The sequence below is a fragment of the Nocardioides ganghwensis genome (assembly GCF_014779655.1).
GTDB lineage: Bacteria > Actinomycetota > Actinomycetes > Propionibacteriales > Nocardioidaceae > Nocardioides > Nocardioides ganghwensis.
Genome location: NZ_JACXYX010000003.1, coordinates 1 through 331,302 on the forward strand (window position 1 = coordinate 1; position 331,302 = coordinate 331,302).

The 331,302-nt window shown below is 72.8% G+C and carries 306 protein-coding genes, 1 tRNA gene and 1 riboswitch; of the genes, 166 read left to right on the forward strand and 141 right to left on the reverse strand.

Annotated elements, in window-relative coordinates:
• Positions 1-198: 198 nt before the first annotated feature.
• Entirely contained in the window at positions 199-2,352 is a 2,154-nt protein-coding gene (locus IEZ24_RS04065) for a KAP family P-loop NTPase fold protein (protein WP_165355947.1), read from the reverse strand.
• A gap of 377 nt (positions 2,353-2,729) precedes the next feature.
• Here IEZ24_RS04065 and IEZ24_RS04070 point away from each other — a divergent pair, with 377 nt between their 5' ends.
• From IEZ24_RS04070 to IEZ24_RS04090, 5 genes are all read left to right on the forward strand, one after another.
• Entirely contained in the window at positions 2,730-3,749 is a 1,020-nt protein-coding gene (locus IEZ24_RS04070; RefSeq protein ID WP_129453217.1) for a hypothetical protein, read from the forward strand.
• A gap of 387 nt (positions 3,750-4,136) precedes the next feature.
• Positions 4,137-4,655, forward strand: a complete 519-nt coding sequence (locus IEZ24_RS04075; protein ID WP_129453216.1) for a hypothetical protein — start codon at positions 4,137-4,139, stop codon at positions 4,653-4,655.
• 710 nt (positions 4,656-5,365) lie between these two features.
• Positions 5,366-6,028: a hypothetical protein gene (locus IEZ24_RS04080; RefSeq protein ID WP_129453215.1), complete on the forward strand. Its 663-nt coding sequence runs from the start codon at positions 5,366-5,368 to the stop codon at positions 6,026-6,028.
• Positions 6,029-6,366: 338 nt separating this feature from the next.
• Complete coding sequence (locus IEZ24_RS04085) at positions 6,367-6,723, forward strand: nuclear transport factor 2 family protein (RefSeq protein WP_129453214.1); 357 nt, start codon at positions 6,367-6,369, stop codon at positions 6,721-6,723.
• 357 nt (positions 6,724-7,080) lie between these two features.
• The gene (locus IEZ24_RS04090) at positions 7,081-9,627 is read left to right on the forward strand and encodes a S8 family peptidase (RefSeq protein WP_129453213.1); all 2,547 of its coding nucleotides are present in this window, start codon (positions 7,081-7,083) and stop codon (positions 9,625-9,627) included.
• A 57-nt stretch (positions 9,628-9,684) separates the two neighbouring features.
• Here IEZ24_RS04090 and IEZ24_RS04095 read toward each other — a convergent pair whose 3' ends face one another.
• Complete coding sequence (locus tag IEZ24_RS04095; protein WP_129453212.1) at positions 9,685-9,987, reverse strand: hypothetical protein; 303 nt, start codon at positions 9,985-9,987, stop codon at positions 9,685-9,687.
• A gap of 141 nt (positions 9,988-10,128) precedes the next feature.
• Between IEZ24_RS04095 and IEZ24_RS04100 the strand changes: the two genes are divergently transcribed.
• From IEZ24_RS04100 to IEZ24_RS04110, 3 genes are read left to right on the forward strand one after another with little or no spacing between them, the layout of a single operon-like run.
• Positions 10,129-11,931, forward strand: coding sequence for a calcium-binding protein (locus IEZ24_RS04100; RefSeq protein WP_165355946.1), 1,803 nt, complete (start codon positions 10,129-10,131; stop codon positions 11,929-11,931).
• 43 nt (positions 11,932-11,974) lie between these two features.
• A complete protein-coding gene (locus tag IEZ24_RS04105; protein ID WP_129453211.1) occupies positions 11,975-12,661 on the forward strand; it encodes a Type 1 glutamine amidotransferase-like domain-containing protein in 687 nt (228 codons plus the stop codon).
• Between the two features lie 10 nt (positions 12,662-12,671).
• Positions 12,672-13,391: a DinB family protein gene (locus tag IEZ24_RS04110; RefSeq protein ID WP_129453210.1), complete on the forward strand. Its 720-nt coding sequence runs from the start codon at positions 12,672-12,674 to the stop codon at positions 13,389-13,391.
• Between the two features lie 9 nt (positions 13,392-13,400).
• Here IEZ24_RS04110 and IEZ24_RS04115 read toward each other — a convergent pair whose 3' ends face one another.
• Positions 13,401-13,811, reverse strand: a complete 411-nt coding sequence (locus IEZ24_RS04115) for a hypothetical protein (RefSeq protein WP_129453209.1) — start codon at positions 13,809-13,811, stop codon at positions 13,401-13,403.
• On the reverse strand, positions 13,808-14,167 hold the full coding sequence (locus IEZ24_RS04120) for a hypothetical protein (protein ID WP_129453208.1): 360 nt from the start codon (positions 14,165-14,167) through the stop codon (positions 13,808-13,810). Before IEZ24_RS04120 ends, IEZ24_RS04115 begins: the two co-directional genes overlap by 4 nt.
• 119 nt (positions 14,168-14,286) lie before the next feature.
• Here IEZ24_RS04120 and IEZ24_RS04125 point away from each other — a divergent pair, with 119 nt between their 5' ends.
• Genes IEZ24_RS04125 through IEZ24_RS04135 form a run of 3 tightly spaced genes read left to right on the forward strand, consistent with a single transcriptional unit; the run spans position 14,287 to position 17,038 of the window.
• Complete coding sequence (locus tag IEZ24_RS04125; RefSeq protein WP_129453207.1) at positions 14,287-14,883, forward strand: DUF4956 domain-containing protein; 597 nt, start codon at positions 14,287-14,289, stop codon at positions 14,881-14,883.
• Positions 14,880-15,650, forward strand: a complete 771-nt coding sequence (locus tag IEZ24_RS04130) for a VTC domain-containing protein (protein ID WP_129453206.1) — start codon at positions 14,880-14,882, stop codon at positions 15,648-15,650. Before IEZ24_RS04125 ends, IEZ24_RS04130 begins: the two co-directional genes overlap by 4 nt.
• Positions 15,647-17,038, forward strand: coding sequence for a CotH kinase family protein (locus tag IEZ24_RS04135; RefSeq protein ID WP_129453205.1), 1,392 nt, complete (start codon positions 15,647-15,649; stop codon positions 17,036-17,038). Before IEZ24_RS04130 ends, IEZ24_RS04135 begins: the two co-directional genes overlap by 4 nt.
• A 74-nt stretch (positions 17,039-17,112) precedes the next feature.
• On the opposite strand, the gene IEZ24_RS04140 is transcribed toward IEZ24_RS04135, so the two are convergent.
• Entirely contained in the window at positions 17,113-17,829 is a 717-nt protein-coding gene (locus tag IEZ24_RS04140) for an EcsC family protein (protein WP_129453204.1), read from the reverse strand.
• Between the two features lie 103 nt (positions 17,830-17,932).
• Between IEZ24_RS04140 and IEZ24_RS04145 the strand changes: the two genes are divergently transcribed.
• The 3 genes from IEZ24_RS04145 to IEZ24_RS04155 are packed head-to-tail and all read left to right on the forward strand — an operon-like array spanning position 17,933 to position 21,755.
• Positions 17,933-19,345 carry an alpha/beta hydrolase family protein gene (locus IEZ24_RS04145; protein WP_129453203.1) on the forward strand — a complete coding sequence of 471 codons (1,413 nt, stop codon included), beginning with the start codon at positions 17,933-17,935 and terminating at the stop codon, positions 19,343-19,345.
• A gap of 50 nt (positions 19,346-19,395) precedes the next feature.
• Positions 19,396-21,030 carry a sensor histidine kinase gene (locus tag IEZ24_RS04150; protein ID WP_242498350.1) on the forward strand — a complete coding sequence of 545 codons (1,635 nt, stop codon included), beginning with the start codon at positions 19,396-19,398 and terminating at the stop codon, positions 21,028-21,030.
• Positions 21,027-21,755, forward strand: coding sequence for a response regulator (locus IEZ24_RS04155; protein WP_242498349.1), 729 nt, complete (start codon positions 21,027-21,029; stop codon positions 21,753-21,755). The genes IEZ24_RS04150 and IEZ24_RS04155 overlap by 4 nt, the downstream gene beginning before the upstream one ends.
• 131 nt (positions 21,756-21,886) lie before the next feature.
• Here the strand turns inward: IEZ24_RS04155 and IEZ24_RS04160 are convergent, their stop codons facing one another.
• The 7 genes from IEZ24_RS04160 to IEZ24_RS04190 form a co-directional block, all read right to left on the reverse strand.
• Entirely contained in the window at positions 21,887-23,386 is a 1,500-nt protein-coding gene (locus tag IEZ24_RS04160) for a tripartite tricarboxylate transporter permease (RefSeq protein WP_129453201.1), read from the reverse strand.
• A gap of 1 nt (position 23,387) precedes the next feature.
• On the reverse strand, positions 23,388-23,897 hold the full coding sequence (locus IEZ24_RS04165; RefSeq protein WP_129453200.1) for a tripartite tricarboxylate transporter TctB family protein: 510 nt from the start codon (positions 23,895-23,897) through the stop codon (positions 23,388-23,390).
• Positions 23,894-24,886: a tripartite tricarboxylate transporter substrate-binding protein gene (locus IEZ24_RS04170; RefSeq protein ID WP_129453199.1), complete on the reverse strand. Its 993-nt coding sequence runs from the start codon at positions 24,884-24,886 to the stop codon at positions 23,894-23,896. Before IEZ24_RS04170 ends, IEZ24_RS04165 begins: the two co-directional genes overlap by 4 nt.
• A 133-nt stretch (positions 24,887-25,019) precedes the next feature.
• Positions 25,020-27,263: a heavy metal translocating P-type ATPase gene (locus IEZ24_RS04175; protein WP_129453198.1), complete on the reverse strand. Its 2,244-nt coding sequence runs from the start codon at positions 27,261-27,263 to the stop codon at positions 25,020-25,022.
• Positions 27,253-28,242 (reverse strand): hypothetical protein, encoded by a 990-nt coding sequence (locus IEZ24_RS04180; protein WP_129453197.1) that lies wholly within the window; start codon positions 28,240-28,242, stop codon positions 27,253-27,255. Before IEZ24_RS04180 ends, IEZ24_RS04175 begins: the two co-directional genes overlap by 11 nt.
• A 90-nt stretch (positions 28,243-28,332) precedes the next feature.
• Entirely contained in the window at positions 28,333-28,536 is a 204-nt protein-coding gene (locus tag IEZ24_RS04185; protein WP_129453196.1) for a heavy-metal-associated domain-containing protein, read from the reverse strand.
• A 27-nt stretch (positions 28,537-28,563) separates the two neighbouring features.
• A complete protein-coding gene (locus tag IEZ24_RS04190; RefSeq protein ID WP_129453195.1) occupies positions 28,564-28,878 on the reverse strand; it encodes a metal-sensitive transcriptional regulator in 315 nt (104 codons plus the stop codon).
• Between the two features lie 196 nt (positions 28,879-29,074).
• On the opposite strand from IEZ24_RS04190, the gene IEZ24_RS04195 reads away from it, so the two are divergent.
• Positions 29,075-29,692, forward strand: a complete 618-nt coding sequence (locus tag IEZ24_RS04195; RefSeq protein ID WP_224744860.1) for a response regulator transcription factor — start codon at positions 29,075-29,077, stop codon at positions 29,690-29,692.
• Here the strand turns inward: IEZ24_RS04195 and IEZ24_RS21960 are convergent.
• Positions 29,602-30,465, reverse strand: coding sequence for a glycerophosphodiester phosphodiesterase (locus IEZ24_RS21960; RefSeq protein WP_207206670.1), 864 nt, complete (start codon positions 30,463-30,465; stop codon positions 29,602-29,604). The two genes, IEZ24_RS04195 and IEZ24_RS21960, sit on opposite strands and share 91 nt — an antisense overlap.
• Before the next feature lie 134 nt (positions 30,466-30,599).
• Complete coding sequence (locus IEZ24_RS04205) at positions 30,600-30,986, reverse strand: tetratricopeptide repeat protein (protein WP_129453193.1); 387 nt, start codon at positions 30,984-30,986, stop codon at positions 30,600-30,602.
• A 185-nt stretch (positions 30,987-31,171) separates the two neighbouring features.
• On the opposite strand from IEZ24_RS04205, the gene IEZ24_RS04210 reads away from it, so the two are divergent.
• The 5 genes from IEZ24_RS04210 (at position 31,172) to IEZ24_RS04230 (ending at position 36,259) form a co-directional block, all read left to right on the forward strand.
• Positions 31,172-32,332: an LLM class flavin-dependent oxidoreductase gene (locus IEZ24_RS04210; RefSeq protein ID WP_129453192.1), complete on the forward strand. Its 1,161-nt coding sequence runs from the start codon at positions 31,172-31,174 to the stop codon at positions 32,330-32,332.
• A 76-nt stretch (positions 32,333-32,408) separates the two neighbouring features.
• The gene (locus tag IEZ24_RS04215) at positions 32,409-33,071 is read left to right on the forward strand and encodes an FMN reductase (RefSeq protein WP_129453191.1); all 663 of its coding nucleotides are present in this window, start codon (positions 32,409-32,411) and stop codon (positions 33,069-33,071) included.
• A 97-nt stretch (positions 33,072-33,168) separates the two neighbouring features.
• Complete coding sequence (locus IEZ24_RS04220; RefSeq protein ID WP_129453190.1) at positions 33,169-35,238, forward strand: catalase; 2,070 nt, start codon at positions 33,169-33,171, stop codon at positions 35,236-35,238.
• Between the two features lie 79 nt (positions 35,239-35,317).
• A complete protein-coding gene (locus tag IEZ24_RS04225) occupies positions 35,318-35,746 on the forward strand; it encodes a VOC family protein (protein ID WP_129453189.1) in 429 nt (142 codons plus the stop codon).
• A gap of 168 nt (positions 35,747-35,914) precedes the next feature.
• Positions 35,915-36,259 (forward strand): PRC-barrel domain-containing protein, encoded by a 345-nt coding sequence (locus IEZ24_RS04230; RefSeq protein ID WP_129453188.1) that lies wholly within the window; start codon positions 35,915-35,917, stop codon positions 36,257-36,259.
• A 70-nt stretch (positions 36,260-36,329) separates the two neighbouring features.
• On the opposite strand, the gene IEZ24_RS04235 is transcribed toward IEZ24_RS04230, so the two are convergent.
• The 5 genes from IEZ24_RS04235 to IEZ24_RS04255 form a co-directional block, all read right to left on the reverse strand.
• Positions 36,330-37,007, reverse strand: a complete 678-nt coding sequence (locus tag IEZ24_RS04235; RefSeq protein WP_129453187.1) for a maleylpyruvate isomerase family mycothiol-dependent enzyme — start codon at positions 37,005-37,007, stop codon at positions 36,330-36,332.
• Entirely contained in the window at positions 37,007-37,645 is a 639-nt protein-coding gene (locus IEZ24_RS04240; protein WP_129453186.1) for a hypothetical protein, read from the reverse strand. The genes IEZ24_RS04235 and IEZ24_RS04240 overlap by 1 nt, the downstream gene beginning before the upstream one ends.
• A gap of 125 nt (positions 37,646-37,770) precedes the next feature.
• Complete coding sequence (locus tag IEZ24_RS04245; RefSeq protein WP_242498348.1) at positions 37,771-39,279, reverse strand: SDR family NAD(P)-dependent oxidoreductase; 1,509 nt, start codon at positions 39,277-39,279, stop codon at positions 37,771-37,773.
• Between the two features lie 22 nt (positions 39,280-39,301).
• Positions 39,302-41,599: a DUF6351 family protein gene (locus tag IEZ24_RS04250; RefSeq protein WP_129453185.1), complete on the reverse strand. Its 2,298-nt coding sequence runs from the start codon at positions 41,597-41,599 to the stop codon at positions 39,302-39,304.
• Between the two features lie 62 nt (positions 41,600-41,661).
• The gene (locus IEZ24_RS04255) at positions 41,662-42,309 is read right to left on the reverse strand and encodes a response regulator transcription factor (protein WP_129453184.1); all 648 of its coding nucleotides are present in this window, start codon (positions 42,307-42,309) and stop codon (positions 41,662-41,664) included.
• Positions 42,310-42,346: 37 nt separating this feature from the next.
• Between IEZ24_RS04255 and IEZ24_RS04260 the strand changes: the two genes are divergently transcribed.
• The 4 genes from IEZ24_RS04260 (at position 42,347) to IEZ24_RS04275 (ending at position 49,407) form a co-directional block, all read left to right on the forward strand.
• Positions 42,347-43,261 carry an ABC transporter ATP-binding protein gene (locus IEZ24_RS04260; protein ID WP_224744850.1) on the forward strand — a complete coding sequence of 305 codons (915 nt, stop codon included), beginning with the start codon at positions 42,347-42,349 and terminating at the stop codon, positions 43,259-43,261.
• Between the two features lie 64 nt (positions 43,262-43,325).
• Positions 43,326-43,964: an ATP-binding cassette domain-containing protein gene (locus IEZ24_RS04265; protein ID WP_129453182.1), complete on the forward strand. Its 639-nt coding sequence runs from the start codon at positions 43,326-43,328 to the stop codon at positions 43,962-43,964.
• Between the two features lie 56 nt (positions 43,965-44,020).
• Positions 44,021-46,321, forward strand: coding sequence for a hypothetical protein (locus tag IEZ24_RS04270; RefSeq protein WP_129453181.1), 2,301 nt, complete (start codon positions 44,021-44,023; stop codon positions 46,319-46,321).
• Positions 46,318-49,407 carry an FtsX-like permease family protein gene (locus IEZ24_RS04275; protein WP_129453180.1) on the forward strand — a complete coding sequence of 1,030 codons (3,090 nt, stop codon included), beginning with the start codon at positions 46,318-46,320 and terminating at the stop codon, positions 49,405-49,407. The genes IEZ24_RS04270 and IEZ24_RS04275 overlap by 4 nt, the downstream gene beginning before the upstream one ends.
• 157 nt (positions 49,408-49,564) lie before the next feature.
• Here the strand turns inward: IEZ24_RS04275 and IEZ24_RS04280 are convergent, their stop codons facing one another.
• The 3 genes from IEZ24_RS04280 to IEZ24_RS04290 all read right to left on the reverse strand — a co-directional run bounded on the left by IEZ24_RS04280 (position 49,565) and on the right by IEZ24_RS04290 (position 52,435).
• Positions 49,565-50,317, reverse strand: coding sequence for a response regulator transcription factor (locus IEZ24_RS04280; protein WP_224744851.1), 753 nt, complete (start codon positions 50,315-50,317; stop codon positions 49,565-49,567).
• A 175-nt stretch (positions 50,318-50,492) separates the two neighbouring features.
• Positions 50,493-51,329, reverse strand: a complete 837-nt coding sequence (locus IEZ24_RS04285; protein WP_207206669.1) for a response regulator transcription factor — start codon at positions 51,327-51,329, stop codon at positions 50,493-50,495.
• A gap of 191 nt (positions 51,330-51,520) precedes the next feature.
• The gene (locus tag IEZ24_RS04290) at positions 51,521-52,435 is read right to left on the reverse strand and encodes a GNAT family N-acetyltransferase (protein WP_129453177.1); all 915 of its coding nucleotides are present in this window, start codon (positions 52,433-52,435) and stop codon (positions 51,521-51,523) included.
• A 94-nt stretch (positions 52,436-52,529) separates the two neighbouring features.
• Between IEZ24_RS04290 and IEZ24_RS04295 the strand changes: the two genes are divergently transcribed.
• On the forward strand, positions 52,530-54,257 hold the full coding sequence (locus IEZ24_RS04295) for a DEAD/DEAH box helicase (RefSeq protein ID WP_242498347.1): 1,728 nt from the start codon (positions 52,530-52,532) through the stop codon (positions 54,255-54,257).
• A 131-nt stretch (positions 54,258-54,388) separates the two neighbouring features.
• Here IEZ24_RS04295 and IEZ24_RS04300 read toward each other — a convergent pair whose 3' ends face one another.
• Together IEZ24_RS04300 and IEZ24_RS21965 are read right to left on the reverse strand one after the other, a co-directional pair.
• Positions 54,389-54,964: a YceI family protein gene (locus IEZ24_RS04300; protein ID WP_129453175.1), complete on the reverse strand. Its 576-nt coding sequence runs from the start codon at positions 54,962-54,964 to the stop codon at positions 54,389-54,391.
• Between the two features lie 172 nt (positions 54,965-55,136).
• Positions 55,137-55,262, reverse strand: a complete 126-nt coding sequence (locus IEZ24_RS21965; RefSeq protein WP_263575409.1) for a hypothetical protein — start codon at positions 55,260-55,262, stop codon at positions 55,137-55,139.
• 247 nt (positions 55,263-55,509) lie between these two features.
• Here IEZ24_RS21965 and IEZ24_RS04305 point away from each other — a divergent pair, with 247 nt between their 5' ends.
• Together IEZ24_RS04305 and glmS are read left to right on the forward strand one after the other, a co-directional pair.
• Positions 55,510-55,770 (forward strand): hypothetical protein, encoded by a 261-nt coding sequence (locus tag IEZ24_RS04305; RefSeq protein ID WP_129453174.1) that lies wholly within the window; start codon positions 55,510-55,512, stop codon positions 55,768-55,770.
• A 12-nt stretch (positions 55,771-55,782) separates the two neighbouring features.
• On the forward strand, positions 55,783-57,606 hold the full coding sequence (glmS, locus tag IEZ24_RS04310) for a glutamine--fructose-6-phosphate transaminase (isomerizing) (RefSeq protein WP_129453173.1): 1,824 nt from the start codon (positions 55,783-55,785) through the stop codon (positions 57,604-57,606).
• Between the two features lie 185 nt (positions 57,607-57,791).
• On the opposite strand, the gene IEZ24_RS04315 is transcribed toward glmS, so the two are convergent.
• Together IEZ24_RS04315 and IEZ24_RS04320 are read right to left on the reverse strand one after the other, a co-directional pair.
• A complete protein-coding gene (locus IEZ24_RS04315) occupies positions 57,792-59,345 on the reverse strand; it encodes a glycerol-3-phosphate dehydrogenase/oxidase (protein WP_129453172.1) in 1,554 nt (517 codons plus the stop codon).
• Complete coding sequence (locus IEZ24_RS04320) at positions 59,342-59,947, reverse strand: TetR/AcrR family transcriptional regulator (protein WP_129453171.1); 606 nt, start codon at positions 59,945-59,947, stop codon at positions 59,342-59,344. The genes IEZ24_RS04315 and IEZ24_RS04320 overlap by 4 nt, the downstream gene beginning before the upstream one ends.
• Before the next feature lie 17 nt (positions 59,948-59,964).
• Between IEZ24_RS04320 and IEZ24_RS04325 the strand changes: the two genes are divergently transcribed.
• Positions 59,965-61,548 (forward strand): FAD-binding oxidoreductase, encoded by a 1,584-nt coding sequence (locus tag IEZ24_RS04325; RefSeq protein ID WP_224744852.1) that lies wholly within the window; start codon positions 59,965-59,967, stop codon positions 61,546-61,548.
• A 134-nt stretch (positions 61,549-61,682) separates the two neighbouring features.
• On the opposite strand, the gene IEZ24_RS04330 is transcribed toward IEZ24_RS04325, so the two are convergent.
• Positions 61,683-62,378 (reverse strand): pirin family protein, encoded by a 696-nt coding sequence (locus tag IEZ24_RS04330; RefSeq protein WP_129453170.1) that lies wholly within the window; start codon positions 62,376-62,378, stop codon positions 61,683-61,685.
• An 18-nt stretch (positions 62,379-62,396) separates the two neighbouring features.
• Between IEZ24_RS04330 and IEZ24_RS04335 the strand changes: the two genes are divergently transcribed.
• The gene (locus IEZ24_RS04335; RefSeq protein ID WP_242498346.1) at positions 62,397-63,746 is read left to right on the forward strand and encodes a GH1 family beta-glucosidase; all 1,350 of its coding nucleotides are present in this window, start codon (positions 62,397-62,399) and stop codon (positions 63,744-63,746) included.
• Positions 63,747-63,989: 243 nt separating this feature from the next.
• On the opposite strand, the gene IEZ24_RS04340 is transcribed toward IEZ24_RS04335, so the two are convergent.
• Positions 63,990-64,292 (reverse strand): GIY-YIG nuclease family protein, encoded by a 303-nt coding sequence (locus IEZ24_RS04340; RefSeq protein WP_129453168.1) that lies wholly within the window; start codon positions 64,290-64,292, stop codon positions 63,990-63,992.
• 345 nt (positions 64,293-64,637) lie between these two features.
• Here IEZ24_RS04340 and IEZ24_RS04345 point away from each other — a divergent pair, with 345 nt between their 5' ends.
• From IEZ24_RS04345 to IEZ24_RS04360, 4 genes are read left to right on the forward strand one after another with little or no spacing between them, the layout of a single operon-like run.
• Complete coding sequence (locus IEZ24_RS04345; protein ID WP_129453167.1) at positions 64,638-65,693, forward strand: sulfotransferase family protein; 1,056 nt, start codon at positions 64,638-64,640, stop codon at positions 65,691-65,693.
• The gene (locus IEZ24_RS04350) at positions 65,693-66,631 is read left to right on the forward strand and encodes a glycosyltransferase family 2 protein (RefSeq protein WP_129453166.1); all 939 of its coding nucleotides are present in this window, start codon (positions 65,693-65,695) and stop codon (positions 66,629-66,631) included. Before IEZ24_RS04345 ends, IEZ24_RS04350 begins: the two co-directional genes overlap by 1 nt.
• On the forward strand, positions 66,628-68,406 hold the full coding sequence (locus tag IEZ24_RS04355) for a glycosyltransferase (protein ID WP_129453165.1): 1,779 nt from the start codon (positions 66,628-66,630) through the stop codon (positions 68,404-68,406). The genes IEZ24_RS04350 and IEZ24_RS04355 overlap by 4 nt, the downstream gene beginning before the upstream one ends.
• 3 nt (positions 68,407-68,409) lie before the next feature.
• The gene (locus tag IEZ24_RS04360; protein WP_129453164.1) at positions 68,410-69,999 is read left to right on the forward strand and encodes a glycosyltransferase family 2 protein; all 1,590 of its coding nucleotides are present in this window, start codon (positions 68,410-68,412) and stop codon (positions 69,997-69,999) included.
• Between the two features lie 88 nt (positions 70,000-70,087).
• On the opposite strand, the gene IEZ24_RS04365 is transcribed toward IEZ24_RS04360, so the two are convergent.
• Positions 70,088-71,260 carry a nucleotide sugar dehydrogenase gene (locus IEZ24_RS04365; protein ID WP_275938069.1) on the reverse strand — a complete coding sequence of 391 codons (1,173 nt, stop codon included), beginning with the start codon at positions 71,258-71,260 and terminating at the stop codon, positions 70,088-70,090.
• A 145-nt stretch (positions 71,261-71,405) separates the two neighbouring features.
• Here IEZ24_RS04365 and IEZ24_RS04370 point away from each other — a divergent pair, with 145 nt between their 5' ends.
• Positions 71,406-71,873, forward strand: coding sequence for a hypothetical protein (locus tag IEZ24_RS04370; protein ID WP_129453163.1), 468 nt, complete (start codon positions 71,406-71,408; stop codon positions 71,871-71,873).
• A gap of 1 nt (position 71,874) precedes the next feature.
• Here the strand turns inward: IEZ24_RS04370 and IEZ24_RS04375 are convergent, their stop codons facing one another.
• Complete coding sequence (locus IEZ24_RS04375) at positions 71,875-72,579, reverse strand: hypothetical protein (protein ID WP_129453162.1); 705 nt, start codon at positions 72,577-72,579, stop codon at positions 71,875-71,877.
• Positions 72,580-72,628: 49 nt separating this feature from the next.
• Complete coding sequence (locus IEZ24_RS04380) at positions 72,629-73,354, reverse strand: hypothetical protein (RefSeq protein ID WP_129453161.1); 726 nt, start codon at positions 73,352-73,354, stop codon at positions 72,629-72,631.
• 139 nt (positions 73,355-73,493) lie between these two features.
• Here IEZ24_RS04380 and IEZ24_RS04385 point away from each other — a divergent pair, with 139 nt between their 5' ends.
• Positions 73,494-73,631: a hypothetical protein gene (locus tag IEZ24_RS04385; protein WP_165355945.1), complete on the forward strand. Its 138-nt coding sequence runs from the start codon at positions 73,494-73,496 to the stop codon at positions 73,629-73,631.
• Positions 73,632-73,737: 106 nt separating this feature from the next.
• Positions 73,738-74,385, forward strand: a complete 648-nt coding sequence (locus IEZ24_RS04390) for a hypothetical protein (RefSeq protein ID WP_129453160.1) — start codon at positions 73,738-73,740, stop codon at positions 74,383-74,385.
• A gap of 72 nt (positions 74,386-74,457) precedes the next feature.
• Here the strand turns inward: IEZ24_RS04390 and IEZ24_RS04395 are convergent, their stop codons facing one another.
• The gene (locus IEZ24_RS04395; protein WP_129453159.1) at positions 74,458-75,069 is read right to left on the reverse strand and encodes a DUF998 domain-containing protein; all 612 of its coding nucleotides are present in this window, start codon (positions 75,067-75,069) and stop codon (positions 74,458-74,460) included.
• Between the two features lie 81 nt (positions 75,070-75,150).
• Between IEZ24_RS04395 and IEZ24_RS21970 the strand changes: the two genes are divergently transcribed.
• The 5 genes from IEZ24_RS21970 (at position 75,151) to IEZ24_RS04415 (ending at position 78,311) form a co-directional block, all read left to right on the forward strand.
• Entirely contained in the window at positions 75,151-75,282 is a 132-nt protein-coding gene (locus tag IEZ24_RS21970) for a hypothetical protein (protein WP_263575410.1), read from the forward strand.
• A 10-nt stretch (positions 75,283-75,292) separates the two neighbouring features.
• On the forward strand, positions 75,293-75,718 hold the full coding sequence (locus IEZ24_RS04400; RefSeq protein ID WP_129453158.1) for a DUF1810 domain-containing protein: 426 nt from the start codon (positions 75,293-75,295) through the stop codon (positions 75,716-75,718).
• Between the two features lie 25 nt (positions 75,719-75,743).
• A complete protein-coding gene (locus tag IEZ24_RS04405) occupies positions 75,744-76,751 on the forward strand; it encodes a beta-ketoacyl-ACP synthase III (RefSeq protein ID WP_129453157.1) in 1,008 nt (335 codons plus the stop codon).
• A 6-nt stretch (positions 76,752-76,757) separates the two neighbouring features.
• Entirely contained in the window at positions 76,758-77,279 is a 522-nt protein-coding gene (locus IEZ24_RS04410) for a GNAT family N-acetyltransferase (RefSeq protein WP_129453156.1), read from the forward strand.
• Positions 77,280-77,381: 102 nt separating this feature from the next.
• Positions 77,382-78,311 (forward strand): NADP-dependent oxidoreductase, encoded by a 930-nt coding sequence (locus IEZ24_RS04415; RefSeq protein WP_129453155.1) that lies wholly within the window; start codon positions 77,382-77,384, stop codon positions 78,309-78,311.
• Positions 78,312-78,341: 30 nt separating this feature from the next.
• On the opposite strand, the gene IEZ24_RS04420 is transcribed toward IEZ24_RS04415, so the two are convergent.
• Positions 78,342-79,178, reverse strand: a complete 837-nt coding sequence (locus tag IEZ24_RS04420) for an IclR family transcriptional regulator (RefSeq protein ID WP_207206668.1) — start codon at positions 79,176-79,178, stop codon at positions 78,342-78,344.
• A 67-nt stretch (positions 79,179-79,245) separates the two neighbouring features.
• Between IEZ24_RS04420 and IEZ24_RS04425 the strand changes: the two genes are divergently transcribed.
• The 12 genes from IEZ24_RS04425 to IEZ24_RS04480 all read left to right on the forward strand — a co-directional run bounded on the left by IEZ24_RS04425 (position 79,246) and on the right by IEZ24_RS04480 (position 90,460).
• Positions 79,246-80,511 (forward strand): CaiB/BaiF CoA transferase family protein, encoded by a 1,266-nt coding sequence (locus IEZ24_RS04425; protein ID WP_129453153.1) that lies wholly within the window; start codon positions 79,246-79,248, stop codon positions 80,509-80,511.
• 1 nt (position 80,512) lies between these two features.
• Positions 80,513-81,295 carry an enoyl-CoA hydratase-related protein gene (locus IEZ24_RS04430; RefSeq protein WP_129453152.1) on the forward strand — a complete coding sequence of 261 codons (783 nt, stop codon included), beginning with the start codon at positions 80,513-80,515 and terminating at the stop codon, positions 81,293-81,295.
• Between the two features lies 1 nt (position 81,296).
• Complete coding sequence (locus tag IEZ24_RS04435; RefSeq protein ID WP_129453151.1) at positions 81,297-81,761, forward strand: PaaI family thioesterase; 465 nt, start codon at positions 81,297-81,299, stop codon at positions 81,759-81,761.
• 57 nt (positions 81,762-81,818) lie between these two features.
• On the forward strand, positions 81,819-82,796 hold the full coding sequence (locus IEZ24_RS04440) for a Bug family tripartite tricarboxylate transporter substrate binding protein (RefSeq protein WP_129453150.1): 978 nt from the start codon (positions 81,819-81,821) through the stop codon (positions 82,794-82,796).
• An 86-nt stretch (positions 82,797-82,882) separates the two neighbouring features.
• Positions 82,883-83,332: a tripartite tricarboxylate transporter TctB family protein gene (locus IEZ24_RS04445; protein WP_275938070.1), complete on the forward strand. Its 450-nt coding sequence runs from the start codon at positions 82,883-82,885 to the stop codon at positions 83,330-83,332.
• 15 nt (positions 83,333-83,347) lie between these two features.
• On the forward strand, positions 83,348-85,000 hold the full coding sequence (locus IEZ24_RS04450; RefSeq protein WP_129453148.1) for a tripartite tricarboxylate transporter permease: 1,653 nt from the start codon (positions 83,348-83,350) through the stop codon (positions 84,998-85,000).
• Entirely contained in the window at positions 84,997-85,497 is a 501-nt protein-coding gene (locus IEZ24_RS04455) for an AbrB family transcriptional regulator (protein ID WP_129453147.1), read from the forward strand. Before IEZ24_RS04450 ends, IEZ24_RS04455 begins: the two co-directional genes overlap by 4 nt.
• The gene (locus tag IEZ24_RS04460) at positions 85,494-86,702 is read left to right on the forward strand and encodes a CaiB/BaiF CoA transferase family protein (protein WP_129453146.1); all 1,209 of its coding nucleotides are present in this window, start codon (positions 85,494-85,496) and stop codon (positions 86,700-86,702) included. Before IEZ24_RS04455 ends, IEZ24_RS04460 begins: the two co-directional genes overlap by 4 nt.
• Positions 86,699-87,919: an L-2-hydroxyglutarate oxidase gene (lhgO, locus tag IEZ24_RS04465; RefSeq protein ID WP_129453145.1), complete on the forward strand. Its 1,221-nt coding sequence runs from the start codon at positions 86,699-86,701 to the stop codon at positions 87,917-87,919. The genes IEZ24_RS04460 and lhgO overlap by 4 nt, the downstream gene beginning before the upstream one ends.
• Entirely contained in the window at positions 87,916-88,830 is a 915-nt protein-coding gene (locus tag IEZ24_RS04470; protein WP_129453144.1) for a dihydrodipicolinate synthase family protein, read from the forward strand. Before lhgO ends, IEZ24_RS04470 begins: the two co-directional genes overlap by 4 nt.
• Positions 88,815-89,588 (forward strand): SDR family oxidoreductase, encoded by a 774-nt coding sequence (locus IEZ24_RS04475; protein ID WP_129453143.1) that lies wholly within the window; start codon positions 88,815-88,817, stop codon positions 89,586-89,588. Before IEZ24_RS04470 ends, IEZ24_RS04475 begins: the two co-directional genes overlap by 16 nt.
• Before the next feature lie 23 nt (positions 89,589-89,611).
• Positions 89,612-90,460, forward strand: coding sequence for a fumarylacetoacetate hydrolase family protein (locus tag IEZ24_RS04480; protein WP_129453142.1), 849 nt, complete (start codon positions 89,612-89,614; stop codon positions 90,458-90,460).
• Here IEZ24_RS04480 and IEZ24_RS04485 read toward each other — a convergent pair.
• Complete coding sequence (locus IEZ24_RS04485) at positions 90,438-91,241, reverse strand: esterase/lipase family protein (RefSeq protein WP_129453141.1); 804 nt, start codon at positions 91,239-91,241, stop codon at positions 90,438-90,440. The genes IEZ24_RS04480 and IEZ24_RS04485 overlap by 23 nt on opposite strands.
• Before the next feature lie 158 nt (positions 91,242-91,399).
• On the opposite strand from IEZ24_RS04485, the gene IEZ24_RS04490 reads away from it, so the two are divergent.
• A complete protein-coding gene (locus IEZ24_RS04490) occupies positions 91,400-91,852 on the forward strand; it encodes a CHRD domain-containing protein (RefSeq protein WP_165355943.1) in 453 nt (150 codons plus the stop codon).
• Positions 91,853-91,896: 44 nt separating this feature from the next.
• Here IEZ24_RS04490 and IEZ24_RS04495 read toward each other — a convergent pair whose 3' ends face one another.
• The 3 genes from IEZ24_RS04495 to IEZ24_RS04505 form a co-directional block, all read right to left on the reverse strand.
• The gene (locus IEZ24_RS04495) at positions 91,897-92,790 is read right to left on the reverse strand and encodes an SDR family oxidoreductase (protein WP_129453139.1); all 894 of its coding nucleotides are present in this window, start codon (positions 92,788-92,790) and stop codon (positions 91,897-91,899) included.
• Between the two features lie 98 nt (positions 92,791-92,888).
• Positions 92,889-94,475, reverse strand: a complete 1,587-nt coding sequence (locus IEZ24_RS04500) for an FAD-binding oxidoreductase (RefSeq protein ID WP_129453138.1) — start codon at positions 94,473-94,475, stop codon at positions 92,889-92,891.
• Between the two features lie 12 nt (positions 94,476-94,487).
• A complete protein-coding gene (locus IEZ24_RS04505) occupies positions 94,488-95,366 on the reverse strand; it encodes an NmrA/HSCARG family protein (protein ID WP_129453137.1) in 879 nt (292 codons plus the stop codon).
• 150 nt (positions 95,367-95,516) lie between these two features.
• Between IEZ24_RS04505 and IEZ24_RS04510 the strand changes: the two genes are divergently transcribed.
• The 3 genes from IEZ24_RS04510 to IEZ24_RS04520 all read left to right on the forward strand — a co-directional run bounded on the left by IEZ24_RS04510 (position 95,517) and on the right by IEZ24_RS04520 (position 99,172).
• Positions 95,517-96,896, forward strand: a complete 1,380-nt coding sequence (locus IEZ24_RS04510) for a short-chain fatty acid transporter (RefSeq protein WP_207206667.1) — start codon at positions 95,517-95,519, stop codon at positions 96,894-96,896.
• Positions 96,897-96,969: 73 nt separating this feature from the next.
• The gene (locus tag IEZ24_RS04515) at positions 96,970-98,109 is read left to right on the forward strand and encodes a glycosyltransferase (RefSeq protein WP_129453136.1); all 1,140 of its coding nucleotides are present in this window, start codon (positions 96,970-96,972) and stop codon (positions 98,107-98,109) included.
• A 79-nt stretch (positions 98,110-98,188) separates the two neighbouring features.
• Positions 98,189-99,172, forward strand: a complete 984-nt coding sequence (locus tag IEZ24_RS04520; RefSeq protein ID WP_129453135.1) for a hypothetical protein — start codon at positions 98,189-98,191, stop codon at positions 99,170-99,172.
• Here IEZ24_RS04520 and IEZ24_RS04525 read toward each other — a convergent pair.
• Together IEZ24_RS04525 and IEZ24_RS04530 are read right to left on the reverse strand one after the other, a co-directional pair.
• Entirely contained in the window at positions 99,085-99,693 is a 609-nt protein-coding gene (locus IEZ24_RS04525) for a nucleotidyltransferase domain-containing protein (RefSeq protein ID WP_207206666.1), read from the reverse strand. The genes IEZ24_RS04520 and IEZ24_RS04525 overlap by 88 nt on opposite strands.
• A gap of 44 nt (positions 99,694-99,737) precedes the next feature.
• A complete protein-coding gene (locus IEZ24_RS04530) occupies positions 99,738-100,256 on the reverse strand; it encodes a maleylpyruvate isomerase family mycothiol-dependent enzyme (protein WP_129453133.1) in 519 nt (172 codons plus the stop codon).
• A gap of 84 nt (positions 100,257-100,340) precedes the next feature.
• Here IEZ24_RS04530 and IEZ24_RS04535 point away from each other — a divergent pair, with 84 nt between their 5' ends.
• A complete protein-coding gene (locus tag IEZ24_RS04535; protein ID WP_242498345.1) occupies positions 100,341-100,757 on the forward strand; it encodes a MarR family winged helix-turn-helix transcriptional regulator in 417 nt (138 codons plus the stop codon).
• Positions 100,758-100,908: 151 nt separating this feature from the next.
• Here IEZ24_RS04535 and heR read toward each other — a convergent pair whose 3' ends face one another.
• From heR to IEZ24_RS04565, 6 genes are all read right to left on the reverse strand, one after another.
• A complete protein-coding gene (gene heR / locus IEZ24_RS04540; RefSeq protein ID WP_129453132.1) occupies positions 100,909-101,685 on the reverse strand; it encodes a heliorhodopsin HeR in 777 nt (258 codons plus the stop codon).
• Between the two features lie 7 nt (positions 101,686-101,692).
• On the reverse strand, positions 101,693-102,622 hold the full coding sequence (locus IEZ24_RS04545) for a PAS domain S-box protein (RefSeq protein WP_129453131.1): 930 nt from the start codon (positions 102,620-102,622) through the stop codon (positions 101,693-101,695).
• A 63-nt stretch (positions 102,623-102,685) separates the two neighbouring features.
• Positions 102,686-103,087: an ANTAR domain-containing protein gene (locus IEZ24_RS04550; RefSeq protein ID WP_165355942.1), complete on the reverse strand. Its 402-nt coding sequence runs from the start codon at positions 103,085-103,087 to the stop codon at positions 102,686-102,688.
• A gap of 124 nt (positions 103,088-103,211) precedes the next feature.
• Entirely contained in the window at positions 103,212-105,224 is a 2,013-nt protein-coding gene (locus IEZ24_RS04555; RefSeq protein WP_129453129.1) for an NADPH-dependent 2,4-dienoyl-CoA reductase, read from the reverse strand.
• Positions 105,221-105,763 carry a PadR family transcriptional regulator gene (locus IEZ24_RS04560; RefSeq protein ID WP_129453128.1) on the reverse strand — a complete coding sequence of 181 codons (543 nt, stop codon included), beginning with the start codon at positions 105,761-105,763 and terminating at the stop codon, positions 105,221-105,223. The genes IEZ24_RS04555 and IEZ24_RS04560 overlap by 4 nt, the downstream gene beginning before the upstream one ends.
• A 41-nt stretch (positions 105,764-105,804) precedes the next feature.
• Positions 105,805-106,287 (reverse strand): Lrp/AsnC family transcriptional regulator, encoded by a 483-nt coding sequence (locus IEZ24_RS04565; protein ID WP_129453127.1) that lies wholly within the window; start codon positions 106,285-106,287, stop codon positions 105,805-105,807.
• Between the two features lie 96 nt (positions 106,288-106,383).
• Between IEZ24_RS04565 and IEZ24_RS04570 the strand changes: the two genes are divergently transcribed.
• The 9 genes from IEZ24_RS04570 to IEZ24_RS04610 all read left to right on the forward strand — a co-directional run bounded on the left by IEZ24_RS04570 (position 106,384) and on the right by IEZ24_RS04610 (position 117,006).
• Complete coding sequence (locus IEZ24_RS04570; protein ID WP_129453126.1) at positions 106,384-107,574, forward strand: trans-sulfuration enzyme family protein; 1,191 nt, start codon at positions 106,384-106,386, stop codon at positions 107,572-107,574.
• Positions 107,575-107,688: 114 nt separating this feature from the next.
• Complete coding sequence (locus IEZ24_RS04575) at positions 107,689-108,837, forward strand: CaiB/BaiF CoA transferase family protein (RefSeq protein ID WP_129453125.1); 1,149 nt, start codon at positions 107,689-107,691, stop codon at positions 108,835-108,837.
• A 3-nt stretch (positions 108,838-108,840) separates the two neighbouring features.
• Positions 108,841-109,572, forward strand: coding sequence for a glutamine amidotransferase (locus IEZ24_RS04580; RefSeq protein WP_129453124.1), 732 nt, complete (start codon positions 108,841-108,843; stop codon positions 109,570-109,572).
• A 123-nt stretch (positions 109,573-109,695) separates the two neighbouring features.
• Complete coding sequence (locus IEZ24_RS04585; RefSeq protein ID WP_129453123.1) at positions 109,696-111,141, forward strand: flavin-containing monooxygenase; 1,446 nt, start codon at positions 109,696-109,698, stop codon at positions 111,139-111,141.
• Between the two features lie 196 nt (positions 111,142-111,337).
• On the forward strand, positions 111,338-112,621 hold the full coding sequence (locus tag IEZ24_RS04590; RefSeq protein ID WP_242498344.1) for an ABC transporter substrate-binding protein: 1,284 nt from the start codon (positions 111,338-111,340) through the stop codon (positions 112,619-112,621).
• A 9-nt stretch (positions 112,622-112,630) separates the two neighbouring features.
• Positions 112,631-113,668 carry a carbohydrate ABC transporter permease gene (locus IEZ24_RS04595; RefSeq protein WP_129453122.1) on the forward strand — a complete coding sequence of 346 codons (1,038 nt, stop codon included), beginning with the start codon at positions 112,631-112,633 and terminating at the stop codon, positions 113,666-113,668.
• The gene (locus tag IEZ24_RS04600; protein ID WP_129453121.1) at positions 113,665-114,483 is read left to right on the forward strand and encodes a carbohydrate ABC transporter permease; all 819 of its coding nucleotides are present in this window, start codon (positions 113,665-113,667) and stop codon (positions 114,481-114,483) included. The genes IEZ24_RS04595 and IEZ24_RS04600 overlap by 4 nt, the downstream gene beginning before the upstream one ends.
• Positions 114,480-115,952 carry a GH1 family beta-glucosidase gene (locus IEZ24_RS04605; RefSeq protein WP_129453120.1) on the forward strand — a complete coding sequence of 491 codons (1,473 nt, stop codon included), beginning with the start codon at positions 114,480-114,482 and terminating at the stop codon, positions 115,950-115,952. Before IEZ24_RS04600 ends, IEZ24_RS04605 begins: the two co-directional genes overlap by 4 nt.
• Before the next feature lie 10 nt (positions 115,953-115,962).
• Positions 115,963-117,006, forward strand: coding sequence for a LacI family DNA-binding transcriptional regulator (locus IEZ24_RS04610; RefSeq protein ID WP_129453119.1), 1,044 nt, complete (start codon positions 115,963-115,965; stop codon positions 117,004-117,006).
• A gap of 25 nt (positions 117,007-117,031) precedes the next feature.
• Here the strand turns inward: IEZ24_RS04610 and IEZ24_RS04615 are convergent, their stop codons facing one another.
• Positions 117,032-118,135, reverse strand: a complete 1,104-nt coding sequence (locus tag IEZ24_RS04615; protein ID WP_129453118.1) for an ArsO family NAD(P)H-dependent flavin-containing monooxygenase — start codon at positions 118,133-118,135, stop codon at positions 117,032-117,034.
• A gap of 37 nt (positions 118,136-118,172) precedes the next feature.
• On the opposite strand from IEZ24_RS04615, the gene IEZ24_RS04620 reads away from it, so the two are divergent.
• The 3 genes from IEZ24_RS04620 to IEZ24_RS04630 are packed head-to-tail and all read left to right on the forward strand — an operon-like array spanning position 118,173 to position 120,141.
• Entirely contained in the window at positions 118,173-118,562 is a 390-nt protein-coding gene (locus tag IEZ24_RS04620; RefSeq protein WP_129453117.1) for an ArsR/SmtB family transcription factor, read from the forward strand.
• Positions 118,559-119,683 (forward strand): ACR3 family arsenite efflux transporter, encoded by a 1,125-nt coding sequence (arsB, locus tag IEZ24_RS04625; protein WP_129453116.1) that lies wholly within the window; start codon positions 118,559-118,561, stop codon positions 119,681-119,683. The genes IEZ24_RS04620 and arsB overlap by 4 nt, the downstream gene beginning before the upstream one ends.
• Positions 119,680-120,141, forward strand: a complete 462-nt coding sequence (locus IEZ24_RS04630) for an arsenate-mycothiol transferase ArsC (RefSeq protein WP_129453115.1) — start codon at positions 119,680-119,682, stop codon at positions 120,139-120,141. Before arsB ends, IEZ24_RS04630 begins: the two co-directional genes overlap by 4 nt.
• Before the next feature lie 21 nt (positions 120,142-120,162).
• On the opposite strand, the gene IEZ24_RS04635 is transcribed toward IEZ24_RS04630, so the two are convergent.
• Positions 120,163-121,401 (reverse strand): MFS transporter, encoded by a 1,239-nt coding sequence (locus tag IEZ24_RS04635; RefSeq protein WP_207206665.1) that lies wholly within the window; start codon positions 121,399-121,401, stop codon positions 120,163-120,165.
• Complete coding sequence (locus IEZ24_RS04640) at positions 121,395-122,750, reverse strand: FAD-dependent oxidoreductase (RefSeq protein ID WP_129453114.1); 1,356 nt, start codon at positions 122,748-122,750, stop codon at positions 121,395-121,397. Before IEZ24_RS04640 ends, IEZ24_RS04635 begins: the two co-directional genes overlap by 7 nt.
• A gap of 97 nt (positions 122,751-122,847) precedes the next feature.
• Here IEZ24_RS04640 and IEZ24_RS04645 point away from each other — a divergent pair, with 97 nt between their 5' ends.
• The 4 genes from IEZ24_RS04645 (at position 122,848) to IEZ24_RS04660 (ending at position 127,342) form a co-directional block, all read left to right on the forward strand.
• On the forward strand, positions 122,848-123,675 hold the full coding sequence (locus tag IEZ24_RS04645; RefSeq protein WP_129453113.1) for a helix-turn-helix domain-containing GNAT family N-acetyltransferase: 828 nt from the start codon (positions 122,848-122,850) through the stop codon (positions 123,673-123,675).
• Positions 123,676-123,890: 215 nt separating this feature from the next.
• A complete protein-coding gene (locus IEZ24_RS04650; RefSeq protein ID WP_129453112.1) occupies positions 123,891-125,393 on the forward strand; it encodes a DEAD/DEAH box helicase in 1,503 nt (500 codons plus the stop codon).
• 187 nt (positions 125,394-125,580) lie between these two features.
• Positions 125,581-126,645, forward strand: coding sequence for an LLM class flavin-dependent oxidoreductase (locus IEZ24_RS04655; protein WP_129453111.1), 1,065 nt, complete (start codon positions 125,581-125,583; stop codon positions 126,643-126,645).
• A 10-nt stretch (positions 126,646-126,655) separates the two neighbouring features.
• Positions 126,656-127,342, forward strand: a complete 687-nt coding sequence (locus tag IEZ24_RS04660; RefSeq protein ID WP_129453110.1) for a CPBP family intramembrane glutamic endopeptidase — start codon at positions 126,656-126,658, stop codon at positions 127,340-127,342.
• Here the strand turns inward: IEZ24_RS04660 and IEZ24_RS04665 are convergent.
• On the reverse strand, positions 127,331-128,236 hold the full coding sequence (locus tag IEZ24_RS04665; protein WP_129453109.1) for an NAD(P)H-binding protein: 906 nt from the start codon (positions 128,234-128,236) through the stop codon (positions 127,331-127,333). The genes IEZ24_RS04660 and IEZ24_RS04665 overlap by 12 nt on opposite strands.
• Positions 128,237-128,271: 35 nt before the next feature.
• The gene (locus tag IEZ24_RS04670; protein ID WP_129453108.1) at positions 128,272-129,594 is read right to left on the reverse strand and encodes a cation:proton antiporter; all 1,323 of its coding nucleotides are present in this window, start codon (positions 129,592-129,594) and stop codon (positions 128,272-128,274) included.
• A 134-nt stretch (positions 129,595-129,728) separates the two neighbouring features.
• On the opposite strand from IEZ24_RS04670, the gene IEZ24_RS04675 reads away from it, so the two are divergent.
• On the forward strand, positions 129,729-130,484 hold the full coding sequence (locus tag IEZ24_RS04675; protein WP_129453107.1) for a hypothetical protein: 756 nt from the start codon (positions 129,729-129,731) through the stop codon (positions 130,482-130,484).
• On the opposite strand, the gene IEZ24_RS04680 is transcribed toward IEZ24_RS04675, so the two are convergent.
• Positions 130,402-131,016, reverse strand: a complete 615-nt coding sequence (locus IEZ24_RS04680) for a helix-turn-helix domain-containing protein (protein ID WP_242498343.1) — start codon at positions 131,014-131,016, stop codon at positions 130,402-130,404. The genes IEZ24_RS04675 and IEZ24_RS04680 overlap by 83 nt on opposite strands.
• A 103-nt stretch (positions 131,017-131,119) precedes the next feature.
• On the opposite strand from IEZ24_RS04680, the gene IEZ24_RS04685 reads away from it, so the two are divergent.
• Together IEZ24_RS04685 and IEZ24_RS04690 are read left to right on the forward strand one after the other, a co-directional pair.
• The gene (locus IEZ24_RS04685; protein ID WP_129453105.1) at positions 131,120-132,331 is read left to right on the forward strand and encodes an acetyl-CoA C-acetyltransferase; all 1,212 of its coding nucleotides are present in this window, start codon (positions 131,120-131,122) and stop codon (positions 132,329-132,331) included.
• 206 nt (positions 132,332-132,537) lie between these two features.
• Positions 132,538-134,775, forward strand: coding sequence for a 3-hydroxyacyl-CoA dehydrogenase NAD-binding domain-containing protein (locus IEZ24_RS04690; protein WP_129453104.1), 2,238 nt, complete (start codon positions 132,538-132,540; stop codon positions 134,773-134,775).
• Positions 134,776-134,839: 64 nt separating this feature from the next.
• On the opposite strand, the gene IEZ24_RS04695 is transcribed toward IEZ24_RS04690, so the two are convergent.
• Both IEZ24_RS04695 and IEZ24_RS04700 read right to left on the reverse strand, forming a co-directional pair.
• Positions 134,840-135,691 (reverse strand): hypothetical protein, encoded by an 852-nt coding sequence (locus IEZ24_RS04695; protein ID WP_129453103.1) that lies wholly within the window; start codon positions 135,689-135,691, stop codon positions 134,840-134,842.
• Positions 135,684-136,217, reverse strand: a complete 534-nt coding sequence (locus IEZ24_RS04700) for a sigma-70 family RNA polymerase sigma factor (RefSeq protein WP_129453102.1) — start codon at positions 136,215-136,217, stop codon at positions 135,684-135,686. The genes IEZ24_RS04695 and IEZ24_RS04700 overlap by 8 nt, the downstream gene beginning before the upstream one ends.
• A 184-nt stretch (positions 136,218-136,401) precedes the next feature.
• On the opposite strand from IEZ24_RS04700, the gene IEZ24_RS04705 reads away from it, so the two are divergent.
• Both IEZ24_RS04705 and IEZ24_RS04710 read left to right on the forward strand, forming a co-directional pair.
• Positions 136,402-137,106, forward strand: coding sequence for an ABC transporter ATP-binding protein (locus IEZ24_RS04705; protein WP_242498342.1), 705 nt, complete (start codon positions 136,402-136,404; stop codon positions 137,104-137,106).
• A complete protein-coding gene (locus IEZ24_RS04710) occupies positions 137,090-138,628 on the forward strand; it encodes a hypothetical protein (RefSeq protein ID WP_129453100.1) in 1,539 nt (512 codons plus the stop codon). The genes IEZ24_RS04705 and IEZ24_RS04710 overlap by 17 nt, the downstream gene beginning before the upstream one ends.
• Positions 138,629-138,789: 161 nt before the next feature.
• Here IEZ24_RS04710 and IEZ24_RS04715 read toward each other — a convergent pair whose 3' ends face one another.
• The 4 genes from IEZ24_RS04715 to IEZ24_RS04730 form a co-directional block, all read right to left on the reverse strand.
• Positions 138,790-139,485, reverse strand: coding sequence for a hypothetical protein (locus IEZ24_RS04715; protein WP_129453099.1), 696 nt, complete (start codon positions 139,483-139,485; stop codon positions 138,790-138,792).
• Positions 139,482-141,776 (reverse strand): MinD/ParA family ATP-binding protein, encoded by a 2,295-nt coding sequence (locus tag IEZ24_RS04720; RefSeq protein ID WP_129453098.1) that lies wholly within the window; start codon positions 141,774-141,776, stop codon positions 139,482-139,484. The genes IEZ24_RS04715 and IEZ24_RS04720 overlap by 4 nt, the downstream gene beginning before the upstream one ends.
• A gap of 114 nt (positions 141,777-141,890) precedes the next feature.
• Positions 141,891-142,109 carry a hypothetical protein gene (locus IEZ24_RS04725; RefSeq protein ID WP_129453097.1) on the reverse strand — a complete coding sequence of 73 codons (219 nt, stop codon included), beginning with the start codon at positions 142,107-142,109 and terminating at the stop codon, positions 141,891-141,893.
• 91 nt (positions 142,110-142,200) lie between these two features.
• Positions 142,201-142,395 (reverse strand): hypothetical protein, encoded by a 195-nt coding sequence (locus IEZ24_RS04730; protein WP_129453096.1) that lies wholly within the window; start codon positions 142,393-142,395, stop codon positions 142,201-142,203.
• 255 nt (positions 142,396-142,650) lie between these two features.
• Between IEZ24_RS04730 and IEZ24_RS04735 the strand changes: the two genes are divergently transcribed.
• From IEZ24_RS04735 to IEZ24_RS04780, 10 genes are all read left to right on the forward strand, one after another.
• On the forward strand, positions 142,651-144,234 hold the full coding sequence (locus IEZ24_RS04735; RefSeq protein WP_129453095.1) for an AfsR/SARP family transcriptional regulator: 1,584 nt from the start codon (positions 142,651-142,653) through the stop codon (positions 144,232-144,234).
• Between the two features lie 11 nt (positions 144,235-144,245).
• Positions 144,246-145,808: an Ig-like domain-containing protein gene (locus IEZ24_RS04740; RefSeq protein WP_129453094.1), complete on the forward strand. Its 1,563-nt coding sequence runs from the start codon at positions 144,246-144,248 to the stop codon at positions 145,806-145,808.
• Positions 145,809-145,865: 57 nt separating this feature from the next.
• Complete coding sequence (locus tag IEZ24_RS04745; protein WP_318151913.1) at positions 145,866-146,504, forward strand: TetR/AcrR family transcriptional regulator; 639 nt, start codon at positions 145,866-145,868, stop codon at positions 146,502-146,504.
• Entirely contained in the window at positions 146,501-147,280 is a 780-nt protein-coding gene (locus tag IEZ24_RS04750; RefSeq protein WP_129453093.1) for a TIGR03084 family metal-binding protein, read from the forward strand. The genes IEZ24_RS04745 and IEZ24_RS04750 overlap by 4 nt, the downstream gene beginning before the upstream one ends.
• A complete protein-coding gene (locus tag IEZ24_RS04755; RefSeq protein WP_129453092.1) occupies positions 147,277-148,998 on the forward strand; it encodes an acyclic terpene utilization AtuA family protein in 1,722 nt (573 codons plus the stop codon). The genes IEZ24_RS04750 and IEZ24_RS04755 overlap by 4 nt, the downstream gene beginning before the upstream one ends.
• Positions 148,998-150,173, forward strand: coding sequence for an acyl-CoA dehydrogenase family protein (locus IEZ24_RS04760; protein WP_129453091.1), 1,176 nt, complete (start codon positions 148,998-149,000; stop codon positions 150,171-150,173). Before IEZ24_RS04755 ends, IEZ24_RS04760 begins: the two co-directional genes overlap by 1 nt.
• Before the next feature lie 13 nt (positions 150,174-150,186).
• The gene (locus IEZ24_RS04765) at positions 150,187-150,657 is read left to right on the forward strand and encodes an SRPBCC family protein (RefSeq protein WP_129453090.1); all 471 of its coding nucleotides are present in this window, start codon (positions 150,187-150,189) and stop codon (positions 150,655-150,657) included.
• 65 nt (positions 150,658-150,722) lie between these two features.
• Entirely contained in the window at positions 150,723-152,351 is a 1,629-nt protein-coding gene (locus IEZ24_RS04770; protein WP_207206664.1) for an acyl-CoA carboxylase subunit beta, read from the forward strand.
• Complete coding sequence (locus tag IEZ24_RS04775; RefSeq protein ID WP_129453088.1) at positions 152,348-154,279, forward strand: acetyl/propionyl/methylcrotonyl-CoA carboxylase subunit alpha; 1,932 nt, start codon at positions 152,348-152,350, stop codon at positions 154,277-154,279. Before IEZ24_RS04770 ends, IEZ24_RS04775 begins: the two co-directional genes overlap by 4 nt.
• A gap of 76 nt (positions 154,280-154,355) precedes the next feature.
• Positions 154,356-155,516 carry an acyl-CoA dehydrogenase family protein gene (locus IEZ24_RS04780; protein ID WP_129453087.1) on the forward strand — a complete coding sequence of 387 codons (1,161 nt, stop codon included), beginning with the start codon at positions 154,356-154,358 and terminating at the stop codon, positions 155,514-155,516.
• Between the two features lie 469 nt (positions 155,517-155,985).
• On the opposite strand, the gene IEZ24_RS04785 is transcribed toward IEZ24_RS04780, so the two are convergent.
• Positions 155,986-156,321, reverse strand: coding sequence for a hypothetical protein (locus IEZ24_RS04785; RefSeq protein ID WP_129453086.1), 336 nt, complete (start codon positions 156,319-156,321; stop codon positions 155,986-155,988).
• A gap of 136 nt (positions 156,322-156,457) precedes the next feature.
• Positions 156,458-157,852, reverse strand: coding sequence for an FAD-binding oxidoreductase (locus tag IEZ24_RS04790; RefSeq protein WP_129453085.1), 1,395 nt, complete (start codon positions 157,850-157,852; stop codon positions 156,458-156,460).
• Positions 157,853-157,966: 114 nt separating this feature from the next.
• On the opposite strand from IEZ24_RS04790, the gene IEZ24_RS04795 reads away from it, so the two are divergent.
• Genes IEZ24_RS04795 through IEZ24_RS04805 form a run of 3 tightly spaced genes read left to right on the forward strand, consistent with a single transcriptional unit; the run spans position 157,967 to position 160,263 of the window.
• Positions 157,967-158,641: a winged helix-turn-helix transcriptional regulator gene (locus IEZ24_RS04795; protein ID WP_129453084.1), complete on the forward strand. Its 675-nt coding sequence runs from the start codon at positions 157,967-157,969 to the stop codon at positions 158,639-158,641.
• Between the two features lie 50 nt (positions 158,642-158,691).
• Complete coding sequence (locus tag IEZ24_RS04800; protein WP_242498341.1) at positions 158,692-159,084, forward strand: MmcQ/YjbR family DNA-binding protein; 393 nt, start codon at positions 158,692-158,694, stop codon at positions 159,082-159,084.
• A gap of 36 nt (positions 159,085-159,120) precedes the next feature.
• Positions 159,121-160,263 (forward strand): heparan-alpha-glucosaminide N-acetyltransferase domain-containing protein, encoded by a 1,143-nt coding sequence (locus IEZ24_RS04805; RefSeq protein WP_165355941.1) that lies wholly within the window; start codon positions 159,121-159,123, stop codon positions 160,261-160,263.
• On the opposite strand, the gene IEZ24_RS04810 is transcribed toward IEZ24_RS04805, so the two are convergent.
• The 14 genes from IEZ24_RS04810 to IEZ24_RS04875 form a co-directional block, all read right to left on the reverse strand.
• Positions 160,239-160,790 carry a protein-L-isoaspartate O-methyltransferase family protein gene (locus tag IEZ24_RS04810; RefSeq protein ID WP_129453082.1) on the reverse strand — a complete coding sequence of 184 codons (552 nt, stop codon included), beginning with the start codon at positions 160,788-160,790 and terminating at the stop codon, positions 160,239-160,241. The genes IEZ24_RS04805 and IEZ24_RS04810 overlap by 25 nt on opposite strands.
• A 41-nt stretch (positions 160,791-160,831) precedes the next feature.
• Entirely contained in the window at positions 160,832-161,311 is a 480-nt protein-coding gene (locus tag IEZ24_RS04815) for a cupin domain-containing protein (RefSeq protein ID WP_129453081.1), read from the reverse strand.
• Positions 161,308-161,772 (reverse strand): VOC family protein, encoded by a 465-nt coding sequence (locus tag IEZ24_RS04820; RefSeq protein WP_129453080.1) that lies wholly within the window; start codon positions 161,770-161,772, stop codon positions 161,308-161,310. The genes IEZ24_RS04815 and IEZ24_RS04820 overlap by 4 nt, the downstream gene beginning before the upstream one ends.
• A 10-nt stretch (positions 161,773-161,782) precedes the next feature.
• Positions 161,783-162,232: a helix-turn-helix domain-containing protein gene (locus tag IEZ24_RS04825; protein ID WP_129453079.1), complete on the reverse strand. Its 450-nt coding sequence runs from the start codon at positions 162,230-162,232 to the stop codon at positions 161,783-161,785.
• A 197-nt stretch (positions 162,233-162,429) separates the two neighbouring features.
• Entirely contained in the window at positions 162,430-163,401 is a 972-nt protein-coding gene (locus IEZ24_RS04830; RefSeq protein WP_129453078.1) for a hypothetical protein, read from the reverse strand.
• 34 nt (positions 163,402-163,435) lie between these two features.
• Positions 163,436-163,987, reverse strand: coding sequence for an RNA polymerase sigma factor (locus IEZ24_RS04835; RefSeq protein ID WP_207206663.1), 552 nt, complete (start codon positions 163,985-163,987; stop codon positions 163,436-163,438).
• Between the two features lie 75 nt (positions 163,988-164,062).
• Positions 164,063-164,839: a DUF1295 domain-containing protein gene (locus IEZ24_RS04840; RefSeq protein ID WP_242498340.1), complete on the reverse strand. Its 777-nt coding sequence runs from the start codon at positions 164,837-164,839 to the stop codon at positions 164,063-164,065.
• A gap of 1 nt (position 164,840) precedes the next feature.
• The gene (locus IEZ24_RS04845; protein ID WP_242498339.1) at positions 164,841-166,166 is read right to left on the reverse strand and encodes an SAM-dependent methyltransferase; all 1,326 of its coding nucleotides are present in this window, start codon (positions 166,164-166,166) and stop codon (positions 164,841-164,843) included.
• A gap of 8 nt (positions 166,167-166,174) precedes the next feature.
• Positions 166,175-167,524, reverse strand: coding sequence for an SAM-dependent methyltransferase (locus tag IEZ24_RS04850; RefSeq protein WP_129453076.1), 1,350 nt, complete (start codon positions 167,522-167,524; stop codon positions 166,175-166,177).
• Positions 167,521-169,557 (reverse strand): FAD-dependent oxidoreductase, encoded by a 2,037-nt coding sequence (locus IEZ24_RS22220; protein WP_129453075.1) that lies wholly within the window; start codon positions 169,555-169,557, stop codon positions 167,521-167,523. The genes IEZ24_RS04850 and IEZ24_RS22220 overlap by 4 nt, the downstream gene beginning before the upstream one ends.
• Positions 169,554-170,336: an anti-sigma factor gene (locus IEZ24_RS04860; protein ID WP_129453074.1), complete on the reverse strand. Its 783-nt coding sequence runs from the start codon at positions 170,334-170,336 to the stop codon at positions 169,554-169,556. Before IEZ24_RS04860 ends, IEZ24_RS22220 begins: the two co-directional genes overlap by 4 nt.
• The gene (sigK, locus tag IEZ24_RS04865) at positions 170,333-170,947 is read right to left on the reverse strand and encodes an ECF RNA polymerase sigma factor SigK (RefSeq protein WP_129453073.1); all 615 of its coding nucleotides are present in this window, start codon (positions 170,945-170,947) and stop codon (positions 170,333-170,335) included. Before sigK ends, IEZ24_RS04860 begins: the two co-directional genes overlap by 4 nt.
• A 27-nt stretch (positions 170,948-170,974) precedes the next feature.
• A complete protein-coding gene (locus tag IEZ24_RS04870) occupies positions 170,975-171,634 on the reverse strand; it encodes a fasciclin domain-containing protein (RefSeq protein WP_129453072.1) in 660 nt (219 codons plus the stop codon).
• A 225-nt stretch (positions 171,635-171,859) separates the two neighbouring features.
• Positions 171,860-173,401, reverse strand: coding sequence for a molybdopterin-dependent oxidoreductase (locus IEZ24_RS04875; RefSeq protein WP_129453071.1), 1,542 nt, complete (start codon positions 173,399-173,401; stop codon positions 171,860-171,862).
• 236 nt (positions 173,402-173,637) lie between these two features.
• Here IEZ24_RS04875 and IEZ24_RS04880 point away from each other — a divergent pair, with 236 nt between their 5' ends.
• The 9 genes from IEZ24_RS04880 to IEZ24_RS04920 all read left to right on the forward strand — a co-directional run bounded on the left by IEZ24_RS04880 (position 173,638) and on the right by IEZ24_RS04920 (position 184,474).
• Positions 173,638-174,396: an enoyl-CoA hydratase-related protein gene (locus IEZ24_RS04880; RefSeq protein WP_129453070.1), complete on the forward strand. Its 759-nt coding sequence runs from the start codon at positions 173,638-173,640 to the stop codon at positions 174,394-174,396.
• Positions 174,397-174,489: 93 nt separating this feature from the next.
• Positions 174,490-175,188, forward strand: a complete 699-nt coding sequence (locus IEZ24_RS04885) for an SDR family NAD(P)-dependent oxidoreductase (protein ID WP_129453069.1) — start codon at positions 174,490-174,492, stop codon at positions 175,186-175,188.
• Positions 175,185-175,613, forward strand: coding sequence for a DUF1772 domain-containing protein (locus tag IEZ24_RS04890; protein ID WP_129453068.1), 429 nt, complete (start codon positions 175,185-175,187; stop codon positions 175,611-175,613). The genes IEZ24_RS04885 and IEZ24_RS04890 overlap by 4 nt, the downstream gene beginning before the upstream one ends.
• A gap of 135 nt (positions 175,614-175,748) precedes the next feature.
• A complete protein-coding gene (locus IEZ24_RS04895) occupies positions 175,749-177,926 on the forward strand; it encodes a HelD family protein (protein ID WP_129453067.1) in 2,178 nt (725 codons plus the stop codon).
• A gap of 101 nt (positions 177,927-178,027) precedes the next feature.
• Positions 178,028-178,870: a LamG domain-containing protein gene (locus tag IEZ24_RS04900; RefSeq protein WP_129453066.1), complete on the forward strand. Its 843-nt coding sequence runs from the start codon at positions 178,028-178,030 to the stop codon at positions 178,868-178,870.
• A 63-nt stretch (positions 178,871-178,933) separates the two neighbouring features.
• Positions 178,934-180,838: an anthranilate synthase family protein gene (locus tag IEZ24_RS04905; RefSeq protein WP_129453065.1), complete on the forward strand. Its 1,905-nt coding sequence runs from the start codon at positions 178,934-178,936 to the stop codon at positions 180,836-180,838.
• 94 nt (positions 180,839-180,932) lie between these two features.
• Entirely contained in the window at positions 180,933-182,633 is a 1,701-nt protein-coding gene (locus tag IEZ24_RS04910; RefSeq protein WP_129453064.1) for a sulfatase-like hydrolase/transferase, read from the forward strand.
• 15 nt (positions 182,634-182,648) lie between these two features.
• Positions 182,649-183,209, forward strand: a complete 561-nt coding sequence (locus tag IEZ24_RS04915) for an anthranilate synthase component II (RefSeq protein WP_129453063.1) — start codon at positions 182,649-182,651, stop codon at positions 183,207-183,209.
• Positions 183,206-184,474, forward strand: a complete 1,269-nt coding sequence (locus tag IEZ24_RS04920) for an anthranilate synthase component I family protein (protein ID WP_129453062.1) — start codon at positions 183,206-183,208, stop codon at positions 184,472-184,474. The genes IEZ24_RS04915 and IEZ24_RS04920 overlap by 4 nt, the downstream gene beginning before the upstream one ends.
• Positions 184,475-184,524: 50 nt before the next feature.
• Here IEZ24_RS04920 and IEZ24_RS04925 read toward each other — a convergent pair whose 3' ends face one another.
• The 5 genes from IEZ24_RS04925 to IEZ24_RS04945 are packed head-to-tail and all read right to left on the reverse strand — an operon-like array spanning position 184,525 to position 188,461.
• Complete coding sequence (locus tag IEZ24_RS04925) at positions 184,525-185,943, reverse strand: sensor histidine kinase (protein WP_129453061.1); 1,419 nt, start codon at positions 185,941-185,943, stop codon at positions 184,525-184,527.
• Positions 185,940-186,635: a response regulator transcription factor gene (locus tag IEZ24_RS04930; protein WP_129453060.1), complete on the reverse strand. Its 696-nt coding sequence runs from the start codon at positions 186,633-186,635 to the stop codon at positions 185,940-185,942. The genes IEZ24_RS04925 and IEZ24_RS04930 overlap by 4 nt, the downstream gene beginning before the upstream one ends.
• A 58-nt stretch (positions 186,636-186,693) precedes the next feature.
• Positions 186,694-187,557, reverse strand: coding sequence for a fructosamine kinase family protein (locus IEZ24_RS04935; RefSeq protein WP_129453059.1), 864 nt, complete (start codon positions 187,555-187,557; stop codon positions 186,694-186,696).
• Positions 187,557-188,066: a low molecular weight protein-tyrosine-phosphatase gene (locus tag IEZ24_RS04940; RefSeq protein ID WP_191192822.1), complete on the reverse strand. Its 510-nt coding sequence runs from the start codon at positions 188,064-188,066 to the stop codon at positions 187,557-187,559. Before IEZ24_RS04940 ends, IEZ24_RS04935 begins: the two co-directional genes overlap by 1 nt.
• Before the next feature lie 5 nt (positions 188,067-188,071).
• A complete protein-coding gene (locus IEZ24_RS04945; RefSeq protein ID WP_129453057.1) occupies positions 188,072-188,461 on the reverse strand; it encodes a phage holin family protein in 390 nt (129 codons plus the stop codon).
• A 43-nt stretch (positions 188,462-188,504) separates the two neighbouring features.
• On the opposite strand from IEZ24_RS04945, the gene IEZ24_RS04950 reads away from it, so the two are divergent.
• The 7 genes from IEZ24_RS04950 to IEZ24_RS04980 all read left to right on the forward strand — a co-directional run bounded on the left by IEZ24_RS04950 (position 188,505) and on the right by IEZ24_RS04980 (position 200,773).
• Positions 188,505-189,065 (forward strand): VanZ family protein, encoded by a 561-nt coding sequence (locus IEZ24_RS04950; RefSeq protein WP_129453056.1) that lies wholly within the window; start codon positions 188,505-188,507, stop codon positions 189,063-189,065.
• Between the two features lie 9 nt (positions 189,066-189,074).
• Complete coding sequence (gene hisC, locus IEZ24_RS04955) at positions 189,075-190,145, forward strand: histidinol-phosphate transaminase (RefSeq protein WP_129453055.1); 1,071 nt, start codon at positions 189,075-189,077, stop codon at positions 190,143-190,145.
• Positions 190,146-190,188: 43 nt separating this feature from the next.
• Positions 190,189-191,178 carry a glutathione S-transferase family protein gene (locus tag IEZ24_RS04960; protein ID WP_242498338.1) on the forward strand — a complete coding sequence of 330 codons (990 nt, stop codon included), beginning with the start codon at positions 190,189-190,191 and terminating at the stop codon, positions 191,176-191,178.
• Positions 191,179-191,852: 674 nt separating this feature from the next.
• Positions 191,853-196,769, forward strand: coding sequence for a prealbumin-like fold domain-containing protein (locus tag IEZ24_RS04965; protein WP_129453054.1), 4,917 nt, complete (start codon positions 191,853-191,855; stop codon positions 196,767-196,769).
• Between the two features lie 274 nt (positions 196,770-197,043).
• Positions 197,044-198,201, forward strand: coding sequence for a pyruvate dehydrogenase (acetyl-transferring) E1 component subunit alpha (gene pdhA, locus IEZ24_RS04970; RefSeq protein ID WP_129453053.1), 1,158 nt, complete (start codon positions 197,044-197,046; stop codon positions 198,199-198,201).
• The gene (locus IEZ24_RS04975; protein ID WP_207206662.1) at positions 198,198-199,184 is read left to right on the forward strand and encodes an alpha-ketoacid dehydrogenase subunit beta; all 987 of its coding nucleotides are present in this window, start codon (positions 198,198-198,200) and stop codon (positions 199,182-199,184) included. Before pdhA ends, IEZ24_RS04975 begins: the two co-directional genes overlap by 4 nt.
• Before the next feature lie 11 nt (positions 199,185-199,195).
• Positions 199,196-200,773 (forward strand): dihydrolipoamide acetyltransferase family protein, encoded by a 1,578-nt coding sequence (locus IEZ24_RS04980; RefSeq protein WP_129453052.1) that lies wholly within the window; start codon positions 199,196-199,198, stop codon positions 200,771-200,773.
• A 158-nt stretch (positions 200,774-200,931) separates the two neighbouring features.
• Here the strand turns inward: IEZ24_RS04980 and IEZ24_RS04985 are convergent, their stop codons facing one another.
• Entirely contained in the window at positions 200,932-201,882 is a 951-nt protein-coding gene (locus IEZ24_RS04985; RefSeq protein WP_129453051.1) for an NAD-dependent epimerase/dehydratase family protein, read from the reverse strand.
• Between the two features lie 137 nt (positions 201,883-202,019).
• Between IEZ24_RS04985 and IEZ24_RS04990 the strand changes: the two genes are divergently transcribed.
• Both IEZ24_RS04990 and IEZ24_RS04995 read left to right on the forward strand, forming a co-directional pair.
• Entirely contained in the window at positions 202,020-203,498 is a 1,479-nt protein-coding gene (locus IEZ24_RS04990; protein ID WP_129453050.1) for a coiled-coil domain-containing protein, read from the forward strand.
• Entirely contained in the window at positions 203,491-204,534 is a 1,044-nt protein-coding gene (locus IEZ24_RS04995; protein WP_129453049.1) for a coiled-coil domain-containing protein, read from the forward strand. Before IEZ24_RS04990 ends, IEZ24_RS04995 begins: the two co-directional genes overlap by 8 nt.
• 67 nt (positions 204,535-204,601) lie before the next feature.
• Here the strand turns inward: IEZ24_RS04995 and IEZ24_RS05000 are convergent, their stop codons facing one another.
• The 3 genes from IEZ24_RS05000 to IEZ24_RS05010 are packed head-to-tail and all read right to left on the reverse strand — an operon-like array spanning position 204,602 to position 208,182.
• Complete coding sequence (locus tag IEZ24_RS05000; RefSeq protein ID WP_129453048.1) at positions 204,602-206,074, reverse strand: carboxyl transferase domain-containing protein; 1,473 nt, start codon at positions 206,072-206,074, stop codon at positions 204,602-204,604.
• A gap of 18 nt (positions 206,075-206,092) precedes the next feature.
• Positions 206,093-207,607, reverse strand: a complete 1,515-nt coding sequence (locus IEZ24_RS05005) for a M1 family metallopeptidase (protein WP_129453047.1) — start codon at positions 207,605-207,607, stop codon at positions 206,093-206,095.
• On the reverse strand, positions 207,604-208,182 hold the full coding sequence (locus IEZ24_RS05010; RefSeq protein ID WP_191192816.1) for an RNA polymerase sigma factor: 579 nt from the start codon (positions 208,180-208,182) through the stop codon (positions 207,604-207,606). The genes IEZ24_RS05005 and IEZ24_RS05010 overlap by 4 nt, the downstream gene beginning before the upstream one ends.
• Positions 208,183-208,202: 20 nt before the next feature.
• On the opposite strand from IEZ24_RS05010, the gene IEZ24_RS05015 reads away from it, so the two are divergent.
• Positions 208,203-209,732, forward strand: a complete 1,530-nt coding sequence (locus IEZ24_RS05015; RefSeq protein ID WP_207206661.1) for a serine/threonine-protein kinase — start codon at positions 208,203-208,205, stop codon at positions 209,730-209,732.
• 7 nt (positions 209,733-209,739) lie between these two features.
• Here the strand turns inward: IEZ24_RS05015 and IEZ24_RS05020 are convergent, their stop codons facing one another.
• Positions 209,740-210,363: a hypothetical protein gene (locus IEZ24_RS05020; RefSeq protein ID WP_129453046.1), complete on the reverse strand. Its 624-nt coding sequence runs from the start codon at positions 210,361-210,363 to the stop codon at positions 209,740-209,742.
• Positions 210,364-210,422: 59 nt separating this feature from the next.
• Entirely contained in the window at positions 210,423-211,073 is a 651-nt protein-coding gene (locus tag IEZ24_RS05025; RefSeq protein WP_129453045.1) for a hypothetical protein, read from the reverse strand.
• A gap of 85 nt (positions 211,074-211,158) precedes the next feature.
• On the opposite strand from IEZ24_RS05025, the gene IEZ24_RS05030 reads away from it, so the two are divergent.
• The 6 genes from IEZ24_RS05030 to IEZ24_RS05055 all read left to right on the forward strand — a co-directional run bounded on the left by IEZ24_RS05030 (position 211,159) and on the right by IEZ24_RS05055 (position 219,210).
• Positions 211,159-212,400: an amidohydrolase family protein gene (locus IEZ24_RS05030; RefSeq protein WP_207206660.1), complete on the forward strand. Its 1,242-nt coding sequence runs from the start codon at positions 211,159-211,161 to the stop codon at positions 212,398-212,400.
• A gap of 23 nt (positions 212,401-212,423) precedes the next feature.
• Positions 212,424-213,914: an amidohydrolase gene (locus IEZ24_RS05035; RefSeq protein ID WP_129453044.1), complete on the forward strand. Its 1,491-nt coding sequence runs from the start codon at positions 212,424-212,426 to the stop codon at positions 213,912-213,914.
• A 190-nt stretch (positions 213,915-214,104) separates the two neighbouring features.
• Positions 214,105-215,571, forward strand: coding sequence for a pyridoxal phosphate-dependent decarboxylase family protein (locus IEZ24_RS05040; RefSeq protein WP_129453043.1), 1,467 nt, complete (start codon positions 214,105-214,107; stop codon positions 215,569-215,571).
• Entirely contained in the window at positions 215,568-216,845 is a 1,278-nt protein-coding gene (locus tag IEZ24_RS05045) for a lysine N(6)-hydroxylase/L-ornithine N(5)-oxygenase family protein (protein ID WP_129453042.1), read from the forward strand. The genes IEZ24_RS05040 and IEZ24_RS05045 overlap by 4 nt, the downstream gene beginning before the upstream one ends.
• Positions 216,842-217,375 (forward strand): GNAT family N-acetyltransferase, encoded by a 534-nt coding sequence (locus IEZ24_RS05050; protein ID WP_129453041.1) that lies wholly within the window; start codon positions 216,842-216,844, stop codon positions 217,373-217,375. Before IEZ24_RS05045 ends, IEZ24_RS05050 begins: the two co-directional genes overlap by 4 nt.
• A complete protein-coding gene (locus IEZ24_RS05055) occupies positions 217,372-219,210 on the forward strand; it encodes an IucA/IucC family protein (protein ID WP_129453040.1) in 1,839 nt (612 codons plus the stop codon). Before IEZ24_RS05050 ends, IEZ24_RS05055 begins: the two co-directional genes overlap by 4 nt.
• Here IEZ24_RS05055 and IEZ24_RS05060 read toward each other — a convergent pair.
• Positions 219,150-220,331: a helix-turn-helix domain-containing protein gene (locus IEZ24_RS05060; RefSeq protein ID WP_129453039.1), complete on the reverse strand. Its 1,182-nt coding sequence runs from the start codon at positions 220,329-220,331 to the stop codon at positions 219,150-219,152. The two genes, IEZ24_RS05055 and IEZ24_RS05060, sit on opposite strands and share 61 nt — an antisense overlap.
• Positions 220,332-220,434: 103 nt before the next feature.
• On the opposite strand from IEZ24_RS05060, the gene IEZ24_RS05065 reads away from it, so the two are divergent.
• From IEZ24_RS05065 to IEZ24_RS05085, 5 genes are all read left to right on the forward strand, one after another.
• Positions 220,435-221,565, forward strand: coding sequence for a ferredoxin reductase (locus IEZ24_RS05065; protein WP_129453038.1), 1,131 nt, complete (start codon positions 220,435-220,437; stop codon positions 221,563-221,565).
• Between the two features lie 34 nt (positions 221,566-221,599).
• Positions 221,600-222,832 (forward strand): fatty acid desaturase family protein, encoded by a 1,233-nt coding sequence (locus tag IEZ24_RS05070; RefSeq protein ID WP_129453037.1) that lies wholly within the window; start codon positions 221,600-221,602, stop codon positions 222,830-222,832.
• A gap of 450 nt (positions 222,833-223,282) precedes the next feature.
• Complete coding sequence (locus tag IEZ24_RS05075) at positions 223,283-225,250, forward strand: carboxypeptidase-like regulatory domain-containing protein (protein WP_129453036.1); 1,968 nt, start codon at positions 223,283-223,285, stop codon at positions 225,248-225,250.
• A gap of 164 nt (positions 225,251-225,414) precedes the next feature.
• Positions 225,415-225,681, forward strand: a complete 267-nt coding sequence (locus IEZ24_RS05080; RefSeq protein WP_129453035.1) for a hypothetical protein — start codon at positions 225,415-225,417, stop codon at positions 225,679-225,681.
• Between the two features lie 150 nt (positions 225,682-225,831).
• The gene (locus IEZ24_RS05085) at positions 225,832-227,334 is read left to right on the forward strand and encodes a PQQ-binding-like beta-propeller repeat protein (RefSeq protein ID WP_129453034.1); all 1,503 of its coding nucleotides are present in this window, start codon (positions 225,832-225,834) and stop codon (positions 227,332-227,334) included.
• Between the two features lie 9 nt (positions 227,335-227,343).
• Here the strand turns inward: IEZ24_RS05085 and IEZ24_RS05090 are convergent, their stop codons facing one another.
• Together IEZ24_RS05090 and IEZ24_RS05095 are read right to left on the reverse strand one after the other, a co-directional pair.
• Positions 227,344-228,282 (reverse strand): oxidoreductase, encoded by a 939-nt coding sequence (locus IEZ24_RS05090; RefSeq protein WP_129453033.1) that lies wholly within the window; start codon positions 228,280-228,282, stop codon positions 227,344-227,346.
• On the reverse strand, positions 228,279-229,121 hold the full coding sequence (locus IEZ24_RS05095) for a maleylpyruvate isomerase family mycothiol-dependent enzyme (RefSeq protein WP_129453032.1): 843 nt from the start codon (positions 229,119-229,121) through the stop codon (positions 228,279-228,281). The genes IEZ24_RS05090 and IEZ24_RS05095 overlap by 4 nt, the downstream gene beginning before the upstream one ends.
• A 144-nt stretch (positions 229,122-229,265) precedes the next feature.
• On the opposite strand from IEZ24_RS05095, the gene IEZ24_RS05100 reads away from it, so the two are divergent.
• The gene (locus IEZ24_RS05100) at positions 229,266-229,478 is read left to right on the forward strand and encodes a DUF6458 family protein (RefSeq protein ID WP_129453031.1); all 213 of its coding nucleotides are present in this window, start codon (positions 229,266-229,268) and stop codon (positions 229,476-229,478) included.
• Here the strand turns inward: IEZ24_RS05100 and IEZ24_RS05105 are convergent.
• The 5 genes from IEZ24_RS05105 to IEZ24_RS05125 form a co-directional block, all read right to left on the reverse strand.
• Positions 229,475-230,080 (reverse strand): response regulator transcription factor, encoded by a 606-nt coding sequence (locus tag IEZ24_RS05105; protein ID WP_129453030.1) that lies wholly within the window; start codon positions 230,078-230,080, stop codon positions 229,475-229,477. The genes IEZ24_RS05100 and IEZ24_RS05105 overlap by 4 nt on opposite strands.
• On the reverse strand, positions 230,077-231,135 hold the full coding sequence (locus IEZ24_RS22225; RefSeq protein WP_129453029.1) for a sensor histidine kinase: 1,059 nt from the start codon (positions 231,133-231,135) through the stop codon (positions 230,077-230,079). Before IEZ24_RS22225 ends, IEZ24_RS05105 begins: the two co-directional genes overlap by 4 nt.
• Complete coding sequence (locus IEZ24_RS05115) at positions 231,132-231,938, reverse strand: ABC transporter permease (protein WP_224744854.1); 807 nt, start codon at positions 231,936-231,938, stop codon at positions 231,132-231,134. The genes IEZ24_RS22225 and IEZ24_RS05115 overlap by 4 nt, the downstream gene beginning before the upstream one ends.
• The gene (locus tag IEZ24_RS05120; RefSeq protein ID WP_129453028.1) at positions 231,935-232,798 is read right to left on the reverse strand and encodes an ABC transporter ATP-binding protein; all 864 of its coding nucleotides are present in this window, start codon (positions 232,796-232,798) and stop codon (positions 231,935-231,937) included. Before IEZ24_RS05120 ends, IEZ24_RS05115 begins: the two co-directional genes overlap by 4 nt.
• A 216-nt stretch (positions 232,799-233,014) precedes the next feature.
• Positions 233,015-234,889 (reverse strand): acyl-CoA dehydrogenase, encoded by a 1,875-nt coding sequence (locus tag IEZ24_RS05125; RefSeq protein WP_129453027.1) that lies wholly within the window; start codon positions 234,887-234,889, stop codon positions 233,015-233,017.
• A gap of 229 nt (positions 234,890-235,118) precedes the next feature.
• On the opposite strand from IEZ24_RS05125, the gene IEZ24_RS05130 reads away from it, so the two are divergent.
• Positions 235,119-235,577 carry an RrF2 family transcriptional regulator gene (locus tag IEZ24_RS05130; protein WP_129453026.1) on the forward strand — a complete coding sequence of 153 codons (459 nt, stop codon included), beginning with the start codon at positions 235,119-235,121 and terminating at the stop codon, positions 235,575-235,577.
• Between the two features lie 27 nt (positions 235,578-235,604).
• Here IEZ24_RS05130 and IEZ24_RS05135 read toward each other — a convergent pair whose 3' ends face one another.
• The 6 genes from IEZ24_RS05135 to IEZ24_RS05160 all read right to left on the reverse strand — a co-directional run bounded on the left by IEZ24_RS05135 (position 235,605) and on the right by IEZ24_RS05160 (position 240,311).
• Complete coding sequence (locus tag IEZ24_RS05135; RefSeq protein WP_129453025.1) at positions 235,605-236,141, reverse strand: hypothetical protein; 537 nt, start codon at positions 236,139-236,141, stop codon at positions 235,605-235,607.
• 73 nt (positions 236,142-236,214) lie between these two features.
• Positions 236,215-236,841, reverse strand: a complete 627-nt coding sequence (locus IEZ24_RS05140) for a DUF2461 domain-containing protein (RefSeq protein ID WP_129453024.1) — start codon at positions 236,839-236,841, stop codon at positions 236,215-236,217.
• 1 nt (position 236,842) lies between these two features.
• Complete coding sequence (locus IEZ24_RS05145) at positions 236,843-237,940, reverse strand: hypothetical protein (protein ID WP_129453023.1); 1,098 nt, start codon at positions 237,938-237,940, stop codon at positions 236,843-236,845.
• Between the two features lies 1 nt (position 237,941).
• Complete coding sequence (locus IEZ24_RS05150) at positions 237,942-239,195, reverse strand: cysteine peptidase family C39 domain-containing protein (RefSeq protein ID WP_129453022.1); 1,254 nt, start codon at positions 239,193-239,195, stop codon at positions 237,942-237,944.
• Positions 239,196-239,430: 235 nt separating this feature from the next.
• A tRNA-Gly gene (locus IEZ24_RS05155) sits at positions 239,431-239,506 on the reverse strand.
• A gap of 43 nt (positions 239,507-239,549) precedes the next feature.
• Entirely contained in the window at positions 239,550-240,311 is a 762-nt protein-coding gene (locus tag IEZ24_RS05160) for an SGNH/GDSL hydrolase family protein (protein ID WP_129453021.1), read from the reverse strand.
• Between the two features lie 101 nt (positions 240,312-240,412).
• Between IEZ24_RS05160 and dcd the strand changes: the two genes are divergently transcribed.
• The 6 genes from dcd to IEZ24_RS05190 all read left to right on the forward strand — a co-directional run bounded on the left by dcd (position 240,413) and on the right by IEZ24_RS05190 (position 246,080).
• Positions 240,413-240,988: a dCTP deaminase gene (dcd, locus tag IEZ24_RS05165; protein ID WP_129453020.1), complete on the forward strand. Its 576-nt coding sequence runs from the start codon at positions 240,413-240,415 to the stop codon at positions 240,986-240,988.
• Positions 240,989-241,101: 113 nt separating this feature from the next.
• Positions 241,102-242,151: an iron-siderophore ABC transporter substrate-binding protein gene (locus IEZ24_RS05170; protein ID WP_129453019.1), complete on the forward strand. Its 1,050-nt coding sequence runs from the start codon at positions 241,102-241,104 to the stop codon at positions 242,149-242,151.
• Positions 242,151-243,185 (forward strand): FecCD family ABC transporter permease, encoded by a 1,035-nt coding sequence (locus IEZ24_RS05175; protein WP_129453018.1) that lies wholly within the window; start codon positions 242,151-242,153, stop codon positions 243,183-243,185. The genes IEZ24_RS05170 and IEZ24_RS05175 overlap by 1 nt, the downstream gene beginning before the upstream one ends.
• 2 nt (positions 243,186-243,187) lie before the next feature.
• Positions 243,188-244,246, forward strand: a complete 1,059-nt coding sequence (locus tag IEZ24_RS05180; protein ID WP_129453228.1) for a FecCD family ABC transporter permease — start codon at positions 243,188-243,190, stop codon at positions 244,244-244,246.
• Positions 244,243-245,118 (forward strand): ABC transporter ATP-binding protein, encoded by an 876-nt coding sequence (locus tag IEZ24_RS05185; protein ID WP_129453017.1) that lies wholly within the window; start codon positions 244,243-244,245, stop codon positions 245,116-245,118. Before IEZ24_RS05180 ends, IEZ24_RS05185 begins: the two co-directional genes overlap by 4 nt.
• On the forward strand, positions 245,115-246,080 hold the full coding sequence (locus IEZ24_RS05190; protein WP_224744855.1) for a siderophore-interacting protein: 966 nt from the start codon (positions 245,115-245,117) through the stop codon (positions 246,078-246,080). The genes IEZ24_RS05185 and IEZ24_RS05190 overlap by 4 nt, the downstream gene beginning before the upstream one ends.
• A gap of 239 nt (positions 246,081-246,319) precedes the next feature.
• Here the strand turns inward: IEZ24_RS05190 and IEZ24_RS05195 are convergent, their stop codons facing one another.
• The 5 genes from IEZ24_RS05195 to IEZ24_RS05215 form a co-directional block, all read right to left on the reverse strand.
• A complete protein-coding gene (locus tag IEZ24_RS05195; RefSeq protein WP_129453016.1) occupies positions 246,320-247,153 on the reverse strand; it encodes a DUF4097 family beta strand repeat-containing protein in 834 nt (277 codons plus the stop codon).
• A gap of 102 nt (positions 247,154-247,255) precedes the next feature.
• Entirely contained in the window at positions 247,256-247,804 is a 549-nt protein-coding gene (locus IEZ24_RS05200; RefSeq protein WP_129453015.1) for a toxin-antitoxin system HicB family antitoxin, read from the reverse strand.
• A 262-nt stretch (positions 247,805-248,066) separates the two neighbouring features.
• A complete protein-coding gene (locus tag IEZ24_RS05205; RefSeq protein ID WP_129453014.1) occupies positions 248,067-251,666 on the reverse strand; it encodes a heterodisulfide reductase-related iron-sulfur binding cluster in 3,600 nt (1,199 codons plus the stop codon).
• Between the two features lie 127 nt (positions 251,667-251,793).
• The gene (locus IEZ24_RS05210; RefSeq protein WP_129453013.1) at positions 251,794-252,090 is read right to left on the reverse strand and encodes a hypothetical protein; all 297 of its coding nucleotides are present in this window, start codon (positions 252,088-252,090) and stop codon (positions 251,794-251,796) included.
• Entirely contained in the window at positions 252,087-252,407 is a 321-nt protein-coding gene (locus IEZ24_RS05215) for a WXG100 family type VII secretion target (protein WP_129453012.1), read from the reverse strand. The genes IEZ24_RS05210 and IEZ24_RS05215 overlap by 4 nt, the downstream gene beginning before the upstream one ends.
• 120 nt (positions 252,408-252,527) lie before the next feature.
• Between IEZ24_RS05215 and IEZ24_RS05220 the strand changes: the two genes are divergently transcribed.
• Genes IEZ24_RS05220 through IEZ24_RS05235 form a run of 4 tightly spaced genes read left to right on the forward strand, consistent with a single transcriptional unit; the run spans position 252,528 to position 255,484 of the window.
• A complete protein-coding gene (locus IEZ24_RS05220; RefSeq protein ID WP_129453011.1) occupies positions 252,528-252,851 on the forward strand; it encodes a hypothetical protein in 324 nt (107 codons plus the stop codon).
• A 1-nt stretch (position 252,852) separates the two neighbouring features.
• Positions 252,853-254,544 (forward strand): TNT domain-containing protein, encoded by a 1,692-nt coding sequence (locus tag IEZ24_RS22230; RefSeq protein WP_129453010.1) that lies wholly within the window; start codon positions 252,853-252,855, stop codon positions 254,542-254,544.
• Complete coding sequence (locus IEZ24_RS05230; protein ID WP_129453009.1) at positions 254,541-254,819, forward strand: hypothetical protein; 279 nt, start codon at positions 254,541-254,543, stop codon at positions 254,817-254,819. The genes IEZ24_RS22230 and IEZ24_RS05230 overlap by 4 nt, the downstream gene beginning before the upstream one ends.
• Positions 254,816-255,484, forward strand: coding sequence for a TNT domain-containing protein (locus tag IEZ24_RS05235; RefSeq protein WP_129453008.1), 669 nt, complete (start codon positions 254,816-254,818; stop codon positions 255,482-255,484). Before IEZ24_RS05230 ends, IEZ24_RS05235 begins: the two co-directional genes overlap by 4 nt.
• Positions 255,485-255,506: 22 nt before the next feature.
• Here the strand turns inward: IEZ24_RS05235 and IEZ24_RS05240 are convergent, their stop codons facing one another.
• The gene (locus IEZ24_RS05240; RefSeq protein ID WP_129453007.1) at positions 255,507-257,996 is read right to left on the reverse strand and encodes an amidohydrolase family protein; all 2,490 of its coding nucleotides are present in this window, start codon (positions 257,994-257,996) and stop codon (positions 255,507-255,509) included.
• A 192-nt stretch (positions 257,997-258,188) separates the two neighbouring features.
• Between IEZ24_RS05240 and IEZ24_RS05245 the strand changes: the two genes are divergently transcribed.
• A complete protein-coding gene (locus IEZ24_RS05245; protein ID WP_129453006.1) occupies positions 258,189-258,710 on the forward strand; it encodes a class F sortase in 522 nt (173 codons plus the stop codon).
• Here IEZ24_RS05245 and IEZ24_RS05250 read toward each other — a convergent pair.
• From IEZ24_RS05250 to IEZ24_RS05270, 5 genes are all read right to left on the reverse strand, one after another.
• A complete protein-coding gene (locus IEZ24_RS05250) occupies positions 258,682-259,449 on the reverse strand; it encodes an IclR family transcriptional regulator (protein ID WP_129453005.1) in 768 nt (255 codons plus the stop codon). The two genes, IEZ24_RS05245 and IEZ24_RS05250, sit on opposite strands and share 29 nt — an antisense overlap.
• Positions 259,450-259,462: 13 nt before the next feature.
• On the reverse strand, positions 259,463-260,089 hold the full coding sequence (locus IEZ24_RS05255; protein ID WP_129453004.1) for a hypothetical protein: 627 nt from the start codon (positions 260,087-260,089) through the stop codon (positions 259,463-259,465).
• 83 nt (positions 260,090-260,172) lie between these two features.
• Positions 260,173-260,625: a hypothetical protein gene (locus IEZ24_RS05260; protein WP_129453003.1), complete on the reverse strand. Its 453-nt coding sequence runs from the start codon at positions 260,623-260,625 to the stop codon at positions 260,173-260,175.
• A gap of 116 nt (positions 260,626-260,741) precedes the next feature.
• Positions 260,742-262,013: a vanadium-dependent haloperoxidase gene (locus tag IEZ24_RS05265; protein ID WP_129453002.1), complete on the reverse strand. Its 1,272-nt coding sequence runs from the start codon at positions 262,011-262,013 to the stop codon at positions 260,742-260,744.
• 97 nt (positions 262,014-262,110) lie between these two features.
• On the reverse strand, positions 262,111-262,716 hold the full coding sequence (locus IEZ24_RS05270; protein WP_207206659.1) for a helix-turn-helix transcriptional regulator: 606 nt from the start codon (positions 262,714-262,716) through the stop codon (positions 262,111-262,113).
• Positions 262,717-262,848: 132 nt separating this feature from the next.
• On the opposite strand from IEZ24_RS05270, the gene hutH reads away from it, so the two are divergent.
• Both hutH and hutU read left to right on the forward strand, forming a co-directional pair.
• A complete protein-coding gene (gene hutH / locus IEZ24_RS05275; RefSeq protein WP_129453001.1) occupies positions 262,849-264,396 on the forward strand; it encodes a histidine ammonia-lyase in 1,548 nt (515 codons plus the stop codon).
• Positions 264,393-266,090: a urocanate hydratase gene (gene hutU / locus IEZ24_RS05280; protein WP_129453000.1), complete on the forward strand. Its 1,698-nt coding sequence runs from the start codon at positions 264,393-264,395 to the stop codon at positions 266,088-266,090. Before hutH ends, hutU begins: the two co-directional genes overlap by 4 nt.
• Before the next feature lie 85 nt (positions 266,091-266,175).
• Here hutU and IEZ24_RS05285 read toward each other — a convergent pair whose 3' ends face one another.
• Complete coding sequence (locus IEZ24_RS05285; RefSeq protein WP_129452999.1) at positions 266,176-267,477, reverse strand: phosphotransferase family protein; 1,302 nt, start codon at positions 267,475-267,477, stop codon at positions 266,176-266,178.
• A 100-nt stretch (positions 267,478-267,577) separates the two neighbouring features.
• Here IEZ24_RS05285 and IEZ24_RS05290 point away from each other — a divergent pair, with 100 nt between their 5' ends.
• Positions 267,578-268,606, forward strand: coding sequence for a M48 family metallopeptidase (locus IEZ24_RS05290; RefSeq protein WP_129452998.1), 1,029 nt, complete (start codon positions 267,578-267,580; stop codon positions 268,604-268,606).
• 77 nt (positions 268,607-268,683) lie between these two features.
• Here IEZ24_RS05290 and IEZ24_RS05295 read toward each other — a convergent pair whose 3' ends face one another.
• The 5 genes from IEZ24_RS05295 to IEZ24_RS05315 all read right to left on the reverse strand — a co-directional run bounded on the left by IEZ24_RS05295 (position 268,684) and on the right by IEZ24_RS05315 (position 272,115).
• Complete coding sequence (locus IEZ24_RS05295; protein WP_165355940.1) at positions 268,684-268,827, reverse strand: hypothetical protein; 144 nt, start codon at positions 268,825-268,827, stop codon at positions 268,684-268,686.
• Positions 268,828-268,982: 155 nt separating this feature from the next.
• Complete coding sequence (locus IEZ24_RS05300) at positions 268,983-269,879, reverse strand: HpcH/HpaI aldolase/citrate lyase family protein (protein WP_275938068.1); 897 nt, start codon at positions 269,877-269,879, stop codon at positions 268,983-268,985.
• Complete coding sequence (locus tag IEZ24_RS05305; RefSeq protein ID WP_129452997.1) at positions 269,872-270,966, reverse strand: HpcH/HpaI aldolase/citrate lyase family protein; 1,095 nt, start codon at positions 270,964-270,966, stop codon at positions 269,872-269,874. Before IEZ24_RS05305 ends, IEZ24_RS05300 begins: the two co-directional genes overlap by 8 nt.
• 48 nt (positions 270,967-271,014) lie before the next feature.
• Complete coding sequence (locus IEZ24_RS05310) at positions 271,015-271,371, reverse strand: hypothetical protein (RefSeq protein WP_129452996.1); 357 nt, start codon at positions 271,369-271,371, stop codon at positions 271,015-271,017.
• A gap of 162 nt (positions 271,372-271,533) precedes the next feature.
• Positions 271,534-272,115: a DnaJ family domain-containing protein gene (locus IEZ24_RS05315; protein ID WP_242498336.1), complete on the reverse strand. Its 582-nt coding sequence runs from the start codon at positions 272,113-272,115 to the stop codon at positions 271,534-271,536.
• Between the two features lie 66 nt (positions 272,116-272,181).
• Between IEZ24_RS05315 and IEZ24_RS05320 the strand changes: the two genes are divergently transcribed.
• Positions 272,182-272,958 (forward strand): DUF427 domain-containing protein, encoded by a 777-nt coding sequence (locus tag IEZ24_RS05320; protein WP_129452995.1) that lies wholly within the window; start codon positions 272,182-272,184, stop codon positions 272,956-272,958.
• 115 nt (positions 272,959-273,073) lie between these two features.
• Positions 273,074-273,325, forward strand: coding sequence for a PspC domain-containing protein (locus tag IEZ24_RS05325; protein WP_129452994.1), 252 nt, complete (start codon positions 273,074-273,076; stop codon positions 273,323-273,325).
• Positions 273,326-273,329: 4 nt separating this feature from the next.
• Here IEZ24_RS05325 and IEZ24_RS05330 read toward each other — a convergent pair whose 3' ends face one another.
• From IEZ24_RS05330 to IEZ24_RS05340, 3 genes are read right to left on the reverse strand one after another with little or no spacing between them, the layout of a single operon-like run.
• Positions 273,330-274,271 carry a hypothetical protein gene (locus IEZ24_RS05330; protein ID WP_129452993.1) on the reverse strand — a complete coding sequence of 314 codons (942 nt, stop codon included), beginning with the start codon at positions 274,269-274,271 and terminating at the stop codon, positions 273,330-273,332.
• A gap of 9 nt (positions 274,272-274,280) precedes the next feature.
• A complete protein-coding gene (locus IEZ24_RS05335; RefSeq protein ID WP_129452992.1) occupies positions 274,281-275,783 on the reverse strand; it encodes an MFS transporter in 1,503 nt (500 codons plus the stop codon).
• Complete coding sequence (locus IEZ24_RS05340; protein ID WP_129452991.1) at positions 275,780-277,126, reverse strand: M20/M25/M40 family metallo-hydrolase; 1,347 nt, start codon at positions 277,124-277,126, stop codon at positions 275,780-275,782. The genes IEZ24_RS05335 and IEZ24_RS05340 overlap by 4 nt, the downstream gene beginning before the upstream one ends.
• A 138-nt stretch (positions 277,127-277,264) precedes the next feature.
• Between IEZ24_RS05340 and IEZ24_RS05345 the strand changes: the two genes are divergently transcribed.
• Positions 277,265-277,450 carry a hypothetical protein gene (locus IEZ24_RS05345; protein ID WP_129452990.1) on the forward strand — a complete coding sequence of 62 codons (186 nt, stop codon included), beginning with the start codon at positions 277,265-277,267 and terminating at the stop codon, positions 277,448-277,450.
• On the opposite strand, the gene IEZ24_RS05350 is transcribed toward IEZ24_RS05345, so the two are convergent.
• On the reverse strand, positions 277,397-277,993 hold the full coding sequence (locus tag IEZ24_RS05350) for a nitroreductase family protein (RefSeq protein ID WP_129452989.1): 597 nt from the start codon (positions 277,991-277,993) through the stop codon (positions 277,397-277,399). The two genes, IEZ24_RS05345 and IEZ24_RS05350, sit on opposite strands and share 54 nt — an antisense overlap.
• Before the next feature lie 105 nt (positions 277,994-278,098).
• Between IEZ24_RS05350 and IEZ24_RS05355 the strand changes: the two genes are divergently transcribed.
• The 6 genes from IEZ24_RS05355 (at position 278,099) to IEZ24_RS05380 (ending at position 286,935) form a co-directional block, all read left to right on the forward strand.
• The gene (locus tag IEZ24_RS05355; RefSeq protein ID WP_207206658.1) at positions 278,099-279,310 is read left to right on the forward strand and encodes an allantoate amidohydrolase; all 1,212 of its coding nucleotides are present in this window, start codon (positions 278,099-278,101) and stop codon (positions 279,308-279,310) included.
• The gene (locus IEZ24_RS05360) at positions 279,307-280,644 is read left to right on the forward strand and encodes a formimidoylglutamate deiminase (protein WP_129452988.1); all 1,338 of its coding nucleotides are present in this window, start codon (positions 279,307-279,309) and stop codon (positions 280,642-280,644) included. Before IEZ24_RS05355 ends, IEZ24_RS05360 begins: the two co-directional genes overlap by 4 nt.
• A complete protein-coding gene (hutI, locus tag IEZ24_RS05365; RefSeq protein ID WP_129452987.1) occupies positions 280,641-281,831 on the forward strand; it encodes an imidazolonepropionase in 1,191 nt (396 codons plus the stop codon). Before IEZ24_RS05360 ends, hutI begins: the two co-directional genes overlap by 4 nt.
• Positions 281,832-282,390: 559 nt before the next feature.
• The gene (locus IEZ24_RS05370; RefSeq protein WP_165355939.1) at positions 282,391-285,321 is read left to right on the forward strand and encodes a helix-turn-helix transcriptional regulator; all 2,931 of its coding nucleotides are present in this window, start codon (positions 282,391-282,393) and stop codon (positions 285,319-285,321) included.
• Between the two features lie 19 nt (positions 285,322-285,340).
• Positions 285,341-286,144, forward strand: coding sequence for a PASTA domain-containing protein (locus IEZ24_RS05375; RefSeq protein ID WP_165355938.1), 804 nt, complete (start codon positions 285,341-285,343; stop codon positions 286,142-286,144).
• Positions 286,145-286,167: 23 nt separating this feature from the next.
• Positions 286,168-286,935: a sucrase ferredoxin gene (locus tag IEZ24_RS05380; RefSeq protein WP_165355937.1), complete on the forward strand. Its 768-nt coding sequence runs from the start codon at positions 286,168-286,170 to the stop codon at positions 286,933-286,935.
• Between the two features lie 73 nt (positions 286,936-287,008).
• Here the strand turns inward: IEZ24_RS05380 and IEZ24_RS05385 are convergent, their stop codons facing one another.
• The 4 genes from IEZ24_RS05385 to IEZ24_RS05400 form a co-directional block, all read right to left on the reverse strand.
• Positions 287,009-287,944 (reverse strand): carbohydrate ABC transporter permease, encoded by a 936-nt coding sequence (locus IEZ24_RS05385; RefSeq protein WP_129452983.1) that lies wholly within the window; start codon positions 287,942-287,944, stop codon positions 287,009-287,011.
• Entirely contained in the window at positions 287,941-289,044 is a 1,104-nt protein-coding gene (locus IEZ24_RS05390) for a carbohydrate ABC transporter permease (protein ID WP_207206657.1), read from the reverse strand. The genes IEZ24_RS05385 and IEZ24_RS05390 overlap by 4 nt, the downstream gene beginning before the upstream one ends.
• Positions 289,041-290,306 (reverse strand): sugar ABC transporter substrate-binding protein, encoded by a 1,266-nt coding sequence (locus tag IEZ24_RS05395; protein ID WP_129452982.1) that lies wholly within the window; start codon positions 290,304-290,306, stop codon positions 289,041-289,043. Before IEZ24_RS05395 ends, IEZ24_RS05390 begins: the two co-directional genes overlap by 4 nt.
• A gap of 95 nt (positions 290,307-290,401) precedes the next feature.
• Positions 290,402-291,412 carry a LacI family DNA-binding transcriptional regulator gene (locus tag IEZ24_RS05400; protein ID WP_129452981.1) on the reverse strand — a complete coding sequence of 337 codons (1,011 nt, stop codon included), beginning with the start codon at positions 291,410-291,412 and terminating at the stop codon, positions 290,402-290,404.
• 163 nt (positions 291,413-291,575) lie between these two features.
• Between IEZ24_RS05400 and IEZ24_RS05405 the strand changes: the two genes are divergently transcribed.
• The 4 genes from IEZ24_RS05405 to IEZ24_RS05420 all read left to right on the forward strand — a co-directional run bounded on the left by IEZ24_RS05405 (position 291,576) and on the right by IEZ24_RS05420 (position 296,016).
• A complete protein-coding gene (locus IEZ24_RS05405) occupies positions 291,576-293,606 on the forward strand; it encodes an amylo-alpha-1,6-glucosidase (protein WP_129452980.1) in 2,031 nt (676 codons plus the stop codon).
• 120 nt (positions 293,607-293,726) lie between these two features.
• Positions 293,727-293,984 (forward strand): hypothetical protein, encoded by a 258-nt coding sequence (locus tag IEZ24_RS05410; protein ID WP_165355935.1) that lies wholly within the window; start codon positions 293,727-293,729, stop codon positions 293,982-293,984.
• A gap of 62 nt (positions 293,985-294,046) precedes the next feature.
• Complete coding sequence (locus tag IEZ24_RS05415; RefSeq protein WP_242498335.1) at positions 294,047-295,105, forward strand: cupin domain-containing protein; 1,059 nt, start codon at positions 294,047-294,049, stop codon at positions 295,103-295,105.
• Complete coding sequence (locus IEZ24_RS05420) at positions 295,102-296,016, forward strand: sucrase ferredoxin (protein WP_129452979.1); 915 nt, start codon at positions 295,102-295,104, stop codon at positions 296,014-296,016. The genes IEZ24_RS05415 and IEZ24_RS05420 overlap by 4 nt, the downstream gene beginning before the upstream one ends.
• Here IEZ24_RS05420 and IEZ24_RS05425 read toward each other — a convergent pair.
• The 3 genes from IEZ24_RS05425 to IEZ24_RS05435 all read right to left on the reverse strand — a co-directional run bounded on the left by IEZ24_RS05425 (position 295,997) and on the right by IEZ24_RS05435 (position 298,149).
• Positions 295,997-296,947 (reverse strand): hypothetical protein, encoded by a 951-nt coding sequence (locus IEZ24_RS05425; protein ID WP_129452978.1) that lies wholly within the window; start codon positions 296,945-296,947, stop codon positions 295,997-295,999. The two genes, IEZ24_RS05420 and IEZ24_RS05425, sit on opposite strands and share 20 nt — an antisense overlap.
• Positions 296,944-297,243: a hypothetical protein gene (locus tag IEZ24_RS05430; RefSeq protein ID WP_129452977.1), complete on the reverse strand. Its 300-nt coding sequence runs from the start codon at positions 297,241-297,243 to the stop codon at positions 296,944-296,946. The genes IEZ24_RS05425 and IEZ24_RS05430 overlap by 4 nt, the downstream gene beginning before the upstream one ends.
• A 102-nt stretch (positions 297,244-297,345) precedes the next feature.
• The gene (locus IEZ24_RS05435; RefSeq protein ID WP_129452976.1) at positions 297,346-298,149 is read right to left on the reverse strand and encodes a hypothetical protein; all 804 of its coding nucleotides are present in this window, start codon (positions 298,147-298,149) and stop codon (positions 297,346-297,348) included.
• A gap of 125 nt (positions 298,150-298,274) precedes the next feature.
• Between IEZ24_RS05435 and IEZ24_RS05440 the strand changes: the two genes are divergently transcribed.
• Positions 298,275-298,805 (forward strand): hypothetical protein, encoded by a 531-nt coding sequence (locus tag IEZ24_RS05440; RefSeq protein ID WP_129452975.1) that lies wholly within the window; start codon positions 298,275-298,277, stop codon positions 298,803-298,805.
• Here the strand turns inward: IEZ24_RS05440 and IEZ24_RS05445 are convergent.
• A complete protein-coding gene (locus IEZ24_RS05445) occupies positions 298,792-300,003 on the reverse strand; it encodes an MFS transporter (RefSeq protein WP_242498334.1) in 1,212 nt (403 codons plus the stop codon). The two genes, IEZ24_RS05440 and IEZ24_RS05445, sit on opposite strands and share 14 nt — an antisense overlap.
• A gap of 259 nt (positions 300,004-300,262) precedes the next feature.
• Positions 300,263-301,105: an aldo/keto reductase gene (locus IEZ24_RS05450; RefSeq protein WP_129452974.1), complete on the reverse strand. Its 843-nt coding sequence runs from the start codon at positions 301,103-301,105 to the stop codon at positions 300,263-300,265.
• A 78-nt stretch (positions 301,106-301,183) separates the two neighbouring features.
• On the opposite strand from IEZ24_RS05450, the gene IEZ24_RS05455 reads away from it, so the two are divergent.
• Complete coding sequence (locus tag IEZ24_RS05455; RefSeq protein ID WP_129452973.1) at positions 301,184-303,115, forward strand: M3 family metallopeptidase; 1,932 nt, start codon at positions 301,184-301,186, stop codon at positions 303,113-303,115.
• 12 nt (positions 303,116-303,127) lie between these two features.
• Here the strand turns inward: IEZ24_RS05455 and IEZ24_RS05460 are convergent, their stop codons facing one another.
• The gene (locus IEZ24_RS05460; RefSeq protein WP_129452972.1) at positions 303,128-303,838 is read right to left on the reverse strand and encodes an SGNH/GDSL hydrolase family protein; all 711 of its coding nucleotides are present in this window, start codon (positions 303,836-303,838) and stop codon (positions 303,128-303,130) included.
• 84 nt (positions 303,839-303,922) lie between these two features.
• Between IEZ24_RS05460 and IEZ24_RS05465 the strand changes: the two genes are divergently transcribed.
• Entirely contained in the window at positions 303,923-304,723 is an 801-nt protein-coding gene (locus IEZ24_RS05465; protein WP_129452971.1) for a GNAT family N-acetyltransferase, read from the forward strand.
• 197 nt (positions 304,724-304,920) lie between these two features.
• On the opposite strand, the gene IEZ24_RS05470 is transcribed toward IEZ24_RS05465, so the two are convergent.
• On the reverse strand, positions 304,921-305,211 hold the full coding sequence (locus IEZ24_RS05470) for a Dabb family protein (protein WP_129452970.1): 291 nt from the start codon (positions 305,209-305,211) through the stop codon (positions 304,921-304,923).
• A 198-nt stretch (positions 305,212-305,409) separates the two neighbouring features.
• Between IEZ24_RS05470 and dnaK the strand changes: the two genes are divergently transcribed.
• The 5 genes from dnaK (at position 305,410) to IEZ24_RS05495 (ending at position 309,899) form a co-directional block, all read left to right on the forward strand.
• Positions 305,410-307,278: a molecular chaperone DnaK gene (gene dnaK / locus IEZ24_RS05475; protein ID WP_129452969.1), complete on the forward strand. Its 1,869-nt coding sequence runs from the start codon at positions 305,410-305,412 to the stop codon at positions 307,276-307,278.
• Complete coding sequence (grpE, locus tag IEZ24_RS05480; protein ID WP_242498333.1) at positions 307,275-307,949, forward strand: nucleotide exchange factor GrpE; 675 nt, start codon at positions 307,275-307,277, stop codon at positions 307,947-307,949. Before dnaK ends, grpE begins: the two co-directional genes overlap by 4 nt.
• A gap of 45 nt (positions 307,950-307,994) precedes the next feature.
• Positions 307,995-309,179 (forward strand): molecular chaperone DnaJ, encoded by a 1,185-nt coding sequence (gene dnaJ, locus IEZ24_RS05485; protein ID WP_129452968.1) that lies wholly within the window; start codon positions 307,995-307,997, stop codon positions 309,177-309,179.
• Positions 309,176-309,592: a heat shock protein transcriptional repressor HspR gene (locus IEZ24_RS05490; RefSeq protein WP_129452967.1), complete on the forward strand. Its 417-nt coding sequence runs from the start codon at positions 309,176-309,178 to the stop codon at positions 309,590-309,592. The genes dnaJ and IEZ24_RS05490 overlap by 4 nt, the downstream gene beginning before the upstream one ends.
• 64 nt (positions 309,593-309,656) lie before the next feature.
• Positions 309,657-309,899, forward strand: a complete 243-nt coding sequence (locus IEZ24_RS05495; protein ID WP_129452966.1) for a hypothetical protein — start codon at positions 309,657-309,659, stop codon at positions 309,897-309,899.
• Between the two features lie 65 nt (positions 309,900-309,964).
• Here the strand turns inward: IEZ24_RS05495 and IEZ24_RS21990 are convergent, their stop codons facing one another.
• Positions 309,965-310,729: a lysophospholipid acyltransferase family protein gene (locus IEZ24_RS21990; protein WP_129452965.1), complete on the reverse strand. Its 765-nt coding sequence runs from the start codon at positions 310,727-310,729 to the stop codon at positions 309,965-309,967.
• Positions 310,730-310,869: 140 nt separating this feature from the next.
• Here IEZ24_RS21990 and IEZ24_RS05505 point away from each other — a divergent pair, with 140 nt between their 5' ends.
• Together IEZ24_RS05505 and IEZ24_RS05510 are read left to right on the forward strand one after the other, a co-directional pair.
• Complete coding sequence (locus tag IEZ24_RS05505) at positions 310,870-312,735, forward strand: CRTAC1 family protein (protein WP_129452964.1); 1,866 nt, start codon at positions 310,870-310,872, stop codon at positions 312,733-312,735.
• 37 nt (positions 312,736-312,772) lie between these two features.
• Positions 312,773-313,312 carry a carboxymuconolactone decarboxylase family protein gene (locus IEZ24_RS05510; protein ID WP_129452963.1) on the forward strand — a complete coding sequence of 180 codons (540 nt, stop codon included), beginning with the start codon at positions 312,773-312,775 and terminating at the stop codon, positions 313,310-313,312.
• A 24-nt stretch (positions 313,313-313,336) separates the two neighbouring features.
• On the opposite strand, the gene IEZ24_RS05515 is transcribed toward IEZ24_RS05510, so the two are convergent.
• A complete protein-coding gene (locus IEZ24_RS05515; RefSeq protein WP_165355936.1) occupies positions 313,337-314,806 on the reverse strand; it encodes an RnfABCDGE type electron transport complex subunit D in 1,470 nt (489 codons plus the stop codon).
• A 76-nt stretch (positions 314,807-314,882) separates the two neighbouring features.
• Positions 314,883-315,668, reverse strand: a complete 786-nt coding sequence (locus IEZ24_RS05520) for a pentapeptide repeat-containing protein (RefSeq protein WP_242498332.1) — start codon at positions 315,666-315,668, stop codon at positions 314,883-314,885.
• Between the two features lie 314 nt (positions 315,669-315,982).
• Between IEZ24_RS05520 and IEZ24_RS05525 the strand changes: the two genes are divergently transcribed.
• The 3 genes from IEZ24_RS05525 to IEZ24_RS05535 are packed head-to-tail and all read left to right on the forward strand — an operon-like array spanning position 315,983 to position 318,715.
• Complete coding sequence (locus IEZ24_RS05525) at positions 315,983-317,479, forward strand: cobyric acid synthase (protein WP_129452960.1); 1,497 nt, start codon at positions 315,983-315,985, stop codon at positions 317,477-317,479.
• The gene (locus tag IEZ24_RS05530) at positions 317,476-318,210 is read left to right on the forward strand and encodes a cobalt-precorrin-6A reductase (RefSeq protein ID WP_129452959.1); all 735 of its coding nucleotides are present in this window, start codon (positions 317,476-317,478) and stop codon (positions 318,208-318,210) included. The genes IEZ24_RS05525 and IEZ24_RS05530 overlap by 4 nt, the downstream gene beginning before the upstream one ends.
• A gap of 4 nt (positions 318,211-318,214) precedes the next feature.
• Positions 318,215-318,715 (forward strand): general stress protein, encoded by a 501-nt coding sequence (locus IEZ24_RS05535; RefSeq protein WP_129452958.1) that lies wholly within the window; start codon positions 318,215-318,217, stop codon positions 318,713-318,715.
• A gap of 99 nt (positions 318,716-318,814) precedes the next feature.
• On the opposite strand, the gene IEZ24_RS05540 is transcribed toward IEZ24_RS05535, so the two are convergent.
• From IEZ24_RS05540 to IEZ24_RS21995, 7 genes are all read right to left on the reverse strand, one after another.
• The gene (locus tag IEZ24_RS05540; protein ID WP_129452957.1) at positions 318,815-319,747 is read right to left on the reverse strand and encodes a cobalamin biosynthesis protein; all 933 of its coding nucleotides are present in this window, start codon (positions 319,745-319,747) and stop codon (positions 318,815-318,817) included.
• A 46-nt stretch (positions 319,748-319,793) separates the two neighbouring features.
• Positions 319,794-320,588: a CbtA family protein gene (locus tag IEZ24_RS05545; RefSeq protein WP_129452956.1), complete on the reverse strand. Its 795-nt coding sequence runs from the start codon at positions 320,586-320,588 to the stop codon at positions 319,794-319,796.
• A gap of 10 nt (positions 320,589-320,598) precedes the next feature.
• A complete protein-coding gene (locus tag IEZ24_RS05550; protein ID WP_129452955.1) occupies positions 320,599-320,826 on the reverse strand; it encodes a CbtB domain-containing protein in 228 nt (75 codons plus the stop codon).
• 68 nt (positions 320,827-320,894) lie between these two features.
• Positions 320,895-323,351, reverse strand: a complete 2,457-nt coding sequence (locus IEZ24_RS05555; protein WP_191192818.1) for a cobyrinate a,c-diamide synthase — start codon at positions 323,349-323,351, stop codon at positions 320,895-320,897.
• Entirely contained in the window at positions 323,345-323,959 is a 615-nt protein-coding gene (cobO, locus tag IEZ24_RS05560) for a cob(I)yrinic acid a,c-diamide adenosyltransferase (protein WP_129452953.1), read from the reverse strand. Before cobO ends, IEZ24_RS05555 begins: the two co-directional genes overlap by 7 nt.
• Complete coding sequence (bluB, locus tag IEZ24_RS05565; RefSeq protein WP_129452952.1) at positions 323,959-324,600, reverse strand: 5,6-dimethylbenzimidazole synthase; 642 nt, start codon at positions 324,598-324,600, stop codon at positions 323,959-323,961. The genes cobO and bluB overlap by 1 nt, the downstream gene beginning before the upstream one ends.
• A 71-nt stretch (positions 324,601-324,671) precedes the next feature.
• Positions 324,672-326,768, reverse strand: a complete 2,097-nt coding sequence (locus IEZ24_RS21995) for a VWA domain-containing protein (protein ID WP_191192819.1) — start codon at positions 326,766-326,768, stop codon at positions 324,672-324,674.
• A 25-nt stretch (positions 326,769-326,793) separates the two neighbouring features.
• A riboswitch (cobalamin riboswitch) is annotated at positions 326,794-326,940 on the reverse strand.
• An 18-nt stretch (positions 326,941-326,958) separates the two neighbouring features.
• Here IEZ24_RS21995 and cbiE point away from each other — a divergent pair.
• Both cbiE and IEZ24_RS05580 read left to right on the forward strand, forming a co-directional pair.
• Positions 326,959-328,173, forward strand: coding sequence for a precorrin-6y C5,15-methyltransferase (decarboxylating) subunit CbiE (cbiE, locus tag IEZ24_RS05575; RefSeq protein WP_129452950.1), 1,215 nt, complete (start codon positions 326,959-326,961; stop codon positions 328,171-328,173).
• A 103-nt stretch (positions 328,174-328,276) separates the two neighbouring features.
• On the forward strand, positions 328,277-329,143 hold the full coding sequence (locus tag IEZ24_RS05580) for an SDR family oxidoreductase (RefSeq protein ID WP_129452949.1): 867 nt from the start codon (positions 328,277-328,279) through the stop codon (positions 329,141-329,143).
• A 320-nt stretch (positions 329,144-329,463) separates the two neighbouring features.
• Here IEZ24_RS05580 and IEZ24_RS22235 read toward each other — a convergent pair whose 3' ends face one another.
• Positions 329,464-330,378, reverse strand: coding sequence for a DUF480 domain-containing protein (locus IEZ24_RS22235; protein WP_242498331.1), 915 nt, complete (start codon positions 330,376-330,378; stop codon positions 329,464-329,466).
• Positions 330,379-331,302 lie beyond the last annotated feature (924 nt).

Below are 331,302 nucleotides of genomic sequence, written 5' to 3' on the forward strand. Positions count from 1 at the left end.
GCAAACCGGAGGAGGGCCACACCGCGGTCGGCGGTGGGCAGCCCAAAAGAGAGCGAGCCCGCCGAGCACCTCAGTCGAGTCTGGCCAGACATCGACCTTGGCGAGAGTCTCTAGTAGCCCAGAATGATGCACGCGAGCAGCCGTACTACTTCCTATGACATCCGCAGCGATCTGGGCTGGGCGCCCTTAGAGCCGCGGCTACGCCTGCGGCTCTACCGCGGGGCGCTCTTCCTGTGAAGCCGAGGTGGAGATATGTGCGGACATCCACTCCCGTCGCTGCTGAAGCGACCATATGGGTAGTGGCGAGTCGTCATCGGTGCCGACGTACTCTGCCACCTGCTCTAGGTACTCCCCCGTGACCTGCTGAAGCGAGACATTCCCTAGGACGTACTGTTCGCGCGAGGAGTCGAGCACGACGCAGCGCGATGCGACGGTCGCCAAATCGAGGATGCCCGAATCGATGCGGTTCTTGACCTCTCTAGAGAACGAATCGGACGCTGCGGAATCAAGGATCACTGAAATCAGCATCTGCGTGGGCACGTCCAGATCAGCAGTGTCCCCAGTAGCGAGATGCTCCAGCATCACGGTCGCCGCTCTTTCTCCCTCGGTGTCGAATAGCTTGTCGCGGAGGGATGCCGCCGCCTCGGACAACTTCCCGGCATTCTTCAGCTTCCAAAGGACTTCTATACGTCTCGCGTAGCTTGTGCACGAATCAAACGCACTTTGAAGTTCTTCGTAAGAGGAGAGCTCCGCTTGTGCACGCACAAGCGTGGCTACCCAAGCGATCAGATACCTTCTTCGCGAAACGAATTCGTGTGGGTTCTCTTGGATGGTGCCCAGCATGGATGCGGCGGCCTTGATTAGGTCAACTGACACTGGCGCATCGGTAGAGGACGGCTTCGGTTCGATCTCCAACCCGCCGTACCGTCTGTTGATGCGTGTCATGACAAGCAGAGACTTGTCATCGTCTTCGGCGAGCACCAACGTTCTCAACGCTTCGGTATTACCCTCCGACGCCTTGGTCAACGCGCCGGTTAGTTCCCCATCCGGCACGTCGCCATCAGGAACCTCGAACACTATGTAGCGGTCGAAGTACGTGCTGTTCTCCATCCGGTTCGCGGCGTCGTTCGCGTTCTGCTCTACACCGTCGAATCGCACAGTGGCCGCGCCCGTCGTCCCTAGCCTTGAGAAGATCGCGGTCGCCAATCTGCTCGCATCTTCGCGTTCGGAGGTTTCCACGATGGAGAAGAACTCCTGCTTCCACGCGTCCTTCGCATCATCACCCTTCGCAAGCGCGGCCGCAAAAGTACGGGCCGTGCCCCCACCCGTGAGTTCGGTCCGCCATTTCTTGAGGGCCCGATGCATGTCAGGAAAATGCAGTCGCATGAACGTGATAAGTGCGAGGTCACAAGCATCAAACTCCCCTTGGTCGACCACGTCGAAGGCATGGCGCAGTTGGGCGAGGTAGCGACCCATCGCACGCGGGGTCGACAGGCGATCAATCATCACCTCAGACACGACCCCGTGGAAAACATCGGTATTGAGCGAGTCGACTGACCTCTCTCGTAGCGGCAGGGCGTTCAAACCTTCCATGAAGAGTCGTATGACCACAGACTCCAGCATGGGAGGCAACTGGATAGGATATTGAACGATCTTCTCCATGAATTGCCGTGCATGGGCGGTCGAGATCGCGTTCGTCAGTCGCGCGGCGGTTAGCGTCTCAGCGAGCGTTTTCTCGTCATACGCCAGGAGATAGTCAATCCCTGGGAGCCTCCCGATAAGACGCACGACCTTCAGCAGCGTAAGCAACTCGTCGGGAGAGAGTCGGTCGATGTCGTCCACGACCACCAAGATCTTGAGCTCGGCCTCCTCCAGCGACGCGGCGAGATCTTCAAACACGGTTTTCCAAGGCTTCGCCAGCTTGGCGCTCAGGCGGTCAACCGACTCGGCTAGTGGCTTCCCAACGACCGGCACAACTCCCAGAAGCGGGATGGCCACCTTCCCGTATGCGCCGAGCTTCTCATGGACCTGTTGATGGCCCTCGTTGTCCGGAGGTATCGCAGACGACAGCGCAGCAAAGAACTCCGAAAAGAGTTCTTCTTGAGTGGAGGTCGCCCATGGCGTGAAGTAGACGACGTGCCAGTTGGCGGCGAGTGCGTCGAGCGCGTCCTCGATCATCGACAGCACCGAAGACTTGCCGCTGCCCCACGGTCCTTCGAGACCATAGACAAGGCTCGAATCGATGGCGTGGCTGTCGTCGATGAGTCCGGCCTGTCTCGCAGCCCAGCCGGCGCGTCCGAACTTGTCCTCGTCAGCTGAAGTGACCGCGTCGTCGTTCCATGGGGCAGACACGAAAACCCTCCCGAGCGTAAGCGTGCCCGGCAGCTTCGGGCGTGACGATGCTCGTATCGCACGAGCGGCTTGTGCCAAACGTAACCCTGTCGAGCCCGGCGGGCAGCAAGTAGCTTCGCTTCGAGTTGCGTCCGGCCTGACCCATTCCGCCGCGAACCGACCACACCCGTCAGGCGGGCGATGCGCATTGGGGATGCAGCGATCATGACGGACACCCGATGACCTGCCCGCTCTGGCAGTCGGCGCGAACCCTGGAGCCGACGTTCGCTTGGGCGAGGTGTCGCGATCAAGTCACCCACTACCGAGCTTCCAGCCGGAAGGGTGTGCGCTACTCCTTGTACGCTCGCCTCATTGTCGGCGAGATCAAGGGACCGGGCATGGCTGAGTGGTTCCACGCGATGGAAGACTGGCTCCGCGGATGGAACGAACCCGGCACCTTGGGAGATGTGCTGCCATGGCTCGTGACCAGCATGGTTACCGTCCTGGCGACACTCGTTCTGAGCCTTCGTCGACGGCGGCAGGAACGGCGCGAACAAGCTCTACAAATTGCCGCTTGGGTTGACGAGTCACCCCAAGATGGCAGCGTCATCCGCGTGCGGAACTCGTCGAGGCAACGAATAGAGTCTGTCGCTGCTCTGGTTGCACGTATGCCCGTGCGAGGTGAAGAACCGGTCGACTGGGACCACGATGCACAATTCTTCGCGTGCCTCACTATAGGGCCGGAAAGGACAGTGACGTTCCCACTCCGAGATTCGCTGACAGCCGTCGGACACTTTCGGGTGCGCCTGTACTTTTCGGATCACGCCGGGCGGCCATGGATTCTCTGGGAAAACGGAACACTAGGTCGAACCAGACGCGCCGTTGCTGATTCCTTTTTCACCGGTACGAGCTCAGGTCGGACGGCCGAAATGATGGACCACAGCGGAACTGTAGGGCCTGACGGCAATCGCGTGGAGCTTGCCAATATTCCCGTACAGAGGCTGGACGTCGATGAAGAAGATGGAACAAACATCTCGCTCGTCCTGCTTCCTAAAGGCAAGTCGGCCGAACCATCTGCGGTTGCAGAGCTGACTCGCGACGGGAAGCGTGTGGCGCGCGTGTACCTTGATGCCGAGGACCGAATCATGCGGCTCACCGTATGCAATTTGCCCGAGGACACTTGGAAATACTGCTACCCACAGTACTTGTTCGCGGAGCGGTACACGGTCTTGTTCGGAACCCCGGGACAGGATGTTGGCGAGTTGCTCGATACCTTCGACGTTGGAGACGCGTGGGTACTTGGAGGGAAGCACACCCCTTGGAACGAAATGGCCCACCTTGCATATGACAGCGGGGGCCGGCTGCGCGCAATCATGTTCAACAGGCGCAGCCTAGTTCCGGGCTTCCTTACCGACTAGCCGAGCGCCATTGTTTCAGCGGACTCCGCAACCGGGGGGGGGGCAGTCCGTACGCGACAAGCAGGCGCTCGGCCCGTGCCGGTCGGGTCAATGCGCCTACCGCTGTCGACACGTCCTAGGGGAGCGGGGATCGCGCCTGTGGCGAGCCTCCACCAGGAAGCACCGGCAGGTGTGCGTCGATTCGCCGCGTGTCGGCGCATGCCGGGATATCGGGCGCATGCCGATGATCGACCTCATGCTCGGTCGGGCGTTCCAACGGGCGGCTGGTGACGAGAGACTGGTCCTGTGCGGCGACTTGGGCTGTACTTCAACAAGGCAACGCACCGCGCCGTGACTCGTTGGTGCCGTCGCAGTCGCTAATCAGTGGGATCTGAAGGGGGCTGGCACGTGGCAGCGGACTGGGTGGGGAATCTCGTAACAGGCGCGGTCGGCATCGCTGGCGTCGCAGGTACGTACTGGACTGGACGAGCCAGCCGGGATGCGGCCGTTGCGCAAGCTCGCGAACAGCGCGAACATGCGCTCCAAGATCGCCTTTATGCCGAGAGGCGCGAGGCATACGTGGGCTATCTGGAAGCCGTCCAAGGGGCGCGCCACGCGCTGACGCAGATCCGAGGGTTGCCGACCAGTCCAGAGAACGGGACAGAAGCGAACGAGTTGCGCGCAGCCGCATTGGCTGAGGTCAGCCTTAGACGGACACAGCTACGACTCGCGGGGCCACCGAGAGTTCGTGATTTCGCAAACCAATTGCACGGCCATCTCGCCGACGTGCTAGGAAAGGCAGCGCGAGGTGAAGAGAATGCCGTGAACACTCGGTTGATAGATGCGCTTCTCGCGGCAATGAAGGAAGACTTGGGGTTTGAACTCGCATCAGCCGACCGTCAGGTACTCGGCGACATTCGCGGGTAGACCAAGACGAGCCGCAGCAGCCCGGCCCCAGTTGCTCGCCGGTAGCACGCATCCCTGCGGGGTCCGGCGACTGAGAGTTTGTTGCTGCCGCATCACTCCGCCGCGTGCGCCCGATAGTCCCCTACTGGCGGTGCGGCTCGAGCGCATCCGCGGCGCCTCCTTCACCAGGTCGCCAGCCCGATCTCGCCGGCCTGCTCGAGCCCGACCTGCCGGGTCTGTATTGCGACCAGTCGGGGTGGGAAGAGCGCAGCACAAACAATGCCCAACTACAGATTGAATTGATTCTCGCGGTGGCTCTTCGTGCACGCTTCCCCAAGTCGGTCATGACAGACGGCGAATTCAGTGTGAGACTTGAGGACTGTTCGAGGGAGTACGCCATGTCTCGCCAGTGCAGTCGTCGCGGGGTGACAGCGATGACCCGTCTTGTCGGTGTGGCGTCGGTCGCGCTCGTCCTCGCGGGGGCTGGTGCCTGCAGTGCTACGCCGACATCAGTCGACTCCTCGCCGTCTGGGGACGGCTCAACTTCAACGGCGTCAGCGTCTGATCCCGACCTGACTCCGAGTCAACGTTCCCGGTCGGCTCCCGACGACCCGATCTCCGCCGCAGCCACGAAGGCTAAGCGGTCGCTCGCAGCACGGCCCACCATCACCGTCACCCTCGGCCGGAGCCTGTCGGTCGCGGCTCCGGGTGTCCGCGCAGGGTGGGCGAATATGGAGGTCACCCGTGGCTGGGCCGTCGTCGCGCGCTTTGCCGGTGATTACGACTTCGACGCGTTCAGCGCCGACTACGAAAGCTTCCAAAGCGACCCCGGCGGGAAGGGGAAAGAGGCGCTGGAGCGCATCTTGGACCGGACGAAGTTCCTCGGGGGTGTCGCGCAGGGCAACTCTGGCAGCATCAAGCTCCCGCGCCCCGGGACGTACACGGTCATGGCTTTAAACACCTACACCGGGATCAAGAGTGCCACCTTCCGGGCCGGGCGACGCTTGTTAGCAACCCGGGACCGGCCGTCGACCCGCGGCACTATCCATGCGCTAGACGGCCAAGAGTGGGGCGGCCCGGCCACATTGCCGCACGAAGGCCGTTTGCTGCTGACCAATCACGGTGGGGAGGTCCCGCACAACCTCATCCTCCAACGTGTCAAGGAGGGCACGACCGCCGCGGATTACCAGGAGTGGATGTACGCGAACGACCCCGGGCCGCACCCCAACCTGAACGGAAGCCTGGAGACCCAGATGCTGTCCCCGGGAACGAGGATGACGGTCGATTACCGACTCCCGCGCGGGCAGTATGCCGTGATGTGCTTCGAGACCGACCCGAGTTCGGGGATGTCGCACGTGTTCCAAGGCGAGCTCAGGATGATCCACCTGAAATAGTTGGCAAGCACGCAGGCTCCTAGCCCCTATCGTTGTCTTTCCGCAGCCACGCTCTCGGGCAGCGACGGTGCATGGAACTTCACACGTCAGGTCTTCCCTGTCTACCCAAGGGAGCAGCTGAAGCAGGGTTCATCGGCGCGACCATCTGCACTACCCCAAACGCGGTTTCGACTTCCTACTGCGAGGTCGCGGCTTAGGTCTCTGCAAGTTGGGGTTGGATGCGCTCGCGACGCGAGGGATTGAAGTGTCGGAGCAGGCTCCCGGACAACGTGCGGCATTCCGCCGCGTAACGGCCCGTCCGGATCTGCAGAGAGCGGCCGTCGGCCATAATCCGAGCCGTGAACGAAAACCGCGCGGACAGCGTGCGAGCCCTCTACCAGGCGTTCAACGACCGAGACCTGGACGCTGTTGTCTCAGCGATGGCCGTGGATGTCGACTGGCCGAACGGCTGGGAAGGTGGGCGGTTGCTCGGGCGCGAGGACGTTCGAGAGTACTGGGAACGGCAGTGGAGGGAGATTCGCCCGACCACCGTCGTGCGGGACATCGTTGAACGCTCCGATGGGACGGTGGAGGCGCGGGTCCGACTTGTCGTGCGTGACCCTGCTGGCAACGTTCTGGCGCGCTCCGACGTCACGCATGTTTACGAGTTCGTAGGTCTTCAAGTCCGGCGCATGACGGTCGAGCAGGAGAGCTGAAGCCAAGAAGCCTGTACCCCGACGTCCGGCAGGCCCCTACTGGGATGCCCCGGTGGCGCGTGACAGTCGGCGCCGACTCACAGCTCCCCGGTCAAGCACTTCGGTGACCGTGTCGACCATCCGTCGCGCCTGGTCCTGTGAATCCGTGCGCCGCCACTGAGCCAACGCGTCGCCAATCGCCTCGACTCGGAACGCTGACTCACGGGTGAGCCCGGACTCCATTGACGCTGAGGAACGGGCGATCCCACACTGAGAGGTCCCACTCCTCAGGAGGCCCGGATGGCACGTGTCCGAGTCCGTGAACGCTCCACAGTTGCCCGCCTCGCCGCATGGCAGTCCCGGCGAAGTCGCCTCAACGTGGCTGCCCGTGCCTACGACGGCGAGCGGCCGAGCTTCTTCGTCGGGGACGAGGTCCTCGTGGACGCGCGGGACGACGAGCTGGTCCGTGAGCTGGTCGACCGCTACGGCGGCGAGGTCGTGGGGTCACCGGAGCTGCCTCCTCGGCCGAAGGTCGTCGAGCGCCGCCGGGACGTCGACCTGACGGACGCGCCGCAGTGGGCGCGGGTCCGGTTCACCGAAGGCCCGCGCGACCTCGACGTGGACCTCGACGTCCTGGCGAGCCGGCAGGGGAGCGACGCCGGCGACGTGACGTACAGCTCCCGCCTGCTCGCAGAGCTCGCCGCACTGGTGCGTACGCGTCGCGCCGAGGGACGCCGGATCGGGCTCGACGTCGTCGGTGAGGCCTTCGCCATGCCGCTGACCCGGGTGACCGAGGGCTCGCCGCTCGCCTATCCCTCCGACCCCACCCAGTGGAACATGTTCGCCGGTCGCAGCCGCATGGTCGAGGCGTGGCAGCTGGTCGACTCCTTCCGTCAGGTGAAGGGAGGAAGCACCGTCTGGGTCGCCGTCTGCGACACGGAGTTCTGGCTGGACGCAGCCGGTCGGCCGCAGGTCGCGCCCGGGCAGACCGAGTCGGACTTCGGCCAGGGGGTCCTGCAGTGGAACCTCGTCAACGAGGGGCAGCCCGCCGGCATCCTCACGTCGACGACGCCCTCGCCGTTCCACGGCAACCGCGTCGCCTCCGCCGCGCTCGCGGCTGTCGGCAACAGGCAGGGCGCGGCCGGGTCCGGAGGACTCGTCGCGCGCCCGGCGCTCTTCCTGGGGGCCAACCGGGCGTACGACGCCACGCGCGCGATCCAGCTCTGCGTCTGGTGGGGCATCGACGTCCTGAACATGAGCTGGGGCTTCTGGAACCCCGACAGTGACGAGTTCGACGAGGACACCTGGATCGAGACGTTCGACTGGGGAGCAGACAACGGGCTGGTGTGCATCGCCGCCGCCGGGCCGGGGCCCAACAACCCCGTCGTCGAGCTCCCCGACGACCTCGACGTCAGGCCGGCCACGCGTACGCCCCGGACCCTCACCGTCGGTGCCCTGGACACCAACGACCAGGCGTCGGCGCGCTCCAACTTCGGCTCGTCGGTCAACCTGTGGGCGCCCGGCACCGGCATCCAGGTCGCCCCGGACGCTGCACGGCCCCTCGGCACGACGGTGAACGGGACCTCGTTCGCCGCCCCGCTCGTCTCGGGCGTCGCGGCGATGATGCGGTACTGCAACCCGGGCCTCAGCGCCGACGACGTCAGGCGGATGCTGGTCGACACCGGCTGGCAGGGTTCCGGCCGGGTGTCGCGCGGCCTCGACGCCGCGGCCGCGGTCCGTGCGGCGCTGAACTCGCGGCTCCCGGACACCCACGAGGACAACAGCACGCCGGGCCGGGCGTACCCGCTCCTTCCCCTGGGGCCCGGACGGGCCCTCACGATGGGCCGGTTCAGTGCGATCTCGTCGGCCACCGACCGCGACTACTGGTCCTTCGACGTCCCGCACCTCAGCGACGTGGTGGTCGTGTCCGAGTGGTACGCCCGCCTGGCGACGCTCATGGTGGCCGTGGAGAGCGCGTCGACCAACGCGGTCGTCGACCTCGCCCGAGCGGACATCGCCACGGGCGGTGTCCGCCTCACGGGCGTGCTGCCCGCCGGGGCCTACCGGGTCCGGGTGAGAGGCGACGACGCCACCGCGTACCGACTGCTCGTGCACCTCGACGAGGCCGACCTCGCACCCGACGAGTTCGAGCCGAGCAACAGCTTCGAGGACGCCCCCGTCCTGACCTTCGAGGCAGCGCCGCGCTCGCCGTTCCAGATGGGGTGGGTGCTCGGCCGACGGGAGTGGGGACCGGGCACCTATCCCGCGACGCTGCACCGTGCCACGGGGTCGGGGCCGCTCGGCAGCGCGTTCGTGAACCGCGACATCTACCGCCTGGAGGTGCCGCACTCGACCGTGTTCCGGGAGCCGACGCTCACGATCCGCGACAGCGACGAGCCGCTGACCGTGGAGCTGCTCGACGCGGACCGCCGGGTGCTGCGGCGGGAGTCACCCGTCACCGACGCCACCTTCAGGCCGCCGCCGGAGTCCGTCGGCTACCTGCGCGTCACGGGCAGCTCCCCGACCCGCTACACGATCGTGACGGGGCTGAAGGTGAGGGCGGGGGTGCTCCCCGGTCCACTGCAGGAGGAGCTGCAGGTCATCCCCAAGTACTGGGGAGACCCGCCGCCGTGGCGGATCCACGACGAGGTCTCGCACTGGGCAGTGGACCTCGGGCGGGCCGAGGTCGACGACGGCGTGCTCGCGTTCGACCTCGACGACCAGGCCGGCGAGGTGCTCTTCGAGCTGCTGGACGAGTCCGGCGAGGTCGTGCGGAGGGCGCACGCCGTGGCCGGGGAGGACGTGGGTGCTCGGGCGGTCCTCGACGTGGCCGACGTGGACCCCGGGACGAAGGTCCTCCGGGTGACGCGGGCCCGGACCGCGGGCGCCGCCAGCGTCCGGGCGGTGCCGCCTCCGGTCGGCTAGACCAGTGGCACGGTCGCTGGCTCCCGGTGCGACCACGTCGGCGGTCCGTCAACCGGATCACACGCGGTAGGGCTTGTCCTTGTGCTGCGGGTCCGATCGGGGATATCCCGCCTTCGGCTCCAGCCCGTCCGGCTGCGGTTCCTCGCCACCTGCGCTCTGCTCGGGCGGCCCATCGGTCGGGGTGTCGATCCGGGTCGTGTCCCGCAGGCCGTCGGTGCCCACCTGCCCCCTGCCGGTCGGGCCGACGCGCTCGCTGCTCGAGCCCATGCCGCCTGCTGCTCCCTCTGGACCGGAGGAGTTCGGCGTCGATCGACGCTCCTCGGTTGCGGGCTTGGCCGTCTTGTCGTCCGGGCTGGTCATGGACTCGTCCCCTCGCTCGTGGATGGCTCCCCTCCGGTTCCCCGGTTGGTGCTCGCCATGCACCCGGCACCCGGGACGGCGTCGGGACGGGCACAAGCGGTTGGCAAGGGGATCGCAAGCCGCGGTCGGCAGCCTGCTGCCATGAAGATCCCGAACCCGCAGCGAGGCATGGCCACCCTCGTCCTCGCGCTGGCGCTGGTCGCGCCCACCCAGTCCATGTCGGCCACGGCCGCCGACCCGGCCCGTCCGAAGTGTGCCGGCTTCAAGGCGACCATCGTCGGAACCGACAAGTCCGAGACCATCAAGGGCACCGCCAAGCTTGACGTGATCGTCGCCCGCGGCGGGAAGGACAAGATCCTGGGCCGCGGCGGCCTCGACATCGTGTGCGGCGGCGGGGGCGACGACCGGATCATGTCCGGCTCGGGCACCGGCGGCCTGCTCTACGGGGAGGGAGGCGACGACGTGGTCGTCGCCCAGGCCGACGGCATCGGGCTCTACGGCGGCCGCGGTGACGACGTCCTGACCACCACTACGGCCGGGACGCTGCTCGACGGCGGCGCCGGCGGCGACATGATCCTCGGCGGCAAGCACGCCGACGTCATCGACGGCGGCACTGGCGACGACAGCATCGACGCGGGCCCCGGCGACGACACCGACGTACGCGGCGGGGCGGGCAACGACACCCTCGACGGCGACGACGGCCGGGACGTCCTCCACGGCGACGCCGGCAACGACACCGTGCTGACCGGCACCGGCGTGGGTGGATTCGGCTACGGCGACGACGGCGACGACACCCTGACGACCGGCGACTCGGGACAGGCGCTCTATGGCGGCGAGGGCACCGACGTGCTCACCGCGAAGCACGTCGGGACGCTGCTGCAGGGCGACGGCGGTCCCGACCGGCTCACCGGCAGCGACCACACCGACGTGATCGACGGCGGCGCCGGCGACGACAGCATCGCTGCCGGCGCCGGCGACGACACCGACGTGCACGGTGGCGCGGGCAACGACACCATCGACGGCGGCGCAGGCCGGGACGTCCTCCACGGCGACGCCGGCAACGACACCGTGCTGACCGGCACCGGGGTCGGCGGGTTCGGCTACGGCGACGACGGCGACGACACCCTGACGACCGGCGACTCGGGGCAGGCGCTCTACGGCGGCGAGGGCAGCGACCTGCTCACCGCGAAGCACGCCGGGACGCTGCTGCAGGGCGACGGCGGTGCCGACTGGCTCAACGGCAGCGACCACCCGGACGCGATCGACGGCGGCGCGGGCGCGGACATGATCAGCGCAGCCGGCGGTGACGACCTCGACCTCCGGGGCGGCCCCGACGGCGACATGTGCGACGGCGGCGCGGGCCGGGACCGTTGTGACGGCGGCTCGCCGGGCGGTCCCGCCAACTCGGCGGAGGACGCCGACATCTGCGAGGCCGAGGTGAAGGTCTCGTGCCGCGACGGGGGCTTCCCGGACCGCTGGCAGCTGAAGGTCACCGGTCACGAGGTGAGCGAGGGCGACTACTCCGCCGACACCTACGACTGGTCCATCACCATGACGGTGGTGCGCCATGGCGACCCCGCCACGACCGCGATGTGGCGCTACGAGTCGGCGACGGGCAGCTACACCGGCTCGGGCCACTACGGCGACTGCTCCTTCACCGAGACCGGGACCCTCGACCGCAACTGGTCGGCCGACTTCCTCCTGGCCCCGCACATGGACCAGTACTCCTTCGACGTCGTCGGCGGCGGCGACGGCACCAGGGCGGTCACCTGTCCTGACCGGTCCTCCACCGTCGCGACGACGTTCGAGGCGTGGGGTGCGACCGGCTGGGGTCCCGCAGGATGGCCGTGGGACCGCACCCAGTCGGAGATCGTGGGCGACTGGCTCGACGACGACCCCGGCTCCAGCCGCCACATCCGGTGGGTGGTGTCACCGCTGGCCTGACCGGCCATGCTGGGTCCCGTACCCCACCCGTCCAGGAGGCACCGTGAAGCTTCTTCTCACCTCGGGAGGGGTGACGAACGCCAGCATCCGCGACGCGCTCGTCGAGCTCCTCGGCAAGCCCGTCGAGGAGTCCACCGCGCTGTGCATCCCCACCGCGATGTACGGACACCCGATGGTCGGCCCCGGGGAGCGGGCGTGGCAGTTCATCAGCGGCACCTCGCAGAACCCGATGGTCGACCTGGGCTGGAGGTCCGTCGGCGTCCTCGAGCTGACCGCGCTGCCCAGCATCGACGAGGACCTGTGGGTGCCGCTGGTCCGGGAGGCCGACGCGCTCCTCGTCGCGGGCGGCGACGTCCTCTACCTCTCCCACTGGATGCGCGAGTCCGGGCTGGTGGACCTGCTGCCGTCGCTGGGTGACACCGTCTGGGTGGGGCTCAGCGCGGGGAGCATGGTGATGACTCCCCACGTGGGCAAGGACTTCATCCAGTGGCGACCGCCCAGCGGCGACGAGACCACGCTGGGCGTCGTCGACTTCTCGATCTGCCCCCACCTGGCGGCCGACGGCATGCCGGGCAACTCCAGGGCCGAGGCCGAGGAGTGGGCGACCGGCGTCCCGAACCCGGCGTACGCGATGGACGACCAGACGGCGATCACCGTGGTCGACGGCGAGGTCGACGTGGTGTCCGAGGGGCAGTGGATTCAGCTTCGCGGTGTCGGTGGCTCGGCCTAGCCTGCGAAGCATGAAGCGGTACGTCGACGAGGACCTGCAGGGTGCGGAGTTCCGCGAGTGCGACCTGAGCAACGCCCGCCTGGTCGGCGTGGTCATGCAGGGGGCAGTGATCGACGGGCTGGTGATCGACCTCGTCGTCAACGGCGTCGAGGTCATGGCGTACGTCGAGGCCGAGCTCGACCGTCGTCACCCCGTCCGCCGGCTCATCCGCTCGGACGACGTGGCCGACCTCCGCCGGGCCCACCGGCAGCTGCGTGCCGACTGGGCGGCGACCGTCGCGCGCCTCCGGCAGTCGCCCGGCATCGAGCACGACAGTGTCAACGACGAGTGGTCGGCGGTGCCGACGCTGCGCCACCTCGTCTTCGTCCACGACTCGTGGTTCCGGCGCTGCTGCCTCGGCTCGACCGACCTGTTCACCTCGATGGGGCTGGGCATCGAGTCCGTGCCCGATCGCGAGGAGCAGGGGCTCGACCCGGCGGCGGACCCGACGCTCGAGGAGGTGCTGGCGACCCGCGACGAGCAGGCGGCCGAGCTCGAGCGCTGGCTCGACACGGTCACGTCCGAGCAGCTCCAGGAGCCCGCACCCGTCCCCGATGACGACAGGTGGCCGCCGTACGCCCGCGGCCGGTCGCTGCGGCAGTGCCTGGGCACGGTGCTCGGCGAGGAGCTCGAGCACCACCAGTTCTGCGTGCGCGACCTCGACCTCATCGAGAGACAGGCCGCCGGCTGATGCCCCGGGTCAGTCGCGCGCCCGCGTGTGCCACAGCCACGCGATCCCCGCGAACGGCAGCACCAGCGGCAGCCAGCCGTACCCCGCGCCGTACGCCGACCACACGGTCGCGTCGGGGAAGAGCTCTGGGTCGAGGACGGTCAGCGTGCCGACGGTGAGCACGCCGACGAGCTCGAAGACCACCGCCGCCCAGGCCAGCCGGCGCGGGTCGGGCCCGACCTCGGCGAGGCCGAGCGTGGCAGCGACGTAGACGAGAGCCGCGACGGCCGAGAGGGCGTACGCCAGGGGTGCCTCGTCGGCCTTGGTGAGCAGCTGGACGAGGGAGCGGGCGGTCGCGGCGAGCGCGAACACGCCGTAGACCGCGACGAGCGCGCGGCCGAGGCCCGAGGACGTCGAGGAGGAGGTGGCGGCGCGGCTCACGAGCGCCACACCGCCAGGGCGCGCACGACGATGAAGGCCTGCGCCAGCCCGGCGATCAGCAGCACCGCCGTCGCTCCCCGGCTGCGCTCGGCCAGCGACCAGGCGAATCCCATGGGTAGCAGCACGAGACCGGCCACCAGGTAGCCGAAGAACGTGACGAGTGCCGGCCCGGACAGGTCGGCGCCTCCGACCTGGACGGCTGCGACCACGATCAGGACCAGCGTCGCGACCTCGATGACGGCGGCGAAGCCGAGCAGTCCCCAGTCGGGCGTGCGGTCGAGCACGACGTAGACCAGCACGACCGCGGCGAAGAGCAGCGAGGCGACGACGAGCGCGAGGGGCAGGGGTCCGTCCACGAGGACTGATCCTCCCAGAGCGCACCTCACAGCACCGCCACAGGATCGCGTCAGGTCGCCGACAGGCACGCCCGCGACGCTCGGGGCACCGCAGAAGACCGCCGCCTCGAAGGATCCCGATGAACCCGACCTACCTGCTCGCCGCCGTCGACCTCGTCGCCGTGCTGGTGCTCGCCCTCGCCGTCTACTACCCGCGCCACCGCCGAGCGGACCTCGTCACCGCGTTCGTCGCGGTCAACGTCGGCGTCCTCGCCGTCACGATCGTGCTGGCCGGCAGCGCCGCGTCGGTCGGCCTCGGGCTCGGCCTGTTCGGCGTCCTGTCGATCATCCGGCTGCGCTCCGACGAGCTCGGTCAGCACGAGATCGCCTACTACTTCGCCGCCCTCGCGATCGGCCTGCTCGGCGGTCTCGGCACCGGCGACGTGCCGCTCTCGATCGCGCTGATGGTCGGGCTGGTCGTGGTGCTCGCGCTGGCCGACAGCCGGCTCCTGCACGCCACCGGTCTGCGGCAGGTCGTCGTCCTCGACTCCGCGGTCACCGACGAGCGCGAGCTCGTCACCCGCCTCGAGCTGCTCCTCGACGCCAAGGTCAACCGGGTCACGCCGATGCGGGTCGACCTGGTCAACGACACGACGACCGTCGAGGTCCACTACGCGCCCGCGCGGCCCGCGATGCCGCGCGCCGAGCGCCACGATGCCCCGGCAGTGACCCGATGAGCGCTCTCGACGTCCTCGACGCCGTCTCCCTCGAGGAGCTCAACGACGCCGCGGAGCTGCTGGTCCGCGTCGACCGCAAGTACGTCATCCCCGCCGCCGAGCTCGACGCCGTGGTCACCGGGATCGACGCGCTGCGCGTGCTGGAGATCGACGGCCGGCGGGAGTCTCGCTACGTGTCGACCTACCTCGACACCGTCGGCCTCGACAGCTGGACGGCAGCGGCCCACCGCCGCCGGCGCCGCTGGAAGGTCCGCACCCGGGCGTACGCCGACACCGGCGAGCGCTGGCTCGAGGTCAAGACCCGCGGCCCGCGCGGCACCACCGTCAAGGAGCGGCTGCCCCACGACGGCACCGAGGTCACCGGGCCGGCGACCGAGTGGGTACGCGACCGGCTCGCCGCGGCGTCCGTGCACGACGTCGACCCCTCCGGCCTGGTCGCGACCCTGGACACCGGCTACCGGCGTACGACCCTCATGCTTCCCGCCGACGGCGGCCGCGCCACCGTCGACCGCGACCTGCGCTGGGTCTCCGGCCACGGCACCGCCGAGGTCGGCGACGTGCTGGTCGTCGAGACCAAGTCGGGCAGCCACCGACGCGGTCCGCTCGACCGGCGGCTGTGGGAGCTCGGCCACCGGCCCGTCCGGATCTCCAAGTACGGCACGGGGCTGGCGCTGCTGACCCCCGACCTCCAGCGCAACCGCTGGCACCGCGTCACCTCACGCCACCTCGCCGACCACCTCACCCTCCACGAAGGAGTCCTCGCATGAGCGACCAGCCAGCCCGACCCGGCCACCAGCGCCTCGCCGTCCTCGCCGTCCTGGCGTCGCTGACGCTCGGCGGCTGCGCCGTCGGTACGTCCGACCGGGACACCGGCTCCACGACCGGCGTCGCGGCCGCAGCCCGCGACGTCGCCGACGGCGCGGGAGTGTGGGACGCGAGCGAGGTGCACGAGATCTCCGTCGAGGTCGACGAGGACGCGGTCGCGGCGATGATCGACACGTACCAGGAGACGGACGAGAAGGAGTGGCTCGAGGCCACCGTCACCATCGACGGGAAGACCTTCGAACGCGCCGGCATCCGGCTCAAGGGCAACTCCTCGCTGCGCGGCGTCGACGACGGCGCCGACCCGACCGACCTGCCGTGGCTGGTCCGGCTCGACAAGTTCGTCGACGAGCAGTCGATCGACGGCTGGAGCGAGCTCGTCGTGCGCTCCAACAGCACCGAGACCGCGCTCAACGAGGCGCTCGCGCTGGACCTGCTCGCCGAGGCCGGGCTGGCCAGCGAGCACGCCGTCGCGTCGTCCTTCAGCGTCAACGGCACCGACGCCCGGCTGCGGCTCGTCGTGCAGAACCTCGACGAGGAGTGGGAGGCCGAGAACTTCTCGACCGACGGGCTGCTCTACAAGGCCGAGGCGGGCGGCGACTGGTCGTGGCGCGGCGACGACCCCGAGGCGTACGTCGACGTCTTCGACCAGGAGACCGGTGACGACGACCTGACGCCGCTGATCGACTTCCTCGACTTCATCAACAACAGCAGCGACGAGGACTTCGCCGCCGAGCTGCCCGAGCGGCTCGACGTGGAGTCCTTCGCCCGCTACCTCGCCTTCGAGGAGGTGGTCGACAACTTCGACGACATCGACGGCCCGGGCAACAACTCCTACCTCCGCTGGGACGCCGAGACCGGTGGCTTCACGGTCGTGGCGTGGGACCACAACCTCGCCTTCGGCGCGGGGCCGGGTGGCGGTGGGTTCCCCGGCGGCTTCCCGGGCGGGGACGGCGAGCGGCCCGAGGGCATGCCGGAGGGGATGCCGACCGAGATGCCGGAGGGGATGCCGGAGGGGATGCCGGAGGGGATGCCGACCGAGATGCCGGAGGGCGAGCGGCCCGACTTCGGGGAGGGCGGACCCGGGGGTGGCATGGGCGGACCGGGTGGGCGTACGAACGTGCTTGTCGAGCGCTTCACCGCGGTCGAGGAGTGGGCCGACCTCGTCGAGGAGGCGAAGGCCGACCTCACTGAGGAGCTCTACGCCAGCGGGTACGCCGAGGACGTCCTCGGCCGGTGGGTGGAGGTGCTGACCGAGCAGGCCGGTGCCCTCGTCGACGCCGACGTCGTGCAGGAGGAGGCCGACGCGATCCGGGAGGTCATCGCTGGTTGAGGTGGTCTCGAGGCTCGCTGCGCTCGCACCTCGACCAGCGACGGGGGCCCGCTCGCACCTCGACCAGCGAGGAGTCAGGCGGAGGCAGCGGAGAGCGGGAACTCCTTCATCGCGTGGTCGGCGATCTTCTTCATCATGAAGCCGTCGATCCCGCCACCGACGATCCCGCCCGCGAGGGGGACGCCGCGGCCGAGCCGGGAGAGCAGCTTCTCGCTGACCCCGCGCATCAGCCGGAAGCCGACGGCCTTGTTGACCATCATCAGCGCCGCGGGCGGCAGGCCCCGGAGTGCGTACGAGGTCGCCGCGCTGCCCGCCGACGTCATGCCGGCCTTCTTGAGCACCTCGTCGGCGTCGGAGCCGACGAGCGTCAGCAGGATGGCGGACCGTACGCGCGGCTCGTCCACGTCGTAGCCGCGCAGGACGGCGATGCCGCCGACCATCCGGACGGCCTGGAGGTAGAACTCCGCGACGTTGACCGGCAGCGACACCGGCATGGTGATGAACCCGCCGAGCCCGGTGACGAACCCGCCGACGCCGCCGGTGAGGGTGCTGCGGCGGGCCAGGGCGGCGATCGCCTTCTCGCGGTCACCGCCGGCCTTGCGCAGCGCCTCGTCCGCGCCCCCCCGCACCGGGCTCAGCGGTCCGCGCCCGTCGAGGCCGACGTCGAGGAGCATGTCGACCAGCCGGTCGATCGCCCCCGGGTCGGGCCGCGGGTCCTCGGCGGCCTCGAGGGCGGACTTGGTCGTGGCGGCCTCAGAGCGGCCGGAGGTGATGAGGTCCTTGAGTCCCATGCGACAAACACTACGAACACAAGGGTGAGACGCACGTCACACCCTCCTAGCGTCGGGGCATCCGGGCGCACTCGGTCGCCCGAACCCCCACCGGAGGCTCGTCATGACCCACCGCCCTCGTCTCTCCCGCACCGTCGTCGCGGCCGGCGCCGCCGTACTGGCCGGTGCGCTGCTCGCGCCCGTGTCCGCCGCGGCCGACACGACCCCCGAGCCCGCGGCCTGCCCGGCCGGGGTCGCCGACGTCGCCGACTGCTGGACCGGCCAGGACGCCAACGGCGCGTACTACGCCATCGCCGTCCCGCACGACTGGAACGGCGACCTCGTGGTCCACGCGCACGGCGGCCCCGACCTCGCCGCCGCCTCAGACCCCGAGCGCAGCGTCGAGGACCTGGACCGCTGGGCCGTGATGGCCCGCGAGGGCTATGCCTGGGTGGGCTCGGCCTACCGCCGCGGCGGCTACGGCACCCGCATGGCGGTCGCCGACACCGAGAGCGCCCGTGAGGTCTTCGTCGAGGCGTTCGGCGTGCCCGGTCGGACGTACGCCCACGGGCAGTCGTGGGGCGGGGACGTCGCCGCCAAGCTGGTCGAGGTGCACCCGACGACGTACGACGGGGTGCTGCTCACCAACGGCGTGCTCGCGGGTGCCTCCCGCGGCTACGACTACCGCGTCGACCTGCGGGTCGTCTACCAGTACTACTGCGGCAACCACCCCCGTCCGACCGAGCCGCAGTACCCCCTCTGGATGGGCCTGCGGAAGGACTCCACGATGACCTCGGCCGGCCTGCGCTCGCGCCTGCAGGAGTGCACCGGCTACCAGTCCGCGCCCGCCGACCGTACGGCGCTCCAGCAGCGCAACCTCGACGACATCCTCGCCGTGACCAAGGTGCCCGAGCGCACCCTCGAGTCGCACCTGCGCTTCGCGACCTTCACCTTCCGCGACATCGTGCACAACCGGCTCGACGGCCGGAACCCGTTCAGCAACGAGGGCGTGACCTACTCCGGCAGCCACGACGACGAGGCGCTGAACGAGGGCGTCGAGCGCTTCTCCGCCGACCCGTCCGCCACGCGCGACCTCACCTGGGACAGCGACCTCACCGGCGCCGTACGCATCCCGACCGTGACGCTCCACGCGATCGCCGACCCGACCGCCTTCGTCGAGCACGAGTCGGCCTACCGGGCGACCCGCGAGGGGTCCGGCACGGCCGACGACCTCGTGCAGGTCTTCACCACCGAGGCCGAGCACAGCTCACTGAGCGACAGCGGGTACGCCGCGGCGATGGACGCCCTCGCCACGTGGACCGAGACCGGTGCGAGGCCGACCCCGGCGGGCGTCGCGGCGTCCTGCCCGGGCTTCGACGCGACGTACGGCACCGGCTGCTTCGTCGACCCGGCCTTCACCCCCGCGCCGTACGCGGACCGGGTCGAGCCGCGACCGGGCGGGCACCGCTGGCCCACGATGACGGCGGCGCAGGAGCGGGCCTGGGCTCGCATCCCCGGCATCGGGATCGAGCCGTGACCCGTGGCTGATCGCGTGAGCGCCGTCACGGCTGGACCTACGATGTGCCGGTGCTGACGCGTCCCCGCCGCCGCGAGCAGTCAGTGGCGCGCCAGGTGCTGGTGCTGCAGCTCATCGCAGTGCTGGTCCTGGTGGTCACGGCGCTCGCCCTCGCGACGTACGACGCACGTACCGACATCCGGGCCAGCGCCCGGGACGAGGCGGTGTCGGTCGCGAGGGCCGTGGCGCGCGCGCCGGTCGTGCACGAGGCCATCGACACCGGCGACCCGACGTCGCTCCTCCAGCCCTTCGCGGAGTCGGTGCGCGTCGACACGGGCGTCGACTTCGTCGTGATCATGGACCGCGACCGCACCCGCTGGTCGCACCCCAGCGTCGAGCAGCTGGGCAAGAAGTTCATCGGCAACCTCGGCGGTGCGCTCGAGGGAGAGGTCTACACCGAGGAGTACGTCGGCACCCTCGGACCGTCGATCCGCGCGATCGTGCCGGTGTTCGCGACCGGAGCCCCCGGAGCCACTGGAGCCACCGGCGCCACCGGCAGCAATGCCGCCGCGCCGGTGGTCGCGCTGGTCGCGGTGGGCATCACCCTCACCCAGCTCGACGACCTGCTGGTCGACGAGTTCTGGGACATCGTCGTCGCCGCACTGGCCGTGCTGCTCGTGGGCATCGTGGGCGCCGGGCTGATCGCCCAGCGGCTGCGGCGCCAGACCCACGGCATGGGCGAGCGTGAGATCACCCGGATGTACGAGTACTACAACGCCGTCCTGCACGCGGTCCGCGAGGGGCTGCTGCTCATCGACCTCGAGGGGCGGGTGCAGCTGGTCAACGACGAGGCGCGCCGGCTGCTGAGCCTGCCCGACGACGTCGTCGGTCGCTCCCTCGACGACCTCGGCCTCCCGCCCGCCCTGGTCCAGGCGGCCTCGGGGGAGCGCGGCGCCGACGAGGTCTACGTCACCGGCGACCACGTCCTCGTCGCCAGCTCGAGCGCCGCCTTCTGGGACGGCAAGGAGGTCGGCGCCGTCGTCACGCTGCGCGACCACACCGAGCTGCAGGCCGTGACCGGCGAGCTCGACACCGTACGGGGGCTCACCGAGTCGCTGCGCGCGCAGACCCACGAGGCGGCCAACCGCCTGCACACCGTGGTGTCCCTCATCGAGATGGGCCGCCCCGACGACGCCGTCGACTTCGTCACCGACGAGCTCAAGGTCGCCCAGATGCTCACCGACCGGGTCGTCGGCGCGGTGGGCGACCCCGTCGTCGCCGCCCTGCTGCTCGGCAAGTCCGCAGAGGCCGCCGAGCGCGGCATCTCGCTCACCGTCACCGGCGAGCTGCCCGCCTCCTTCGACGTCGGCTCGCCCCGCGACCTCGTCACCGTGCTGGGCAACCTCGTCGACAACGCCATCGACGCGGTCGCCGGGAGCGCCGAGAAGCGGATCGTGGTGCACCTCGAGGGCTCGCCGACCCACGCTCGGCTGGTCGTCGGGGACAGCGGTCCGGGCCTGACGCCCGAGGAGGCCGCCCACGCGCTGGAGCGCGGGTGGACGACCAAGGCCGACGCCGGCGACCTGCACGGCGTGGGCCTGGCCCTCGTCTCGCAGGTGGCTCGCCGCCTCGGCGGCGGGGTCACCATCGGCAGGTCGGACCTCGGCGGCGCCGAGCTCGTCGTGGTGCTGGGGGAGCAGCCGTGACCGACTCAGTGAGCAACGTCCGGGTCCTCGTCGTCGAGGACGAGCCGCTCGTCGCCGAGGCGCACGCGGCGTACACCAGCCGCGTCGCGGGCTTCGAGGTCGTCGGTGTCGCGCACTCCGCGACCGAGGCCGCGCGCATGCTGGGCGAGCGCGAGGTCGACCTCGTCCTGCTCGACATGTACCTCCCCGACGGCCACGGCCTCGGCCTGCTGCGCAACCTGCGGGCCGGCGGGGCGCTCGTCGACGTGATCGCGGTGACCTCGGCCCGCGACGCCGAGATGGTGCGCCGGGCCGTCGCGCACGGCGTCATCCTCTACCTCATCAAGCCGTTCACGTTCCCGATGTTCCGCGCCAAGCTCGAGCAGTACGCCGACTACCGCCGCCAGCTCGGCGCCGCGCCCGACGAGGTGGTGCAGGACGAGGTGGACCGGATGCTCGGCTCGCTGCGGGTGGCGACCTCCGACGGGGCGCTGCCCAAGGGGCTGACCGCCGAGCGGCTGCACGAGGCGATCGACCACCTGCGTACGCCGCCCGGGGTGCTGTCCGCGCGTGAGCTCGCGGAGAAGCTCGACAGCTCGCGGGTCACGGCCCGGCGCTACCTCGAGCACCTCGCCGACGTCGGGCTGGTGACGCGGTCGCTGCGCTACGGCGGCAGCGGGCGGCCGGAGGTGGAGTACCGCTGGCAGCAGGCCAGCCCCGGCCGTACGCCCTCGAGCGGTGCGTGAGGCAGGTTCTCACTCGCGTTCAGAACCTGTCACTCACCGCCCACCGGCGCGGCGTACGGCGACACGCACGAGGGCGGTGCGCCAGCCACCTTCCCGACGTAGGGGATGTGGCTGACGCACCGCCCCGCGGCTCAGTCGTCCTCGCCCTGGAAGACGACCTCGCGCTTCTTGCGTACGGACGGCAGCACCGCGACCACGATGATGATCGCCGCCAGCAGCAGCAGCGACGCCGAGATCGGCCGGGTCACGAAGACCGACGGGTCGCCCCGGCTGATGATCATCGCGCGGCGCAGGTTCTCCTCGAGCAGCGGCCCGAGCACGAAGCCGAGCAGCAGCGGCGCGGCCTCGCAGCCCCACCGGATGAGGAAGTAGCCCAGCAGACCGGCCCCGGCGATCGCGAACACGTCCCACGCGTTGAGCCCGATCGAGTAGCAGCCGATCGACGCGAACGCGATGATCGCCGGGAACAGCACGTTGTAGGGGACGGTCAGCATCCGCACCCAGATGCCGATGAGCGGGAGGTTGAGCAGCACCAGCAGCAGGTTGCCGACCCACATCGAGGCGATCAGGCCCCAGACCAGCTCGGGCTCCTGCTCGATCACCTGCGGTCCGGGCACGATGCCCTGGATGATGAAGGCGCCGACGAGCAGCGCCATCACCGGGTGGGTCGGCAGGCCGAGCGAGAGCAGCGGGATGAACGACGTCTGCGCGGCCGCGTTGTTGGCCGACTCGGGCGCCGCGACGCCCTCGATGACACCGGTGCCGAACTTCTTCGGCTCCTTCGACAGCCGCTTCTCCAGCGAGTACGACGTGAAGCTCGCCAGGACGTGCCCGCCGCCCGGCAGCACGCCGAGCGCGGAGCCCAGCACGGTCCCGCGCAGCACCGGCATGCGGATGCGGCGGAAGTCGTCCCGGGTGAGCCACAGGCCCTGCACCTTGCGGGTCACCAGCTCGGAGGACTGCTTCGACTCGAGGTTGCGGAGGATCTCCGCGAGGCCGAACAGGCCGACCGCGAGCGAGACGAAGTCCAGGCCGCCGTAGAGCTCGCGCACGCCGAAGGTGAAGCGCGGGACGCCGGTGAACTGGTCCTGTCCGATCGTGCCGAGCAGCAGGCCCAGCACGATCATCGCCAACGCCTTCACCGTCGACCCGCTGGCCAGCGCGATGGAGGCGATCAGGCCGAGCACGACGATCGAGAAGAAGTCAGCCGGACCGAACTTGAGCGCCAGCTGTGCCAGGGGCGGCGCGAACATGGCGAGGACGACGGTGGCGACCGTGCCGGCGAAGAACGAGCCGAGGGCGGCCGTCGCGAGCGCGGGACCGGCCCGCCCCTGTTTGGCCATCTGGTGTCCGTCGAGCGCCGTCACCACCGAGGAGGACTCCCCGGGCAGGTTGAGCAGGATCGCTGTCGTGGACCCGCCGTACTGCGCGCCGTAGTAGATGCCGGCGAGCATGATGAGCGAGGCGACCGGGTCGAACTCGAAGGTGATCGGCAGCAGCAGGGCCACCGTCGCCGTCGGGCCGATGCCCGGCAGCACGCCGACCGCGGTGCCGAGGGTGACGCCGAGGAGGCAGATCAGGATGTTGCTGGGCTGGAGGGCGGTCTCCAGGCCGAGGAGGATGCCGTCCACGTCAGCCTCCCAGCCAGTCGCCGAACAGCGGCAGCTTGAGCTGGAGCAGCGCGACGAAGACGACGAGGCACAGGGCGGTGATGCCCGCCGCGGTCAACGCCGCGCGCAGAGGCTTGACCTCGGGCGCGGCGAGGGCCGCCAGGAACGTCGTGACCAGCAGGGTGGGCCCCAGGCCCAGGCCCCCGACCGTGAAGCCGAAGAAGAGGATCGCCGCCACGAGGAGACCGGCCCGGCGCCAGGGCACCGGCGGACGTACGACGTCGCGGATCGCGGGATCTCCTCCCCGGAACGCCATCACGACGACCAGCAGGCCGAGCACGGTGAGGGTGCCGCCGAGCGCGATCGGGACGTAGCCCGACCCCATCCGCAGGGCGGAGCCGACGTCGTACTGCGCGCCCCCGATCGCGAACGCCAGCCCGAGGACGATGAAGGCGGCGCCCGCGAACAGGTCCGGCCGGAAGGGGGCCGGACGCGTCCCCGCGTCCGGCCCCTCGCCCGTGTGCGTGCTCATCCGCCGGTGACCCCGGACTCTTCGATGATCGGCGTCCACAGGTCGATCTGCTCCTCGAGCTTCGCCGTGTGGGCCTCGGGGGTCACGTCCTCGGCCGGGACGGGCGTGGTGCCGAGCGTGCCCATCTGGTCGATGACGTTCTGGTCCTCCAGCGCCACCTCGAGGGCCGCGGTGAGCTTCTCGACGATCTCGTCGGGGGTGTCGGCCGGGACGTAGAGCCCGTGCCAGACGCCGACCTCGACGTCCGGGAGGCCCGCCTCGGCGGTCGTCGGGAGGTCGGGCAGCGCCTCGACCGGCTCCGGCGTGGTGACGGCGTAGCCCTTGATCTCGCCGGCCTGGATCTGCGAGGCGGTGTTGGTGGTCTGGTCGCACATGAAGTCCACCTGGCCGCCGACCAGGTCGGTCAGCGCCGGGCCGGTGCCGTCGTAGGGCACCTCCGTCAGGTCGACGCCCACCGCCTGCTCGATGAGCAGGCCGCACAGCTGCGACGCGGCACCGACACCGGCGTTGGCGAGGGTCACCGTGTCGGCGTTCTCCTTGACGTAGGTGACGAGCTCCTCGAGCGTCTCGGGCTCGAAGTCGGGGCGCGCCACGATCGTCATCGGCACGTCGGTGACGAGGCCGACGGTCTTGAAGTCCTCGAGGGGGCTGTAGGCCAGGTCGGGGTAGAGCGCCGGCGCGGTCGACATGCCGATGTGGTGGATGAGCACCTCGTAGCCGTCGGCGTCCGCGTCGGCGACCTGGCCGCCCGCGATGGTGCCGCCGGCACCCTCCACGTTCTGCACGACGATGTCCGCGCCGAGCTCCTCGGCCATCGGCTCGGCGATCAGGCGGGCCACGGTGTCGGTCGGTCCGCCCGCGGAGAACGGCACCACCAGGGTGATCTCGTCCTCCGGGTAGGAGGCCGGGTCGGCGTCGCCGCCACCACAGGCGGCGAGCGAGAGCATCGTCAGACAGGCGAGTGAGGCGAGGGGGATGTGCCGGCGCATGGCGGGCTCCTTCTTCGGGGGTGTGTTGGTCGTCACACTCCCCTGCGCGCGAACGCGGGGTCACCATTGTGGAACTTGTGTTCACCGGCCGGGTCCACCCTTGCGGGTGGTGCGTGAGGCGGGGTCCGGGCGCTCAGGCGACGGACGAGCGGAACCCCCGCAGCCGCAGGCTGTTGGTCACCACGAACACGCTCGAGAAGGCCATCGCCGCACCGGCGAGCATCGGGTTGAGCAGGCCCGCGGCGGCGAGCGGGAGGGCCGCGACGTTGTAGGCGAAGGCCCAGAACAGGTTGCCCTTGATGGTCGCGAGCGTGCGCCGCGAGAGCCGGATCGCGTCGACCGCGACGAGCAGGTCGCCGCGCACGAGGGTCAGGTCGCTCGCCTCGATCGCCACGTCGGTGCCGGTGCCCATCGCCAGGCCGAGGTCGGCCTGGGCGAGCGCGGCCGCGTCGTTGACGCCGTCGCCGACCATCGCGACGACCTTGCCCGCAGCCTGCAGGCGCTGCACCTCGGCGACCTTGTCGGCGGGCAGCACGTCGGCCACCACCGTCTCGATGCCGACCTGGGCGGCGACGTGCTGGGCCGCGGCCTCGTTGTCACCGGTGAGCAGGACCGGCGTCAGGCCGAGGTCGCGCAGCCGGGCGATCGCCTCGGCCGAGGTGGGCTTCACGGTGTCGCCGACCACGATGACCCCGCGTGCGCGCCCGTCCCAGCCGACGGCGACGGCCGTACGCCCCGCCGCCTGCGCCTGCTCGACCGCGTCGGCGAGCGCCGGGGGGAGGTGCTGCGCCCAGTCGGCCAGCAGGCTCGGCCGGCCCACGACGACGGCGTGGCCCTCGACCACGCCCTGCACGCCGAGGCCCTCACGGTTGGTGAACTCCTCGACCCGCGGCAGCGGCTGCTCGGTCGACGGGTGGGCCGCGGCGATGGCGCGGCCGATCGGGTGCTCGGACGCCGACTCGAGCGCGGCGGCGAGGCGGCGTACGTCGTCGACGGACTCGCCCTCGGCGGCCACGACCTCGTGGACGGTCATCTCGCCGGTGGTCACGGTCCCGGTCTTGTCGAGCACGATCGTGTCGACGCGACGCGTGGACTCGAGGACCTCGGGGCCCTTGATGAGGATGCCGAGCTGGGCGCCGCGGCCGGTGCCGACCATGAGCGCGGTCGGCGTGGCCAGGCCCAGGGCGCACGGGCACGCGATGATCAGGACCGCGACGGCGGCGGTGAAGGCGGCGGTCGCACCGCCACCGGCGCCGAGCCAGAAGCCGAGGGTGGCGACGGCCAGCGCGATGACGATCGGCACGAAGACCCCGGAGATCCGGTCGGCGAGGCGCTGCACCTCCGCCTTGCCGTTCTGCGCGTCCTCGACGAGCCGCGCCATCTGGGCGAGCTGGGTGTCGGCGCCGATGCGGGTGGCGCGTACGACGAGCCGGCCGCCGGCGTTGACGGTCGCGCCGACGACGGGGTCGCCGGGGCGTACCTCGACCGGGACGGACTCGCCGGTCAGCATGGACGCGTCGACCGCGGAGGTGCCCTCGACGACCTCGCCGTCGGTGGCGACCTTCTCCCCGGGGCGTACGACGAACAGGTCGCCGACGGCGAGCTGGTCGGTGGGGATCCGCACCTCCACTCCGTCGCGGATCACCGCGACGTCCCGGGCGCCGAGCTCGAGGAGGGCGCGCAGCGCGGCCCCGGCCCGGCGCTTGGAGCGATGCTCGAGCCAGCGTCCGGCGAGGATGAAGGTGGTGACCCCGGCGGCGGCCTCGAGGTAGATGTTGGCGGCGCCGTCGGTGCGGTCGACCGAGATCTGGAAGGGGTGGGTCATCCCGGGCTCGCCGGCGGTGCCGAGGAACAGCGCCCACAGGGACCAGCCGAGCGCGGCCAGCACGCCCATCGACACGAGCGTGTCCATCGTCGTCGCGCCGTGGCGCAGGTTGGTCCACGCCGCCCGGTGGAAGGGCCACGCGCCCCACACCACGACGGGCGCGGCCAGGGTGAGCGACGCCCACTGCCAGTAGGTGAACTGCCACGCCGGCACCATCGCCATCGCGACCACCGGCACGCTCAGCGCGGTGCTCACGAGCAGCCGCTGGAGCAGCGGGTCGCGCTCCGGCGCCTCGTCCTCCACGGGGGCGTCGGGCGGCGTCGGCAGCGCGGCCGCGTAGCCCGCGGACTCGACGGTCCGCAGCAGGTCGTCGGTCGACACCGTGCCGGGGAAGGAGACCTTCGCCTTCTCGGTGGCGTAGTTGACCGAGGCGGTGACGCCGTCGAGCTTGTTGAGCTTGCGCTCGATGCGGTTGGCGCACGACGCGCAGGTCATGCCGGTGATGGCGAGCTCGATGTCGGTGAGCTGACCGGTGGCGTGGTCAGTGGCCATGGCCGTCTCCCTCCTCGGAGTGGTCGTCGCCGGACGCGTCGTTGTCGGACTGGGCGCCGCTCGACGGGGTGCCGCCCGACTCGACGGTGAACGCAGCCGTACGGACGGTGCCGCGGTGCTGGAAGTCGAGGAAAAGGCGGTACGTCGCGGGCTCGGGGAACGCGGTCGCGAAGTCGATGCCCGGTCCGGGCTCGCCCTCCTCCGGGTGCACGTGGAGGTAGCCCAGGTCGCCGGCGCGGAGCGCGACCAGGTGGCCGAAGGCACCGAGGTAGGGCTCGAGGTCGGTCACCGGCTCGCCGTCGAGCTCGACGCGGGTGGTCAGCACGGTGCCGGCGCCGGGGGCGGTGTCGCCCTCGAGGGTGACGGTGTACGTGCCCTCGTCGGTCTCCAGCTCCGCGGTGCGGTCGTCGTCGGGCAGGTCGGTCGGCGTGAAGCGACCGGACACGGCGACGTCGTCGGCCAGGGTGACGGCCTCCCAGCCCTCGGGGACGAGGTCGGCGATCACCCGCCACGTGCCGGGAGTGAGGCGTACGTCCACCGACCACGTGCCGGTCGCGCGGTCGAGGCGCGGGTGCACGTGCTGGAAGCCGGTGAGGTCGCGGCGCACGACGATGAGGTGCAGGTCCTTCTCGTGCTCGCGGGTGTAGTCGAGCAGCGGGCGGCCGCTGGAGGTGAGCACCCGGAACTCCAGGCGGGTCCGCCCGGCGGGGAGCGTCCGGTCGGCCAGGGCGAGGGTGAAGCCGTCGGCCCGGGCGGTCAGGCCGGTGGCCTCGGCGACCGCCCCGTCGTCGTGCCCGCCGTCGTCGTGCCCGTCGTCACCGGAAGCCGCGCCGTCGGCAGCAGCGTCGTGCCCGTCGTCGGCGTGCGCCGCGACGGGGTCGGTGTCGATCGGGCCGACGAGCCGTCCACCGCCCCACGCCGCCGCGAAGGCGGCGACGAGGGCGGCGATGAACGCGGCCACGCGAATGGGGGTGGTCAACTCGACTCCCGGTGGCTGATGGGGTGAAGGTTCAAGCGCTCGACTCGGCGCCCTGTCGGCTCGCTGGCGCTCGCGGACAGGTCACCGCTCTCAGGCGAGCGCGTAGCCGGCCTCCTCGACGGCGGCGCGGACGGCCGACTCGTCGAGGGGCGAGGCGCTGGTGACGGTGACGGCTCCGGTCTCGACGACGACGTCGACGTTCTCGACACCCTCGATCTCGGAGATCTCCTCGGTGACCGAGGCGGCGCAGTGGCCGCAGGTCATGCCGGTGACGGTGTAGGTCTGGCTGGTCATGGTGGCTCCTCTGTCGGGGTGGGTGGGTCAGGACCTCACGAGGCGGGCGATCGCCTCGGAGGCCTCCTTGAGCTTGAGCTCCTGCTCCTCCCCGCCCTGCCGGGCGGCGTCCACGAGGCAGTGCGCCATGTGGTCGTCGAGCAGGGACAGGGCGAGCGACTGCAGCGCCTTGGTGACTGCGGACACCTGGGTGAGGATGTCGATGCAGTACTTCTCCTCCTCGACCATCCGCTGGATGCCGCGGACCTGGCCCTCGATGCGACGCAGTCGCTTGAGGTGGGCCTGCACGGCCTCGGTGTTGTCCTCGAGGTGCCCATGGTGCTCGGTGGTGGCGTCGCTCATGCGGTGACCATACCCCTAGGGGGTATTCATTTCAAGGGCGAGGCTCACCCGTGAGGGTGGAATCGGTCGTGCTGGCACCACCACGGAGGCTCTCAGCGGCCCTCTCGGTCTACTGTCGCGCGTGACGGTCGGGGGGTCGTCGAGGGGCGATGTCCGCTCCTCCGGTGACGACCCTGAGGACCCCCAGTTGACCAGCATGGACATCCGCGTCGCGCTTCTCGGCGGCGACGAGCTCGTGAGGCGTGGCCTCGACGGCATGCTCAGGACGCTCGGCGGCTTCGAGCTCGGCAGCGTGAAGGACCGGGCCCGTCGTCCGATCGACATCGCCCTCGTCGAGACCTTCGGGGCCCCGCGGGGCGACACGACCCTGGAGCGCGCGGTGGCCGACCCGTTCATCGGGCACGTCGCGATCTACACGTGGAACCACCAGCCCGGGCTGGTCCCCGAGCCGCTCGCCCAGGGCGTCACCGGCTACCTCTCGAAGAGCCTCGGCGCCCAGCAGCTCGGCCGCGCCCTGCGCGCCATCCACCTCGGCGAGACGGTCGTGGCTCCGCTCCTGCCGGTCCTGCCGACCAAGGAGCTGCGGTCCACGACCCAGGCCGACCTGCTCACCGCGCGCGAGCGGGAGACCCTCGCCCACATCGCCACCGGCAAGAGCAACGACGAGATCGCGCAGCAGATGCAGATCTCGCTCAACTCCGTGAAGTCCTACATCCGCAGCGCCTACCGCAAGACCGGCGTACGCAGCCGCAGCCAGGCGGTCCTCTGGGCCGTCTCGCACGGGCTCGCAGCGGAGGTGCTCGAGCGGGTCTGAGGGCTCGCCCACTGCCCGCGGCCGATCAGCACCTCGCGCAGCACGTCGGGGCGGTCGGTGATGATGCCGTCGACGCCCATGTCGAGGAGCGAGCGCATGGTCGCCGGGTCGTCGACCGTCCACACCACCACCCGGATGCCGAGCTCGTGCGCCCGCGCGATCACGCGCTCGGAGTGGACGGGCAGCCGGCCCAGGCGGATCGGCACGTGCGCGAAGGCGCCCGCCGCGGCCTCGGTCCGGCGCAGGCCGGGAGGTCGTACGCCGCCGCGCGAGCACGCGACGAGCGTCGTCAGCGAGCGCCAGCCGAGGGCCGTCGTGACGCCGGGTGCCTCGTCCCGGAGCCGCCGCAGCCACCCGCTCCACGCGCCGGCGACGAGCGTCCGCTCGGCCCAGCCCGGGTTCGCCCGCAGCAGCCGGGCCATCGCGCCGATCGTCGCCTCGTCCTTGAGGTCGATCGCGAAGCGCGCGGTCGGGAAGCTCGCCATCGCCTCGCTGAGCGTGGGGACCTGGTCGGTGCCGCCCACCCGCAGCCGGCGCAGGTCGGCGAGGTCGAGGTCGGCGACCCGTCCGGGGTGCCCGGTGACCCGGCCGAGGGTGGCGTCGTGGAAGCACACCAGGTGCCCGTCGCGGGTGGTGCGGACGTCGGTCTCGAGGTGGGTGAGGCCCAGGGCGGTGGCCCGGCCGAAGGCCGCGAGGGTGTTCTCCGGGGCGAGCCCCATGCCGCCGCGGTGGGCGATGGCGAGGGGGCCGGTGTGGTCGCCGTAGCTGGTCACGACCTCAGCATGTGGGCGCACGGCCACCGGTGTCGCGCCGAGGGGGCTCGGTGGAGCGAGTGTTCACCGAGGCTTCGCACCCGCGCCCGGAGGGCGTCGGCAGACGTCCCCCGGGCGCGGCGGTGCGCGGTGGCTCAGCTGCGGTAGCCGCCCAGCAGCTCGGCCAGGCGCAGGTGCGGCTGCGCCTCGTCCTTGCGCCCCTTGCGCTGCAGGGCACGGCCCAGCAGCAGGTGGGCGTACGGCTCGTTGGGGTCGTGCTCGAGGAGCTCGGTCGCGACCCGGATGGTGCCGTCGAGCTGGGCGGAGTGGAACAGCGCGCGCGCGAGCAGGAGGCGTACGTCGGTGAGCTCGTGCCCGACGTCGCCCGGGTCGTCGAGCAGCTCGGTGAGCAGGACGGCGGCCTCGCGGTAGGAGCGCTCCTCGAACAGCGTCTGCGCCCGCAGCCAGCGGTCGTGGGTGGTGTCCTCGAGCAGTCCCGCGTGTCCGCGCAGCAGGTCCTCGAACGGGGTGAAGTCGGTCATCGTCGCTCCTCTCGGACTGTTCCTGTCCTGTCCGTCTGGTCCGAGCGTGCGCCCGGACGAGGGCCCAACGCCGTACGTCGCCCGGCGATTCCGCTGAATACTGGGAGGAATACTGGGAGCCCCAGCCCCGTTGAAGGTCGTACAAACTTCAACCACAGTGGGTTGATCGAGGGCAGGAGGGAATCATGCAGTTCGGCATCTTCAGCGTCGGTGACGTCACGACGGACCCGACCACCGGGCGCACCGCGTCCGAGGCCGAGCGCATCGACCTGATGACGAAGGTCGCGCTCAAGGCCGAGGAGGTCGGCCTCGACGTCTTCGCCACGGGCGAGCACCACAACCCGCCGTTCGTCGTGTCGTCGCCGACGACGCACCTCGGCTACATCGCTGCCAAGACCGAGCGGCTCCTGCTCTCCACGAGCACCACCCTCATCACCACCAACGACCCCGTGAAGATCGCGGAGGACTACGCCTTCCTCCAGCACCTCTCCGGCGGCCGCGTCGACCTGATGATGGGCCGCGGCAACACCGGGCCGGTCTACCCCTGGTTCGGCAAGGACATCCGCGACGGCATCAAGCTCGCGGTCGAGAACTACCACCTGCTGCGCAAGCTCTGGCGCGAGCCGGTCGTCAACTGGCAGGGCCAGTTCCGTACGCCGCTGCAGGGCTACACCTCCACGCCGGCGCCGCTCGACGGCACGCCGCCCTTCGTGTGGCACGGCTCGATCCGCAGCACCGAGATCGCCGAGCAGGCGGCCTACTACGGTGACGGCTTCTTCCACAACCACATCTTCTGGAACAAGGAGCACACCGAGCAGATGGTCGGCCTCTACCGACGCCGCTTCGAGTTCTACGGCCACGGCGCCGCCGACCAGGCCTTCGTCGGCCTCGGCGGTCAGGTGTTCATGGCGTCCACCGAGGCGGAGGCCAAGCGCGTCTACCGGCCCTACTTCGACAACGCCCCGGTCTACGGCCACGGCCCGTCGCTGGAGGACTACACCGAGATGACGCCGCTGACCGTCGGCACCCCCGAGCAGGTCATCGAGCGCACCCTGGGCTTCGCCGACTACGTCGGTGACTACCAGCGCCAGCTGTTCCTGGCCGACCACGCCGGCCTGCCGGAGTCGCTCGTGCTGGAGCAGGTGGAGATGCTCGGCACCGAGGTCGTGCCCGTGCTGCGCATGGAGTTCGAGCGCCGTCGCCCGGCCCACGTGCCGAGCGACCCGCCCACCCACGCCTCGCTCGTGGCCGCCGGCCCCGACGCGCCGCACCACCTCGTGGAGCCGGCCCGGGCCCGCGTCGAGGAGCTCCAGGCCGAGCAGGCCGCCGCGGGAGCCACCGCATGAGCGAGCGGAGCGAGCGAATCATCCAACGCAGTGCCACTCGTGCCTCATGCGCGCACGGAGCGAAGCGAGTACGCGCATGAGCCGACGCATCGTCGTGGTGACGGCGGGGCTGACCGTCCCGTCGTCCACCCGGCTCCTGGCCGACCAGGTCGCCGAGGCCACGTCCGCCCAGGTCACCGCCCGGGGCGAGGCCGTCGACATCGAGTTCGTCGAGCTGCGCGAGGTCGCCGGCGAGCTGGCGACCTTCATGGTCACCGGCGGCATCCCGACGCCGCGGCTGACCGAGCTGCGCGAGCAGGTCGCCGGGGCCGACGGGCTGATCGCGGTCACGCCGGTCTTCAACGGCAGCTACAGCGGGCTGTTCAAGATGTTCTTCGACGCCCTCGACAAGGACTCGCTGACCGGTACGCCGGTGCTCATCGCAGCGGCCGCCGGCAGCGCCCGGCACTCGCTGGTGCTCGACCACGCGATGCGCCCGCTCTTCGCCTACCTCCGCGCGGTCGTCGTGCCCACCGGGATCTTCGCCGCCACCGAGGACTTCGGCAGCCACGGGCTCTCCGACCGCATCACCCGCGCCGCGGCCGAGCTCGCCGCGCTGGTGATCGGCCAGGGCGGCTACGCCGTCGGCGGGTTCACGCCCGACCTCGCCGCCCGCCCGCGGCGTACGTCCGGCACGCACGTCGAGACCGACGTGACGCCCTTCGGCGACCTGCTGCGCGGCCACGCCGGCTCGGACTGAGCGGCGGGGGTCGGGGGTCCCTCGGGGTGAGCCGTCCCGCGCAGCCTCGCGCCTAGCGTCGAGAGGGATCAGTCGACCCCTTCGAAAAGGACGAGCCATGGCGCGCAGGACGACCACCTCCCAGGACCGGACGGGCGAGGGCGGCGAGCTCCACCAGGCGCCGACGCGCGGCCAGGTGATGACCACCGCCCAGGGCACACCGATGGGCGACGACCAGAACTCGCTGCGCGCCGGCGACAGGGGTCCCACCCTGCTCGAGGACTTCGCGATGCGGGAGAAGATCTTCCACTTCGACCACGAGCGCATCCCCGAGCGCGTCGTGCACGCCCGCGGCTACGGCGCCCACGGCTACCTCGAGTGCCTCGATCCCGTCACCGACCTGACCCGCGCCGCGCCCTTCCAGCGCAAGGGCAAGCGCACGGAGGCGTTCGTCCGCTTCTCGACCGTCGCGGGCAACCTCGGGTCGTTCGACCTGGCGCGCGACGTACGCGGCTTCGCGGTCAAGCTCTACACCGACGAGGGCAACTGGGACATCGTCGGCAACAACATCCCGGTCTTCTTCATCCAGGACGCGATGAAGTTCCCCGACCTCGTGCACGCGGTCAAGGAGGAGCAGGACCGCGGCTGGCCGCAGGCGCAGAGCGCCCACGACACGTTCTGGGACTTCATCTCGCTGATGCCGGAGTCGACCCACATGACGCTGTGGCAGATGTCCGACCGCGCGATCCCGCGCTCGTTCCGCTTCATGGAGGGATTCGGCGTCCACACCTTCCGCTTCGTCAACGCCGACGGTGACGCGACGTTCGTGAAGTTCCACTGGAAGCCGCGCCAGGGCCTGCAGTCGGTGGTGTGGAACGAGGCGGTCAAGATCAACGGCGCCGACCCTGACTTCCACCGCCGCGACCTGTACGCCGCCATCGAGGCCGGCGACTTCCCGCAGTGGGACCTCGGCGTGCAGGTCTTCGACGAGGCCTTCGCCGAGGAGTTCGAGTTCGACGTCCTCGACGCGACCAAGATCATCCCCGAGGAGCAGGTGCCGGTGCGCGTGATCGCCCGGCTGACGCTGGACCGGGTGGCGACCAACGTCTTCGCCGAGACCGAGCAGGTGGCCTTCTGCACGCAGAACGTCGTGCCCGGCGTCGACTTCAGCGACGACCCGCTGCTCCAGGGACGCAACTTCTCCTACCTCGACACCCAGCTCAAGCGGCTCGGCAGCCCCAACTTCACCCAGATCCCGATCAACGCGCCGCGGTGTCCCGTCGCGCACTTCCAGCGCGACGGGCACATGCAGATGTCGCCGCAGGAGGGGCGGGCCAACTACGAGCCCAACTCGCTCGGCGCCGCAGAGCGCGGGCCGCGCGCCGACGTGGAGCACGGCTACACGAGCGTGCCGCGCGAGGAGGGTGGCCAGGTCCGACGGGTGCGGTCGGAGACGTTCGCGGACCACTACAGCCAGGCCCGCCAGTTCTGGATCAGCCAGACCGAGGTCGAGCAGCGGCACATCGTCGCGGCGTACGGCTTCGAGCTCGGCAAGTGCGAGGAGCCCGCGATCCGCACGCGCATGCTCGGCAACCTCCGCAACGTCCACGAGGACCTCGCGCAGGGAGTCGCCGACGAGCTCGGCATGCCGCTGCCCGAGGCCAACCCGGCGGCGATCGAGCCGCGTACGGACCTCCCGGAGTCGGCGGCCCTGAGCATCCTGCGCAACGGCCCCGACTCCTTCGCCGGGCGCAAGCTCGGGGTGCTGGTGACCGCCGGCTCGGACGGCGCGCTGGTGAAGGCGCTCGAGGAGGCGTTCACCCGGGCCGGTGCCCTCGTCGAGTACGTCGCGCCCGCCGCCGGCCCGATCAAGCTCAAGGGAGGGCGCAAGCTCACCCCGGACCACGCGGTCGTCGGCGCGCCGTCGGTGCTCTTCGACGCGGTGGCGGTCGTGCCGTCCGCAGACGGGGCCGAGGCGCTCGCCGGGCGCAAGACGGCCTGCGACTTCGTCGACGACGCCTTCGCGCACCAGAAGTTCCTCGGCTGGTCGGCCGACGCCGAGGCGCTGCTCGACGCCGCGGGGGTCACGCCCGACGACGGCTGCCCCGAGCTGACGGCGGACTCGGTCGCCGGGTTCCTCGAGCAGTGCGCGGCGCTGCGGCACTGGGAGCGGCCGGTCCGCGACTGATCGGGGTGGTGGCGGCCCCTTCCCGGGGCCGTCACCGCTGGTTAGGTTGGACGGACCGCCCGACGACAGGGAGTCCGCCATGTCCGTCCTGCTCAACCCCTACCTCAACTTCCCGGACGTCAAGGCCCGTGAGGCCATGGAGTTCTACCGGTCCGTCCTCGGCGGGGACCTCAGCATCATGACGTTCGGCGACATGGGGACCGAGGGCCCGCTGGCGTCGCAGGTGATGCACGGCCAGCTCACGACGCCCGGGGGCATCACGCTGATGGGCGCCGACGCGCCCCCGGAGATGGTGCAGGTGACCTTCGGCGACAACGTGTCGATCAGCCTGTCCGGCGGGCCGGAGGACGGCGACGAGCTGCGGGCGTGGTTCGCCGCGCTGTCCGACGGAGGACAGGTGCGGCAGCCGCTCGAGCCCGCCCCGTGGGGCGACGAGTTCGGCATGTTCGTCGACCGTTTCGGCATCGGCTGGCTGGTCAACATCGCGGGCAGCTCCGCTCCCTCCTGACCCGTCGCACTCTCCTGTCACAGCCCTTGGGGGGCCGCCCCTCCCTCCGGACGTACCCCTGGGGCGGTAACCCGGTGTGACACCGCCCCTCGGGTGTGTGCACCGTCACCGGGCGGTGGTTACGTCGGTGGTTCGGCACGACCGAAACCCAACCCCCGGGAGGGAATCATGAGTGACACAGTGTGGAGCTACCGCGACACCACGTGGAGCCAGGACAGCGACCTCGTCGGCTACGACGTCGAGGCGACCGACGGGTCGCTCGGCAAGATCGACGAGGCGAGCAACGACGCGGCCGGCCAGTGGCTGGTCGTGGACACCGGCTTCTGGATCTTCGGCAAGAAGCGCCTGATCCCCGCGGGCGCCGTCACGGGTGTCGACCACGACGGCAAGAACGTCATCGTCAACATGACCAAGGACCAGATCAAGTCCGCGCCGGACTACGACAAGGACGACTGGAACGACGACTCCCGCGGTCGCCACACCGACTACTACACCCCGTACTCGTCCCGCTGACCCAGCGGCACGAGCCTGTTCCCCGCCGCCCCGGCCGACACGCTCGGCCGGGGCGGCGGCGCGTCCGCGGTCAGGGGGCCAGCGCGCCGGACAGGAGCCCGGCGACCTGCGGGTCGAGGGACGAGGTGTCCGCGCGGTGCCAGAGCAGCCGCAGGAGGACCTCCGCGCCGTCGCGGACCTCGTGCTCCCTGCCCGACCCGATCGTGACGTCCGCGGGGACGTCGCTCGCCACGAGCCGTACGGCTGCCGGCAGCGGGTCGACCCGCCCGAGCCGCACCTGCCGCGGGTAGAGCACGTGCGCCACCTCCAGGACGCCGTCCCAGGCGAGTGCGGGGTCGTACGGCGTGGGACGGCCGACGGCTTCCTCTGCGTCCCACGTGTGCATCGCGACCTCGTGCACCTGCCGGCGTCGCCAGAACCCGGCGGTGCGGTCGGCCGCGTCGAGCGTCCAGGCCGGCGCCTCCGGAGGGGTCGCGGACAGCACGTCGACCAGGTGCCCGGCCTGCTGGGCGTACCAGGCGGCGAGGTCGGTCTGCTCGGGCGACGGTGGCACGGGCTCGAGGTCCGGGCTGCGGGCCGTCACGGCGTGCGCTGCCCACTGGTGCACGCCGCCGAGGTGCACGACCAGGTCGCGTACGGACCATCCCGGGCAGTGGGTCACCGGGGCGTCGGGGTCAGCGGTCGCGACCGCCGCGGCGAACCTGCCGGTGTGCACGCGCAGCAGTGCGAGCCAGTCAGCACGGTCCATCACGACTCCCAGGCCGGGCCCTCGCCGCCCACGCGCTCGACGAGCCGGCGCCCGACGTGGCCGGCGTTGGCGAGGTGCACGTCCTCGGGGACCGCGGGGAGGTTCTCCTCCCAGTCGAGCAGGCACGAGCCGCGCAGCTGCAGCATCCGGGCGGGACGGCCGAAGAAGAACGGGTGGGCGTGCGCGCCGCCGTCGCCGTAGCGTCCGACGTGGCAGCGTCCGACACTCGGCAGCTCCTCGATCGCGGCGGCGATCCGGACCGTCAGCACGCCGAGCTCGGCGGCCATCTCGTCCGGCAGGTCGGCGAGGTCGTAGTGCTGGACGGGCCGGAGGATGAAGGACACGGGCAGCTTCATGTCGAGCGTGGCCAGCAGCCAGCGCTCGTTGCGCCAGGCGAGCCGGGCGGCGCGCTCGGGCGGCATCGGCTGGCGGCAGAAGCAGTCCTCCGGGTCCTCGCCGTTGCGCGCCGGCTCGGCATCGGCGAGCGGCTCGAGCGGCTTGACCCGCAGTCCCTCGAGCTCGAACGGGAAGATGTCCCAGCCGGGCATCGCCTCGATCGCGACCGGCAGCCGGCCCTCCTCGTCGGTGGCCGCGGCGACGCGGGCGTGGAACTCCTCGGCGGTCTCGAGACGGGTCATGGCGCCGAGTCAATCAGGCGTGGGCCGGAGGCGCGCGGACACAGCTCGCTAGAGGCAGCTCTGCTGAGCGTGGGCCGGGCGAGCCGACGGCACTTCTGTCCGCGCGCCTACGAGGCGGTCGCGGGTCACCAGGGGGATGGCTGGTAGTCCTTGACGAAGCAGCCGAACAGGTCGGTCCCGGACTCGCCGAGCACGATCGGGTCGTAGACGCGCGCGGCACCGTCGACGAGGTCGAGCGGTGCGTGCCAGCCCTCGGCGGCGATCCGCAGCTTCTCGTGGTGCGGCCGCTCGTCGGTGATCCAGCCGGTGTCGACGGCCGTCATCAGGATGCCGTCGGTCTCGAACATCTCGCCCGACGACGTGCGGGTCATCATGTTGAGCGCGGCCTTGGCCATGTTGGTGTGCGGGTGGCCGGGGCCCTTGTAGCGCCGGGAGAACTGGCCCTCCATGGCGGAGACGTTGACGACGTACGCCCGGCCCGAGGTCGCCGCCCGGGCCGCCGCCGCGAGCGCCGGGCGCAGTCGCGAGACCAGCAGGAACGGTGCGATCGAGTTGCACAGCTGCACCTCGAGCAGCTCGAGCGGGTCGACCTCGCCGACGGTCTGGGTCCAGGAGTTGTTGGTCTGCACGTCGGGCAGCAGGCCGCCGGCGTCGACGGCGGTGCCGGCGAGGTGCGCGTCGAGGGAGGCGTGCCCGGCCTTGAGGGCCAGCGCGGTGAGGGTCGCGGCGTTGTGCACGGCCATCGCGTGCTCGACCGACTCGCCCTCGTGGTGGGCCACGGCGGTGTCACGCAGGGCGCCGGCGATCGCGGCCGGGTGGGCCTCGGAGATCCGGTCGAAGGTCACCAGCTCCGGCACCGAGTCGTCCGGGAGCGGCAGCGACTCCGCCTCGACGAGGGGGGCGTACGCGCCGGGCGTGCGGCGGACGGTCTGGCAGGCGTTGTTGATGAGGATGTCGAGCGGACCGGCCGCGGCGACGTCGTCGGCGAGCGAGACGACCTGGGTGGGGTCGCGCAGGTCGATGCCGACGACCTTGAGCCGGTGCAGCCACTCGTCGCTGTCGGGCATCGCGCTGAAGCGGCGCACCGCGTCCTTGGGGAACCGGGTGGTGATGGTCGTGTGGGCGCCGTCGCGCAGCAGCCGCAGCGCGATGTACATCCCGATCTTGGCGCGGCCGCCGGTGAGCAGCGCCCGCTTGCCGGTGAGGTCGGTGCGCTGGTCGCGCTTGGCGTGGCTCATCGCCGCGCACGCCGGGCAGAGCCAGTGGTAGAACGCGTCGACCAGCGTGAAGTCCTGCTTGCAGATGTAGCAGCCGCGCGCGGTGATCAGCTCGCCCGCGAAGGCGCCCGCGGCGTTGGAGACCAGCGGGATGCCGGCGGTCTCGTCGTCGATGCGCATGGGCGAGCCGGTGGCGGTGCGCGCGATGATGTCGAGGTCGTGCTGCTGGCGCTCCATGCGGATCTCGGCGCGACGCTGCTTCTTGATCAGCTTGTACATGTAGGACGCGGCGCGCTTCATCGTGCGTACGTCGTCGTGGTCGGGGTGCAGCGTCGAGACCTCGCGCAGCACCTCGAGCGCGATCGCGAGCTTCTCGGGATCGATGCCGGGCGAGCCCGGACCCTGCTGGTGGTTCACCGGAGCAGGGTACGGCCGCGACTCACTCCCGCCACAAAGGCCGGAACGACCGGCCGAACCACCCGAGGCCCGAGTCCCTCGGCGTGCGGGGCAGCTCCGCCCCGCCGTACGTCGCGCGCCGTGCCGTGCCGTACTCCAGCCAGGTCCGCGCCGGACCCTGGCCGATGCCCGGCCGCGCCCAGTCGCACACGCCGTCGGCGAACACGGCCTGCAGGCGGCTCCACTGGGCGTCCGTGAACGGCACCGGCAGCCCGCCGGGCAGCCGGTAGGACGAGCGGTCCAGCGGCTGGAGCCGGCAGGCGAGGACGTCGTTGGCCGCGGGGCCGCCCGCCTCCTGGCGCGGCGTGGAGAGGTTTGTGGTCGCGAGGTCCGCGCGGCACACCACGCCCGGCACGCCGTCGGCGAGGCAGCGGTCCTGCAGCGACGCGGGCCTGCCCTCGACGACCTTCTGGGCCAGCGGCACCTTCCGGTCGTCCTCCTCGACGCGGGCCAGCCACCGGTCCATCGCGATGAACGCCTCGGTGGGCCACCGCACGTCGCCGAGCAGCGGGGTCGGCCCGAACCACTCGACGCGGTTGTCGGTGTGGCCCTGCGAGCGCTGGAGCCGCAGGTGGCTCCACACGGCGTGCGCGTAGTCGTGGGCGATGCCCGGGTCGGGCCCGGCGTGGTTGATCATCGCGACGCCGCTGGTGTTGCTGAACTCGTTGAGCAGTCCGGTGCGGTAGGCGTTGGCGATCGACGCCGGGTCACCGGCCGTGCGCGCGGCGATCGGGTCGGCGTTGACGTCGAGCCCGCCGATCTTCTCGTTGAGGTCGACGAACTGCTCGGGCGTGATCCGGCCGGCCTCCAGCGCCTCGAGCCCGTACTGGACGCCGGCGTTGCCGAACGGCAGGCCGGCGAAGCCGCGACCCGCCGCCTGCTCCTGCGCGCTCCAGACCGACTGCGGGCGCGGGCCGAGCTGGTTGCGCATCAGCGTGAGGATGTCGCAGCGCACCCCGCCCGGGTTGGTCTCGGAGTCGAAGCGGGTGCGGGGGTCGCCGGCGACCGGTTCGGGGATCCCCGGGCACGGGTGCTCGGGGTTGATCGCGCTCTTGAAGAGCCCCTCGTCGGCGGTGACCGCGTTGACCGGCGTGAGGTGGCCCTCGACGTCGGCGACCTGCGTGGGGGACCACACGACGCCGGGGCCCCACTCCTGCGGGTTCTCGAAGTAGCCCCGCATGAGGTGGTAGTCGGCGAACTGCGAGCCGGGGCTCATCACGTCCGGGTAGGAGCAGGTCGTCACCAGCCCCTGGTAGATGCCGGGGTACGCGTTGGCGACCGTCTGCTGCGCGACCGACCCGCCGCTGCAGCCGGTGCCGATCGTGTAGCGGATCGTGCCGTACTGCTCCACGAGTCGCTCCTTGGCCATCATCAGCGACTCGGCGTTGTGGGCGACGTTGCAGTTGTGGCCGGTGTTGGCCAGCGCGGTCGACATGACCGCGAAGCCGCGGCGCAGCGCCTCGACGTACGAGTTCTCCAGCAGCGGCACCGGGATCGCGTCGAGGGTGCCCGACGCGTCGTCGAGCGGCGGCTCGGCCGGGGCGTAGCTCGCCCCGCAGCCGCCGCCGTGGGTGATGAGCACCTTGCGGTTCCACTGCCTCTGCGGCTTCCAGGCCGTCCACCGCTTGCCGGGGGTGAAGAGCGTGAGGATCGTGTAGCGGTCACGGTCCTGGTAGCCGTCCTCGCGCCGCACGACGAACGGCACGGTCCTGCCCTGGTCGGTGGTCGCGGTGTCGACGTCGCTCGCCGGGGCGGCCGGGTCGTACGGCTCGAGCGCCGCGCGCCCGACCGGCTTGTAGAGGAAGGAGTACGTCGCCGGCTCGTTGCACAGCGCGTCGCGGGCGGTGTCCTGGCAGTCGTACGCCGCGGCGACCGGGCCGCTGAGCACGGGACCGCCGTTGCGGTGGTTGGTGATGACGACCTTGTCGGGTCGCGCCTCGCCGGCCCGGGCCCGCAGCACGTTGCGGCCGTTGTCCAGGCCCTTCAACAGCACGGTCGAGCGGTGTCGGAACTTCCGCGACACGTCGCGGCCGTCGAGGGTGACCCGGAGCCGGCCGGCCCTCCGCGGCGCGGTGATGCGCACGAGCACGTCGCCGCCGGAGACGAGGTCGGCGCGGTTGGAGAGGACCTGGATGCGCACCTTGCCGCCGCGGTCGGCCTGGGGCGCCGCGGTCCCGGGCGTCGGCCCGACTGCGAGCAGCGCGGCCAGCAGGCCGAGGGCGAGCGCGGCGACGGACGCGCGGACGGGTCCGCGGGGAGTGGGGCGGGACGGGTGCGGCACGGCGTACCTCCTGAGGGGCTCGGGAGGTCAACGACGCGGGGGCGAGGCTGGTTACTGGGCGGTCACTCGCGGGCGGGCGAGCCGTTGATCCGGACCCGGTCGGCACGCATGCCGTGCTCGACGCCCCACAGCACGGCCTTGGACCGCGAGTCGACGCCGATCTTGCGGTAGGCCGAGCGGATGTAGGACTTGATCGAGTTGAGCGACAGCAGGGTGCGCTCGGCGATCTCCTGGTTGCTCAGGCCCATGGTGATCAGCGACAGCACCTCGGCCTCGCGGGCGGTGAGGCCCTCCTCGCGGCCGGGCCAGTCGCCGCCGACGAGTGCGGAGCGCCCGCGTGAGGGCGAGACCACCAGCTGGCCGGCGGCGATCGCGCACAGCGCGTCGACGAGGCGGGCGGCCGGGAGGCTCTTGGAGAGGTAGCCGCGCACGCCCTGGCTGAGGGTGTCGCGGGTCAGCCACGGCTGGAAGTTCCACGTGTAGACCGCGACCGTGCGGACCTGGGCGTTCTGGACGAGGTGCTGCACCGCGGGGCCGTTGCCCTGGCCCATCCCGAAGGTGTCGTAGAGGGCGACGTCGACCGGCTGGCCGACCGGCTTGCCGGCCACCAGCTCGACGACCTCGACCCGGTGGCCGTAGCTGCGCATCATCGCGTCGAGGCCGCGGACGACGACCTCGTCGTCGTTGACGAGCGCGACTCGAATCACCATGCGTTCAACGTACTGCGGTTTATGTATGTTGAACCCCTTGTTCGAGAGAGTTGGGGGCATCGTGCGGGAGAGCGCGACCGCGGTCGAGGAGACCCGCACCGGGGGGCTTGGCATCCGCTGCGAGGGGGTCGTGCACCTCTACAAGACCTTCGGCGGGCACGACGTCGTCGCGCTGCGCGGCGTCGACCTGACCATCCGGCCGGGGGAGCGCGTCGCCTTCCTGGGCCCCAGCGGCTCCGGCAAGTCGACCCTGCTGGCCCTCCTCGGCGGCATCCAGAAGCCCAGTGCCGGCAAGATCTACCTCGGCGAGGAGGAGGTCTCCCGGATGGGCGAGCGCTACCTCGCCCGGATCCGCTCCCGCCAGGTCTCCACGATGCTCCAGGGCGCCACCCGCAACCTGCTGCCCTACGCCACCGCCCGCCAGAACATCGCCTTCGCGCGGCTGTCGCTCTCCACCGGGGCGCGCGAGCAGGGCATCCCCGACGTCGAGCTGCTCGACCGGGTGGGGCTGCTCGACCAGGCCGACCAGGTCGTCTCCACCATGTCCGGCGGCCAGCGCCAGCGACTGGCCCTCGCGTGCGCGGTGTCGACCTCGCCGCGGCTGCTCCTCGCCGACGAGCCGACCAGCCAGCTCAGCCACGCCGACCGCGACCACGTGCTGCACCTGATCCACTCCCTCGGCGACGACTTCGGCACCACGATCGTCGTGGTCACCCACCAGCCGGAGGTCGCCGCGACCTTCCCGCGCACGGTGACGATGAAGGGCGGTCGCGTCGGCGCCGAGGGCCACGGCGGGTCCGAGTACGCCGTGGTGGGCGAGGACGGCGTGCTGCACCTGCCGGGCCACATCGCCGCGGAGTGGCCGCCGGGCACGCTCGTCCGGTTCGAGGACGACGAGCAGGGCCGCATCATCGTGACCCGCGCGAGCAGCGAAGGAAGCAGCACTCCATGAACCCACCCCACGACGGTCTCCTCCTCCGCTGCGCTCCCCCGAACAACGCCGCAGGGACCCCGGCATGACCGAGCTCAGGCTCGACTCGATCACCTACGTCAACGGCCGCACGCTGCTCGACGACGTGAGCGTCACCTTCCCGGCCGGCAAGGTCACCGCGCTGTCGGGACCCAGCGGGTCGGGCAAGACCACCCTGCTCTCCATCGCGGGAGGCCTGCTCCAGGCGACCTCCGGCACCGCGGAGCTCGACGGGCGGGAGATGTGGACCGGCAGCGGCGACCCGCTGCCCGAGGTCGCGTTCGTCCTCCAGGTCTACGGCCTCGTCCCCATCCTCTCGGCCCGGGAGAACGTCTCCATCGCGCTGCGCGCCCGCGGCGTCGCCCCCGCCGACGCCGACGAGGCCGCCGAGGCCGCGCTGGCCCGGTTCGGCATCGCCGACCTCGGCGAGCGCCAGGTCGAGGAGCTCTCCGGCGGCCAGATGCAGCGCGTCGCCTGCGCCCGAGGGTTCGTGGTCGGTGCCGAGGTCCTGCTCGCCGACGAGCCGACCTCCGAGCTCGACGAGGGCAACCGCGGCGTGGTCCTCGCCGAGCTGCGCGAGGAGGCGGCTCGCGGAGCCGTCGTCGTCGTCGCCACCCACGACCCCGCCGTCGTCGAGGCGTGCGACCTCCACATCGCGCTCGACGAGGGGCGGGTCGTCCGTTGAGCCGTGTCCTCCGGGGCGCCTGGAGCCGCCGAGGTGCGCTGGCGACCCTGGTCCTGATGACCGTGGTGGTCGTCGGCGGCGCCGTCACCGTCCTCCAGTTCGCCGAGGCCGCCGGCACCTCGCCGTGGCTCGCCGCACCCCTGCTCCTGCTGGGTGCGGTGGCGGTGCCCAGCATCGGCGCCGAGCTCGCGGTCGCGCGCCGCGAGGAGATCGGCCTGGCCCGGCTCCGCGGCATCCACGGCGCCCGCCTGTGGCGGTTCCTGCTGGTCGAGCCCCTGCTCGCGATCGCACTCGGAGCCGTGCTCGGCCTGGCGCTCGGAGCCGCCGGGACGCTGTTCGCCACGGCCACGTGGCTCGACGAGGCCGCACCCGCGATCGGTCGGCCGGCCCTGCTGGCCACTGCCGCCATCGCCGCCGCCGGGCTCGTCATCGTCGGGCTCTCGGCGGGAGCCGCGCTGCGCGAGCCGCTCGCGGTCCAGGTCTCGGCCCGCCGCCGACCGCGCCGGGCCACGACCCTCGCCGTCTTCCTGAGCGTCCTGGTGCTCGTCGGGGCCGGCGTCGCCGCCTACCGCAGCCGCCAGAGCGACGGCGCGCCCGACCTCGTCGTCCTCCTCGGCCCGGCCCTCGTCGGCCTGGCGCTCGGCCAGGTCGCGATCTGGGTGGTCCGGCTCGCCGCCCGGGGGCTCACCCCGGCCACCGAGCGACGCGGCCTCGGCGCGTTCCTGGCCGCCCGCCGCCTCGCCCGCGCGGACGACCTCGTCACGCCCATCCGCCTGGTCGTCGCGGCCGCCGTCGTGGGCTCGCTCGCGCTCAGCGGCGCGGTCGCCGTCAGCGGGTGGACCGACGAGCAGGCCGCCGTCGAGGTGCCCGGCGCCAGGACCATCGACGCGAGCGAGCTGGGCGCCATGGGCGCCGTGGACCTGACCGAGAGCGCCGACCCCGAGGGTCGCCACCTCCTCGCCGCCGCCATCGTCCGCAACGAGACCCGGCTGCCCGAGCGCCGGGCGTACGTCGACGCCGCGCGCTGGGACGCCGTCGTCGGCGACTTCTACGACGACACGCCCGCGCGTGCTGCCTCCGACGCGGTCGCCCGCCTCGACACCGGGCTCGCCCCGGTCCAGGTCGCCGGCGACCGGCTCACCGTGACCGTCTCGGGCCTCGAGGTCCCTCCGGTGCGGACGTTCCGCGGGCCCGACGGGGAGGACGTACGCGTCGGGGGCGGGATCGCCGAGCTCACCCTCAGCTATGTCACGACCCGCAACGTGTCCGGCGCGGTCGCGGTGCGGAGCGAGGTGCCGCAGGACGGTCGTGCGGTCACCCGGTCGGTGCGGCTGCGCGACTGTGCGCGCGGCTGCAGCATCACCGGGCTGGACGTCGCACGCGACACCCGCGGCGTCATCGACGGCAGCGACTTCGTGGTCCTGCTCGACCAGCTCGACCTGGGCGACAAGGACCTCCTCGCCCAGTCCTGGGTGCCGGACCGGGCGTCGGTGGAGGCCGCGACGAACACCAACTTCTTCCGCAACTGGGAGCCCCCCGCCGTCCTCGTCGTCAACCGCGCAGACGGGCTCCAGGTCGCCCTCCTGCCGGGGGGCGCCGCGCTCCGCCTCGCGCCTGACCGGGGCGGTTCCGGCATCCCGGTGCTGGTCGCCGGCCAGGACGCACCCCAGGCGCTCGACCTGGGTGGCGACGACCGCACCACCGAGGTGCTCGGCGTGGCCAGGTCGATGCCGCTGGTCGGCACCGTCGGGACCCTCGCCGACATCCGTACGTCCGCTGTCGGCTCCGACCCGACGGTCCCGTCCGCCGAGGTCCAGATCGTCGCGGCCCCCGGCACACCGGCGTCGGTGCTCGACGAGGTCGCCGCGGCCACCGGCACCGAGTGGCGGACCAGGCAGGCGGTCCGGGAGTCGCTCGGGGAGCGGTTCGGCGGCGCCCAGTCCGTGGCGTACGCCCTCACCGCGCTCGCCTGCGCCCTGGTCGCGCTCCTCGCCCTGGGGGCCGGCGTCGCGCGGCACCGCCGCGACTACCGCCGCGACGTCGCGTCCCTGCGGGTCCTCGGCATCTCCACCGGCACCGTCCGCCGCGCCGGCCGCGCCGAGCTGGTGAGCCTGACGACCCTCGTGCTCGCCGGCGTCGTCGCCGGAGGGTGGCTCGCGGTGACCCTGCTGCTCGACGGCCTGCCGCTCCTGTCGATCCCGGTCGCCGGGCTGGCCCTCGACACGGCCCCGCACGCCTGGCCGCTCGCGATCCCCGCCCTGGTCTCCGCCGCCGCGGTCGTGGTCGTCGGCGGACGGGCACGCGCCGTACGCTCCGCCGCCACGCGACCCAGCCTGCTGCGCGAGGAGGAACGATGACCTCGCTCTTCGGTGCCATCCTGCGCGGCCTGCGCGCGCGGGCCCTCCTCAGTGCGGGCTCGGTGCTGCTCACCGCCCTCGCCGTCGCCTCTGCGGTGCTGGGCCCGATCTTCGCCGCCGCGGTCACCAACTCCTACGTCGTCACCCGGCTGCGGGAGGCGCCCCCGGCCCTGACGGGGCTGAGCCGGATCTTCACCCCGGACTCCGCGACGAGCAGCACCGACGCGGTCGCGCGGGCCGTGGCCGGCACCGAGTCGCTCAACGACGGCCCCTGGGGGCAGTCCGTCGGGATCGTGCAGTCCGAGCGGGTCATGGCGCTGCGCGGCGCCGTGGAGTTCTGGGCCCGTGACGGCGCCTGCGAGGCGCTGGAGGTCACCGGCCGCTGTCCCGAGCGCGACGGCGAGGTGCTGCTGCTCGAGAAGGCCGCCGAGCAGCAGGACGCGGTCATCGGCGAGCCGCTCGAGCTCGTCGGCTTCGAACCTCCCGCCCTGACGGCCCTCGGGCTGCCCCGGCCGGGCCTCACGACGGTGACCGTGGTCGGCACGTACGCCACGCCCACCGACGCGACCGAGTGGCTGCTCCCGCAGCGGCTGACGTCCACCAACGAGGCGGTCAGCGACAGGCCCGGCGGCGGCTACACGCCGTACTCGCCGGGGCCGGTCATCACGACGCCCGCGACCGTGGAGGCCATGGGCGGCTGGACGGTCCGCGTCGACACCTTCCTCGACGTGCCCGCCGACATCACCCCGGCCGAGCTCTCGGTGGCCGCACGCTCCGCGGCGACCATCCCCGACGACCAGGCGGTCGAGGTCGAGGGCGGCACGCTGCGCGACGACGGCACCAACGACCTCGCCGCGGTGCTCGACGAGGTCCGCACCCAGCAGGACACCGCCCGCAGCTCCATCGCCCCCGCGGTGCTGTCGCTCGTGCTGGTCGCGCTGGCGCTGCTCATGCGCCTGCTCAACGCCGCCACCGAGCTGCGCGTGCCGGAGCTCGCGCTGGCCTCCCTGCGCGGGGTCACCTCGCGGCGGCTCTGGGGACTCGGCCTCGCCGAGCCGCTGACCATCCTCGTCATCTCCGCCCCGGTCGGCATCGCCCTCGGCCTCGGCAGCAGCCTGCTGCTGGTCCGCGCCTGGCTGGTGCCGGGCCTGCCGCTGCCCGTCGTGGCGACGAGCTGGGTCGCCGCGGGCCTCGTGCTGCTCGCCGCCCTCGCCGTCGCCTGCGTGGCCATCGGGCTGGTGGTCCGCGAGTCCCTCGCGTCCCAGCTCGCCGGCGTACGACGTCCCGTGGCGGCCCGCCGCTGGTCGGTGATCGCCCAGCTCACGCTCGTCGCCCTCGCCGCGGCGGTGCTGCTGAGCAAGCTGTCCGACACCGACGGAGGCGACCCGGACGTCACCGACCTCCTGCTGCCCGTGCTGCTCGCGGTCGTCGCCGGCCTCGCCGCCACCCGGCTCACGGCCGCCCTCGCCACCTGGTGGACCCGTCGCTCGCGGGGCCGCTCGCTCAGCGGCTTCGTCTCCTCGCGCGCGATCTCGCGGCGGCAGGAGGGCACGCTCATCATCCTGCCGATCACCGCCGCCATCGCGGTCTCGGTCTTCGGTGCCGGCGTCTACGACTCCGCCGCCGCGTGGCGCACCAGCGTCGCGGCGACGGTCTCGCCCGCCCACACCACCTGGCACTCGCCGGTGAGCTATGCCGAGACGCTGGAGCTCACCCGGAGCATCGACCCCCAGGGGGAGTGGGTGATGGCCGCGGGCTCCGTGCTCAACCCGGGCGCGCACTTCTCCGTGGTCGACAGCAGCCGGCTCGCCCGGGTGGCGACCTGGCCGCCGACGTGGACCCCGGGACGCGACGTCGAGCAGGTCGCCGCGGACATCGCCCCGCCGGGCGAGGTGCCCACGTTCTCCGGCAGGCGGATCTCGGTCACCGTCGACAGCCGCGTGGCGAGCGACAAGCCGCTCGCCCTCGAGGTCCGCTTCGGTCGCCGCGACGGCATCCCGCTGAAGGTCTACCTGGGGCCCTTCGGTCCCGGTGAGTCGACGCGGTCGGCCAGGGTGCCGTGGTGCCGCGAGCTCCCGTGCCCGATCGAGGGGATGACCCTCGGCGGCGGAGCCGGCACCAACACGGCGATGACCGGCGATCTCGCCGTGACCGAGGTCCTGGTCGACGGTCAGCCGGTGCCCGGCGCGATCGAGGGAGCGCACTGGGTCGCGACCCCCGACCCGGCCGTACGCTCCTCGATCACCGACCTCCGCGAGGTCGACGGGACGCTCGAGATGACCGTCGACACGGGTGACTCCGTCGGCATGGCGCGCCTCACCGCCGGCGGCATCGTCGAGCAGCGTCCGGCCCTCGCCGGCCCCAAGGTGCAGCAGACGGCCCTCGCCAAGCTCGAGGAGGGCTTCGGCCTGGTCCGGGTCGACCCGATCGGTGGCGTCGGAGCCGTCGAGGGCATGCCGTTCACCGGGCCGTCCGGCCTGCTGGTCGACTACTCGTCCTTCATCACCGACCGACCCGTCTACAACAGCAACCTCGACACCCGGGTGCTCCAGCGCGAGGGGGCCCCGGCCGGGATCACCGACGCCCTCTCCGCGGCCGGGCTCACGATCGAGACCACCCTCGCCCAGGAGCGGCGCGTCCTCGACCAGAGCGCGTACGCGCTGGCGCTGCGGCTGTACGCCGTGGTCGCCGCGCTGGTGCTGCTGATGGCGCTCGCCGGGCTGTTCGTCAGCGCCGCCGTCCAGCTGCCCGCCCGCCGCCGCGACGCCGCGGCCCTGCGGGTGGTCGGCGTACCCCGCTCGTCGGTGATGGGGGCGGTCGTGCGCGAGCTGGCCGTGGTGCTGGGCGGGGCCGCGATCGCCGGCATCCTGGCGGGCTCGCTGGCGCAGTGGGTCGTGCTGCGCACGATCACGCTGGGCTACGCCGAGGGGCTGGCGACGCCCGCACTGGTGGCGACGATCTCGCCGCTGCGCCTCGTCGTGCTCGCGCTGCTCGCGGCGGCCGTCTTCGGTGCGGTCGCCCTGCTCAGCGCGTCGATGACCGTACGGGGCGCCCGGGGGGCGACGCTGCGCGAGTCCGCTCGCTGAGGACGGACCGGTCGGGCGTCCCCGCCAGCCCGCCGGCGCGGCGTGTCGGACGACCACAACCTCCGCGCGGCGTACGGGGTCGAGCGTGACAGCGCGCGCTCGTGCGACTTCTGGTCGTCCGGCGCGCCGCAGGTCGACGCGCGTCGGTCGCCCTGGGTCAGGAGCAGCAGGGGTCGAAGCGGAACCCGACCCCGCGGATCGTCCGGATCCACTGGTTGCTCGAGGCGGCCCGGCGCAGCTTGCGGCGCAGGTTGGCCAGGTGCACGTCGACGACGTGGGTGCTGTCGGGGACGAACTCGCTCGCCCACACCGCGCGCATCAGGTCCTCGCGGGCCACGACCACGCCGGGGTTGCTGACGAGGTGGGCCAGCAGGTCGAACTCGGTGCGGGTCAGGCCGACCTCCGCGCCGGAGACGAGGACCTCGCGGGCGCCGCGGTCGAGGGTCAGGTCGCTGCAGCCGAGCGCGTTCGTCGGGTCAGCCGGGGGGACGGGGGCCGCGACGGTGCGCGCGGAGGCCTGACCGGCACCGAGGAGGTCCGTGCTGCGCGGGCGGCGGAACAGCGCCGCCACCCTCGCCTGCAGCTCACGCATCGAGAACGGCTTGACGAGGTAGTCGTCGGCACCGACCTCGAGGCCGACCAGGCGGTCGACCTCGGCCGTACGGCCGCTCACCACGATGACGTAGCAGTCGCTCGTCGTCCGGATCCGGCGGCACACCTCGACCCCGTCGATGTCGGGCAGCGTGAGGTCGAGCGTCACCAGGTCGGGCTGTACCTCGCTGATGACGGCCAGCGCCTCGGCGCCGGTGTGCGCGACGACGACGTCGAAGCCGGCCTGGTCGAGGAGCTCGGAGATGGCGTCGCCGACGTCGCGGTCGTCCTCGACGACCACGGCTGTCCGTGCGTTCATCATCCGTCTGCTCCCCAGTTGACGCTTCACGTACCCGACGGCGCCCGGTTCAAACCGGGTCGTCCGAGACGGGTACGACCCACCCGCTGCCGATGCTAGGCGGCAGCGGGCGGTCGCGTGGTCGTTCTGGGTGCAGCACCCCCCGACGGGGGGTCGGCTGACCGCTCTCCGAGCGTCAGAAGTCCAGGCCCCTGGCCCAGTCCTCGGAGTCGATCCTGGCCACCAGGTAGGGACCGCCGCCGGCGCGCCGGTCCTGCTGGCCACCGTCCTCGCGGTCCATCCGGTAGCCGATGCCGCGGATCGTGTGGATCCACGTGGCGTCGGAGTGCCGGCGCAGCTTGCCGCGCAGGTTGGCCACGTGCACGTCCACGAGGTGGTGGTCGTGGGTGAGCGCGCTGCTCCAGATCGCCATGACCATCTCCTCGCGGGTGCAGACCCGGGAGAGGTGGGTGGCGAGGTACTCGAGGACGTCGTACTCGATGCGCGTCAGGTCCACGATCTGGCCGTCGACCTGCACCTCGCGGCGCGCCGAGTTGATGACCAGTCCGCCACCGGCGTTGATCGTGCTCGGCTCGTCGGCCGGCTGCGACGGGCTCGGCACGTGCGGCCCGTTGTGGACCGCGGCCTCCTCGGCCGAGGCGCCGGAGCGCGGGCGACGGAACAGGGCCGCCACCCGGGCGCGCAGCTCGCGCGGCGAGAACGGCTTGAGCACGAAGTCGTCCGCGCCGACCTCCAGGCCGATCAGCTTGTCCACCTCGTCGGACCGCGCGGAGACGATCACGATGTAGCAGTCGCTGGTCTCCCGGATGCGGCGGCACACCTCGATGCCGTCCATGTGCGGCAGCGTCAGGTCGAGCGTCACGAGGTCCGGCGGATCGGCTGCCGCCACGCCCACCGCTGCTCGTCCGTCGCGCGCCGAGGTGACCCGGAAACCTGCCCCCTCCAGGGTCTCCACCAGCGCGGACGAGATGTCCGGATCGTCCTCGACGACCAATGCATGTAGTTCTTGCACGTCAAACCCCCACAGATGCGAAGGCAAGGGCCCCACGCCCTCGCCGTGGCGCCGCCCGAACGGCGTCGGTTGATGCTAATGCCATCAACGGTTCAGAGATAGGGAACTTCTGACGGACGAACAGGCTGTCTAGACCGGTCACTTTGACGGAATCTTTTGCCACCGAAAGCCTGTGCTGCGCTTTCCGCGGTCTACGTCAGATCGATCGCGCGATTGACCCAGATGCTCTCCGCGACCATCCCCACTCTTTGGTAGAGGCCGAGGGCGCCGGTCCGCGAGTCGGTGCTGAGCTCGGCGGTGGTGGTGCCGTGTGCGCGGGCCTGGGCGAAGGAGTCGACCAGCAGCGCCTGCGCGATCCCGCGGTGTCGCTGGTCGGCGCGCACGGCGAGCCGGTCGACGTACCCGGTCGAGCCGTTGTCGGAGACCAGGACGAGGGAGACGCCGACGACCTGCCCGTCGCCGTCGACGGCGACGCGCAGGTTCCACGGCTCGAAGCCGGGCCGGCCCAGGGTCGCGGCCTCGAAGTCCTCGTAGGGCTCGCGGTCGCGGACCGACCACTCGAGGAACGCGTCCTCGAGCACGTCGTGGGCGGCACGCATGTCGCCCGGCTCGGCAGCGCGTACGACGTAGCCCTCCGGCAGCTCGCGCTCGGGGATGGTGGCTCCTGCGGGCAGCTTGAGCACCCAGCTGGTCCAGCGCACGTGGAAGCCGAGCTCCTCGAGCAGGCGGTCGCCGGGCGAGCCCTGCGGGACGGGCATCCCGATGACGCTGGAGCCGACGCGACGCCCGAGGTCCTGGAGCCAGTGCGCCAGCCAGGTGCCGATGCCGCGCCCGCGGTGGCTGGGCAGCACCGAGGTGTCGGCGCGGTCGGCGCCCATCAGCTCGGCGTACGCCACCAGCGTGTCGCCGTCCCAGACGCCGATCGAGCGCGCGGCGAGGTCGTGGCTGGGCTTGGCCCAGTCGCTGACGATGTCGGCCTCCTCGATGGCGACCTCGCCGATGTCCTCGAGCTCCTGCGCGGCCATCAGCCGGTGGACCGCGGTGGCGTCGCTGGTGCGGAGCGGGCGGGTGGTCAGTCCCGCGGGGAGCTCGGGCGTCTCGGGCATGGGGGGAGTGTGCTGCCTCACGTGCCCCGCTGTCGCGCGCTTATTCGGCGCTCGAGGAATGCCCGAATCCCTCGTGAAGCCCTACCGTGGGAGCGTGAACGACGAGCACCCCGCAGCGCCCGAGCAGACCTTCTCCGACCTCGGCCTCTCCCCCGAGGTCCTCAAGGGACTGGCCGCCGTCGGCTACGAGACCCCGTCGCAGATCCAGGCGCAGACGATCCCGCCGCTGCTCGAGGGCCGCCACGTGGTCGGCCTCGCGCAGACCGGCACCGGCAAGACCGCGGCCTTCGCGCTGCCGATCCTGTCGCGCCTCGACCTCTCGCAGAAGACCCCGCAGGCCCTCGTGCTGGCCCCGACGCGCGAGCTCGCGATCCAGGTCTCGGAGGCGTTCGAGAAGTACGCCGCCCACATGAAGGGCGTCCGCGTCCTGCCGATCTACGGCGGCCAGGGCTACGGCGTGCAGCTGTCGGCGCTGCGCCGCGGCGTCCACGTCGTCGTCGGCACGCCGGGTCGGATCATGGACCACCTCGAGAAGGGCACCCTCGACCTCAGCGAGCTGCGCTTCCTCGTCCTCGACGAGGCCGACGAGATGCTCAACATGGGCTTCGCGGAGGACGTCGAGACGATCCTCGCCGACACCCCCGACGACAAGCACGTGGCGCTGTTCTCGGCGACCATGCCGGCGCAGATCCGCCGCATCTCGAAGAAGTACCTCGAGGACCCGGTCGAGATCACCGTCAAGAACAAGACGTCGACGGTCTCCTCGATCACCCAGCGCTACCTGATCGTGTCCTACCCGCAGAAGGTCGACGCCCTCACGCGCATCCTCGAGGTCGAGAACTTCGAGGGCATGATCGTCTTCGTCCGTACCAAGAACGAGACCGAGACCCTCGCCGAGAAGCTCCGGGCACGCGGCTACAGCGCGATGGCCATCAACGGCGACGTCGCCCAGGTGCAGCGCGAGCGCACGATCAACCAGCTCAAGGCCGGCAAGCTCGACATCCTCGTCGCCACCGACGTCGCGGCCCGCGGCCTCGACGTCGAGCGGATCAGCCACGTCGTCAACTACGACATCCCCACCGACACCGAGTCCTACGTCCACCGCATCGGCCGTACGGGTCGCGCGGGGCGCAGCGGCGACTCGATCGCCTTCGTCACCCCGCGCGAGCGCCACCTGCTCCGCGCGATCGAGAAGGCCACCAGGCAGCCGCTCACCCAGATGCAGCTGCCGACGGTCGACGACGTCAACGCCACGCGGCTCTCGCGCTTCGACGACCAGATCACCCAGGCGCTCGCGCAGCCGGAGCGCATCGACTTCTTCCGCGACGTGGTCGCCCACTACGTCAGCGAGCACGACGTGGCCGAGGTCGACGTGGCCGCCGCGCTCGCCGCGGTCATGCACGGCGAGCAGCCGCTGCTCCTCGAGCCCGAGCCCGAGCCGCGCCAGCGCTCCTTCGAGGAGCGCGCGACCCACGGCGGCAAGTCTGACCGGGCGCCGCGCGAGTCGCGCAGCGGCGCGCCGATGGCGGCGTACCGCATCGAGGTCGGCAAGCGGCACAAGGTCGAGCCGCGCCAGATCGTGGGCGCCCTGGCCAACGAGGGCGGCCTCTCGCGCGGCGACTTCGGCTACATCTCGATCAAGCCCGACTTCTCGGTCGTGGAGCTGCCCGCCGACCTGCCCGCCGGCACCCTCGAGCGCCTCGAGAGCACCCGGATCTCCGGCAAGCTCATCGAGATCAAGCCCGACAACGGTCCGTTCCGCGGCCGTCCGGGCGGTGGTCACCGCAAGAGCGGCGGCTACAAGGGCAAGAACCCCCGCTGACCGGGCACTTCCTCCCCCTGAGATCACGCTGACCGGGCACTTCCTCTCCCGTCACAGACGCCGACCGGGCACTTCTTGTGAAAGAAGTGCCCGGTCGGCGTGTTCTGCGGGGCCGGACGTGCCTGCTCGGGTCAGGCGCTCTGGTTCTGGATCGCGGAGACGTCGAACTCGAGCTTGATCTTCTCGGAGACGAGGACGCCGCCGGTCTCGAGCGCGGCGTTCCAGGTGAGGCCCCAGTCCTTGCGGTTGATGGTGGTCTCGCCCTCGAAGCCGACGCGGACGTTGCCGAAGGGGTCACGGGCCGAGCCGGTCTGCTCGAACTCGATCGTGACGGGCTTGGTGACGTCCTTGATGGTCAGGTCGCCGGTGATGGTCCAGTCGGAGCCGTCGCGCTTCACGTCGGTGGAGACGAACGTGATGGTCGGGTAGGTCTCGGCGTCGAAGAAGTCGCCGGACTTGAGGTGACCGTCGCGGTCCGCGCTGCCGGTCTCGATCGAGGCGACCTGGATGGTGAGGTCGACCTTGGACGCGGCGGGGTTCTTCTCGTCGATGTGGGCGGTGCCCTCGAAGGCGCCGAACTGACCACGGACCTTGGTGACCATGGCGTGGCGGGCCACGAAGCCGAGGCGGCTGTGGCTGACGTCGAGGGTGTAGTCGCCGGTGATGTCGTCGATGGCGGTGGTGGGGGCGTCGAAACCGGTGCTCATGGGAAACAGCTCCTGCAAGTGGGTGGGTTGGTAGAACTTTCAACCACTGTAACGACCCACCCCCGAGGTCCATTCCCGATCGGCCGCACGTTTTCCGACCGTGCCGGGAAATGGCCGCGAGCCACGCCCCGGTGGGGCGTGGCTCGTGCGTGTGAGCTGCGTGTGACTGGCGTCAGGCGGCCTGGGTGGCGATCGCCTCGGCGACCGACCAGTGTGCCTCCATGTGGGTGCGCCCCGACGCGTCGGTGACGGCCACCCAGGTGCAGACCGGCTTGCCGGTCATCGTCTGCTTGCTCATGTGACACCTCCCGTTCACTTTCTGTTCACCAAAGATATCACGTCCCCACTGGCGCACCACGAATTCGCTGGAACTCGGTCGGAGTGCTCCACCTGTGCACCCGTCAGGGGGCGAAGGGGTGATTCCTCCTCCACTTGGGGATGGTGGGACTGGGCTCCGGGTACGCGCCTGAGCCGATTCGTACCCAATCTGCCCGATATCGGGCAAGAAGTTGGCTTCTCATCGGCGTGGGGAGCATGCTCGGCACGTGCCCGACTCAGCCCTCGTCTCCCACGTCGTCGCCACGACCTCGTTGACACCGGGTGAGGCCGCCCGGGTGATCGATGACGTGATCGCCTTCCACGCGCAGCCGGTCGAGGACTACGTCCGCGCGCGCCACGCGAGCCTCAAGACGTACGGGGCCAGGAATCCCGAGATCTTCGCGCGCATCGCCGAGGAGCTCGCCCACCGCGTCGTGGCCGCGCCGGAGCTCTCCGAGCGCCAGCTGCGACGCATCATCTACGGATAGGACGCAGGAACCATGTGTGGAATCGTCGGCTACATCGGACGCCAGGAGGCGGCCCCGGTCGTCCTCGAGGGACTCACCCGGCTCGAGCACCGCGGGTACGACTCGGCGGGGGTCGCCGTCCTCGGTGGTCGCGGCATCCGGGTCGCCAAGCGCGCGGGCCGCGTCCGTGACCTGACGGGCTCGCTGCCGAAGCGCTTCGCCGGCACGACCGGCATCGGCCACACCCGGTGGGCCACGCACGGTCCGGCGACGGACGTCAACGCCCACCCGCACGTCGACGAGTCGGGCCGCGTGGCGGTCGTGCACAACGGCATCATCGACAACTCGGCCGCGCTGCGCGCCGACCTCACCGGGGCGGGCGTCGAGCTGGCGAGCGACACCGACACGGAGGTGCTCGCCCACCTCGTCGCGCGCAGCGACGCCGACACCCTCGAGGGCAAGGTGCGCGACGCGCTCGGCGCGGTCGTCGGGACGTACGGCCTCGCGGTGGTGCACGCCGACTTCCCCGACCGCATCGTGGTCGCCCGCAACGGCAGCCCGCTCGTGGTCGGCGTCGGCGACCGGGAGATGTACGTCGCCTCCGACCTCGCCGCGATCGTGCGCCACACCACGACCGTCGCGATGCTCGATGACGGCGAGATGGCGACGGTGACCGCCGCCGGGTTCATCACGATGCGCCACAGCGACCTCGCCACGACGGGCAAGACCGCGAGCCAGGTCGACATCGACGCGTCGGCGTACGAGGCGGGCGAGCACGAGTCCTACATGCGCAAGGAGATCCTCGAGCAGCCGACCACTGCACAGGCGGTGCTGCGGGGGCGGCTCGACGAGCGCTTCGGCACCGCGCACCTCGGCGGCCTCGACATGGACGCGCGCGACCTCCGCGCCGTACGCCGGGTCAAGATCCTGGGCTGCGGCTCGGCCTACTACGTCGGGCAGATGGGTGCGGCGCTCATCGAGGAGCTCGCCCGCATCCCCGCGGACGCGGAGGCGGCGAGCGAGTTCCGCTACCGCGACCCGGTGATCGAGCCGGACACCCTCTACGTCGCGGTCAGCCAGTCCGGCGAGACCATCGACACCCTGCTCGCCGTGCAGGAGGTGCGCCGCAAGGGCGGGCGCTGCGTCGGGCTGGTCAACGTCGTCGGCTCGGCCATCGCGCGCGAGTGCGACGGCGGGATCTACCTGCACGCCGGCCCCGAGGTCGCGGTCGCGAGCACCAAGGCGCTGACCAACATGTTCCTCGGCTTCGCGCTGCTGGCCCTCCAGCTCGGCCGGGTGCGCGACCTGTCGATCGCCGACGGCAAGCGCCTCGTCGCGGGCCTGGAGCGGCTGCCCGGCCAGATCGAGGAGGTCCTCGCCTCCGAGGCGGACCTCGTCGACGTCGCGAAGGAGCTGGCCGAGGCGCGCAGCCTCTTCTTCATCGGCCGGGTGCGCGGCTTCCCGGTGGCGCGCGAGGGCGCGCAGAAGTTCAAGGAGATCAGCTACCGCCACGCCGAGGCCTACCAGACCTCCGAGCTCAAGCACGGCCCGCTCGCGCTCATCGATCCCGAGGTGCCGACGGTGGCTCTGGTGCCGTCCGACGAGCTGACCGAGCGCAACATCGGGGCCCTCCACGAGATCGACGCGCGGCAGGGGCCGCTGGTCGTGATCACCCACGAGGAGGTCGACCTCGGCGAGATCGGCGCGCGCCGGATCGTGGTGCCGCGCAACGAGCCCGAGCTCGACCCGATCCTGCTGACGATCCCGCTCCAGCTGCTCGCCTACCACGCCGCACAGCACCTCGGCCACGACATCGACAAGCCGCGCAACCTGGCCAAGTCGGTCACCGTCGAGTAGGTGGCACCTCAACCGCCCGATGGCGGGGAGCCAGGCCCGGAAATGGACTGGCCGCCCCTTGCCGCATGGGGTCGGCAAGGGGCGCGCCGAGCAGAACCCTCCCACCAGTCCCGCGTCCTGTCCGGGGATCACCGGAACTGCCGTCGGATTTTGCTGTGGGGCCGGTCACCGGCGTCCCGGAGCCGCTAGGCGGGGGCCTTCCGGGACGTCGCCACGAGGTCCAGCGCCTGCCGCGCCAGCGGCTCGACGAGCGCCCGGTCGGCGGCGATGAGACCCACCCGCGTGCGTCGTTCGAGCAGGTCGTCGACGTCGTGGCCGCCCTCGTGGGTGACGGCGAAGACCAGCTCGGCGAGGGTCACCGGCACCCCCGCGGACGTCGGCGCGAGCAGCTCGTCGTCGCCGAGCCCGGTGACCTCCTGGGCGGTGTCGACCACCAGTGCGGCGTCGGTGCCGAAGCGGCGTACGAGCCGGGCCGGCGCAGCGACCCGCCGCAGCGCCTCGGGGGACGCGGCGCCGAGCAGCGGCAGCGTCGCGGTCCGGCACGGTCCGGCCTCGAGCCGGCCCTCCGCGACCAGCGCGTCGAGGACGTCCTCGGCCATCCGGCGGTAGGTCGTCAGCTTGCCCCCGACCACCGTCGTCACCCCGGTGCGGGAGGTCAGGATCGCGTGGCGGCGCGACAGGTCGGCCGTCGTGTCGGCGCCGGCCACCTCGAGCAGCGGCCGCAGCCCGGCGTACGCCCCGACGACCTCGTCGCGCGTCGGCGGGGTGGCGAACGCCGAGGCCACGACGCCCAGCAGGAAGTCGATCTCGCCCTCGCTCGGCACGGGCACGTCGGGCACGGGACCGGTGACCGGCTCGTCGGTGAGGCCGACGTAGATCGTGCCGTCGGGTTGGGGGAGCACCATCGCGAACCTCGCGCCCGTCCCCGGGATCGGCACCATCACCGCGACGCGGGTGTGGGGCAGCGCCGACCCGCGCAGGACGAGGTGGGTGCCGCGGCTCGGCCGCAGGCGGACCTGGTCGTCGAGCCCGCCGGCCCACACGCCGGTGGCGTTGACCACGGCCCGGGCGCGGAGCGTACGGGTGGCGCCGGTGAGCTCGTCGCGCAGCTCGGCGGTCGTGCCCGTCGCGGCGACGACGCGAGCACGGGTGCGGACGTGGGCGCCGTACGCCGCCGCGGTGCGGGCCACGGTGACGACGAGGCGGGCGTCGTCCTCGAGCTGCCCGTCCCAGGCGAGGAGGCCGCCGCGCAGGGTGTCGGCGCGCAGCGCGGGTGCGAGGCTGAGCGCCTCGGTGGCGTTGAGCCGGCGCGGCCGGGGGAGGGTACGCGCGGTGGTGCGGGCGGTGCGGCGCAGCGCGTCACCGGCGTGGAGGCCGCCCCACGTCAGCGCCGTGCGCCCACGCGACATCGCGTCGTTGACCGGGGTCAGCATCGGCAGCGGGTGCACGAGGTGCGGCGCGGTGACGTCCATCAGGATGCCGCGCTCGACGGCGCTCTCGTGGGCGATCGCGAGCCGGCCCTGGGCGAGGTAGCGGAGCCCGCCGTGCACGAGCTTGGACGACCAGCGCGAGGTGCCGAAGGCGAGGTCGTGCGCGTCGACGGCGAGCACCGAGAGCCCGCGGGTCGCCGCGTCGAGGGCGACCCCCGCGCCGGTGATGCCGAGCCCGACCACCACCACGTCGACCTCGTCGGGGACCCCCGCGAGGCCTGCAGTGATCCGGTGCTCCCCGGCGGTCACCGGGGCTCCAGCGTCCGGGTGATGAGGCGGGCGTACTCGTCGTCGAGGTCGTCGAGCCCGATCCGGTCGTCGGTCATCGTCAGGGCGGAGAAGACGAACCCGTGCCCGGCCAGCGTCAGCGACCGCGCGATCAGCACCGGGTCGCCGGCACGGACGGAGCCGCTCTCCTGGCCGGCCGCGATCCCGGCCGCGAGGATCTCGATGAGCGCCTCCTGGGATCGGCCGCGCCGGTGGAGGAGGTAGGGGAGCATCAGGTCGGGGTCGAGCTCGACGATCCGGACGAACAGCTCGTTGTCGCGCAGGGCGCGCACCGTCGACAGGGCCGCGGCGGCGATGCCGGCGGGGGTCGTGTCGGCGGGCGCGGCGGCCTGCGTGGCGGCGGCGATGCCCACCCACTCGCGCGTCATCAGGTCGCCCAGCAGCGAGCCCATGTCGGGCCACGCGCGATAGATCGTCATCCGGGAGACCCCGGCGCGCCTCGCGACCTCGGTGAGGGTGGTGCGGCGCCAGCCGACGTCGAGGATGCAGGCCCGGGCCGCGTCGAGGTAGGCGTCGAGTCGCGGATCGCCCGACGACCGATCAGTGTGACGAAGTGACGTCATGTGTCACACTGTAACGCATGAGCCCGGAGACGCCCACCGTCGAGATGCACCCGCAGCGCTGGGGCGACCCTGCCGCCGCCACCGCCCTGCCCGAGTCCGCGCTGGGCCTGGTCGACCTCGCCTTCGGCCTCCAGGACCGGCCGGCCGCGACCGGTGCGACCCCGCCTCCTTCCGCGCTCGACGACGTCCTGCTCGACGGGCTGCGGGGGATCGTGGGGGCTGAGCACGTGCTGGTCGACGACGCGACCCGCGCCCTGCGTACGCGTGGGAAGTCCACCCCCGACCTGCTCCGCGCGCGGGCCGGCGACCTGGCCGACGCCCCCGACGCGGTGGTGCGCCCGGACGGGCACGCCGAGGTCGAGGCGGTGCTGGCGTGGGCGCACGAGCACCGCGTCGCGGTCGTCCCCTTCGGCGGCGGCACCTGCGTCACGGGTGGCCTCGCGGCCCGCCGTGACGGGTTCGCCGGGCTGGTCTCCCTCGACCTCGTGCGGATGAAGCGGCTGCTCGCCGTCGACGACGTCTCGATGACCGCGACGCTGCAGCCCGGGCTCCGGGGGCCCGAGGCGGAGGCGTTGCTCGCGGCCCACGGCCTGACGCTGGGCCACTTCCCGCAGTCGTTCGAGCACGCGTCGATCGGTGGGTTCGCCGCCACTCGCTCCAGCGGCCAGTCGAGCGCGGGCTACGGCCGCTTCGACGCGATGGTCGTCGGCCTCACCGCGGCCACCCCGACCGGACCGCTCGACCTCGGCTCGGCGCCGGCCAACGCCGCCGGCCCCGACCTGCGCCAGCTCCTGCTCGGCTCGGAGGGCGCCTTCGGCGTGATCACGTCGGTGACGGTCCGCGTCCGCCGACTCCCGGAGGTGAGGGCGTACGAGGGGTGGCGCTGGCCGTCGTTCGACGCAGGGTCCGACGCCATGCGCACGCTCGCCCAGGCCGGCCTGCTGCCGACGGTGCTGCGGCTCTCCGACGAGTCGGAGACGGCGATCAACCTCGCCGACCCCTCGTCCATCGGCGGCGCCGACGACCCCGGCTGCCTGATGGTCACCGGATACGAGGGCACCGGGGAGCAGGTCGCCGCCCGGCGCGACGCCGTCACGGCCGCGCTGACCCGCCTCGGCGGGACACCGCTGGGCACGGAGCCGGGGGACAAGTGGGTGCAGGGGCGGTTCCACGCGCCCTACCTCCGCGACGCCCTCCTCGACCACGGCGTCCTCGTCGAGACCCTCGAGACCGCGACCTTCTGGTCCAACCGCGGGCGCCTGTACGCCGACGTGAAGGCGGCGCTCACCGGTGCGCTCGGCGAGGGGGCGCTGGTGCTCTGCCACGTCTCGCACGTCTACGAGACCGGCTGCTCGCTCTACTTCACTGTCGCCGTCCGGCAGGGCGACGACCCGATCGCCCAGTGGCAGGCCGCCAAGGCGGCGGCCAGCGACGCGATCATCGCCGCCGGTGCGACCATCACCCACCACCACGCCGTCGGCACCGACCACCGCCCGTGGTTCGCCGAGGAGGTCGGCGAGGTCGGCGTACGGGTGCTGCGCGCGGTCAAGGCCGAGCTCGACCCGGCCGGAATCCTCAACCCGGGCGTGCTCGTCCCCTGACCCGGGCGGGCGTCATACGGATCCGCACCAATGGGTGGTGGTCGGTATGACGCGCGCCGCCCGGTTCGCCGCTGCGTCATACGGATCCGGACCCATGCGTGGCGGTCGGTATGACGCTGGCGGGTCGGGTGGGCTCAACCAGCGGTGGCGAAGGACCAGACGAGCAGCTCGCTCTCCTCGGTCGCGGTGACGACGTGACCCGGCTCGTCGGAGATCCGTACGGCGTCCCCGCCGCGCAACGAGTGGGGGCCGAGGTCGACCGCACCGGTGGCCGCGAAGACGTGCTGGCGCGGGTCGTCGGGCAGCACCACCGAACCGCCCGGCGCGAGCCGGGCGACGAGCAGGCGCGCGCCGGTGGTGCCGATCGGCAGGCCTCCGCCCCCGACCACCTCCACGAGGCCCGACGCCGGCTGCGGCGCCTCACCCACGACGTACGCCGGGGTGGCGCCCGAAGCAGACGGCGCCAGCCACGCCTGGACGAAGCGGCACCGTCCGGACTGCGGGTCGGCCACCTCGCTGTGGCGGATCCCGGTGCCGGCCGAGAGCACCTGCGCGCGACCGGCCTCCACGACGTGCTGGGCACCTGAACGAGCCGAGTCGGTGTGAACGAGCGCCCCCTCGAGCACCCACGTGACGATCTCCAGCTCGGAGTGCGGATGGTCGGGGTAGCCCGCGCCCGGGGCGACCTCGTCGTCGTTGTGGCACACCAGCGGGCCGAACCCGAGGTTGCCGGGGTCGAAGTGCGGGCCGAACGAGAAGGAATGGCGCGTCAGGCGCCCCCTGACGGCCTCCGACGACCTGTCGGAACCGGCGTACAGGGCCACTGTCATGCCGATATCTTCGCGGATGTGCCTTCCCCCCAGGACGTCCCCCTGCTGCCCCCTGGGTTCCGCTTCGGAACCAGCACGGCGAGCTACCAGATCGAGGGCGCCGTGGCCGAGGACGGGCGCGGCCCGAGCATCTGGGACACCTTCACCGCCGAGCCCGGTCGCGTCGCCGACGGGAGCACCGGCGCTGTCGCCTGCGACCACTACCACCGGGTGGAGGAGGACGTCGCGCTGATGAAGGAGCTGGGCACGGGGGGCTACCGCTTCTCGATCGCCTGGCCGCGGATCCAGCCCACCGGGCGGGGGCCGGCCAACGAGAAGGGCCTCGCGTTCTACGACCGGCTCATCGACACGCTCCTGGCCAACGGTCAGCAGCCGATGGTCACGCTCTACCACTGGGACCTGCCGCAGGCGCTGGAGGACGACGGCGGCTGGCTCAACCGCGACACCGTCGACCGGTTCGCCGAGTACGCCTCGATCGTCGGCGAGCGCTTCGCCGACCGGGTCGAGCACTGGATCCCGGTCAACGAGCCCAACGTGGCCTCGATCCTCGGCTACGGGATGGGCACCCACGCGCCCGGCAAGAAGCTGCTCTTCGACTGCCTGCCCGCCGCGCACCACCTGCTGCTGGCCCACGGCCGCGCCGCGATCGAGCTGCGCCGCGCCGGCGCCGCGTCCGTCGGTTGCGCCAACAACCACGCGCCCATCTGGCCCGCCAGCGACGACGACGCCGACGTCGGGATGAGCAAGATCTTCGACGCGCTGTGGAACGGCACGTTCCTCGAGCCGATGCTGCTCGGTCGCTACCCGGCCGACCTGATGCCGCTCTTCGAGGAGTTCATGGCCGACGGCGACCTCGCGACCATCCGCCAGCCGCTCGACTTCTACGGCGTCAACTACTACAACCCGATGAAGGTCGCCGCCGCCGACGAGGACTCGGAGACGCCGTTCGAGTTCCGCGAGGTGGTGGGCTACCCCACCACCGACTTCGGCTGGCCGATCGTCCCCGACGCGCTGCGCGAGTGGCTGGTCATGTTCCGCGCGCGCTTCCGCGCCGCGCTGCCGCCGATCATGATCACCGAGTCGGGCTGCAGCTATGGCATGGGGCCCGACGAGAACGGCGTCGTCGACGACCAGCCGCGCATCGACTACCTCCGAGCCCACGTCAACGCCGTCTCCGAGGCCATCCAGCGCGGCGTGGACGTCCGCGGCTACTACTGCTGGTCACTGATGGACAACTTCGAGTGGGCCGAGGGCTACACCCAGCGCTTCGGGCTGGTCCACGTCGACTACGACACGCTGGAGCGGACCCGCAAGAAGTCGTTCCACTGGTACGCCGACCTCATCAGGGCGCAGCCCCAGCACCTCTGAGCCTCGGTTTCGACTCGGGCTCGTTCCTCGCCCGGCTCAACCGGCGGTGTGGTGGCGAGCGTGGACCCGCTGGTTGAGCAGCGAGCGTGGACCCGCTGGTTGAGAGGCGGAGCGCAGCGGTGCCGCTGGTTGAGCAGCGAGCGCAGCGAGCGTGTCGAAACCGAGATTCATGGGTGACCTTGGGTTTCGACTCGGGCTCGTTCCTCGCCCGGCTCAACCGGCGGTGGTCGTTCCTCGCCCGGCTCAACCGGCGGGTGGGCAGCCCTTCCGCCAGTAGCCGCGTGCCAGGGCCGGGAGGTCCGCCTCGCGACCCTCGATGAGCGCGATGCGTTTGTCGCGTCGCCAGCCTTGCAGCCGCTTCTCGTACGCGTACGCCTCGTCCACTCGCTCGAAGTCGGCGGCCCAGACGAGCACCACCGGTCGGCGCCGCTTGGTGTAGGCCGCACCGACACCCTCGTTGTGCTCGGAGATGCGACGCTCGAGGTCCCAGGTGCTGCCGACGTAGAAGCTCCCGTCTGCGCACTCGACGATGTAGGTCCACGGCATGGGTCCATGACAGCCGGTGCGTGACCGCGGGGACAGGTCCGTCCGCACATCTGTGGATGACCTTGGTTTCGACTCGGGCTCGTTCCTCGCCCGGCTCAACCGGCGGTGTGGTGGCGAGCGTGGACCCGCTGGTTGAGCAGCGAGCGCAGCGAGCGTGTCGAAACCGAGGCTCGTGGGTGACCTTGGTTTCGACTCGGGCTCGTTCCTCGCCCGGCTCAACCGGCGGTGGTCGTTCCTCGCCCGGCTCAACCGGCGGTGGTCGTTCAACCGGCGGTGGTCGGTCAACCGGCGGTGCTCGCTCAACCAGCGGCGAAGCCAGCGAGACCCACCGATAGGCTCTCTCGCATGACCGAGCCCACCAGTCGACGCGTCGTGTTCGTCGTGGGCTCGGGGCGCAGCGGCACGAGCACGATGGCCGGCACGCTGCGCACCCTCGGCCTCCACGTCCCCCAGCCCGAGGTCGTCGCGGACGCCACCAACCCCAAGGGTTTCGGCGAGCCGCGCTGGGTGGTCGACCTCCACACCGAGCTCCTCGCGCGGAGCAACGTGCAGGTCTCCGACGCCCGCCCACGCGCGTGGCTCGACACCGGCACCACCAGCGGCGACCACGCCACCCGCGCGCGCGTCGCCGCCTGGCTCGAGGAGCAGTTCGCGGTCGCCGACGAGCTGGTCGTCAAGGACCCGCGTGCCGCCTGGTTCCTCGGCCTCTGGCGCGCCGCGGCCGACCGCTGCGACGCGATCCCGTCCTACGTCACGATGCTGCGCCCGGTCACCGAGGTGGTCGGGTCCAAGCAGACCTACTACGGCCGGATCGGTGCCGGCTCCGACCAGGGCGCCGTGACCCGCACCGCTGCCTGGATCAACATGATGCTCCACACCGAGCGCGCCACCCGCGGCCAGCAGCGCGCGTTCGTCCGCTACGGCGACCTCCTCGACGACTGGACCCAGCCGGTCTTCGCGCTCGGCGAGGCGTTCGACCTGGCCGGGGTGAAGACCGCCATGGCCGCCGACATCGCCGAGGTGCACCGCTTCATCGACCCGTCGCTGCGGCGCGTCACCATGACCTGGGACGACATCGGCGTGCCCGACCGGCTGCGCGAGCTCGCCGACGAGACCTGGCAGGCGCTCGACGCGATCGCCTCCGACGACTCCGCGGGCAACCAGGAGCGCTGCGACCAGCTCCGCGCGGCCTACGCCGAGCAGTACGCCGAGGCCGAGGCGTTCGCCCACTCGACCGTGGTCGCCCAGCGGCGTACGGCTGCCGCCGAGGCACGGCGCGAGGCGGCCGCGCAGCCCACGCGCAGCGGGGCCGACCGCGTCCCCCACGCCGTACGGGCCATGGTGCCGCCGGCGGCGCGGCAGAAGATCCGCAAGGCGATGGGCCGGGAGCGACCTGCCTGATGCCCGACATCGCCTCCCTCGAGCAGGACCCGGCGTACGACGTCACCTGGCCGTGGACGTCCGGCGAGCCGCTGCTGCCGGGGCTCACCTGCGTCTTCCGGGTCCGCAACGAGGCGCGCAACCTGCCATGGGTGCTGCCGCCGATCTTCGCCGCGGTCGACCACGTGCTGCTCGTCGACAACGGGTCCGACGACGGCACGGCCGACGTGGCGCGACGCGTCGCGGAGGAGTGCGGGGCGACGGAGCGGCTGACCGTCCTGGACTACCCCCACCGGGTGGCCCGCGCCGGTGGCGAGCACCTCGCCACCCCGGCGACGAGCGTCCACTCGCTCACGCACTTCTACAACTGGTGCTTCTCCCACGTCCGCACGACCTACTCGATGAAGTGGGACGGCGACATGGTGCTGACGCCGGAGGGCACCGGCATCCTGCGCGACCTGTCGTGGCAGCTCCAGTCCACGCGCGCGATCGTCGCGATGCCGCGCCACCCGCTCACCGTCGTCGACGAGTCGACCGGCTGGCTCGACCTGTCGCTGCGCTTCCTCGAGCCGTGGGTCTATCCGATGGGACCGGACTTCACCTTCGTGAAGGCCTTCGACTGGGAGCTGCGCGAGTTCCCCCCCGGCATCGAGCGGATCGTGCTCCAGCAGGGCCTCGTCCTCGAGGTGAAGTGGCTCGACGCCGACGAGTACGCTCACTGGCGGCGCGACGGCGTCGACTTCACCAACACGCGGCTCTACCGCAAGCTGCGCGAGTTCGAGGTCGACGAGGCCATCCGCAACGGCGACCCCGGGGCACTCGGCGGGCTGGTCAAGGTGACCGCCCCGGAGGGCGTCCACATCATCGACCACGTCAGCCGCGACTGGCTCTGGCGCCAGCCGCGACCGCTCGTGCAGCACTCGCTGCCCGCCTCGCTGAAGGAGCGTGTGCGACCGTGACGCATCCCCTCCACGACCTCCGGCTCCCGGGGCCCACGCTGGTCCTGGTCGACGACTCCGACGGCCTCGCGCTCGACGCGCTGCGCGGCATCGAGGACGTGCCCGGCGTCGAGCCGACCGTCGTCCCGCTGTCCACGCTCGACGGCCCGCGCAAGGGCTGGGGCTCGGTGCTCGTGGTCGCCGCCGACCGGGCCCGGCTGCGCCGGATGGCGAGCGCCGTGCCGCTCCTCGGGCAGTGCAAGGCCGTCGCCTGCTGGCTCACCGACTCGCCGACCCCGTGGGTGCTCGTGCCCCGGCCCGAGTGGCCGCGCCTGGTGCACCTCGCGGCCCGCGAGGCCGGCGACCGCGGCGTGCTCACCGTGGCCCGCTTCGCGTCCGGTGCGCGCGCCCAGCTCGTCGTGATGGAGATGGCGCGGCAGGCCGCCGGCCCCGGCGACACCACGCACGGCGGCGTCGTCGTGTCGTACGCCGGCCGCCCCGCCGCACCCGGCCTCGACGCCCGGTCGGTGCTGCTGCCCGACGTCGCCGGTGCCGGCGACGCGGAGCGCGACGTGCCGCCCGACGTGGTGGTCGCCCGTCGCGGCGCCACCTCCCAGCAGAGCGTCGCCGAGCACCACGTCATCGACCGCGCGCCGATCGTCGTCACCGATCCCGGGCCCGAGCCGGTCGACGAGCGGGTCTTCAACCCGATCGGCTTCCGCAAGGACTGGGACCACCCCGTCGTCGACCTCTCGCGGATCGGCCGCGGCCCGGTCACCGAGGGTGTCGTGGCGGCGGCTCGCGCCTTCCAGGGCGTACGCCTCCCGGCCGACACCCGCACCGCCGACCTGCTCGCCCTCGCCATCTCCGGCGTCCCGCTCGTCACCGAGGGCGTCCTCGACGTGGCCCCGCCGCTGGCCGCCGCCCTCGACGCCCCGGTCGACCTCGACGACCCGCTGCGCCGCGAGGAGCACAGCCTCGCCGTGCGCAGGGCCGCCTTCGACCACCACTCGACGCTGGCCTGGCGCTCGGCCCTCGCCACCCGCGCCGGCGTACGCCACGTCGCCCTGCCGCCGGTCAGCGCGCTGCTGTCGACCAAGCGGCCCGAGATGCTCGACTTCGCGCTGCGTCAGGTCGCGCGCCAGCGGGGCGCGGAGGTGGAGCTGGTGCTCGCCGCGCACGGCTTCGAGCCCGACCGCGACGCCGTACGGCGGGCGCTGGGCGACCGACCGCACCAGGTCCTCACCTTCGACCAGTCCGACTTCTTCGGCGACGTGCTCACGGCGGCCGCGCGCGCCGCGTCGAGCGAGGTGCTGCTCAAGGTCGACGACGACGACTGGTACTCACCCGACGCCGTCCACGACCTGCTGATGGCACGCCGCTTCTCCGGCGCGGACGTCGTGGGGATGCCGTCGGAGTTCGTCTACCTCCACCGCAACGAGCACCGCGACGCCCTCACCGTGCGCCGCAACCACCCCTCGGAGATCTTCGCCCGCTTCGTGGCCGGCGGCACCCTGCTGCTCGACCGCGGGCTGCTGCGCTCGCTCGGCGACTTCCGCCGGGTCCGGAAGTTCGTCGACGCGCAGCTGCTCGCGGGCGTCGAGGCGGCGGGCGGGCGGATCTACCGCACCCACGGCCTCGGCTACGTGCTGCGCCGCACCGGAGCGGGCCACACGTGGGAGCGGGACGACGAGGAGTTCCGTCGACCTGACATCGTGGCCTCCGAGTGGCCGGGGTTCCAGCCCAGCCTGGCGCTGGAGGCCGACCCGCTCGACATGCCCGACGGGGGGAGCTAGGACATGGCGCGGCAGCCGGTGGTGCGGCACAACGACTGGGGGTCGCTGACCCCGGCGACGCTCGGCCAGTGGGAGCCGACGCTGTCGGTGACCGTCGTCGTACCGACCTTCAACTACCAGCGCACGCTGCCCTACGTCCTCGCCGCGCTCGCCGGGCAGTCCTACCCCGACCACCTGCTCGAGGTGCTCGTCGTCGACGACCAGAGCTCACCCGCGCAGGAGCTGCCCGAGGTGCGTCCCGAGAACACCCGGCTGATCCGGGTCGAGGAGGGCTGGGGCCGCGCCAACGCCTGCCACCTGGGCGCGCTCGCTGCGGAGGGCGACGTGCTGCACTGGTACGACGCCGACATGCTCGCCCACCGCGAGGAGGTGGAGGCGCACGCCCGCTGGCACCACCTCGTCGACTACGCCGTGCCCGGGGGCCACAAGCTCTTCGTCGACCCGACCTCGCTGCTCGAGCAGGACCCCGCCGTCGTCCGCGACCGCGTTGCCGCCGGCGAGGCCGGTGACCTCTTCCCGGGCCAGGAGCACGAACCGCACCAGTGGGTCGAGGACTACTGGGCCAAGACCGACGACCTCCGCACGGCCGGTCCGCGCGCCCAGCGCTACCACATCGGCATGACCGGCTCGGTCACGAAGGCGCTCTACCTCGACTCCGACGGCTTCGACCGCACGCTGCGCCTCGGCGAGGACATGCACCTCGGCCACTCGCTCGCCCAGGCGGGAGGCGTCTTCGTCGTCGACCGCGAGGCCCGCAGCTGGCACCTCGGCCGGTCGCAGGTGCTGCGTCGCGCCGAGCAGGTCAACCGCTTCAACGACCCCTACCTCGCCGACCTCGTGCCGACGATGCGCCCCAAGCGCAACCGTCGCGGCCGGACCTACCAGGTGCCCTACCTCGAGGTCGTCCTCCAGACCGGTCCTGCCGACGAGACCATCCACGTCGTCGACTCCCTGCTCGACGGCGACGTCCCCGACCTCCGCGTGACGGTCGTCGGGCCGTGGAGCACGGTCCACGACGACCGCGTCCAGCCGGTCGAGGACCCGGTCCTCGAGACCCGGCTGGTGCACCGCTCCTACCTCCACGAGCCCCGCGTGCGCCTCGTCGAGTCGGCGCCGGCCACCTCCGACGCCGAGTTCGTGCTGACCCTCCCCGACGTCACGCTCGCCCCGCTCCCGGTCGCGCTCGCGGCCCTGCTCGACGACCTCGAGCGCACCCACCACGGCGCGCGCGTGCTGGCGTACGACTCCGGCGCGGCCGCGCGTCTGGAGCGCACGTCGGCGCTGGCGCGGGTCGGCCGGCTGGCCGACGCGGGCGACGACCGCGAGGCGCTGCTCGACGAGTCGTTCGGCGTGAAGACCTATCCCGCCACGGACGTCGGCTGGGTGCCGGTCGAGGAGCGCGTGGTCGAGCGGTTCGTGCTCGGCGCCCGGCCGCCGATGGACCCCGACAAGTCCGAGAACCGGCTGCGCAAGGCGCTCCGCAAGGCCGAGGACGCCGCGGTCGTACGCCCCGCCGAGGTGCCTGCCGAGGTGTCCGCCGAGGCGCCTGCCGAGGGCGAGCACAAGCGGGGGCTGTTCGGCCGCCGCCGCTGAGGAGCCTTGGTTTCGACACGGGCTCGTTCCTCGCCCTGCTCCACCAGCGGCCTGCGCAGCGAGCGTGTCGAAACCGAGGTCGGAGGTGTCAGTCGGCGCCGAAGAGGTCGCGCGTGTAGACCTTGTCCTTGACGTCGGCGAGCTCCTCGACCATCCGGTTGGCCACGATGAGGTCGGCTCGCTCCTTGAACGAGGCCAGGTCGCTGGTGACCTCGGAGCCGAACCACGAGTCCTCGCCGAGCTCGGGCTCGTAGACGACGACCTCGACGCCCTTGCCCTTGAGCCGCTTCATGATCCCCTGCACCGACGACTCGCGGAAGTTGTCCGACCCGGTCTTCATGATCAGCCGGTGGATGCCGACGACCTGCGGCGCGCGGTCGAGGATGTCGAAGGCGATGAAGTCCTTGCGGGTGGTGTTGGCCTCGACGATCGCCGAGATCAGGGTCTGCGGGACGTCGCTGTAGTTGGCCAGCAGCTGCTTGGTGTCCTTGGGCAGGCAGTAGCCGCCGTAGCCGAACGACGGGTTGTTGTAGTGGGTGCCGATCCGCGGGTCGAGCCCGACGCCGTCGATGATCTGGCGGCTGTCGAGGCCGCGGGAGATGGCGAAGGAGTCGAGCTCGTTGAAGTAGGCCACCCGCATCGCGAGGTAGGTGTTGGAGAAGAGCTTGATCGCCTCGGCCTCCGTGGGCTCGGTGAACAGCACCGGCACGTCGTCTGCGTCCGCGCCCTTCACGAGCAGCTCGGCGAACGCGCGAGCCCGGTCGGAGTCCTCGCCCACCACGATCCGGGCGGGGTGGAGGTTGTCGTGCAGCGCCCGGCCCTCGCGGAGGAACTCCGGGGAGAAGATCACCGCGTCGGTGCCCAGCCGCTCGCGCACGTCCTCGATGTAGCCCACCGGCACGGTCGACTTGACGACCATCGTGGCGTCGGGGTTGATGCGGGTCACGTCGCGCATCACCGCCTCGATGGAGCTGGTGTCGAAGTAGTTGGTGACCGGGTCGTAGTTGGTCGGCGTCGCGATGACCACGAAGTCGGCGCCGGCGTGTGCCTGCTCGGCGTCGGTCGTGAAGGTGAGGTCGAGGTCCTCCTCGGCGAGGAAGCGCGAGATGTCGTCGTCGTGGATCGGGCTCCTCCCGGCACGGAGCGTGTCGATCCGGTCGGCGTCGAGGTCGAGGCCGACGACGGTGTTGTGCCGGGACAGCAGCACGGCCATGGACAGGCCGACGTAGCCGAGGCCGGCGACGGAGATCTTCGTGGTCACGGACGCCAGTCTGCCCCACCTGTCTGCCACACCGGCGGATCGCGTCAGGGGCCGCTGATTCGCGGGACAGCGCCGCCCGCGTCCGGCAGGCTTGGGTCACGACGACGCGCCGACGTCGTGCCCGACGGAGGTGAGCATGCCCGCGATGCCCGAGTGGATGTGGAAGGCCCTACCCGTCGCGCTGGTCGTCGGGCTGGCCCTGGCCGCCGCCGGATGGCTCGGTCCGCTGTCCACCCTCGTGCCGGTGCTGCTCGTCCTGCTGCTCCTGCGCCGGCTGCCGCGGGGCACCCGCTACTCGCCGTACGTCCCGAAGGGCGCCGACCCGCAGGCGCGCGACGCCTCGCAGGACGTGGCGTTCCCAGGCTGGCAGCTGCCGCCGGAGGAGAGGTTCGAGCTGGTGCGCGAGCCGGGGCCCCGACCACAGCCGCAGCCCTCGCAGGAGCCCAGGCCTGACGTCCGCCCGGGCATCACCGCGCCCGACATGCTGACCGGCGACGGCGGCACCGACGGTGCGGTGCCGGAGGGGTGGTACCCCACCACGGACGGCAGCCGCGAGCGGTGGCACAACGGCGCGACCTGGACCGCGCACGAGCGGATGCCGGGCGGCGGATAGGTCAGCCTGCGGCCGGCAGCACCGCGAACCACGGCTCCGACCACCCCGCGACCCGCAGGTCGCCGCGGACGAACGCCTCGCGCGGCAGCCGGACCGGGCGCCCGCTGCTCGGGTCGTACGCCGTCAGCGCGTGCTCGTCGCCGTCGACGACGAGCACGACGTGCCGCGGCAGCAGGCGGTTGCCGACGTACAGGGGGACCGCGTGCCCGCGCCCGACGGCGCGGGCGACCACGTCGTACGCCTCCCCGCGGCGCCGCGGCGAGACGGTCCGCACCCGGTGGCGGGTGCCCGGTGGCGTGGTGCCGCCGGTGTCGGTCAGCTCGCGGGCGAGCGCCCACGGGGTGGTGCCGAGCCGAAGCGGCCAGGCCCACCGGGGCGTGCCCGAGGCGTCGGACCAGCGGTTCGTCCGGACGTGCGTGGCGAGCACCTCGTCGGCGAACCTGCGCCCCGGCGTACGCCGGTCCCGCGGGCGCCCGGCCACCTCGCCGGTCTCCAGCCAGGCGGCGTACGACGCGTCGCCGAGCGCGCGGGCCGCGACGAGGCAGGCCGAGCCGCACGTCGTCCGGTCGGGCTGCACCCAGCCCCGGCGCGGCCGCGGCCGCGGACCGACGACCGGGGCCGGCGGCGGCACCGCCTCCCGCGCGGACGACGACCGCCCGGCCAGCGCATGGCGCAGCCGGGCGGTCAGGTCCTCGATCAGGCGCACGGTCCCTGTCTACCGCAGGCGCCGCGCCCGCACCGGGCAGGCGAGCGGATCAGCCGCGGTCGCTCGAGTCGCCGGTCACGACGACGTAGAAGCGCTTGCGGTTGCCGTCGGTGGTGACGCTGCCGTCGCTGTTCCGCGGGCTGACCACCAGGTGGTTGGCGTTGCCGGTGCCCGGGGGCGCGCAGTTGACGACGCCGGGCTGGCACATCGCCGCGGAGATCTCGCCGGAGAACTCCGGGTTGGCGTCCTCGCCGGGAGCGCGGCCGTTGGTGATCAGGTCGCCGTTCTGGTCGACGGTGTTCTGCAGCGCGACGACCGCCAGGACGCCGTTGTTCGAGAGGTTCTCGCCGGCGTTGATGTAGACGTTGCCGTTGGCGCGCAGCCCGGCGACGTCGGCGCCCATCGGGGCGAGGGTCGGGTAGGCGGCGGTCACGCTGAAGCCTCCGGACTGGGCGACGATCGCGCCGCTCGCGTCGACGAGCGCCCAGCGGCCCACGCCGGCCGGGCCCTGCGGACCTGACGGAAGCTGCCCGGCCTTGAAGTCGCGGGACTTCAGCGACCCGTTGCGGATCTTGTTGGAGCCGATGACGTCGTTCTTGATGTCGCGGCCCTTGATGGTCCTGTCCTTGATGTCGGCGGACTGGACCGAGTTGTTCCTGATGTCCGCGGAGCCGATCAGACCGGTGGCGTAGGACGTCCCGGTGGACGCCACGACCAGGGCCATGACGGCGACGGCCATGGACGGCGACGGGCGGCGGATGGAGGGGAGGCGCATGGGTGGTGACCCTTCGTCGACAAGGCCGCCGGGACCGACGGCTCACCCTTCGTTCGGAGTGACCTGGCTCACGGATTGTCGGGGGCCCGCCCCTCGCTCCCTCGCCGCCCTGTTGGGCCGCGCTGGCATGGTGGTGGGCATGGGAATCATGAAGAAGGCCGGCGCCCTCGCGGTGGCCAAGAAGGTCTACGACGAGGCACGCAAGCCGCACAACCAGGCCAAGATCAAGGAGGCCGCCCGCAAGCTGCAGGAGCGCCGGGGCGGCAAGCGCGACTGATCGGGGCCTCGGCAGTGCTGCACTGCCGACCAATCCACGGGACGACGCGTGACGAACGCCACTCGAGGGCCGAGACCTCGGCCGACACTCGACACCAGGAGTTCACATGCAGCACCGCAAGCTCTACGCCGGGATCGGCGGAATGGTCCTCGCCGGCACCGCGGCCGTCGCGGGCATCCAGGCCAGCAGCGCCACTGAGGCCAAGCCGGCGGCCTCGGCCCCGGTCCAGCTCGAAGCCAACCTGAAGGCGATGAACGACTCCGGCGCGGCCGGTCGCGTCGACGCCGACTTCACGGGCCGCAAGGCAGAGGTGCGGATCAAGATCCGCGGGCTCGCCAAGAACCTCCCGCACGCCCAGCACCTGCACTTCGGCGCCGAGGCCCGCAACGAGTGCCCCAACGTCTTCGACGACGCCAACAACGACCTGCGGATCAACGTCGCCGAGGGCGTCCCCGACTACGGCCCGATCCTCAAGTCGCTGACCACCTCCGGCGACACCAGCCCCAAGAGCGGCCTGGCGGTCGACCGCTTCCCGACCGCGCCCAAGGGCAAGGTGGACTACGAGCGGACGATCAACTTCGCCCCCGGCGCCGTGCTGCGCGCGATCAAGAGCGGCAAGGGCGTCATCGTCATCCACGGTGTGGACCACAACGGGAACGGCGTCTACGACTTCGACGGTGCGGGCGCGAGCGAGCTCGACCCGAGCCTGCCGGCCGAGGCGACCGACCCCGCCCTGTGCGGCGTCCTGCGCTGACCGGTCGCTGACCGGTCGCTGACCTGTCCTTCTCCCGGTTCGACCACGGGGGAGCCGTCGACCCCGTCCCGCTCAGCGGCGGGGTCGACGCATGCCCGAGCGGTGTCCCCAGCCGAACGCCGCCAGCCCGACGAGCACCGGCCACAGGGCCAGTCGCTCGAGCGCGCCGGCCGCCTGCTCGTCGCCGGAGACGACGAACCCGACGGCCGCGGCGGCGGTCACCGCACCCGTCGCGAGCAGCGCCTTCGACAACCGCGGCCTGTCCTCGCGCACGCGGGCCCCGAGCAGCAGCAGCGCCAGCGGCTGCCCGACGAACAGCGGCGTCGCGGCGATCGAGTGCAGGGTGGCGTCCTGGTCGAGCGGCGCCAGCCCCGTGGCGTACGAGCTCACGCCGGAGGCGACGAGCAGGCCGGTCACCCAGGGCCCGAGCGGCCGTGCCAGCAGCAGCGCGCCGGCGGCGAGGGCGACGCCGTACGCCATGAACGACCCGTTCATCACCTCGTGCCGCGGCGAGCAGTACGCCGCCGAGCACCCGACCTCGCCGAGCCGGCTCACCGAGTCGGACACGAAGCTGTAGCCGCCCGTCGTCGCGGCCGCGGTGACCACCTCGGTCGCGACGTAGGTCGGGCGCAGCAGGAACAGGAGCGCGCCGAGCCGGATCGCGCGGGCGGGGGCGTCGGGCACGCGGTCAACCTACTGGCGCCACCCCATCACTCGGGGTGGGCGGGCGTTGCCATCGCGGGGGAGGAGGCGTAGGACGGACGGATGACCACCACACCGATGGAGCCCGAGTCCGACCCGCAGATCGTGCCGTCCGGGGACCCCTCCGTGAATCCGATCGACCCCGGCCAGGAGCCCGACGCCCCCGTCCCCGAGACCGAGCCCGAGCCGGTCTGACCCGCGCCACGTGGGCACCGACCTCGAGCGCTTCGTCCGCGCGCAGGACGACCGCGGCACCTACGACCGCGCGCTCGCCGAGCTGCGCGCGGGTCGCAAGACCAGCCACTGGATGTGGTTCGTCTTCCCGCAGGTGGCCGGGCTCGGGCACAGCCCGACCGCGCAGGCGTACGCCGTCGCCGACCTCGCGGAGGCCCGGGCCTACGTGCGCCACGACGTGCTGGGCCCCCGGCTGCTGGAGTGCTGCCGCGCGCTGCTCGACCTCGACGACGACCTCACCGCCGAGCAGGTGCTCGGCGGCACGGACGCGATGAAGCTGCGCTCGTCGATGACGCTGTTCGCGATCGCCGACCCCGACGAGCCGACGTACGACGAGGTGCTGGCGCGCTTCTTCGACGGCGAGCCGGACGAGCGCACTCCTGGCCTGCTGATGTGACGGCCCTCATGCCTATGCTCGCCCCATGACCATCCAGCAGCCGACCGACCTCACCCACGCAGCGATGCTCGGCCTCGGTGTCCACCGTCCCGAGCGGGTCGTCACCAACGACGAGATCTGCGAGGTCCTGGACTCCAGCGACGAGTGGATCCAGACCCGGTCGGGGATCCGGACGCGCCGCTTCGCCGGCGAGGACGAGACGCTCATCGGCATGTCGGTCTCGGCGGCCGAGAAGGCCCTCGCGGCCGCGGGTGTCGGCGCCGAGCAGGTCGGCTGCGTCATCGTGGCCACCTCCACGCACCCCGAGCACACGCCCGCCTCCGCGCCGCAGGTCGCGACCGCGCTCGGCATCAACGCCGCCGCCTTCGACATCTCCGCCGGGTGCGCGGGCTTCTGCCACGCCCTCAACCTGGCGGCGTCGATGGTGCGCTCCGGCGCGGAGTCGCACGTGCTGGTCATCGGCGTCGAGCAGCTGAGCCGCTTCATGGACCCGACCGACCGCGGCACCGCGTTCATCTTCGCCGACGGTGCCGGCGCGGTCGTCGTCGGACCGTCGGAGTCGGCCGGGATCGGCCCGACCGCCTGGGGCTCGGACGGCTCGCAGGCCCACGTCATCACCCAGACCCCGAGCTGCATGGGCGCCCGTGAGCACACCGACGCCGACCATCCGGTGGTGCAGATGGAGGGCACGGCGGTCTTCCGCTGGGCGCCCTTCGCGATGGCCAAGGTCGCGCACGAGGCACTCGACCTCGCCGGCATCTCGGTCGACGACCTCGACGCCTTCATCCCGCACCAGGCCAACCTGCGCATCACGCAGACCCTCGCGAAGAACATCCAGCTCCCCGAGTCGGTCGCCGTCGCGACCGACGTCGTCGACTCGGGCAACACCTCGGCCGCGTCGGTGCCACTCGCGATGGAGGCGATGCTGCGCAACGACGAGGCGGCCGTCGGCGACACCGCGCTGCTGATCGCGTTCGGTGCGGGGCTGTCGTACGCCGGGCAGGTCGTGACGCTGCCGCCGCTCGGCCAGTAGCCCGCGATGGACGACGCGGCGTGCGAGGTCCGGCTCCGCAACGGTGACGCGGTCTGGATCCGGCCGATCCGCGACACGGACGCCGCCGAGCTGCAGCGCGCGTTCGCGCTGATGAGCGAGGCGTCGCAGTACCGGCGCTTCATGACCGGCACCCCGCGGCTCACCGACAGCCAGGCGGCCTACTTCACCGCCGTCGACCACGTGGACCACGAGGCGTACGTCGCCCACTCCCCGGACGACGAGACCTGGATCATCGGCGTCGCGCGCTTCATCCGCTACCCGTCGGCTCCCGACGACGCCGAGCTGGCCGTCACCGTCGCCGACTCCTGGCACGGTCGTGGACTCGGCACCGCCCTGCTGCGCGTGCTGACGGCACGCGCGATCGCGGTGGGGGTGAAGCGGTTCCGGGCCGAGATGATGGCCGACAACGAGGCCGTGCTCAGCCTCCTGCGCAGTGCCGGGATGACGGACGAGACGGTGAGCGGTGACGTGGCGAGCGGCCACATCGTGCTCGCGCCTCCGAGCTGACCCGGGTCCGCGCGCCCGGCCGTCGGGCTGGCGATGGGCTGGCGATGGGCTGGCGATGGGCAGGCTGTGGGGTGGTGATGGGCTGCGGGCTACGTTCTGACGATGGCACGCAGATGGATCGCGACCCGCCCGGGAGGGCTCGACGTCTTCTCCTTCGAGGAGCACGACGTTCCGGCACCTCAGCGAGGAGAGGTCACGATCGCCGTACGCGCCGCTGGTGTGAACCCGGCCGACGCCAAGCACGTCGCGCGCGGTGCCGGGGAGTTCCCTCGAGCCGTCGGGTACGAGGTCGCGGGAGTGGTGACCGCCGTCGGGCCGGACACCGAGATCGCCTCGGGTCCGGTCGAGGTGGGGGACGAGGTGCTCGCCTTCCGGATCAGCGGCGGCTGGGCGACCGACGTGACGGTCTCAGCGGCGGACGTCTTCGCCAAGCCGACGACGCTGTCCTTCGGTGAGGCGGCCAACCTGCTGCTGGCCGGTACGACGGCGGCGGAGATGCTGCACGTCACCGGTGTGGGCGAGGGCGACACGATCCTGGTGCACGGCGCTTCGGGAGCGGTCGGGGTGAGCGTGCTCCAGCAGGCGAGCCGCCGCGGTGCCCGGGTCGTCGGTACGGCGAGCCCCGCGCGCCACGACGTCGTGGCCGGCTTCGGTGGGGAGCCGGTGACGTACGGCGAGGGGCTGGAGGAGCGGGTGCGACGCATCGCTCCCGAGGGCGTGGTGGCGGCGCTGGACTGCGTCGGCACCGACGAGGCGATCGACGCGTCCCTCGCCCTCGTCGCCGACCGCGGTCGCATCGTGACCATCGCCGCCGCCGAGCGGGCCCGCGAGGAGGGACTCGTCGCGATCGCCGGCGCGATGCCGAGCAGCATGGCCTACCGCGCGTCGGTCCGTGCCGAGCTCGTCCGGCTGGCCGGTGCGGGCGACCTCGTGGTTCCCGTGGCCCGTACGTTCCCCCTGGCCGAGGCACTGGAGGCCGCGGCGCTGCTGATGGGCCAGCATCCCGGGGGCAAGCTCGTGCTCGAGCCGTGACCAGGTCGACCACGGCCCGGCGAGGGCGCCTCAGCTGACGGTGGGCTCCTCGGCCAGGGCCAGACGTTGCGCGACCAGGCCGCGGGTCGCCCCGAGCGCCTCGGAGACCTCCCACGCCACCTCGGCCGCCCGCGCGCCCAGCTCCTCGGCCCGTGCGTCGTCCATCCGCACGGTGGGGACGGAGAGTCCGAGCGCCCCGACCACGGTGCCGGTGTGGTCGAAGACGGGAGCGGCCACGGCGCGGATCCCCGGCGTGCGCTCGGCATCGGATCCTGCCCATCCGCGCGTCCGGGCGGCCGCGAGCTCGGCGGCGAGGGTGGCCGGGTCGGTGACGGTCCGCTCGGTCACCGGCTCGATCCCGCGGGCGAGGGCGGCCTGCTGGCGCGCCCAGGGCAGGCTGGACAGGATCGCCTTGCCCGGCGCGCCGTGCGTGAGGGCGATGGGGACCCCGATGTCGGTGTAGTGCCGGCGCAGCTCCTGGCGTGACTCGACCTGGTCGACGACGGCACGTTCGTACGTCGCGAGCAGCTCGTGCAGGCCGACGGTCTCGTCGACCTCGTCGCGCAGCGCCACCATGTAGGGGCGCGCGGCCTCGCGCAGGCTGGACGGCACGGCTCCGGAGCGACCCAGCTGGACCAGCAGCGGACCGGGCCGGTAGCGCTTGTCGGGGCCCTGGCTGAGCAGCCGGTTGGCCGTCATCGACCCCAGCAACCGGTGGGCCGTGCTGGTCGACAGCCCCGTCGCGCGGGCGATGTCGCTGATCCCCAGCGCGGCGTGGTGCGCGTCGAAGCACCGAAGGATCGCGACGGCCCGGTCGATCGACTGCACTGAGCTGCGTCCGTTCACGGTCCCGTTGCCCTCTTCCACGTAGGTCAGTGTGCCCGACGTCGACGAGACCCTTGACGGCCCGTGTGGCGTGTGCCACAGTTCCCACATGACGGCAAGCAATCCCACGATACGGGAAACCTCTCCCCGACGTCCACTCGACGGCTTCCGTGTCCTCGACCTGACCCGCTTCCTGTCCGGCCCCTACTGCACGATGGTGCTGGCCGAGCTGGGGGCCGACGTGATCAAGGTCGAGCAGCCGCACACCGGAGACGACTCGCGTCGCATGGCGCCGAAGGTGGACGGCGAGAGCTATCCCTTCGCCATGCCCAACCGCAGCAAGCGCTCGGTCTCCCTCGACCTCAAGACCGACCGCGGCCGGGAGCTGTTCCTCGCGATGGCCGAGCAGGCCGACCTGGTGATCGAGAACTTCCGGCCCGGCGTCGCCGACCGGCTCGGCATCGGGTACGAAGGCGTCAAGGCCGTGCGCGAGGACATCCTCTACTGCTCGATCAGCGGCTTCGGCCAGACCGGGCCCTACCGCGAGCGTCCGGGCTTCGACATCATGGCGCAGGGCATGGTCGGGTTCCTCCGGATGACCGGCGAACCCGGCGGACGTCCCGCCAAGGTCGGCATCGCCGTCAACGACATCGCCGCCGGCGCCACCGCGATCTACTCGATCATGGCGGCCCAGATGCACCGGATGGCCACCGGCGAGGGTCAGTACATGGACATCTCGCTCGTCGACGCCGGCCTCGCCTGGGCGGTCTGGGAGTCCGGCGCCTACTTCGGTGCCGGCGAGGTGCCCCAGCCCACGGGCACGCGGCACCGTCGCTCCACCCCCTACCAGGCCTACCGGACCAGCGACGGCTACGTGACGATCGGCGCAGCCAACGACCGGTTGTGGCTGCGACTGCTCAGCGCGCTCGACCGCCCGGAGTGGGAGCACGACCCGCGCTTCCTCACGCTCCCCGACCGGATGGCCCACATCGAGGAGCTCGAGCGCGAGATCGAGGCGATCACGTCCACGCGCACCACGGAGGAGTGGATCAAGACGATCGACCAGGTCGGCGTGCCGTGCGGCCCCGTGCTGACCTTCGACGAGACCCTGGACGACCCGCACGTGGTCGCCCGGGGCATGGTCACCGAGCTGCACCACCCGGTCATCGGCGACATGAAGACGATCGGTCCGCCGACGAAGTTCTCCGCCATGGACTACTCCGTGCGCGGCCCGGCCCCCTGGCTCGGCCAGCACACCGCCGAGGTCCTCCGGGAGATCGGCACGAGCGAGGAGGACATCGCCGCCCTCTTCGCCGACGAGGTCGTCTTCGACGCCCGCCCCCACCTCCACGACCGAACGAATGACGAGGCCTGACATGTCCGACCACATCGTGGTGGAGCGACGCGACGCCGTCGCGACCGTGATCCTCAACCGTCCCGAGAGCCACAACGCGATCAACGTCGCGATGTACCGCGACCTGCCCGACGTGGTCGGGGACCTCGACAGCGACCCGACGGTCAAGGTCGTCGTCCTGCGGGGTGCCGGCGAGCGGTCGTTCGCCTCCGGCGCGGACATCAGCGAGTTCGAGGCGGAGCGGAGCGACGCCACCAAGGCGAAGGCCTACAACGAGAAGGTCGCTGCCGCCGAGCACGCGATCGAGGAGCTCTCCAAGCCGTCGATCGCGATGATCCACGGCTACTGCATCGGAGGTGGCGCGGGGCTGGCCCTCGCCTGCGACATCCGGTTCGCCGACCGGGCCGCCAAGTTCGCGATCACGCCCGCCAAGCTGGGCCTGGTCTACAGCCTGGAGTCGACCAAGCGGATGGTCGACCTGGTCGGCCCTTCCCGCGCGAAGTGGATCCTGTTCTCCGGACTCCAGATCCCCGCGGACCGCGCCTACGAGCTGGGCCTGTTCGACGAGGTCGTCGACGCCGACGCGCTCGAGGAGATGACGTACGGCTTCGCCGAGACGGTGTGCAGCCGAGCGCAGTTCAGCGTGCGTGCCGGCAAGGTCATGGTCGACAAGGTCGTGGCCGGCCAGGTGCGCGACGACGAGGCCACCACGGAGCTGCGCAACTCCTCGTTCGACACCGAGGACTTCACCGAGGGCGTCCAGGCGTTCATGTCCAAGCGCTCCCCGAACTTCACCTGGTCCTGACATGACCACCACCGAGACCGGGCTCCCGGCCCCCCGGGTCGACGCCGACGCGGTGTCGGCGCTGGCCGGCGCAGCGGCGTCCGACCCCACGTGGGAGTTCGGGTCGTTCTTCCTCAGCCGGTTCCTGGAGCTCGACATCTCCTACGACGAGTCGGAGCAGACCTGCACCGTCGTCCTGCCCTACGCCCCGCACCTGTGCAACCCACAGGGGACGGTGCACGGCGGCGTGATCACCACGGCCCTCGACATCTCGATGGGTCACCTCTGCAAGCGGTTCCTGTCCGCCGCCGTGACGATCGAGATGCAGATGCGGTTCTTCCGGCCCCTCACGGGCACCGGCACCTGCACCGGGCGCGTCATCCGCGCCGGGCGCCGCATCGTGCACCTCGAGTCGCGCATGGAAGACGACCAGGGGCGCCTCACAGCTCTCGGCACCGGCTCGTGGCAACGCCTCGACGCGGTGTGAACCACGACCACTCTCGAACCGGCACGGCGTCGCCGTGCCTCGCAACCAGGAGGAACCATGAAGCACACGAGGATCGCGCTCGCCTCAGCGGCAGCGCTGATGATGACGCTGAGCGCCTGCGGCGGTGACTCGGGCGGCGGGTCGGGGGGCGCGTACCCGTCCGAGGACATGGACTGGACGATCGCGTTCGGCCCCGGCGGCGGCAACGACATCATGGCGCGGACGATGGTGGACATCCTCCAGCGCAACGACCTCTACCCCGAGAACATCCGGGTGGAGAACCGCGACGGCGGCTCCGGCGCCACCGGGTGGGGCTACCTCCTGAACCAGGCCGGCGAGGGCTACGGCATCTCGACCACGTCCGGGTCCTTCATCACCACGCCGCTCCAGGCCGACACCGGCTGGGAGCCCACCGACTTCACGCCGGTCGGCCTGCTGGCCGCGGACAACGCCCTGATGATCGCCGCCGGTGACGCCGAGTTCCAGACCTACGATGAGTGGGTGGACTACGCCACGGGCAAGGGCTCCGTCGTCGTGGGCGGCATCGGGACGGTCAACGTCGACTACATCATCCAGCAGATGGTCGCGGACGCCGAGGGCTACGAGATCGAGTACGTCCCCTACAACGACGAGGGGCAGATGCAGACCTCCCTCCTCTCGGGCGCCATCGACACGATGATCTCCAACCCCGGGTCGATCATGGGCCAGATCGAGGCCGGGCAGGTGACCCCGCTCCTGTTCACCGGTCCCGAGCGCCTGGAGGCCCTCCCGGACGTGCCGACCGGCGAGGAGAACGGCGTCAGTGACCTGCCCTCCATGCCGCGCGGGCTGATCCTGCCGCCCGACGCTCCGCAGGAGGCCCAGGACTGGTGGGTCGAGACGATGCAGGAGGTCGTCGAGACCGAGGAGTGGCAGGCCTACCTCGACGAGAACTTCCTCCTCGAGGACGAGCGGTGGGGCGAGGACTTCACCACCTACCTCGACGAGACCCAGACGGCCTTCGAGGAGCAGCTCACCGAGCTGGGTGCACTGTGAACCTGGCTGACACCGCACGCCCTGCGACCCGGCCCTCGGGCCGGGTCGCGGGGTGGGTCCGTCCCAAGACGGTCTTCCTCGCTGCGGTGTTGGTCGTGCTCGCTGTCTACACCGAGATGGCCTTCGCCCTCGAGTGGCGCACCCAGGCCGGCCGGATCGGGCCGGGGTTCTTCCCCCGGGTCGTCGGGATCGCCGGCGTCGCTCTCACCCTGTGGGGCCTCGTCGCCGCCATCCGCTCCCCGCGCGACGACGAGGTCGTGGCCCTGGAGGACGAGGTCGGCGAGGCCGACCTGGGCAAGCACCCGCGACTGCTGGCGATCATGGTCCTGGCGGCCGGAGTCTTCGCCGCCACGCTGATCTCGCTGGGCGCGATCATCTCGTCCGCCCTGTTCCTGATGGTCATGCTCAGCCTGCTCAACCGCGGGCGCCACGTGGTCAACGCCGTCATCGCGATCGGCATCCCGCTCTCGATGTACCTGCTGCTCCAGACCCTCCTGAACGCCGGGCTGCCCGAGGGCATCCTGCCGCGCTTCTGACACCGGAGACCCGACATGGACACCTTCGACAACCTGGCCAACGGCATCGTCGCCGTCGCCACCCCGATGAACCTGCTGCTGCTGCTGGCAGGCGTCATGCTCGGCATGATCGTCGGTGTGATGCCGGGTCTCGGCCCCTCGGCCGGCCTCGCGATCCTGCTCCCGCTGACCTTCACCCTGGACCCGACGGGTGCGGTCGTGATGCTGGCGGCGGTCTACTACGGGGCGATGTACGGCGGCACGATCACGTCGGTGCTGATCAACACACCCGGCGAGTCGGCCACGGTGGCCAGCACGTTCGACGGCTATCCGCTGGCGAAGCAGGGCCGCGCCGGGCCCGCCCTGGTGATGGCCGCCATCGGCTCCTTCGTCGCGGGCACGATCGGCGCCGTCCTGATCAGCGTCGCCTCGCCGATGACCGCGTCGCTCGCGGCCACCTTCGGCCCGCCGGAGCTCTTCCTGGTCGTCATCCTCGGGCTGCTGACCCTCATCGTCATCATCGGCGGCAACCGGCTCCTCGGCGCCCTGTCGGCACTGATCGGCTTCGCGATCGCCACCGTCGGCATCGACATCGGCACCGGCCAGCAGCGCTACACCTTCGGCTCGGTCGAGCTGATCAACGGCATCGACTTCATCCCGGTCGCCATCGGCCTGTTCGGCGTGGGCGAGATCCTGCACACCCTGTGGCGCGGCGGCCACCTCGAGAAGCTCGCCTACTTCAACGTGTCCGCACGGTCCCGTGACTTCTGGCCCACCGGGCACGACCTGCGTGAGTCGGCCGGGCCGATCACCCGCGGCTCGTTCCTGGGCTTCTTCGTCGGCGCCACCCCCGGCGCGGGTGCCACCGTCGCGTCGCTGATGTCCTACAACCTGGAGCGGTCCGTCTCGAAGACGCCCGAGAAGTTCGGCAAGGGCGCGATGCCCGGCCTCACCGGCCCCGAGGCGGCCAACAACGCCGCGTCCTCGGGCGCCATGGTCCCGCTCCTCACCCTCGGCATCCCGGGCTCGGCGTCGACCGCCGTGCTCATCGGCGGCTTCATGATGTGGGGGCTCCAGCCGGGCCCGCTCCTGATGACGCAGAACCCCGAGTTCGCCTGGGGCCTGATCGCCAGCATGTTCCTCGGCAACATCATGCTGCTGCTGGTCAACGTGTTCTGCATCCCGGCCTTCGCCAGCATCGCCCGCGTCCCGTTCCGCGTGCTGGGCCCGGCCATCATCGTGATCTGCGTCCTCGGGACGTTCACCGTCAACGGCTCGATCGTCGAGGTCGCGATCATGCTCGGCTGCGGCCTGCTCGGCTTCTTCATGCGTCGCTTCGGGTTCTCGCCCGCGGCACTGGTGATCGCCCTCGTCCTCGGCCCGATGGCGGAGGAGTCGCTGCGCCAGACCATGATCATCTCCGGCGGCAGCTTCGGCATCTTCCTCGACCGCGGCACCTCGCGGGCCCTGCTCGTCCTCATGGTGCTGCTGCTGGTGCTCCCCCTGGTCACCGTGCTGATCAAGAGGGCGGCCGCCCGCGGCATCGCGCGCTACGGCGCCATGCGTCGTCGTCGCGCACGCAGGAGCGGCGGCCTCCCCGGCGGCGAGCACACGCCACCCGCGACCACCGACACCGTCGCGGATTCGACCGACCGTGAGCCGGAGACCGAACGCGTGGACTCCACGTGATCGCCGGAGTCGCTGCGACCGCGGCAGCCGCGATCGCCGGCGCCGTGGTCGCCAGCCTCCTGCGGCTGCCGGCGGCACCGCTGCTCGGCGCGATGATCGGCGTGGCCGCCCTGTCGCTGGCCACGGAGCTGAGCTGGCCGGCCCCCGGCAGCGTCAAGTGGGTGGTGTACGTCGCCATCGGCGCGCTGCTCGGGCAGTCGGTGACCCGGGAGTCGCTGACGGCGCTGCGCTCCGCGGCCGTCCCGATCCTGCTCACGGTCGCGCTGTTCCTCGTCTTCGGGCTGGCGCTCGCCTGGGGGCTGTGGCGCTTCACCGACTTCGACGCCTACACGGCGCTGCTCGCCACCGCCCCCGGCGGCATCGCCCAGATGGGCGCGCTCTCGGCCGACGTGAGGGCCAACGTGCCCGTCGTGCTGTCGATCCACGTCCTGAGGATCACGTCGGTGATCGTGCTGATGAGCGTCGGACTCAAGCTGATGGGAGGAGGACGGTCATGAACGCGTCCCGAGACCACCGGTCCCTGGCCGGCGTACGCGTCGTCGACCTGAGCCGCGCACTCGCCGGCCCCTACGCCACGATGATGCTCGCCGACGTCGGAGCCGACGTGCTCAAGGTCGAGCCGCCCGCGGGTGACGACAGCCGCGGTTGGCTGCCGTTCGCAGCCCCCGGCCCCGGCGCCGCCTCCGGTACGGGCGAGGAGTCGGCGTACTTCCTCTCCGCCAACCGCGGCAAGCGCTCGGTGCGCCTCGACCTCAAGTCCTCCGAGGGTGCCCGGCGGCTCCGCGACCTGTGCGCCGACGCTGACGTGCTGGTGGAGAACTACCGCCCCGGCCTCCTCGCCCGCCTCGGCCTCGACCCCGCCTCCCTGCGCGCGGCCAACCCCCGACTGGTGACGTTGTCGATCACCGGCTTCGGCTCGGGAGGACCCGACGGGACGCGCCCGGGGTTCGACCAGATCGTCCAGGCGGAGGCGGGCCTGATGAGCCTCACCGGTGACGCGGACGGTGACCCGACCCGCGTCGGGCTGCCCATCGCGGACATCCTGGCCGGGATGTTCGGTGCCTTCGGGGTCATGTCCGCCCTCCGCGAGCGCGAGACGACTGGTGTCGGTCGGGCCGTCGAGACGAGCCTGCTCGCGGCGGTCACGTCGGTGCACGCCTTCCACGGCGCCGGCTGGCTCGCTGGGGGACAGGTGCCCACCCGCACGGGCAACCGGCATCCGTCGATCGCTCCCTACGGCACCTTCCGGTGCTCCGACGCGGCACTGGTCATCGCGGTCGGTTCGGAGTCGCTGTGGCGCCGCTTCGCCGCGGTCGTCGGCATCGACCCGGCCCGACCGGACGTGGCCACCAACCGGGACCGGGTCGCCCACGTCGACGCACTCCAGGCTGAGATCGACGGGCTGCTCGCCGAGCGCAAGGCCGAGGACGTGCTCGCCGACCTGCAGCGCGAGGGCGTGCCCGCAGGACGGATCCGCAGCGTGCCCGAGGTCTACGACTGGGAGCAGGTGCGCCACCTCGGCCTCGTGCACCAGCTGCAGCACTCCACGCTCGGCGAGGTGGCCGTGCCCGGCGGTGCGCTCCGCTACGACGGCGCAGCCTCGGCGTCGCGAGTCCCGCCGCCGCTCCTCGGCGAGCACGAGGACCTCGCGTGGGACCGCCCCTGGCTCGACCAGCAGGCCTCGACCGGAGGTTCGACATGACCGCGACGTCGTACGCCGTCGTCGGTGGCGGCATCCTCGGTGCGGCCGTCGCCCGGCAGCTCCAGGTCGGCGACCCTGACGCATCCGTGACCGTGTGGGAGAAGGAGGACCGGCTCGCCGCGCACCAGACCGGCCGCAACTCCGGTGTCGTGCACGCCGGCCTCTACTACGAGCCCGGCTCGCTCAAGGCCACGCTGTGCCGCCGAGGAGTCGGCCTGCTGCGCGACTTCTGCGACGAGCACGACATCGCCTTCGACACCTGCGGCAAGGTGCTCGTCGCCCTCGACGAGGTGGAGGAGGGCCGGCTCGGAGCCATCGAGGCGAAGGCCCTCGCCAACGGCGTCCCCGGCATCCGTCGACTCTCCGGCGGGGAGCTGCGTGAGATCGAGCCCCACGTCCGTGGCGTCGCGGGACTGCACTCGCCGTCGACGGCGATCGTCGACTTCCCGGGTGTCACGCGCCGGCTCGCCGGGCTCGTGGAGGAGGACGGCGGAACGGTCCGCCTCTCGACCGAGCTGACCGACATCCGGCAGGACGGCACCGGTGTGGTGCTCGTCGGCCGCACCGCCGCCGGAACGGTCGAGGAGCGCTTCGACCGTGTCGTGCTCTGCACGGGGCTCTGGGCCGACCACACCGCTGGGCGTGCGGGCGACACGAGGGAGCCGCAGGTCGTGCCGTTCCGTGGGGAGTACCTCTTGCTGCGTCCCGAGCGCCGCTCGCTCGTCAACGGCCTCGTCTACCCGGTGCCGGACCCCCGCTACCCGTTCCTCGGCGTGCACCTGACGCCCCGGGTCGACGGCGAGGTGATGGTCGGGCCCAACGCCGTGCTGGCCCTGGCACGGGAGGGCTACGACTGGCGCACCGTGTCCGCGCGGGACCTGCGGGAGATCGCGGCGTACGACGGCTTCCGTCGCTTCGCCCGCCAGCACTGGCGCACCGGTGTGACGGAGATGGCGGGCTCCCTGAGCCGTCGCCGCTTCGTCGCCGCGGCCCGTCGCTACGTGCCCGAGCTCCGGCTCGAGGACGTGGTGCCCGGCCCGAGCGGCATCCGCGCGCAGGCTCTGGAGCGGAGCGGCGCGCTGGTCGACGACTTCCGGATCACCACCCGTGACCGGGTCACCGCCCTGCGCAACGCCCCGTCCCCGGCGGCGACCTCCAGCCTGGCGATCGCAGAGCACGTGGTCGACGTGGTGCTGGGCCGCGAGGTGGCGCGGTGAGCCAGGCCCACCTCGACCGGGGCCTCTGGGTGGTCCTCGCGTCGCCCTTCGACGACGACCTCGCCCTCGACGCCGCCTCGCTGGAGCGGCAGCTCGCGCTGGCCGACTCGGTGTCGGCGCAGGGAGTGGTCGCGCTCGGCGTCTTCGGCGAGGCCGACGCGCTCACGCGCTCCGAGCAGCAGGAGGTCGTCCGCACCGTGACCGCCTCCGACCTGCCGGTCGTGCTCGGGCTGTCGGCCCGCACCACCGCCGTCGCGGTCGACCAGGCGCAGTCGTGCCTGGAGGCCGCGCAGCGTCCACCTCGCGCGCTCATGGTGCAGGTCAACTCCCCCCGGGCCGACGTCCTGGTGGAACACCTCACCGCGATCCACGACGCGACCGGGGTGCCCGTCGTCGTGCAGGACTATCCCGCTGCCTCAGGTGTCGCCGTCGCCGCCGACGTCCTGGTCGACGTGGTCCGCGCGTGCGGCAGCTTCGTGGCGGCGGTCAAGGCGGAGTCCGCGCCGACCCCGTCCGCGATCGCCGCGCTGACCGCTGCGGTCGCGACCCCGGTGTACGGCGGCCTCGGTGGCGTCGGACTCATCGACGAGCTCGCCTGCGGAGCGGCCGGCGCGATGACGGGGATGAGCCATCCCGAGGGCCTGCGGGCGACGATCGACGCGCACGACACGGGCGGGTTCGCCGCCGCCCACCGGTCGTGGACCCCGTGGCTGCCGCTCGCCAACTTCGAGGGCCAGCTCAGGATCGGGCTGGCGATCCGCAAGGAGATCCTGCGCCGCCGCGGCGTGCTCACGACCGGTCGTGTGCGTCCGCCCGCCGCCACGCTCCCGCCGCCCCTGGTGCCGCTGATCGAGCAGCACCTCGCCCACCTGCCCCACACCCCAGGAGGAACCCCATGGACCTCGGACTGACCGGCAAGGTCGCCCTCGTCCTCGGCTCGACAGCCGGGCTCGGTCGCGCGTCCGCGGAGGCCCTCGCCGCCGAGGGCGCCCACGTCGTCGTGGTCGGTCGTCGGGCCGAGCTGGTCGACGCGCTGGTGGAGTCGCTCCCGTCCGCGGCCGGCGTCGTCGCGGACGTGACCGACCCCGACGCCCCCGCGCTGCTGGTCAACCGGGCGCGGGAGCAGTTCGGCGAGGTCGACATCGTGGTCCTCAACGGGGGAGGTCCACCGCCCGGTGCGGCCGACTCCTTCACGGCCGAGGCCGCCCAGGCGGCGTTCGACCTGCTCCTCAAGCAGCACATCAGCCTCGTCGGCGCGGTGCTGCCCGGGATGCGGCAGCGCGGCTGGGGCCGGATCCTGGCTGTCGGCTCGAGCGGGGTCCAGCAGCCGATCCCGACGCTGACCGCGTCCAACGTGGGCCGCGCCGCCCTCGCGGCGTACCTGAAGACGCTCGCCTGCACCGTCGCCGGCGACGGCGTCACCGTCAACATGGTGCTGCCCGGTCGCATCGACACCGACCGCGTCGCCCAGCTCGACCGCGCCGCGGCCGAGCGCACCGGCCGTACGCCCGAGGACGCGAGGGCCGCGTCGGAGGCAGCGATCCCGACAGGGCGCTACGGCGAGCCTGCGGAGTTCGGCGCGGTCGTGGCCTTCCTCGCCTCCCGGCAGGCCGGCTACGTCACCGGCGAGCAGGTCCGCGTCGACGGCGGCCTCGTCGGCGCCTACTGACCACACCACCCAAGGAGATCCTCGTGCGACTCGCCACCATCCTCGACCACGGCACCGACGTGCCCGTACTCGTCGACCCCGACCGGGGCGTCGTACCCATCTCGGCGCTCGGCGACCGCCAGGTGCCCTCGCTGCTCACCGTGCTGGAGGAAGGGCTGTACGACGACCTGGTGGCCGCGGCCGCCGAGGCCGACGCCGGGCACTTCCGCCCGACCGCCGACGTCACGTTCACCGCTCCCTACCGTCGTCCCCGCAAGATCTGGGGCATCGGCCTCAACTACGTCGACCACGCCGCCGACCTCTCCGAGTCGGTGCCGGAGGAGCCCGCCTCCTTCATCAAGGGCGACCACACCATCATCGGCACCGCCGACGAGATCCCGATCCCGCCGCAGAGCGAGCGCACCACGGCGGAGGGCGAGCTCGCACTGGTCATCGGACGTGAGTGCCGCAACGTCTCCGAGGAGGACGCCCTCGACCACGTCTTCGGGGTCACCACGGTCCTGGACCAGACGGCCGAGGACATCCTTCAGCGCAACCCGCGGTTCCTGACCCGCTCCAAGAACTTCCCGGGCTTCTTCTCCTTCGGCCCCGAGATCGTGCCGATGGCGGAGGTCCTCGAGCGGTTCGGGGCGATCGGCGCAGTGGAGGTCTCCACCGTGGTGAACGGTGACCAGACGCGCACCAACACGGTCGAGCACATGCGCTACAGCCCGGCCTTCCTCGTGGCCTTCCACAGTGCGGTGATGCCGCTGTTCCCCGGGGACGTCATCTCCACCGGCACGCCGGGGGCGATCCACGTGCGTGCCGGGGACGTGGCCGAGTGCCGGATCCCCGGCATCGGACGCCTGGTCAACCCCGTCGTGGACGCCTGACCCCGACCGGCTGCGCGAGCCGGTCCGCCACGACCGTCCACACGTCCGGGTCGATCCCCATCCCGATGTGGGTGGAGAAGACCTCCACGTGCTCGGCGTCGGGGGAGGTGTGGTCGAGGCAGGCCTGCCACGCCACGATCCCGTCGCGCTTGGAGAAGAGGATCGTGAGCGGCACCGGGATCGGGGCCGTCGGGTCGAGGCGCTCGGCGACCCGACGCGCGTCGGGGTCCGGGCCGCGGCGGTAGGCCCGGGCGACCGTCGTGTGCCGCGGTCCGCCCGCGACCGGCGTGCCGTAGGTGATGACCCGGCGCACGGCGTCGGGGTGCCGGCGCGCGACCTCGCGGGCGATCACGCCGCCCAGGCTCCAGCCCACGAGCGAGGCCGGCTCACCGGCGTCGTCCACCAGCTCGAGCAGCCGCTTCGACAGGCGCGCCACGTCGCGCCGGGGGTCGCCGGTGTTGGTGCCGAAGCCCCAGCCGCGGGCGTCGTACCCGAGGCGCCTGAGGTAGGCGCGCAGCGGCGCGCCGGACAGCTCGGGTGCCCGCCACCCGGGGATGTCGACGACGAGGTGGCCGTCGCCGCGCGGGGCGGTCGAGAGGCGGGGCAGCGCGCCCAGCAGGCGTACGCCGTCGAGCGCCGACCCGAGCTCGCCGAGCGCGGCACGGGTCGAGGGCGGGCCGCCGGGGTGCCCCAGCTCCGCAGGGTCCGCGCGGTGCCGCGCGCGGGAGCGGACGCCCGTGGCGGCAAGGAGATGGTGCCCGCTGAGCGGGAGGCGCGGCATGCCGCGACTGTACGACGGCGTGGGGCAGACCCGGGCGGTCGGGCATGTACAGGGGTCGGGGACGGGCGTAACGTGAAGTTCCGGCTCGTAGGCCCCCGCCGGCGTGTGAGCGCCCTGGCGGAGCGGGAGCGATGCGGCTCTTCCCCCAGGAGGTCGACATGAACACGATCACCCGCTTCACCGCTGCGCTCGCCGTCGGCGTCGTCGCCAGCGGGCTCCTCGCCGGCACGGCGAGCGCGGACGGCGGCGCGATCCCGTTGAACGCCGGGCAGGAGACGCCCGGAGCCGTCAGCGGGGGGAGCGGCTTCTTCAGCTACTCCGTCTCGGGGTCCACGCTCTGCTACACCCTGCGCGTGCGCAACCTCACCGCCGCCCCGGTCGCCGCACACATCCACGTCGCGCCGCGCCACGTCGCGGGCCCGGTCGTCGTCCCGCTGGCGACTCCGACCGCCGCGACCAGCACGGTCAGCGCCTGCATCACGGCGGCCGATGGTGCGGCCATGACACCGGCCGAGCTCGCTGCGATCACCGCCGACCCCGGGGCCTACTACGTCAACGTGCACACTCCCCGGTGGCCCGCGGGCGAGGTCAGGGGACAGCTGAAGAAGTAGCGGGTGGGCCCAGCCCGAGAGCACGCCACGGCTGCGGGCAGGGCTCACTGCAGGTGCTGTGCCTGCTCGAGGATCCACTCGCTGGCGGCGCGCGGGGTGATGCCCCGGTCCCGCAGGGGGGCGTCGTCCCACGTGAGCGGCAGCAGGTCCAGCATCAGACCGGTGCCGAAGATCGTCGCCATCGCCGGTGACGGGCGGGCCAGGATCCGCATGCCGGCCCGGGCCACCTCTCGCGGCATGCGCTGCACCTTGAACGTCCGCCCGCTCGCCTGCTCCGCGATGCGGATCGCCTCGTTGCGGCTGATGGCCTCCGGCCCGCCGAAGGTCACGATGTCGGGGGGATCGGCCTCGGTGGCGACTGCGGCCACGAGCGCGGCCACGTCCTCGGTGGCGACCCACCTCCGCTCGGTGTCCCCCTTCCCGAACACCGCGACCCTGCCGGAGCGGATGTCGAAGCGTCCGAGGGGTGCCAGGTGGACCTCCTGGAACGCGTCGGGCCGCACGACCACTCGTCGCAACGTCGACCGCGCGAGCCGCCGCTCCGTGCTGGCCTTCGCGCGCTCGAGAGGGGTGCCGAGCGCCGAGTCGACGCCTGCGTACGACACGTAGACGAATCGCTCGACGCCTGCGCGCTCCGCGGCGTCGACGAGCGATGCCATGCCGACCTCGTCGACCTCGTGGATGCTGGGACGTCTGGCACCCGCCAGCACCCGACCGATCGCCGTGGCCGACGCCACCACGGTCTGCGCACCCTGGCACGCCGCCACCAGGCTGTCGGGGTCGGTGAGGTCGCCGGCCACGAGCTCGGCCCCCAGCTCCCGCAGCGGGGAGCCGTCCGTACCGGGGCGAACGAGGCACCTGACCTGTGCACCGCCCTCGCGCAGGCGTCGGACGACGCGACGTCCGAGATCACCTGAGCCGCCTACGACCAGGATCATGGCGTGCCGCCTTCGAGCGATGGGGGAAGCCTGGTCCCCAGCATGCTCGCGTGCGTCGGGAAGGGCAACGGGCGAGGCAACGCCCTGCTCCTGCGGCCTCACGCAGGCAGGAGCACCCCGGGGTTGAGGATGCCGGCAGGATCGAGTGCCGACTTGGCCGCAGCCAGCGCGGCGGCGAAGACATCGGGGCGTTGCCGGTCGTACCAGGGTCGATGGTCGCGCCCGATGGCGTGGTGGTGCGTGATCGTGCCGCCGCACGTCGCGATGGCCTCGGACACGGCCGCCTTGATCTCGTCCCACTGGGCCATGGTGCTGCCCCATCGACCCGGTGCGTAGATGCCGAAGTAGGGCGCGGGCCCGTCGGGGTAGACGTGGGTGAACCGGCAGGTGACCAGGCCGGACCCGCACACCTCCCGGACCGCTTCCTCGGCAGCGGTCGTGACGGCGGCGTGGAGCGTCTGCAGGTCGTCCCAGGTGCAGGCGGTCTCGAACGTCTCGACGATCATGCTGCGCCGGGCCAGCACGTCGCGGTGGTAGGGCATCCGCAGGAACGACGACCGCCAGCCGGCGGCCACGTCCCCCTGCCGGCCGTCACGGTCGCGGGCCGTCAGGGGCCTCCCGCCGTGGTCGCCGGCGATCTCCAGTGCCCGGTCCAGCCACGGGTCGACCGGGTGGTCGGCCGACTCGAAGGCCAGCAGCAGCAGGCCTCCGGTGACCGACGTCCCGGCGTTGAGGAACGCCTCGGTCGCGTCGAGGAGTCGGCAGTTGGAGGGGAACAGTCCCGACTGTGCGATGGTGCGCGTCGCCGTGACTGCGGCGCCGTGGTCGTCGAAGGCGACGGGTGCGGTGACCTGCCAGCGTGGCCGTGACTGCAGGCGCATCCATGCCTCGCAGATCACCCCGAGGGTGCCTTCCGAGCCCAGGAAGAGCCGGTCCGGGGACGGCCCGGCGCCGGAGCCGGGAAGCCGACGCGACTCGCTCACGCCTGTGGGAGTGACCACCCGCATCGACTCGGTGAGGTCGTCGACATGGGTGTAGAGGGTGGCGAAGTGACCACCGGCCCTGGTGGCCAGCCAGCCGCCGAGGGTGGAGAACTCGAACGACTGCGGGAAGTGCCGCAGGGTGAGGCCGTGCGGGCGGAGCTGGTCCTCCAGGTGAGGTCCGTGCACGCCCGCCTGGATCCGGGCGGCGCGACTCACCGTGTCGACCTCCAGCACGCGGTCGAGCGCGCCCAGGTCGATCGTCACCGCCGGGCCGTCGAAACGGGGTTCGATCCCGCCCACGACGGAGCTGCCACCGCCGTAGGGGATCGCGGCGATGCCGTCCCGGCTGCACCAGTCCAGCAGGTCGGCCACCTCGGTCTCGGTGCGCGGGCGGGCGACGAGGTCGGGGACGTGCTCGAGGTCTCCGTGCAGGTTGCGCACGACGTCCCGGAACGCCTTTCCGTGGGCGTGGCCCGCCCGGTCCTCGGAGTCGGCCGAGCACAGCGCCGACAGGCTCGCGGGCGGCGTCACGCGTGGGACGGGCACCGCCAGGTCGGCCACGTCGGGCGGCTCGTGGTCGGTGAGGTCGTGGCCCGGCAGCAAGGCGGACACCCGCTCGACCAGCGCGACGACCTCCTCGGTCGTCGCCGCGTCCTCCAGCGTGCCCCACCCCCACCACGAGCGAGTCCCGGCTCTCGTCATCGCCCCCTCCTCCTACGCGAGCCGGCGCCTGAGGAACTCCTCGACGGTCACGGCGGTCGGGAGGAGCGACCGGGTCCGGTCGACGTCCGCAGGTATGTCGTGGGTTGCGAGCCAGCGCCACATGCGCGTGAGGTCCTGGCCGACGAAACGTTCGAACAACCACAGCGGCATCGGGAACCGCCGCGGGGACCGGCCGGTGACGGCGCGCCAGTCGGCTCGGCACTGCGCGATGGTGCGTACGTCAGCGGCGAGGCCGATGTCGAGACCTGCGTACGTCGCGGGGTCGGCGAACGCCTGCGCCGCGATCGCTCCCAGGTCATCGGCGCACAGCCACGGCAGCGGCCGGTCCTCGCCGACGATCCGAGGCATCAGGTGCCAGGCCGCCACTGGCGGGTAGAGGTCCTTGTCGGTCATCAGCTCCATGAAGGCCGTCGGTCGGAGCACGGTCAGCGACAGGCCACGACTGCGTGCGTACGCCGCCACCTCGAGCTTGCCGTCCCACGCCGCGACCCCCGTGCCCGGGGTGCCGGGGCCCGCGGAGCCGTGGACGAGGTGGGAGACGCCGGCCTCCGCCGCCGCGGTGGCCACGTTGCGGCCCTGTGCGACCTCGCCCTCCGAGGTGGCGGTCATGGCGTTCTGCACGCTGTAGACCCCGTACGCCCCGGCGAACGCGCGACCCAGTGACGCGAGGTCTCCCATGTCGGCGGTGACGACCTCGACGCCCCTGCGAGCCAGCTCGCGGGCCGCGGCCGAACCCGCCGATCGCGTCACGCCCCGTACACGCCATCCGTCGGCGAGGAGGTGCCGCGCGACGGCACCGCCCTGGCGGCCGGTGGCGCCCGTGACCACGATCAGCTCGTCGCGCGCCATGAGCACCTCCTCGATCTCCACGCTCGACCCTCCAGTGTGCCGCGGAACCAGCCCGCGGGGGAGCCCGAGCAGACCGGAAGCGGTTCCGGGCGTCCGGGTCGCCTTGACATCGGGGAGGGGTGACCGAATGGTGTCCCCCGAACCGTGTCCCCCAGGATGAGGAGAGCCGTCGTGCCCAGTGCCAGCACCAGTCCGAAGCAACGGTCGTCGGGACTCTCGGGGATGATGCGGCCGCTCAACTCCGTCGTCGAGCGCTTCATCCCCAGTGCACTGGTCTTCGCCATCGTGCTGACCTTCGTCGTGGCGATCCTGGCGCTGCTCCTCACCGACAGCGGCCCCGTCGAGGTCACCCGGGGCTGGGGCGAGGGACTGTCCGGCCTGCTGGAGTTCATGACGCAGATGGCCCTGATCCTGCTGCTCGGCCACACCCTCGCCAACACCGGTCCGGTGCGCAGGCTGCTGGCGTCGCTGGGCGGGCTGCCCAGGACCGCGCTGCAGGGCTACCTGTTCGTCTTCGCGGTCGCCGCCGTCGCCTCGCTCATCACCTGGGGCCTCGGTCTCGTGGTCGGCGTGCTGCTGGCCGTGGAGGTCGCCCGGCAGGGTCGTGAGAAGGGGCTGGCGCTGCACTTCCCGATGCTGGTCGCGGCCGGCTACAGCGGCTACGTCATCTGGCACATGGGCTACTCGGGCTCCGGCACCCTGACCGCCGCCACCGAGGGCTCCTTCATCGCCGAGCAGCTCGGCGAGACCGTCCCGATCAGCGAGACCACCTTCGCCTGGTGGAACCTCCTCGCGATCGTCGCCACGATCCTCGCCGTGGGCATCGGGCTCGCGCTGGTGGCACCGCGCGCCGGCGACCGGGTCATCGAGATGAAGGCCGACGCGCGCTTCGACGACGAGGTCCGGGTCGACGACGAGGTCGTCACGCCGGCGGACCGGGTGGACGCGAGCCGCGTCCTCACGCTGCTGGTCGGCCTGGCGCTGGTCGCCTACCTGGTGATCCACTACTCCGACGGCGGCGCGGCGACCCTCGACATCGTCAACTGGACCTTCCTCGCCCTGATCTTCCTGCTGGTGCGCAGCCCGCTCGAGCTGATCGCGCTGGTGAAGAACGCTGCCTCCAACGTCGGCGAGATCCTGCTCCAGTTCCCCCTGTACGCCGGGATCATGGGGATCATGGCCACCTCGGGCCTGATCACCGTGTTCTCCGACTTCATCGTCGACACGGCCGGGCCGTCGACGTTCGGCGTGCTGGCCTTCCTCTCGGCCGGGGTCGTGAACTTCTTCGTGCCCTCCGGCGGTGGACAGTTCGCCGTGCAGGGCCCGGTGATGCTCGACGCCGGAGCCCGCCTGGGGGTCGACCCGGCGGTCACGATCATGGCGATCGCGTACGGCGACCAGTGGACCAACATGATCCAGCCCTTCTGGGCGCTGCCGGTGCTGGCCATCTCGGGGCTGAAGATCCGCGACATCCTCGGCTACACGCTCGTGACGCTCCTCGCGTCCGGCGTGGTCTTCGCGGCGACGATGCTGCTGGTCGGCGCGGGGTAGCCGCTCGAAGCAGGTCCCGTGACGAACCGCGGGAGCGTTGCTCGACGTGGGTGGCAGCGAGGACGATGAGCCGGTGCGGATCCTGTTCAGCTCGACGCCGCTCGACGGTCACTTCCGTCCCATGGTCCCGCTCGCTCGAGCGCTGCGGGAGCGCGGACATGCCGTCGCGGTCGCCACGGAGCACGGCTGGCACCCGCACGTGGAGGCCGAAGGCCTCGACGCCCTCGCCGCCGGGCGCCCGCACCACGAGGCCTGGCAGCACGTGGTGGACGGGCTCGGCGACTCGCTCGGGCCCGCGCTGGGCGACCTCGGGCACGAGGTCTTCGCCCTCCTCTTCGCCGAGGGGCACGCCCACCGCAAGGCGCCCGAGCTCGCCGACGTCGCCGAGCGCTGGGAGGCCGACGCGATCGTCTTCGAGAGCGCCGACCTCGCCGGGCCGGCGGTCGCCACAGCGCTGGGGATCCCCGCGGTGCACCACTCGTGGGGGCCGATGATCCCGCTGTCGTGGTTCGAGGCGGCGTCGGAGCGGGTCGTGCCCGCCTGGGAGGGGTTCGGGCTCTCGCCCCCGCGCCTCGCGGGCGCGTTCGACGGGCTCTACGTCGACCTCGCCCCGGCGCTCTTCCGGTCGGACCCGCCACCCGGCGAGCAGACCCCGATGCAGCCGTACCCGACCGGCCCGGCAGCGGTGCCGACGTGGGTGGCCGACCTCGAGCCACCGCTGGTCTACGCGACCCTCGGCACGCTGTTCAACCACCCCGACCTGCTGGGCACGTTGCTCGAGGCCCTCGACGGCGTCGGGTCGGCCGTCCTCACCACAGGCCGCGACGTCGACCCGGCCGAGCTGGGCGCAGTCCCGGCCAACGTCCGGGTCGAGCGGTTCCTCCCGCAGGCGCAGGTGCTGCCGCGTGCCGCGGCCGCCATCGGCCACGGCGGGTCCGGGAGCACGCTCGGGGCGCTGGCGCAGGGTGTGCCCCTCGTGCTCCTTCCGATGGGCGCCGACCAGTTCCACGTGGCCGCGGGCGCCGCGGCGGCGGGCGCTGCGATCGTCCTCCGGCCCCACCAGGTGACGCCGGCCTCGGTGCGCGAGGCCCTGCGGGCGGTCCTCGCCGACGAGTCCTACGGCCGTGCGGCACGCGCCGTCCAGACGGAGGTCGCATCGATGCCGTCGCCGGCGGAGACGGCGGTCGTGGTGGAGCGGTTCCTCGCGCGATAGCGAGCCGGGGACCAAGGTCCCGCCGAGGTCCGGACCTTCGCCGCTCGTACGGCGCCGTCGCCTCGCGCAGGGTTGGGCCATGACCCTCGCACTGCCCGCGCTCGCCCCTGTCCTGCCGACCCACGAGCGCTGGTTCGTCGAGTCCCAGCCCGCCGGTGACTGGTCGTTCTTCCTCTCGCCGCTGCCGCTGGTGCTCACCGCGGCCGTCGTCGCCGTCGCCCTCGTGTGGCGCGCGGTCGCGACGCGCGTGGACGGCCCGGAGCTGCGCTTCCTGAAGCCCGTCGGCGGTCTGGTGCCGTGGATCCCCCGCCTGCTCGGCATCCACCTCGGGGTCGCACTGCTCGCCCTCGCCGCCACCGGTGCCTTCATCACGCCGTCCATCGACCACCTCGAGGGTGCCGGCGGCAACGCGCTGCTCCTGGTCGAGGCCGCGCTCGGCATCTGGCTGGTCACCGGCTGGCAGCTGCGCGCCGCCGCCGCCCTGGTGCTCGGCCTCGCGCCCGCGCTCGCGATGGTCGCCGGCCTCACCGCGCTGGGCGAGTGCGCCAACCTCGCCGCGGTCGCCGCCTTCCTGGTCGTCGTGCCGCCCGGCCCCGACGCGTACGGCGCCGCGCACCCGTCGCGGGCGCACCTGAGGTGGGCGCTGCTGTGGCTGCGCCTCGGCGTGGGCACGGCCCTGATCGTGCTGGCCTTCTCGGAGAAGCTGACCAACCCGGCGATGGCGATCGACACCCTCGAGCGCTACCCCGCGCTGGACGTCTTCGCCCTCGTCGGCCTCCAGGTCTCGCCGGAGACCTTCGTCGCGGTCGCCGGGGCGACGGAGCTGCTGTTCGGCCTGCTCGTGATCTCGGGCGCCTTCCCCCAGGTGGCCGTCCTGGTCGCGATGGTCCCGTTCAACGCCACCCTGCTGCTCTTCGGCCAGACCGAGATGGTCGGGCACCTGCCGGTCTACGGCGTGTTCCTCGCGCTGCTCGTCTACGGCTCGTCGGAGGAGACGTTCCGCTCGGTCCGCTGGCTGCCGGGGCGTACGGCTCGACGGGTCGCCGTCCCGGCCGCAGCCTGAGCCGGGGGGCCGGCCACGGCGCGGAGCGCATCCAGGTCCGCCCGGTCCTTGCCACCGCCGACCTCGTCGGGTCGCGGCAGGGCCTTGATCTCCAGCATCTTCTCCAGGGTCAGCACCCGCACGTGCAGGTGGCCGAGCGGTCGGCGTGCGTGCGCCAGGGGACCCCTGGAGAGCACGATCGGCTGCCCGGGCACCGGCACGACGACGCTGCCCTCGTCGTCGGTCTCCGCGAACGTGAGCTGCAGGTCTGCACCGTCGCGCTCGTAGTCGGTGCCGACCAGGTCGTCGTCGTGCGGCGTGTGCGCCCAGCCGGCTGCGGTCAGTGCCGCGTGGACCCGGTCCTCGTCGGCACGCAGGACCAGGACGTCGATGTCCTCGTGGGCACGCGTCTCGCGACCGGCCCACAGGTCGACGGCCCACCCGCCGAAGAACCAGTGCTCGAGCCCCGCCGAGTCCAGGGCGTCGGCAGCACTGGCCAGCGCGGCCGTACGCGGGGTCACCTCCAGCGACGGCTCTCCCACGGGGGGGCTCCCTCCTCGGTCCGCGTCTCCGGCCAGCGTCCTCGTCACGCCGTTCGCTGGCAAGGGCGTGGTGCGGTCGGTCTAGGCGAGGGCGCGCACCTCGCCGCTGAGGTGCTGGTGGGCCGCCGCGACCACCAGATGACGCGCTCGAGCGCCACCACGGCCGCGTCCCCGGGCATCGGGCGGTCGATGTCGAGCGGGACGCAGATGTCCTGGGTGTGGACGAGGACGTCGAGCAGCGGCTCGCGCTCGGAGACGCCCGGGACCGTCCGCCGGGAACCCACGAAGCCGCGCAACGTGTCGACGATCTGCTCGTGACCGAGCGGGCACCGCAGCGCCGCGTCACGCACCGCCGCGTTGTAGCGGAAGCCGGAGCGGGCGGCGAGCACGTGCAGGTCGCGGACGCCGGCGTGGGAGAAGGTCAGGTGCGCGGCCACCTCGCGCACCGTCCAGGCGTCGCACAGCGACGGGGTGCGCCACGCGTCGTCGGGCAGTGCCTCGAGGATGTCGGCCAGGACGGCGCGCTCGGTGTCGACATGACGCCAGATCGTGTCGCTGTGCATGGCGCGCCTTCGTGAATAGACAGAGCGTCTGACTAATATGGCTCTGTGGTCGCGCAATCGTCAACGGGTGGGGGCCAGCCGAACGTGGGGCTGCTGATGTTCGTCGCGGCCCGTTCCCTGGAGGCGCGCGCGTACGACGCGCTGGTGGCCGCGGGTGCCGACGACATCACGCCGACCCAGGCGCGACTGATGGCGCAGATCGATCAGGGCGGCACCCGGGTGGTGACCCTGGCGGCCCGGGCCCGCACCACCAAGCAGTCGGCGGCCTTCCTGGTCGACCAGCTCGAGCGGGCCGGGTACGTCGAGCGCGTCGCCGACCCGCGCGACGGACGGGCCAAGCTGGTCCGACTCACGGCGCGGGCCCGCGCGCTCGGCGACCGGGCCGACGCTGCTGTGGCCGAGGCCCTCGCGGAGTGGGAGGCGCACCTCGGCGCCACGCGCATGCGGCAGCTGGAGGAGACGATGTCGATGCTGCGCGAGATCACCGATCCGTGGGCGTAGGCTCGAGGCCTCGCCTCACCCCTGGGGCGGCCGGGCTCCGCAGGCTCGACCTGCGCGGCGACCGGGATCCGTGAACAGTGGTCCGACCACATCGGCAGGGGTTGCCCGGCGGCCGGGTCGACCGACCCGGTCCGCCGGTGCCGACCGGCGGCTATCCCGCGAGCGAACCCCCGAAGATCTGCCACGCGAGCGCCGACTTCGCGACCAGGCTGAGCACGAGGTAGGCCTTCTCGCCGAACGCATAGCTGCGCCACGGGCCGACGCGGCGGTACTGCAGCCACTGGTTGAGGGCGAAGGTGTTGAAGAAGACGAACAGCGACACGAAGATGCCGACCACGAACCCGGGGACCTCCTCGGCGGCGACGAGGTTGTGGGCGATGGCCACCCATGGGGCGGCGCCCGCGACGCAGCCGAACCAGAACGGCTTCATCGTGAGGGTCGTGCTGCCCGGCGGGTTCGCCGACTCCTGCAGCCAGCCGAACAGGATCATCGCCACGTTCGCGCCGATGATCCCGATCAGCGCGGAGACGTCGACGATGCCGGAGTAGAGGGCGATCAGCACCACCATGATCGTCGCGCTGAACGAGTACTCCACCCAGCGGAAGCGGTTGATGCCGCGGCGGAGGTCGCGCTCGTACGTGCGCCGCAGGACGGTCGCGGTGAGCAGGTGGTCGACGGCGGCGAGCGTGAGGAACGCGGCGATGGCGACGCCGACGGGGAGGTCGAGGAGTGCCTCCGGAGACGCCGGCGGAGTCCCGGGAGGACCGGTCGGGAGGGACTGCGTGATCGTGATCGCGAAGTCCGTCGCGAGCACCACGACCGCGATCGCCTGCACGAGGTGGAGCACCGTGAGGGCGAGGTTCCACCCCCTGAGCGACCGCAGGGCGCGGTCGTCGACGCCGGGCGCGGTCACGTCGGGAGCGGTCATGTCCCCATCATGGGGCACCGGCGACCGGCGGAACGATGATGGCCTCACCCGCCACCACGCGCCGGCTCACGTCGTGGATCGTGAGGTGGTGGGAGCGGGCGTAGCCGCGCAGCGCCTGGAAGGCCTCGTCCGGAGTGAGCCCGTCGTGGCCGACGAGGTAGCCCTTGGCGAGCTCGATGCCGAGCCGTGACTCGAGCGCGGTCTCGAGCTGCCGGGCCCGCAGCTCGGCCTGCTCCTTGGCCACCCGGGTCGGGCTGGGGCGCAGGTTGCACACGACCCCGCGCACCGTCGGGTCGTCGAGCAGGTTGGTGAAGGCGGCCTCCGCCCACCGCCAGTCGTTCCACGCCTGCACCCGCACCTCCACCGGGAGGTGCACGCCGGGGTGGCGGACGACGTCGTCGAGCAGGTCGGCCAGGGGCCGCCGGTCCTCGTCGTGCAGCAGCCCGACGACGGACGTGCCGATGAGCGCCTCCTGGTCCCATCCGAACAGCATCTCGACGGCCGGGCTGGCGTACGTGATGACGGCGTCGTGGCGCAGCACCAGGGCCGCGTCGGTCGACCGCTCGAGGAGGGGGCGGATGGCCGAGCCGAGGTTGGTGGACACCCCGACGATGCCCACGAGCGCACCGTCGCGATGGATGCCGGCGTCGGTCACGAGAGCGGGGAACGTGCTGCCGTCCTTGCGGCGCACCGGGAACCCGCCCGACCACGGGACCCCGTCGCGCAAGGCGGCCATGATCTCGTCCGCCACGTCCTGTCCCACCTCGGCGACGGTGATCTCGTTGATGTTGCGGCCGACGACCTCGTGCGCCGCCCAGCCGTACAGTCGCTCGGCCCCGGCGTTCCAGTAGACGATCACGCCCTCCGGGTCGGTCGTGATCACCGCCTGCCCGATGGCAGCGAGCTGCTCCTCGGCGCCGATGCCCACGTGGTCCATGGCCCCAGCGTGGACCTCTTCGGGCGGCGACGGCAGGGTCCAACGGCACGTGACCAGGGTCGTTCAGCGGCTCCTGAGGACCCGGGCCGCGTGCACGGCGGAGTGGTAGCGCCACTGGCGGGGACCTGCCGGGGTGCGGGCGGGCGCGGGCACGGCCGGCACGGCCGCACCCTCCCCCGGCGCCAACCCCTCCCCCTCCTCCCCGTCCTCCCGCAGGTCGCTGATGCCGCCGCGCAGGCGTTGCTCGAGCCAGCGCACCATCCCGTCCGTCTCAGCGGTCACGCGACCCAGGCAGATGCCGGTGACGAGGGCATCGGCGACGTCGCGCACCGGCACGCCGGCCTCGAGCGACCACCTCTCCAGGACGGCGAGCGACTCGCGGGAGCCCACGCCGTAGCGGAGCATCAGAGCCCCCTTGGCCTGCTCGACCAGGCAGCTGTCCGACTCATTGACAGGACGAAGCATGTCCACCCCTCCGGGACGCTCGATGACGTACCACCGGGGGTCTGGGGTGGGGTCCCCCATGTGACAGGGGACACAGTGCTGCGACGAAGATAGCAGCGGGCGACAAGGCCGGCAAGGCCGTCGTTCACAGCCCGGCGACGACCTCCGTGCCCTGCTTGATCGCCCGCTTCGCGTCGAGCTCGGCGGCGACGTCGGCACCGCCGATGAGGTGGGCGTCGCGGCCGAGCCCGTCGTACAGGCTCCGCACGGAGTCCTGGCCGGCGCAGACCACGATCGTGTCCGCCTCGACCACGCGCGAGACGCCGTCGACCGTGATGTGCAGGCCGTCGTCGTCGATGCGCTCGTAGGTCGCGCCGCTGACCTGGGTGACCCTGGACTGCTTGAGCACGGCGCGGTGCGCCCAGCCCGACGTCTTGCCGAGCCCGATGCCGATGGGGGTGGTCTTGCGCTGCACCAGCGTGACCTCGCGCGCCGGCGTACGCGGCTTGGCCTCGGTCAGCCCGCCCGCGGTGAGCGCCGGGTCGCCGACGCCCCAGTGCGCCATCCAGTCGTCGAGGTCCTCCTCCTCGTGGGTCAGGAAGACGCTCACGTCGACGCCGATGCCGCCCGCGCCGATCACCGCGACCCGCTTGCCCGGCACGACCGCGCCGCTCAGCACGTCGGCGTACGACGCCACGCTGGGGTGGTCGATGCCGGGGATCTCCGGGATCCGGGGCTCCACGCCGGTGGCGACGACGACCTGGTCGAAGCCGGCGAGGTCGTCGGCCGTCGCCTCGGTCGAGAGGCGTACGTCGACGCCGAGCACCTCGAGGCGCCGGGTGTAGTAGCGCAGGGTGTCGGCGAAGTCCTCCTTGCCGGGGACGGCCATCGCGAGGCGGAACTGGCCGCCGAGCCCGGGGGACTTCTCGAAGAGCGTCACCGCGAACCCGCGCTCGGCCGCGCTCGTCGCAGCGGCGAGGCCGGCCGGTCCGGCGCCGACGACGGCCACGGTCTGCTTGCGCAGGGTCGGCATGAGGACCAGCTCGGTCTCGTGGCAGGCACGGGGGTTGACCAGGCAGGAGGCGCGCTCGTTGGAGAACACGTGGTCGAGGCAGGCCTGGTTGCAGGCGATGCACGTGTTGATCTCGTCGGCGCGCTCGTCCATCGCCTTGGCGACGAAGGCCGGGTCGGCCAGCAGCGGCCGTGCCATCGAGACGAGGTCGGCCTCGCCCGACGCGAGGATGTCCTCGGCCAGCTCGGGCGTGTTGATCCGGTTGGAGGCGCAGACGGGCACGTCGACGACCTGCTTGAGGCGGGCGGTGTAGGACCGCCAGGCCCCGCGCGGCACCTGCGTGATGATCGTCGGCACCCGGGCCTCGTGCCAGCCGATGCCGGTGTTGAAGACCGTGACGCCGGCGGCCTGGAGGTGCAGCGCGAGCTCGGCGGTCTCCTCCCAGGTCTGGCCGCCCTCGACGAGGTCGAGCAGCGAGATCCGGTAGACGATCGGGAAGTCGGGACCGACCAGCTCGCGGGAGCGGCGTACGACCTCGACGGCGAAGTGCATGCGACGCGCGGGGGAGCCGCCCCACTGGTCGTCGCGGTCGTTGGTGCGCGCGGCGAGGAACTGGTTGATCAGGTAGCCCTCGGAGCCCATGATCTCGACCGCGTCGTAGCCGGCCTTGCGGGCGAGGGCGACGCTCTTGGCGAAGGCGGTCGCGGTGTGGTCGACCTCCTTGCTCGACATCGCGTGCGGCTTGAACGGCGTGATCGGCGACTTCTTGTCCGACGCGCTCTGCGAGAGCGGGTGGTAGCCGTAGCGCCCGGCGTGCAGCACCTGCAGCGCGATCGCGCCGCCCGCCTCGTGCACCGTGCCAGTCACGCGCTGGTGCCGCATCGCGTGGAGGCGGTTGGTCATCTCGGAGGCGAACGGCTTGAGCCAGCCACGCTTGGTGGGCGCGTAGCCGCCGGTGATGATCAGGCCGACGCCGCCGCGCGCCCGCTCCTCGAAGAACGCCGCGAGCTTGTCGATGTCCCACGGGTGGTCCTCGAGGCCGGTGTGCATCGAGCCCATGACGACGCGGTTGCGCAGCGTGAGGGCGTCGGGTCCGGAGCCGAGGGTGAGCGGCTCGAGGAGGTGGGGGTAGCGGGGGTGGGTCATGACGTCTCCATCTCGTGGGCCTGCAGGTACTCGGTGATCCAGTCGATCCAGAAGCGCTCGAGCCGGATGCCGCCGCGCAGCACCAGCCAGCGGTCGCGCACGCCGGGCTCGAGGCCGGTCGGGTCGGGGAACTGCTCGCGCTCCATCTGCTCGTACGTCGCGAGGCGGAGCGCGTGGTCGGCGCGCGCGTCGCGCAGGTTCCGCACGAGCGCGGCGCGGTCGCCGTACGACGCCCCGCGCAGCTTGACGGCGAGCTCGCTGCGGAAGGTCTCCATCGGCATCGGGGTCGCCAGCCAGTCGGCCAGCACCCGGCGGCCGGTCGCCGACGGCGTGTGCACCCGCTTGTCGGGGCGGCCCTCCTGCTCGACGACCTCGACGGTGACCCAGCCGTCGGCCTCCATCCGCGCGAGCACGCGGTAGATCTGCTGGTGGGTGGCGTGCCAGAAGAAGCCGAGCGACTTCTCGAACCGGCGGGTGAGCTCGAGGCCGCTCGCGGGGCGCTCGCTGAGCGCGACGAGGAGGGCGTGCTCGAGGGCCATGGGGACCATGGTGCCCGACCTATGCAACGAGTTGCAAGACCTCAGAGCACGCCCGCGCCGGGGATCTCCTCGAAGACCAGCTGGGTCTCGGTGTGGCGGACCACGGGGTGCACGTTGAGGTGCTCGAGCACGAGGTCGCGCAGCTGCGCGGTCGAGGACACGGCGACGTGGAGCAGGTAGTCGTCCTCGCCGCCCACGTGCAGGATGCGCAGGACGCCGGGCACGTGGGCGAGCACCTCGTGGAAGCTCGCGACGTGGTCGCGGTTGTGGCTGCCGAGCCGGACCTTGATCACGGCCTGGATCGGGTAGCCGAGGGCTGCGAGGTCGACGTCGGCGTGGATGCCGCGTACGACTCCCCGCTCCCGCAGCGACCGCACCCGCTGCAGGCAGGTCGACTCGGCGATGCCGAGGCGCTTGGCGAGCGCGGCGTTGGTGACCCGGCCGTCCGCCGCGAGCTCGGTCAGCAGGCGTCGGTCCAGCGCGTCGAGGGGTGCAGGATCCACTGACGGGGGTGCAGCAGCCATGGCTCGTTCCTCGTGATCTTCGGCGTGACCGCTCATGCGAGAGCAGTTGTTCGGAGTCTATTGCTGCGCGTCGAGGATTCCGCGACGGTGGCGTCCATGACCAGCCTCGACACCCTCGCTGTCCACGCCGGCCGCGCCGACCTGGGGGCGCTCGGCGTCCACGCGCTGCCGCTCGACCTGTCCACCACCAACCCGCTGCCCAGCATCGACGCGGGCGGCGAGTCGTACGAGTCGATGGCGACCGGCGGGCACCCGGGCGAGGGCGGCATGGTCTACCAGCGGCTGTGGAACCCGACCGTCGCGCGCTTCGAGGACGCGCTCGCCGACCTCGAGCACACCGAGGCGGCAGTCGCCTTCTCGACCGGGATGGCCGCCGTCACAGGCTCGGTGCTGGCCGCCGTCGCCGAGGGGGCGGGCCGCCACGTCGTAGCCGTCCGACCGCTCTACGGCGGCACCGACCACCTCCTCGCCTCGGGGATGCTCGGCGTCGAGACGACCTACTGCGCGCCGCACGAGGTGGCGGGAGCCGTACGCCCCGACACCTGTCTCGTCGTGCTGGAGACCCCCGCCAACCCGACGCTCGAGCTCGTCGACCTCGACGCCGTCGTCACCGCGGCCGGCGGCGTCCCGGTGCTGGTCGACAACACGTTCGCCACCCCGGTGCTGCAGAACCCCGCCGACCACGGCGCGGCCCTGGTGCTGCACAGCGCGACGAAGTACCTCGGCGGCCACGGCGACGCGATGGGCGGCGTCGTCGCCTGCTCCGCGGAGTGGGCCGCCGCGCTGCGCCGCGTCCGCGCCGTCACCGGCGCCCTGCTCCACCCGATGGGCGCCTACCTCCTGCACCGCGGCCTGGCCACGTTGCCGCTGCGGGTGCGCGCCCAGCAGGACGGTGCCGGCAAGGTCGCCGCCTGGCTCGCCTCGCACCCGGCCGTGCGCGAGGTGCGGTGGCCGGGCCTCGCCGAGTGCGACCCGCTCGGGCTCGTCGGTCGCCAGCAGCGCGGCCCCGGCGCGATGCTCGCCTTCCGGGTCGAGGGCGGGTACGCCGCCGCCTCCCGCGTGACGGAGTCGGTCCGGCTGTTCACCCATGCCGTCTCCCTCGGCGGCGTGGACTCGCTCATCCAGCACCCGGCCGCGCTGACCCACCGCCCGGTCGCCGCGGACGCGAAGCCCGACGCCGACGTCCTGCGCCTCTCGATCGGCCTCGAGGATCCCGAGGACCTGTGCGCCGACCTCGGTCGCGCGCTGGGCGCCTGCGAGGCCGCCGAACTGGGTGGGGAAGTCTGACTCTGGGAGTGGGTTGCAACGGCCACGGAGTGACAGGGTCCCCGCTCGAGCGGGGACTCCCCGAGCCGGGACGGCCCTCGCGACCCTGACAGCAACGGTGTCATGATCGGGCGCATGACGTACGGGCTGGGGCAGGGCAGCGGACCGCTGCGGGGCGTGAAGGTGGTCGAGGTCGCCGGCATCGGGCCCGGCCCGCACGCGTGCATGGTTCTGGCCGACCTCGGCGCCGACGTGATCCGCATCGACCGCCCGGGCGGCGGGATGTTCGCCGGCGGCCGCGCCGACCTGCTCAACCGGGGCCGGCCGAGCGTGGCCCTCGACCTCAAGCGCCCCGAGGCGGTCGCGACGGTGCTCGACCTCGTCGAGCGCGCGGACGTGCTGGTGGAGGGGATGCGCCCCGGGGCGATCGAGCGGATGGGCCTCGGTCCGGAGGAGTGCCGCGCGCGCAACCCCCGGCTGGTGTTCGCCCGGATGACCGGCTGGGGCCAGGACGGTCCGTGGAGCCGGGCGGCCGGGCACGACATGAACTACATCGCCGTCTCCGGCGCCCTGCACGGCCTCGGCCAGGACCGCGACCGCCCGCACTTCCCCAGCAACCTCCTCGGCGACTTCGGCGGCGGCTCGACCTACCTGGTCATCGGCGTCCTCGCCGCCCTCCTCGAGGCGCGCGCGAGCGGGCAGGGCCAGGTCGTCGACGCCGCGATCGTCGACGGCACGGCCCACCTCAACGCCATGGCCTCGAGCTTCGCCGCGATGGGGCTCGACACGGGGCGCAGGGCCGCGGGGCTGCTCGACGGCGGCACCCCCTGGTACGACCTCTACGAGACGGCCGACGGCGAGCACGTCAGCGTCGGGGCGCTCGAACCGCAGTTCTGGGCGGCGCTCGTCGAGCGCATCGGCGTCGAGCTGCCCGACCGCGACGACCCGGCCAACCACGCCGCGATCCGCGCCGCGCTGACCGCTCGTTTCAAGGAGCGTACGCAGGCCGAGTGGGCCGAGGTCTTCGACGGCACCGACGCCTGCGTCGCGCCGGTCGTACGCCTCGCGGACGCGCCGCACCACCCCCACCTCGCCGCGCGCGGCACCTTCGTCGCGCCCGACGGCGTCACGCAGCCGGCGCCCGCTCCGCGATTCTCGCGGACCTCGCCGTCGATCGGCGGCCCGCCCGCGCTCCCCGGCGAGCACACCCGCGAGGCGCTCGCGGCCTGGGGGATCGACGGCGTGGACGCGCTCCTCGACAGCGGCGCCGCCGTCCAGGCCTGACCCGTGAGGCCCTTCCTCTTCCTCGGCACGCGCGCGGAGGACGACGTCGCCCAGCAGGAGTACGACGGCGTGCTCGCGGGGTGCGGCCTGCGACCCGAGGAGCTCGTGCGCGTACGCCTCGAGGCGGGGCCGCTGGGCGAGGTGGACCTCGCCGACTGGTCGGGGATCGTCCTGGGCGGCGGCCCGTTCAACATGTCCGACCCCGAGGACCGGAAGTCGCCCGCCCAGCGTCGCGCCGAGGCCGAGCTGCGGGTGCTCGCCCGACGGGTCGTCGCCGCGGACTTCCCCTTCCTCGGCGCGTGCTACGGCATCGGGGTGCTGGGCACGCTCCCCGGCGGCGTCGTCGACCGGACGTTCGGCGAGCCCATCGGCGCGCTGCCGGTCCGGCTGACCGACGAGGGTCGGGCCGATCCGTTGTTCGGGGTCATGCCGGCGGAGTTCGACGCCTACCTCGGCCACAAGGAGGCCGTCACGCGGCTCCCGGACGGGGCGGTCCTGCTGGCCTCGACCGACACCTGCCCGGTCCACGCCTTCCGCCTCGGCCGCAACGTCTACGCCACGCAGTTCCACCCCGAGCTCGACCCGGTGGCCATCTGCGACCGCATCGACGCCTACAGCGCCCACGGCTACTACGAGCCCCACGAGCAGGAGCAGCTCAAGGATGCCGCCCGCGCGGCCCTGGTGACCGAGCCGGTGCGGTTGCTGGCGAGGTTCGTCGAGCTCCACGCGCGGTGAGGTGTAACTCATAGTTACGCTTCCTCGCCCGACCTCCTACGCTGAGGACATGCACGGCTTCCCGATGGCCTCGGTCCCGACACGGTCGCTGCGCGACCTGCTCGACCAGCGGAGCGCCAGGTCATGACCACCGAGCACGTCGACGTGCTGATCGTCGGGGCAGGGCTCTCGGGCATCGGCGCGGCGGCCCACCTGGTCAAGGACCTGCCCGGCACGTCGTACGCCGTGCTCGAGCGGCGCGAGGCCAGCGGCGGCACGTGGGACCTGTTCCGCTATCCCGGGATCCGGTCCGACTCCGACATGCACACCCTGGGCTACCGGTTCCGGCCGTGGCGCGGCGACGTCTCGCTCGCCGACGGTGCCTCGATCCTCGACTACGTGCGCGACACCGCGCGCGAGTACGGCGTCGACCGCCACATCCGCTACGGGCACCGGGTCGTCGCCGCCGCCTGGGACTCGACCACGGCGCGCTGGACCGTGACGGCAGAGGTCGAGGGCGGGACGCGGATGGTGACCGCCGACTTCCTGTGGTCGTGCAGCGGCTACTACGACTACGACCGGGGCTACACGCCCCACTTCGAGGGACAGGACCGCTTCGGCGGTGAGGTCGTGCACCCGCAGCACTGGCCCGACGACCTCGACTGCGCGGGGAGGCGGGTCGTGGTGATCGGCTCCGGCGCCACGGCCGTGACGCTCGTGCCGGCCCTGGCCCGCGCGGGCGCCGCCCACGTGACGATGCTGCAGCGCTCGCCGACGTACATCGTCTCCGTGCCCGGCCGCGACGCGGTGAAGGGCCGGCTCACGCGGCTCGTCGGCGAGGACCGCTCCTACGCCGTGACGCGCTGGAAGAACATCGCGGTCCAGTCCGCGCTCTACCGGGTGAGTCGTCGCCGGCCCGACCTCGTGCGCCGGGTCGTCCGCAAGACCAACGTCGCGCAGCTCCCGCCCGGCTACGCCGTCGACACGCACTTCAGGCCGGCGTACGACCCGTGGGACCAGCGGATGTGCCTGGTGCCCGACGGCGACCTCTTCGCGGCGATCCGGGACGGCTCGGCGTCCGTGGTCACCGACCGGATCGTGTCGTTCACCGAGACCGGCCTCGAGCTGGAGTCAAAGGAGCGCCTCGAGGCCGACGTCGTGGTCACCGCCACCGGCCTCAACCTCCAGCTCTTCGGCGGCGCCGAGCTCAGCGTCGACGGCGAGGCGGTGAAGCCGCACGAGACCATGGCCTACCGCGCGATGATGCTCTCGGGCGTGCCCAACTTCGCCTTCACCGTCGGCTACACCAATGCGTCGTGGACGCTGAAGGCCGACCTCGTCGCCGAGTACGTGGTGCGGGTGCTGAAGCGGATGCGGTCCACCGGGACGCGTACGGTCGTGCCGGTGCGCGACGAGTCGGTGGGCGAGGTGCCGCTGATGGACCTCGACGCCGGCTACGTCCAGCGGGTCGTGCACACGCTGCCACGGCAGGGCACCGTGGCGCCGTGGTCGCTGAAGCAGAGCTATCTCCACGACGCGCTCGCGATCCGCACCGCCCGGCTCGACGACGGGGTACTGGTCTGGTCCTGAGGGCCACATCGTGGAAGCGCTCCCACTTCGTTACGCTCAGCGGCGAACGAGGTGTACGCGGACCATTGACAGCCTTGTGTGACGGCGGTCATAGTGGCGCCCGGACGGAAGTGGAAGCGCTCTCACGCAGACTCACCGTCCACCTCCAGGCCTGGCAACCAGCCCGGCGCCCCAGCAGGACGGCAGGAGAGCAGTGGTGCAGACACCGAAGACCCGGCGGGTACGACTCGCCACGAGCGCGATGCTGGCGCTCACCCTCGCGACGACGGCGGCCGCGTGCGGCGGCGGTGACGACGAGGGCACGACCGCGGACGGCAAGATCAAGCTCACCGTCGCGACCTTCAACGAGTTCGGCTACGAGGAGCTCATCGAGGAGTACAACGCGATGCAGGACGACGTCGTCGTCGAGCAGAAGAAGGCCGGCACGGCCAACGAGCACCAGGACAACCTCTACACCAAGCTCGCCGCCGGCTCGGGCCTCTCCGACATCGAGGCGATCGAGGTCGACTGGTGGTCGGCGCTCATGGAGCAGTCCGACGCCTTCGTCGACCTCTCCGACCCCGAGGTCGAGGGTCGCTGGCTGGACTGGAAGACCGAGGCCGCGACGACGCCGGACGGCGCCCTGATCGGCTACGGCACCGACATCGGGCCCGAGGGCATCTGCTACCGCGCCGACCTGTTCGAGAAGGCCGGGCTGCCCACCGACCGCGAGGAGGTCGCCGAGCTCTTCGGGGACTGGGACTCCTACTTCGAGGCCGGCCGCGAGTTCGTCGAGAAGGTCCCCGGCACCGCCTGGTACGACTCCTCCGGCGGCACCGCGCAGGCGATGATCAACCAGGTCGAGTACTCCTTCGAGGACGAGGACAACACCGTCATCGCCGCCGACAACCCGGAGGTGAAGGAGGTCTTCGAGACCATCACCGCCAACGCCGCGGACGGCCTGTCCACCGGCCTCACGCAGTGGAGCGAGGACTGGACCGCGTCCTTCCAGGACGACGGCTTCGCCACGATGGCCTGCCCGGGCTGGATGCTCGGCGTCATCGAGGGCAACGCCGCCGGCGTCGAGGGCTGGGACATCGCCAACGTCTTCCCGGGCGGCGGCGGCAACTGGGGCGGCTCCTACCTCACGGTGCCCGCGCAGGGCGACCACACCGAGGAGGCCAAGGAGCTGGCCAAGTGGCTGACCGCTCCCGAGCAGCAGATCAAGGCGTTCGAGGCCAAGGGCACCTTCCCGAGCCAGGTCGAGGCGCTGGACGACCCGGCCCTCACGGGCTCGACCAACGCGTTCTTCAACGACGCTCCGACCGGCGAGATCCTCGCCGACCGCGCCGAGGCAGTGCCCTTCATCGCCCACAAGGGGCCGAAGTTCGCCGACATCAACACGGCGTTCCAGCAGGCCATCCAGCGCGTCGACGAGGGTCAGGAGTCGGCCGACGAGGCCTGGGACTCCTTCCTCGCCGACATCGAGCGGCTGGGCTGACACTCGGCGATGAAGGCAGGATCCACTGCCGTCGAGCCAGTCGGGGACACCGGCGCCTCCTCGGTGTCCCCGACCGGGTCGCGGTCCCCCCGGAAGCGGCGCGACGTCGGACCTCGTCCGGCGTGGCGGCAGCGCCTGACGCTGCTCGACGCGAAGGTCACGCCCTACGTCTTCGTGTCACCGTTCTTCGTGCTGTTCCTGGTCGTCGGGATGTTCCCGCTCGGCTACACGGCGTGGGTCTCGATCCACGACTGGGGGCTGCTGTCGGGGCAGGGCGAGTTCAACGGCCTCGACAACTACCGCCGGGTCCTCGAGGACCGCTACTTCTGGAACGCGCTGCGCAACACGTTCAGCATCTTCGTGCTGTCCTCGGTGCCGCAGGTGCTCATCGCCCTCGCGCTCGCAGGACTGCTCGACACCCAGCTGCGGGCGCGGACGCTGTGGCGGATGAGCGTGCTGCTCCCCTTCGTCGTCGCGCCGGCCGCCGTCGCGCTGATCTTCGGCAACGTCTTCGGTGACCGCTACGGACTCGCCAACGAGCTCATCCAGTGGATCGGGCTCGACCCGATCCGCTGGCACGTCGACACCCTCGCCAGCCACGTCGCGATCGCGTCGATGGTCAACTGGCGCTGGACGGGCTACAACGCGCTGATCCTGCTCGCCGCCATGCAGGCGGTGCCCCGCGACGTCTACGAGTCCGCGGCGCTCGACGGTGCCGGACGCGTACGCCAGTTCGTCTCGATCACGGTGCCGATGATCCGCCCGACGGTGATCTTCGTGATCATCACCTCGACCATCGGCGGGCTCCAGATCTTCGCCGAGCCGCGGCTCTTCGACACCCAGGGCCTCGGCGGCGCGGACCGGCAGTACCAGACGCTGACGATGTACCTCTGGGAGCTCGGCTGGCGGGTGCGCGACCTCGGCATGGCCTCGGCCGTGGCCTGGCTGCTCTTCCTCATCATCGTCGTCTTCGCCCTCCTCAACCTGTTCCTCAGTCGCCGTGCCGGCTCGCTGAAGGGGCTCAACCGGAAGGGAGGGCGTCGATGAACCGTCGTCCCGGCTTCCTCGTCTACGGCCTGCTGACCGCGTTCGTCCTCGGCTCGTGCGCGCCGCTCTACTGGTCCTTCCTCGTCGGCTCGCACAGCCGCGAGGTTCTGACCAAGCGGGTGCCGCCGCTCCTCCCGGGCGGCCACTTCTGGGACAACGCGCAGCGGGCGATCGACGCCGTGCCGTTCTGGAAGGCTATGGCCAACAGCCTCATCGTGTCCGGCACGGTCGCCACGTCGGTGGTGTTCTTCTCGACGCTGGCCGGCTTCGCGTTCGCCAAGCTCGCCTTCCGCGGCCGTACGCCGCTGATGGTGTTCGTCGTCGCGACCCTGGCGGTGCCCACCCAGCTCGGCGTGATCCCGCTCTTCATCGTGATGGCCAAGCTCGGCTGGGTCGGGTCGGTGTGGGCGCTGATCGTGCCCAGCCTGGTGACCGCGTTCGGCGTCTTCTTCATGCGTCAGTACCTCGTCGACGCGGTCCCCGACGAGCTCGTCGACGCCGCGCGGGTCGATGGGTGCTCGCTGTTCCGAACGTTCTGGACCGTCGCCCTCCCGGCGGCGCGCCCGGCCGCCGGGATCCTGTGGCTGTTCACCTTCATGGCCACCTGGACCGACTTCTTCTGGCCGTTGATCGTGCTGCCGGCCAGCAACCCGACGGTCCAGATCGCACTCCAGCAGCTCCAGAGCGGCTACTACGTCGACTACAGCCTCGTGCTGGCCGGCGCGACGCTCTCGACGATCCCGCTGCTGGTCCTCTTCGTCCTCACCGGTCGCCAGATGGTCGCCGGCATCATGCAAGGAGCAGTCAAGGGATGACCGTGCAGAGCACGACCCACACCAGCACGAACGGCAGCGACGAGGTGCGTTTCCCGCCCGGCTTCGGGTGGGGCATGGCGACCGCGTCCTACCAGATCGAGGGCGCGGTGGCCGAGGACGGACGTACGCCGTCGATCTGGGACACCTTCTCCCGGGTCCCGGGCGCGGTGATGAACGGCGACACCGGCGACGTGGCCTGCGAGCACTACCACCGCATGCCCGACGACGTGGCCCTGCTCGCAGACCTCGGCGCCACGACCTACCGCTTCTCGGTGGCATGGCCGCGCGTACGCCCGGACGCCGGGCCGGTCAACGCGGCCGGCCTCGGGTTCTACGACCGGCTCGTCGACGAGCTGCTCGCGCGCGACATCGCGCCGTGGCTGACCCTCTACCACTGGGACCTGCCGCAGGTGCTCGAGGACGCGGGCGGCTGGACCAACCGCGACACCGTCGAGAAGTTCGTCGAGTACGCGATCTCGGTGCACGAGGCGCTCGGCGACCGGGTGCCGACCTGGACCACCCTCAACGAGCCGTGGTGCTCGGCCTTCCTCGGCTACTCCGCCGGCCACCACGCGCCGGGCCGGCAGGAAGGGGCCGCCGGGCTGGTAGCGGGGCACCACCTGATGCTCGCCCACGGCCTGGCCGTCCGGGAGCTGCGCAGCCGCGGCGCCGACCGGCTCGGGATCAGCCTCAACCTCACCGTGCCCGACCCGAGCGACCCGGCCGACCCGGTGGACGTGGACGCCGCGCGGCGCATCGACGGCCTGCACAACCGGTTCTTCCTCGACCCGATCTTCCGCGGGGCGTACCCCGCCGACGTGCTCGAGGACACCGCCGACCTCACCTGGCAGGGGAGCCCCTGGCACGACGTGGTGCGCGACGACGACCTCGCCACGATCGCCACCCCGATCGACGTGCTCGGCGTGAACTACTACCACGGCAACGAGGTCTCGGGTCACCCGCGCACCGACGTCGTGGGCATCGGCGCCGACCACCCGGACCGCGTGTCGCTCTCGCCCTTCGTCGGCTCCGAGCACGTCACGTTCCCCAGCCGGGGGCTGCCCGTGACCGACATGGGCTGGGAGATCCAGCCGGACGGGCTCTACCGCCTGCTGCGGCGCCTCCACGACGACTACCCCCACCTGCCGATCCACCTCACCGAGACCGGTGCGGCCTTCGACGACCGGGTCGGCGCGGACGGCCGCGTCCACGACCCCGACCGGATCGCGTTCCTCGACTCCTACCTGCGCGCGGTCCACCGCGCGATCGAGGAGGGTGTCGACGTCCGGGGCTTCTTCCAGTGGTCGTTCTGCGACAACTTCGAGTGGGCCTTCGGCTACGCGAAGCGCTTCGGGCTCGTGCACGTCGACTACGCGACCCAGCGGCGTACGCCCAAGTCGAGCGCCCACTGGTACGCCGAGGTGGCCCGCACCGGCGTCCTGCCTGCGACCGAGCCGCCCGGCCGCTAGCGTGGCGCGTGTGACCACGCCGCGGACCTCACCGAAACCAGGAGGCTCGGGCTCGCCGACCCTCGACGAGGTGGCGCGCGTCGCGGGCGTCTCGCGCGCGACCGCCTCCCGGGCGATCAACGGCGGCGACCGCGTCAGCGCCCGCGCCCAGTCGGCGGTCGACACCGCGGTGCGCACCCTCGGCTACGTGCCCAACCCGGCCGCGCGCAGCCTCGTCACCCGGCGCACGGACTCCATCGCCGTGGTCGTGCCCGAGCCCGACGACCGCGTCTTCAGCGACCCGTTCTTCGCCGGCACGCTGCGCGGCGTCAACCGGGTGCTCGCCGAGCGCGACATCCAGCTGGTGCTGCTGCTGGCGAGGCCGGGCGCGTCGACCGCCCGCACGCTGCGCTACCTCACCAACCGCCACGTCGACGGCGCCCTCGTCACCTCCCACCACCGCGACGACCGGCTCGCCGAGCACCTCGCCGACATCGGCCTGCCCTGCGTCTTCGGCGGCCGGCCCTGGACCGGCGGCGACCGGGTGGCCTACGTCGACGTCGACAACGTCGCGGGCGAGCGCGAGGCGACCGAGGTGCTCATCGCCCGCGGCTGCACGCGCATCGGCACCATCGCCGGTCCCGCCGACATGACCGCCGCCGAGGACCGGCTCACCGGCTGGCGCGAGGCGATGTCGTCGGCGGGCCTGCCGGCCGACGCCGTCGAGCACGGCGACTTCACCGAGGCCAGCGGCGAGACCGCGGCCCGCGCCCTCATGGAGCGCCACCCCGACCTCGACGGGCTGGTCGTGGCCTCCGACCTGATGGCCTCCGGCGCGCTGCGCGTGCTGGCCGAGCTCGGCCGCCGCGTGCCCGACGACATCGCGGTCGTGGGCTTCGACGACCTGGGGGTGGCCGAGCGCACGTCGCCGCCGCTCACCACCGTCCGGCAGCCGGTCACCGAGATGGCCGAGCGCGCGACCCGCCTGCTCCTCGAGCGCGTCGACGACCCCGACTCGAGCCACCCGATGCGGCTGATCATCCCGCCGACCCTCGTGCGGCGCGAGAGCGCCTGACCGCCCCCGGTCGGACTCGGCGCGATCAGGCCGCGGCCGAGACCCGCTCCGCGATCGCCGCCGCCGTGGCCTTCGCCGACGGCCCGACCCCGGCGAGCGTGGCCGACGCGGGACCGGTCCAGTCGCCGTAACCGACCAGGTGCACGCGCGGCTCGTCGAGCGCGGCCGTCCCGGACGGCCCGCCGACGCGTACGTGGCCGTCGTGGGCGTGCAGTCCGAGGGGCCGCAGGTGGCGCAGCGCGGGGCGGAACCCGGTGCACCAGATGACGGCGTCGCAGTCCTGCCGGCGGCCGTCGGCCCAGACGACACCGTCGCGGTCGAGCCGCGCGAACATCGGCAGGGCCCGCAGCACGCCGCGCTCGCGCGCGTCCTTGACGCTCGCGACCATCACGATGTCGCCGAGCCCGGCGACTCCCGCGTGCTCGCGACCCTGCTCGAGCGCGGAGATGCGTGCCCGGGCGGTCGCGAAGAGGACCCGGCCGTCCACGTCGTCGGGCAGGAACCGCGGCCGGCGCGCGGTGACCCAGGTGGTCTCCGCGACCGTCGAGACCTCGGCCAGGACCTGGGCGGCGGAGTTGCCCCCGCCCACGACCACGACGTGCTGCCCGGCGAAGTCCTCCGGGACCCGGTAGTCGGCGGCGTGCAGCTGCCGGCCGACGTACTCGCGCATCCCGGCGTACGCCGGCCAGAACGGCCGCTCCCACGTGCCCGTGGCCGACACCACGGCCCGTGCCGCCCACGTGCGGTCGCCGGCCGTGACGAGCAGGCGGCCCAGGGGGTCGTCGTCGGCCCTGCTCACCGACTCGACTCGCTGCAGGCGCTGGACCTGCAGGCCGTAGCGCTGCTCGTAGCGCGTCAGGTAGTCGACGACGTGGTCGCGGGGCGGGTAGCCGCGGGTCGCGTCGTCCCACGGCGGCATCATCCATCCGGGGAGGGAGGAGTAGCCGGCCGGCGAGAACAGCCGGAGCCCCTCCCAGGTGCGGGGCCACGCGCCGCCGGGGCGGTCCGACGCGTCGAGGATGACGACGTCGCGACCCGGCACCAGCCCGGAGCGCTGGAGGTAGAAGCCGGTGGCCAGACCGGCCTGACCGCCGCCGACCACGACGACGTCCACCAGGTCCGGCCCCATGTCGACACCGTACATCGACGTCTGTCAACATAGACGCATGTCGAAATCCTCTGCCGGCTGCGAGCCGTCCGTCGTCGACGGGCTGGAGTGCTGCGTCCCGCTGGCCTGCGAGCCGATCACCGCCGAGCAGGCGGCCGGGGTCGCGCCGATGCTCAAGGCCGTCGCCGACCCCGCCCGGCTGCGGCTGCTGTCCCTCGTCCTCTCCCACGAGGGTGGCGAGGCGTGCGTGTGCGACCTGCTGCCCTACTTCGACCTCTCCCAGCCCACCATCAGCCACCACCTCAAGGTGCTCCACGACGCCGGCCTCCTCCACCGGGAGAAGCGCGGCACGTGGGTCTACTACATCGCGCGGCCCGAGGCGATGCAGGCCCTGGGCAGCCTGTTCACCGCCGCTCCGGCCGCTGCTCTCGCGGGGGCGGGCGCATGAGCGACACCGTCGACGAGACCGCCTCGGGCGCCGCGACCGACCCGGTCCTGCAGCGCCTCTCGACCCTCGACCGCTTCCTGCCGATCTGGATCGGGGTCGCGATGGCGGTCGGGCTGCTGCTCGGCCGGCTGGTCGACGGCCTCGACGACGCGCTCGCCGCGGTCGAGGTCGGCTCGGTGTCCCTGCCGATCGCCATCGGCCTGCTGATCATGATGTACCCCGTCCTGGCCAGGGTCCGCTACGACGAGCTCGGCCACGTCACGAGCGACACCCGCATGCTGGGGGCCTCGATCCTGCTCAACTGGGTGCTCGGGCCCGCGCTGATGTTCGCCCTGGCCTGGCTGCTCCTGCCCGACCTCCCGGAGTACCGCACCGGCCTGATCATCGTCGGGCTGGCCCGCTGCATCGCGATGGTGCTCATCTGGAACGACCTCGCCTGTGGCGACCGCGAGGCGGCCGCCATCCTCGTCGCGATCAACGCCGTCTTCCAGATCCTGGCGTTCGCGTTCCTCGGCTACTTCTACCTCCAGGTCCTGCCCGGCTGGCTGGGGCTCGAGCAGACCGCCCTCGACGTCTCCGTGTGGGGCATCGCCAAGTCCGTGCTGGTCTTCCTCGGCATCCCGCTGCTCGCCGGCTTCCTCACCCGTACGCTCGGCGAGCGCGCCCGGGGGCGCGACTGGTACGAGTCGACGTTCCTCCCGCGCATCGGGCCGGCCGCCCTCTACGGACTGCTGTTCACCATCGTGCTGCTGTTCGCCCTCCAGGGCGACACCATCACCAGCCAGCCGCTCGACGTGGCCCGCATCGCCGTCCCGCTCCTCGCCTACTTCGTCCTGATGTGGGGCGGGGCGATGCTGCTGACCAGGGCCCTCGGGTTCGACTACCCGCGCGCCACGGCCGTCTCCTTCACCGCCGCGGGCAACAACTTCGAGCTCGCCATCGCAGTGGCCATCGGCGTCTTCGGCGTCACGTCCGGCCAGGCACTCGCCGGCGTCGTCGGACCCCTCATCGAGGTCCCCGCGCTGGTGGGCCTCGTCTACGTCAGCCTCTGGGCCCGCCGCTTCTTCCGCGACGCCCCGAGCACCGATCCCGCCGTCCCCGACACAGGAGCCACCCGATGACCAGCACCAATCCCGCCGCCGACGCCGCCGCCCCGCAGGTCGTCTTCGCGTGCGTCCGCAACGGCGGCCGCTCCGTGATCAGCCGGGTGCTCACCGAGCACTACGCGGGCGGTCGGGTCGTCGCCCACTCGGCCGGCACCCAGCCCGGTGACCACATCCACCCCGAGGTCGCCGCCGTGCTGGAGAAGCTCGGCCTCGACACCTCCCGGGAGCGCCCCACGCTGCTGACCCGCGAGACGGTCGCCGCCAGCACCATGGCCATCACCCTCGGCTGCGGCGAGGAGTGCCCCTACGTCCCCGGGGTGCGCTACGTCGACTGGCCGGTCGCCGACCCGGGCGGGCAGGACGAGGCCACCGTGCGCGCGATCATCGCCGACCTCGACGGTCGCGTCCGCGACCTGCTCGTCGAGCTGGTGCCCGACATCGAGCTGCCCCCGTCGGTGCAGGCCGAGGGCTGAGCCCCCGGCCCGGCAGCAGGGTCAGGTTCGTGCCGCGCGTGGGGTGGCGTACGCCATGAGCACCGCGGCGAGCGCGGCCACCCCGGCGAGCGCCAGGAACGCGTGGGCCCACGAGCCGAGCAGCTCGGCGAGCACGGCTCCGGCGAACGGAGCCGCGGCCGCGGCGACCAGCGCCGGTGCGGTCAGCAGGCCGTTGAGGGCGCCGTACGACGCGGGTCCCCACCGGTCGGTGACCGCGGTGGCCTGCACGAGCGTGTAGACGCCCCGCGCCAGCCCCAGTGCCATCCCGATCATGATGAGCAGTCCGCTGGAGGCGGGGGCGAGCGCGAGCGCCGCGGTCGTCACCGCCACGCCGGCCAGGACGACCACGCCGCGCGCCGTCACGGAGGTGGCGGCCGCGAACCGGGCGTAGCCGAGGCGCCCGACGACCTGACCGACCCCGCCCAGGCCGAGCGCGAGCGCGGCGAGGTTCCGGCTCATGCCCTGCTCGACCAGCATCGGGACCAGGTTGATCACGACGGCGAAGACGGCCAGCGCGGTGAGCGCGTTGGCCGCCGCGAGCAGCACGAACGGCGCGCTGCGCGCGACCGCTCCCGCGGTGGCTCCGTGCCTCGTGCCGGGGTCGTCGTGGTGGACGGGCCGCCACGGGTGGGCGAGCCCCCACCAGTGCAGGGGCACGGTGACGACGACGAGACCGCCCAGGAGCACGAGGTAGGCCTGCCGCCAGCCCAGGGCGTCGTCGAGGAGCGCGGCCAGCGGTGCGAACACCGTGCTCGCCAGCCCGGCGACCAGCGTCAGCGTGGTCAGCGCGCGCACGCGCCGCGGGCCGCCCCACCGGGTCAGCGCGGCGAACGCCGCCGGGTAGAGCGTGCCGGCCATCGCGGCGCCGGTCAGGATCCAGCCCACGTAGAAGACCGCGAGCGTCGGCGCCAGCGCCACGGCGAGGACCTCGGGGATCGCCAGCAGCGAGGCACCCGTCATCACCCGCCGTGGGCCGACGTCGTCCAGGCGGCGGCCGACCCGGACGCCGACGATCCCGGAGACGAGCTGGGCGGTGGAGAAGGCCCCGGTGACGGCGACCGCCGACCACCCGGTGTCGGCGGTGATCGAGGACTGGAGGGCCGCGAACGCGTAGTAGAGGACTCCCCACGAGACGATCTGGACCGTGCTGAGGACGACGACCACGCGCCGCAGGCCGGCGGCGTCGAGCGCGCCGTGCTCGACGTACGCCGGCGCGGCGCCGGTCGTCGTCCTCAGCACTGCGCGGGGCGCCCGATCGTGACGAGCTCGGGCTCGGTCGCTGCCGGGCCGCAGCAGCCGCCCCCGGCAGAGGCGACGACATCGGGGTCGTCGAAGGCGCCCGCGCCGTTGCAGACGCCGGTCTCCGGCAGCACCAGGTCGACCCGCTCGGCGGCCTCCAGGTCGCCGTCGAGCGCCGCGACGACGGAGCGGACCTGCTCGAAGCCCGTCATGGCGAGGAACGAGGGGGCGCGGCCGTAGGACTTCATCCCGACCAGGTAGAGGCCGTGCTCGGGCTGGGCGAGCTCGCGGAACCCGTGCGGGGCCACGTCGCCGCAGCTGTGGTGGTCGGGGTGGATCTGGTCGGCGAGCGCCCGGGCTGAACCGAGGGCGGGGTCGAGGTCGAGGCGGACCTCGGAGAGGAAGCTGACGTCCGGGCGGAAGCCGGTGACCACGATGATCTCGTCGACGTCGACGACCTGCCGGCCGTCGATCGATCCGATGGTGAGGCGTCCGTCGTCCTGCGTGGAGACCGATGCGGCGCGGAACTGCGTGACGTCGGTGACGACGTCGCTGCTGGCCGCGGCCCTCGCGTCCTGCCCGAGCTTGCCGCGCTGCTCGAGCTGGTCGTTGTCGCCGCCGCCGAAGGCGTCGCCCACCGCGGGGCGGCGCAGCAGCCACGAGACCCGGGTGGCGGCGTCCGTGCGCGCCAGCCGGGCCAGTCCGACCAGCACGCCCTGCGCCGACGCTCCCTTGCCGGCGACGGCGACGTGCTTGCCTGCGAAACGGGCCGCCACGGCCGGGTCGGCGAGGTCGGGGATGCCGTAGGTGATGCGGTCCCGGTGCTCGGCCTCGCCCTCGGCCGGGTAGCCGTCCGCTCCCAGCGGGTTGGGGCTGGTCCACGTCCCGGAGGCGTCGACGACCGCGCGGGCCAGGATCCGCTCGCGGCCCGCCGGCGTGGTGACGTGGACGGCGAACGGGTCGTCCTCGCGGCCCGAGTCGACCAGCAGGTCGCGGCCGGCGCGGCCGACGCCGACGACACGGCTGTCGTAGCGGACCTCTCCGCCGGGATGAGCGTCGAGCAGGTCGGCCAGCGGCTGGAGGTAGGCGGCGCGCCACTCGCCCCCCGTGGGGTAGGCGCCGTCGTCGGGAGGCGTCCACGTGCCGGAGGCCTCGAGGAGGCGACGCGCGGCGGGGTCGACGAGCTCGGCCCAGGAGGAGAACAGCCGCACGTGCGACCACTCGCCGACGGCCGCGCCAGCGTCAGCGCCGGACTCCAGCACGACGAAGGGCATCTGCCGCTCGGCGGCGTGTGCGGCGGCGGCCAGGCCGATGGGGCCGGCTCCGATGACGACGACGGGGTGCTGCATGACGATCTCCTCGGTGTGCGTGTCGATTGTATATCGACCAACGTCGATGAAGCGACTGTATCGATCGGGATCGATGAAGGCAAGGTAGGCTGGCGACATGACGACCCAGATGCTCGGCAAGGACGAGGCCGAGGGCTACGCGGAGTGGTTCGCCGTCCTCGCCGACGCGACCCGCGTCCGGCTGCTGCACGCCCTCTCGACGTCGCGCTCCGGCGCCATGCGCGTGGGCGACCTCGCCGCCGCGCTCGGCATCAGCCAGTCCACCTGCTCCCACCACGTCGAGCTGCTCAGGCGCGTCGGCTTCGTGGTCGTCGACAAGGTCGGCACGTCGAGCCTGGTCTCGGTCAACGCCGCCTGCTGCACCGGCCTGCCGCACGCCGCCGACGTGGTCATGGGCACGCTGTCCACCGCGCCGTGCTGCCCCGCCGACCTGCCCGCCGACGTCGTCACCCGCCCGACTGCCGAGGCCGACCTGCCGGCCGTGCTGGACATCTACGCCGAGGGGCTCGCGACCCGCAACGCCACCTTCGAGACCCGCGTGCCCACGGCCGACGAGATGCGGTCCCGCTGGCTGCCGGACCTCGCGTGGGTCGCCGAGGTCGACGGTGAGGTCGTGGGCTGGACCGCGATCACGCCCGTGTCCAGCCGCGAGTGCTACGCCGGGGTGGGGGAGAGCTCGGTCTACGTGGCCGAGTCCGCGCGTGGTCGCGGGGTCGGCAAGGCGCTGCTCTTCACCCAGGTCACCGAGGCCGACAAGGCCGGCATGTGGACGCTCCAGACCTCGATCTTCCCGGAGAACCGCGCGAGCCTCGCGCTGCACCACTCCGCCGGTTACCGGACGCTCGCCGTCCGCACCCGGGTGGCCCGGCTCGACGGTGCCTGGCGCGACACCGTGCTGCTCGAACGACGCAGCGAGGTCAACTGAGACAGGCCCCACGGCGTGGGGGATTCACGGGAACAGCGCCCGTACCGCTAGCGTTGTCACCTCAGACGCCCGGCCGGTCTTGCCCCGGGCGCAGGTCGCCGCCCGACACGCTCGGCGCGGCACCCTTCCTCACTTCAGAGGCACGTACGCCGCACCACGCCGGGTTTCCCGGGCCCGCGGCTCACGGTGGCGAGACGCCAACCGAAAGCAACCACATGAACTTCGCCGCCCTCGGCGTTCCGTCCTCGCTCGCCCAGATCCTGGAGCAGCAGGGCATCACCACTCCCACTCCGATCCAGGCCGCGACGCTGCCCGACAGCCTCGCCGGCCGCGACGTCCTCGGCCGTGGCCGCACCGGCTCCGGCAAGACGTACGCCTTCCTCCTCCCGCTGGTCGCCCGCCTCGACGCGTCGAAGCTGCCGGCCATGCCGCGCAAGCCGCGCGCGCTGATCCTGGCGCCCACGCGTGAGCTGGTCGGCCAGATCCACGCCGCGCTCCAGCCTCTCGCCCGGGCCGCCGGCCTCTCGACCGTCGTCGTCTACGGCGGCGTCGGCCAGAACCCCCAGGTCACCGCGCTCAAGAAGGGCGTCGACATCGTCATCGCCTGCCCGGGGCGCCTCGAGGACCTCATGGGCCAGGGCTACGCCGACCTCTCCGCCGTCGAGATCACCATCCTCGACGAGGCCGACCACATGGCCGACCTCGGCTTCCTGCCGGGCGTGCGCCGCATCATGGACAAGACCCCGCAGTCGGGTCAGCGCCTGCTCTTCTCGGCCACCCTCGACAAGGCGATCGACGTCCTGGTCAAGCGGTTCCTCACCAACCCGGTCACCCACGAGGCCGACTCGGCGCAGTCGCCGGTCGCCACGATGCACCACCACGTGCTGCACCTCTCGCGCGAGCAGCGGGTGCCGGTCCTGGTCGACCTGACCAGCGCCCCCGGCCGCACGGTCGTCTTCACCCGCACCAAGTACGGCGCCAAGGCGCTGGCCCGCCAGCTCAACAAGTCGGGCGTGCCCAGCGTGGAGCTGCACGGGAACCTGTCGCAGAACGCGCGCACCCGCAACATGGAGGCGTTCCACGCCGGCACCGCGACCACCCTGGTCGCCACCGACATCGCCGCGCGCGGCATCCACGTGGACGACGTGGCACTCGTCGTGCACGCCGACCCGCCGGTCGAGCACAAGGCCTACCTGCACCGCTCCGGCCGTACGGCCCGCGCGGGCAACGAGGGCACCGTCATCACCCTCATGACCGACGAGCAGGTCCGCGACGTGCGCGACCTGACCCGTCAGGCCGGCATCAAGCCGGTCACGACCAAGGTCACCGGCCCCGACCACCCCGTGCTCGTCCAGCTCGCCCCCGGCGAGCGGACCCTCGTGCCCGGCGGTCTCGTCGTGGAGACCCCGACCGGCGCCGGTGCCCAGGGTGCCCATGCCGGCGGCGGCGGTCGCAACCGCAACCGCCGTCGTGGCGGTGGCGGCCAGTCCGCGCAGGGTGGCGGCCAGGGCGGCGGGCGGTCCCGCGGCCAGGGCGGCGGCCAGTCCTCCCAGGGCGGGCAGTCCGCACAGGGCGGCCAGCGTCGCTCCGGCGGCCAGGCCTCCCAGGGTCAGCCCCAGGGCGGCGGCCAGCGCCGGCGCCGCAGCGGCGGCCAGGCGGGCGGCGCCTCGCAGGGCGGCCGTACGCACAGCGCGTCGAGCTTCAGCCGCGGTCGCTGACCGCACGCTCGTTCGTCGCCCCTGGGTCTCGTGGAGGCTCGGGGGCGATGTCGTTCTTGGCAACCACCGGTGAACCGGTGATTCCCGAGCTTCCCACCCGCTGCGACGGGCAAGAAGCGTGAGAAAGGGACTGCCGGAATGCGGGGGCGGCGCTGGCCGTTGATCCTTCAACCACTCAGGAGGATTGATGGCTGACTTCGACTTCTCGGTGCTCGGCACCCGCGAGCACCCGACGCTGGGGCTCGACACCTTCGGCGACGCGCCCCTCGACGGTGCGCCGGGCAACCACCCGCAGACGCTCCGCGAGGTCGTCGCCGAGGCGGTCCTCGCCGACCGGGTCGGGGTGGACTACATCGGCCTCGGCGAGCACCACCGCCCCGACTACGCGATCTCGGCGCCCGACGTCGTGCTCGCGGCGATCGCGGGCCAGACCGAGCGGATCCGGCTCGGCACCGGGGTCACCGTGCTCTCCTCCGACGACCCGATCCGGGTCTACCAGCGCTTCGCCACCCTCGACGCCGTGTCGAGTGGCCGGGCCGAGGTGCAGCTCGGGCGCGGGTCCTTCATCGAGTCCTTCGGCCTGTTCGGCCTCGAGCTGTCCGACTACGACCGGCTCTTCGCGGAGAAGGTCGACCTCTTCGCCGCCCTGCAGCGCGAGGAGCCGGTGACCTGGGAGGGCACGGTACGGCCGCCGCTGGTCGACCAGCGCGTCTATCCGACGACCGCCGCCGGTCGGGTCCCGGCGTGGATCGGCGTCGGCGGCACCCCGCAGTCGGTGGTCCGCGCCGCGCAGTACGGCATGCCGCTCATGCTCGCGGTCATCGGCGGCTCGCCCGCGTCGTTCGTCCAGCTCGCCGCGCTCTACCGCGAGGCGCTCGGCCGGATGGAGCTGCCCGAGCTGCCCATCGGCATGCACTCGCCCGGCCACGTCGCGGCTACCGACGACGAGGCGCGCGAGCAGCTCTACCCCCACCAGGCCGAGCTCTACACCCGCCTCGGACGCGAGCGCGGCTGGCCGGCGTACTCACGGATCCAGTTCGAGCAGGCCGCGAGCCCGCAGGGCGCCCTGTTCGTCGGGTCGCCGGAGACAGTGGCGCAGAAGATCGCCTGGGCGGCCCGCACCCTCGGACTGTCGCGCTTCCAGCTGAAGTACTCCGTGGGTTCCGTGCCGCACGAGCAGCGGCTCGAGTCGGTGCGCCTCTACGGCGAGGAAGTCGTCCCGCGGGTCCGCGAGCTGTTGGCGGGCTCCTAGGCTGGAGGTCATGCGCACCTTCATCCGCCGCTCGCTGTGGGACGTCGTCCCGCGCGACCAGCGCGACACCCCGGAGGCCTTCCGGCGCCGGCAGCTCGTCGCCGCCGTCGTCGTGCTGGTCGGCGCGATCGTCCTGGGCTGGTCGCTGCGGCTGGAGCCGGGCGGCAACACGTTCTACGTCGCCGCGGTGCTGCTCGCGGGCATCTGGGCCGCCGGTGCGTTCCTCTCCGGGCGGCTGCACCTGGGCCGCATCGCCGGTGGCACCGAGATCTTCGTCCGGCCGATCCTGGCGCCGATCCTGCTCGGCCTGCTGCTCGTCGGGGTGTTCGTCCTCGGCTCGCTGGTCGTGCGGGAGATCGACCCCCTCGCCGACTACGTCAGCTCGGTGCTGGAGTACGCCGACGAGGGCTCGCTGACCGTCCTGGCGGTCATCACCTTCTTCAACGGCATCGCCGAGGAGCTGTTCTTCCGCGGCGCGATGTACGCCGCGATCCCGCGCCACCCGGTGCTGTGGACCACGCTCGCCTACGTCGTGGCCACGCTGGCCACCGGCAACGTCATGCTCGGCTTCGCCGCCATCGTGCTGGGCACGGTGTGCGGCCTCGAGCGGCGGGCGAGCGGCGGCGTGCTGGCACCGATCCTGACCCACATCACGTGGTCGCTCTCGATGCTCTTCCTGCTGCCGCTACTTTTCTGACGCCCCCTCAGCGGCGCGCTCGGCCAGCGCCCGGCGTACGGACTCGCGGTAGGACAGCGGCTCGCCCGGCACCACGTCGCGGATCGAGGTGTCCTTGACGACGACCTCGTGCGACATCGAGTCGATCAGGTTGCGACCGGTGGTGGCGTCGACGTCGGTGACGAGCGCGAGCCAGTAGGACGACAGCCGCGGCGTCAGGACGGGGACGGTGATGATCGGGATCGGGCGGTTGTCCATCGACTCCGCGGCGATCTTCATCATCTCGAGGTAGGTCAGCTGCTCGGTGCCGCCGATCTCGAAGACCCGGCCGAGGGCCTCCTCGTTGTCGATCACCCCGACGATGTAGCGGACCACGTCGTCGAGCGCGATCGGCTGCGTGCGCGTGCCGACCCACTTGGGCACGACCATCGCGGGCAGGTTCTTCACCAGCTGCCGGGTGATCTCCCACGAGATGCCCCCGTGCCCGACGACGATGGCGGCGCGCAGCACCGTGACCGGTACGCCGTCCTCGCCGAGCAGGTGCTCCACCTCGCGCCGCGAGCGCAGGTGCGCGGACAGGTCGTCGTCGTCGTCGCCGAGGCCGCCCATGTAGACGATCTGCCGCACCCCGGCCGCAGCCGCGGCCGCGCTGAAGTTGCGCGCCGCCTGCGCGTCCTTGCGCTCGAAGTCGGGGTCGTCGAGGGAGTGCACGAGGTAGACCGCCACGTCGACGCCCTCCAGCGCGGGTCGCAGCGAGTCCGGGTCGGAGACGTCGGCGCCGACCGGCGTCCCCTGCCCGTCGTACGCCTCCGGGCGCCGCGTCATCGCGCGGACGTCGTGGCCGGCCTCGACCAGGGCGGGGACCAGGCGGCGGCCGATGAAGCCGGTGGCGCCGGTGACGAGAACAGTGGACATGCCCCCACTCTCTCAGCCGGGCCCCCACGCCCGCCTCATCCCGCGGCTGCGGATCCCTTGCGGCGCGCGTCGAGGCGCGCCATCGCGGGCGTCGCCGTCACGCCGTGCAGCAGCACCGAGACGATCACGGTGAACGCGACGGTCGACCAGAGCCACGGCTCGTCGGGCACGTGCTCGTGGGTCACGGCGTAGCCCAGGTAGTAGAGCGAGCCGACCCCGCGGACCCCGAAGAACGCCACCGCGGCGATCTCCCCGCGGTCCAGGCCGCCCTCCTCGCGCTCGTCGCGGGCGAGGACCGCCAGTGCGACGTAGCCGGCGAGCGGGCGCACCACCAGCACGAGTGCGAGCGCCACGAGGACGCCCCGCCAGTCGAGGTGCTCCAGCAGGCCGCGGGTCATCGCCATGCCGAGCACCAGCAGGATCAGGAGGGTCATCAGGCGTTCGAGGCGCTCGACCACACCGTGCATCGCCCGGTGGTAGGAGTGGTTCCGGTCGGAGGCACGCAGCTGGATGGCGCAGGCGAAGACGGCGAGGAAGCCGTAGCCTCCGACGAGCTCCGCGGCCCCGTACGACGCGAGCAGCGCGGCGACCGCGAGCAGGGGCTCGCCCGCGTCGGCCAGCCGCAGGTCGTCGTTGCGGGCGTGGAAGGCCTGCCGCCCCAGCAGCCACCCGGCCGCGAGTCCCACGGCGAGCCCCAGGGCGATCTTGCCCACGACGTACCAGCCCAGCCAGGTCCCGGCCTCGGCGAGGCCGAAGCCGCCGGCCAGCAGGAGGAGGGCGAGGTGCACGAAGGGGAAGGCAAGGCCGTCGTTGAGTCCCGCCTCCGCGGTGAGGGCGAAGCGGATGTCGTCGTCCTCGTCCTCGCCGTCCTCCGCCTCGGCCGCGGCCACGTCCTCCGTGAGCGGCTCACCCACCTGGACGTCGGAGGCCAGCACCGGGTCGGTCGGGGCGAGCACGGCACCGAGCAGGAGGGCGACCGCGGGGGCCAGCCCGGCCACCCACCAGCCCAGCAGCGCGACGCCGAGGATGGTCAGCGGCATGGCGACCAGCAGCATCCGCCAGACCGGCGACCAGGTGCGCCACGACCCCCACGACCTCAGCTCGAGGATCCGGTCGATCGCCAGCCCGACGCCCATGAGGGAGACCAGCACGGTGAACTCGGTGACGTGGGTGATCAGCTCGCGGTTGTCCTCCGGCTGCAGGCTCACGTCGTCCGAGAGCGGCAGCAGGCCGATGGCGAGGCCGACGCCCACCAGCACGATGGGGGGCGACAGCGGCACCCGTCGCGTGACGTGCGGCAGGACCGTCGCCAGCAGCAGCGACAGGCCGAGGATGAGGTAGACCGCGCCTCCGGTCATCGGGGGCGCGGGTCGTCGCAGGGGGCCAACACCTCACCAGCCTTCCACCCGGCCGGTCGCGACGGCGACACCCGGGCGGGCGGGACGCGGGGAGACGTACGCCACCCGCCGCACCGCTGCACCATGATGTGCCCGTGATCCCGACCAGCCAGGCTGCCTCGCCCGCCGTACGGCGTGGCGCCGCTGCGCTCCTGCTGGTCGCCGCCGCGACGCAGCTGGTCGGTCAGGCCTGGCTGCGCCTCAGCGGCGCCGGGCCCGCGCTCGACGGCGTGCACCCGACCGACTGGGTCGCCAGCCACGCCGTGCTGCTGGTGAGTGCGGTGGCGCTCCTCGGTGCGGTCGCGCTGGTGGCAGTGGTCCTGGGGCCGGACCCGGTCACCGTGACCGGCACCGCCCTCTTCGCCGCGGGGCAGGCGCTCACCGTCGGCGTGCTCGTCCTCGACCTGTGGGGCGGGCCGGACGACGTACGCCTCGTCCGCGTGCTCGACGCGTGGGACTTCCTCGCCGTCGTCGGCCTCGTGGTGCTCCTGCTCGAGCTGCGTCGCCGCGCACCCGGCCTCGAGGTCGGCGCAGGCCTGGCGCTCCTCGCCACGGCCGTGCCCCTGCTGGACGGCCTCGTCCTCGCGGCGACCGCACTCGCGCTCCTCGCCTTTGCGGTGCTGGCCTACGACCTGGTGCGACCTCGGCCGGGACCCGGGCCCGCCTGGCTGGTGGCCGTGACGGTGGTTGCCTACGTCGCCGCCGCGACGATCAGCTGGCAGCGTGCCGTGCTGGCGCTCGTCGTCGTCGCGTGGACCGTGCAGGCCGTCAGGACGAGGGCTGACCGGCCCGCGGGCGACGCCCGGCGAACTCCGCCTGGCTCTCGTCGATCGCCTGCTCGTAGGCCGTGACCAGTCCCGCGATCGTCAGCGGCTTGAGCCGGTGGACGAACTCGCGCAGCTGCTCGGCGGTGTAGCCCGCCTCGCGGAACTGCGGCCACACCTTGGTGCGGACGATCTCGGAGAGCTCCTCGGCGACCTGCCGGCCGTGCGCGGCGTAGACCTCCGCGACCGCCGCGGCAGCCTCGGGTGAGATGCCCATCCCGGACAGGTTGCCCGACACGTCGACGTCGCGGTCGCCGGTGACGGGCGCGAGCAGCGAGAGGTGGCGGGCGATGTCGGACGGGGTGGCGGTGTCGGGGATCTGCTCGACGTACTTCTCGATGGCCGACAGCGTGAAGCCGTGGCCCTGCAGCTCGCGGACCAGCTCGAGCCGGGCGACGTGGTCGGGGCCGTAGTAGCCGGACCGTCCGCGGCGCACGGGCGACGGCACGAGACCGCGGGAGGCGTAGAAACGGACGTTGCGCGCGCTCACGCCCGTACGCTCCGTCAGCTCGTCCAGCGTCAGCAGGTCGGCGCCGTCCACCCCGGTCTCGGTCTCCACCGCTCCATCCTCTCGTCCGCAGCCCTCGCGGCCGGCCCGTCGGGGCAAGTGACCCGCGCCACACCTGTTGGACTGTGACAGTAATGGTGTCACAATCAGTCGCATGGCAGAAGCATTCGTCTACGACCACATCCGCACACCTCGCGGCCGCGGCAAGGCCGTCGGCTCGCTGCACGAGGTGAAGCCCGTGGACCTGGTCGTCGGACTCCTCGACGAGCTCAAGACCCGCAACCCCACGCTCGACCCGGCCCGCGTCGACGACGTCGTGCTCGGGGTCGTGACCCCCATCGGTGACCAGGGCGGCGACATCGCCAAGACCGCGGCGCTCAAGGCCGGCTACCCCGAGACCGTCGCGGGCGTGCAGCTCAACCGCTTCTGCGCCTCCGGTCTGGAGGCGGTCAACCAGGCCGCGCAGCGCGTCCGCTCCGGCTTCGAGGACCTCGTCATCGCCGGCGGCGTCGAGTCGATGAGCCGCGTGCCGATGGGCAGCGACGGCGGCGCCTGGGCGATGGACCCGGCCACCGCGCTCGAGACCGGCTTCGTGCCGCAGGGCATCGGTGCCGACCTCATCGCCACGATCGAGGGCTGGAACCGTCAGGACGTCGACGCGTACGCCGCCGAGTCCCACCACCGCGCCGCGAAGGCGTGGGCCAACGGCTACTTCGACGACGCGGTCGTCCCCGTCAAGGACCTCAGCGGCGTCACCGTGCTCGACCGCGACGAGACCGTCCGGCCCGACACCTCCGTGGAGGGCCTCGCCGGCCTGAAGCCGTCGTTCGCCCAGATCGGCCGTGACGCCGGCTTCGACGACGTGGCGCTGGAGAAGTACCACTGGATCCCGGCCATCGACCACGTCCACCACGCCGGCAACTCGTCGGGCATCGTCGACGGCGCGGCCGTGATGGCGATCGGCACCGAGGAGGTCGGCACCTCGCTCGGGCTGACCCCGCGCGCGCGGATCATCTCGACCGCCGTGTCGGGCGCCGACCCGACGATCATGCTCACCGGCCCCGCCCCGGCGGCCCGCAAGGCGCTGGCCCGCGCGGGCCTCGAGGTCGACGACATCGACCTGTGGGAGATCAACGAGGCGTTCGCTGCCGTCGCGATGCGCTTCATGCGCGACATGGGCATCAGCCACGACGTCACCAACGTCAACGGCGGCGCCATCGCGATGGGCCACCCGCTCGGCGCGACCGGCGCGATGATCCTCGGCACCCTCGTCGACGAGCTCGCCCGCCGCGACCAGAAGCGCGGCCTCGCCACGCTCTGCGTCGGCGGTGGCATGGGGATCGCGACCGTGGTGGAGCTGGTCTGAGGCGCGGAGCACCGTGACCAGCTCCGACACGGTCATCGGTGGTCGAGCGGCGCCCACGGCTGAGGAACGAAGCCGTGACGGCGCTGTATCGAGACCCGATCAGACGACAAGCAACCCCAGCCGGACAGAACTTCAGAGCCCCTTGGTTTCGACACGGCGCTGGCGCGCCTGCTCAACCGGCGGGCGCGAGAACACGAAGGAACCCCATGACTTCCACTGACACCCCCCGCACCGACGAGCACAGCGCAGTCCGCTACGACCGCGACGCCGACGGCATCGTCACGCTGACCCTCGACGACCCGACGGCCAGCGCCAACACGATGAACGAGCTCTACCAGGCGTCGATGGAGGCCGCCGTCCAGCGGCTCCACGACGAGGTCGACGACGTCACCGGCGTGGTCCTGACCAGCGCGAAGAAGACCTTCTTCGCCGGCGGCAACCTCAAGAGCATGATGAAGGCGACCCCCGAGGACGCCGAGGAGATCTTCGCGATGGGCGAGGCGGTCAAGTCCAGCCTCCGCCGGCTCGAGACCTTCCCGCGGCCCGTCGTCGCGGCGATCAACGGTGCCGCCCTCGGCGGCGGGCTCGAGATCGCGCTGGCGGCCAACCGCCGCATCACCGTCGACGACCGCTCGGTGAAGATCGGCCTGCCCGAGTCGACGCTCGGACTGCTGCCCGGCGGCGGCGGGGTCACCCGCGTCGTACGCATGCTCGGCCTGCAGTCCGCGCTGATGGACGTGCTGATGCCCGGCGCCCAGTTCGACCCGCGGGGCGCGCTCGCCAAGGGGCTCGTCGACGAGGTCGTCCCGACCCGCGAGGAGCTGGTGCCGGCGGCCAAGGCGTGGATCCTCGCGCACAAGGACGACGAGGACGCGGCGAAGAACCCGTGGGACCGCGCCGGCTACAAGATGCCCGGCGGCACGCCGAAGACCCCGGCGCTCGCCCAGTTCCTGCCGGCCTTCCCCGCCCTGCTGCGCAAGCAGACCAAGGGTGCGGTCTATCCCGCGCCGCGCGCGATCATGAGCGCGGCCGTCGAGGGCGCGCAGGTCGACTTCGACACCGCCTCGCGCATCGAGAGCCGCTACTTCACCAACCTGGTGGTCAACCAGCAGGCCAAGAACATGATCCAGGCCTTCTTCTTCGACCTCCAGGCGATCAACTCCGGATCCCTCCGCCCGCAGGGCATCGAGAGGTGGACCGCCAAGAAGGTCGCCGTCCTCGGCGCCGGGATGATGGGCGCCGGCATCGCCTACTCGTGCGCCCGCGCCGGCATGCAGGTCGTGCTCAAGGACGTCTCCCTCGAGGCGGCCGAGCGCGGCAAGGCGTACACGGCGAAGCTCAACGCCAAGGGTGTCGAGCGCGGGAAGATCACGCAGGACAAGGCCGACGAGCTGCTCGCGCGGATCACGCCCACCGCCGACGCCGCCGACCTCGCGGGCTGCGACCTCGTGATCGAGGCGGTCTTCGAGGACCCGTCGCTCAAGGCGAAGGTGTTCGCCGAGGTGGCGCCCCACGTCGAGGCCGACGCGCTGCTGTGCTCCAACACCTCGACCCTGCCGATCACCGAGCTCGCCACCGGCGTGGACCGCCCCGCCGACTTCATCGGCCTGCACTTCTTCAGCCCCGTCGACAAGATGCCGCTCGTCGAGATCATCCGCGGCGCGGAGACCTCCGACGCCGCGCTCGCCAAGGCGTACGACGTCGTCCAGCAGATCCGCAAGACGCCGATCGTGGTCAACGACTCGCGCGGCTTCTACACCTCGCGCGTCATCGGCACCCAGATCAACGAGGGCCTCGCGATGCTCGCCGAGGGCGTCCACCCGGTGTCGCTGGAGCGCGCGGCGACGTCGGCCGGCTTCCCCGTCGGGCCGCTGCAGATCAGCGACGAGCTCAACATGGAGCTGATGGCCAAGATCCGCAAGGCGACCGAGGACGCCGCCGAGCGCGAGGGCATCGACCTCGGCGACTACCCGGCGGGTGCGGTCATCGAGACCATGATCGGCCTCGGTCGGCCGTCCCGGCTCAAGGGCGCGGGCTTCTACGACTACGACGAGAACGGGCGCCGTACGACGCTGTGGCCCGGGCTCGCGGAGACGTTCCCCGTGGCGGAGCAGCAGATCCCGATCCGCGACGTGCGCGACCGGATGCTCTTCATCGAGGCGCTCGAGACCGCGAAGTGCTTCGAGGAGGGCGTCATCACCTCGGCCGCCGCGGCCAACATCGGCTCGATCATGGGCATCGGGTTCCCGGCGCTGACGGGCGGCGCGGCCCAGTTCATGACCGGCTGGCAGGCCCTCGACGAGACCGGCCACGGAGTCGGCCCCGTCGGCCTCGACGCGTTCCTGGCCCGGGCCGACGAGCTGGCGGACGCGTACGGCGAGCGGTTCCGCCCCACGCCGTACCTCCGCGAGCTGGCGGCGAGGGGCGAGGGCTTCCCCGCCTGACCCCGACCGGGCACTTCCTGACGCGCGGGACACACCGACCGGGCACGGAAGTGCCCGGTCGGCGCTAGCGCTGGTCGCCCTCGACGATCTCGACGGAGTCGACCACGGCGTGCAGGCCCTGCACCTCGGCGCTCGGGGTCCCGGCGGTCCACACGGCCCACAGCAGCAGCGGTCGACCTTCGACGTCGATGACCCAGGCGTCGACGGTGGTGCCGCGCCTGAGGTAGCGGATGGCGGCCTCGGCGGTGGTCAGCACGGTGTCCTGCGTGCAGGTCCCGCGGGGGCCATCCTCCCGCAGCCGCAGGTGCACCGCGGGGTAACCGAAGCGGACCGTGCTCTCGGGGCCGGAGGTCACCGTGAGGCGTGGGACGGTGGTGAGTGCCTCCACGAGCGTGCTCGTGTCGTCGCCCGTCACGTCGGTCATCGTGCACCCCGGCTGGGCGACCCACGTCACGTCCAGGGCGACCATTCCCAGCGCCCATTCCGGGTCCTTGTCCAGCAGCTCGCCGTTGGTCGTGCCCTCGCCCGCCGCCAGGTCGTCCAGGCCTGCGAACCGGTTCGGGCCGAGCCAGGAGTTCCATCCCTCGGGGAGAGTGAACCGTACGGAGGGCAACGAGGTGTCCTCGGACGGGCGCAGCACGTAGGTGCCCGCGTCCAGGGTGGTGTTCGTCATCACCGGGTAGGGCCTCGTGAGCGAGGTCTGGTCCGGGCCCTCGGCGGGCTGCGGGTCGGCGGAGCCGCCGAACGTGCCGGCGACGATTCCGCTGACACCGAGGACGCAGGCCGTCACGGCGCCGACCACCGCGTGGCCTCGGTGCCGCCGCTGGCGTCCCGCTCGCTCGATGGCCGCGAAGTCGGGAGCTCGGACGTGGTGCTCGGCCTCCTCGCGGAACGCTTCCAGAAGGCGCTCAGACATGGTGGACGCCTCCTTCGGCGTACGCGAGGTGCGAGGCGAGTGCCTCTCGCCCTCGGCTGAGGCGGGACCTGACGGTGCCGGGTGGGACGCCGAGCTCGTCGGCGATCTCCTCGACCGGGAGGTCGGCGAGGTAGTGCAGGGCGATCACGTGCCGCTGCGGCTCGGGCAGCGCCCGCAGCGCGTCGATGATCTCGAGGTGGTCCTCGAGGCCGACCGGGTCGCGTGGAGGCAGGATTCGTTCCTGCGCGCGCCGCCCGTTGCGCATCTTGCGCCAGCGACTGCGGTGCGCGTTGATCGCGGTCCTCCGCAGCCACGCCTCCGGGTTGTCGACCCGGGCGAAGCGCCGGCCGGCCGCGGCGGCGCGGGCGAAGGCTTCCTGCACCAGGTCCTCCGCCTCGTCCATGCTGCCCGTGACGCCGAACAGCTGCACGACGAGCCGGCGATAGCTCGCGTCGAACACGTCGCGGAGGCTCGCGGGTTCGCTCGACGACCACGGGCCGCCGAAGCTCACGATGTCCTCGTCCATGCCGGCCTCCTCTCCTGATGACCAGAACGACCCGCCAACACCCCCTCCGTTTCCTTCACACCGCCGACTTCTTCCATGGTGCGCCCGGGCAGGGGCCACCCGCCTGCCCGTCTGGACCGGTCCCGCGCTGCGAGATCGACCCGTTCGGGGTGTGCGGACGCGTCCGCTCGGCGAGAATCGTGCGGTGACCCAGACCCCTGCTCCCGCCGTCGTCGTACGCGGCCTGCACGTCCGCTTCGGTGACGTCGAGGCCGTCGCCGGCGTCGACCTCACGGCCGAGGCCGGGCAGGCGACGGCGCTGCTCGGGCGCAACGGCGCGGGCAAGTCGACCACGATGAAGGTCCTGGCCGGCGTGGTGCCGCCGACCGCCGGCGAGGTGACGGTCGCCGGCCACGACGCCGCCACCGACGCGCTCGGCGTCAAGCGGTCCGTCGGCTACTGCCCCGACGTCGGCGGCCTCGTGCCGCGGGCCACCCCGTGGGAGCACCTCCAGCTCAGCGCGCGCCTGCGCCGGATGCCCGCCTGGGAGGAGCGCGGGCGCGACCTGCTCGAGCGCTTCGAGCTCGGCGACGTCGCCCACCGCGTGGTCGGCGGGTTCAGCCACGGCATGAGCCGCCGTCTCAGCGTCGTCCTGGCGTCCCTCCACGATCCCGCGGTCCTGCTGCTCGACGAGCCCTTCGACGGCGTCGACCCGCTCGGCGTCGATGCCACCCTCGAGGTGGTCGCCGACGCCCGCGCCCGCGGCGCCTGCGTACTGCTCTCCACCCACCTGCGCGACCTCGCGCTCGAGGCCTGCGGGGAGGCCGTGGTGCTGCGGGGCGGCAACCGGGTCGCCGCGATGCAGGCGGGCGAGCTCACCGGCGAGGCCTACCGTGCGCTCCTCGACTGACGGCTGGCTCGACGCCGCGCGCGACACCGGCCACCTCGTCGCGTTCCGCGCGCGGACCGTACGCCGCCGCCGGGCCAGTGCCCTCGGCCTCGTCGTCGTCCTCGCGCTGACGGCTCTCTTCGCCCTCGGTCCGAGCGGCTTCGACGTGGCGTCCGTCGGCTCGCCCGCCGTCGAGCGGGCCCTCGCCTCGGTCCAGGGGAACCTCGGCGCGGCGTTCGCCGGGTTCCTGCTGCTCGCCGTCAGCTCCGCCATGGGCAGCGGCGGCGGTCGCGAGCTGTTGTCGCGCAGCGAGGCGGCCGTGCACCCGATCAGCCCGGTGACCGAGCACCTCGGCGCTCTGCTGCTCGCCCCGGTCAACCTCGCCTGGCTCGTCCAGATGTGGGGCCTGCTCGCCGTCACCGCGCTCGTCGCGCCGCCCGGCGGCCTGCTCGGCGCCCAGGTCGTCGTGCTCACCTGGGTCCTCGCCGCCACCGCGCTCGGACAGGCGGCCGGCTGGGCGATCGAGGGCGTACGCCGCTCGCCCCACGGCGTGGTCGTCGTCCGCACGGTCGGCGGCGCCGTCGTCGTCGCCCTGGCCGGCCTGCACCTCGCGGGGCTGCTCGGACCGCTCGTACGGTCCCTCCCGACGACGTGGATCGCGGAGACGGCGCAGACCCCGGCCTGGCCCCTCGTGGCGGTCCTCCTGCTCGCGCTCGCCGCCGCGGGCGTCGTCGTCGGCGCCCGGCCCGCTGCCTGGGCGCTTGGCCTGCCTCCGCGCGAGGAGCTGCGGGTGCAGTCCGGCGTGCACGAGGCGCGCCACGCCCCCGAACCACGCTGGGGCTCACCCGACCGCGCGCTGCTGCGCCGCCTCGACCGTGCCTCGGTGTGGCGCTCGGTCGGCATGCGCCGCGGCCTGCTGGTGCTCGGCCTGGGCCCCGGCCTGGTCGCGCTGGTGGCGGGGCTCGAGTGGAGCTCGGTGATGGTCCTGCCGGGCCTCACCGCGAGCGGCGCGGCCCTGCTGTTCGGCGTCAACGCCTGGTGCCTCGACGGCAAGGGGATGGTCTGGCGCGAGACCCTGCCGGTGTCGGCGGCCGACGTGTTCGACGTACGCGCCCTCGTCGTGGCCGAGTGCATGGCGCTCGTCTCCGGCATCACCGTCGTGCTCGCGCTGCTGCGCAACGGGCTGCCACCCCTCGTGGTCGGGGTCGCGGTCCTGTCGTGCTGGCTCGTGGTGGTCGTGCAGGTGCTCGCGATCGTGATGACGTGGTCGGTGCGATCGCCGTACGGGGTGGACCTCTCCTCGCCGCGAGCGACGCCGGCGCCACACGCCGCGATGGCCGGGTACGCCGGGCGGCTCTCGCTCGTCACCACGCTGACCGCGCTGCTGTTCACCGGCCTCGCCGCGGTCCCGTGGGCCTGGGTTCCGGCTGTCGCCGCGCTGCCCTTCCTGGCGTGGTCGACGCGCCGGCTCGTGCGCGCCCGCCGCCGCTGGCTCGCGGGGGACGAGCGGGCCCGGGTCGTGCTGACGGTCGCGGCCGTCTGACTCCTGCCCACGGGTCAGGTCGAGCGTCATACGAACCCGCACCCATGCGTACGACTTGGTATGACGTCGGCCGGGGCTCGCGGCGGGCGTCATACGAACCCGCACCGATACGTGCGGCTTGGTATGACGCCGGGCGGCCGCGACCCGGGGGAGAGGCGGCGTCAGCGGGTGACGGCCACCCGGGCGGACCGGGCCCGCCCCCCGAGCGAGCGCACGGCGAGGCGGCGCAGGTCGTCGAGCGAGCGTACGGCGACCCGTTCGGCCCGGCGACGCGCGGCGGGCGCCTGCACGGCGGCCTCCAGCAGCGCGGCCTCGGCCTCGAACCACGCCGCGACCTCGGCGAGGGCCGGGTCCGCGAGGCGACCGATCGCGTCCACCTGCACGACGACCTGGAAGGCGGCGGTCGCGGTCCGGCAGGTCGCGCACGCGTCGCCGACCGCCAGCGCCCGGTTGGTCGGGCGGGCGCGCGTGCCCGGGCCGATGACGACCACCTGCACCGCCAGCGCCGTCGCGGTGCAGTCCCAGCAGTCCTGCGTCCAGGCCGACGCCACGTTGTCGAACCGAGCGGACGCCGGGCCGGGCACGTAGAGCACCTGCAGCACCGCGCTCTCGCCGCGGCACGCGTGACAGGAGGTCACGGTGGTCGCCACCGCGTCGGCCTTGAGGGCGCCGTCGCGGACCATGACCTCGGCGACGACGACGTCGCGGTCCTCGCGCCGCTGGTCGCTGGGCTGGGCGCTGGCGACGACGTCGAGGTCGCGCCGCTCGGCCCCCGGCCCGCGGGGACTCGCGTCCGCCGCACCGGCCAGCAGCAGCGCCGCCACGACGGCGTGGACGGCGAGGCCGCGGGCAGTCACGGAGTGCCCCCGACGGAGAAGTTGTCGGCCACCGCCGCCGCGATGTCGACCAGCGCGTCCCGGGTGCGACGGTGCAGGGAGGACATGTCGGTGAGCGCGCCCGGCTCCAGCGCGTCGTCCCACGGGACCGTGACGACCCGGGCGCAGCGCTTCTCGAAGTGGCGACGCATCGGCTCGGGCGGCTCGCTGCCGCGCCGCTCGGCGTTGACCACGACGACGGTCCGCGCCACGAGGTCGTCGAACCCGTGCTGGTCCATCCAGTCCAGGGTCAGCGCGCCCGCCCGTCCGCCGTCGAGCCCGGCCCGCACGACCAGCACGACCTGGTCGGCCTCGGTCAGCAGCCCCTGGTTGGCGCTGTCGAGGATCCCGGTGCCGGTGTCGAGCAGGATCACGTTGTAGAAGCGGTCGAGCAGCCCGATCAGGCGGTGGTAGTCGTCGCGGGCCAGCGCCATCCCGATGCCCGGGTCGTCGTCGGAGGCGAGCACCTCGAGCCGCGACTCGACCGCCTGCGAGGTGTAGCGGCGCAGCGCGGCGTACGTCTCGATGCCGTCGAGGTCGCGGAGCACGTCGGTCACGGTGCGGTCGTGCGGCGGCGCGACCCGGTGGGCGAGGTTGCCCGCGTCGGGGTTGGCGTCGACGGCGATCACGCGGTCGCCGCGCAGCAGCGCGAACGTGCTGCCGAGCGCGAGCGTGATCGTGGTCTTGCCGACCCCGCCCTTGCGGCTCATCACCACCACCCGGCGCGAGCCCTCGACGGGCGTGCGCAGCCGCCGCTCCAGCTCGCGCAGCCGCTGTTCGGGCAGGCTCGGTCCCGGGTTGACCAGGTGCCCGCTGCCGCGGTAGACCGCGCTGCGCCAGCCCTGCCTCGGCACGGGCGCGGGGGCGGCGTACATCACCGCGTCGGTGAAGTCGGCCGCGGAGACCACGGTGGGTGGGTCGGGTGCGGGGGCGGCGAGTCCCGCGGAGTCGCCGTACGGCTCAGGGGCGCGGGCCGCGAGGCGGGCCCGCGCGAGCAGGACGAGGGTGGTGCCGAGCCGCCAGAAGGCCAGCACCGCACCGAGGATCGGCAGCAGGAGCAGGGCGATCGACACCACGGCCAGGGCCATCGCGGACCAGTCCCGGCGCTCCCACGCGACGTCGAAGACGAGCTGCTGCAGGCGTACGCCCTCGCGGCCGCGCTCGAGGAACTCCGGGAGGTACCATCCCGCCCAGCCCAGAGCGGCGACCAGCAGCGGCACCACGACCAGGACCCAGGCCGTCACGAAGCGACGCGTGCGTGGTCGCAGCTCGCTGACCCGCGGGTCGACCGGGTGCCCGGGGCGCAGGCTCCGCAGCACCGGGCCGACGCGGGCGAAGAGGTCCGGTACGCCGGCGAGGTCGGACAGCACGTAGTAGCCGTCGAAGCGCACCACCGGGATGAGCTGCTGCAGCATCTGGAGCTGCAGCACGAGCGCGGTCAGGAGCAGGACGCCGCTCCCGGTCGCGAGGTACGCCCCCGCCAGCGCCAGCACGGTGAGCACGTTGAAGTGCAGCCCGCCGAGGTCGGTGCGCACCCGGCCCACCCGCCCGATCCGGTAGGAGTCGGTCACGTCGGTGTAGAACGCCGGGAACACCAGGTAGAGGCCGAAGCCGATCTCGCCCGGCCGCGCCCCGCCGTAGCGGCAGGCGGCCGCGTGCCCCAGCTCGTGCACGACGGCCGAGGCGGTGAGCAGGGCGTAGATCAGGAGCGCGATCGTCGGCGTCGCGAAGAGCTCGCCCACCGCTCCCCAGAAGTCGCCGCGGGTCAGCAGCGCCACGTCGGCGACGACCAGCGACACGAGCGCGATCGCCACCACCGGCGGCCAGAACAGCGGCGCCAGCCAGGCCGCGGCCCGGTCGACGACCTGCGCCGGCACCAGCGTGCCCTTCGCGGTCAGGGCCAGCAGCGGCCGCGCCCGCACCGCACGGGTCGGGTCGGGTGCCTCGTCGGGCACGACCAGGCCGAGCGGCTCCAGCCGGCTCGTCACGAGGTGGGCCAGTCCGTCGACCGTCAGGTTGCGTCCGTACGCCCGGCTCACGTCGTCGGCCACCTGCTCCGCCGGACGGGGCGGCTCGACCGCGCGGACGACCAGGTGCAGCAGCTCGGACAGCTGCACCACCTGGTCGTCGACGCGCCGCACCAGGAACGCCGGGTCCTTGAGGCCCGAGCCCTGGACCGGGCCCAGGAACTGCAGGCCGCGCGCCTGACGCCACCGCTGCCCGGTGGCGGGCGGTGGCGCGGTCCTCCGGTGGTCGGCAGTCGTCAGGTCCATCGCTCTGGTGTGCTCGCTCTGGTGTGCTCTGGGTGCTCTGGGTGTCGTGCTGGTGACGGCGACGGATGCGCCAGAGCAACGCATCCGCCGCCGGGTCCCTCGGGCGGTCGGCGCCTAGTGCATGTGCGTCTGCACGGAGGCCAGGTACTGCAGGGCGAGTGCCTCGGCCTGCGAGTTGATCGTGGCCGCGTTGACGGCGAGGGCGAGGTTGACGCCCACGATGTTGGTGACGTTGACGCACGCGAACTGGCAGCTCAACGTCTCCCGCCGGGGCAACGGCGTGGCCGTCTCGGCGTCGAGGTCGGCCATGACGAGGTCGGGTCGTCGGACCATGCCGGTTCACCTCCTCTCCTGCTGCTCGGATCTCGGCGGGCGGCGTGCTCGGCGTGGCCTCCCCTCCCTCGGGAAGGCCACGCCGGGGCCGTCAGCCCTGGGTCACGACGATCGTCTGGCCGGCGGCGCTGTTCGCGACGGCGTACAGGGACGCGGCGTTGAGGGCCATCGACGAGTTGTTCGCCACGATGTTGGCCCAGTTGTAGTTGCCGAAGGTCAGCGTCTCCCGGGTCGGAAGAAGCTCGGTGCGCTCGGTGTCGAGCTCGGCGAGTGAGAGTTCCCGCATGGTGTTCACCTCCCCCCGAGGTGCGGTCGGTCTGGTGGCACATCGCAGCGGGGGGTGCGTGACTCGCGCGTGACCGGTGCGTGACCGGTCGCCGGATATCCGGGACCGGTCCAGACGTCGACCCCAATCGTGGGGATAACGGGCCTCCGTACCCCCCGAAGGGGTGGAGCACCGGCAAGGTCTGTCCGCAGGGGAGTGCCCGCAGCCCGGATCGGTGGCAGCGGGACAGGGAGAGGGAGATCTCGGTGATCGACCATGCCGGACACCAGGCACGTCGCTGAACGTCGCCTGAGCCTCCTCGGCGGGTGGCAGCTCGTCGTGGACGGACACGACGTCGCGCTCGGCGGGCGCGAGCAGCGCCTCTGCGCCCTGCTCGCGCTGACCGGCGTGCGGGCCCGTGCCCAGGTCGCCGGCACGCTGTGGCCGGAGAGCACGGACGCACGGGCCCTCGCCAGCCTGAGGCGGGCGCTGGCGCAGACCCGGGACCGCTGCCCCGGCCTCGTCGTCGCCGACCGCACGAGCGTGGGCCTGGCCCCCGACGTCGTCGTCGACGTCGACGGACTGCGCGCGGCCGCGGCGCGAGCAGGTACGCCCGACGCGGACGCTGCGTTGCTCGCCTCGCTGGCGGGCGACCCGCTGCTGCCGGGCTGGTACGACGAGTGGGTCGAGGCCCAGCGCGACGACCTCCAGCGGCTGCGCGTCGACTCCCTCGAGCGCCTTGCCCACCGGGCGCTCGAGCGCGGCGACACCGGTCTCGCCGAGGGCGCTGCCCGCGCCGTCGCCCGGATCGAGCCGTGGCGCGAGTCCGCCAGCGAGCTGGTCATCCGCGGGCTGCTCGGGCGCGGCGACCGGGCCGGCGCGGTCCGCGAGCTCGAGCGCTACCGCGAGGTCCTGCGCGTCGAGCTCGGCGTCGTCCCGTCGCCCGCGCTCGTCGCCCTGGTCGACGCGCAGGAGCCCGCCCCCGTCGTCGTCCCCGCCCCACGGCGGGCGGCGGTGCGGGAGGCCGTCGAGCCGTCCGCCCGGCGCGCCGCGCCATCCCCCCAGCCGTCCCTCCGGCCGTCCCTCCAGCCATCCCTCCAGCCATCCCCCCAGTCACCGCCCCCGCCGGACCCCACGCCCCCCACCGGGCCGGCCGGCCTGACCGCCCGAGCGGCTGCTGCCCGGCTCGCGGCGGGGGCGGTCCTCGTCATGGCCGCGTCACTCGCGATCGCCAACCTCGGCCCCGGGCCGGACCCGGCGTCGCCGTCGGCCGTCCCCGAGGCCGCGCCGCAGGGGCAGGCGGCGGGCCCGGCCGTCTCGGACGTGGTCCGTCAGGTGCTCGTACGCCAGGTCGCCGCCGCCGACGGGGCCGTCGCCTTCGTCGTACGCGCCACCCGCCGCCCGGCCCGGGTCCGGGTCGAGGTCGCGGACCGCAGCGGGAGCCGGGTCGTGCGCACCGTCGTGGTCCGCACCCCCGGCGGCCAGCGGGTGGTCGTCGCCGGGCTCGACGGCGGCACGTACGAGTGGTCGGCCACCTCGCCGACCGCGCCGCCCGTCACCGGCGAGGTCCGGGTCACCGGGCAGGCGCCGCCCATGGTCGTGGCGGCGCAGGAGCCGAGCGTGCGGGCCACGCCGAGCCCGGACCCGAGCCCGACCCCCACGCCGACCCCCACGCCGACCCCCACGCCGACCCCCACGCCGGCGCCCACCGCGACCCCTCCCCAGCAAGCGACCCAGCAAGCGACCCAGCAAGCGACCCAGCAACAGAACCCGCAACAGAACCCCCAACCCAGCCAGCAACCCAGCCCGCCGAGCGGACCCACCGACCCCGGCACGCAGGACCCGGGCCTGGTGGGCTGAGGAGGCACGCGATGACCAGCCCCAGTCCGAGGACGACACCCCCGAGACCGCTCGCCGGCCTCGCCGGGTTGGTCGCGGGGCTGCTCGCGGCCGCGAGCCTGGTCGCCGCCCCGGTCGGGTCGGCCGTGACCGCCGGCGACCGCGCCGAGCGGTGGGCGGGCTACCGGATCCCCGCGACCGGCCACGCCGCCGGCGGCTGGATCGGCGGCTACCGGGTCGGCCGCACGCCCGTCTTTGTGATCACCCCGGACCGACGTCCCAATCGTGCCGGCTTCCGGCGGGCGGACCCCACGAACGACCTCGCCGGTCGCCGTGGCCCCTCCCGACGTGAGACCCAGCGCGCCGCCTGGATCCTCTCGAAGTACGGCGGCTACCGCGACGCCCGGCAGGCAGCCGCCGTCGACGCCGCGGTCCTGCACCTGCTCGGCGACCGCGGGTGGCGCCTCGGTGGTGCCCGCGGCGCGGCGCGGGTCGGGGCGAGCGGGGACCCGGCGACCGTGCGCCGCTACGTACGCCTGATGCTGAGCGGCTCGCGGGCCAGCGCCGGCCGGCACCGCGTCGCCGTCGTCCCGTCGGCGGCGGACGTCGGCGGCGTCACGTCCGTGACCGTGCGCGTGACCGACGGTCACGGAGGCCCGGTCCCGGGCCTGCCCGTGACGGTGACCTCGCCCGACGGGGGTGCGTCCGAGCCGGCCGCGGGACCCGTCGAGGCCGTCACGGGCGACGACGGGCGCGCCGTGGTGCGACTGGCCGCGCCGGTCGCCGGCTGGCGCACGGTCGTCGCAAGGGTGGGACAGGTGCCCGAGCACCGCCTGCGCGTACGCGGGGCGCACCGCCGCGGTCAGGCGGCCGTGGCGGAGGGCGGCGTACGCCGGGTCGTCGTCGCCAGCGCACGGGTTGCCGTCCGCGGCCCGCAGTCCCTCGCCCTGGCGGCGAAGCGGTCGCCGGTGACGTCGGGGGAGCCGGTCGCGGTCGTGAGCACGGTCCACGGCGATGGCGCCCCGCGGCGAGCGACGGCCACTCTCTTCGGTCCCTTCGCCTCCGACTCGGCCGCCGCCTGCACGGGACCCTCCGTCGGTGCGGTCGCAGCCACCGTGGCCGACGACGGGACGTACGACCTCCCGTCCGTCGTGCCGACGGCGGGCGGCTACTACAAGTGGCGCGTCGACGTCGACGGGACGGCCGCCAGCACACCGACCACCGCCTGCGGGGCAGTGGTCAGGGTGCGAGGTCTGACGTCCCTCGCGGTGGTCGCTCCCTCGGGTGCCGTGACCCACGACGCCGTCGATGCCCAGGTGACCCTGACCGGGCTCCCCTTCGGGGGTCCTGTGGAGGTCACCGTCCGCCTGTACGGCCCGTTCGCCATCGGCGGGGTCACGTGTGCCGGAAGCCATCAGCTGGTCCGGCAGACCCGGCCGGGCAACGGGACCTTCAGGTCGCTCAGCTTCTCGGTGCCGGAGGCCGGTTGGTACGCCTGGCGGGCCTCGGTGCCTGACGGTGATCTCTGGCAGGGGTCGGAATCGGCGTGCGGAGCCTTGCAGACCGTCACCCAGGTGTCGCCGGCAGCGGGGTGAGACCACGAACAAAAAGTCAGGCTTGACTGTTTGTTTGTGGGGAGGCAGGCTTGCCCCGTGACCCCCGCCCAGAGCCCGACCGCGCCGGCGGCCCGCGTTCCGCAGGCCGATCGGTCCCGTGCCATGCGGGCCCGGCTGCTCGAGGCCACCGTCGAGCTGCTCGTCGAGCGCGGGTTCGCCGGGACCTCGACCACGCTGGTCTCCGAGCGGGCCGGGGTGAGCCGGGGAGCGCAGCTGCACCACTTCCCGACCAAGAACGACCTGGTCGTGGCCGCCGTCGAGCACCTCACCGAGCGCCGCGGCGCCGAGCTGGCCGCGGCGGTCGCCGAGCTGCCGGCCGGCGGGAGGCGTACGCGCGCCGTCGTCGAGATGCTGGGCGACCACTTCTCCTCACCGGTCTTCGCCGCGGCGCTCGAGCTGTGGGTCGCGGCCCGCACCGACGCCGAGCTGCTCGCGGCGGTCGGGCCGCTGGAGCAGCGGGTCGGCCGCGAGGCGCACCGGATGACGGTCGCCGCGCTCGGCGCCGACGAGTCGAGGCCGGGGGTGCGCGAGCTGGTGCAGGCGACCCTCGACCTGGTCCGCGGCCTGGGGCTGGCCTCGACGATCACCGACGACTCGGCCCGGCGCCGGCGCATCCTGCGCGAGTGGGCCGACGTGCTGGACAAGGAGCTCGCCCCGTGCAGGAGCCCCCGATGACCGACGTCCTGACCCAGGTGCTCGTCGACCTCGAGGCCGAGGGGGACCGGCTCGAGCAGCTCGTCGCCGGCCTCGACGACGACGGCTGGCGCACGCCCACCCCGGCCCCCGGCTGGGACGTCGCGACCCAGGTCGCCCACCTCGCCTGGACCGACGTAGTGGCGCTGAAGGCGGCCACCGACAAGGAGGCCTGGGACGCCGTCGTCCTCGACGCCATCGCCGACCCGGCCGGCTTCGTCGACGCGCAGGCGCTGGCGCTGGCCCACGAGCCCGACCTGCTGGCGCGGTGGCGTCGCGCCCGCGCCGACCTCCGGGACGCGCTGGTCGCGATGCCGCAGGGCGAGAAGATGCCGTGGTTCGGCCCGCCCATGTCGCCCACGTCGATGGCGACCGCCCGGCTGATGGAGACGTGGGCCCACAGCCTCGACGTCCACGAGGCCCTCGGCGCAGACGTCGAGGACACCGACCGGATCCGCCACGTCGCCCACCTCGGCGTACGCACCCGCAACTTCGCCTTCTCCGTCCACGGGCTCGAGCCGCCGGCCGACGAGTTCCGCATCGACCTGGCCTCGCCGTCGGGTGAGGTGTGGTCGTGGGGTCCCGAGGACGCGGGCCAGACGCTGACCGGCAGCGCCGGCGACTTCTGCCGGCTGGTCACCCAGCGCGTCCACCGCGCCGACACCGACCTCGTCGCGAGCGGCGCCGACGTCGACCGCTGGCTCGACATCGCCCAGGCGTTCGCCGGGCAGCCGGGCGAGGGGAGGGCGCCGCGATGACGGACGTGGTCCGGATCGGCAACTGCTCCGGCTTCTACGGCGACCGCCTGAGCGCGATGCGGGAGATGCTCGAGGGGGGAGAGCTCGACGTCCTCACCGGCGACTACCTCGCCGAGCTCACCATGCTCATCCTCGGCAAGGACCAGCTCAAGGACCCCTCGCTCGGCTACGCCCGCACCTTCGTCCGCCAGCTCGAGGACTGCCTCGGCCTCGCGCTCGAGCGGGGGGTGCGGATCGTCGCCAACGCCGGCGGCCTCAACCCCGCCGGCCTCGCCGACAAGGTCCGCGAGGTCGCGAAGGGCCTCGGCCTCGACCCGCAGGTCGCCCACGTCGAGGGCGACGACGTACGCCACCTGTCCACCCGGCACGGGTGGGACGGCGCGCTCACGGCCAACGCCTACCTCGGCGGTTTCGGCATCGCCGCCGCCCTCACCGCCGGCGCCGACGTCGTCGTCACGGGTCGCGTCACCGACGCCTCGCTCGTCGTCGGCCCGGCGATCGCGCACCACGCGTGGGACGCGACGGCGTACGACGCGCTGGCCGGCGCGGTCGTCGCCGGGCACGTCATCGAGTGCGGCACCCAGGCGACGGGCGGCAACTTCAGCGGCTTCCTCGACCTGCCCCACCGCGACCGGCCGCTGGGCTTCCCGGTCGCCGAGGTCGCCTCCGACGGCTCCAGCGTGATCACCAAGCACGCCGGCACCGGTGGCGCGGTCACGGTCGACACCGTCACCGCGCAGCTGGTCTACGAGATCCAGTCCACGCGCTACCTCGGCCCCGACGTCACCGTGCACCTCGACTCGGTGCGGCTCGAGCAGGAGGCCGAGGACCGCGTCGCCGTCGGCGGGGTCGTCGGCGAGGCGCCGCCCGAGCGTCTCAAGGTCTGCGTCAACGAGCTCGGCGGCTGGCGCAACAGCCTCGAGCTCGTGCTGACCGGGCTCGACGTCGAGGCCAAGGCCGCTTGGGTGCGCGAGCAGCTCGGACCGCGGCTGACCGCGGCCGAGGTGACCTGGTCCGACGTACGGGTCCCGCCTGCGGACGCCGACACCGAGGAGGCCGCCTCCGCGTTGCTGCGGTGCACCGTCAAGGACCCCTCGCCCGACCCGGTCGGTCGCGCGTTCACCGCGGCCGCGGTCGAGCTCGCACTCGGCTCCTACCCCGGGTTCACGATGACGGCGCCGCCCGCGCCCGCGACCCCCTACGGCGTCTACCGGGCGGCGTACGTCGACCGCGCGGACGTCACGCACACCGTCGTCCACGCCGACGGCCGGCGTGAGGTCGTCGCCGACCCCGGCACGTACGGCTCCGACGGCGAGGCCCCCGGCGCGGGCCCCTCGCCCTATCCCGGGCGGCACGACACCCTCACCCGCCGACTGCCCTTGGGCACGTTCGTCCACGCCCGTTCCGGCGACAAGGGCGGCGACGCCAACATCGGCCTCTGGGTCGCCCACGACGGCAGCGACCGGGAGACGTACGACGCGCGGGTGCAGTGGCTGTTCAAGCTGATGTCGCCGCGCGGGATCCCCACGCTGCTGCCCGAGGCCGCCGACCTCGACGTCGACGTGTGGCTGCTGCCGCACCTCGGCGCGGTCAACCTCGTCGTCCACGGCCTGCTCGGCGAGGGCGTCGCGGCGTCGACTCGCTTCGATCCGCAGGCCAAGGGGCTCGCGGAGTTCCTGCGGTCGCGGCTGGTGTCGATCGAGGTGAGCCTGACGTGATGGATCCGGGTTTCGACACGCTCGCTTCGCTCGGTGCTCAACCAGCGTGCACGGAGCACGAGGCCCTGCGGGCCACCGGGGCGGAGTTCGTCCGCCGCGAGGTCGCCCCGCACCTGCAGGAGTGGGAGGACGCCGGGGAGATCCCGCGCGAGCTGCACCGCACTGCCGGCGACCTCGGGCTCATCGGCGTCGCCTTCCCCGAGGAGGTCGGCGGCGGTGGCGGTGACCTGCTGGACTCGCTCGCGCTCCAGGAGGCGATGTTCGACGCCGGTGCGTCGAGCGGGCTGATGGCGGGCCTGTTCACCGCCGGCATCGCGCTGCCGCACATCGCGGCCAGCGGCGACACCGACCTCGTCGACCGCTTCGTCCGCCCCACGCTGGCAGGCAGGCTGATCGGCTCGCTCGCGATCACCGAGCCGGGCGGCGGGTCCGACGTCGCGCGCCTGCGCACGACCGCGGTCCGCGACGGCGACCACTACGTCGTCAACGGCGCCAAGACCTTCATCACCTCCGGCGTCCGCGCCGACTTCGTCACCACCGCGGTCCGCACCGGAGGACCCGGCCACGGCGGGATCTCGCTGCTCGTCGTCGAGAAGGGCACGCCCGGCTTCACCGTCGACCGCGGCCTGCGCAAGATGGGCTGGCACTGCTCCGACACCGCCGAGCTGTCCTACGTCGACTGCCGCGTCCCCGCCGCGAACCTCGTCGGCGAGGAGGGTTCGGGCTTCGGGCAGATCGCCGACCAGTTCGTCGTCGAGCGGATCGCGCTCGCGGTCCACGGCTACGGGATCGCCGCGCGGTCGCTCGACCTCGCCGCGGCGTACGCCCGCGAGCGGGAGACCTTCGGTCGGCCGCTCGTCGCCAACCAGACGGTCCAGCACACGCTGGTCGAGATGCGCCGCCAGGTCGAGGTGGCGCGGACCTACACGCGTGCGGTCGCCGCCCGGCACGTCGCGGGCGAGCTCGTCGTGGCCGAGGCGTGCCTGGCCAAGCAGACGGCGGTCGACTGCGCGGCGTACGTCTGCGACCGGGCCGTCCAGATGTTCGGCGGCTCCGGATACATGCACGGGACCGAGGTGGAGCGGCACTACCGCGACGCCCGGATCCTGCCGATCGGGGGCGGCGCCGACGAGGTGCTGCGCGACCTGACGGCGAAGCTGATGGGTTATGCGTGATGAGAGGAAAGCGATGATCAAGCTGCCGTCCCTGGGCGATGAGGTGTCGGTCTGGATGGACGCCCCGCCCGCCGAGGTCTGGGACCTCGTCAGCGACGTCACCCGGATCGGGGAGTTCAGCCCCGAGACGTTCGAGGCGAAGTGGACCCGCGGCTCGACCGGACCCGAGGTCGGCGCCTACTTCGCCGGCCACGTGAAGCGCAACGGCGTGGGCCCGACGTACTGGTCGCCGTGCCGCGTCACCGCCTGCGAGCCCGAGAGGGTCTTCGAGTTCTCCGTCGGCACCGACGCGGTGACCGTCAACAACTGGGGCTACCGGCTCGAGCCGAAGGACGGCGGCACCCTCGTGACGGAGTACTTCCGCATGGAGCCGAACCTCCCGACGCGCCTCTACTGGCTGGTGCTCGGTCCGCTCCGGCGGCGTACGAACCGCCGCGGGATGCGCACCACGCTGGAGCGGATGAAGGCGGTGGTCGAGGCATGACCGCCCTCGGTGGTCGAGTAGCCGACGAGGAACGAGGAGGCGTATCGAGACCCAACCGCGTCGCGATGCTCGAGAAGCTCGCCGACCTCGACGCCCAGCACGGGATCGCCGTGGCCGGCGGTGGCGAGAAGTACGTCGAGCGCCACCACGCGCGCGGCAAGCTGACCGCACGCGAGCGCATCGAGCTCCTCGTCGACCCCGGGTCGGCCTTCCTCGAGCTCTCGCCGCTGGCGGGCTGGGGCTCCGACTTCACCGTCGGCGCCTCCGTCGTCACCGGGATAGGCGTGGTCGAGGGCGTCGAGTGCATGATCAGCGCCAACGACCCGACGGTGAAGGGCGGCGCCTCGAACCCGTGGACGGTGCGGAAGATCTTCCGCGCCTCGCAGATCGCCGAGGAGAACAACCTCCCCACGATCTCGCTGGTCGAGTCGGGCGGCGCGGACCTGCCGACCCAGAAGGAGATCTTCATCCCCGGCGGCAAGCTGTTCCGCGACCTGACGCGGGCCTCGGCGCGACGCCAGCCGACGATCGCGCTCGTCTTCGGCAACTCGACGGCCGGCGGGGCGTACGTCCCCGGCATGAGCGACTACACCGTCTTCGTGCGCGGCGGGGCGAAGGTGTTCCTCGGCGGCCCGCCCCTGGTGAAGATGGCCACCGGCGAGGAGTCCGACGACGAGTCGCTCGGCGGTGCCGAGATGCACGCCCGGGTCTCCGGCCTCGCCGACTACCTCGCCGAGGACGAGCACGACGCCATCCGGATCGGGCGGCGGATCGTGGTCCGCCTCAACCGGGGGCGTACGGCTGGGGTTCCAGTCCTTTCCAGCGGGTTCTCGGCCGTTGCAGCGGGCGAGAAGCTCGGGAACCACCGGTCAGCCGGTGGTTCCCGCCGAGGGTCGTTCGCCGACCCCGACGCCGACCCCGAGGGCCTGCTCGACCTGATCCCGACCGACCTCAAGGAGCCCTTCGACCCGCGCGAGGTGATCGTCCGGATCGTCGACGGTGCGAGCGAGCACAACGGACGGCCCTTCGACGAGTTCAAGCCGCTCTACGGCACCTCGCTCGTCACGGGCTGGGCCGAGATCCACGGCCGCCCGATCGGCATCCTCGCCAACGCCCAGGGCGTGCTGTTCTCCGAGGAGGCGCAGAAGGCGACGCAGTTCATCCAGCTCGCCAACTCCTCCGACACCCCCCTGCTGTTCCTGCACAACACCACCGGCTACATGGTCGGCAAGGACTACGAGCAGGGCGGCATCATCAAGCACGGCGCGATGATGATCAACGCCGTCTCCAACTCCACCGTGCCGCACCTCAGTGTGATCATGGGCGCGTCCTACGGCGCCGGCAACTACGGCATGAACGGCCGCGCCTTCGACCCGCGCTTCCTCTTCACCTGGCCCAGCGCGAAGTCCGCGGTGATGGGACCGGCGCAGCTCGCCGGCGTGCTGTCGATCGTCGCCCGCGCCGCCGCCGAGGCGAAGGGCCAGGCCTACGACGAGGAGGGCGACGCCGGCATGCGCGCGATGGTCGAGCAGATGGTGGAGGAGCAGTCGCTGCCCTACGCGCTGTCCGGGATGCTCTACGACGACGGCGTCATCGACCCCCGCGACACCCGCACCGTGCTCGCCATCTGCCTGAGCGTCATCGAGAACGCGCCGATCAAGGGCGCCGAGGGATTCGGGGTGTTCCGGCCGTGATCTCCAGACTGCTGGTCGCCAACCGTGGCGAGATCGCCCGTCGCGTCTTCGCCACCTGCCGCCGCCTCGGCATCGAGACCGTGGCGGTGCACTCCGACGCCGACGCCGGCCTGCCGTTCGTGGCCGAGGCCGACCGCGCCGTACGCCTGCCGGGCAACGCGCCCGCCGACACCTACCTCCGCATCGACCTGGTCGTCGAGGCCGCGCGCAGGTCCGGGGCCGACGCGGTCCACCCCGGCTACGGCTTCCTGTCCGAGAACGCCGACTTCGCCCGGGCCGTGATCGACGCCGGGCTGACGTGGGTCGGCCCACCGCCCGAGGCCATCGAGGCGATGGGCGACAAGGTGCGCGCCAAGGAGATCGCCGCGAAGGCGGGCGTCCCCGTGCTCTCGGCCCCCGCTGACCCGACCGAGTCCGACCTGCCCTTGCTGGTCAAGGCGTCCGCCGGTGGCGGTGGCCGCGGCATGCGCGTCGTACGCTCCCTCGACCGGCTCGAGGTCGAGATCGAGGCCGCACGCGCCGAGGCCGAGTCGGCCTTCGGCGACGGCACCGTCTTCGTCGAGCCGTACGTCGAGGCCGGGCGGCACGTCGAGGTGCAGGTCGTCTCGGGCGCGGACCGCACGATCGCCCTCGGCACCCGCGACTGCTCGGTCCAGCGGCGCCACCAGAAGGTGGTCGAGGAGGCGCCGGCCCCGGAGCTGCCCGCGGCCACCGAGGCGGCCATGTGCGAGGCGGCCGAGCGGCTCGCCAGCGACATCGGCTACCGCGGCGCCGGGACGGTGGAGTTCCTCTACGACCCCGCCGCCGACCGCTACTTCTTCCTCGAGATGAACACCCGTCTCCAGGTCGAGCACCCGGTCACCGAGCTCGTGCAGGGGGTCGACCTCGTCGAGCTCCAGCTGTCCGTCGCCGAGGAGCAGGCCGTCGACCTCGAGCGGACGCCGGCCGGGGGGCACGCGATCGAGGTCCGCCTCTACGCCGAGGACTCGGCGTACGTCCCCCAGAGCGGGCGGCTGGTCACCTTCGACCTTCCCTCGGACGCCGAGCTCGCGCCGCTGTCCCGATCGGGCGTCCGGGTCGACAGCGGCTTCGCGTCCGGGGACGACGTCTCGACCTTCTACGACGCGATGCTCGCCAAGGTCATGGCCTGGGCGCCCACCCGCGAGCAGGCGATCCGGATGCTCGTCGCGGCGCTGCGGCGGGCGCGCATCCACGGGGTCACCACCAACCGCGACCAGCTCGTCGAGATCCTCACCGACCCGGTCTTCGTGGCCGGCGAGATGACGACGACGTGGCTCGAGTCGCGCACGGCTGCGGACGTGCAGGACCTCGACCACGCGACGCTCGTGGCCGGCGCGCTCATGCTGGCCGCCGACGACGCGGCCCGGCGTACGGTCCAGCAGGGCGTGCCCGCCGCGTGGCGCAACGTGGTCAGCCAGCCCCAGCGCACGACGTTCGACGGCCACGAGCCGGTCGAGTGGTGGGGCACCCGCGACGGGTTCGTGGTCGACGGCGCGATCGTCCTCGAGGTGTCGCCCACGCATGCGCGGCTCGAGGTCGACGGCGTCACCACGGAGACGCGCGGACACATCTCGTCCGAGCGCCCCGGCGGCCCGCGTGAGGTCTGGGTCGACGGACCACTTCGGTCCGCGCGTCTACGAGAGGTGCCGCGCTTCACCGACCCCGCGGACGCGGTGGCGAGCGGATCGCTGCTCGCGCCGATGCCCGGCACCGTCGTGGCCGTCAAGGTCGAGGCCGGTGCCGAGGTGGTCGCGGGCGACGCCGTCCTGGTCCTCGAGGCCATGAAGATGCAGCACACCGTGACCGCGCCGCACGACGGCACGGTCACCGAGATCAACGTCGAGCCCGGTGCGCAGGTCGCGTCCGGGGAGGTCCTGGCAGTAGTCGAGGAAGGGCACACCGCATGAGCGAGCGAAGCGAGCGAGTCATCCAGCACAGGCCGCACGGTGCCTCGTGCGCGCACGGAGCGAAGCGAGTACGGGCATGAGCACCTACACCGAGACCGACGAGCGCCTCGAGCTCAGGCGCCAGGTCGCCCGACTGGCGAAGGGCTACGGCCGCGACTGGTTCGTCGAGCGGGCGCGCTCCGGCGAGAAGACCACCGAGCTGTGGATGGAGATCGCCAAGGCCGGCTACCTCGGGATCAACATCCCCGAGGAGTACGGGGGCGGTGGCGGCGGCATCGGCGACGTGGCCGCGGTCTGCGAGGAGCTCGCCGCGGAGGGCTGCCCGCTGCTGATGATGGTCGTCAGCCCGGCCATCTGCGGCACCGTGATCGCGCGCTACGGCACCGAGGAGCAGAAGCAGCGCTGGCTCCCCGGGATCTGCGACGGCACCGCGACCATGGCGTTCGCGATCACCGAGCCCGACGCCGGCACCAACTCCCACAACATCACCACCACCGCGCGCCGCGACGGTGACGAGTGGGTGCTGAAGGGCCAGAAGATCTACATCTCCGGCGTCGACGAGGCCGAGAACGTCCTGGTCGTCGCGCGCACCGAGGACGCGAGGACGGGCAAGCTCAAGCCCTGCCTCTTCGTGGTGCCGACGGACTCCGCGGGCTTCGAGTTCACCGCGATCCCGATGGAGATCGTCAGCCCGGAGAAGCAGTTCCAGGTCTTCATCGACGACGTCCGCCTGCCCGCGGACGCGCTCGTCGGCGACGAGGACGGTGGGCTGGTGCAGCTCTTCGCCGGGCTCAACCCCGAGCGGATCATGGCGGCCTCCTTCTCCACCGGGCTGGCGCGCCACGCCCTCGAGAAGGCGTCGGCGTACGCCCGCGAGCGCACCGTCTTCAAGGCCCCGATCGGCTCCCACCAGGCGATCGCCCACCCGCTCGCGATGGCACACATCGAGAACGAGCTGGCCCGACTGATGACGCAGAAGGCGTCCGCGCTCGTCGACGCCGGCGACGACATGGCGGCGGGCGAGGCGGCCAACATGGCGAAGTACGCCGCAGCGGAGGCCGCCGTGCACGCGGTCGACGCGGCGGTGCAGACCCACGGCGGCAACGGCATCACTCAGGAGTACGGCATGGCCGGCCTCCTCGTCGCCGCGCGGGCCGGTCGGATCGCCCCGGTGAGCCGGGAGATGATCCTCAACTTCGTCGCGATGCACTCCCTGGGGCTGCCGAAGTCCTACTGAGCCTCCCTGCGTCATACCGATCCGGACCCATGCGTGCGGATCGGTATGACGCTCCGGTGACAGGATCGGGGCGTGACATCTCGGGGGTGGTGGGTGCTGATGGGCGTCGGCGTCGCGCTGATGGCCGCAGCGAGCGTGTGGGCTCCGCCGCAGCCCGAGCTGATCGCCGGAGGCTCGTGCAACGTCGCGCCGTGCGGGACGCTCGAGGACCCCGGGCGCTGGCGCAACGCCTGGTTGCTCTGGCTCGCCGGAACGGCACTGGCGCTGCCGGCGACGGCACTCGGCGTACGCCCGTCGCGGGTGCCGCGTTGGCCGGTGTTCCTGACCGGGGTGGTCGTGGTGTCGGCGCTGGTCGTGACCGTCGCCCTCGCCGCAATGGCGGCCTCGCTCGTCACCTCCGTGCACGGAGCCGCGACGACGGCCGTGGTGTGCGTGATCCTGCCGGCGGTCGCGGCGGTGAGCAGCTGGGTCAGTCGCAGGTGGTCGTCCGGCCGACGAACCAGCCCTTCGGCACCCGGTGCTCGGCCTCGACGACCACGAGGGGTCGGTCGTCGGCGTCGTAGGTCGTGTAGGTGACGACGTCGACGTAGGTGCGCGACGACTCCGACGTCCAGTGGTCGGCGTCCTCGAGGAAGCCGGCCACGGCGGCGTCCGCGGTGGCAGCGCCGGGGTCGTGCTCCCCGACGAGACCGCCGGGAGTGAAGGCGCCCGAGCAGTCCTCGAGGGGACCGGCCGGCGAGAAAGCCCGGTCCGCGGCGAAGCCGAGGCCCGCGACCACTGCGAGGAGCAGCGCCACCCACTTCATGGCGCGACCCTAGCCTCGCGATGCGACGGACGTGCACCGTGCAGGCAGTTGGGGACCGCGCGGCCTCGGCTGAGCGTGGTCGTGGGCCCCCGAGCCCCGAACTGCCTGCATGGTGTCGGCCCGCGGTCCGACAGGGTCACCCCAGCGGCGGGATGTTGGCGTTCCCCCGGAAGACGTTGGCGGGGTCCCACGCGGTCTTCAGCGTCCGCAGCCGCGACCACTGCTCGGGGCTGTACGCCTCCTGCACCCGCGCCTGGGCGTCGTCGCTGGTGAAGTTCACGTACACGCCGCGGCTGTGCGGGGCCAGCGCGTCGAAGAAGCCGCGCACCCAGGCCCGGTGCCGGTCGGCGTCGCCGGCCTGCTCCGGCAGCCACGAGGCGACGATGTTGATGTCGTGGCTGGCGTCGCGGTGGGGGAAGGCGGTGGCGTCGTCGGGCACCCGGCTCATGGCGCCGCCGAAGCTGAAGATCGGCACGGTCGACAGCGGGCTGCTGATGGTGGCGAGGTGCTCGCAGATCGTGTCGATGACCGCGTCGGTGAGCGGGCCGAGCCGGTGCGACTTCCAGTAGTAGTGCCGCCCGTGCGGCACCGCCGGGTCGAGGAACTTCTGGTGGGCGACGTAGGGCTTCGGCGCGACCGTGTCGAGCACCGGGGTGCCCAGCGCCCGCACCGGGGCGAGCACCCGCTCGCCGTCCTCGACCGGTCCGGCGTAGGTCGCCACCAGGCCGATGATCGGCTTGCCGTGGAGGTGCTCGGGGAAGAGCGGCAACGCCGGGGCCAGCCGCAGGTTGGCCATCAGGCCGACCTCATCGGGTGCGTCGGCGATGAAGTCGCGCAGGAACGCGAGCACCGCCGGTGCCTGGTCGGCGGGCCAGGCGACGAGCCCGGCCAGGATCGTCGGCCCGAGCGGCTGGAGCTCGAAGGTGAAGTCCGTGACGACGCCGAAGTTGCCGCCGCCACCGCGCAGGCCCCAGAACAGGTCCGGGTTCTCGTCCGCCGAGGCCCGCACGATGTCCCCGTCGGCGGTGACGACCTGGCACGAGCGCAGGGCGTCGATCGCCAGGCCTGTCTTGCGCATCAGGTGCCCGATGCCGCCGCCGAGCGTCAGACCGCCGATGCCGGTGTGGCTGATGTAGCCGCTGGTCATGGCCAGCCCGAAGGCCTGGCTCTCCCGGTCGACGTGGGCGTTGAGCGCTCCGCCCTGCGCGGACACGGTGCGGGCCACCGGGTCCACCACCGTGCCCCGCATGCCGGACAGGTCGACGACGACGCCGTCGTCGACCAGCGAGTGGCCGGCGATCCCGTGGCCGCCCCCGCGTACGGCCACCGGCAGGTCGTGGGCGCGCGCCCAGCGCAGGGCCGCGGCCACGTCGCTGGCTCCCTCGCAGCGGGCGAGCAGCGCCGGACGGCGGTCGATCTCGCCGTTCCAGATGCGGCGCTGGTCGTCGTACGCCGGGTGGTCGGGGGTGATGAGGTCGCCGGCGAAGTCGCCGGCGAGGGCCTCGGTGGTGGGCATCTCGAGCGTGGTCATGGGTCTCTCCTCCGTGGGTGGGTGCTGCCCGACCAGCGTCCGTGGGTGGAGGAGTGGCGCGCGAGTATCGATCCTGTACTGGTACAGAACCCATAGCGGTCCTACCGTCGGGAGATGGCAACCACCTACGGTCAGTTCTGCCCAGTGGCGATGGCCTCGGAGGTGCTCACCGAGAGGTGGACGCCCCTCGTGGTCCGGGAGCTCCTGTGCGGCAGCACGCGTTTCAACGACCTCCGTCGCGGGGTCCCGCTCATGTCACCGGCGCTGCTGTCCAAGCGGCTCAAGACCCTCGAGCGCGTCGGTGTCGTCGACCACGTCGGCGGCGAGTACCACCTCACGGCCGCGGGCGAGGAGCTCCGGCCCGTCATCGAGTCGCTGGGCATGTGGGGGCAGCGCTGGGCGAGGGGGGACGTGATCGCCAAGCACTACGACGCCTCGCTGCTCATGTGGGACATCCACCGCAACGTGGACACCGACGCGCTCCCCGAGAGCCGGGTCGTCGTGCACTTCCACCTGAGGGGCTCGAGCGACAGGAAGAGCCACTTCTGGCTGGTGCTGGAGTCGCCGGCCGTCGACCTGTGCCTGACCGATCCGGGCCACGACGTCGACGTGGAGGTCGCGGGGCACATCGAGACGATGGTGGACTACTGGATGGGTCGCCGCGACCTGCTGGGTGCGGTGAAGGCCGGTGACCTCGCCATCGCCGGACCGCGACCGCTCGTCCGGGCGCTGCCGACGTGGTTCACCCGCAGCACGTTCGCGTCGGTGCCCCTGCCCGAGGTGGGCTGACCGCGTCGGGGTGTGGGCACGGTGTCGGACGCCTTTGGCAGGATCTCGCCGTGGCCCTCGCCGACCGTCCGCTCGTGCCCGAGGAGTGGGTGCTGCGCATCGACGCCGTGCTCGGCCGGTTGCCGCGCTGCCGGCAGGAGGCGGCGTGGACCGGTACGCGGTGGCGCGTGGGCGGCGCGACGGTGGCGCACGTCTTCGGCGGGGAGGACCAGGTCTTCCGCATCACGTTCCGCGGCGAGCCCGACGAGGTGGCGGCCTTCGAGCACATGGGCGACCCCTACTTCCGGTCCGGCTGGGGCGGCAACGTCATCGGGATGGTGCTCGACGAGGAGGCCGGCATCGACTGGGAGGAGCTGGCCGAGCTGCTCACCGACTCCTACTGCCTCCAGGCCCCCACCCACCTCGCCCAGCAGGTCGAGCGCCCGGCGGTCGACGGCACCTGAGCGGGCGGTTCCCCCCGCCCCGGCAGGATGGGACGCATGACCGCGACGCGCCTGGGCCGCCTCGTCGGGCTCGACGTCGCCCGGTGCCTCGCGCTGCTCGGCATGGTCGCCACCCACGTGCTCGACGCCCGCACCCCGGACGGCGAGGTCGCGACCGCGCAGCTGCTGGCCGGCGGCCGGGCGTCGGCGCTCTTCGCCGTGCTGGCCGGGGTGAGCCTGGCGCTGATGACCCGCGAGCCGCTGCGCGGGCGCCCGCTCGTCCTGCGCTCCGCGGGCATCGCCGGCCGGGCGGTGCTCATCGCGCTGCTGGGGCTGCTGCTCGGCGGCCTCGACAGCGGCGTCGCCGTGATCCTCACCTACTACGGCGTGCTGTTCGTCCTCGGCCTGCCGTTCACCGTCCTCCGCCTGCGGTCGCTGGTCCCGCTCACGGTCGGGTGGGTGGTCGTGGCGCCCGCGGTCTCCCACCTGGTCCGTCCGCACCTGCCCGAGCGCGGCTTCGACAGCCCGTCCTTCGAGCAGCTGGCCGACCCGGGACAGCTGGCCAGTGAGCTCCTGCTCACCGGCTACTACCCGGTCGTGCCCTGGCTGGCCTACCTCCTCGCCGGCATCGCGCTGGGCCGGCTCGACCTCCGCGACACCTCCCTGCTCGGCGCGCTCGCACTGGGCGGCCTCGGCACCGCGGTGCTCGCCACCCGGGTCTCGGGCGCGCTCGTCGACCCGGCCGTGGCGTCGGAGAACGCGACCGGCATGTACGGCACGACGCCCGCGGACGGCGACTGGGACTGGCTGCTGGTCGTCGCACCGCACTCGGCGACACCGTTCGACCTGGCCCAGACCATCGGCAGTGCGGTGCTGGTGATCTGCGCCTGCCTGCTCCTCGAACGGCTCCTGCCCCGCGCCGTGACGGCTGTGCTCGCCGTCGTGCTCGGCGCCGGGGCGGCGACCCTCACCCTCTACTCCCTGCACGTCGTGATGCTGACGCCGCAGGTGTGGCCGGAGGAGGAGCCGTCCGCGTACGTCTCCCACGTCGTCGTGCTGCTCGCCCTCGGCGCGGTGCTCCGGCTGCTGCGTCGGCGCGGGCCGTTGGAGGCCGTGGCCGGGCTGCCGGTCCGCCTGGCCCGGTCCGCGGCCACCGGCGACGACTCCCGTACGCCTCAGCGCAGCGGCACGAACCGGTAGCGCCCGTGCTCGGTGACGACCGCGCCCGGGTTGGTGACCCGCAGCATGGTGCCGTCCACCGGCACCACCAGGACGCCGTCGTCGGCGAGCTGGTCGACGAGCGCGGTGGGCAGCGACCGCGCCATCGCCGAGACCAGGATGCGGTCGTACGGCGCGCCGTCGGGGTCACCCAGGAGGCCCGGGGTCGCGAGCCGGATCGTCGCCCAGGGGCGGTGGGTGCGGGCGAGGTTCGCGCCGCCGAACGACACCAGCTCCGGCTCGAGCTCGACCCCGAGCACGACGCCGCTCGGTCCGACCAGGTGCGCGAGCAGCGCGGTCGTCCACCCCGATCCGGCACCCACGTCGAGCACGTGCTGCCCGGGGCGTACGTCGAGCAGCCGCAGCATGTCGTCGACGGTGCGCGGCTGGGAGTTGGTCTGTCCGGCCGCGATCGTCAGCGGTCCGTCGTAGGACGCGCGCCGACGCACCCCGCGGGGGAGGAAGTCCCGCCGCGGGGTGGCGTCGAAGGCTGCGTCGACGGAGTCCATCACAGGGAGTGCACCACACGGAGTGCACTGGGCGCGCCCCGTCAGAGCCAGTGGTTGTCGTGCTCGCGCATGAAGCGGTCGTAGGCGTCCTCGTCGAAGTCGCCGATGCCGGCGGCCAGCCCCTCGAAGTAGGCCTCGCGCGGAGCCCCCGGCGCGAAGTGGAGCAGCATCTCGGCGGCACCGTCCTCGTTGCGGAAGCCGTGGATGCCGCCGGCCGGCACGTGGGCGAAGTCGCCGGCGTGGCACGTGAGCCACGTCGAGCCGTCGAAGATCCTGACGGTGCCCTCGAGGACGTAGAACGACTCGGTGATGGTCCGGTGGAAGTGCGGCCCCGGCCCGCTCGGGGGTCCGGCGAACTCCCACCGGTAGAGGCCGAACGTGCCGGCCGTCTCGGTGCCCTGGGCGAGGTAGAAGACCTTGTTGCCGTTGGGGTAGACGACGGCCGGCTCGACCGCGGCGCGGACGACGTGGGCGGAGACCTCGCCGGAGTCGCCGTGGTAGAGCGGCGGCGGGTAGCTCATCTCGCCGCCGCGGTGTCGTAGGCGTCCTGCACCTGCTCGGTCGTGGCAGCGTTGGGCTGGCTGACCCGGATGTGGTTGCCGAACGGGTCGCGGAGCCCGAAGTCGGTGCCGTAGGGCTGCTCGACCGGCTCCTGGGTGATCTCGACGCCGGCGTCGCGGAGGGCGGCGTACGTCGCGTGCACGTCGTCGCTGGTGAGGAAGACCCCGCCGAGGGCGCCCTTGGCGACCAGCTCACGCACCTGCGCGGCCGTGGCCTCGTCGTGCTGGGGCCCGCCGACGAGCTCGAGCAGCAGGGAGGTGTTCTGGCCGGGGACCCCGACGGTGAGCCACCGCATGAAGCCGAGGTCGATGTCGTCGCGCACCTCGAAGCCGAGGTGGGTCGTGTAGAAGTCGAGCGCCTCGTCCTGGTCGAGGACGGGGACGCTGCGGATGTGGAGCGCGGTGATGTGGTTGGTGTTCATGTCGAGGACGCTAGTCAGCGTCGACCTCTCCGCGCTTCTCCGAAACGACTGTCTGGCGCTCCCGCGGCCGGGTCCACGCCGCGATGAAGCACGAGGGCACCGCCACCGGCGCGTGCTCGGCCCGGAACTCGCTCGGCGAGCGCCCGACGACGTTGCTGAAGGTGCGGCTGAAGGTGCCGAGGCTCGCGAAGCCGACGTCCCAGGCGATGTCGGTGACCGGGCGGTCGGTCTGTCGCAGCAGGGTCATCGCCCGCTCGACCCGGCGGCGCTGGAGGTAGCGGTGCGGGGTCTCGCCGAAGACGTCCTTGAAGACGCGGCCGAACTGCGAGGGCGACAGGTGCGCGACCGCGGCGAGGGTGGGGATGTCGAGCGGGTCGGCGAAACGCCGGTCCATCTCGTCGCGGGCACGCAGCATCCGGCGGTTGGTGTCCTCGCGCGCGGAGCGTGGTCGCTCGGGCATGGCCCCGAACCTAGTCGCCCGCTCCGACACGCGACAGCGGCACGACCCCGGGGGAGGGCCGTGCCGCTGTCTGTGCGTTGTGGGACGTGGATCTCGCGTGTTCTGGGGGGATCCTCGTACGCCGGCGGGAGGTCGGTGCACGAGGGCGCGAGAGCCGGTCCTGCGGAACGCGGCCGCCGCCGGTGTGAACCGGACGTCTAGGTGGTGCCTCCCTTGTCTCCGTTGCCGTTGGTGCTGCCGGAGCCGGAGCCGCCGTTGCCGTTGCCCGAGCCGCCGTTGCCGGAGCTCCCGGAGCTGCCCGGGTCCGACGTCGTGGTGTCGGTCGTGGTCTCGGTCGGGGTCGGCCGGTCGGTGGGGGTGGGCTTGACCGTGGGCGTCGGCCTGGTGGTCGGCGTCGGCTTGTCGGTCGGCTTGTCGGTCGGCTTGCCCGGGGTCGGCTTGTCGGTCGGCTTGCTGGTCGGCGTCGGCTTGTCGGTGGGCCGGCCGGTCTCCTTCGGCGGACCGATGAGGTCGACGCAGTAGGTCGCGATGCGGTCGGCTCCGCCGGCCTCGGCGGCGAGCGCCTGGAAGGCGGCGCTGCCGAGGGAGGATCCCGCGTCCCCGCGGTCGGCGGCCTGGAAGGCCCTGCAGAGGCCCTTGAAGTCGGGCGTCGGGGTGGCCGTCTCGTCCGGGGTCTCGCTCGAGCCCGTGCTCGAGCCGGCGGACCCGGTGGGCGAGCCGGCTGACCCGGTGCCGGAGGAGCTGGGGCCGTTGCCCGAGGTCGACGAGGTTCCGGGGGTCGTCGGGACGCCGGTGCCCGGCGTCCTCGAGACCGACTCGGTGGCCCGGTCGGACGCCCGGTCCGGCAGGAGGGGCAGGTGCGCGGAGTTGGCGAGCGCGAAGCCGCCCGAGGTCAGGGCGACGACCGCGCCCGTGGCGACGACCGCGCGGGCGGCGGCACGGCTGCCGAGCCGGGTGGGCGACACGAATCCGCTGCGGGACGCGGGAGGCGGTGCGAGGCGCGCCGCGTGGAACGCCGCGACGGCCGCGTCCTCGCGCCGGAGCTCGTCGGGGAACGCAGGGGCACTCGCCGCGGTGAGGGCCCAGCCGAGGGCGCTGTCGTGCTCCGCCGGCGTGTCGAGCAGTCGCTCGGCGTCTCGGCGGGACAGGTGCGGGTCGGGGGCGGTCATCTCACTCCTTTCAGCGTCTCGGCAGGTGCGGGTGTTACGGCTCGTCGACGATTTTCTTCGCCAGCTGCTTGAGCCCCCGGTGGGCGGCGGCGCGTACGGCTCCGGGTCTCTTGCCCAGGATCCGGGCCGCTGTCGGGGCGTCGAAGCCGAGCACCGTCCGCAGCATGATCGCCTCGGCCTGGTCGCGGGGGAGTGCGCTGATCAGCCGGACGACGGCCTCGGAGTTGACCCGGCCCAGCGTGTCGGCCTCGACGTCCGCGTCGTCGGGGAGGTCGACGAGCTCGTCGACCGGCTCCTCCGACACCGGGCGCCGTCGGTGGTGGCGCAGGTGGTCGAGCGCCCGGTTGCGTCCGATCGTGGTGATCCAGCCGCGGAACCCGTCGGCGTCTCCACTGAAGCGGTCGAGGTCGCGGAACGCCTGGGTCCACGCCTCGCTGGCCACGTCCTCGGCGTCCGTCGGGCCGACGAGGACGGTCAGGTAGCGCAGCAGGGGCGGCTGGACGTGGCGGTAGACGAGGCGGAACGCCGCCTCGTCGCCTGCCTGCATGGCTTCGACCGCATGGTCGAGCCCCTCCTCCGCCGCCACCGGCGCATTGTCACCCGAAGGCATCCCTGGCCGGGACAGAACCCCCGTCGAAGGCCTCGGAATCGCCCGCCGGGGTCAGGAACGGGGCGGGCGGGGGAAGAACAGCGGGACCCGGGCGGCGTACTCGGCCCACCCCTCTCGCTGCGACATGGTCCTCTCCAGGAGCTTCGCGCCGGTCACGTTGCGGATGAAGAAGGTCATCGCGGCCGGGGCGAACACGGTGGCCAGGCCCGGCACCCAGCCGAGCGAGAGCGCGCCGGCCACCCACAGCCCCCACCACACACAGGCGTCGCCGAAGTAGTTGGGATGACGGGTCCAGCCCCACAGGCCGGTGTCGAGGATCTTCGGGCGCGACTCGCGCGGGCGGGCCTTGTAGGCCTCGAGCTGGGCGTCGCCGACGACCTCGAAGTAGACACCGACCGCCCAGATCGCCACGCCGACCCAGACGACGGGCCACCACTGGACGTCGTACGCCGCCGCGACCTGCAGCGGGAAGGAGATGATCCACGCCACGAGGGCCTGGGTCCCGAAGACCCGCAGCAGGACCGTGGCCGCGCCGGCGCGCCAGCCGGGGCCGCCCAGCATCTTCTCGTAGCGCGGGTCCTCGCCGTGGCCGCGGGAGCGGCGGGCGATGTGGACGGCGAGACGACCGCCCCACAGCGCCACGAGCAGCGCCAGGAGCCACGAGTGGGTGTCGGGCCAGGCGGCGGCCAGCGCGAGCGCGATCGCGACGAACGACAACCCCCACGCGACGTCGACGTCGGCCACCCGGTCCCGTCGCCGGCTCACCGCCGCCGTCGCCCCCATGACGACGACGGCGGCGAGGATCGCGACGACAGCCTGGGTCAACACGTCACCATGACCTGACTGCCGGGAGGGTGTGGGGTGCGCCGGGACGCACCGCGAGGATCTGGTCGACGCCCATCCGGCCGTCGCGGAAGGCGAGCGCGCCGCCGACGAGGTAGAGGCGCCACACGCGCACGACCTCCTCGCCGACCAGCTCGCGCAGCCGCGGGAGGTGGGCCTCGAAGTTCTCGATCCAGCCGTTGACCGTGAGGACGTAGTGCTCGCGCATCGCGTGCACGTCGCGGACCTCGAGGCCGCCGGACTCGATGAGGTCGACGGTCTCGCCGACGGGCCGCATCGTCATGTCGGGGGCGATGAAGGACTCGATGAACGGTCCGCCGCCGGGGTGCTTGCCGCCGCCCGCGCCCTGGCGCGACATCTGCTGGACGAGCACGCGGCCGCCGGGCCTGACCGCTCGTCGCAGGACCTCGACGTAGGTCGGGTAGTTGGTCGCCCCGACGTGCTCGCCCATCTCGAGCGAGCCGACGGCGTCGAAGTGGTCGCGCTCGGGGACCTCGCGGTAGTCCTGCAGCCGGATCTCGACCCGGTCGCCGAGCCCGCGCTCAGCGATGCGGGCGTCGATGAACTTCTTCTGCTCGGCCGCGATCGTCACGCCGGTGACCTGCGCGCCGAAGTGCTCGGCGGCGTGCAGGGACAGCGAGCCCCAGCCGCAGCCGACGTCCAGCATCCGCATGCCCGGCTCCAGGCCGAGCTTGGTGCAGACGAGGTCGAGCTTGGCGCGCTGCGCGTCCTCGAGGGGCACGTCGGGAGTGGCGTGGTAGCCGCAGCTGTAGGCCATCTGCGGCTCGAGGATGAGGGAGTAGAACTCGTTGGAGAGGTCGTAGTGGTGGCTGATGGACGACCGGTCGCGGGCCAGGCTGTGCAGCCGGCCCCTGATCCGCGCCTGCGACGCCGGTGGTGCCGGCGGTCGGCCGAGCGCGCCGAGGCCGGCGGCGGTGCGGACCGCGTCGACCATCGCGCGCGGCGAGAGGCGTACGCCGGACAGCCCGCGCTCGGCACCCACCGCGAAGGCGTGGGTGAGCGCGGAGCCGAGGTCCCAGCCGTCCTGCTCGGGGACGTCGAGCTCGCCGGTGACGTACGCCTGGGCGGCGCCGAGCTCACCGGGGTGCCACAGCAGCCGACGCAGCGCGTCGGGAGAACGGAGCACGACGAGCGGGGCGCCCTCCGGACCGGCGACCGAGCCGTCCCAGGCCTCCAGGCGCACCGGGAGGTCGCCGCCGATGAAGGGCCGCACCGCCTCGGCGAGGCGCGCGGCCACGCCGCCGGGTGCGTCCGCCCGGTGGGCGGCGGTGGACGGAGCGGTCTGGGTCACGGGGTCCGTCACCGGTCCTCTCGGGTGAAGGTGAGCTGCGAGACGTTGATGTAGCCGCTGGCGAACCCGGCCTGGGAGTAGGCCAGGTAGAAGTGCCACACCCGCATGAACATGTCGTCGAAGCCGAGGGCCAGGACGGACTCGCGCTGGCCGAGGAACCGCCGGTCCCAGCGACGCAGCGTCTCGGCGTAGTGGCTGCCCATCTCGAGCTGGTCGACGAGGCGCAGCGTGGTCTGCCCGCGGGTGATCTGGTCGATCACCTCGACGCTCGGCAGGAAGCCGCCGGGGAAGATGTACTTGTTGATCCACGTGTGGCTGTCCCGGGTGGCGAGCATCCGGTCGTGGGGCATCGTGATGGCCTGGATCGAGACCTTGCCGCCGGGGGCGAGGACCTGGTCGATCGTCCGGAAGTAGGTGCCCCAGAACTCGTGGCCGACGGCCTCGATCATCTCGACCGACAGCACCGCGTCGTAGGTGCGTCCGGTGGCGGCGAGCGCGCGGTAGTCCATCAGCTCGACCTCCACCCGGTCGGCGAAGCCGGCGGCCGCGATGCGCTCCTCGGCCAGCTCGAGCTGCTCGACGGAGAGGGTGATGGTGTGCACGCGGGCGCCGCGGCTGGCCGCCCGGATGGCCAGCTCGCCCCACCCGGTGCCGATCTCCAGCACGCGCGTGCCCTCGGTGACGCCGGCCTGGTCGAGCATCCGCTCGATCTTGCGGCCCTGCGCCGCGGCGAGGTCGGGACCGTGGCGACGCGGGTCGTCGTGGTCGACCGGCTCCGGCGTCGTCGCGACCAGGTGCTCCGCCACCGAGCCCGGTCCGGCGGGAGCCGACTGGAGGGAGGTGTCGAAGAGTGCGGAGGAGTAGCTCAGCGTCTCGTCGAGGAAGAGCCGGAAGAGGTCGTTGGAGAGGTCGTAGTGGTGGGAGATGTTGGCCTGGCTGTTGTCCTCGGTGCTGCGGTGGTGGCTCGGCAACCGGGGCGTCACCAGGGCGCGCAGCCGCTGGAGCGGTTGCGGGACGAGCGTGGCCATCCGGGCCGCGGGCACGGTGAGGAAGCCGGCGAGGTCCTCGGCGTCCCACGCCCCGGTGAGGTAGGCCTCGCCGAAGCCGATCAGGCCGGCACGCCCGAGCCGGGCGTAGAACTCGTCGGGGCGGTGCAGGCGCATCACCGGGCCGCCCTGGCCGAGGCGACGACCGGTGGGCTCCTCGACCACGGTGATGGCCAGCCGGGACACCGCCGCGTGGAAGAGGCGCTTGGCGACGGCCGCCGAGACCGCGGTGCGCGGGCCGCCCGTGATGGGCTCCAGCGGGGGCATGCCCTGGGTGCGGACGGTGGCGGGTCGGTTCTTCTCGATGGTCATCGCACGCCCTCCTGGCGGTGGCGGGGTCGCGGTCGGATCGGCAGCCGCCGGGCCCACAGCCAGATGCCGTGTGCCCGGATCAGCGCGCTGCCGCGCAGCGCGGCGCCGAGGGTCCTGCGGACGGGGATGTCGGTGCGGGTGCCGGTGAGGCTCGCGCTGAACGGCGCGGACCCGCCCGCGTCAGCGTCGTGCCCCCGCAGCGTGACCGCCACGTGGAGGCGGTCGGTGGGGAGCGGCACCGCCACGTCGTACGTGCCGTCGACGCCGTGGAACGGCGAGACGTACATCGCCTTGTCGGTCTGCGCACGGCCCTGCTCGTCGGGGTGGACGAGGTAGGCGTGGCGGTCGCCGTAGGTGTTGTGCACCTCGACGACCACACCGGCCTGGCGGCCCGCGTCGTCGAAGCACCAGAAGATGCTGATCGGGTTGAAGCAGTGGCCGAGCGACCGCGGGTGCGCGGCCATCAGGATCGTGCCGGGCCGCTCGCCGGCCCCCAGCGATACGCCGTTGCCGGCGAGGAAGGACTCGACGTTGGCGCGCAAGCTGCGCCCGGGCGAGCCGAGGTGGTCGCGGGCCTCGAACCGCGCGAGCAGCCCGTGGTCGGGCAGGTCGTCGAGGTCGACGAGCCAGAAGGTCGAACGGTGCTCGAAGCTGCGCCTGAACGGGGTGCGGCGGGTGTGGCGGATCGTCGTCTCGAAGCGGCCGGGCCGCGGCAGCACCGGGGTGGTGCGTGCCCACGGCAGACCGAGGTGGGTGGCGGCGGCGAGGCCGGACCGCGCGCCGTCCTCGTGGAACCCCCAGCCGTGGTAGGCCCCCGCGAAGGCGATCCGCTCGCTGTTGATCTCGGGCAGGCGCCGCTGGGCCGCGACCGACCCAGGGGTGTAGAGCGGGTGCTCGTACTCCATCCGGTCGATGACCGTCGCCGGGTCGACGAGGTCCTCGCCGCCCAGGGTGACCAGGTAGTGGATGTCAGTGGGCAGGCGCTGGAGCCGGGTGAGGTCGTAGGTGACCGTCACCCCGCCCGTCCCGCCCTCGGGCGCACCTGGCTCGCTCCGGGGGCGGTGGAAGTTCCAGGACGCGCGGGCGTCGGACGCGGACGGCAGCAGGGAGGCGTCGGTGTGCAGCAGCGCAGGGTTGCTGCTGTAGGGCAGTGCGGAGAGGACCTCGCGCTGGAGGTCGGTCGGCGCCTCGAGCATGGCGAGCGCGTGCGAGGGGTGCGTGGCGACCACGACCGCGTCGAAGCGGGTGGTCGCGCCGCTGCCGTCGGTGACCTCGACGCCGTCGGCGAGCTCGCGCACGGACGTCACCTTGGTCTCGAGGCGTACGTCCTGGAGACCGGCGGCCACCCGGGCGACGTACGTGCCGGACCCGCCGGTCACGGTGCGCCACTGCGGGGAACCGAAGACGCCGAGCATGCCGTGGTGCTCGAGGAAGGTGAAGAGGTAGCGCGCGGGGTAGTCGAGCGACGTGGCCGGGTCGCAGGACCACACTGCGGCGACGAGCGGCTCCATGAAGTGGCGCACGAAGCCCGGCGAGAAGCCGCCCGCGGCGAGGAAGTCGCGCAGCGTCTGGTCGTCGGTCGTCGCGGGCGTGCCGAGGAGCGCCCGCGCGCGACGGTGGAACCGCGGGATCTCGAGCAGCATCCGCCAGTGCTCGCGCGAGCGGAGCGAGGACCGCTGGGCGAACAGCCCGCGTGGGCCGAGCGCGCCGGCGTACTCGACACCGGTGCCGGCGTCGCTCACCGACAGCGACATCTCCGACGGCTGCGTCTCGACGCCCAGCTCGGCGAACAGTCGCAGGAGCGTGGGGTACGTGCGCCGGTTGTGCACGATGAAGCCGGTGTCGATGGCGAGCTCGCCGTCGGGCGTCGCGACGCGGTGGGTGTCGGCGTGGCCGCCCAGGCGGTCGTCGGCCTCGTAGAGCGTGACGTGCGCGGTGCGCGAGGCGATCCACGCAGCGGTCAGGCCGGCCACGCCCGACCCGACCACGGCGACCCGGCGCTGCCCGGAGTCGCTGTGGCGCGCGGCGTTCACGTCGCCTCGGTGAGGTCGAACAGGGCGATCGGGTCGCTGGTCGGCTGCTCGGAGCCGCCCTCGGGCTCCACGGTGATGCCCACGGCGACCGCCTCGGCCGCGGAGCCGTCGAGCACGACGGTCTGGTCGGGAGCGTCGGGCATCAGGCCGGCGGGGACCATGTCGTCCTCCGGTGTCTGGAACCACAGCTCGTAGTCCTTGCCCTCCGGGGCGGAGACCATGTCCTCGGTGACGATGACGGCCTTGTCCTGCGACTTGGACCTGACGACGGTCGCGCGCCCGGCCTCGCCGAGGTCGAGGAAGACCTCCTCGGCGTCGGGAGCCTGGAGCACCTGCTCGGCAGCCGTCAGCCGCGGGACCTCGTCGTCGTCCGCCCACGGCGCGACGATCATCGCGCCGAGGCCGACGAAGAGCGCGAGCGCCGCCGCGACCAGAAAGGGCGCCCAGCCGCGCCGCCCGGCCGGCTTCCCGGAGCGGGCCGGGGCAGCCTGGGGGGTGGCGACGGGGGTGGCGGTGGGGGTGGAGGTGGGGGTGGCGGTGGTGGTGACCTCGGGTGCGAGGGGTCGGACCTGGGAGATGCCCGCGAGCACCGAGTCGCGCAGCGACGCGGGCGGGGGGACGGCGACGGTCTCGGAGAGGAGAGCCGCGGTCTCGCGGAGCTCGGCCACCTCGGCGCGGCAGTCGTCACACTGCGCGAGGTGCTGCTCGAACCGGGCGCGCTCGAGCTCGTCGAGCGCGTCCATCGCGTAGGCGCCAGTGAGCTTGTGAAGGTCACTCATGACGCAACTCCCATCAGGTCTCGCAGGCGGATCAGTCCGTCGCGTATTCGTGTCTTGGCTGTGCCCAACGGGACGTCGAGCAGGGTGGCGACCTCGGTGTGGGTGTAGCCGCCGAAGTAGGTGAGCTCGACGGCACGCCGCTGGACGTCGGTCAGGGTGGCGACCGCGCTGCGGACACGGGCCGCGTCGAGCGACGCGTGGGCGGCCTCGGCGGTCTGGTCGTGGTCGGTCGGTGCCGTCTCCCGGTTCCACGTCTCGTCGCGGGCCGATGCGGCCTCGACGGAGCGGACCCGGTCGACGGCCTTGCGGTGGACGATCGTGAGCAGCCAGCCGGCGGCACTGCCCCGCGCGGGGTCGAACCTGGTGCTGGAGCGCCACGCGTCGAGGTAGGCCTCCTGGGTGACCTCCTCGGCGTGTGCCGGGTTGCGGACCACGCGGAGCGCGAGGCCGTACGCCCGCGCCGAGGTCGCGTCGTAGAACTCCGCGAAGGCGCTCTCGTCGCCGAGGGCCGACCGGTGCAGCAGGTCGGCGAGCCGGGGGGAATCGCCCCCGGACGGGGCGCCCTGCGGCGCCCCGTCCGGTACGGGCCTCACGTGGTCCACGTCAGTCATCCTTGCAGTGTGCGTCCGGGAGGACGATCACATCTGCGGCATCAGGACCTGGTCGACGACGTAGACGGTGGCGTTGGCGGTCTGCACGTTGCCGCACACGACGCTGGCCTCGCCGATGGTGAAGTTCTCACCCTCGCCCTCGACCGTCAGCATGTCGCCGGCCAGGGTCTCGTGCTCACCCGCGACGTCCTCGGGGCTCAGGCGCTCGCCGACCACGTGGTGGGTGAGGACCGTGGTGAGGGCCTCCTTGTCGGCGAGGAGGGCGTTGAGGTCCTTCTTCGGGATCGCGGCGAACGCGTCGTCGGTCGGGGCGAACACGGTGAGCGCCTCGGCGGAGTTCAGCGTGTCGACCAGGCCGGCCTCGCCCACGGCGGCGACCAGCGTCTTGAGGAGCGGGTTGTTGGAGGCGGCGGTGGCGACCGGGTCGTCGGCCATGCCCTCGACGGAACCCTCACCCGAGGTGGGGACGCCGGCGCAGCCGGGGCCGAACGGAGCGTCGGCGGCCATCGGCTCCTCGGACTCCATGGGCTCCTCGGTGGGCTCCTCGGTGGGCTCGGAGGTCTCCGAGGTGGTGGTCTCGGCGGCGCTGTCGGTGTCGCTCTCGCTGCCACAGGCGGCCAGACCCATGGACGCGGTCAGCGCGAGGGCGGCGAGGCCCATGGTGCGGGTGCGGAGCAGGGTGTTCATGGCGTTGCCTTTCGATTGGAACCAAGGGAGGGCCCGGAGGCCCGCTGTCGGGAGGTGTTCGGGGCGGTCCCCGGGGTGGATGGGTGTTATCTCGAAAAACTTTGGACAATCCTTGGACAGCGTGCGGGTACGCCGCCGCAGAGCGGTGAGTGAGGCAGGTTCCGGAGGCGCGGAACCTGCGTCACTCACCGCCCGGCGACGGGAGCCGTACGGGAGGCGTCGGACTCAGGTGATGGAGACCGAGATCTCCTGCAGGCCGCTCGAGCCCTCGGGGAACGGCGTCATCCGTACGTCGGTCTGCACGTCGCCGTCCTTGTTGGTGGCGCGGCAGGCGATGAAGTGCTGGCCGGGCTCGGCCTCCCACTCGAAGTACCACTGTCGCCAGTAGTCGTCGGTGACCTGCGGCCCGAGCTGGGCGGGGCGCCAGGCCTCGCCGTCGATGCGGACCTCGACCTTCTCGATGCCCGAGCCCTGGGCCCAGGCGATCCCGCCGACGACGACGGTGCCGGCCGGGGTCTGCGAGAGCCCCTTCGGGGTGTCGACGCGGCTGGAGATCTTGATCGGCGCGTCGACCGCCCAGTCCCGCTCCGTCCAGTAGGCCTGCTCGGCGTCGTACGTCGTGAGGGTCATCCGGGTGATCCACTTGCACGCACTGACGAACCCGTAGAGACCGGGGACGACCATCCGCGCCGGGAAGCCGTTGGCGCGCGGGAGCGGGCCGCCGTTCATGCCGATGGCGATCATCGCGTCGCGTCCGTCGAGGGCCACGTCGAGCGGCGTCGAGATGGTCATGCCGTCGACGTCGGTGGAGAGGATCTGGTCGGCCCTCGTCGAGTCGATGCCGGCGCGGGCGAGCACGTCGGCGAGCGGTACGCCGAGCCAGCGGGCGCCGCCGACGTAGGGGCCGCCGACCTCGTTGGACACGCAGGTGAGGGTGATGTCGCGCTCGATGGTGTCCATCGCCGCGAGGTCGTCGAAGGTCAGCGTGACCTCCTCGTCGACGTCGCCGTCGATGGTCAGCGTCCACGAGTCCACGTCGACGGTCGGCAGCGTGAGCCGGGTGTCGACGCGGTAGAACTCCCCGGTCGGGGTCCGCAGCGGCGTGATGCCGTCGTACGTCTGCTCCAGGCCGGTGGGGAAGGGCGACGCGGGGTCGGTGGCGACCGGTAGTGCGACGTCGGTCCCGCCGAGGCGGTAGGACGTCACCCAGCGGCCGAGCGCCCCCATGGCGACTGCGGCCGCGGCGAGGCCGCCGGTGGCCAGCACGACCCCGCGTCGGGTCGGGCCGTCGCCCCCCGGCGACGGCTCCGTGGGAGCCCGGTCGTCGACGCGGTGCAGCCACCACAGCGAGGTGGCGCCCACGGCGGCGGCGACCAGGGCAGGCAGGAGGTCCAGCGGGCCGGCTCCGGGGCGCAGGACGGCGAGCAGGCCGGCGATCCCGGCGAGGCCCACCACGACGAGCAGGCCGGGGGTCTCGCGGCGTGCGGTGATGATGCCCGCGACCGCCGACAGCAGCAGCACGACGACCGTCACGGACCCGATCAGGACCAGCTTGTCGGCGCTGCCGAACTGCCGGATCGCCCACTCCTTGAGCGGGGTCGGGGTCAGGTCGATGACCGTCGACCCGACAGCCAGCACCGGTGACGCGGCAGGAACGGTCAGCGCCGCGACCAGGTGCGCGGCCGCGAGGCCGACGAGGGTGGCCAGCACGCCGTACGCCGCGTGGCGCCACGTGCGCGGCCGGGACCGCTGGTCGGTGGTGTGCATGGGAGGTGTTCGGAGCCGCGGACCGCACGGATGGCTGTCCGGCCGGGGTAGTCCAGTGGGAACTGGCTGTGCTGCGCGGGCTGTGGGGTAGTCCAGTGGGAACTGGCCGGGAATCCGCCTCGAGCACGACCGTTCGTCACTGGACTACCGCGCGGCGCAGCCGTTGCCCACTGGACTACCGCGCGGCGCAGCCGTTGCCCACTGGACTACCCCACGCGGTGCGGCAGGATGCCCCCATGTCCGACGCAACCCCCGACCTGGTCCACCTCTCCGTCACCGATGCCGTCGCCACGATCACCCTCGACAGCCCGGCCAACCGCAACGCCCTGAGCCGCCAGCTGGTCACCGAGCTGTTCGGGCACCTCGAGCGCGCCGGAGCGGACGACGGCGTACGCGTGGTGCTGATCGAGAGCTCCGGCAAGGTCTTCTGCTCCGGGGCCGACCTCGCCGAGGCGACGACCGAGGGCATGGAGGTCGGGGCCCGCCGCATCGTCGACCTGCAGCGACTGATCGCGACGCTCGACAAGCCGGTGGTGACCAAGAACCTCGGCGCCGTCCGCGCCGGCGGCATCGGCATCATCGCCGCGGCCGACGTCGCGATCTGCGCCGAGGGCGCGACCTTCGCCCTCACCGAGGTCAAGCTCGGGCTCGCCGCGGCGATCATCAGCCTCACCGTCCACCACCGGATGAACCCGCGTGCCGCGGCGCTCACCACGCTCGGAGGCGAGGTGTTCACCGGGGCGGAGGCGGCGGCGTACGGGCTCGTCACGAAGGCCGTGCCCGCCGAGCGGCTCGACGACGAGGTGGCCGCGACCTGCGCGAGCCTGGCCACGGGTGCGACCCAGGGGCTGCGCGAGTCCAAGCGGATCCTCAACCGCGACCTCGTGGCCCGCATCGACGCGCTGGGCGAGGAGATGGCCACCACGAGCGCCCGGCTGTTCGCCTCGGACGAGGCGCGCGAGGCGATGACGGCGTTCCTGTCCCGCGGGAAGTAGCGCGAGAAGCAGCCGGGAAGTAGCGCCCGGCTGCATCCGCTGGAGGCCCTGCGGGGGAGAAGGGGGTGTGACCCCCGACCCGAGGAGACCCCGATGACGAGCCCCGACCCTGCCGGACGCACTCTCGACGGCTCCCGCGTCGCGGTCGTCGGCGCCACCGGCGCGCTGGGCTCGCTCGTGGCGGCCGAGCTGGCCACGCGCGGGGCCCGACTGCTCGTCGTGGGTCGTGACGCCGACCGCCTCGACGCGCTCGACGCCCAGGCCCGGGTCGTGGCCGACCTGGGCGACGCCCGGGCGGGCGCCGACGTCGCGAGCGCGGCGCGGGAGCACCTGGGCGGGCTCGACGGCCTGGTCAACGCGGCCGGCGTGGTCGCCTTCGGCCCGCTCGCCGACACCCCCGACGAGGTCGTCGAGGAACTGTTCCTCGCCAACGTGGTCGGCCCGCTGCTCCTGCTGCGCCGGGTGCTCCCCCTGCTGGAGGAGTCGCAGGGATTCGTCGCGCAGCTCAGCGCCGTCGTCGCCGAGCAGCCGCTGCCGCGGATGGCGGCGTACTCCGCGAGCAAGGCCGCACTCAGCGCCGCCGCGGTGGCCCTGCGGACCGAGCTGCGGCGCAGCCGCGTCGACGTGCTCGACGTGCGCCCGCCCCACACCGAGACCGGCCTGGCAACGCGACCGTCGTCGGGCCAGGCGCCGCGGCTGCCGGCCGGGAAGGACCCGGCCGCGGTGGCACGGCGCATCGTCGACGCGATCGCCGCCGGGGAGCAGGACCTCGGTCCGGGGGCCTTCGGGTGACGTCGACCGGTCCCGCGCCGTGGCTGCTGCTCGTCGCCGCGGCCCACCTGGGCTTCCAGCTGACGGTCGACCTCGTGGTCTACCCGGCGCTCCGCGAAGCCCCGGACGACGCGTGGGACGAGGCGCACGCGCGCCACTCGCGGCGCATCGCCCCGCTGGTCGCCCTGCTGTACGTGCCGCTGGTGCTGCTGCTGGGATGGACCGTCGCGGTGGAGCCGCGGGCGGAGGGCACCTGGCTTGCCGTGGCTGGCGGGGCGCTCGCGGTCGTCACCACCGCCGCGCTGGCGGCGCCGATGCACGGCCGACTGTCGTCCGCACCGGCCCGGGAGCGGCCCGACCTGCTGCGCGCGCTCGGCCGCGTGGACCGGATCCGTACGGTCGGCGCCGCCGTGTGCCTGGTCGGCGCGGCGCTCCTCGCCGTCTGACCTCGGGGGCCACAGCGGTCCACGGATGTCCGGGAAGTCGGCGGTGCGGCAGGTGCGCCGGTACGCTTGCCGGTCTGCCCGGGACGGTTGGGCAGCCTTCATCGAGGGATGTCATCGGGGGATGAGGAGCGGGAGTTGAGCGAGGAGCTCGAGGCGCGGGAGATCGCGGCGGAGCAGGCGTACGTCGACGAGGTGTACGTGCAGCTGGAGGCGTCGACGCGCAACGCGCGAGCGCTTGCCGCGGAGGGACACAGCCGGGGCAAGCTGGAGCACGAGGGCGGCCTCGTCGAGCGCGACGCGATGGTCTTCCAGGCCGCCAAGCGGATCGCGCAGCTCGACGCCGCCCACGAGGGCCTGGTCTTCGGTCGTCTCGACCTCGACCCGTCGATCGACACCCAGCCGCGCTACATCGGCCGCATCGGCGTGCGCAACGCCGACCGCGACGTGCTGCTCATCGACTGGCGCGCGCCGGCGGCCGGAGTGTTCTACCAGGCCACGGCCGCGTCGCCGTCGGGCGTCGTGCGCCGCCGCGTGCTGCGCTCGCTGCACCGCACCGTCATCGGCGTCGAGGACGAGCTGCTCGACGACCAGGCCGAGACCGACCTGCCGATCGTCGGCGAGGGCGCGCTGATGGCGCAGCTCTCCCGGGCCCGGGACCGGTCGATGCACTCCATCGTCGCCACCATCCAGGCCGAGCAGGACCAGGCGATCCGCGCGCCCGGCAAGGGCGTCGTGTCCATCTCCGGCGGTCCCGGCACCGGCAAGACCGTCGTCGCGCTGCACCGCGCGGCGTTCCTCCTCTACTCCGACCGCCGCCGCTACGAGGGCGGCGGCGTCCTCGTCGTCGGCCCGAGCGGCGTGTTCATGCGCTACATCGAGCGGGTGCTCCCCAGCCTCGGCGAGACCGCCGTCGCGCTGCGCTCGCTCGGTGAGGTCGTGGGCGGCATCCGGGCGACCCGCCATGATGAGCCCGCGGTGGCCGACGTCAAGGGCGCGACGCGGATGGCCGAGCTGCTGCGGCGCACCGCGCGCCAGCACGCGCCGGGCGCCCCGACCAGCTTCCGGATCTACTGGCGCGACGAGACGATCGTGCTCGACCCGAGCCTGCTCGGGCGGCTGCGTCGTCAGCTCATGTCGCAGGGTCGGCGCAACCGCCAGCTGCCGCGCGTGGCCAGGACCCTCCTCGACGCGATGTGGCGCCAGGTGAGCGGTGAGCGCGGCAAGGAGCGCGGGCGCGAGGCCTTTGACGACGACATGCTCGGCCACGAGGGGTTCGTCGAGTTCGCGTCGGCCTGGTGGCCGCCGCTCGACGCCCAGACCGTCTTCGGCTGGCTGCGCGACCCCGAGTTCCTCGCGCGCGTCGGCGAGGGCGTGGTGTCCCGCGAGGACCAGGCGCTGCTCCTCAAGTCATGGGCCGTCGGCGGCCTGTCGATCGAGGACGTCCCCCTGATCGACGAGCTGCGCTACGCGCTCGGCGACGTGCCGCAGCGCACCGACGACGAGCGCGACCTCGACGAGACCGGCCTGCTCGAGGGCGGCGTCGACCTGCAGGAGCTGACCACCATCTCCGAGCGCGAGTACGCCCCCGGCGGCCTCGCCTGGTCCGCGCCGACGCACCGCATCGAGGACGACGGCTACGCCCACGTCCTCATCGACGAGGCGCAGGACCTCACCCCGATGCAGTGGCGGATGGTCGGGCGCCGCGGGCGCACCGCCAGCTGGACGATCGTCGGCGACCCGGCCCAGTCGTCGTGGCCCGACGCCCCCGAGGCGGCCGCGGCCCGCGCGGAGGCGCTGGAGGGCAAGGACCTCCACGAGTTCCACCTCTCCACCAACTACCGCAACTCCGCCGAGATCTACGCCTTCGCCGCCGACTACGCCCGCCGCGTCGGCCTCGACGCCGACCTGCCGGACGCCGTGCGCCGTACGGGCGAGGAGCCGCGGGTGGTCGGCCCCGTCGACGACCTCGAGGCCGCGGTGCGCGAGGCGGTCGCCTCCGTCGCCGACCGGGTCGAGGGCACGATCGGCGTCGTCGTGCCCGTCGCCCGGCGCTCCGAGGTCAACGCCTGGCTGGCGTCCTGGCCCGAGCTGGCGGCGCACGCGCCCAACGCCCGCGCGGCCGTCGACTCCAGCGTCACGCCGAGCGGCGAGGACCGCATCGTCGTCCTCACGGGCCTCGACACCAAGGGCCTGGAGTTCGACGGCATCGTCGTGGTCTCCCCGCAGGAGATCGAGGACGAGTCGGCCACCGGCCGGGCCACGCTGTACGTCGTGCTGACCCGCGCGACCCAGCTGCTGACGACCGTCGGCTGAGCCCCCGGGCCCTGTCGTCGTCGGTGGCGGCACCTAGTATTCACGGCTCCGGTCCCGGTCCCTCGGTCTCGTCAGCCCACATCCCAGGAGGGTGGTCCTCGTTGCTCTCGCGCGCCCGCGTCGTGCTCGTCTCGATGCTGCTGCCCGTGCTCCTGCCCGTGCTCCTGTCGGTGCTCGTGGTGTCCGCCTCCCCGGCCCGGGCCGGTCTCGCGGCGGGCGACGTCGCCGACTCCGACCCGGCGCCGACGTGGGGATGGGAGAGCGTCTTCCGCGACGACTTCGAAGGTCCCGCCGGCGCGTGGCCAGATCAGTGGCACTACCTCCCGGGCTGGAACGCCGCCGTCCAGAACGGCGTCGGCCAGCTCGACGTCGGCCGGCTCTCCCAGATCCGCACCAACCCCGGCTGGACGCTGCCGGCGGGCACCCAGGTGCGGGTCAGCGCCAGCATCCTGATGCCCGACACGGGCAGCAACTACGCCGCGCTGTGGATCCAGCACCCGAGCCCGACCGATCCGCGCGAGATCGACGTCATCGAGAGCTATGGCCCGCAGAAGCCGACGGGGGCGCAGCTCGGTTCGCACATCTGCTACGACCTGGTCGACGACAGTGTCGACGGCGCCTGCGCCGCCGCCGGGATGCCGGCCGACCTGGCGCCGGTCGGCCACCTGTTCGCCGACGGCCTCAAGCCCTGGGAGGCCTACTGGCACTACCAGGTCGAGTTCACCGTCGGCGGCGACACCGTGACCTACTCCGCCGCCGACGCCTACGGCAACGAGGTCTACTCCCTCACCTCGACCCCCGACCTCCGCCGCGTGCCGGGCAACACCTCCCCGCTGCACCTGCGGCTGTCCAACAAGGACGTGCTGCCCGAGCACGTCGTCGCCGGCGGCGCTCGGCCGGGCATGCTCGTCGACTGGGTGAGCGTCGACGTCAAGCACCCCTAGGCGAGAGCGGTCGGTCGGCGGACAGGCCGCAGGCGGGCGCGCGGGCGCCCGTAGGGTTCCGCCATGACCGAGACCACGCCTGGCTCACCTCCCGTGGCTGACCTCCTGGAGCAGATCCAGGGGTACGGCGCGTGGGCGGTCATCCGGCGCAAGGCCTCCCCGACGGCCGGTCTGGTCGGCGGCACCCCGCACGAGGTGGAGTCGCTGCTCGACATCCCGCTCGAGACGGGCGCCCCCGCGCCGGGCCGCAGCGCCGACCGGCTGGTCGCGGTCCCGTTCCGCCAGGTGCGCGAGCGCGGGTTCGCGGCGATCGACGACGGTGCCCCGCTGACGGTCGTCGACATCGAGGCCGAGCACGAGGTGTCGGTCGACGACCTGCTCGCCGCGCTCCCGGACGTACCCGTCGAGCTCGCCGACCGCGGCGGCTTCGCCACCAGCGACGAGGACTACGGTGCTGTCGTCGAGGCGATCATCCGCGACGAGATCGGCCAGGGCGAGGGTGCGAACCTCGTCATCGGCCGGCACTACCGCGCGGTCCTCGCCGACTGGGACGCCTCGCGTGCCCTGACCGTCCTGCGCCGCCTGATGGAGCGCGAGCGCGGGGCGTACTGGACCTTCTGCTTCTTCACCGGGGACCGGTTCCTCATCGGCGCCAGCCCCGAGCGGCACGTGTCGGTGCGGCAGGGCGACGTCCGGATGAACCCGATCTCGGGGACGTTCCGCGTGGCCGGTCACGGGGACGCGTTGAAGGACCGCCTGCTGGAGTTCCTCGCCGACGAGAAGGAGGTCTTCGAGCTCTTCATGGTCGTCGACGAGGAGCTCAAGATGATGTGCGACATCTGCCACGAGGGCGGTCAGGTGCTCGGACCGTTCCTCAAGCCGATGACGCACCTGATCCACACCGAGTACCTCCTCGCCGGCCGCTCCGACCGCGACCACCGCGAGATCCTGCGCGACACGATGTACGCCGCGACCGTGACGGGCGCGCCGGTCGAGAACGCGTGCCGGCTGATCGCCGACTACGAGCCGGAGGGCCGCGGCTACTACGGCGCCGCGCTCGCGCTGTTCGGCCGATCGCCCGACGGCACGCCGACGATGGACAGCCCGATCCTCATCCGCACCGCCGACGTCTCGCCGTCCGGCGAGCTCAAGGTCACCGCGGGCGCCACGCTGGTCCGCGACTCCGACGCGGCGTACGAGGTGGCGGAGACGCGCGCCAAGGCGGGCGGCATCCTCAGTGCCTTCGGCCTCGCCCCGCCCGCGACCTCCGACGGCACCGACATCGCCGAGCTCGCGCGCGACGAGGACGTCGTGCTCGCCCTGGGCACCCGCAACCAGCGGCTGTCCCGGTTCTGGCTGACCGACCAGGCCGGTGAGCCCGCCGACCCGGGGCTGGCCGGCAAGCAGGCGGTGATCCTGCACGGCGAGGACGACTTCGTGAACATGCTCGTCCACGTGCTCGGGGTCTTCGGCATGACCTCGCGGGTGGTGCGGCACGAGGACTACGCCACCGGCGCCTTCGACGACGCCGACCTGGTCATCGTCGGTCCAGGCCCGGGCGACCCCCGTGAGGGCGACCACCCCAAGATCGCCGCGTTCCGCCGGGCGGTCGACGACCTGCTCGCGTCCGGGCAGCCGTTCCTCGCCGTGTGCCTGGGCCACCAGACGCTGTGCCAGCGCCTCGGGCTCGACCTCGGCTACAAGGACGTCGTCTTCCAGGGCACGCAGTCGCCGGTGCGGCTCGACGGCCGCACCGAGCGGGTCGGCTTCTACAACACCTTCGTCGGCCGGGTCCCGGACGGCGGGGCGCTGCCCGACGGCGTACGCGTCGAGGCCGACGAGGCGACCGGTGACATCCACGCGATCGTGGGGCCGCACTTCCGCGGCATCCAGTTCCACGCCGAGTCGATCCTCACCGAGAACGGCTACGACCTGCTCCACGCGGCGGTCCGGGACCTCCTCGCGTGACGCTCGCCGACGATTCGTCGGCGTGGCAGGCAACCATCGGGCGGCCTACGGCGTCACCCTAGGTAGCCAGCTCGGGGGAGACGACGGGGGAGCAGTGCGCAGATTCAGGGGAGCCGTGGCAGGTGTGTGCCTGCTGGTGCTGACGGCATGCGGTGCGACGAGCGGGTCGGGCGGACCGGACGGACCGGACGACGCCGTGCCGCCGCGTACGCCGAGCTCGGCGTCGGCGGTGGCGGAGCTCGAGCCCGCGGCGGCCCGGGCGAAGCGGCCCAACATCGTCGTGGTCATGCTCGACGACTTCTCGATGGACCTCGTGCAGACCATGCGCTCGGTGCAGCGGATGCGCAGGACGGGCGCCAGCTATCCGCACTCGTTCGTCACCGACTCGCTGTGCTGCGTGTCGCGCTCGAGCTTCTTCACCGGGCAGTACCCCCACCAGACGGGGGTGCGCACCAACACCTCCAACAGCGGCACGTCGGGCCTCGGCGGGTGGCCGGCCTACGACACCAACGGCAACCCGGAGCGGGCGTTCAACGTCCGGCTGCAGGAGGCGGGCTACCACACCGGCTTCGTCGGCAAGTTCCTCAACGAGTACGAGTGGGTGGCCGGTCGCGCGCTGCCGCCGGTGGTGCCGGGCTGGACGACCTTCAACACGGTCTTCGGCTCCGCCTACGACGGCTGGGACTTCGCCAGCACCACCCTCGCCGGCCAGCGCCTGCAGCTCGTGCAGCACCCGGCGCCGCCGGCGAGCGCGAGCAACGCCGCCAAGGACAAGGCGTACGCCGGGACCGTCATCGGCGACCTCGCGATGGACTTCGTCACGGCCCACGAGGCCTCCGACGCCCCCTACTTCCTCGAGGTGTCGCTCTACGCGCCGCACAACCGGGTCAACCCCGAGCCGCACTACGCCGGCGACCCGCTCTTCCCGCCGATGTTCCGCGACCGCACCGGTCCGCGCAGCTGCGGGCGGGTGGCCTGCCGCAAGCTGACGGTCGACGACCTGCCGGGCTTCGGGGACCAGCGCCGCGACAACCGTCCGCGCCTGGCCAACGGCAAGCAGGCCCGCGCCTGGAACACCGTGCGCACGCTCCCGGTGGCCGCCGCCGTGCGCGACCTGCGCGACCGGGCGCGGATGGCGCAGTCGGCCGACCGGCTCGTCTCCCGGATCCTGCGCACGGTCGGGCCCAACACCTACGTCGTGCTCACCTCCGACAACGGCTTCCACCTCGGCCAGAACGGCATGGGTCGCGGCAAGGGGACGCCCTACGACACCGACGTCCGCGTGCCGCTGCTGGTCACCGGCCCGGGCGTGCTGCCCGGCCCGCGCCGGGAGGTCACCAGCAACATCGACCTCGCGCCGACCTTCGAGGAGCTCGCCGGCCTGACGCCCGCGCCGTTCCGCAGCGGGCTGTCGCTGGTGCCGACGCTGTCCCGGCCGGCGCTGGTGCGGCAGTCGTACGCCTTCCTCGAGCACACCCAGCAGACGCTCACCGGCAACGACCCCGACGCCGCCTTCACCGGCTCCGAGCTCGACCGGATCCCGTCGTTCACGGCCGTGCGCAGCCGCACCGCGCTGCTGGCGCGCTTCGACCTCGACCCCAGGCGCGGCAAGGTGCGGTGGGGCTACGAGTACTACTCCTACCGGAAGAACCGGTTCGAGAAGCGCAACAGCTTCGCCGCCACGTCGCGACGCGACGAGGTGGCCGCGCTGCTGGCGAAGCTCGCCGCCTTCGACGGCTGCCGGGAGTCGGGCGACCAGCCGGTGTCGGCGGCGTGCCGGTCGGTGCGTCGGTAGCACTAGTGTCGGCGCGTGACGCCGGACGTGATCGTGGTCGACCACCACGACTCCTACACGTGGAACCTGGTGCACCTCGTCGCCGCCGTGACGGGCGTCCTGCCCCGCGTCGTGCAGCACGACGAGGTGTCGCCGGAGGAGGTGCTGGCGCACTCCCACGTGGTGCTGTCGCCGGGGCCGGGGCACCCGGCCTCGACGCTCGACTTCTCCGTCGGCAACGTGGTCCTGCTGGCCGGGACGCGGCCCGTGCTCGGCGTGTGCCTGGGGATGCAGGGGCTGGTGACGGCGTACGGAGGGACGGTCTCGCGCCTGCGGCCGGCCCACGGCGAGGTCGCCGCGATCAGCCACGACGGCGCCGGGGTCTTCGCCGGCCTGCCGCAGGGGTTCGCGGCGGTGCGCTACCACTCCCTCGGCGCGGTCGAGCTGCCCGCCGGGGTCGTGGCGACCGCGTGGAGCGAGGACGGCGTGGTGATGGGGGTGCGGCACGTCGACCTGCCGCTCGAGGGCGTGCAGTTCCACCCCGAGTCGATCCTCTCCGAGCACGGCGAAGCCATGATGAGGAACTTCCTGACGTGACGGACCCGGTCTCCTTCTTCCGCGACGTCGCGTCGCGGCACCCGCGCTGCTTCTGGCTCGACGGCGGCGGTGCCCGCGAGTGGTCGGGTCGCCGCTCGATCATCGGCTGGCTCGACGAGGACGACCCCTCCCTGTCGTGGTCGGCCGCCCGGCGCGAGGTCACCCTGCACGTGGGCGGGACCTCGCGCGTCGTCGGCGACGACGTCTTCGCCGTCCTCGAGGAGCGGATCTCCGCGGGCGAGCAGTGGTTCGGCTACCTCGGGTACGCCTCGCGCACCGACCTGCCCGCGGCCCCCGACCCGTTCCTGCCCGACGCGGTCTGGATGCGGCCGCGGGAGGTGCGGGTGTTCGAGCACGCGGTCGCCGCCTCCGGGGACTCCCCGCTCGAGCGGGGAGTCCGTCACCTGGAGGGGGTTGCAACCGCCTCGGAGTGTCAGACTCCCCCACCCAGTGCGTACGCCGAGGCCTTCGCCCGCGTCCAGGAGCACCTCCACGCCGGCAACTCCTACGAGGTCAACCTCACCCACCGCCTCACCCGCACCGCCGACCTCGACCCCGTCGCGGCGTACCTCCGGCTCCGCGAGCTCAACCCCGCGCCGTACAGCGGGTTCCTCCAGCACGACGTCGCCGGCGCGCGGGCGTGGCTGCTGTCGAGCTCGCCCGAGCGCTACGCGCTGGTGACCGCCGACCGCCACCTCGAGACCAAGCCGATCAAGGGCACCACGCCGCGCGGTCGTACGCCCGAGGAGGACGAGGCACACCGCGAGCGGCTGGCGCGCGAGCCCAAGACCCGCGCGGAGAACCTGATGATCGTCGACCTGCTCCGCAACGACCTGTCGCTGGTGTGCGAGGTCGGGTCGGTGGAGGTGCCGGCGCTGATGCAGGTCGAGACGTACGAGTCGGTGCACCAGCTCGTCTCCACCGTCCGCGGCTGCCTGCGCGACGACGTCTCGACCATGGCGGCCCTCCGGGCGCTCTTCCCGGCCGGGTCGATGACGGGCGCGCCCAAGCTGCGCACGATGGAGGTCATCGAGGAGGTCGAGGCGACCCCGCGCGGGGCGTACGCCGGGGCGTTCGGGTGGATCAGCGGCGACGGACCGGCCGATCTCGGTGTCGTCATCCGGTCGCTGATGACCGACGGCAGCGGGACCTGGGTCCTCGGCACGGGCGGCGGGATCACCGTGAAGTCCGACGTCGCCGAGGAGTGGGCCGAGTCGGAGTGGAAGGCCGAGCGGCTGCTGCGCGTCTTCGACCCGCCGCGGTGACGCCGGCCGGTGCTTGTGGGCATTCCCGCAGAACACGGGTACGACAAGCGCTAACCCGGCGTTGCAGCCCCGGCCCCCGGCACCCACATCGAGAACCGCGCCCCGCCGCCCGGCGCCTCGGAGACCTGGACCTGCCCGCCGTGCCGGTCGATGACCTGCCGCACGATGGCCAGGCCGAGACCGGAGCCGGGCATCGCGCGCGACTCCTCGGCCCGGTAGAACCGCTCGAAGACGTGCGGGCGGTCGGCCTCGGCGACGCCGCTGCCCTGGTCGTCCACGGTGAGCACGCCGCCGGTCAGCCGCACGGTGACCGTGCCCTCGGAGGGGCTCCACTTGGCGGCGTTGTCGAGCAGGTTGGTCACCGCCCGCTCGAGGCTGTTGGCGTCGCCGACCACCGGCCACGAGTCGAGGGCGACGTCGAAGGCGACCCCGTGCGCGCGGCGGCGTACGCGCGTCACCGCCCGCTCGACCACCTCGGCGAGGTCGACCTGCGCGACCACGTGCGAGGTCGGCTCGTCGCGGGCGAGCTCGACCAGGTCGCCGACGAGGGCGCTGAGCTCCTCGATCTGGCCGCGCACGTCGTCGAGCAGCTCGAGGCGCGCCTCCTTCGGGAGGGCGCCGTCGTCCTGACCGTTGCCCTCGGCCTGGCGGAGCAGGTCGAGGTTGGTGCGCAGGGAGGTGAGCGGCGTCCGCAGCTCGTGGCTGGCGTCGGCGACCAGGCGCCGCTGCCGGTCGCGGGAGGCGCCGAGGGCGAGCAGCATCTGGTTGAAGGCGGTCGCGAGCCGGGCGACCTCGTCGTCACCCTCGACGCGCAGCGGCGTCAGGTCCTCGGTCACCGCGATGCGCTCGACGGCGGAGGTCAGGCGGCGTACGGGTCTGAGCCCGTTCTTGGCGACCAGCCAGCCGGCCAGGAGGGCGGCGAGCACGCCGAGCGCCCCGAAGACGAAGAGCACGCCGCCGAGCTTCTCCAGCGTCCGGTCGTTGGGGGCGAGGGGCTGGGCCAGGATCAACGCGGCGCCGTCGTTGGCCTGCACCGTCGCGACCCGGAACCGCTCGCCCTCGGTCGTGACGAGGGTGCGTACGGCGGACTCGCGCTGGCCGGTCGCCACCTCGTACTCGGGGCGCCCGAGGGTGAAGCTCGGGACGTCGTCGCCGGTCACGGCGCGGCCCTCGGCGGTGACGAAGATGATCCGCACGTCGGCGGCGCCGAGCACCCACGCGGGCACGCCGTCTGCGGTGATCCGCGACAGCGTGGTGAAGGCGGTGGCCTTGTGCGCACGGTTGAGCAGCGACTGGTCGAGCGAGCTCATCATCTGCTGGCGCATCACGACGAACGCGGTGAACGCCATCACCGCGATGGACATGCCGAGCACGAGGGTGGTGAGGACGGCGACCCGCGAGGCGAGCGACCTGCGGTAGTGCCAGCGTCCGTCGGGCCAGGTGGGGGCCGACCGCGCGGCGGTGGTCATGATTCCTTCAGGACGTAGCCGACGCCGCGGACGGTCTGGATCAGCCGCGGCTCGCCGGCGGCCTCGGTCTTGCGGCGCAGGTAGCCGACGTAGACCTCGAGCGAGTTCGCGCTCGTCGGGAAGTCGTAGCCCCAGACCTCCTCCAGGATGAAGGCGCGGTCGAGCACGCGCCGCGGCCGGCGCAGGAACATCTCGAGCAGGGTGAACTCGGTGCGGGTCAGCTCGATCGCGCGGCCGCCGCGCGAGACGTCGCGGCTCGCGACGTCCATGGTGAGGTCGGCGAACGACAGCACCTCGCTCTCGCCGTCCTCGTCGGGCACCACCCGGCGCAGCAGCGCCCGCAGCCGGGCCAGCAGCTCCTCGAGCGCGAACGGCTTGGTGAGGTAGTCGTCGGCCCCGGCGTCGAGGCCCTCGACCCGGTCGCCCACCGCGTCGCGGGCGGTGAGCACCAGCACGGGTACGTCGTTGCCCGCCGCGCGCAGGGCACGGGTGGTCTCGATCCCGTCCAGTCTCGGCATCATCACGTCGATCACCACGACGTCGGGGTGCTGGGCGCCGACCGCGACCAGGCCCTCGGCCCCGTCGGCGGCGAGGACGACCTCGTAGCCGTTGAACTCCAGCGACCGGCGCAGCGAGTCGCGCACCGCCCGGTCGTCGTCGACGACCAGCACGCGGGGCCGGGACTCAGTCACGGGCCAAGGATGCCACCGGCGCCTGAGCGGAGCCTGAGCGTCTCCTGCAGGCAGCAGGTCAGGCGTAGCGCGCCGCGACCGCCCCGGCGCGGGCGCCGTAGCCGCCGCCGAACATGCACGCGTGCACCAGCAGCGGGAAGAGCTGGTGGATCCCGAGTCGCTCCTCCCAGCCCTCGGCGAGGGGGTACGCCTCGTCGTAGGCGGCCATCACCCGCGGCAGGTGCGTGAGCCCGAACAGGTGGAGCATCGCCAGGTCGACCTCGCGGTGCCCGCCGTGGGCGGCCGGGTCGATGACGTGGATGGCGAGGTCCTGGCCCCAGAGGCAGTTGCCGTTCCAGAGGTCGCCGTGCAGCCGTGCGGGCGTCTCCTCGGGCAGGAGGCCGGAGAGCCGGCCGATGACGGCCTCGACCGCCGCCGCGTCGGGCTCGGTGATCGCGCCGCGGTCGCGCGCGAGCTTGAGGTAGGGCAGCACCCGGCGCACGGCGTAGAACTCGGGCCACGAGTCGGCGGTCTTGTTGGGCAGCGGCAGTCGCCCGATGAACCCGTCGTGGTCGAGGCCCCAGCCGTCGGCTCCGGCGGCGTGGGTGGTGGCGAGCTGCTGGCCGAAGGCGACGGCCGCCTCGACGGGGGTCTTCGAGCTCTGCTCGACCCACGCGAGGACCACGCAGTCGCTGGCCGCGGCGAGGACCTCGGGCACCGGCACGCCACCCTCGACCTCGGAGAGCCAGCGGAGTCCCTCGGCCTCGGCCTCGAAGAACCCCTCGGGCGCGTGCGGCAGCGTCTTCATCAGCGCCGTCTGGCCGCTGGACAGGCGCAGCCGGGTCGCCGTGGCGATGTCGCCGCCCGCCACCGGCGAGGTCGCGACGACCGCGGTGCCGAGCAGCTCCTCGGCGCGCCGGGCGACCAGTGGCTGGCGAGCCATCAGGCGGGACCCTCGAGCGCGCGGGGGAGGGCCGCCACGATCGCATCGCTCGTGCGCTCGACCATCGCCAGCACCTCCTCGAACCCGTCGTCCCCACCGTAGTACGGGTCCGGGACCTCTCCACCCGGGTCGACGGGATCGAGGTCGCGGAACATCCCGACCCGCGGCGTCCGGCCGCCGACGTCGGCGAGGTTCGCCTCGTCCATCACGAGGACGAGGTCGTACGCCTCGGGCCAGGTCGCGTCGTACTGCCGGGCGCGGTGCCGGCTCGGGTCGTAGCCGGCCGTGGTCAGCGTGGCCGCGGCGCGCGGGTCCATCGGGTTGCCGACGTGCCAGCCGCCGGTGCCGGAGGACGCGACCTCGACCCGGTCGTCGAGACCGGCGTCGGCCAGGCGGCTCTCCAGGACGACGTGGGCCGTGGGCGAGCGGCAGATGTTGCCGAGGCAGACCAGCGCGATCCGGTAGCGGCCGGGCTCGCGGGCGGCGGGCAGGTCGGTGGGGACCGGCACCGGCGTCAGTCCCGCGAGGGCAGGGCGATCCGCACGCCCCAGCCGACGACGGTGATGATGAGCGAGCCGACGAGTGCGTTCCAGAAGCCGTCGACGTGGAAGCCGAGGTCGAAGGCGTCGGCCAGCCATGCGGTGAGCAGCAGCATGAGGGCGTTGATCACCAGCAGCAGGAAGCCCAGCGTCAGGATGATGAACGGCAGCGACAGCAGCTTGATCACCGGCTCGACGAAGGTCGACACGAGTCCGAGGATGAGGGCCACGAGGAGCAGCGGCACGATCTTCTCCTGGAGCTCGGCCTGCCCGTTGTCGGGGCCGTCGAAGTAGATCCCGGCCAGCAGCTGGGCCGCCACGGCCAGCCCGACGGCGTACGTCAGCAACCACGTCACGAAGCGCATACGTCGAGACTAGCGACCCCTGCCGTCCCGTTACCCTCCCCGGATGGTGACGATCGGCGGCACGGGCGTGATGGTGCTCGGCGCGCTGGCGGCCGGACTGGCGGCCGTGCTGCTCGCGCTCGCCGTCCGCCGTCGGCTCGGCACCGCGTCCGCGGTGTCGGTTTCCGGCCTGCTGTGGTCGCTGGCCGCGATCGGGCTGGTGACGCTCGTGCCGACCCGGGCCGACGTCGGGATCGTGCCGGCCGAGACCCGGAGCGAGTCGTGCTCGTGGGACTACGGCGGACCGTCGGGGGCGGCCTTCGAGGTTCTCGGGTTCGACCAGCGCACCCTCAACGTCCTGCTCTTCGTGCCGGCGGGGATGTTCCTCGTGCTCGCCGTCGGGCGCTGGTGGTCGGGAGTCGCGCTCGCCCCGCTCGGCCTCGCGGCGCTGGCGGCGTACAGCCTCGGCATCGAGCTCACCCAGCTCCAGCTCGCCCGCCTCGACCGCGCCTGCGACGTGACCGACATGGTCGACAACGTCCTCGGTGCGGGCATCGGCTTCGCGATCGGCCTGCTGCTGCTGCCGGTGGTGCGGCCGTGGCGGGGCCGACGCACCGCTGAATAGGGTCCCCCTATGACCTCCCCCCAGCCCCGGCCCAACGTGCTCGCCATCCCTGCGTACGTCGCCGGCAAGCCGCCCGTCGCCCGACCCGGGCTGACGTCCTACAAGCTGTCGTCCAACGAGAACCCCTACCCGCCGCTCCCGGGCGTCCTGGAGGCCGCGACCGAGGCGGCGGCGCAGATGAACCGCTACCCCGACATGGGCAGCACGGCCCTGTACGCCGCCCTCGGCGAGGCGATGGGGGTGCCGGTCGAGGACCTGGCGGCGGCGACCGGATCGGTCGGCCTGATCTACCAGCTCGTCAACGCGTTCTGCGAGCCCGGCGACGAGGTCGTCTACGCCTGGCGCTCCTTCGAGGCCTACCCGATCGCCGTCACGGCCGGGGGCGCGACCAGCGTGCAGGTGCCGGTGACCGCCGACGGCCGTCACGACCTCGACGCGATGGCCGCGGCCGTCACCGAGCGTACGAAGGTCGTCATCGTCTGCACGCCCAACAACCCGACCGGACCCGCCGTCACCCAGACCGACCTCGACGCGTTCATCGCGAAGATCCCCACGCACGTGGTGGTCGTGGTCGACGAGGCCTACCTGGAGTTCGTCCGGATGGACGACGCCATCGACGGCATCGCGACCTACCGGCGCCACGACAACGTCGTGCTCACCCGCACGTTCTCCAAGGCGTACGGACTCGCCGGCTTCCGCGTCGGGTACGCCGTGGCTCCGGCGCCGCTGGCAGCCGCCCTCCGCGCCGTCTCGCTGCCCTTCGGCGTCAGCCACGTCGCGCAGGCCGCGGCGATCGCCTCGCTGGCCGCGCAGGACGAGCTGCTCGCGCGGGTCGAGGACCTCGTCGCGCGCCGTGCCGACCTCGTCGCCCGGCTGCGCGAGGTGGGCTGGGAGCTCCCCGACGCCCAGGGCAACTTCGTGTGGTTCCCGCTCGGCGACCGCGCCCTCGACTTCGCCGCGGCCTGCGGCGAGGTGGGGATCTCGGTGCGGCCCTTCGCCGGCGACGGCGTCCGGGTCAGCATCGGCGAGGCCGAGGCGTTCGAGCGGGTCGTCGAGGTCGCTGCCCGCTTCGCCCCCTGAGTCGTCGCCCGGAGCGCGCCCGCACGGTCGGTATGGTTGAACTGTGAACGACACGGCGACGTACACCACCAAGGGCAAGCCCTTCGAGCGCGACATGTCCTACCTGCCCGACCGGGTGCTGGCGGGGGAGCGCTCGGCGGACCCGCTCGACGACCAGTTCCCCAGCGGCTCCAAGGACAGCCCGCGCGACGTCCCGGTGTGGAAGGCCGAGCCCGGCCGCTACCGGCTGGTCGCCGCCCGTGCCTGCCCCTGGGCGCACCGCTCGATCATCGTGCGCACGCTCCTCGGCCTCGAGGACGTCATCTCGTGGGGCGCGCCCGGACCGGTGCACGACGCCCGCAGCTGGACCTTCGACCTCGACGAGGGCGGCCGCGACCCCGTCCTCGGCATCGAGCGCCTCCAGGAGGCCTACTTCGCCCGCGAGGCCGACTACCCGCGCGGCATCACGGTCCCGGCGATCGTCGAGGTCGAGTCGGGACAGGTCGTGACCAACGACTTCCCGCAGATCACCCACGACCTGTCCTTCGAGTGGCGCGAGCACCAGCGCCCCGACGCCCCCGACCTGTGGCCCGCCGACGTCCGCGAGGAGATGGAGGCGGTGATGAAGCGGGTCTTCACCGAGGTCAACAACGGTGTCTACCGCTGCGGCTTCGCCGGCTCGCAGGAGGCGTACGACGACGCCTACGAGCGTCTCTTCGCCGCCCTCGACTGGCTCGAGGACCGCCTCGCCGACCGTCGCTACCTGATGGGCGACGCCATCACCGAGGCCGACGTACGCCTCTTCACCACCCTGGTGCGCTTCGACGCGGTCTACCACGGCCACTTCAAGTGCAACCGCAACAAGATCACCGAGATGCCGCACCTCTGGGGCTACGCGCGCGACCTGTTCCAGACCCCCGGCTTCGCCGACGAGGTCGACTTCGAGCAGATCAAGCAGCACTACTACGTCGTGCACACGGACATCAACCCGACGCAGATCGTGCCCGCCGGGCCTGACGAGTCCGGCTGGCTGACGCCGCACGGCCGCGGCTGACGCCGGGTCGCGGGTGGGCGCCCGGGTGGACCGGTCTGGACCCCCGGCCCCCCGACAGGCCCCCAAGTCCGACGTCTTCTCAAGACTCTCCCAAGACATCCGACAGGTACGCCGCCGCTCGCCCGTACCCGCCCCGTCCGCGCGTCCCGCGGCGCATCGTGGCTGACCACCACGGACCTCGCAGGGCGGCGCTCCCACCGGCCTGCGCCCTCCACCCACATGGAGGAGAGCCGGGGCAGACGGACACCCACAAGTCCGCCGGCCCCGGCTCGTGGTGTTCGGAGCCGTCGCCCGTCCGGGTTGGTGCGCGACGCCCCGACCTCTCCCACGTTGGGTACGTGGTCTGGTCCGATCGCGCCCTATCCGGCCTGATACGCCAAGTTTCGATCAAGCCCGGCCGGAGGTAGTCCCCGACCTCTGCTCAGCCGGTGCGGTGGCCCCGTTCCGGCGAGAACCTTCTGCCGGGACATGTGAGCCGTGCGTCATGGGGGCGTGCGGCGTCCACGGTCGACAGCGCTGGGGGGCGTCGGTCACCGGACGGACTTCGACAGTGGGGACTACTCGCACAGGGGGCGAGATTCATGCATCGCGTACGCACGAACACCAGGACCGCGCAGCTGAAGCGACGGACTCGAGGGGCACACGCAGCCGAACGGCGACGGGGGCCGGGAGGGTTGAGCCGACTGCTCGCCCTCCTCCTGCTCGTCCCGGTCTTCGCCGTCCAGGCCACGACCTCGGCCGCGAGCGCGGCCGTCGTGGCGGGCTTCGAGATCGACGGCAACACGCCAGTCGACGGCGGCGGCACGGACTGGGCGGGGCTCGACGACGCCACCACCCACAAGACCGACCCGGTCGGCAACGTCGACACCAGCACGTTCAAGGGCAGCAAGGAGTTCGAGCACCCCTCCACCTGGGAGATCGGCACCGGACTCGCGCCCAACCAGGACGACATCTCCGACGTCTACATCCACGACGCGGTCGTGGACGACGACATCTGGGGCTTCATCGGCTTCCGCCGCTACACCTCCAGCGGCGTGACGAACTTCGACGTCGAGTTCAACCGGCAGCAGAACGCCGGTGGCAGCACCTACCTGCCGCTGCGCTCCGTCGGCGACGTGATGGTCCGCTTCGAGCAGGACGGCAACAAGGGCTTCAAGCTCACCAACGCCTACTTCTGGCGGCTCAAGACCGGTCCGGACTGGACGTCCGGCTGCCTCGAGGTCAGCGGCTACTCGCCCGGCGCCGGCTGGTGCCCGGTCGACATCTCCCAGGTCCCCTTCACCGGCACCACGGGCGAGGGCGGGCTCTTCGGCGAGGGCGCGTTCAACTTCACCGCGCTCCTCGAGCTCGGTGGCGGCGACATCACCTGCCTCGGCGGCAACTTCGGCACGATGAACATCCGGACCTTCACCGGCAACGCCAACGAGTCCGCGCTCAAGGACTACGTCGACGCGGTCAGCATCGACGTCGGTGACACGTGCGGGGCCATGGAGATCTACAAGGTCGACCAGTTCGGCAACTCCGTTCCCGGCGCGACGTTCTCCATCTCCCCCAACCCGATCCCGGGTGAGACCGCGAGCCCGCTCGTCATCACCGAGGGCGGGGCGGGCGACCCCGACGGAACGGCCAACGGCGCCATCGTCATCGACCCGGCCAGCCCGGGCACGTACACGGTGGTCGAGACCGCGGCCCCGGCCGGGTACGAGCTGCCGCAACCGGTGTCGGCGCGCACGTGGACCGTCACGGTCGGCGAGAACGGTGAGGGCAGCGTCAACACCCCGTTGACCGTGACCGACCGGAGGTACTTCGCGTCCCCGACGATCGTCAATGCCCCGAGCTACGACATCGACTACAACTGGCAGGTCGTCAAGTTCGTCACCGGCCCCAAGACGGCTGACGTGCCCGAGGGCACCGACGCCACCTTCCCCTACGAGGTGCGGCTCAAGGCGCTCGACCCGACGACCTCCGGCTTCGGCGGGACCGTCACGGTCACCAACCCGAACCCGCTGCCCATGGTGGGGACGCTCTCGGCCGGCATCACCGGCGGCGCGTCGTGCACCATCAGCGCGCCGGACGTCTCCGGCGCAGCCGGGCACCAGGTCGACCTGGCGAGCGGGGCCAACCCGTTCACCTACACCTGCCCGACGGCGGCCCTTCCCGGTGGCACCACTGCGACCGTGACGTGGGCGGAGGCGACCTACCCGAGCTCCGACGCGGGCGAGACCTACACGCGCTCCGACGCGAAGGCCTTCACCATCGACCAGAAGACCGACGAGACCACCACGGTCACCGACACCTTCGACGGCGGTGCGCCGGAGGACCTGGGCACCTTCGACTGGAACACCGTCCGGGCCTCGAACGTCCCGGCGGCCCACACGGTCGTCGTCGCGACGTACTCCCGCGACATCGCGGGCGTGCCGGGGAAGTGCACCGACTACACCGACACGGCGCGCGAGTCGGCCGACGAGACCAGTGACAGCGAGAAGGTCACGGTCTGCGTGGGCCGGAACCTCGACGTCACCAAGGACGCCACGCTCGGCTACCAGCGCGAGCTGCTCTGGGACATCGCCAAGTCCGGCCCCGGCACGGTCTGGGTCGGTGAGGACGAGCAGGGCGACCTGAGGAAGACCGTCGACTTCACCATCGACGTCACCGCCGACGGCGTGAGCGACTCCCAGTGGGCGCTCACCGGCACGATCCTCATCGACAACCCCAACTCCTGGCCCGTGACGGTCGACGTGACCGACACGGTCGTGGTCGACACCAAGGTGCTCCAGTGCACGATCGACGGCGGCGCCTCGGTGGCCGTGCCGGCCAACGCGGTCGACCACCCTGTGACGTACGAGTGCCCGGGCGTCGAGCAGGGCGACTACGTCGGCGAGAACACCGTCACCATCGACTGGAGCGCGGACTCCCACGCCTACCCGAGGACCAGCGACAGCGACACCGTCGACGTCGAGGTGACGGGTGACCCGGAGCCCACCAACGCGACGGTCACGCTCACCGACCTGCTCGAGGGCGAGGACGTCACGGCGGACCTGCCGCAGTCGACGTTCGACTGGAGCACCGTCCACGCGATGACCGGCGACGCGGCGGCGAACCCGCCGCTCGCCGACCACACGCAGCGCCTCACCTACTCGGTGGAGCTCGACGGCGCGACCGGCGAGTGCGTGCCCTACGAGAACGTCGTCACCATCGACCAGACCAAGCAGTCCGACGCCCACACGGTGACGCTGTGCTCGCCGGGCGTCGCCAAGACGGTCGTGGCCGACTTCGGGCGCAAGCAGCTGTGGAAGCTGACCAAGGAGGTCGACAAGACGTTCGTCGAGGTCGGTCCCGACGGCCAGGCGCGGTTCACCTACACCGTGACCGCCACCCCGGGCGAGGTCGTGCCGGACGGCACCGCCTCGTGGTCGGGCTCGATCGAGGTCAGCAACCCCTCCGACGAGGTGCTGGTCGTCGACGTGGCGGACCTCGCCGACGTGGCCGGCTGGACCTGCGAGCTGGTCGCCGACGGCACCGCGGTGGAGATCGCACCCGGTGGCAGCGTCGAGCTGGCGTACGGGTGCATGGGGTCGGGCCACGCGTCCGGCACCAACACCGCCGAGGTGAGCTTCGGTGACGAGGTCGTCACCGAGACCGTGGACGTGGAGTTCGCGCCGCGGCCGGGCATCACCGACACGACCACGACCCTGGTCGACGACATCCCGAACGACGGCCTCCCGGCCAAGCAGTTCGACGTCGACGCGGCCAAGGGACCCAACGTGTTCACCTACTCGCGCGACCTCGGCGCTCCTGCCGGCGCCTGCGAGACGTACACGAACACCGCGGTCCTGGCCCTGACCGGCGACGACCTGAGCGCCGACCGTACGGTCCGGGTCTGCGAGGAGGCGCCGCTCGAGGTCGCCGTGGAGGGTGCCGGCAGCTACGGCATCACCTACCCGTGGACCATCGAGAAGGAGGTCGACCGGACCCGCGTCGAGGTCGACGCCGAGACCGGGCAGGCCGACTTCACCTACGAGGTGACGGTCCGGGCCGGCGAGAAGCAGCCGGCGGGCTGGACGCTGTCCGGCGACGTCACGGTGACCAACCCGAACACCTACGCCGAGGGCGACATCGAGGTCACCGACCTCGACGTCAGCACGGACGTCGGTGGCGGGGCGGTCTGCACCGCGACGCTCCCGGCCGAGCCCGTGGTCGCGCACGGTGACGACCTGGTCGTCGGGTTCTCGTGCGAGTTCACCGGTGAGCCGAGCACCTCGGGCACGGTCACCGCCGACGTGAGCTGGGACCCGGCCGGTGCCGCGACGAGCGCCACCGAGTCCGGCTCCGGCGACGTCACCCTCACCGTGGGCGACGAGGTCGACCGGTTCATCGAGGTCTGGGACGACCAGACCGACCCGGAGAACCCCGTGCTGCTCGACGGGGAGCTGGAGTGGTCCGCGGGCCTGGTGGAGACGTACGGCTACACGCTCACGCACGAGGGTGTGCCGGGGACGTGCGTCGACTTCACCAACACCTCCTGGCTGGAGCTCGCCGGGGACGACCCCAGCGCCAGCACCACGGCCACGGTGTGCACCGAGGCCCCGCTCGAGCTGGCGCCGACCGCGACGGCCGACCTGGCGCGCGAGTACGCCTGGTCGATCGCCAAGGTCGCCGACGCCACCCAGCGCACGGCCGACGCCGCCGGCAACGCGACCTTCACCTACACGGTGACGGCCCGCGCTGGCGCGGCGACCGACTCCGGGTGGAAGCTGCAGGGTTCGGTGGAGATCGCCAACCCCAACCAGTACGCCGACGGTGACATCACCGCCGACGTGACAGCGGCGACGGACCTCGGCGGGGGCGCGGTCTGCACCGTCACCGGGGGCGCGGACGCCGTGGTCGCAGCGGACAGCTCGACGACCCTGCCGATCGCCTGCACGTTCGCCTCGAAGCCCGCGGGCTCCGGGACCGTGAGCGTGACGGCGACGTGGGACCCGCCGGGCGAGGCGAGCTCGACGTCGGTCACCGAGACCACGGAGCCGATCTCCTTCGGCGTCCGCTCGGAGACCAACAAGACGGTCCAGGTGGTCGACGACAAGACGGTCGCCGGTCGGCGGGTCGTCCTCGACCCGGCGCTCACGTGGGCAGCGGGCCTGGTCAAGAGCTACACCTACGACCTGACCCTGTCCGGGGGCGCACCCGGTGCGTGCCAGGGCTGGACCAACACCGCGACGATCGACCTGCCGGTCGGTACGGACCCGACGGCGAGCGCTGCCGTGCTGGTCTGCACCCCGGCCGTCGAGGTCCTGCCCGAGCAGGCCTTCGGCAAGGCGGTCGGATCGGTGAAGGCGAGCTGCCAGGGCACCGTCCGGGCCAAGCTGGCCAACCGCTCCGGGGAGACGGTGGTCTACAAGCTGCGGGTCGGCAAGAAGGTCCACAAGATCGCGGTGAAGTCCCTCGCCAAGAAGAAGTTCGTGACGAAGGGCAAGCCGCGGGCGCTGGTCACGTTGAAGGTCGGCTCCACCAGGCTCGACAAGCTCCGCGTCCCGGCGTTGTGCGAGGCCCCCGAGGTCCTGCCCGACACCGGCATGCGAGGCGCGAGCTGATGGCGGCCGCCTTCATCGCCGGGTAGCAGCTGCTGCCCGAGCCTCCACCCCCCAATGGAGGCGAGCCGGCGCCGACGGGTCACCCACGAGCCCGTCGGCGTCGGCTCATCCGCGTCCCCAGGGCCGGCGTACGCCTGATTGGTGCTGTCGGGCTCCGACAGATACCTTGACCCCCATCCTGTGGTCGGGGTCACACACGCCGGCGACCACGCGTGCAAGCCGTCGGCGTCCGGCGATCCCGTGACTGCCGCTGCCTGATTGTGAGGAGAGTGCGTTGTCCGATCCTGTGAGTTTCGGCCCCGACCTGGTGGACGTCTTCGGACCGTCCCAGACCGACGGTGGCCCCGAGCTCGTCCAGCTGCTCACGCCCGAGGGCGAGCGCGTGCACCACCCCGAGTTCGACCACGACTTCTCCGCCGAGGAGCTGCGCGGCCTCTACCGCGACATGGTGCTGACGCGGCGCATCGACGTCGAGGCCACCGCGCTCCAGCGCCACGGCGAGCTCGGCATCTGGGCCCAGCTGCTCGGCCAGGAGGCCGCACAGATCGGCGCCGGCCGTGCCCTGCGCCCGCAGGACTACGTCTTCCCGACCTACCGCGAGCACGGCGTCGCCTACTGCAAGGGCGTCGATCCGCTGCGCCTGCTCGGCCTGTTCCGCGGCGTGGACCAGGGCGGCTGGGACCCCAACGAGAACAACTTCGGCCTCTACACGATCGTCATCGGCGCGCAGACCCTCCACGCCACCGGCTACGCCATGGGCATGCAGCGCGACGGCGTCGTCGGCACCGGCGACCCCGAGCGCGACTCGGCGGTCATCGCCCACTTCGGCGACGGTGCGTCCTCGCAGGGCGACGTCAACGAGGCGTTCATCTTCGCCGCCTCCTACAACGCCCCCGTGGTGTTCTTCTGCCAGAACAACCAGTGGGCCATCTCCGAGCCGATCGAGCGCCAGACCCGCATCCCGCTCTACCAGCGCGCGCTGGGCTTCGGCTTCCCGGGCATCCGCGTCGACGGCAACGACGTGCTGGCGACGTACGCCGTGACGAAGGCCGCGCTGCAGCGCGCCCGCGAGGGCAACGGCCCCTCGTTCGTCGAGGCCTACACCTACCGCATGGGCGCGCACACCACGACCGACGACCCCACCCGCTACCGCCTCAACGACGAGCTCGAGCACTGGAAGCTCAAGGACCCGATCGAGCGGCTCAAGGTCTACCTCCGCCGCAACGGCCTGGTCGACCAGGAGTTCTTCGACGACCTCGACGCCGAGGCCAAGGAGCTGGGCCACCACCTCCGCGAGGGCTGCAAGGCGCTGCCCGACCCCAAGCCGCTCGACCAGTTCGGCTACGTCTTCAGCGAGATGACCGACGAGATCGCCGCCCAGCGCGACGAGTTCGCCGCCTACCTCGCTTCGTTCGAGGGGAGCCACTCGTGAGCACCACGCAGAAGATCACTCTCGCCAAGGGCCTCAACATGGGCCTGCGCAAGGCGATGGAGGACGACGACAAGGTCCTGCTCATGGGCGAGGACGTCGGCAAGCTCGGCGGCGTCTTCCGCATCACCGACGGGCTGCAGAAGGACTTCGGCGAGGACCGCGTCATCGACTCGCCCCTCGCGGAGTCCGGCATCGTCGGCACCGCGGTCGGCATGGCGCTGCGCGGCTACCGCCCCGTCGTGGAGATCCAGTTCGACGGCTTCGTCTACCCCGCCTACGACCAGATCGTGTGCCAGGTCGCCAAGTACACCTACCGCTCGCAGGGCAAGGTGAAGATGCCGATCGTCATCCGCATCCCCTTCGGCGGCGGCATCGGTGCGGTCGAGCACCACTCGGAGTCGCCGGAGGCGCAGTTCGCGCACACGCCCGGCCTCAAGGTGGTCGCCTGCTCCAACCCGGTCGACGGCTACTGGATGATCCAGCAGGCCATCGCCCACGACGACCCGGTCATCTTCCTCGAGCCCAAGCGCCAGTACCACGCCGACAAGGCAGAGCTCGACGAGTCCGCGACGCCCGAGCCGCTCTTCACCTCGCGCGTGGTGCGTCCCGGCTCCGACGCGACGGTGCTCGCCTACGGCCCGACCGTGAAGACCGCGCTCAAGTGCGCCGAGGCCGCCGAGGCCGAGGGCCGCAGCCTCGAGGTCATCGACCTGCGCACGCTGTCCCCGCTCGACATGGCCCCGGTCTACGAGTCCGTACGCCGCACGGGTCGCTGCGTGGTCACCCACGAGGCGCACGTCAACCTCGGCATGGGAGCCGAGCTCGCCGCCCGGGTCACCGAGCAGTGCTTCTACTCCCTCGAGGCCCCGGTCCTGCGCGTCGGCGCGTTCGACACGCCCTACCCGCCGTCGCGGATCGAGGAGGAGTACCTCCCCGACCTCGACCGGGTGCTGGACGCCGTCGACCGCACCTTCGCGTTCTGAGAGGAACTGCCATGTCCGAATTCCTCCTCCCCGACGTCGGCGAAGGCCTCACCGAGGCCGAGATCGTGGCCTGGAAGGTCAAGGTCGGCGACACCGTCGAGATCAACGACGTGATCGTCGAGATCGAGACCGCCAAGTCGCTCGTCGAGCTGCCCTCGCCCTTCGAGGGCACCGTGCTCGCGCTGCTCGTCCCCGAGGGCGAGACCATCCCGGTCGGCACGCCGATCATCTCGATCGGTGCCGAGGGCGAGGCGCCGCCCGCCCCGTCCGCTCCCGCCGAGCAGACCGAGTCCGACCCCTGCCTGGGAATGGCGCAGAAGGCAGGTGAGAGGGCGGGCGCTGCCGACGCGGCCGCCCAGGTCGACCCGGCCGACATCGACCTGTCCAACCCGGCCGCGTCCGGGTCGATGGAGGGCGCGTCCCTCGTCGGCCGGATCAAGGCCGAGCGCGGCCCGATGCGCCGGGCCCGCCGCGGCTCGGCCTCGCCGAGCACGGTCGCGGGCGGCCAGACCCAGCTGCAGGTCCAGGGCGCGTTCTCGCCCGGCGGCGCGCAGTCCGACGAGGTCATGCCCGCCGACGAGGCTCCCGTCCCCGCCGTCGACCAGCGTCCCGCTCCGCCGGCGGCGCCCGCCGAGGCGCTCGTGCCGCCCGCCGCGCAGGACCCGGGAGTCGTACGCACCCTCGCCAAGCCCCCGGTCCGCAAGCTCGCCAAGGACCTCGGCGTCGACCTGTCGACGCTCGTCGGGTCCGGCCCGTCCGGGTCGATCACCCGCGACGACGTCCAGGGTGCCGCCAACGGCTCGGCCCCCGCCCGTACGCCGTCGGCCGCCGCAGCGTCATCCGGATCCGCACCCATGGCTGCGGTTCCGCATGACGCACCGCGCGAGCGCGAGACCCGCGAGCCCATCAAGGGCGTGCGCAAGATGATGGCGACGGCGATGAGCCAGTCCGCCTTCACCAGCCCGCACGTCACCGAGTGGATCACCGTCGACGTGACCGCGGCGATGCAGCTCGTGGCCCGCCTCAAGAAGCGTCCCGAGTTCCGCGACACCCGGGTCAGCCCGCTGCTGGTCCTCGCGCGCGCCGTCATCCTCGCGATGAAGCGCACCCCGGAGATCAACTCCTACTGGGACGAGGACGCGCAGGAGGTCGTCTACAAGCACTACGTCAACCTCGGCATCGCGGCCGCCACGCCGCGCGGCCTGGTGGTGCCCAACGTCAAGGACGCCGACTCGCTGTCGATGACCGAGCTGGCGCAGGCGCTGGGCGAGCTCACCGCCACCGCGCGCGACGGCAAGACGCAGCCGGCCGAGATGGCCGGCGGCACCTTCACGATCACCAACGTCGGCGTCTTCGGCGTCGACGCCGGCACCCCGATCATCAACCCGGGCGAGTCCGCGATCCTGTGCTTCGGCGCGATCAACAAGCGGCCGTGGGTGGACGAGGAGACCGGGGAGATCGTCGTGCGCGACGTGACGACCCTGGCGCTGTCCTTCGACCACCGCCACATCGACGGCGAGAAGGGCTCGCGCTTCCTCGCCGACGTCGCCGGGATGCTGTCCGACCCGGGGACCGCCCTCCTGTTCTGACCGGGCACTTCCTGACCCCTCCGGAGCGCCGACCGGGCACTTCCTGACCCCTCCAGAGCGCCGACCGGGCACTTCGTGACGACGAAGTGCCCGGTCAGCGTCGATGGCGGGGCCGGAAGTGCCCGGTCGGCGTCGTTGGCGAGGCCGGAAGTGCCCGGTCAGCGGGCGTGCCAGGCCGCCAGCACCTCGGCATCGCGCTCGGGTGAGAGGGCGGTGACCGGGGAGTCCAGGCAGCCGGGAGCGGTCTCGGCGAGCGGCCGGAGGCGCAGGCCGGCGGCGACGGCCGGGCCGGGGTCGTGGGCGAGCATGCCGTCGTACTCCGGACGCGGCAGCCACAGCGGCAGCGAGCCCTCTCCCATCCAGGGCACGACGCCCTGCGCCTCGAGGAACTCCGAGTCGACCCAGGTGAGCCGCGGGTAGCCCGCTCCGACGCCGGCAGCGGTGTGGGCCAGCAGCTCGCCGATCGGGACGGGGTCGCCCACGGCGTCGTACGTCCCGGTCGTACGGGTCTCCGCGAGGTCGAGCAGCCAGGCGGCCAGGTCGCGCACGTCGATCACCTGCACCACGTCGTCGGGACGCCCCGGGGCCAGCACCTCGCCGCCCCGGGCGAGGCGCTGCGGCCAGTACGCGAACCGGCCCGTCGGGTCTCCGGGCCCGACGATCAGGCCCGGGCGGGCGACGACCGACGCCGCCGCCGTCGAGCGCACGGCCTGCTCGCAGGCGACCTTCATCCCGCCGTACGCCTCGGGGTCGACCGCGAGGTCGACGTCCTCCTCGATCGGGTCGAGCAGCGGCTCCATGGCCGGCGAGCCGTTGTCGGCGTACACGCTGATCGTGGAGACGAAGACCCAGTGCGCCTGCGCCGTAGCGGCCACCGCCCTGCGCACCTGGGAGGGGAGCCGGCCGACGTCCACCACCGCGTCCCAGGCTCCGGACCCGACCTCCGCGGGCACGTCGTCGGAGCGGTCCCACGGCAGGTGCGTGGCGCCGTCGGGGACCGTGCCGGAGGTGCCGCGGCAGGCGCAGGTGACGTCCCACCCGCGGGCGACGGCCTGCGCGGCCACCTCGCGGGAGAGGAACCGGGTCCCACCGAGGACGAGGAGTCTCATGGCCCCACCCCAGCGGGTGGGATACTCGCGGGGCAAGGGGTTTCGCTGAGGGCGCAACCGATGGTTCGTGCCCTTTGTCAGTCGCGGCCCCGCGCTGCGACAATGAGGTCCTCGGATCGTGTGGAAGGAGCGGGCGGATGGCCCAGGACGCCGCCGCGGCAGCTTCGGGCGAGCCCACCACCTCGGCCCTGCTGGCCCGCGCCCAGCAGGTCGCCGACCAGCTGGTGAGCGAGGCCCGGCAGGAGGCCGACGCCCTGACCGCAGAGGTGGGCGCCCTCCGCGAGGAGCTGCGCACCCTCAAGGCCGAGGCCGAGGCCGACCGCGCCGAGGCAGGCCGCGCCCGCCGGCAGGCCGAGGAGGTGCTGGCCGGGGCGTCGGAGGAGGCCGCGACCATCGTGGTCGACGCCAACGAGCAGGCCGCCCTGCTGATGTCGTCGGCCTCGGGGGCGCGCGACGAGCAGGTCGAGGCCGCGCGCGTCGAGGGCGACCGGCTCCGTACCCAGGCGCAGCAGGACGCCGTCGCGCTCCGCGCCGAGGCGCAGGAGCTGCGCGACACCGCGCACGCCGAGACGTCCGCGATGCTCGACTCGGCACGTGCCGAGGCGGAGGCCGCCGTCGCCGCCGCCCAGGAGACGGCGGCGCGGCTCGTCGAGGAGGGCCGGGCAGGCGGCCAGCGCCACCTCGACTCCGCGATGACGGAGGCCGAGTCGCTGCGCGCCACCGCCTCGACCGAGTCGGCCCGGATGCGCGACGAGGCCGCCCTCCACGTCGAGGAGATGCGCCGCACCACGGGCGCCGAGGTCGACCGGATGCGCCGCACGGCCGAGGAGACCCTCGCCTCGGCCCGGGCGGAGAGCGAGGAGAAGCTCCGCCAGGCCGCCGAGCAGACCGAGTGGGCGACGCAGACCGTACGCTCCGTGCTGGCCGGCGCCGCGACGGAGGCCGATGCGATCCGCAAGGCCGGCCACGCCGACGTCGCCGCCCACACCCGGCTCGTACGCCGCCGTCTGCAGGGCGTGATCGCCGCCGTCGCCGGACGGATGGCGCTCCAGCTCGCCGACGCCCAGCAGCGCGCCGACGACATCGCCCGCGCCGCGGGCCTCGCCGCCGCCGAGATGGAGAGCGAGGCCAAGGCCACCCTCGCGCGGGCCGAGGCCGAGGCCGCCCGCATCGTCGCCGACGCCACCGACGAGTCGGAGCGGGCCGTCGAACGGCTCGAGCGCCGCAGGGCCGAGGCGGAGTCCGGCGCGGCGAGCCTGCGTGCTCTCGTCGCCGAGGAGGTCACCCGCAGCCGGGCCGAGGCCGCCGAGGACCGCCGCCGGGCCCGCGAGGAGTCCGTCGCACTCGTCGCCGAGGGCCGGGCCGAGGCCGACCAGCTCCGGGAGAGCGCCCGCCGGGCGGTCGAGCGCGCCCGTGCCGAGATCACCGAGCTGCAGGCGCAGCGCGACGGGATCGCCGCCGAGCTCGCTCAGCTCTCCGGCGTGATCGAGGCGCTCGCCGTGCCTGAGCGCCGGCAGGCGACCCCGGCCGAGGCCACGGCCGAGAGCACCACCCCGCACCCGTCACCCCCCAACCCCCACCACTCCCCGTCACCCCTGGAGAACCCCGATGCCTGAAGACATGTTCACGACCGTGCGCCGCGGCTACGACCCGAGCGAGGTCGAGCGGGCCGTCGGGCAGGCGCAGGCCGAGATCGCCGAGCTGCGCCGGCGGCTCGAGTCCGCCGAGGCGGCCGCCGAGCAGGCGCGCAACGAGGCCGCCGCCTCCCGCGACGCCCTCGTCTCGCGTGAGGCGCAGGAGCCCGAGCTGCCGACGTACGAGCACCTCGGCGAGCGCGTCGGGCAGATCCTCTCCCTCGCAGAGGCCGAGGCCGCCGAGATCCGCGACCGCGTGCTCGGCGAGGTCGAGACCCTCCGGAAGGAGGCCGAGCAGGAGGCGGGGGCGATGCGCGCCGACGCCGACCGCTACGCCGAGGAGACCCGCCGCGACGCCGACGCCGACGGCGCCCGGCTGCTCGCCGACGCCCGCAAGGCCGCCGACGGCGAGCGTGACGCGGCCGAGCGCGACGCCTCCGCCCGCCGTGCCGAGGCCGAGGCCCTCTACGAGGACGCCCGCGCCAAGGCCGCCCAGTCCGCAGCCGACTTCGAGACCACGCTCGCCGAGCGCCGCCAGAAGGCGACCGCCGAGTTCCAGGCGCAGCAGGCCGCCACCCAGGCCGAGCTCGACGCGATGGCCGCCCGCAGCAAGGACACCGAGGCCGCGCTCGAGCGCAGCCGCGCCGAGGCCGAGGAGCGGATCGCCCGGATGCTCGCCGACGCCGAGGAGCGCTCCACCACCATGGTCGCCGAGGCGCGCGCCTCCGCCGACCGCGTACGCGCCGAGTCCGACCGGGAGCTCGCCGCCGCCGCGCAGCGCCGCGACAGCATCAACGCGCAGCTCTCCAACGTCCGCCAGATGCTGGCCACCCTGACCGGCACCGTCCCCGGCGTCGCCCTGCCCGGCGAGCCCGCTGCGGCGGCCGACGTACGCACCGGGTCGGACGCCCCCGACGTGCCCGAGCCGGTCACCGAGGCCGAGGTCGTCGAGGCCCAGGACGCGGCGGCCGCCGAGGCCGCCGAGCGCGCGGACGGCGAGGCCCCCGAGGAGCGGTGAGCCACGCAGGTTCTCGAGCTCCAGAACCTGCCTCACTGACCGCTCGACCACCGGCCCGGACCGCCGGTCAGACGTAGCGGCGCGTCCGCTCCTCCGGCGACCCCGGGCCGGTGGCGAGGAGCGAGCTGAGCTCGTGCTCGAGCACGGCCCCCACGCGACGGCAGAAGTCCTCCGGCTCGTCGGCGGCGTCGGGCTTCTCGGCCACGATCCGGTCGACGATCCCGCGGCGGTGGAGGTCGATCGCCCGGACCTGCTGGGCGCGCGCCATCTCGGACGCGTGGTCGAGGTCGCGGTGCACGATCGCCGACGCGCCCTCGGGCGGCAGGGGCGAGAGCCACGCGTGCTGGGCGGCCACGACCCGGTCGGCCGGCAGGAGCGCGAGCGCCCCGCCGCCGTTGCCCTCGCCGAGCATCAGGCACAGCGTCGGCGCGTCGAGCGTGACGAGGTCGGCGAGGGACCGGGCGATCTCCCCGGCGAGGCCGCCGTTCTCCGCGGCCGCCGACAGCGCGGCGCCCTGGGTGTCGATCACCGTCACCAGCGGCAGTCCGAGCTCGGAGGCCAGCCGCATCCCGCGGCGGGCCTCGCGCAGCGCCTCGGGCCCCATCGGGTGGTCGGTCGTCTGCCCGCGCCGGTCCTGGCCGAGGAAGACGCACGGCGCCTCGCCGAACCGCGCGAGCGCGATCAGCAGGCCGGGGTCGCGCTCGCCCTGGCCGGTGCCGTTGAGGGGCACGACCTCGCTGGCGGCATAGCGCAGGAGCCGGCGTACGCCGGGCCGGTCCGGACGCCGCGAGCGGGTCACGCAGTCCCAGGCGTCGACGTCGGGCACGTCCTCCTGCCCGGGGTCGGCGACGGGCGCGACACCCTCGCGCGCGGCCATCAGCGTGGTGAGCGCGCGGTCGAGGATCTCGGCGATCTCCTCGGGCGGGAGGACGGCGTCGATGATGCCGTGGGCGTAGAGGTTCTCCGCGGTCTGCACGCCCTCGGGGAAGGGACGGTCGTAGAGCGCCTCGTAGACCCGGGGGCCGAGGAAGCCGACGAGCGCGCCCGGCTCGGCGACGGTCACGTGCCCGAGCGAGCCCCACGAGGCCATCACGCCGCCGGTGGTGGGGTGGCGCAGGTAGACGAGGTAGGGCAGGCCCGCCGTACGGTGCGCCGCGACCGCGGCGGAGATGCGCACCATCTGCACGAACGCCGGTGTGCCCTCCTGCATCCGGGTCCCGCCGCTGACCGGTGCGGCGACGAGCGGCAGACCCTCGCGGGTGGCGCGCTCGATGCCGGCGACGATCCGGTCGGCGGACGCGCGCCCGATCGAGCCGGCGAGGAAGCCGAACTCGCCCACCAGGACCCCGATGCGCCGCCCGTGCAGCCGCGCCTCGCCGGTGAGGACGGACTCGTCGACGCCGGACCTCTCCGCCGCGACCGCGAGCTCCGCGGCGTACGCCTCGCTGATGCCGTCGCGGGCCGGCGGGGTGTCCCACGAGGACCACGAGCCCTCGTCGAGGACGAGGTCGATCAGGTCGTGTGCGGTGAGGCGGGTCATGGGGCAGGGTAACCGCGGTCAGCCGGCGGAGGGCACGCCCGGCGCAGGGGTCCGCCGACCGGTGATCCAGCGGTCGAAGAACGTCGACAGCTCGCGACCGGTCTCGGCCTCCCAGTGGTCGTAGACCTGCTCGCGGGAGACCGACGTGTTGTCGTTGTCGGCCAGCCAGGACCGGGCGATGCGGTAGAACTCGTCCTCGCCGAGGTCGGCGCGCAGCTCGTTCCACATGAGCGCGGGCGTGTAGTAGATGTTCGAGCTGCCGAACTGGTCGGGGTCGTACGCCCCGGGCGGGCCGTACTGGTCGCGCAGCTGCTGGTCGACGCCGCGGGCGTTGCGCAGGCTCTCGCGCAGCGGCCGGATGTCGTGCTCGTCCTCGTAGGTCCACTGCAGCAGCATCGTCATGCCCTCGTTGAGCCACACGTCGCGCCAGTCCGACGGGGAGACCTGGTCGCCGTACCACTGGTGGACGATCTCGTGCGCGACCACCTGCGGCGAGAGGACGTAGTCGTTGTTGCCGAGGGTGACCATCGTCTGGGTCTCCATCGCGCTCTGGGAGGCCGTGACCACGAGGCCGAGGGAGTCGAACGGGTAGTCGCCGAGCCTCCCCTCGACCCAGTCGACGGTCGCGGCGGCGGTCTGGATCGAGTCGAGGGGGCGAGTCATGCCGCGCGGGGTCCAGTAGTCGACGCGCAGGCCGCCGGCGGCGGTGTTGCTGCTGTGGGTGTAGTCGCCGATGGCGAGGGTGACGAGGTAGGACGACGCGGGCTCGTCGAGCTGCCACGAGGTGGTGGTGCCGTCCTCGTCGGTCGCGAGCGCGGTGAGCTCGCCGTTGGCGATGCCGGTCCACTTCGGCGGCGCGTGGACGGTGATGTCGTAGAGCGCCTTGTCGGCGGGCTGGTCGTTGACGGGGTACCAGGTGTAGGCGCCGTACGGCTCCTGCATCGTCCACACCTCGCCGGAGGAGGTGATGGTGAAGCCCGTGGAGGAGAAGTCGCTGCGGGTGGTCGGCGCGGGGGCGGGCTCGGGGGTGCCGGCGTAGTCGAGGACGAGCTCGTAGCGCTGGTCCTGCTCGATCGGGGCCCTGACGACCAGGTCCTTGCCGAGCCGCGACACCCGGACCGGCTCGCCGTCCAGGGTGACCTCCCCGAGGGTCAGGGGAGCGCCGAGGTCGAGCTGGAACCTCGGCGCCGTGCGGGCAGCCCGGAAGGTGAGGACCGCGCGACCGGTGAGCCGTTCGGGGCCGGGCTCCCAGGTCAGGTCGAGGTCGTAGTGCAGGGCGTCGACGCGCGGGTCGCCGACGTCGGGGTAGACGCTGTCCTCGACCGGCGTCGAGACGGCGAGGTCGAGGTCCTGCTCGACCGGCTCCGTGACGACGGGCGCGGACACGGGCGCCGTCGAGGCGGGGTCGGCGGGCTCGGCGGCGGACGGCGGCGCCCCCAGCTCGTCGGGACCGGTCGTCTGGCCGGAGCAGCCGGCCAGCAGCGCCAGCGACAGGCCCAGCGCGAGGGCCGAGGGGGCGGGCCGGAGGCTCACCGGTCGCCGCGCAGCAGGGGTCGCGCCAGCTTGCGGCCGTGGTGGATCTGCGCCTTGACGGTCCCGAGCGGGGCGCCGACCAGGGTGGCGATCTCGTCGTAGGGCAGGCCGTAGACGTCGCGCAGCAGCAGCGGCTCGACGTACTGCGGGTGGTCCTGCTCGATCGTGTCCATCGCCTCGAGCAGGTCGAGCCGGGTCCCGGCGATCACGCTGGTCGTGCGCGGGTCCGGACGGTCGTGGGCGCCGTCCTCGAAGTCGGTCGGCGTGGCGAGGTTCTTGAGCCGGCGGTACGTCGTGCGCGCGCTGTTGACGGACACGATGTGCAGCCAGGTGGTGAACCGCCCGCGCCCGCCCCACGAGCCGATCTTGGTGGCGACGTTGAGCATCGCCTCCTGGCAGGCGTCCTCGGCGTCACCGGAGTAGGGGAGCACGCCGCGGCAGATGTTCAGCACGCGCGGGCGTACGGCGGCGAGCAGCGTCTCCAGCGCGTCGCGGTCCCCCTCGCGCGCGCGGCGGGCCAGGTCGTCGATGTCGTCCGGCGCCAGCGCGTCGCCCGGGTCCCCCGAATAGCTCACGCCTGCACGATAATGCCCGGGTGTCCGCTCCCTCACGTCTCGGTCGGTACCCGGTGCGCCGCCGCATCGGGTCCGGGGCGTTCGCGACGGTCTGGCTCGCCCACGACGAGCACCTCGACTCCCCGGTGGCGATCAAGGTCCTCGCCGACAACTGGACCGGCGACCTCCACATCCGGCAGCGGTTCGTCGAGGAGGGACGCTTCCTGCGCAAGGTCGAGTCGCCCCACGTCGTGACCGTCTACGACGCCGGCGAGCTCGACGACGAGCGGCCCTACCTCGTGATGGCGTACGCCGACCAGGGCACGCTGGCCGACCGGCTCGAGCTCACGGGCCTGTCCCGGGCCCAGGCGCTCGCGGTGATCACCCAGGTCGGTCGCGGGCTGAGCGCGCTGCACGACCGCGGCGTGCTGCACCGCGACGTCAAGCCCGCCAACGTGCTGTTCCGCACGATCGAGAACGCCCGCGGCTCGCAGGTCGTGGCGATGCTCGGCGACCTCGGCCTCGGCAAGGCGATGGACATGTCGTCCCGGCTGACGATGGTCGGCGGCACCCCGACGTACGTCGCCCCCGAGCAGGCGCTGGGCGAGGCGCTCGACCCGCGGGCCGACCAGTTCTCGCTGGCCGCCCTGAGCTACTACCTCCTCGCGGGCCGCCAGCCCTTCGACCACCGGAGCCTCGCCGCGGCCGAGGACCCGGCGCCGCCGCCGCCGATGGGGATCGACGACCCCGCCGCGGAGGCGGTGGTCCGCAGGGGCCTCGCCAAGGACCGGGAGGACCGCTTCGAGGACGTCGCGGCCTTCACGGCCGCGCTGGTCGACGCCCTGGGCGGCGACGTCGACGAGACCCCCGCGGCGTGGATCCCGGTCGACCCCGACCTCGCGACCTCGGCCCGGCGTCCGGCGGACACGGCCGCGGACACCGCCGCGAGCGGCGGGACGGCGGCCGGCGAGGCCGGCGAGGCCGGCGAGGCCGGCGAGGCCGGCGAGGTGTCGGGCCAGGTCGCGACCGGGGCAGCGGGCGGCCGGCGACGCTGGCCCTGGGTGGCGGCGGCCCTGCTGACGCTCGCCGCCGGCACCGGTGCGGGCTGGGCGGCGGAGCGGGCGTCGACCGCCGAGCGGCAGGTCGAGGACTCGACGGGCACGATCTCGGTGACGGTGCCGGAGTCCTGGACCGCCCAGGTCGATCCCGAGCCGTGGACGCCGATCGAGGACAGGTCGGAGCAGCCGTCGATCGCCTCGGGCAGCAGGGAGGGCTGGAACTCCGCCGACGCCCCGGCGCCGGGCGTCTTCGTCGGGATCCTGCCGGGCGAGAAGCTGCCCTCCCGGGTGCCGAGCCACCCGGAGTGCGGCCCGTCGCGCGGGCCCGTCTTCGACGAGCGCGACGGAGACGACCTCATGACGGTCTTCTTCTACGACTGCCCCGGTCTCGACGTCACCGTGGAGCGGGTGATCCGCCTCAACCAGAACCAGCTGCTGTGGATCCAGATCCGCAGCGACGACCGCGGGACGGCCAACCGGGTCCTCGACTCGGTGACGACCTTCGGCGTCTGAGCCCCGCTCAGCCCTCCCGGGATCCGAGCTCCACACCGGCGGCGACCCGGGCGATGAGGTCCCGCATGCCGGGTACGTCGGCCTCGCGCCCCGTGACGGCGATCTCGACCTGGGCGTTGTCCGACCCGGTGAGGTCGAGCCACCGCAGGAAGCCGTGGCGCAGGTGGTTGGAGGTGACGAACGAGAAGTGCAGGCTGTCGCCGGTCTCGGTGAGGACGTCGAGGTTGCTCTCGTCCTCGCGCAGCTCGTCGATGCGCCGGTCGAGGGTCCAGTCGATGGAGCGCCGGTTGCTCAGCACCTGCTCGACGCGCAGGACGTAGCCGAAGGCGGGCTGGTCGGGCGGGCGCCACTGCCACTCGTTGAGCGAGTTCTCCGAGAAGATCCAGCCCTCGGGCACCGGCACCGACATCCGGAAGCCGCCGGCCCCGACCGTCTGGCGTACGAGGGGGACCGCCGGCGCCAGCGCCGGGGTGGTCGGGTCGCGCAACAGCTCGGGCACCGGGTCCACCGGCAGGCTCGGAGAGCTCGCCGCCACGGGGGACGCGGCCCCCTGCCCCGCCGGGTTCTCGCCGAGCACCCAGGACGCACCGAACCCCAGCGCGGCACCGAGCGCCAGCAGCAGCGCGAGCACGGCCGCGAGCCGATGGGTGGTGGGAGCCGTACGGTCTCGCCCCGGCGTCCCGGACAGGGTCACAGGGGTCCGCCGCCCGCGCCGCTCATCCCCTCGGCCACCCGCCTGATCAGGTCCTTGGCGCCGGCGACGTCGCGCTCGCGACCGTGCACCACGATCTCGACGTCCGCCTGCCCGCTGAGGTCGAGGTCGAGCCAGCGCATGAAGCTGTGCCGGGCGTTGCCCTCGTTGCTGCGGTAGGTGTACTCGAGCGACGCGGCGCCGCGGTCGAGGATCTCGACGTCCTCCTGCTCGTCGCGCAGGCGGTCGATGCGGATGTCGATAGCGTCCTCGATCGTGATGTCCTGGCTGTCGATCTGCTCGATCCGCATCACGTAGCTGTTGTTGGACGTGCCGGGCTTCTTCCACTTCCACTCGTTGCTGGCGTTGGCGTTCGTGCGCCAGCCGACGGGTGCGGGGAAGGTGATCTCGAACTTGCCGGTGCCCAGGGTGGCCGGGGCCATCTGGAGGTCGGGCTGCAGTGCCGGGTCGTCGGGGTCCGGGGCATAGGGACGCGGGGCCTCGACGGGCATCTCCGGGCGCTGGGCCGGCACCGGTGTCGCGACACCGGACCCCGGGCTCGCGTCGCGGCTCTGTGCGGACGCGGCGTACCCGCTCCCGGCGCCGATCGCCAGGAGCGCGACCAGCACGACAGGCCCCCGCCACTCCACCCGGCCATTATGTCGGCAGCCCGCGTGGTCTGGTCCAGCGGCGCGACGGGGTGCACCGATCGGTCTGCGGGCGCACCATCGGTGGATGGGTCGGGGGATGGGCGCGCGGTGGGCCGTACGGGCGGGTCGTGCCTTCGACGGGGAGCGGTTCCTGCCGGGCGGCGCGACGGTGGTGGTCGAGGGGGACCGCATCGTCGGCGTCGAGCCCGCGGCGTACGCCCTGCCGCCCGACGTGCCGGTGACGGAGGCCGCCGGCACGCTGCTGCCGGGGCTCGTCGACTGCCACGTCCACCTCGTCGCGTCGGGCGCGTTCCCCGGTACGCCGGGGAGCCTGGAGTGGGCGGGGAGTGCCTCCCCCGCGGCGGTGGACGAGGTGGTGACCGCGAGCCTGACGGCCCAGGTCGCGGCCGGCGTGACGACGGTGCGCGACCTCGGCGACGTGGCCTACCGGGTGCTCGCGCACCGGGGTCGCGAGACCGAGGGCCTGCCGCGGGTGGTGGCTGCCGGTCCGCCCGTCACGATCCCGCTCGGGCACTGCCACTTCCTCGGCGGCGAGGTCGACCCCGACGACCCCCCGACCATCGCGCAGGCGATGACGGAGCGGGTCGAGCGCGGCGTCGACCTGGTGAAGGTGATGTCCAGCGGGGGCTTCCTGACCCCGGGCAGCGACCAGCTCGGCGCCCAGTTCGAGGTCGTCCCGCTGCGGCGCATCGTCGACGCCGCGCACGCGGCGGGCCTGCGGGTGGTGGCGCACACCCACTCCGTCGCCGGTGCCGAGGTGGCGGTCGCGGCCGGCGCGGACGGGCTCGAGCACTTCACTTGCCTGGCCGAGGGCGGCGCGGCCCCGCCCCCCGCGCTGCTCGGGAGGGTCGCCGCCGCCGGGATGACGGTCGACCCGACGCTGGGCAACGACCCGTCCCGGTTCCCGCCCGTCGCGGAGATGCCGCCGCACATCCTGGAGATGCTGGAGCGCCTCGGCATCACCGACCGCGACGAGCACTTCGCGCGGGCGGCCCGCAACACCGCCCGGCTGCGCGAGCACGGGATCCGGGTCGTGTCGGGGCTCGACGCCGGGGCGATGCCCGCCAAGCCCCACGGCCACCTGTGGCGCGCGGTGGCCGCCCTCGTCGACGGTGGCTGGCCGGTGGCGGAGGCGCTTGCCACCGCCACCTCCGTCGCCGCTGACGACTGCGGCGTCGCGGCCGGCCGGCTGGCGGTGGGCCGGCTCGCCGACCTGCTCGTCGTGGACGGCGACCTGGCCGCGGACATCACCGTCCTCGCCCGCCCCCGGGCGGTGTGGGTGGGCGGGGTCGCGGTCGAGAGGTGACCGTCACCTCCTACGGTGGCCCCATGCTGATCCGCAACGCCCGCCTCGTGGCCGTCACCGGGACCGTGCCCGGCCTCGTCGACGTACGGGTCGACGGCGGGCGCGTCGTGGAGGTCGGCGCCGACCTGCCCGCCGGCGGCGGCGAGGCGTACGACGCGGGTGGCCGCTGGCTGATGCCCGGCCTGTGGGACCAGCACGTCCACCTCGGCCAGTGGACCCTGGCCTCGGCCCGTCTCGACCTCGGTCCGGCCCGGTCCAGCGCCGAGGCCGTCGCGGCGGTCCGCGAGCGGCTCGCGGAGTGGCCGGACCTGCCCGTCATCGGGTGGGGGCACCGGCCGACCGCCTGGCCCGACAACCCCGCCGTGTCCGACCTCGACGCGATCGACACCGACCAGCCGATCGTGCTGATCGCCGGCGACGGCCACCACGGCTGGCTCAACACCACCGCGCTGCACATGCTCGCCCTGCCGACGCGTGACAGCGTGGTGAGCGAGGCCGAGTGGTTCATGGCCTACGGGCGCCTGGCCACCGTGCTCGGCACCGACGGCACCGGCCCGGACGCCTACCGCCGCTCGATGGAGGCAGCGGCCGCGCAGGGCGTGGTCGGGCTGGTCGACCTCGAGTTCAGCGGCGGCGTCGCCGACTGGGCCGCGCGCTGGGCCGAGGGCGCCGACCTGCTGCGGATCCGCCACGCCTGCTACGCCGACGGCCTCGACGACGTGCTCTCCAGGGGCCTGCGGTCCGGCGACCCGTTGGACGGCGACCCCCGACTGACGATGGGACCGCTGAAGATCATCAGCGACGGGTCCCTCAACACCCGTACGGCGTGGTGCTGCGAGCCCTACGCCGAGAAGGCCGTGCCGGGAGCCGAGGAGGGCCAGCCCAACCAGAGCCCCGAGGAGCTGCGCGCGCTGCTCGCCCGCGCGGCCGCGGGCGGGCTGGACGTCGCCGTCCACGCCATCGGCGACCGTGCCGTCGCCGAGGCGCTGGCGGCGTGCGAGGCCACCGGCGCCCGCGGCGGCATCGAGCACGTGCAGCTCACCACCCGCGACGACGTGCGCCGGATGGCGCGCCTCGGCGTCCGTGCGAGCGTGCAGCCCGCCCACCTGCTCGACGACCGCGACGTCACCGAGCGGCTCTGGCCCGGGCGCGCCGAGCGCTGCTTCCCGCTGCGCTGGATGCTCGACGACGGCGTCGACGTGGTGCTGGGCTCCGACGCCCCGGTCTCGCCCCTCGACCCGTGGCTGGCGATCGCGTCGGCGGTGCACCGCTCCGGCGACGACCGCGAGCCGTGGCACCCCGAGCAGTCGATCACCGCAACCGAGGCGCTCGCCGCCTCGACCGACGGCTGGGGCACCGTCGCCGTCGGCCACCCGGCCGACCTCGTCCTGCTCGACGCCGACCCGCTCGAGGGCGGCTCGGACCGGGCGCACGCCGCCCGCCTGCGGGCCTTCGCCGACCAGGTCGTCGTCACCTGGGTCGCCGGCGCCCCCGCGTACGCCCGCGAGATGTGACGCCGGGTTGGTGCTTGTTCTACCTATGTTCTGCCGTGGGTAGAACAAGCACCAACCCGGCGTTACAGCGCCTCCCGGGCCGGGCTCCCGGGCTCCCGGGCCGGCCCGGTGTGACCGGCGACACGTGGCGTCACCCCACTTTGCTGTGAGTAAGGTAAGCCTTACCTAACTCATCTCGGAGGGACGTCCCGTGTCCGCACCCCCGCAGCACCTGTTCCACCCGGCCAACGCCGCGGACTACCGGCAGGCCGTCGGCTCGACCCTCGACCACCTGCTCGGCCACCTCGCCGGCACGGCCGGGCGACCGCTCACCGGCGTGACCCCGCGTGACGCGGCCGAGCGCGTGGCCGCCGTCGACCTCGACCGCCCGCTCGGCGGCGGGTCGGAGGCGCTGGCCGAGCTCTCGCGGCTCTGGCTCGACGACGCGATCTGGTTCCACGAGCCGACCGCCGCCGCCCACCTCAACTGCCCGGTCGTGATCCCGGCGCTCATGGCGGAGGTGCTCGTGAGCGGGGTCAACTCCAGTCTCGACACCTTCGACCAGAGCGCCGGCGCGACCTTCATCGAGCGCCACCTCGTCGACTGGACCGCCGCCCGGATCGGGTACGACGAGCGCGCCGACGGCATCTTCACGACCGGGGGCACCCAGTCCAACCTCCAGGCGCTCCTCCTCGCCCGCGGCCAGCAGGTGGCGCCGGCGGACCGGCTGCGGATCCTCGCCGGCGCCGACGGCCACTTCTCGGTGCAGAAGGCTGCCCGGGTGCTCGGTCTCGGCGACGACGCCGTCGTCGCGGTCCCCGTCGACGCCTCCCGCCGGATGGACCCCGCCGCACTCGCCGCCGCCCTGGCCGACACCACGGCGGACGGCCTCGTGCCGATGGCGGTCGTGGCGACCGCCGGCACCACCGACTTCGGCGCCATCGACCCGCTCCCGGAGGTCGCGGCGCTCGCCCGGGCGTACGGCGCGTGGTGCCACGTCGACGCGGCGTACGGCGGCGGGCTGCTGGTCTCGCCGCGTCGCCGCGGCCGCCTTGCCGGCATCGAGCTCGCCGACTCGGTCGCCGTCGACTTCCACAAGACCTGGTTCCAGCCCGTGTCGTGCAGCGCGCTCGTCGTGCGCGACGGCAGCACGCTGGGCCACGTCACCTGGCACGCCGACTACCTCAACCCCAAGGACTCCGCCCACCCCAACCAGGTCGACAAGAGCCTGCAGACCACGCGTCGGTTCGAGGCGCTGAAGCTCTGGATGACCCTGCGGATGATGGGTGCCGACGCCATCGGCGAGCACCTCGACACGGTCATCGACCTCACCGACGCGGTCGCCGCCGAGCTCACCGCCATGCCCGACATCGACCTCGCCGCCGCCCCGCAGCTGAGCACCATCGTCTTCCGCCACCGCCCCGACGGGCTCGACGAGGTGGCTCTCGCGAGCCACAACGCCGCGATCCGCGCGGAGCTCTTCGACGACGGCCGTGCGCTCGTCGCGGCCACCCGCGTCGAGGGGCGCGCCTACCTCAAGCTGACCCTCCTCAACCCCGTCGCCACCGTCGACGAAGTCCTCGGGATCGTCGCGATGGTCCGCGAGGCGGGGGAGCGGCTGGTCGGCGCACCGGGAGCACCGCGACCGCGTGCCGAGCGACTGGCGGTGGCGCGGTGACGCACACCCACGACCTCCTCGGCATCGGCATCGGCCCCTTCAACCTCGGCCTCGCGTGCCTCGCCGACCCGATCGACGACCTCGACGCGGTCTTCCTCGACGCGGCCGACGCCTTCTCGTGGCACCCCGGGATGATGCTGCCCGACGCCACGCTGCAGGTGCCCTTCATGGCCGACCTGGTGACGCTGGCCGACCCGACCTCCCGGTTCTCCTACCTCGCGTTCCTCAAGGACGTCGGCCGGCTCTACCCGTTCTACATCCGCGAGAGCTTCTACCCGCTGCGCCGCGAGTACGACGACTACTGCCGCTGGGCGGCCGACCGCCTCGACTCCGTCCGCTGGGGCGAGCGGGTGGTCGCCGTCGAGCACGACGGTGGCGCCTACGTCGTACGCTCCGCGACGGGCCGCACCTGGCGCGCGCGTCACCTCGTGCTCGGCACCGGGACGGCGCCGCGCCTGCCCCTCGACCTCGACGGCCCCGCGCTGCACTCCGCCGACTACCTCGCCCGCAAGGCCGACCTCCTCTCCGGCGGGTCGGTCACCGTCGTCGGCAGCGGCCAGAGCGCCGCCGAGGTCTACGCCGACCTGCTCGCCGAGCAGGAGCACCACGGCTTCGAGCTGGGCTGGGTCACCCGCTCGCCGCGCTTCTTCCCGATGGAGTACACCAAGCTCACCCTCGAGATGACCTCACCCGAGTGGTCGTCCTACTTCCAGGGCCTGCCGGCGCCCCGGCGCGCCGAGGTGCAGCGCGGCCAGGCCGCCCTCTCCAAGGGCATCAGCTCCGAGACGATCAACGCGATCTACGACGAGCTCTACCGCCGTGCGGCCACCGGCGGCGTCGCCACCACGCTGCTCACCGCGACCGAGGTCACCGCCGCGCACTGGGACGGCAGCACGTACGCCCTCGACCTGCGGCACACCGAGCAGGGCTCGACCGGTCGGCTGCGCACCGACCACCTCGTGCTGGCCACCGGGTACGCCCCGCGGGTCCCCGACTTCCTCGACCCCGTGCGCGACCGCATCCGCTGGGACGAGCACGGCCGCTTCCTCGCCGGCCCGACCTTCGCCGTCGACCACGCCGGCGGCGAGGTCTTCGTGCAGAACGCCGAGGAGCACACCCACGGCTTCGTGGCGCCCGACCTGGGCATGGGGGCGATGCGCAGCTCGGTGATCCTCGCGCAGGTGCTCGGCCGGGAGCCGTACGCCGTCGAGAAGCGGATCGCCTTCCAGGAGTGGGGCATCCCCGACCGCTTCAGGGACGGAGCGCCCGCATGAGGCTCACCCTCGAACCCCTCGACCCCGGCCGCGACCTCGCCCTGCTCCGCGCCTGGGTCACGCATCCTCGCTCCGTCTTCTGGGGCATGCAGGACGCCACACCGGCGCAGGTGCACGACGAGTACGCCCGGATCGCCGACGACCCGCACCACCATGCGCTGCTCGGCCGCGCCGACGGCGAGCCGGCGTTCCTGATGGAGCGCTACGACCCCTCCCACTCGCCGCTGGCCGGCCTGCCCGAGCTCCGCCCCGGTGACGTCGGCATGCACGTGCTCGTCGCGCCGACCGACGCCCCCGTCCACGGCTTCACCGCCGCCGTGGTGCGGCGGGTGATGGAGGAGTGCTTCGCCGACCCGGCCGCACGCCGCGTCGTCGTCGAGCCGGACGCCCGCAACGACAAGATCGCCGTCCTCAACGCGGCGGTCGGCTTCGTCGTCGCGCGGGAGGTCGAGCTGCCCGACAAGACCGCAGCGCTGAGCTTCTGCAGCCGCGCCGACTTCACCGCATCCGCCCTCGGAGGAACCGCATGAGCGCCGATCTCACCTCGCACCTGACCCCTGCCACCATGGCCCGCGCGCACCGCGACCTCGTCGCCAAGGCGATCGCCGAGTTCAGCCACGAGCGGCTGCTCGCGCCGGTCGAGGACGGCGACGGCTGGCGCCTCGACCTCGGGCGCGCGGCGTACGCCTTCCGCGCGCGCCGACACCCCCTCGAGCACTGGGTCGTCGACGCCTCCACGATCGTGCGGACCGTCGCCGACGTCCCGGCAGCGGTGGACGCGCAGGACTTCGTCGTCGACTGCAACGACGCGCTCGGCATCCCCGACCACCTCCTCGCGACCTACCTCGAGGAGGTCGCCAGCACCCTCGCGTCGGCCGCGTGGAAGCTCACCCACCACCGGCTCTCCTCCGCCGACCTCGTCCACGCCGACCACCAGGCGATCGAGGCCGCGATGACCGAGGGCCACCCCGGCTTCGTCGCCTGCAACGGCCGCATCGGGTGGGGTGTCGACGACCACGCCGCCTATGCGCCGGAGACCGGCGCGGACGTACGCCTGCACTGGCTCGCCGCGCGCCGTGACGAGTCGCACCTGTCCCTCTCGGCCGGGCTGACCGAGGAAGAGCACTACCTCGCCGAGCTGGGCGAGGACGTGCTCGTCGACTTCGAGAAGCGGCTGCGCGACCTCGGCCTCGACCCGGCCGACTACCTCTACCTGCCGGTGCACCCGTGGCAGTGGACCAACCGGCTCACCGTCAGCTTCGCCCCCGACGTCGCCCGCCAGGCGCTGGTGCCGCTGGGGGAGGTGGACGTCGTGCACCGCGCGCAACAGTCGCTCCGCACCTTCTTCCCCGTCGAGCGGCCGGAGCGGTCGTACGTCAAGGTCGCCCTCGCCATCCAGAACATGGGCTTCCTCCGCGGCCTCTCCCCGGCGTACATGGCCGCCACTCCGGCCATCAACGACTGGGTCCACGACGTGGTGTCCGCCGACGACGAGCTGGGCGCGCTCGGGTTCACCGTGCTCAAGGAGCACGCTGCCATCGGCTGGACGGGTGACGCCTACCACCGGCTGCCGGTCCCGTCGGCGCACCGCAAGATGGTCGCCGCGCTCTGGCGCGAGAGCCCGGTCCCGCGGCTGGCCGAGGGCGACCGCCTGGCCACGATGGCGTCCCTGCTGCACCGCGACCGCGACGGCGTCCCGCTCGTCGCCGAGCTCATCGCCGCCTCCGGGATCGAGCCGGCCGACTGGGTGGCGACCTACCTCCGGGCCTACCTGCGTCCGCTCGTGCACTGCCTGCTCCTCCACGACCTCGCCTTCATGCCGCACGGGGAGAACCTGGTCATGGTGCTGCGTGACCACGTCCCGGTGCGGATGGTCATGAAGGACATCGGCGAGGAGGTCGCCGTCCTCACCGATCGGCCGCTGCCCGAGGAGGTCGAGCGGATCCGGTCCGTCGTCACCCCCGACCTGGCCGCGCTCGCGATCCACACCGACGTCTTCGACGGCTTCCTGCGCCACCTGGGCGGGATCCTGTCGGGCGCCGGTCTGCTGGGCGATGACCGGTTCTGGGGCCTCGTGCACGACTGCATCGCCGACCACGCCGCCGACCACCCGGAGCTCGCCGCGGCCGCGGAGACGTACGACCTGCTGCGCCCGGAGTTCGCGCACAGCTGCCTCAACCGGCTCCAGCTGCGCAACACCCTCCAGATGGTCGACCTCGCCGACCAGGCCGAGTCGCTCGTCTTCGCCGGGACGCTCGCCAACCCGGCGGCCCGACCGGTCGCGCGGCGCGCGGCGGCCCGGGATCAGGCCAGCGCGAGCGTCGCGTCGAGCACGAACGCCGGGTCCTCGAGCCGGTCGCCGTAGACCTCGCGCAGCTGCCCCACGCGGTAGCGCACCGTCTGCGCGTGCACGAAGAGCTCCTCGGCCACCGCGTCGCGCCGCCCGTGGTGGAGCAGCCAGCTGCGGAGGGTGTCGGTGAGCTTCTCGGCCGTCGAGGGGCGCAGGTCGGCGAGCGGGGCGAGCACCCGCGCGCGGAGGTCGGCGCGGGCCTCGGGGTCGGCGGCCAGGACGAGCGCGGCGAGGTGGTCGTCGGAGTCGACGAGGCCCTCGATCCCCAGGGCGGCGCAGCGGAGCGTACGCCGGTGCGAGGCGGCTGCCTCCAGCCACGGCGTCGACGGCCCGACCACAGCATCGGTGTCGCGGAGCGAGCGCAGGAGGCTGCGGCGCGCGCCGGTCGACCCGGTGCCGGGCACCAGGAGGGAGGCGTGGCCCTCGGGCAGGCCCGGCACGTCGTCGGTGGGCTGCAGCGTGCGGGAGTCGAGGGCGGTCAGCGCGGCCGAGACCTGCGACTCGGGCAGGACCACGGCGGTGAGGGTGGCCGGCGGCTCCCAGTCGGCGCGCTCGGCCGCGGCGGTGACCGCGTCGGCCGGGGCGCCGGTCAGCAGCGCCCGCGCGAGGCGCTCGAGGTTGCGCTGCCGGACCCGACCGCTGCTCTCGAGCTCGTCGGTGTGGCCGGCGACGGACGCGGCCGACAGCTCGTCGATGTAGGCGAAGACGAGCTCGGCGAACCGCGCCAGCTGCCCGGCGTCGATGCCGGCCTCCACCGCGGCGTCGGCCATGTCGCGCCACGACGTCCGGGCGCCGACGCGGTAGGCGGCGAGGAGCGCCTCGACCGTCCGCCCGCTGCGCGCCTCGCCGCGGCCGAGCTGGTAGGCGCCCTCGATCGCGGGGGCGCGCGGCACGCTGTCGTCCTGTCGGGTGGCCAGGGTGAGGAAGCCGCCGAGCGCGAGCTGGACCGCGTTGCGGATCACCTCGCCCATCCGGCCGGTCAGTGCGCCGGCATAGCTCGGCACCTCGTCGATGATCGCGAGCACGACCCGGTCGGCGACCTCGGCCAGGCGTGCACGCAGGGCCTCGGCGACCTTCGGGTCGAGGCCGACGATGGTCTGCATTTGTGTGCCCGGACGCACAGGGCGCTCGCTCATCCGCCCTCCTGTCACTGAGTTTGTTCGAAGCGAACAAGAGTCTAGCCCGGATTCACGTGCGCAGGGCAGGAAGATCCGGCCGCGGTGAGCGACATTTGATGACATGAGCACGACTCTCGAACCACCGGTGCGCGGCACGGCACGACCCCGACGACTGGGCGACCACCTCGTCCGGGTCGCCGAGGCCGCCACCACGCCCTACCTCCCGGCCGACTTCATGGACCTCTTCGCGCCCCTGCGCTCGGGTGCCGACCTGCGCGGTCGGATCGAGCAGGTGCTCCCCGAGACGGCCGACGCCGCGACCATCGTGATCCGCCCGGGCGCGGACTGGGCGGGCCACGTCCCCGGCCAGTACCTCCGCATCGGCATCGACGTCGACGGCGTACGCCAGTGGCGGGCCTACTCGCTCACCCACGGCCCGCGCCGCGACGGCCGCATCTCCATCACCGTCAAGGCCGTCCCCGACGGCCTGGTGAGCAACCACCTGGTCCACGAGACGCGGCCCGGCACGCTCGTCCACCTCGAGCAGGCGGCCGGCGAGTTCGTCCTGCCGCCCGAGGGCGGCAAGTACCTCATGGTCACCGCCGGGTCGGGCATCACGCCGGTGATCGGCATGCTGCGCAACCTCTTCCCGAGCACCGACGAGGGCGTCCTGCGACCCGCCCGCAGCGCCGACCACGACATCGTGGTCGTCCACGTGGCGCCCAGCCACCCCCACTCGATCTTCATCCGCGACCTCGAGGCGCTCGACGCCGCCGGCGCGATCCGCCTCGTCGCGCGCTACGACGACGAGCACGGCGTCCTCGACGTCGACGACCTCGCCGACCTGGTCCCCGACCTCGCCGAGCGCCGTACGCTCGCCTGCGGTCCCGCCGGCCTGCTGGACGCCCTCGCCGCCCACCACGAGGCCGCCGGGCTCAGCCTGACCACCGAGCAGTTCCGCACCGCACGCGTCGAGCCCGGCGACGGCGGCACGGTGAGCTTCACCTCGGGCACCACGCTCGACCTCGACGGCGCCACGCCGATCCTCGACGCGGCCGAGGAGGCCGGGATGCTCATGCCGAGCGGGTGCCGCATGGGCATCTGCATGGGCTGCGTGATCCCGCTGCGCGAGGGCAGCGTCCGCGACCTGCGCAACGGCGCGATCACCACGGCGGTCCCCGGCGAGACGGGCGACATCAAGGTGCAGACCTGCATCAACGCCGCCGCCGGCCCGTGCCACATCGACCACTGACACCAGACCTCCCCGACACCCCCAGGAGATCGACATGACCACTGTCCAGAAGAAGGCCGTCCTCGGCCAGACCAACCCCATCGCGCACCTCACCGAGGCCGACATCGAGCAGCTCGGCATCGAGCTCGACGCGATCCGCCAGGACGTCCTCGACTCCCGCGGTGCCAGCGACGCGGCCTACATCCGGCGCGTCATCGACACCCAGCGCAAGATCGAGCTCGGCTCGCGCGCGGTGCTGCTCTTCAGCGCGTTCCCGCCTGCGTGGATCCTCGGCACCCTCGGCCTGAGCGTCTCCAAGATCCTCGACAACATGGAGATCGGCCACAACATCCTCCACGGCCAGTGGGACTGGATGCGCGACCCCAAGATCCACTCCAGCACCTGGGAGTGGGACATGGCCTCGCCCGCCGAGCAGTGGAAGCACAGCCACAACGAGCTCCACCACACCTACACCAACGTCATCGGCAAGGACAACGACCTCGGCTACGGCATCATGCGCGTCGACGAGGACCAGCCGTGGACCCCGTCCTCGCTCGCCCAGCCGGTGTTCTGCTTCATCAACGCCGTCTTCTTCGAGTACGGCATCGCCGCCTACGACCTCGAGCTCGGCTCGGTCATCGCCAAGAAGCAGACCAAGGACCCCGACTTCCGTCGCCGCGCCAAGCAGGTCCTCAAGAAGATCCGCAAGCAGGCCACCAAGGACTACGTCGTCCACCCCGTGCTGTCGATCCCGACCGGCTCGTTCCTGCCGACCCTCGCGGCCAACTTCACCGCCAACGTGGTCCGAAACCTGTGGTCCAACTCGGTCATCCTCTGCGGCCACTTCCCCGAGGGCGTCGAGACCTTCGAGAAGCGCTCGATCGACGGCGAGACCAAGGGCGAGTGGTACGTCCGCCAGATGCTCGGCAGCGCCAACATCTCCGGCTCGAAGGCCATGCACATCATGAGCGGCAACCTGTCGCACCAGATCGAGCACCACCTCTTCCCCGACCTGCCGTCGAACCGCTACGCGGAGATCGCGCCGAAGGTGCAGGCGCTGTTCGACAAGTACGACCTCACCTACTGCGCGCGCCCGTTCGTCCCGCAGGTCGCCTCGGCGTGGCACAAGGTCATCCGCCTCTCGCTGCCCAACGGCTGGCTCGCCACGACGAACAAGAAGAACGCCCCTCAGCAGCTCGCCATCCTCTACAAGATGGCCACCGGCGACCGTCGTACGCGCCGCCTGCTGGGCCGCAAGCTCGAGAGCGAGGCCCGCGCCGCCGCCTGACCCCGGTGGTCTGGACATCCGTCGAAACACGGATGTATCAGGACGGCTCCGTCCGCATCCTTCTAGTCGTGACCACTCGACACGGGGAGAAGAGATGAGCACGAGCAACACCAGGGTGAGCGGCACGTCGGGCGTGTCCCGATGATCCGCATCGGCTCCGTGGGGGAGTCCGGGCACGACGTCCGCGCTGAGGGAGCGCGGCCGTCGTTGCCCCGGCAGCGTCGCGCGGTGGACGTGGGGTCCACGACGCGCCCCGCTGCCGGCTGACACACAGACGACAGACCGGCGGTGCAGGGGACCGCCGGTCTGTTGCTGTCCGCGTCCGGGACCGGCGGACGCGCGTCAGGGATTCCTTGTCTGATCTCGCGATTCCCGCCCCTCCGGCGTGTCCCGGCGCCTAGCATCCGGGGCTCATGCTCCTGCGTCGGCAGGGCGCTCGGAAAGGTCGTCATGTCTCGTTCGTCCCGTCCTGCCCTCCTGCTCCTGGGGATGCTGGTGGCCCTCGTCGGCGCACTCGTGCCGACGACCGCCGTCACCGCCGCCTCGACCGCCGGCAGCATCAGCGGTCAGATGCTCGTCACCGGCGGCGCGCCCATCGCGGGCGCCGAGGTGACGCTGTACGCCTCCGACGGCTGGGGCTGGATCGCAGACCACGTCGCCGAGACCGACGCAACGGGCACCTACCAGCTCACCGGGGTGGCACCCGGCACGTACCGGCTCGGCTTCCGCGACCCGTCGGGTGACCACGCGACGGAGTACTGGTCGAACTGGACGACCCTCGAGGCCGCGGACGACCTGTACGTCGCGCCCGGCGCCGTCCTCACGGGCAAGACCGCCGTCGTCACCCGCGCGGGACACGTGACCGGCACCGTCACCGGCGACGCCGACGCACCGCTCGCCGACGTCGCCGTCGTCGCCTACCGCCACACCTGGCCGTGGAACGCCACGAGCTGGGAGCCCACGGGCGAGACGCTGACGTCGGCCGACGGCTCGTACGACCTCGGCGGCCTGGAGGGCGGCACCTACCGCATCGGCTTCACCGACACCACCGATACCTACCTCCCCGAGTTCTGGGACGACGCCGCGTCGGTCGGCACGGCGCAGGACGTCGTCGTGCGCGAGGGCCAGGACACCACCGGCAAGGACGCCAGCCTCGCCCGGGGTGGTGAGATCACCGGCACCGTCTCCGGCGCCGACGGTCCGCTGGCCGACGTCCGGGTCACGGCGTACGCCTTCGACACCACCTGGGACGGGTGGGAGCCGGTCACGTCCGCCTGGACCGACGCTGCCGGCGACTACCGCCTCGGTGGCCTGGCGGCCGACGACTACCGCGTGCGCTTCCGCGACACCGAGTCCATCCACGTGACCGAGTTCTGGGACGACGCTGCCAGCCTCGAGGCAGCCACCCCCATCCCCGTCGGAGCCGGCGCCACGGTCACGGGCACGGACGCCGTGCTCGCGGTGGGCGGTCACATCACCGGACGGGTCACCGACGCTGCCGGCACGCCCCTCGCCGACGTCACGGTCACCGTCTACGCGCACCACGAGGACAGCGGCTGGGAGGAGGTCGCCCACGCCTACACCGACGGATCCGGCGCCTACGACGTGAGCGGCCTGCCGACCGGCGAGCACGTCGTCGGGTTCCACGACGAGTACGGGTACCACCTCGCGGAGTACTGGGACGACGTCGTCACTCTCGCGGAGGCCACCCCCGTCGGCGTGACGGCCGGTGCCACCGTCGCGGGGAAGGACGCCGAGCTGGCCCGGTACGCCATGATCACCGGCACGGTCACCGCCCCGCTCCCGGTCGGTGACGTGGTGGTCACGGCCTACGAGAAGGTCGACGGCAGCTGGGAGTGGGTCACCTCGACCTGGGTCGAGGACGGCGCCTACGAGCTGCGCGGCCTCCCGGGAGGCACCTACCGGCTCCGTTTCCGCGACTACTCCGACCAGCTGCGCACGGAGTTCTGGAACGACAAGGCGTCCATCGACCTGGCGGACGACATCACCGTCGCCACCGGCGCCAGCGCCACCGGCCGGGACGCCGTGCTGGCCCCGACCCACACCCCGCCCCCGACGACCACGACGCCCCCGACCACCACGACGTCCCCGACGACCACCCCGACGCCGACGACGAGCGTGGCGACGCAGCTCGCCGCCCTGGCCAAGGGCCTCGACACCAAGGGCAAGCCGGTCGTCGGCCGCAAGGTCAAGGTGGTCGACCTCGTCACCGAGCTGCGGACCAGCGTGCGCTACTCGTTCCAGTGGTACTCCGGCTCGAAGAAGATCCGCAAGGCCACCCGCGCCGCCCTCAAGGTCACCAAGGCCCTCCCGGGCAAGGCGCTCAAGGTGCGGGTGAAGCTCTCCGCGGCCGGCACCGCGAAGGTGGTGACCCTCAAGCTCGGCAAGGTGCGCTGACGCGTCCCGTCAAGGAAGTGCGGCCCCCGACCGTCTGGTCCAGACCGTCTCCCGCAGACTTCCCGAAGGGTTCTCCTAGTCCCTGCTGCGCTCCCCGGCACGCTCCTAGCCTCGTCCACAGGTGGTCCGTGGGGGACCGCCTGTGGGGACAGAAGGAGTCGCTCATGAAGCGCGACCGGGACAACCAGGGGATCGATCTCAGCGGGCGCATCAAGTCGCTCGAACAGTTCACGGGGTCGTTGGTGGCACGCCATCCGGAGGCAGGCGACGGCCAGGAGCAGATCCCGATCAACGAGGCGCCGCCGACGCGCGTGCCCAACCCGCGGCGTTCGCGCATCTTCCTGCGCAGCGGCGGAGGGCACGAGGGAGGGCACGGGGTGTTCGCCGACCTCACCCTCACCGCGCCGCACCCGAGCGTCGCCACCGACTGAGCGGTCCACCGAGCCACCCGCCGAGCCACCCACCGAGCCACCGGCCGACGCGTGCTCGCGGGCGCCGGACCGGTCCCGTGTGACCCACCGCATCGGGCGTGCCCGATGTGCCTCCGTCGAGCGGGCCCCCTGCTCATCTAGGGTCGCCCGGTGGTCTGGCTGGTCGGCGCGCTCCTGCTCCTGTGGGTCGCGCAGGGTCCCGTCGTCCTGCTCGTCGCCGCCGCGCTGCTCTGCGTCCCGCGGGTGCGCTGGTGGGTGCAGGACCGCACCCACGTGAGCCGTCGCGCAGCCGCCTGGCTGGCCGGGGGCGCCGCACTCGTCGCGCTCGCCGTCGTCGTGGTGCCCGACGGCTGGCTGCCGGTACCGCCGGCGCCGGGCGTCTGGGCCGGACCCGAGTACGTCGGGCGCCCCTCGTCGCCGCACCCCGTCGCCGTCGCCGAGGTCGCCCAGAACCCCCACCGCACGGCCGGCGACCCGGCCGACCGCTCCGGCCCGCTCGGCCACCAGCCCGAGGTGGACACCGCCTGGTTCGGGCTCCAGCGCTGCGGCCGGCTCGAGCTCACCTCGACCGGCGCGGTCGTCGCGCTCTGCGCCAGCGGGTCCGGGCGTACGCTCCGCCTGGTCGACCCCGACTCGCTGCGCCCGGTGTCGACGCTGGACCTCCCCGACGTGCCGGACGACACCGCGTGCGACGGCGAGGCGGTCTACCTCGACACCACGGACCGGGCCGTGGTCGCCACCGGGGACCGTCGGGTGCTCGCGGTCCGGACCGCCGCCGACGGTGGGGCCGACCTGGCGACCGACGCCGAGTGGGACCTCAAGCCCTACGTCCCCCACGGCGACTGCCTCGTCTCGGTCGCGCCGGACTGGTCGGGCCGCATCTGGTGGGCCTCGCACGCCGGCCTCGTCGGCACCGTGGACCCGGCGACCGGCCAGGTCGGCGTGGTCGACCTGGGCGAGGAGGTCGATCGCGACGTCACGACCGACGAGGGTGGTGCGTACGTCGTCACCGACGAGGCGCTGCACCGGCTCGCCGTCGGCGCGGACGGGACCCCGCTGCCGGTGTGGCGCACCGAGCAGGCCGGGTCGAGCGGGTCCGCCCCCGCCCTGCTCGACGGGGGCATCGTGGCGATCACCGACGAGGTCGACGACCGGCTCGGCGTGGTCCTCCTCGCCCGCGCCGACGGCCGGCGGGTGTGCCGGCAGCCGGTGTTCGAGAAGGGCGACGGCGCCACCGACAGCGACCTGGCCCCGCTCGGGTCAGGGGTGGTCGTCACCAACAACGACGGCTACTCGTCGCCGCGCAGCACCCTGCTCGGGTTCACCTCCCAGCCGGGCATCGCCCGCGTCGACGTCGTCGACGGCGCCTGCGTGCTCGCGTGGACCAGCGACGCGGTGTCACCGGCCTCGGGCGCGGTCGCGAGCCGGGCCAACGGGCTGCTCTACGCCTGGACCAAGCGGCCCTCCCTGACCGGCGTCAGCGCGTGGTACCTCACCGCGATCGACGCGGGCACCGGCCGCAACCGGTGGGGCGTGCGCACCGGCACCGGCCTGCTGGCCGGCAGCGACGGGTCGCGCATCATGCTCGACCGCGACGGGTCCGCCTGGCTCGGCACCCTGGCCGGGCTGGTCCGGGTCCACGACCGCCGCTAGGGCGCGCGGTCAGGGCCAGGAGAGCCCGACCGTCTCCTCGCTGGTCTCCCACAACCGGCGCTGGGCCATCTCGTCGCGTGCGAGCGGGGTGGTGCCGACGATCCTCGGGGGGCCCGAGGCCTGGCCGGGGCCGCCCGGCCCGACGTACGTCCCTCCCGGCAGGTCCGCGGTGGCCGCCATCAGGGTCGGCCACGCCCCGGCCGCCGCCGACTGCGACACCAGCTTGACCGCGGCGTCGAGGATGGCGGCCCGACGGCCCTGCGTGGTGCCGAGCTGGCCGTTGACCGCGAGGTGCGTGCCCGCGAGGCCGGGATGGGCCGCGAGCGCGGTGACCGGGAGCCCTGCCCGGCGCAGCCGGCGGTCGAGCTCGAAGGTGAAGAGCAGGTTGGCGAGCTTGGTCTGGCCGTAGACCCCCCACCGGCTGTAGCGACGGCGCACCCGCGGGTCGCCGAGAGGCGCGGTGCGGGCCATCCGGTGCGCCTGCGAGGACAGGGTCACCACGCGACCCTCTCCCGACGCCACGAGCTGGTCGAGCAGCAACCCGGTCAGCAGGAACGGGCCGAAGTGGTTGGTCGCCATCTGCGACTCCAGCCCGTCGACGGTCGAGCGGAACGGTGTCGCCATGATCCCGGCGTTGTTGACCAGCAGGTCGAGCGGACCGAGGCCGGCCGCCGCCGCGCCCGCGGCGCGCACCGAGCCGAGGTCGGACAGGTCGACGACCAGGTGCTCCAGCCGGGCGTCCGGCACCTCTGCGGTGATCGCTGCGGCGGCTGCGTCGAGCTTGTCGGGCGTACGCCCTGCGAGCACCACCCGCGCGCCGTGCCGCGCCAGCTCGAGGGCGGTGTGGAACCCGAGCCCGCCGAGGGTAGGGCCGGTCACGACAGCGGTGCGGCCGGTCAGGTCCCCGATGTCGTCCGTCGTCCAGGTGCCCGTCGCGTCGCTCCTCACGGCGTCACGCCCATCGCGGCCAGCACCCGCTCGCCCAGCGCGGCGTCGCCGCTGAGCCGTACGTCGTCCGACCCTGCCGCGCGTCGCCCGCCGGCCAGCACGACGAAGGTCTCCCGGTCCATGGCCAGGGTCACCGTCGGCTCCCCGTCCTCGTCGGGCGTGGTGAGGCGCCCGCGTCCGTCGTCGCCGACGACGGCGGTGACCGGGGCGTGCCCCGCCACCTCGAGGCGTACGACCGACCCGGCCGGTGCCCCGGCGCGCTTGGCCACGACGAACGGCAGGCTCTCCATCAGGTAGTCGGCCGAGTGGATCGCCGCCGCCGAGTCGAGGTTGCCGTGCCGGCCGAGCGCGCGGCGTACGTCCTGCTCGTGCATCCACACGTCGAGCGGCCGGTTTCGCAGCAGCAGCCCGGTGGTCCAGCCGATGGCGCCGAAGACGCCCGGTGCCGGTGCCGACGGGTCGGTGGGCGGGTCCGCCAGCAGCTGCGTGTGCCGCGCGGTCGTGGCCTCGCGGATCTCCGAGATCAGCGCGTCGCCGGACTCGGCACGCCGCACGACGACGCCCTGCTCGGTGAACTGCCCCATCATCCCTCGCGCGTGGGGCGCGTCGCCGACCTCGACGTCGTCGTGCGGCCGACCGGCCAGCAGCGCCTCGAGGTGCGCGGTGTGGGCGGCGACGGCGTGGACGTCCCAGCCGGGCAGGTCGGTCGGCGTGGCCCACTCGTCGTCACCGACGTGCTCGAGCACCCGCGTGAACGAGTCGACCGCCTCCCACCAGATGCTGACGAGGGCACTGAGTCGTTGCTGATCGGTCTGCGGGTCTGTCTGCGCGTCGCCCATGGAGGGAAGAGTAGGCGGCGGCGCGCGCCACCCGCGCGGGTGAGGGTCCTCGGAATCAGGCAGCGACGGTCCTACGCTGCTGTGAAGGACCAGCCCCGAGCCGGTCGTACCCGCCCTGCGGGCCACCTCATCGAAGGAGTCGTCATGGGTATCGGAATCGGCATCCTCCTGCTCGTCATCGGCCTGATCCTGCTCTTCGCCGTCAAGGAGTTCCCCGACTCGCTCCAGGAGGTCGTCGAGCCGACCACCGTGGGCTGGATCCTGGTGATCGCCGGAGTGCTCGCGCTCGTGCTCGGCCTCGTGATGAACAACCAGCGCTCGAAGACCACGCACGTGGAGGAGCGCCGCGACCTCTAGAGCCAGCCGCGGTCCTGCGCGATGCGTGCGGCCTCGCTGCGCGTGGTCGCCCCGGTCTTGCCGATGGCCGCCGACAGGTGGTTGCGGACCGTGCCCTCCGACAGGTGCACCCGGGCGGCGATCGTGGCGACCGGCGACCCGTCGAGGGCGTACGTCAGCAGCTCGCGCTCGCGACCGGTGAGCGGGCTCGGCCCGTCGACCAGCGACTCCGCCGCGAGGTCGGGGTCGATGACCCGCAGCCCGGCATGGACGCGACGCACGGCATCGGCGAGCTGGCGGGCGGGGGTGTCCTTGACGACGAACCCGGACGCCCCGGCCTCGACGGCCCGGCGTACGTAGCCCGGCCGGCCGAAGGTCGTCACGACCAGCGACCGCACGCCCGGCAGCTCCCTGCGTACGGCGGCGGCCGCGTCGATGCCGTTGAGTCCCGGCATCTCGATGTCGAGCAGGCACACCTCGGCGCCCGACGCGCGGGCCGCCTCGACGACCTCGTCGCCGCGGCCGACCTGGGCGACGACCTCGAGGTCCGACTCGAGGTCGAGCAGCGCGGCCAGCGCCCCGCGCACGAGCGCCTGGTCGTCGGCGAGCAGCAGCCTGATCACGGGAGCGCCACCTCCACCCGCGTGCCGGGTGAGGCGGGCCCGACGCTGAGGGTGCCGCCGGCACCGGTGACCCGCTCGCGCATGCCGCGCAGCCCGTTGCCCTCCGCCCCCTCGGAGCCCACGCCGTCGTCGGTGACGGCGATCCCGGCGGCGCCGAGCTCGATCACCACCGACCGCGCCCGTGCGTGGCGTACGACGTTGGTGACCGACTCGCGCAGCACCCAGGCCAGCAGGGCCCGGTGCCGCGGGTCGGTGTCGGCGACGCTGCCCTCCACCCGCGTCGTGACGCCGGCGTCGGCGAGGACCCGAGGCGCTGCCGCGAGCTCGGCCTCGAGGTTGCCCGCGCGCAGCCCTCCGACGGTGGCCCGCACCTCGGCGAGCGCCTGGCGGGCGGTGGCCTGGATCGACTCCAGCTCCTCCTTGGCGCGCGCCGGGTCGAGGTCGATGAGGCGGGCGGCGAGCTCGGCCTTCACCGAGAGCGCGGTGAGGGAGTGCCCGAGCACGTCGTGCACGTCGCGCGCGACCCGCTCGCGCTCGGCGACGATGGCGTGCTCGCCGCGGGCCGCGATGGCGAGCTGCTCGCGCTCACCGAAGATCCGCAGCATCACCCCGCCGATCATGATCGGCCACAGCATCAGGAAGAAGAAGGTCGGGAAGTCGTCGATGCCGAGCAGGGACAGCAGGGGGAACGCCGCCCAGAAGCCGACGGCCCACTTCCACGCCGGGCTCGGGAGCTCCAGCGCGGAGAGGATCGCCAGGTAGGGCGCGTAGGAGATGACGCCGATGCCGATCACCGGCAGCGTCGCGAGCCCCAGGGCGACCATCGCGGCCAGGCACAGCCAGGTGTTGCGACGACGCGAGTAGCCCATCACGTTGGCGACGGCGAACCCCAGGATGCAGAGCCAGGCACCCACCTTGGCCGCGACCGGCACGTCGGACTCCGCGACGGCGATGGTCGGGAAGGCGAGGAAGACGAGCCAGATCGCGGCGAACGCCCAGCCCCACTTCTCCCACGGGTTGTCGGGGAGCGGCTCGGCGGCGCAAGACGTCGTCACGTGCGCGCCCGGCTCCGCCGTACGCCCCACAGCGCGAGCATCGCGAAGATCACCGTCCACGCCAGCACGTTAGCGACTGGCAGCCAGAGCGGGTCGGTCCCGGCGACCGGGAGGTGACCGTCGGTGAGCGGGAAGCGCGCCAGCGCGACGTAGCCGTAGAGCGGGGTGAGTCGCCCCAGCTCGAGCATGAAGCCGCTCATCGGCGTGAAGACGTTGCCGAGGAAGGCGAGCACCACGATCATCCCGGAGGCGATCCCCGCGGCGTTGGGACCGCGGAACACCAGGCAGATCGCCAGGCCGTAGACCGCGAACAGGGCGGACCCCAGCCACACCACGGCACCGGACAGCACCCAGTCGGTCCAGTGGCCGCGCGCGCCGGTGGCGGCGCCGATGGAGAAGATGGCGACGACCGGGACGGCGGCGACGGCCATCGCCACGGCCGCCTTGGCCGCCACGAAGGCGACCGGTCGCATCGGCGTCAGGCCGAGCTGGCGCCCCCACCCCATGACCTGCTCCGTCGCGGCGCTGCCGGCGACGCTGGTGGTCGCCGTGACGGCGCCGTACGCCGCCATCGAGATCATCACGTACATCGCGACGTTGCCGCTCCCGATCGGGTCGTCGGACCCGAGGCCGAACACGAGGAACATGAAGGTCGGCAGCCCGACCACGAAGAACATCCCGATCCGGTCGCGCAGCTGGCGGCGCAGGTCCAGCCGGGCGTACGTCGCCATCGCGGGCCTGCGACCGGTGCGAGCGGCGGCGGGGGCGGGGGTGGGGGTGTCGGCGAACGTCGAGGCGGTCATCGGGCGGCTCCTTCCAGCTCGGCGGTCAGGGCGAGGAAGGCGGTCTCGAGGCTCGCGGCGGACACGTCCACGTCGGTGACGCCGAGGGGAGCGAGCGCGTCGTGCACCCGGGACAGCCAGGCGGCGTCGATGCCGTCGGCGCCCACGACCGCGGCCGGGGGCCGGAACGTGAGCGTGCGACCCCCGTACGCCGCCCGCACGTCGGCGGTCGCGGCGTCGTGGACGATCCGGCCGCGCGCCATCAGGACGGTGCGCTCGGCGAACTCGTCGGCCTCGGCGAGGTAGTGGGTGGCGAACACGATCGTGCGCCCGAGCGCCGCGTCGGCGCGCATCGCCCGCCAGAACTCCTGCCGGGCGCCGACGTCCATCCCGGTGGTCGGCTCGTCGAGCACGACCAGGTCGGGGTCCGGCACCAGGGCCAGCGCGAACTTCAACCGCTGCTGCTCCCCACCGGAGCACGCCTCCACCCGGCGCCCGGCCAGGTCGGTGAGCCGGGCCCGCTCGAGGACGACCTCGACCCGGTCCGTGCGGCCGTGGAGCGCGGCGATCGCGCGCACCGTCTCCTCGACGGTGAAGTCGTTGAGCAGCCCGCCGGTCTGCATCACCGCGGACACGCGACCCTGTCGTACGGCCTCACCCGGAGCAGTGCCGTACACCTCGATCGTCCCCGCGTCGGGCCGCGTCAGCCCGAGCAGCATGTCGACGGTCGTGGTCTTGCCGGCACCGTTGGGGCCGAGGAAGGCGACGATCTCGCCGGGGTGGACGGTCAGGTCGACGTCGTCGACCGCGAGGACCGGGGTGCCGTCGGTGGAGTGGAACTGCTTGCGCAGGCCCACGGCGCGGATCGCTGGAGTGCTCATGGCGCCAGCCTCACGCCGTACGGCCCGGCGTCCGGGGTGGAGTTGTCACGACCTGCCCGTGACACCTGTCATCGGCGGGTCGCCCGGTAACGGCCCGCCCGCCCGGCCTGCCCGCCCTGCCCTGCCTGCCCGGTAACGGCTCGGACATGGCACTCCCGCCCCCACTGGTGGGGGCGGGAGTGCTGATGTCGACCCGTTACCGGGAGGCGGCCGGGATCAGAAGGACGCCTCGTCGAGGTCCATCAGGTCGAGGGTGGTGGCCTCGGCGATGGCCCGCTCGGCGCTGATCCGCGGCAGGTTGGTCTGGGCGAAGAACTGCGCCGCGTGGACCTTGCCCTCGTAGAACGCCTTGTCCTTGGCGGACACGTCGCCGGCCAGCTTGTCGAGCGCGACCTCGGCCTGGCGCAGCAGCAGCCAGGCGCAGACGACGTCGCCGAGCGCCATCAGCAGGCGGGTGGTGTTGAGCCCCACCTTGTAGATGTTGCGCAGCTCCTCGGCCGACGACATCAGGTCGTTGATCATGTGCCCGACGACGGCGTTGGCGTCCTCGAGAGCAGTGGCGAGCAGCGCCCGCTCGTTCTTGAGGCGACCGTTGCCGGCCTCGGAGGCGATGAAGCCCTCGATCTCCTTGGCCAGGTGGCCGAGCGCCCGGCCCTGGTCCTTGACGATCTTGCGGAAGAAGAAGTCCTGGCCCTGGATCGCGGTCGTGCCCTCGTAGAGGGTGTCGATCTTGGCGTCACGGACGTACTGCTCGATCGGGTACTCCTGCAGGAAGCCGGAGCCACCGAAGGTCTGCAGCGACTCGGTGCCCAGCAGCACCCACGAGCGCTCGGAGCCGTAGCCCTTGACGATCGGGAGCAGCAGGTCGTTGACGGCCGCGGCGAGGCGGGCCTCGTCGGAGTCGGCGGTGCCCTCGTGCTCGGCGATCATCACCTGGTCCTGCCAGGTCGCGGTGTAGAGCACGAGCGCGCGCATCGCCTCGGCGAACGCCTTCTGCGTCATCAGCGAGCGGCGTACGTCGGGGTGGTGCGTGATGGTCACGCGCGGGGCGGTCTTGTCGGCTGCCTGCGTCAGGTCGGCGCCCTGGACGCGCTCCTTGGCGTAGTCGAGGGCGTTGAGGTAGCCGGTCGACAGGGTCGCGATGGCCTTGGTGCCCACCATCATGCGCGCGTTCTCGATGACCTGGAACATCTGCGCGATGCCGTCGTGGACCTCGCCGAGCAGCCAGCCCTTCGCCGGCTCGCCGCCGCCGACCTGCGGGTCGCCGAAGGTGACCTCGCAGGTGTTGGACACCTTGATGCCCATCTTGTGCTCGACGTTGGTGACGTAGACGCCGTTGCGCTCGCCGGTCAGCTCGCCGGTCTCGAGGTCGAAGTGGTGCTCGGGCATCCAGAACAGCGAGAGACCCTTCGTGCCGGGGCCGCCGGCACCCTCGACGCCCTCGGGGCGGGCGAGGACCAGGTGCATGATGTTCTCGCTCATGTCGTGCGTGGCGCTGGTGATGAAGCGCTTGACGCCCGTGATGTTCCAGGAGCCGTCGTCGTTGGGCGTGGCCTTGGCGCGGCCGGCGCCGACGTCGGAGCCGGCGTCGGGCTCGGTGAGGACCATCGTGCAGCCCCACTGGCGGTCGACCATGTGCTGGGCGACGGCCTTGTCGCGGTCGTTGCCGTTGCGGTGGACCACGTTGGCGAAGGCGGGACCGGCGGCGTACATCCAGACCGGCGCGTTGGCGCCGAGCACCATCTCGCCGATGGCCCAGATGAGGGACGAGGGCGCGGGCGTGCCGCCCATCTCCTCGAAGACCTGCAGGCGCCAGAACTCGGAGTCCATCCAGGCCTGGTAGCTCGCCTTGAACGACTCGGGGACGGGCGCGGTGTGGGTGGCCGGGTCGAAGACGGGCGGGTTGCGGTCGCTGTCCTCGTAGGAGGCGGCCAGGTCCTCGCGGGAGAGGCGCTCGACCTCGCGCAGGATCTCGCGGGCGCTCTCGCCGTCGACCTCGCCGAACGGGCCGGTGCCGAGCACCTCGTCGCGGCCGAGCACCTCGAAGAGGTTGAACTCGATGTCGCGGAGGTTGGTCTTGTAGTGGCTCACAGCTTCCACCTGTCCATGTCGCGTGCGGGTGTGGATCCGGGTCTGGATCGGGGGACGAGCGCATCGGCTACTCGTCGGTAACAAAATGATGCCTCGCGACGGGCCGTCGCGCAACACGAACACCCGATGTCGCAGGTCACAGGCGCGTACGGGGTGCGCCGGACCCCCCGAAGGGGCGGGTGTCGACCAAGCACAGTGACTCTGTCGAGTTGTCTGACAAACTGGCCGTATGCGCGTCTCCGCCAAAGCCGACTACGCCCTGCGGGCCCTGATCGAGATCGCGGTGCGCAGCGACGGGACGGCGGTGAGCGCCGAGCAGCTCGGCAAGGCCCAGGGGATTCCGCACGGCTTCCTCCAGGCGATCCTCGCCGACCTCCGTCGCGCCGACGTGGTGGTGTCGCAGCGCGGCCAGTCCGGCGGCTGGCGCTTCGCCCGCAAGCCCGAGACCGTCACCGTCGCCGACGTGATCCGCGCGGTCGACGGGCCGCTCGTCTCCGTCTACGGCCTGCGACCGGAGGCGGTCGAGTACGACGAGTCCGCCCGGGTCCTCCAGCACGTGTGGATCGCCGCCCGCAGCTCGTTGCGTGGCGTCTTCGAGCAGGTCACCATCCAGGACCTCGCCGACGGCACCCTGCCCCCGGGCGTCGCCGCGCTCACCGAGGACGACGACGCCTGGCAGCCCCACTGATCCTCGCCGCTGGGCGATCCTCGGGACCTAGGCGGCCAGCCGCCGGTTGACCTGCCGGCGCCGCTTCGACACCTTGGCCAGCCGCCTGTCGAGGCGGGCCTCCTCCTCGATCAGCGCGATCCGCGCGACCTGGGCCGCGAGCTGCTCGGCGGACAGGCGGGCGGGCAGCACGTGCGTACGCCCTTCCTCGACGATCGACGTCCAGGCGGCCGGCGGCTCGGCGGTGAAGCCGGTAGTCACGACCAGCACGACCCGGAACCCGTCGAGCGCGTCGAGGGCGAGCGCGGCCTGCTCGGGTGTCGCGCCGAAGAAGGCCGGCACGCTGACGAAGCAGTCGGACTTCGTCTTGCGAGCCCGCCGGCACAGCGACGCCCACGCCCCCTCGACCTGCTTGCGCCGGAGCCCGGCGGCCTTGTGCGAGCGGAGGATCTCGACCCCGGCGTGCTCGTACGCCTCGGCGTCGACGGCCGGCACGCGCACCCCGCCGATGGCGAGCGCCTCGGTCATCGCGTCGATGTCCACCGGGTCGGGGCCGACGTGCAGCAGGAACAGTCTCTTGACCATGGCGCCAGCCTGTTGCCGCCGGGCGGCGTGCGCGTGAACTGCGGTGGTCGTGCGCGGGAACGTCCCGCCGCGCTCAGGCGACGGCGCGCAGCCAGCTGACCAGCGGGCGCATCGCCCGCCAGTCCGCGCGCACCCGGTCGACGAGCCCGGCGCCGATCGCGTCGGCCTCGAAGCCGTACGACCGGCCGACGAAGAGCTGCTTGCGACGCAGCAGGTGGATGCGCGGGTGGTCGGCGTCGTAGCCGCGCGGCGAGGTCTTGAGCTGGTCGCCGCCGATGTCGAAGCCGTCCTTCTCCAGCTTCTTCAGCAGCCGGTCGAGGGCCTTCCCGGCCTTGTCGTCGGCCATCGCCTCGCGGATCGCGGCCAGCTGCGGTCCGTCGGCGTCGTAGAAGCCGGAGCCGACACGGGTGCCGCGCGGGGAGATCTCGAAGTACCAGCCCGTGCGCGGTCCGGCCGCGACGAAGGCGCCCTGGTGGGTCTTGTAGGGCGTCTTGTCCTTGGCGAACCGGACGTCGCGGTAGGGGCGGAACACCTTCGCGGGGCCGAACTCCGGCTCCAGCTCGGCCATCAGCGCCTTCATCGGCGTCTCGACCGACTCCTTCCAGACGTGCTTGTGGCTCTCCCAGAAGGACTTGGTGTTGTCCATCTCGAGGTCGTCGTAGAAGTCGAGGGCGGCGACGGGGAATCCGGTGAAGCTCACGTCACCCGACGCTAGCCCACACCAGCTCGTCGCCCTCCTCGCCGAAGGACGAGAGGCTCAGCACACCGCCCCCGCAGACCGGCTCGCCGAGGAAGGCGTTGCCGACCGAAGCGGACTCGTACGCCACCTCGAGCGTGCGGTCCGGTGTCCAGCGCATGAGGCGCGCGGGCTCGTCGGGACCCTGCGGGTCGCGGACGAAGAAGACCGAGTCACCGCAGGGCACGGCGCTGCCGGTGGTGCCGGGGCCGAGGTCGAAGTACCCGCCGTCGGCCGAGGCGTGGAATCGTGCCTCCTCCTGGCGGCGCGGTTTCGGCACCTCCGACCAGACGGCTCCGTCGGCGGTGGCCGCGACGTCCCAGCCGGTGCAGTCCGCGGGTCCCTCGAGCGGCTGCGGCACGCCGCCGGCATCGAGCAGGTTGACGGTGCGGCACGCGACGGGGCGGGCGTCGTCGAAGGTCATGATCCCGACGCCGTGCTCGTTCGCGGTGAGTCCCGAGAAGCCCGAGCGCTCCGGCGCGCACCAGCCGTCCTCGCCGTTGCTGTCGGCGAGGGCGCTGGTGGCCAGGCAGTACGCCCGGTCGTCGCCGTACGTCGGGAAGCGGAGGTCGCCGTCGACGAGGGCCCACGACCCTCCGCTGGCCGCAGCGGGGGAGACGACCTCGCCCTGCTCGCCGCTCGACAGGTCGACCGTGACGACCTCGCTGGGTGCGGTCTCGGCCTTGTCCTGCCGCACGACCACCGCCCACGTCTCGCTCATCAGGACCTCGGAGATCGTGCGGCCCACGCCGGCCTGGACGGTCACCGCGTCGCCGTCGCGTGTGAGCTCGACCTCGGTGCCGGCCTCGTCGCCGACCGCCTCCCACTCCGGGCCCCGGACGTAACGGGCGCCGGCGTCGAGGCCGGAGTCCTGCCAGTCGAGGATCGCGGCCTCCGGCTCGACGACAATGGGGTCGTCGAGCGTCCCGCCGGAGGGGGCGTCGCCGTCGGAGCTGCTGCTGGGCGGCGGGCCGTCGGGTTGCAGGTCCGCCGGCCGGTCTTCGTTGCTGCAGGCGGCGAGGACGACCAGCAGCGCGAGCGCGGCGGGCGTACGGGCTCGCACCTCAGACCCCGACGTTGTGCTGGAAGTGGTCGCGGTTGGCGCGGAAGGACCGGTAGGCGTTGCGCCACTGCACCCGCCCGATCGCCGGCTCGCTCGGGTCGAACCTCGACTGGTCCCACGGCTCGAAGTAGCCGATCTGCGGGTTCCCGCCCGGGTTCTGGTCGAAGCCGCGGCCGACCTGGAAGTGGCCGCTCGCGTCGTCGTCGAGGTAGGGGTAGTACTGCTTGAGCAGCACGGGGTGCAGGACGACCGGGGCCCGGTAGTCGTGGACGTGCCGCATCATCAAGCGGTACCACTGCTTGAAGGTGAAGTCGCTGATGTCGAGCACGACGTACGGCCCGGCGTGGTCGGCGTCGTCGTAGTGCGTCTTGTTGTTGACGACGCGGACCATGTCGGTGATCGCGGTGCCGGCGGTGGTGGTGCCGAGCCGGCGAGCCCAGTAGGACTGGTTCTTCCGCTTCTCCTGCGAGCCCCAGCCGATCGCCTGCATCGCGGCGGGGCCGCACCAGTAGGTCGTGTTCTGCGCCTGGGCGACCTTGCTCGTGAGGATCTTGGAGCGCTTCGGGTAGGACTCGCCGAACCCGCCGCGTGCCTGCACGTCCGACGCGGCGACCTCCGGGTGGCGCTCGGCGAACCCGTCGGGCAGCGGTACGCCCTGGATCTCGTGGCGCAGCATCCAGACCTTGCCGACCGCCTGCGCGGCCATCGTGAGCTCGGCCCTCTCGGCCTCGGCGCGCGCGGTCGGCGTACGCCGCTCCGCCCGGGCGAGGAGCCCGTCGGCGTCGAGGTCCCCGGTGCGCTCGCGCTCGAGGTCCGGTCGGGCGTCGAGGCGCGCCGCGAGCGCCTCGGCAGGCTGGTTGGTCCAGCCGAAGCCGAGGCAGTAGCGCTGTCCCTCGAAGGTGGCGCACCGCACGGCCGCGCGCGCCCGCGTCGTACGCCCCTGCGCGCCGTCGAGGGCGGCGCCCTCGGCCACCACGCGGTCGATCTCGGCCCGCATCGCGGGGGTGAGCCGGCTGCGGCCGGGCGCTCCCGGTGCATCGGTCGACTCGGCGGACGGGGCGATGCCGCCCTGGTCGTCCGGCCCGCCGTCAGGCAGCAGGGGCACGGCTCCGAGGGTGAGGGCCAGTGCGGCCGCGGCGAGGCTCGCGGGGTGGCGCCAGAGCGGGCGGGGACGGTCGCCGTCGGCGATCTGGTGGGCGATCGTACGGCGGGGGGAGCGGGGGAGTCGGCGGGGGAGTCGGCGGGGAAGAGCCATGGGGAAGAACCTTCGATCCGAGAAAAGACGGACGCCTCACTGTCCTCTCTGGTCACAGAAGGCGCAAGTCTCACTCCTGCCCCACGGGTGCGCGCGTCGGGCGTACGCCTGTGGACACCCGCGAGTAGTCCGCTGCGTATGGCCGGTCCGGGGGCCTCGAAGCCCGGCGGAATGCAGCGGACTACCGGGAGGCGCTGTGGACGGCGGGGTGCGCTGGGTGCGCTGGGCTGAGAACTGGAGCGGATGACGAGACTCGAACTCGCGACATCGACCTTGGGAAGGTCGCGCTCTACCAACTGAGCTACATCCGCAGACGCCGTCCGGGGACGGCGCGCCGAACGATACCGGACCCGGCTAGCCGACGCGCGAGAGACCCGGATGCTTCGGCGAGACCGTGTCGCCGGAGGAGCGCCCGGTGATCCGGCGGTGCACCCACGGGACGAGGAACTCGCGGGTCCAGTGGGCGTTGGCGGCCCACGCCTCGCGGCGCCGGAGGACCGGCAGCGGCTCGACGGTGACCGGCTCGAGGCCGTGCTCGACGCCGATGGCCTCGAGGACGGCGTGCGCCATGTGCGTGTGGCCCGAGCTGTTGAGGTGCATCCGGTCGGTGTCCATGACGCTGCCGATCTCGATGTCGCGCATCCGCCACATGTCGACGATGGTCGCGCCGTGGCGGTCGGCGATCTCGCGGACCCACTCGTTGAAGATCGCCATCCGCCCGCGCACGGGCCCGTAGATCCCGCCGCCGCCCGGGTCGAAGATCGTGAACATCACGACGCGCGCCCCGGTCGAGGACAGGCGCGCGATCGCGTCGTCGTACGTCCGGGCGAGGGCGTCGAGGTCGACGCGGGGCCGCAGCACGTCGTTGCCGCCGCCGTGGACGGTGACCAGGTCGGGCTCGAGGGCGAGGGCGGGCTCGACCTGCTCGGCGACGATCGAGCCGAGCTTGCGGCCGCGGATCGCGAGGTTGGCGTAGCCGAAGTCGTCGGTCTGCTGCGCGAGAACCTCGGCGACGCGGTCGGCCCAGCCGCGCAGGCCGTTGGGGCGCTCCGGGTCGGGGTCGCCGACGCCCTCGGTGAAGGAGTCGCCCAGGGCGACGTAGCGGTGGAATGTCACGGGAGCATTGTGCGGGACGGGTCTCGAGGCGGGACTTCGTCCCTGCTCGACCAGCGAGGCGTACGGGACTCCGTCCCTCCGCGAGCCGCTAGGTTGGCCGCGTGCTGCTCTCTGATCGCGACATCACCGCTGAGATCGACGCCGGCCGGATCGCCCTCGACCCGTGGGACCCCGCCATGATGCAGCCGTCCAGCGTCGACGTACGCCTCGACCGGTTCTTCCGCGTCTTCGAGAACCACCGCTACCCCCACATCGACCCCGCGGCCGACCAGTCCGAGCTGACCCGCGAGGTCGAGCCGGAGGGCGACGAGCCGTTCATCCTGCACCCGGGGGAGTTCGTGCTCGGGTCGACGTACGAGGTGGTGTCGCTGCCCGACGACATCGCCGCCCGGGTCGAGGGGAAGTCCTCGCTGGGCCGGCTCGGCCTGCTCACCCACGCCACCGCCGGCTTCGTCGACCCCGGCTTCTCCGGCCACGTCACCCTCGAGCTCGCCAACGTCGCGACGCTGCCGATCAAGCTCTACCCGGGGATGAAGATCGGCCAGTTCTGCTTCTTCCGGCTCTCGTCGCCGAGCGAGCACCCCTACGGCTCGGCGAAGTACGGCTCGCGCTACCAGGGCCAGCGCGGCCCGACGCCGAGCCGGTCGTTCCAGGGCTTCCACCGCACGCCGATCTGAGGCGCACTCGTCCCGCTCTGCGGATTAGGTCACACCCCCGTGACGTAATTGAGCGAAGTGTGGTTAGGCTTTCCTAAGTTAGCCTTACCTTCCCTCGCCTGACGGAGTTCTTGATGAAGCGAAGCCTCGCCGCGCCCACTGCGACCAAGCTGGCTGCGGCCACCGTCCTGGTCGCCGCCCTCACCGGCTGCAGCACCGGATCCACCAGCGGCGGGACCGACGCCGCGTCGGAGCCCACCTCGACCACGAGCGTCGATCCCGACGCCTTCCCCGTGACGATCGAGCACGCCCTCGGCGAGACCACCATCGAGTCCGAGCCGACGCGCGTCGCCACCCTCGGCTGGACCGACCACGACCACGCGCTCGCGCTGGGAGTCGTGCCCGTCGGCGCCACCAAGATCACGTGGGGCGGCAACGAGGGCGGGTCCACCGACTGGTTCGACGCCGCGATCGAGGAGGCCGGCGCGGAGGCGCCCGTGCGCTACGACGACGCCGACGGCGCGCCGATCGACGAGGTCGCCGAGCTGGCGCCCGACCTGATCCTGGCGACCAACTCCGGCATCACGGAGGACGAGTACGCCAAGCTCTCCAAGATCGCGCCGGTCGTGGCCTACCCCGAGGCCCCCTGGACGACCGACTGGCAGACCTCGCTCGAGATGGTCGGCCAGGCGCTGGGCCGTACGGCGCTCGCCGACGAGGTGGCGACCGACACCGAGGCCACCATCACCGAGGCGGCCGAGGCCAACCCCGAGCTGGAGGGCGCCGAGCTGATCTACGGCTACCTCGCGGCCACCGACCTCTCGACCGTCGGCATGTACGCCCCCGAGGACCCGCGCGTGTCCATCCTGCGCGACTTCGGCATGGTCGACGCCCCGGCCGTGGCCGAGGCCATCAAGCCCGGCGAGTTCTACGGCACCGTCTCGGCGGAGCAGGCGTCCGAGCTCGACTCCGACGTCTTCGTCACGTGGGTCGAGTCGCCCGACGACGTCGAGACCATCGAGAAGGACAAGCTGCTCGGCCAGATCCCCGCGATCGCCGAGGGCAACTGGTACGCCGAGTCGGACAAGCAGGACGCGATGGCGTCCACCAACCCGACGCCGCTGTCGATCCCGGTCATCGTCTCCGACTTCCTGCCGTCGGTCGTCGAGGCGCTCGAGGGCTGATGACCGCCCTCGTCCCGACGCGGGAGGACGTCCTGAGGCCCCCGGGGGGAGGCCGCGGGCGTCGTCCCGCCCTGCCGGTCAGCGTCGCGATCTCGGTCGCGGCGCTGGCCGGTGCCGGCGTGCTCTCCCTGCTCGTCGGGGCGCGCGCGGTGCCCCTGGAGGCCGTGTGGGACAGCGCCCACCCGCTCCACGCGGTCGTCGCGGCGCGCCTCGACCGCACCCTCCTCGGCCTCGCGGTCGGTGCCGCGCTCGGCCTCGCGGGTGCACTGATGCAGGGCCTGACCCGCAACCCCCTGGCCGACCCCGGCATCCTGGGCGTGAACGCCGGCGCCACCTTCGCGATGGTCGTCGGGATGACCGCGTTCGGGCTGTCCGGGATGGGTGCCTACCTGCCGCTGGCCTTCGTCGGTGCCGCCGTCGCCGCGGCGGCCGTGCACGGCATCGCCGCCCTGGGCCGCGACGGCGCCACCCCCCTCAAGCTCGCGATCACCGGTGCCGCGCTCAGCGCGGGCCTGGCCAGCTGGACCACCGGGCTGCTGCTGGCCGACCGCAAGACCATGGAGTCCTTCCGCTTCTGGCAGGTCGGCACGGTCGGCGGACGCGGCACCGACGTCCTGCTCGCGGGCCTGCCCTTCCTCCTCGTCGGCGCGCTGCTCGCCCTCGCCGGCGCCCGCCTGCTCGACACCCTCGCCCTCGGCGACGACCTGGCCCGCGGCCTCGGGCGCCGCACGACTCGCGACCGCCTCGTCATCGCCGTCGCGATCGTCCTGCTCGCCGGCACGGCGACGGCCCTGGCCGGACCGATCGCCTTCGTCGGCCTCGTCGTGCCCCACGTCGTACGCAGCCTCGTCGGCCCCGACCACCGCCGCGTCCTGCCCTTCTCGATGCTCGGCGGAGCGGTCCTCGTCGTCGTCGCCGACACCGTGGGTCGCGTCGTGCTGCCGCCCGCGGAGGTGCAGGTCGGCATCATGGCCGCCGTCGTCGGCGTGCCGTTCTTCGTCGCCCTCATCCGCCGCACGGGGCGGGCGTTGTGACCGTGACCCTCGCCCGACCCGTCACCGCCACACGACCGGACGCCGACGCGGCCGACGTCGTACGCCGCGCGCGCCGCGCACCTAGGCGCCACCACCGGCGACTGGTGGCGGGCCTCGCGCTCGTCCTCGCCGGGGCCTTCGTCGCCCGGGTGCTGCTCGGCGACTACACGGTCACCATCCCCGACTTCCTGCGCATCCTCGGCGGCGAGCAGATCCCCGGCGCGACCTACATCGTGATGGAGTCCAAGCTCCCGCGTGCCGTGCTCGCGGTGCTCGTCGGCATCGCCTTCGGCGTGGGCGGGGCGATCTTCCAGACCACCCTGCGCAACCCCCTCGCGAGCCCCGACGTCGTCGGCGTCAGCCTGGGCGCGAGCGCCGCTGCCGTGTCGGTCATCGCCCTCGCCGGGTGGTCCGGCTGGCCGGTCTCGGCCGCCGCGATCCTCGGCGCCCTCGCGGTCGCCCTCGCCGTGCGGGCCGTCGCCGGCGACCACGGCGGCTTCCGGCTCGTGCTGGCCGGCATCGGCCTCGCCGCCGCGATGCAGTCGGTCATCCAGTACGTCTTCACCCGCGTCGACGAGTACGACGTCCAGCTGGTGCTGCGCTGGCTGACGGGCAGCGTCAACGGCGTGGCCTGGCCGAGCATCGGGCTGCTCGCCGTCGCGCTGGCCGTGCTGCTGCCCGCCACTGCGTGGGCCGCCCGGTCGCTGCGTGCGACCGAGCTCGGTGACGACACCGCCGCCGGGCTCGGCGTCGCGCGGCGCCGGACCGACGTCCTGATGCTCCTCGGGGTGCTGCTCGTCGCGGTCGGCGTCGCCGCGGCGGGACCGGTCGCGTTCGTCGCCTTCCTGTCCGGCCCGATCGCGCGCGCCCTCAACCGCGGACGCACCTCGCTCCTCGCCGCCGGCCTCGTCGGTGCCGTGATCGTGCTGGCGGGCGACTACGCCGGCGCGTACGCCTTCGACGACCTCAACCTGCCCGTCGGCGTCGTCACCGGTGCGTTCGGCGCACCGTTCCTGCTCTGGCTGCTCGCCCGCGGCCGCACCGGAAGGAGGGCGGCATGACCACCGCCACCGCCAGCCCCACTGCCTCTGCACCGTACGCCCGGCTGGAGGCGAGCGACCTGACGCTCGCGTACGCCGACACCGCCGTCGTGCGCGACCTCGACCTGGCCGTCCCGCACGGCCGGATCACCGTCATCGTCGGGGCCAACGCCTGCGGCAAGTCGACGCTGCTGCGCGGCCTCGCCCGGCTCATGCGACCGCGGTCGGGCTCGGTGCTGCTCGACGGCGACGCCATCCACCGGCTGCCGACCAAGCAGGTCGCCCGCACGCTCGGGCTGCTCCCGCAGAACCCGGTCGCGCCCGAGGGCGTGACCGTCGCCGACCTGGTCGGCCGCGGCCGCCACCCCCACCACGGCCCCTTCGGCCGGTGGACCACCGCCGACGACGAGGCCGTCGCGGAGGCGCTGGCGCTCACCGACACGCTCGAGCTCGCCGACCGGGTCGTCGACGAGCTGTCGGGCGGGCAGCGCCAGCGGGTGTGGATCGCGATGGCGCTCGCGCAGGGCACCGACCTCCTGCTGCTCGACGAGCCGACCACCTACCTCGACGTCGCCCACCAGGTCGAGATGCTCGACCTGCTCGCCGAGCTCAACGCGCGCCGCGGCACCACGATCGTGATGGTGCTCCACGACCTCAACCTGTCCGCGCGCTACGCCGACCACCTCGTCGCGCTGCACACGGGTCGCATCGTCGCCGAGGGCACCCCGCGCGGGGTCGTCACCGAGGACGTCGTGCGCACGGTCTTCGGCCTCGACAGCCGGGTGATCGACGACCCGGTGTCGCACACCCCGCTGGTCGTCCCGGTCGGACGGCACCAGCCGCGCACCAGCCCGCCCAGCCCGCCCAGCCACTCCAGCCAGGAGAACCGATGACCGTGACCGCCAGCCCGAGCCCGACAGTCCTGCCCATGCTCTTCGCCGAGGTCGAGGTGGTCTCCGTCGAGCGGCTCACCCCGACCTTCGTGCGCGTCGAGCTGGGCAGCCCCGAGCTCGCCGACCTCGGCGTCGACGGCCCGCGCTACGACCAGCGCATCAAGCTCGTCTTCCCCGACCCGGAGACCGGTGGGATCACCTCGACCGAGGGCGCGGACGACACCTGGTTCTCGACCTGGATGGAGCGCCCCGCGGCCGAGCGCGGGCACATGCGCACCTACACGATCCGCGACGTACGCGGCTCGGGGGCGCAGACCACGCTCGTCGTGGACATGGTGCTCCACCTCGAGGGGGACCTCGTCGGACCCGGCTCGACCTGGGCGTCGCGGGCGACGGTGGGGGATCGCCTCGTGCTGATGGCCCCGCGGCGGGGATTCCCCTACGGCGGGATCGAGTTCACCCCCTTCCCGGGTGCCGACCTGCTGCTGGTCGGCGACGAGACGGCCGTGCCGGCGATCTGCGCGGTGCTCGAGCAGCTGCCCGCCGACGCGACCGGCGCTGCGTTCCTCGAGGTGCCGGTGGCCGGCGATGTCCAGGCCGTACGCGGCCCGGCGGGCGTCGACGTCGTGTGGCTCGCCCGCGAGGGCGAGGAGCTCGGCGTCGGCCTGCACGAGGCGGTCGTGGCCCACCTCGACCCACTCTCGACCAGCTTGGCGGGCGCCCGGGCCGAGGTCGCGCCCGACGAGGTGGACCCGGACCTGTGGGAGACGCCGTTCTACTCCTCCTCCGGCGAGGAGGTCCCCGGCGTCGTCGTCGGGGTGGGCGGGACGTACGCCTGGATCGCCGGCGAGTCGAAGGTCGTGACCGGCCTGCGCCGGCACCTGGTCAACGAGCTCGGCTTCGACCGCAGCCAGGTCGCCTTCATGGGCTACTGGCGACGCGGCGTGGCGATGAGGTCCTGACCTCCGCGGAGGGGCGGGCCGCCTCCCCCTCGGCGGGTAACGGGTCGAAGGATGCACTCCCGCCCCCATCGGTGGGGGCGGGAGTGCATCTCTCGACCCGTTACCGGGTGGTCAGCGGCGCTTCGGGGGCTCGGGGGGAGTAGCGCACGCGCTCGGCGATGCGGTGACGGGCGATCAGCTCGATGTCGGTGAACGAGTCGTACATGGTCGTGCTCCTTCCTTGTGGTGGGGAGTCCGGTTCAGCTCTGGTGGAGGGTGACGTCGCCCGACGCCGTGGTGGCGCGCACCTCGAGGTAGGGCTGGTCGGGGGCGGGCTCGCCGGTGCCGGCGAGGGTGGAGGTGAGGCGGCCGCTGGCGGTGCGGACGTCGGTCCACACGGGCGTGCCGGCCACGACTCCGATCCGTACGTCGCCGCTGGCGGTCTTGGCGGTGATGCGGCCGGCGGCCACCTCGTCGACCACGAGGTCGCCCGAGCCGGTGGTGAAGACCGCCTCGCTGCCCAGGGACAGCACGCGGGCGTCGCCCGAGCCGGTCTTGACCGCGAGGTCGTCGCGGGCGGCGTCGACGCGTACGTCACCGCTGCCCGTCGTGACCACGAGGGGCGACTCGGAGCGGCGGACGATCACGTCGCCGGACCCTGACTTGAGGTGCGCCTCGCCGACGAGGTGCTCGGCCGTCACGTCACCGGACCCGGTCTGCACGACCGCGTCGCCCTCGACGACGTCGAGGGTGACGTCGCCCGAGCCGCTGTCGACGCGGGTGTCGGCGAACCGGCCGTGAGCGGCGACGTCACTGCTGCCGACCTTGGCGTGGAGGGCGCTGGCGACGGGCACCTCGACGACGATCTCGGCGCGGGGGTCCTTGCCGAGGAAGCCGCCGGAGCGGGGCGGGGCGATGATCGCGATGCGGTCCCCGAGGTCGCGGACGTCGAACTCCTCGGCGCGGTCGCCGGTGATGCGGACGGTGGTCTCGGTGGTGTCGGTGGCGGTGACGTCGACCAGGCCGCGGCCGTTCTCGACGTAGAGGTCGATCGGCTCGGGCGTGTCGAAGGTGAGGTCGAGCTGGTTGCTCATGGCGGTCTCCTGGTTCGGGGTGTGCTCGTCCGACGGGCCGGCCGGTGCCGGTCCGCTGTGTGCGGTGGGTGGGTGCGGCCGGTCAGGCCGTCGGTGTCGTGGTCAGAGCCAGCCGGTCATCCGGCGGTTGCCCTGTCCCTGCTTGCGGTGGCCCGCGAACGGGTCGTAGCCCACGAAGGGGACGCTGCTCAGGTCGATGTCGACGTTGATGGAGTGCTCGTTGGTCGCGGAGCGCACCACGCCGACCATCCAGGTGTTGAGGCTCTGGCCGGCGGCGGCGGCCCGCTCCTCGGCCCGGGCCTTGACGGCCTCCGGGATCCGCAGGGTGATCCGGGCCAGGTCGCCGTCCTCCTCCTCGGGCGGTGCCGGGGGAGCCGGCGGCGGGGGCGGGGCCGGCATCGCCGCGGGCGGGGTCACCTCGACGACGAAGTCGAGCTCGCGACCGACCAGGCGTACGTCGACGCTGCCGTCGGGGAGCTCGGCGGTGATCTCGGCCGCCGCGTGGGAGATGGCCTCCATCAGCGCCAGTCGCGCGCTCGGGTCCAGGGCGTACGCCAGGCGCTCGGCCGCCTGCTTGAGCTCGTCGCTGCCGGCCTCGGCCGCGGCGACGAGGTCGCGGCGGAGGCTGTCGACGTACGGGGTGATGTCCATGTGCACCACTCTGACATCATCGTGATGTCACGTCAAGAGGAAAGTGATGTCAGATGGCGTCGGCGTGACGCCACTGCCCTCTGGGGGCCGGGTTGGGGCCGGGTTGGGGCCGGGTTGGGGCCGGGTCGGGGCCGGGGCGTCCTGCCAACCCACCAGTTGGCGGACCAACTCGGGAGTAGCGGTCGGACGCCCCGGCGGTACGGGGGCCGGACGTCAGACGAACCCGCACCGATGGGTGCGGGTTCGTCTGACGCTGGGCCGATCAGAGGTCGAAGAGCGAGCCCGATCCGCTGATGTCGACGTCCGTACGCGGGGTGTGGGCAGGGCCGTCCGAGGACGCGGCCGGCTTCGCAGCCGGGTTCTGGTCGGCCTTCTCGTCGGGCTGCTCGTCGGGCTGCTCGGCGTCGTCGGGGTCGAGGATCGTGTCGGGGTCCTCGTCCGACCCGGGCTCGGGCTCCCGCTCGGTCGGGGCCTGGGGCTCCGACTCCTCCCGCGGCGCCTCGCGCGGGTCGGCGAACGTCGCGGCCTGGCTGAGGTCGGCACCGCTCGGCGGGGCGCCGGGGGCGGACGCCTCCGCGGGTTCGGGCTCGGGCTCCGGGTCAGCGGGTACGGCCTCGGCTGCCGGTGCGGCCGGTGCTGCCGGCGCCGGGGTGGTCGCGGGCGCCTCGATGTCGAACAGCGAGCCCATGCTGCTGATGTCGACGTCGGTGTTCGGCGTCGACGTCGTCCCGGCGCTGGCGACCGGCGACGGCGCGGAGGCCGGCTCCGGCTCCGGCTCCGGCTCCGGCGTGGGCTCAGAACTGGCCGCAGACGTGGACTCCGGCGTGGACTCAGGCGTGGCCGCGGGCGCCGCCTCCGCAGCCGGGGCGTCCAGGTCGAACAGCGAGCCGAGGCTCGACAGGTCGGCGTCGGTCGCCGGGTTTGACGTCGTGGTGCTCGAGGCAGGCGCGTCGGAGGCGGGCGCGGGCTCCGGCTCGGACACCACCGCGGCAGCCTCCGGCTCGGGCGCCGCCTCCGGCGACGGAGCAGGCTCGGCGGCGGGCGTCGGCTCGGGGGCCGCGATGTCGAACAGCGACCCGCCACTCCCGAGGTCGGTCGCGGGCGCGGGCGCCGCCGGGGCAGGCTCCGCCGCAGGGGCGGACGACTCGGAGGCGGGCTCCGGCGCAGACGCCGGCTCGGGCGCGGCCTCCGGCGTACCGAGGTCGAAGAGCGAGCCACCGGCGCCCAGGTCGGTCGACCCGGCGGGCTTCTCCTCAGAGGCGGGTGCGGACGCCGGCTCCGGCTTCGAGGCCGGCGCGGGGGCCGCCTCCGGTGCCGGGGTGTCGAAGAGGGAACCGCCGGCGAACGGGTCGGCCGCCCCGCCCTTGTCCTTCGCTGCCGCTGCCGGTGCCGATGCGGGTGCCGGTGCAGCTGCCTCGGCCTCCGGTGCCGGGGTGTCGAACAGCGAGCCCGACTCGGCCGGCTTCGCGGGGGCGGCGGGCTCCTCGGGCGCGGGGGTGTCGAAGAGCGACGTGCCGCCGGACGCCTTCGCGGCCGGACCGACGTCTGCGGTCTCGGTGACGGTGTCCTCGGTGACGGTGACGTCGCCGGCCTCCGGCTCGTCCTTGGTCGCCACGTCCGTCGTGGTGGCCGCAGCCGCAGCCGCGGGAGCGGCGGCCGGGACGGCGGCCGGGGCCGAGCCGGGCGCGGCCTTGGTGGCCTGCTCGCCCTTGACCGACGCGAGCAGCATCTGCGCGACGTCGAGGACCTCGACCTCCTCGCGGGCCTCGCCCTTGCTCTGCTGCATGGTGAGCCCGTCGGAGAGCATCACCCGGCAGAAGGGGCAGCCGACGGCGATCTGGTCGGCGCCGGTGCCGACGGCCTCCTTGGTGCGGTTCATGTTGATCCGCTCGCCGAGGTTCTCCTCCATCCACATGCGCGCGCCACCGGCGCCGCAGCAGAAGGACTTCTCGGAGTTGCGCTCCATCTCGACGAGCTCGGCTCCCGGCAGCACCTGCAGCAGCTCGCGCGGGGGCTCGTACACCTGGTTGTGGCGACCGAGGTAGCACGGGTCGTGGTAGGTGATCGAGCGCTTCGCCGCGCCCACGCCGTCCTTGACCGGCGTCAGCCTGCCCTCGCGCACGAGGCGGTTGAGCAGCTGGGTGTGGTGGACGACCTCGAGCTCGATGCCGAAGTCCTTGTACTCGTTCTTGAGCGTGTTGAAGCAGTGGGCGCAGGTCGAGACGACCTTCTTGACCTTGTACTCCTGGAACGTCTCGACGTTCTGCTGCGCGAGGCCCTGGAAGACGAACTCGTTGCCGGCGCGACGGGCGGGGTCACCCGTGCAGGTCTCGCCGTTGCCGAGCACGCCGAAGGTGACGCCGGCCATGTCGAGCAGCTCGGCCACCGCGCGCGTCGTCTTCTTGGCGCGGTCCTCGTACGCTCCCGCGCACCCGACCCAGAACAGCCAGTCCACCGACTCGAGGGACTCCAGGTCCTCGCCGACGACGGGCACCTCGAAGTCGAGGCCCTTGGCCCAGTCCATGCGGGCCGAGGCCGACATGTTCCACGGGTTGCCCTTGTTCTCGAGGCCCTTGAAGAGCTGGTTCAGCTCGGCGGGGAAGTTCGACTCGACCAGCAACTGGTAGCGCCGCATGTCCATGATGTGGTCGACGTGCTCGATGTCGACCGGGCACTGCTGGACGCACGCGCCGCAGGAGGTGCAGCTCCACAGCACGTCCTCGTCGATGACGAAGTCGCCGTCGGCGGGGTTGTAGAAGTAGTCGAGGACGTCCGTGCCGGAGCCGGCGCTCTCGCCCTTCGAGCCGACGCCGACGAGCTCGCGCTCGCGGTGGGCCTCGTCGCCGTCGTGCTTGGCGTAGGCGTGGTCGCGCAGGCTGGTGATCAGCAGCTTGGGCGACAGCGGCTTCTCGGTGTTCCACGCCGGGCACTGCGACTGGCAGCGACCGCACTCGGTGCAGGTGGTGAAGTCGAGGATGCCCTTCCACGAGAAGTCCTCGACCTTGCCGACGCCGAGCACCGAGTCCTCGTCGAGGTCGTCGATGTCGTCGAGCGTGATCGCCTTGCCGTCGGAGGTCAGCGGCTTCATCGCGCCGAGCGCGGTCGTGCCGTCGTCCTCGCGCTTGAAGTAGATGTTGAACCAGGCGGTGAAGCGGTGCCACGCGATGCCCATGGTGATGTTGCGGGCGATCACCATCAGCCAGACCATCGCCAGCGCGATCTTGAACATCGCGATGAAGTAGATGGTGTTCTCGAGCGACGACGTCGAGTCGGAGTAGAGGGCGTCGCCGATCCACGACGAGATCGGGTAGTGCGAGCGCCCGGCCTCCTCGTCGAGCTTCCACTCGGCGCCGCGGACGAACAGGATCGCCGAACCCTCGAGCAGCGCGAGCGCCTCGACGAAGTAGGCCTGCCAGAAGTTCGAGCCGAAGAACCGGCTGCGCCGGCCCTCGGAGCGCGGGTGGTGCTTCTGGCGGTAGACGATCAGGAAGACGATGCCGACCGTGCTGAGCAGGCCGATGACCTCGCTGAACCACTCGTAGGGGTACCAGTGGCCGATGATCGGCCAGGCGAAGTCGGGCTTGAAGAGCTGGAAGTACGCCGCCAGCACGGCCGTGCTGAGGAAGAGGAACGCCGCGTACACGAACCAGTGCATGATGCCGACCCAGTGCCACTGGAGCATCCGGGTGTGCAGGAACGTCTCCTTGAGCATCGTCGCGGCACGTCCGCCGGGGTTGCCGGAGCGACCGGGCGCCGGCTGGCCGGACCGGATCACGCCCAGCATGCGTCGTACGGCCGGCACCAGCAGGGCGACGGCGGCGACGGTCAGTGCGAACGAGACGACGATCGCGAACATCTGCATGTGGGGCTGCTCCTCGGTAGGGGCGTACAGAGCCGCAGCCTAGGGCCGCCGAACGCGCCGACGGCAGGGCCCTGCAGGGTGAGATGGATCCTACCCGCAGGTAACTTGATCCACGAAGCCGTGTGGATCAGTTCACGATCGCGACGTTCTCGACCTCGATCTCGCGGGCGTCCTCGCGGTGTCCGGCGAGCTGGGTCCTGACCTGGTCGAGTGCCTCGGTGAGCCTCGCGACCCCGTCGCGGAGCTTCTGCTGGTGCTCGAGGTGGGCGAGGTGGGACTCGCTCGTCTCGTCCCAGCCGGGGGTGAGCGTCTCGACCTGCTCGAGGAGGTCGCCGATCTGCGTCGTGATCTGCTCGGTGGCGTCGGCGAGGGCGGACTCCAGCGTCGAGATCGAGCCCTGGTGCACGACCAGCCCGCGGGTCATCGGGGACCACCCCCGAGGCGGTCGGCGAGCTGCCCCGAGCGCTCGGCCTGGGCCACGTCGTTGGTGGCGTGCTCCTGGGCGACGTACATCAGGCTCTGCGAGTAGCCGTCGAGGATCGGGCCCAGCGTGATCGCGACGTCGAACCAGGCGTTGATCGCCTCGCCGAAGCCGGCGGCCGCCTGACCGCTGAAGCCCTTGCCGGCCTCGGTCTCGATGGTGGCGCCCAGTGCCTGCAGGGTCTGCTGCAGCGGCTCCACCGCGTCGGCCACGGCCTGTGCCGCCGCCTGCATCTCGGAGTAGACAAGTCCGACGGCCACGGCCGCCCCCTCTCGCTCGGGTCGATCGGCTCCTTCCTACCCCCTGTGCGGTCTCCTCACACCCGGGCCGGCCCGATTTCCGGCGGTTTGGACAGCGCCGCCGGTGGGAATCGGGAGGGCATGCCGTCGTACGACTACGAGGTCGACCTCGAGAGCATGGGCAAGGCTGCCAAGGGGCTCAACGAGACCGTCCAGCTCTTCAAGGACAAGGACGTCGAGGACCTGGTGCCCGGCCGGGGCGACGTCGGCAGCGACGTCGTCTGGGACGCGCTCGACGAGTTCAAGGGTCGCTGGGAGGAAGGCGTCAACAACCTCTGCCAGGACGTCGAGGAGATGGCGGGCCGGCTGGGCAAGATCGCGATGAACTACTTCGAGACCGACAAGGCCGGCTACGACGCGCTGTCGGCGCTCAAGGGCACCATCGCGGGCATCAAGGTGATGTGACGTGCCGGACTTCGAGATCGAGGGCAACCCCGGCGCCATCCGGTCGAAGGCCGTGCTCATGGAGCAGAAGGGCCAGCTCTTCTACGACACCGGCGACGCGCTGGCGAAGATCGACGTGTCGGGCTGGACCGGCCGCGCCGCCGACGAGTTCCGCGAGGCGCACGACCTCGAGCCCGAGCGGTGGACCAAGGCCGGCAACGGCTTCAAGAGGGCCGCGGCCGGCCTCACCACGTACGCCGGCGCGCTCGAGGACGCGCAGCGGCGCGCCGCGGAGGCCAGGGCCGAGCACGAGCGCGGCCAGCGCGAGTCGGAGAGCGCCCGCACGCAGTACGACTCCTACCTGGGCCGGATGCGCGCCTACTGGAGCAGTGGCGGCACCGACCCGGCCGAGCCCTTCGTCGACTGGGGCGACCCGATCCAGCAGGAGGCGCTGCGCGCCCTGCAGGCCGCCCGTGCCGACCTCGACAACGCGGCCGCGACCTGCGCCGGTGAGGTCCGCGCCGGCTGCGCCGACGCCCCCGAGGAGCCCAACTGGCTCGAGTCCGGCCTGAAGTTCGTCGGCGGCATCTTCGAGGGCGCGGGCGAGGCCGTCTGGGACCTGCTGACGATGGTGCCGTTCAGCCCCGTCAACCTGGTCATCGACGCCTACAAGCTGGCCACGGGCGACCTCACGCCCGAGGAGCTGGCCAAGACCTACGAGCTCGACGTCGAGAACGGCTGGGCGATGGCGCAGGGCATCTACACCGGGCTCACGACCGACCCGGTCGGCTTCGGCAAGGAGCTCGGCAAGAGCCTGCTCGACTGGGACACGTGGGCCGACGACCCGGCCCGCGCCATCGGGCACCTCGTGCCGGACGCGATCGTCGCCGTCGCGACCGGCGGGGCCGGTGCGGTCGCCACGCGCGGCGGCAAGATGGGCATGGACCTGCTCGACGGCCTCGCCGACCTGGCGAGGTTCCGCCACCTCGACGACCTGTCCGACCTCGGCGGACTCCGGAGGCTCGACGACGGCGCGCCGCGGTCGATGTTCGAGCTCGACGGCGACGGCCCGTGGCGCAGCCTCGACGACCAGCTCCGGGAGCCGAGCTACTCGTCGTCCAACCGCAGCATCATCGACGACGACTACGACATCTTCGGCCGCAACCCCGAGACCGGCCAGCCCTACACCCGCGCGGAGTTCGAGGACGCCTTCCGCACCACCAACGAGCGCGGCGAGACCGACTGGGACTGGGGCCGGGCCGCTCCCAACGACGGCAAGGTGCCCGGCACCGACGAGATCGTCGACCCGCACGACGTGCCGCGGATGGACCGGATCGGCGGCCCCAACGGCGCCTACTTCGGCGACGACGGCGCCATGATGAGCGAGCGTTCGCTGCCGCCCGACCGCCTCAACTTCGAGCGCAACCCGTGGGAGATCAACCGCGACCACCCCGACCTCCAGGACGGCTCGGTCCGCATCGAGAAGTCCGAGGTGGCCCCGGCCTTCGGCCAGGAGGGCGGCGGCAACCAGTACCGCTTCCTCGATGCCGACGGCACGCCCCTCAGCCAGGCCGAGCTCGTCGAGCGTGGGATCATCGACAACCCCTACCGATTCGACGCCGGCGACGCCGCGACGGGCGCCGCCGTCACCCACGGTGCGCAGACCGCCGACCGGCTGGCCGACGAGCACCGCAACGAAGGAGCACCACGGTGAACGAGCTCGACGAGGTCGCCGAGGCGCTCCTTGCGCGCGGGCTCGGTGAGGGCGTCGACTTCTTCGTGTCCGGCCGCTCGCCCGTCGACCTCTCCAGCGAGTACGTCGGACTCCGCCGCCTCGACGACGGTGGCTACGAGGTCTGGTACCGCGGCGACTGGGGCACGGACAAGACGTTGGTCGAGACCCCTGACTTCGCCGTCGCGCGCGAGCGCTTCGTCGAGGAGGCCGTGCGGCTCGCCCGGGGCCGGTGGGGCAGGAAGGTGCGCGGATGATCGTCGACGCGGTCCGGAGCCTGCTGCAGGAGGCCGGCCTGGACGCCGATGCGGTGCTGTGGGCGGCGGTCTCCGACCAGCCGCCCCGGGTGCCGAGCCACCGGTGGGTCGTGTGGCCGACGGCGGATGACGAGATCGTGCTCGGCGGCTCCGACCACGGGCGCTTCGCGGCGTACGCCCGCTTCGGGGACCCGACGCTCGTCGCCGAGATCCTGTCTCGATGGCTCGAGCCCGACCTGCCGCCCGCGCCACGGGACCGGGCCACTCTCCATGCCGCGTCGCTCTCGGTCGCCGACATGCTCGTCGGCCCCGATGCGGTCGCCGAGTTGTCGCAGGACGGCTTCCTGCCCGGTTCGGTGGTCCCGGTCGGGGCGCCCCTCGACCACATCGGCAACGCCAGCGGACACGTGCTGCACCTCTACGACACCGCTTTCGCCGCGCGCAGCCTGCCGCCCACCGACGCCAACGAGCCGCGGACCGGCTTCGTGCTCGAGGCGACCCTGCCCGACGCCTGCCGGGTCGTCCGGGTCGAGCCGTGGTTCGGCCAGCCCGGCGGTGGCGTGTCGATCGTCCTCGACCGCGTCATCGCCTACTACGTCGACCGGGGCGTGCTGTCACCGTTCGCCGTCGAGCCCGACGGCGAGCCGGCGGAGACCACGGCGTGAGGCGGACGACCGTCGCGGCCGCTCAGCCCCGGCGTACGGTCTGCACCTTGCCGCCGCGCGAGAGCCGCACGGTCATCAGCACTCGCTGCTTCCCGGGTGCCTTCGCGCAGTAGGTGAACTCGCGGCCCAGCCGCTGCCACGGCTGGCCCACGCGTCGCATCAGCGCGCGGGCGCGGATGCCGGGCTCGGCGGCCCTCGTGAAGGAGCGCACCGGGCGTCGCAGCCCCGGGTTGCGGCAGGAGTCCGGCGCCAGGCCCCAGGCGCGCTCCCAGGTCTGGAGGTACGCCTCCGCGCCGCGGGCGAGGTCGGCTCCGAGGGCGGCCCCGTCGGCACCCGCCACGTGCTGGGCGTCCTCCACCCAGTCGGCGTACAGGCCGTAGTGGGCGACGCCGTCGGTGTTGACGTCGTAGACCCGCTCGCCGCTGCGCTGCCGGTCGACGGTGACGCCGCCCAGCCCGCGGAAGGGGTACGTCACCGGGGCGGGCGCCTCGGCACCGCGCGGGTCGCCCTGGGCGCCGAAGCCGTTCATGTCGGAGCCGAACCCGAAGCCGAAGTAGTAGCGCCGGTCGGTCCAGCCGAGGTGCTGGCGCCACTTCGCCACGAAGCCGGTGGAGTCGCCGGCGTACGGAGCCACGAAGCCGCCGAGGCGGTAGATCCGCGGGTAGGCGTCCGGGGTCGACCACGAGTGCGAGGAGACCACGCCGACCGGACGACCGGCCGCCTGCTGCCGCTCCAGGTAGTCCAGCGCTGCGGTGCGGCCCGCGACGCTCATGTGGTCGGGGTCGACGAGGATCCTGTGGTCGGTCATCGCCGACAGCAGCCGCTCGCCGAGCGGGCTGAGGCCGAGCTGGTTGCAGTGCGGGCCGGCCGGGTAGACCGGCGCCGGCTGCACGCCAGTCTGGATCCCGGTGTCGCCGTACAGCTTCCAGATCGCGCCGAAGATCGCGTCCTGCTCCGGCGTCGACTGCCCGCCGCCGGGCAGGTCGCCGAGGTTGGGCGACTGGAGCCGGTCCTCGGTGCCCGGGGGGTGGGTGGCCGGGCACCGCTGCATCCGGAGGAACGACCCGGTGCTGAGGAAGTTGGCGCTGTTGGTCAGCGTGCCCGTGGTGCCGGCGTCGCCGGCGACTCCGGTGAAGGCGTTGTCGAACTTGTTGGTGAGCTCCATCTGGCTCACGCCGAGGCGCCTCATCTCGGCGAGCTCGGCGAGCATCTGCTCCTCGGTGCACGTCGGGCGGCCGAGCTGGACGTTGCAGCCCAGGGGGACGGACGTCTCCATGCCCATCACCACGGCGAGCTTGCCCTGGTTGATCACCCGACGGGCCTCGAAGGGGTCGGTGACGATGCGGTACCAGCCGCGGCCGGGGCCGCCGTGCTGCGCGTCGACGTAGTCCTGCATCTCACGCATCCGCCTCGCCTGCAGCCGGACGGCGTCGCGGTCGTCGCACGAGTTCTTCTTCAGCGGGTAGACCGTGCACAGGACGTGGTTCTCGGTGAGCAGGCTCGTGTGGATCCGAAGCCCGGCGCGCCACGAGCGCTCGAGCCACTTGTAGTAGACCTGCTGGTGGGTCAGGGAGTGCGGGTTGGGCCAGTAGGAGAACGTCGGCCACCCGACGGGGTCGTGCCCGGTGCCGGGCGCCCGCTCGGCGAGCGCGTCCTCGAGCAGCGCGCCGCGGCCGTCGGCGACCCGGTGGTCCGGGCAGTCGACGAGCGCGGCGGGAGCGCCGTACGGGTGGAAGGGCGGGCTGCAGATCACCCGCCCGCCGAGGAACTCGTGGGTCTGGCCGTGGACGTGCGGGTCGACCCAGCCGCGGACCTCCTGATAGCTCGTGACGCCGCCGAACGGGCGGCCGCGCACGTTGGTCTCGACCTCGGGGAAGGCGACGCACCCGGACGTGCGACGCAGCGCGAACGCCTGCGGCGTGCCGGTCCCGAAGCCGTCGCCCGCGCGCCGCAGCGAGCGCCCGTCGGCGAGGGTGAAGGTGAAGCGCCCCTTGCCCACCTCGCGCGCCGTCCAGTCCGCCAACGGAGACGGGTCGGCGGCCCAGGTGGCCCCGTCGGCGCCCGTCGCGGCCAGGAACGTGCGGTCGGGCGCGTGGAGGAGGTAGGTGCCGAGCCCCGTCGCCTGGAACGTCAGCGACTGCCCGCCGAGCCGGTAGCAGCCGCCCGCCATCGCGTACACGCTCTCGGGGACCTTCCGGCGCGGGCTGCGCAACGGCACCCCGGTCAGCCGCGGCTCGCGCTGGGTGCGCTGCGCCGAGACCCGGGCCCGGCTGGCCGCCCGTTGCCGCGGGGTGGTGCGGGCGGGGTGGGCCGCCGCCTCGCCGCTGCGGCTCAGCGCGTTCTTGGTCGTGGGGTCGTCGTGGACGTGCCCGTGCCCGGCGTCGTACGTCGTGGGCAGGCTGGCCGCCCCGCTGCCGGTCGGCGCGGCGGTCAGGACGGCTCCGACCACCAGCCCGCCGGCGGCCAGGAGAGAGGTCACGATGCGTCGCACGGGGCGTGGGGTGGGCGTCACGGCGGGCTCCTTCTCGTCCGAGGTTGAACGAGAGCACCCGCTTGCGGGTCACGTGGCAACCGTCAGGGAGCGGGCTGCGCTGATCGAAGGCTTCCCCCATGTTGGTCGAAGATCGAGGTACGGACGCGCGCCCCGGCGTAGCCTCCGAGTGCGGGCGTGGGGCCCGCACTCGTGCGGATCGAGGGGTGTGGGATGCGCAGGTGGGTCGTGGTCGTCATGGCGATCGCCGCCGTGCTGGTCGCAGCGCCGGCCGGTGCCGGCCCGGGGGTGACCACCGAGCGCGAGGCCGCGCTGGGCCGCCTCTCGATCCCCGCGATCAGGGTCGACGCCGGGATCATCCCGGTCGGCGTGACCAAGGCCGGGCACCTCGCGATCGGCCGCAGCGTCCGCGACGTCTACCGCTGGAAGCACGGGGTCCTCCCCGGCCAGCGGGGCAGCGCCGTGCTCGCCGGGCACACCTGGTCCAAGGGGCCCGGGGTCTTCGACAGGCTCGGCAGGCTGAACCCCGGCAACGTGGTCGTGGTGGGCAAGAACCGGTTCAGGGTGACCCGCGTGCGCAAGGTGACGGGGATGACCCGCAAGGCCGTGGCCGGGCTCTTCAGCGACCGCGGCAAGCCCCGGCTGGTGCTCATCACCTGCGGCGACCGCAACGACCTGACCGGGGTCTACCGCACCCGCATCATCGTCAACGCGAAGCTCGTGCCCAGCCGCTGACCCGCCGCGTCAGCCGCTCGGCCGTGGCCGTCACGGCGGCGGCCGCACCCGGGTCGTCGGCCGCGGCCTCACCCGGGAACGTGACCGCCACGCCCGCCACCGGGTGCCCGTTGTGGTCGAGCACGGCGGCGGCGACGCTGCACAGGCCCGGCGTGACCTCGCCGTCCTCGGTGGCGTGGCCGCGCTGCCGCGTCGCGGACAGGACCGTGCGCAGCGCGCTGAGCGAGGTGGGTCCCGTGCCGTGGCGGTCGACGAACGCCGCACGGTCGGGATAGAGCGCGCGGACTTGGCTGGCGGGCAGGGCCGCGAGGATGGCCCGGCCCGACGCGGTGAGGTGGGCGGGGAGGCGTACGCCGACGTCGGTGACGAGCGGCGGGCGACCCGGCGCGCGCTCCTCCACCACGTAGAGGACGTCGCGGCCGTGCAGCACCGCGAGGTGGGCGCCGTGGCCGGTGCGGTCGACCAGCTCGGCGAGCGGCCGGCGGGCGAGCCGGGCCAGGGGCTCCTGCCGCGTGAAGCCGCTGCCCACCTCGAACGCGGCGACCCCGAGGCCGTAGCGGTGCTCCTCGGGCAGGTGCACCACGAAGCCCTCGTCGATCATCGTGTTGAGCAGGTGGTACGCCGTGCTGCGCGGGAGGTCGCAGGCCCGCACGATGCGGTCCAGCGGGACCGGGTCGGCCTGGGTGGCGAGGAACCGCAGGACGCGCAGCGTGCGCGTCGCGGCGGGGACCTGGCTCACCGTCGTCCGCGGCTCAGGACTTGTCGGAGCCCTTGGTGAACCAGCCGCCGCCACTGTCGGTCTGCTCGATCGGCTTGCCGGGCATCTCGTTGGCGCCGGGGGTGCGGCGCGGGAGGAGCGGGGGCTGGCCCTCGTCGCCGGCCTGCGACGTCGACGGCTGCTCGGGCGTCGGCTCGGCGGTCGGCTCGGCGGCGGTCGGCTCGGTGGCGGTCGGCTCGGTGGCGGTGGTCTCCGCGTCCACCTCCGACGGCAGTGTCGGGGTGTGGTCGGCCGTGCCCGGCACTTGCGGGGCGTAGTCGTCGGCCTTGTGGTCGACGCGCGGGTCGAGGCGGTCGGCCGCCCGGACCTGGCCCTCGTGCGTCGCCTCGAGCTGCTGGGCCGCGACGCGGGCCTCCTCGGCCTCGGCCTCTGCCCTGTCCGCCACCGCGCGGGCCTGCTCGGCCTCGGCCTCCGCTGCCGCCGCACGCTCCTGGGCGGGCGCGATGGTGGACTGCGCCTGCGTCGCGGCCTGCGCTCGGAGCTGCTCGGCGCGGACGACGTTGGCCTCCCGGTTCTTCTTCCGGACGACGAACGCCGCCACGGCGAGCGCGACGGCGATGAGGACGAGGACGAGGACGAGGACGATGTTGGGCGTGGTCACGGGCTTCCTCTTTCACGGGACAGGGACGGCCAGTCTTCCAGCACTGGCCGTCGCTGTCCCGCGATGGTGCGGTGCGGCGCGGATCAGGCGCGGTGCGTGCCGTCGGTCCCGTCGGTCCGACGCCGGTCGTCGGCGTCGAGCACCGTGTCGGGGTCGTGCGCGGTGGCACGGGGGTCGTGCCCCGTCGTGCCCGGGGCGTAGTCGTCGGACGACGTGTCGACCCTCGGGTCGACCTGGTCGGCCGTGCGCAGCCGGTCCTCGTGCACGGCCTGCTGCTGCGTGGCCGCGACCTGGGCCTCACGTGCCTTCGCCTGGGCCCGCTCCGCCTCGAGCCGGGCGCGCTCGGCCTCGGCCTCGGCCTCCTTGGCGCGGACCTGGGTCTCCGGGATCTCGGTCGCGTGCTCGTGCGCCTCGTGCCGCAGCCGCTCGGCCTGCTCCTGCTGCTTCTTCTTGCGTTGCTGGGCGACCAGCCAGGCGACGAGTGCCGCCACGACCAGAACGACGACCAGGACGATGATCCACTCGGTTGCTTCCACGGACGTTCCTCCTGCTCCGGCGACCTCGGACGAGTCGCCTCGTCCTCACCGTGGCACAGCAACCAGCCTCTGCGGCCCCCCCGGAAGGGTCACACTTCGTGACCCGTCCCGAGCGGTCAGTGGATCGTCTGCATCACCCGCTGTGCCGTCGTGTGGCCGAGGTGGTAGCCGTCGTCCATCGCGTCGCGGAAGTGCAGGCCGCCCCAGATGCGGGCGTTCAGCGCGTCGTGCTCGAGCGCGGAGATCGTGGAGTAGCTGCGCGTCAGGGTCCCGACGCGGAGCACGAGCGGGGTGTCGTCGCCCAGGGTCTGGCGCACCACCTCTGCCCACGGTGACGTCGCTGCTGCATGCCCGCTGGTGTAGTCGGAGTACGACGGGGTGGGGTTGAGCGCCACCCAGCCGGTCTGCGGGACGGTGTCGGGGTTGCCGTCGGCGTCCGCCGCTGCGATGGCCTGGGCGGGACGCCAGAAGCCGACGTCGAACTTGAGACGGAACGTCTGGATGAAGCTCGTGAGCACGGCCGCGTCCATCCGCGCGAACATCCGGGTGGTGGGCAGCAGCCCCATCGGCTCAGCGTCGAGCACCTCACACACGGCGAGCCGGTAGGCGCCGTTGACGTTGTTGGCGAAGAACTGCGAGATCGCGGTCTGCTCCGCCGTACGTGTGGTCGAGGTGGTCGACCCGATCGCGGCCACCTCCTTGTAGTCGGCGGTGTAGGCGGCGCTGTTGAGCGGGTCGGGTCCGTCGAGCGCCACGGGCGCGACGTTCACGACCGGCTTGAGGAAGCCGAGCCACGCCAGCGCCATACCGCCACCGGTCGTCGGGGCACCCGGGCCGGGCTGCCACACGCCCACGCCGGGGGCCTTCGAGTAGACCCGAGAGAGGTCGAACCGTCCGTCGCCGACCCGGGACTCGATCATCGCGTCAGCAGCGGCCGCGCCGATGGCGGCACCCGCGGCGGCCTTCTTCCCGTCCGGGATCCGCGCCATCGTGGCCGCGAGCTCGGCATCGAGGTTGGCCCGCGACGCCGGGAAGTACTCCCACAGCACGTCGTGTGCGGCGGTCGCCACGGCGGCGGTCGCGGCGACCCGTCCTCGGCGCTGGGCCTCGCTGGCCGCGTCGTGCACCGCGAGCGAGGTGAACGTGAGGTACATCGACCCGACGGGCGGTGCCGGCGTCGGCACCGTCTCTGACCAGATCGTGCGCACGGCTGTCCGCTGCCACAGCACGGCGGCCTCGGCCGCCTTGATGTGGTCGTCCTGCGGGCCGGCGGAGGCACGGGCGGAGCGGCCGCCGCCCGCGGGGACGGCTTCCGCGACGGACGCGAAGAGCGGGAGCACGAGGACGCTGGTGCAGAGCAGGACGAAGGAGCGGCGGAGCGAGGTCATGGCGTACGCCTTTCGCGACGAGGAAGCCTCCTGCGAGTCTCGGCCGCTGCGCGGGCGCCGCACCATTCGCGTTCCGGCGAACCTTTGTCGACGGCGTCTAGACCATGCGGGCGACCCGCTCCCTGAGGTCGAGGCCGGGCAGGTCCCGCTCCTGGAGCCGCGCGACCGCCGCGAGACGTCCGCTCACCCCGAGCTTGCGATAGACGTGCTCGAGGTGCTTGCGGACGGTCGACTCGGCGATGCAGAGCTCGTGGGCGATCTGCGCGTTCGTCGCACCGGCCGCCACGCGGCCCAGCACCGTGCGCTCCTGTGTCGTGAGGCAGGCCAGCGCGGGTGCCGGTCGCTCGTGGACGAGCCTCGCCAGGGCCGGCACGATGAGCCGGGCCATGGCGCGGTCGCGGTCGGTGAAGACCGTCCGGTACCTGACGAACAGCACGCGGACGACGTCGTCCTCGCCGTTGCTGAACTCGATCTCCAGCCGGTCGGTCCCGTGGCGTGCGGGCGTCGGGTGTCCGATGGCGACCTCCTCGGTGACGCACCGGAGGCGGTCGTGGAAGATCGCCGCCACGCGACCGCAGGGGATCAGGACGGCCAGCCATCCGAGGACCTCCGCAGTGGGGAGCGGCGTGCCCGGGCACGGCAGGGCCCCCAGCAGGTGGCGCATCGCCTGCTGCTCCTCCGCGTTGAGCACAAGGTCCGTCATCGTTCTCGCCTGCCTCGACGCTAGACCTGCGACAGCGTGCCTGCATCCCATATTCGGGGTGTCTGGGATCCGAGACGGTAGGGCGTCCGCGCGGGTGGAGCGGGACGCCTGCGGAGGAGTTTGATGGGCGTCATGCAGAGCATCCAGGCCATCGAGGTGGGCGTCGGCCCCGTCCCGTTCGACGACCTCGTCCGCGTCGCCCGCGAGGGCGCCCCCGTCGTCCTCACGCCGGAGGCCCTCGCCGCGATCGACCATGCCCGCGGGGTCGTCGAGGCGCTGGCCGCCGCCGAGACCCCGACCTACGGCGTCAGCACCGGCTTCGGCGCCCTCGCCACCCGCCACATCCCGACCGAGATGCGCGCCCAGCTCCAGCGCTCCCTCGTACGCTCCCACGCCGCCGGCTCGGGTCCCGAGGTCGAGCGCGAGGTGGTCCGCGCGCTCATGCTGCTGCGGCTCTCGACGCTCGCGACCGGGCGCACCGGCGTACGCCGCGAGACCGCGCAGCTCATGGCGGACCTGCTCTCCCACGGCATCACCCCGGTGGTGCACGAGTACGGCTCGCTCGGCTGCTCGGGCGACCTCGCGCCGCTGTCGCACTGCGCGCTCGCGCTGATGGGCGAGGGCGACGTGCGCGACGCCTCCGGCCGCCTCGTACCCGCTGCCGAGGCGCTCGCCGCCGCCGGCCTCGAGCCGGTCGAGCTCGTCGCCAAGGAGGGCCTCGCCCTGATCAACGGCACCGACGGCATGCTCGGCATGCTCGTGATGGCGATCGCCGACCTGCGGATGCTGCTGCGCACCGCCGACGTCGCGGCCGCGATGAGCGTCGAGGCCCAGCTCGGCACCGACCGCGTGTTCGCCCCCGAGCTCCAGGCGATCCGCCCGCACCCCGGGCAGGCGCTGTCCGCGGCCAACCTCACTGCGCTGATGGCCGGCTCCGCGATCGTCGCCTCCCACCGCACGGGCGACTGCAACCGCGTGCAGGACGCCTACTCGCTGCGCTGCTCGCCGCAGGTCCACGGCGCCGCCCGCGACACCGTCGAGCACGCCGCCACGGTCGCCGGGCGCGAGCTCGCCAGCGCCGTCGACAACCCCGTCGTGATGGGCGACGCGGTCGAGTCCAACGGCAACTTCCACGGCGCGCCGGTGGCGTACGTCCTCGACTTCCTCGCCATCGTCGCGGCCGACGTGGCCTCGATCAGCGAGCGGCGCACCGACCGGTTCCTCGACAAGGCGCGCAACCACGGGCTGCCGCCGTTCCTGGCCGACGACCCCGGAGTCGACAGTGGCCACATGATCGCCCAGTACACCCAGGCGGCCATCGTGTCCGAGCTCAAGCGGCTCGCGGTCCCGGCGTCGGTCGACTCGATCCCCTCCAGCGCCATGCAGGAGGACCACGTCTCGATGGGCTGGAGCGCCGCCCGCAAGCTGCGCCGGTCGGTCGACGGCCTGTCCCGCGTGGTCGCCGTCGAGGTGCTCACCGCGGCGCGCGCCCTCGACCTGCGGGCACCGCTCACCCCGTCGCCGGCCACCGGAGCGGTGGTCGACCTGCTCCGCAGCAACGGCGTCGCGGGCCCCGGTCCCGACCGCCACCTCTCGCCCGAGATCGAGGCCGCGGTCGGCCTCGTCCAGTCCGGCGCGGTCCTCGCCGCCGCCGAGTCCGTGATCGGAGAACTCCAGTGAACGAACGCCTGCCCATCCACGCCGCCACCGGCACCGAGCTGACCGCGAAGTCGTGGCAGACCGAGGCGCCGCTGCGGATGCTGATGAACAACCTCGACCCCGACAACGCCGAGCGCCCCGAGGACCTCGTCGTCTACGGCGGCACCGGCAAGGCGGCGCGCAGCTGGGAGGCGTACGACGCCATCGTCCGCACCCTGCGCGACCTCGAGGACGACGAGACGCTGCTCGTGCAGTCCGGCAAGCCGGTCGGCGTGATGCGCACCCACGCGTGGGCGCCGCGGGTGCTGATCGCCAACTCCAACCTCGTCGGTGACTGGGCCGACTGGGAGGAGTTCCGCCGGCTCGAGGACCTCGGGCTCACGATGTACGGCCAGATGACGGCCGGCTCGTGGATCTACATCGGCACGCAGGGCATCCTGCAGGGCACCTTCGAGACCTTCGCCGCGATCGCGGACAAGAAGTTCGACGGGACCCTGGCCGGCACGATCACCGTCACCGCCGGCCTCGGCGGGATGGGTGGCGCCCAGCCGCTCGCCGTGACGATGAACGACGGCGTCGCGATCTGCGTCGAGTGCGACCAGCACCGCATCGACCGCCGCCTCGAGACGCGCTACCTCGACGTCCAGGCCCGCGACCTCGACCACGCGATCGAGCTCGCCCTCGAGGCCCGCGACGAGCGCCGCGGCCTGTCGATCGGCCTCCTCGGCAACGCCGCCGAGATCCTGCCGGAGCTGCTCGAGCGGCACCTCGCGCGGGGCGAGCGGGGGGAGGGCCCGCTGGTCGACATCGTCACGGACCAGACGTCCGCCCACGACCCGCTCTTCTACCTGCCGGCCGGGACCGCGTACGACGACTGGGAGCGCGAGCGCACCGAGGACCCGCGCGGCTTCACCAAGCGCGCGCAGGAGTCCATGGCCACGCACGTGCGGGCGATGGTGGAGTTCCAGGACGCCGGCGCCGAGGTCTTCGACTACGGCAACTCGATCCGCGACGAGGCCCGCAAGGGCGGCTACGACCGGGCGTTCGAGTTCCCCGGCTTCGTGCCTGCCTACATCCGGCCGCTCTTCTGCGAGGGCAAGGGCCCGTTCCGCTGGGCCGCGCTGTCCGGCGACCCCGCCGACATCGCCGCCACCGACCGCGCCATCAAGGAGCTGTTCCCGGCGGACGAGAAGCCGGAGTACGCCCGGCTGCACAAGTGGCTCGACATGGCGGCCGAGCGGGTGCAGTTCCAGGGCCTCCCGGCCCGGATCTGCTGGCTCGGCTACGGCGACCGCCACCGCGCGGGGCTGAAGTTCAACGAGATGGTGGCCGGCGGCGAGCTCACGGCACCGATCGTCATCGGCCGCGACCACCTCGACTGCGGCTCGGTCGCCTCGCCCTACCGCGAGACCGAGGCGATGCTCGACGGGTCCGACGCCATCGCCGACTGGGCGATCCTCAACGCGCTGGTCAACACCGCGTCCGGCGCGACGTGGGTCTCCTTCCACCACGGCGGCGGCGTCGGCATCGGCCGCTCGCTCCACGCCGGCCAGGTCACGGTCGCCGACGGCACCGACCTCGCGGCGGAGAAGATCGAGCGGGTCCTCACCAACGACCCGGGCATGGGCGTCATCCGCCACGTCGACGCGGGCTACGACCGGGCCGTCGAGGTCGCGCAGGAGCGCGGCGTACGGGTCCCGATGTCCGAGGGCTGACGGGCCTCGGCCTGGGGAACGATCGACACCTCCTGAGGCCCGATCGAGGTGCACCTCGTTCCCCAGTGGGGCCGCGTGGCTGGCCTCAGCCGCCCGCGGTGGTCACCCGCTCGACCACCTCGCGGGTGAACCTCAGCACGACGCCGTCGAAGTCGCCGGCGCCGTCCTCGCTCGCCGCCGCGATCTGGGCGAAGGTGACGGTCTGGAAGACGAGGTCCGCCAGCGGAGCGAGCTCGAGCGCCCGGTCGACGTCGGCATCGGGGAAGGCGTCGCGCCAGGGCGCGGCGTACGCCTGCATCACCCGCTCCGCCTCGCCCGCGCCGGTCCCGTACCAGTCGAGCACGCGGGCGAGGTGGCTGCCGTCGAGGAACGGGTGGGTCACACAGCCGTCGGTCCAGTCGAAGATCCGCACCTCGCGTCCGTCGTAGGCGACGTTGCCGGGGTGGAGGTCACCGTGGGAGAGGGTGTCGGGGATCCCGCACGCCCAGAACTCCCGCACCAGCGCCTCGGCGCCGGCGGCCGCGGTCGTCAGCTGCTCCCGCTCCGCCTCGGTGAGCACGGCCAGCTCCGGGCTGGTGTCCAGGACGACGCGCCACGTCGCGAGCGTGGCCTCGAGGCCTCGCTCGGGGCAGCCCGCGGCGCGGAGCTCGTCGAGCCAGTCGAGCGCCGTGACCTGGGCCCGCGCCCAGGCGGGCGCCGCCGCGTCGACGGCGCCGTCGGCACGGTCGCGGTCGGAGGCGCCGTGCAACGGCTCCATCAGCAGCCAGCCGGCTCGGTCGTCCCCCGCCACCAGCAGCGGCACCAGGTGGCCGATCCGCTGGGCGAGGCGGCCCACGATGGCCGCCTCGGCGATGAAGTGGTCGCAGCACGCCTTGAACCACAGCGGGCCGCGGTCGGTCGGGACCTCGAAGACGGCTGAGATGCTCCAGACCCGGTGGGTGCGGAGCGGGCCTGTGCGCCGAGTCCCGTTCGCGGCCAGCTGCTCGTCCACCCACGCCTCGACGCGGTCGTGCCATCCGGGGCGGAACCAGTCCGGGCGTCGCGGAGGGGCCGAGCCGGCGTACTGCTCGAGAGCCGCCCGGACCGGTGACCGCCACGGCTCGGCGAGGTCGTCGAGCCGTCGCCAGTCGGCGCCGGCGGGTGCGTCGCCGCGCAGCGCGAGGACGTGCAGCCGGTCGGGTCGGCTGTCGGGGGCCTCCGCGGGCAGCGTCACGACCGGGGCCAGGTGCACCCCGTGGCCGGCGACGGTGGTGGCGTACGCCGTGGGATCCGGCGCGTCGTCGTTCTCGGGGTCCTGCACGAAGCTCGGCAGCGACCCGTCACCGGCGACGAGGACGGTGTCGTCGCGGACGAGGGCGACGTGGTGCGTGCGCTGCGAGGCGGTCATGCGGAGATGATGACCTCGCGGTCACGCGTCCGACACCCGATTTCGGCGTGGTTGGCGCGAACGCGCGACATCCCGCGGGGTTGTAGGACAGGATCCCTCCATGGCATCGGGGGAGAAGAAGCCGGCGCGCTCGCGCGTCGTGCTCACGGACATCAGCTCGCGGGCGTGGGAGCACCCCGCCGACAAGGGCGCACTGGTCGCGCTGCGCAAGCTCAAGGGCTTCGACGTGCTGCTCAAGACCATGTCGGGGGTCTTCCGGGAGCGGGCCTGGCGCCTCACGCTGCTCGGCTCGGCCGTACGCGTCGACGAGCGGCAGTTCGCCCGGCTGCACCGGCTGCTGGCGGAGGTCGGGCAGAGCCTCGACGCCACGGACCTGCCGGAGATGTACGTCCAGGCGGACCCCACGCTGAGTGCGCTGACGATCGGCATGGACCGGCCGATCATCGTGCTGTCGTCGGGCCTCGTGCACCACCTCGACGACGACGAGCTGCGCTTCGTCATCGGCCACGAGCTCGGCCACGCGATCAGCGGTCACGCGATCTACCGCACACTGCTCATGCGCCTGTTGGGCCTCGGCGGCCTGCTCAACGCGATCCCCGGCGGCGCCATCGGCATCCGGATGGTCACCGTCGGGCTGCTCGAGTGGTCGCGCAAGGCCGAGCTGTCGGCCGACCGCGCCGGCCTGCTCGCCAGCCAGGACCCGACGGCGGCGCTGCGTACGCACATGAAGATCGCCAGCGGCGGCACGCTCGAGGAGCTCGACGTCACCTCGTTCCTCTCGCAGGGGGCGGAGTACGACGAGGGCGGCGACGTGCGGGAGTCGCTCATCAAGCTCTCGCTGCTCCAGCAGCAGAGCCACCCGTTCGCCGTCGTGCGCGCCACCGAGCTGCGCCGCTGGATCGACACGGGCGCCTACACGACGATCCTCGGCGGCGACTACCCGCGCCGTGCCGACGACGACACCGCCTCGGTGAGCGAGGCCGCGCAGGAGGCTGCGGCGAGCTACGCCCTGGCCTTCGAGCGCACCCAGGACACGCTCGGACGCCTCGTCCACGACCTGGCCGGCTGGATGGGCTCGGCCAGCACGTGGATCAACGACCGGTTCCGGCGCGGCAGCGAGAGCGCCTGAGGCTCCCGGTCGGTCCCTGACGCAGTCGAGCCCCGGACACCAGTGGTGTCCGGGGCCCGACGGAAGACGGCGTGCTGCTACCAGACCCGGCGGCTGGAGCCCCCGATCGGCACGAAGTTCAGCACCAGGCCGACGACGATCAGGATGATGCCGATGGTGGTGAGGATGCTCTGGGGCAGCAGGAGCCCGAGGATGAGCAGGATCAGTCCGAGGACAATCATGGGGTTTGCCTCCTAGGTGATGCGACCGGCCCACGGTGGGCGGCCGCCGGATCACTCTGCCGCCCCGTGGGTCCTTTGAAAAGTCGGGATCCCCCCTGCGGGTGAGGATTTGTCCACCGTCTGTCCAAGGGGTCCGACCCGGGCGCGGCGACCTGTCAGTCGGTGCCGAGGGCCTGGATCGACTCGTGGATGGCCAGGGTGCGGCGGGCCGACTCGACGTGGAGGTTCTCGACCATCCGGCCGTTGTGGGTGACCACGCCGGCGGCTCCCCCCGGGTCCCGACGCGCGTCGTCCCACGCCGCGATGAGTCCGCGCGCGTCCTCGACCGCCTGCTCGCTCGGGGCGAAGGCCACGTTGGCGCCCTCGACCTGGCCGGGGTGGATGAGGGTCTTGCCGTCGAAGCCCATCTGGCGGCCCTGCTCGCACTCGGCGAGGAAGCCGTCGGTGTCCTTGACGTCGTTGTAGACGCCGTCGATGACCGCGATGCCGGCGGCGCGCCCGGCGAGCAGCGCGGTGTGCAGGCTGGGCAGGATCGGTGCCCGACCGGGGACGTGCTCGGCGTACAGCTCCTTGACGAGGTCGTTGGTGCCGAGGACGAACGCGCCGAGACGCTGCGACGCGCGCGCGATCTCGAGCGCGGACAGGATCGCGACGGGCGTCTCGACCATCGCCCACAGCACGGTGTGGTCGGGGGCGCCGGCCTTCTCCATGGCCGCGACGAGCCGGGCGACCTCGTCGGCGCTGTTCACCTTGGGCACCACGATCGCGGCGGGGCCGGCCTGGCTCGCGGCGACGATGTCGTCGTCGTGCCACTGGGTGCCGATGCCGTTGACCCGGATGGTGACCGTACGCCGGCCGTACTCGCCGCTGGCGGCCGCGGCGGCCGCCGCCTCGCGCGCGGCGGGCTTGGCGTCGGGGGCGACGGCGTCCTCGAGGTCGAGGATCAGGCCGTCGCAGGCGATGGTCTTCGCCTTCTCCAGCGCCCGCTCGTTGGAGGAGGGCATGTAGAGGACGGAGCGGAGGGGGGTGAACACGGAGGTGGGCTCAGACACCGGCAACCTCGATCCGGTCGTACTGCTCCTTGAGCTCGGGGTCGATGGCGGCCAGCTCCTCGGCGAGGGCGACCATCACCTGGCACTGCTTCACCGAGGCGTCGTCCTCCATCTTGCCGTCGATCATCACCGCGCCCGTGCCGTCGCCCATCGCGGCGATGACCCGGCGGGCGTGCGCGACGTCCTCGACGCTGGGGGAGAACACCTTGTTGGCGATCTTGATCTGGACCGGGTGCAGGCTCCAGGCGCCCACGCAGCCGAGCAGGAACGCGTTGCGGAACTGGTCCTCGCACGCGACCGTGTCCTTGATGTCGCCGAACGGGCCGTAGTAGGGGTAGATGCCGTGCATCGCGCACGCGTCGACCATGCGGGCGATCGTGTAGTGCCACAGGTCCTGCTGGTACGTCGTGCGCTGGGCGTCGTACTGCGGCACGCCGAGGTCGTCGCGCACCGGGTCCTGCCGGACGAGGTAGCCGGGGTGGCCGCCGCCGACGCGGGTGGTCTTCATCCGGCGGTCGGCCGCGAGGTCGGCCGGGCCGAGGGAGAGGCCCTGCATGCGCGGGCTGGCACCGCAGATCTCCTCGATGTTGGCCACGCCGCGCGCGGTCTCGAGGATCGCGTGGACCTGCAGCGGCTTCGTCAGCCCGGCCTTGGCCTCGAGCTGGGCGAGGAGCCGGTCGACGTAGTGGATGTCCTCGGCGCCCTGCACCTTCGGCACCATGATCACGTCGAGCTTGTCGCCGATCTCCGGGACGAGCGTGGTGAGGTCGTCGAGCACCCACGGGCTGTCGAGGGAGTTGATCCGGGTCCAGAACTGGGTCGGGCCGAAGTCCGTCGCCCTGCCGATGTCGACGAGGCCCTGGCGGGACTTCTCCTTGTTCTCCGCCTTGACCGCGTCCTCGAGATTTCCAAGAAGAACGTCCGGCCCGTTTGATCCAGGGCCGACCATGTCGGGGACCTTGGCGGCCATCTTCTCGTTGCCGGGGTCGAAGAAGTGGATGGCGCGGCTCGGGCGGGCCGGGATCTCGCGCAGCGGCGCGGGGGCGCCGACGGCGAGGGGGGCGAAGAAGTCTCTGGCAGGGCGCATGCGCGCGAACTTATCGCGGGCCGGCCGCCCGTGCGTATGGCGCAGGTCTCAGCCGAACTCCCCAGCGGCGTCGCCGAAGTAGCCCAGCTCCGTGAGGACCGCGTCGTCCACCCACGCCTCGATGATGCCGAGGTTGTCCACGATCATCCCGGCGCGTACGTGGAGGCGTTGGAACTCCTCGCTGGCCTGCATGGTGGCGAGGCCCTGGGCCGAGCCCTTGATCAGGAAGAACCCGTCGAGGTCGCCTCCGTGGGGCTTGAGCAGGACGGGCTCGAAGCTCTCGATCGAGCCGTCTGCCAGGCGTTCGCCGTAGTAGGTCGCGGCCTCGCTGAACACGTCGAGCGACTGTTTCTCCCGACCGCGCACCGGTTGGCCCCACCCGACGAACAGTGCTGCTTCGGACATCCGAACCACCTCGTCCCTCCGACGGTCTTCACCTACGACCACGGTAGGCACGCATGCCGGTCGAGGTCATCGCCCAATCGTGGGAACCGGTCAGGGACGGACGACCAGGTCGGGGGTCACCGTCCGAGTGTGGGCTCGCCGCGGTGTCGCGGCAACGGTCCGTCAGCGGCGGCGCCACCAGCGCCGGGGCGGGTCCTCCTCGGGTCCACGAGCCTCCCGGGCCGCGCGCTGGGCCTCGATCCGCGCCGTACGCCGCTCCGTCCACGCGGCGACCTCGGCGTCGACGTCGCGCTCCGGGGTGATCACCGGCGGCCCGCCCTGCAGCTGGCGACGGGTCTCCACCACCCGCCGGTTGAAGTCGGCGAGCTCGCGGCGCACCTCGCGCTCGAGCGTGATCGCGTCGAGCCGGTCGTCGAGCTCGGCGTCCTCCTTGCGCAGCGCGATGGCCGGCGGCAGGAGGGCGATGTTCTCGCGCTCGACGAGCTTCTTCACCCACCAGTCGGGGTCGTGCTCGACGCCGAGGTCCGCGATCGGCTTGCCCTGGCCGGGCAGGTCGTCGAACTCCCCGCGCTCCATCGCCTGCCGCACCTGCAGGTCCACCCAGGTGGACTGCTGCGCGATCCGGGCGGCTGCGGCGGAGCGGCCGGTGCGGTCGTCACGCTCGCGGTCGCGGCGTACGGGCTCGACGCCGGTCGGGTCGGTGGTGGGGTCGGTGGTCGGTTCACGGTCGGACAGGGGGATCACCTCCGGTGCTCCCAGCGTAGGCCGCGGTCGGTGGCCCGCGCGCTGGAGCAGGAGCACACTGGACGGATGCTGCGGACCGAGACGATCGACAAGTGGGTGCGGGGCCGTCTCGGCGACCGGCTGGTCGTCGAGTCGCGCGAGCCGCTGCTGGTGTGGCAGGGCCGGTTCCCACCGGTCTACGCGTTCCGCCGGAGCGAGGTCGCCGACGGTGTCCTGGGTGCCGCCGAGGCCCCGGCGCGCGAGGGCTTCTCCTTCTTCGGACCGCAGCTCCCCGTGGCGCAGTGGTACGACCTGCGCGCCGGCGACCGGGTGCTGCGCGGTGGCGCCTGGACCCTGGACGCCGAGCCGGTGCGGGAACGCGTCGTGCTGACGTGGGAGCCCGGCCTGCTCGACTGGACCGAGGAGGACGAGCCGGTCACGGGGCACCCGCGCGACCCGCACAAGAGGGTGGAGGCGCTGCCGAGCTCGCGTCACGTCGAGGTCGCGATCGACGGCGTGCGGCTCGCGAGCAGCGACCGCCCGGTCCTGCTGTTCGAGACGGACCTGCCGACGCGCTACTACCTCCCCGAGGAGGACGTCCGTCTCGACCTGCTCGAGCCGACCGACAACACCTCGGTGTGTCCCTACAAGGGTCGCGCCGACGGCTACTGGACGTGGCCGGGACCCCCGGCGGTGCCCAACGTCGCCTGGTCCTACTCGTCGCCCGCGCCTGCGGTCGGCGCAGTCGCGGGACGCGTGGCGTTCTACGACGAGCTGGTCGACATCTCGGTCGACGGCGTGCTGCAGGAGCGGCCCGAGTCGCCCTTCAGCGCTCCCGCCCAGCGCCCGGGCGCCGAGGCCTGACCTCGCGACCCCGGCACACCTCGGGGTGGGGCAGGGGGAGATCCCGATGGTGCGACGCCCTGCGGCGAGGCACGCTGGTATCACACCACCCACCAGATCCTCCGGAGGACCACCCATGGACGACGTCCGCGCCACCCTCGCCCGCAACGGGTTCGTACGCTCCTCGGACCGGGGCATCCTGGGCGGGGTCTGCTCCGGCCTGGGCCGCCGCTTCGGCCTCGGCCCGTGGATGTCGCGCCTGCTCTTCGTGGTGCTGCTCATGGTGCTTCCGGGCAGCCAGTTCCTGGTCTACCCGCTGCTGTGGTTCCTCATGCCGAGCGACGACAGCGCCATCGCCGCCACGCACTCCTCGCGTCCGCTGCGCTGACGCCCTACTGGTAGGACACGAACCGGACGTCGGGCAGGGCACGGCGCACCTGCTGGGGGCGCATGCGCGGGACGTCCTCGTCGTAGAAGACCTTGAAGCCCATCGTGAACTTCCGCGGCACGGCCACGTTGCGGTAGGTCGCGAGCTTGTCGGCCGGGCTGCCGAAGCCGTCGACGTGCTGCACCATCGCCAGGCCGTCGCGCCGGCGCACCTTGCGGATGTCGGGGACCATCCCGGTCGTGAACTGGTGGATGACGAACAGCTTCTCCGGCAGGCCGTTGTCGCGCGTCAGCCGCGACAACCAGCCGGCGGTGCGGTTGATCTCGCGCGCGGAGACCGAGCCGATGGTCTGCCCGGGGAACTCGCCCGGCCCGACCCGCCACTCGGGGTCGAGCGCCAGTCCGACCCACGGGTCCTCGAGCGCCCACTCCCACCGCTTGGCGGTGGCGAGGAAGTCGGTGCGACCCGGCTGGAGGTCGAGCAGCAGGAGCACGCCGTTGCGGCGGGCGGCGTCGATGTAGGCCTGCACGCGGCTGTGCAGGACGTCGTGGGCGTGGTCGCCGTCGGTGCCGGGGAAGTCCGCGCCGTCGGCCACCGTGACGATCAGCTCGTAGACGGGGAGGAGCCGCTCGCCGCGCCGGAGGAACGGCTTGCCGGCACGGACGATCCGGCGGAACGCACGGTCGGGGTCGGTCTCCCCGAGGACGCCCAGCGAGCCGGTGCCCGCGGTGCCGTAGTAGGCGGTGAGGAAGCGCTTCCTGCCGAAGACCGTCTTCCCGCCGCCCGGCAGCCGGGAGGGCGTACGCCCCGCGGCCCGGTCGCCCGTCGCCGCCACCTCGGCGGTCGGCGTACGGTCCGCGGCCTGGGCCGGCGGCCCCGCCAGCAGCGGAAGGGTGAGCAGTGCCGTCGTGAGCGCAGCCAGCCGCGCCCGAGTCCCCCGAGTCATGGGCAGAGGCTACCGCCCGGGTCGCGCGGCCTGCTCGATCACCGAAGCGGTCGGTGCGTCGCTGAACGCGTGCCGCGGTGCGGCCAGCAGCGCGAGCGCGGCGAGGAAGGCCGCACCCGAGCACACGGCCCACACCGTCAGGTAGCCGCCGAAGGGGGCGACCTGCTCCGACGTCGCGTCGAGCGAGCCGGTGGCGGTGAGCGCGATCGCGAAGATCGCGGAGGCGATCGCGCCGCCGACGGTCTTGGTGCCGTTGGTCATCCCGGTCGCGATGCCGGTGCGCTCGGGAGGGGCTGCTGCAGCTGCGGCCGCCGGGAGGGCGGCGACGAGCGCGCCCGACCCGAGCCCCGCGATGCCCATGTTGACCAGCGCCTGCAAGGTCTCGGAGTTGAACGGGAGCCACAGCAGGTAGCCCAGCCCGACGAGGCAGCACGCGACGACCAGCGCCCGGCGTACGCCTCCCAGCAGCCGCGTCGTCAGCGGCAGCGTGAACGCGCCGACCGCCAGCGTCACGACGTAGAGACCGATCAGGGTGGAGATGAAGGCCGGGTCCGCCCCGAGGCCGTAGCCGCGCTCGGCGGGGTCGGCCTGGGCGTACGTCGACAACGGGATCTGGCCGCCGAGCACCGGGATCCCGAAGAGGAAGGCGGTGAGCTGCACCGGCCACTGGGCCGGGCTGGAGAGCAGCCGTACGTCGACGATCGGGTCGGGGTGCGCGAGCTCGAAGCGCCAGAAGGCGGCGAAGACGGCGACGGACAGCAGGATCGTCGTCCAGCCGAGCAGCGAGCCCGCGCCGTCGAGGCGCAGCCACACCAGACCGCCCATCAGCACCCCGAGGGCGACCGTCACGAGCGCGAGCCCGGTCCAGTCGATGCCGCCGGTGTCGTCACCCGGCGCCTGCTCGATGCCGAACAGGATGACGAAGAAGACGGCGGTGACGACGGCGGCGGGCAGGGCGAGGAGGAGGTTCATGTCCATCGTCTCGACGAGGAGCCCGCTGGTGACCGCGCCGATGATCACCGCGAGCTCGAGCGAGCCGACGAGGACCGCGGCGCCGCGCCGGGTCAGCAGCTCCTGCCGGCCCGAGGACCGGGTGCGGCGGTGGATGATCGCGATCTCCAGCGGCAGCCACACGACGTACGCGCCCTGGACCGCCCAGCCGACGAGGAAGGTCGTGAACGTCGGCGCGAACGCCAGCCACCACGAGCCGAGTGCGGTGACCGCCGTCGAGATCAGCAGCACCCGCTTGTGGCCGACGAGGTCGCCGAGCCGCGCCAGCAGCGGGATGCACAGCGCGCTGACGATCAGCTGCGCCGCCTCGAACCAGTTGATGTCGCCCTCGCTGATCTCGAGGTGCTCGGCGATCTGCGGGTAGATCGGCGTGTAGTAGCCCTGGAGGACGCCGCTCGCGACCTCCACCAGCACCAGGAGGCCGACGACCGCGGCGAGGCCCTTCACCGCGGTCGGCGCCTTCGGCACGTCCTGCTGGTCGAGCCTGTCGGAACCCGTCATCTCGGCAGCCTCTCGATCAGCCGCGCATACCAGCGGGCGCCGTCGACGAGGTCGGCGACGCCGATGTGCTCGTCGTAGGAGTGGATGGCCTGGCGCTGCGCCTTGGTCATCCGGAAGGGGGCGAAGCGGTAGACGTGCTCGCTGATCGCGGTGAAGTGGCGCGAGTCGGTGGCGGCCATCATCACGTAGGGCGTCGCGACGGCCTCGGGGAAGACCTCGGCGATGCACGCCTCGAGCAGCTCGAAGGGCTCGTCCATCGGCGAGATCGGGGACGGCTCGCCCGACTCGACGACGTCGATGCGGATCGACTCGTCGTCGATCGCCGTGCGGACGTGCTCGACCACGCCGGCCACCGTGTCGCCCACCATCACCCGGACGTTGAGCCCGGCCTTGGCGGTCGAGGCGATCACGTTGAGGGCGGGCGACCCGCTGAGGGTGGTCGTCGCGACCGTCGTACGCGTCATGGCTGCGGCCTCGGGGCCGGCCGCGAGCAGCGCCCGCGTGACCACGGGCGCCAACCGGTCCGCGCGCCCGAGCAGGGGCTTGAGGACGGGGCGCAGGGGGAGGGGGACGTGCGGGGCCAGGCGGCGCATCAGCTCCAGCGTCGGAGCGGGTGCCGAGGCCGGGAACGGGGACTTCTCGATCCGCAGGATGGCGCGGGCGATGCGCGCCGTCGGGCCGTTGCGGGCAGGAGTGGACGCGTGGCCGCCGCGGCCCTCGGCGACCAGCTCGAGGGAGGTGGTGCCCTTCTCGGTGACGCCGATGACGCCCAGCGGCGACTTCACGCCGGGGAACGCGCCCCCGGCGATCGCACCACCCTCGTCGAGCACCAGCCACGGCGTCACGCCGCGCTCGCGGAGCACCTCGACCGCCTCCACCGCGGCGGTGCCGCTGACCTCCTCGTCGCAGCCGAACGACAGCCACACGTCCTGCGCCGGCGCGTGCCCGGCCTCGAGCAGCGACTCGACCGCGTCGCAGATCGCCGCGACGCAGCCCTTGTCGTCGAGGGTGCCGCGACCCCAGACCGCCGGCCCGACGTCGGAGTCGTGGACCTCGCCGCCGAACGGGTCGTGCCGCCACGGGGCGTCCCCGTCGACGGGCACGACGTCGAGGTGGGCCATCAGCACGACCGGCCGCTCGGCGCTCGCGCCCGCCCAGTGGAACAGCAGTCCGTGCGAGCCGACACGGGTCAGGTCGAGGCGCTCGTGCAGCAGCGGGAACTGCGCGGCGAGCTCGGCCAGCAGCCGGTCGAAGGCGTCGGTGTCGACGCGCGCGGGGTCGCGGTCGGAGACGGTCGGGAGGCGTACGAGGGCCTGCAGCGCGGCGACCACGCGGTCGGTCATGGGCTGAACCTAGCGCCGCCCAGCCGTCCATGAGGGCGCTCTCACGCACAACTCCTGACCACGTCATCCCGCACCGCGCCGTACGGCGACGAGGCCACGTGGGAGAGCCGGCGCCGCTGGCCGCTCGTGCACCGCCGGATGCCCCTCGCGCCGCAGGGCCTCGACCTGCTGCCCGCGGAGGTGCGCGACCTGCTCGCGGCCTGCGTCAGCCTCGACCCGGCTGCCCGTCCGCTGCTCGCCCAGGTGCGAGCGGCGCTCGAGCCGCTGCGCTCACCAGCGACCGCGGTGGACGACGTCGTCGCGTCGCGCCCGCCGGGACGGTGACCCCGCCGGGCCGGTGTCGGGCAGCCGGTGGCCGACGGTGATCGCGCCGACCGGCGCATGGCTGTCCGGGACGCCGAACGCCTCCCGGAAGGTCTCGAGGTGCGCGCCGGGGATGCCGAAGAAGCAGGCGCCGAGGCCCTCGTCGACGGCCGTCTGGAGGACCAGCAGCGCGGCCATGCCCGCGTCGACGAACCAGTAGGGCACCGGCCAGCGGTCCTCGCTCCGGTCGGTCCACCCCTTGTCGGGCTGCGCGTAGCGGTCGAGGTACGCCGCCTTGCTCGTCAGCGGGACGATCACGACCGGGGCCGTACGCATCCCGTCGAGCCAGGCGTTGTGGTCGTCGGAGCCGGCGCCGGTCGACTCCCAGAACAGTGCGACGTCGTCGGGGGTGTCGAGCACCAGGAACGCCCACCCCTGCGTGAAGCCTGCGTTGGGGGCGCGCTGGGCGTGCTCGAGCATCCGGTCGACGACCGCCGGGTCGACCGGTGCGTCGGCGTAGCGGCGCACCATCCGCCGGCGGCGTACGACCTCACGGAACTCCATGTCCCCATCATCGTGGTTCCGAGCCTCGGAACCACGTCTCAGATCCGAGACGACTTGCCGCGGGCGCTCGTTGACCCCACGCTGCGATCCCGGTGGACTGGCCGCATGGCCGAGACCCCCGACTTCGAGCAGATGTGGCGCGACCTCGCGCCGGTCGGACGGTCGGCGTCCTCGGGCGGCTACTTCCGCCAACCGTGGGCGTCGGCCGAGACCGAGCTGCGGTCGTGGTTCGCCGAGGCCTGCGCCGCACGAGGGCTCACCGTGGAGACCGACGGCATCGGCAACCAGGTCGCGTGGTGGTCTCCGGACGCCGCGTCCGACGCGCCGGGCGTGCTGACCGGCTCCCACCTCGACTCCGTGCTCGACGGCGGGGCGTACGACGGGCCGCTGGGCGTGGTGTCGGCGCTGGCGGCGGTCGACCGCCTGCGTGATCGCGGCTTCGAGCCGAGCCGGCCGCTGGGCATCGGCGTCTTCGTCGAGGAGGAGGGCTCGCGCTTCGGGCGCGCCTGCCTCGGCTCCCGGCTGGTCGCCGGTGCGACGACCTGGGACGCAGCCCGCGAGCTGCGCGACCGCGACGGTGTCTTCCTCGCCGACGCCGTCGAGGCGGCCGGCCTCGATCCCTCGGCCGGGCTGCTGTCGCTCGACCGGGTCGGCACCTTCGTCGAGCTGCACGTCGAGCAGGGCCGCGACCTCGTCGACCGCGACGTCGCCGTCGGCCTCGCCAGCGAGATCTGGCCGCACGGCCGCTGGCGCTTCGACTTCGCCGGACAGGCCAACCACGCGGGCAGCACGCGCATGGAGGACCGGCGCGACCCGATGCTCACCTATGCGATGACCGCGCTCGCCGCCAACAAGCAGGCGCGGCTCGCCGGGCAGCGCGCCACTTTCGGGCGGATCGCGGTCGAGCCCAACGGCACCAACGCGGTCCCGTCGCTCGTCACCGCCTGGCTCGACGCGCGCGCCTCCTCCGACGACGCCCTCGCCGAGCTGGTCGCAGCGATCGAGCGGCAGGCCGACGACCGCGCCGGTCGCGACGGCACCTCGCTCACCGTCACCGCGGAGTCCGTCTCCGGTTCGGTCGCCTTCGACCCCGACCTGGCCACGCGGCTGGCCGGGCTCGGCGACTGGCCCGTCATCCCGACCCAGGCCGGCCACGACGCCGGCATCCTGTCCGACGCGGGCGTCCCGACCGCCATGGTCTTCGTCCGCAACCCGACCGGGGTCTCCCACTCGCCGGACGAGCACGCCGAGACCGCCGACTGCCTGGCCGGGGTCGAGGCGCTCGCCGACGTGCTGGCCGAGCTGGCGGGCGCATGACGGCGTACCTCCTCGAGCGGGCCTGGCTGGGGGACCGGTTCGCCGACGACGTGCTCGTGGAGGTCGAGGACGGCCGCTTCGCCTCGGTCACCCCCGACTCCGACCCGCCGCGCGCGGTCCCGGTCCGCGGCCTGGTCGTCCCGGGCCTCGCCGACACCCACAGCCACGCCTTCCACCGCGCGCTCCGCGGACGCACCCAGCGCGAGCGCGGCTCGTTCTGGACCTGGCGCGACCAGATGTACGCCGTCGCCGCGCGGCTCGACCCCGACACCTACCTGGCCCTCGCCCGGGCGACGTACCGCGAGATGGCGGCCGCCGGGATCACCTGCGTCGGGGAGTTCCACTACCTCCACCACCAGCCCGACGGGACGCCGTACGTCGACCCCGACGAGATGGGCGCGGCCCTGGTCGAGGCGGCCCGGCAGGCCGGCATCCGGATCACCCTGCTCGACACGCTCTACCTCTCGTCCGGCTTCGGGGCGCCTCCGGAGGGCGCACAGGTGCGCTACAGCGACGGCTCGGTGGAGCGCTGGGTGGAGCGGGTCGACGGTCTCGAGGCCGGCGTCGCTCGCACCTCGGCCAGCGGGGGCCACGCCACCGTCGGCGCGGCCGTCCACTCCGTGCGCGCGGTGCCCGCGGACGACCTCGGGACCGTGGCGTCGTGGGTCGGCGACCGACCGTTCCACGTGCACCTGTCCGAGCAGGTCGCCGAGAACACCGCCTGCCTCGAGGCGTACGGCGTCACGCCCACGCGGCTGCTCGCCGACCACGGCCTGCTGCGCCCGACGACCAGCCTCGTCCACGCCACCCACCTGACCGACGAGGACGTCGCGCTGATCGGGCGGGCCGGGTCCTGGGCGAGCTTCTGCCCGACCACCGAGCGCGACCTCGGCGACGGCATCGGGCCGTCGCGCCGCCTGCACGACGCCGGCGCCCGGCTCACCCTCGGCTCCGACAGCCACGCGGTGATCGACCTCTTCGAGGAGATGCGCGCCGTCGAGCTCGACGAGCGGCTCGCCACCCAGCAGCGCGGGCACTGGACGGCCGCCGAGTTGCTCACCGCCGCCACGACCGACGGCCACGCCTCACTCGGCTGGCCCGACGCGGGCGCGATCGCCGTCGGGCAGCGCGCCGACCTCGTCGTGCTCGACCCCGCCTCGCCGCGCACCGCCGGGACCGGCCGCGACGAGAACACCGTCGTCTTCGCCGCCGTCGCCGAGGACGTGCGCCGTGTGATGGCCGACGGCAGGTGGGTCGTCGAGGACGGCGACCGCGCCGCGATCGGCCGCGAGCTCGACGACGTGATCACCCGGATCGGGGAGGAGCAGGCATGACGACCACCGTCATCACCGGCATCGGGGAGCTGGTGACCAACGACCCCGCCCGCGCCGAGCAGGGCGGGCTCCTCGGCCTGCTGACCGACGCCGCGGTCGTGGTCGAGGGCAGGCGGATCGCCTGGGTCGGCCCGGCCGCCGACGCCCCCGACGCCGACGTGCAGGTCGACGCCGGCGGGCGCGCGGTCATCCCCGGCTTCGTCGACTCCCACAGCCACCTCGTCTTCGCCGGTGACCGCTCGGCCGAGTTCGAGGCACGGATGACCGGTCAGCCCTACACCGCCGGCGGCATCCGCACGACGGTCGCGCGGACCCGTGCCGCCACCGACGAGCAGCTCACTTCCCACGTCGCCCGGCTCGTCGCCGAGATGCGGACCCAGGGCACCACCACCGTCGAGATCAAGAGCGGCTACGGGTTGTCGGTCCACGACGAGGCACGCAGTCTCGCGGTGGCCCGCCAGTTCACCGACGAGACCACGTTCCTCGGTGCCCACGTCGTCCCCGCCGACACCACCCCCGAGGACTACGTCGCTCTCGTCACCGGCCCCATGCTCGCGGCGGCAGCACCGCACGCCCGGTGGATCGACGTGTTCTGCGAGGACGGCGCCTTCGACGTCGACCAGGCACGGGCCATCCTGCAGGCCGGCACCGACAGCGGCCTGCGCGGGCGGCTCCACGCCAACCAGCTGACGTACGGAGGCGGCGTACGGCTGGCCTGCGAGCTCGGCCTGGTCGCCGTCGACCACTGCACGTTCCTCGCCGACGCCGACGTGGACGCGCTCGTGTCGAGCGGCACCATCGCGACCCTGCTGCCGGGCGTGGAGTTCTCCACCCGGCAGCCCTACCCCGACGCCCGCGGCCTGCTCGACGCGGGCGTACGCGTGGCGCTGGCCAGCGACTGCAACCCGGGCTCGTGCTTCACCTCCTCGATGGCGCTGTGCATCGCGCTCGCCGTGCGCGAGATGCGGATGAGTCCCGCCGAGGCGCTGCACGCCGCCACCGCGACGGGCGCCGCCGCCCTCGACCGTGACGACGTCGGCGTGCTCGCCCCCGGCAAGGCCGCCGACCTCGTCCTCCTCGACGCGCCGTCCCACGTCCACCTCGCCTACCGCCCCGGCGTCCCGCTCGTGGCCGGGGTCTGGCAGGCCGGGCGACCGGTGGTCGGCACCCCGGGATGGTCGGGATAGTCGGGGTAGGCGAGATAGGCGAGATAAGGCGGGGCAGGCGGGATAGTCCAGTGGGAAGTGGCTGCTGTGGACGCCTCGCCACGACCATCCGTCACTGGACTACCCGGCCGGGTCGCGGAGCCCGGTAGTCCAGTGGGAAGTGGCTACGGAAGACGCCGGTTTCGAGCCAGACGTCACTGGACCACCCGGCTGGGCAGCCACCAACCACTGGACTACCCCCCGGGGGCTCCCGGACTACCTCAGACCCCCGCCGTACGCCGCCGCGCGCCCCGTCTGAGGTAGCCGGCCACCCACGAATAGGGCACGCGCCCGATGTCCGTGCCTACCTCAGCGACGGAATCTCTACTCACGGTCCCACCGAGGGGCCGGACGAGAAGAGGAGAACCACCATGTACACGACCGACAACTTCCTGAGTGCCGAGATCGCCTACCGACAGGCCAAGGTGAGGAAGGACTACAGCCAGCGCCGCTGGACCCGTGTCCGTCCCGACGACACCCAGAAGTGAGCCACACTGCGATCGACCCGCGCGTGTCGGACCGGCAGGACACAATGTCGTCCGTGCCGGCCCTGCGGACCACCGATCTCATCGGACGCGATGCCGAGCTGGAGCAGCTGACTGCCCAGCTCGGCATTCGCACGTCCGGGGGCGGCCGGCCGGTCGAGCAGAGCGTCCGGGCGATGCTCCTCGGCGGTGACGCCGGCGTCGGCAAGACCCGCGTGCTGATGGCGCTGCGCGACGCCGCGCTCGAGGCGGGCTGGCAGGTCGTCGCGGGCCACTGCCTCGACCTCGCGGACTCCTCCCTGCCCTACCTCCCCTTCTCCGAGGTCCTCGGCATCGCGATCACCGAGCACCCCGACGTCGCGTCCCGCGTCCTCGAGCAGCACCCCACGCTCGCGCGCCTCCAGCCCGGCCGACGCATCCGCAGCAGCGAGACCGCGTCCGGCGACCAGGCCCTCGACCGGGGCAACGTCTACGACGCGTTCGGCGACCTCCTCTCCGCCGTCGCCGAGCAGGCGCCGCTCCTCGTCGTGGTCGAGGACGCCCACTGGGCCGACGAGTCCACCCGCGACATGCTGAGCTTCCTGTTCTCCCGCCCCGTGCCGGGCGTCTCGCTCGTCGTCTCCTACCGCGCCGACGACCTCCACCGCCGTCACCCGCTGCGGCGCCAGGTCGCGGAGTGGCTGCGGCTGCGGGGCGTCGACCGGCTCCAGCTCGAGCCGCTGACCGACGACGCCGTACGCCGCCTCGTCCGCGCGCTGCACCCCGCGACGATGTCCGAGGCTGAGTACGTCTCCATCGTCGACCGCGCCGAGGGCAACCCGTTCTTCGTCGAGGAGCTCGTCGGTGCCGCGTGGTCGGGCCAGGTGCCGGGCGAGCTCGCCGACCTCCTCCTCGTCCGCCTCGACCGCCTCGACGAGCCCACCCGCCGGGTCGTGCGGATCGTCTCGGTCGCCGGCCGACAGGTGAGCCACGGCCTGCTGGCCGAGGTCTCCGACCTCGCTCCCGCCGAGCTCGAGGCGGCCCTGCGCACCGCCGTCGAGGCCAACGTCCTCGTCGCCTCGCGCGGCGGCACGTACGCCTTCCGGCACGCGCTGCTCGGCGAGGCCGTCTACGACGACCTGCTGCCCGGCGAGCGGATGCGGCTGCACGCCGACTTCGTGTCGGCGCTGGGGGAGGGGCGGGCCATCGGCACGGCTGCCGAGCTCGCCCAGCACGCCCGCCGCGCCGACGACCGGCCGGTCGCGATCCGCGCCTCGATCGAGGCGGGCGAGGAGGCCCTCGCCGTCGGTGGGCCGTCCGAGGCGGCGACCCACCTCCTCGACGCGCTGGAGCTCATCGACACCTCCCGCACCCCGGTCCCCGACGTGGACGCGTCCGCCCTGGCCCGCCGCTGCGCCGACGCGCTGGTCGCGTCCGGGCGGGTTCCCAAGGCGGTCAAGGTGCTGCGCGCCCGCCTGGCCACCCTGCCGGAGGAGGGGGCCGACCTCGACCGGGGCCAGCTCATGACGGCCCTCGCGTCGGCGCTCATGCTGACCGACACCACCGACTCCCCGCGCGAGATCGCCGCCGCGGCCGTCGAGCTGCTGCGGGGCGGTCCGCCCAAGCTGGTCGCCCGCGCGCTGCTCGTGCACGCCCAGAGCCTCCTCGGGTGGGAGGTCGACGACGCGCGCGCCGTGGCGCTGCAGGCCCTCGAGATCGCGGAGCGCCACGACCTCACCAACCTGGCCGTCGAGCTGCACGCCACGGTGGCCGGCCTCGACCCCGCGGGCGGGGCGAGCCCCAGCGCCGGGTGGCGGGCCGCGGCCGACCGTGCCCGGCAGGCCGGACTCATCGAGCCCGAGCTGCGCGCCCTCTACCTGCTCGGCCGGCTCCACCAGGACGAGGGCGAGCTCGACACCGCCATCGATGTCTACCGCGAGGTGATCGCGCGCAGCGAGGTGGGCGGGCTCATCTGGTCGCCCTACCCCGCCGAGTCGCGGCTGCTGCTGGCCGTGGCCCTCACCCACCAGGGGCGCCTCGACGAGGCCTGGGAGCTGCTCGACGTCAGCGGCCAGAACCCGCCGATGGTCTTCGAGTGGCTCTACTTCGCCCACCAGATGCTCATCACCATCGGCATCCGGGGCGAACCCAAGCCGAAGGCACTCGAGCGGCTCCGCGACTACTGGGGCACCGACGGCCTCACCGCCCTGTCGGCCGCGAGCGCCGAGCTGATGGCAGCGGCCGCCGTCGGCGACGCGGCGCGGGCCGTCGCGGTCTACGACGACGTGGTCGCCGTCGTCGTGCCCCTGTGGCACGAGTGGTTCCAGGCCCGGCTGCGGCTCGCCACCCTCACCGTCGCCGCGCTCGCCTCGGCCGCCCCTCGCCAGAGCGCCGAGGAGCGCCAGGCCGCGGCCGCGGACGTCGAGCGCCTGATGGGAGACGGGGCGCGCGTCATCGACTTCTACGCCCCCTACGACGGCAGCCACGGCCCCGAGTACCGCATGTGGGTCGCCCGCCGCACCGCCGAGCACCTGCGGTGGCGATGGCTCGCGCAGGTCGACCCGCCCTCGGCCGAGGAGCTCGTCGACGCCTGGCGGGCCGCGGAGGAGACCGCCGTCGCCTTCGGCAGCGTCCCCGAGATCGCCCAGGCCCGCGTACGCCTCGCCGGGGTCCTGCGCGCCACCGGCGATGCGGCCGGTGCCCGCCAGGTCGCCGACCTCGCGCGCGAGGCGGCGCACGCGATCGGGTCCCGGCACCTGGTCGCCGAGCTCACCGCGCAGGGCTCGACAGCGTCGCCCGCCGCGTCCACCGAGGTCACCGCGCTCACCCCGCGCGAGTCGGAGATCCTCGCCCTCGTCGCGGAGGGACGCTCCAACGGCGAGATCGGCAAGCAGCTCTTCATCAGCACCAAGACCGTGTCGGTCCACGTCTCCAACGTGCTCGCCAAGCTCGATGCCGCCTCGCGCACCGAGGCCGTCGCGGTCGCCCGGCGTCGCGGGCTGCTCTGACGTGCAACGCAGCGGACACGTGGGGCGTCCCACCCCTGTGAAGCACCTGGCGGCGATCGCACTCATGCTCCTCGCCGGGTGCTCGACCCCCGACGAGTCCGACCGCGATGTCGATCCGGGTGTGGGCGCAACTGCCGCCACGCCGGCCGCCCCGCAGGACGGGACGACCGGGGGCGCGGACGAGCGTCGCACGCCGGCCCGCGTCGGGGTGCTGGTCGGCGCACGCCTGCGGGAGGTGCGCGAGGCCTTGACCGGGCAGGGTCTTCGGCTCGAGGTGACGTCCCGGGTCCGCTGCGGAGCCGGCGTCGTCCTGGCCCAGGACCCGGCTCCGGGCACGGAGGTCGACCGCGGCGCGACCATCGGGCTCGTGGTGGCCAGGGCGCCGGCCACAGCGACCTGCACCTTCCCGTACGCGGCGACCGCCCTGCGCCGCCTGGAGGCATGGGCACGCGAGGACGAGCCCGCCCCCGAGCTCGCCGACCGGGTGCGGTTCCTGGTGGCGAACCGCCCCGTCCGCACCCTCACCGCAGCCCGGGCCGGCGACCCCGCGGCGTGGACGCTCGACGTGGCCTACGCCGAACGCCCCGACGTACGCATCCTCGACCTCCTGTCCTCCGGGCCGATGGCCGACCGTGACGTGCCGCCCTTCTCCTGCCCGGTCAAGAGCGTCGCGCTGCCGGCCGACCTGGTGCGCCGGTTGCCGTCGTCGTGGAGCCTGGTCACCCGCCGCCCGCGGGCCTGCATGGAGGAGGCCGCCGTCCAGGTGTGGACCGACGGCGCGGGCCGGATCACCGACGTCAACGTCCTGCTGGGCAGTCCCTGACACCCGTCCGTCAGACTTCCCCCGTGCCCGACTACCGCTGCTCGCTCGCCAGCCTCACCGACGACGAGCCGATCGCCGGCACCGCGCCCACCGACCCCGAGATCCTGCTCGTCGAGTCCCCCGGGCCGTGGGGGCGCGACGCGGTCACCGACAACCGGCTGCCCGAGGCCGTCCGCGCCCACCTGGCCGCGCTCGACCTCAAGGTCTTCCTGCTCCGCCGCTACGACGGGCACGCCGGCCCCGGCACCCACGTCTTCCACGCCCGCGCCACCGGGGACGGGTACGCCGTCCGCCGCGCGGTGCTCGAGCGGCCGGAGGACCTCCTCGACCTCGACCTCGCCGATCAGGCGGCGCTGCCGGCCCACGACGAGCCGCTCTGGCTGGTCTGCACCAACGGCAAGCGCGACCGGTGCTGCGCCGAGGTCGGCCGCCCCATCGCGGGGCTGCTCAGCGAGCGGTGGCCGGCGGGCACGTGGGAGACCACGCACCTCGGTGGCCACCGGTTCTCGGGCACGCTGCTCGCCCTGCCCAGCGGGCTGACCCTCGGCCGCCTCGACACCGACAACGCCCTTGGTGCGTGCGAGGCCGTCGCGCGGGGCGAGGTGCCGCTCGACGTCACCCGGGGTCGCGCCGGCCGGTCGGGCGAGGAGCAGGTCCGCGAGCTGCACGTCCTCGGCGGCGGCGACGCGCACGACGAGGTCGTCGCCGTGCCCGGGCCCGTACGCCGCCAGTCCTGCGGGGACGACAAGGTCAAGGGGACGACCCGCTACGAGGTACGCCCCGCCCGCTGACCCGGGTCGAGCGGGGGAGCAAGCCGGTGCCGGGCGGGTGCTAGGAGGCGGAAGCCCGCCCGGCGCCGGAGTCTCAGCCCTTCACCGCCCCTGACGTACCCCCGCGGACGAGGTACTTCTGGAAGACGAAGAAGACGATCGCCACCGGGATGGTCATCAGCAGCGCCGCGGCCATGGTGATCGGGTACTGCGAGCCCGAGCCGAGCTGACCGCTGGTCAGCGTCGCGACGCCCTTCGTGAGGGTGAAGAGGTCGCTGTCCTGCGAGGCCACGATGAAGTGCGGCAGCTCGTTCCACGATCCCTGGAACGACAGGATCGTGATGGTGATCAGCGCCGGGCGCGCCATCGGCAGCACGACGGACCAGAAGGTGCGGAAGGTGCCGGCGCCGTCGATCCGGGCGGCCTCCTCGATCGACTCGGGGATCGACTCGAAGAACTGCTTCATGATGAAGACGCCCGCGGCGTCCACCAGGAGCGGCAGGACCAGCGCCGGGTAGGTGTCGTAGATGCCGAGGTAGCGCAGCACCAGGAACTTCGGGATCAGCAGGATGACGCCGGGCACCGCCATCACCGCGAGGATCGCGGTGAAGACCGCGCTGCGCCCGCGGAACTTGATGCGCGCCAGCGCGTAGCCGGCCAGCGAGCAGAGGAACACCCGGCCCGCGGTGACCAGCAGGGTGACGACCACCGAGTTGGTGAACCAGAGCGGGAAGTCGCGCTCCGCCAGCTCGCGGAACGCCGCCGTCGTGAAGGGGTCGGCGACGAGGGACAGCGGGTTGGCGACGGCGTCGGTGTTGGTCTTGAACGCCGTCGTGAGCTGCACCAGGAACGGATAGAGGTAGACGAACGAGAAGAAGACGAGGACGGCGTAACCGAGGAACAGGAGCAGGGCGGAGCGGTCGCCGATCATCGGCTTCGTGGACCGGCCGGTGCTCCGTCGACCGGTGCTCCGTCGGCCGGTGGTCGGCTCGTCGGTGGTCGGCTCGGTGGTGGTCTTCTGGGTGGTCATGCGGCACCTCCGGCCACGGCGCGGGCGCGCGCCTTCTTCGTACGCCGCTCCTGGCGCTTGAGTTCGATGGCGTCCTTGTCACGGAAGAGCCAGCGCTGCAGGGTCGCGCTCGCGAAGATGATGAGGAACAGGATGAAGGCCATCGCCGCTGCGACCCCCCACTTCTGGTTCTCGAAGGCGTAGAAGTAGGACAGGAACGCCGGGGTGAGGGTCGTCTTGCTCGGACCGCCCTGCGTCATGACGTAGACCTGGTCGAAGACCTGCCACGTGCCGATCAGTCCGAGGGTCGTGACGAGCAGCATCGTCGGGCGCAGGTGCGGCAGCGTGACGTTGCGGAACACCCCCCAGCGGCCGGCGCCGTCGATGCGTGCGGCCTCCTCGACCTCGACCGGCAGGTCCTGCAGCGCGGCGATGAACATCAGCATGAAGGTGCCGGTGGTCGTCCAGACGACGAGCATGATGATCACCGACAGGGCCACGCTGGGGCCGGAGAGCCACTGCCACCACGTCAAGCCGAGGAGGCCTCCTCCGGCGAGCGCGGACGGCGGGTCCGCAGCGTTCCAGAGCCCCAGCCCGTCACCGACGACGTGCAGCAGGCCGCGGGAGTCGTTGAACCAGGTCGGCCCGTCGACCCCGATGGTCTCGAGCATGGAGTTGACCACACCGCCCCCGGAGAACAGGAACAGGAAGACCAGGCTGATGGCCACCGAGCTCACCACCGACGGGAAGTAGAAGGCCGTACGGAAGAAGCCGACCGCCTTCAACATCTGCTGGTTGAGCACCAGGGCGAGGAACAGCGCGAACACGGTCTGGAGCGGCACCACGAGCAGGACGTAGTAGAAGTTGTTGCGCAGCGACGTCATGAAGTCCGCCCTGGTGAGCCCGCCCTGCTCCCCGAACAGCTCGCGGTAGTTGTCGGTGCCGACGAACCCGACCCCGGACGCGAACGGGCTGCCGCGGCCGTTCCAGTCGGTGAAGGACACCCACAGCGCCATCACCACCGGCACCGCGAGGAACAGCCCGAGCACGACCAGGGTCGGCAGCACGAAGAGCCAGCCGGCGCGGGTCTGGCCTCCGCGGATGCTGCCCGCGTTGCTCACTGCAGCTCCGCCTCGGCGTTCTTCTGGAAGGACTCGAGGATCTCGGTGGCGTCGGCCCTGGCGATCTGCTCGAGCTGCGAGTCGAGGTCGGCCAGCACCGGGCCGAGACCGGGCAGGTTCACCGGGCCCTGGCCGTACTCGCCACCCGCGATGAACGGGGCGTCCTCGGGGAACTGCTCGACGTAGTCGGCCTGCGCCGACTCGCGGCTGGGCATGACGCCGAAGGCCTCGGCGTTGGCGAGCTGCTGCTCCGGCGAGGTCATCGACTCGACCAGCGAGACGGCAGCCTCCTGGTCCTCGGAGTCGGCGGAGATGCCCCAGCACTGGGTGAAGAGCAGCGTGCCCTTGCCGGCCGGGCCCTCGGGGAGCTCAGCGACGGTGTAGTCGACGTCGGGGTAGTCGTTGCTCATCGCCCCGCGGATCCAGTTGCCCTCGATGGTCATCGCGGCCTTCTGGGTGCCGAAGGCCTCACCGCCCCAGCCGGCGTCGACGTCGGGGGCCAGCACGGCCGAGCCGCTGTCGAGCAGCCCCTGGACGTACTCCAGGGCCTCGACGTTGGAGGGCTCGGTGGCGGTCGCCTCGCCGGTCTCGCTGTCCACCCAGAAGCCGCCGTTCTGCACCAGGAAGGCGCCGACGCGGTCGCGGCCCAGGCCGAGGACGAGCCCCGCCTGCTGGGGAGTGGTGAGCTTGTCGGCGACGGTCTGCAGCTCGTCCCAGGTGGTCGGGATGTCGGCGTCGGTCAGGCCGGCCTTCTTCCACGCCGCGGTGTTGATCTGGAGGGCGAGGGTCGAGAAGTCCTTCGGGGCGCAGTAGGCCTGGTCGTCGAGGGTGAAGGTCTCGACGAGGTTGGGGTAGAAGTCGTCGGCGTCCTCCATCTGGTCGAGGTAGGGGTAGAGGTTGCCGGCCTCGGCGTAGTCGCCGAAGACGCCCGCGTCGACGTAGAACACGTCCGGCGGGTTGCCGCCCGCGAAGCCCTGCGAGAGCTGCTGGGCGATGTCGTTGGCGACCACGACCTCCACCTCGTTGCCGCTCTCCTCGGCCCACGCGGCGGCCGCGTCCTCGACGGCCTGGGTCTCGGCGTCACCGCTGGACGCGATCAGCACCTGCAGCTCGACCGGGCCGTCGCCGGACGACGCCGGCTCGGAGGAGCCGTCGTCCTCGAAGCCGCCGCCGCACGCCGCGAGGGCGAGCGACGTGCTGACGGCGAGTGCTGCCAGGGATGCCCGGCGGTACCGGGGGGTGCGCGACGAGGTGGTCGACATGGTGGCTCCTTGGGTTGGGGGTGGGGGAGGTGGCTGTCTGGGTCTGGGTCTGGGTCTGGGTCTGGGTCTGGGTCGGGGGTGGGGTCTGGGTCTGGTCAGGTCGGGAGGTGCAGCACGGGGGGTACGAGCAGGCCCTGCGCGGGCCGGTCGGGGGTCTCGAGCCGGCCGGTGAGCAGCTCGATGCACAGGTGGGCGGCCTGGTCGATCGGCTGGGCCACGCTGGCCAGGCCGAGGGCGGCGGCCACGGGCGTGGCGTCGAAGCCGACCACCGTCGCCGGCTCGCCGCCGCGCGTCGTCGCCGCGCGGTGGGCGCCCAGCGCGAGGGTGTCGCTGGCGCACACGATGGCGTCCGGTGCGTCGGGCGCGTCGAGGAGCTCGGCCACGGCTGCCTGCGCGGCGGCGGCGTCGTTGAGGCTGCGGGCCTCGAGGGCCGCGCCGCCGAGACCGGCCTCGGCGAGGGCGTCCAGCCAGCCGCGCCGGCGGTCGGTGCCGGTGCTCGGCTCCGCGCCGTCGCCGGGCCAGCCGAGGTAGGCGATGCGACGGCGACCGAGGTCGAGGAGGTGCTGGACGGCCAGGCCGGTGCCGACGGCGCCGTCGACGTCGACCCAGTCGTGCGGCTCGTCGTCGTGGCCCCACGGCCGGCCGAAGGCGCAGAAGGTGGTGCCGTTGGCGCGCAGGTGGGCGGGGCGCTCGTCGTCGGCGCTGGTGGCGGTGAGCACGACCGCGTCGGCCGCGCCGGTGAGCACGAGCTCGTCGATGAGCGCCACCTCCGCGGCCTCGTCCTCGGGCTGGGCGTACAGCAGCACGCGCAGGCCGTTGTCCTGCCCGGCCTCGGCGAGCCCGTGGTAGAAGGCGTCGAGCACGAGGCCCGAGATGCCGTCCTGCTGGCGCTCGGCGCGTACGGCGATGGCGTGCGCGCGGCGGGTGGCGAGCTGGCGGGCGGGCAGCGACGGCCGGTAGCCGCTCTCGCGGATGGCGGCGAGCACCCGCTCGCGGGTCGGCGCGGCGACGCGGGAGGGGTGGCGCAGCACGTTGGAGACGGTCTGCCGCGAGACGCCGGCGCGGGCCGCGACCGAGTCGAGCGTGGCGGGTCCGGACTCGGCCATCTCGTCCTCCTCGATCGGTGCTCCGGTGGCTCCGGAATGCGGGGTAGCGGTGCGCCAGTGCGGCCACTAGGGTGTTTGAGCGCTCAAACTTTGAGCGCTCAAACCGTAACCCACGTCACACTCGTTGGGAAGCCCCTCCCGCCCCGACCCCGAAGGACCGTCGATGGAACAACCCTGGCTGCACGACCTGTCCCTCACGCTCGCGGCGCCGACGCAGGTGTGGTCGGCCGGCGACGGCCAGGTGCGCCCGGGCGGCCTGGCCGGCGTCCACCACGCCGATCGCCGGGTGCTCTGCCTGCTGGCGCTCGAGGTCGACGGGCAGGAGCCGACGCCCGTCGCGGCGCACAGCGTGCGGGGTGACACCCACTCCTTCGTGTCCGTGCCCCGGCACCTCGGCGACCCCGGTCCCGACCCGACGGTGCGCCTGGTCCGGCGGCGCGACGTCGAGCCCGGCCTCGTGCGGGAGACGTACGTGCTCTCCAGCACCGCGGCCGAGCCGGTGACGTGCACGCTCGGGCTGCGGGTCGCCGCCGACCTCGCGCCGATGGACGGCGTGAAGTCCGGCGCCACCTTCGAGCCGGTCCCGGCCGACGGCGTCGGCGGCTCGTTGCTGACCTGGGACCGCGACGGCCTCCGGGCAACCCTGCGCGTCCCGGGCGCTCGTACGACGACGGACGGCACGGAGGTCGTGGCGACGTGGGACGTCGTCGTGCCCCCGGGCGAGAGCGTCGCCCACGACCTGCTGGTCACCCTCGACGCCGCCGGGGCGGTTGTCTCGGCGCCGCGACGCGACGCGGGCTGGCCCGACGTCGAGGTGGCGAGCGCCGACCGCCGGATCGCGCCGGTCCTGCGGCGCAGCCTCGACGACCTCCGCCTGCTCCGCCTCGCGGCTCCCGGCGCCGACGGCGCGGACGAGGAGTTCATCGGCGCCGGCGCCCCGTGGTTCCTCACGCTGTTCGGCCGCGACAGCCTCTGGACCGCGCGCATGCTCATGCCGGTCACCACCGACCTGGCGATGTCGACCCTGCGGCTCCTCGCGCACCACCAGGGCACCCGCACCGACGACGTCACCGCCGAGGAGCCCGGCAAGATCCTGCACGAGGTGCGCTCGGCCGGCTTCAGCCTCGGCGAGGACGACGGCGCCGACCGCCACCTGCCGCCGGTCTACTACGGCACGATCGACGCCACCCCGCTGTGGGCGCTGACCCTGCACGACGCGTGGAGCTGGGGCGCCCCCGGCGACCAGGTCGAGCCGCTGCTGCCCGCGCTCGAGCGGGCCCTCGCGTGGCAGGTCGAGCACGGCGACGCCGACGGCGACGGGCTCCTGGAGTACGTCGACCGCTCCGGCCACGGCCTGTCCAACCAGGGCTGGAAGGACTCCGGCGACGCCGTACGCCGCAGCGACGGCAGCCGCGCCACCTCGCCGCTCGCGCTGGCGGAGGTGCAGGGCTACGCCTACGCCGCGGCGGTGCGGGGCGCCGACCTGCTGGAGGCGTACGGCCGGCCCGGCGTCGACAGGTGGCGCGAGTGGGCCGCGCGGCTGCGCGAGGAGTTCGCCCGCCGCTTCTGGGTCGAGGACGCCGTCGGTGCGTTCCCGGCGATCGCGCTCGACCGCGACAAGCGCCCCGTCGTCTCCCTGACGAGCAACATCGGGCACCTGCTCGGCACCGGGATCCTCGACGCCGAGGGCGTCGACCTCGTCGCCCGACGGCTCGTCGGCCACGACATGCAGTCGGGCTTCGGCATCCGCACGCTGTCGACGCAGGCCGCGGGCTACTCTCCGACGGGCTACCACGTGGGGTCCGTGTGGCCGCACGACACCGCGATCTGCCTGGCCGGGCTCGCAGCGGAGCAGCGACCCGAGACGGCCGAGGTGGCCGAGGCGCTGCTGTCCGCGCTCACGGCCTTCGGCGGCCGGCCGCCGGAGCTCTTCGCCGGCGACGCGGCCTCGGCCCAACCCGTCCCCCTGCCCTATCCCGCGGCCTGCCGCCCGCAGGCCTGGTCGGCCGCCTCCGCGGTCTCGCTGGTCTCCTCCGTGCTCGGCCTGCGGCCCGACCGCGACGCCGAGCACGGCCTGTCCCTGGCGCCGGTGCAGCCCTGGGGGTTCGGCACGACGCGGATCGCGGGGCTCGGCACGCACGAGCGCCGGGTCGCGATCGAGGTGTCCGAGGACGGGCGGGCCACCACCGGGTGAGGACCCGCTGAACGCCCCCTGTCCCCGTCCCCAGGGGTGTGGGACGGTGGTGCCGGCGACACCAGACTCGACACCACTTCCCGGGGCGGACCGTCCGTCGCGGCACATCGAGGAGGAACCATGACGACTCCCGGCAACCCGCTCGGCGACGACGAGATCACGACCGAGGGCGTCGACCCGACCGGTGTGGCAGCCGGCCCCGGCACCGACGCCGACGGCACGGACGCGGACGCCACCGACGGCGACTCGACCGACGCGACCGACGGCGACTCCACGGACGCCGACGGCACGGACGCCGACGCCAGCGACGGCGACTCGACCGACGCCACGGACGGCGACTCGACCGACGCCGACGGCACCGACGGGACCGCGCTCTGAGCGCTCTCGACCGGCTGACCGGTGACGCCCAGACCTTCCTCGACAAGGTCTGGGCGTCGTCGGTGCACGTCCATCGCACCGACCCGGCGTACGGCGCCGAGGTCCTCTCCCTCGCCCACGTCGACCACCTGCTGACCGAGACCGCGATCCGCGCGCCCGCGGTGCGCGTCGCGCGCAACGGGTCGGTGCTGCCGGAGTCGTCGTTCACCCGCGGCGGCAGCCTCGCCGGCAAGCCGCTGACCGGGCTGGTCGACCCGGTCAGGCTCATGCGCCTGCACGACGAGGGCGCCACCATCGTGCTCCAGGGCCTCCAGCGCTACTGGTCGCCCGTCGGCGACCTCGTCGCCGAGCTCGAGCTCGAGCTCGGCCACCCCTGCCAGGCCAACGCCTACCTGACCCCGCCCGGCGCCCAGGGCTTCGCGGTCCACTCCGACTCCCACGACGTCTTCGTCCTGCAGACGCACGGCACCAAGATGTGGGAGGTCCACGGCGAGGGCGGACCCGGCGACCTGCTCCTCGAGCCCGGCGTCGTCGCCTACCTCCCGACCGGCACGCCGCACGCCGCTCGCGCGCAGGAGTCGGTGTCGCTGCACCTCACCATCGGCATCAACCAGCTGACCTGGCGCAGCCTGCTGACCCGCGAGGTCGGTCGGCTGCTCGCGGAGGTGCCCGACGAGCACCTCCCCGCGGGCTACCTCACCGACCCCGCCCGGCTCGCCGACGGCCTCGGCGAGCACCTCGCCGCGGTCGCCGACGCCGTACGCCACCTCGACCCGGCCGCGCTCGCGGCGGCCCAGGCCGAGGGGTTCCTCGCCGGACGACCCCCGCGCCTCGCCGGTGCCCTGCTCGACCGCGACGCGCTCGCCCGGGGCATCTTGGCGGACACCCGGCTCCGGCGTCGCCGCGGCCACCCCTGCGAGCTGGTCGACGACGGCGACACCGTCCGGGTGCTGATCGGCGACCGGGCCCTGCGGGTCCCCGCCCGGGTCCGCCCGGCGCTCGAGCACGTCGCGACCCACCACGAGCTCACGCCCGCCGCCCTCGCCCCGCTCGACGTCGAGAGTGCCCTCGTGCTCTGTCGCCGCCTGGTCCGGGAGGGGCTGCTCGAGGTCGCGCGATGACCGGGTTCCGCTGCGCGGTCGCGAGCCGGGAGCGCGGGGACGAGCTCGCCGGCACCGCTTCGACGGTCCGCAGCTTCCTGCTCGTCGAGCACGCCGGTCCGTGGGGAGCCGACGCGCTGCGCGACGCCCGGCTGCCCGAGGGCCTGGGCGAGCACCTGCGCGAGGCGTCGCGCCGCAACCGCGTGCGCGTCCTGCTCGTACGCCGGCCTGGACGTCGCGCCACTGGCGGCCCGGTGCGCGTGGTCGCCGCGCGTGCGGCCGGTCCCGGGTCCTGGCTGGAGAGCGCCTCGCTCGACGGCCTGGCGGACGTACGCTCCCTCGACCTGGCCGCGCTGGGCGCCGGGCGCAGCCTCGGCCTCGACCGGTCGACCGCGTCGCTGCTCGCCGTCTGCACCCACGGCCGCCACGACGCCTGCTGCACCGAGCTCGGGCGTCCCGTGGCGCTCGCGCTCGCCGACGGACCCCATGGTGACGCGACGTGGGAGACCTCCCACGTCGGCGGCGACCGGTTCGCCGGCAACCTCGTCGTGCTGCCGCGCGGTCTCTACTACGGCGGCCTCGACCCCGACTCGGCCCGCGCCGTCGCGGACGCGACCGCCGTCGGCCAGGTGCTGCTCGAGCACTTCCGCGGCCGGTCCGACCTGCCGATGGCCGCCCAGGCCGCCGACGTGGCGCTGCGCCGGGAGCATCGGCTCACCGGTCTCGACGACGTGCAGGTCCGGGGCGTGCGCGTCGACGGCGACCTGACCGCGGTGCGGTGCGAGGTGCGCGGGCTCGGCGTCCGCGACGTCGTCGTACGCCGGGTGCCGGGCGAGGACGCCCACCAGCTGACCTGCTCGGCGCGCCGCGCGAGCACGATCCCGCGCCACGAGGTCGTCGAGGTCGGCGAGGTCAACCCAGACGGGTCCTGATGTCCGCCGCCTCGAGGTTGCGGGCGGCGCGGTCGGCCTGCGCCTGCTCACGCTCGGCGACGGTCGCGGCGTCGCGGGCCTCGACCCGCGCGTCGACGAGCTCGCGGTGCAGCGCCTGGACCTTGGCGGCCTGCGCCGAGATCTCCTCGTGGGGCGCCTCGGCCAGGACGAGCTCCTCGAGGCTGTCGAGCGCGGCCTGCTCGCGGCGCTTGAGCGCCTCGACCGTGCCGCGGGCGGCGTCCGCGACGTCGGCGGCCTCGACGGCCTCCATCGCCTCCTCGGCCGCCTCGCGGCGCAGCTCGCCGAACCGCACCTGGTTGGTGGTGGCGGCGACGAGCTTCTGCCCGTCCTCGTCCGGGTGCACCCCGGCGTGGTCGGCGAGCGCCTTGACCAGCTCGCGGGTGCCGGCCCGCCGGGCGTCGCGCAGCTCGATCTTGGCCTCGAAGCACGCCTGGTAGGCCTTCCAGTCGGCCTCCCACGCGTCGGCCTGCTGTCGCGTGGCGTCGCCGGGCAGGGTCTCGACGGGCGGCCAGATCCGGTGGTCGCGGACCTCGAGCCCCTTGCCGGCGGCGAAGGCGCGCAGCTGCTCGAGCCCGTCGCGGTGACGGCGGAGCACGTCGGAGTAGGCGTTGATCGCGCGCCCGAGGCCGCGCAGGTCGTCGCGGACGGACGCCGACTCCTCGTGGCGACGGGCGGCCCGCTCGCGCAGCTTGTCGGCGGCCTCACCGGCGAAGACGTCCTCCGACAGGGTGGACGTGCGCTCGAACGCGTCGACCGCGAGCTCGACCTTGGCGGCCAGGCGGCGTACGGAGTCGCCGTAGGCGTCGACCTTGCCGGGCTCGAGCCAGCGGTAGTGGCAGCCGATCGGGTCGCCGAACCGGAGCCCCTCCCGCTCGGTCTCGACCAGCGCCTCGGCCGCGACCCGCGTCACGGCTTCACCTCGGCGAGCCTGGCCGCGACCGTGGCCGCCTCGCCGACCATGAGGTCGAGCTCGTCGAAGTCGACGACCGAGTCGTCGATGGCCCCCGCGATGCTGCGGCAGCGCCTGGCGACCTGCTCGGTGTCGTCGACGAGGCTGCGGACCCCCTCGACCAGCAGGTCGCGCCACGGGAAGTCGTCGGCGGGGTGGTCGATGTCGCCGAGCGCCGCCGTCAGGTCCTCACGGGCGGAGTCGAGCTCCTCCTTGGCGCCCCGCAGCGCCCGCTGGTTGATCGCGATCGGCCTCATGGCGGTCTTCTGCCCGCCGGAGCGGGCCCGAAACCCGAGGTCGTGAAGTTGTGAACCACCGAGGTCGGCGGTCCGGACCGGGAGCGGCGGGCGGGGGACCGCTCAGACGTGGCCGCTGAGCTGGGCCATCCGCAGCTCGAGCTTGTTGAGCAGCTCGCTGCAGGCCTTGTCGGGCAGCCTGGACCCGGCGCCCTTCCGGCCACCGCCCTGCGCGCACACCGGGAGCACGTCGATCGAGAGCCGGGCGCCGCCGGCGAGGGCGCGGAGCTCGTCGAGCTTGTCGCCGAAGGGCGAGCCGCTGCCGGGGGAGTAGTAGTGCACGGCCGCGTCGATGTCGTCGGCGAAGAGGTCGGCCTTGGTCACCGCGACGACCAGCCACGTGGGGCGCTCGCGGCGTACGGCCATGCTGGCGATCCGGTGGGCGGTGATCGCCCAGTCCTCGAGCTCGGCGGCGAGCTGCTCCTCGCGGGAGGCGAGCGCGGCGCCGGTGGTGCCGGCCGTACGCCGGGGCGTGGCGTAGCCGTTGGCGACCACGTGCAGCACCCCGTCGACCGGCTCGTCGTGGAAGACCTCGTCGAGCGCGCCGAGGCGGGTGGCGGCGTTCTCGCCGGGGACCACGCGGAAGCGGTAGCCGCGCAATCGGGCGTTGCGACGCGTACGCCGCTCCATCACCGCCGAGCCGACCTCGGCGCCGTCGGTGGCCGAGGCCTCGGCGCTCGCGCGCCGGGCGAGGCGGTCGGCCAGCCGGGTCTTGCCGACGCCGGTCATGCCCGTCACCGCCACCGTCGGGTAGCGGTGCCGGAGCAGGCGGGAGGCGCGTTCGGGGGCCTGGGAGAGCGCGGCGAGGGCGCCCCCGGCGATGGTCGTGCCGAGGGCTGCCTTGCCGTGTCGCAACGGTGACTGCATGCCCCCATCCTGTCCGACGAGGGGTGGCGGGCCACGCCCGGCGGGCGCACGACTTGGCCCGCAACCACTGGTCTTGGACAATGACGGTGCCCGACCCACCCGCCCGGAAGGCATCCCCCACCCACATGGACACCGAGAACCGCCCTGTGCTGATGGGGCTCGTCGCCCTGGTCGGCGTCGCCGTGGCCCTCGGCCTGCTGGGTGGTCTCGCCGTGCTCGCGGGGGTCCAGGCCACCGGCATCGGCGACACGTCGTCGTCCAGCGACGACTCGACGGCGTCGGCGACCTTCCGGCTGCCCAAGCCGAGCGAGACCGCCACCGAGACCGTCCCCGAGCAGCCGACGGAGCCGGAGCCCGGCACCGAGACCTCGTCGGAGGCCCCCGCCACGGGCATCTCGCTCTCCGCGACCCAGCAGTCGGTCAGCCCGATGCAGCAGATCGACCTCACCGGGACCTACGAGGGCGGCGAGGGCGCGATCCTGCAGGTGCAGCGGCTCGAGAACGGCGCCTGGTCGGACTTCCCGGTGACCATGTCGGTCAGCGGCGGCACGTTCGCGACCTACGTCCAGACCAGCCGCACCGGTCCCAACAAGTTCCGCGTGGTCGACACCGACTCCGACGTCGTCTCCAACGAGATCACCGTCACCGTCGGCTGAGCGCCAGCCTCGCCCGGTCCACCCGGTGCGTCCAGAGGCCCACCCAGCCCGCGCCGGCCAGCCCCAGTACGCCGAGGACGAGGCACGCGGTCGCCAGCGGGGCCGTCGCGGCGATGGCGCTCACCAGGAGCGGGCCGCCGGTGTTGCCGACGTCGCCGCAGAGCCGCCACGCGCCGAGGAACTGCGGGCGCCCCTCGTCGGGGGCCGCGTCCGCACCGAGCGTCATCACGATGCCCGAGCCGAGGCCGTTGCCGCAGGCGATGAGCGCCATCACCAGGGCCACCGACGCCGTGCTGGTGGCGAGCGGCAGCAACAGGCACGCCACGGCCATGGAGAGGACCACCGGCACCGCGACGACCATCCGGCCGCGGGTGTCCATCAGCCAGCCGCCGGGCCACATGAACGCGACGTCGAGGGCGGCCGCGCCGGCGAAGATCAGTGACGTCGTCGAGGCCGACAGCCCGATGTGGTCGGCCCAGAGCGGCAGCAGGCTCAGCCGCAGGGAACGGGTCATGCCGAGGACGACGACGGCCGTGCCCAGCGTCGCCAGCAGCCGGCGGTGCGACGCGATCACCGTCCACACGCCCAGGTGCCCGCCCGCGCGCGCCGCGGCACGCTTCTCCTCGCCGAGGTCGGGCATGGTGGCGGCGAGCAGCGAGGCCAGGACGGACATCGCGGCGCCGAGCCAGAACACGCTGGTGAGGTCGGTGAGGGCGATCAGTCCGGCGCCGATCAGCGGCCCGATGAGCACGCCGACGCGGTAGGACCCGCCCAGCAGCGACATCGCCCGCGCGCGGTGGGTGATCGGGACGACGTCGATCATGAAGCCCTGGCGCGCGATGAGGAAGAGCGTCCAGCACACCCCGCTCAGCAGCACGCCGAGCGCCAGGCCGAGCACCGAGTCGGTCAGCGCGGCGAGCGCCATCGCCCCGGCGTCGACGAAGCCGGCGCCCACCAGCGCGCGCCGCTCCCCGATCCGGGCGACGAGCGCGCCGGCGGGCAGGCTCGCCAGCAGCATGCCGACGCCGGTCAGCGCGACGATCGCGGCGGCCGTGCTGACGTCCGCCCCGAGGTCGCGGGCCCGCAGCGCGAGCACCGGCATGATCGCGCCGTGCCCGATCGCGGAGACGATCGAGGGGCCGTACGCCACGAGCCAGATGTCGCGGAAGCGGAACTCCTGCGCGGCCCCCGACGTCACCGACGCATCCTCTCAGCAGCGCCCGGTGGGCGGTGCCCCACCCACATCCTCGCGGACGGGAATGTGGCTCACTCACCGCTCACAGCGAGCCTCCGTACGACACGCCGGGGGGCGGTGCCCCACCCACATCCTCGCGGACGGGAATGTGGGTCGCTCACCGCTCACAGCGAGCCTCCGTACGACACGCCGGTGGGCGGTGTCCCACCCACATTCTCGCGGACGGGAATGTGGGTCGCTCACCGCTCCGGGTGCGCGCGAGTCAGGGGATCCAGTCGAAGGCGTCGGGGTTCGGGCCGAGCCGCCCGGCCTCGCCGCGGTCGAGCCCGTCGAGCGCGGACATGTGGTGCGGCTCGAGCTCGAAGTCGAAGATCTCGAAGTTCTGCCGCATCCGCTCGGGGTTCATCGACTTCGGGAAGACGATGTCGCCGCGCTGCACGTGCCAGCGAAGGGCGACCTGCGCGGGCGTACGCCCCACGAGCGAGGCGATCTCGCCGATGGTGTCGTCGTCGACGACCGTGCCCTTGGCGATCGGCGACCACGCCTCGGTGAGCACGCCGTGGCGCTTGTTGGCGGCGCGGACGTCCTCGTTGGCGAAGAACGGGTGCACCTCGACCTGGTTGACCACCGGCACGACACCGGTCTCCTCGACGATCCGGTCGAGGTGCGCGGGCTGGAAGTTGGAGACGCCGATGCTGCGGGTCTTCCCGGCCTCCTGCGCCTCGATGAGCGCCCGCCAGGTCTGCACGAAGTCGCCGTCGTACCGGGTCGGCAGAGGCCAGTGGATGAGGAACAGGTCGACCTGGTCGAGGCCGAGGCGCACCAGCGAGGCGTCGATCTCGCGGCGCGCGTCGTCGGGGCGGTGGAAGCCGTTGTTGAGCTTGGTGGTGACGTAGAGGTCGTCGCGGGCGATGCCGGAGGCCTTGATCGCCTCGCCGACGCCCGCCTCGTTGCCGTACATCTGCGCGGTGTCGATGTGGCGGTAGCCCGCCTCGAGGGCCGCGGTCACGGTCGCCGCGGTCTCCGGCGGCGGCACCTGGAAGACGCCGAAGCCGAGCTGGGGGATGGACGTGCCGTCGTGGAGCGCGAGGTCAGGGACAGTCATACCTGTCCCTACGTCCGGTGGCTGCGAGGTATTCCGAAGTCGGTGGAGGTTGTCGGGACCCGCCCGTAGGCTCCGGGCGTGCCCGACAGCGACGACACCCAGCCCGCACCCCTCGACCTCCCCGGCCCCGGCGACTGGCTCGCCTGGGTCACCCAGCGCTGCGAGGACCAGCTCGCCGAGGCGCAGCAGCAGGTGGGCCTGGTCAAGGCCGGATCCTCCGACGCCCCCGTGGTCCTCACCGCGTGGAACAAGGCCGAGACCGCCCTCGCCAACGCCGGGTCCGTCTCGCTGTGGGCGGAGGTCCACCCCGACGCCGCCGTGCGCGACCGGGCCGACGAGCTGAGCCAGCAGGTCCAGAAGTACGTCACCGAGCTCGGCCTCGACCGCGACCTCTACGCCGTCCTCGACGCGCTCTCGCCCGACGGTCTCGACGACGACGCGCGCCGGGTGCTCGACCACACGCTGCGCGACTTCCGCCGCGCCGGCGTCGATCGCGACGACGCCACCCGCGACCGCCTGCGCGAGCTGAGCGAGCAGGGCGTGAAGCTCTCCCAGGACTTCGGCCGCAACATCCGCGACGACGTCCGCTCGATCCGGATCGCGCCCGAGCGGCTGGCCGGGCTGCCCGACGACTACCGCGAGGCCCACGCGCCCGACGAGGACGGGCTGGTCACCATCACCACCGACTACCCCGACCTGGTCCCCTTCACCACCTTCGGCGCCGACGCCGAGGCCCGCCACGAGCTCGCCCTCGCCCAGAACACCGTCGCGTGGCCGGCCAACGACCAGGTCCTCCAGGACCTCCTCGCCGTACGCCGCGAGACCGCGGCCCTGCTCGGCCACGCCTCGTGGCCCGACTACGACACCGAGGTCAAGATGATCGGCAGCGGCCAGGCGGTCGCCGACTTCATCGACCGCGTCGGCGACGCCGCCAAGCAGCGCGCCGGCGAGGAGCTGGCCGTCCTCCTCGAGCGCAAGCGCGTCGACGACCCGTCCGCCGACTCGGTCGCGACCTACGACTCGCGCTACTACGCCGAGCTGGTCCGCCGCGAGCAGTACGACGTCGACGGCCAGGTCGTGCGGACCTACTTCCCCTTCGAGCAGGTCCGCCAGGGGCTGCTCGAGGTGACCGGACGGCTCTTCGGCCTGGAGTGGACGCCGGTGTCCCGCGAGGAGGCCGGGACCTGGCACGACGAGGTCGCCAGCTACGACGTACGCCTCGACGGCACGCGCATCGGCCGGATCCACCTCGACCTGCACCCCCGCGACGGCAAGTTCAAGCACGCCGCGCAGTTCGACATGGTCACCGGCGTCGCCGGCGAGCAGCTGCCCGAGGGCGTCCTGGTCTGCAACTTCGCCCGCGGGCTGATGGAGCACGACGAGGTCGTCACGCTGTTCCACGAGTTCGGCCACCTGGTCCACCACGTGCTCGGCGGGCAGACCCGGTGGGCGCGCTTCTCCGGCGTCGCCACGGAGTGGGACTTCGTCGAGGCGCCGAGCCAGATGCTGGAGGAGTGGGCGTGGGACGCCGACGTCCTCGCCACCTTCGCCCGCAACGCCGAGGGCGAGACGATCCCGCGCGAGCTGGTCGCCGCGATGCGTCGCGCCGAGCAGTTCGGCAAGGGCCTCTACGCCGTGCAGCAGATGTCCTACGCCGCCCGGTCCTACTGGTTCCACGCCCAGCAGCACGACGACCTGACGGCCTTCGGTGACGAGCTCCAGCGCCGCTACTCGGTGTTCCCGCCGCTCGAGGGCGCCCACATGCACTGCGCCTTCGGCCACCTCGACGGCTACTCCTCGGGCTACTACACCTACATGTGGTCGCTGGTGATCGCCAAGGACCTGTTCTCCGCCTTCGACCGCGACGACCTGTTCGCGCCCGACGTCGCCCGTGCCTACCGCGACAAGGTGCTCGCGATGGGCGGGCGCAAGGACGCCGCCGACCTCGTCGCCGACTTCCTCGGCCGCCCCTACTCGTTCGACAGCTGGGCGGCCTGGCTGGCCGAGTAGGTCCGGGTCGCGTCAGCGGCGGACGACCGCCGGCCGGGTGGGCTCGACGTCAGCGATCCGGTCGGCGACCGCGACGCCGAAGTCGCGGTGCCCGTCCTCGGTGAGGTGGAGCCGGTCGTCGAGGTAGTCGAGGTCGAGGTCGCTGGTGCGGACGTACGGCACGCCGTACGCCTCCGACAGCTCCTCGAGCTGGGCGTCGACGCGCGGCACGGCGCGCGAGCGTGACGGTGCGTCCGCGGGGCCGACGACCACCACGCGGTGGCCGGCGAGGTCGGCCATCAGGTCACGGAATCCCCGCTCGATCGCGGCTCCGGGCTGGTCGAAGTCGTTGAGCCCGCCCTCGACCACGACGAGCGCGGGACGTACGCCGAGCGCGGTCGCGGCCCGGTCGTGGAACGACACCCGCCCGCAGTGGCTGGCGCGGGCGCTGAAGCCGGAGCCGGAGAACCCGCGGACGTGGACCTCGCCGGGCAGCTCGGCCGCCCAGGAGCGGCTCAGGTCGTCCTGGCCGAGGCCGACCGACCACGAGTCGCCGATGACCAGGACGCGCTCGCCCTCGCCGGTGACGATCGCGGCCCGCTCGCGTGCGTCGAGGCGGTGCTGCTGGCAGCGGGCCGGACCGGCGCCCGCGCGGTCGGCGACGTAGAACGCCATGAGCGCAGCGAGCAGCAGCACGACGACTGAGGCGCCGGCGACGCGGCGCGGGATCCCCCGGTGGAGCACGAGAGAAGTGTGCGGCCTGCGGGGGCGTTCGCGCAGTCGAAAATCCCCGAGATTCCCCTGACTTCGCCACCTAGTGTTCCGCCCATGACGACCGACTCCCTCCTGGCGGCCTACGACGACCAGCTGCGCACCGATGCCGAGATGGCCCGCGCCCTCGACGTGCAGCGCGCGGGGCCGGTGCTGTGGGGCGTCTTCGACCACGGCGGCTTCGTGTCCTACCGCGACCTCGGCGGCCTGTCCGGGGCGGCGCTCGACGAGCTGGTCGAGCGTACGGTCGCGCACTACCGCGACGACACCGACGTCGCGTCCTTCGAGTGGAAGTCACGCGGGCACGACGAGCCGGCCGACCTCGGTGAGCGCCTCGTCGCGCACGGGCTCGTCGCCGAGCCGGCCGAGACGGTGATGGTCGGGGAGGCGTCGTTGCTCGCCGTCGACGTGCCCCTCGCGGACACGCCGGAGGGCCCCGTCGTCGTACGCCGCATCGAGCCCGGGCCTGACGCAGTGCCCGACCTGACCCGCATGCTCGAGGCGCAGGAATCGGTCTTCGGCGGCGGCCGCGGCCCGTCGGTGGGCTCGGCGCTGCGCGAGCTCACGAGCGGGGCGTCGGAGTTCTGGATCGCCGAGGTCGGCGACCGCGTGGTGTGCGGCGGCCGGCTCACCCCGGTCGAGGGCACCGACTTCGCGGGCATCTGGGGCGGCTCGACGCTGCCGGAGTTCCGCGGCCGCGGGATCTACCGAGCGCTCGTCGCCGCCCGCGCCCGCTCCGCCGTCGCCCGCGGCATCCGGCTGATCCACTCCGACTGCACCGACATGTCGCGCCCGATCCTCGAGCGGTCGGGCCTGCGCGCGATCACGACGACGACGCCGTACGTCTGGACCCGCTGAGCGTCCCGCCCGCCGCCGCTGCGTCATCCGCATGACGACGTATGGGTGCGGGTTCGTATGACGCTGGGGTCGCGGGCCGCGCCCCTCGCAGAGTCCCCGCCCGAGCGGGGAGTCCGTCACTCCGAGGCCTGTACAACCCCCTCCAGGTGTCGGACTACCCCACCAAGTCCCGCCCCACCCCGTCCCGCCGCCACGCCTCAGAGCGGGACGTAGTCGATCTCCAGGAAGTCCGCGACCTCCGGCACCCACCGGTCGGCGACGAACGCCGTGTGGACCGGGTGGGTGTTGTAACCGTCGTACGCCGCCTGGTCGGCGAACTCCATCGAGAAGCCGAAGGTGAAGTCGTTCTTCGCGCTGGTCTGGCGCAGCTGCTCGTACGCCTCCATGCCGGGGATGTCGGCCAGCGCGCGGGCCGCGGCGAGGAAGTCGGCCTCCTCGGCGGAGCCGGGTGCGTGGCGGAGGCGGAAGGCGACGGTGTGCCGGATCATGCCCCCAAGGCTAGGGCGATCCAGGTCACAGGCAGTTCCTGTCCGGATCGGGGAACATCGGCGGCTGACCTGCGTTGTACCTCATGAACAGACTTGAGTGAGATCGACTCAACTGTTTTGCCTCCTCCGTCGACGCGCGGCAGGATGGCAGCAGACTCACGTCATCCAGGCAACACCCACAGCAGGAGGTAACACACCATGGCTCGAGCGGTCGGCATCGACCTGGGCACGACGAACTCCGTCGTGTCCGTACTTGAGGGTGGCGAGCCCACCGTCATCGCCAACGCCGAGGGCGCCCGGACCACCCCGTCCGTCGTCGCCTTCACCAAGTCCGGCGAGGTCCTCGTCGGCGAGGTCGCCAAGCGACAGGCGGTCACCAACGTCGACCGCACCATCCGGTCCGTCAAGCGCCACATGGGCGAGGACTGGAAGGTCGAGATCGACGACAAGACCTTCACCCCCCAGCAGATCAGCGCCTTCGTGCTGCAGAAGCTCAAGCGCGACGCCGAGGCCTACCTCGGCGAGACCGTGACCGACGCGGTCATCACCGTCCCGGCCTACTTCTCCGACGCCCAGCGCCAGGCCACCAAGGAGGCCGGCGAGATCGCGGGCCTCAACGTCAGCCGCATCGTCAACGAGCCCACCGCGGCCGCCCTGGCCTACGGCCTCGACAAGGGCGAGGACCAGACGATCCTCGTCTTCGACCTCGGTGGCGGCACGTTCGACGTGTCCCTGCTCGAGATCGGCGAGGGCGTCGTCGAGGTCAAGGCGACCTCCGGTGACAACCACCTCGGTGGCGACGACTGGGACAACCGCGTCGTCGAGTGGATGGTCAAGAAGTTCAAGGACAACAACGGTGTCGACCTCGGCGCCGACAAGATCGCCAAGCAGCGCCTCCAGGAGGCCGCGGAGAAGGCGAAGATCGAGCTGTCCTCGAGCTCCGAGACCACGATCCACCTGCCCTACATCACCCACGGCGAGGGCGGCCCGCTCCACTTCGAGGAGAAGCTGACCCGCAGCGAGTTCCAGAAGCTCACCGCCGACCTGCTCGAGCGCACCAAGGCGCCGTTCCAGTCGGTGCTCAAGGACGGCGGCGTCGCCGTCGCCAACATCGACCACGTGGTCCTCGTCGGCGGCTCGACCCGCATGCCGGCCGTGACCGAGGTCGTCAAGGAGCTGCTCGGCGGCAAGGAGCCCAACAAGGGCGTCAACCCCGACGAGGTCGTCGCCGTCGGCGCCGCGCTCCAGGCCGGTGTCCTCAAGGGCGAGGTCAAGGACGTGCTGCTCCTCGACGTCACCCCGCTGTCCCTCGGCATCGAGACCAAGGGTGGCGTGATGACCACGCTCATCGAGCGCAACACCACCATCCCGACCAAGCGCTCGGAGATCTTCACCACCGCCGACGACAACCAGCCGTCGGTGGAGATCAAGGTCGCGCAGGGTGAGCGCCAGATGTGGTCGCAGAACCAGCCCCTCGGCAACTTCGAGCTGACCGGCCTCCCGCCGGCCCCTCGCGGCGTGCCGAAGATCGAGGTCACCTTCGACATCGACGCCAACGGCATCGTGCACGTCTCGGCCAAGGACCAGGCGTCCGGCCGCGAGCAGTCGATGACCATCTCCGGTGGGTCGGCGCTCAGCAAGGACGAGATCGACCGCATGGTCAAGGAGGCCGAGCAGTACGCCGAGGAGGACGCCAAGCGTCGCGAGGCCGTCGAGGCCCGCAACCAGGGCGACCAGCTGGTCTACACGACCGAGAAGTTCCTCACCGACAACGCCGACAAGCTCCCCGACGACGTCAAGACCGAGGTCCAGGCCGACGTCGACGCGCTCAAGGCGACCCTCGCCAAGGAGGACGCGTCGTCGGAGGAGATCACCGCCGGCATCACCAAGCTCGGTGAGTCCAGCCAGAAGATGGGTGCCGCGATGTACGCCGCCGCGGAGGCCGACCAGGCCGCTGCGGGCGGTGCCACCGGGGCGACCGGCGAGTCCGACGACGACGTCGTCGACGCCGAGATCGTCGACGAGCCCGCCGAGGGCACGGACAGCAGCGAGGGTGAGTCCAAGTGACCGAGCCCGGCAGCGGATCCTTCGGTGACGCGGCCGGCGAGATGGCCGACGAGACCGAGGTCGAGTTTCCCCAGGAGGGCGCCTCAGCCTCGGCCGGCCAGCCCGACCCGCAGGCTGGGCACGACGCCGAGCACCACGCGGACCCCCACGCCGAGGAGATCAGCGGCGTGGACAACTGGCTGGAGGAGGGCGGACCGCTCGAGCCGCAGGACGTCGTCGAGACGGAGGGCGACGTCGCTCCGTCGGCCGAGGTCCAGCTCGCCGAGCGCACCGCCGACCTGCAGCGCCTGCAGGCCGAGTACGCCAACTACCGCAAGCGTGTCGACCGCGACCGCCAGCTGATCGCCGAGAACGCGACCTACCGCGTCCTCGCCCCGATCATCGAGGTGCTCGACACTATCGACCGGGCCCGCGAGCACGGTGACGTCGACGGAGGCTTCAAGGCCGTCGCCGACCAGCTCGAGGGCGTCGTCGCCAACCTCGGCCTGACCCGCTTCGGCCAGCCCGGCGACGAGTTCGACCCCAACCTCCACGAGGCGCTCAGCCACCTGGGCACCGACCCGGAGGTCAGCGTGGTGACGTGCAAGCACATCGCCAAGGCCGGCTACAAGATCGGCGACCGGGTCGTGCGAGCCGCCCAGGTGCTGGTGGTCGACCCTGTCGACGCCTGAGACCCGACCACTCGATGACTGAGCCGATGGAGAGGAGGTTCACCCGTGGCTGACAACGAGACCTTCCGGAACGACTGGGCGACCAAGGACTTCTACCAGGTCCTCGGCGTCACGAAGGACGCCAGCGCGGCCGACATCAAGAAGGCCTACCGCAAGCTGGCCCGGGAGAACCACCCCGACTCCAACCCCGGTGACGACGCCAAGCACGAGAAGTTCAAGGCGGTCGCCGAGGCGTACGACGTGGTCGGCGACGAGGCCAAGCGCGCCAAGTACGACGAGTTCCGCTCGCTGCAGGCGCGCGGCGGCTTCGGCCCCGGCATGGGCGGCGGCATGGGTGGCACGGGCGGCTTCGGCGGCGGCGGGTTCAACCTCGACGACCTGCTGCGCGACCGCGGTGGCGCCGGCGGGGGGATCGGCGACATGTTCGGCGACCTCTTCGGCGGCACCCAGCGCACCCGTACGCACCAGCCGCGCCCGCGTCGCGGCGCCGACGTGGAGAGCACGGCCACCATCGGCTTCACCGACGCCCTCGACGGGGTGACGGTGTCGCTGCGGCTGACCTCCGACACGGCGTGCGCGACGTGCCAGGGCACGGGCGGCAAGCCCGGCACCCGGCCGCACATCTGCCCGGAGTGCGAGGGTGCGGGCTTCGTGGTGGCCGGCACGGGCGGCGCGTTCTCGATCAACGAGACCTGCCCCGCCTGCGGTGGTCGGCAGCTCGTGTACGACGAGGCGTGCCCGACGTGCCACGGCTCCGGCCGCGGCACGTCGGCGCGCTCGATCCAGGCCCGCATCCCGGCCGGGGTCAAGGACGGCGCGCGGATCCGGCTCAAGGGCAAGGGAGCGCCCGGTGAGAACGGCGGCCCGGCCGGCGACCTGTTCGTCAAGGTCAAGGTCACCCCGCACCGGGTCTTCGGCCGCAAGGACGACAACCTCACCATCGAGGTGCCGGTGTCGTTCGACGAGGCGGCCCTCGGCGCCGAGATCAAGATCCCGACCCTCGGTGGTGCGCCGGTGACGCTCAAGCTGCCCCCGGGGACGCCCAACGGGCGTACCTTCCGGGTGCGCGGCAAGGGCGCCACCAAGCGCGACGGGTCCAAGGGCGACCTGCTCGCGACCGTCGAGGTCCAGGTGCCGGCATCGCTCGACCCGACCGCGCGCGAGGCCCTGGAGGCCTACCGCGCGGCGACCGCCGGCAAGCCGCTGCGCGCAGGACTGTTCGAGGCATGAGCTCCTTCGGTGCGCCCAACCCGGACGCCGCCGTCTACGTCATCAGCGTGGCGGCGGAGCTGACCGGGCTGCACCCCCAGACGCTGCGTGCCTACGAGCGGATGGGGCTGATCCAGCCCGGCCGCACCGGGGGCGGCGGCCGTCGCTACTCCCACCGCGACCTCGAGCGGCTGCGCCAGATCGCCGACCTCACCAGCGCCGGCATCGGCATCGAGGGCGTGCGCCGCATCATGGAGCTCGAGCTCCAGGTCGACGCCCTGCGCGCCCGCAACGAGGAGCTCGTCGCCGAGCTCGAGGCCGTACGCCGCGGGCTGGCCGCGCGGGCGGCCGCCGCCCAGGCCGCGCCCAACAAGCTGCCCGTGCTCCACCGGGGTCCCGGGCAGTCCGTCGTGGTGTGGCGGCGCGGGAGCTGACGTGCCGCGCTCGCCGAGTGGGGGTGTCGGTGCCGCCGCGTAGGCTCGGGCGCGTGAGTGAGCGATGAGCAAGATGGACAACCTGCGGGCGATGCGCGAGGCGAAGTACGCCGCCGCCCAGAAGCGAGCGGCCGACGCGCCCGCCCGACCCCAGGCCCCGGTGGCCCCCGTGGCGCCACCAGCCCCCAAGCGGGTCGAGGAGCGGGCCGCCGATGCGGCCGGCGACCTGTGCGGCCACCGCAACATGAGCGGTCGCACCTGCACCCGCGAGCGCGGCCACGCGGCCAAGAGCCACCGCTACTCCTGAGCCGCTCCTGGGTGAAGGTCTTCACTCACCGGTTCGCGGGGTCGTGAGCGTGGGCTGCGGCAGCGCTAGGCCTGGAGTGCCTCCGCCGGCACGCCCGTCGGGTACGGCGCCGGCTCCCCGCGGAGCTCGGCCACCTGCGCGACCAGCGCGGCCATGACCTCGTCCGCCACCCGGCGTACGGTCGCCTCGTCGACGGGCTGCCCCGCAGTCACGCCCGCGAGGCGGCGTACGTCGATGGGCTCGCCCACCGCGACCGCCACCCGCGGCCGCAGCAGCGTGTTGCGCAGCAGGCGGGTGACGATGCCCGTCGTGCCGACCACCTGCTGGGCACCCACGAGGGCGACCGGGACGACCGGCGCGCCCGTGCGCAACGCGAGGCGTACGGCTCCGGTCTTCGAGCGCTCGGGCCAGTGCTGGGGGTCGCGGGTGATGCGGCCCTCGGGGAACAGCCCGACGGCCTCGCCCGCGTCGAGCGCGGTGGCCGCCGCGTCGAGGGAGCCGGCGGCGGCGGAGGTGCCGCGCTGCACGGGGATGAAGCCGAGCCGGCGGACGAACGGACCGACCAGGCCGGAACGGAAGACGCCGCCGGTCGCCATCAGCCGCAGTGAGCGGCCCAGTCTGCGACCGACGAGGGCGAGCAGGATGCCGTCGGCGAAGCTGGTGTGGTTGGCGACGACGATGACCGGGCCGTCGGGCAGCTGTGCGCGGGGGACGGAGCGGCGGGTGAGCTCGACGCGGCTGACGGTCGAGACGATCGCGCCGAGGAGGCTGGCGGCGACGGCGTAGAGGAGGGCGGCCCGGAGACCGGGGCGCTGCCACGAGGTGTCCATGCACCGAGTCTCGGGGATGCCGGGGTTGCCCCGCCCCCGTATCGGCACTCAGATCGGCAGTCGGATCCGTGCTCGGATCGGCACTCGGATCGGCACTCGGATCGGCACTGGGATCCGCCCGCTGTGCGAGGATCGGCGAGGTGGGGAGCAGCCCGGATCCAGCCGCGCGGTCCCGCACGGTCGCGCTGGTGCTGGTCGTCCTGCTCGTCGGCGTGCTCGTCGCGGTGCGGGTGTTCTCCGACGGCGAGGCGCAGGCGCCCGTCGCCACCCCGGCCGGCGAGGAGCCGGGCGACGCCGGCGCGCCCGCCGGCCGTCCGGTCGTACGACCCGTCGAGCCCGACCCGACCCCGGTGCCCGAGGAGGCCCTGGCCGGCATCCGCTTCGAGGACGTGACCGAGCAGGCGGGGCTCACGGGCAGGGGACCCGACACGCCCGAGCCGACCGCCGCCGACATGGACGCCGGCGCCGCCGTGGCCGACATCGACGACGACGGCGACCTCGACCTGCTGCTCACCTCGTCGGGCCGGGCCAGCGGCCTGCACCGCAACGACGACGGCGTCTTCACCGACATCACCGACGCGGCCGGCCTCCCGTCGCTCGTCGGCGTGACGTCCGCGGCCTTCGCCGACGTCGACGCCGACGGCCACCTCGACCTCTTCCTCGGTGGGCCCGGAGGAGAGCTCGGGCGGCTGTTCCTCGGCGACGCGTCCGGCCGGTTCCGCGACCGGACCGGCGCCTGGCGGGTCACCGCGCCCGGGACCGGCCAGCGCGCGATCCGGGGCGTGGACTTCGGCGACGTCGACCGCGACGGCGACCTCGACCTCGTGGTCACCGACTGGAACCTCGGCTCCTTCGTCGCGGTCGAGGCCGCCCGTGGTGACGCGTCCGACCGGTTCACGGGGCAGTGCCAGTACGCCGCGACCGTACGCCGGCTGCACGCCGCCGGGACGCTGGAGGTGACCGGGGCGACCCGTGCCTTCCGCAACGACGGCGACCGCTTCACCGACGCGACGCAGGCGTGGGGCCTGGCCGACCTCGGCATCGAGCGGCCGTTCACGCCGCAGCTCGTCGACCTCGACGACGACGGCTGGATCGACCTCGCGGTCGCCGGCGACTCGTGCTCCTCCCGGCTCTACCGCAACGAGCGCGGCGCCGGGTTCGTCGACGTCACGGAGCAGGCCGGCGTCGGCACCGACGAGAACGGGATGGGCTCCGTCGTGCGCGACCTCGACGGCGACGGCCGGCCCGACTGGCTCGTCACCTCGATCGCCTATCCCACGGCCGACGGCACCTGCCCGCCGGTCGGCCTCTTCGCCGGCTGCTCGGGCAACCGGGTCTACCTCAACCGGGGCCGGATGCGATTCGAGGAGGCAGGCGACGAGCTGGGCCTGCGCGACACCGGTTGGGGCTGGGGCGCCGTGGCGGCGGACTTCGCCAACGACGGCCGGCTCCAGGTCGCGGTCACCAACGGCCGCATCGGCAAGGCCGACCCGGACCCGACCTCGCAGGCCGAGGTCTACTACGCCGCCTTCGTCGACGACCCCACGTCGTTCTGGGTGCGCGCGGACGACGGGCCGTACGCCGAGGCCGCCGCGCAGGTCGGCATCGACGACGACCGTGTCTCCCACGCGCTGGTCGCCTTCGACCACGACCGCGACGGCCGCCTCGACCTGCTCGTGGCCCACGCCGGAGAGCCGCCGACGCTCTATCGCAACGTCACCCCGGCGCGGCGCTGGATCGGCATCCGGCTCCGCGACCCGTCCACGCCCGGCAACGTGGCGGGGCTCGGCTCGCGGGTCGAGGTCACCTCCACCTCCGGCGTGACGACCACGCAGTGGCTGCACACGTCCGGGTCGTACGAGGCCCAGCACCCGGCCGAGCTGCACGTCGGGCTCGGCGACGCCGGGGTGGCCCGCATCCGGGTCTGGTGGCCGGGCGAGCGGACCCCGCAGGTGGTGACCGAGCCGAAGGCCGACCGGTTGATCACCGTCACCCGGGGCCGTTGATCGACTACTCTCCCCGCACCGGACCAAGGAGCGACCCATGGCGCACATCGACCTCCCGACCAACTCCCCGGGCATCCGCGGGCTCTTCGAGTTCCGGCCCGAGACGGCGGCGCCGCTCGGCCAGCTCGCCGAGGTGCTGCTGCGCGGCGACAACACGCTCGAGCGCGGTGAGCGCGAGCTGATCGCGGCGTACGTGTCCTCGCTCAACGACTGCCACTTCTGCATGAGCTCGCACTCGGCGTTCGCGGCCCTGCAGCTGCCCGACGGCTGGGAGGTCGTCGACGGCGTGCTGCACGACCCCGCGTCGGCCCCGGTCAGCGACAAGCTGCGTGGCCTCCTCGCGATCGCCGGGGAGGTGCAGCGGTCGGGGCGCGCGGTGACGCCGGAGACGATCGCCGCCGCCCGCGAGGTCGGCGCCACCGACGTGGAGATCCACGACGCCGTGCTGATCGCGGCGGCGTTCTGCATGTTCAACCGTTACGTCGACGGGCTCGGCACCTTCGCCCCGCCCGACCGGGCCGACTACGTCCCGATGGCCGAGCAGGTCGTGGCGCACGGCTACGTCAGGCCGCGCTGAACCGACCCGGCCTCGGGCCGGTGCTCAGGCCTCGCCGCTCGCGTGCTCGCCGGTGAGGAGCCACGTGCCGCCGGCGGCCTCGAGGACGTAGATGCTGTCGACCGGCGTCCCGCCGCGCGTGCCGGTGGCGTGGATGCCGAACCGCGGCACGGCCTGCGGGTCCTCGGGGTCGCGGACGAGCACGACCTCCATCGTCGCGAAGTCGATCGGCTCGTCGCCGGACGCCGCGGGGAAGTCCTCGAGGCGCTGGCCCGCGATCGCCGACGCCGCCATCTCGCTGTCGCCCGCTGCCCGGGCGTCCGCCTCGATCATCAGGGCGGCCACGAGGTCGTGCGCCATCGCGTCGGCCTGGGAGGTGGCCGCGTCGCCGACGACCGTCGTGACGTCGTCGGAGACCGTGACGTCCGGGACCGCACTGTCGGGCACGTCCACGTCGGGACGCTCGGCCAGCGCGCCGGACGCGACGGCCGGCCCGGTCGACGCCGCCGTGCGCGCGGGCATGCCGGCGACCACCAGCGCGGCGAGGGCGACGGGCACCACCGCGGCGAGGCGTACGGGGGCCGACAGCGCGAGCGGCCGGTCGAGGCGCTCGGTGGCGAGGGTGAGGACGGGACGCAGCGCGCACACCGCCACCAGGCCGGCCAGCACGGCGACCTTGGCTCCGTACTCGGTCTGCATCGGGGCGAGCAGCAGCGCGCTGGCCAGCCCGACGGCGGCGCCGAAGACGATGCGCGGACGACGCTCGGTCGGCGAGGTCATCGGGTCGGTGATCATGAAGAGCATGAAGATGACGACCTCCGGCGAGGTCGCCACGATCCACCAGAAGTCGGCGCCGCAGACCGGGGTGACGCTCCACCGCGCGGAGATGCAGTGGCCCGACAGGCTCAGCACGGCGAGGCTGGTGGCGAAGACGCCCCAGAAGGCCAGCGACATCGGGAGCAGGCCCAGGCGCCGGGTCACGGTCAGGGCGCCGGTGGCGAGGATCAGGTAGACCACGACCATCTCCACCGACATCGGTCCCCACCAGAAGTCGAGCGGGTTGACCACCGTCGTGCCGAGGAGCAGGAAGCACGCCACCAACCCGAGGTTGGACGGGTTGACCACGGGGCGGCCGCGGAAGCGCAGCACGTGCTTGGACAGCAGCGCCAGTCCGGCGGTGGCGGCGAAGATGTACCACCCGTTCATGCTCCACCAGTGGCCGTGCTCGGTGCCGTTGACGCGGAGCACGAGCGCGACACCGTTGCCGGTGAGCAGCGCGCTGGCCGGCCAGACGATCTCCTTGCGCTCCCAGAAGACCATCGGCACCTCGATCAGGGCGCACGTGCCCAGGCACACCAGGATCTGCGCGATCGACAGCTCCCAGCCGAGGAACGCCTGCCCCATCACCTGGATCGACGTGATCGTGGCAGCCAGGTGCAGCCGCGGGTCGCGGATCGAGGGGAGGCGCACCGGGTAGCTGGTGCCCCGGATGCGAACGGAGCGAGCGGCTGGCATGGCCCGCACCATCCTGCCCGACGTACGTCGCGGTTGTCCCGGGTCGCGGGAGTTTCCCCAGCCCTGGGGCGTGGCCTCAGGCCGGCCAGTGGCCCGGCCGGGACAGGCCCGCCGGCAGGGCCGTGCCGACGTCGCCGCGGGCGGCGTTGACCTGCGGCTGGGTGAGGAAGAGGGCGGAGGAGAGGTCGCAGCCGCGGACGTCGGCGTCGCGGACGTCGGCGCCCAGCAGGTCGACGTCGTCGAGCTCCGCACCGCGGAGGTCGGCCCCGATCAGCAGCGCGCCGCGGAAGGTCCAGCCGCGCAGGTCGCCCGAGAGGCGCCGGCCCGCGAGATCGGCGCGGGTCCGGTCCGCGGCTGCCGGCCACCGACGGCGTACGCGGTCGCTGGCGTCGGCGAGCAGCTCGCCGACGCGCACGTGCAGGTCGTCGACGTCGACGAGCAGGAGCGGCTCGGGCTCGGCGGCGGTGAGGAGCTCGATCTCCTTGCGCACCGGGCCGGCGGCCGGGTCGGGGGAGCGGCGGTCGACCTCGTCGAGGTGGACGAGCATCTCGTGGAGCTGGCGCATCACCGACAGGACGGCGGCCATCTCGCCGAGGTTGTCCTGCTCGCGCCAGGAGACCCCGGCATAGGTGACCTGGGAGACCTGCTGACCGGCGCCGAAGCACTCGAAGACGGTGCAGCCGGGCCAGCCGTCCTGGCGGAGCGTGTCGTGGATGCCGCACCGGTCGTCGGGCAGCAGGTTGAGGCACGGGGTGCCGCTGGGCTTGTCGACGCCGAAGCCCGACGACGCGGCGAAGGGGAGGAGCACGCAGCACAGCCCGAAGCAGCGGGAGCAGTCAGAGCTCAGCTCGGGTGAGGCCACCCGGGGATCGTCGCACGGGTGTGGTGAGGCGCCGTGGTCAAGCGCCGGGGTCAGGCGCCGTACCAGCCGTTCTGGATCGCGAAGGCGTTGACGAAGAGCAGGGCGATGAACAGGACCGCGATGAACCGGTTGTCGAAGATGAGCTTGCCCATAGCATCCAGAATGCCCGCTTGTTCGCGGAATCAAACAGTTGAAAGGTAAAGATTGCTCGGGGCGCATCGATATACCCCATTAGCGGTGGTGGGCAGCGATCTCCTCTCGGTGGTCGAGTAGCGAGCGCCAGCAGGCGTATCGAGACCCCTAGGCTGGCGGCCGTGAGCGCGCTGCTGGTCGCCGGGACGACGTCGGACGCCGGCAAGACGATCGTGACGACCGCCCTGTGCCGGGCGTACGCCCGTCGGGGGGTGGAGGTCGCGCCCTTCAAGGCGCAGAACATGTCCAACAACTCGATGGTCTGCGCCACCCCTGACGGCCGCGGTGTCGAGATCGGCCGAGCGCAGTGGATCCAGGCGGTAGCGGCGGGCGCCGAGCCCGAGGCGGCGATGAACCCGGTCCTCCTCAAGCCCGGCGGTGACCGGCGCAGCCACGTCGTGGTGATGGGCCGGCCCGGCGGGACGATCGACTCCAAGGACTTCGTCGGCGGGCGCACCCACCTGCGCGACGCGGCGTACGCCGCCTTCGACGACCTCGCGTCCCGCTACGACCTGGTCGTGGTGGAGGGCGCGGGCAGCCCGGCCGAGATCAACCTGCGGGCGGGCGACTACGTCAACATGGGGCTGGCGCAGCACGGTGCGATCCCGACGGTCGTGGTCGGCGACATCGACCGCGGTGGCGTCTTCGCGGCCATGTTCGGCACGCTCGCGCTGCTGGACGCCGCGGACCAGGCGCTGGTCGCGGGCTTCGTGGTCAACAAGTTCCGCGGCGACGTCGACCTGCTGCGACCGGGGCTCGACCAGCTCCGCGAGCTGACCGGGCGCGAGGTCTACGGCGTGCTGCCGTGGCACCCCGACCTCTGGCTCGACTCCGAGGACGCGCTCGACCTCGCCGGTCGGCGGGCGAGCGAGGAGGAGACGCGGCTGCGGGTCGCGGTCGTACGGCTCCCCCGGATCTCGAACTTCACCGACGTCGACGCGCTGGGCATCGAGCCGGGCGTCGACGTGGTGTTCGCCTCCGACCCGCGGTCGCTCGCCGGGGCGGACCTCGTCGTGCTGCCCGGAACCCGGGCGACCCTCGAGGACCTCGCGTGGCTGCGCTCGCGCGGCCTCGACCGGGCCGTGCTCGACCACGCCGAAGCGGGCAGGCCGGTGCTCGGGATCTGCGGCGGCTTCCAGATGCTCGGCCGGCGGATCCTCGACCCGGCCGGCGTCGAGGGGGTCGCCGGCGCCGACGAGCCTGGGCTCGGGCTGCTCGACGTGACGACGACCTTCCGGGCCGACAAGGTGCTGCGGCTGCCGACCGGCTCGGCCCTGGGTGCCGACGCCCACGGCTACGAGATCCACCACGGCCGGATCACCCGGCACGGCGGCGAGGAGTTCCTCGGCGGGGCTCGGTCGGGCGCGGTCCTCGGGACGATGTGGCACGGCAGCCTGGAGGGCGACCACCTGCGCCGCGCGCTGCTGGCGGAGGTGGCCGCGGCGGCGGGGACGGCGTACGAACCGTCGGACGTGAGCTTCGCCGAGCAGCGCGAGCGACGGCTGGACCTGCTCGGTGACCTGGCCGAGGAGCACCTCGACCTCGACGCGCTGCTCTCGCTGGCCCGCGAGGGTGCGCCGACCGGCCTGCCGTCGCTGGAGCCGGGAGCGTCGCAGTGACCGTCCTGCTGCTCGGCGGGACGAGCGAGGCGCGCGATCTGGCGGTGCTGCTGGACGAGGCGGGAGTGGACTTCGTGTCGTCCCTGGCCGGTCGGGTCGAGCGGCCGCGGCTGCCGGTGGGCGAGGTGCGGATGGGCGGCTTCGGCGGGGTCGAGGGGCTCCGCTCGTGGCTCGCCGAGCACGGCGCGACCGCTGTCGTCGACGCGACCCACCCGTTCGCGGAGGGGATGTCCGCCAACGCCGTCGCGGCGTGCCGGGCGTCGGGCGTGCCGCTGCTGAGGCTGGCCCGTCCGGGCTGGGGCGACGCGCCGGGCGCGGACGGGTGGCACTGGGTGGACGACCACGCCGAGGCGGCCGCGCTGGCCGCGTCGCTCGGTCGGCGGCCGCTGCTCACCGTCGGGCGCCAGCCGCTCGGCCACTTCGTCGGACCGCTGGCCGGGCACCGGGCCGTGGTGCGCGTCGTCGACCCGCCCGAGATCGAGGTGCCGGAGCCGTGGCTGGTGATGCTGGACCGGGGCCCGTACGACCTCGCCGGCGAGCTCGAGCTCCTCGCCGAGCACGCGATCGACGTGCTCGTCACCAAGGACTCCGGCGGCACCTACACCTGGCCCAAGATGGAGGCCGCAGGACAGCTCGGCGTGCCGGTCGTGGTCGTACGCCGGCGCGCGGAGGTGGACGGCGTGGAGACGGTGCCGGACGCCGCCGCGGCGCTGGTGTGGGTCGTATCGTGAAGGCATGTCGACCCCGGGCCTGAACCCCGCCTCGCCCCTCAAGCTCCAGTTCCCGCAGTCGCTCGCGGTCTACGACGACTACGCCAAGGCGCAGAAGAGCGTGGACTTCCTCGCCGACTCGGACTTCCCCGTCGACCAGCTGATGATCGTCGGCACCGACCTCAAGCGCATCGAGCGCGTCACGGGCCGGCTCACCTGGTCGAAGATCGCGGTCGGAGGCATCGCGTCCGGGCTGTGGTTCGGCATCTTCATCGGGCTGATCTTCGCGCTGTTCACCGAGGAGGGCCTCTGGCAGGTGCTGCTCAGCACGGCCTTCATCGGTGCGACCTTCGGCCTGGTCTGGGCGCTCATCGGCTATGCCTTCACCCGCGGCCAGCGTGACTTCTCCTCGGTCACGCAGGTCGTGGCGACGAAGTACGAGGTGCTGGTGGAGCACAAGGAGGCCGCCCGCGCGCGCGAGCTGCTCGCCGGGCTGCCGGGCGCGCTGCCCGACCCGTTCGCCTGAGTCACGACGGTCGGCGGCGTAGGTGCGCGGACACAACTGCGTGCGGGGCGCCGTGCTGAGCGTGCCCGGAGCGGCGCGGCCGGACTTCTGTCCGCGCGTCTACGTGCGGGCGGCGCGAAGCGAGGCGAGGGCCGCGATCACGACCGCCCCGAAGCCGACCGCGTCGGCCAGGCGTACGGCGCGGGCGATGTCGGCGCGGGTCGGCGGCGGGCCGTCGCCGAGGATGACCCGGTCCTCGGTGCCGTGGGCGTAGTGGTTGCGGCCCCCGAGGCGTACGCCGAGCGCGCCGGCGAACGCCGCCTCGACGACCCCGGCGTTGGGGCTGGGGTGGCGACGCGCGTCGCGGCGCCAGGCGTGGAGTGCCGCTGACGGGCGACCGCCGACGACCGGGGCGAGCGCGGCCGCGAGCTGACCGCTGAGCCGGGCGCCGGGGAGGTTGAGCAGGTCGTCGAGGCGCGCGGACGCCCACCCGAACCGGCCGTAGCGCTCGCCCCGGTGGCCGACCATCGCGTCGAGGGTGTTGACCGCGCGGTGGCCCAGCAGGCCGGGGACGCCGAGCAGCGCACCCCAGACGAGCGGGGCGACGACGGCGTCGGAGGTGTTCTCGGCGACCGACTCGACAGTGGCACGGCTGACCTCGGCCTCGTCGAGGACGGAGGTGTCGCGGCCGACGAGGTGGGTGAGGCGTTGCCGCGCGCCGGGCAGGTCGTCGGCGGCGAGGAGGCCGTGGACGGCCCGCGCCTCGCGGCCGAGCGACGTGCCGCCGAGCACGGTCCACGTCGCGGCCGCGGTGACGAGCGTGTGGGCGAGGGGGTGGCCCCTCGCCCGTCGCTCCAGGCCGAGACCGCCCCCCGCGACGGCCCCGGCCAGGAGGGCCAGGTGCAGCAGGCCGCGTGCCCGCGAGTCGGCGTACGTGCGCCTCTCGAGGGCGGCAGCGGCGCTGCCGAAGATCGCCACGGGGTGCCCGCGGCGTGGGTCGCCGAAGCGACGGTCGGCGAGGTGGCCGAGCAGGAGACCGAGTGCTCGACTCACCCTTGGTTCCGACACGCTCGTTCCTCGCTGCTCAACCAGCGGGGGCTCACAGCGCCGCGGCGTACGCGCGCTGCGCCTCGACCGCCGCCTGCCGGCGCCAGCTGCGGTCGACGAGCGCCGTGAGGGCGGCACCGATCACCGCCCACATCGCCAGCAGGGTCAGCAGGGACGAGATCCGGAAGTCCCACAGGATGCTCGCCGGGAAGCCGCCGAGCTCGTCGACCTTCGGGAAGGCCAGCGCGGCGACGGTGACCACGACGACGTACGCCGCGGCGCCGGCGATCGTGCCCGGCACCCCGCTCCACCGGCGAGCGGCCCAGCGGGCGACCGCGACAGCGGCGAGGACCCCGAGCACCGACACCGTGACGAAGCCGAACCAGAGCGCGGTGCGGCTGTCGATGGTCTCGCCGGAGCCGACGGCGGGTGGCGTGGCGGGGTACTTCAGGAACGGGACGACGCTGAACGACACCGCCCCGAGCAGCGCGACCAGCCCGGTGCTCGCCGCCGGTCGGAGGCTGCCGAGGCGGCCGAGGCCGACCGCGGCCAGCAGACCGGTGAGGCCGCCGAGGACCACGCCGATCGCGAGGGTGCCGGTGGCGAGGCCGAGGGTCGACTGCGTGGTGCGGGAGATCGCCGCGTCGTCGTGGGAGTGGGAGTGCGAGACCGACCCGGAAGCGGCGGCCTCGTCCTCGTGGTGGTGGTCTGCAGTGGCGCCTGCGGACTCGAGTGCGATGGCACGGTCGACCTGCGGCTCCCCGACGGTGTACGCCACGACGAACGCGGCGACACCGGCGAGGAGACCGGCAAGGAGACCGTGCACCAGGAAGGTGCGGGTGGTCATCCGTGGGTGATCAGTGGCAGGGGAAGCCGAGCAGGTGCCGGCCGTCGTGGACCCACTCGTGGATCGCGGTGCCCTCGGGGATCGTGATCGCGCCCTGGACCGAGCTGATCAGCACCAGGACCGACATGGCGAACAGCGCGCCGAGGACCAGCCAGGGAGCGAGCTCCCGCAGCGGGATGGCGAGGTCGGACGGTGACAGGGAGCCCGCCGAGGCAGGGCTGGAGATGGCGTGCGCCATGGTTCCTCCTTCGGGATGAAAGCGTCCCGGGTCGATGGGGAGTGACTTCCAGTCCGTCGGGTCTGACTTCACCGCTCGGTGTGGCTGAGCGATGTCACAGTAGCGCCACTGCGCCGGATTCCCACCGGCTTCCTCAGGACTGGGTGCGTGGAGCGTAGCGCACCCAGCAGGTCGTCGGTGACGGCCTTGCGCCGCGCGCTGATCCGGACCCACTCGTCGCCGAGCCCGGGGAACGTGTCGGCCCGTCGTACGGCGAAACCCTTGTCCCGTAGGGCTTCCCGGCTCCCCTCACCGGTGCGGGCGAGGACGTACGGCGCGGTGCTGGGGACGGTCTCGATGCCGAGCTCGCGCAGCCCGTCCTCGAGGTGGCGTCGTCGCCGCTCGAGCTCGGCGGCCCGCCGCCGGGCCTCGTGCTGCGCGTCGTCGCTGCTCGTCGCGACGAGCGCGGCGATCGCCGGGGCGGAGACCGACCACGGCGTCTGGAGGTCCCGCAGCGCGCGTACGACCTCGGGCTCGGCGAGGACGTAGCCCGCGCGGATGCCGGGGATCGACCAGATCTTGGTGAGGCTGCGGAGCACGACGATGCCGGGGAGGCGGGAGCCGGCCAGCGTCTCGACGTCGTCGTCGAGGAAGGCCTCGTCGACGACGACCAGCCGTCCCGGTCGTGCGAGATCGCGGATGACGGGGGCGGGGTGGCGTACGCCGGTGGGGTTGGTCGGGTTGCCGATGACCACGAGGTCGGCGTCGTCGGGCACGTCGTCCGGGTCGAGCCGGAAGCCGTCCCCGTGCCGCAGGACGAGCTGGCCGGGGGTGTGGCCGGCGGTGCGGAGCGCGACCTCCGGCTCGGTGAACTGCGGGTGCACGACGACGGGGTGCTGCCACTGCTCCAGCCGGGCGAGCAGCGTGAAGGCCTCGGCGGCGCCGGCGGTGGCGAGGACGTCGGCGGGCTCACGACCGTGCCGCCTCGCGACCGCCCGCTCGGCCTCGGCCGCGTCGGGGTAGGCGTCGACCTCGGCGAGGCTGTCCGCGAGCGCGCGGTCGAGCCACGTCGGACGCGGGCCGTCGAAGACGTTGACGGCGAGGTCGACCAGCCCGGGGCCGGCGTCCTTGTCACCGTGGTGGCGCAGGTCGGGACCGGCGTACGCCGCGGCCGCCGCGACGAACCGTGCCGCGAGCTGCGGGTGGCCGGCCCAGTGGGTGTGGAGGTACGACGCGTGCAGGCTGTGCGTCGCGACGCCGGCGCGGTCGGGCATCAGCCAGGCCGCGTCGCCGGTGGTCGCCCGGGTCAGGCGGGTGCGGTGGTACTCGTGCCCGGTGACCTGCTCGTGTGCGCGCGCCAGGAGGTTGTCGGTGGGCGCGGTCGCGGTGCGGTAGGACAGCGTGAGCCGCGGCGCCATCTCGGCGGTCGCGTCGATGGCGCCGACCATCGGGACGGCCGGCCCGTCCGGGCCCCGCACCGACTCGCAGAGGTAGAGCAGCCCGGCGCACTCCGCCACCGTCGGCAGCCCGCGCGCGATCGCCGTACGGAGGTCTCGCCGCAGGCGTTCGTTGGCGCCGAGCTCGGCGGCGTGCATCTCGGGGAAGCCGCCGCCGAGGTAGAGCCCCGTCGTGCCATCGGGCAGCCGAGTGTCGGTGAGGGGGTCGAGCTCGACGACCACCGCCCCCGCCGCTCGCAGGAGCTCGACGGTCTCCGCGTAGCGGAAGGTGAACGCACGCCCACCCGCCACCGCGATCCTCGGTCTGTCGCCGGTTGCGCAGCGAGGAACGAGCGTGTCGAAACCAAGAGCCTCCGAAGGACTCCACGGCACCCCCGCCAACCCCGGCGCCCCCGACGCCAGCCGTACGACCCGCTCGAGGTCCACCCGCTCCGCGATCTGCCCCGCCAGGCGGTCCAGCGCCACCGCAGCATCGGCCCGCTCGCCCGCCGGCACCAGCCCGAGGTGCCGCGACGGCGCCTCGATCCCGTCGTCGCGCTGGAGGATCCCGAGCACCGGCACCATCTCGCCGATCGAGCGCACGACCTCGTCCGCGTGCCGCGCCGAACCCGCCTTGTTGAGGATCACCCCGACCACGTCGACCGGCGGCTGGCTGGGGTCGGGGGCCCAGGTGCAGAGCCCGTGGATGGTCGCGGCGATCGTGCGCGACGCCGACGAGATGTCGACGACCAGCACCACGGGCGTACGGGTCACGGCGGCGACGTGCGCGGTCGAGGCGAACCCGTCACCACCGATCTGCCCGTCGTACAGGCCCATCACGCCCTCGATGACCGCGACGTCCGCGCCGGCGGCGCCGTGGAGGAGGAGGGGTACGAGGCGCTCCTCCCCGACGAGGTGCGGGTCGAGGTTGCGGCCGGGGCGGCCGGTGGCGAGCGCGTGGTAGCCGGGGTCGATGTAGTCGGGGCCGACCTTGTGGCCGCTGACGGTGTGGCCGGCGCGGGCGAGCGCGGCCATCAGCCCCGTGGCGACGGTGGTCTTGCCGTGGCCCGACGCCGGGGCCGCGACCATGAGCCGCGGCAGGCTCACCATTCGATGCCTCGCTGGCCCTTCTGCCCGACGTCCATCGGGTGCTTGACCTTGGTCATCTCGGTGACGAGGTCGGCGGCCTCGACGAGTCGCGGGTCGGCGTTGCGGCCGGTGATGACGACGTGCTGGCGACCGGGCCTCGACGTGAGCGCGGAGACGACGTCGTCGACGTCGACCCAGCCCCACTTCATGGGATAGGTGAACTCGTCGAGCACGTAGAGCTCGTGGCGCTCCTCGGCCAGCGCCCGCTTGATCTCGGCCCAGCCCTCGGCGGCGGCCGCGGCGTGGTCGTCGTCGGTGCCGCCCTTGCGAGACCACGACCAGCCGGAGCCCATCTTGTGCCAGGTGACCGGCCCGCCCTCGCCGGTCTGCGTGTGCAGCTCGCCCAGCCGTTCGAGGACGGTCTGCTCGCCGATGCGCCACTTGGCGGACTTCACGAACTGGAAGACCCCGATGTCGAAGCCCTGGTTCCAGCCGCGCAGCGCGAGCCCGAAGGCGGCGGTGGACTTGCCCTTGCCGTCGCCGGTGTGGACGGCGAGCAGCGGGCGGTTGCGGCGCTGTCGGGTGGTGAGGCCGTCGTCGGGGACGGTGGTCGGTACGCCCTGCGGCATCAGGCCCTCCAGCTGTCGAAGTGGACGGCCTCGTCGAGGGTGCGCCCGCGGCGCCAGCCGTGGCGGACGAGGTCGGGCACCTCCTGCAGCTCCGTCACCGGACCGAGGCAGAGCCACGCGACCGGGCGCACGCCGTCGGGCAGGCCGACGAGGTCGGCGAGGAACTCCTCGCGGTAGAACGACACCCACCCGACGCCGAGGCCCTCGGCGGTGGCGGCGAGCCAGAGGTTCTGGATGGCGAGGCAGGTGGAGTAGAGCCCGGTGTCGGCGATCGCGTGGCGGCCGAGCACGTGCTGCCCGCCGCGGGACTCGTCGTACGTCACGACGACGCCGAGCCCGGACTCGCGGATGCCCTCGACCTTGATCTTCTCGAAGGTCGCGCGTCGCTCCGGGGGCAGGTCGGCGGCGAAGGTCTGCCGCTCTGTCTCGACGTGCTCGGCGAACGCCTCGCGGGTCCCGTCGTCGAAGACGAGCACGAAGTCCCACGGCTGCGAGTGCCCGACGCTGGGCGCGTGGTGCGCCGCCTCGAGCACGCGACGCAGCTGCCCCAGGTCGACGGCCTCGCCGCTGAACTCCGCCCGTACGTCGCGCCGGCGGGCGATGACGTCGTAGAGGTCTGTGCTTGGAATGGCCTGCTCCATGGAGGTCTCGGGGTCCCCGCGGCGTTGTTCGGGGGAGCGAAGCGGAGGAGAAGAAGGTCGTGGGGTGAGTTTCATGCTGCGCGCGCCAGGCCGGCGAGCGCCTGGGCGCTGACCTCGGCGATCGGGAGGTGGGTCGCCCGCATGGCCTGCGCGAGTGCGCCGGCGAGGCCCATCCGCATCGCGCCCTGCTCGCAGTCGACGACGACCGAGGTGGTCTGGTGGTCCGCGATCCAGCCCGCTGCCTGTCGGCTGCGGGCGACTGCGTCCGCGCCGTGGGTGGCGCGGCCGTCGGTGATCACGATGAGCAACGGTCGGCGTCGCGGGTCGCGCACGGCCTCGACGCGCAGCACCTCGGCCGCGGTGAGCAGGCCTTCGGCGAGCGGCGTACGCCCTCCCGCGGGCAGCTCGGTCAGGCGCCGGGCGGCGATGTCGACCGAGTGGGTGGGGGGCAGCGCGATTTCGGCGCCGTCGCCGCGGAAGGTGACCAGCCCGACCTTGTCGCGGCGCTGGTAGGCGTCGAGCAGCAGGCTGAGGATCGCGGTCTTGACCTGCTCCATCCGCTTGCGCGCGGCCATCGACCCGGAGGCGTCGACGCAGAAGAGGACCAGGTTGGCCTCGCGCCCCTCGCGCCGTGCGGTGCGGAGATCGTGCTGCTCGAACCGCAGCCGTCCCTCGTGGCGCCCACGGGCTCGCTGGTACGGCGCGGCGGCGCGGATCGTCTCGACGAGGTGCAGCCCGCCGGTGCCCTGCGGGTCCGTCCCGACGCGCCGGCCGTTGGAGGTCAGCGCGGGAGATCGCTTCCCCGACTCGCCCGCGCCCGTGCCGTGGACCTCGAACCGCCGCACCCTGTAGGGATCAGCGACGCCCGCAACCATCGTTGGTTGAGCAGGGCGCGCAGCGCCCGTGTCGAAACCAGGATCCGGGGAGTCCGCTGGTCGAGCAGGGCCCCCCGGGCCCTCTCCCTCCGTCGGTTGAGCAGGGCCCCCCGGGCCCTCTCCCTCCGTCGGTTGAGCAGGGCCCCCCGGGCCCTCTCCCTCCGTCGGTTGAGCAGGGCCCCCCGGGCCCGTGTCGAAACCCTGATCCTCCGAGTCCCCCTCCCCATCCCCCTCCGGCTCCGGAGGCAGCGGCGGCTCCGGCTCCTCGTCCCCCAGCACCGCATCGAGCAGCTCCTCGTCCAACCCGGGCGCATCGAACGGGTTCCTCCGCCGCCGGTGCGGCAGCGCGAGCATCGCGGCCTGACGGATGTCGGACCTCGTGACGGTGGTTCTCCCGTTCCACGCCGCGTGCGCCACCGCCGTACGCGTGGTGACGATGTCGGCGCGCATCCCGTCGACCTCGAAGGCGGCGCAGACCTCGGCGACCTTGGTGAGCACCGCGTCGGTGAGCTCGACCTCGGGGAGCAGCTTGCGGGCGGCGGCGATCCGGTCGGTGAGCGCGCGCTCCGCGTCGGCGTACGCCTCGACGAAGGCCTGCGGGTCCGCGTCGAACGCGAGCCGGCGGCGTACGACCTCGGCGCGCAGCCGCGGGTCGCGCGGCGCGGCGATCTCGACGGTGAGGCCGAAGCGGTCGAGGAGCTGGGGGCGGAGCTCGCCCTCCTCGGGGTTCATGGTGCCGACGAGCACGAAGCGGGCGGCGTGCGCGACGGAGACGCCGTCGCGCTCGACGGTGGAGCGGCCCATCGCGGCGGCGTCGAGCAGAAGGTCGACGAGGTGGTCGTGGAGGAGGTTGACCTCGTCGACGTAGAGGATCCCGCGGTGCGCGCGGGCGAGGAGGCCGGGCTCGTACTCGGCGACGCCGTCGGCCAGCACCTTGGACAGGTGCAGCGAGCCGAGCACGCGGTCCTCGGTGGCGCCGACGGGCAGCTCGACGAGGCGTACGGGCCGGGTCTCGGTCTCGGCGTCGAGGGGCCAGCGCTGCTCGGGGCCCGGACCGTCGGGGGAGACGTCGCCGGGCCGGCTCGAGAACCGGTCGCCGGCGACCACCTCGATCGGCGGTAGCACGGAGGCGAGGGCGCGCACGGTGGTGGACTTCGCCGTGCCCTTCTCGCCGCGCACGAGGACGCCGCCGACCTCGGGGGAGATGGTGGTGAGGACCAGCGCGAGGGTCATGTCGTCGCGATCGCCGGCCTGTGAGGGGACGACGGCGGACAGGGGGTACTGCAGTGGCATGGGGGCTCCCGCTCTCGTTGCCAGCTTCGTTGGATGGCGGGAGGCCGGTCTTCGGACTTCTCGGATCGCCATCTTCGACGTCTCGAGTCACCGCAGCGGGCCCTGTGCCGGATTCTCACCGGCTTCCCAGATTCTCCCCAGACTTCGGGGCACCTCTCGCCTTGTGCGCGTCACGATAGCGTCTGCGGCCATGTCGTCCACCGGGGTGCCCAGTGAGGTCGTGGTCGTCGGGATCGGCGCCGACGGCTGGGCCTCGCTGCCCGAGTCGTCGCGCTCGCTGGTGCTGGAGGCGGCCGTGCTGTGGGGCGGGTCGCGGCACCTGTCGCTGGTGCCTGCGGTGCCCGGTCAGGTGCGGGTGCCGTGGCCGTCGCCGCTGTCCGCGGGCCTGCCGTCGCTCCTTGCCGAGTACGCCGGGCGCGCCGTCGTCGCGCTGGCGTCGGGGGACCCGCTGGTGTCGGGGATCGCTTCGACGCTGCTCGACCTGGGCGCGCCCGTACGCGTGGTGCCGGCGGTGTCGTCGGTGGCGCTCGCGCGGGCTCGCATGGGGTGGTCGGCGGAGTCGTGCGCCGTGGTGTCGCTGGTCGGTCGGCCGGTGTCGGTGGTGGCGCGGGAGCTGGCGCCGGGGCGGCGGATCCTGGTGCTGTCGTCGGATGCGTCGACGCCCGATGCGGTGGCCGGGTTGCTGACGTCGTCGGGCTGGGGTGCGTCGCGGATGACGGTGCTCGGGGACCTGGGCTCCTCGTCGGAGTCGTCGGTCTCGGGAGTCGCCTCGTCGTGGTCGGTCTCGTCGCCGAGGCTGAACGTCATCGCCCTCGAAGTTTCTGGAAACGGTCTCGCCTCCTGGGCGCCGGGCCTCCCCGACGACGCCTTCGAGAGCGACGGCCAGCTCACCAAGCGCGACCTCCGCGCCTCCGCCCTCGCCCGCCTGATGCCGGCGCCCGGCCAGGTCCTCTGGGACGTCGGCGCCGGCGCCGGCTCGGTCGGCATCGAGTGGATGCGCGCCCATCCGACGTGCCTCACCTTCGCCATCGAGTCAGACCCCGTACGCGCCGACCGGATCATGCGCAACGCCCAGGCGCTCGGTGTGCCCGACCTCGAGCTGGTGATCGCGCGCGCGCCGGACGCCCTCGAGGGTCTGCCTGCCCCGGACGCGATCTTCATCGGTGGCGGCGCGACCCGCCAAGGAGTCCTCGACACCTGCCTGTTTGCGCTGAAACCTGGCGGCCGCCTCGTCGTCCACGGCGTCACGCTGGAGACCGAGATGCTGCTGGCCAAGGCGTACGGCGACCACGGAGGCGGGCTCACCCGCATCGGCATGGAGTCGGCGGCTCCAGTCGGCACCTTCACGGGCTGGACACCAGCCCGCGCGGTCACGCAGTGGACGTGGAACCGAGCCGCGACCTGAGGCACGGAGCCAGCGGCGATTCGCTGCATGCGTAGTGACACCCGTCCACTACGGGAGTAGTGTCACGGCTAGGCAGAGTCTCTCGGCGGAAGGGGCGAACACCATGCCGTCAGTACTGATCACCGGAGCTGGCCGCGGCATCGGCGAAGCCATAGCGCTGCGACTGGCCGGCGCCGGGTGGACCGTCCTGGCCGGCGTCCGCAACGACTCCAGCGGGGATCGCCTGGCCGCCCAGCACAGCCGCGTCACACCGGTCCTGCTCGACATCACCAACGAGACGCACATCGCCGCCCTGGCCGACCAGGTGCCCGGCCCGCTGGACGCGTTGGTGAACAACGCCGGCATCGGAGTGTTGGGTCCGGTCGAGGCCGTCTCCATCCCGGACTTCCGCCGCCAGTTCGAGGTCAACTTCTTCGGTCAGGTCGCCGTGACCCAGGCCGTGCTCCCCCAGATCCGTGCCGCCAGTGGCCGGATCGTGTTCATCTCCTCGACCGGCGGCCGCGCGCCGGTGCTGCTGGAGGGCGCCTACTGCGCATCGAAGTTCGCGGTCGAAGGACTCGCGGACGTGCTCAGGGGAGAACTGCGGCCCTGGGGCATCGACGTGTCCGTTGTCGAGCCGGGCCCCACCGACACTGGTCCCTGGCGCGAGATCCAGTCGATGCTTGCAGACATGGAGGAGGGTATGTCCGCCACACACCGCGAGCTCTACGCACAGCACATTCGCGGGATCCGCAGGCTGGTCACGACGCTCCAGCGCCGGACTGCGCCGCCGGACGTCGTAGCCCGGGTTGTCGAGCAGGCGTTGACCGCACGCCGCCCTCGTGCCCGCTACGCCGCCGGGGCCCAGGCCCAGGCGATGCTCACCATGAACGCGGTGCTGCCCACGCGGCTCAACGACGCCATCGGTTCCCGCCTCCTCGGCCTGCGGCACCCCACGCGGTCCAAGGCGATCTCGAGCCACGCGGGCTGACATCGTCCACGCAGTGAGGCACGAAGCAGTCCGGCACTGCGCTTCAACCGCCGTCTTCTCGCCGATCGGTGGCTACGGACAGCTCGAACCGCTTCCTCGCCGACCGAGGGATCGAACCTCAGAAGACCTGGGTCGCTGAGGGCAGCCTCGAAGATGGAGCGACGGAGATCAGATGGATCGAAGAGGACAGACCACTCTTCGCCCGTTGACACCCCTGGGCATGAAGCGGGGGACGCTAGCTCCCCATGCGCCGGTTGGGTCCGCTGCACGAACGGTCGTCAGCCTGACCTAGCCCATGTCGCCGCGGATGACCAAGACCCTCAGGTTGCGTGCTGCTGAACGACGTTGAGCACGTTGCCATCGGGAGCGCGGACGAAGAAGCGGGTCACGCCCCACGTCTCGGTTGTCAGGGGATGCACGATCTCGTACCCGCGCTCCTGTGCTTGGCGGTAGGCGGCTTCGACGTCGTCGACCATGACCGAGACCACGGGGTCCACGGGTGCGGTGGCATCGCTGGTCATCACCTGGAGCGTCGCCCTGGATGCCGGCGAGGTGTGGCGGGCCACCCAGCCCAGGTTGAACTCCTCTTCGGCCAACCCGAGGTAGTCGCTGTAGAAGCTCCTGGAGGCGGGGAGGTCGGGTACGTGGAGGTCGGCGATGATCTGCGTGACGCGGATGCGGGACGTGTCGGCACTCCCAGCTGTGCCGGTTTCGCCTGAGGTCTGCTCCGGCGCGGCTCCCAGGAGGTGGATCCAGCGCGGATCCTGCTGGCCCGACCGGCGCTCGAGCTCTCGCACGAGCGGTTGCGGGCGACTCGCCATCCGGCGCAGGCACTCCTCGACCTGGCCCCGGTCGGCGAACCCGTGCAACCGCTCGGTGCGGGTGCGCAGCTCACCCGGCGCCTGCGCCCCGCGGAGCAGCAGCACCGTGAGCAGCGCCCGCTCGTCGGGCTCGAGGGCGAGGTGCTCGTCGAGGATCTGGTGGTACTTCAGTGTCCGGCGCCCGGTGTCGGACCACACGATCCGTAGCAGCCCGCGGTCCTTGAGCGACTTCGCGGTCCGCTCGACGGTCTGCTGGTCGAGGTCGGTGACGGGGTCGCGGCTGCTCCTCTGGTTGCACGCCGAGACCAGTGCGTTCGCGGAGAGGGGATAGGTGGCGGGCACGGTCGTCTGCTTCTCCAGCAGGCTGCCGAGGATGCGCTGGTCGGTCGCATCGAGGACGGGGAGTTCGCTCACGTCACGACCTTAGGTCTGCCTGGGCACGATTGCGCGGATCGAACAGCGTCCATTCGCCGCGAGCCGGACGCGGCCGATTCGCAACACCTCGAACGACTTCGAAGAGCCCAGAAACGCGCACGCGTGTCCGCGCCAGAAGAGTGTGCGTGCCCATGACCATCGCGAGGTCCTGGACGCTCGCCGAGGCCTAGCCAATCTGCAGATCGCCCGTTCGCCGGAAGGTGTTCCAGCGCGGAGGCTGCCAGTCGTCCCGCAGGGGATCCGGGAGCCACATGTCGTGCAGGACCCGGTTTCGCATGCCGGTCGCTGCTCTGGCCGCGAGCAACGCATTGTCCCCAGACGTCAGGACCTCTCGATCCGCACCCGAGCTTCGGAGCAACTTCCGGCATTCGCTGACGAGTTGGTCAAAGCGTTCACTGCCCTGCTTTCCGAAACGCTATCGAGTTGGCGGGACAAGAAGCCGTGGACGTTGTCCACGCCGTATTCCAGGTGTGCGTGCGCCCGCGCCACCCGTCCGACCCAGAGCGACAGGGCATCGTCGTTGCTCAGGCCCGGCGGGGGATCCTGCGCATCCATTCGTTGACCGTACCCATCTTCTGAGCTCGGGGTCGCCCACAGCACGCGTCGTACCGCCGCGAGTCGGTGACCCGCACGTGCCGACGCCAGGACGCGGATGCGGGACGCGTACTTGGACGCCACTTTTACGCGCGGACTAGCCCGCGTGGCGAATGGCCGGGTTGTTCGGCAAGGTGCGAAGCAGGTCGCTCGGTCAGGTACGGCGAACCGCGCCGCTCCAGGGCGAACTCAACCGGTTGTTGCAACTCGATCGTGAGGTGAGAGGTTGCGGCGCATGCCGGGAGTGAGGTTGACCGCGGATCAGCGGTTGGTGATTGAACGGGCGTATCTGGCGGGTTTGCCGCAGGC

What these genes read in the sequence shown, in the direction of transcription:
- IEZ24_RS04070 (WP_129453217.1), top strand. Translation starts at nt 2,730, where the DNA reads ATGGCTGAGTGGTTCCACGCGATGGAAGACTGGCTCCGCGGATGGAAC.
- IEZ24_RS04080 (WP_129453215.1), top strand. Translation starts at nt 5,366, where the DNA reads ATGGAGGTCACCCGTGGCTGGGCCGTCGTCGCGCGCTTTGCCGGTGAT.
- IEZ24_RS04095 (WP_129453212.1), bottom strand. Translation starts at nt 9,987, where the DNA reads ATGACCAGCCCGGACGACAAGACGGCCAAGCCCGCAACCGAGGAGCGT.
- IEZ24_RS04100 (WP_165355946.1), top strand. Translation starts at nt 10,129, where the DNA reads ATGAAGATCCCGAACCCGCAGCGAGGCATGGCCACCCTCGTCCTCGCG.
- IEZ24_RS04110 (WP_129453210.1), top strand. Translation starts at nt 12,672, where the DNA reads ATGAAGCGGTACGTCGACGAGGACCTGCAGGGTGCGGAGTTCCGCGAG.
- IEZ24_RS04125 (WP_129453207.1), top strand. Translation starts at nt 14,287, where the DNA reads ATGAACCCGACCTACCTGCTCGCCGCCGTCGACCTCGTCGCCGTGCTG.
- IEZ24_RS04130 (WP_129453206.1), top strand. Translation starts at nt 14,880, where the DNA reads ATGAGCGCTCTCGACGTCCTCGACGCCGTCTCCCTCGAGGAGCTCAAC.
- IEZ24_RS04135 (WP_129453205.1), top strand. Translation starts at nt 15,647, where the DNA reads ATGAGCGACCAGCCAGCCCGACCCGGCCACCAGCGCCTCGCCGTCCTC.
- IEZ24_RS04140 (WP_129453204.1), bottom strand. Translation starts at nt 17,829, where the DNA reads ATGGGACTCAAGGACCTCATCACCTCCGGCCGCTCTGAGGCCGCCACG.
- IEZ24_RS04145 (WP_129453203.1), top strand. Translation starts at nt 17,933, where the DNA reads ATGACCCACCGCCCTCGTCTCTCCCGCACCGTCGTCGCGGCCGGCGCC.
- IEZ24_RS04165 (WP_129453200.1), bottom strand. Translation starts at nt 23,897, where the DNA reads ATGAGCACGCACACGGGCGAGGGGCCGGACGCGGGGACGCGTCCGGCC.
- IEZ24_RS04170 (WP_129453199.1), bottom strand. Translation starts at nt 24,886, where the DNA reads ATGCGCCGGCACATCCCCCTCGCCTCACTCGCCTGTCTGACGATGCTC.
- IEZ24_RS04175 (WP_129453198.1), bottom strand. Translation starts at nt 27,263, where the DNA reads ATGGCCACTGACCACGCCACCGGTCAGCTCACCGACATCGAGCTCGCC.
- IEZ24_RS04185 (WP_129453196.1), bottom strand. Translation starts at nt 28,536, where the DNA reads ATGACCAGCCAGACCTACACCGTCACCGGCATGACCTGCGGCCACTGC.
- IEZ24_RS04190 (WP_129453195.1), bottom strand. Translation starts at nt 28,878, where the DNA reads ATGAGCGACGCCACCACCGAGCACCATGGGCACCTCGAGGACAACACC.
- IEZ24_RS04195 (WP_224744860.1), top strand. Translation starts at nt 29,075, where the DNA reads ATGGACATCCGCGTCGCGCTTCTCGGCGGCGACGAGCTCGTGAGGCGT.
- IEZ24_RS04205 (WP_129453193.1), bottom strand. Translation starts at nt 30,986, where the DNA reads ATGACCGACTTCACCCCGTTCGAGGACCTGCTGCGCGGACACGCGGGA.
- IEZ24_RS04210 (WP_129453192.1), top strand. Translation starts at nt 31,172, where the DNA reads ATGCAGTTCGGCATCTTCAGCGTCGGTGACGTCACGACGGACCCGACC.
- IEZ24_RS04215 (WP_129453191.1), top strand. Translation starts at nt 32,409, where the DNA reads ATGAGCCGACGCATCGTCGTGGTGACGGCGGGGCTGACCGTCCCGTCG.
- IEZ24_RS04220 (WP_129453190.1), top strand. Translation starts at nt 33,169, where the DNA reads ATGGCGCGCAGGACGACCACCTCCCAGGACCGGACGGGCGAGGGCGGC.
- IEZ24_RS04225 (WP_129453189.1), top strand. Translation starts at nt 35,318, where the DNA reads ATGTCCGTCCTGCTCAACCCCTACCTCAACTTCCCGGACGTCAAGGCC.
- IEZ24_RS04230 (WP_129453188.1), top strand. Translation starts at nt 35,915, where the DNA reads ATGAGTGACACAGTGTGGAGCTACCGCGACACCACGTGGAGCCAGGAC.
- IEZ24_RS04235 (WP_129453187.1), bottom strand. Translation starts at nt 37,007, where the DNA reads ATGGACCGTGCTGACTGGCTCGCACTGCTGCGCGTGCACACCGGCAGG.
- IEZ24_RS04240 (WP_129453186.1), bottom strand. Translation starts at nt 37,645, where the DNA reads ATGACCCGTCTCGAGACCGCCGAGGAGTTCCACGCCCGCGTCGCCGCG.
- IEZ24_RS04255 (WP_129453184.1), bottom strand. Translation starts at nt 42,309, where the DNA reads ATGGTGATTCGAGTCGCGCTCGTCAACGACGACGAGGTCGTCGTCCGC.
- IEZ24_RS04265 (WP_129453182.1), top strand. Translation starts at nt 43,326, where the DNA reads ATGACCGAGCTCAGGCTCGACTCGATCACCTACGTCAACGGCCGCACG.
- IEZ24_RS04270 (WP_129453181.1), top strand. Translation starts at nt 44,021, where the DNA reads ATGACCGTGGTGGTCGTCGGCGGCGCCGTCACCGTCCTCCAGTTCGCC.
- IEZ24_RS04275 (WP_129453180.1), top strand. Translation starts at nt 46,318, where the DNA reads ATGACCTCGCTCTTCGGTGCCATCCTGCGCGGCCTGCGCGCGCGGGCC.
- IEZ24_RS04280 (WP_224744851.1), bottom strand. Translation starts at nt 50,317, where the DNA reads ATGAACGCACGGACAGCCGTGGTCGTCGAGGACGACCGCGACGTCGGC.
- IEZ24_RS04290 (WP_129453177.1), bottom strand. Translation starts at nt 52,435, where the DNA reads ATGCCCGAGACGCCCGAGCTCCCCGCGGGACTGACCACCCGCCCGCTC.
- IEZ24_RS04300 (WP_129453175.1), bottom strand. Translation starts at nt 54,964, where the DNA reads ATGAGCACCGGTTTCGACGCCCCCACCACCGCCATCGACGACATCACC.
- IEZ24_RS21965 (WP_263575409.1), bottom strand. Translation starts at nt 55,262, where the DNA reads ATGAGCAAGCAGACGATGACCGGCAAGCCGGTCTGCACCTGGGTGGCC.
- glmS (WP_129453173.1), top strand. Translation starts at nt 55,783, where the DNA reads ATGTGTGGAATCGTCGGCTACATCGGACGCCAGGAGGCGGCCCCGGTC.
- IEZ24_RS04320 (WP_129453171.1), bottom strand. Translation starts at nt 59,947, where the DNA reads ATGACGTCACTTCGTCACACTGATCGGTCGTCGGGCGATCCGCGACTC.
- IEZ24_RS04325 (WP_224744852.1), top strand. Translation starts at nt 59,965, where the DNA reads ATGAGCCCGGAGACGCCCACCGTCGAGATGCACCCGCAGCGCTGGGGC.
- IEZ24_RS04330 (WP_129453170.1), bottom strand. Translation starts at nt 62,378, where the DNA reads ATGACAGTGGCCCTGTACGCCGGTTCCGACAGGTCGTCGGAGGCCGTC.
- IEZ24_RS04340 (WP_129453168.1), bottom strand. Translation starts at nt 64,292, where the DNA reads ATGCCGTGGACCTACATCGTCGAGTGCGCAGACGGGAGCTTCTACGTC.
- IEZ24_RS04345 (WP_129453167.1), top strand. Translation starts at nt 64,638, where the DNA reads ATGACCGAGCCCACCAGTCGACGCGTCGTGTTCGTCGTGGGCTCGGGG.
- IEZ24_RS04350 (WP_129453166.1), top strand. Translation starts at nt 65,693, where the DNA reads ATGCCCGACATCGCCTCCCTCGAGCAGGACCCGGCGTACGACGTCACC.
- IEZ24_RS04360 (WP_129453164.1), top strand. Translation starts at nt 68,410, where the DNA reads ATGGCGCGGCAGCCGGTGGTGCGGCACAACGACTGGGGGTCGCTGACC.
- IEZ24_RS04370 (WP_129453163.1), top strand. Translation starts at nt 71,406, where the DNA reads ATGCCCGAGTGGATGTGGAAGGCCCTACCCGTCGCGCTGGTCGTCGGG.
- IEZ24_RS04380 (WP_129453161.1), bottom strand. Translation starts at nt 73,354, where the DNA reads ATGCGCCTCCCCTCCATCCGCCGCCCGTCGCCGTCCATGGCCGTCGCC.
- IEZ24_RS04385 (WP_165355945.1), top strand. Translation starts at nt 73,494, where the DNA reads ATGGGAATCATGAAGAAGGCCGGCGCCCTCGCGGTGGCCAAGAAGGTC.
- IEZ24_RS04390 (WP_129453160.1), top strand. Translation starts at nt 73,738, where the DNA reads ATGCAGCACCGCAAGCTCTACGCCGGGATCGGCGGAATGGTCCTCGCC.
- IEZ24_RS21970 (WP_263575410.1), top strand. Translation starts at nt 75,151, where the DNA reads ATGACCACCACACCGATGGAGCCCGAGTCCGACCCGCAGATCGTGCCG.
- IEZ24_RS04405 (WP_129453157.1), top strand. Translation starts at nt 75,744, where the DNA reads ATGACCATCCAGCAGCCGACCGACCTCACCCACGCAGCGATGCTCGGC.
- IEZ24_RS04410 (WP_129453156.1), top strand. Translation starts at nt 76,758, where the DNA reads ATGGACGACGCGGCGTGCGAGGTCCGGCTCCGCAACGGTGACGCGGTC.
- IEZ24_RS04415 (WP_129453155.1), top strand. Translation starts at nt 77,382, where the DNA reads ATGGCACGCAGATGGATCGCGACCCGCCCGGGAGGGCTCGACGTCTTC.
- IEZ24_RS04425 (WP_129453153.1), top strand. Translation starts at nt 79,246, where the DNA reads ATGACGGCAAGCAATCCCACGATACGGGAAACCTCTCCCCGACGTCCA.
- IEZ24_RS04430 (WP_129453152.1), top strand. Translation starts at nt 80,513, where the DNA reads ATGTCCGACCACATCGTGGTGGAGCGACGCGACGCCGTCGCGACCGTG.
- IEZ24_RS04435 (WP_129453151.1), top strand. Translation starts at nt 81,297, where the DNA reads ATGACCACCACCGAGACCGGGCTCCCGGCCCCCCGGGTCGACGCCGAC.
- IEZ24_RS04440 (WP_129453150.1), top strand. Translation starts at nt 81,819, where the DNA reads ATGAAGCACACGAGGATCGCGCTCGCCTCAGCGGCAGCGCTGATGATG.
- IEZ24_RS04450 (WP_129453148.1), top strand. Translation starts at nt 83,348, where the DNA reads ATGGACACCTTCGACAACCTGGCCAACGGCATCGTCGCCGTCGCCACC.
- IEZ24_RS04460 (WP_129453146.1), top strand. Translation starts at nt 85,494, where the DNA reads ATGAACGCGTCCCGAGACCACCGGTCCCTGGCCGGCGTACGCGTCGTC.
- lhgO (WP_129453145.1), top strand. Translation starts at nt 86,699, where the DNA reads ATGACCGCGACGTCGTACGCCGTCGTCGGTGGCGGCATCCTCGGTGCG.
- IEZ24_RS04475 (WP_129453143.1), top strand. Translation starts at nt 88,815, where the DNA reads ATGGACCTCGGACTGACCGGCAAGGTCGCCCTCGTCCTCGGCTCGACA.
- IEZ24_RS04485 (WP_129453141.1), bottom strand. Translation starts at nt 91,241, where the DNA reads ATGCCGCGCCTCCCGCTCAGCGGGCACCATCTCCTTGCCGCCACGGGC.
- IEZ24_RS04490 (WP_165355943.1), top strand. Translation starts at nt 91,400, where the DNA reads ATGAACACGATCACCCGCTTCACCGCTGCGCTCGCCGTCGGCGTCGTC.
- IEZ24_RS04495 (WP_129453139.1), bottom strand. Translation starts at nt 92,790, where the DNA reads ATGATCCTGGTCGTAGGCGGCTCAGGTGATCTCGGACGTCGCGTCGTC.
- IEZ24_RS04500 (WP_129453138.1), bottom strand. Translation starts at nt 94,475, where the DNA reads ATGACGAGAGCCGGGACTCGCTCGTGGTGGGGGTGGGGCACGCTGGAG.
- IEZ24_RS04520 (WP_129453135.1), top strand. Translation starts at nt 98,189, where the DNA reads ATGACCCTCGCACTGCCCGCGCTCGCCCCTGTCCTGCCGACCCACGAG.
- IEZ24_RS04530 (WP_129453133.1), bottom strand. Translation starts at nt 100,256, where the DNA reads ATGCACAGCGACACGATCTGGCGTCATGTCGACACCGAGCGCGCCGTC.
- heR (WP_129453132.1), bottom strand. Translation starts at nt 101,685, where the DNA reads ATGACCGCTCCCGACGTGACCGCGCCCGGCGTCGACGACCGCGCCCTG.
- IEZ24_RS04545 (WP_129453131.1), bottom strand. Translation starts at nt 102,622, where the DNA reads ATGGACCACGTGGGCATCGGCGCCGAGGAGCAGCTCGCTGCCATCGGG.
- IEZ24_RS04550 (WP_165355942.1), bottom strand. Translation starts at nt 103,087, where the DNA reads ATGCTTCGTCCTGTCAATGAGTCGGACAGCTGCCTGGTCGAGCAGGCC.
- IEZ24_RS04555 (WP_129453129.1), bottom strand. Translation starts at nt 105,224, where the DNA reads ATGACCCACCCCCGCTACCCCCACCTCCTCGAGCCGCTCACCCTCGGC.
- IEZ24_RS04560 (WP_129453128.1), bottom strand. Translation starts at nt 105,763, where the DNA reads ATGGCCCTCGAGCACGCCCTCCTCGTCGCGCTCAGCGAGCGCCCCGCG.
- IEZ24_RS04565 (WP_129453127.1), bottom strand. Translation starts at nt 106,287, where the DNA reads ATGGCTGCTGCACCCCCGTCAGTGGATCCTGCACCCCTCGACGCGCTG.
- IEZ24_RS04570 (WP_129453126.1), top strand. Translation starts at nt 106,384, where the DNA reads ATGACCAGCCTCGACACCCTCGCTGTCCACGCCGGCCGCGCCGACCTG.
- IEZ24_RS04575 (WP_129453125.1), top strand. Translation starts at nt 107,689, where the DNA reads ATGACGTACGGGCTGGGGCAGGGCAGCGGACCGCTGCGGGGCGTGAAG.
- IEZ24_RS04585 (WP_129453123.1), top strand. Translation starts at nt 109,696, where the DNA reads ATGACCACCGAGCACGTCGACGTGCTGATCGTCGGGGCAGGGCTCTCG.
- IEZ24_RS04595 (WP_129453122.1), top strand. Translation starts at nt 112,631, where the DNA reads ATGAAGGCAGGATCCACTGCCGTCGAGCCAGTCGGGGACACCGGCGCC.
- IEZ24_RS04600 (WP_129453121.1), top strand. Translation starts at nt 113,665, where the DNA reads ATGAACCGTCGTCCCGGCTTCCTCGTCTACGGCCTGCTGACCGCGTTC.
- IEZ24_RS04605 (WP_129453120.1), top strand. Translation starts at nt 114,480, where the DNA reads ATGACCGTGCAGAGCACGACCCACACCAGCACGAACGGCAGCGACGAG.
- IEZ24_RS04615 (WP_129453118.1), bottom strand. Translation starts at nt 118,135, where the DNA reads ATGGGGCCGGACCTGGTGGACGTCGTCGTGGTCGGCGGCGGTCAGGCC.
- IEZ24_RS04620 (WP_129453117.1), top strand. Translation starts at nt 118,173, where the DNA reads ATGTCGAAATCCTCTGCCGGCTGCGAGCCGTCCGTCGTCGACGGGCTG.
- arsB (WP_129453116.1), top strand. Translation starts at nt 118,559, where the DNA reads ATGAGCGACACCGTCGACGAGACCGCCTCGGGCGCCGCGACCGACCCG.
- IEZ24_RS04630 (WP_129453115.1), top strand. Translation starts at nt 119,680, where the DNA reads ATGACCAGCACCAATCCCGCCGCCGACGCCGCCGCCCCGCAGGTCGTC.
- IEZ24_RS04640 (WP_129453114.1), bottom strand. Translation starts at nt 122,750, where the DNA reads ATGCAGCACCCCGTCGTCGTCATCGGAGCCGGCCCCATCGGCCTGGCC.
- IEZ24_RS04645 (WP_129453113.1), top strand. Translation starts at nt 122,848, where the DNA reads ATGACGACCCAGATGCTCGGCAAGGACGAGGCCGAGGGCTACGCGGAG.
- IEZ24_RS04650 (WP_129453112.1), top strand. Translation starts at nt 123,891, where the DNA reads ATGAACTTCGCCGCCCTCGGCGTTCCGTCCTCGCTCGCCCAGATCCTG.
- IEZ24_RS04655 (WP_129453111.1), top strand. Translation starts at nt 125,581, where the DNA reads ATGGCTGACTTCGACTTCTCGGTGCTCGGCACCCGCGAGCACCCGACG.
- IEZ24_RS04660 (WP_129453110.1), top strand. Translation starts at nt 126,656, where the DNA reads ATGCGCACCTTCATCCGCCGCTCGCTGTGGGACGTCGTCCCGCGCGAC.
- IEZ24_RS04665 (WP_129453109.1), bottom strand. Translation starts at nt 128,236, where the DNA reads ATGTCCACTGTTCTCGTCACCGGCGCCACCGGCTTCATCGGCCGCCGC.
- IEZ24_RS04670 (WP_129453108.1), bottom strand. Translation starts at nt 129,594, where the DNA reads ATGACCGGAGGCGCGGTCTACCTCATCCTCGGCCTGTCGCTGCTGCTG.
- IEZ24_RS04685 (WP_129453105.1), top strand. Translation starts at nt 131,120, where the DNA reads ATGGCAGAAGCATTCGTCTACGACCACATCCGCACACCTCGCGGCCGC.
- IEZ24_RS04690 (WP_129453104.1), top strand. Translation starts at nt 132,538, where the DNA reads ATGACTTCCACTGACACCCCCCGCACCGACGAGCACAGCGCAGTCCGC.
- IEZ24_RS04695 (WP_129453103.1), bottom strand. Translation starts at nt 135,691, where the DNA reads ATGTCTGAGCGCCTTCTGGAAGCGTTCCGCGAGGAGGCCGAGCACCAC.
- IEZ24_RS04700 (WP_129453102.1), bottom strand. Translation starts at nt 136,217, where the DNA reads ATGGACGAGGACATCGTGAGCTTCGGCGGCCCGTGGTCGTCGAGCGAA.
- IEZ24_RS04720 (WP_129453098.1), bottom strand. Translation starts at nt 141,776, where the DNA reads ATGGACCTGACGACTGCCGACCACCGGAGGACCGCGCCACCGCCCGCC.
- IEZ24_RS04725 (WP_129453097.1), bottom strand. Translation starts at nt 142,109, where the DNA reads ATGGTCCGACGACCCGACCTCGTCATGGCCGACCTCGACGCCGAGACG.
- IEZ24_RS04730 (WP_129453096.1), bottom strand. Translation starts at nt 142,395, where the DNA reads ATGCGGGAACTCTCACTCGCCGAGCTCGACACCGAGCGCACCGAGCTT.
- IEZ24_RS04735 (WP_129453095.1), top strand. Translation starts at nt 142,651, where the DNA reads ATGCCGGACACCAGGCACGTCGCTGAACGTCGCCTGAGCCTCCTCGGC.
- IEZ24_RS04740 (WP_129453094.1), top strand. Translation starts at nt 144,246, where the DNA reads ATGACCAGCCCCAGTCCGAGGACGACACCCCCGAGACCGCTCGCCGGC.
- IEZ24_RS04750 (WP_129453093.1), top strand. Translation starts at nt 146,501, where the DNA reads ATGACCGACGTCCTGACCCAGGTGCTCGTCGACCTCGAGGCCGAGGGG.
- IEZ24_RS04755 (WP_129453092.1), top strand. Translation starts at nt 147,277, where the DNA reads ATGACGGACGTGGTCCGGATCGGCAACTGCTCCGGCTTCTACGGCGAC.
- IEZ24_RS04760 (WP_129453091.1), top strand. Translation starts at nt 148,998, where the DNA reads ATGGATCCGGGTTTCGACACGCTCGCTTCGCTCGGTGCTCAACCAGCG.
- IEZ24_RS04765 (WP_129453090.1), top strand. Translation starts at nt 150,187, where the DNA reads ATGATCAAGCTGCCGTCCCTGGGCGATGAGGTGTCGGTCTGGATGGAC.
- IEZ24_RS04770 (WP_207206664.1), top strand. Translation starts at nt 150,723, where the DNA reads ATGCTCGAGAAGCTCGCCGACCTCGACGCCCAGCACGGGATCGCCGTG.
- IEZ24_RS04780 (WP_129453087.1), top strand. Translation starts at nt 154,356, where the DNA reads ATGAGCACCTACACCGAGACCGACGAGCGCCTCGAGCTCAGGCGCCAG.
- IEZ24_RS04785 (WP_129453086.1), bottom strand. Translation starts at nt 156,321, where the DNA reads ATGAAGTGGGTGGCGCTGCTCCTCGCAGTGGTCGCGGGCCTCGGCTTC.
- IEZ24_RS04790 (WP_129453085.1), bottom strand. Translation starts at nt 157,852, where the DNA reads ATGACCACGCTCGAGATGCCCACCACCGAGGCCCTCGCCGGCGACTTC.
- IEZ24_RS04795 (WP_129453084.1), top strand. Translation starts at nt 157,967, where the DNA reads ATGGCAACCACCTACGGTCAGTTCTGCCCAGTGGCGATGGCCTCGGAG.
- IEZ24_RS04805 (WP_165355941.1), top strand. Translation starts at nt 159,121, where the DNA reads ATGACCGCGACGCGCCTGGGCCGCCTCGTCGGGCTCGACGTCGCCCGG.
- IEZ24_RS04810 (WP_129453082.1), bottom strand. Translation starts at nt 160,790, where the DNA reads ATGGACTCCGTCGACGCAGCCTTCGACGCCACCCCGCGGCGGGACTTC.
- IEZ24_RS04815 (WP_129453081.1), bottom strand. Translation starts at nt 161,311, where the DNA reads ATGAGCTACCCGCCGCCGCTCTACCACGGCGACTCCGGCGAGGTCTCC.
- IEZ24_RS04820 (WP_129453080.1), bottom strand. Translation starts at nt 161,772, where the DNA reads ATGAACACCAACCACATCACCGCGCTCCACATCCGCAGCGTCCCCGTC.
- IEZ24_RS04825 (WP_129453079.1), bottom strand. Translation starts at nt 162,232, where the DNA reads ATGCCCGAGCGACCACGCTCCGCGCGCGAGGACACCAACCGCCGGATG.
- IEZ24_RS04830 (WP_129453078.1), bottom strand. Translation starts at nt 163,401, where the DNA reads ATGACCGCCCCCGACCCGCACCTGTCCCGCCGAGACGCCGAGCGACTG.
- IEZ24_RS04850 (WP_129453076.1), bottom strand. Translation starts at nt 167,524, where the DNA reads ATGACCATCGAGAAGAACCGACCCGCCACCGTCCGCACCCAGGGCATG.
- IEZ24_RS04860 (WP_129453074.1), bottom strand. Translation starts at nt 170,336, where the DNA reads ATGAGTGACCTTCACAAGCTCACTGGCGCCTACGCGATGGACGCGCTC.
- sigK (WP_129453073.1), bottom strand. Translation starts at nt 170,947, where the DNA reads ATGACTGACGTGGACCACGTGAGGCCCGTACCGGACGGGGCGCCGCAG.
- IEZ24_RS04870 (WP_129453072.1), bottom strand. Translation starts at nt 171,634, where the DNA reads ATGAACACCCTGCTCCGCACCCGCACCATGGGCCTCGCCGCCCTCGCG.
- IEZ24_RS04875 (WP_129453071.1), bottom strand. Translation starts at nt 173,401, where the DNA reads ATGCACACCACCGACCAGCGGTCCCGGCCGCGCACGTGGCGCCACGCG.
- IEZ24_RS04880 (WP_129453070.1), top strand. Translation starts at nt 173,638, where the DNA reads ATGTCCGACGCAACCCCCGACCTGGTCCACCTCTCCGTCACCGATGCC.
- IEZ24_RS04885 (WP_129453069.1), top strand. Translation starts at nt 174,490, where the DNA reads ATGACGAGCCCCGACCCTGCCGGACGCACTCTCGACGGCTCCCGCGTC.
- IEZ24_RS04905 (WP_129453065.1), top strand. Translation starts at nt 178,934, where the DNA reads ATGACCGAGACCACGCCTGGCTCACCTCCCGTGGCTGACCTCCTGGAG.
- IEZ24_RS04925 (WP_129453061.1), bottom strand. Translation starts at nt 185,943, where the DNA reads ATGACCACCGCCGCGCGGTCGGCCCCCACCTGGCCCGACGGACGCTGG.
- IEZ24_RS04935 (WP_129453059.1), bottom strand. Translation starts at nt 187,557, where the DNA reads ATGGCTCGCCAGCCACTGGTCGCCCGGCGCGCCGAGGAGCTGCTCGGC.
- IEZ24_RS04945 (WP_129453057.1), bottom strand. Translation starts at nt 188,461, where the DNA reads ATGCGCTTCGTGACGTGGTTGCTGACGTACGCCGTCGGGCTGGCCGTG.
- IEZ24_RS04950 (WP_129453056.1), top strand. Translation starts at nt 188,505, where the DNA reads ATGGTGACGATCGGCGGCACGGGCGTGATGGTGCTCGGCGCGCTGGCG.
- hisC (WP_129453055.1), top strand. Translation starts at nt 189,075, where the DNA reads ATGACCTCCCCCCAGCCCCGGCCCAACGTGCTCGCCATCCCTGCGTAC.
- IEZ24_RS04980 (WP_129453052.1), top strand. Translation starts at nt 199,196, where the DNA reads ATGTCCGAATTCCTCCTCCCCGACGTCGGCGAAGGCCTCACCGAGGCC.
- IEZ24_RS04985 (WP_129453051.1), bottom strand. Translation starts at nt 201,882, where the DNA reads ATGAGACTCCTCGTCCTCGGTGGGACCCGGTTCCTCTCCCGCGAGGTG.
- IEZ24_RS04990 (WP_129453050.1), top strand. Translation starts at nt 202,020, where the DNA reads ATGGCCCAGGACGCCGCCGCGGCAGCTTCGGGCGAGCCCACCACCTCG.
- IEZ24_RS04995 (WP_129453049.1), top strand. Translation starts at nt 203,491, where the DNA reads ATGCCTGAAGACATGTTCACGACCGTGCGCCGCGGCTACGACCCGAGC.
- IEZ24_RS05000 (WP_129453048.1), bottom strand. Translation starts at nt 206,074, where the DNA reads ATGACCCGCCTCACCGCACACGACCTGATCGACCTCGTCCTCGACGAG.
- IEZ24_RS05030 (WP_207206660.1), top strand. Translation starts at nt 211,159, where the DNA reads ATGGGTCGGGGGATGGGCGCGCGGTGGGCCGTACGGGCGGGTCGTGCC.
- IEZ24_RS05035 (WP_129453044.1), top strand. Translation starts at nt 212,424, where the DNA reads ATGCTGATCCGCAACGCCCGCCTCGTGGCCGTCACCGGGACCGTGCCC.
- IEZ24_RS05050 (WP_129453041.1), top strand. Translation starts at nt 216,842, where the DNA reads ATGAGGCTCACCCTCGAACCCCTCGACCCCGGCCGCGACCTCGCCCTG.
- IEZ24_RS05055 (WP_129453040.1), top strand. Translation starts at nt 217,372, where the DNA reads ATGAGCGCCGATCTCACCTCGCACCTGACCCCTGCCACCATGGCCCGC.
- IEZ24_RS05060 (WP_129453039.1), bottom strand. Translation starts at nt 220,331, where the DNA reads ATGAGCGAGCGCCCTGTGCGTCCGGGCACACAAATGCAGACCATCGTC.
- IEZ24_RS05065 (WP_129453038.1), top strand. Translation starts at nt 220,435, where the DNA reads ATGAGCACGACTCTCGAACCACCGGTGCGCGGCACGGCACGACCCCGA.
- IEZ24_RS05070 (WP_129453037.1), top strand. Translation starts at nt 221,600, where the DNA reads ATGACCACTGTCCAGAAGAAGGCCGTCCTCGGCCAGACCAACCCCATC.
- IEZ24_RS05075 (WP_129453036.1), top strand. Translation starts at nt 223,283, where the DNA reads ATGTCTCGTTCGTCCCGTCCTGCCCTCCTGCTCCTGGGGATGCTGGTG.
- IEZ24_RS05080 (WP_129453035.1), top strand. Translation starts at nt 225,415, where the DNA reads ATGAAGCGCGACCGGGACAACCAGGGGATCGATCTCAGCGGGCGCATC.
- IEZ24_RS05095 (WP_129453032.1), bottom strand. Translation starts at nt 229,121, where the DNA reads ATGGGCGACGCGCAGACAGACCCGCAGACCGATCAGCAACGACTCAGT.
- IEZ24_RS05100 (WP_129453031.1), top strand. Translation starts at nt 229,266, where the DNA reads ATGGGTATCGGAATCGGCATCCTCCTGCTCGTCATCGGCCTGATCCTG.
- IEZ24_RS05115 (WP_224744854.1), bottom strand. Translation starts at nt 231,938, where the DNA reads ATGACCGCCTCGACGTTCGCCGACACCCCCACCCCCGCCCCCGCCGCC.
- IEZ24_RS05120 (WP_129453028.1), bottom strand. Translation starts at nt 232,798, where the DNA reads ATGAGCACTCCAGCGATCCGCGCCGTGGGCCTGCGCAAGCAGTTCCAC.
- IEZ24_RS05130 (WP_129453026.1), top strand. Translation starts at nt 235,119, where the DNA reads ATGCGCGTCTCCGCCAAAGCCGACTACGCCCTGCGGGCCCTGATCGAG.
- IEZ24_RS05135 (WP_129453025.1), bottom strand. Translation starts at nt 236,141, where the DNA reads ATGGTCAAGAGACTGTTCCTGCTGCACGTCGGCCCCGACCCGGTGGAC.
- IEZ24_RS05150 (WP_129453022.1), bottom strand. Translation starts at nt 239,195, where the DNA reads ATGGCTCTTCCCCGCCGACTCCCCCGCCGACTCCCCCGCTCCCCCCGC.
- IEZ24_RS05170 (WP_129453019.1), top strand. Translation starts at nt 241,102, where the DNA reads ATGAAGCGAAGCCTCGCCGCGCCCACTGCGACCAAGCTGGCTGCGGCC.
- IEZ24_RS05175 (WP_129453018.1), top strand. Translation starts at nt 242,151, where the DNA reads ATGACCGCCCTCGTCCCGACGCGGGAGGACGTCCTGAGGCCCCCGGGG.
- IEZ24_RS05185 (WP_129453017.1), top strand. Translation starts at nt 244,243, where the DNA reads ATGACCACCGCCACCGCCAGCCCCACTGCCTCTGCACCGTACGCCCGG.
- IEZ24_RS05190 (WP_224744855.1), top strand. Translation starts at nt 245,115, where the DNA reads ATGACCGTGACCGCCAGCCCGAGCCCGACAGTCCTGCCCATGCTCTTC.
- IEZ24_RS05195 (WP_129453016.1), bottom strand. Translation starts at nt 247,153, where the DNA reads ATGAGCAACCAGCTCGACCTCACCTTCGACACGCCCGAGCCGATCGAC.
- IEZ24_RS05200 (WP_129453015.1), bottom strand. Translation starts at nt 247,804, where the DNA reads ATGGACATCACCCCGTACGTCGACAGCCTCCGCCGCGACCTCGTCGCC.
- IEZ24_RS05205 (WP_129453014.1), bottom strand. Translation starts at nt 251,666, where the DNA reads ATGCAGATGTTCGCGATCGTCGTCTCGTTCGCACTGACCGTCGCCGCC.
- IEZ24_RS05210 (WP_129453013.1), bottom strand. Translation starts at nt 252,090, where the DNA reads ATGACCCGCGGGCTGGTCGTGCACCAGGGCTCGATCTCGACGCTGGAG.
- IEZ24_RS05220 (WP_129453011.1), top strand. Translation starts at nt 252,528, where the DNA reads ATGCCGTCGTACGACTACGAGGTCGACCTCGAGAGCATGGGCAAGGCT.
- IEZ24_RS05235 (WP_129453008.1), top strand. Translation starts at nt 254,816, where the DNA reads ATGATCGTCGACGCGGTCCGGAGCCTGCTGCAGGAGGCCGGCCTGGAC.
- IEZ24_RS05245 (WP_129453006.1), top strand. Translation starts at nt 258,189, where the DNA reads ATGCGCAGGTGGGTCGTGGTCGTCATGGCGATCGCCGCCGTGCTGGTC.
- IEZ24_RS05265 (WP_129453002.1), bottom strand. Translation starts at nt 262,013, where the DNA reads ATGACCTCGCTCCGCCGCTCCTTCGTCCTGCTCTGCACCAGCGTCCTC.
- IEZ24_RS05270 (WP_207206659.1), bottom strand. Translation starts at nt 262,716, where the DNA reads ATGACGGACCTTGTGCTCAACGCGGAGGAGCAGCAGGCGATGCGCCAC.
- hutH (WP_129453001.1), top strand. Translation starts at nt 262,849, where the DNA reads ATGCAGAGCATCCAGGCCATCGAGGTGGGCGTCGGCCCCGTCCCGTTC.
- IEZ24_RS05285 (WP_129452999.1), bottom strand. Translation starts at nt 267,477, where the DNA reads ATGACCGCCTCGCAGCGCACGCACCACGTCGCCCTCGTCCGCGACGAC.
- IEZ24_RS05290 (WP_129452998.1), top strand. Translation starts at nt 267,578, where the DNA reads ATGGCATCGGGGGAGAAGAAGCCGGCGCGCTCGCGCGTCGTGCTCACG.
- IEZ24_RS05295 (WP_165355940.1), bottom strand. Translation starts at nt 268,827, where the DNA reads ATGATTGTCCTCGGACTGATCCTGCTCATCCTCGGGCTCCTGCTGCCC.
- IEZ24_RS05305 (WP_129452997.1), bottom strand. Translation starts at nt 270,966, where the DNA reads ATGCGCCCTGCCAGAGACTTCTTCGCCCCCCTCGCCGTCGGCGCCCCC.
- IEZ24_RS05310 (WP_129452996.1), bottom strand. Translation starts at nt 271,371, where the DNA reads ATGTCCGAAGCAGCACTGTTCGTCGGGTGGGGCCAACCGGTGCGCGGT.
- IEZ24_RS05320 (WP_129452995.1), top strand. Translation starts at nt 272,182, where the DNA reads ATGCTGCGGACCGAGACGATCGACAAGTGGGTGCGGGGCCGTCTCGGC.
- IEZ24_RS05325 (WP_129452994.1), top strand. Translation starts at nt 273,074, where the DNA reads ATGGACGACGTCCGCGCCACCCTCGCCCGCAACGGGTTCGTACGCTCC.
- IEZ24_RS05330 (WP_129452993.1), bottom strand. Translation starts at nt 274,271, where the DNA reads ATGACTCGGGGGACTCGGGCGCGGCTGGCTGCGCTCACGACGGCACTG.
- IEZ24_RS05335 (WP_129452992.1), bottom strand. Translation starts at nt 275,783, where the DNA reads ATGACGGGTTCCGACAGGCTCGACCAGCAGGACGTGCCGAAGGCGCCG.
- IEZ24_RS05340 (WP_129452991.1), bottom strand. Translation starts at nt 277,126, where the DNA reads ATGACCGACCGCGTGGTCGCCGCGCTGCAGGCCCTCGTACGCCTCCCG.
- IEZ24_RS05345 (WP_129452990.1), top strand. Translation starts at nt 277,265, where the DNA reads ATGCCCCTCGCGCCGCAGGGCCTCGACCTGCTGCCCGCGGAGGTGCGC.
- IEZ24_RS05350 (WP_129452989.1), bottom strand. Translation starts at nt 277,993, where the DNA reads ATGGAGTTCCGTGAGGTCGTACGCCGCCGGCGGATGGTGCGCCGCTAC.
- IEZ24_RS05355 (WP_207206658.1), top strand. Translation starts at nt 278,099, where the DNA reads ATGGCCGAGACCCCCGACTTCGAGCAGATGTGGCGCGACCTCGCGCCG.
- IEZ24_RS05360 (WP_129452988.1), top strand. Translation starts at nt 279,307, where the DNA reads ATGACGGCGTACCTCCTCGAGCGGGCCTGGCTGGGGGACCGGTTCGCC.
- hutI (WP_129452987.1), top strand. Translation starts at nt 280,641, where the DNA reads ATGACGACCACCGTCATCACCGGCATCGGGGAGCTGGTGACCAACGAC.
- IEZ24_RS05385 (WP_129452983.1), bottom strand. Translation starts at nt 287,944, where the DNA reads ATGACCACCCAGAAGACCACCACCGAGCCGACCACCGACGAGCCGACC.
- IEZ24_RS05395 (WP_129452982.1), bottom strand. Translation starts at nt 290,306, where the DNA reads ATGTCGACCACCTCGTCGCGCACCCCCCGGTACCGCCGGGCATCCCTG.
- IEZ24_RS05400 (WP_129452981.1), bottom strand. Translation starts at nt 291,412, where the DNA reads ATGGCCGAGTCCGGACCCGCCACGCTCGACTCGGTCGCGGCCCGCGCC.
- IEZ24_RS05405 (WP_129452980.1), top strand. Translation starts at nt 291,576, where the DNA reads ATGGAACAACCCTGGCTGCACGACCTGTCCCTCACGCTCGCGGCGCCG.
- IEZ24_RS05410 (WP_165355935.1), top strand. Translation starts at nt 293,727, where the DNA reads ATGACGACTCCCGGCAACCCGCTCGGCGACGACGAGATCACGACCGAG.
- IEZ24_RS05420 (WP_129452979.1), top strand. Translation starts at nt 295,102, where the DNA reads ATGACCGGGTTCCGCTGCGCGGTCGCGAGCCGGGAGCGCGGGGACGAG.
- IEZ24_RS05430 (WP_129452977.1), bottom strand. Translation starts at nt 297,243, where the DNA reads ATGAGGCCGATCGCGATCAACCAGCGGGCGCTGCGGGGCGCCAAGGAG.
- IEZ24_RS05435 (WP_129452976.1), bottom strand. Translation starts at nt 298,149, where the DNA reads ATGCAGTCACCGTTGCGACACGGCAAGGCAGCCCTCGGCACGACCATC.
- IEZ24_RS05440 (WP_129452975.1), top strand. Translation starts at nt 298,275, where the DNA reads ATGGACACCGAGAACCGCCCTGTGCTGATGGGGCTCGTCGCCCTGGTC.
- IEZ24_RS05450 (WP_129452974.1), bottom strand. Translation starts at nt 301,105, where the DNA reads ATGACTGTCCCTGACCTCGCGCTCCACGACGGCACGTCCATCCCCCAG.
- IEZ24_RS05465 (WP_129452971.1), top strand. Translation starts at nt 303,923, where the DNA reads ATGACGACCGACTCCCTCCTGGCGGCCTACGACGACCAGCTGCGCACC.
- IEZ24_RS05470 (WP_129452970.1), bottom strand. Translation starts at nt 305,211, where the DNA reads ATGATCCGGCACACCGTCGCCTTCCGCCTCCGCCACGCACCCGGCTCC.
- dnaK (WP_129452969.1), top strand. Translation starts at nt 305,410, where the DNA reads ATGGCTCGAGCGGTCGGCATCGACCTGGGCACGACGAACTCCGTCGTG.
- IEZ24_RS05490 (WP_129452967.1), top strand. Translation starts at nt 309,176, where the DNA reads ATGAGCTCCTTCGGTGCGCCCAACCCGGACGCCGCCGTCTACGTCATC.
- IEZ24_RS05495 (WP_129452966.1), top strand. Translation starts at nt 309,657, where the DNA reads ATGAGCAAGATGGACAACCTGCGGGCGATGCGCGAGGCGAAGTACGCC.
- IEZ24_RS21990 (WP_129452965.1), bottom strand. Translation starts at nt 310,729, where the DNA reads ATGGACACCTCGTGGCAGCGCCCCGGTCTCCGGGCCGCCCTCCTCTAC.
- IEZ24_RS05510 (WP_129452963.1), top strand. Translation starts at nt 312,773, where the DNA reads ATGGCGCACATCGACCTCCCGACCAACTCCCCGGGCATCCGCGGGCTC.
- IEZ24_RS05515 (WP_165355936.1), bottom strand. Translation starts at nt 314,806, where the DNA reads ATGCCAGCCGCTCGCTCCGTTCGCATCCGGGGCACCAGCTACCCGGTG.
- IEZ24_RS05535 (WP_129452958.1), top strand. Translation starts at nt 318,215, where the DNA reads ATGTCGACCCCGGGCCTGAACCCCGCCTCGCCCCTCAAGCTCCAGTTC.
- IEZ24_RS05545 (WP_129452956.1), bottom strand. Translation starts at nt 320,588, where the DNA reads ATGACCACCCGCACCTTCCTGGTGCACGGTCTCCTTGCCGGTCTCCTC.
- IEZ24_RS05550 (WP_129452955.1), bottom strand. Translation starts at nt 320,826, where the DNA reads ATGGCGCACGCCATCTCCAGCCCTGCCTCGGCGGGCTCCCTGTCACCG.
- IEZ24_RS05555 (WP_191192818.1), bottom strand. Translation starts at nt 323,351, where the DNA reads ATGGTGAGCCTGCCGCGGCTCATGGTCGCGGCCCCGGCGTCGGGCCAC.
- cobO (WP_129452953.1), bottom strand. Translation starts at nt 323,959, where the DNA reads ATGCCGCAGGGCGTACCGACCACCGTCCCCGACGACGGCCTCACCACC.
- bluB (WP_129452952.1), bottom strand. Translation starts at nt 324,600, where the DNA reads ATGGAGCAGGCCATTCCAAGCACAGACCTCTACGACGTCATCGCCCGC.
- IEZ24_RS21995 (WP_191192819.1), bottom strand. Translation starts at nt 326,768, where the DNA reads ATGCCACTGCAGTACCCCCTGTCCGCCGTCGTCCCCTCACAGGCCGGC.
- cbiE (WP_129452950.1), top strand. Translation starts at nt 326,959, where the DNA reads ATGTCGTCCACCGGGGTGCCCAGTGAGGTCGTGGTCGTCGGGATCGGC.
- IEZ24_RS05580 (WP_129452949.1), top strand. Translation starts at nt 328,277, where the DNA reads ATGCCGTCAGTACTGATCACCGGAGCTGGCCGCGGCATCGGCGAAGCC.